Below are 408,351 nucleotides of genomic sequence, written 5' to 3'. Positions count from 1 at the left end.
TCCAACACAACCTATATCTCCATCTAACTTAAATGGCATGTATTTGAACTTATGCATAAACCTCTGTCTAACCCTGTGTTTTTTAGTTCCCCTTGGATTGTGTCCTGATGCATGTTGGGTAAATAGCCAGCTCATGCATGTGTCCCAAATCCTGACTCGCCTTCCATATTCTCCCTTTGTCTCATCCTGAATATCAAAACAGTGGCAGGTTGGACAATAAAAGGTACATGCACCACAATTTAAACAGGTCTCATACAACCTATCCCAATATGGATGTTCATATACCTCTAATATCTCTCTAGACAAAATATTATCCATTGAGAGTTTAGTTTTTATTTTGTTTTCTGCATTTTCTTTTAGCTCATCTATCTTTTTTACATCCTCATCTGATGCATCATTAAATCCATCCAAGATATCTTTTCCCTTATCAGTAATGGGCTTTAGCAGATACTTATCCCCAAGGTCTATCATAAGCACATCCAGGCCTTGTTCTCCAAAGGGAGAAGAACCTACCTGGGTACAAAAACAGGTTGAAGCAGGATTATTACAGGCAAGTCCAATTAATGTGGTCTTGTCCCTTTTATCCTTCCAGTACACATCCAATGAATCTTCATCTTTCATAAATACCTTATCCAGGATAGAAAATGCCCTTGCATCACAGGGTCGGATATTCAAAATCACTCTATTTTTTTCCAGAGGGGGCACTTCTTTTAAAATAAGCCCATCCTCTGCCCTTGGGTTGTTCTTGAATTCAAACATACATTCTGTTTGAGGGAAAAATAAACCCTTGGGAGACAGGGATGTATTTTTAAAATCAAATAATACATTAGATACATCTTGAACTTCTGACCAAACTACTTCTATACCCTTTTTTACAGGGGCAAAAACATCCCCTAATTTGGATACCTTATCAAAGAGCTCTTTTATGTCTTGTTTTGCCAAATATTTATATCCCATAGCTAATTTCCTTTTTATGGGGTTATAAATTCTTCTGGGTCATCGGGCCTATACACACTAAGAGGTGGAGTTGCGCCTATCTCCAATCCTGGTACATAGTTATACATCTGCCTTATGTCTTTTTCTATCTTAGAGGTGAGCACTCTCATCTTTATGCCCATTGGACAGGCAGACTCACAGGCTCCACAATCTACGCATCTTCCAGCACAGTGAAATGCCCGCAAGATATGGAATGTATAAACATCTGCCTCATCATGGGTCTTACCACACCACTGGGGTCTGGACTCATCTACAAAACACTCAGCACAATAACATAGGGGGCATGCATTCCTGCATGCATAACATCTAATACATTCCTTAAATGTATCTTTAAACTTCTCCCACCTCTCATCAATAGAGAGTTTTTCCCAGGGAGCAGCAACTTGATCTATATCACCACCACCTGTGTCTTCGCCTTTTTCTCCTATAAACTCATCATATAAAACCGCATTTCTATGAATACAGGTAAGACAATTTTGTCTTAATACCTCTTTTTTATTTATGGCCTCTTCAAATCCATCACCTCTAACAATGATCTTATCCCCTTGTTCCTCAGCTTCCACAATTTCTCTGCCACCTATTTTTTCATAAACCTTCCATCTATCCACCATTCCAGGAGACCATATACCTAAGATATACACATTTTCTCTTTTTACCTGATTCTCATTTATAAGCCCCACAATAGATCTGCTAACACATCCTTGCGCAACTACTGCTACTTTATCCTGTCTTTTAATTAGAAACTTTGCCAGATTTTTGGTACAAAAGCTAGACCAGATTAAATTATCACAATCTTCCTCTGTATAAGCAAAATATGGGGCGTCAACCAAAGGAATTGTGCCTTTTCTGTAACCAAGGACACAATCTACCTTCTTGTCCTTTAAAAGACGTTTTGCCGTGTCTCTTAATTGTTTTGTATATTCAGCTAACATATATCCTCCTACAACCTTGCCCTCAAGTTTATAAGTTTAAGGCAACGGGACTTAAATTCTTTATTAGTTTATTTTTCTTCATTGCAGGACCGACTTTCTTAACAGTTTCCACTATTTGCTTGGCCTTTTCCTGAAATTTCCCTGCCTCTGCTGATGATATCCAGGTAAAATGTAATCTCTCAGGTTCAATCCCAATATACTCAAGTAAGTTCTTTAATACAGCGAACCGCCGTCTGGCGTACAGATTGCCACTAATATAGTGGCAGTCGCCTGGATGGCAGCCAGATACCCATACACCATCTACACCCTGTCTAAAGGCCTGTAGAATAAATTTTGGGCCCATACTTCCAGAGCAGGGCACCCTTATGATCCTGATATTTGCAGGATATTCCATCCTGCTAACACCAGCTAAATCAGCTGCCCCATAACTACACCAGTTACATAAAAATGCAACTATCTTTGGTTCAAAGTTTGTCATCTTGGCTTCTCCTGGTAATTAAGTTTTTTATTTTAACAGGACCTTAAAAGAAACATATTACCTCTTTTTAAGGCCCTGATATTTAGTTCAAGCTTAAACAGCAATGGCCTCTATCATTGCATAAACATGCTGATTTTCCATACCCTTTAAGGAAATCGCTCCAGACCTGCACGATGCCATACACAGGCCACAACCCTTACACAAAGCTGGATTTATCTCTGCCTTGCCCTGATTTGGTCCTTCCTCTTCCACTATCCTGGGTGCTGAATAGGGACAAATCGTTACGCAAACACCACAACCAACGCACTTTCTTGGATCAACCACAGAGACTTCACCACTGGAGAATATCTTTTTCTTGGCAAGTAAGGTAATTGCCCTTGCTGAAGCAGCTAGTCCCTGGGCAATAGACTCGTCTATTGATTTTGGATAGTGTGCAAGACCACACAAGTATACTCCATCTGTGGCAAATTCTGCAGGACCAAGTTTTGCGTGCTTTTCAACAAAAAATCCATCTTCATTTAATGGGAGTTTATAAAATTGGGCAAGTTTTTCATCCTTATAGGGAACTATAGCTGTAGCAAGGGTTAAAAGATCGGTCTCTATTTCAAGGGGCAAGCCTGTAATATGATCTTTTACTTTTACAATTAGGTTATCTCCATCTTTAGTCACAACAGGCTTTTCATCCACATTGTACCTTATAAAGATAACCCCTTTTCTTCTTGCCTCTTCATATAAATACTCCCTCTCACCATAGGTCCTTATATCCCTGTATAAGATAAATACCTTTGCATCTGGATTTCTCTTCTTAATCTCAAGTGCACTCTCAATTGAGTGGGAACAACATACCCTGGAACAATAGGGCCTATCCTTTTCCCTTGAGCCAACACATTGGATAAATACTGCTGTATTTACATCTTTTAATTTAGGCTCATCATCCATAAACATCTTATCAAGCTCAAGGTGGGTCTTTATCCTATCATCTTGTCCATACAAATACTCATTTGGCTGATATTCTGCTCCACCTGTTGCAATTATTGTAACACCATGCTCTATGATCTCTTCTCCAGAGGTATTTTTTATTGTTGTCTTAAAATTACCAACAAAGCCATCAACATCTATTATCTCACTATTTAAATGGATATAGAGATTGTCTAATGAGTTTGCCTCATTAATTAGGCTATTTAAGCCTTCTTTTACAGACTCTTCTGTCCAAGTCTTATATAGTTTTAGGGCATTTCCACCAAGCTTGTCTGTTCTTTCCACAATATGGGTCTCGTATCCCTGTTTAGCGAGATTTATTGCAGCACTGAGTCCTGCAACACCACCGCCTATAACCAGGGCCCTTTGATCTATATTTAGCTCAATTTCCTCAAGAGGCTCTTTGTAAATTACCTTATTTACTGCCATTCTCACCAATTCTTTGGCCTTTTGTGTGGCAATTTCTGGATTATATCTATGTACCCAGGAGTCTTCATTTCTAATATTTGCCATCTCAAATACGTATTTATTAAGGCTAGCTTTTATCAATGTCTCCTGAAATAGAGCTTGATGGGTTTTAGGAGAACATGAAGCTACCACTACTCTTGTGAGTTGTTTTTGTTTTATAATTTCAGTTATTCTATCCTGGGTATCCTGGGAACAGGTATACATGTTGTCTTCTACGTGAACAACATAAGGCAAAGTGGCTGCATAATCCCTCACAGCATCAACATCTATAACTCCTGCGATGTTTGTTCCACACCTGCATACAAACACGCCTATACGTGGAGGTTCCCCAATTATGTTCCTCTCTGGTAATTTTTCTATTTCTTTAGTTTGGGTAAAACGCACATCACTTAAAAGTGCTGATGCTGCTGCAGCTGCTGCAGAACCATCTATTACTGTTAAGGGAATATCCTTTGGTCCTTGAAAGGCACCACAAACAAATATTCCCTCTTTGGATGTGGAAACAGGCTTAAAACTGGAGGTTTGACAGAACTTACCCTTGGTTAATTCCACTCCTAAAACCGAGGCAAGTTCAATAGAATCTTTAGCAGTTTCAAGACCAACAGATAGCACTATCATATCATATTGTTCTTCTTTCATCTCTCCAGATTCATCAAAATATCTCACAATAAGGTCATCACTTCCAGGAACCGGGTCTATGGTGTGGATTCTGGATCTGATAAACTTTACTCCATGTTTTTCTTTGGCCTGTTCATAGTATCTTTCAAAGTCTTTTCCATAGGTGCGCATATCCATGTAAAAGATTGCGCATTCAAGGTCTGAACCTGCATGTTCTTTGGCAATTACTGCCTCTTTTATCGCGTACATACAACATACTGAAGAACAATATCCATGCTCACATCTATTTATATCTCTGGATCCCACACACTGAAGCCATGCAATCTTTTTGGGCTCTTTGTGGTCTGATGGTCTAACTAGATGGCCACCTGTTGGACCAGATGCAGAAAGGATCCTTTCAAACTGCATTGCTGTAACCACATTTGGAAGCAATCCATATCCATAGTTATCCAATCCCTTGGGATTATAAGGATTGAAACCAGGGGCCAGAACTACTGCTCCTACCTCTAAAATCTCCTCTTCTTTTTGCTGTGCATGGGTCTCTAAGGTTACAGCACCTGCTCCACAGGCCTTTACACACTGAAAACATTCACAACAATAACTACAATTAATACATCTTTCTGCTTCTTTGCGTCCCTCTTCTTCTGTTAATCCAAGTTCCACTTCCTTAAAATTGCCCTTTCTCTCTTCAACTGGAAGCTCCCTTTCTTTGGCCCTTTCCTTAGGAGATTCTGTCTCTGGAATTGGTCTATATTCAAAATTCTCATCTATCTTTTTGGGTTCTCTGCCTGCTTCCAAATCTTCTCCATTTAAATACCTCTCTATTGAAATAGCTACTTCTTTTCCTGCTGCCACCGCACCAATTACTATCCAGGGACCACTTTGACAATCACCACCAGCAAATACGCCTTCCCTGTTAGTTGCATAGGAAATAGAATTGGTCTCTATTGTAGACCATCTGGTAAAATCTATCCCAGTTACATCTTCTAAACATGATATATCTGGCCTCTGACCAATTGCAGCTGCTATCTGATCTACCTCTAAATCAAATTCACTATCTGGTATTGGAATTGGACGCCTTCTTCCAGATGAATCAGGCTCACCTAATTCCATCTTAATGCATCTCAATCCAACAACCTTTCCATTTTCATGTAAAACTTCCTGAGGTGCAGCTAGAAATAGAAAATTAACTCCTTCTTCCTTTGCTGCCTTTACTTCTTCTGGCAAGGCAGGCATCTCTTTTTCTGTCCTTCTATATACAATTGTGACTTCCTCAGCACCAAGTCTGATTGCTGCCCTGGCAACGTCTATTGCCACATTTCCACCACCAATAACAGCAACCTTTTTCCCTGTCTTGGCGCTTCCTTTTAAATTTACCTCCCTTAGATAATCTACTCCCTGAACAACTCCATCCGCCTTTTCTCCAGGGATGCCAAGCTCAATCCCTTTATGGGCACCTATTGCTAAAAATACTGCTTTATATCCCTGATTAAAGAGATCATCTAATTGAAACCTAAAATTTGCATCATAAGATAATGTTTAGCTTGACAATATAGTGAATTAATGGTATAAAGTGTCTCAAATAGGAAGTATTAGGAGGCACTGATTCTATGCGTAGATTCCATGTTAAGTTCACTGAAAAAAATCTTACGGGCAACGCCGGACTGGTATTGCTGGGCCTATTTGCTGACAAACTGAAGCTTCCCAAGATGCTTGAGCAACACATTACTATTAAGCGGGGAGCTACCGCACAGTATAAGGTTTCCGACATTATCATGATTTTGATGATGGCAGTGTTAGCCGGGGCTAAGCATATGAGCCATGTATTTATCCTAAGATCTGATTTAGCATTGAGGTCGCTTTTTAAATGGGAAAGGTTTCCTGACTATACTACCATAAATCGGGTTTTTAAGTTGTTTAATCCCCGACATTGCAATGAGCTCTCCGATGTAGAAACAAAAGTGCGCAAAAAGGTTTGGGGTAAAAAATGGTTTAGCCGCATCACTTTAGATTTGGACTCTACAGTGCGTGGAGTGTATGGGAAACAGGAAGGTGCCGAGAAGGGTTACAACCCCAAGAAGCCAGGACAAAGGGGATATCATCCGCTCCTTTGCTTTATTGCTGAGACGCGGGAATGTCTTCACAACTGGTTTAGAGCCGGAGATGCTTATTCAGCCAATGGTTGTGTAGAGTTTATGCAAGAGTGCTTTGCCAAGCTTCCAAGGAGAGTCTGGAAAATTATTGTACGTGCAGATTCCGCCTTTTTTAATGGAGAACTTTTAGACTACTTAGAAGAGGCTCATGCTTTGTACTTAATCAAGGTTAAGATGCGAGGACTCACTCAGCTTTTAGAAGCTCAGAAGTGGCACAAGGTTAAAAATAGACCTGGCTATGAGAAGACCGAATTCACATACAAATGTGAAAGGTGGAAGCACCCCCGCCGGTTTGTGGCCGTACGTCAAGTAATAGAGAGCAAATTTAGTTGCTTTTTTTTCAGCGTTACAAAGACTGAGTATGATTATTTTTGTTATGTAACAAATATGAACCTGAGTCCCTGGGACGTCCACAGGTATTATTGCCAACGGGGGGCCAGTGAAAACTGGATTGAGTGGTGTAAGGGACAGATGGCCTCTGGAAGCATTTTGACACAGGATTTTTGGGCCAACTCCGCCATATTCCAGACCTGTATTCTGGCTTACAATCTACTGGTTTGGATGATGTGGCTCAACGATGAAGATGGTTTTAGAGAAGAGCCCAACACAATCCGCATGTTTCTAATCCATGTTCCAGCTCGGCTGATGCATGCGGGACGACAATGGTTCCTTCGATTATCGAGGGATTATTTTTTCAAAGAACGTTGGATAAAGATAGAAAATTCCATCCGGTCATTACAATTTGCTTAATCTTTTTTTGAGAGTATCCTCCAAAATAGGATTTTGCGTAAGTCCATGTGCAGTGGTGTGCCTTTACACACCCGTAAAGAGTGCCACTGACCGCAGCTTCTACCTGAAAAAGCCTTCCAAGTCACAATGAGGGAGACATATCCTTTAACATAACAGCTCCATATCTAGGTATCTCTGTCCAGAACAATCAGTTGCTTACGATTGAACTGTAATTGCAGATTTTAGGTGAAAATCCTTTCCCAATCTCATATTGGTCTTTATTTCAACGCCGAGATTGGTGATAACTTCAATCTCCCTATCCAGCACATCCCTGGGCAACCTGTGTTCAGGAATTCCAACACGGAGCATTCCACCAGGCTTTGGCAATGCCTCAAATATTGTGGATTTAATACCTCTTCTTGCAAGGTGATAGGCACAACTAAGACCTGCTGGACCAGAACCAATAATTGCAACCCTCTCCTCTCTCTCAGGAGCACATTCGATCTCAACCTTCCTTGGGTCATACATATCAGCTGCCAGTCTCTTTAGGGCACGAATCGCAACTGGTGCATCTATTTCCTGTCTCCTACATGCCTTTTCACATCCAGCAGGGCACACCCTTCCCAAGACACCAGGTAGGGGAAGCTGCTCCATTATGATCTCCAGGGCCTCTTTATATTTGCCCTGTTTTACCATCTGCACATAACCCTGCACATTTATCCCGGCAGGACAGGTAAGCCTACAAGGTGGTTTTTGCTCTAATTTTTGTATAGCAAAGGCATTGGGAACTGTCTGGGGGTATTTTTTGAAAACAGCCTTTCTATTGGACAATCCTGTATTAAACTCATCAGGGATTTCAACTGGGCATATTGATGCGCAATCTCCGCAGGAAGTACATTTGTTAAGATCAATATATCTAGGTTCTTTTTCTATTTTTACCTTAAAATTACCTGCAGAACCTGAGATCTCTTTAATCCTTGATTTGGTTATGATATTAATATTTGGATGGCGACCGCACTCCACTAGGATTGGAGAGAGGATGCACATGGAACAGTCATTTGTGGGAAATGTCTTGTCCAATGTAGACATGACTCCACCTATACCAGGATCTTTTTCCAGCAAATAAACAAAAAATCCTGAATTTGCCAAATCTAAAGAAGCCTGAATCCCTCCAATCCCTCCGCCTACTATTAAAATTGAGCCTTTTTTTTGTTTGTTCATAAAAAATCCTCCTGGATAATTAGAGACCAAAATTTTTTAAGTCCTCTTTTAAATATTCACGCTCATTTTCTCCAAGTACTCCCATGGAGAGACATATGAGGGTCCACAGATGCACAACTCCAAAATTTCCATTATAATATTCTGCGAGGTCTAAAATTTGAGAATGACAATTATGACAAGGAGTTATACAATAGTTAGCGCCTGTTGCTATAATTTGATTAAATTTTATTTTTCCAAATTCTCGCCTTGCATCAGTATATGGTGCCTGTAATGCTCCTCCACCTCCGCCACAACAATAGTTATTGGACTTGTTTGGTTACATATCCACAAAGTTTTCTTCTCCAACCACTTTCTTTATTACAAATCTCAAATCATCGGCTACTTTATCTCCAAAGCTCTTTCTAACCAATTGGCATGGATCCTGGACTGTAAATTTTATTTTTAACTCTTTGTTCCATTCAGAACTAACTGGAAGCTTTCCCTCTTTTATCCATTCTGCATATAATGAGACTAAAGGTTTTATTTCAAAAGAATGAGGGATGTTGAACCTCTTGACTCCTTCATACATGGCATATATTTCATGTCCACATTCATCATTTACCCATACCTTGCATCCCAGTTGTTCCACAGTCTTTACCTTGTTTCTCACTATTTGTTCCCACTTTTCTTCATCAGCTAAGAACATGCAGTAGTTTTCACCTGCCCAATATTCACTGGAATAGGTCCAGTCAGCTCCAACGATATGAAATATCTTCCATAAAGGGACCATCTCGTCTGGTTCTATCACAGGGTTTCTTGAATTCACTGCAAGAAATATTTCTGCTCCCTTTTTATCAATTGGTGCTTGTAAATCCTTAAATTTAGGTTGAGTTTCTCTCACTTCTTCAAGCACATCTTGCACTACAAATTTAAAATCTTCAGGGGATGTTCCCATGGAGCTGGCGCTTTTATTTTTAAATGCCAGATCACAGGACTCTCTGATACCTTTAGGACGTTTGTCTCTCGGCCAATTCGTCCTTACATAGAATACCAGGGCGGGTATATCGATCTCCATGGGACAGACCCTCACACACCTCATACACTGGGTGCAAACCCAAACCCACGGATGATTTAAGATCTCTTCCTCAAGCCCTAATGCCGCCATTCTCAAAAATTTTCTTGGATCCATGTTGTATATCCCAGTTGCAGGACATCCAGAGGAACAGGCCCCACAGGTAAGACATAGGTTTAGATTTGCCCCTTCTGGGAGCACTTCCATTACTTTTTCCAAAAAATTCATCTTTTCATTGGTAATTAATAATTCTTCACTCATTGTAAAACTCCTTACATATCTTTTTAAAAAAATTATACCCAGAACAACACTTAAAATATAATTAACTATAACTTTATTGTTACTTAATTTGTTTATACGAGAGTTGATAAATAAAAAAAGTGGAGCCACACCTACCAGGTAGGTATAAACCTAGATGGTTCAGGTAAAGCCGACGTGATGTTTAAAGGAGGTTTTGTTTAGGAAAAAATTTATATTCATTTCAAAGGTATTAAATTATGCCCAGGTGTTTGTGTCAAATAGAAAAAAATAATAGATTTGAATAATTTCTATTTACGAATTAAATAATAACTATAATAGAAGAAGTTCTTTTCTTTGACTCTCGTGCTATTTGCATATATAAACGAGCTTCTGATGTTGATATTGCAATAAAAGGAGAAAACATAACAAAAGAACAGGTTCTAAATTAAGGAATACGTTTGACGCATCCAACTTGCCATTTTTTGTAGATGTTGTCTGGTATGAGAAGAAAATAAGGAATTGAAGAAGCATATAAATATCTCTTTCATTCCCCCAAGTGAATCACCTATACCCTGACTTCTATGCCAGGGTATAGGTGAGATAGCAAATTACATCCCCCACAAACAAAGTTACATCCTCTATTACCTTGACACAATTTTCATACACTAAATGTTCTATTCTAACTCATAAGACCAGACATAGGGGATATCATTGGTTCTCAAGAAATCTTCAATAGCTGGGGGGAAATCATGAGCTACAATAACAAAAAAAGGATTCTTACCCTCTATTTCTGCCACCTTTTGAGCATACTTCTTAAAACGACTTATCTCTCTCTTAGAAGGCCTAACTTTACATTCTCCTATTATCACAACATCCTCACCATCTCTCTTCCCATAACCATATATGTTTATTTGAATATTTTTATTTCCTATTGGGAAATATCTTCTTAAAAGACGTCCTTTTACTTCTATTCCATATCTCTGAGATAAAATTTCTGGTAAGGCCTTGTATGTGCGGTTTTCTAAAGAATAGCCCACAGAATTTGAAATTCCTTCAAGACGTTCTTCAAAAACATCCATACGTTTCACTAATCTGCTAATCTCCTCTTCAGTCTTCTTTTGGGCCTCAGCAAGTTCATTTACCCTCTGCTCAGTCTTCTTTTGAGCTTCAGCAAGCTCATTTAGCCTTTGTTCAGTTTTCTTTTGAGCCTCAATTAATTCCTGCACAGCTACTTCTAATTTATCCACTCTCTGTTCAGTCTTCTTTTGAGCTTCAGCAAGTTCATTTACCCTCTGCTCAGTCTTCTTTTGAGCTTCAATTAATTCCTGCACAGCTACTTCTAATTTATCCACTCTCTGTTCAGTCTTCTTTTGAGCTTCAGCAAGTTCATTTAGCCTTTGTTCAGTTTTCTTTTGAGCTTCCACTAATTCTTTTATTGTTTGCTCAGTTTTCTTCTGAGCCTCTGCAAGCTCATCTACCTTTTTAGCAAGCCCTGCAACTATTTCCTTTAGTTCATTAAATTCTGTCTTTGTCACACTCTCTTCCCACTGCTTCCTCTGACGCTCTATTTCTTCTAAAATCGCTAGAAGTACCTCTTTTATGGGGGGATCAACTCTATCTAACATTCTTATTATAGTTGTGCTATAAGGCATAATAACTCCTCAAATATCTTTGGAAATACAAACTCCATCTTTCAGAAAATATTTTCTATTATTTTCTTTCAAAAATCAATTCCTAAATTAAAAAATTTAAAAAAAATATTGAAAAAAACTCATGGTGTTAGTAAAACCTTACTTCAAACACTACATAAAATGTATCCAAATTTTTTTGAATATAGCGTAATAATAGGCATAGTTTTTGACAAATAACTTTATTGCAACTGCTAAAAGGACTATACCGAACATCTGTTTTATCCACTTTGCCTTCATCTTCTCTTTCATGACCTTGGCACCGATTTGAGATCCAATTATTACTGCAATAGTTGTGGAGAGCATAAATGGAATGTTAAAATGGCCTTCTGCTATGTGTCCTGCAAATCCTGAAAAGGACGAAAACACCACTACAAAGCTGCTGGTAGCTGCGGCCTCTTTTGTCTTATATCCCATAAGAAGCATCATTGGGACAAAAAGAAATCCACCACCAACACCTAATAGCCCAGCAATAAACCCAACAAAAAAACCTCCAACAATCATTAAGACCATCTTCATTGTATATGACATGGATTTTTCTCTATCAGGCTGAGTAGAGGATATAAGCATCCTAATGCCTGCAAAACTCATAGCAATAACAAAAAACAAAATAAGGAGCTTTGTAGGGACAAATCTGGTAAAATATGCCCCTACTGGAGCTCCTATAAAAGACGAAATTATAAGGGGTATTGCCCCCTTAATATCAACCATCTTTGATCTAATGTAAAATATAGCAGCAGATAAAGCGGTTACTCCATTTAACAAAAGACCAGTAGGTATGGCCACGCTCTTAAAATCATATCCCAGCCAATGAAATACCGGGATATAGAGCATGGCTCCACCTAATCCCAACATGGAAAAGATAAAGGATAATACTAAAACACAAATACTTGCAATTAAGATCATCATAATAACCTACACCTCATAGCCTGAGCAAGGAATACACATGTGTTTTTCACCAACCACCCTTAAATATGGTCTGGCGACAAGTTCACCGCAGCTATCACAGGGAACAAGCCCCATTACTTCACCAAAATCTTCATATGGATGGTCCTTGACTTCCTCTATCTTCAATACCTCATCTTCAGGTGCATCCCATATAATCTTTACCATCTCCATGGCCTCTTCTTTTGGTATCTTTGTAGGTGGAATACCCTGAGCCCTTTTTCTCATAAAGGTGGACTCAGCAATTAATTTGTGTCTTGTGGGCTTGTAAGAGACCCTGACACTCTTTTCATTTTGCTTATCTATTAAGGTTAAAGCCAGTTTACCCCATCCTGCTTTTTCAATATTTCCCTTCCCTAGAGTACATCCAGTGGCATATTGGACTCCGTCTGCAAAACATTGAGCCCCATGATTATCTCCGATTTCTACAATACAGTGTAGTTCCCCAGAGGTTCCTGTCCTCTGAACACCTAGGGCCTTAAGCGCAGCAAGCCCTGCCCTCACACCCACAGCAGATGCCCAACAAATATGCCCATGAAATTCAAATGCCTTTTCCAGAATCTCTTTTTCCTTCATCTAAATCCTCCTTTTTAATAAATCTTTGTTGAAAACTTTTTAGTTATCATGAAAAATATCCAATCAGCCTGAGAATTAGAGGCCATTTTTTTGACAAACTCATCTGGCCAAAAATGTCCATACCCTATCTGTATTTCTGTTTTTTTTAATGGTTTAAATTTGGCGACAAAATCAAATTCCTTACCCACAAAATCCCCTGAATTTCCCCTTTTATCTCTGTATATTTTTGCATTATGATACCATGCATCCTTTTTTTCTGCTAAATAAAACCTGTGGAATTCCAATTTTATGTATGATTTTTTTCCAGGATATAGCTCTAAATTTATTTCCTGATCTTTTATATTTTGCCATTTAAAAAGATTCATCCTTCCATATGCCTTGTCTTTTGAACCATAACCCCCATCAAAGGTCTCATGTTTTCCATCCCTTGGATTACTATCACCTGATGCATAGGAATATTCAATACTAAACTGGGGTTTTAGAATAAAGGAATTTAATTTGTAGCCTATCCATGCATGGTAACCATATGCATCTACATCATCTTTGGAATAATCTCCTTGTTGTGTTACGTATAAAAAATCAATTTTAAATCCCTTTAAATATCCTGTGTAGGCCCGAACACCATAATAATAAGTATCAAGATCCCCATAGATTCCTTTTTCACTTTTATACCTATTGTGATTATCCTTTTTGGTCATTGTAAATGGCTCTATAAAAAATAATTTTTTAAACATATCAAAATGGCTATATAGACCAACACATTCATATCCATGACGATGATTTAAGCTAAAATCGTCTGGATCATGGATCTCTGAGCGTGCATAAAAGAGACTTAAATAGCCAAATTTAAATTTTACATCAGATTTTATTGCATCCCATATCCAGCTCCCTGTATTTCCCCACTCTCCTGGACCAAAAACCCTATTATCCCCAAAATGAATCCTCTGTCTCCCCGCCTTTATAGTGACTGGCAGAGAAAAGGGCTCTATTAATTCCACGTATGAATTCCAGAGTTCAAGAGGATCTTTGTATGGGTTATGTTCTCTGTTAAAATTATATTTATAAAATGTCTTGTCTGGAACATCTAAATCCCAGACCCTGGAATCCTGAATCCATAGAGATACATGGAGCTTAGATGAAAAGTAATAATCTATACCTGTTCTGATCCTTGCCATTAAAAAACCATCATCTTCTTCACCTACAACAGGATCTTTTCCATAGGATTTAATATTAAAATTGTTTTGATACTCATATCTAAGTCTTACATTAAAACCTAAATTTAACCTGTGTTTCTTCTCTCCAATTAAATTACCAAAAGAAAATTCACTAATTGAGAAAAAAATTATCAATAAGAGAAAAAAAAATTTATACAAAGTCATTGTGCTGGTCCATTACAGACTTGTGCCTGTTTATATATTGTCTAAGGACTTTTGTAGAACATTCAAAAAACTCAATAACACATGGAATCTCCAATTTGTATATCATATCTTTTTTTACCTTTGTTGATGTCACAATGCCAACCTGTTTTAATACTGATAGATGCTTGGATATAGTAGATTTGTCCATGTCAAATTTACTACTAATCTCAGAAAAACTCATCTCTTTGTCCTTAAGCATATCCACAATCATAAGTCTCACAGGATGTGCTAAGGACTTTAAAATCTTTGCTCTAAGCTCTGCCTCTTCAAAGGTAATCATTGACAACAATCTCCCTCTTTAGCTACAATTGGTTCGTTGGTTTAATTACCAACAAACCAACTATTAGTCAATTACAATTTTTTGATTATCAGGTTCAACAATTCTAATTTTAAGGAGGCAAAACAATGTTAATACAAAAGTGGGAAAAAGAATTAACAAAGTCTAAATGTAACCCAAAACAGGAGGGAGTACATTGTATAATTCATGTAGATGGCGACTTAACAGAAGTGATACCTTATTTGAATGCAGAGTTAGGGGGTGATTTCTGTTCCCAGGATCCCCCATATGTGACATTTAAGATTTATGGAAAGTTACTAACAGTCCATCCACATAAAATAGCCATAAATGCACTAAAAGATGAAGAAGAAGCAAATAAAGTGGCAAATTGGATAATTGGCGAGATAAACAGGATATGGGAAAATAAAGATAAAATTACTCCCACCTATGAAATACCCAAAAAACCTCAACCCATTGAAATCTTAAAAAAACTTCCAAAAACCAATTGCCAGAAATGTGGTTGTCCAACCTGCCTTGTTTTTGCAACCCATATATGTGAAGGAATAAAAACCTTAGATGATTGTCCAGAAATTGAGGAAAATAAGAAAAAGGACCTTCAAAACTACCTGAAAAACTTTAAATTTAAAGTTGTTGACACCCTGTAAATTTACAACTAGCCTCTTATTTGAACTCTGTAAAAAATCCTTATCTGTATGTGAGTTGGTATGTTAAAAAAAATTATAGATAAAGTTTTAGAGGGCAAGAGGCTTACCTTTGATGAGGCTTATAAATTGTACTTAAAGGGCTCTTTTTTTGAGCTTGGTGATCTTGCAAATTTGATTCGCAAAAAAAAGCACCCTGAAAATATTGTTACATATGTTGTTGATAGGAATATAAATTATTCAAACATATGTGTGTGCGGGTGTAAATTTTGTGCTTTTTTTAAATCTCCTGGAGAGGATGGTGGATACGTTTTGAGCTTTGATGAATTGGACACAAAGATCCAGGAGACCCTTGAGCTTGGAGGGACACAAATACTTTTGCAGGGCGGCCACCATCCAGATCTCAAATTGGACTTTTATGAAAACATGCTAACTCATATAAAAGAAAAATTTCCCACCATCCATATACATGGTTTTTCCCCGCCTGAAATAGTCCATTTCTCTAAATTAAATAACCTGTCCATAAAAGAAGTAATTAAAAGGCTAATTGCAGCAGGCCTTGATTCTATCCCAGGAGGTGGGGCTGAGATATTGGTTGATAGAGTAAGACATAAGGTCTCTCCAAATAAATGCAGTGCAACTGAGTGGCTGGATGTAATGGAGACAGCCCACAAGCTTGGCTTAAAAACAACTGCCACAATGATGTTTGGCCATGTGGAAACAATGGAAGACAGGATACTCCATCTTATAAGATTAAGGGATCTGCAGGATAAAACCAGAGGATTTACTGCCTTTATTCCCTGGGGATTTCAACCAGACAACACGCGCATTAATGCCAGAAAGGTCACCTCTGTGGAATATTTGCGACTTCTCGCCATATCCAGAATAGTTCTGGACAATTTTGATAATATACAGGTATCCTGGGTAACAATGGGACCAGAAATTGCCCAGCTTGCCCTGTTTTTTGGTGGAAATGACTTTGGCTCAACAATGATTGAAGAAAATGTGGTTGCAGCAACAGGGGTGAGATTCAGGCTCTCAATAGAAGAGATAGAAAAATACATATCTGAAGCGGGTTTTGAGCCAAGACAAAGAAGGATGGACTATACACTGGTAACCTAATTAGTTTGAAACAAACAAATTGCTCTATGATAAAAGAATCAGATACAAAAATAAGATTAGGGAAAATAGGCTATTTAAATGTCCTGCCAATATATTACCCTTTAGAAAAACAGGTCATAAAAAATTCCTTTGAAATAATAGAAGGTATTCCAGCCCAATTAAACCTGCTGGCATCAAGAGGCAAATTGGATATAAGCGGCACATCTTCAATAGAGTACGCCAGAAATTTTGAAAAGTACTTACTTATTCCCAACATCTGCATAGGCTCGAATGGACCAGTTATGAGCGTGCTTTTTTTAAGTAAAATTCCAATAAAAGATCTAACGGGAAAGAAGATTGTATTAACTGCCCACTCACACACATCAGTTACCCTACTCACGATATATTTAAAATCTCAAAATATTGAGCCAGAATATATTGTGGGTGATGTAACAAAGTCTATTTACAATAAAGATATTTATGCGGCCCTTGCTATTGGAGATGAGGCACTTTATCTGCGAGGAAATACCAATTTTCCCTATGTGATGGACCTGGGCGAGGAATGGAGAAAATTAACTGGCCTGCCCTTTGTTTTTGGAGTGTGGGTGGCAAACAAAAATTCTTTTGACCAACTGCAAGACAAAATTAAATATTCATGTAAATTACTTCTAAAGGCCAAGGAGTGGGGAAATCAACATCTTGAGATGTTTGCTAAAATCATTGAACAAAAAAACATCCTTTCTTACAATGATGCGTTAAAATATTTTAAAGGGCTCATATATGATATGAAGGATAATTATATTAAAGGACTAAAGCTTTTTTATAAATTTTCATACGAATATTCTTTAATAAATAGGATTCCAGAGATTAATTTTATTGAACTCTAGTCTCTAAGAGGCTAGTTCTTCCAACTCCTTGCCTTAAGTGCCTTACACACTATATCTTTGAAAAAAATTTCTCAACTCTTTAATTTTCCTTTCTTTGAAAAACATAGTGAACATTGCAAATATATTCATTTCTACTCAATTTCAATTGTCCTCCCTGCTCCTCCCTCAATATATTTTTCAGGATATAGAGATTTTATTTCTGATTTATATTGAGTACAATGGGTTGGACAAATCAAACTCAAGTTTTTTAAAGATTCTGGCTTGCTTGCGTGCAAGCCTCCTATGATAGAATAAACTTTACCAAATTGAGAAGCTGTCTTAAGAATGAGCTCCATTCTTGGATGCGAGCATCCAGCTATAATTATAATACCTTTTTTTGTCTCAATGCATAGGGATTGTTCTATTCCATCAAGTTCACCTGTAGAGTAAATTCCTTCATAGAGTTTTGTAGTTTTTTTTACTTCAATAACTTCTCTTGCATTCTTTGCTTCAGGGAAATAAGAAGGAATCCAGAGTTTTACTTTATTATTCAGTTGAAGAAATGATGATAAACCACCTGTATGATCCCAGTGAGGATGAGAAATAAAAACATCTTCAATTTCTTTTATATTGACTTTAAGCTTTTCCATATTAGAAAGTAAGATATCTCCATTAGCTCCTGTATCAAAAAGAATATTCCTTTCTTTAACCTGAATAAGGGCAGAAAATCCCCAATCAGCCTGTAAATCAGACCTAGAACTTGTATTATCATAAATAATCGTAACCTTCATCTTCAAACCTCCTTATGCAATCCTTCATCGAAGGTTCCATCTGGAAGCATCCAATCTGGATGAAATTTGCCTTCCTCTTCCATTTGATACCGAACGCAACTTTCCCAATCTCCCTTGCAATACAATTCTATCCACCTTTTATCCAATTTTCCTTGTTCATAAAATCTTTTCATTGGACACACCACATACCATTTACAATCCTTAAGTAATACTTTTAATTTTCTGTATTTTTTTATTAGGTCTTGCTTAAAGTCAGGGTTATAAAGAATAGTTGCAGGATGAGGCAAAGGAAGTATCTTTTTATTTCCAGCTAAAAAAAGCTTCCCACAAATTGAAGAAAACTCTGCTTTTGAAGGTAATAAAATACCATATTTTTGAAAAATGTAAGAAGTGGCATAATAGCCTAAAGGCACCAATATCTTTGGATTTATTAATTTAATCTCTTCATCAAGATAAGAGGTACAGGCTTTAATTTCATCTTGTTTGGGTCCCCTGTATTTTGGAAGCTTACATTTAATTAGATTTGTCATATAAATTATCTGCCTGCTAATCTCTGCTGATTTTAATAATTCCTCTAATACCTTTCCTGAAGGACCAACAAACATTTTTCCAACTTTGTCCTCTTTTTTCCCTGGTGCCTGAGCAATTAACATGATTTTAGCATTCAAATTTCCCTCGCCAGAGAGAACATTCATCCTGGTTTCAGATAATCTGCATTTCTTACATGCCTTTATTCTTTTGTTCAATTCATCAATATTCATATTCCATACCCCATCAGATATTTTTCAATTTCGCCTAACCTTTAACAGACATAGGGAGTTCTGCTCTACCCAGTTTGGGCGGAAGTGCGGACCACTGTAGCTAAAGTAGTTAGATAGGCTCTATTAGACTAAGGAATTACAAACATTTTTATTTTTGCCTTAATTGAAAGATATAAACAAATTTCTGTTTTTCAGGTGGGAGTAGTCGATCCAAAACTTTTTCGACTTCATCCTTTGTCTCCCCACTCGCAATAGTTATACCTTCAAGTATGGCAAACCATCCTTTTTTCAAACCAATTTCTCTCAGTCGTTTACCATATGTTCTGGCATGAATTTTCCCCATTTCCTGATGATAAAGTATTAGAAGATCAGGACTCTTATTTATTAGAGTCTTTATTTCTTCTCTATACATATCACGATTATGTTGGCTCTTTAAATAAAATCTCAATTTTTCAACATCGTTTTGTTCCACCTTTTCTGCCAAAAAGGGAAGAGATGTAATGATCCCAAATCTTGACTTAGCTTCTTGATAAGCATAATTCATGCTGCAACGAATACCGCTGGCAAAAGTGATAGGATATGGCAGAAGGATACCATCATATATGATTTTATTATTGAATGGTAAAAGTATAGCTTCAACCATTATTGGCAAATCGGGTCCTATGATTTCCTCAAAGGTAGAAAGAATGGCTAAAACGCCATAAGCTTTTGGCGGATCATCTAGATCAAGGAAAATTGTATACTTTTTCAAATAGCGAAAAATAAGAAATTTTCCTCTTACAAAATTTTTCCAGCTACTGATTATCTTTAATTCATCAGAGAAGAAATTAAAAGGATTCTCTTCAATAAATGAGTCAATCACCTCAGGATGATTATACAACTTATCTCTGATTTTATTTATTTCTTCTAAAGGACACCTCTTAATATCCCTAGAAGAATTCACGCCTTTTACTATATCAAATTTTCTGTTCACATAAACCAACAGTGGACGATATAATTTGTAAAACAATTCAACATCTTTTTTAGATAATTTCATTTTTTTCTACCTGTTATCTCATTTTTTTCGCATCACCCGTTCTCTCTGCACTCTAGGATAAAGATGGTCAGACCAACGGGCCTGACCATCTTTTGAACCCATTTTTTATCCCTCTAACTCTTTGATAAGTCCATTTAATTCAGCTGTCATGCTAGCGAGTTCTTGCACTGCCTTAGATGCCTGGATCATTGCATCTGCGCTCTCTTCTGTTATTCTATTTACATCATCTATCCTCTGTTTGATCTCTTCAGATGTTGCTGATTGCTCTTCTGCTGCTGTTGCGATATTCTGGATTTGATTACTGGTATCATTAGATAACTCAACAATCCTCTCCAAGGCCTCTCCTGATTCTTCTGCTAGAGTGGTAGCTTTTTCAACTGCCTCTGATGCAGCATCCATGCTCTCTATACTTTGCTTTACACCATCCTGTATTGCATTAATAACTTTTCCCACTTGAGTGGCAGCTTCCATGGTCTTTTCTGCAAGTTTTCTCACCTCATCTGCAACCACGGCAAAACCTCTACCTGCCTCTCCAGCCCTTGCGGCTTCTATTGCTGCATTTAAGGCAAGGAGATTGGTCTGGTCTGTTATATCCAGAATCACATCCATAACCTGGCCAATGGAATCAGCATTTTTACCTAAAGTGTTTAAATTCTCTTTTAGGCCTTGAGCTACTTCATTCACTTTATTTATGGCAACTACGACATTTTTTACCACTTCAGCTCCATTTTCGGCCTCTTTTTTAGAATTATCAGCACTTTCAGCAGCATTGGATGCATTTTTTGCAACCTCTAAAACCGTGGCATTCATCTCTTCCATTGCAGTTGCTGTCTCATACATCCTGGACTTTTGTTCTTCAGCCCCTCTGGATACCTGCTCCACCTGGGCCGATAATTCTTCAGTTGCAGTTGATACACGCTCTGCTATTTCAGCCGAGTCTCTGGCAAGTTTTTGCATTTTATTTAACATGTTTTTTAAGTGCGTCTGATCAACTACTATTTCATAAGCACCAACCACATCTCCTCGTCTATTAACAATTGGAAGACCATAATATTCTATTTCTAAATCCATTGAGCCTGGATGCGCATCTGTCTGAGAAACCTCTTTTTGTAAACTCTTCATGGCCCTTGCACAGGCACATCTATCAGTTTTACAATCAGAGGTCTTAAAAAGGTCGTAACACTTTTTACCTTCACCATCAGATCCAACAAGGTTTTTACCTGCCTCATTTAAATACAGGACATTAAAGTCTTTATCTAGAGTCATAAGAACCTGCGGCAAATTTTCTATATAATTAACCAGCACATCCAAAAGTTTATTAACATTCTCTACCATATTTTTATACTCACCTGAAAACTCAGAAGAATCATATCTATAACGAAGCCTTCCATTAATAATTTCCTTTGCAATTGTATCAACTCCCACAATAAGATTTTTCACAGAATCAGCAATGGTCTTTAAACCAGAACATAGCTGTCCTATCTCATCTCTCTGGTCTATATCCAGTCTAGCGTCCAGATTTCCAACAGATATAGCCTGGCAAAATTGTGCAGCCTTGGTGAGGGATGAGCCAATAAAATTTCCAAATAGCACAGCAATTATACCGGCAATTATAATTATGACTATCAAATAAATCACTGCCTTGTGGATTAGAGCATTTACAGGTGCCTTTACTTCAGAAAGATTCATCTCAGTCACCAGTGCCCAGGTTTTGCCGAAGATATTTATTGGAGTATAAGCAGAAAGGACCCTTTGTCCCATATAATTTGTAATAACTTTCTCCCCTGATTTTCCAGATAGGGCTTCTTTTACTGCAAGGGTGTTAGCGCCATTTTTTTCAATAGTCCCTGCAAATGATGCCTCTACTGAATGTCCTTGTGGGTCAAGGTAGGAATCTGAGCGCATCCTAAAATCAGGCCCAACCAGATAAGTCTCTCCTGTCTTTCCCATACCTGCCCTTTGATTCATAATTCTCTCTATTCTCGATTTAGCCAATCTTGCAACCACAATAGTTTTCAATTGTCCCTGCAGAATAACAGGCATGGCAATAAAAGCAGCAGCCTTGTTATTTATTGGACCATAAGGCTCAAAATCAGCAAATCCAAACTTTCTGGTCTCAATTACCTGTTTAATCAATCTTCCAAGATTGGAAGATGACCACTTACCAGTTAAAAGATTTGTTTTGTAGTCACCCAGTTCTTTTGCTGATAAAAAGCAATAACCATCAGGCGCAATTAAATAAAAATCGTCGTATTTATATTTTTTCAAAAAGTTGGAGATATAACCTTTCTCATAAGTAACCAGAAATTCTTCCATACTTAACTCTAAGTTTCCTCGTTCCTTTGAAATGTAATATTGTTTTATATACTCACTTGTTCCATCAACCATCAATTCAAGTTCCCTAGAAAAGCGATAAAAAAGGCGCTCAATATTCTCTCTTTTTAACTCCCTAACAGATACAAGGTGGTTAAATCCAGAATTCATTAGTTCTTTTGAGGCAAACTGGACGTTTTGAGTAACAAGTATTAAAATCGGGATAATTGAAGTAACAAAGAAAAAGAATAATAATTTGTTACGCATCTTCATGTTTTTAAAAAAAGACATACACACCTCCTATAATCTTTGCTTAAACCATAAAAAATTTATCCCCCCTTTATCTAAAACACACCCATTGCCTTTAAAAATGCCCCCAACGCTCCAACAATTGATATGCCTATTGATATGGAAAACATCTTTATTGTGAAATTTCTTTGTTATACATCTCTTTTATCTAATTTATCTGCCAGCCTATCTATTGAAGTAATAATCTGGTTAAACTTTGTATCTACTTGTTCGAATCGTCTGTCTATTTGTTCAAACCTCTTATCTACCTGCTCAAAGCGCTTATCTACGAGCGTAAATCTGTATTCTAGATCTTTTTTAAATTCTTTTATATTCTCTCTCATTAATTCCTGATTTCTCCGAAGCTCATCTATTTGAACCTTTAGATAATCAAATTTCGCATCAAAATATTTGGTTGTGGAAAGGATTCCGGCTAATAATACTTGGATTTCTGTAGGAAATATCTCTTTTCTTTGCTTTTGTTCTTCTGACATATATCTTTTCTCCCCTTGAAATATACACTCTATTGACTTCTTATAAAAGAGTCAATATATCTATACTTCCTTGTTTTTTTAGTGAACAATGAACAGTGATCAGTGAACAGAAAATTGCTCCTAGCTATTTCTTCCTATCTCTTCAATTGTTACATATTACTTCAAGGCAATTTTTAGCTTATCTTCAAATTCTTCCAATGAATTTACTCGCATAGCTATCTTAAACAGGCCTTTTACTACTTCCCTGCTGTCAATTTCTTTTATCTTTTTGGCAATAGAGCGAGGTATAATACCAAAACGCTCTTCTAAAGCTTCTAATAACATCTCCTGGGCATCTAATAGTAATCCTTGCTGAATTCCTTGCTGAATTCCTTGCTGTAATCCTTTCTCAATTCCTTGTTGAATCCATCTTTCTGCTATTGTTGGCATAGCTAACTCCTTTAATAAGGGGTTTATTTGTTCTTCTGGATAGTCCTTCGCCATTACTATATAATCTATTATAAAATATACTGCTTCTTTATCAATCTTTATTAAACGAAATAACAAAAGACGAAATTTATCCAGTTCATCAAATATGTTCTTTAATGCATATAGCGCTGAATACAGCCTCGCATTCCTATCTAACCTCTCTAAAAATTCTTGATCCTTATAAGTAGATAGGTCAATTAAGATGTATTTAAACTGCAATAGATATTCTTTTATCTCTGAAGAAACATTAAAATAATCCACAAAATCCTCCGGCAAATTCCACTTCTCTTTCCCATGGTAAAGTATTATTGGAATTATTGGTCTAAGATCTCTTTTGTTACGCATGTCTTCTTCAGGTGTATGGGTGTCAGTGATCAGTGTGAGTGACCAGTATAAAAAACAGATCACAGACAACAGATCATCCACACAAATCATTCACACAGATCACTCACACAGATCACAGATAACCTAATTGATGTCATGGTGGCCTCTCTTAAGTTTTTCTTACACACTTTCTAATAAATAGAAACTGTAATACTATTTGTGTAAAGCTAACACTCAGAGTTTGAGGTAGTAGATAGAGTAATCTTCACTTTGATTGAAGGTAAATTTTGAAATAATTTCTAATAACTTTCGTCCATTTTATACTTATTTCCTCATATAAGAGGCTAGAAGATTTTTTAGTTGGGAGTCTTTGGTTGAAAAGACTCCCTTATATTATAAGGCCATTGTATGAGTTTTATAAAAAACCATCAAGGTCTTAAAGAGGACAGAAATTCAGTTGTACCAAACAAAAGCTAAAACACAAAGATAAAGAAGTCTTTAATTTTTCAGCCAATGATTATTTTGTTTGTTTGTCAAAAATTTAAGTCCCCTCTTCCCATGAATTTAGGTATTCAATTTGTTCTTGGGTGAGCTCATCAATTTCAATTCCCATGGCCTTTAGTTGAAGATGGGCAATCTCATCGTCTAACTCTTTTGGAAGTTGAATCACTTTGTTTGGGAGTTTTCCTCTGTTCTTTACCCCATATTCACAGGCAAGGGCCTGACCACAAAAGGATGTGGACATTACCTCACTTGGATGGCCTTCTGCTGCTGCCAGGTTAACAAGCCTACCTTCACCAAGTATGAATATTTTTTTACCATCCAATATATATTCATCCATAAAAGGCCTTATTCTTCTCACTTTTGAGCTAGCTTCTTTTAAAGAAGCGATGTCTATTTCCACATCAAAGTGTCCAGAATTACAGAGCACAGCACCATTTTTCATTACTTTCATATGTTCTAATCTAATCACATGCTTATTACCAGTCACAGTACAAAAGATATCCCCTATTTTCGCTGCTTCCATAATGGGCATTACCCTGTATCCATCATAAACAGCCTGAAGTGCCCTGAAATTGTCAACCTCACACACCACTACATTTGCACCAAGTCCCCTGGCCCTCATTGCTACTCCTTTTCCACAACTCCCATATCCACATACTACAAAGGTCTTCCCAGCGATCAAGATATTGGTTGCCCTTAAAATCCCATCAATTGTGGATTGTCCTGTTCCATAATAATTATCAACAAGGTGTTTGGTCATGTTGTCGTTTACAGCTATCATAGGATATTTTAAGGCATTATCCTTTTCCATTGCCTGTAGCCTTATAATCCCTGTAGTAGTTTCTTCACATCCACAGATAATGGTGGGAATTAACTCCTGATAATTTTTATGGATTTCTGAAACCAGATCACACCCATCGTCTATAGTGATCTGCGGCCTGGTCTCTATCACGTACTTTATGTATCTATAGTAGTCCTCTCTTGTCTCACCCTTATAAGCCCAAACCTTTACCCCTTCTTCTGCAAGGGCAGCAGCCACATCATCCTGAGTTGATAAAGGATTACATCCAGTTATAGCCACATCAGCCCCACCAGCTCTAAGTGTCCTCACCAGGACACCTGTTTCTTTTGTAACGTGTAAGGCCATCCCGATCCTGATTCCAGCAAGGGGTTTTTCTTCCTCAAACCTCTTTCTGATCTCCATTAAAGCCCCCATGTGAAGCTCAGCGAGCTCTAAATTTTTCTTCCCCTGCTCTGCAAGGGAAATATCCTTAACTTCATAAAGTTCTCCTCTGTCCATAAACCTCCTCCTTTAAATGTTAAGTATAAAAGATAACACTATTTTATTTTTCTTATAAATTCAAATAAATTTTTATAACCTCAAAAAAATCCACAAAAATAAAACTCATTCGTAACATAAATGTAACAAACTTTCCCCATACATACAAAAAACACCAAAAACAAGGAGGAGGTCTATGAAAAAGATTTGTATGTTAATTTTATTCTTTTTTATGGCAAGTGTTGGTTTTGGTGGTTCCATTCAAATTAAAGGGTCCACTACTGTTTTACCAATAGCTCAAAAAATTGCAGAAGCCTTTATGAAGGAATACCCTGATATACACATATCCATCTCTGGTGGAGGATCGGGAAACGGTATAAAGGCCCTTATTGATGGGACTACTGATATTGCTGATTCTTCAAGATTTATAAAACAAAATGAGGTAAAAATGGCGGTATCAAAGGGTAGGTATCCTGTGCCATTTGCAATTGCCTATGACTGCATTATCCCAATAGTCCATCCAAATAATCCAGTTTCAAACCTTACCTTACAACAACTAAGAGATATCTATACAGGAAAAATAAAAAATTGGAAACAAGTAGGTGGTTTTAATAAAAAAATTGTAGTGGTATCAAGGGATACATCTTCAGGCACATATGAAGTGTGGGAAAAAAAGGTCCTCAGAAAAGCAAGGGTATATCCTGGGGCACTTTTACAGGCATCAAATGGAGCTGTTGTTGAGACAGTGGCCAAAAACAAATATGCCATTGGATATATTGGGGTTGGTTATTTAACAAAAGAAGTAAAGCAGGTTAAGATCAATGGAATATTAGGAACTCCTGAAACAGCCCTAGATGGCAGTTATCCTGTATCCAGAGCCCTTTTTATGTTTACCAATGGGTGGCCTAAAAAAAATGTGGCAAAATTTATAAATTATGTCTTAAATCCATATAAAGGGCAAAAATTAGTAAAAGAGGTTGGATATATTCCATTATATTAAAGAATATTGGGCCAGAGGCTACATTCTCTGGCCCATTGGTTTGAAATAAATTAAATCCATATAGTATGCACAATGAAAAAAAATATCCTGACAAAAGAAAAGATTATAAGCACATTTCTTCTTTTAATTGCTTTTACTTCTATCACATTTGTAGCCCTTATATTCTTTTTCCTGTTTCATGAAGGATTACCTATTTTTAAACATGTAAGTTTTGGAGAATTTTTATTTGGAAAATATTGGTATCCTACATCTGATCCTCCAGATTTTGGGATATTTCCACTCTTTATAGGCTCTATTTTGATTACCCTGCTTTCCTCTGTAATTGCTATTCCCATTGGGGTGATGACAGCAATATATCTGGCTGAAATGGCATCTCCCTTTGTCAGAAAAATATTAAAGCCTTTAATAGAACTTCTCGCTGCCCTCCCTTCAGTAGTAATTGGATTTTTTGGAATGGTTGTAGTAGCTCCTTTTCTCCAAAAATATTTTGATCTTGCAACAGGACTAAATCTTTTTAATGCGTCTTTGATGCTGGCATTTATGTCAATTCCAACAATATGCAGTATTTCTGAGGATGCAATTTATAGTGTGCCCACAGAACTAAAAGAAGGTTCATTTGCACTTGGAGCAACCCATCTACAAACCCTACTTAGAGTAATACTTCCATCCTCACTATCTGGTATTTCAGTTGCTATTACCCTAGGAATGTCCAGGGCCATTGGAGAGACAATGGTGGTATTGATGGTGGCAGGCGGTGCTGCAATGATACCTGAATCTATCTTTGATCCAGTTAGGCCAATGCCTGCCTCAATTGCTGCAGAGATGGCCGAGGCACCTTATAAAAGTCTGCATTATCATGCCCTATTTGCCATTGGTATTGTCCTTTTTTTATTTACATGGGCCTTTAATATGATCGCTGAATATATATCTCATAAATACAAACAAAGGGGAACAGCAACACTTTAATGGAGCACCTAATATGGCCATAAAAGAAAATAAAGTTATAGAAAAGGCAGTGTTTAGTATCTTTAGATTATCTGCATATGTAAATATCATGGCCCTGGGTTTGTTTTTCTATTTTTTGGTTAAAAATGGCATCTCAGCTATTTCATGGGAATTTTTAACTTCTCCACCAAAAGATATGATGACAAAGGGTGGGATATTTCCATGTATTTTGGGAACCTTTATCCTGAGCTTGGGTTCAATGATAGTTGCCCTGCCATTTGGAATAGGCACAGCCATATATCTTAGTGAATACGCCAAAGAAGGCTTTGTGCTGCGGCTTATTAGAATTGGAATAAACAATCTAGCAGGGGTGCCTTCTATTGTCTTTGGACTATTTGGACTTGCCTTTTTTGCTACCTATCTAAAATTTAAGGTAAGTATTTTAACAGGGATCTGCACTTTAGGGATACTTGTGTTGCCTGTTATAATAGGCACTGCTGAAGAGGCACTGTCAAGTGTCCCAGATACATTCAGGGAAGCATCTTACGCACTTGGTGCCACAAAATGGCAAACTATTAAAAAGGTAATCCTCCCTGCTGCACTTCCTGGGATACTCACAGGACTAATTTTAAGCCTTAGCAGGGCCGCTGGAGAAACAGCAGCTATTATGTATACTGCAGCTGTATTTTTTGCCCCAAAACTCCCACATTCAATCTTTGACCCTGTTATGGCCTTGCCTTATCATATCTATGTGCTGGCTACTGCTGGAACCCAAATAGAAAAAACACGAAACTTGCAATATGGATCAGCCCTGGTACTAGTTATATTAATCCTTATAATGAATCTCATTGCAATTTATTTAAGAGGAAAAAAGCAGGAAAAATTTTAGGTGATCTATGTTATCAAATATTTCTCTTAAAACAAAAATTATTTTATCTATCTGGACAGTTCTACTTATAACTATTTTACTCCCCTGGATTTATTTTGTAAACATTATAAAAACTGAAATAAACAAAGAAGCTATATCAAACATAAAAAAAGAATTTGTCCTGGTTAAATATATATTACACAATTCAAATATAAATAAAGACAATATAGACGATGTTATAAAGGATATTGGAGAAAAACTTGGTGATAGAATAACTTATATATTAAAGGATGGAAAAGTTATAGCAGACAGTAAAGTCAAAAAAGATAGATTAAGTAAATTAGACAATCACGCAACAAGACCTGAAATAATTATGGCCAGAAGAACAGGACATGGAAGCAGTGTAAGATATAGTGGAACTATCCATAGAAAGTTGATATATTATGCAGAATCAGTAAAATTTAATAATCTTGATCCAGGTTATTTAAGAATAGCCAGATATTATTCATTAGTGGACAGTGTCTTGAATAATATTAGTATTCAAATTATCTACGTATTATCTTTCTCATTTTTAATTTCAGGAGCAATAATTTCCTATTTTATAATATTAATCATGAAAAGGATAAAACCAATAATAGATTTATCAGAAGCTCTAAGCAAGGGACAAAAGGTCAGGTTAATAACAAAATCTCCAGCAAAAGAATTTGATAAATTGGTAAATTCCATAAATAAAATGGCTATTCAGATTACAAATAATTTAAATTTAATCTCAAATCAAAAAAAAGAACTTCAGGCCATTCTAGATGGAATAGATGCACCTATTGTAGTAGTTGATCAATATGGAAAAATCATTAAATCCAATAAGACATTTAAGACATATTTTACTAGTGATACATCAGGAAAAGACTTACCTTCCCTAATTATTAACTCAAAACTCATTGAAGGTCTAGAGAATGCCATAAAAAATGGTGAGTATATTAGAGGTATTCCTGTAACTCTAGTAAAAAGGTATTACAGTGTAAATATAATCCCTATTTCATACAAAAAAGAAATAACAGCTATATTGGTATTTCATGATATCACTGAACAAAAAAAATTGGATAAGACGAGAAGGGACTTTTTTGCAAATGTCTCACATGAATTAAAAACACCCCTTACATCTATTCAGGGTTATACTGAAACAATACTGGATGATTTAGATTTAGATAAGGAGCAAATAAAAATTTTTCTCAGGAAAATATTAAAAAATTGTGAAGAGATGAGAGAGCTTATAAATGGAATAATGGAGATTTCAAAAATAGAAACAGGAGAGATAAAAACCAAAATTGAAGCAATTGATTTAAAACTTATTCTCATGGATGTATGGATAAGTCTAAAAGAAATAGCAAAAAAGAAGAATATTAAATTTAAAAATATAGATAAATCATTTAAAGTCAAATATGACAGGGAAAAATTATATACAATATTAAAAAACTTAATCCACAATAGCATTAAATTTTCCCATACAAATGGAGAAATTTCTGTAAAGATTAAGGAACAAAAGGATTTTTACCAGATAGGTATTGAGGACAGAGGTATTGGTATTCCTTTTGAAGAACAAGATAGAGTGTTTGAGAGGTTTTATCAGACAAAAGATGCCATTAAATCAAAAGCACCAGGATATGGTTTAGGGCTTTCAATCTGCAGAAATATTATCCATTATTTTGGTGGACAAATATGGATTGAGAGCCCTATAAAGGAAAGCGACAAAGGATGTATTGTATGGTTTACTATTCCAAAAGAGATTGAGGAGAAAAAATAGAGGCAGAGCAAAAAATGAAGCCCAATAACACAAAAATTAAGGTAAAAAATCTAAACTTTTTTTATGGAAAAAAGCAGGTCCTATTTGATATCTCAATGGATATTTATGAGAATCAGGTAACTGGTTTAATTGGCCCATCTGGTTGCGGAAAAAGCACTTTTTTAAGGTGCTTAAACAGGATGAATGACTTGATATTAGATACACGGGTACAAGGCGAAGTTTACCTTGATAATAAAAATATATATAATCCAGATGTGGACGTAGTGGAGCTTAGAAGAAAGATTGGAATGGTATTTCAAAAACCAAATCCCTTTCCAAAGTCCATCTTTGAAAATGTAGCTTACGGCCTCAGGGTTCAGGGAATAAAAGACAAAGAACTAATAGCACAAAGGGTGGAAGAAAGTCTACAGAGGGCAGCCCTGTGGGAGGATGTTAAAGATAGATTAAATGAATCAGCAATGGGTCTATCAGGTGGTCAGCAGCAGAGAATTTGCATTGCAAGGGCAATAGCTGTTCAGCCAGAAGTACTTCTTATGGATGAGCCAGCATCTGCCCTAGATCCAATTGCTACGAGAAAAATCGAAGAACTAATCTTTGAGCTAAAGAAAAACTTCACAATTGTAATTGTAACACATAACATGCAACAAGCTGCAAGAATTGCAGATTATACAGGATTTTTCTTAATGGGAAAATTAATTGAAATGGATAAAACAGAAGTTATATTTACAAAACCCAATAAAAAAGAAACAGAAGAATACATAACAGGAAGATTTGGTTGATGAAAGGATGAATGGGTGTCTGTGATCTGTGTAAATGATCAGTTTAACAAACAGATTACCCACACAGAACACAGATAACCTGTAAAAGGAGTATGTTTTTATGTATACACATCTTCATAAAGAATTAGAAAACCTAAAGACTTTATCCTTAAAAATGGCATCATATGTTAAGGAATCTTTAAAGGATTGTATATATGCCTTCAAAAATATGGATACAGACCTTGCTCAACAAATCGTTGATGGAGATGAAAAAATCAATCATCTTGAAGTAAAAATAGATGAGACCTGTTTAAAATTGCTTGCCCTAGAAGGGCCTGTTGCAAAAGACCTTAGATTTATAATAGGATGTATGAGGGCTTCTATTGATCTAGAAAGGATTGGAGATGAAACAGCCAATATTGCTCAAGCAACAATAATCTTGAGCCTTAAACCAAAATTACCCTTTTATTCTGAATTAACTCACATGGGAAATAAATCATTGGAAATGTTAGAATATGCATTAGAATCATTTTTTAAACCAGATCCAGATATGGCTATTGATGTTTGTAAAATGGATTCAATAGTAGATAAATTAAATAACAATATAATTAGAGAGATTATTGCATATATGATTAAAGAAATTCCTGCAATTGAAAGATCTGTATATTGCATTAACATAGCCAGAAGATTTGAAAGAATAGGAGATTTAGCTACTAATATTGCTGAAAGTGGTGTTTTTATTGCAAAAGGGATAAATATAAAACACTATTGTCAATTTGATAATCGTTAAAAAATTATGGGCAAAAAAAGTATATTAATTGTAGAAGATGAAGAAGATATTCAGGAGCTTTTAAAATTTAATATAGAACGTGCAGGTTTTAAAACATCTGTATGTGGAACAGGGGAAGATGCACTTTTCCTTTTAGAATCTTCCAGATTTGATCTAATTATATTAGATTTAATGTTGCCTGATATGGATGGCCTGGATATTTTAAAGAAAATTAAAACAAATCCTATCCACAATGATATTGCTGTAATAATTCTAACTGCAAAAGGTGAAGAGTTAGATAGAATCCTTGGTTTTGAACTAGGGGCTGAGGATTATGTGGTAAAACCCTTCAGCATAAGAGAACTCATCTTAAGAATTAAGGCCTTACTAAAAAGGACACGCTACCAATATTCTCCCAAACAGTGGCAATATAAAACCCTGATTGTAGATCAGGGAAAAATGGAAGTAACAATAGATGGAGAGGAAATAAAACTCACAACCACGGAATTTAAATTACTTCTAGAACTTATTAAGGCACAGGGCAAAGTGCTTAGCAGAGAGTATCTGTTAAATAGCGTGTGGGGATATGATTTTGATGGGTACGCCAGGACCGTTGATACTCACATAACACGACTTAGATCTAAACTTGGAGATTATGCGGAGATTATAAAAACAATAAGGGGAGTTGGGTACAAAATTAAAATTATAAGTTAAGAGGGATAAAAATATAAATAAATTCTTTATCCATAGTCCAAGACACTCTTTTTTCGTTTCTATCTTTATCTCTATCATAATCGACACTTAAAAAATATAATTTACAGAAAATACTTTAGAAAATGTTTAAAACACGTAAAAAAATGATGCAAAAGCAGTAAAGATGTGAACACAGAATCCATATTTTCAAGCTTTTTGTTTAGAAAGTAGATTTAGATGGTCTCCTCCATGTGCTCCATCAAAGCCTACACATTTTAGACAAACGCATAGAAGAAGATGGTGTAAAGAAAATATTTGAAATATCTGCTCAATTACATAAAAAAATTCAGGAAAAAAATATTACATTTCCGCCACATACAAAGTTAATGTGTAAAATTATTTCCAAATTGAGAAAAATAGCTAAAGAAGAAAGGATAGTTTTACGTAGAAGTTTTAAAAGTGCATTTTTAATAAGAAAAAGGACAAAAATAAAATTTATAGTCTTCATAAGTGGTTGTCATTTGTGATAGAGGATTAAAAGGTAAAAGCAAAATATGCTCAACAAAAATTATTATTCCAAAGAGTTTTAAAAAGAAAGCTACACCCAATCAAAAATCAAAGATGCGTAAGAGATTTAGACAAAGAGCGACAATAGAACCTTAAAGTAGGCCATTTAAAATCACATTTCCCTTAGCCAGGTACTTTCTGAAAGGGAGAATAGGAGATAGACTCAATTTAACGTAAAATTTGATAAAAAGCTTTTTTTAGCGTAAACTACATATTATTTAAGTCTTATCTTTGTCTTATCCCAGGATCTTAATTTCCACATCCATGTCTTCCACTTTTCAATGTCTAAAAAGATGTGATTATTAATAGCCCGCATATCATATAACCATATTTTTGGTATCATATCTATCCCAGCCTTTAATATACCATTTTTTGTCTTTTTTTCTTCTTTTTCCTGCAGTTGGGTTAGCATTATATGAAGTCTATTTAAAACATTTACTTCACTGGTCCCTGAATCCAGGTCAATGGCCAATAGATTTAGTTCTGGATATAATTCCTTTAAGCGATTTTCTATACCTTTTCCAGTTATGTGGTTGGAGATACAACCAAATGGCTGGAGGCAAATTATATTATTTACTCCTCTTTTTAGCATGGATATCATTTCAGCAGTAAGAAGCCACCCTTCTCCTGCTTGATTTGCCAAACTCACCACATCTTCAGTTAATGCAGCCAATTTTCTCAAAGGTGGTTCTTTTTGAGCAAATCTAAATTTTTTAAATATCCTTTCTACTTTGTGGAGATAAAATCTAGCATAGAGCTCCCAGATCCAGTGTTGGATAAGGTCCTTTAAGGATTTTTTAAATAAGGCCCTCTGGTCATAAGATTCATTAATAAATCTCTGAGCAAAGAAATTTTGTATTGACGGAAGTTCCACTTCAACTCCTTTTGAAATCAGCCAATCAATTATATTTTGATTTGAAAAAAAGTTATATTTTACAAAGATCTCTCCAACAATACCTACTTTAGGTACATTTACTCTGGAAAGAGGAAGTCTGTTAAACTCCAAAACAGCTCTGTCCAGCACATCTAAAAGATAATCAAAATCTCCCTTTTCTATGCCTTTGCCAATTTCTTTTAAATAGATGGTGTGTAGATATTTGGCAGACCCTTTAATCCTCTCCCTTGGAACTATGGCCAAATACATCCTGGCCAGACAATCTCCAAAGATTACACCCATACCCAATCTCTTAAAAAAATCTTCTCTATCAATTTCAAAGCCAGGCTGGGGATTTATCTCGTCATTTGAAATTGCCACCACTGGAACATCACTATATCCCATGGAATTAAGAGCCTTTTTAACCAAGGCCACATAATTGGACGCCCTGCACTGCCCACCCGTCTGGGTCAAAATCACCGCGGTATTAGATGGATCATATCTACCAGATTTAAATGCCCATACAATATCTCCAGCCACCAGAATTGCTGGATAACACATATCGTTATTTACAGATTTTAGTCCCCATTCTACAGATTTTTTAGTCTGGGGAGGCAAAACTTCTACATTATATCCAAAGGGTTTAAACGCATAGGGAACAAGGGGAGAATAAAATGGTGAAAAATAGGGTGCAATAAGGGTTCTTTTCTTATCTGTTTTTTGAAACACCCTTTGCTGCTTGCTTACTCTTTTAAACTTTGATCTCCTCTCTTTGTGTTGTATTGCGGTTGCTTCTAGCATTGAACGAAGTCTGATCTTAACAGCACCAAGATTTGCTATTTCATCCATTTTTATTAGGGTATATATTTTATTATTTCTATCAAATAATTCTTTTAATTCATCACTTACAATTGCATCTGGACCACACCCAAAAGAGGTTAGATGAACTGCATCTGCTAATTGTGATTTACATATGTTTTTGGAAACTGCATATAATAAATTAGAATATTCCCATTGGGTGAGCACATTAATATCCTTTAAAGACTCGTTCTCATCTATAGGATATTCCCGCTCACTCATTACATAAACACCTAAATTTGCCAAAAGGCCATCTATTCCGTGATTTATAAGGGGATCATTATGATATGGCCTTCCTAAAACTACAATAACCCTTTTGTTTTTCTCTTCTGCTTCTTTTAACAATTCTTTTCCAATCTTTCTTAAATCTTCCCTGTATTTTTTTTGTTCCATAAAAGCTAGATCAACTGCCTTTGCTACTTTTTTATAAGATATCTTGAACTGCTTAAAAAATATATAAAGCTGATCTTTCAATAATTCTCTATCTTTAAAACTAATAGCTGGACTATCAATGGGGATATCTAAATTCTCAATAACCAAACTACTTTTTGCAACATCTGGATATCCTGTAACCACTGGACAGTTATAGGTATTTAAAGAATCTGGAAATTCAGGGGATTCATATACCACATTTGGATAAAAAATTCTATCCACTCCTTTTTGAATAAGGTCTAATATATGGCCGTGAACCAATTTAGCAGGAAGACATACATTCTCAGACATTACATAATTAACTCCTTTCTCATAGAGGGAAAAAGTTGAAGGAGAGGAGAGTTCCACTTTAAATCCCAGATTGGTTAAAAGTGTACACCAAAAAGGAAATTCTTCATACATATTAAGGACTCGTGGGATACCATACGTCAAAATTAACTCTTCATCTGGTTCAAAATTCCTATTAAATAAAAGCTTTCTCTGTGTTTCTATAAGATTTTTACCCTTGTCACCAAATTCACCAACCTCATTATTAAATACCCTCTCACACCTATTTCCTGTATAAAAAACTTTATTGTTCTTAAACTTCATTTTTAACACTTCACATCTATTTTCACACCCATTGCAGTGAATAATCTTTGTTTCAAATTCAACTGGAGAAGTTAGTTCTGATATATCTATTTGAGAAAATCTGGAACTATCTCTCTTATATTCATCAAGGGCAAAAAGTGCTGCCCCATATGCGCCCATGAGCTCTACAATATCTGGTCTGATTACCTCTTTTTCAATTATATTTTCTAAGGCCTTAAGTACCAATGGATTTTTAAATGTGCCACCTTGAACTACTATTTTGTCTCCAAGAAATGATTTGTCTTTTAGCTTCAAAACCTTATAAAGGGCATTTTTTATAACTGAATAGGCAAGCCCTGCAGATATATCCGATATCTTTGCACCCTCTTTTAAGGCTTGTTTGACTCTGGAATTCATAAACACAGTGCATCTTATTCCCAGATCATATGGAGATGTACTTAGGATACCTATTTTTGCAAACTCTTCCACAGAATATCCTAAAGACTTTGCAAATGTTTCAATAAAGGAACCACAACCAGAAGAACAGGCTTCATTTAAGTGAATGTCAGTAATAACTCCTTTTTCTATCTTAATAGCCTTCATATCCTGGCCCCCTATATCCAGGATAAAGGAAACATCGGGCTCAAAATAAGAAGCAGCTCGAAAGTGCGCCATGGTCTCAACAAGCCCAAGGGGGATAGAAAAAGCTGCCTTGATTAAGGATTCTCCATAACCAGTTGCACATCCACACTCTATCTTTGTAGCTAGGTTTAGAGATTTAAGTTTATCTACAATTATTTTAAACCCTTCACAAACCGTTGAGATGGGATCACCTCCATTGGAGTTGTAATAATCTGCAACGATCTCTCCATTTTCATTTATTACCACAATCTTGCTGGTTGTAGAACCAGAATCTACACCAACAAAAAGTCTGGACTTAGAACCCCTTGATTGGTCTATTTTTGGCACTTTAAAACGGGCATGCCTTGTTTCCCATTTTTTAAATTCATCCATATCCTTAAATAATACGGGCAAAGAATGGGCATTTTTTAAAGAGATGGCATGTGAGGTGCTCTTTTTTAGCTTTTCTATTAACTCATTAAAACTTATAGGATTCCTAGATGAAGGGACTATTACACTTCCTTTTGCTGGAATAAGATATGGAGTTTCATCATAGGCAAAATCCCCTTCATCCAATCCCACTACACTTGCAAAGGACCTTCTTAAATTTGAACAAAAACTAAGTGGGCCACCACCAAGTAAGACCTTTTTTTGTATTGATTTACCCCTGGATAAACCACTTATCACCTGATAGGCAACAGAATAAAATATTGAACCTGCAATATCCTCAATTGGCACATTTCTACTAAGGAGTGCCTGCACATCTGTCTTGGCAAATACACCGCATCTTGAGGCAATGGGATATATATTCTTTGCCCTGCCTGCTAGCTCATTTAATTTTTCAATTGACACATTTAAAAGCGCAGCCATCTGGTCTATAAATGCACCTGTTCCCCCTGCACAAGCCCCATTCATCCTCATATCAGGTCTAAAATCTCTATCAAAAAACACTATTTTTGAGTCTTCTCCGCCAATATCAATAAAGGTCTTAACATCAGGATAGGTATTTTTAATAAAATAAGTGGCTGCTACTACTTCCTGGACAAAGGGAAAATTCAGCTCTTCACAAAGACCCATTGCAGCAGAACCTGTAAATGATATATAAATAGGCTCAGATGAAAGAAGCTCTTTAACCTTCTCTAATTCTGAAATTAGCACTTCCCTCACCTGTGCCCTATGTCGCAGGTATCTATGAAATATTAGATTTAAATCTTGATCAAAAACAACAATCTTGGCTGTAGTAGAACCAAGGTCTATACCTATATGTTTTGCCATAAAATATTTCCTCCAGAATAATTAGCCCGGCTAAGACTCACTTTTATTAATAAGCTCTTTAATTTCATCTTTAAAATAATATCTTCTTAGACAAGGGATATAGTCCCGAAAAGAACAAAAACTGTCAACCATAGCTACCACAAAAGATTCCCAATATAAAGGGGGCAGTGGAGTCAACGGCCACATATGTTTTTTTATAATATCCTCTTCCTTTTTAGACAAGGAGTAAATCTTTCTGGCATTTTCCAGGGAAATCTTTGGATGTCTAAAACCGTGTAGTCTCGGTCCTTCCCTTAGCCAATCATAATAGAATAAATCATGTAAAAGCGCTCCTTTAATTGTTGAGTTTACATCTAGCGACATCTTTTTGGCTATGACAAAACTTAAATATGCAACTTCAATTACGTGCATAAGTCTGGTCTTATCCCTGTGATGGAGCGAATCATTTAATTTTAAGATAGCTGGATTTTTTACATACTCGACTGCTAAATTCCAGAATTCTTGTTTAAGGGTTTCTTCTTCATCAGGATCAAAAAAACGAGCTTCAAATACCTTGTTAAAATCTATCCCCATGCAAAGAATTACTCCAATTCCAAAAATTAGTTTTGTTGAGAGAGGAATAACATCTAACAATTTTATATAGTTTGGATAGATAAAATAATCAAACAAAAGGGCACCTATTGTCCAATAGATAGAAAATTTAAGACAAATCAATCCCTTGTAATTAAATCTATTATCAGAATAATCCCAGAGTCTGGTATTAAATAGCTTCAAAGAAATTACTCCTGAGACAAATTCAAGGGTTGTAGTAATAATACCATATATTAATGCCTTTAAAAATATGTTTGTATTATCCATTAAATTTGCACAAAAGCATAAAATAAGCCCACCAAATCCATATAAAATTAAATATGGGCCGCTTAGAAGTCCAGGATTAACAAAGCGCTTATTTACAGATGACCTATAAACAACCTCTAAAATCCATCCTAAGACAGAAAAAAGGGAAAAGGAAAACAAAATATTTATCATAATTAGCTCCTGTTTTTATCTTTTAAATCGAACAATATGCAGAAAAGAGAGATTTAGCTCACACAATTAACAAACTAAAGTTCCGAAAACTGCATGTTGGTTTGTGTTATGAGTTTCTTAGTTATTGATAAGTCCCATAACTTTGCCTGAAAAAAAATTGAAAGTTCACAGGTAATTTCCTAAATAGGTGATTAACACACATTCCATAAGGAGGAAAATTACCTGTGAACAACAACTTTATCGCTCAATTTTCAAAAAATATCAAGTTTTCCTACACATCTTTTGATCATGTTATCCTTCGGGGTTACATTTTAGACCTCTTCTCTGAAGGAGGCGTTGTTTCTTTCCTTAAATCTATGGGCTTTGTTAAACGCTCTAATGGCGTTATGCGCATTTTCACTGACCCGCCTGCCAATCGCCGAGATACTCTTTCGTTAAAACTACAAACTTGCTATACCCTGCCTTCTCTAATTAAATACCACATATTGTCGAGGCACTGGCGTGCAGGAACCACCATTAACAACCCTAAATCGCTGGGGCTTAAAAAACCTGTTCTCTATCTATAGGCCTATTTATGGAAAGGTCTTGATGCCAATAACAAATTCCTCCATTGTTGTGCTGACGTTGATCTCTCCTCATTATGTGAGATTGAACCGAACATGTTTTCAAAACCTGTTCTTGACCACCTTAACCATAAGGTCCCTGCTCCTTACCTCAGAAAAGACAGACAACTTGCTCTTATCAAAGAATTGCTTAAAACCAAATACTCCTCTTTTGGATTTAAAACTCAAGAACTTGCAATGATTTAGGCTTCTCTAAAAAACGTAAACCTAAAATCTGCAATTACAGTTCAAGCGTAAGCAAGCGGTTGTTATGGAGAGAGATAACTAGATATTGAGCTGTTATGTTAAAAGATATGTCTCCCTCATTGTAACCTGGGAGGCATTTTCAGGTAGAAGCTGCGGTCAGTGGTACTCTTTAGGGGTGTGTAAAGGCACACCATTACACATGGACTTACGCAAAATCCTATTTTGGAGGATGCTCTCAAAAAAAGATTAAGCAAATTGTAAGGACCGGATGGAATCCTCTATCTTTATCCAACGTTCTTTGAAAAAATAATCCTTCGATAATCGAAGGAACCATTGTCGTCCCGCATGCATCAGCCGAGCTGGAACATGGATTAGAAACATGCGGATTGTGTTGGGCTCTTCTCTAAAACCATCTTCATCGTTGAGCCACATCATCCAAACCAGTAGATTGTAAGCCAGAATACAGGTCTGGAATATGGCGGAGTTGGCCCAAAAATCCTGTGTCAAAATGCTTCCAGAGGCCATCTGCCCCTTGCACCATTCAATCCAGTTTTCACTCGCACCCCGTTGGCAATAATACCTGTGGACGTCCCAGGGACTCAAGTTCATATTTGTTACGTAACAAAAATAATCATACTCGGTCCTTGTAATACTGAAAAAAAAGCAATTAAATTTGCTCTCTATTACTTGACGTATAGCCACAAAGCGGCGGGGGTGTTTCCACCTCTCACATTTGTATGTGAATTCGGTCTTCTCATAGCCAGGTTTATTTCTAACCTTGTGCCATTTCTGAGATTCTAAAAGCTGAGTGAGTCCTCGCATCTTAACCTTGATTAAGTACAAAGCATGAGCCTCTTCTAAGTAGTCTAAGAGTTCTCCATTAAAAAAGGCGGAATCTGCACGTACAATAATTTTCCGGACTCTCCTTGGAAGCTTGGCAAAGCACTCTTGCATAAACTCTACACAACCATTGGCAGAATAAGCATCTCCGGCTCTAAACCAGTTGTGAAGACATTCCCGCGTCTCAGCAATAAAGCAAAGTAACGGATGATATCCTCTTTGTCCTGGCTTCTTGGGGTTGTAACCCTTCTCGGCACCTTCCTGTTTCCCATACACTCCACGCACAGTAGAGTCCAAATCTAAAGTGATGCGGCCAAACCATTTTTTACCCCAAACCTTTTTGCGCACTTTTGTTTCTACATCGGAGAGTTCATTGCAATGTCGGAGATTAAACAACTTAAAAACCCGACTAATGGTAGTATCGTCAGGAAACCTTTCCCATTTAAAAAGCGACCTCAATGCTAAATCAGATCTAAGGATAAATACATGGCTCATATGCTTAGCCCCGGCTAACACTGCCATCATCAAAATCATGATAATGTCTGAAACCTTATACTGTGCGCTAGCTCCCCCCTTAATAGTAATGTGTTGCTCAAGCATCTTGGGAAGCTTCAGTTTGTCAGCAAACAGGCCCAGCAATACCAGTCCTGCGTTGCCTGTAAGATTTTTTTCAGTGAATTTAACATGAAATCTACGCATAGAATCAGTGCCTCCTAATACTTCGTATTAGAAACACTTTATACCATTAATTCACTATCTTATCAAGTAAAATATTGCTTTATGTTGCAAATTTTAGGTATCAAATTTTCTTAAATTTTTAATAGAAGGTAGTTTTTTGAATCTGAAAGAAGGAGATAAAACATCTAAAATGATCTAATTTGTCCCTCACCGAGAATCGCTGAAATTAGCTGGTTTTTCTTGACACAACGAAAAAGTCTTACTAAGTTTTTGAATATTCAATAAAAATTGACCAGAAAAACACTTACATGTAACCCACATACTTAATATGGACGTTGTTACCTATTTTATTGCCTTAATTATTTTTTTATTTCAAGTCGCAAGTGCCCTTCATGCACTTTTTTATAAAAAAGATCCAAGGGAGGCTTGGGTATGGATAATTGTATGTTTAATGCTGCCTCCTATTGGACCAATTCTATATTTTTTGTTTGGGATAAATAGGGTCAAGTTAAAGGCAAAAAAAATAAGGTGGTTTTGGCCTGATGTAATTAATAATGACTTGGTTCTAATCAATAACAAGGACAAATTCCTCAATTCTTCTTATAGATTTTTTGTAATGCCTTCTGATTTTCATCAAATTGCAAAGATTTCTGATTCAATATCAAAATTTCCCCTTGTCTCTGATAATAATATTGAGATTTTACACAATGGAGATGATGCATATCCTTCTATGTTATATCAAATAAAACATGCTAAAGAATCTGTTTTTTTGCAAACCTATATATTTGAAAGAAGAAAAATTGGAAAGCAATTTGTAGAAGCACTAAAACAAGCTAAAGATAGAGGAGTGGATGTAAGGGTAATTGTTGATGGTATTGGAGAGTGGTATTCTTATCCAACCATTGGCCCCTATCTAAGAAAAAACAACATACCTTTCACTAGGTTTCTTCCTCCAAGAATATATCCTTTCTCTCCTCTAATAAATCTGAGAAATCACAGAAAAATACTGGTTGTTGACGGAAAAGTGGGTTTTACAGGAGGAATTAATATTAGAGACAAACACATAATCTCTCAATATAAAAAAAGAAATAAGATTCAAGATATTCATTTTAAAATAACGGGACCTATAGTGGGACAGCTTGAACAAATATTTATAAATGATTGGTTTTTTTGTACAGGTGAGAAAATAAAAAAACAAAGATTACCACCTGAACCTAAAGGCGAGGCTATTTGTAGATGCATAACTGTTGGCCCAGATGATGACTTAAATTCCTTAACCATCCTCCTGGTCGGTGCAATTTCACTGGCAAAAGAATATATTTACCTCATGAGTCCTTATTTTCTCCCTAATAGGGAAATAATCGGGGCACTCCAATCAGCAGCTTTGAGGGGAGTTGATGTAAAAATAATACTTCCTGAAAAAAACAACATTCCCTACGTTCATTGGGCCACAAGGAATATGCTCTGGGAACTGCTAATGTATGGGGTAAAAGTCTATTTCCAACCTCCACCTTTTTGTCATTCAAAGATATTTGTCCTGGATGGTTTTTATTCATTAATAGGATCTGCAAATTTAGATAACAGGAGCCTTCGACTTAATTTTGAATTGGTTGTTGAGTCATTTTGCAAAAAACTCGCAACAAAACTCACCTCTCATATTATTCAGACATTGGAAAAATCTAGAGAGGTTAGTCTCCATGAGCTGGATTCCCGTGCTTTTTTTGAAAAATTAAGGGATTCTATTTGCTGGTTATTTACCCCTTACCTATAGCCTCAACTGGACAAATACTTAACCATCTTCTCCAGTCCCCTTAAACTAAGCTCAAACATTGGAAATATTTCTTTAATGTGCAATATAGTCTGGGTATATTTCCACTGGTATTCCATCTTTGGATTTAACCATACGCTATATTTAAATGTCTTTCTGATAAATTTTAAGATCTCAATGCTAGGGATGCCTGACCTCTCACCAAAATAAATAGAGCCATCAGGAACTAAAAGCTCATAAGGCGCCATTGAGGCATCTCCAACTATTATGAATCTGGTATCTGGGTCTAATTTTACTAAATCCGTTACCTTATAAGGTCTCTCTATCCTTGGTGGATCCTCCCAAAGATAGTCGTAAATTGTATTGTGGAAATAAAAAACCTTCAAATCCTTAAACTGATTTTTTGCATAATCAAATAATACTTGAACCATCTCCACATAAGGATCCATAGACCAGCCGCCATTATCTATAGCAAGAACCACCTTGAGTTTGTCTTTTAAGGATCTCTCAAATACTAATTCAATTTCCCCTGCATTTTTAACTGTTTCTCTGATTGTCTCAGGGATATTTAGCTGGTCCTTTGGACCAACTGGCTGAAGGTTTTTGAGTTGCCTCAATGCCTCTCCTATTTGAGATGTGGTAAGTGGTCCTTCTCTGTTATAGTCTTTATATCGCCTCTCTAAGGCAACCTTAATTGCTGATTTGTTTCTTGATACACCACCAACTCTCATCCCACCAGGGTGAAATCCAGAGTGGCCAACAGGAGATGTACCACCTGTCCCTATCCAGCGATTGCCTCCGTGGTGCTCTTCTGTCTGTTCCCTGAGCCTATCCAAAAAATATTGCTCCAATTCCTTTGGAGTCATTTTTTTGAGCTGGTCTTCAGGAATCCCCAGTGCATCTGCAAGTAATTTTGGCTCTTTTAACCACTCTCTAAGCAACATCTTAATGGTATCAGAAAGTTCCACACCTTCTGTTTTTACAAATTCCTTACCCTCAAAATAGTGGGCAAAAAGTCTGTCATAGAGATCAAAATACCTTTCTGACTTTATCAATATGCTTCTTGCTGCTGTATAAAAATCAAATAAAGAGTTTATAATCCCAAGATATAGTGCCTTTTGGAGCCTTAAAAAGGCAGTTGGACTAACTGGAATCCCATTTTCCCTAAGCAAATAAAAAAAATCCACAAACATATCCTATGCCCTTATCCTTGCTATACTGTTTTTTGCTATTTCAAGGTCCCTGCTTTTTTTAAATAGCACCCCAAGGTAAGGTACATCCTTTTTTAACTTAGAGGGCTTAAAGTCAGGGTCTGTCATAAGGGCACGTATCCAATTAATAAGTTCCCTTGTTGCTGGCTTTTTCTCAATAGAAGGAAGTTCCCTCATTTTATAGAAACAGCTAATACAATTTTCAAGGAGTTTGTCTGATATATCTGGAAAATGAACCCTTATTATCTTTCTCATCATATCCTTTGAAGGAAAGGCAATATGATGGAAATTACACCTTCCTAAAAAGGGTTCAGAAAGGTCTTTTTTGGCATTAGAAGTAATTATTATAACTGGCCTGTGTTTTGCTCTTATTTTTTTGTCTATTTCAATTATATCAAATTCCATCTGGTCTAAAATATCTAGCATGTCGTCTTGAAAGTCTGAATCTGCCTTGTCTATTTCATCTATCAATAAAACCACCCGCTTATCACTTACAAAGGCCTGGCCGATCTTTCCCATTCTAATGTATTCCTCAATATTACTCACATCCCTTTTTGAATCTCCAAATCTACTATCATTTAAACGGGTCAAGGTATCATATTGATATAAGGCATCTATCAACTTCATTGATGATTTTACATTTAATACAATAAGGGGCATATTTAAGGCTTCAGCAATTGCATGGGCAAGCATGGTCTTACCTGTTCCTGGCTCACCCTTTAAAAGAAGGGGCATCTCAAGTGCCATTGAAACCCTTACAATTTTTGCCAATTCTTCATCTAATACATATTTTGAACTTTTTTCTAATCTGGTTTGCAAATATTCTTCTGAATACATGACTTATCACTCCTCTATTTATTTTTTAATGACTATAGACGGATATTTCCCTTTTGCCAAGTGGAAAAATAGACTCACAGCCCCCACACCCATATTTCTTTGCCATTGTAATTTCCCTTCTCTCAAATATCTTTTTATCCCATAATTTGACCTTGGTTTTGTCAAATATCACAAGGTGTCCTTCATCTGCACCACATCTGTTCATATACTCAGAGGTTTGAGATAAACCTTTGGCTATTGAAACCTCTCAACCCAGCTCTCGCTGTATTCCCTGAAAAATTCCTGAAATGCTCGCATAAATTTAACCATATCAAGGCCTCCATCTGGATTTACATACCACAAAGCATCATGTGTGAGGCTTACTTACAATTATTTCAAATATTTTATGAAGTATTTTCAATAAATTATATATTTTTTAAGCATCAACTAAAATCATTTGCATTCTTTTTTATTATAAATGACATATAAACATAACTGCATAAATATTTAAAGCTTTTAACACTGAAACCCATGCATTAAAGGGGGAATCTGAAATTATTGTTCAATATATTCCATTATTTTTTTGCCTTTTATCTTTTGGCCTGCATGGTGAAAATTTCCAATTAAATCCTTGGATGCCTTAAGCTATGTAACGTTTTATCCAATCTCTAACAGTGCGTGGATGGCGCTTAATGAGCTTAGCTATCTGAGGTACAGATTTCCCCTAGGCATTCAAAAGCACAATAAGCAAGCGCTTTTTCTGAATCTTTTGATGATGCCTGACGACGAAAATTTTCCAGTTCCTTTCGTTAATTATCTGATAATTGCACCCTGATCATATCTTCCCCCAAAGGATTTTTGAGCAGTATATTTATCTGCCTATTCTGGTGTTTGGAACACTGCCATGGACATATGTATTCAAAATTATTTGGAATATGTAATAATGCCAAATCATATTGATGGTATTTTATGGTTTAGAAAATATATGGGTGGTTACAACCATGTAGGGGCAATTCATGAATTGCCCCTACATTTTACAAATTCGCCAATAATTGATAATTTTTTCAGAAGTGTATGTGTTTTACCAGTGAACCCATTTTCTAATCAATTTTAATCTTGATATATGAATAAGAAAAAATTTGATCCAAAAAAATTAGAAGTCTTAAATAATCCCAGAAGGCTTAAGGATATTCCCCCAGGATTAATTGTAAATTTATTGCATCTAAAAAATGTTCAGACCATTGTAGATGTGGGTGCAGGCACAGGTTTTTTTACAGTGAAGTTTGCTGAAATCCTGAATGTACAAAAGGCTTATGCCTGTGATATATCCCCTGTAATGATTAAGTGGATAAAGGATAATCTGGTCCCCAAATATCCATACATTATTCCTGTCCTAAGTGGAGAAAAATCTATTCCCTTAAAAGATAAAAGTGTTGATTTATGTTTTATGATAGCACTACACCACGAGCTTGAAGACCCAATAGCTATTTTAAAAGAATGCAAAAGAATTTTAAGGGAGGGAGGAAAGATCTTTGTAGTTGATTGGAAAAAGAAAGAAATGAAGGAAGGTCCACCAATTAATAATAGATACACTCCAGATATAGTAAAAAATCAGATGGAACTAATTGGTTTTAAAAATATTTTTATATTTGAAGAACTTCCAAAATTCTTTTTAGTTGGGGGTGAGAATTAAAAAAATCCTTGACTTTTTTCAGGGAAAAAAATAAATAATGAATCTTGTCACCGCGATGGGCCTATAGCTCAGTTGGGAGAGCCACCGGCTCATAACCGGAAGGTCCCAGGTTCAAGTCCTGGTAGGCCCATCAAAAGATAAAAAATTGAGGAAATGAACAGTTTATCATAATTTTTTCAGCAATTTAAGGCTTCCTTAAAAAATTAAGGAAGCCTTTTTATTTTTGACCTAAAATATCTCGTGTTATTATATTGTTTTGTAAATTTTTACTCACTTAGTTTAGGATAATGACGTGGATGTAGATAATTTAATAGCCAAAATAGAATCAGTTGCCAATCCAGCTTATGCATCAGAATGGGATATATCTGGCCTGCATGTTATAGGGGAGAGAAAGGAGATTAAAAAACTGGCCCTATCTTTAGACCCCACCTATGAGATTGTGTTAAAAGCAGACAAATGGGGGGCTGATTTTATTTTAACTCACCATCCCCTTGTCTTATCCCCAAGGCTACCCAATCGAGACGATGAATTTACCAAAGTTTTGCGACAATTGTTAAAGAGGGGTATATGGCTCTATTGTGCCCATACTTCTTTGGATGTAAATTTAAAAGGTCCGGCTGGTTGGCTTGGGAGATATTTAGAATTAAAAAACATAAAACCTATTGAGCCCATCAAAGGGAATATGGACGAAGATTTGTTGGGTTTTGGACTTATAGGGGATCTTGAACAAGAGATCCCCTTTTCACATTTTATGGAAATGATAAATAGTGTATTACAGAGAAAAAATATCATTGTTACGGGAAAAGAGCCAGATAGAGTGAAGAGGATAGGCTATTGTACAGGCTCAGGTATGTCCCTTGGAAAAAAAGGTTTTTTACTTGGGGCTGATGTATATATCTCAGGCGATATAAAATATCACCTTGCTCAAGAAATTGAGAAATTGGGATATACTATTGATGTGGGGCATTTTATTTTAGAGGAAATTATGATGAAGACCTGGGCTGAGGATTTAAAAAAGGATTTAATGGCCCATGATATAGAGATAAAATTTTTCCCAGGAAGGGAGCCAATTTTTATCAAGGAGGTATAAAAATTGAGTTATATAAAACAAATAGAAAGTTTAGTTAATTTGCAGGACATAGATAAGGAGATGGGGGATTTAGAAAAGACCCTGGAAACTGCCCCAAAAGAAGTTGAGACACTAAAAGAAAGATTGGATATTCAAGAAAATCAGAGAAAACAAGTTGAAGAAAAACTCAAGATCTTAAAGGAACAGGATGAAAAGTTGACTAAAGAATTAGAAGAGGACCAAGCTAAGCTAAAAAAAAGTAAAAATAGGCTTATGCTGGTGGAAAATAGCAAAGAATACCATGCCATAATGAGAGAAATAGATACATTAGAGAAAAATAGCAGGTTAAAAGAAGAGGAAAAATTGACTCTTGAGGAAGAGCTAGATACCCAGCAACGACTTCTGGATGCCCTAAATGAAGAGATTTCAAAAATATCAGAGGAACTTCAACAAAAGGAAGATGCTTTAGATAAGATTATCAACAGGTGTGAGTCTCGTATAAAAGAGTTGAAAGAAAAGAGGGCTGAATTTGCCAAACAAATACCACCACCTATTTTGAGTAGATATGAATTTATAAGGGCAAGATTGAGCAGTCCTGTGATAGTTCCAGTTGAAGATTCTATCTGCACTGGATGTCATATAAGTATTCCTCCCCAGACATATATTGAATTACAAAAAGGTCTCCAGATCCTAAGTTGTCCCAATTGTCAGAGGCTAATTTACTGGAAAAATCACTTTGAAGTTGAATAAAATATACGTCAATGGAAATATGGGTTGTTATAGTTGCAGCAGGACAGGGTAGAAGATTAAAAAAATTTATATCCCAAAAAAAACAGTATTTATCTTTTAATAATAGACCACTTTTCTGGCATAGCATAACTCCACTATCTTATATTCCCTCTATAAAAGGTGTAGTATTTGTCTTTCCAAAAGAGGATATCCCCTATCTCACAGAATCTATCAAAAAGTATGCATTAGAAGACCATTTTCTTTTGGAATATAAAATCACCCACGGTGGTGAGAGAAGACAGGATTCTGTGTATCAGGGGCTTATGTCCTTGCCCCATGATTGTACACATGTTCTTATCCACGATGGTGCCAGACCTTTTTTAACCAGTGACCTTGTAAATAGAATAGTTTTTGAATTAAAAAATGGTGTTGATGCAGTAATTCCAGGCATTTTACTAAATGACACCATAAAATTAGTATCAGAGAGTGGTGTTACCACTCTTCCTAGAGAAAACCTCAGGGCAATTCAGACTCCTCAGGGGTTTACAAAACAGCTCATTGTTGCTGCCCATGAATATGCTAAAAAAAACAATATTACAGGGACAGATGATGCTTCCCTAGTCGAGGCCTTGGGGTGCGATGTCAAAATAATTGATGGAGAGCCCCAAAATATAAAAATAACAAATCCTCAAGACTTACAGTTTATTATGAAAAGAGAACAGGTTAGAAATTGTGTTGGTTTTGGATATGATGTGCATAAGTATGGGATTGGTAAGCCACTTAAACTTGCAGGCGTAAAAATTCCAAAGGCACCAGAGATTATAGCCCATTCGGATGGTGATGTGGTTGTCCATTCCCTGGTGGATGCAATACTTGGATGTCTTGCAAAGGGGGATATTGGAGATCTATTTCCTGATACAGATAATAGATTTAAAGACTTGAACAGCATGATATTTTTATCAGAAGTTATGGAAATTGCAAAAAAAGAGGGTTTTACAATAGAACACGTTGATGTAACCATAATATGTCAGGTGCCTAAAATCAGTCCATATAAGAGGGAGATGAAAAAGAATCTGGCGCATCTTTTATCAATTACCATGGACCAGATAAATATCTCTGCAACAACAGAAGAAGGTCTGGGATTTACTGGAGAAAAAAAAGGTATTAAGGTAAAGACCATAGTATTTGGAAAAAAGAGAATTAGTAAGTAAAAATAGGAGTTTTTATGTATCTTTACAACAGTATGACAAGAAAAAAAGAGAAATTTGTCCCTAGAGAACCTGGTAAAGTATATATGTATGTTTGTGGAATAACAGCTTATGACTATTGTCACATAGGACATGCAAGGGCTGCAGTTGTATTTGATGTGTTAGTTCGTTTTTTTAGATATCTGGGATATGATGTAGTATTTGTTAGAAATTTTACAGATATTGATGACAAGATTATAAAAAGGGCAAATGAGACCAATTTAACATGTGAGGAAGTGGCGGAAAAATTTATTAAGGCCTTTTATGAAGATATGGATAAATTGGATATCTTAAGGCCAACATATGAACCCAGGGCAACAGAACATATAAAAGAGATGCAGGATCTAATCAAAATTTTGATAGATAAAAAACATGCATATGTTACAGAGGATGGAGATGTCTATTTCAGGGTGAGGTCCTTTGATAGTTATGGAAAATTATCTGGCAGAGATATTGAAGAACTAAGGGCTGGTGCCAGGATTGAGGTGTCAGAAAATAAAGAAGATCCCCTGGATTTTGCATTATGGAAGGGTTCAAAACCTGGGGAGCCTTGGTGGGATAGCCCTTGGGGAAAGGGTAGGCCTGGGTGGCATATAGAGTGTTCAGCAATGAGTGAAAAATATCTGGGCCTTCCATTGGACATTCATGGAGGTGGACAGGACCTTATTTTCCCTCACCATGAAAATGAGCGTGCCCAGACTGTTGCTGCCAGAGATGTTGAATTTGTAAATTACTGGGTACACAATGGATTTGTGCAGGTAAAGGGAGAAAAGATGTCTAAGTCCCTGGGTAATTTTGTTACTTTACGGGATATTTTTGATAAATTTTTACCTGAAGTGCTCCGCTTTTTTCTCTTAACAAAACACTATAAAACCCCTTTGGATTTTTCTTTTGAAAATTTAGAAGAAGCTGAAAAAGGGCTAAAAAAGATCTATGAAGCAAAACTTGCTATACTTGATATGCTTGAAAAAAATCCATCTAAAGATACAAAGATTCCCGAGGAAATAGTAAAACAAGTAGATGAATTTGAACAAAAATGGAAAGGCGCTCTTGAAGATGATTTAAACACTGCTGAAACACTTGGATATGTGTTTAATGTAATTAAAATTGCAAATAGGCTGACCCAGGAAAAGGGTTTTAAAAAGTCCAGAAATAGTGTTTATGTGTTGAAAAAGCTATATGAAAAATTACAAGATGTAGGACAGGTGCTTGGTGTTTTTTATAAAGATCCAAAAGAATTTCTACAAAAATTAAAAGAACATAAGGCAAAGAGAAAAAATATAGACATATCACTAGTAGAAGAGCTCATAAAACAGAGGATTGAGGCAAGAAAAAATAAGGATTTTAAAAAGGCAGATGAGATAAGGGAAAAATTAACCGAGCTAGGTGTGATAGTTAAGGATACGCCAACAGGAACAAATTGGGATGTGGAGTAAGAAGATGGGACTTTGTAAAAAGATTCAAGAGATTAAGCCATTTATGGTGATGGAAGTGTTAGAGGCTGCCCAAAAGATGGAAGCAGAGGGCATTGACATTATCCATCTAGAGGTGGGTGAGCCAGATTTTGATACTCCATATTGTATCAGGGAAGCTGCAAAAAAGGCCATTGATGAAGGTAAGACTAAATATACCCATAGCCTGGGAATAAGGGAACTTAGAGAGGAGATCTGCAAGGATTATAAGAAAAATTATAATGTAGACATTGATCCAGATCAAATAATTGTTACCTCAGGTACTTCTCCTGCCATGCTACTTAGTTTTGGAGCACTCTTAGATAATGGAGATGAAGTCATAGTATCTGACCCTTCTTATGCATGTTATGATACCTTTATAAAATTTTCAGAGGGGATTCCAAAACATTTGAAGGTTTATGAAGATAATGGATTTCAATTCAATATAAAAGATATAAAAAACAACATTACAAAAAATACCAAGGCGATATTAATAAATTCTCCTGCAAATCCAACGGGCACTCTTCTCTCCAGAGAAAATATGGAAGAGATTGCTGATTTAGGACTTTATGTAGTATCAGACGAGATCTATCACGGTCTTACATATGAGGGAAAGGAACACACAATATTAGAATTTACTGACAAATCATTTGTATTAAATGGATTTTCAAAAAGATACGCAATGACAGGGTGGAGACTTGGATATTTAATTGCTCCCAAAAATTTTGTAAGGTCTATCCAGTCTTTGGCTCAAAATTTATTTATATGTGCATCTTCTATTGCTCAATATGCAGCTTTAGCTGCGCTTAAGTATGCAGAACAAGATGTATCAAAGATGAGAAGGATTTATGATGAGAGAAGAAGATATATGATAAAAAGATTAAGGGATATTGGTTTTAAAATAATGATTGAGCCAACAGGTGCCTTTTATGTGTTTGCCAATGCAAAAAAGTTTACAGATAATTCCTATAAATTTGCCTTTGATATTCTAAAAAATAGCCATGTTGGTGTAACTCCTGGAATTGATTTTGGACAAAATGGTGAAGGTTTTATTAGATTTTCATATGCCAACTCCCTGGAAAATATAAAAAAGGCAATGGATAGAATTGATAAATATTTAAATGGTTGATTTTAATAAGTTAAATAATGAACCTCCACGCACAGACCCATTCTTCTGGATGTTCATCTGGAGGGCAACCAATACATTCTGTCTTTATATTTGAATCTATGGTTTCAGCAAATCTTCTGTATTCCACTAATCCTGCTGATTTACAGGGATAGTCAGGTAGTCCTTTTCTTTTTCTTGCATCCTGTACCCGGCATCTCTTCATGTAAAATTCTAAGGTATTTTCATCAGGCCATTTTACCTCCTGGACATTTAAAAATGCATACATCCTAAATTTAAGTGCCCTTTCCAATCCCTTTAATCCTGGATGTTTATCCAATTTTAAAAATTTTTTTATAGACCAAGCCTCAAAAGGGGAGAACCAGCACCAACAAGAGTCATTACATCTTTTAGCATCATTCATATCCCTTTTTTGTTCTACACTCAAAAACCATAATCCATCATTTGCAATCCACATCTTGGATACAGTTTCCATGATATTATATAGATTTCCATCATCCATATTTAGCAAAAATTCAGGTAGAGAATCTTTAAATCGAATATTTAATTCCTTTTCAATCCTCCTACTATGTACCTTTTTCCCCTGGATCAAAACATCCTTTAATATTTCAATGGCCTTTTCAAATCCAAATTGATGCTCCACTTCCTTGAACCAGAATACATGGTGGAAAATAAACCTATGGATCATGTTTAAGACAAAATGTACCTTTTCTTCTTTTGTAAGGTTTAATTCCTGAAAATTAATAAGCGACATAACTAAGTCCTCCCATGGTTTACAAGTTAGGCCAAATACCTTAAGTAAATCCTTTGATGTGGGGGTATAGTCCTTTTTTTATTTCATTGCAACAAAATATGGAGATAAAAAAATGGGGGATTTTATAAAAAAAGAGTTTATTGTTGATGAGCCTGATTTAAAAACCCTATATAAAATTGGTGGAGCAAGACGGGGATGGAAATTTGATCCAAAATCACATAATATTTTTTTGATTGGACCAAGGGGTAGTGGTAAAACAACTTTGGGCAAGCTTGTGGCAAAAGAGCTTAATATGAACTTTATTGATACAGATGAGGAAATAATAAAGCACAGTGGAGTTGATATAGAAAACTATGTAAAGATGCATGGATGGGAAAAATTCAGGGATTTAGAAAGTGAAATCTTAAAAAAAGTGTGTTCTCATAAATCTATTGTATGTGCAACTGGTGGAGGAATAGTTTTAAGAGAGGAAAACAGAAATTTGATAAGGGAAAAGGGCTTTGTATTTTATTTGATGGGAGATGTTTTGACACTGGAAAAGAGGATCATGGCCGATGAAAAGAACAAAAACCGTCCCCCTTTAACAGATTTGTCCTTACGAGATGAACTGTTAGTTACCTTAAGGGAAAGAGAACCACTATATTTATCTATAGCCCATTTCATATTGAGGGCAGATAAGAATCTTAACGAGTTAAAAGAAGATGTATTTAAATTTTTGGGTGTGGAGGCTTAATAATATGCACCATAATTATACTCGGCTATTTGGTTTTGTAGTGAGTGATGAATTAATATTTATACAAAACTATTGACACAACCCTAGTTCCAAGGCTAAAGTATCAGCTCAAGTTAAGGGTATGGAAAATTTTCCAGGAAACATTTTAGGTGGTTAAATTGTAAAGTATAGGTTTTGAAAGGTTTTATTAACTATTTTTAGGAGGAGGAAATAATGCGAGAAGTAGCAATTATTGGGGTCGGAATGACGAAATTTGGACGACACGAAGACACGCTACTGGAGATGTTTGCTGATGCTGCTGAAGAAGCAATAATGGATGCAGGCGTGTCTATCAAGGACATTGAGGAAATATTCTTTGGTAACTGTCTAGGAGGTTTTGCAGAAGGACAATCAAATATGTCTCCATTTGGTGCATCGGTTTTGGGGCTGAGAGATATCCCCACAACCAGATTCGAATGTGCTTGTGCTACTGCAACTGTCGCTATTCGACATGCTGCATTGGCTGTTGCGAGTGGTGCTCGTGATATGGTTTTGGCAGGTGGTACAGAAAAAACTCTTAATCTGGGAACTCCTCTTGCAACCCGTACTTTTGCAATGGGTAGTAATAGTAGGTATGAAAGTTTTGCAGGGATCACTTTTCCTGGGGCCTTTGCAATAATGGCCATGCTTTATTCAAAACAATATGGTATTCCATTAAAGAAACTAAAGGAACAAATGGCCTTGATTTCAGTAAAAAATCATAGAAATGGTGCCAAGAATCCAAAGGCTCATTTTAGAAAAGAGATCACAATAGAAGATGCTTTAAATGCTGTGATGATAGCGGACCCATTACAGCTTTATGATTGTTGTCCCTTTAGTGATGGGGCAGCTGCTGTAATTATTACAACCCTTGAAAAGGCAAAAAAACTCTGTCCTAAACCTGTAATAATTGCTGGAACTGGTCAGGCCTCTGCTGGAGCCATAATAGACCAAAAGGAAATACCACGTATTAGGGCAAGAGAAATGGCCGCTAAACAATCCTATCAGCAGGCTGGAATGACTCCTGATGATATTGATGTTTGTGAATTGCACGACTGTTTTACTATTGCTGAAATCATTGCAACTGAGGGGTTGGGTTTCTTTGAGCATGGCAAAGGAGCAGAGGCAGTTGAAAAAGGTGAGACAGATTTTGGGGGCAAAATTGTTATTAATCCATCTGGTGGACTAAAAGCCCGTGGACATCCCATAGGGGCCACAGGTGCAGCTCAGACATACGTTATAGTAAAACAACTTCGTGAAGAAGCAGGAGAGATGCAGGTAGATGGAGCCAAGGTTGGTATGATAGACACCCTTGGAGGGGATTTTTCAGTACTTTGCAATCTTATTTTAAAAAGGGGGTGGTAATATGAAACTTTCTTATAATGAATTTTGTGAGGAAATGAAAAAGGGCAGATTACTTGGTCTGAAATGTAAAAATTGTGGTACAACTATATTCCCCCCAAAAGCTTTTTGTCCTGGATGTGGCAAACCTGAATTAGAAAAAATAGAGATGACCAAGTCTGGAACATTAAAGTCTTTTACTGTTATTAGAGTGGCCCCTGAGGGTTTTAAACCACCTTATATCGTGGCAATTGTAGAACTTCCAGAAGGACCAATGGTTATGGGTAACCTTGAATACGATCCAGATAAAGCAGATTTTTCTCTACTTGGTAAAAAGGTCTCAATAGGCTATAAAATAGTTCCAGGGGATAAATACTCTGGAGGAGAGGGATTAGTTTTAACCTTTTCCTTGGATTCTTAAAGGATTTTAATTTTTTAAAAGGAGGTGTGATTTATGCAAATCAAAGATAATGTCGCAATAGTAACAGGTGGTGCTTCAGGTCTTGGAAAGGCTACTGTAGAGCTTCTAAAAAAACAAGGCGCTAAGGTTACTATACTTGACGTTGTAGAGGAAGCAGGAGAAAAGCTCGCCTCTGAATTGGGGGATGGAGTCATGTTTGTCAAGACAGACGTGACAGATGAAAATAGTGTACAAAATGCAGTGGATAAGACTATATCCGCCTTTGGTGCAATTCATTTCGTAATAAATTGTGCAGGAATAGGAACTGCAGCTAAATTAATTAGCAAAAAAGGTCCTATGCCTTTAGATCTATTTAATAAGACCATTCAGGTAAACCTGGTTGGAACATTCAATGTAACACGGTTGGCAGCTCAAAAAATGGTTGAGAATACTCCTAATGAAGATGGGGAAAGAGGAGTAATAATTAATACAGCTTCAGTTGCTGCCTTTGAAGGTCAGATTGGACAGGTTGCCTACAGTGCCTCCAAAGGTGGTATAGTAGGAATGAATCTACCTCTTGCTCGCGAACTTGCCCCTTACGGAATAAGGGTTCTGACCATTGCTCCAGGTATCTTTGAAACTCCAATGCTGGCCAGCTTGCCTGAGAAGGTAAGAGAGGCTCTTGGGAAGATGGTACCATTTCCTCAACGTCTGGGTAGACCAGCAGAATTTGCCGCACTAACCCAGCATATTATTGAAAATGCAATGTTAAACGGAGAGGTTATCAGGCTTGATGGCGCTATCAGGATGCAACCAAAATAAAAATTGAGAGTAAAAAACCATACCTGTTTGCTCTTTTATGTGGAGCAAAACAGGTATGGTTTGAGTGGAGGTAGAATATGGAATATAAGACCTTACTTTATGAGAAAAAGGACAGAATCGGTATAATCACTATAAATAGACCTAAAAGAATGAATGCATTAAATAGTACAGTATTGGAGGAATTTAATCAGGTTTTATCAGAGATTGAAGGGGATGATGATGTTAAAGTTGTGATTATTACAGGGAATGAGAAATGTTTTGCCGCAGGAGCTGATATTACAGAAATTAGTGAACTTGCCACACCTCTAGATGCCCATTTTTTTATAAAAAGCGCACAATCAACATTTAATAGGATTGAGGACCTTGAAAAGCCCTCAATAGCAGCTATTGCCGGTCCTGCATTGGGAGGAGGCTGTGAATTGTCTATGGCCTGTGACCTTCGTATAGCTGCTGAAAATGCAATGTTAGGTCTGCCAGAGATAAAACTAGGGGTATTACCAGGAGGAGGAGGTACCCAAAGACTTCCACGTCTTGTGGGTCTTACCAAGGCCAAAGAACTCTTATATACAGGTGATTTTATCGATGCCAAGGAAGCTTACCGTATAGGATTGGTTAATAAAGTAGTGCCTGTAGAGTCTTTAATGGATGAGGCCATAAAAATGGCCAAAAAAATGGTGGCTCAACCAGGTGTTGCCCTAAAGGTGATTAAAAATGTTGTTAACACAGGGATAAATGTAGATCTTAGAACTGGTCTTGCTGTTGAGGCAAGGGGTTTTGAGATACTATGTTCCACTGAAGATAGAATAGAGGGCGTTAAGGCTTTTCTGGAAAAGAGAAAACCTGTTTTTAAAGATAAATAATAATATTGCTTAGAATTTTTTAAGGTGGCTTAATAAAATGATTTTAGCAACCCAGGGAATGATTGATGAATGGTCTCAAAAGGGTCTTTGGGGGACAAAGACTTTAATTGATGCTTTCAAGGATAATGTCAAAAAATATCCTGATGAGATATGTGTTGTAGATCCTTACAATAAAGAAGAACTCGTTGGTTTCAAACCAGAGAGACTGACCTATAAAGAGTTTGACAGGGCTGTTTCTGCCACTGCAGAAGGGCTGCTTAAATTGGGAATTCAAAAGGATGATATTGTATTAGTACAAATTCCCAATTGTTGGGAACTGGCGATGCTGTATCTGGCAATAGCCAGCACGGGAGCTCTTATCTCACCTATGCCCATGCAGTGGAGGATGTCTGAAGTTGAATATATTGCAAATATAACAGGAGCCAAGGCATTTATCACAGTGGAAGAGTTTCACGGCTTTAAACATAGGGAGATGGGGGAGAAGCTACAAACAGAGATTTCGAGCCTAAAATATGTTATAACACTCCCAGAGATCAAAAAATTGTCTGAAAAGGATCCAGAGGGTATTTTAGAGAATATTCCCATAGATGCCAATGATATCTTTACCTTGTGTTGGACATCAGGTACAGAAGCTAGACCTAAAGGGTGTCCATTGAGTCATAACAACTGGCTCATAATGGCAAAGATGCAGATTGGTGCTACTGGAATGAATCATAAGGATATTTTTCTCACTGCTGGGCCTCTGGTAAACATGGCTTCTGTGGGAACTGTTTATATTCCCTGGTTGTTATTGGGTAACAGACTGGTATTACACCACCCCTTTGATCCTCTTCTATTAGTTAAACAGTTTAAAGAGGAACAAGTTACGTATACCTTGCTGGTGCCTGCAGTGGTAAACATGTTGTTGAAACATCCAAAAGTGGATGAGTTTGATTTAAGTAGTCTTAGAATGATTACTATTGGGAGCGCTCCCCCGTCCCTGTGGGCTGTTTGTGAGTTGAGAAGAAGGTGGGAAATAGAATTTGCGAATATCTGGGGTCAGAATGAAGGTACAGGCATTGTGTCTGGACCTTTTGATATTCCAGATGTGGAAAAACGGATTTCCAATTTTCCTCACTGGGGTAAACAAGGAGTTAAATGGCATTCGCCGCTAATTCAATTTTTCCAGACAAAAATAAAAGATCCTGAGACAGGGGAGGAATTAACAGAAGTAGGCAGTGTAGGGGAGTTGTGGTATCGTGGTCCGAATGTCATTCCTTGCTATTTTAAAAATCCGGAAGCAACTAAAAAATCCTTTGATGAACAAGGTTTTTTCAACACTGGTGACCTTTTTCAAATAAAAGATGGAAATTGTATAGAATTTTTTGATAGAACAAAAGATATCATTATCAGGGGAGGATTCAATATAAGTGCTCAAGAGATAGAAAATATCCTTCTTGGACATCCTTCTGTTGCAGATGTGGCGGCTGTTGCTATGCCAGATGAAAAGTTGGGAGAAAAGGTGTGTATATATGTAGTTCCTAAAGAAAAAGAAATTACTTTGGATGAGTTGACTTCTTACATGAGGAATAAAGGGGTCGCAGTATATAAACTCCCTGAACGTTTAGAGATTATTGAGGTAATTCCAAGAAATCCTGTTGGCAAGATCCTTAAAAATAAACTCAGGGAAGATATCAGGAAAAAAATAGAATCAGAAAAAAGATTTTAATAATATTTAGTAGCTGTAAAAAATTGCTGTAAAAAAATTTAGACAAACAAAAAAAAGAGTTGACACTGCGAGAGAAAAAATATATATATTTATTCCGATTGGGCGGATAGCTCAGTTGGGAGAGCATCGGCCTTACAAGCCGGGGGTCACAGGTTCGAGCCCTGTTCCGCCCACTGAAATGGAGCCGTAGTTCAGTTTGGTTAGAACGCCGGCCTGTCACGCCGGAGGTCGCGAGTTCGAGTCTCGTCGGCTCCGTTAATAAAATCAATAACTTAAACCTTCCAACCTCTTCTCCAAAAAAGGCTAGGTTGGAAAAAAGGTTGGAAAATTCTTAAAAGACCTCTATGCGGTAGAGGTCTTTTCTTTTTTAAACTCCAATATTTTACCTGTATTCCTCTTGTTAAATACTTCATCAAGACAAATTTGAACGCCTCTAAGCTCATGTAAATATCTAGCTGTTGTATTTGGATTTCTAAGCCAAGTTTGTCACTTTTTTTGTAAGATATTGTAATTATTGAATTCAATCATCTTTTTCTTCACTACAAATTTATCAATTAATTTTTAAAATGCTAGATATAGGCTTTAAAGGAAGTTCCAGTGCATTATATATCTCAAGTTGAAAAGATTCTAATTCTGTTATTTGTCTCAGATGGATTGTTTTACCTTCCTGGGTTATCATAGTGGTGGTTACTCTAATTATGGTACTTAACTCTCTTCTTATTGTTTCCCATAATTTTGAAATCCCTCTTTGTCTCAATCTCCTTTGAATAACACAAAGCAGATGATAAGCTTTTCTCTTTAAAAACGTGAAAAAAATTTACGTTTTTTAGAGGAGCCTAAATCATTGCAAGTTCTTGAGTAATGAGGGTTAAATTTTCTAAAAATAATCTTCTTTCCTTGGGTATAACATTTGCGCATAATATTAATTCAAAAAAATTATCTTTTTCTTTTAATAGACCATAATACTTGGCAATTTGACCAGTGGCTTCTCTTGTGAGAATGCCACGTTTTACCTCTACTATAATTTTTCTGCCAAATTTGTCCTCAAAAAGGATATCTATTCTTTTACCTTCAATAAAACATTGTTGGGATATTAATTTAAATCCTTCTCCCGGAAAAAACTCCTCAGGATAAGCTGCGATTAAATTTTCAATGTCTTTCTCTAACATAATCAAACTCTTTTTTGATTAGTTAGTATAATGTATAAATTTAGCAGCAGTGTTGTTAGGAACAATTCTATTTTTAGCATTTTTTAACTATTTTTATGGTTGCGTCAACAATTTTAGAGCCTGTTCGAAAAATATTTAGGATTTAAGAAGAAGTTCTATTGTCTAGTGCTTTATCAAGCCTCAAAGCTAAATTTGGGGTCTTCCATAGAGAAGAACTACCTAAAGGGAAAAAAGTCGAGTTAAGGTTCCTAGAATATAAACTTTCAGGCATGACAAAGCACCAGTCCATTCTTATCAACTTAAAAATATTCTCAGGAACTAAAACTAACTCCTTGATAAAATCCTTAATTTCAGGCAAACTAATCTTGCATTCTAATATAGACATAGGGCATCCTCCTTTATGGTTTTTCAGGTTATTTCCTTTCATCTTACCCTAAAGGATAATGCCCTTTTTTTTCTATAAAAAATTTACACAAATTTTTTATAGTACCTAAAATTTTTGTCAAACCGCTTTGGAGGACTTAATATGAACTCAAAGGGTATATCTAATTGAAAAGAGTTCCAGGAATTCGCAAGAAAAATCATGAGTAAATATTTTGAAGAAAAGCTTAGCAAAAAAACAAGAGATTTTCCTAAAAAGTTTGATATGCTTTCTGATAACGAAGAAATCGTGGAAGACGCTAAATTTCTTACATTGGTTCATGGAGAGAAGATGTCTCCTGCAAAGTTTATGGAAATAGCTGGCCATGTTTGGCTATTAGAAAAAGTAAATGCAAAGAGACGTTTTTTGGTATTTGGCAATCAAAAACGTGTTCCAGAGTTGTGGTTAGAAAAATATGGTAATTTGGTTTATAATGTTGAGTTTTATTTCATAGATAACGAAGGAAATATGGAGAGGTTGAGGTAGATATAGGATAGCAACGTCGGCTAACACAGCATATACGCTACGGGCTTTGCCCTTGCCTTTTGGGACATTGCCTTCGGCAACGTCCTATATGCTAAGAACATTAGTATGAAATGGCGCCTACATTATTATAGGAGGTAGATGATATGACTATCCATCTATCGGCGAGACTAGCTTGGCATGATAGTGGGTGGAACGGTTGTATATGTAATAATCCTAAATTAAATGTTTCCTGCATGGTTCATGAACATATTCGTAATAATAAGGATGTAGAATTTGAATCACAGAATGCAGGGAAAATACTAAATGAAATTCCTCCTGAGGATTTACCTCCCTGTTCAAGAGATCCAGGGGCTTTTTCTCCTATTGGTTTCACAATCAAACATTACGACCCAGTAGAATGGAGAGGTTTGCCTCCTGTAGTAGAGGATATTCCTCCTTACTCTTTTTGTACAAGCCCATATGGACGAATGTTCAAAGAAAATGGTGAGGGATGGGAAAACAATCCTCAAAGGCAATTAGATAACCTAAATGACTTTTGGAATAAGATAGAACCTGAAAAATCATTAGTATTTTTCTATGTAAATCACGGTAATCCACTAAAAGAGGAGAAAAGTGATCGAATACTTGTAGGCATCTCGCGCGTTTTAAAACTCGGACCGCAACTCTATTTTGGCACACGAGAAGGATGGGAAGATAGGTATCCATTATGGTCAAGATGTGTTACCATTAATTTTCCTGAAGAAGGTGTTCGTTTACCATATCAAGAATATCTTGAGGTAGGTCATGATCCATCAAATATTATCTGTGCAATTCCCACCTCAGCTCGGCCTTACTTTTCCTATGTAGCTGAACATGTAACTGATGATATAGCTGTAGGAATTCTTGAAAGAGTTATCCACTCAGTAAATACAATAATAGAAGAAAATAAAGTTCATGAACCGTACGATAAAACCTGGGAGTTTAGACTTAAATGGCTGAATAAAGTATTAAGTGAGGTCTGGAAAAATCGTGGACGTTTTCCTGGGATCGGAAGTGTGTTGGAATATTTGGGATTTGAAAACGGTGTAATATATCATCGTACTGTCTTGTCTCCTAAAGAAATTAATGGAGAAAATATTTTCGATTTTATATTTTCAATTCTTGAATGCAAAAGAAAGCTTCCTGAAGAGAAGAAAAAAGATTTTGAAAAAGCTTGTCTTAAATGGAAAGAACTTCCTGAAAAGAGACGAGAACTTTTAAAATTATTGATTCATTTTGAACTTTCAATAGAACAAGTCAAGAGAATATGTAATCCTACAAAGCGTAAAGAAGCATTCATAATAGCATCTGAAGATGATATGATGAAAAATCCATACATAATTTCTGAATTGGATGATGGCGATGAGAATTCCTCACCAATAGATTTCGAGACGATAGATAGGGGCATGTTACCATCAGAGGAGATTATTAAACCAAAAAGTTCTCTCGACACTATTACCAAAGACGATAAAAGAAGGGTCAGAGCTTTATTAGTGGAGATTTTGAAAGAAGCTTCAGATAATGGTGATACTTTTTTGACTATAGACGAAGCTGTAGAAAAAATTAGAAAAAGACTCCCCGAAAATCGAGCATGCGAACCAGATAAAGATATTATCCTATATAATCAGGAATTTTACAAAGAGAGATTAGCCTTTTTACCTAATGAAAATCCTCAAGTAATTGCTTTGAAATCCCTCTGTAACCATGAGGAAAAAATAAGAAAACAATTAGAGACAATGGTTAAAAAAGAATATCAAGAGAGACCTGATTATAATTTTTGGAAACAACTAATTGAAGAAGAACTCAAAGATATTAGAATTTCTGACAAAGAAATTGAGGAAAAAGCTCGTGATGAAAAGATAAAAACACTTGATAAACTTTTTCGCTTCCGTTTTTCTGTATTAACAGGGCGTGCAGGTACCGGGAAAACTACAGTATTAAAGGTCCTCCTTAGAGGAATCGAGAAAGAAGAAGGAAAACAACCAATCCTTTTGATTGCTCCTACAGGTAAAGCAAGAGTTCGGTTACAGGAAACCACAGGACATGAGGCTCAGACGATTCATCAGTTTCTTATGAAGTTAGGTTGGATTAGAGAAGAAACTTTCTCTCTAAAAGAAAAAGGAAAAGGACAAAAAGGAGCATCAACCATTATCATTGATGAAGCATCAATGATCCCAACTGATTTACTGGCTACACTTTTTAAAGCTATTAATCTTAATGACGTTAAAAGATTGGTACTAGTAGGTGATCCGAATCAATTACCTCCAATCGGTCCTGGGCGACCTTTTGTTGATATTATAAAATGGCTGGAGAGCTCTGAGGATAAAGAAAAGCATATCGCTCGCCTGACTCAAAGAGTCCGTCATGAAAATAAAGAAAGTCAAGCTTTAAAACTTGCAGATGCTTTTTTAGGAGATAAAGTGTCAAAAGCTGATGATGAAATTCTTTCTAAAGTAGCCCAAGGAGATATATCGGGGGATCTTGAAATTCATTTCTGGGACAACGAGGAAGAACTTTATAGATTATTGGATAAATGCATCAAAAAAAATCTAAATCTTTCTGAGAAAGATCCCGACTATGATGGATTTAATAAATCTATTGAAAAGCCTGATAAGTGGCAAATTTTATCTCCTACTCGCATGCAGATATTTGGCACTACTGAGATAAACCGTATTGTTCAGAAGAAATACAGGCAGGGTTTGATAGAAAAAGCTAAAAAGCAAAGACCAAGACCTTTCGGAGAACAACAGATGGTTTGGAAGGATAAAGTCATCCAAGTTGTTAATTCAAAACGAATAGGCTGGAAGGACGGCAAAATAGATGGCTATGTGGCAAATGGAGAGGTAGGTTTAATAGTTAGCACACAGAAAAGACATAGTTCCAGAAATGATTTCATTGATATAAAATTTTCAACCCAACCTGATTTAACCTATCGTTATTATAGGACAGAAGTTGATGAAAACCTTGAACTAGCCTATGCGATTACTGTTCATAAATCTCAAGGTAGCGATTTTGATATAGTCTTTTTTGTTCTGCCCCAAAAAGCGGAAACAATGTCAAGAGAGCTTATATATACGGCTTTAACAAGGTTTAAAAAGAAAGTTATACTTCTCATAGAGAAAGATATTGAACCTTTAATAACTTTAAGGAAATCACAATATTCAGAAATTTTGAGAAGGAATACTGCTTTATTTGAATTATCTGGCAGACCAAAAGGTATTAAATTGCCACATTCTGAACGTCTAATACATAGAACGAAAAGGGGAGAATTGGTAAGATCAAAATCAGAGGTTATTATTGCAAACATTTTAGCAGACTTGGGAATAAGTTACGAATATGAAGAGCCATTATTTTCAAAAGAAGATCAAAAAGACTTTAGAATACCAGATTTTACAATAAAGTATGAAGGAGAGAGTTTTTATTGGGAGCATCTCGGAATGTTAGAAGATCCAGAATACAAAAATAATTGGGAAAGGAAGATTGAATGGTATAAAAAGAATGGATACATAGATCGACTTATAGTTTCAAAAGACAAACCAGGTGGCGGCATAGACAGCAAAGAAATTGAAACGTTGGCGAAAGAAAAAATATTAGGAAAATCATAATAATTGAAGAAGATAGGGCGCAACTTTATATAACACAGCATAAAAGATTCGTGTATTATAGTACTCACATAAATTTTAGCAATGTTGGTAATTATGGTGGTATCGATGAATGGATATACCGGTGAATGTCAGTAAAGATCTCACTAAAATGTATTTTATTTTTCCTCATTAAGCAACTAAATGTTGTGTTAACGCATAGATCCAGATCAGCACTGAAAATCGGCTTCCAGTTCTGAACATTTTCAGAAGATAGTTATGCAAAAAATTAGACTGAGGTGGGGAAATTTAAGGGTCCTAATATGGGAATTTTTGATTCACTTTAACATGTTTCTAAAGGCATAAGAAATACACGCCCGTCCATCTCTAACCAAACAATATTTTGCCTTGTGCTAAAAACTATGACCCAATCTTGTTTCTTTCTTAATTCTAATAACAAACTACCAGAACTACCAGCTTGTATATTAAAAACTTCCACAATTACCACCAACATCCAAGAGAATAATTGAATTTTATATAAGAGTTTTAAAAATTTTATCGCTACCTCCTTAAGCGTCGGAAGGGTCAAAGGTTAAATTTACAATAGAATTTCTCAACAATTTCCCAAAGTTCTCTAGTTATATATTTTTTGACATGTTCTATAATATATTCTGGAACTCCTCCATAATAAGCCTCTGAAATTGCTCCTGTTATACAAGCTAATGTATCACTATCTCCCCCTAAAGACACAGCATTTCTCACTGCATCTTCGTATGAGTCTGAATCCAAAAAGCAAATAATAGCTGGTGGGACAGTCCCTTTACATGACACATCAAAGTGATAATTGGGCCTAATCTCTTCAACTGTAGATTCTAAATCATATCCAAAACTTTTTGAAATCTCTTGTCTTATCTCTTCTTTTCCTATCTTTTTTCTACATAGATAAATACAATAAGCCACTGCCTGGGCACCTTTTATTGCTTCAGGATGATTATGGGTTATTTCAGAACTCTTTTTCGCTTCAAACAAAACCTTATCTTTTGTACCAAAAGCAAAACCAATAGGACTTACTCGCATTGCCGAACCATTGCCCCAGCTATTGTAAGGAGTGGGATCGGGAGAATTTAACCACTTTAAAAACATAGCTCCATATCCTGCATTTATATATTTTCTTCCAAGTTCCCTGATAGTATAAATATACTCACGCCCCTCCAATATGGCTTTTGCTATAGCAACTGTTAACACAGTATCGTCTGTAAATCTACAGTGAGGACTAAATAAAGGAAATTGTTTTGTTTTAATAGGATTTCCTTCGTATATAGATCCAATTATATCTCCAGCAACTGCTCCCAACATTTGATCAACTCTCCTTTTAAATAGGCCTTCCTTGCTTATATGTTCGAGGCTTTACTCATGACATCTAAATTCCTTCTTACCCTTGTTTAAAGTTACTTCTTTTCCCATTTTCGTGTAAAGTAAAAAAAGACGTTAAAATCGTTTTTGTGAAATGAATATATAGAACATAGTCAGTCCATTTTGATAATTCTCTACTTTTCATTTAAAACAAAAAGAAAATGTCGTTTTGCAACGATCCTATCAATGACATATTTGGCCATTTAGCTAGTAAATCCTGACCTTTGGATAGTTAAGCAATAATTTTTTTACTATAACATTCATATTTTATCTTTTATTTTATTTGTAAAAGCAAAAAAAATTGAGAAAAACTGTTTATATCCTCAGGGTCTTGAGGGTGAGATTAGTTGTCAGTGTGAGTGAACAACGTATCACAGATACTGATAACAGATCACTTTAAATCAGTTTGTATTGTTTCTTAGCTGCCAGATACTACCACAAATGATAGAGCAAGGGTGTAATCTGTTTATAAAAAATAAGATTAGACTAGAAATTTAATATCCGGTAAGATTGACTCTGAAGTGGTAGAGATTAAAAATTAAGATAATAAATGTAACCGGAGAATAATTAAATGATCAGTGTACTTTGCTTTATTAATAATTCCCATGAGTTAATGCTCATTAAAAAAGCCCTTGAAAGAGAAGAAGATGAATTTTTTGTGATTGAGGCCTCGGATCTTGAAGCTTTTAAAAGTGCCCTTTCTACAAAAAACTTTGACGTGGTACTCTTTGATTTAAAGACTTTAGGTGTTGATAATCTTATAGCTATTCGGAATTTCAAGAACCAATATCCTTTTATACCTGTAATAGTGCTTATAGATCCAGGTTTAGAGAAAATAGCAATAAAAGCACATAAGCACGGAGCAGATAATTATCTAATCAAAGATAGCACCTATTTCCAGTGGTTGCCACATATGATTCGCTTTTGCATTGGTGCCTTTAAAACAAACCATGAGTTAAATGAAATTAAACAACTCCTTCTTAAATCTCAAGTAATCGGCAAAATAGGTAGTTGTATGTATGACCCTTTAAAAAATCGTATGATATGGTCAGAACCAACATACAAAATATTTGGTGTAGATCCAAATAATTTTAAACCTTCCTACGAGAAATTCATGGAATTGATTCACCCCAGTGATCGTGAAGTTATTGACACTCTTTGTTCTCACTCACTTGAACAAAGGCAAAGCAAATTTGAAACTGAATTTCGCATCCATAGACAAGATACAGGAGAAACACGGGTTGTTAAAATGGTATGTGAGAATCAAAAAGACAATACTGGCCGTATTATAAAATCCATGGGAATAATTCAAGATATTACGGAGATTAAAATTACTGAAGAAACACTTAAGGAAAATTTGGAGAAATTTCGGGCGATATTTGAATATAGTCCTGATGTGATAATTATCTCAACCTTAGATGGAGTTATAGTGGATGTTAATAAATCTTTTACCCATGTGTCTGGATACAAGCGCAAAGATGTCATTGGAAAATCCCTTGCTGAATTTAATTTTTGGGTAGAACCATCTGATCGCAAAATTTTTTATTCAAAATTGAAAGAAAAGGGAGAGCTACATAATTTAGAAATAAAATTCCGCCTCAAAGATGGCTCAATAATAGTGGGGTTAGTATCAGCTGTTATTATTTCCATTTATGAGCAGCCCAATATCCTATGCATTGTTCATGATATTACCGAGTTAAAGAAAATCCAAAATAAGTTAAAAGTTGCCAAAGAGCTAGCTGAAAAGGCACTGGCTATCAAGGATGATTTTCTCTCAAATATGAGCCATGAGATACGGACACCAATAAATGCTATAATAGGGTTCAACTATCTGCTTCAGAAAACAAAATTGACTCCTCACCAATTAAAATATGTGAAAAAAATTGAAATGGCCAGTGAACATTTACTTAATATTGTCAATGATATTCTGGATTTTTCCAAGATTGAAGCTGGAAAGCTCCATATAGACTCTGTGGGATTTAATCTGAATATTGTTTTAGATAATGTGTACGATATGATGGATCTTTATGCCAGGGAAAAGGGACTTAAGTTTTTTGTGGCCAAAGAAAAAGATGTGCCAATTTATCTCATTGGCGATCCAGTGCGCATTGAGCAAGTTTTACTAAATCTGGTAAATAATGCAATCAAATTTACTAAAAAGGGTGAAGTTGCACTAAAAGTTGAGAAAGTAAAACAGGAAGGGAAAAGAGTCACCTTGAGATTTTCAGTTAGAGATACCGGAATTGGGTTAACACATGAGGAGATGAAGAGACTTTTTCAGAAATTTGATCAGGTTGATACCTCTATTACACGTAAATATGGCGGTACAGGGCTGGGTTTAACAATCAGCAAGAAATTGGTGGAGATGATGAACGGCAAGATCTGGGTTGAGAGTGTAAAAGGTGTGGGGAGCACATTTTTCTTTACTGTGGAATTGGATATCTGGGAGAAAAAAGATAAACTAGCTCCTAAAATGCTTCAAGGTCTTAAAGTCTTGATTGTTTCCCATGAAGAGATCACTCGACAGGCCCTTGAGGATTATTGTGAACAGTTTGGTTTTGATGTAAAAACAGCGACAAATGGAAAAGATGCTCTTAAGATTTTCCATAATGATAAGGCGATAGATCTGGTCCTTGTTGATTGGAAAATGCCGGATATGGATGGTGGTAAGTTTTCTAGGCGTATCAAGACAGATGACACGACTTTAAACAAACCCAAGATTGTCTTGATTACTAGACACGGAACTGAAGAGGTCATCCACCAAGTAAAAAAATTCGGGTTAGATGGTTTCCTAATAAAGCCAATAGATGAGTCCTTGCTCTTTAGTTTGGTGATGGAGCTTTTTTCTCAAGACATAGACAAAACAAGTACCGAAACATACAGAAGGACAAACGAACTTAAACCATTACAAGGTGCTAAGGTGCTTTTGGTTGAAGATAATGAGAGCAACCAGGAACTCATTGTTGAGATCCTTAAAAATAAAGGAGTGAGTGTAGAAGTTGCAGAAAACGGTCAAGTTGCAGTGGATAAGATCTCTAGAAAAGGAGATGAGTTTGATTTGGTGCTCATGGATATTCAGATGCCAGTGGTGGACGGCTACACCGCCACAAAAAAGATTCGTGCCCATAAAAAATGGGACAACCTGCCTATTATTGCATTGACAGCAAACGTCCTCTCTGGAGTGAAGGAAGAGGTTCAGAGAGCTGGTATGAATGATTACATCACAAAGCCAATAAATGTGGATGAACTTTATAACACGCTAGTAAAGTGGTTAAAAAGGAGGCAGGATACAGGAAAAATGGGAAAAGAGAAGATTTTACAACAACCTGCTGAAAAGAAAAATTCTGTTATTTCTGGTGTTGACTTTGAAAATGGTTTGATGCAGTTTGCTGGAAAAAAGAAACTATACCTTAAGGTCTTGAAGCAGTTTATTGAATCCTATGGGGATTTTGAAGAAAAGCTAATTCAAGCAGTAAGAGATAAAAACAAGGATACTGCGATACGACTTATACATAATTTGAAAAGTGTTTCTGGTAATATTGGTGCAACTAATCTATATTTGGAACTTATTAAATTTGAAGAGTTTTTTAAAGAAAACTTTTTAGATGAAAAAGCAATTAAAGAACGACTACATTCTGTCATAAGACTTCTAAACAGAGTTATTGCGGATATCAAAGAGTACGAAAACCAGCAAAAAAGGGCCATACCAACAATAAGTGTTTCAAATTTTAATATAGATGAGTTAAAATCTGTTGTAGATAAATTAAAGGTTAATCTCAAAGAGTATAACGCCAATTCTATAGAATATCTGGATAAATTAAAGGAAATTTTAAAGGGTTGTGGTTATGATATGGATCTGATAGAACTTGAAAAATACGTGAGTTCTTATGATTTTGACAGTGCAACTAAGGCATTGGAAAAATTTATGTATAAACTAAAAGGATTTTAACATATGAAAAAACAAACAACTCTTATAGTTGATGACTCACCAGTGAATATAGATATTTTAAAAGGGATTTTAGGCGATGAATATAATATCAAAGCTGCAACTAATGGTGAGGTAGCGCTAAAAATTGCTAGAAAATTAAGGCCCGATTTAATCCTTTTGGATATTATGATGCCAGGGATGGATGGCTATGAAGTGTGTTCCAGGTTAAAGGCCAATATAGAAACACAAAACATCCCTGTAATTTTTATAACGGCCAAAGATGAGCCCATGGATGAAACCCATGGTTTTGAAGTAGGAGCTGTGGACTATATTACCAAGCCCATTAGCCCGCCAGTTGTTTTGGCACGGGTCAAGACTCACCTTGCCCTTCATAATCAGAAATGGGAGCTGGAAAGGTTGGTGAAAGAGAGAACTAAGGAATTATTAGAAACTCAACTTGAAATCATTCGTAGACTTGGACGGGCAGCAGAATATAGGGACGATGAGACAGGTATGCATGTAATCCGCATGAGCAAATACGCCTATGAAATAGCCTTAGAAATTGGACTGGATGAACAAGATGCGGAATTGATCCTCAATGTTGCACCAATGCACGATGTGGGCAAGATCGGCATTCCTGACGCAATCCTCTTAAAACCTGGAAAATTGACTCCAGAAGAATGGGAAATTATGAAGAAACATACTGTTTACGGAGCCAGGATTATTGGAGAGCATCCCTCAAAAATATTGAAAGCAGCCAGAACAGTTGCTTTAACCCATCACGAAAAATGGGATGGAACAGGTTATCCCTATGGATTGTCTGGCGAGGATATCCCATTAATTGGGAGAATTTGCGCTGTTGCTGATGTATTTGACGCACTGACCAGTAAGCGTCCTTATAAAGAGGCCTGGGATATTGAAAGGGCGGTGAATTTAATTTTAGCAGAAAAGGGAAAACACTTTGATCCTATATTAGTTGATGCCTTTGAAAAGGTATTACCATCAATCATTAAAATCAAAGAACAATATCCGGATTCAGGATAAACCTCCCCATGTATTAAGGAGACTATAAAATCCAGTTTATCTATTACTCAAAGAGGGAAATAAAATTGAATTTATCCACGTCCACAAGCCCCATATCTGTTAATTTTAGATGAGGTATAACAGGAAGTGCCAGAAAAGATAGATACATAAAAGGATTTGTAATAGTGTCTCCAAGTTGTTTAGCTGAAAAATTTATTTGCTCCTCAAGTTGCATTACCTCTTCTGCTGGTCTATCACTAATAAGACCAGCTAAAGGAAGGGGCAAATGACCTAGCACCTCTTTGTCTTTCACCACAACCATTCCTCCTCCTGTTTTTGAGATAAGCTCTACTGCAAACAATATATCATCGTCATTTGACCCTGCGCATATTATATTATGGGAGTCATGGGCAATAGTAGATGCAATAGCTCCTTTATTTATGCCAAATCCCTTTACAAATCCTATTCCTATATTGCCTGAATTTTTATGCCTCTCTATTACAACTAATTTTAAAATATCATTATTTATATTGGGAATATAACAATTATCTTGTTTAATCATTACGTCCTCTATTGGCAATATTAAATGCTCTGTTATTATTTCATCTCTTTTTATTCCTATAACGTGCACCTTTTTGCCTTTCACATCTTTTATTTTTATTAAATCTACATCAATTTTTGCGTTAATACTATTTTTCATTGGGATATTTATTTTTTTCCATTTTAACTTAGAAGCGGACGTTCCATTGATATATACATCTTCAACATCTAGCTCAAAAAGATCATTTATTATTACAAAATTTGCTTTATATCCAGGAGATATTATGCCTATATCTTTTAAATTATAATAATGTACAGGATTTATAGTGGCCATTTGAATTGCCCATATGGGATCTGCTCCATTTTTTATAGCCTCTTTAATATTATAATCCATATGTCCTTTTTGTATTAGTTCTTTAGGATGTCTATCATCTGTAACTAAACAAAAGTTTCTAACATTTTTTTGATTTACAACTGGTATTATAGCAGGAAGATTTTTCTGTGTAGATCCATTTCTTGCAAATATATACATTCCTCTTTTTAGCTTTTCTTCTACTTCTGGTTTTGTGGTACATTCATGGTCACTTCTAGGACCTGCAAGTATATATGCATTTAACTCTTTTCCACTAAGCATAGGACAATGTCCGTCAATGATTTTTCCTCTGGATATAGCCAGTTTTTCCCAGATATCTTTATCCTGGAACATAACTCCAGGGAAATTCATAACTTCGGCCAGTCCTAAGATTTTATCAGGATATTTTTTGTATAGATATTCTATGTGTTCACTTTTAATAGCTGCACCAGATGTCTCCATATTGGTTGCTGGAACACAAGAAGGGGCCATAAAATAGAACTCTACATGAAGATTTTCACTCATTTTTATAAATAATTCTATTCCCTCTATTCCCATAACATTTGCTATTTCATGTGGATCACAGATTACTGCCTGGGTTCCATGTTTTATTGCAACTTTGGCAAATTCTAATGGAGTGAGCATAGTAGATTCTATATGGATATGGGCATCAATAAATGCAGGAGATATATATTTGCCTTTTATATCTATTTCATTTTTACCAGTGTAATCTCCTATACCAACAAAATATCCATTATATATCCCAAGCTCTTGTTCAACTATATCACCATTGAATACATCTATTATTTTCCCATTTTTTATGACTAAATCACAGGGAATATTTCCCAGGGCAGCCTTTAATAACATTGATTTTTTCATAAATTATCCCTTTAATTAATGCAAAATATTTATTGATTTAAGGCAGTTTAAAGCTGCATATATCATGAGCCTGTAATATTTTCAAATAAATTTATTTTTATCCTTACAGGGGAGATTGCTATAACCTTTACAATAGAACCTGGTGTTTTTCTAGTAGTCCCCCTTAAAAACACTATATCTTTGTTTAAAACATCTCTGGCACATTCTGGGGCGTTTTCTGGTATTATCACAACATCTATTAATCCCTTTTCATCTTCTAATGTGACAAACATAACCCGGGTGCTAGTGCGTGTAGGTGGAGTGTGCACTAAAATCACCTTACCAGCTATTTGCACTATCTTGTTGTTTTTCATCTTTGAAAGTGTATTAGAATCAATAAATCCCGTGTTTTTTAACAAAGGACGTATCCTTTCAAGGGGATGAAATCTACAGGGAATTTTTAAGGCTATTTGTTCTCTAATACACCAGTTTTTTATAAAGTTATTATAATTCATATCTTAGATGTTGCTTGTTTAAAAATTTTAATTAATATGTATCAAATTGCCCCGGCTATCTTCAACATCTTTATTACCCTATGGGAAAGTTTGCATCTGGAAGCGAGATCAAATTCATTTTTAAATAACCCCTTTTCTTCTCTTTCTTTAATAATGGTTTTAGCTGTTTTTTCACCTAAAAATTTTACTGTTGTTAAAGGATATATGATTCCATTTTTATATGGAGAAAAATTAAGGGTACTGTAATTTACATGGGGAGGATAGAGAAAAATACCTTTTGTCTTTGCTTCATTTAAAATAACTGATGGTGGATATGAGCCAACAGATCCTGCATTTAAAAGCCCCAGATAAAATTCTAAAGGATAGTGTGTCTTTAAATAGCCACTTATATAAGTAATATGCGCAAAAGAGGCTGCATGTGCCTTGCAAAAACCATAAGCAGCAAAGCAGGATACCATCTCAAATACATTTTCTGCAACAGACTCATCATGGCCTGATTTAATTGCACCATTGATGAACTTTTCTTTTAATGATTCCATTTCTTCTTTACTCCTGTCCTTTGTCATGGCCCTTCTAAATGCATCTGCCTCGCTATAACTCATCCCTGCAAAAGAGTGGGCAATCTCTAATACCTGTTCCTGAAATACTATTACACCATTTGTGTCTTTTAATATGGGAATAAGTTCCTTGCATGGATAGAAAATAGGCTGTTTTCCATCTCTTCTATCCAGAAAATCAGACATCATATTGCCTTTTACAGGCCCGGGCCTAAAAAGGGAGATCTCTACTACAATATCAAAAAAATTTTTTGGTTTAAGTCTCCTTACAAGTTCCCTTTGACCTGGGGATTCCAGTTGAAAAACTCCTATTGTATCCCCTTTTTGAAGGGTTTTATAAGTAGCCTCGTCATCTAAAGGAATTTCCTCTATGGATATATCTTTTTTTAAAAAATAGAGAGACTTTGCTATAGCCGTGTGCATCCTCAGTCCAAGTATATCCAGTTTAAATAGCCCCCACTTTTCTACATCCTTTTTATCTACTTCAGCTACTGGATACCCTTTATTGGAAAGGTGAATTGAAATAATATTTTCTAGTGGTTCCTCTAAAATAATAACTCCACCTAGATGGGTGGAGCTAGCATAGGGTAAGGAAGTTGCCTTTTTTACCATCTCAAGGAGCTTGTGTTCTTTTAAAATAGGATGATTTTTTAATTCAGGATATTTTTTTAGGGCAGAATCTATATCTATCCTTCTCATGGCACTAGGAAGAGATGCACATAATCTTTTGATCTCACTATAGGGATAATCCAGGGCCCTTCCTATCATTCTAACAGCCCCGCGTACCCTAAAAGTCAAAACAGTGGAAAGAAGGCCACATCTGTCCCTGTATTTATCAAAAATAAACTCAAAAACTTCATCTCGCCTCTCAGAATCAAAATCCATATCCACATCTGGAAAATCCTGCCTTCCCTCATTTAAAAACCTCTCAAATAACAAATTGTTTTCAACAGGATCCACCCCTCCAAATAAAAGATAAACCACTAAAGAGCTTGCAGCAGACCCTCTAATTGAACACCTGATGTTCCTTTTTTTGGAAAACTCATAAATATCTCTTGCAAGCAAAAAAAAGTCTGATAATTTGTGTCTTTTTATCACTTCAAGTTCTTTTACAATCCTTTTTAAATATTCAATTGATACTGGAGACTTTTTTCTGGCAAGTATTTTAAAGCAAATGGAAGAGAGTCTTTGATAACTTTTATGGGAAGATGAAAAAATTTTAGGAGGACCTATTTTATTTAATGGTAATTCAAATTCTTTACACATCTTGGCTATTTTATAGCTATTATAAAGGGCATCTTTGTTATTTGCAAAAAGTTTTTCCATATATACATTTGATGTTAAAAAGAAGTTATCTCCAGGCAGAGGAGATATATCTTTTTTGTGGTGATACTTTTTCAATATATTACAAAAGATTTTGTGTAAATCACTATCTTGTTTTTTTAAATAGGCAACTTCATGGGTCACAACTGTATCTATATTAAATTTTCCTGAAATATCTAGCTGTATATCCATAACTTTTTTATCATCTGATAATTTATGATTTTGTATGGCAATATATAAATTTTGTCTAAATAATTCTTTTAGATTTTTTAAATTATATATTGCATAATCTATTTGTCCCTTTTGTATATAGATCCTTTCTAAAGAAAATCTGCCGCCAGTAATGCATATAAGTCCATTTGTTAAATTATATATATCTTTTAAAACAATTTGTTTTTTTGTATTTTTTTGAGTAATTATTTTGCATAAGTTTTTATATCCATCTATATTTTTCACTAAAAGAACAATCCTGCCTGCATCTTTTATATCTATTTGTGCTCCTATTATTGGATCTATGCCGTATTTTTTTGCGCACACATAAAATCTTGTAATACCAAGTAGAGTGTTGTTATCTGTTAGTGCTATGTATGGAAATTTTAGCTGGTATGCGTAATTTATGAGTTCTTCTGGCAAAAAAGTCCCCCACAAAAAAGAAAAGCTGCTGGTTATGTGAAGGTGTACAAACTCTGTCATGGGATGTATTTTCTAATAAGACCTACCATTGTTCCAATTACCCTTATCTTGGAGCGTGCAACATCTTCGGCTGTAAAAAACCTTTCCTCATAATTGGGATTTGCAGGAACGAGAGAAAATCCACCGTTCTTTTTGTATAGATACTTTAAAGTAACCTCAGGTTCTATTTCATCTAACAGTGCAGCCACTATTTTACCATCTGGGGCAAATGTTTCTGGCCGTATAATTGCGATGTCTCCCTCACATATTCCCGCCTCTATCATGGAGTCTCCAACCACCCTTAGGCCATATAATTTCTCACCGCCAAAATATTTAGGATCCAGAGGGACAATTTCTTCTATGTCTTCATAGGGAAGAGTAGGATCTCCAGCAGGGATATTGCCAATTATTGGGATGCCAAAAAAATGAGATTTGAGGAGCTTAATAGATCTTTTTGTTCCTTTTGGGATTTGTAAATACCCCTTTGCCTCAAGCCTTTTTAGTATATCATACACTGCCCCAGTTGACTTTACACCTATCCCTTCTCCAATTTCTCTAATAGTAGGTGCCATTCCATGTTCAGACATAAATTTTTCAATAAATTCTAATAGTTGTTTTTGTCTCTCTGTAATCATCCTTATTCCTCCCAAACTTAATTTCTATTAAATAGAACAAATTTTCTATACAAGGTCAAGAAAAAAATTGCTCTATTTGAAATTTATTGGAGTTCTATTTTAAGAACGTTCTTTGCAGTCTATCAAGAAGCTCATCGGGAAGATTGGGAGGTAAAATATAATTCCTTCATTCAATTTTTAAAAAAACTTCTTCTCTACAAGGTCTTACTTGTCCAATTACAGTTGCCATTTCCCCATGATCATTTAAGTATCTACGCACATCATTCAACCTCTCTTCTGGCACACTAAGGACCATTCCCCCTGATGTCTGTGCATCAAAAATAATATCTATTAATATTGGATCTACATCAGATGAAATTTCTACCATTTTTTCACAAAATTTTCTGTTGGCATAAGACCCTTCAGGAACCAGGCCCATCTGGACAAATTCTCTTACTCTCTCTAAAACAGGTATTTTATTGCTCCACACCTCTATTTGCACATAAGAGGCCTTGGCCATTTCAAGAAGATGTCCTCCAAGTCCAAAGCCAGTTATATCAGTTGCCCCTTTTATGTTAAATTTTCTGATAACTTCTCCTGCAACCTTGTTTAATCTGGATGCCCAAAAATAGACCAGCTCTTCTATCTCCTTATAACCTTCCCATTTTGCCTTTAGCGCAGTTGCCAATATCCCTGTTCCAAGTGGCTTTGTTAAGACCAAAAAATCTCCTATGTTGGCCCCTTTGTTAGTCGCAATGTGTTCTTTCTTTACAATACCAGTAACAGCCAAACCATATTTTATCTCTTTATCCTCAACACTGTGTCCCCCTGCCAAAATAGCTCCAGCTTCTAATACCTTAAAGTATCCTCCCTTCAGGATCTCAATTAAGATATTTAGGTCCATTTCCTTTGTTGGAAAACAGACTATATTCATGGCACTATAGGGCTCACCACCCATGGCATATACATCAGACATTGCATTAGCTGCAGCTATTTGCCCGAAATAATAAGGATTATTAACTATAGGGGTAAAAAAATCTACTGTCTGGATCAGCTCCATCCCTTCTGGATTCTTTAATACAATACCATCCTCATTGTCTTGCAATGAGACAATAACCCTTGGATCCTCTTTAATATCTAGTTTTGAAATTACCTGTTCCAGTGACCCTGGACTTATTTTCGCTGCTCAGCCAGAAGCTGATACACGCGCTAAAAGATCAATCATGCTGAAACCTCCCATTTGCAATCATTTTATCTTCAATTTCCTTGGAAGTCTTATAAACAAAATCAATAAAAATTTTTACCGCAGGGTATATTGTCCTGCCTTTGTGATAAACCAGGTAAAAACTCCGCTTAAACTCAAAAAAAGGATACTCCTTTACAGCTAATGGAGTCATACTCAATAATGGAGATGCAGCAAACATAGAGGTCACTGAAATACCAACATCACTTGCCACCAGACCAAGAAGACCCTGGGTATTTGTAACCATGGCCTTAATGTTCAATTCATTAATATCGATCCCAGCATTTTTTAAACCAGCTTCCACAGCTCTCCTGGTTCCAGACCCCTTTTCCCTGATCACCCATGGAACATTTATCACATCTCTGGGACTATTAATTTTGTCTAAATATTTAGAATTGCCAACAAACCCCATTCTATCATCAATAATTTTTTGAAAAAAAAGATCTTCAATCTCATAAACCGCTCCAACAACTCCAATATCTAGGGACCCTTCCAAAATCCTATTAACCACTTTTTCAGTGTCATCTATTTCTAGCTGAATATCTACTTTAGGATAGCTATTACAATATTTAGATATTACTTTGGGTAAAATATAACAACCAGGAATTGTACTACCACCTATCTTTATACTACCAACCACTTGATTTTTCAGTAATTTTACTTCTAGCTCGGCTTTGTAAAGTAACTCAAGAATCTTTTTGGCGTATTTATATATTGTATGTCCAGCAACTGTAGGAATAACACTCTTCCCAATCCTATCAAAGAGTTTTTGATCAAGCTCTTCCTCTAAAGAAGAAACATGACTGGAAACAGTGGGTTGAGAAACAAACAGGTCCTTGGCTGCCTTTGAAAAACTCTTTAATTCAAAAACCTTACAAAAACTCTTTAACCTTACTATATCCATTCCAAATACATTTTATTAATTTTTCTAATACAAACAAACATAAAAAAAACAGGGTTGCCCCTGTTTTTTATCCTTTTACTCATTTGATCTATCTATATCTTCTTCCTGCTTTTGTTCTTGTTGTATTTCTCCTTTTTCTTCCTCTTCTTGATTTTCTAATTCTTGTTTTTGATCCTCTTGATTTTCTTCCTCTTTGGCCTTTAATTCATCCTCAACAAATTCCACAATTGCCATGTCAGCACAATCACCACGCCGTGGAATGGCAAGTTTAACTACCCTAGTAAAACCACCTGGTCTGTCTTTATATCTTGGAGCTATCTGATCAAAAAGTTTTTTTACTAATGTACGATCCTCTAATATCCTGTATGCTTTGCGCCTTGAATGAACTGTATTTTCCAGTCCAAAACGAATTAACTTATCTGTTAACCTCCTGACTTCTTTTGCTTTAGGCAAAGTGGTTTTAATTCTTTCGTGTTCTATTAAAGACCTTGCCATATTTTTAAACATGGCTTTTCTATGTTCCCATGTCCTATTTAATTTCCTACCCTTCTTTCTATGCCTCATGATCTTCTTTCCTCTTTTTTTCCCATTTTTCTAATTGTTCCTGAAAATTATCAATCTTCATACCCAAATCCAAACCCATATCATGAAGTACTTTTAATATATCATCCAGGGATTTTTTCCCAAAATTCTTAGCTCTCAGTAATTCTGCCTCGGTTTTTTGTACTAATTCTCCAACATAATGGATATTGGCTTTTTTTAAACAATTGCTCGCTCTAACAGGTAATTCTAATTCCTCTATTGTCTTAAAGAGATTTGGATTTATCTCCTCTTCCTTTCTCTCCTCTTCTTCCTCTGTACCTATATTCTCATCAAAGTTAATAAAAATATCCAGTTGTTCTTTTAATATCTTCGCAGAATAAGCTAAAGAGTCCTCGGGACTAACAGATCCATCCGTCCAGACCTCTATAATCAATTTATCATAATTTGTCATCTGACCAACACGTGCCTGCTCAACAGAATAGGCAACCTTTCTTATTGGTGAAAAATTGGCGTCCAAGATTATTGTTCCTATTTCATTTGGAACTTCCTGCATCTCTGCTGGCACATAGCCCTTACCCATCCGAACTTCTAGTTCCATTTTAAATTCTCTATCCTCTGTTAGAGTGGCTATATGCTGATCAGGATTAAGTACCTTTACATGGTTATTTTCTTGTATATTTGAGGCCCTAATTTCTCCCTTCTTATTTGCATATAATATTAGTTTTTGAGGCTCATCAGTATCCATAAAAAATCTAATCTTTTTTAAATTCAAAATAATCTCAGTCACGTCTTCCATCACGCCGGGAAGAGAAGTAAACTCATGATAAACCCCTTCAATCCTGGCTGCTACTATTGCTGCTCCCTGCAAGGATGAAAGTAACACCCTCCGAAGTGAATTTCCCAGCGTGGTTCCATAACCCCTTTCCAGAGGTTCTACTGTAAATTTCCCGTAGAACTCATTCGAGTCAGGATCCTTTTCAATCTTCCTTGGCTTTACTAACTCACCCCAATTTCTCGCATTTATGATCCTGCCTTGCTCTTTGATTATCATATATCTAACCCAATTATTTTAATTATTTAGAATACAACTCAACAATAAGGTTTTCGTTAATTGGAAATGTTATATCTTCTCTTTCTGGCAAAGCTTTGACTCTTCCTTTATAATTTGAAGCATCTAATTCCAACCACTGTGGTACTCCTCTTCTAGCAACAACTTCCTGTGCCTCCTGAATTACTGGCATTTTCCTACTTTTTTCCTTTACCTCAATTACATCATCCACCTTAACTTGATAAGAAGGAATATCCACCTTTCTTCCATTAACCAAGAAATGACCATGCTTAACTAATTGTCTTGCCTGATTTCTTGAGTGGGCAAATCCCAAACGATAAACTACATTGTCCAAACGCATCTCCAAAATTCTCAGCAAATTGGTTCCAGTCACGCCCTTCTTTGCTTCAGCTATTTCAAAATATTTACGAAACTGTCTTTCTAAAATACCATAAAGCCTTTTTACCTTCTGTTTTTCTCTAAGCTGTATTTCATAGTTACTGGATTTCTTTCTACGCCTACCGTGCTGACCAGGAGCATATGGTCTACGCTCGTATGCGCATTTATCTGTATAACACCTGTCACCCCTTAAAAATAATTTAGTTCCTTCTCTTCTGCATAACCTACACTTTGGTCCTGTATATCTTGCCAAGGCTCATTCCTCCTAAATTTTTTCCCTTAAACTCTTCTTCGTTTTGGTGGCCTACAACCATTATGCGGTATAGGGGTTACATCCCTGATAAAAGTTATCTTAAATCCCTCGTTGTGAATAGCCCTCATTGCTGATTCCCTTCCAGCACCAGGACCTTTAACAAATATACCAACACTCCTCATTCCATGGTCCATGGCCTGTTTTGCTGCCTTTTGAGCCGCAACTTGAGCCGCATAAGGGGTGCCTTTTTTAGACCCTTTGAAACCACATGACCCAGCACTTGCCCAGCTCACCACATTCCCTTTTGGATCTGTAAAAGTAACTATTGTGTTATTAAATGTGGTCTTAATATGGGCATATCCAGTTGGTATATTCTTTTTTTCTTTTCTTTTACCACCGCGTTTCGCTTTTGCCATATCTTTTCACTCCAAATTTTATTTCTTTCTTTTGCCTATAATAGCTCTCCTCGGACCTTTTCTAGTTCTAGCATTTGTATGTGTCCTCTGTCCCCTAACAGGGAGATGCCTTTTATGCCTAATTCCTCGATAACAATTGATTTCCATCAGTCTTTTTATATTAGCTGTTATTTCCCTGCGAAGATCTCCTTCTACTTTGTAATTTTGCTCTATCTCTTTCCTGATGGCGTTTACTTCCTCTGGTGTGAGATCATCAGACTTTTTTGTCCAATCTACTCCCACAGCTTCTAAAATCTTTAATGCGCTGGAGCGCCCTATCCCGTATATATAAGTCAATGCTATGTCAAGTCTTTTATTCTTTGGTAAATCTACGCTTGCAATCCTTACCACTTTAATCCTCCAGTTTATCCTTGTCTTTGCTTATGTTTGGGATTTTCACAAATTACACGAACAACACCCTTTCTTCTAATAATCTTACACTTACTGCACATTTTTTTAACAGAAGGTCTAACTTTCATAACGATTCTCCTTAAATCTTATATTCTACCTTTGATCCTGGCCTTCCTTAATAATCCCTCATATTGTTGTGATATCAAATATGATTGAATCTGCGTCATAGTATCTATGGCAACACCAACTACTATCAAAAGTGCTGTGCCTCCAAAATAAAAAGGCACATGCATCTTATATATCAAGATCATAGGAAGCACACACACAGCTGATACATAAAGGGAACCCCAAAAAGTAAGCCTTGTTAATACCTTATCAATGTATTCTTTTGTATGCTTTCCAGGCCTAATTCCAGGGATAAAGGCACCCTGTTTTTTTAAATTTTCCGCAATATCCTTTGGATCAAAAATTATTGCAGTATAAAAAAAGCAGAAAAATATTATTAGCCCTACATAAAGGATAGTATATAACAAACTGCCTGGCCTAAAATACACAGATAACTGGTGCAAAAATTCAACTTGTGAAAAATTTGCTATTGTTGCAGGAAACATCAAAATAGATGAAGCAAATATAGGGGGAATCACACCAGCTGTATTTATTCTCAAAGGTAAATGGGAACTCTGACCTCCATACATGCGCCTTCCAACCATACGTTTTGCATAATTAATAGGTATTCTTCTTTGAGCCGTCTCAACAAAACATATAAATGCCAAAACCCCCATCATAACCGCCAAGAGTATTAATAGAAAAAACAAACTGAGCTCACCTGTCTGAAGCAACTTTATTGTCTTTGTTATTGCACCTGGTACTCTTGCAACAATTCCTGCAAATATAATGAGAGACACACCATTTCCTATCCCTCTAGCAGTAATTTGTTCCCCTAACCACATCAAAAAAACTGTACCTGTGGTAAGAGTAATAACAGTTACCAAAATAAAGGTAATTCCTGGATGCGGAACCACCGGCACACCTGCTGGACTGGTCATCTTTTGAAGCCCATATGCTATCCCAGTTCCCTGAATAAGGGTTATAAGCACTGTTCCATATCTTGTATATTGAGTTATCTTTCTCCGACCAGCCTCACCCTCTTCTTTTTTTAACCTCTCCAGCTCAGGACTCACTACTACCAAAAGTTCCATTATAATTGCTGAGGATATATAGGGCATAATACCTAGAGCAAAAACAGAGAATTTACTAAGCCCACCACCAGCAAACATATCAAAAAGCCCGAATAATGTATTTTGAGCTGACGCGAAAAAATCAGCTATTGCACCTGTGTTTATTCCTGGAACGGGTATATGAATTCCTAATCTATATACTATGAGCAACCCTAAGGTAATTAATATCCTGCGGGTAAGCTCTTTTGAAAAAGTGACATTTTCCAATTGCGGTATCACCTACCTATCCCTCCAGTATCTTGGCTTCCCCACCACCATTTTTAATTTTTTCCAGAGCACTCTTACTAAATTTGTGTGCCCAGATTTTGAATCCCTTGGTTATCTCACCCCTGCCTAATATCTTGATGGGTCTGTTTTTTTTACAAAATTTATATAAATCATCAAGGGTTATTTCATCCTTGTCCATAAACTTCTTTTCAATAAAATCTAAGTTTATAACATTATACTCTACTCTAAAGGGATAATTTTTAAATCCCCTCTTGGGAAGTCTCCTCACAAGGGGCATCTGTCCACCTTCAAACATTGGTGCAGGTCCTTTACCAGCCCTTGCCTTCTGACCCTTATTACCCTTGCCAGCAGTACATCCCTGACCACTGGCAGGGCCACGTCCAATCCTCTTTTTTTTCTTTAATTCACCAGAAAATGGCCTGAGCTCATGTAATTTCATTTCTCCACCACCTCTACTAAATGTTTGACCTTATTTATCATTCCAATTATTGCTGGATTATTAGGCAATTCCTTGACTTGATTTATTCTTCTAAGACCCAAGGCCTCAAGGGTCTTACGTTGTTTTGGTTTACACCCAATTTTACTCCTAATTAACTTCACCTTCATATGAGTTTACCCCCTAACCACCAATTGATAAACTTTTTCCCCTAATTTCAGAAACCTCTTCAGGATAACGCAACATATTTATACCCATAATTGTTGCTTTAATAACATTTATTGGATTTCTAGAGCCAATGGCCTTACTTAAAACATCTGTAACACCTGCTGCTTCCATAATCGCTCTCACAGGACCACCAGCAATAATCCCAGTTCCTTTAACAGCAGGTTTTAATAAAACCCTGGCAGCTCCAAATTCACCAATAACTTGATAAGGAATTGTTCCATCAATAATTGGCACTTCTATCATATTTTTCTTAGCCCGTTCAGTGGCCTTTACAATTGCATCCGGAACCTGATTGGCCTTCCCATAACCATAACCAACATTACCCTTTCCATCTCCCACTACTACCAGGGCTGTAAATTTAAAGTTTTTTCCACCCTTAACAACCTTTGATACTCTATTTAGATGAACAATTTTTTCAATTAATCCAATTTCATTTACTGTACTCATAAATCACCTCAACTTTAAAAATTTAGCCCACCCTCTCTGGCACCATCAGCCAGTGCTTTCACTCTTCCATGATATATGTATCCATTTCTATCAAATACTACCTTTTGAACACCCTTCTCCAGTGCAATTTTGGCTATCTCCATTCCTACTTTCCTAGCGGTTTCCTTATTCAACTTCACATCTTCGCCTAACTTTAGGCTAGAGTAAGCAGCTATTGTGTGACCTCTACTATCATCTATTACCTGGGCATAAATATGTTTATTCGACCTAAATACTACCAGCCTTGGCCTCTGTGATGTACCAAAAATCTTTTTTCTAATCCTTATTTTTCTCTTCTTTCTCAGATCATTTCTACTTAATTTCATGTTCCCCACCCTTACGCCTTAGCAGATTTTCCAGCTTTACGTAAAATCTGTTCATTGATATACTTGATACCTTTACCCTTATAGGGCTCAGGAGGTCTGATCCTCCGAATCTGGGCAGCTACTTCACCTACCAACTGCTTATCAATCCCTGAAATAAAAATTTTATTCCCTTCCACCTTTGCTGAAATCCCTTTAGGCAACAGATATTCCTTTGGATTAGAATAACCCACATTTAAAACCACTTTATTCCCTTTCACCTCAGCCCTATAACCTACTCCCACTATTTCTAGACCCTTTTCAAAGCCCTTACTAACGCCTTCAATAGCATTAGCCAGTAGAGTTCGTCTCAGGCCGTGCTGTTCTCTAGCTTTTCTAGAATCATTCTTTCTCTTAACAAAAATTGTATCTCCTTCCTGAACGTATTCAATCAAATCACTTTTGTCCAAAACAATTAGCCCCTTCGGGCCCTTTACCTCTATTTCATGTTCTTTAAATGTAACATTTACCTTGTCTGGGACCTTTATCGGTGTTTTTCCTATTCTAGACATAATTTCCCACCTTACCATATTTTACAAAGTAGCTCTCCGCCAACCCTTTGTCTTTTAGCTTCACTTCCTTCTAAGACACCTCTAGATGTGGATAAGATACATATACCCAGACCATTTTGAACCTCAGGTATCTCATCCACACCAACATAAACGCGCCGCCCTGGCTTGCTCACTTTTTCCAAATCAGATATAGCGGGCCTGCCTTTTACATATTTTAATTTTACTACAATATCGCGTCCATCTCTATTTATTTCCTCTATATATCCCTCATGCTTTAAGATTTCCAAGATGGCCATCTTCATCTTGGACCCAGGTATTCTTACCTGTTTGTGAAGAGCCATATGAGCATTTTTTATACGGCTTAACATATCTGCTATTGGATCAGTCATTCCCATAACAAGCTCCTTACCAACTTGATTTACGGACTCCAGGAAGTTCACCTGATAATGCCATTGTTCTAAAACATATCCTGCACACCCCAAATCTTCTCAAAAATGCCCTTGGTCTTCCACATAAAGGGCATCTATTGTATTTCCTAACTTTAAATTTTGGCTCCCTCTGAGCCTTTACCATTAGTGCCTTTCTAGCCAATTTTCCCTCCTTTACTTAACAAAGGGCATCCCCAAAAACTTAAGCAAGGCCTTGCCCTCTTTGTCGGTCTTGGCAGTTGTTACTATGGTTACATTCATACCTTTAACACGATCAACTATATCAATGGGTATATCCGGAAAAATCGTATGCTCTCTAATTCCCAGGGTATAATTTCCACGACCATCAAAGCCCCTATCAGAAAGCCCTCTAAAATCCCTAATTCTGGGAATTGCAAAATTTATTAATTTGTCAAAAAATGCCCACATCCTCTCCCTTCTCAGGGTAACACGACACCCAACAGGCATACCTTGTCTCACCTTAAAAGCTGCAATTGACTTCTTCGCCCTGGTAGGCACTGCTTTTTGACCAGCTATTAAAGTCAATTCTTTAATTCCATCCTGAATTATTTTATTGTCATGGGCCCCTTCTCCAAGTCCCATATTCAAGGAAATTAACTTCAACTTTGGAACTTCCATTATATTCTTATATCCAAATTCATCCTTTAATTTAGGCACAACATTTTCTTTGTATATCTTTTCTAAACGGTTCATGGCTCTTTCCTTTGTTAATCAAGAATCTCTTTGCATTTCTTACAATATCTAAGCTTCTTTCCATCTTCAGTAAATTTATATCCAACTCTTGTAGGCTTTGCACATGCATCACAAAAAAGCATTACATTAGATATATGTACAGGAGCTTCTTTCTCTATAATCCCTCCACTTTGTCCTGTATATGGATTTCCCTTTATATGTCTTCTCACAACGTTTACCTGATCTACAATCACCCTATCTGTTTTTTTTAAAATCTTTTTAACTGTACCTACTTTTCCGCGATCTTTTCCACAAATTACCATTACTTTATCATTTACTTTAATTTTGTACTTCCTATTCATACTGACCCACCTCTATAATACTTCTGGGGCTAATGAGACAATCCTCATAAATCTTTTGTCTCTAAGTTCCCTGGCCACAGGGCCGAAAATACGGGTTCCTATAGGTTCCATATTTTTATTTAATAATACAGCAGAATTGGTATCAAATTTAATATAAGAACCATTAGGCCTACCAATTTCCTTTTTTGTCCTCACCACAACTGCCCGATAAATTTCGCCTTTTTTTACCTTTGAATGGGGTATAGCCTCTTGGACTGAGACTACAATCAAATCGCCTATTGTAGCATATCTCTTTTTACTCCCTCCAAGCACTTTTATACACCTAACAATCTTAGCCCCGGAGTTATCTGCTACATCCAATTTACTCTCAACCTGAATCATGGCCTTCTCCTCCTATACCGCTTTTTCCAATATCTTGAGTAGCCTCCAGCGCTTACGCCTGCTAATGGGCCTACTTTCTATTATTTGCACCTTATCACCCATCCCACATTCATTTTTAGGGTCATGGGCCATGAATTTTTTTCTTTTTCTGATAAATTTTTTATATAAAGGATGTTTAATCATTGTCTCACATCTAACCACAATGGTCTTATCTGGTTTGTTACTAACTACAACCCCAGTAAGCACTCTTTTATTTCTTTTAACTGTCTTCTTTGCTCCTTCCATCCTTTGACTCCAATTGCTTTTCCCGCATGATGGTTAAAATTCTTGCTATAGTCCTCTTAACTTGCGGTATCCTTGCAGTATTCTTTAATTGACCTATTGAATGCTGAAACCTCAACTTAAACAATTCTTCTCTATACTCAGCCAATTTATTATGTAGCTCGGATAGTTCCATCTCTCTTAATTTAGCGGCGTCCATCGTTACAACCCCTTTTCCTCAATTTTTGTCCTTATAGGCAACTTATAAGATGCACGTACAAGTGCTTCTTTTGCCCTGTCAATGTCAACACCAGCAATTTCAAATAAAATACGTCCCGGCTTAACTAACGCCACCCATCCTGAAGGAGAACCTTTACCCTTCCCCATCCTTGTCTCGGCTGGTTTCTCAGTAACTGGCTTGTCTGGAAAAATCCGTATATAAACCTTTCCACCACGCTTTAGGCTTCTCATTATGGCCACACGAGCTGCCTCTATCTGCTGTGCTGTCAATCTACCATGTTCACATGCCTTGAGCCCTATATCACCGAAGTTAACTCTACAGCCCCTATAGGCCTTGCCTCTAGTAAATCCCCTGTGCTGTTTTCTATATTTAACCTTCTTTGGACTAAGCATCTGTTTTTACCTCATCTAAAATTTCGCCTTTAAATATCCAGACCTTTACACCTATTATTCCATATGTGGTTAATGCAGTTGCAAAACCATAGTCTATGTCTGCCCTTAAGGTGTGCAAGGGCACTCTACCCTCCCTGAACCATTCAGTCCTGGCAATCTCAGCTCCACCCAATCTACCAGAGCATGCTATTTTTATACCTTTAGCTCCAAATTTTAACGCCAGGCTGATTGCCCTCTTCATGGCACGCCTAAAAGCCACCCTTCTTTCAAGCTGAAGTGAGACATTCTCAGCTACCAGTTGGGCATCTATCTCAGGCCTCCTCACTTCAACAACCTCAAGGATGAATTCACCATTGAATTTTCTCTTGAGCTCATTTCTCAGTTTCTCTATTTCAACACCCTTTCTGCCAATTACTATCCCTGGTCTGGCCGTGTGAATTATTACCCTGACCTTTTCAGCAGCCCTTTCTATTTCAATCTTGGAAATTCCTGCGTGGTATAGTCTTTGTTTAATAAATTTTCTTAATTGTTTGTCTTCATAGACAAACCTTGCATAATCCTTTTTACTATACCATCTAGACAACCAATTTTTGGTGTATCCTAACCTAAACCCGTATGGATGAACTTTTTGACCCAATGCCCTCTCCTCCTACTCTTCATCAAGAATAACTGTTATATGACTCGTCCTCTTTAATATCCTGGTGGCCCTGCCCATTGCCCTTGGCCTGATTCTCTTCCACATAGGACCTTCATTTACCAAAATATCCTTTACATACAACCTGTCCACATCCATTAAATAATTATTTTCCGCATTTGACAGCGCTGAATACATTACCTTATAAATGATTTTTGCAGCCTTTTTAGGTGTAAACTGCAAGATATCTAACGCCTTATCTACTGGCATATTCTTCACATTCCTAGCCACCAGCCTGGCCTTTCTCGGTGATATTCGGACGAACTTTAATGTAGCTCTTGCCTCCATAACAAACCTCTTTTGTTACTTTTTACCCTTGACCTTACTCTTTTTGTCGCCAGCATGACCATGAAATGTCCTGGTCGGAGCAAACTCACCCAATTTATGACCCACCATATTTTCTGTCACAAACACTGGAATGAATTTCTTTCCATTATGTACCGCAAATGTTAGACCAACCATTTCTGGAATTATTGTAGACCTTCTAGACCACGTCTTTATTACCGACCTATCCTTAGTCTCATTCGCCTTTTTTACCTTCTTCAAGAGATGATCATCTACAAAAGGCCCTTTTTTTAATGATCTTGGCATAAAGTACCCCTCTGACTATTTTCTTCTTTTTACTATGAACTTGTCTGAGTATTTATTCTTTTTACGAGTCTTATAACCCTTTGTTGGCACGCCCCACGGACTTACCGGATGTCTGCCCCCCGAGGTCTTACCTTCACCACCACCGTGAGGATGGTCGATTGGGTTCATTGCTACACCACGCACCTTGGGCCGCCTATTGAGATATCTGTTTCTACCTGCTTTACCAATTTTTATGTTTTCGTGATCTATATTGCCAACCTGACCTATGGTAGCAAAACATTTAACCAAAACCTTCCTGATTTCCCCAGAAGGCAGCCTCAACATAGCATATTTGTCCTCTTTATCAATTATCTGAGCATATGTTCCAGCCGCCCTACAAAGTTGTCCGCCCCTACCTGGATGCAACTCTATATTATGTACTATGGTTCCATTTGGAATGCTATACAGAGGCATAGCATTACCCACTTTAATATCAGCCTTCTCACTCGCTATAACCATGTCACCAACAGAAAGGTCCTTTGGTGCTATAATATATCTCTTTTCACCATCCACATAATGGAGCAAAGCGATTCTAGCACTTCTATTTGGATCATATTCAATAGCTGCTACCTTAGCTGGCACATCTAACTTATTCCTTTTAAAATCAATAATTCTATAACGACGCTTATGGCCTCCACCCCTTCTTCTACTCGTGATACGGCCATAACAATTACGTCCACTACTTTGACGCAAACCAATTACTAAACTCTTTTCAGGCGTCGTTTTTGTAATTTCTGCAAAATCCGAGACTGTCTGTCCTCTTCTGCCTGGCGATGTTGGCTTAAGTACCCTAATACCCATAATTATACACCTTCAAAAAAGTCTATTTTTTCACCTGGCGCAAGTTGAACGTACGCCTTTTTAAATCCACTTACCTTTCCCACTACCCTTCCAAAACGTCTCTTAAGCCTTGGCCTTTTGTTTATTACTCTTACCTTCTCTACCTTTACTTTAAAGGCCTTTTCTACTGCCCTTTGTATATCAATCTTATTGGCCTTTTTATCAACTATAAAGGCAATTTGATTACTTTGATCCTTTAGAAAAGTTGTCTTTTCCGTTATCAAAGGCTTTATTAAAATTTTTGTATAATCCATGGCTATGCCAACCTTTGCTTAATATTTTCTACTACCTCTGGTGTGAGAACTAATGAATCGTACTTTAAAATATCGTACACATTTATATCCTTATCCAACATTAACTTGGTATCAGCCAAATTTCTTCCTGAAAGAAAGATGTTCTTATCCTGTTTAGGCAAAACAATCAAGGCTTTTTTTACATCTAAATTCTTTTTTATCTTGACCAACTCTTTTGTCTTAGGCTGACTCACCTCCAACTTGTCCACCACTACCAATTCATTATTTCTTACCTTGGAGGTTAAAGCCATCTTAATGGCAAGCCTTTTTACTTTCTTATTCACTTTAAAAGAGTAATCCCTTGGTTTAGGTCCATGGGATACTGCACCTCCAACCCAAAGGGGAGACCTAATTGAGCCTGCTCTAGCACGTCCTGTGCCTTTTTGTCTCCAGGGCTTTTTTCCCCCGCCCCTAATTGTTGACCTGGTCTTCACAGAGGCCGTGCCTACACGTTTTGCAGCTAAATGTGCCTTCACCACAAAATTCAAAATACCAGGCTTTATTTCCACATTGAATATGCTGTCAGGTAGTTCCATCTCTCCCACAACATTTTTTTCCTGATCATATATATTTACCACTGTCATTTTATCCACCTCAATCCTGCTTACGAATGTAAATGATTGAATTCTTTGCTCCAGGCACTTGACCCTTCACTAATATTAATCCATCTTCATGCCTTACATCCATGATTTCTATATTTTTATAAGTATGCTGCCTGTTCCCCATATGTCCAGGCATTCTTTTTCCCTTAAATACTCGCGATGGATCTGCACATTGTCCTATTGATCCTGGAGCCCTATGTACCTTGTGATGACCATGAGAGTCTGGAGATCCTCCAAAATTCCATCTCTTCATAACCCCTGCAAAACCGCGTCCTTTAGATACCCCAGTAATTTTGACCTTTTCACCAACTCTGAAAAGATCTACAGTGAGTTCTTGTCCTAGCTCATAGTCATCTAACTTATCTACTCTAAACTCTTTTAAAAATCTGTAAAAACCCTTTCCTGCTTTTTGTTGATGGCCCTTCAATGGTTTGTTTACTTTTTTCTCTTTAATAGGCTCAAACCCCAATTGTAGGGCCTCATAACCATCTTTCTCTTTTGTCTTTATCTGGATAATTGGACAAGGACCCACCTTGAGGACAGTTACTGGTACTCGCCTTCCATCACGAGCAAAAATTGTTGTCATACCTAGCTTTTTTCCTATTAATCCTAAACCCTTCATAAATAACCCCTCAAAAAAATTTGCCCCATTAGAGTTTGATCTCTACATCAACACCCGCGGGTAAGCTGAGCTTGCCCAAGGCATCCACAGTCTGCTGGGTAGGTTCTAAAATATCTAGCAACCTCTTATGTATCCTGATCTCAAATTGTTCCCTAGATTTTTTATTAACATGAACTGATCTGTTCACAGTTATCTTATGAATCCGTGTTGGTAAGGGTATAGGACCTGCCACAGCAGCTCCTGTATTTCTAGCAGACTCTACTATCTCTCGGACCGCCTTGTCCAAAATTCTATAATCATAAGCCTTTAGTTTGATTCTTATTCTGTCACTTTGCATATTCACCATGTTCCTTACTCCTATTCAATTATCTCCGAAACTACACCTGCTCCAACAGTTCTTCCACCTTCTCTTATCGCAAACCTCAGTCCCTTCTCCATGGCTATCGGCGCTATCAACTCCACCTCAAATTGGGCATTGTCGCCAGGCATCACCATCTCTACTCCCTCTTCTAACTTTATCACTCCTGTCACATCTGTTGTCCTAAAATAAAACTGCGGTCTATATCCTGTGAAAAATGGTGTGTGACGACCTCCCTCTTCCTTCTTTAACACATATACCTCTGCCTTAAATTTCGTGTGCGGCGTTATACTCCCTGGCTGAGCCACTACCTGACCTCGCTCTACCTCATCCCTCTTTATTCCCCTTAACAATATCCCTACATTGTCTCCTGCCTGTCCCTGATCCAAGGTCTTCCTAAACATCTCTACACCCGTTACCACTGTCTTCTTTGTCTCACCTAATCCTACTATCTCTACCTCATCTCCTACCTTCACAACTCCACGCTCTATCCTACCTGTTACTACCGTCCCCCTTCCTGATATACTAAACACATCCTCTATTGGCATCAAAAATGGCTTGTCTATCTCCCTCACTGGCTCAGGTATATAGGAATCTACCGCATCCATTAACTCAAATATACACTTCGCATCTTCACTATCTGGATCATCACTCTCTAATGCCTTCAATGCACTACCATGTATTACTGGCACATCATCCCCTGGAAAATCATACTGACTAAGAAGTTCCCTCACCTCTAACTCTACCAACTCCAACAATTCCTCATCATCTACTAAATCTACCTTGTTCAAAAATACCACTATACTCGGAACCCCTACCTGCCTCGCTAGCAATATATGCTCCCTTGTCTGGGGCATTGGTCCATCTGTGGCTGCTACTACCAATATCGCACCATCCATCTGAGCCGCACCTGTTATCATGTTCTTTATATAGTCAGCATGACCCGGACAATCCACATGCGCATAATGCCTATTCGGTGTCTCATACTCAACATGCGCTGTGGCTATGGTTATTCCCCTCTCCTTCTCCTCCGGTGCCTTGTCTATCTCATCAAATGGTACATACTCAGCTGTCCCATACTTCAAACTCAACTGCTTTGTTATCGCCGCTGTCAACGTGGTCTTACCATGATCTATGTGACCTATGGTCCCTATGTTTACATGTGGCTTCCGCCTCTCAAACTTCTCCTTCCCCATAACTACCCCCTGGTTCTTATAATTTCTTCTGCTACTGTTGTTGGTACTTTTTCATAGTGATCAAATTGCATTGTAAAATTTGCCCTACCTTGAGTCAGGGTCCTTATTACTGTTGAATATCCAAACATTTCCTTTAAAGGAACATAAGCCCTCACTATCTGGATACCTAACCTGGATTCCATTCCTAATATCTTACCCCGCCTACTATTTAAATCACCCATAACCTCACCTACGTATTCCTCTGGACAGAGGACTTCTACTAACATAATAGGTTCTAAAAGTACAGGCGAAGCCTTTAAACAAGCATCCTTTATAGCCATTGAGCCAGCCACATAAAAGGCCTGTTCAGAGGAATCCACCTCATGATATGAACCAAACACCAGATTTACCTTAAGATCAATCACTGGATAACCGGCAAGAACACCACTTAGCAATGCATCTTTGATGCCTTTATCTATAGCAGGTATATATTCTTTGGGTATTACTCCACCTACAATAGAATTTTGAAATACATACCCTTCACCTGGTGCAGGCTCTACTTCAATCACTACATGTCCATATTGTCCCCTACCACCAGTCTGTTTTATAAACTTTGCTTCACTTTTTGCTGACCTGGTTATTGTCTCCCTATAGGCCACCTTTGGCTGTCCCACATTAGCATCAACTTTAAACTCTCTAATCAAGCGGTCAACTATAATCTCTATATGAAGCTCACCCATTCCTGAAATAATAGTCTGTCCTGTTTCTTCATCTGTTTTGACTTTAAAAGAAGGGTCTTCCTTGGTGAGCTTTGCAAGTGCAGCAGACAAATTATCTCTATCAGACTTTGTCTTGGGCTCTATGGCAACGTCTATAACTGGTTCAGGAAAATCTATATTTTCAAGGATTACTGGCTCCTTTGGATCACATAGGGTGTCACCTGTAGCAACACTCTTAAGACCCACTGCAGCCACAATATCACCAGCCCAGGCCTCTTTTATCTCCTCCCTCTTATTGGCGTGCATTTTTAGGAGCCTTCCAATTCGCTCCTTTTTCATATTTGTCGTATTTACAAGACTCATCCCTGTTGCTATGTGGCCAGAATATACTCTAAGAAAGGTTAGATGCCCTACATATGGGTCGGTCATTAATTTAAATGCAAAAGCCTTCACTGGTGCATCATCTCTACACTCACAAACAACCTTTTCCCCGGTATCAGCTCTAATTCCTTCAATAGGTGGCAAATCAACTGGCGAAGGTAAAAAGTCTATTATTCCATCTAATAGGGGTTGTATACCCTTATTTTTAAAGGCAGCTCCACAAAATACAGGGCATATTTTAAGATTAATTGTACTCTTCCGAATTGCTTGAGTTAATCTTTCAATTGGTATCTCCTCTCCAGATAAATATAGCTCCAATAATTCATCATCTTCTTCTGCAACTGCTTCTACCAGATAACTCCGCCAATACTCTGTATCTTTAAGTAGCTCTTCTGGTATATTATCTGAATAGGTCTTTTTTCCAAGGGTTTGTTCATCAAAATACATGGCCTGACCATGAATTAAATCTATGACCCCTTTAAAATTTTCTTCTTTGCCTATGGGTATTTGAATGGGTACTGGTTTTGCCTTTAGACGCTCCTTAATCATATCAATTACCCGGAAATAATCAGCCCCCACCCTATCCATTTTATTTACAAAGGCAAGTCTTGGCACCTTATATTTATCTGCCTGTCTCCACACTGTTTCAGACTGAGGCTCAACACCGCCCACAGCACAAAAAACTGCAACAACCCCATCTAACACCCTAAGAGACCTTTCCACTTCTACTGTAAAATCAACGTGTCCCGGTGTATCAATTATATTTATTCTATATCCCTTCCAAAAACAGGTTGTTGCAGCAGATGTTATAGTAATACCTCTTTCCTGTTCCTGGGCCATAAAGTCCATAATGGCTTCACCATCATGGACTTCACCAATTTTATGGGACACACCAGTATAAAATAGAATACGTTCTGTTGTAGTAGTTTTTCCCGCATCTATATGTGCCATAAAACCGATATTTCGCTGCTTATCAATTGGAACTATTCTTCCCACATCTCACCTCTTACCACCTATAATGCGCAAAGGCCTTGTTGGCTTCTGCCATTCTGTGGGTATCTTCCTTTTTCTTGATTGCAATACCCTTATTATGATAGGCGTCAGTAAGTTCAGCACTAAGCCTTTTGACCATGCCTTTTTCACCACGACTCCTTGCAGATTGGATTAACCACCTGATTGCCAGAATAAGTTGTCTATGGGGAGTTACCTCCACTGGGACTTGATATGTAGCCCCTCCAACCCTTCTTGGCTTTACCTCAACCTCTGGCTTGACATTGTTTATGGCCTTTTCAAAAGCTGCCAGAGGTTCATCCGAAGTATTTTTTGCCAATTCATCCATGGCTTTATAGACAATTTTTTCAGCAACACTCTTTTTTCCATCTCTCATAACACCGTTGATAAACTTGGCCACTAATTTACTCTTATACCTTGGGTCTGGCAAAATTTCTCTTTTTGGTACAGGTCCTTTACGAGGCATATCTTAAATCTCCTTAAAAACTATTTTGGTCTCTTTACACCATATTTAGATCTACTCTTTCTACGATCCTGAACTCCTGCAGCATCAAGGGCTCCACGAATAATTGTATAACGTACACCAGGAAGGTCTTTAACACGCCCGCCCCTCACCAGCACAACAGAATGTTCCTGCAAATTATGCCCTTCACCTGGAATATAGCAGGTAACCTCTATGCCATTTGTCAACCTTACCCTGGCTACCTTTCTGAGAGCTGAGTTAGGCTTTTTGGGAGTAGTAGTATAAACCCTTACACAAACCCCTCTTTTCTGTGGACATCCTTGCAGCGCAGCCCTCTTTTTTGAAGACTTTACCTTCTCACGCCCCTTCCTCACTAGTTGATTTATAGTGGGCATATATGGCCTCCTTCTGTAAGATAACTAAAGATAACTCCCTAAACAAGCGTTCAAAAGATGGTTTACTTAACCTATTTTCTATATAGTGTCAATCACTGAATATCCATTGTGGGTAATTATTTTTCTAATATTCTTCCTCTTCACTCCATAACTCCTTTTTCAGTTCATCTAAAAATAGCTCCGGATTCTCTGGTTGTTCAGGAACCTCAATTTCAAGATTAAGGTAAGACCTAAATCCTGTACCTGCTGGGATCAATCTTCCAACAATGACATTTTCTTTCAGTCCTCTTAAGTAATCCACCTTCCCTTGAAGGGCAGCTTCTGTCAAAACCTTTGTAGTTTCTTGAAATGAAGCTGCTGAAATAAACGATTCAGTGGAAAGAGAAGCCTGAGTAATTCCCAAAACAAGTGGTTCAGCCACTGCAGGTCTTAGACCTTTTTCTACTGCCTTCATGTTTTCTTCTAAAAATTTATGCTTTTCCACATGCTCACCAATAAGAAAATTGGTATCTCCAGGATCCACAATATTTACCTTCCTGAGCATCTGACGAACAATTATCTCTATATGTTTATCGTTAATATTTACTCCCTGATATCTATATACCTCCTGGATCTCATCAACAAGATATTTTGCCAGGAATTTTTCACCTTTTATTTTTAATAAATCATGGAGTTCTGGGGAACCTTCAGTTAAAAAGTCCCCAGCTTTCACATAATCACCCTCTTGTACTAAGATATGTCTTCCCTTTGGCACCAGATATTCCTTGGGATCTCCTGTCTCTGGAGTTACAATAATTCTACGCTTGCCCTTAATATCAGGACCAAAGCTAACTACTCCGTCTATCTCAGATATAATGGCCATTTCCTTTGGCTTTCTTACTTCAAATAGTTCTGCTACCCTTGGAAGACCACCAACAATATCTTTTATTTTTGCAGTTTCTCTTGGTTTTCTGGCTATAATATCACCAGCATGCACCCTCTGACCTTCTTCAACCATCAAAATCGCACCCACTGGCAAATAATACACTGCCTCGAGTGAAGAGTTGGGTCTGTTTTTTACTTCTCCATTTTCATCTGTAATGGAAATACTTGGTCTGTAATTAGTGGATCTGTATTCAACTATGGTTTTAGTAGCCTTATTTGTTATTTCATCCACCTTTTCCTCATATGTCATTCCCTCTACAATATCACTATAGTGAACAATACCATCCACATCTACAATAAATGGTTCTTGAAATGGATCCCACTCTGCAATAAGTTGCCCTTTTTTCACCATATCATCCCTTTTAACGTGTAATCTTGCACCAATTGGCAAAGTATATCTTTCTCGTTCTCTGCCTTGTTCGTCAACAATTCCAATTTGACCATTTCTACCAATAACTAATAAATTACCTTCTCTGTTTTCTACTGTCCTCACTCCATTAAAGGTGATCCTTCCAGAATAGCGGGCAACTATTGAAGATTGTTCAATCTCTTTAGATGCAGTACCACCAATATGAAAGGTACGCATTGTTAGCTGTGTTCCAGGCTCACCAATGGATTGGGCTGCAATTATACCAACAGCCTCTCCTACATTAACAAGATGTCCCCTGGCCAAATCTCTTCCATAACAATAAGCGCATACACCTCTTTTACTCTGACAGGTTAAAACAGACCTGATTATTACCGAATTTATTCCTATCTCATCAATAAGCCTGGCCTTTTCTTCATCAATCATGGTGTTGGCAGGCACCAATACCTCACCAGTCTCTGGATGTAAAATATCCATTAGGGCTATTCTACCCAACACCCTACTAAAAAGCTCTTCTTGAACTTCTCCTGGTTTGATTTCCCTTGTAATCTCAATTCCGTCAACAGTTCCGCAATCTAATTCAGAGACAATTACATCCTGAACTACATCTACCAATCTTCTGGTAAGATATCCAGAGTTTGCTGTTTTAAGGGCTGTATCTGCAAGACCTTTTCTTGCACCATGGGTAGATGTAAAGTATTCCAACACAGACAATCCTTCTCTAAAAGACGAGATAATTGGAGTTTCAATAATCTCTCCAGAAGGTTTAGCCATAAGGCCTCTCATTCCAGCGAGCTGCCTCATCTGATCAGGATTACCTCTAGATCCTGAATGGCTCATCATATAAATCGGGTTCAGGCTGTCATTTTCTACCTCTTCGCCTGTCTTGGGATCGACCAAGATATCTTTGGAAATTTCTTCCATCATCATCTTGGCAACCTCATTGGTGGCCTTGGTCCAAACATCAACTACTTTATTATATCTCTCTGTTCTGGTAATTATACCTTCTCTATGCTGATTTAAAATTTCCTCAGCCTCCCGCCTGGCAGCTTCAATGATCTCTTTTTTCTTTGATGGTAATTTTAAATCTTTAACAGAAATTGTTACTCCCGCCCTTGTTGCATATTCAAATCCAAGATCCTTCAATTTATCACATAAAATCACTGTGGCTTTGGTCCCTGCACGATGATATGCCTCTGCAACTAATCGCGCGATACTCTTTTTATTCATAACACAATTTACCAATTCAAAAGGGACTTCTTTAGGTAGAAGTTGCCCTATCAGAACCCTACCTGCACAGGTCTCAACCAATTTTCCATCCATTCTTACTTTTATTTTTGCATGTATGGAAATAACTCCCGCATCATAAGCAGCAATCACTTCCTCTGGATCTGAAAAAATCTTTCCTTCACCTGGTTCAAATGACCTTATAAGCGACATAAAATAAAGCCCTAAAACTATATCCTGCGATGGGAGTATTATAGGATTTCCATTTGCTGGAGATAAAATATTATTGGTTGACATAAGAAGCACTCTACACTCTATTCTGGCCTCAATGGATAGGGGAACATGCACAGCCATTTGATCACCATCAAAATCTGCATTGTAAGGAGTACATACTAATGGATGCAGCTGAATTGCCTTGCCTTCCACAAGTAAAGGCTCAAATGCCTGAATTCCCAGCCTGTGAAGAGTAGGAGCTCTATTTAGAAGTATAGGATATTCTTTAACAATCTCTTCCAGTGCATCCCATACAACCACATCTTCTCGCTCAACCATCCTCTTTGCACTCTTTATAGTGGAGGCATATCCTTTTTCTTCTAACTTATGGTAAATAAAGGGTTTAAACAGCTCCAGGGCCATTTTTTTTGGAAGACCACATTGATGCAGCTTTAGTTTCGGGCCAACAACAATCACAGATCTGCCTGAATAATCAACCCTTTTTCCAAGGAGATTCTGTCTAAATCTTCCCTGTTTCCCCTTTATCATATCACTTAATGATTTTAAGGGACGTCCATTTGTTCCAGTAATTGCCTTGCCACGCCGGCCGTTGTCTAAAAGGGCATCCACAGCCTCCTGAAGCATCCTTTTTTCATTTCTAATAATAATATCAGGTGCTCCTAATTCTAACAACCGTTTTAATCTATTGTTTCTATTAATTACACGTCTGTAGAGGTCATTTAAATCACTGGTTGCAAACCTTCCTCCATCTAAAGGTACCAGGGGTCTTAAATCTGGTGGAATAACTGGCAGTACTTCTAATATCATCCATTCTGGTTTATTACCAGACTCCAAAAAGGCCTCAACTATTTTTAGCCTTTTGGTTATTTTTTTCTTCTTATTTATTGATTTGGTATTAAAGGTCTCTTGTTTTAATTCATCTCTGAGTTTTTCCAGATCTATCTCCTCTAAAAGTACTTTGATCGCCTCAGCACCCATTCCAACTGAAACAGCATCTTCTCCGTATTTCTCCAATATTTGAACATATTGATCCTCTGTTAAAAGCTGTTTCTTTTTTAAAGAGGTCTGTTTTGGATCTATAACCACATAAGATTCAAAATAGAGGACCTTTTCTACCTCTGCCATGGTCATATCCAAAAGAACACCTATCTTAGAAGGCACAGATTTTAAATACCATATATGAGCCACGGGCGCAGCTAGCTCTATATGACCCATTCTCTCCCTTCTTACCTTGGAAGATATAACTTCAACTCCACACTTTTCACACACAATACCCCTGTGTTTCATCCTCTTGTATTTTCCACAATTACACTCATAGTCTTTCACAGGTCCAAAGATCTTGGCACAAAAAAGTCCATCTCTTTCAGGCTTAAAGGTCCTATAATTAATGGTTTCAGGTTTTTTAACCTCTCCATAAGACCATTCCCTTATCTTTTCTGGAGAGGCCATGGATATTTTTATGCCTATTAAATCTTGCGATGTTACTTGAACATCAGTACCACTTTGCATTGTATAAAGTTCATCTAAGGACATAATTTTTTCTTCTCCTTGAAAAAAGTTTTATTTCAAGGGACTATTTACTATATCTTTAATCAATTACATCTATCTTTTTCTTTAAACTTTGTTTTTTTCTCTTATCCACAATGAGTTCCACATCAAGTGCTAGAGCCATCAATTCTTTTACTAATACATTAAATGATTCTGGCATAGCTGAGGTCAGATAGTTTTGTCCTCGTACAATATTCTCATACATTTTCACCCTACCATGGACATCATCTGACTTAACAGTCAAAAACTCCTGTAATAAGTAAGCTGCTCCATAAGCTTCCAAGGCCCAAACCTCCATCTCGCCTAACCTCTGACCACCAAACTGGGCCTTTCCACCTAGAGGTTGTTGTGTCACCAAGGAGTATGGACCAGTAGAACGGGCATGTATCTTTTCATCAACCAGATGATGTAATTTCATCATATAAATATAACCTACTGTAACTGGACTATAAAAAGGTTCTCCTGTTCTACCATCATAGAGAACAACTTTACCATCATCTGGAAGCCCGGCCTTTTTAAGGAGTTTCCAGATCTCTTCTTCAGTAGCACCATCAAAAACAGGGGTTTTTGCCTGGATACCCTTTTTTAGCGACTTAACCTCCTCTAGAAATTCCTCATCGTCCATCTCGTCTATAATATCATTAATTTCCTTTGAATCAAATATAGCTTTAACTTCCTGTCTCAGTTTATCTATATCAACGGCCTTTTTCGCCATTTCAGCAAGTTGTTCTCCCAGTTCTTTTAATCCCCAACCAAGATGGGTCTCCATGATCTGTCCTATATTCATCCTTGAAGGAACACCTAAAGGGTTTAAGACTATATCAACAGGGGTTCCATCTTTAAAAAATGGCATATCCTCTTCTGGCAAGATACAGGACACAACACCTTTGTTTCCGTGTCTTCCAGCCATCTTATCGCCAACACTTATTTTCCGTTTAATGGCAATATATACCTTTACCATCTTAATTACGCCAGGCGGAAGATCATCTCCCTCAACTGCCTTGGCCCGCTTCTTCTCATATATATTTTGAACAAATTGGATCTTTTTGTTGTATTCCTTAATTATTTCGTCAACCTCTTCATTTACTTCTTTGTTTGAAAAGGCCCCTTTTAATTTTTTCAAAGGAATAGATTCAAACACTGATTTTTTTAACGGCTTGTTAGCTTCTGCCCAAACCTTTCCTTTTTCCTGCTTAACTATAGTCTTGGCAAGATTTTTACCTTTAATCACCTTCCATAGTTTTTCCCGAATAGCAGCTGTTATCCCTTTTATATGCAACTGTTCCTTTCTATCAATCTCCTTTAACTCCTCAGCTTCTATTTCTTTTTTCCTCTCATCCTTTTCTGTAGACCTCCTGTTAAAGACCTGCACATCTATGACAGTACCTTCTATTCCTGGAGGAACTTTGAGGGAGGTGTTCTTTACATCTCTGGCCTTGTCCCCAAAAATTGCTCTTAAGAGCCGTTCTTCAGGAGTTAGCTGAGTCTCTCCCTTTGGAGTGATCTTCCCAACAAGGATACTATCTGGCTTTACCTTGGCACCAATTCTAATTATACCACTTTCATCTAAATCTTTTAACATATCTTCGCTTACATTTGGAATGTCCCTGGTAATCTCTTCTGGTCCTAACTTTGTATCCCTCGCAACCACTTCAAATTCTTCTATATGGATAGAAGTAAAAACATCGTCCTTAACACACCTTTCAGACAATAAAATAGCATCCTCAAAATTATACCCACCCCAGGGCATAAAGGCCACTATTAGATTCTTTCCCAGGGCCAGCTCTCCATCCTTTATACAAGGACCATCAACAAGCATCTGCCTTTTAGATATCCTTTGACCAATTTCAACAATAGGAGTCTGATTATAACAGCTGTTTTGATTTGACTTTTGAAACTTCTCCAACTCATAAATTTTGACTCCACATGTTTCAGGTGCAATGGATTCATCGTCGTATCTTATAATAATCTTTTGAGAATCAACATATTCTACAACTCCATCCCCTTCTGCCAGAAGGCAATTACCAGAATCAGTGGCTACTATGGATTCCATTCCTGTGCCAACCAGAGGTGGTTCACTGATAAGAAGTGGTACTGCCTGTCGTTGCATGTTTGATCCCATAAGGGCCCTGTTTGCATCATCGTGTTCTAAAAAAGGAATAAGGGAAGAAGATACAGACACAATTTGTCTAGGTGAAATATCCATTAAGGTCACCCGTTTTTTATCTACAACCACAAATTCACCCTGTTCCCTAGCTGGGATCTTGTCAGGAATTATATTTCCATCCTCATCTATTTGGTCTGTAGCCTGTGCAATTATATGATTTTCTTCCTCCTGGGCATCCATATATGCAATTTCATCTGTTACCTTTCCATTTTCAACTTTGAGATAAGGGGTCTCAATAAAACCATATTTATTTACTTTCGCATATGTAGTTAGAGAAACAATAAGACCAATATTTGGACCTTCAGGAGTTTCAATGGGACAAATCCTTCCATAATGACTGGGATGAACGTCTCTGACCTCAAATCCAGCACGTTCTCTAGTAAGACCACCAGGACCAAGGGCAGAGAGCCTTCTTTTGTGTGTTACTTCAGACAAAGGATTTGTCTGATCCATAAATTGAGAAAGCTGGGAAGTACCAAAAAATTCCTTGACCACTGCTATGACTGGCTTTGGATTAATAAGGTCATGGGGCATTAGGGTGGCAACTTCTTGCTGGCTCATTCTCTCTTTTATGGCACGCTCCATTCTGACCAGTCCAATCCTAAACTGATTTTCCACCAGTTCACCAACTGATCTCACTCTTCTATTTCCAAGGTGATCTATATCATCTGCTGGTCCATGGGTGTCTTTGAGCCTGATTAACTTCTTTACTGTGAGCAATATGTCTTCATTAGTAAGCACCCTGAGATCCATTGGCAGATTGTGGCCCAACCGTTTATTTAACTTATATCTCCCAACTATTGAAAGGTCATAATAATCTGGATTCGAAAAGATATTTTCGAAAAATGTCTTTGCCACATCAGGGGTTGGTGGAGAACTCGGCCTAAGACGTCTATAAATCTCTACTTGAGCACTTTGTTGGTCAATAGTTCTATCAACTTCCAAGGTCTTTAAAATTGAATCTGATATGTCCAAACCTTTAGTATGAAACACCTTAAGAAGATATTCTCCTCTATTAGACAAAATATCTAAGAGTTCTGGAGTCATCCTGTCACCAACACTAGCTAGTACTTCTCCTGTATCCTCATCCACTATTTCTTCTGCAATATATTCATCTTGAAGAGTGTGGGGATCCACCTCTAACCACTCAACTCCTTTATTGACCAAAACAGCCCACATGGCCTTATTTAACTCACTCCCTTTGTGAAATAAGATATTTCCTTCATTATCATAGACATCACTAAATAACCTTTCCCTTCTAAAAAATTCTTTTTTAACCTCTCTATAAACTTTATCTCCTACAATTTTATAAATTTCAGTATCATAGAAATAGTTTAAAATTTCCTCTTTTGTCAGCCCCATTGCCTTAAAAAGAATAGTTGCTGGCATCTTTCTGCGTCTATCTATTCTAACATAGAGTATATCCTTGTGATCAAATTCAAAGTCCAACCATGATCCACGCATTGGGATTATTCTGGCATTATACAACACCTTTTTACTGGCATGGGTTTTTCCTGCATCGTGATCAAATAAAATACCTGGTGAACGCTGAAGCTGATTTACCACTACACGCTCTGTACCATTAATTATAAAAGTAGCCCTATCTGTCATAAGGGGAATAGTACCAAAATAAATATCTTGTTCCTTTATATCACGAATAGAACGAGTCTCTGTCTCTTCGTCAATATCATATACAATTAAACGCACTTTTAATCTTATAGGGGCTTCATAGGTAAGTCCTTTAATTAAACATTCCTTTACATCATATTTTGGTTCGCCAATCTCATAACTAACATATTCCAGGCGGGCAGTTTTGTAAAAATCTTCTATGGGAAATACTGATCTGAAAGCTGCTTCAAGACCTATATCCTCCCTTCTACTTGCAGGAGGCACATCCTTTTGTAAAAATTCCCTATAAGATTCCTTTTGAAGCTGTAAGAGATATGGAGTATCTAAAACTTCTTTTATCTTTCCAAACTTCTTTATAAGTTTTCCCATAATTTCACCTTAAATATATGGATTGGACTTAAATTTTAAAAATTTTTGATATAAATCATTAACTTTTAACTTTACAATAAACGGAGAGATACAAACCGCTTGGGGGGAAATAAAAAAGGCAGCAAGGACAAAAAATCCTGCCACCTTTTTTTCTTAATATTATTTAAGCTCAACAGTTGCACCAGCTTCTTCAAGCTGCTTCTTGGCTTCTTCTGCTTCTTCCTTGGATACTCCTTCTTTGATTACAGATGGTACTTCATCTACCTTGGCCTTAGCTTCTTTAAGACCCAATGAAGTTAGCGCCCTAATCGCCTTAATAACTGCGATTTTATTACCGCCAACCTCTTTTAAGACTACGTCAAATTCTGTCTTTTCTTCTTCCTGAGCACCCCCTGCTTCGCCTCCTGGAGCTGCAACGCCGGCTACTGCTGCTACTGGAGTTGCTGAAACTCCAAATTTTTCTTCTAATTCTTTAATAAACTCGGCTAACTCTAATACTGTCATGTTTGAAATAAATTCAATGACTTGTTCCTTTGTAATCTCTGACATCTGTTCCTCCTTAAAATATTTTGGGCTTTGGCTTCCTTTAACTTTGTTTTTGGTCTTTTATGCCTTGGAGGGCGTATAATAAACCTCTGAGCAAGTTGGCAAAAAGACACACAAAATTCGTTGGTACAGCATTTAATGTACACAACATCTGAGATAACATCTCTTGTTTAGAAGCAAGTTTTGACAATTGTTCAATCCTTGCCTCATCAAGCAACTCACCCTCAAAGGCTCCAAACTTGATCTTAAAATCCTTGTTCTTTTTCTTGTACTCGCCTAGCACCTTTGCAGCTACCACTGGATCATCATATCCAAAGGCAAAGGCACAATTCTCTTTCAGTTGATCCGCCAAGATCTCAAATTGACTTCCCTTTAAGGCACGTTGTGCAAGCGTATTTTTAACAACTTGAAATTCCACACCCTTTTCTCTCAACATCCCCCTTAATGCTTCCATTTCCTCAACTGTAAGTCCTTTAAAATCAGTAACAAGGATTATACTTGCCTTTTCAACCCTTTGCTTTATTTTTTGTATTAGTTCTGCCTTTTCTTTACGTGTCTTACTCACTTCCACCTCCCAATATAAAGAGCCAAAGCCGGTCTCGGCAGGCAATTAAGGCTTGAATGCCACCTGCTGTCTTTGACTCTTATATGCTTTTATGCATATTTTTTTATTTTTTAACGAGATTTTATTCAATGTAACTTGGTATCTTTGTTGTGTCTATTTTTATTCCTGGCCCCATTGTTGTGGATATAGCCATACCAAGAAAATATGCCCCTTTCACACTCTGTGGTTTTGCTTTATTGATACTATCAAGTAATGCCTGGATATTCTCCTTAAGCTTCTCAGCTCCAAAGGAGACCTTACCAACAGGGGCGTGTATTATGCCAGCCTTATCCACCTTATATTCAACCATACCTTTTTTTAATTCAGATATTGCCTTCCCTATATCAAAGGTTACAGTACCTGTCTTGGCGTTTGGCATAAGTCCTCTAGGACCTAATATCCTTCCCACCTTACCAACCTGAGACATCATATCAGGAGTTGCAACTGCCTTGTCAAATTCGAGCCAACCATCCTGAATTTTCTGAATTAGGTCCTCTGCACCTACCACATCAGCCCCAGCTTCCTGGGCTTCTTGTTGTTTTTCCCCTTTACAAAAGGCAATAACCCTTATCTGTTTACCCAGGCCATGGGGCAATGCAATTCCTCCTCTGACCATTTGGTCAGAATATTTGGGATTAACACCTAGTCGCACAGCAACATCCACTGTCTCATCAAAGGAGGCAAAGGCTATATCCAGTGCTAACTTAATAGCCTCATCTAATTCATACCTTCTATTCTCTACCTTTTTCTTTGCTTCTAAATATTTTTTTCCTCTTTTTTTTGCCATGATTATACCCCATTATTTAACAACTTCAATACCCATTGAACGGGCAGTTCCAATTATGGTCCTAACTGCAGCATCAAGGTCGGTACAATTCAAATCAGGCATCTTTATCTTTGCAATTTCTTCCACTTGCTGCATTGTAACCTTACCCACAATATCCTTTTTCGGCTCACTAGAACCCTTATCTACTTTTGCTGCCTTTTTAAGCAACACAGATGCAGGAGGAGTCTTTGTGATAAATGTAAAGGACCTATCCTGGTAAACGGTTATTACAACTGGTATAATCATGCCCTTTTGATCAGAGGTCTTTGCATTAAAGGCCTTACAAAACTCCATAATATTTACACCATGCTGACCTAAAGCAGGTCCTACAGGTGGTGACGGATTAGCTGATCCAGCAGGAATCTGCAACTTAATCTTTGCTATTTCTTTCTTTGCCATAATCTCCTTCCTTCACTTCTGGATTAATCCTCGCACCATAGATTCACATAATCTAAGGTGCTAATTACTGTGTCTTTGATACCTGGACAAAGTCCAGTTCTACTGGAGTACTCCTTCCAAAAATTGAAACGCTTACTTTTAGTGTCCCCTTATCCTGGTTTACTTCTTCAACGTATCCATCAAAATTTGCAAATGGCCCATCTATGACCAACACCCTATCTCCTGGCTGAAAATCATACTTTGGCCTCGGTTGTTCCTGTCTTTGTTCAATGAGTTTTAGCAAGGCTTCTGCCTCAGAATCTTTAAGAGGTACAGGTCTAGTCCTATGACCAATAAAACCAGTGACCTTTGGTATTTGCCTCACCATATGCCACGACTCATCGGTCAACACCATTTTAACAAGGACGTATCCTGGATAAAATTTTCTCGTTGTGGTCTTTTTTTGACCCCTTACCATCTCAACCACCTTTTCAGTTGGAACTACCACATCTTCAATATAGTCCTTGGCTTTGCCCCTCTTAATCATCTCCCGTATAGTCTTCTCTACTTTATATTCACACCCAGTTAAAGTTTGCACAATATACCATTTGGCTTGTTGCTTTTTTTCTTCCATAGTGCCCTTAACTTTGTTTTTTTAAGACAAAATGACTTGAACTATTTTTGATAGGATTATATCAACAATCCCTAAATAGACAGAAACAATTAAAACCAACACCAAGACCGATGTACAGATGGCTATTGTCTGCTTCTGGGAAGGATAAGCCACCTTTTTCATCTCTATCTTGGATTCTTCAAAGAATTCTATAAATCTTTGAATAGGATTCTTTTTACTTTGGGATGATTTCTTTTTATTTTTTTTCATAATCACACACAAAAAAAATTGGCAGGCCAGGAGGGATTCGAACCCCCAACCACCGGATTTGGAGTCCGACGCTCTGCCAATTAGAGCTACTGGCCTGCGCTAAAAGCTTTTTTATTTTGTTTCCTTATGGATTACATGCTTTCCACATCTTGGACAAAACTTCCTCAGCTCCAACTTAGCTGTATTTCTCTTATTTTTTGTAGTAGAATAATTTTTTGACTTACACTCAGTGCAACGTAGTTGTACTTTAATTCTCATTTTCTTACTCCAATATCTCCGAAACTACACCTGCTCCAACAGTTCTTCCACCTTCTCTTATCGCAAACCTCAGTCCCTTCTCCATGGCTATCGGCGCTATCAACTCCACCTCAAATTGGGCATTGTCGCCAGGCATCACCATCTCTACTCCCTCTTCTAACTTTATCACTCCTGTCACATCTGTTGTCCTAAAATAAAACTGCGGTCTATATCCTGTGAAAAATGGTGTGTGACGACCTCCCTCTTCCTTCTTTAACACATATACCTCTGCCTTAAATTTCGTGTGCGGCGTTATACTCCCTGGCTGAGCCACTACCTGACCTCGCTCTACCTCATCCCTCTTTATTCCCCTTAACAATATCCCTACATTGTCTCCTGCCTGTCCCTGATCCAAGGTCTTCCTAAACATCTCTACACCCGTTACCACTGTCTTCTTTGTCTCACCTAATCCTACTATCTCTACCTCATCTCCTACCTTCACAACTCCACGCTCTATCCTACCTGTTACTACCGTCCCCCTTCCTGATATACTAAACACATCCTCTATTGGCATCAAAAATGGCTTGTCTATCTCCCTCACTGGCTCAGGTATATAGGAATCTACCGCATCCATTAACTCAAATATACACTTCGCATCTTCACTATCTGGATCATCACTCTCTAATGCCTTCAATGCACTACCATGTATTACTGGCACATCATCCCCTGGAAAATCATACTGACTAAGAAGTTCCCTCACCTCTAACTCTACCAACTCCAACAATTCCTCATCATCTACTAAATCTACCTTGTTCAAAAATACCACTATACTCGGAACCCCTACCTGCCTCGCTAGCAATATATGCTCCCTTGTCTGGGGCATTGGTCCATCTGTGGCTGCTACTACCAATATCGCACCATCCATCTGAGCCGCACCTGTTATCATGTTCTTTATATAGTCAGCATGACCCGGACAATCCACATGCGCATAATGCCTATTCGGTGTCTCATACTCAACATGCGCTGTGGCTATGGTTATTCCCCTCTCCTTCTCCTCCGGTGCCTTGTCTATCTCATCAAATGGTACATACTCAGCTGTCCCATACTTCAAACTCAACTGCTTTGTTATCGCCGCTGTCAACGTGGTCTTACCATGATCTATGTGACCTATGGTCCCTATGTTTACATGTGGCTTCCGCCTCTCAAACTTCTCCTTCCCCATAAAAACCCCCTGCTTGGATAATGATCTAAATTTGTGCTTCCCCTATTTAACGCCTGCCTCAAAAATGTTTAAGCCCACGACCGGACTTGAACCGGTGACCTCTTCCTTACCAAGGAAGTGCTCCACCTCCTGAGCTACGTGGGCCTAACCTTAAAGACAAAAAAAGCGGGAAACGGGAATCGAACCCGCAACCCCCAGCTTGGAAGGCTGGTGCTCTAGCCAATTGAGCTATTCCCGCTTGTGTCTTTGATGGAGGGGGGTGGATTCGAACCACCGAAGGCGTCAGCCGGCAGATTTACAGTCTGCTCCCTTTGTCCACTCGGGAACCCCTCCTAAACAAAGCTGGCGGTGGGACTTGAACCCGCAACCTGCTGATTACAAGTCAGCTGCTCTACCAATTGAGCTACGCCAGCAACAGAAGATTTTTATAAACACTTCTTTTAAAAAATGCAAGTAAAAAATTAGAATTTTTTTTAGTTAATTATGGGTAGCGAATATACGCTCATATACATATCCTCTACCCATTTTGGAAGGAATTTGTGAAACAGTATCTAAAAATTCATGACGGTGCTCAAATAAATACCTAACAAAGCTTGCATTAAATGCATGTCCAGAACAATATACCTGAAAATATCCTTCTATTTCTCCGCCTAGAAGACTAAGATCCCCTATAAAATCAAGGAGTTTATGTCTTACAGGTTCATCTTCAAATCTTAAACCATCACTATTCAAAACACCCCTGTCATCAAATACAACAGCATTATCCAATGAACCACCTAAAGCTAATCCCTTTTCTTGCATCTCATACACTATATTTAAAAAACCAAATGTTCGGGCTGGAGCTATATGTTGTCTAAACTCTTTTGATGAGTGGGTATAAAAAAAGGCCTGCTTGCCAATTGGCGTACCAGAAAAATCTATAATATAATCAACCTTAAATCCTCTGGCAGGATAGGCCCTTATCCACCTTTTAAAATCACCCCAAATAATAGATTTCTTTAATAAATATTTTACCTTGGGTCTATTAGTAGAACATATTCCAGCAGATTCTAACAACTCTACAAATGGCTTTGCACTTCCATCTAGGACTGGCAGTTCATCACCCTTTACCTCTACAATCACATTATTAATACCTAATCCCCTAATTGCTGCCAGGGCATGTTCCACTGTACCTATCATCTCTCCATTTGAACCAATATTAGTAGCATAATCTGTTGAGACAACATTGTTTACATCAGCTTTTATATATACAAGTTTATTACCTACTTTTTTTAAAAAAACTACCCCCCAACCTTCTGGAGCGGGATGGAAGATCACACTTGCCTTCCTCCCTGTATGTAATCCCTGACCTTTACACTTAACCGCACTTTTTATCGTCTTTTCCATCATAATACCACCTCCGATGGTCATTATGCAAAAAATATTCCTCTGGTAATCTTTTAAAAATCTTAACTTTTAGAAACAGGTAAATGTGGGCTATCACCCACACATTGAGGAAAATTCCACACACTTCAAATTAATTTAGCTGAGACTACTCTCAAATTACCTGCTAAATCCTTATGAGAAAACACATCTTCCCAACACCTTCTATTTTTCAAAAATAACTTTATCTCTTTTATTTGAGAAGAATCCAATTCCATTAAAATCCGTCCTCCCCTTTTTAAAACATCCTCTGCCTGAATAAGAATCTTTTTTGGGATTTCAAGCCCCGTCTGTCCTCCAAATAAAGCCATGTAAGGTTCATAATCTTTTACTTCAACATCAGCTGCAGCTATCATTTGAGGAGACAAGTAGGGAGGATTAGTAACTATAAGATCCAGGCTGTTGAATTTAATGCATGAGATCAAATCAGAATTTACTAATATAAGTCTCTTTGAAACCCCATAGATTTCTATATTTTTCCGGGCAATTTTTAGAGAATCACCTGATAGATCCACTCCAATCCCCAGAAAATTTTCAAATTCCAAGACAAGGGTTATTGCTAGATTACCAGAACCTATTCCCACATCTAAAAATAAAATATTATCCTTGTTCCCGTAAAATTTTTTACACAAATCTATGATAGTCTCTGTGCATGGTCTTGGAATAAGTACAGTGGAATTTACAAAAAAATCCCTGCCATAAAATTCTTTTTTACCCAGGATATAGGCAAGGGGTTCACCCCCTCCCCTTCTCTTTATTAATCTGGAAATATTTTTTATTTCATCTATGGTAAGGTTCTTCCTACTGATTAAAACATCTAGGCGGGTCAAATTGAGACAATGGGCAAATATTAATTCTGCACATAGCTCAGGCGAGTCTACTTTTTTCTCTCTTAAATAGACTTTACACTTTTCTAAATACTCTTGAATAGATATCACTATTGCCTGAATTAAACCTACTTAAACTTACCTTTACGACCTATTTTTGAAGTTTACTTCAGTTTGTTGCTCATTTTTTAAGCAACTAATTCTTTAACTTTCTGTGCTTGATCGTATTGGATTAGGGGCTCAATAATCTCTTCCAAATCACCATTTAAAATTCCCTCCAGATTATAAGTAGTAAGATTTATGCGATGATCTGTCACTCTACCTTGAGGGAAATTATAGGTCCTTATTCGTTCAGACCTATCTCCTGTTCCCACCTGGGCCCTTCTTGTTTCATCTTGTTTTTGTTTTGCTTCTTCTTGTTTTAATTGTAGGAGTCTTGAACGAAGAACCTTCAGTGCCTTTGCTTTATTTTTATGCTGGGATTTTTCATCCTGACAGGTTACCACAATACCAGTAGGGATATGGGTAATTCTCACAGCTGAATCTGTAGTATTTACACTCTGTCCCCCTGGACCTGAGGCCCTGAACACGTCAATCCTCAAATCCTTTGGATCAATTTCAACATCTACTTCTTCTGCTTCAGGTAAAACAGCTACCGTGACAGCAGAGGTATGAATCCTGCCCTGAGATTCTGTAACAGGGACACGCTGGACACGATGTACCCCTGATTCAAACTTTAACTTACTATACACCTTGTCACCAGTGATATTGACAATTACCTCTTTAAATCCCCCTGCTCCAGTTCTATGGGCATCTACTAATTCTACCTTCCATTTATTTTTTTCTGCATAACGAGTATACATGCGAAGCAAATCTGCAGCAAAAAGGGCTGCCTCTTCACCTCCTGTTCCCGCCCGAAGCTCTAAGATAACAGATCTTTTATCTAGAGGATCCTCTGGAATAAGTAGAATCTTTAATTTGTGCTCAAGTTTTTGAATCTTTTTCTCAAGGGATTCAATCTCAGATCTTGCCAATTCTCTGATATCAGGGTCACTATCTTTTACTAATTCTTTATTTTCCTTTAATTCTTCTACTGCGGACTTATATTCTCTATAAGTGTGTACGATTTCTTCTAACTCAGCATGGGACTTAGCCATTTCTTTATATTTTTCTTTATCAGAAAAGGCATCTGGAGAACTTAATTTCTTCTCAAGCTCAATATAGCTTTGTTCAATTTCATCGAGTTTTGATATTATGTTCATGCTCTTACTCTATGAACAAAAACCTATTTTGTGAACTACTCCGCCCTTAGGGACGGAACTTCTAAGGGAGTTTGATAGACCTCTCCTCCCCTTATCCCTCTGGGCAGGTTCACACTACCCTCTCCTCCTCTCCCTGCAAAAAGCAGAGATTCGGAGATACCTTTACCAAGTTTGTAGATTCTTAGTCTGGCTATTCTCTTTAATCCTGTTACAAGAAAAAATGTTTGTATCTCTGCCCACAAAAATAAATGCTCTTACTTAAGGTTATACTTTTTCTTAAATCTATCTATCCTACCAGCAGTATCCACAAAACGCTGTTTACCTGTGTAAAAAGGATGACAGTTAGAGCAAATCTCAACATGGACCTCTTCACCCCTTGTAGATAGGGTCTCAATTTCAAAACCACAGGCACACTTGTAAACTGCCTTATACAACTTAGGATGAATTTTTTCCTTCATATTTAATACCCCCAATTTTTTTTTCAATTAATTCAAAAAAACCACCAGTTAGAATCAAGAAGAAGCTATATAACTCTTAATTGAAAATTTTACAAGTCCTTTTATTGGGTCTTTTTTTCTCTGTCTTTGGGCTGAATAAAACTGTTAATATTAAATTTTAATTTCATTCCAGGTTCTTATTTCAAGACTAAAAACTGTGTCTTTTAAAATCTTCTTTACCTTAAAGATGAGAAATGGTATAGCCCTTTTCGTCAAAATTAAGACAATTGTTTGTTTTTGGAGGATATAAAATGAAAAGATTAGTTTTTATATTTATAATATTTTTTATTGGTAATTATGGGTATACAGCTCAAATCAAAAAATTTTCTGTTCTCCCTTTTAAGGTTAATGGCCCAAGGGAATTCAGGTATCTTTCCCAAGGTATTCAGTCAATGTTAATTTCAAGGTTATCCACTCCATCTAAATTGGAGTTTGTAAAAATAGAACATCCAAGTAAAGATTACACAAAGTTAATACAAGAAAATGAGCTAGATCTTCTTATTTTTGGAGATGTCACAGTAGTGGGTACCAACATCAGTATAGACATAAATGTGCAAAATAAAAAGGGAAAGTCTTTTACTCATAACATATCTGCTTCACAAGATGAGTTACTCACTAAGTTTGATGAAGGTGTGATGTCTATTAAAAATAGAATTTTAGGAATAAAGACAAGGACAAAAAAAAATCAAAACAAACAAGAGAGTTTGGCTGAAACTTATAAGTTGAATCCCTCATTTGAATACATTGGCTCGGCCACAACTTACCAGAAAGAATATATCAGGACACAGTCATTACCATTTGAGATGGTTGGAGTGGATATTGGAGATGGAAATGGCGATGGCAAAAATGAGGTATTTATTTTGTCTCATCATAAGGTTTATGCATATATGCTTATAAAAGGAAAACTAAAAAAACTGGGCGAACGAGATTTTGGGAAAAATTTAAATAGCCTTAATTTAAATGTTTTTGATTCAAATAGAGATGGATATGCAGAAATATTTATCTCTGCTGTAGATAGAGGCGGATCGCCCAGTTCTTTAGTAATGACTTTTAAAAATAATAAATTTAAAATAAAACAGGAAAGATTAAAATTTTTCTTGAATGTTAAAAGGATTCCACCAGATTTTTCCAAAAGGCTCGTTGGCCAGAAATCTGGAATCGGAAGTATTTTTGCTAGAGGTGTACATGAAGTGGTTTCAATAGGAGGAAAATATCAACTAGGTGAAAAGATCAATCTTCCGCAACACTCCAATGTATTTAATTTTACTTACCTGCCAGAAAAAGAATCCTATAAAGTGATAATAGCCGATTCTTCTGATAGGTTAAAGGTCTTTTCAAATGATTTAAATTTATTATATAAAACAAGTAAACCTTATGCTAGTTCCTCCATTGCAATTATCACATCCAATGCCTTGCCAGGTCTAGGGGCAAACGTAACAGATCCCAAAAATATGTATTATGTCCCAACAAGACTTATATGCTATGATCTTGAAAGAAATGGACAATTTGAATTAATTGTTGCTCACAATATGTCTCTATCATCTATGTTCTTCTCCAGATACAGAGAATTTCCAGAGGGCCAAATACATGCCCTGACATGGGATGGTGTGGGGTTGAATATTTTGTGGAAAACAAAGACCATAAAAGGTTCTATAATGGACTATGGAATAAAGGATATAGATAATGATTCTGAAAAAGAACTTTACCTTGGAATAAATACCCACCCTGGTCCTGTTGGTTTTAGAAAAAAAAGAACTATAATTTTGATTTATGAACTTAATCTGAAAAAATAGATACCTGAAAAATCTGTAGAAAATTTAAAGGGATGTATCTGTGCTAGATACATCCGATCATTTTAATACCTTCATTTAAGAGATGCAATAGCCTCAATCTCAATTTTTGCACCTTTTGGCAGTTTTGATACTTGAATTGCGGCCCTTGCAGGAGGGTTGTTCTTAAAAAACCTAGAATAGACCTCGTTCATTTTCCCAAAATCATTTAGATCCGTCAAATACACAGTAGTCTTTACCACATTGTCATAAGTTAAACCAGCCTCATTTAAAATAGCCCCTATGTTTTTTAGTACTTGCTCTGCTTGTTCTTCAATGGTGCCTGCAATCATCTCATTTTTATCTGGATCAATAGCTATCTGACCAGATATAAACAAAAAATTTCCAGCAATTACACCCTGAGAATAGGGACCTATTGCCTGTGGCGCCTTATTTGTCTTTACTATTCTTTTCATCTAAAAAAACCTCCTTTTTTTTAATTCCTTTTCAAATAAATTGTACTCTCTATACAAATCATCAATTAATTTTCTTAAGATTTTCCATTTATTCGAGACCGCTGCATTTTCTATTTCTTGCATTAAAACTCTTAATCTTTCAGCACCTACTGTGGCAGCTGATCCTTTCATTGTATGCGCCAATTCTTTTATCCCTTGGGCTTTTCTTTTTATAACTTCTTGTTTTAGTTCCTCCATCCTGGCGGGAGTGACATGTAAGAACGTATTTAATGCCCTATGCACTAATTTTTCATTATATCCAAGCCGGCTCAAAACCCCATTTAGATCAAATATTGGCAGATTTTCAAATTTGTTTTGAAAATCTTCATCTAATTTTGCAAATTCCCTTCTTTCATCTTGATCTGGCAACTCTATCCCCTTTCCTATCAGCCACTTTTTAACCATCTTTTTTAAATCCTGAGCACTAACAGGCTTGGAAATATAGTCATCCATCCCTACTTCAAAGGACTTTATTCTATGTTCTTTCATGGCATGGGCTGTAAGGGCTATTATAGTAACTTTGGAATTTTTAACCCCTGAGGAAGGAGTTCTAATAATCTTTGTCACCTCATAACCATCCATGTCTGGAAGTTGTATATCCATAAAAACTAACTTATAATCCCTTTTCTTTAATAGAGTCAATGCTCCACCACCTGTAGAAGCAATGTCAACGGTAAATCCCATATTTTTCAACATTGTTTTTAAAACCTCTTGATTTACTGAATTATCCTCAACTACCAAGATAGGAATACCTCTTGGAACTGTTATATCAACATCATCTTTAGAGATATCAATATTGTAAGATTTCTCTTTTTTTTCAACTACAGCGGCAACGATTGTAGATATAAAATCTCTAAAAGATACAGGTTTAATCAAAAAATTAGAAATTGTCTTTTTATTATCGCCATTTAATAATTCTCTCAAATTATAATAAGGAATTGTAAATACAATTGGTGTATCACCTATATCTGAGTGAGATTCTAACAGGGAACAAAAAACCTCTCCATGCATATCCTTTAGATAATAATCAACTATCACAACTTGATAGGGATCTTTAATCAAAAATCCATTTTTTAATTCTGAAATAGCCAAAACACCATTTATCTCGCCCTGAGCACGGATGCCAATTCCCTTCAAAAAAGTAATTAAGTGTTTTAAAAAGGTAACATTATCATCTACAACCAGGACATGGAGACCTTTTATTTTTTCGGGGACATTAAGATATTCAATTCTCCCATGGGGTATTTTAAGGGGCAAAGTAAACCAAAATTCTGACCCCTTGCCCTGTTCACTAAAAAGCCCAATTTCTCCTCCCATTAATTCAACAAGATGCTTTGAAATTGACAAACCAAGTCCAGTGCCACCGTATCTTCTGGCAATACCATTATCCCCTTGGGTGAATTTTTCAAAAAGCTTCTTATGCTTTACCTTTGGAATTCCAATTCCTGTATCTTTTACTGCAATTCTTATAGTCAACACATTATCTATTTGGGATACAAAATTTGTTGTGACTACTATTTCTCCTTTGTGAGTAAATTTTATTGCATTACCAATCAAATTGTTCAAAACTTGTTTTATTCTAACAGAATCTCCAAAAACTTTGACAGGAACAATTGGATCTATATAATTAATTAATTCTAAACCCTTCTGCTGAGCTGGAATAGCCAATGTCCTTACTGCGTCATCTATAAGTTCATAAATATCAAACTCCACTTCCTCTAATTCCAGTTTTCCCGCTTCAATCTTTGACAGATCCAATATATCATTCAAAAGAGCAAGAAGGGAATTGGCGCTATTTAGAGCAACTGAACAAAAATGTTTTTGTTCATCACTCAGTTCAGTGTCCTTTAAAAGGGAAAGCATTCCGATTATCCCATTCATGGGGGTGCGAATTTCATGGGACATATTAGCCAGAAATTCAGTTTTGAATTTGGATGCCTCTTCTGCCCTTGCAAGTGCCTCTTGCAGATGCATATTTATTTCTTTTAATTCTTCTTCCATATATTTCCTGTCACTAATATCAACTAACACTCCTTCATAGAAAGAAACACTTAAATTCCCTCCTCCCAAAATTCTTATGCTCAATGCAGCCCAAAATTCAGATCCATCTTTTTTTCTGAGCTTGACCTCAAAATTATCAACAAAATTTCCTTGTTTAACTATTTCCAATATTTGCTTACTTTCATCTTTATTTACAAATAACTGCGTGGGAATATCTTTATAAAAATCTGCCACTTCTTCTGGATTTTCAAATCCCAAAATTGAGGCCATTTTAGGATTTACTTCTATAAAAGTGCCATCTAAACTGAGCTGAAATATGCCAACCAAAGCATTTTCAAAAATAGATCTATATCTTTCTTCACTCTTTTTAACTTTTTCTTCTAATAGCCTCCTTCTGGTAATCTCATTTTGTAATTCCACATTCTTCTGTTCTATTTGCTTTTGATATTTAATAGATTCTTCTAATTTCGCTTTTAATATCAAATTTTGAGAGTTTATTTTTTGAGATATAAAAAGTCCTGTAAACAATAGAATTGCCAATAAAGAAAGGGACAAAGGATATAACCATACTTTTAAACCAGCAGCTTTGGCATAAGGATGCATTATAAGAATAGAATAATTAGTATCTTTAATAGGTATATTAGTAGCAAATACAAAATATTTTTGCGACTGTTTCTTAGATATTAAAAAAAACTTATTATCATTATCTATTTTTGTAGGTAATTTTGCGAATATATCATCAGCATTACAAAATTCATTTTTGTTAAGATAAATTGTATATTCCTCATTTTTGAAAAAAATAAAACTATCTTTTAATGCAAGTAATTTATATATACTTTGTGGATTGACATGTATAAAAATTTGTCCAGCATATTTATTTTTAAAAAAATATGGCATAGAAAAAAATAATTCATATTTATTTTTAATTTTATAAAAAAAGAAATAAGGACCATGTCTCTCTTTTATTAGTAATTTTTTCCATTCAATATTAAAATCATGACTACTTTTCTGACTCGTATCAACCAGTACTTTACCTGAAGCCTCTACAAATATTATCCGCCTGTATATTTTTATTCCTTCTAATCTTTTATTGATCAAAAGATATCTAAATTCTCTTTGGATAGATAATAACGAAGCTCTGAGGCCATATTTCATGGACATACCAAGAGCTTTATTTTCAAAAAAACTACTAATACTTCTAGAAGCACATAATTCATTTAAATCGTTTTTTCTCTCTGTAAAAAAATAACTAAGAGCAATTACACGATTTTTTATATTTGATTTAATACGTTCATTCTCTGCTTTTTCCAAAGATACCTGGGCCCTGTAGTTAAAAAAAACCAATATTCCAATAAATCCTATTAAAAAAGATACAGCAATTGATAGTAAATTCTCTCTGAGCTTCAAAAAGAATTTTTTATTTTTCACTTTTTCTCCCATTTTCAAAAAAATCAGGATAATAATCTAATACAACGGGATAATATTTTTTTACTAATTTAATATAAATCCCATTTTCTTTTATTTTAGCTAGAAATTTTTCAAAAGTATCTTTTAATTCCACCGCATTCTTTTGAAATGCACATGCCATAACCTGTCTTTTTGAAAGAGGCCCTATTACCTTTATAAGGCCAGGAAATTTTTCTAGGGCTACTAACGCATCTGGCACATCTAATAAAGTGGCATCGGCTTTTCCATTTATCACAGCAGGAGCAAGCTCATTTAAATTTTTATTAAAGTCTATTACTTTTGCTCCATATTTTTTAAGACCATATAAAGATGCATCAAGGCAAGTAGCTGGCACATTTAAAACCGACACTCCTCTCAACTCATAAAGAACAGCTAAAATGTCTTTGAAAATGTCCCCTGTTGGTTTTATAGGGGTCAATTTTGAGTCTGATCTGGATATTAGCCATATTTGGGTTGGAAAAACTGGAGATGAATAAGAAACCAACTTCTTTCTCCAATCAAGCACAGTAAAACCTGTTGCAATAATATCTCCTTTTACAGGAGAGTCCCCTAAAATTTTCACCTGATTTCCCCTTACCTCAATTTTTTTTCCAATTAAGTCAGGGATTACATGTTTCCAATCTGTTTTTACAAATTCGTATCTTACATTTATATATTTTGCAAACAATTTTACTAAATCACTGAAAATCCATCCCCAGCCCCTGTTACAAAATTAGCATAGGGTACTCCTAAATGTCTTATCACTCCTCTTTTCTTTATCTCAGGCAAATCAAATGCATAGATTGATTGTGCAGCAAGAAAAATAGCAGAAAATAAGAACATTAATTTTGTAATTTTTCTAATATACATCTATCTCCCCCTTTGTTTTTCGTAACAAACTTGATTTTTACCATTCGTTTTTGCTCTATATAATTGCTCGTCAGCGCGATCTATTAATTTATATAAATTATCTCCCTCTTTATATTCTGCAACACCAAAACTTGCAGTAATCTTTTTTACTTCTAGAACTTTTATTTTTTCAATTGAAACTCTTAAATCCTCAGCTACAAAAATTGCATATCTCAAACCTGTTTCAGGTAATAAAATCACAAATTCTTCACCACCCCACCTGGCTGCAATATCAGTCTTTCTTATCCTTTTCATTATTGTATTTGCAATATGTATTAATACTTCATCTCCAACATTATGACCACATGTATCATTTATTTTTTTAAAGTTATCAATATCCAACATTATAATACTAAAAGCCTTAGAAAAACGTTTACTCCTCTCTCTTTCTTCTTCAAATTTTTTTACAAAAAACCTGCGGTTATAAAGTCCAGTTAAGGGATCTCTCATTGATAATTCTATCAATTTGTCTTGTAATTGTTTATACTTAGTGACATCAATAAGATAATATAAAAAAAGATTTTTATCCACAGGAATCCAAAAAACATCATAGATTTTACCATCTATATCAATTTCCATTTCTTTAGGTTGTTGACTTAAAAGAGCCTTATCTGCCAAACAAAAATCACATTTAATTCCAGATAAAATAATCTCTGTTCTCTCCATTGTTTTTCTTGCTTCTGAAGAAATATATTTAGAATTTAAAAGAGATTTCCAGCAATAATCTTCCTCCCTCGTACCCATCATTTCAGCAGCCTTATTCTGAGCAATAATCTTTCTCTCTTTAGTAACCAACCATGCTGGATGTGGTAAGCTCTCAAGCAAGATTTTACTTTTTCTTTGCTCTGCTACTTTTGCAAGCTCTCCCATTTTTTCTGAGGTAATATCTCTTAAAATCATTCTAACAGCACTATTTTTTCTCTGTTCAATAGGGTCAACTATCACCTGAATCCATTTTTTTTCATTATCAATGTTTATGGCGAAATCCTTTAAAAGGGATTTGCCATGTTTGCTGCTCTCTTGTATTAAAGTCAATAAGTTATATTTTTTTAATAGGAATTTTACACAATCCCCCTCAAAGGCCCCACAACCTATATAACTCAAGATTTCTTTGGCCTTTGAATTCATATATTCAATCTCCTCTTTTGCACTAAATCTAATAATTCCTATTGGTGCTGTTTCTGATAATTCAAAAATTAATCTATTTTTCTTTTTCAATTCTTGTTCAAGGATTTTTCTCTCGGTTATGTCTCTTAAAATGGCTAGGAGATAAGAACCTTGTGGCAAATCTACCCTAGATAGAGCTATCTCACAAAACAAGATGGCGTTATCATTAAGCCTTTTATGCATCCATTCAAAACGCTGAAGCTTTCCAGAAAAAGCGCTAGTGATTTTTTCTAACACCAGTTCTTTAGATGGCCTACCATTTGGTTGGAATTCAGGGGATATATCATAAGGTGTCTTACCTATTAACTCCTTTTTTGTGCCCACTCCAAAAAATTCTACAGTTCTAAAATTAGTATCTACAATTGTACCATCTTTATCTAATAAAAAAATTCCATCCGCTGCTGCTTCAATTAAGAGTTGAGACTCCTTCTTAAATGTTAATATCTCTCTTTCTAACTTCCTTTGCTTTGATACGTCAGAAAAAATACACAATACTATCCATTCACCGTGAAATTTTGTCGCTTTTAGAATAAGGTATATTTTTTTCTCTAAGCCATTTACCTTTAGTTTCAATTTCCGAGGTCCTTGAAATTTCCGACTTCTCCCAGTAACTGCAACCACTTGAAATTCCTCTTTGACCTTCAACAACAATTTCTCATCTTTAATAAAAAAAGAGTGAAGATCTTCCCCCAAATGTTCTTCCAAAGGACAACCCAAAATCTCTTCAGCAACTTTATTACAAAAGACCAGTTTGCCCTCACTATTTAAGACCACTATTCCCTTTGAAAAGGAATTTATTATAACTTCCAAAAGTGCCGCTTTATTCCAATCTTGGCAAAAACAATTTTTACGCTTAGAAATCATAACTAAGTGGTGTAATAAGTCTTTTTTTTTCTTCATGAGTTTCATTTCTCTCAAATTGAACTATAAGTTATCTTTAAATTATCTTTTTTATTTCTGTTAAGTGCATCAATTAATTTATCTGAATATAATTTATCTGAATACACTCCAAGCTGCCATGGACTTGCCTGACCTTTTTTGTCCCCATACGCGTAATGATGTGATTATGAGCCCCACCTCTCCATTTGCCTGTTCTTCCATGAGTCTAATAAGATTTAACATAACTTTTCTTTTTTCTGTTGCCACTCCCTCCGAGGTGGCTGGACCAACAAAAGTATTTTTAATTACGCATTTATTTAATATTTCCTGGGACATATACTTTCTTTTTTGATACTCTAAGCTAACAATATCCAAGCTTTTTACTTAACAACTATTTTGTCGGACTCTACACTCACTTTCTAGGGCTAGTCAACAGGCATGAACTTATGTATACTTACCAAAACCATTCCCTATTGTGTATTTCATTAATTTAACTTTAAGAGGTTAATATTCATATAGAATTGGTGCGTGATTTGGTATAGGGATAAATTTAAGCACAAATTTATTGACATAATTGATATACTATGTTTAAACAGGAAATCAGATTTAAATTTAAAATGGCAAATAAATGTCTTTAAATGAGAAAAGTTTTACCTCGTAGAGTTGAAGGAGTATGGACATATGGAAACATTATTGGAAAAGCGTCTTAAACAATTGAAAAAGGCCAGAGAGACAGTGCTTGAGGCAAGTAGGGGGAAATGGGCCGTAAAGCTCCATGAGCAGGGAAAGCTAACTGCCAGGGAAAGGCTGGAAATTCTTCTAGATCCTGGCAGTTTTCATGAATTAAACATGCTTGTGGGGCACTTAGATGGCCGCCCATCAGATGGTATTATTTCAGGAAGTGGTACCATTGAGGGGAGGAAAGTCTTTGTTTATTCTCAGGATCCTTCAGTAAAAGGCGGATCTATTGGTTTGGAGCATGGTTATAAGATGTACAGAACCATAGAAAGGGCATTGGAGATGAGGGTTCCCATTATTGGTTTACATGATTCCCCTGGTGCAAGGTTGCCTACTGTCCAGGATGTAGAAATGTTGAGGAAACAGAAACGTTCTTTTTTTTCACTAGTTTCAGATAAGCATGGTGGTTCTGTTTTTTATCCAAATACCCAGGCATCAGGGGTGATTCCTCAAATATCAGCGATATTGGGTAGTTGTGGGGGTATTTCAGTTTACTCTCCAGCACTTACAGATTTTATTTTCATGGTGGATAAGACCAGTCATATGTTTATTACCGGGCCTTTAATTGTGAAATCTGTGTTGGGAGAAGACATTACAAAGGAACAACTGGGTGGAGCAGCTATCCATGCTCAAAAATCTGGAGTTTGTGATTTCAGGTGTGCAAGTGAAAGGGAATGTTTACTTAAGATTAGAAAATTATTGAGTTTTCTTCCATTAAATTGTGATGAAAAACCACCTAGGGTTAAGACTGGAGACGATCCTGAGAGAGAGTGTAAAAAATTAGAAGAGTTGGTTCCCTCAGATCCCAACAAACCCTATGACATGCGGGAGGTAATAAAGGAAATAGTAGATGATCATGATTTTATGGAAGTGAAGGCCGAATTTGCAAAAGAGATAGTGGTTGGATTTGGGAGATTGGATGGTCAAACAGTAGGTTTTATAGGGAACCAACCCATGTATATGGCGGGTTGTTTGACAGTAGACAGTTCAGACAAACAGGCTAGATTTATAAGGTTTTGCGATTGTTTTAATATACCGATAATTTTGTTAGTAGATACGCCAGCCTATATGCCAGGATCAGCCCAGGAACATGCTGGAATCATTAGGCATGGAGCAAAGGTTTTATATGCATTGTGTGAGGCAGTGGTTCCGAGGGTATCTCTTGTTTTGAGAAAGGCATATGGTGGTGGTAATTTAGGTATGGGTGTATTGCCTGGTCTTGGCACAGATATAGTTTTATATTGGCCAATTGTAGAGACAGGGATATTGGGGGCTGAGCAGTCAGTTATATTATTTTATGGGGGGGAAAATGTCTCAAAAGAATTTTTAGCGGAAAAATTAGAAGAATATAGAGAGACTTATGCCAATCCTATATATGATATTTCATCTAATGTAAATGTAGAAGACGTAATAGAACCAGCAGAGACAAGGAAGTATCTAATTAGCTGTCTCAAGATGCTTGAGGGTAAGAAGGTTCAAAGGATATCGAAACGTCATGGGAATATTCCCCTTTAAATTTTTAAATGGAGAATAACAGGGCCTAGAGGATAGGGAGGTTATTTATGAATGAGAACAGGAAGATAAGGGTGTTAATAGCCAAACCCGGGCTTGATGGTCATGAGCGTGGTGCCCAAGTTGTAGCCTATGGATTAAGAGATGAAGGATTTGAAGTAATTTATACAGGTCTTAGACAGAGTCCTGAAGAAATAGCAAAGGCAGCGGTACAGGAAGATGTGGAGGTAGTGGGTTTGTCAATTTTATCAGGCGCTCACATTCCTTTGAGTAAAAAGGTGATAAAAAAACTTGAAGAGATGGGGGCCAAAGATGTAATAGTAATAGTGGGTGGAGTTATTCCTGAAGAAGATATACCCAAGCTCAAGGAAATAGGAGTTGCCGAGGTATTTGTTGCTGGGACCTCAATAAAAGAGATTGCCGAAAGGATACGTTCTCATTTTAAGGAGCAATAGGGATTTTTAATAAAAATTGAAATTATTATAAAATAAGGAGGAGTTAATTATTATGGAATGGAATGTTGGATACATAATGAGTAAGAGGGCAATGCTTACCCCAAATAAGACAGCTCTCATTTATGAGGATGTTCCCGTAACTTATAAAGAGCTGAATAAGAGGGTAAACCAAGTTGCACATTATTTACAACAAAAGGGTCTGAAAAAAGGAGATAGGATTTCAGTATTACTTTTGAATTGTCCAGAGTTTGTAGAAGTTTATTTTGCAGCAGCCAAACTTGGTTTAATATTTGTTCCGTTGAATTTTCGTCTTGTAGGACCTGAGCTTGAATACCAACTAAATAATTGTGGCTCTCGTCTTTTAGTGTTTCATGATGTTTTGGCCAAGAATTTTGAATCTATCCGTTCCAAGGTGCTAGTAGAAGAAGACAAATATTTATTTGTAAAAAGTGGTATTTCAGAAGGACCAGATTGTAGTGGATGGGCACAGGACTATAATGAAGCGATTAAAGATATGTCTACAGAAGAGCCTGAGCCAGAGGAGCCAATAGAATTTGGTGATCCACTAGCAATAATGTATACCTCAGGAGTTACAGGACTTCCAAAGGGGGCCGTGCTTTCCCACGAACAGACATATTTTAAGAACTTTCAAGTTATTCTTTATTCAGATATGAGAGCTGATGATGTAATTCTGGCACAACTTCCTCTATTTCATTCTGGCGGATTGTTCATCGCCCTGACACCTATGTTTTGTCGTGGTGGCACATTTATTATGCGCCAAACATTTAGGCCAGAAGAATTTGCTAAAGATATTGAACGATACAGAGCCACGATAGTTTTTGCTTTGACCACAATGTGGCGGTTTATATTGCAAAAAAATGCATTAGATAATATAGATGTAAGCAGTGTACGGGTTGTTTTTGGCGGAGGAGAAAGAACACCTTTAAGCCTATTAGATGAGTTGGCGAAAAGAGGCCTCTATATGCAACAGGGGTTTGGCCAAACAGAAAATTCTGCGATGATGCTATTACCTAAAGAAGATGTTGAGAGGAAGAAGGGTTCCATAGGTCTTCCAGGATTTTTTACAGATATCTGGATTCAAGACGAAAAGGGCAACAAATTACCTCCAGGTCAGATTGGAGAGATAGTGGCAAAAGGACCTACAGTTATGAGTGGCTATTGGAATATGCCTGAGAAAACAGCAGAAGCTCTAAGAAATGGGGTGTTACATACAGGAGATTTAGGATATCAGGATGAAGAAGGATATTTCTACATTGTAGATAGGGCCAAAGATATGTATCGCAGTGGTGGTGAAAATGTATATCCTGCTGAGATTGAAAAAGTTCTGTCAGGTCATCCCAAGATAGTAAACGTAGCCATAATTGGAGTGCCAGATGAGAAGTGGGGTGAGACAGGAATGGCGTTTATAGTTGTAAAAGAAGGGGAGACCTTAACAAAAGAAGAGATTTATGAATTCCTTGAGGGTAAGATAGCCAGGTATAAATATCCAAGACATATAAAATTCATTGATGAACTCCCAATGACAGCAAGTGGAAAGATTAAGAAAGTTGAACTAAAAAAGAAATATGGCTTCAGGTTGGATGAAAAATAAAAAGGGAGAAAAATAATGCAAAATAGGATTTGCGAAATTCTAGGTGTTGAATATCCAATTATACTGGGTCCAATGCGACTTATTACACTGGGAGAAATGGCGGCTTTAGTTTCAGAAAGTGGTGGATTTGGACAAATTGCTGCCTCTGGTCTTAGCGGCGAACGTTTACGAGAAGAGATAAAGAAGGCCCAGGAACTAACGAGTCGTCCTGTGGGGATTAATATCCCCATATACCGTCCCAATGCTGTTGAAGCCCTGGAAATTGCCATTGAAATGGGAATTAAAACCATCACTACCTCTGCAGGAAAACCTGAAAAGCTTATGCCTAGAATTCGGGAAGCAGGATTAAAGGTTTTACACAAAGTTTCCAGTTTAGACATGGCTTTAAAGGCAGAAGCTGCTGGAGTAGATGGAGTGATTGCAATGGGATTTGAAGCAGGTGGGCACATTGGTAGAGAAGGTTTGTCCACTTTATGTCTTATTCCTCAATTGGTAGATGTCCTAAAAATTCCAGTGGTAGCAGCTGGTGGTATTGGTGATGCACGAGGAATGGTTGCTGCTTTTGCCCTTGGAGCTGAAGGAGTTGAGATGGGAACACGTTTTATAGGGACCCATGAGTGTCCAGTGCCTGATTTTTTCAAAGAACTTGTGCTTAAGGCAAAAGATGATTCTACCATGCTGTTGGGCAAGGGAGCAATGCCAATGAGGGTTTTGAAGAATAAGGCAGCTATGATGATTAGTAGTTCTGATAAGCAAAAAGAGGATAAGAAACTTACAGAGGCCGGAGATAAGGCTTATGTCCAGTCTGGAGGAGATGCTGATAGTGCCTTGATGCCCTGTGGTCAGGTGGCAGGGCTTGTAAAGGAATTGAAGAGTGTAAAGGATATTATTTTTGAAATGATTGAAGATGCAAAATCAATTTTAAATAACTTGTCCAATTATTTTAAAAATGGAGAAAGAAGATGAATTGGGAATATGTACTTTTGGATAAAAAAGACAAGATTGCAACAATAACCCTTAATAGACCTGAAAGATATAATGCATTTGCTGGCAGGATGCGGGATGAAATTTTAGAGGCAGTGGAAGATGCAAGTGCAGATTCAGAGATAAGAGTGATAGTGATTACTGGAGCAGGTAAGGCATTTTGTGCTGGAGGGGATGTAAATGAATTTGTATCAGGTACCACACAAGCCCTTTCTCCAACCATTTCAAATGAAAGACCTACAATGTGTAAAGTGGTACTTGCTATTAATTCAGTTGAAAAACCAGTGATAGCTGCAGTTAATGGCGTAGCAGTGGGAGGTGGATGCAACCTGGCTCTTTCCTGTGATATTATAATAGCAAGTGAAAAAGCCAGGTTTGGTCAGGTCTTTGTTCGTCGGGGAGCACATCCTGATTGGGGTGGTATCTATTTTCTTCCCCGTCTGGTGGGATATGCAAAAGCAGCAGAGTTGATTTTTACAGGAGATATAATTGACGCCCATGAGGCTCTAAAAATAGGTATGGTTAATCGCGTGGTTCCCCATGAGGAACTCATGAAGGTTACATATGAGATTGCGGACAGAATAGCACGCAATGCCCCTATTCCAATTGCATTTGCAAAGAGGGGGTTGCAGAATTTTTACAAGATGGATCTTCCTCAGGCTTTAGATTATGAGACCTATGTAATAGAAAAGGTTCGTCAAAGTGAAGATTTTATGGAAGGTTTTAAGGCCTTTTTGGAAAAACGGGAACCAGTTTTTAAAGGACATTAGGAGTGAATTATGGCCAGCGAAGATGAAAAGCTCAAAGCTATAGAAGAGGCTAAAAAGGAGTGGGAGAAGCAAGTACTTGAGCCAAGAATGAAGAAATTTAAACTAGATAAGTGTCCGACTCGTTTTTATACCCCTTTAGATATCAAAAATTTTGATTTTTTAGAACAAGTGGGATTTCCAGGGCAATATCCCTTTGTAGCTGGCAATGATCCACTTCCTAGATGGCAGGCCATGGCAAAGGCAGCGGCAAGGGCAGGAGCTCGTTATGAATGGGGTGCTAGTGGCGCTGGAAAATATGGGGGCTTTGGCACTCCTGAAGATTATAGAGACTATTTGATTAGAATGCACAAAATGGGAAGGAAGGGTGGTCCTAATATGGCCTTTGATCTTCCTACCCAATGTGGTTATGATTCTGATAGTAATTGGGCAGAAGGAGAAGTTGGTAAGGTAGGAGTAGCTGTGGACACATTTCGTGACTTTGAGATAATATATGAAGCTTATACAGGGGACTTAGATATAGATAAGGTTCCCTCTAACTTCACAATCAATGCTCCTGCAGCAGTAATAATAGCTATGTATATAGCCTTAGCACAGAAGAGAAACATTCCTCTAGAAAAACTCAGGGGCACTCCTCAAAATGATATTTTGAAGGAGTTTGTGAGCAGGGGCACCTATATATTTCCACCTCGTCCATCTATGAGATTATTTCGTGATATTTTGGTATTTTGTACAAAATATGTACCCAATATGAATGTAACAAGTATTGGCGGGTATCATATGCGGGAAGCTGGTGCTACCAGGGAGCAGGACCTGGCCTTTAGTATGGCAATTGGAGCTGCATACCTCCAAACAGGAATAGATGCAGGCTTAGACATAGACTCTTATGCTCCAAACTTTACATTCAATGCCTTTGGTGGAAGTATGGAAATTTACAAAGAAATAGCATTTCAGCGGGCAGCAAGGCGGATGTGGGCGAGGATGCTAAAAGAGCGCTTTGGAGCCAAAAATCCCAGAAGTATGTTGATTAGACAAATCTTTACAGCACACATCGGATGTTCCAGCACAACATTACAAAGACCCCTTAACAACCTTACACGGTCAGTGGTTGGCGCCATGGCTTCGGGGATGAGTGGAGGTATTCCCGCTGTATTTCCTCCATATGATGAACCCCTAGGACTTGGACATAGTTTAGAGGCGCAGCAACTAGCCCATGATGCAACTCGTATTCTGATTTATGAGGCAAAAATAGGTGAGGTAAATGATCCCTGGGCTGGTTCATACTTCATGGAATCGCTGACCAATGAGATTGAAGAAGCGGCACAAAAAGAATTTGACAAAATTGAAGAAATGGGAGGAGCAGTAGCTGCTATTGAGAATGGCTACATGCGAAAAGCAATTGTCAAAAGTGCTTATGAAAAGCAGCGGAGGATAGAAAATCAAGAAGAGTTTGTGGTAGGAGTCAATTGTTTTACTGGCCCACACGAGATAGAAGTTACAACAAATCGCAGTGTTCCTGAAGTTTATCCAGCAGAATTAATGGCAACTGCAGAAGAGCGTAAAAAGGATGCTTTGGCTCGCTTAAAGAAAGAAAGAGATAATGAAGCAGTTTCCAGAACTCTTAAGGCACTGGAGAAGGCAGCGAAGAATGAAGACGAAAATCTCATGCCCTATATTATTGATTGTGTTAAAACATATGCAACGCTTCAGGAAATCTGTGATGTATTGAGGTCTGTTTTTGGTGTAGCAGAGGCAGCAACGGCTTGATATTTCAGAGGAGAAAAAAAATGGGTGTAGAATGGGAAAGTTTAATAGAAGGAGTAAAAAACAGAGATATCCGCGCCCTGGCGAAAATGATAACCAGGGTAGAGAATCGTGAGCCTGGATGGATGGAGGCTATGCGTCGCATTTATCCTTCAACAGGTAAAGCACATGTTATAGGAATCACAGGTTCGCCGGGCGCAGGTAAAAGTACATTAACAAATAAAATTACATCCGATCTGGTTAATCGGGGTCATAAAGTAGGAATTATAGCTGTAGATCCATCTAGTCCTTTCTCTGGGGGTGCGCTTTTAGGAGATCGTTTGAGGATGAAAGATGTGAGTCTTCTAGATGGTGTGTTTGTGCGTTCCATGGCTACAAGAGGAGCATTAGGAGGGTTGAATCAAGCTGCTAGAGATGTAGTAAAGATAATGGACGCTTTTGGAAAGGACTTCGTGATTATAGAAACCGTAGGAGTAGGACAGGATGAGGTAGAGATAGTAAAAACAGCTGATATAGTATTGGTGATTTGTGTTCCAGGCCAAGGTGATGCCATTCAAGCTATAAAAGCAGGTGTGATGGAAATTGCAGATATATATGTGGTTAATAAGGCGGATAGAGAAGGAGCTGATCAGGTGGTGTCAGACATCAGGGCAATGCTGGATCTAAGTACTGAGGAAAATGCACACAGGCCCCCAATCATGAAGACAATAGCAAGTACAGGAGAAGGAGTGCCTCAACTGGTAGCAACAGTATTGGATTTATTGAAAAAGGAATCACAAAAGAAAGAAAGGCAAAAATTACAGGTAAAGGAAGAAATACTGGTTATTTTAGAACAAGAGGTGGCAAAGTTTTTGCGTCAACAGTTTGATAAAAACGGTAAATTAGAAAAAAAGGTTCAAGAAGTAGTTCAAGGGAAAAGAGATCCCTATTCCATAGTCCAGGAAATGATTACCCCCTTGATGCGAGAGTTACAAGTATCTAATGCAAAATAGCGCTACAAATAAGAAAGATCTAAAAAACAGTAAATCTTTAAAGGAGGTTAAAAAATGGGAATAGCTGCATTTTTTGCGGGGATATTTCTCTTTAATGCAATACCGCATTTGGTTCAAGGAATATGCGGTAAGAGACATATGACACCATTTTCTCCAAAATCAGGACCTGCATTAAACGTTGTATGGGGATGGATAAATATATTAATTGGCCTGTGGCTCTTAAAGATGTCTAACGTAGGAATGTGGAAGTTTGGTGGATGGTTTGCATTTTGTATTGGGGGTTTTGCTATCTCTCTATCACTGGCGATATTTTGGTCTAATCCAGAAGCACGACTTCCCTGGCACAAAAAGTAAGTCCTTTAGTTAATGATGGCGGCTTATAGCCGCTAATTTTAAAGGAGGTTGAGACAATGGAGAAAGAAAAAATAGGTTTTACACGTGCAATTGCACGCTTTGTAGTTAATACAAAGGAAGATCAAATACCCAAAGAAGTTTATGAGCATGCTAAAATAGCTTTTATGGATTGGATTGCAGTAACAATCGGGGGTAAAGACGATCCGTTAGTTAAGATTCTTATTCGATATGCCGACATGATGGGTGGATATGAACAGGCCACAGTGCTTGGTCATGGCATAAAAAAAACAGTGAGTCAAGCCACTCTTATTAATGGAGCGGCTTCTCATGTACTTGATTACGATGATACGTTAAAGGCATTTTTAGGTCATCCCACTGTGACTTTGTTACCAAGTTTATTAGCACTTGCTGAATGGAAAGAAAAATCAGGTCAGGAATTGTTGACTGCCTATATAATAGGATTAAAAGCAGGTGCGACCATAGGTGCAAGCGCAGGATTGGATCACTATATGAGTGGATGGCATGCGACTTCCACCCTTGGTTACTTGGCCTCTGCAGCCGGATGTGCTCGTTTATTAGGATTAGATGAGCAGCAAACGGTTTATGCCCTTGGAATCGCTGCAACTCAATCCTCAGGGCTTAAAAGAAATTTTGGAACAATGTGCAAACCCTTTCATGCAGGAAGGTCTTCAGAAGGAGGACTTTTGGCAGCCCTTTTGGCTAGTGAAGGCTTCACCAGTGCTGAAGATATATTGGAAGGTCCTCTTGGTTTTTTTCAGGTATTAAAAGGTCAGGCAAATGAACAGATTCTAGAAACTTTAGGTAAAAGTTGGGAAATAGAAAATCTTGCTCAAAAATACCATGCCTCATGTCATGGCACCCATTCACCTATTGAGGCTGTATTGGGCATAATTGAAGAAACTTCTCTTACCCCTGACCAGATAAAATCAATAAAAATTTACACTTCTCAACTTGCAATTGATGCTGCTGGAAAGTTAGAGCCTAAAACAGGCCTTGAGGGTAAATTTTCTATCCCCTATTGTGTAGCCAATGCAGTTCTTAGAGGTAACACTGGTAGTGTCGCCTTTACTGATGAAAAAGTCAATGATCCTAAGGTCCAGGAATTTATGAAGAAAATATCAGTTGAGCTTAATGATAAATTCAATGCTTTGGAAGCTGAAGTTAAGATAGAAACCATTGACGGTAAAGTTTATTCTAAATTTTACGATATTTTAGAGATGATTCCAGGACTGGAAATAAAAAGAAAAAAGATCAAGGAAAAATTTCTCGATCTTTGTATTCCTCTATTAGGGAAGGAAAAGTCAGACCAACTAGTAGAAAAAATTCTTACTTTCGAAAAAGTACCCAATGTAAAAAATTTTGTGGCAGAGACATTTTAAAATTTTAAAAAATACTAATTTAGAGGGGATTCTTTTGGGTCCCCTTTTCTTTCTTGTAGTTCTTTCCACTAAATCACTTTTAAAAAGATTACCTTCCTTTTATCCTCTCTTCATAAGTTATTGTTGTAAAATTTTGTGTTTAAAAAGTCTCTCTAACCCAGTTGCCAGTGCAGTGATATGGTCCATAAAAAAGAGTTTCTCTGGAGGGAAGCAAGCTTTAAGAAAATCCCGTGTTTGCTGATTACACCCACAACCGATGGTAACAACATCTATATGTTTTTTTTGACAATATTTTATAGCCTCAGGTAAAGGCAGTCCACAATTGGAGGCACCATCAGTTATATGTATAATTAGACTTTTATTGTACTTTTTTTTCAACATTAAGGCAGCCGCTGCTATGGCCTGTCCAGAAGGAGTTCTTCCTCCAGGAACCACTGTGTATATTTCACCTCTTCTCCCAAGCAGTCGGGTAAGTATACATTGACCACCCTTTTCGTGATAAGCGTAAATCTCCAGATGATTGCGAGAATATCTTGACGCCTGAGCAAGGGAGACAAAGGTGCGTTCAGCAAAATCCCAGGGCCTAATAGATCCACTAAGTCCACCCATTGAAGCAGAAGCGTCAGCAACTATAATTATATTCCACAAATGTTCAGTATTTGGTTTATCCCTAAATTTGAATATTCTTCCGTCAATTGGAACTCTAAAAAGGCGACGTGCATCTATTTTCCCTTGAAAAAGCCCTCTTCTCATTCGTCTTTTTCTAGATCTCATCATAAAGACATCCTGTTTTAAAAAGATCTTTCTGAGTCGTTTCACCTGAATCTTGTCTGGAATGATTTGAGATTCAACAACACCATCTCTAATAATGGTTTGCATGGATACCGCATCAGGCGTTTCCACTACCCGTGCAACTTCTTTAGTTAAATCAGTATCTTCATCATCCATTAATGATTGAACCTTGTTAGCAAGGTCAGGATCCAGACCGTCAGAAGGAGTTTCTTTATTTTTGTGTAACTGCTTATCCTCCTCTGTATCACTTGGTTCAGACCTTTCTGCGCCTTCTTCTTTGAATTTGATAGAAGAAGATTCATCATTTAACTCAAACTTTTCCCACTCTGAAATGACACGTTGAATTTCCATACACATCTGTTCATATATGGTAACGCGTTCTTCTCTTCTTTTTCGTGGGTCTAATGTGGTTGTTAAATTAGTTATAAAATTTGTGTATTCTTGTAATATTTGTAGTGGCCTTTCATAATAGGAATGCAAAGGTGGTGGTAATTCACCTAAAATCGCTATCCTCTGCCATACACCAGCTAAACTACTAGGAGTGGGGGGTAGCGAAGGATCTCTAAAGGTTTTTTGTAATGTATTTTTCAGATATGCAACAAGATAATGAGGCCAACAAGGATGTGATAATACCCTTTTATAAACATAAATAACCTCACCAGCGTCAATCAGACTTTCAAGAAAGCGCAATTCAGTCTCAGGTGTCTTACAAAATTGTTTAATAACATTTTTCCTAACCCATTCTGTCCATTCCATAGAAGAAATGGCTTCTAAAACTACCTGTCCCACAAGACGATCAATTTTTTTAAAGGGAATGGGATATACTCCTTTTACTTGAGAGGGATCAAGATGTATTGAACTTTCGTCTGCCTCACTCATTCCTTTCCAGTATATAGGCCTTACATTTCTGCCAATATGACTCGCAACTTTACGTAAAGCCTTTAGAGTAAATGCCAACTCTGTTAATTCATTGGTGGAACGATTTTTTCTCCAGAATTTGGAATATCCTTCATCTATTATTGGAGGTTTCTTCACCATCACCAAGCTCCTACAATAATTTTTACGAGTTATAATTTTTTCTGATTTTATATCAAATTGAACATGCGTAATCCCTTCTCCATTTCCTGTGTGTAATATTGACGACACATTTCTATATATTCACCACAGGATTGACCGTCATACACTAACCAACGAAATATGCATACCGTCCATAAAGCAGCAGACGGGATTGTACACTGAATCTGTCTTGATGGAATTTGATGGGTCTTTTCTAGACGTTTATGATCCCTATGGTCGGTTATACCAGCTTCATAAAGTGCTTTACACCTCTCATCTGGATGTGAATTAAAGATAGGGGAATAATAGTTTATTCCTAAGTGGCGAAAAATTTCTGATGCTACCATCTTGACATCCTCAATTTGAGTTCCATCATCTAGTTGTTCCTCATTACTTCCGTCACAAAGATTGAAAATTTTTCTTTCTAAACAATATTTAATAGCCGCAATATGCATGGCAATTTTACATTGTAGACATTCATTAGCCATGAATAATTTATTTCTTTTTTTAACATAAGCCTCCCGTCCTTTTTTCACACCATGCCTATCCTCCCATAGCGGACCGATCTGTTGTTGTAGTACTTCTTTTTGAACTTGCCACTTTTCTTCGTGAGGAGTTATCTTTTGATATATATCTTCAAAATCAACAAATTCATGAATTATTTCTTTACTAGGTGCCGCTTTTCTCAAACGATATACAGCCTCCTCCACATTGGCCGGATTTCTAAATCCCTGTCTTACAAACGTAACCAAATAGATCTTATCAAATTCAGGTATCTGTGTCCATGCTGCATAAGTAGAATCAGTACCCCCAGAAAAAAGTATTCCTACCTTTTTATCTCTTGTAGTTTTGCCTTTAATCTCTTCTGGAGAATTTTTAAACCGATCTTTAGATATACCCATTTATTAGCTCCATTTCTAAAGGTTCAATTTTTCCAACTTGTTACGATTTTATAATTAATTTTAAATTTGGCTAATCTAAGCTGTATAAAATTTTGCAAATTTAATACCACTAATAGAAAAGCCCATACTTATAATAACTTGCTATATTGTTTTAGCAATTTTTTTATCAAATCGTGGAAATACACAAGCAACGAATTTAAAAAAATTTTTTTCTAATTGCAAAAAAATAGATTCATGTGTTTTGTCTATTGTTATGTGCTATTTAATAAATATTAAAATATAAGCGTTAACGCATGGTAAAAAATTCATTTATATAAAGTCTTAAATATATTCAGTATAATATTTATAAAATGTATGCTTAAAATGTATGCTTATAATCTCACTTCCTCCATTTTAATACGAAATTAGGACTATTAGGGTAAAGTTTAAAAATTTTGGACAAAATGTCTCGTAAAGTCAATATGACTCATTTTTAATAATTTTAATTATTTCAAAGAATAAGTTTTATACACATTAAAAAAAAAGACATGTTGTCTGATTTGAAAAAAAGGGAGAATAAAACATCTTAACATTGAACGTAAAAATCTTTTAAATTAAATATGTTATATCCATTTGCAATTTATGGCATAGAGAATGCAATTGTAAGGGCGACAAAAAAAAATTAACAAAGAGATGGTAAAAGGTAACAGTTTATAGATGAAGACAAATCAAAAAAATATAATAATAGGAGGTGATAAATATGGCCACATGTAAAGAATGTAAAAATTTCTTTCCCTTAGAGGATGATCCTTCAACAGGGGATTGCGTTATGAGGGTGGTTGATCCACGACAGGCCTATTATAAGGCTAAGCCCGTAGATGCCGACCAGGATGCTTCTAATTGCCCATCCTTTCAGAAAAAATAGGAAGTTGTAAGTCAGATCAGAGATTATGTTTGAGTAAGCTTTTAAAGTAAACCAAAAAATTAAAAAGAATTTATAGCTTAGGAGGCAAAGATGGAAAAAAGCTTGGCAAGCCAAGAATTGGATAAGAGCGTTGAGCAGCTTGAAAAAGAACAAAAATGGTGGTTTGTAGCTGAGAAAAAACGGTCAAAACGATTGGACTACCTGAGAAAAGCAGTTTGGAAAAAGGGAGCTATTGGTGGAAACTATAATCCAGGAATAAAGGTTGATCTTGAGAGACCAATACTCTTTACAGAGGCATGGAAAGAAAACGAGCATGATCCTATCATGTTGAGAAAGGCCAAGGCCCTTGCCCATGTTTTGGATAATATTACTATTTTTATCACTGACTATGCTCAATTAGTAGGATATGTTGGAAGTTTACCCCATACGCTGCAATGGTTCCCAGAAGGGGTTAGCATGGTAAATGAAGAGGTTTATAATGAGCCAGGCATTATACCTGAGCCAGAAGAAGAATCCTTGAAGATTATTGCAGAAATCAATGACTATTGGAATGGTCAGACCGCAGTGGATAAACTTGTAAGGATTCTAGATCCAGAAGATGCTGTAAAATTTGTAAGTGGAGCAATTGGTTGGGGAGTACCTACTTCAGCTTATGGATATGCGGGAAAAGACTATGAATATATTATGACAGGTAAGCGGGGTTTTGAAGATATTCTAGATGAAATTGATAGACGGATAGAAGAGGCCGAAGAAAAAACTTCAGGTAATCCTGGTCCTGAGCTTCTGCCACTATATGATCGCATTCAAAATTGGGAGGCCATGAGGATTATTTTGGAGGCAGCTATTCGCTATGCAAATCGTTATGCCAGACTTGCCAGAATTATTGCTGAGAACTTTGAGACTGACCCAAAAAGAAAAGAAGAACTTCTACGCATTGCTGAGACCTGTGAACGTGTGCCTGCTCATCCACCCAGAAATCTCCAAGAATCTTTTCAGTTTGACCACTTTATCCAGGTGTTAGCAAGATTTGAGGCATATGAAGGTGCGTGGCCAGCACGTCCTGATTACTATCACGGTCCTTATTATGACAAAGACGTAAATATTGATAAGAGATTAACAAAAGAAGAGGCCCTTGATCTTGTGGGTGAATTTCTTATCAGGGCCTATGAGGTAGGAATGTTTGCTCCTAGATGGGCAAGAGAAGGACTCCAGGGTATTACTGGTACCTGGGTCTGGACCTTGGGAGGAGTTAAACCGGATGGTACTGATGCATGTAATGATTTGACAATTGCCTTTTTACAAGCAGCCAGACTCGTGCGAGTCTCTAATCCCACCTTTGGTTTCCGTTGGCATCCCCATGTAAAAGATGAAGTAATGCGGGAATGTTTCGAGTGTATACGCCATGGATTGGGTTATCCATCAATGCGAAATGATCCCATTTTAGTTGCCAATGCCATGCACTGGCACAAACACCCATTGGAAGAGGCAAGGTTATGGGTACATCAGGCTTGCATGTCTCCATGCCCTACTACCAAACATGGTTTTCAACCTTTCCGTATGGCCTCTGCCACCGCAAACACAGCTAAAATAGTAGAGTATGCCCTTTTTAATGGTTACGATAATGTGGTGAAGATGCAGATGGGACCAAAGACAGGGGATGCAAGAAAATTCAAGGATTTTGAAGAACTCTTTCAGGCCTGGGTAAAACAGATGGAATGGTTGATGAATATTTTGGTACGCACGATCAACCTAGGCAGAGTCAAGGATCCTGAATTCTTCGGACGTCCTTTTCTCTCAGCTATCTCACAAAGGTCCGTTGAGAGTGGTCTTGACATAGTAAATCCTGAGGGAGAGAGAGGAAATGCATGGGTAACCTTTTTCACATGGGTAGAGAATATAGATAGCCTTGCAGCGGTAAAGAAACTTGTATTTGAAGAGAAGAAATATACCATGGATGAGCTTTTAACTGCGCTAGAAGCCAACTGGGAAGGATACGAAGAGATGCGTCTTGATTTTGTTAAAAACGCACCTAAATGGGGCAATGATGATGACTATGTTGATGAAATTATGGTGCGCTGTCTAAATGAAGTGGCCCGTCATTCCAAAGAGATGAAATGTCCATCAGGGAATCCCTGGCCAGCATTACCTGAGAACGTAAGTGGTAATATCCACTATGCAAACATAGTAGGAGCCCTTCCCAATGGTCGTAGACTTGGAGATGCACTCTATGACGGCGGAATATCTCCAGGACCTGGTTTGGATAAAAAAGGTCCAACTGCAGTGCTAAAATCATGTGGTAAGATAGACCACATAGGACATGGACGTGCCTTTTTGCTAAATCAACGTTTGTCACCTACTCAACTTGCAGGAGAAAAAGGATATCAATTGTGGAAGGCTTATATGAAAACCTGGGCAGAGCTAGGATTAGATCATGTTCAATTTAACATGATAGATGATGCAACTCTAAGAGCAGCACAGAGGGATCCTGAAAAATATCAGGAGGTTATAGTGAGAGTTGCTGGCTACAGCGCCCATTTTGTAGATATAAGCCGTAAGACTCAAGACAACATTATTCAAAGAACAATTCAGGAATTAGGCAAATAAAAATCTTTAACCCCGACCATTTAACTGGTCGGGGTTAAAAAGTACTAAAGTCAAACAAAAATATTGGTTACCTTACTAACCTCTGATATTTAATTCTTGTCAAATATAATCTCTTAAGAATCTCATCTATGAATTAGTAAATTCAATATCTATTGAATGTTCATAAGCTGGAATATGTATAGAAATTTTTTCTTCCCCAATATCCAGAGTTATTTGCTCCTCATAACCCCCACTTAATTCAGGATATTTTGACCTTAGCATGGAAAAATTCAAATTTTTTAAAGCTAATTCCAGACCAGCTATTTGAGATTCATTTATTTTTGTAGGATCTTTAAAATAATTAGATATAGCCCTGTTATATAATCCTTTTAAAGCCGTTTCTATACAGTGATTCTTTAAATCAATTTTGAATTTCATTTTTTATTAGTCCAGTTTTTTGAAGAGATAAAAAAATACTACACTACAGAATCTGTAGTGTAGTATTTTTCAGGTGTAATTAACAAGCAAACAATGATTTAGTTTATTTCATTTCTTTAACTTTTTCAGTTAATACTGGTAAGAATTCAATACAATCTTCAACTACACCAACATCGGCAACCTGGAAAATTGGAGCCTTTGGATTTGTATTAATTGCAACGATAAATGGATTTCCTTTGATACCAGCAACATGTTGAAAAGCTCCACTAATACCAACGGCAATATAAACCTTTGGTTTAACCGTCTTACCGGATGTTCCTACCTGTCTGGAATGGTCAAGCCACTTTGCATCAACAACTGGTCTTGAACAAGAGACTACGCCACCTAATGCCTCAGCCAACTCTTCTGCCAGTTCAATATTCTCCTGTTCACCAATACCACGTCCAACAGATACCAAAATATCTGCCTGTGTAATATCTACATCTCCTACTTCAGCTTCCTTTATTTCTATAAATTTTCTCTTGGCTTCAACATCTCCAGCATCGCCACTCTTATCAACAACTTGACCGCTTGCTCCTTTTGATTCATCAGGTTCAAAGGATCCAGGTCTAATTGTAATAACCAAGCCATTTGACATGTCAGCCTCAACGTGGGTGTATACCTGCCCACTAAATTCCTGCCTGATAGCTACTACTTTATCTCCTTCAACTTTGTCTATACCAATGACATCAGGTATATAAGAGGCCTCCATTTTCACAGAGAGTCCAGGAGCTAAATCTATCCCAAATGTATCATGGGGAATGAGACAAACAGATCCTTTAGGTAAGATATTGACAAGCATTGGCCTGATAATTTCAGCATTGGGATAAGTAAGATCTGCTTTGTCAACTTTCCAAACAGTATTATAAGTTTTGGCAGCCTCTTCACATGCCTTGTTCAAATTATCGCCTGTTCCAAATACTAATGCAACTACATTGGCAGATTCATCTATTTTCTTAGCTGCGTTTATTAATTCCAATGCAGAGTCGTCTAACACTCCATCGTGATGTTCTATATATACAAAAATTTCTTTACTCATTATTTGATTCCTCCTTTGGCTTTCAAGAGTTCAACCAACTTCTCTGCTATTTCCTCCATGTCACCTTCTAAGATCTCAGCACCTTCTCCCATTTCTGGAATAAAATAGTCTAACCTCTTCACCTTTGGTGCAACATCGTCTTCTGAAAGCCCAAGGTCCGATAGTTCCATCTCAGGTATATCAACACCAGCTACTTTTCTAATTCCCCTAATACCAACATATCTGGGTTCATTTATACCTGTTTGAATAGAAAGTACACAGGGCATTTTTATTTCATTAATTTCCTGATTTCCTCCTTCAATTTCCCTCCCAATCTTCAATGTATTGTCGTCAATTATCTCAATGTAGTTTACCAATGAAGCATAAGGAAGATCTAAGAGGGCTGCCAACATACCACCCACCTGAGCGGCTCCATCATCTGCCTGAGCACCTGTTAAAATCAAGTCATAATTACCTTTTTCAACCACTGCCTTCAAAGCCTTGGCAATACCTAAACCATCTGTTTCTTCCAATGTCTCATCATTCACGTGAATTCCTTTATCCGCACCCATTGCCATTTCACGTCTAAGCACCTCATCTGCTTCTTCATCACCAACAGTTACAACAGTAACAGAACCTCCCACTTTATCTTTGATCTGGATTGCTTCTTCTACAGCATAGTTGTCCCACTCATTTACTGAATAGACCAAATCGTCTCTCTCAATATCGGTGCCATCACTATTGATCTCAATTTCATTTTCCGCTGGATCAGGAACCCTTTTTACACAAACTAAAATTTCCATACTCACCTCCCACTAATTATTCTATTATTAATTGTTTAACTATTAATTCTGTTAAATCCATTACCTGAATTTTTCCCTCAAAGCCAGTAGTTTTTACTCCATCTTCCAAATGAGTTAAACAGAAAGGACAGCATACAACAATTACATTAGCACCAACTTCATCGGCCATTTTCACCCTTACCTGTCCCATACGCTGTTCCTCATTTGGGGCCTCATAAAAGAGCATAAGTCCACCACCACCACAACAAAAAGACCTATCTTTATGCCTCTTCATTTCAACTCTTTTTAGTCCTGGGATTGCATCCAAAACCTTTCTTGGAGCATCATATATAAGGTTATGTCTTCCTAAATAACAGGGATCGTGATAAGTAAAGACTAGGTTGGAATCTTCAATGGGTTTAAATTTAAGTTTGCCCTCATTTATTTTTCTCAAGAGATATTCTGAAATATGTTCAACCGGAGGAATCCCCTCATAATCCTTCTTTAAGGCATTATATGCGTGAGGATCGGCAGTTATTATTCTTTTACATCCAGATTGTAGTATTGCATCAATATTTTGATCCCTTAAAGAGAAAAAGAGCATTTCTTCTCCAAATCTCCTGACCTCATGTCCTGAATCTTTTTCGTTTTTTCCCAGAATGCCAAAGTCTTCACCACATGCATGTAATATCTTTACAACTGACCGTGCTATTTCATTTGCACGTTCATCATAGGACGTAGCACTATCCACAAAATAAAGTGTTTCTACTTGAACTTTTTTACCAACAATTTTCACTTCTACATCTTCTAAGGACTTGGTCCAATCTGCTCTCTTTTTTTCCATTTTGCCATATGGATTTCCCCGCTTTGCCAGTGCATTCAATGGCTTTTGAAGAGTCTGAGGAACTAAACCTTCGTCCACCATTCCACGTCTTAAATCAACTATTTTATTGATGTATTCATTTAATACTGGACATTCTTCTTCACAGGATCCACATGTTGTGCATGACCAAATTTCATCTTCCTCATATATAGTTCCAATCAAGGGTTCTTTTGGTTTTATCTCCCCTAATACTGGAAATCTCTCAAAAATGTGTTCTCTTGCCTTGATGGTTAAAAACCTAGGAATTAAAGGCCTTCCCACTGCATTTGCTGGACACATATCAGCACACCTTCCACAATCCACGCAAGTATAAAAATCTAAAATATTTTTCCACGTGAAGTCTTCAATATATTTAACACCTAAGTATGGTAAATTGTCCAGTTCCTCTTCAGACACACCGTATTTAACTGGCTTAACTGTTCCACGTTCCAGTTTTGCAAAGTAAACATTGAAAATGGAGGTTATAACATGAAAATGTTTGCCAAATGGCAAAAAACAAAGGAAGAAAAAGAAAACCATATCATGAATAAAATATGATGTAGTGTTGAGAAATTGTAATAAACCCTTGGGAGCACCACTCAGCACCTTGGAAAAGAACCATGCTATAGTTAAAGGTGGTAGAAATTCAGCATGTAGCCCTTGTTGTTTCTGTGCCGCAACAATAGAGGCGCTGTAAAGACTTTCAAATATCATAAGAGTACTGATAAGTCCTAACACAAATAGGGCCTCAAAGGTATGGTCTTTACCGTATTTAGGAGGAACTTTGTATCTTTCAGGCGTAAAAATACCTCTTCTTATGCCTGCTACAATACAGGCAATTAACACAAATGTAGCCGCGTAGTCTTTAAAAAAATTGTAAATAGACCCCAAAAATCCCTTTAGGCCTGGAAAGGTAAAATCAGGATTAAACCCTTCTATAACCAGAGAGGTAGAACGAATTGACAAAATAAGAAATCCAGCAAAGATCACTATGTGAATTACACCAGCCACTAAATATCTAGGCTGTTTATACTGGCCTAACCAAAATTTTAACACATTTTTTAATCTCTCTTTAGGCCTGTCAAATCTAGGATCAGGTTGAGCCTTTGCCAGGGGAATAAGCCTCCTGGCCATTATATAGCAAAAGGCTAAAATTCCCACCAGGGGAACCAATATAGCAAGAAGTGAGAGAGGTATTCCCAGTATCGTTACCTTTGCAACAGGAGTTAATACCATTTCCATAATTCACCTCATAAATTTTTTTTGGGGCGAAACCTCGCCCCATTTTCAATTAAATCCCAGCTCCCTATTATTTACCACCAAAAGAATCTTCATCAATAGAAGCCACAGTATCCTTCATATTCAGTATCATATTCATCTTACCCATTGTAATAGGAAGGATAGAATAAATAAAGTATTCAATATTCTTTATCTGACCATTATAAAAAGCAATATCTTTTTTCTTTGCTTTTTCCAATGCCTTTACTGCCACTACTGCTCTCCAAAGAAGCATCCACGCCATAACAACATCTCCTACCACTTCCATAAATGGATAAGCATGGGCAAATGCAGTCAATATTTCAGCACTCATGGCCTTACCACCAATAGTCTGTGCCACTTCTCCCAACTTGTTTAAGGCCTTTTCTAATTCTTCAGCAAAAGGTTTAAGCGCATCAATTGCCTTTGCCTCTGCTACAGTCTTCTGGATTTCCCCCATAACATCCATAAATGCCTTGCCCTTTTTTAGGCCCAATTTCCTGCCCAAAAGGTCCATGGCCTGGATACCATTAGTGCCCTCATAAATCATTGTAATCCTGCAATCCCGTACAAACTGTTCCATTGGATATTCTTTTGTGTACCCATATCCGCCGAATACCTGTACACCCCAATTAGTTACTTCATAAGATCTATCTGAACCATAACCTTTGCAAATTGGAATTAATACATCAATAATATTTTGATATTTTTCTTTTTCTTCTTCACTCTCAGTAACTCTCTTTAAATCTTCCAAAAGTCCAACATACCAGAGTAAGGAACGAAGTGCTTCCACATACACCTTCATGTACATAAGCATCCTTCTAACATCAGGATGCTGAATTATAGGTACTGCAGGAGCACTTTTATCGCGTAAATTCTTTAAATGACGTCCCTGAATCCTTTCCCTAGCATAATTTACAGCTTCTAAATAGGACGCAGATGCCATTGCAGCACCCTGGGAACCCACAAGCAGTCTAGCCTGATTCATCATGAGAAACATTTCTCTCATACCCTTATTTTCTTGACCTAGAAGCAGACCACGACATTTACCTTTACCACCCAATGCTAAAGAACAAGTAGCACTGCCGTGGAGTCCCATTTTTTCTTCAATACCTGTACACACTATATCATTAAACTCACCTAATGAGCCGTCTTCATTGACCCAATATTTTGGGACAATAAAAAGAGAGATTCCATCGGTTCCTGGAGGAGCCCCTTCGATTCTTGCTAGAACTGGATGAATAATGTTTTCTGTAAAATTCTGGTCACCACCTGTAATAAAGATCTTGTTTCCAGTAATAGAATATGTACCATCATCATTTTTTACAGCCGTGGTTGTCAGCGCACCTACGTCAGAACCTGCTTGGGGTTCAGTAAGAAGCATTGTCCCGGCCCATTCTCCTGTGTAAAGTTTCTTTAGAAATAATTTTTTTTGTTCATCAGTTCCAAAGGCCTCAATCAAGTGACCAGCGCCAACTGTAAGTCCCATGTAGATCTGAAAGGAAGGATTTGCCCCAATAAAATAATTGTCTGCTGCCATGGCGACTGAACGAGGCATACCCTGTCCCCCCCATTCTGGACTTTCAGCCATGCCTATCCATTCACCTTCTTTCAGTAATTCATACACCTTATGAAATTCTTCAGGAACATAGACCTTCCCATCTTCAAGTTTGACCCCTACGTCATCACCAATCTTGTTTGTTGGTAAAATTTCGTTAATTGCTAGATTCCTAGCTTCCTTTAAAATTAATTCAATGGTCTTTTTGTTAAAATCTGCATACTTCTCATACTTCTCACTCAACTCTTGCACCTTTAATTGTTCAAAAAGAACAAAATCAACATCCCTACGATCTGCTAATTGTTGTGCCATAGCTAACTCCTTTTTTTTAATTATTTTTCTTTGTCACTGCCAATGCCCTTTACAATTAAATCCATCAGGGGATCGGCCATTGAAGATAAAGTATATTTTTTCGAAGTGTAAACCCAAGTGGTTATCACTTCATCAATCGCCCCTACCATCATTTGTTTCACTAAAGGAATAGAAAGACCTTTTCTAATAGTCCCCTCCCTTTGTCCCAACTCTACAATCTCTTTTACCAATTCAAAGTATAAAGCAGACATTTCTTTGATTTTATCTTTTGACAAATTGGTTCGTTTTTTCGACTCTACCAAATAGACTATTGCCATTTCTCTATTATTTTCAAAAGATCCTAAATGACTATGAATCAATCTCCTGAGTTTATCTAAAGCACTCCTACCCTTTTTCACCTCCTCTTTAAATCCTGCAAAAATTTGTTTGGTTTTAATTGAAAAAAAACTTTTTAAGATATCATCTTTGTTTTTAAAATATAGATAAATCGTGCCATCTGCTACACCTGCTTCTTTGGCTATTTGAGAAATAGTAGCTTTATAATAACCGTGTTTTGAAAAGGTTTTTATAGCAGCTTCTAAAATCCTCTCAAATTTTTCATTTTTTTTACTTTCCCTATTCTGCATAAACTATTTTTTCTAATTTATTAAAATTTTTTAGAAAAAATCTGAATAATAATTCAGTCACTTTGGATTTAGCAAAATTTGAAATAAAATGTCAAGCCTAATTAAGAATTAAAAAATAACCATTAAAATCTATAAATCATAAACATTCATTTTATTTTACATAATATTTAGTTTCAAAAACTATATTTTAGCAAGCTATAAAACAAAATCACTTTTCTAAAATTAGGGTATCTGTTCCAGATTGAAGGACAAATATTGTGAACAATTTGTTATTTCGTAGAGTTTAACAGCCTACTTTAGTATTAACCCTAAATCCCCTATCACATATCGCTCCTTTATCAGATTTATATCATACTATCGCTTCTATTTAAGGCACTGCCCATAACCAGACATGGACTTCATTTTTACTTTTTTAATTCACTGCAACAGCTATTACTTAAGCTTTTTGGTTATTGCTATTTCCGCCTCTAAACCATATTTATATTTCTAATATTTTTTACCACTACCTATGCAATAGACTCTATTTTTTATTTTAACTAGCTTCAATTCAGACAGAGTAATTAGAATTGGTTGTTTTTTTTGCCAATTTTTTAGCTAAATCAAGTTGGGCTTCTCTGTGTGGTGCTTTTCCATCAATCTTTGCTTTAAGGATTTCCTTTAAAATATATCCATATTGAGGTCCTGGAATTATACCCATATTTTTTAAATCATGGCCAGTAATATCAATCTTTATATCTTTCAATTTACTCAAATATAAAGAAATTATCTTTTTTATCTGTTCTAATTTAGATGATGCCATTAAAAATAAAATACCCTCCACAGGTACTGGAGACAGAATAAAATATAAATCGCTAAGGGGACTTCTGTTTTTTTGGTATTTATAAAGTTGTTGTCCTACTCTCTTTATTTGTTCCCAAATTGATATTAAAAATTCTGTCTGAGTTTTGGATAAATTTAATCTATTACAGACAGAACTTACTTCAACAGTATTTGATTCATAAGTTAGTGCCAGGAAAAATACTATCCATCTCGTGGGTGTAGGAGAAGTATATAAAAGAGAGTACCAATTCAAAACCTTTTTCAATTCTTCTAATAATTTATTTTTTTTATTATTTAATTTTAATACTGGATGTATTTTATACAATATATCAAAGTGTTCCATTCTCTTTAAACATGGAATTGGATCTTCTTCTTCCAGGATCAGCTTCAACTCATGAAAAATTCTGCTACCAGACAATTTACTTAGCATATCCAATTTTAAGGCATTTTTTATAAGCCGTTCTGTCTGGACTCCCAGTGTAAAATTATATCTCTGTTCAAATCTTAGGGCACGAAGTATCCTCGTTGGATCTTCAATAAAACTAAGAGAATGTAAGACCCTAATCTTTTTTTCTTTGATGTCTTTTTGGCCTCCAAAAAAGTCAACTAATCTTCCAAAATTTTGTGGATTTAATTCAACGGCCAGGGCATTTATTGTAAAATCTCGCCTAAAAAGATCCAATTTTATTGAAGAAAGTTCTACTGTTGGCAGGGCTGCTGGGTGCTCGTAGTATTCTAACCTTGCTGTTGCAACGTCTATTTTCTGTCCATCTGGCAAGATCACCACTGCAGTTTGAAACTTTTTGTGTGCCCTAATCCTTCCCCCTAAGCTCCTGGCAAACTTTGCCGCAAATTTAATACCATTACCTTCAACTACTAAATCAATATCCAGATTAGGACGTGACAGAAATATATCCCTCACAAAACCCCCTACTGCGTATACATTATATCCCAATTTCTCACCAAGTTCCCCGGCCTTTTTTAAAATATTAAATATATGGTCGGGTAATCTATTTTTCATAAGGGACCTTACGTTCTTTTCCTGCTTCCTTTCAGGTGAAAGTGCTTCTGGTATCCTGGCAGGCTCTTCCACCATCCAATTTATAAGATCTGTCCTGGTAACCACCCCAATCACTTTGCCATTTTCTACTACAGGAACAAGTCTCTGACGATGATCTATTATAATTTCCATTATCTTATATAAATTATCTTTAGGTTCAACAGTAGAAATGTTTGTCCTCATATATTCTGATACAGGCAAATCACCCAGTCCGTGAGAATTTGCCTTTTCAGCAACCTGATGTTCTAAAATTCCAACACACCTGCCTCCTTCTTTATCCAGGACAGGAACAGCCTTTAAACCATAATGGGTCATGATATGGGCCGCCCTGGCAAGGGTCTCTTTTTCTGTAACACACCGTGGAGGAGATGACATCAATAAAGATACTTTTATTTCTGGATTGATATAAGAATAGAGCAAACCAAATAATTCATCTTCTACCTGAGATAGAGTTTTGTCCTTTATAGTAGCTGAAGCAGCATAAGGGTGTCCTCCTCCACCTAATGAAGCACAAATTTTTCCAACATCGACCTGAGGAATTTTACTCCTTGCTATGACAAAAATACGATCCTGCATCCTTGCTATGACAAAAATAACAGAAATATTTTCCATTTCTATCAATTTATGAACAACAAGTGCAAAGTCTTTTACATAGTAATCTGTTGAAATTGTAGTAATATATACATCAATACCATTAATATTGTGTTTGGATAGAGATTCTATGAGGCTATTTAACAGGGAAACCTGTTGAACATCTAGGTCCCGGTGCATAAAATCAGAAATCAAAATAACATCCATCCCCTTTTTTCTCAGCCAGGCTGCAGCCTCAAAATCCTCAGGTTTTGTTGATGAGAACAAAAATCCCCCTGTATCCTCATAAATTCCTATACCCATTATAGTTGCTTCTTCAGGGGTAATATTAATTCCCCTATCTTTTAGGATTAATACCAAAATAGATGTAGTTGCACCTATCTCTCTTACAACCTTTTTATCTGCATCAATATCTTCTTGTGTGTCAGGATGATGATCAAAAACGTGTACTTCAACATCTCTTTTTTCTAGAATTGGTTTTATGTGGCTTATGCGAGATATCTGTCTTGTATCGCATATAACAACCCTTTTAACCGCATCTATATCAATATCCTTTATAGTGTGAAAATTAAGCAAATATGTTGTGCTTTGAATAAAAAAATTTCTCATGGATTTTTCTTGAGTACTCGGAAAGATCAAAACAGCCTCTGGATAAAGTTTACGCGCAGCCACCATTGAAGAAATGCAGTCAAAATCAGCATTCCTATGGCAGGTAATGATGGTTTCTGCCTTGATTTTTTTTCTCTGGTTCATAATTTTTATGCCCTTGGATGATATTTTTTGTGCATTTCAAGAATTGTTGATGTCTGGATATGGGTATAAATCTCTGTTGTGGAGATATCAGAATGACCCAACAAAATTTGAACAGATCTAAGATCAGCCCCGCCCTCTAAAAGGTGTGTTGCAAAACAGTGACGCAAGGTATGGGGTGATATATTTTTTGTTATTCCTGCCTTTTTAGCATAATATTTTATTATCTTCCATATGGCCTGTCTGCTTATTGGCCTTCCAAATCTATTTAAAAAAACATTATCTGTTTTTGGTGAAAATTTTGGGCGTATATTTTCTATATATTCTTCTAACAGTTTTAGCCCTTGTATATGAACAGGAACTACCCTCTGTTTATCTCCCTTTCCTGTGATTCTTAAAAAACCTCCTTCAAAATCTATGTCAAATAGAATTAAATCACATAACTCTGAGACCCTGAGCCCAGATCCATACATGAGCTCCAACATTGTCCTGTCCCTAAAACCATACTTGGTGTTTAAATCAGGTGATTCTATCAGGCGAAATACTTCCTCTTTGGTCAACACATCAGGCAAGGTCCTGGAATATTTTGGGCCGTCAAATAGACGGGCAGGATTATTTTCCATAACATTCTCTGACACGAGAAAGTCAAAAAAACCCCTAATAGAGCTGAGGATTCTCGAAAGGGTCTTATTAGAGATCCCTTTTTGTTTCAGGCTTAAAAAAAATAAAAACAAGATATCTTCATTGACCTGAGTTAATTTTACCCCTTTTTCTTCCAGAAAATTCAAAAAATTCACAAGATCCGACTCATAAGCATAGATGGAATTTTCAGCTAAACCCTTGACCACTATAAGGTGTTCGATATACCTATCAAGGAGTGAATTTAAGAGAATTTTTTTTGATTTTTGCATAAATTTTAACTCACGGATAAATAAAATGGCCACGGCCTATATTTCCCTTGGATCTAACATGGGAGATCCTAGAGAAAATCTTAATAGTGCAATAAACTACTTAAAAAAAGACCCAAACTTAAGCATATTAAAGACATCATCTGTTTATTTTACTGAACCTCAAGGGTTAAAAGAACAGCCCTGGTTTGCAAACCAGGCAATTAAACTCAATGTAAATAGATTTACACCTATAACTCTTTTACAAAAATTACTCAAGATTGAGAACATGATGGGAAGAAAAAGAGATATTAGATGGGGACCAAGGATAATTGATTTAGACTTAATCCTATTTGATAACTTTATAATCCACACATCTGAACTTATCTTACCACATCCAAGGATGTTTCAAAGGGCATTTGTGTTAATTCCCCTCTTGGAAATTGAACCTCAATTAATTACCCCGGGCGGAAAAAAAATAAAACTCTATTTGGAACAGTTGAAGTACAAAATAAGGGGCAACAAAATCTGGCAATATGAGTAACCTTCACATTTAAGGAGTTTTTTATGTTCAAATTAGTAATAGTTTTTTTTGCTGGCTATTTGCTTTATAAGCTGATAACAGGAGAAAAAAAACATAAAGTGAAAGAAGATATCACAAAAAGAATTAAGGCTGGCGAGATGGTAAAAGACCCTGTTTGTAACACATATGTATCTATAAATTCAGATATACGAGTCAAAGACGGAGATAAAACATATTATTTTTGTTCTTATGAATGCAGGGATAAGTTTTTAAAAAAGATTAAAGAGAAGTCAGTCTCTTTTTAGGACGTATTGTAACAAATTTCAAGCTGATCCTTTGATAATTATATCTAAAAAGTTAGATGGAAAGAATTTGATAAAACATTTGCGACTAAGGCCAGAGAATTGCATTTGCAATGGCAATTTATGGTAATTCTGTAGTTCTGGTGTTGGAAAATGTAACAAGTGCCCTTGATTATGAAATCCATAGAGAGATCATGGATGAAATATAGGAGATCAGCAAAGGCAAAACCTGTTAATAGGGCTCATGGATAATCTACTTTAAAAATCCGTGACAAGGTTTACATGGTTGGAAATAAAACGAAAATAGAGGTAATAAATTAAAGTATGTGCGGAATAGCCGGTGGAATTGATGTAAATGTTGATTTTAAGTTTTTGCATAATAGCTTAAAACATCGTGGACCTGATGATTTAGGTATTTTTAAAAAAAACAATTTATTTCTACTTCATACCCGCCTTGCCATACAGGATATAAAAAAAGGAAAACAACCTTTTTCTTTTAAGCACTATACTATTATATTTAATGGAGAAATTTACAATCACAGAGAGTTAAGGACTGCATACTTAAAAGATTTTAATTTTCAAACAGATTCTGATACCGAAACTCTCCTTTATCTTTACATAAAATTTAAGGAAAATCTATTTAACAAAATAGATGGAATGTTTGCTTTTGCAATTTATGATGATAAAGAGAAAATTTTATTTTTAGCACGAGATAGAGCAGGAAAAAAGCCTTTATATATTTATCATAAAGATAATATCTTCTTTTTTGCAAGTGAGTTGAATTCTTTTCTATTTTTGACAAATTTGCAAATAGATGAACAAGCTATAGAGACTTACCTAAGATGCGGTTTATTCCCCTTTCAAACTACTTGTTATAAAAATGTTTTTAAACTTAAAAATGGGTATTATGCTATATATGACATCAAAAAAAGAGAGATAAAAAAACACGTATACTTTAATATCTTAAATTATTACAAAAATGAAAAAATCTCAGAAGAAAATGAAACGCTAGATAGCCTTGAAAACAGATTGAATATTAGCGTTAAAAATAGGTTATTGTCTTCTGATCTTGAAGTTGGAGCTTTTTTAAGTGGTGGAATAGATAGTTCCCTAATTGTTGCTATTGCTTCAAGACATGTTAATAAATTGAAGACATTTACAGTAAAATTCAAAGGTGCTTATGATGAATCTCATCTAGCAAGGTTGACTGCAAAAAAATATGCAACCGAACATCACGAAATTGAAATAACAATGAATTTAAAAAATGATATAGAAAAAATATTGTCCAATTATGGAATGCCATTTTTTGATTCAAGTGCAATTCCAAGTTTTTATGTAAGTAGAGAAGCAAAGAAATATTTAACAGTAATACTAAATGGTGATGGAGCAGATGAACTGTTTGCAGGATATAGACGATATGTTCCTATGGTAAATAATATAATAAACATAGCTAAAAATTTTTCTTTTCTAACAAAATTATTACCAAAATCAAATAATAAAAAATCATACTACAATTATCTTTACAGACTTTTAAGCATGAGTTCAAAAAAGGGCATTGATTTTTACCTGTCTGCAACGACGGATATTTTTGAAGATATATACACTTTTGGTAAAAACGATTTAATAGAAAATTTAAAGGAATACATACGAAATATATTAAACGACAAAGAGTTAACAAATCTTTCAAAAATGTTGTATCTTGACTTTGAGTTGATACTTTTTTCTGATTTGCTTGTAAAGATGGATATTGCAACAATGGCACACTCATTAGAAGGACGCAGTCCTTTTTTGAGCAAATATATACTGGAATTTGCCCCCAAAATTGACGACAATTTGAAAATAAAAAAGCTGACAACAAAGTATATTTTAAGGCAATTAGCAAAAAAATATTTAGCAAACGAATTAATTAATCAGCCAAAAAGGGGCTTTGAAGTCCCGCTAAAGGATTGGGTAAATAAAGAATTGAAAGAATTTATTTTTGATTATTTACAAAAAGGTTGTTATTCGGAAAATTTCATAAAAAGAAATTTTATCGATGATTTGTTAAATAAGAAGATAAGTATTTCAGAAGAAAAAAGGGCAAAGATGTTATGGGCGATGGTCTGTTTGGAAGTGTGGAAAAACAGAATACATAAATCTAATATTTATTGATGAAGCTAATACCCTTTGTTTAAAAGAGAAAATTAATTTTGAAGATATGCTACAATGTCTTTATGCCAAGTATAACAAATACAATATTCTTACCACAAATAATAAAAAGTTTTACAGTTGTGGAATTAAAATAATGACAAGTAAAGATTTTATTGAAAAATTAAAATAATGAAAATAGCCTTTCTTTCTCATTTAGATTTAAATTTATATCTTTTTAGATTACCGATAATGGTAGAATTAGTGAAGCGCAATTATCGTGTTTTTGCCGTATGTCCTAAAGGCGAATATTTTGAAAAATTTAAAGACTTTGGTGTGATAGCAGTTGACTATGAGATTGAAAGAAATAGTTTGAATCCTTTTAAAGAGTTAAAAACAATATGCAGTATAAAAAATTCAATAAATAAAATAAATGCCGATATTTTGCATACATTTATGCACAAACCCAATATTTATGGCAATCTAACAGGACATAAAAAAAGGATAAACACAGTCACTGGTCTAGGAAGTTTTTTTGTCCACAACAACGCAAAGTCCAAAGTTGTAAGAAAGATAATTGAATTTTTATATAAAATGACGACAAAAGACACAAAAGCGATTGTGTTTCAAAATGGAGATGATTATAAATATTTTATTGAGAAAAATATTGTTTCTAAAGATAAAGCTGTTGTAATCAGATCAAGTGGAATAGATACAGAAATGTTTAATCCTGCACCAAAGCCTATAAATCTTATAAAAAAATTTGATTTAAATCTCCAAAAACCAATTATCTTAATGATAGCAAGAGTAATAAAAGACAAAGGCGTGCTTGAATATATAGAAGCTGCCGAGATTTTAAAAGAAAAAGCTCAATTTGTCTATGTGGGCGATGTTGATAAGGGTAATAAGAATGCCTTTTTGCCTGATTGGAAGTCTGTTAAATGGCTTGGGTTTCAGAAAAACATAAAAGAAATAATAGCAATGAGTGATATTGTGACTTTACCAAGTTTTTATAGAGAAGGTGTGCCAAGAACATTGCTTGAAGCAGGGAGCATGGGAAAGCCATTAGTCACAACAGATGTTACTGGTTGTAGAGAAGTGGTGAAAAACAATTTCAATGGTTTTTTAGTGCCAGCCAGAAATCCAATAGAACTTGCAAAGGCAATAGAAAAACTAATAAATAATAAACAGTTAAGGGAACAATTTGGCAAGAACTCAAGAGAGTATATCAAAAAAAATTTTGACATAAAAATAGTCGTATCAAAATACCTAGAGTTGTATAATTTTGTGCTAACTAGTTAAATTTATAGAAAAATCTTTACAAATTAAACTTTTAAGTAACAAAAACCCTATGTCTCAGGAAAGATGTGGCGACGAAACGGTAATAGCGCTAATTACACGGGTTTTTCTATAACCCTTTTGCCTTAGGCCCTCAAAAATTCCACACAGATTTACTCCCCTACAATCTTCTTGACATTTTAAAATCAATGATATATTTGCGTTCAATTAACGAACAAAAGGAACTGAATATGGAAAAGGAAGAGTCTATTATTAAACTTTTAAATATTATTTATAAAAACCCGCAGGCGTCTCAAAGGGAAATAGCTAAATCAATTGGAATATCTCTTGGCAAAACCAACTATATTATTAAAGAACTTGTTAAAAAAGGTGTTATAAAAACAGAGAGATTTTTAAATTCAAAAAATAAATGGGCATACAAATACCTACTTACTCCAAAGGGCGTGAAAGAAAAAGCTAGGATAACCCGGGATTTTGTGAAAAGAAAGATGAAAGAGTATGAGGAGTTGTTGGACTGAGGGGATAAGGTTTGAAATTCAAGGTTTAAGGATTAACATTTAAGGAACGTAGAAGATAGAATTTTTTCACAATCCTTTATAAAAGGAGAAAAATTAATGAAACGTTTTGCTTTAATTGGAGCAGCAGGATATATAGCACCCCGTCACATGAAGGCCATTAAGGAAACAGGAAATGTTTTAGTGGCAGCATTTGATCCTAATGATAGTGTTGGAATAATTGATTCCTTTTTTCCTGAGGCCCATTTTTTTGTGGAATTTGAAAGATTTGATCGTCATGTAGACAAATTAAGACGTAAAGGTCAAAAAATAGATTATGTGTCTATATGTTCTCCAAATTATTTGCATGATGCTCATATCCGTTTTGCTTTAAGAAACCAAGCAGATGCTATTTGTGAGAAACCGATTGTTTTAAATCCTTGGAATTTAGACGCATTAGAGGAAATAGAAGAAGAAACAGGCAAGAAGGTCTATAATATTTTGCAGTTAAGAGTTCATCCTTCGCTAATCACATTAAAAAAACAAATTGATAAAGAATGGGAACAGAAAAAGGATAAATATAAAATTGACTTGACTTACATTACTTCAAGAGGAAAATGGTATTTTATTTCATGGAAAGGTGATATTCAAAAATCAGGTGGAGTTGCAACAAATATTGGAGTTCATTTTTTCGATATGCTAATTTGGATTTTTGGAACAGTAAAACATCAAGAAGTGCATTATTCAGAACCACTAAAGAAGATGGCAGGTTATATAGAGCTTGAAAAGGCAGAAGTGAGGTGGTTTTTATCTGTGGATGCCAGGGATTTGCCTGAAGAAGCCGTGAAAGAAAATAAAAGAACTTATAGATCAATTACTGTAGATGGAAAAGAAATAGAATTTTCAGGGGTATTTGCTGATCTTCATACTATTGTCTATAAGGATATTTTAAAAGGCGGAGGATTTGGAATTAAAGATGCAAGACCATCAATCGAATTGGTTTATAGAATTAGAAATATTAAACCAATTGGTTTTAATGAAAGAGTGCATCCTTTAGCAGAACAAAAATTAAAATAATTTTTATGAAAGATTTTTATATGGATAATTTTTTTGTACACCCTTCTTCTTATATAGATAAAAATGTTTCTATTGGAGATGGAACAAAAATCTGGCATTTTTGCCATATACTGCCAAATACTACCATAGGTGAAAATTGTTCTTTTGGACAGAATTGTGTTGTAGGTCCTAATGTAAAAATTGGAAATAGAGTAAAAGTTCAAAATAATGTATCTATTTATGAAGGAGTAGAAATTGAAGATGATGTTTTTCTAGGTCCTTCGTGTGTATTTACAAATGTAATAAATCCAAGAGCGTTTATAAATAGAAGAAGTGAATTTAAGAAAACTTTATTAAAAAAAGGATGTACCATAGGAGCAAACGCCACAATTATTTGTGGAATTACAATTGGACAGTATGCACTAATTGGAGCTGGTGCAGTTGTAAATAAAAATGTGCCAGCATTTGCTTTGATGGTAGGAATTCCTGCCAAGAGAATTGGCTGGGTTGATAAGGGTGGCAACAGAATGGAGTTTGATGAAGAAGGAATTGCAATTGATAGTTATGATGGCACAAAGTATACTATAGTTGATGGACAAGTGAGGGAGTTGGAATAGTGAAAGAGTGAAAGTGAAGGTGAACTTTGAGGATGAGAGTGAATGTGTCTTGCCTCAGACGGAATTGGAATTTTCCTCAAAGTATGTTAGCAAAGATTAAACTTTGAGGAGAAGAGTTATGAGTAAGAAAAGAAGACATTACACCCCACAAGAAAAAGTGATGATTTTGAAGAAAAATCTATTGGACAATATACTTCTATCAGATGTATATGAAATATAATATACATCAGAGGAACCTTTTATTATTTGTGTAGTATTTTAGATGGTTATAGTCTATATATCGTACATTGGGAGATAAGGGAGAAAATGAGAGAAGCAGATATGGAGATAATACTTCAAAGGGCAAAAGAGAAATTTCCAGACAATAGTCCTCGTATAATATCTGATAATGGTCCTCAATTTATTGCAAAAGATTTTAAGGAGTTTATCCGAGTAATGGGAATGAGTCATGTACGCACTTCTCCTTATTATCCTCAGAGCAATGGAAAAATAGAGAGATGGCATCAAAGTTTAAAGAAAGAGTGTATACGGCTCCACTGCCCTATCTCCCTCAGTGATGCCAGGAGAATAGTAGGTGATTTTGTAGAATACTACAATTCTAAACGTCTTCATAGTGCCATAGGATACATAACGCCAAAAGATAAGCTTGAAAATAAAATTATGCTTAGGGTACAATACAAAAAAATAATAGTCCCTTCGCCAGGGGCAAAGGAGTGGGCGTCCCGGGGACATCTATCTTTTATAGACCTTTTTGTAAATTAAAATTAGCTTATTTTTATTTGGGAAAATCCCTTTTCACGCTGAACCAAGACAACTCAAACACCTATTAATGCCCAACTTGGAACAAAAATCGTTTTCCTTATGAAAAGGATGATTTTGCAGAGAAAATAGTGACAATTTTGTCTTCTAGGAGTGGCCAGATATGATAAAAATTTTGGGAGTTGTGGGAGCACGGCCTAATTTCATGAAGATAGATCCTGTGTTTCGAGTCTTAGAACAAGAACCGCAGAAATTTTCAACTTTTTTAGTGCATACTGGCCAACATTATGATAACAAAATGTCTAAAATTTTCTTCCTAGATTTAGGGCTCCGTTCTCCTGATGTAAATTTGGGGGTTGGATCCGGCACCCATGCTGAGCAAACAGGAATGGTTATGATCCGTTTGGAACGCGTGCTTTTGGAACAAAGGCCAGACTTAATTTTAGTAGTTGGAGATGTCAATTCAACTCTTGCCGCGGCAATTACAGCAGCGAAACTTCATATTCCAGTGGCCCATATTGAAGCTGGACTTCGCTCTTTTGATCGTAAAATGCCTGAAGAAATAAATCGAATTGTGGTTGATGCTCTATCCACTTATCTTTTTACACCCTCACGTGACGCCAATGAAAACTTGAGGAGCGAAGGTATACCAGAAGAACATATTTATTTTGTTGGTAATGTAATGATCGATACTTTATTTCGTTGTCGCACGCTTGCTGAGCAGTCATCTATTTTTAACCAGCTTGGACTTAATAAAAAAGATAAATATGCCTTATCAACCTTGCATAGGCCCAGTAATGTGGATAATCCTGAAATCCTGGCAGAAATCTTGGAAGCACTATTAAGAATTCAGGAGGAGATACCCATAATTTTCCCAATTCATCCTCGCACCAAAAAACAGATTCAGAAATTTGGACTTCAACCTATACTTGAGAAGGCGCATAATATACGAATTATCTCTCCATTAGGCTATATAGACTTCCTTGCATTAGAATCTCATGCAACCTTTGTTCTTACCGATAGTGGAGGTATTCAGGAAGAAACAACAGTACTTGGCGTTCCTTGTCTTACAATGCGTGAAAATACTGAACGCCCAGCAACCATAACCCAAGGAACCAACCAGCTTGTAGGGCATGATAAAAATAAAATTATAGCAGCAGCATTTAAAATCTTAGACGGTCAAATGCCGCAAGGGCAAATCCCGGAACTCTGGGACGGACATGCTGCAGAACGCATAGTAGAGGTGTTAAAAAATGCTTGAACTAGTAAGATGTTCAATTGAGCGGTTAGACCAATGGCTTTCCCAGAATGGGTGGACTGGATATGATCCTTATGACTTAAGGGGACTTCCTTTTTTTACAAAAAACAATCCCTCTCTTTTAAGAAAAATACTAAGAAAAGGTATTTTGAAACTAGAATTATTTGCACCTCACCTTCTAAGAAAATTTTTTCGTGTTAAGAAAGAAATAAATTCAAAGGCAATGGGGTTATTTGGTGATGCTTATCTTAACCTTTATCTTGCTACTGGTAAGTCTTATTACTTATCTAAAGCTAACGAGGCAATTCAGTGGCTTGATAAAAATTATAGCAAGGGTTACTCTGGTAAATGCTGGGGGTATCCATTTGATTGGCAATCGCGTATTTTCATCCCGCGAGATACCCCATCCAGTGTAGTCAGTGCAACTATAGGAAATGCCTATTGGAATTTTTATAAACTTACTGGTGAAAAGAAATATTTCGCAACCTGTGAAAGTATATGTAACTTTTTCATAAATGATTTGAACATTGACCGACTGAGCAGAGATAAGATCTGTTTCAGCTATACTCCACTTGATAATTTTCACGTTCACAACGCCAATCTTTTTGTAGCAGAATTCCTTATTAGAGTTGGGAAAGAAATCGGTAATGAAAAGTTTATTGATCATGGCCTATATGCTGTAAATTTTACATTAAGTGAACAAAAACCAGAAGGCTCAATTTGTTATTGGGGGCGTGATCAGAGTAATGAGTGTCATATAGATCATTATCACAGTGGTTTTGAGATTCGAAGTTTATACTCCATCTGGAAACTTACAGGAGAAGAAAGAATTCGTAAGTCTGTGGAAAAATACTATCGTTTCTACCGAATTAATTTATTTGAGAATAAAACTATTCCAAAGCTAACCCCTCAAAGCACATACCCCATTAACATTCACGCTTGTGCAGAGGCTTTGATATGCAATGCTACTTTAGCTCTAGATTTACCAGAAGCAAAAGAATATTTGAAGAACACTACCTATTGGATTATTAAAAATATGCAAGATAAAACCGGATATTTTTTCTATATGATTTATAACCTTAAAGGGATTAAATGGAAGGTGAAAATTCCCTATATTAGATGGGGACAGGCATGGATGCTAAAGGGTCTAAGTGAAGTATGGAAATTAGAGAACAAGTAAACAGGACCGTAACTGAGTTCAGGGACTACTTTTTTTCTCGGACTGCTCGACAGACAGTTACTCTATATGCATCCCAAATTTTGCTTATGGCATTAGGAGTAGTAATTAATTCCCTGAATGCTCGAATATTAGGCCCAAAGGACTATGGTATCCTGGCTTTTTTTGGAACAGTAATAGGTTTTTCTGTTTTATTCTTTCGTTTTGGATTTTTTAGCTCCATTGGCTTGCTTTTGGCGCATGAAAAGAATAAAAATAATAAAGAGAGAGAGCTAATTGGAGCATCAATTTTAATAGGGCTTTTAGTAGGAATTAGCTATTCTTTATTTATTTTTATTTCCAGTTTTTTTATTGATAATATTTTTAGAACAAACATTAATCACATTTTAAGAATTTTTTCGCCCATATTGGTGATTTTACCTTTTCAGATGTTAATTCCTCAGATTGGAAGGGGAACAAATAAAATATACCATTTAGCTTGGTTTAATATTATACCCAAAAGTTTATATATTATTGGGGTGATATCATTGCTATTATTGAAACTTATCCGAATAAAAGTTTCTACTTTAATTTTAATAAATCTGATGAGCACATTTGTGGGTGTTATAATTATAAGTTGTAGTTTTAAGCCTTTATTCAGTAATCTGAAAGAAAATTTAAAAAAGATATGGCAGAAAAATAAAGAATATGGTTTTCATCTTTATTGGGGGCAGATTGCTGACCAGTCAACCTATAAATTAGATGGAATTTTTATCAGCTATTTTGTTAACACAACACAGCTTGGTTTTTACTCATTGGCAAATGCTCTTACCTCACCGCTGGCGATGCTATCCCAATCTCTTTCTACAAGCTTATTTAAGGATTTTGCTAGTAAAAACCAAATACCTAAGAGGATTATTCAACTAAATTTCCTGTGGCTATTTGTTGGTGCAGCTGGTCTGGTTCTGTTTGGGAGATTTATCGTGGTTCTTCTCTTTACCAATAAATTTCTTCATGTGGTGTCTTTGATTCTGCCGTTAGCACTGGCATCGTTTTTTCAGGGAATGTATCAGCCGTATAATATGTTTTTGGATGTGAAAGGGAAAGGAACATGGTTGAGAAATATGTCAGTGATAGCAGCGGTTATTAATGTCGTTGGTAATATTATTTTAATTCCTGCTTTTGGGACTTATGGAGCTGCAATAGCTAGTTTTGCTTCAAGGGCAACGAGTTATATAGTTCATTTAAGATATTATTATCAATTTATACAGCCGAACGAGGAAGAATGCCATGATAAAACGATTCGCAAAGAAACTTTATAAAAAAATGGTACCCTTTCCATATAACCTTGGGTTTAAGTTTGCTAAAGTTTATAATGAATTATTAAAAACCCAGTGGTGGTCTAAGGAAAAACTTGAGCAGTTGCAGCTTAAAAAATTGCGACTAATACTTGAACATGCTTATAAAAATGTTCCTTTTTATAGACAAATCTTTAAGGAGAGAGGTTTAAAGCCAGAAGATATAAGAAATCTTGAAGATATACGCGAATTACCTTTTATTATAACCAAAGATCAGATCCAAAATAATCTTAAGTTATTTCTTGCGCGAAATATGGATGAATATGCTCCATGGCCTTTTGAAACTGGAGGATCTACTGGAAAACCCCTAAGGTTTTATAACGATAGGATCTCAGATCTTATGGAATCTGCATTTGTTTGGAGGTACAGAGTCTGGGCTGGTTATACTCCTAACGACAGACAAGTCATAATGAGGTATAAAACAGATTTTCCGCCTTCCACCGATAAGGAAGCCCCTCGTTTTCAAGATGATAATATTTTATATCTTTCAGCATTTCATGTAAAGGAATCTAATCTCAATGACTATGTTTCTAAAATTCGAACTTTCAAGCCCAAAGCAATTTGGAGTTTTCCATCAACTCTTTATATCATAGCTAAATATATGTTAGAACAAAATATATCGCCTTTTGAGGGATTGAAATGTATAACAACTTCTTCTGAAACATTATTTCCACATTTTAGAAGTACCATTGAGAAAGCATTTGGAGCAAAAATTTATGATTGGTATGGAAGCAATGAGCGTGTTGTTAGTGCAGCTGAGTGCGAAGAAGGACGGATGCATATAAATTCTGAATATGGTCTGTTAGAAGTGGTGAATGCAAAAGGTGAACCTGTTAAGCCTGGTGAGATAGGAATTATTATAGGGACAGCTTTTCATAAACTTGCAATGCCTTTTATAAGATATCAATTAGGAGATATGGCTATATTGTCTGATGAAAAGTGCCTTTGCGGGCGGGGTTTACCTATAATTCAGTCTATTGAAGGAAGAATGGACGATTTGATAATTACTAAAGATGGACGTTTTGTAGGGCGCTTGGACGAAGCATTTCACGAGAGTTTTGGAATTAAGATGAGTCAAATTATACAAAAGCAGCCAGGTAGTATAATAGTTAAAATTGTTAGGGGGAAAAATTTTTCCCCAAAGGATATAGAAAAACTTTATACCCAATTACAAAAACGCCTTGGAAAAGATATGGAAATCAAATATGAGTTTGTTGAGGAGATTGCTAGGGTAGGGAGAGGAAAGTACAGATTTGTAATTTCAGAAATTGATATAGGTAAAATTTATAGATAGAAAATTTTGAATTTGGTATAAAGCAATAAAAAATATACTATGGTTGCAAAGGGTGAGAATAATGAAAAACAAAAAAATACTAATGTTACTTGAACATCCTTTTCCACCAGATATCAGGGTGGAGAAAGAAGCAAAAGCATTACTGAAAGCAGGATTTAATTTAAGTTTAGTGTGTGCTGATGATGGTAAAGAGGAAAATGATTGGAATGGAATGAAATTGTATAAGGTAAAATTGAAAAAAGACATTTTTTCTAAATTTAGAAGATTATCTTATATCATTCATCCCGAGTTTTATCGATATTTAGATGAGCTTTTTCAAAAAGAATATTTTGATGTATTACATGTACATGACTTGCGACTTGTTCCGACAGCTTTAAAGATAAAAGATAAATATGGATGTAAAGTAGTTGCAGATTTACATGAAAATTATCCAGCAGCTGTTAGAGAATGGAATAAAGCTAATAGTGGCATTAAAGGAATAATTTTAAGATTATTCAACAATTATAACAGGTGGTTTGCTATAGAGAAAGAAGCAGTTAAAAAAGTAGATAAGATTATAGCAGTGGTTGATGAAATGAAAGAAAGAATGGTAAGACAACATAATATTCCAGAAGATAAAATTTTGGTAGTTTCAAATCTCGAAGATGAAGATTTTGTAAAAAAAGCTAAAGTTGATGAAAATTTAATTCAAAAATATAAAGACAAATTTGTTGTGTTATACATAGGGGGATTTGGTGCTCATAGAGGAATAGATACAGCTATAAAAGGCATAAAATATATAGATAAAGACGATATCATTTTACTCCTTGTTGGAAAAGGAAGCAAAAAAATAGAAAAAGAGTTAGAAAAGCTGATAAGAGAAAATAAGTTAGAAAAGAAGATAGAAATAGTAGGTTGGCAACCTTTTGAAAAGGTATATACCTATCAAAAATTAGCTAATATTTGTATAGTTCCTCACCATGACAATGAACATACAGATAACACTATCCCCCATAAATTATATCAATATATGATGGTAGGAAGACCAGTGGTAGTATCATCTTGTTCTCCACTTGCAAGAGTAGTTAAAGAAGCAAATAGTGGATTGATCTTTAATGCAAGAGATCCTAAAGATTTTGCTAATAAAATTTTAGAGATTTATAAAAATAAGGATTTGCAAGAATATTTTTCCCAGAATGGTTTAAAATATACTTTCAATGATAGACATACGTGGCAGGAAGAAAGCAAAAAACTGATTGATATATATGAGAAAATTTTATAGTGCTACACAAACTTGATATAAAAAGATGTTTTGGAATGGAATAGAAAAAGGGGACAGGCGAATAATGCTTAACTTTCACTGTTCAACGTTCTATGTTAAAGGCTCCTAAAATATCATATAAGAGTTCTTTTTTCGAAATCATCCACTGACCACAGATAATGGGTCGCAGACACTTTAGTGAGGAGTTTTTCATGCCAAGAATAGCAAGGTTTTTAAAAGAAGATGAGCCAACAGTATATCATGTAATATCCAGGACAGCTTTGGATGGGTTGCCATTTAGAGATGAAGACAAAGAATATATGCTTGAGCTTATAAAAAAGTGGAGTAAGATCTTTTTTGTGGATGTTTTAGGATTTGCCATAATGGGTAATCATTTTCATCTTGTAGTTAGGACATATCCTGACTCTAAGGTGTCTGATGAAGAGGTCAGGGAGCGGTATAAAAAATTGTATGGAGCAAAGGAAATTAGTTCTAAATTTGAATTTGAGAGGGTTAGGAAGAAGTTATGCAGCTTGTCGTGGTATGTAAAAGAGATAAAACAGGGATTTAGCAGGTATTTTAATAAAAAGTATAATCGGCGAGGGACATTGTGGGGCGAGCGTTTTAAGAGTTTGATTGTTGAGGACTGTCTTACGCTTGTAAACTTACTTGCGTATGTTGATTTAAATGCAGTTCGAGCTGGGATTGTAAAAAGGCCAGAGGAATACAGGTGGTGTTCTTTGGGCTATCATATTCAGTCTAGTAATAAAGATAATTTATTAAGTGTTGATTTTGGAATGAAGGAATGGAAAGAGTTTGATGAGAAAGAAATAGTTAGAAAATACCGTGAATTTGTATAAGAGACGGGAGTAATAGATACTGGGAAGGGTGTTCGAATTGATGAAAATATATTGGAAAAAGGTAGAAAGAAAAATTTTCAGCTAAATTCAACTGAATTATTCAGATATAGGTGCCGTTATTTTACAGATGCAGGAGTGTTGGGAAGTAAGAATTTTGTCCAGAGAGCTTTTGAGGAGATGAAGGATTTGTTGGGTTCAAAAAAGAAGAGAAAGTTTGTGCCAGTGCTTAGGGGTTTTGGGGTATATTCGCTTAAGAGGTTGCAGGAAAGCAGTAAATATCGTGATTTTTGAAAAGAAATGGGAAAAACAGGATTTATTTTAATTGCTTTTCTTAAAATATTTAGTAAAATTTAAGTATGCATGAGATTAAGGTGAATAAAGTATTTTTAAATTGTATTTTATTATTGCTTTTCTTGATGTTTTCACTCCCTTGTTTTACTCAAAGTACAGGTTTTCCACAGGAAGATAGGGAAAGGCTTATACGTCTGGAGGCCACTCTTAAAGTATTTATGGAGCAGATAGATAAGAGATTTGAGCAGGTAGATGAAAGATTTGAGGTGATAATAAACTTTTTATGGATGCTTAATGACAAAGGTTGTATGGAAACTCTTTAGATTAGCCTTAAAGGAAAAGGCGGATGTTTATCACTTTCACGATCCAGAATTAATTCCTATTGGCTTAATTTTGAGCTTATTTGGTAAAAAGGTAATTTATGATGTGCATGAAGATGTGCCAAAGCAAATTCTTATTAAGGATTGGATAAAAAGTAATTCTGTTAGAAAATTTGTGTCTCTTTTCTTTAAGGGATTTGAGAATCTCACTTGTATTTTTTTCTCCCAAATAGTAGCTGCTACACCAGACATTGCAAAAAAATTCCCGGCCCAAAAAACTATAACAATAAGGAATTTCCCAATTTTGGAATTAATAGATAAAGCCCGTCCAATTAATAATTATATATGCTGGAGGGTTATCAAAGATTAGAGGGATTAAAGACATCATTCAAGCTATGGATTTTGTAAGAGAAAAAGCTGAATTATGGCTTTTGGTATGGGAAAGTGAAGAATATAAGGAGGAATGTGAAAGCCTAAAGGGATGGAGATATACAAAATATTTTGGTTATGCTCCTTATGGTAAGCATTATTCTTTTATAAAAGTGGCAAACATAGGAGTAATTAATTTTTTACCATTACCTAATCAACAAAAAGCTATGCCTAATAAACCTTTTGAATATAAGGCTTGCTCATTGCCCATGATTATGTCTAATTTTCCTTATTGGAAAGAAATCTTTGGAGAATGTGCCTTATTTGCAAATCCTGATGACCCAAAAGAGATTGCAGATAAGATTCTTTATCTTCTAAATAATCCTGATAAGGCTAAAAAATTGGGCAATAATGGAAGAAGGTTGGTTGAAGAAAAATATAGCTGGGAAGCAGAACAAAGAAGACTTTTAGATATTTATGAAAGGGTATTAACTAAATGAAAATTTTATCTATTGTTGGTGCGAGACCACAATTTATAAAAGCTGCTCTGGTTTCAAGAAAGTTGCGAGAAAAAGGCATTAATGAAATCCTTGTTCATACAGGACAGCATTATGATTTTAATATGTCAGATATATTTTTTCAGGAGCTCAACCTACCAAAAGCTGATTATTACCTTGGTGTAGGGTCTGGCACTCATGGTGAGCAGACGGGTAAAATGCTTATAGAGATAGAAAAGGTATTAGGTAGAGAAAAATCTGACATTGTTTTGGTATATGGAGATACAAATACAACCCTTGCTGGAGCTTTAGCCGGTGCCAAGCTTCACATCCCTGTTGCACATATAGAGGCAGGTTTACGAAGTTATAACAAGAATATGCCTGAGGAGATAAACAGGGTTTTGACAGATCATTGTTCAGATATTCTTTTTGCTCCTACTGACAAAGCAGTAGAAAACTTAAAGACAGAAGGTATAATAAAAGGTGTTTATAAAGTCGGGGATGTGATGTTTGATATGGCGCTGGAAGTTAAAAATAGGGTTAATGAGGAAAAAGTTCTTACAAAATATAGCCTCAAACCCAAAGAATTTATATTAATTACTATTCACAGGGCCGAAAATACAGATATCAAAGAAAATTTGGAGAATATCTGGAATGCTTTAAAGGATATTGCCAACTCAGGCATAAAAATGTTTTTCCCTGTTCATCCAAGGACAAAAAAGGCATTGGAAAACTATGGCTTACTAAATAAGATTTCTGAAAACTTGATTATTACAAAGCCGGTTTCTTACTTTGAGATGATTGTCCTTGAAAATAATGCAAAGGTGATAATTACAGATTCTGGAGGTGTGCAAAAGGAGGGATATTTTTTCCAAACTCCCTGTATTATCCTTAGGAATGAGACTGAATGGGTTGAACTTGTTAAAGCTGGATGGAATAAGATTGTGGGTAATAAAAAAAAAGATATTGTAAAAGAAGCTATAAAAGCTTATTATGGAGATATGAATGATAAAAAGTGGATTGACTTTTATGGGAGTGGAAATGCAAGTGACAGAATTGTAGAGATTTTAAAAAGTTATGAAATATAACGTTAATACAGATAAAAGGTACAAACTTTTGTAAGGATATTACAAAAAGAAGTGTACAGCTCCTATATTATAGTATCCTTCAGAACTTGATATAATAGGAACGATTTGATATAATGAATATTTATGAAAGGGGAACGTATTAAGGTTAAAAATGCAGAAGAGCTAAAGGAAAAATTAAAGGGTGAGAAGAAAGACAATATTTTGGTAAAACTTATTTTTCTAAATCTTATAAGAGAAGGGATAGATTTTGAAAAGGCGTGTAGCGGTTGTGGGATAGCCCAATCGACAGGATACTTATGGATAAGGGAATGGAACCAAGAGGGTTATAAAGGGATAAAAGGTAAAGGAAGAGGAAAAGGGGGAGGAAGGCCAAGTAGGCTATCAGAGGAAGATTTAAAAAAGCTTAAGGAATTACTTAAAAAGAGAGCTTATTGGACTACAAAAGAAGTAAGGGCATTGATAAAAGATACTTTTGATATAGAATACTCCCAAGACCATGTAGTAAGGATATTGAGAGATAAGCTTAAGATGCATTTTTCTAAACCATATCCGATGGATTATAGGAAACCAAAAGATGGAGAGAAGATATTAGAGAATCAACTTCAACTTACTTTTTCTCTGTTAAAGGAGAAAGGATTTAAAGAAGAGGAGATAGCAATAGGTTTTATAGATGAAACAAGTCCGCAGAACACCGCCAATACAGTAAGGGTATGGAGTTTTGAGAAGACAAGAATTATAAAAAATACAACAAAGTTCAAGACAAACACAATAGGTTTTTATGCTATAAAAGGAGAAAGTGTAAAATCATTTTTAGAAGATTCAAAAGGCTTATCAATAGCTAAGTTTTTAGAAAAGATAAGAGAAGTAAATAAGAAATATAAAGCGATAGTAGCAATAATAGATAATTTTTCATCCCATAAGAGTAAAGTAGTAAGAGAGAAGGCATCTGAGTTAGATATTTATCTAGTCTATCTTTCCCCTTATTCACCAGAGTTAAATCCTATTGAGTATATCTGGAAAAGTATAAAAAGAGTGCTTTCATTAGTTTTTGTAAAAGATATAAAAGAGATGAAGGAGGTTATATCAGAAGCATGGAATAGGTTATGTAAAAAACTAAGTTTTGCTAAAAGTTGGATAGAAAAATTTTTAAAGGGCACCCCATATTATATGAAATTGTACGGATAACTATAACTCATTTTTTATGGGTAAAAAAATTTCAATATCAAAAATAAATGTTAATATTGACTATTGATAGACAATTAAAATTACGTAAGGAGTAAAAAAATGGAAAAAGAAGAAAGAAAAAATAAAGAGCACATTCCTACAGAATTTCAAACACTAATAGCTGGGATCTTTCCAAACACAAGGTATTTTGATGCAAGATTTGATTTGCTTCAGGTTCAAATTGACGAGTTAAAGAAAAATCAAGAGGATTTAAAGATAGGCTTAAAGGACTTAAAAGACGACATGAACTATCGTTTTGAACAAGTGGATAAGAGATTTGAACAAGTGGATAAGCGTTTTGAGCATGTATATAAAGGTATTGATGAGTTTAAGCAGGAAGTAAATAAAAGATTTGAGCAGGTGGATAAAAGATTTGAGCAGGTGGATAAAAGATTTGAGCAAGTGGATAGACGCTTTGAGCAAATTATAGCATCAATAGACAGGCTTTCAGACAAAATTGAAAACAGGGACAAAGAGCAGAGAAATTTTACATTAAAAATGTTTTCAATATCCATAGGGATATCAATATTAGGCGTTTTAGGAGCTTTTTTAAAAGTAGTAGGTGTTTTTTGATTAGATAAAACGATTACAATATTGCCAGAGTCCCCTGTGTGAGGAAAAATGAGTCGTAGAAGGATAAGATGAACGCAGCAATTCTCGGTGAGTTGGTAAACTTAGGATTTACAAGGAAATAGGAAAAAAATTATAATTATTTTTCGTAAAATATATTCGAGAATAAAAAAGAAATTCTTCGCTTGACGCTTTTTTTCTAGAGAGGCTATTTCTAAATTATGAAAAAATTTTATTTACGTTGAACCAAGATACCCCCTATGTCTCAGGAAAAATGTCATTAGAAATCGCTAGAAAACTGTAATGGCTCCAATTACATGTGATTGAGTATCTAGAGGGTATATTATAGATGCGAATATTCAAATTAACAGGTTATAAATATCATTTATAGGGCATTTTTTTGATATTAAGTTTATATAGAGTTTAAAATTTAATAGGAATTTAAATATTGATTTATACAGTGTGGTCAAGTCTATTGAAAGGATTATAAAGGAATTATCAAAATGAGAATATCTCATATTTCAATTATTCCTGAATATAGTCCAGGAATTTTTAAAAAAATTGAAGAAAAAGCAAAAATTTCAAAAAAAGAAGAGATGGGTATTGATTTTTATCTTATAAATCCATCAGTTAGTTATACTGATGATAATTTATATGTGATACAAGTTTCATATGGAAAGATACCTTCAACTTTTCTTAGAAAAAGTGTTTTTAGAGCATTTAAAATACTTAACTTAAAAAAATGCATTCCTTTAGACCAATATGATGCCATTGTTTTGCGATATCCCTTGGTAGATGGTTTTGGGACTATTAAATTTTCAAAACAATATGGACATAAAATGTTTACAGAACATCATTCTGATGAAGTTTCTGAGCTACTTGCTGTAGGTAGACCGATTGATATTATTAGAGCATATCTTGAAAAAAAATTGGCTGCTAAATTTTTATCAAATATTAAAGGAATTATTGGAGTTACTGACGAAATAAGAAAATTACAGCTTATTAAAGCACATAAAAAATTATGTAGTACAGTTATTGCCAATGGAATAAATCCTAAAAATTATTCATACGCAGGATTTACTCCTTTTGATGGAAAAAATTTAAAATTAATTTTTTCTGCTTCCCAATTTTACCCGTGGCATGGATTAGAAAAGTTATTGAAGTTACTAAAAAACTATCAAGGTAAGGCCCAAATACATCTTAAACTTATTGGTAGATTGTCAAAAGAACAAAAAAAAATAATATATAACATAAAAAATCCAAATGTTAATATTGAACTTGTGGGTTTTATCAATGGAAAATACTTGGATTTACATATGAAAAATGTAAACTTAGCCATAAGTAGTCTGGCCCTTTCTGCTATTAATATGAAAGAAGCCTGTACTTTAAAATCAAGAGAATATATTGTAAGAGGTATACCATTTGTATATGCTTACAAAGATCCTGATTTAACAGGAGAAGAAACTTTTGCTAAGAGATTTCAAGAGGATAATATTACAATAGAAGCAATTATGGAATTTGCAAGATTTATTACAAAAAATAAAGTTCTTGTAGAAGAGGAATTAAAAAAATATGTAGATATAGTTAGCTTGAAAAACAAATTGATTATGATGAAAAACTTTGTAAAGAAATGTTTAGAAAACAATGTTTATTAAATATAATAAAGCAGGGGGGCCTATTTTGTACAGAAATATGGTGAAAAACAATGGGTAAAAGAATAGAATTTTTATCACATCTAGATGTAAATCTTTGTTCATTTAGAGCTCACCTTACATTTACGAAACATTCCCAGCAAAAAAAGCTGGGTGCCATATATTCTAAATCTTGTTAAGAGATTTGGTTCTTTTTATGTTAAAAATAGTGTAAAGAATGTAATTATTAAGATATATTATGGATTTTGGTTACTGTTCAAAAGTCTAAAAGGTGGGCTAATAAAATACAAATTTTAATTAAAAATAAACAATTAAAAAAATATGGGGAAAAAAGCTTTAGAAAAAACTCAAAAGAAATTTGATGTAAAAAAATTATAAAACAATATTTGGATTACGATGAAAGATTTTTTTGACAAAATCTTAGCTCTATTTTTAATTATTCTTTTGTCCCCAATTTTTATACTGGTCGCACTTTTAATATGGTTTAGTTTGGGTAGACCGATTTTATTTAGACAAAAGAGACCCGGCTATAAGGAAAAAATATTCACTTTATATAAATTCAGGACTATGATTGATGAAAGGGATGAAAAGGGTGATTTATTACCAGATGAAAAAAGACTTACAAAAATTGGAAAAATTATAAGAAGCCTGAGCCTAGATGAGCTGCCTCAACTCTTTAACGTGTTAAAAGGAGATATGAGTTTTGTTGGACCAAGACCTTTGCTTATAGAATATTTGCCTTTGTATAGCGAGCGACAAAAAAAGAGACATGAGGTGAAACCAGGAATTACAGGGCTGGCCCAGGTTATGGGACGAAATGCCCTTACCTGGCAAGAAAAATTTGAATATGATATCTATTATGTGGAAAATCAGTCATTCTGGCTTGATTTAAAAATAATCTTTTTAACTATATTAAAAGTACTTAAAAGAGAGGGGATCTCTCAAAAGGGTCATGTAACGACGGAGAAGTTTAATGGAAATAACTGAAATTTACATATATGGTGCAAGTGGCCATGGGAAGGTTGTATTGGATGTAGCACTTAGGTTAGGCCTTATTGTTAAAGGATTTGTTGATGATGATAAAATCAAGAAGAATCTTCTAGATTATCCAGTATTCTTATTTAATAATGTAAAAAATTATGCGAGAAATTTTGCATTAGGTATTGGTAATAATAAAATTCGTGAAGCAATCTTTGAAAAATTAAAGAAAAATAAATTAAATATTGTATCTCTTATTGATCCGAATAGTATTTTGTCAACCCATGTTGCTGTTGGAGAAGGGACAGTTATTTTCGCAAATGCAGTAATAAATAGTTCAACGACTCTAGGAAAAGGTTGTATTATTAATACCTCTGCGGTGGTTGAACACGATTGTCACATAGGTGACTTTGTCCACATTTCTCCTAATGCTTCTTTAGCAGGAGGAGTAAAGATTGGCAAATATACACAAATAGGAATTGGTGCCTGTGTCAAACAAAATATCATCATAGGAAAAAATGTTTTAGTTGGAGCTGGTGCTGTGATTGTAGAAAATATCCCAGACAACGTCATTGTTGTTGGAAATCCTGGGAGGATAATAAAAACCAATGAATAAAAAAATATTTTTATCCCCGCCCTACCAGACAGGAACTGAATTAAAATACATCAGGGAAGTATTGTCCAGCAATTACCTTGCTCCTGTTGGGGAGTTTATAAATAGATTCGAAATAGCTGTATGTGAGTTTACAAAGGCAAAGTATGCAGTTGCACTCTCATCTGGAACAGCAGCTATACACCTTGCTCTAAGAGCGATTGGAGTAAAAGAAAAGGATTATGTTCTTGCCTCCACCTTTACCTTTATTGGCTCAGTTGCTCCAATTTTATATCAAAATGCAATTCCAGTATTTATAGACAGTGATTACGATAGTTGGAATATTGATCCAAACTTATTAGAAATTGCAATCAACAACTTGAACAAAAAGGGAGTACATCCAAAGGCCCTTGTACTTACTCATCTTTACGGCTATCCAGCAAAGGTCGATGAAATAGCTGCAATTTGCAAAGAAAATGACATTATATTAATAGAAGATGCTGCTGAGTCTTTAGGAGCTACCTATAAAAATCAACAAACAGGCACCTTTGGAAAGGTAGGTATTTACTCCTTTAATGGGAACAAAATTGTCACTACCTCTGGTGGGGGCATGGTTGTAACTGATGATGAGTATCTTGCAAAAAAAATAAGATTTTATTCCACTCAGGCAAAAGAAAATGAGATCTGGTATGAACATAAAGAGTACGGATATAACTACAGGATGAGTAATCTTCTTGCAGCAGTTGGACTTTCTCAAATGGAAACCATTGAATATAGAATAAGAAGAAGGCGTGAGATTTTTGATACTTACAAAAAATTGCTCTCTGAAGTGGAGGAAATTGAGTTTATGGAAGAACTTCCCCATGCTTACGCAAATAAGTGGCTAACAACTTTGACATTTAAAAGAAGCAATCCCTTTGAAATTGTTAAAAAGCTAGCTTTGTTAAATATTGAGACGAGGCCCCTTTGGAAGCCAATGCATATGCAGCCTGTTTTTAAAGGAGCAATGGCTTATGTAAATGGAGTGAGTGAAGATTTATTTACACGGGGAATTTGTCTGCCAAGTGGAACGGATCTTGACTACAAGGATATTGTATTTATCGTCCAAAAGTTGAAGGAAAACTTGTCAAAATGAAAGATTTTTTTAAACCCACCAAAACCAAAAGACTCTTCTTTTTTTTAATAACAGATACTTTAATATTTGTCCTCTCTTTATATTTATCATTTTTTTTGAGATTTGATTTTGACTTATCACAAGTAGGAAATTACTGGCATACTATTTATTACTGGCTGCCTGTTTTTGTTTTATTAAAAATTGTATTATTCGCCAAAAATAGGTTGTATTCTATAAGCTGGAGATTTGTCTCTATAGAAGAATTTTTTAAAATCAATATATCATTAATTACATCTTTTTTATTAATTTCTTTTTTTAACTACCTTGTGTATATAAAATTAAAAAGATTTACAATACCAAGATCTGTTCCTTTTGTGGATTTCTTTATTTCACTTTTTTTAATATCTTTCTTTAGAATTTCAAAGAGATTATACAAAGAAAAAATATTAAAAAATAATGATTTATTAAAAAAAGGCAAAGCACTTATAATTGGAGCTGGTATAACAGGAGAAAGGATAGTAAGAGAACTATTACAGTCAAAACGGTCGGATTATTATCCAGTTGGTTTTTTAGATGATAATCCTTTAAAACAAGATACCTATATCCATAATATTAAGGTATTAGGTCCTATTGCTTTATTAGATAAGATATTAAAAGAGGAAAATATAGATGTTATTATAATTGCTATACCTACTTTACCACATAAAAAAATTAAAGAGATATACAATATTGCACAAAAAAATAATGTTAATGATATTAAAATTGTTCCAAGTATTAGTAATCTACCTCAAAATCTTATCACTTTTAAAGACTTAAGAGATATAAAACTGGAAGATTTATTAGCAAGAGAACCTGTTTCAATAGATACAAAACTAATATCTAACTTAGTAAACAATAAAACCATCCTTGTTACAGGCGGGGCAGGTTCAATTGGATCCGAAATTGTCAGACAGCTAATTAAATATAAGCCAAAAAGGATTTTAGTTTTTGAGATTGATGAAACAGAAATCCATAATTTGTCACTGGAATTGGAAATGTTAATGAAAAGACTTGGGTTAGAGGTTGAAATGGATTATATTGTGGGAGATATAAAAGATTATAAAAAGTTAAATTTTGTTTTTAAAGATAGTAATATAGATGTTGTTTTTCATGCTGCAGCCTATAAACATGTGCCCTTAATGGAGTTTTTCCCTGAAGAAGCTGTGAAAACCAATGTGTTTGGAACCTATAATTTGGCAAAACTTAGTTGTGATTTTGGTGTAAAGAAGTTTGTTAATATTTCAACAGACAAGGCAGTAAATCCCACAAGTATCATGGGGGCAACAAAGAGGCTTGGAGAAATGATATGTAATGGTTTTCAATCTCTTAGAAAAACAAAATTTATCTCTGTTAGATTTGGGAATGTCTTGGGCAGTAGAGGCAGCGTGATACCAATTTTTTTAGAACAAATTAAAAATCAGGGTAGAGTTACAGTAACCCATCCTGAGGTGAAAAGATATTTTATGACAATTCCAGAGGCAGTGTTACTCGTGTTTCAGGCTGCATCTATGGGAGAAGGAGGAGAAGTTTTTGTCCTTGATATGGGAGAGCCTGTAAAAATAGTAAGGCTGGCTGAGGAATTAATAAAACTAAATGGACTTACGCCTTATCAAGATGTAGAGATCGTTTTTACTGGTTTAAGACCTGGCGAAAAGCTCTTTGAAGAACTCTTAACTGCTGAAGAAGGCGTAATATCATCCAGACATTCTAAAATTTTTATTGCAAAAACTACATATGGAAAAAGTCTTCAAGAAATAGAAGAATATTTAAAAGCTTTTAAAAAGATTATAGATTCTGGTGAGTACCCACGTATAAAAAAGAAATTGCAAGAGATTATTGAACCTGTAACATAATTTGTATAATATCCTGATAATCAGATAAACATTCCCCTCTTTTTATAAACATAAATAAAATTTATTATAAATATTTACACATTTCTACTTACTATGATTTTGTTTTTTTCTAAAATTTCCCTCTTTCTCGCTCTTAATATTTCTCAATTCAATTATATCGAAATTTTGCGGGATACTATAATTTATTACATCTCTTCATTGCTCTTATACTTTGGTACGGGAATATATTCTACAGTTGGTGTCCTTTTTACAGGTTGAGGGTAAAGGCTCATAAGTTGCATAACTTCTACTGGAAATTCATTGGTAACATTGAGTCCCAATGCTTTGGCCTCTTCATAAGTTATGGGATAGTCATGGGTCCATGTGCCAGTAGCTAAAAGATTTGCAAGATTTTTAGCTTTGTCATCTTCATATTGATCCTTTAACAAATCGTAAACTGCAGATTCTAGTTGATTTATTGCTTTTTTTGCAACATCTGCCATAATCAATGTCTTATCTTCAATTCTGTTTATGTCCTTCAGTTCAAGTAGTTTTACTATGGAAGCTGCTGGAAGTTCACCAAGTTGAGGATCAACAGGACCTAATACTGCATTTTCACTCATGACAATTTCATCAGCAGCAAGAGAAATTAAGGTTCCACCACTCATGGCATAGTGGGGAACAAATACAGTAACCTTTCCAGGATGCTTTTTAAGTGCCCTGGCTATCTGGAGAGAGGCAAGTACTAATCCACCTGGGGTATGTAAAATAAGATCAATAGGCATGTCCTTATCAGTCATTTGAATGGCCCTTAAGATTTCCTCTGAATCATCAATGTTTATAAATTTATAAACCGGAAATCCTAAAAAACTCATCGTCTCCTGCCTGTGTACCAACAAAATCACTCTAGAATTTCTCTTTCTTTCTATTTTTGCTATAAGTCTTTGTCTTGCGGATTCTATGAGTCTTTGTTTTAAAATGGGCTGAAGTGCAGCAACCATGAAAAATAGCCAGAATAATTCATTAAAACTCATATTTTCCCCCTTTTTGTTTTTAATATAAAAATCTATAATAATATTCGTCTGGATAACACTCTCTGCAATAAACATTTTTAAAAAATTTGTGAATTACTACACCGAAAATAAAACCACCAATATGCGCCCACCATGCAATGCCACCTGCATTTTGACCCACAAATATCGAGAATGTACCAGATATAAGTTGTGATATAAACCAGAAACCAATGTAGATTATTGCTGGTATTTCTATAAAATATGGAATGAAGAAAATGGGAATTAATGTGATAATTCTAGATGTTGGAAACATAATCATATATGCACCCATTACACCTGAAATAGCACCTGAGGCACCTATTGCTGGAATAGTAGAGTTTGCATTAAAGATAAAATGTGTTAAACTAGCAAAGATACCACATAAAATATAAAAAATAAGATATTTGATATGTCCCATTCTATCTTCAACATTATCTCCAAAGATCCAAAGGGCCCACATATTACTAATTAGATGAAACCAGCTTCCATGTAAAAATATATTTGTTAAAAAAGGCCAGTAATTGTCTATATGAAGTCCAATAAAATATGCCCATGCAGGATGGGTATATCTTGCTGGGACAAGGCCAAAAATATAAAAAACATTATTTAAAATATCACGAGGAAGGGACACCTCAATAAAAAAAATAAATACATTAATTGCTATTAAAAAATAAGTCACAAATGGTGTTTGCCTTCTTGGAATTATATCTTTAATTGGGATCATATCCAAACTCCTTTTAATAACATCTTTTAATATTTAAATAATATATTCAGAATGTCAATAAAAAAAACATATAGAGCGTGTTAAAGGAAAAAAAATAAATCTCCAGTAAAAGGCACTTAAAATTTCCCAATAATGGAATATAGCCATGCATATAAATATCTCCTTAAATTACTTCTAATCTTCCACTAGCTCCTGTGATATCCTTCTGTTCTAAAGTGTCGGATTTGATTCTAATCTTTAACCCTACAGCCTTGGATTTGCAAGAAAATTCTTTTTATTTCATACTAAATTTAAGTCCTCTGTTTTTATCTGTCCAATCAAACTCACTAAATTTTCTGCTTTTAGATCTTCAAGTAAAAGGTATTTTCCACAAAGCCACTTTGCTAATTCTTTTGCAAGGTCTATTTTGAGAAAATTGTTTTTTAGCTCACAATCTATAACCACACTAAAAGCTTCTCCAACACCAAATATCTCTTCTTTTGAACTAGAAAAAAAGCTTACCTCTATCTGTGAAGATTCTATTTACCTCGCAGGTCTACAGTTGCTCGTATTTTGCGGACAGTCTTTTGGTCAATGCCAAGATCTCTTGCTATTGCTGAAATACTCTTGCCGTGCTCAAGCTTTGTTTTTACAGTGTAATACAAAGCTACCCCTTCATATTTATTTCACCTCCAGACAAAAAAATTTCCAGAGGTGAATATCATATCAGGTGGGGAATTTTAAGGGCATTTTTCTAGGGAATTTATTTTACCTTTGACGATAGTGGTAGATAATTTTTTAAAAAATCTTTAGCCTGCTCTTTATGAGAAAACACTTCCTTAACAAATGCATCATGTGGATTTTGAATATACTTTTTGTCCATAAATTTTTTTGATAAAAAGAGAAGTGTTGTATGCTTTTTCAAATTTATTTCAATTATAGTATCCTGCAGAATTCGATATAATTGAGACATTATGCCTTGGAATTCCAAAACAGATAAAAGTAAGATTAAGAGCGAGAAAGAGGGAAGTTATATAAAAAAATTATAGACAAAAAAAATTTTTTTAAGAAAAACAATATGATAGACATTATATAAAGTTATAGGGATAACTATAGTTACTAATTTTCCAAAACAATAGAAAAGACCGCAGATAGTATGCCACCACTTGCTGAAAAAAGGGCACTATACAATGGTATCGGCCCCAGCCAAAAGAAACGCACCTACAATATAGTGTAACCCCAAAGCCAGGATCATCTGAACACCAGATCAGAAAAAGATTGTCAAGGGCTGAAGCGAAAAAGAAGGAACACCTTAATAACAATATAATACACCAAGCAATATTAATATCAAAGCGGATATTCTCTGGAATATCATCCTGTATTCCGGTACCTCAGTCTTGAGCTTCCCAGAAAAAAAGCCTGCTGCAATAGAAATAATAACCAATGGAGAAATCGTAGTGCCTAAACTAAATAGTGCCATCATGATGCCGCATGAGACTGTTGAAGACATCTTCAAACTATAAAGGAGTATGGCTCCCATGGGAGGACATGGAACTATTGCAGAGGCAATTCCTCCCACAAACAGCTGGGTGGCAGGTTTAAAAGCAAAATATCTTAAAAAAGAGATAAACCAACTTTTTTTATTTCCAGACTTTTTGCATACACAAACAGGGCGTATAAGCATTAAAAAACCTATCAGGATCAACGTGATTCCAAAAATAACTGAACCAAAATAGAAATTATTTTCTCTCCCAATGAATGTTTGTTCCATATAACCAGCACAAAAACCAATTATTGAACACATAAAAATTTTCCCGGCTGAAAAAACAATATAAGATTTCAGACCTTCAATGGCATTTTTCCCTATACCCATAATATAAGTACTGATAACTGGAGCACAATAGACGTAACAATGAGTTATGCCAGCAGAAATTCCAAGGAACAGAGCTGTAAAACAAGCTGTAGTAAATTGTACGGTGATATTATTTAGAATCATCTGAATTTAAACTTTTTCCTATTAGAGCTGCCCCAATTGCGCCATTAAGCTGGGGATTTCCTTCAACATGGACATCCATCATTAACTCTTCTTCAATTGCAGCAACAAGAGCAGGGTTCAAGGCTCCTCCACCGGTTAAAAGTACTTCAGGTTCTACGCCTGTCTTTCTTGCCATAGAGGAAATTCGTCTTGCCAATGATCTATGGATTCCTGCAATAATATCAGAGGGTTTTTTCTTCCTAGCAAGGAGCGATATAACCTCGGATTCCGCAAATACCGCACATTGGCTATTTATTTGACAAGGGTTCTTTGCTTGAGACGACAATTCTCCAAGGTCCTTCACTTCTACCTGAAGAACACGCGCAATAACTTCGAGAAAACGGCCTGTGCCTGCTGCACATTTATCATTCATGGAAAAATTTATGACTTCTCCTTCTTGATCAATGAGAATTACCTTGCTGTCTTGGCCCCCTATATCGATTAAAGTTCTGATTTTTTTTCCTTCTAATAACTTTCGACTCCCACCTACTGCATGAGCCTTTATCTCAGTAACATTATGATCTGCAAAATCAATCATTCTTCGTCCATAACCAGTTGATGTTACGAAAATATTTGACTGTGAAATCCCCAATTCTCTGCATAAATTATCAAATAGTTCTCTGGCCGTATTAGAACAATCAATTCCAGTGGGCTGAATTTTATGTCCAATCACTATGCCGTTATTATCTATAACAACAACTTTGGTAAAAGTTGAGCCTGCATCAACACCTGCATATAATTTCATATAGCCATCCTCCTATTTTTTTAATTTTCTTCTTTCAAGCATCTCTATAAAAGCCTCTACACGAGTTCTGATTTGTTCAACATCTTCAAAACTGTAATCTGTTTCCAACCGCAATATGGGTATACCTTTTTCTTTCATTGTTTTTTCCACACGAAAAAACTCAAAATCATAAAGAATACAACCTTTGAGAACATGGTAAATAATACCATCTACTTTAAATTCCTTAACTAGTTGAAGCAACTTCACAAGCCTATCCTCATTTGGCGAAAAGGATGGGCAAATGCATGGCATAAGGTATCTAGCTGTAATCACGGCCATCATATGTCGCATTGTTTTTTCAGCAATTGATATAGGATTACAAAGATATCTACTGCCCATGCACGATTCTTCCACTACTATAACAGCACCCATTTCCTCAACCAGGGAAGGAATTTTCCAGTTGGGAAAAATAAAAGGACAGCCAGCAAGTAAGACACGAGGAGCGTTATGGCCAACAACAATTCTTCTTTCATGATAGAGTAACTCTAATTCATTGTTCAATTGAGCCAATGCTTTTGTCCATTCATAAGCAGTGTCATAACTATAAGCATTCAGGACAAGCATAGCCTCGCGTCCCAGGATAACTGGAAAGTCTAATTTTCTAATTTTAAATAGCCTTTGAGCTTCCAATTGAGCCATGGCAATTGTATGAATAGATTCTTGCAGATTTTTGGGTTGGATTCTTTTGTTGTTCAATTTCTCTAAGTCCTTTTTCATTGCTTCTATCTGTTGAAACCATCGTTTCCTCGCTCCTTCTCCTTCTTTGAGATGAGAAACATCTAGTATCCAGACTTCAGTAAATTTTGATAGTTCTTCTGCCATCTTCCTCTTAGAATCGCAGGTGGTGGGAACTATAACTGGAGTGCAAACTTGATAAAAAGATAAAAGATTACTGGCAGTGAATCCAATTGAAGCCTTCACAACCGGACAGGCATCCCGAGGTACAAAATCTTCGCCAATAGTGGCTGCCACATAGCTTCCACCACAAAGTCTAACAGGAATTGCTCCGGCTGCATAAATCAACTCCTCAGGAACCATAAGGCAATATGTTCCAATTATCTTTTTGTTTTCACCTCCACAAATAAAAGATAAAGATGAGGTAGAAGACATGGGTTGTTTTACGAACACATTTCTCATTAAATCGATAAAATAGCCCATACCTTTGGGTAAATTAGGTCTTTCTGCAATTTCTGAAAGAACAGTTTCCGCAGAATCGGTAAGATCGCGAACAAATCGCTCCCTTGGCAGGTTATATTTTTTAATTTTCTTTCTTATCATAAGTCTTTAGACCTATAAATTGTTTTGCCTAAGAAGGTGGCCCGTAAAGCATCCTCCTCAGGACAATGTTCCACACATTTAAGACAAAGAATGCATTCACCATAAGTTACATCCTCTCTCTCACATTCTTCATAAACCTGATGTATCTCAAGGGGACAGACATGATAGCATATTTCGCACTTGCTACATTTCAAACAATTTTTTTTAAGTTTAATAAAGCTGATTTTCCTGTAAAATGAAAGTAGCAGACCCATAGGACAGTAAGCACACCAAAAACGTCTCTTCATGAATGCCCCGATAATCACAAAAACAGAGATTATGAGCCCTAGAATGGTCAAAGTCATTGTGGTGGCATTGTTGTAATCTACTGCTATTTTGGAAAAATCACCAGTAATCAAAGGAAGAATATATTTTCCTGGACACAACTGGCAATAGGGGCAATCAAACTCCACTGCCACAGAAGGAGCCAAAACTGGAAACGCTGCCCATAGGGGCAGCAAAAGGGCAATAAATAGAAAGATCCACCTAATACAGTTTAACTTTTTTTTAAGTGGTGGAGGGAAAGTAAAATAACTAAGTTGAAGTTTCTTTCGAAGAAAATTTAAAAGATCCTGAAGGAATCCTATAGGACAGATCCATCCACACCATGTTCGACCAATAAGGATGACCAGTAGGGAAAAATACAACAGCATTTCTCCTAAATATTTAAGGGATTCCCATGAACAATAAGAAATAGCTGATTGAAAGGCCGGTAAAACACACTCGCCACTTCTTAGATGGGTTCCTACATATCCGCAGGAAAGAACAGGAAGAAATCGCCCAAAGTAAAGGCCTTTTAGCCCACCAAAGATAAGAACTAAAAAGGATGTAGTCTGAATTATCCACCTTAACCAAGAAATCTTCATCTTCTAAACCTTTTTAACCTTAAAGTTATCAAATTTTTCCATGATCTCCTTATTATGTTTTTCCTTCCAATAAATACCACTCACAACGATAGATACCACCAAGGTTGCTCCAACAATCGTCCAGAGCATAAAACCATTAGACTTACTGCACCATTCAGGAGAAGTATAAACATTCATTGTTAGGGTTGCACAATGGTATTCCTCTTTAAATACATCTTGATGGCATATAACATAAAGATAGACCCCTTGACCGTCATTTACCATCTCACCAAAAGGTGTAATTAGAAATTTTCCATTTGCATCTGTATAAGTAATTTTTTTCCATCCACTTCTAGATAAAATAACTACTTCGGCATTTGCCAGCGGCTTACCCCTATATAAAACTTTCATTTCATATTCATTGTAAGCCTTTTGATAACCACGTCTAAACCAAAAATTTGAGCATCCTATTTCCAAAGGAAATCGAACTGGATCATTAAAAAAGATGCTGCGTTTATTCCCTTGACTACCCCCTGTTTTGTAATGAGGAATAATGCATTTGGCGGAAAGATAAACTTTTTCACTCTTGCCGTCATGGTCGACGTCTATTTGGCCAATATCAAGACGAGCACCTACCAAGTAAAGCCCATTCAATTCCACGTCTTTTGGAATATTTATGCTCAGCTCATTTTTTACGTGATTAAAGGGAATTGGCGAGATACGGCCATTAGGATCCTTCACCCAAATGACTGCTTTATCCAAAGATTTTTTTATCTTCTCCTCCAATCCATTTTGATAATGCTGCTGTGGTTTATTTTCAGAGAAGTTCTGTCCATAGCAAAGAAATAACAACTTGGTCCTGCCTCTGTTAATTTGATCTTCGAGCCGTTTCCTGCGAATATCCCTCCAGTCAGAAGGAGCGTTCTCACTTTTTATAGTTGGAGCAACTTCCCACCAAAGCAAATAAGTTTCTGCCATAGGTGAAGCAAATGCATTTGCCATATTGAGAAAAACTTCAAATGGACACTTAAAAAACAATAAGAAAATATACCCTACTAGGATTAAACAAATTTTTATCTTCATCTATAACATCTCATAAATTATACAAGTTAGTGTGACTAAGAGGTCCTACTATCTCATTATTTCCAACATCTCTTATTTTTCCCTTTGTTTCAAATGAATGTCCCCGCCACCAATATAGATTTATTGGCATATGTGTTTTTGTCTTTAGGTGGCGGGGATTCGAATGCATACGCGTGTTTTACCTCTCTTGTTACTTCACTTCAAACATCAGGCTTTCGTAACCCCGAAATTCCTGGGACACTGCGGGAGTAAATTACATTAAAAAGTATATGTGTATCCAATGACTATACTCCATGGAAGACCATTTTGGTGGTAAAGAAAATAGTTCCCATTGGGATCTTTTGCCACGTTATAACGACTGGCGTACTTCTTATCGAATACATTCTCCACACGGAGGGTCAGTCTGTGCCGTTTTTCCCTGCCAAACATCACAAAAGCGGATGCATCAACGATAAAGACATCACCGTAGTTAACATCATTAAAGTGGGCCAAGCCCCGTTCATAAACATCCCCCGTGTATCTGGTCATCAAATCAGCGCCGAACCAACCTGAAGGGTACCGATATCGCACATTGGCACTGGCGTAGAATTTTGGAATTCTTTCCACTTGTTTACCACTATCTTTGTCTTCAGCGTCAGTCCAGGTTGCACTTGCACTAAATGACAATCCACGGAACGGACCAACACCCGCTGAAACCTCAAAACCATCAATTTTGGTCTTCCCCCCCACGTTCTTGTAGGTTCTATCACCATTAGCAAGTGTAATACGCTTGATCATATCCTCAATACCATGGTAGAAATAACCGACATCGCAGTGAAAATAGCGCCAGTTGCCTCCTATGCCGATTTCCGCGTTCAGACTATTCTCAGGCTTAAGATCCGGATTGCCATAACGCCCCCTGCTTGGGTCATTACCATAGAGCTGCAGCGAAGTAGGAACAGTAAAAGACTTTCCGACCACCCCTCGTAAATAGATTTGGTATGCTATTGGTTGTAAGATACTCACATCCCAAACAGTGCAATCCGTGCCCTCATTTGTCGTATTATACCGGACTCCGATGGCCAGCTTGGTGTCCGGAGAGAATGAAAGATGAGGACGGTAATTAGCGAAAAAACCGTAAACCTCTGTCCTCTCAGAACTATAGATTCGCACTACTTGGTCTATTCCCCAGTAATTCTGATAGTCAATTCCGGAAAGTATTTCCTGACCATTTCCCCAGCGGATACTGGTCATGAGATTTACACCATAATCTTCGTATTTCCATAGGGCAGCGTCATATCTATAGGAACCGTCCAGATTCATGAAGGTGCAATCCGCCTCCCATATATGAAAATGAGACTTGAGATAATAGGAGAAGTTATCATTTATATCGTGATCCCACTTCAGTATGCCTATTGTCTCCTCCCAATCATTGAACGTGTGCCCTACTCTGTAGTGTGGATAGGGATAATCAAAATATCCTTGCTGCTTTCTAAGCTGGGAGTTCAAAACGCCCTTACCGGCCACGTCAAATTCTTTGCGGTATTTCAATCCTATAGTAGAGCGATCAAATCCAATCGGCTTTCTTTTCTCGGTATTGCCAGCTTTTATATAAGCTTCTTTGTCGAGGACATGATAACCGTCATACCCCTCGTAACTTCCAAAGGCCATCAAACCATGCCCCTTAACGGTATCCGTTACATGACCGTAAACCTCACGGTAGTCATTGTTACCATATGACACACCGAATTGACCCGTTGCTTTCTTGGTAATTCCCTTGGTGATAATGTTAATAACTCCCGCCCTTGCTCCGGTCCCGTAAAAGAGACTTTCACCGCCTTTAAGAATCTCTATGCGCTCAATATTATGCACACTAATAGTATATGACCACCCCCCACCATAGAGGCGGTTGTTGATTCTGACACCATCCAGGAGCCATAAGATATTATGGCTTCCGTGAATGCTTGTCCTATTGTAACCTCCACGTCCGGACCTTGTCTCTGAATATAATCCTGGAACCATAGATCTCAGGGCCATATTAAGATCCACGAAACCCGCTTCTTCTATCTCTTTGCCGGTTATAATTACCACAGGATGACCAAACTCGCCAAGTTCTGCGGAAAGTCGTTCTTCAATTTTTCTCCCTTTAACAACCATATTGTTCAAACTTACTTTTTCCTCATTTACCTCTTTATTTAAACTATAGTCACTTGCCAAACTGGCATCAGATAAAACCATGAAGAAAACTACAGTAAAAAGCATTTTCACCATCCAAAAGAACTTTCTCATTTTGAACCTCCTTATTCTTACTTACTACCTATAAGCCAAATATTACGCCCTTGACTCTTTACATCCAGGAGGTCCAGTGATAGTTTAAAGATGTCAGTCTTGCTGGACCTTTTTTTCGGATGTGGTCATGGCTGACGGCAGGGTGGAAGGGACTATGGCAGGTCTTCCACCCTGGAGTATTTTCAATTAGTTGGTGAAATTAAAACAGGAGGAGGACGGGCAGAAAGAATTAGGGATACAATGAAAAACAAAAAAGATAGATCTCTTTTCACAAACTTTCCTCCTCAGTGAAATTTAAGAGGTGATATATTATTTTCTATATAAGTCCTTCTTTAACTTACAAGTGCTTTGACCTAAGCAAAAATCTAAAGTAGAGAACACCACAAAAAAAGAGTCCCTGAACCGCACACAGCAGTCCAGGGACTCCCGTTTTATCCCAAAGGACCTCAGCTTATAGCTTTGGGCATCCGCCAAAGCTAATGCCTATGTTACTCAGGCAGGTCTTCTGACTCTAAGGATCATCCTAATCACCACGCCTTCCCAGGAGCATCCCTGCTCCCAGTGGCTTGATGTGGCTTTCGTCCCCTTATCACAGCCGCGGGCCGGCTCCGGATTTTCACCGGATTCCCTATTAAGCCTTACGGCGCCTGAGTAACAGGCCTTTTATAATATGTCTACCTATGTGTCAACCCCTAGCCATAGCTTTTTTATCCATTTTAAATACCGTTACGTGGCTAATTCTCAGGCCATACTAATTAGTCATAAACTCATACCTTCTCCATACATCGAATAACTTCTTTTTTACTGGATAACAGGACTTTTAGACTCATGAACAAAACGATGAAAATAATCTTTAATTTATATAACTTTGTTTTCAATTAACTTTTTCATATTTAATACACCACTTGAACCCACTATGAGAACATCTACTGTCATGTCGATACATTAGACTTCTTGCCATATAGTTATTAACTCCTTCTTGTCTCTACTCAACCCTAGAGTCTTATATCATTACCAACAATAAGACCCAATACCTATTTTTAGTCACCAGCCTTTTCACTTCCCTGTTATTAATTTGCATATTCCATTTAATTTCCCTCTTTATTGAATATCAGATAATTTAAAAAAATACTTAAACTTATGGTTTGGAAATAATACAGGATAAAAAACTGCAGCAAGATCCTCTATAATACCATCTATCTTATCGGCAGATTCCCAATAGAGTGAGTGCAAATACCATACATTTCGTTTTTTGATAGACTTAAAATCACGAAGCATAGGATGTAGAGCCACTAACTTTTTTATTGAACTTATCCCGTATTGTGGCAGTGGGACTGCATATATGAAAATATCGGCCTCTTTACCCCACAAATAAAACCGTTCCCAGCTTATAGGAGCGTTATTTATTTTTTTTAATTCCTTAACCACATACTCTCCGCCTGCCATGGAAATCATTCTAGCCACATAGCTATCTCCGAGTGGAGCGTATATAGTCTTATCTTGTCTAACAATGCACCACAATACTTTTGGTTTTAATTTCTTGCTCTTGAAACGAGATGAAATTTCTTTGACTCGCTTTACCACTCCCGAAAAAAAATTTCCAGCTATTTCTTCTTTATCATAAAAGCTTGCAAAAAATTTTATCCACTCCGCCCTTCCTAAGGGATTATCTTCTAAGTATTCAGAAATCACTGCATAGGGAATATTTAGTTGATTAAGTTTTTTAGAAATCTTTTTACTCTGCCATTTGCTTACAAAAAAAATATCAGGACTTAAAACAACAAGCTTTTCATAATCGAGACTTCCAGGTCCCCCCACGATTTCAATATTTCTGCTGGTGAGACGAGATTTAAGATATTCACTACAAGGTTCTTCCTTTCTAGTTACAACTCCTACTATTGTATCCCCAACCTCGAGCGATCTAAGAAATGAAGGTATGGTACTCCACCGAGTAATGACTCGTCTAACAGGTATTTTTATAATTTCATCAATCAACACATTCTTAATTGTTACTTTATCTGTAGAATGGACAAGTAATAATTTTCTCCCAGCTCCATCTATAACTAACTTGCATCCATTTTGTAAGTATTTCACTTTAAAATGTGTAGCATATTGTACAGAAAACTTTCTTTTAATCTCGCAGATACATTTACCTTCATTTGAGAAGGAAACAAAGAAAAATAAATGACAAATAAATAAATAACGGAATATATTTTTTTTTTGGTGAAAACATATCTTTTATACCGTTGTTCAAATAATTTTACTAAGTCACTAAGACTTAAAACTTTTAGATTTTAGAATTTCTACATGATTTTTAATATTGGTATTTTTAGTTCCATTAGAGACATTGATAGAAATCAACTTCTCTATTACATTAAAATGTCAGTATGTATTTCACTAAAAATGATCGTCCAGGTAGTGGATAACCCTTAGCCCAAGTTTGTCAAAATAATAAGATTTTTATAAAAAATTTGGTTGATTTTGTGATGCAAAATGCTATAATCTGTTGGAATTATTGAATTAAATTTTTTAAAAACTGAATGTAGTGGTAGAAAAAATATTTCGCATCTTGACAAAGAAAAACCGATTTGATATAATCCTTACCTATGTTTATCCGCAAAGTTAGAAAAACCGATCCCAAATCTGGAAAAACTTATTTCTACCATCAATTAGTAGAATCTTACAGAACCCCTGATGGTCCCAGGCAGAGAACTATTTTAAACCTTGGAAAACTGGATCTGTCCAGGGAGGAGTTAAAATTTCTTGCTAATAGAATTGAGGAATTATTAAAAGGACAATTGTCGTTATTAAAAGTCCCTGAAAAAATTGAAAAACCTGCAAGACGTTTTGCAGGTTTAATAAGAAAAAAAGCTCTTCAAAAGAGTGAGGAGAAAACAAAACATGAGGCTCATTGGAAGATGGTTGATGTTGCTTCAGTAAAAAACGAAGATGTCAGATGTGTTGGAGCAGAAGTTGTAGGGGCCTGGGCATATGATAAACTTATGATTACAAAAATTTTAAAGGAAATAGGTTTTAATAGAAAGGATATAGATAGAGCAAAAGTTCTTATAGTTGGGAGTCTGATAAATTGTGGGAGTGAGAGGGAAATTCATAAATGGTTTCACCGGTTAAGTGGGCTTGATGAGGTAATGAATATTGATGCAAAAGTGGTATCGCTATCCAGTTTATATAGGACTCTGGACAAGCTGATAGCCAATAAAGAAGCTATAGAAGAGAAGGTGGTAAAAAGAGAAAGAGAACTTTTTGGTCTTGGAGAACAGCTTATTTTATATGATCTGACTAATACATATTTTGAGGGGAAGGTTACAAGCTCAGAATTGTCAAAGAGAGGTCTATCTAAGGAGAAACGAAATGATAGGCCATTAGTGACAGTAGGTATAATACTTGATGAAGATGGTTTTCCCAAGGCCAGCAGGATTTTTCCTGGTAATGTGTCGGAAGCCTCAACACTGGAGAAGATTTTAGATGATTTTTTTATAAATTCTCCAAGATCGCTTACAGGCAAGCTTACAGTAGTTATAGATGCAGGTATAGCCACAGAAGAGAATTTAAAACTAATCAGAGCCAAAGGACTTGATTATATATGTGTAGACAGACGACGAGTAAAAGAACTTCCCTCAGGTGAAGAAAGTATAGTTCATGAGAGTAATAGTGGCAAAGTATATGCGATACGAGTAGAAGAGCCTGAAGAGGTATTTTTATATTGTAAAAGTAGCGGTAGGGCCAAAAAGGAAGAGGCAATAAAAAATCGTATTCAACTGCGCCTGGAAAAAGATTTACAAAGGCTCAAGCAATCTCTTACAAGAAAAGTAGGAATCAAAAGTTATCCGAAGGTACTGGAGAGGATAGGAAGAATAAAAGAGAAATACAGCAGTGTGTCGCAATTTTATGAGATTAAAGTAAAGGAAGAGAATGGCAAAGCAGTGGATATTTGCTGGAGAGTAAGAGATAAAGACAAACTTCATGTAAGATTTTCAGGAGCGTACAAACTTAGAACTTCCAGGACAGAGCTAAGTAATAAGGAATTATGGGAGATTTACAATCTTCTTTCAAATGTAGAAGCATCATTCAGGAGCTTAAAGAGTGAACTAAAATTAAGACCAATCTATCATAGAATAGATAAACGAATAACAGGTCATATTTTTTTAACCATATTAGCTTATCATCTGCTTTGTGTTATTCAAAGGAGATTGAGACAAAGAGGGATTTCAAAATTATGGGAAACAATAAGAAGAGAGTTAAGTACCATAATTAGAGTAACCACCACTATGATAACCCAGGAAGGTAAAACAATCCATCTGAGACAAATAACAGAATTAGAATCTTTTCAACTGGAGATATATAATGCCCTGGAACTTCCTTTAAAGCCTTTATCTAGCATTTTAAAAATTAATTGATAAATTTGTAGTGAAGAAAAAGATGATTGAATTCAATAATTACAATATCTTACAAAAAAAAGTGACAAACTTGGGTTAGTTTCCCAATAATATTTGTCAAATATATTTTGTAGTTGCAAATTTAATTCACCATATTTAAATGGATGAAAATTAAGAGTTAAATCGAATACAGTAAATGACGGATTCTCAACTTCCGGTGCTCCCCTAACCGTCCAGTCTGTATCTTTTCTTTTTCCGACATAACGAGCTGTTAACCTACCATTAAAATATTTATCGCCATATTCAATACCCCCATTTAAATTTAGATGGGCAACATTCCGAATATCTTGATGTCCCGTTGAAAGGTTTTCTTTTGCTTTAAACAGTCGTGTAAAATTGAGAAAAAAACGAAGTGATTTCTTTATCTGAACAATTTTCCCCACATCAAAAGAAAAATTCCCTTCCAATCCTTCTATTTTAGCATCTTCAGCGTTTTCATAGGAATAAAGAGATTCAGCTACTTTAACTTTTTCTATTTTGTCAAATATTTTAGTATGAAAATAAGTTAAATCTCCATCCAGTCCTAATTTTTTGTTAATATAACTTATACCAGCATCCCATGTAACACTATTTTCTGGGTCTAAATCAGGATTACCCTTTGTAACAGACCCCCATGGACTTACCCAAATTCCAGCTACCTCTTCTGGTTTTGGAGTTACAAAAGCTGTTCCAATAGTAGAATGGAAACTAAATTCTGGGGTAACAAAAACTTTTAGCCCGCAACTTGGATTTAAAGTATCAAAAGTTTCAGATCCTGGAGTAAAACCAGTTTTATAAGGTGTTTTTTTGGTAGTTAATTCTATTCTATCGTATCTACTTCCTAAAGTCGCTATTATTCGATTTTTATAAAACTTAAATATTCCTTCAACAAATACACTTTTAATTTCTCTTTCATTATCTGGACGCCAAGGTCCTTTTCTGCTACCGTCAGAGTTCCATGCTTTTCCTTTTTCTGTAATTTTTTGATATTCACAGCCAAAGGTAAGTGTATGAAAATGCAAATGATATATATCTTGAAATTGAACTCCCCGCCAAGTATATAAATTCCAAAAACCTCTGTAAGGATTAATTCCTTTGAATTCATATCTATAATCATTTTCTTCTTGAGAATAATAAGATGTCACTTTTATTTCATTATTATGTCCAAGCGGTCCCTTAATTGTAAAATCACCACCATATTGATCGACATCTCTTTTCTTTTGTTGTAAATCACGATCTATATCATCTGGAAATTCAATGTCCCTTCCAGCGTACCAATTACCTTTTACATCTATCCTCCAATTTCCAAGATTTAAACCAATTCTGCCAATATTATTGTATTTTTTAAAGGAAGTGTTAGGCCTTTTCTCACCATTCCCCATAACCATATTTCCATTTTGGAAATGGACATCGGAATTTAGATCAAAATCAATTTTTTGGGTTAAATTTCCTCCTAATGATAAACCACTAGTCCAAGAATCAAAGCTACCAGCTCCTAATAAGATTGCGGGTTTAATTTTACCAGTTGATTTTTTGGTTATGATATTTACCACTCCCCCCATAGCATCTGATCCATAAAGTGCAGAGGTAGGTCCTTTTATTATTTCAATCTTTTTTATTATATCTTTATTTATTGGAGCTAAATGTGTAGCTCCAATGGGTCTACCATCAATTAATATTAAGCAATGTTTAATAGTTCCCCAATAATCGGATCTAACACCTCTTATACTTATAGTCCCTGAATACCCTCCTGGATACTGGATTACATCTATACTACTGTTCTTTTTAAGGATATCAGTCAAGTCATCACCAGCTGTTAAATCAATATCTTTTTTGAAAATTTCATTTACCACTTGAGGTAGTAAATTTTTGTTCTCCTCAGTCCTGGTAGCCGTAACCACCATTTCTTCCATTTTAACTCCTTCTTTTTTCTCTACGTTTTTAAATTCCTCTTTTGTTTTTTCTTTTTTACTCTTCTCTTCAGCAACATAATAGCTGTTTCCCAAACTAATTTTAGGTAAACCCAAAAAAGAAATAAGAATACATATTATCACAACTCTTTTAAAAACTTTCATTTAAACCTCCTCTTCATTTTGTTACAGCCAGGAGAGTCATTGTTAATATTTAAAATTAACCTAAGTGCGATCTCCCTGTCGGCTGCTTGGTTCTTAGCAGGGTGTAAGTCCCATACTCTGCCTTTTCACCATCTTTCTAAAAAGGAATAGACATCATTCAGGTAAATGACCTTTTTACTACAATCCTTGTATAGGTCATAAATTTCCTCCTTTTTTCTGAATGTATAGACCGGCTTTTCTTTTTTTATGGCGTAGTGAATAAGCTTTATATTTCCTCTATTAAATGTACCCACCGGAAATCCTGAATCAACTACAGTATTTGCATGATCAATAAAGGAAAAGGCTTTTTTTAATGTATTTTCATCTATTTTTTGAAATGCTCTCTCGGAGATTACTTCCAACTTCATGGAAGTTGCTACATGAAAGTCAATATCATTTTCGTGAATAATACCAGTTACAATGCCAATGCCATGTCTTAAAAGTGTCCTATAAAGGGGTATTCCTGTTCCTGCTCCTGCAATAATAAAGCTATCTTTACTGATATTGTTTTTTAAAATCTCAAATGTATATAATTTGCAGTTAAAATGAACATCTTTTAAATCATAAAGCTGAGAGATTCTATCTTGATTTATGACTTTTTCTGGTGGACCAAAATCTATAATCCTTCCATCCTTTACAAGTATAATGAAATCAGAGATCCTCAATGCCATATCTATATCATGAAGGGATACAAGAACTGTTATACTTTTCTTTTTTGAAACCCTGTGAAGTATGCTTAGTACTTCTATCTTATTTTTTGGGTCTAAATGGATTGTAGGTTCGTCTAAAATGATAATTTTAGGTTCTTGAGCTATAGCCCTTGCAATAATAAGCTTTTGTTTTTCTCCATCACTTAACTCACCAAAATATCTTCCAGAAAGTTCTTCTGCATTTACAAGTTGTAGCGTCTCTTTTATCTTCTTCTTATCTTCCTCGGTCAGTCTTCCAAGAATATCTGTGTAGGGGTATCTTCCAAGAGCAACAAATTCAAAAGCACTAAGAAGTTCAGGAGAAGGCATTTTTGTAAGGACTACTGAAAGATTTTTTGCAATCTCTTTTGAACTCAACCTCTCTAGCAAGATTCCATTTATATAAATTTTTCCATTTAAAGGCTCTATAATTTTTGCTATGGTCTTTAAAATTGTTGTTTTTCCAGAACCATTTGGTCCTAGGATACATACAAACTTTCCTTTAAATATCTCAAGATTAATACCGCAAACTACTTCTTTCTTCCTATATCCAACACAAAGATTTTCTGTCTTTAAAACACTTGTCATATCGTAGCCCTTTTTTTTAGCAGAAAAAATATGACTACAGGTGCTCCGAACAAAGCAGTAATAGCACTTATAGGAAGCTCTATAGGAGAGAGAAGCATTCTTGCTAAAAGATCACACAGCAGGGTGAGATTTGCACCAAGGATAGCAGAAGCAGGAATCAATATCCCATTGTCAGAGGTCTTAAAACTCAATCTTGCTATATGAGGAACAGCAATCCCAATAAATGCCACAGGTCCTGCACATGCAGTAACAAGTCCAGCAAGGATGCTCGAAATAATTACTATAAGATTTCTAAGAACCTTTATATTAACTCCCATTGTTTTTGCATATTCTTCCCCTAAGAGGAAGGCATTTAAAGGCTTTTTTATAATTCCTAAAAGAATGGTTAAAAAAAAAGCTGAGAAAAGAATTATGCGAAAATCCTCCCACACAACACCAGAAAAGCTTCCCATTTGCCACAATACAAATCCCTTAACCTTCTCCTTTGCTGCAAATGTGATAAATATACTTGTAAGAGCATAACAGAGATAACCCATCATGAGACCTATCACGAGTAAGGTCACAATATCTTTTACCTTGGTGTTTAACAATATAAGAACTGTAGTAACACAAAATGCTCCAAATGCTGCTGCTAAACTTATATAAAATGGATTAATTCCAATCACTCCTATGCTAATTCCAAGGAGCATTACAAGCCCCACCATAAGCGTTGCACCAGCTGATATTCCAAGAACATAAGGTCCTACAATGGGATTTCTAAAAAATACTTGAAGCAGTAGCCCCCCAACAGAAAGGTATGCCCCTGAAAGGGAAGCAAAAAGAATCCTTGGAAACCTTATCTTCCATAATATTGAACTTAAAGTTGAATCAGTGGAATGCTGAAAGAAGATTTTAAACCTAAAATCTGCAATTACAGTTCAATCGTAAGCAACTGATTGTTCTGGACAGAGATACCTAGATATGGAGCTGTTATGTTAAAGGATATGTCTCCCTCATTGTGACTTGGAAGGCTTTTTCAGGTAGAAGCTGCGGTCAGTGGCACTCTTTACGGGTGTGTAAAGGCACACCACTGCACATGGACTTACGCAAAATCCTATTTTGGAGGATACTCTCAAAAAAAGATTAAGCAAATTGTAATGACCGGATGGAATTTTCTATCTTTATCCAACGTTCTTTGAAAAAATAATCCCTCGATAATCGAAGGAACCATTGTCGTCCCGCATGCATCAGCCGAGCTGGAACATGGATTAGAAACATGCGGATTGTGTTGGGCTCTTCTCTAAAACCATCTTCATCGTTGAGCCACATCATCCAAACCAGTAGATTGTAAGCCAGAATACAGGTCTGGAATATGGCGGAGTTGGCCCAAAAATCCTGTGTCAAAATGCTTCCAGAGGCCATCTGTCCCTTACACCACTCAATCCAGTTTTCACTGGCCCCCCGTTGGCAATAATACCTGTGGACGTCCCAGGGACTCAGGTTCATATTTGTTACATAACAAAAATAATCATACTCAGTCTTTGTAACGCTGAAAAAAAAGCAACTAAATTTGCTCTCTATTACTTGACGTACGGCCACAAACCGGCGGGGGTGCTTCCACCTTTCACATTTGTATGTGAATTCGGTCTTCTCATAGCCAGGTCTATTTTTAACCTTGTGCCACTTCTGAGCTTCTAAAAGCTGAGTGAGTCCTCGCATCTTAACCTTGATTAAGTACAAAGCATGAGCCTCTTCTAAGTAGTCTAAAAGTTCTCCATTAAAAAAGGCGGAATCTGCACGTACAATAATTTTCCAGACTCTCCTTGGAAGCTTGGCAAAGCACTCTTGCATAAACTCTACACAACCATTGGCTGAATAAGCATCTCCGGCTCTAAACCAGTTGTGAAGACATTCCCGCGTCTCAGCAATAAAGCAAAGGAGCGGATGATATCCCCTTTGTCCTGGCTTCTTGGGGTTGTAACCCTTCTCGGCACCTTCCTGTTTCCCATACACTCCACGCACTGTAGAGTCCAAATCTAAAGTGATGCGGCTAAACCATTTTTTACCCCAAACCTTTTTGCGCACTTTTGTTTCTACATCGGAGAGCTCATTGCAATGTCGGGGATTAAACAACTTAAAAACCCGATTTATGGTAGTATAGTCAGGAAACCTTTCCCATTTAAAAAGCGACCTCAATGCTAAATCAGATCTTAGGATAAATACATGGCTCATATGCTTAGCCCCGGCTAACACTGCCATCATCAAAATCATGATAATGTCGTGTTAAAGTCAATCAAAAATCCCCATGTTAGGGCCCTTAAAATTCCCCACCCTATTTAGACTAATTTTTAGATTTATTTAACTCCTTCATTCTATAACTTTTACCTAATATTTTTATTATATGAGAATGATGGACAATTCTATCTACAATAGCAGATGCAAGGACAGCATCGCCAAATATATTAGCCCATTCTTCAAAAGGGCGGTTAGTGGTGATTATAATAGATCCATTTTCATAACGTCTTCTAATAACTTCAAAGAATTCATCTACAGAATTTTGAGGAATTTTCTTAAACCCTATTTCATCAATTATGAGTAGGTCCACTTTAAGCAGGTCTTTTAGGACAGCATAATAAGTACCATCGCCCCTAGCAGACATAAGCTTTGAAACAATATCATTAGCATGAACAAAATAGACTTTATAGCCCTGTTTTAGGGCTTCAATTCCCAATGCATTGGCAAGATGAGTTTTCCCCACACCAGGATTTCCCATAAAAATAATATTCTTTTTTTCCTGAATAAAACGGCAAGAAGCCAAATCAAGTATTTGTTTTTTATTTAATTCTGGCTGATATGTAAAATCATAGGTTTCAATAGTTTTGGAAGTATCTAGTTTGGATTTATTTAGTCTTTTATTATAAGAATTTGAACGCCTGTTGGCATATTCATCTTCAATTAATAACTCAAGAAAATCTATATAACTTAATTGATTTTCTATGGCATACTTATTTCTAGATTCTAAAGTCTTAACAATACCGGAGAGTTTAAGATTTTGTATTTTCTTTTTTAATTGATTCATTTGAAAGCCCCCCACTAATTTCTATCATAATCTCTAAGATTATTACCATACCCGCCACCTATAGCAGATGTATCTATTTCAGCAGGAGTTTCAAATAACCCTTGTTCACAAATCTTCTTCACTGATTTAAAAGAGTAACAACCAAATTTATCTGCTCTAATGCATGCAGAATTTATTATGGAATCACTGTAATATCTACGTAAAGAAAGAACACCCTGAATAAGCCTAAGATATTCATTAGGCTTGTGGCTCTTTAAATTCTTGAAAAAAGAAACAGCACCCATGCCTATCTGACTACACTGTTGTTCATAATATTCTGAACTTCTTCGTTGTTTCCTCTTAGGTATATGTTCTTCTCTTGTTATAAAATTGCCAGTGCCTTTATCAATTGGATGGACTGCTATTTCATTATGTTCTCTATCATAGATTTTTAAAATATCTCTACCTGCTTTAATGGTTACTTCCTCACCTACATATTTATAAGGGACTGAGTAATAGTTATATCTATAAGAAACATGACCATATCTGTTAACTCGTCTGTTTTCTATTACATATGTTTCATATCTCTTTGGCGGAAGACTTATCATACAAGGCTTTTCTTTATTCTTAAACTCTTCTGCAGGTATCTTTCTCGTAGTACCGTGAATCCTCTTATTACAAGTGTTTTCCATCCATTCTTTGAGTTTTTTCCTGGCAGTTTCTAAATCTTTTGTTTCAAGAGATTTTAGAAAGTTATTTTTTACATACTTAATTGCTGATTCAACCTTGCCTTTTTCCTCAGGTCTTCTTACTTTGCAAGTAATTGGACTGCTACCATAATAAGAAAGCATGTTAGCATATTCATGCTGGATCTCAGGTTCATAAAAATTGGCCTTTAAAACACCAGATTTAAGATTATCTATCTTTACTATCTGAGGTACTGCTCCAAAGTATTCAAAAGCATTTATATGACACCTGATAAATGTAGGAACATTCTGGCTTGTTACCAATTCATAATAATCATATCTACTAAAGCTTAGCCTCATACAGAATATCCAGGTCTTGACCTTTTTCCCACCATAGTTAAAATAACCAGCATAACCAAAATCTACTTGAGCTTCTTTACCAGGTGGGGAAACTATAGGGACATAAGTATCTCTAGGGCCCTTTAGTTTCCTCACATATTTTTTCACCCCGCTATAAGAAATATCTACACCTTTTTCTGTTAGTTTCTGATGAATTAATACTCCTGAAAACCCCTTCTCAAGATAGCCAATAATCTCTTCTTTATAAGTGTCTAATTTACTTTTTCTCTTCATAACAGGAGTCTTTATTTCCCCATTTTTCACCCTATCTCGTATTTTGCGGACAGTCTTTCGGTCAATGCCAAGATCTCTAGCTATAGCTGAAATACTCTTACCGTGCTCAAGCATTGTTTTTACAGTGTAATACATAGCTACCCCCTTCATCTTTATTTCACCTCCGAATAAAATATTTTCAGAGGTGATTATCATATCAGGTGGGGAATTTTAAGGGCCTTTTCCTGGGGAATTTATTTTACCTTTGACAAATGTCGGAAACCTTATACTGTGCGGTAGCTCCCCGCTTAATAGTAATGTGTTGCTCAAGCATCTTGGGAAGCTTCAGTTTGTCAGCAAATAGGCCCAGCAATACCAGTCCGGCGTTGCCCGTAAGATTTTTTTCAGTGAACTTAACATGGAATCTACGCATAGAATCAGTGCCTCCTAATACTTCCTATTTGAGACACTTTATACCATTAATTCACTATATTGTCAAGCTAAACATTATCTTATGATGCAAATTTTAGGTTAAAAATTTCTTTAAGAGGAATATCTACTGAACCTAAAACAAGATTTGTGATCAAAAGAAAGATAAACATAATTGATGAAAATATGAAGAGTGCAATATATCTTCTTCTCCTCATTTGATTTTTCCCAAAATAGTTGTGTAAAGAAATAAAAATTAAGAATATAATATAAAGCAAAGTTATATATTTTGAGGAAATCGTTACTTTCTACAATCTCGATTTCAAAAGAATACTTATCTCAACTGTCTTCTCCCTTAACCAAAAAAAGAGTCCCTGAACCGCACACAGCAGTCCAGGGACTCCCGTTTTATCCCAAAGGACCTCAGTTTATAGCTTTGGGCATCCGCCAAAGCTAATGCCTATGTTACTCAGGCAGGTCTTCTGACTCTAAGGATCTCTCTACTCGCCACGCCTTCCCAGGAGCACCCCTACTCCCAGTGGCTTGATGTGGCTTTCGTCCCCTTATCACAGCCGCGGGCCGGCTCCGGATTTTCACCGGATTCCCTATTAAGCCTTACGGCACCTGAGTGACAAACTATTTATAATATGTCTAACTATGTGTCAACCCCCTAAACACAACTGTCCATTTTGACATTATCCTTGTTCTCTTGTGTTATTTCAACATTAATTTTAACACACTAATCAAAATTCCAGTAAAAGTAGCAATCTGTCCTAGCCAGAATATAAACATCCACTTTATGGTGTCTGCACGCCACTTGTGTATCTCTGTCCTTAATCTTTCTTCAGTGGCCTTAAGTTCATCTTTAGTTACAAGCTCCTTTGTTAATTCATCTTTAAGCTCTGTTTTAATGACAACCTTCTGCTCTTTTGCCTTCTCTTCTTATTGAATAAAGGCCTTTTTCTATTGCTTCTATTACCTTCTTCGCAAGTTCAGGGTCAGGTAAAACCGTCTCTACACTCTTTGTTATCTCATAAAGATAAAGCTGTATCAACATCTATCAACCAAATATCTTTTCCCTGCTTCTTTAAATAATTCCCAAGCCAGACACTAACTGTATTCTTTCCAACACCGCATTTTCCTGCAACAGCTATTTTCATAAAAGCTCCTATTAATCTTTAGTAAAGAAATTGTAAAGAAATCTTTTAAAATATGCAACCTTATAAATTTATCTTTCGGGGACGGGAAGACCGGTCCCGGTGGGGATGAAAGAAAAGCAATTGCGTTAGCACCTTGAAACTAAACGATCCAAAATATAAAATACAACCATAAAGGTGAAAATAAAGAGAGCGATAGTTTTTGAACTAAACCACCTAACGGAAGAACAGCAGATAATACTTGGACATCTTATACCAATACCAATTAGACATTCTCTTTCTAAATTTTCTATTAAGGAAGTATCAATCAGTCAGCCATTTATTTGTTGATGATAAAATTACATAGAACCTAAAATTTGCATCATAAGATAATGTTTAGCTTGACAATATAGTGAATTAATGGTATAAAGTGTTTCAAATAGGAAGTATTAAGGAGGCACTGATTCTATGCGTAGATTCCATGTTAAGTTCACTGAAAAAAATCTTACGGGCAACGCCGGACTGGTATTGCTGGGCCTGTTTGCTGACAAACTGAAGCTTCCCAAGATGCTTGAGCAACACATTACTATTAAGCGGGGAGCTACCGCACAGTATAAGGTTTCCGACATTATCATGATTTTGATGATGGCAGTGTTAGCCGGGGCTAAGCATATGAGCCATGTATTTATCCTAAGATCTGATTTAGCATTGAGGTCGCTTTTTAAATGGGAAAGGTTTCCTGACTATACTACCATAAATCGGGTTTTTAAGTTGTTTAATCCCCGACATTGCAATGAGCTCTCCGATGTAGAAACAAAAGTGCGCAAAAAGGTTTGGGGTAAAAAATGGTTTAGCCGCATCACTTTAGATTTGGACTCTACAGTGCGTGGGGTGTATGGGAAACAGGAAGGTGCCGAGAAGGGTTACAACCCCAAGAAGCCAGGACAAAGGGGATATCATCCGCTACTTTGCTTTATTGCTGAGACGCGGGAATGTCTTCACAACTGGTTTAGAGCCGGAGATGCTTATTCAGCCAATGGTTGTGTAGAGTTTATGCAAGAGTGCTTTGCCAAGCTTCCAAGGAGAGTCTGGAAAATTATTGTACGTGCAGATTCCGCCTTTTTTAATGGAGAACTTTTAGACTACTTAGAAGAGGCTCATGCTTTGTACTTAATCAAGGTTAAGATGCGAGGACTCACTCAGCTTTTAGAAGCTCAGAAATGGCACAAGGTTAAAAATAGACCTGGCTATGAGAAGACCGAATTCACATACAAATGTGAAAGGTGGAAGCACCCCCGCCGGTTTGTGGCCGTACGTCAAGTAATAGAGAGCAAATTTAGTTGTTTTTTTTTCAGCGTTACAAAGACTAAGTATGATTATTTTTGTTATGTAACAAATATGAACCTGAGTCCCTGGGACGTCCACAGGTATTATTGCCAACGGGGGGCCAGTGAAAACTGGATTGAGTGGTGTAAGGGACAGATGGCCTCTGGAAGCATTTTGACACAGGATTTTTGGGCCAACTCCGCCATATTCCAGACCTGTATTCTGGCTTACAATCTACTGGTTTGGATGATGTGGCTCAACGATGAAGATGGTTTTAGAGAAGAGCCCAACACAATCCGCATGTTTCTAATCCATGTTCCAGCTCGGCTGATGCATGCGGGACGACAATGGTTCCTTCGATTATCGAGGGATTATTTTTTCAAAGAACGTTGGATAAAGATAGAAAATTCCATCCGGTCATTACAATTTGCTTAATCTTTTTTTGAGAGTATCCTCTAAAATAGGATTTTGCGTAAGTCCATGTGCAGTGGTGTGCCTTTACACACCCGTAAAGAGTGCCACTGACCGCAGCTTCTACCTGAAAAAGCCTTCCAAGTCACAATGAGGGAGACATATCCTTTAACATAACAGCTCCATATCTAGGTATCTCTGTCCAGAACAATCAGTTGCTTACGATTGAACTGTAATTGCAGATTTTAGGTTAAATTTTATTCTAAAATTTTTTCCATACTCACTTTAGATTAAGCTCAAGATTCATTCATCGGCTCTTAATTTTGATATTTTTTTGTAAAAAAAGGACGAAAAATAAAAAGAAACAAAAAAAAGGCAAGCTGATCCATCAGCTTTTTGAAGTTATAAGCTGCTGCTGCCAACAGTAAATTGATTGTATCTCCTATTGTCCCTTTTAGAAAGTTTCTGGCTAAACGAAAATCTGATTTTAGATGGCCTATTACTGGTTCTATCGCCGCCCTTCGTCTAAATCTCTTACGCATCTTGGATTTTTGATAGGGTGTTGCTTTCTTTTTAGGACTCTTTGGGATAATAATTTTTGTTGAGCCTATTTTGCTTTTACCTTTAAATCCCCTATCACAAATGGCCACCTCTGGTCTTTTTCCTACTATCTCCTCTGTTTGACACAATACTTTTGGCAATGTATGACCATCATATTGATTTCTTTCAAAATTTACTGCAGCAACTATTACTCCACTATTTTTTGTCATTGCTATAGCTGCCTTTGAACCGAATTCATATTTCTTATGTTCTTTACCTTTGCTTATGCAATAGACTCCTGCTTCATGAAGACTATAAATTTTATTTTTATCTTTTTTCTTTTGAGAATGCACTTTTTCAAATAGTTCTATTTGTTTTACATACTTGGGATAAACATCTTCTGGCAATTTACGTTTTATTTCTCTAATCAATATCCCAGCTATAGTCTTAATCCTTTTTCTGGCTTTTTTAACTTTTTTCTTATCCTTTGACCTCTTGTTAAATCTTATTTTTTTTAACAACTCAGGTAACTCTCTTCTAAAACTTCTACGTAAAACTATTCCTTCTTCTTTAGCTATTTTTCTACATTTGGAAATAATTTTACACATTAACTTTGTATCTGTTAGAAATGTAATATTTTTCTCTTGAACTGTAGTATCTACAACTATCTCTTTTTCTTTAATTTTTCCTTTATGTAATTGAGCAGATATTTCAAAAATTTTCTTTACACCATCTTCTCCTATACATTTGCGGAAATGTGTAAGCTCTGATGGAGCACATGGAGGATTCCATCTAAATCTGCTTTCGCCACAAAAAGCTTGAAAGTAAGGATTCTGTGTCCACATTTGCACTACTTTAGCATCACTCAAATTATGCATATCTTTTAATATTAAAAGTCCAACCATCAATCTAGTAGATTTGGCAGGACGTCCCCGCTTACTATATTTACTCGCAAATGCTTTATCAAATTCTTTCCATGGAATTTTTTTAGATAAAATTATCAAAGGATCATCAGGATTAATAAAATCTAATAAATCTCCACATATCAAATGTGGTATTCTACGCTTTGGCATACATGTCTGCATATAATTTCCCTTCCATTTTTTTATTCTTTTCTACCACCTTTTTACCTGTTTTAAACATTTTCTGGTCGTTTATGCTACATTATTCCAAACATTTTGTAAAGTATTTTTAGTAAGTTATATATATTTTAAGCATCGACTAATTAGTCGATGCTTAAAAAAAGCCTTTTATTAAATTTTATTCTAAAATTTTTTCCATACTCACTTTAGATTAAGCTCAAGATTCATTCATCGGCTCTTAATTTTGATATTTTTTTGTAAAAAAAGGACGAAAAATAAAAAGAAACAAAAAAAAGGCAAGCTGATCCATCAGCTTTTTGAAGTTATAAGCTGCTGCTGCCAACAGTAAATTGATTGTATCTCCTATTGTCCCTTTTAGAAAGTTTCTGGCTAAACGAAAATCTGATTTTAGATGGCCTATTACTGGTTCTATCGCCGCCCTTCGTCTAAATCTCTTACGCATCTTGGATTTTTGATAGGGTGTTGCTTTCTTTTTAGGACTCTTTGGGATAATAATTTTTGTTGAGCCTATTTTGCTTTTACCTTTAAATCCCCTATCACAAATGGCCACCTCTGGTCTTTTTCCTACTATCTCCTCTGTTTGACACAATACTTTTGGCAATGTATGACCATCATATTGATTTCTTTCAAAATTTACTGCAGCAACTATTACTCCACTATTTTTTGTCATTGCTATAGCTGCCTTTGAACCGAATTCATATTTCTTATGTTCTTTACCTTTGCTTATGCAATAGACTCCTGGTTCATGAAGACTATAAATTTTATTTTTATCTTTTTTCTTTTGAGAATGCACTTTTTCAAATAGTTCTATTTGTTTTACATACTTGGGATAAACATCTTCTGGCAATTTACGTTTTATTTCTCTAATCAATATCCCAGCTATAGTCTTAATCCTTTTTCTGGCTTTTTTAACTTTTTTCTTATCCTTTGACCTCTTGTTAAATCTTATTTTTTTTAACAACTCAGGTAACTCTCTTCTAAAACTTCTACGTAAAACTATTCCTTCTTCTTTAGCTATTTTTCTACATTTGGAAATAATTTTACACATTAACTTTGTATCTGTTGGAAATGTAATATTTTTCTCTTGAACTGTAGTATCTACAACTATCTCTTTTTCTTGAATTTTGTCTTTATGTAATTGAGCAGATATTTCAAATATTTTCTTTACACCATCTTCTCCTATGCGTTTTCGGAAATGTGTAAGCTCTGATGGAGCACATGGAGGAGACCATCTAAATCTACTTTCTCCACAAAAAGCTTGAAAATATGGATTCTGTGTCCACATCTGCACTACTTTTGCATCACTTAAATTATACAAGTGTTTTAACATTAAAAGTCCAACCATCAATCTAGTAGATTTGGCAGGACGACCCCGCTTACTATATTTACTCGCAAATGCTTTATCAAATTCTTTCCATGGAATTTTTTTAGATAAAATTATCAAAGGATCATCAGGATTAATAAAATCTAATAAATCTCCACATATCAAATGTGGTATTCTACGCTTTGGCATACATGTCTGCATATAATTTCCCTTCCATTTTTTTATTCTTTTCTACCACCTTTTTACCTGTTTTAAACATTTTCTGGTCGTTTATATTACATTATAACAAACATTTTGTAAAGTATTTTCAGTAAATTATATATTTTTTAAGCATCGACTAATTAATCGAATCAATGAGACCCTTATATAATTGCTTTTGTTGGCATTCAGGTAAAAGATAGCCTATAAGAATAAATAATAGAAAAAGACAACATTCCCCCAAGTTAAAATACTATCTGTATGTTATTACAAAATAAAAGGGGTGGGGTCTTACAAAAAATATCCAAATAATTTGTTGATATTATTGGTTATTTGCTGATTTTTAACCCTAAAAAGGGGAAAGTCCTGTTAAAGCTTTACGATTGGCTTTAATAGTGCCCTGAGAGATAATTTTGCCATCCATTTGTTTTACGCAAAAAGCAATAATTTTTTTGTGGACATCAAGCCCTACAAAGTGCATATTTTTCATGAGCGTCCTCCTTTTGTGATAACATGTTTTTTTTATGTGTTTTTATTATCACAACTCTATTTTATCAACAAAATAGGGAGGGCGCTCAATTCAGATACTTATACATTTAAACAGGAGAATAATGCTCTAAAGGATCTTTTATTTCAAGTTTATCTAAGATCTGTTTTTCAAATGGAATACCACTTTTTTAGAATATAAGATAAGTTTTTTTTTCTTTACTTTTTGTCTTAGTTTTGATGTTAAACTTTATTGCTATTTAGCATTTGGGTTTGCCCTAAGTCCCGCAGTAACTTGCAGGGAATAAATAGCTTCCTCAAGCCCTATTTTACCATCTCCATTTATATCAAAGCCTCCACGCACATATTCTAAACGCAACGGAAGTTTTATGGGTAGCTTAAATGGTAACTGATCTTCAGATAAAGGAATCAGAGGGACAATGTTGACAAAATCATCTATATCAGGCATTTCCGATTTTAAACTTACACATTTCTCAACCTCATGTCCATTTTCCCATGAATAAGTCTTTACAAATAATGAATCTGAAGGAAAGGTTTCCACATTACTTGGGCTTACCAAAAATAACTTATCAGACAAATTTATGATATGCGGAAATGCTACTCCACCTGCACCTTTATATACTGAGCCAGAACATGAGCTATTATTATATACATAAGGGCTGCTATCGTCAGGAATTCTACCTATGTCAGCAGCATTATTATTAGTTGTCCACCAAGGAAGTATAATTCTCAAAATAGCTTTTAAAGATGGCACAAATATCACTGGCTCATTGGGACATTCAAAACTTACAAGTATCCCCAGATACTGTCCATTTGCATCATACACTTTGAATTCAGCCTTGACCTGAGCTGAACCTAACAGTAAAAGAAATAATACCATCATACAAATAAATCCCTTCTTCTTAAACATCCCTTATCCTCCTTAAATCAAAAATTAAATCTTAGTTTAATACCAATCCCTTCCCCTTTTTCTTTATTTAACCTAATAAACGGCTCTATGTAAAGGTTATCTTTAAATCTATCAAGAAACTTCAACCGAAGCTTCCTGTTGTACTTATGAGTTACATTTATGGCACTATATATACTTCCTCCTATAAGGAACAAAGCCTTTTGTGCATATTTATCATTTCTATCGCATCAAGCCACCTTTGAAAATGCTATCTTTATCTTTTTTTTACACTACCTTTTAATCATCTGCCTACTCCTGTGCAAGCTTCCTCAGGATAAATATCGCATCATCAAGTCCTATCTTGCCATCTCCAGTAGGCTCTGCTTCAGGGTATATCTTCTGATTTACTGATAAGCCTGCTGTTACTTTAAGTGCAATAATAGCATCTTTGAGATCCACCTTACCATCTGCGTTCAGGTCTCCCTTAAGTAGATTTACCCTTATTGTCAGAGGATTAGATTTCTTTGATGCACCTTTGTCATCAAAAACTGTTACAGTAGCATTATATACTCCAGCCTTAGTATAGGTATGTGTTACAGTGCCAGTATTTGTTTCTTGATCAAAGGTGCTATCTCCATCAAAGTCCCACTTATAAGATACAATGCTTCCATCTGGGTCATGTGCCTGGCAGGTAAATGTTACTTCAAGTAGGTTATCCCCTTGCTTTGGATTTGCATCAAACGAGTCTATAACTGGTAATTGATTAATTAAGGCCTGTCCCTTTACATTTCCTGTATGCCTTGCATCATGGTGAAACATAGGCCAAGGAGATTTTGCAAGCCCTTTTGAATCAGACTTTATGGTATAGAGGTAATTATCCTTAGATCCAACATATATCGTCCCATCTTCTCCTATCGCTGGAGAGGAGGAAATATCGTCTCCTGTCTTAAACTTCCACTTAAGTGTTCCATCTGGGTTTATGGCATACAGATAGTTATCATTGGACCCAACATATATTGTGCCATCACTCCCTATCGCTGGGGAGGAAGAAATATCGTTTCCTGTTTTAAACTTCCACTTCAGTGTTCCATCTGGGTTTATGGCATACAGATAGTTATCATTGAACCCAACATATATTGTGCCATCACTCCCTATCGCTGGGGAAGAAGAATGCCACCCTTCTGTTTTAAACTTCCACTTCAGTGTTCCATCTGGGTTTATGGCATACAAATAGCAACTAGACCCAACATATATCGTCCCATCACCTCCTATCGCTGGAGGGGAGTCAATCCAGTCTCCTGTCTTAAACTTCCACTTCAGTGTTCCATCTGGGTTTATGGCATACAGGTAGCTATCCCTAAACCCAACATATATCGTCCCATCTTCTCCTATCGCAGGGGAAGAAGTAATCCAGTCTCCTGTCTCAAACTTCCACTTCAGTGTTCCATCTGGGTTTATGGCATACAGGTAGTTATCCCAAGACCCAACATATATCGTACCATCACTCCCTATCGCTGGGGAGGAAGAATGCCACCCTTCTGTTTTAAACTTCCACATCAGTATTCCATCTGGGTTTATGGCATAAAGGTAGCCGCCCCAAGATCCAACATATATTGTCCCATCTTCTCCTATCGCAGGGGAGGAGCCGCCTCCTGTCTCAAACTTCCACTTCAGTGTTCCATCTAGGTTTATGGCATAAAGGTAGTTATCCCAAGATCTGACATATATCGTCCCATCTCCCCCTATCGCTGGAGAGGAAAAAATCCAGTTTCCTGTTTTAAACCTCCACTTCACTGAGACAGTGATAATTATATAAGCAAATTTTGGTAATGCACCTTTATCATCAAAAACCATTACAGTAGCATTATATATTCCAGGCTTAGTATAGGTATGTGTTACAGTGCCAGTGGTTGTTTCTTGATCAAATATGCCATCTCCATCAAAGTCCCACTTGTAAGAAGTGATGTTTCCATCTGGGTCATGTGCCTGGCAGGTAAATGTTACCTCAAGTGGTTTATCCCCTTGCTTTGGATTTGCATCAAATGAGTCTATAACTGGTGCTTGATTAATTAAGGTCTGATCCTTTACCCTTCCTATATGCCTTACATTATGGAGAAACATAGGCCAGGGGGATTTTGCAAGCCCTTTTGAATCAGACTTTATGGCATAGAGGTAATTATCCTTAGATCCGACATATATCGTCCCATCTTCTCCTATCGCAGGGGAAGAAGTAATCCAGTCTCCTGTCTTAAACTCCCACTTCAGTGTTCCATCTGGGTTTATGGCATAAAGGTAATTATCATCAGACCCAACATATATCGTCCCATCTTCTCCTATCGCAGGGGAGGAGCCAATACCGCCTCCTGTCTCAAACTTCCACTTCAGTGTTCCATCTGGGTTTATGGCATACAGATAGTTATCATTGGACCCAACATATATTGTGCCATCACTCCCTATCGCTGGAGAGGAATCAATATCGTTTCCTGTTTTAAACTTCCACTTCAGTGTTCCATCTGGGTTTATGGCATACAGATAGTTATCATTGGACCCGACATATATCGTCCCATCTTCTCCTATCGCTGGAGAGGAGGAAATATCGTCTCCTGTCTTAAACTTCCACATCAGTATTCCATCTGAATTTATGGCATAAAGGTAGCCGCCCCAAAATCCAACATATATTGTCCCATCACTCCCTATCGCTGGAGAGGAATCAATATTGTCTCCTGTCTCAAACTTCCACTTCAGTGTTCCATCTGGGTTTATGGCATAAAAGTGGTTATCCTCAGAGAAGCTATCCCAAGATCCGACATATATCGTCCCATCTCCCCCTATCGCTGGAGAGGAGGAAATATTATTGTATGTCTGAAACTTCCACTTCAGTGTTCCATCTGGGTTTATGGCATAAAGGTAACCATCATCAGATCCAACATATATCGTCCCATCTTCTCCTATCGCAGGAGAGGAAGAAATATTATTGTATGTCTCAAACTTCCACTTCAATGTTCCATCTGGGTTTATGGCATAAAGGTAATTATCATCAGATCCAACATATATCGTCCCATCTCCCCCTATCGCAGGAGAGGAAAATATCGAGTTTCCTGTTTTAAACCTCCACTTCACTGAGACAGTGATAATTATATAAGCAGATTTTTGCACTGCACCTTTATCATCAAAAACCGTTACAGTAGTATTATATATTCCAGGCTTAGTATAGGTATGTGTTACAGTGCCAGTATTTGTTTCTTGATCAGGTGTGCCATCTCCATCAAAGTCCCACTTATAAGATGCAATGCTTCCATCTGGATCATGTGCCTGGCAGGTAAATGTTACCTCAAGTGGCTTATCCCCTTGCTTTGGATTTGCATCAAATGAGTCTATAACTGGGGCTTGATTAATTAAGGTCTGCTTTCCTATATGCCTTACATTATGGAGAAACATAGGCCAGGAAGATTTTGCAAGTCCTTTTGAATCAGACTTTATGGCATACAGGTAATTATCATAAGATCCGACATATATCGTCCCATCTTCTCCTATCGCTGGGGAAGAGTAAATCCAATCTCCTGTCCCAAACTTCCAGTTCAATGTTCCATCTGGGTTTATAGCATAGAGGTAGTTATCCAAAGATCCAACATATATCGTTCCATCACTTCCTATCGCAGGGGAGGAGTCAATATCGTCTCCTGTCTCAAACTTCCACTTTAGTGTTCCATCTGGGTTTATGGCATAAAGGTAGTTATCATCGGACCCAACATATATCGTACCATCTTCTCCTATCGCAGGGGAGGAGCCAATACCGCCTCCTGTCTCAAACTTCCACTTTAGTGTTCCATCTGGGTTTATGGCATAAAGGTAGTTATCATAAGATCCAACATATATTGTCCCATCACTCCCTATCGCTGGGGAAGAGTCAATACTGTATCCTGTCTCAAACTTCCACTTTAGTGTTCCATCTGGGTTTATGGCATAAAGGTAGTTATCATAAGATCCAACATATATCGTCCCATCACTCCCTATCGCTGGAGAGGACCAAATACTGTCTCCTGTCTCAAACCTCCACTTTAGTGTTCCATCTGGGTTTATGGCATAAAGGTAGTTATCCAAAGATCCAACATATATTGTCCCATCTTCTCCTATCGCCGGGGAGGAGTCAATATCGTCTCCTGTCTCAAACTTCCACTTCAATGTTCCATCTGGGTTTATGGCATAAAGGTAATTATCATCAGATCCAACATATATCGTCCCATCACTCCCTATCGCTGGAGAGGAATAAATACTGTCTCCTGTCTCAAACTTCCACTTCAGTGTTCCATCTGGGTTTATGGCATAAAGGTAGCTATCATCGGACCCAACATATATCGTCCCATCACTCCCTATCGCTGGAGAGGAGAAAATCCAGCCTTTTGTTTTAAACCTCCTCCACTGCAGTGAGACAGTAATAGTTATATAAGCAGATTTTTGCACTGCACCTTTATCATCAAAAACCGTTACAGTAGTATTATATACTCCAGCCGTATTATAGGTATGTGTTACAGTGTCAGTGGTTGTTTCTTGATCAGGTGTGCCATCTCCATCAAAGTCCCACTTGTAAGTAGTGATGTTTCCATCTGGGTCATGTGCCTGGCAGGTAAATGTTACCTCAAGTGGTTTATCCCCTTGCTTTGGATTTGCATCAAATGAGTTTATAACTGGTGCTTGATTAATTAAGGTCTGCTTTCCTATATGCCTTACATCATGGTGAAACATAGGCCAAGGAGATTTAGCAAGTCCTTTTGAATCAGACTTTATGGCATAGAGGTAGCTATCCAAAGATCCAACATATATCGTCCCATCACTCCCTATCGCTGGAGAGGACCAAATACTGTATCCTGTCTCAAACTTCCACTTCAGTGTTCCATCTGGGTTTATGGCATAAAGGTAGTTATCATAAGATCCAACATATATCGTCCCATCACTCCCTATCGCTGGAGAGGACCAAATACTGTATCCTGTCTCAAACTTCCACTTCAGTGTTCCATCTGGGTTTATGGCATAAAGGTAGTTATCATAAGATCCAACATATATCGTCCCATCACTCCCTATCGCTGGAGAAGAGGTAATCCTGTATCCTGTCTCAAACTTCCACTTCAGTGTTCCATCTGGGTTTATGGCATAGAGGTAGTTATCCAAAGATCCAACATATATCGTCCCATCACTCCCTATCGCTGGAGAGGACCAAATACTGTATCCTGTCTCAAACTTCCACTTCAGTGTTCCATCTGGGTTTATGGCATAAAGGTAATTATCATCAGATCCAACATATATCGTCCCATCACTCCCTATCGCTGGAGAGCAATCAATATCGTCTCCTGTCTCAAACTTCCACTTCAGTGTTCCATCTGGGTTTATGGCATAAAGGTAATTATCATCAGATCCAACATATATCGTCCCATCTCCCCCTATCGCTAGGGAGAAGTCAATATTGCATCCTGTCTCAAACTTCCACTTCAGTGTTCCATCTGGGTTTATGGCATAAAGGTAATTATCATCAGATCCAACATATATCGTCCCATCACTCCCTATCGCTGGAGAGGAATAAATACTGTATCCTGTCTCAAACTTCCACTTCAGTGTTCCATCTGGGTTTATGGCATAAAGGTAATTATCATCAGATCCAACATATATCGTCCCATCACTCCCTATCGCTGGAGAGGAATAAATCGCTGCTCCTATTTTAAACTTCCACTTCAATGTTTCAGGCTCTCCTGACGCAAAAGAAATACCAGTGCCAAACACAACCACAAAAAATGCATAAAAAATAACCCCTACCCTGTGCATCTTACTTAAGCTTAAATACCTGAGCATCTTTTAGCCTCCAAAACAGAGTTGTTTTTTATAATAAAAGCTCAATTTTTATAACCTATACAACTTCAAAATACAAGCCTTATCAGGCACACAAAACTCCCTCTTTTTTTATGTATTTTTTGGCTTGCTGGTATCTTTTTTTAAAATCCAACTTTTGGCAGACCAGAATCACCAAAAGTAGTCAATAATCACAACAGCCCAAATGTCTTCATAACCTCTGCAAGTTCAAAATACAAACACCCTATCATGGCAACAACCAAGCCTCCAAATACTATCATCATGCTGTGTGAACAAGGTCTGTCTGTGATGCATTTGTCTATTTCCTCAAATCTCTTCTTCATTTCTTCTCTCAGTGCCTTCTATCCTTCCTCAAATCTTGTAAGCCTCTCTACGATCTCCCTGTCTGTAAGGTTTGTGGTTTCCGGTAACAGAAGGCATTTAAAACACTGAACAAAAGGATAAACCCTACTGAAAATGCTATCTTTATCTTTTTAATCATTTGCCTACTCCTGTGCCAGCTTCCTCAGGATAAATATTGCATCATCAAGTCCTATCTTGCCATCTCCTGTAGGTTCTGCTTCAGGATATATCTTCTGATTTACTGATAAACCTGCTGTTATTTTAAGTGCAATGATAGCATCTTTGAGATCCACCTTGCCATCTGCGTTCAGATCTCCCTTAGGTAGATTTACCCTTATTGTCAGAGGATCAGATTTTTTTGATGCACCTTTATCATCAAAAACCCATACAGTAGGATTATATACTCCAGCCGTATTATAAGTATATGTTACAGTGCCAGTGGTTGTTTCTTGATCAGGTGTGCCATCTCCATCAAAGTCCCACTTGTAAGAAGTGATGCTTCCATCTGGATCATGTGGTTGGCAGGTGAAGGTCACTGTAAGAGGTGCAGTTCCTGACAGGGGATTTGCTGTAAAAGAGTCAATATCAGGGGCTTGGTTAAGTATTGGTACCTGACATTTTCCATTTACCCAATTACCACATATTCTTATACATTCTATCTCTGTATTACATAGCTTTGGTTCAAAGATACTACACTTGTGTTCTATTCTTCCAAGATATTCATTTTCATTATAATGCTTTTGTGCATTAGGATATTTATTTTTGTCCCAGAAGTGGTTCTTTGATATTTCTTTATCAGACAGATTAAAGTAGTTATAGCCAATGTAATCAGGAGCTTCTCCTATTGGGTCATCCCATGTTATATCAAGATGATACCAATTATCAAATAATCTTACTATGTTCCAGGCATGAGCTTCAGATCCTTTTTCATTAATTGCAGTTCCTGAAATGATCATATTTTCAATACCTGCCATGTATAACATCCTGTTGGTTAGTATTGAATACCCTTCACATACTGCCAAGCCATTTTCAAAAGCACCATAATCTGTATATGCTAAAGGATTATTTCCATTTAAGGCATTTAAATCGTAAGAGGTGTGAATTACTATCCAATCATGGATTGTTTTTTCTCTTGTTATCATATCCATATCAGGAGAAAGAATATCTGCTATCCTGGAGATCAAATCTTTTTCTAATTGGTTTTCTTTTGCATGATCATACGCATAAGTGATAGAATATGTAGTTTTTATAACCTTATTATCAATACTCCAATACCTATACTCCCAATGTATAAGACTCATCCATAACCATGGAATTTCTTTTTCAAGTTCTTCCCAAATTTTTTTACTCCATTGAGTAAATTGGCTTTTATCTACATAAGGATCCAAGCTGATTGATATTTGAGTGGTTTTATTTCTTAGTGCTCTTATGAGGATTATCTTATAGTCCTGATATGAAGAAGCTGTTTGCTCTAAAAGAAGTTTTCTTTGAGGTTTTACTTTTATTTGAGGAAAAATCTCGAAGACTTTTTTCCCAAAACGCTTTTCCCAAAATGGATTAATAATTGTTTTTTCTTTTTTTTCAACACAGAAAGCACTCTTATCTAATACTTGGGTTATATTTATAATAAGAAAAAATACTAAAAATATTAACTTTTTTTTAGTAAACAGCATCTTAATTTATATTCAGGAACATTCTAACAACAACCCAAATGTCTTCATAACCTCTACAAGCCTTTTATCTGTCTTGGAAAGCTCTCTTAAAGCCTTTATCAGACAACTATCTGTCTATATATGCCTTACAGTTACCTCTTTTGCCTTTTCTATAAGCGTCTTTCTATCCCATAATACCAACCCCATCATCGCTACCACCACTCCACCAAATATCACAATCATAGTGTTTGCTATGTGAACAAGGTCTGTAATGCGCTTGTCCATTTCATCAAATTTTCTGTTCATCTCTTCCCTTAAAACTTCTGGTCTTTTTGTAGTGCCTTCTGCCCTTCCTCCAGCTTGGTAAGCCTTTCTATGATCTCCCTGTCTGTAAGGCTTGTGTTCTTCTGATAGCAGAAGGCACTTAAAGGACTAAGTAAAAGGATAAGCACTACTGCAAATGCTATCTTTTTAATCATCTGCCTACTCTTGTGCAAGCTTCCTCAGGATAAATATTGCATCATCAGGTCCTATCCTACCATCTCCTGTAGGTTCTGCATCAAGATGTATGTCCTGAGTTACTGACAAACCTGCTGTTACTTTAAGGGCTATAATGGCATCTGTAAGGTCAAGTTTACCATCGGCATTTAAATCTCCCTTAATAACACTTGATTTTATAGTGATAATTATTGGATTAGATTTCTTTGATGCACCTTTGTTATCAAAAACCGTTACAGTAGCATTATATACTCCAGCTTTAGGATAGGTATGTATTACAGTGCCAGTGCTTGTTTCTTGATCAAACGTGCCATCTCCATCAAGGTCCCACTTGTAAGAAGTGATGCTTCCATCTGGGTCATGTGCCTGGCAGGTAAATGTTACCTCAAGTGGCTTATCCCCTTGTTTTGGATTTGCATTAAATGAGTCTATAACTGGTAATTGATTATTTAAGGCTTGCCCTTTTATCCTTCCAGTACGCATTATATCATGTCGATATATAGGCCAAGGGGATTTGGCAACACCTTTTGAGTCAGAATATATGGCATAAAGATAATGATCACCGGATCCAACATATATTGTCCCATCTTCCCCTATCGCGGGACAGGAAGTGGTGATCGGACCTTCTGTTTTAAACTTCCATTTTAGTGTTCCATCAGGATTTATGGCATATAAGTGATGGTCCTTAGATCCAACATATATTGTCCCATCTTCCCCTATCGCTGTTAGGGAGCTAAGACAGTCTTCTGCTTTAAACTTCCATTTTAGTGTTCCATCAGGATTTATGGCATAGAGGTAGTTATCATTAGACCCGACATATATCGTACCATCTTCTCCTATTGATGGTGGACCCCAAATATTAACTTTAAACTTCCACTTTAATGTTCCATCAGGGTTTATGGCATAGAGGTAGTTATCATCAGACCCGACATATATCGTACCATCTCCACCTATTGCTGGAGAAGTGTGAGATTTCCATCCTGTCTTAAACTTCCATTTTAGTGTTCCATTGGGGTTTATGGCATAGAAGTAGGTATCACGAGATCCAACATATATCGTCCCATCTTCTCCTGTTGATGGAATATGAGATTCAGCTCCTGTCTTAAACTTCCATTTTAGTGTTCCCTCAGGATTTATGGCATAAAGGTAGTTATCACCGGATCCAACATATATCGTCCCATCTTCCCCTATCGCTGGGGAGATAAGCCAGTCTCCTGCCTTAAATTTCCACTTTAATGTTCCATCAGGATTTATAGCATAAAGGTAGTTATCCTCAGATCCAACATATATCGTCCCATCTTCTCCTATCGCTGGGGAGGAGAAATGCACAACTCCTGTCTTAAACTTCCATTTTAGTGTTCCATCAGGATTTATAGCATAGAGGTAGTTATCCTTAGATCCAACATATATCGTCCCATCTCCACCTATCGTGGGAGAGGAGGTAATAGAGTCTTCTGTTTTAAACTTCCATTTTAATGTGCCAGCTTTTACTACAGTAATTTTTTGTGGTAAAGATATTGTCCACTGACCATCATCATCTACTACTTTTACTACAGGATAATATGTGCCAAGATCAGTATAAGTATATGTTACAGTGCCAGTGGTTGTTTCTTGATCAAATGTGCCATCTCCATCAAAGTCCCACTTGTAAGTAGTGATGCTTCCATCTGGGTCATGAGCATTGCAAGTAAAGTGAACTGTAAGTGGTGCACTACCTAAGGTAAAATCAGAGGTAAATAAATCAACAATCGGGAGCTGATTGAGACCAACTCCTGTAATCTCTATATCATCAATATACCATCCTGTTGAGATCTCTCCAAACGGAAAGGAATCAGCTGTATGAAAAAAGGCTATTTTTATCTTCTTTCCTGCATAGTTAGTTAGATCAACATCCATTAATGTCCAATAGTTACCACAGTTTCCACCAATTGCTGGACTTACAGTTTGCCAAGCTGACCATTTATGAGTTTTTTGGTCATAGGTAGATATCTGCACATATCCAGCATCACTAGCTGCATAAGAAAACCACTGCCAGAAGCGTAGGTGAATCTCTTCACGAGCATTGGTTATCTCTGGCAAATAAATGGAAGGAGTTATAAAATGACTATCTGTATCTGGATCATATTTTCCATTTAAATTTGTTCCTGCACATTGAGAACCACTGTGACAACTTTCTAGTCCAGCAGTGGGTGGGCCTATCTGCCAGATGCCATTATCTACACTCCAATTACCCCAACCTGATTCAAAATCACCTGTAAAGCTTGGTATCTTTTTTATAATTTTTATATCATCAATATACCATCCTGTTGAGATCTCTCCAAACGGAAAGGAATCAGCTGTATGAAAAAAGGCTATTTTTATCTTCTTTCCTGCATAGTTAGTTAGATCAACATCCATTAATGTCCAATAGTTACCACAGTTTCCACCAATTGCTGGACTTACAGTTTGCCAAGCTGACCATTTATGAGTTTTTTGGTCATAGGTAGATATCTGCACATATCCAGCATCACTAGCTGCATAAGAAAACCACTGCCAGAAGCGTAGGTGAATCTCTTCACGAGCATTGGTTATCTCTGGCAAATAAATGGAAGGAGTTATAAGACGACTGTCTGTATTTGGATCATATTTTCCATTTAAATTTGTTCCTGCACATTGAGAGCCACTATGACAACTTTCTGGTCCAGCAGTGGGTGTGCCTATTTGCCAGATGCCATTATCTACACTCCAATTACCCCAACCTGATTCAAAATTGTCTGAGTAAATTACTTCTGCGAAGGCAGAAAATACTAATGCACTAAATAAAAGGAATAGTATCATTAACACCTTATACATTTGAGCAAAAATTTTCTTTTTATTCATGATACTACCCTCCTGTTATATTCATAACAAACCAGCTATTTTTCTTAAAACATATATTGCATCACCTAAGTCAAGTTTTTTATCACCAGTTACATCAAAATTATGGAGATTTTTTTCAACTTCTTGACGAGAGATGACTTTTAGAATCAAAATGGCATCATAAATTGTTATTTTTCCGTCTCCATTTACATCTCCTGGCAATATCCAAGTATTCCAGTAAGGATTATAACCTAACTCAGCAAATATAAACCATGAGGTTGCTCCTGTATGGAGCCTTGCATCATATATCCAATCAAATCCAGTGCTTAATCCATCATGAGATGCTGCTACAAGCCCTTTACCATCAGTATTTAATGCATTTTTTTGTGCATGTTCTAATTCTCTGACATAGATTTCTGCTTTTTGCCTTTCTCCTATAAGTTGATAGGCAAGAGCCATGTGAGCTGTTCCTTCAAACCAGATTCCATCTTTATCATTGTTGAAATCAAATCCTTTAAAGCCATTATCTTCCAACAAACAATTATTTTCCGCCCATTCCAGAGCTTTCTTATATCTTTCACCAAGTGCCATTACTGCCCATGCTTGTATGTCAACAGGTATATTTGATTTATTTATGGTTACACCATCTTCTAATGTGCCTGTCCAAAAGTGATTGCCTTTTTTATCCCACATAGCTTCGACAAATGCTTTTGCATGTAATGCTCTTTGTTTCCATATTTCATTTCCTGTAATTTTATACAATCTCATAAAAGCCACATATATGTCGATATTATGTTCTGTAGATTTCCAAAATATTTTTGTCTGTTTTTCTGCCCACCCATTATAACCTCCTGTATATCCGCCAGAACCTCTATTATCTTTACAATTTTTCTCTATCCATTCTCCTAAGGTTATAGCCTTGTTAAGATATTTTTGTTCTTTTGTGTCTTCATAAAGAGAAATAAGAGCAATCATTGCCCAGGCAACATTACCAGTATATGTGCTTACACAGTATTCATCTTCATACCAGCTATTACTCTTATTATCCCACCAACCTGGCATCCTTACAGTGTTTGCTTTTCCATAGGGTTTCCAACCAGGAAATAACTTTAAATCAGCAGCTTGATAGGCATTTCGGATTCTCCCATCAGTAAAAAATCTATCGTGATCTATAGCATAGCTAATAGCATCTCCTATAAGTTTGGCTCGTCTTAGGTTATCTTTGTTTTTACTTGCAAGAAATGCTAATAAAGCCAAGGCATTATCATAGATAAATGCAGTATTTTTTAATATTGGTTTATCAGTAGGCAAAAGTTTATAGCTTAAAAGAAATCTCGGCTCATCTAATCTGCTTTTTTGATAGCGTATATCATCTAAGTAAAAAGTGATAGCTCTGTTGTTATTATTAGGAGCATTTGTTACCCAGCCAAATCCACCAATCACATAACTTAAATCTAAACTTGTTAAGTCAAGACTATATTGTTTCCATTCCTTAGTTAATGTAATGTAGCCAGTAGATTTCTTAGGTGAAGAATCTGGATAAGGAGCAATCGGTTCTCCTGTAAATGGGTTTCTTCCTATACCAAAAGCGAAAAATTCTACTCTTTCTCCCCCTTTTTTTCCCCTTGCCCAAAAGGTAAGTTTCTTGGCTCCAGTTAGATTAAAACCAGCATCCGGATATGTTCCCCAATTGAGCTTAGGTGCAACTTCTCTTCCTTCAAGAACTCCGTTCATAAAATACCACCCTCCCCAATCATCTTCTGTGCCAGTGAATTGATTTTCAATACATGTATCTCCTCTTAATGGGCTTTCTTTTGAGGCAACATTTATGGTAGCTTTAACCCCTAATCTTCCTAACATAACAAAGTGATTTCCTGCCGCTGAAAGATCAGTATAAACATCAAAGGTGGTATGATATTCATCCATAACTTCTTTTAAGAACTGAAGGGCTAACTCTGGATATGCATTTAGATTTTCAGAGGTAGGGCTTACTTTTATTGTTAGAGGCTCAGATTTTTGTAATGCACCTTTATCATCAAAAACTGTCACAGTAGCAGTATATGTTCCAGAAGCAGTATAAGTATATGTTACAATATTAATATCTGTTTCTTGATCAAATGTTCCATCTCCATCAAAGTCCCATTTGTAAGATACAATACTTCCATCTGGATCATATGCTTCGCAAGTAAATGTTACTTTTAAGGGCTTATTTCCTTGTTTTGGATCTGCATCAAAAGAATCTATAACTGGTGCTTGATTACTTAAGGTTTGCCCTTTTACTCTTCCAGTATGCATTATATCGTGTCGATACATAGGCCAGAAAGAGTGAGCAAGACCTTTTGAATCAGAGTATATGGCATATAAGTAGCCATCATCAGATCCAACATATATTGTTCCGTTTTCCCCTATTGCTGGGGAGGAAACTGTTGCATTTGTTTTAAACTTCCATTTCAATGATCCATCAGGATTTATGGCATATAAGTAGCCATCATCAGATCCAACATATATTGTTCCATTTTCCCCTATTGCTGGGGAAGAAACTGTTGCATTTGTTTTAAACTTCCATTTCAATGATCCATCAGGATTTATGGCATATAAGTAGCCATCATCAGATCCAACATATATTGTTCCATTTTCCCCTATTGCTGGGGAGGAAACTGTTGCATTTGTTTTAAACTTCCATTTCAATGATCCATCAGGATTTATGGCATATAAGTAGCTATTATCAGATCCAACATATATTGTTCCATTTTCCCCTATTGCTGGGGAGGAAACTGTTGCATTTGTTTTAAACTTCCATTTCAATGATCCATCAGGATTTATGGCATATAAGTAGCTATTATCAGATCCAACATATATTGTTCCGTTTTCCCCTATTGCTGGGGAAGAAACTGTTAGATTTGTTTTAAACTTCCATTTCAATGATCCATCAGGATTTATGGCATATAAGTAGCTATCGAAAGTTCCTGAAGACCCAATATATATTGTTCCGTCTTTCCCTATTGCTGGGGAGGAGAAGTGTCCCATTATTTCAGACTTCCATTTCAATGATCCATCAGGATTTATGGCATATAAGTAGGCACCTATATAATATGAGGGACTGACTATAATATATATTGTTTCATCTTCCCCTATTGCTAGGGAAGAGAAGTATCCCATTATTTCAAACTTCCACTTTAGTGTTCCATCAGGATTTATGGCATATAAGTAGTCATCAGATCCAATATATATTGTCCCATCATTTCCTATTGCCGGGAAGTCAGTGTTATCTTCTATTTTAAACCTCCACAGAGCAACACTAATAATTATAGGATTAGATTTCTTTAATGTACCTTTGTCATCAAAAACTGTTACAGTAGCTTTGTATACTCCTGCCTTAGTATATGTGTATGTTACAGTGCCAGTGCTTGTTATTTGATCAACATTTCCGTCTCCATCAAAGTCCCACTGATAAGAGACAATTGGCTCATTACTAAAGGCATAGCAGGTAAAGGTTACTTTTAAGGGCTTGCTTCCCGTCTCTATGTCTGAATAAAACTGTATTATTTCTATTGCATATATGACACCACTATTAAAAAACAGTAGCATAAAAAATGCTATTAGAAAAAGAACCCCTACCCTGTGCATCTTACTTAAGCTTAAATACTCACGCATCTTTTACCTCCAATATAGGATTTTTTTTCATAACAAACTTAATTCTTTATAACCTATATTGTATATTTTTTATAAAAATCCAGCTCTTGGCGGAAAAAATCACCCCACCATCGCTACCACCAAGCCACCAAATACCACTATCATAGTGTTTGCTGTGGGAACAAGGTCTGTATTGCGCTTGTCCTTTTCATCAAATCTTCTGTTCATTTTTTCCTTCAGTGCCTTCTGTCCTTCCTCAAGTCTTGTAAGCCTTTCTATAATTTCCCTGTCTGTAAGGCTTGTGCTCTTCTGGTAACAGAATGCACTTCAAGGACTGAATATAAAGAATAAGCATTACTGCAAATGCTATTAATCATCTGCCTACTTCTGTACAAGCTTCCTCAAAATAAATATTGCATCATCAAGTTCTATTCTCCTCTAGGTTCTGCATCAAGATATATGTCCTGAGTTACTGACAAACCTGCTGTTACTTTAAGGGATATAATGGCATCTGTAGTGATTGTTTCTTGATCAAATGAGCCTGCCATCTCCATCAAAGTCCCACTTGTAAGAAGTGATGTTTCCATCTGGGTCATGTGCTTGGCAAGTAAATGTTACCTCAAGTGGCTTATCCCCTTGCTTTGGATTTGCATTAAACGAGTCTATAACTAGTGCTTCATTAATTAATCCTGTAGCCTTACATCATGACGAAACATAGGCCAGAAAGATTTTGCAAGCCCTTTTGAATCAGAGTATATGGCATATAGGTAGTGATCAAAAGAACCAATATAAATTGTCCCATCTTTTCCTATTGCTGGGGAAGATACAATTTCATCTTTGGTTTCAAAACTCCACTTTAGTGTTCCATCTGAATTTATAGCATATAGATAATTATCTTCAGACCCAATATATATTGACCTATCTTCTTCTATCGCTGGGGAGGAAACAATCCCCCCTTGTGTCTTAAACTTCCACTTCAGTAAGCCAGTACTTCCTGAAGCGGAAGCAATACCAGTGCTACAAAACACAAGCACAAAAAATACATAAAAAAGAACTCTTACCCTCTTCATCTTATTTACTCTCCTGCAAACCTTTTGTTTGTCTCCTATAATTTGAATGCGTTTGGATATGTTTTTTGAATTTTAAGGGGAGGGGGGTTAATGAGCCCTCCCCTTAAGATATTATTTAGCCTTATTAATACGTAATCTTCCTCTGATAAACAATGACATCACAGCAACTACAGAGAGTAGCAGGAGGATCACCTTTTGAGTGGCTGTGGTGTGGAGCATAAGATAGCTAAATCCTACTAAAGGTAGGAGTGATACTCTTACTGCTGCCCGCAGAACTTCGTGTTGAGCAATGAACTGAGCTATAGGTGGAGAATACTTATAGTAAGTCTTTACAAAGGCTGTTCCTAAGCTATTAGGGAGTAAATACACATCTCTGAACTGTCTCAATATCTTGACATGTGGTTCAAGCAGTGAGCCGTATGCAGCAGTTGCTATGAAACAATTATCACCACCGCCTCCATCTCCAGAGACCTTGCTAGTGTCTTCAGTAGTTTCTTCACCACCAATACCAAAGGCAGAGAGATGTTCTACCCAGAAGGTGACATAGCCATTCGTGTAATCCACTGGCAGAATCAAGTGATCCACTGGAATAGGAGTCCCTTTTCCAGCCACTAAATCATCTACTGAATCTGCTTGATAAATTTTATATGTTCCTGCTTCAAGACTTCCGTTAGTAACTGTATCTGGATCAAAGTGAAGTGTGATTTCAATCCGCTGAAATTCATCTTTGCTAAGCTCTTGATCATTTTCATCTTTTACCTTCACTTCAACTATTTTTGAACCAACAATCTTTTTCGCTCCTACCTCATCTGGATCTATTTCAGCAATTTCTACAAATACGCGCTTATGAACCTTTCTTAACCCATCTGGTGGTATTACTACTCTGTTTTCACCTGAAGAAGCTGTTGCATCAGCACCCTTTATGTTTGGATCATCAATAGCCTGTACTTTTAGGTTTATTGACTTATGATAGGTCCAAATCCTTTTTGCAAAATAGCCTTCATCCACATCCCTGTCTTCACTTACATCAGCGTATATAGTCACTGTGAAGTTTCCATATTTGTTATGAGTAAAGGACCATGTATTTGCTCCATTAGCACCAAAAATATCTAAGGGAACATTATCACCATTATTGTCTGTTACTTTTATTTCACTAATTGTTCCATCAAACTGGTTTTGTTTACATCCTTGAGCATCACAACCTGCTTTTGCTGTAATTTTAACCAATACTTGATCTGGTTTACCATCTTGATCAATATCTTTTGCTTCTGGCTCCACATATATTATAGTAACAGGTTTCAGTGTAAGATCGACATTTGTTGCTGCAGGAGGATTGCCTTTTAATACAACATTATCTACTACACCTAAGCCTGCATTTTCGTCAAAAATGTATCCTTTCTTTTTAGCTTCTACTGTAAATGTTGCTTCTACATAATCAGCAGGGACAAGGAAGGTATAATTGCCATTTTTGTCTGTGTATACTGTAATTATGTTTCCAGAACTATCTTTTATGTATTCTCCATCTGCTTTGACCTGTATGGCAACTCCTTCAGGCTTGCCATTATCAGACAAGGTAATTTTACCAGAAATACTGCCACTTCCGTCAGCTAACTTTTCCAGAACCACTTCTTTTTCTTTAATTTCATCAGAAGTAACCTGTTTTATTTTGTAACCATCCTTAGATACTATAAATTTAAATGTAAAACCTAACTTTGGAAATCCAGTAAGTGTGAATTTACCATCTTTATCTGTCTTTATGCTTTTTTCTGGAAAATCAACTGATCTTACTTCTGCACCCTCTATTGGATTTCCATTTTCATCTACAACTGTACCACTATATTGAACCATTGGAACAATTCTGAAGATACCAGAGCATACAGTGCCCAATCCTGCATCAATCAAACGCTTTACATCTGGATTATTATACTGATCCTTATCCAGATTTACCTTTATTTTATAAGAAACAACAGAATTGAGGTTGTCTGCAAAGTTAAATTCGTTGTCATTATCTGTAGGAGATTGATCTTCAAATTGACCAACTCCTTTAAATGGCTTTCCTTTTAGATCAACTACTTTGTATATATATATATCTTCCCTAGGACCACCAAGAACTGTATAAATATCTTTTTTGGTAGTGCTGAGGTCATAAATTCCTCTATCTGCTTGAAACTTTTCTGATACAAACTTCATAGGAATCCGGATTTTAAGACTACCTGGCTTTAAGTTAGGATTATTCATATCAAGAATTTTTACAGTATATATACCTGCCTTACAACCCTTTTCAAAGAAACGTTTAGGCATAATTTCAATGCTATTAACTCCTGACCACTCGTCAATAACATTTCCGTTCCAGTCAGATATGGTCCAATTATAGACTCTATTAGGATCTACAGCACTCAACGTGTAAGTCTTATTAATAAGTGGATATGTTGATGGATCACCATCCTTATACTCCTTTGGCACCTGAGCTATACCTATTGGAGCATAAACAGTAATCTTAATAGATGCTTTTATGTTGTTAAACTTGGCATCTGTTGCAGTTATAGTTACCTCTTTTTTCCCTTGATTTACAGTTGGTGCTGTAAAATTTCCATCCTTATCTATGCTTCCTGCATCTACACTCCATTTTACTGTGCCTGATCCACCTTGGGACTTAAACTGCCACTTATGGTTAGTTTCAAGGGCATTATTGGCTGGCAGATTTGTTATTGTAACAGGATTAACTACTGTGATCTTGTATGTTCCTTTGACATTGTTATAGGTCTTATCGGCAGCGGTAATAGTAACTTCTACTGGTTGTTCCACATCCTTAGGTGTAAAGGATCCATTTTCATCAATTGTTCCAGCAGATGCTGGATCTACCATCCATACATAATCGCTGTTCTTTTTTCCTTTACCACCAACTGCATTAAATTGAAGCTTATCCTGATCACTTATACCTTTAACATTATCTTTTGCAGTAACTTTAATTGGTTCTACTACTTCAAAGCTACCGCTTACTGATGCTCCTGTTTTGGTGTCAGTTATAGTTACCTTAGTTGTTCCTTTTTTCTTTCCTATAAATACCGCTTTTTCTTTTTTATCACCTGTAATATTTTCTATTGCTCCTATAGCTTCATTTTCTACTTTCCAGTTTATACTTCCTACTGTTCCAACTGCTTCAAGATTTAATTTTCCACCAATCTCTACACCACCATTTGGAGGATTAAGACCAAACTTAACCACATGAATAGTAACTTTAACAGGGTTGAGGTCATTGTAGTTATTATCTTTTATAATAAGTGTTAAATCTCCTACTTTATCTTTAAGTGGAGTAAATATATAGGTGCTTTCATCTTTCTTTTGTAAATTTCCATAATCCTGTGTGCTAAGCTGACATGTGTAGCTACCACTTCCTCCTTGTATGCTAAATTGTTGCTTAAATCCTTCTACAGTAGAAGGAACATATACCTCTCCTGAGGGATTTACACTAATAGGTGGATGATAAACAATTGTCGCTTGCACAGTAGCAGTATTTCCTGCCTTATCAGTAGCAATTACAGTAATATTGTTGGCATCTTTCTCAAGGTCAGTTATTTCAAATTTCCAAGTAGTATTAGATGGATATGTTATTTTCCCAACCTTTGCAGCGGTGTCTACCTGGGCACTGATTGTGACACCTTTTTCCATTTTTCCTGCTACTGTTACACTGCTTTGATGAACAGGAGCTTGAAAATTTGAAGTAATCTTTACAGTTGGTGGGGTTATATCTACAACAAATGAACCCACATCTGACCAAGCTCCTTCATGTCCCTGGGCATCTACTGCTTTTACTCTCCAGTAGTATGTGCCTTGATTAAGTTTTGTGTCAGGTGTGTATTCACTTTTGGTCAGGTCATTTTTCTGGCTTACAATATTCTGGAAATTCTGATCAGTGGCAATCTGAATCTTATATTTTGCTGCATTAGCAACATCTGCCCAATCAAAGGTAGGTGTTTGATTGTTTGTTGGACTCTTTATTTCGGTTGTCTGAGGTGCTTCTGGAGCTTTATAAACAGTAACCTGAATCTGTGCAAAATCTCCCCAGTTTCCTCTTGAATCCTTGCCATGAACATAAATGGTATAAGGAGATTTATCTGCAGTCCACTTAGAGGTATCTACCTGAGCTTTTACATTTTCAGTGACTGAGTCAAACTTACCGTCAGCCGCGGTCATAGAAATACCTTTTCCATTTTGCCCTTTTTGGTTAATAAAATATTCAGCGGCAGAAATAGAATTGTTACCTGTATCTTTATCAGAAATTAAAGCAGTTAATTCAATATCTTTAGTGCCTTCTTTTATTTCCAGAGCATTAAGATTAGAAACAGTGGGACCAGCCTCATCTTTTAATTTGATAGTAGCAGAATATCCTTTAAAGTCATATCCTGAGGCTGTATCTGTCTTGACAACATTTACTTTTGTTTGAGTGAAATTATTGGTGGTTTTAAAATTAAGTTTCGCCAGAATCAGGGGTAGGTTTCCATTTGGCCACTTTCCAGTTATATCAGCCCATGCAATATTAACAAATTTGTCCGTGTTGGGGTCATTATCAATATTATTCGTATCATTCTGAGGTTCTTGTTTTGCAATCAGACTTGTAGAATAGACATCAGAAAAACCTGTAAATTCAATCTGATTAGAATTAAAGAAAACTTTGAATCCAATACCCGTTAAGGCGTTATTACCGTCAGTTACATCGTATTGAATATTAAGAGTTATATTCTTTCCTTTTCCTACTTCCTGGGATTGAGGAAGTAATTTTATTACCTGTTTCTTTTCCTCAGCTGATATAGCTTTTAAATTTCCAAGCATAAAAGATACAATCAACAATAATATAATCACATATAAACGTCTCATCACCCTGACCTCCCTCTCTTTGATTTAAGGTTTACTTACTTATTTTCAAAGATTTGATATACTTTTCTATATCAGTTGCTGTTTTTCTTTGGGCATCTGTAGCTACTGCTCCATTAATCAGTGTGTTTCCGGTAAATCCAAAAAGATACCTTAATATCAAAAGACCATCTTTTAATGGTTCACATACTCCATTATCATCTATGTCTAATATCTTTTGGTCTTTACCCAGCTTGATATAATTTTCTATATCAGTTGCTGTTTTTCTTTGGGCATCTGTAGCTACTGCTCCATTAATCAGTGTGTTTCCGGTAAATCCAAAAAGATACCTTAATATCAAAAGACCATCTTTTAATGGTTCACATACTCCATTATTATCTATGTCTAAAGTAAAAACAACAGATTTTATCACCTTTATTGTTCCGCTGGTAAGCACTTCATTTTGATCATTAACAGTAGTTGCCTTTAGCTTAAATGTACCTGGATTAAGTAATTCTACTACAACTGAGTTAATGTTTTGGCTTTCTCCTTTAAACTTAGCAACATCTTTTCCCTGCTCCTGTGGTTTTTCTTCAATTATCTCCCAGTTGTATTTTCCCTGTGTCCCAGATACACTGAATGTCTGGGTAGTCTGGCTTGCAAGATCGATTGTTTTTTTGTATGGATCAATTGCCTTGGGAGATAGCTCAACTGTGTCATAAACAGGCTGAGATATATTGCCAGCCTGGTCTTTAAACCATACATATATGGTCTTTCCCCCTGGGGTTGTATCATTTAGTGTATAAACTGCAGAATCAGAATAGTCCACATAATCTGAATCCTCTCTTGGTGGAGTGTTGGCTTCATTTATACACATCTTTACTGTGTCTTTTGATGCCCCAAGTTTTAAATTTAAAGTAGTGCTTTTAGTAGAATCTATATCATTTCCATCTTTATCAACTATTCTTACTGTTCCCTGAGGAGAAACATTATCTATATTAATAGGGCCAATAACTACATCATTACTATAGGCTGGTTTTCCAGTAGAGCTATCAAGATACCAAGTTTTTACATGAAGATACCGTAGATCATTATAATCATCATCTTTAATCTGATCATAAGGCAAGCTAACAAAGGTGGGATCTACATCTTTATTTACTATATCATCTTTATTATTTGCATTTAACTGTTCATCAGTTAATTGTTCACTTGAGTTATTCCATTTATAAACAAATCCATGTAATATATCATCTCCTGACATTTGTGGTTTTTTCCATTCAACCCTTAAGTCAGTATCTAATGGTGTGGGCTTTCCATCAGTTGGAACATTACATGTAACATTTGATTTATCAATCTCATACTTTGCATACGAATATGGAACAAGTGCAAGCAGGATTACTAATATAAATAGTATTGATTTGAACTTCATCTTCCTACCCTCCAATATTTTAATGATTAAGGTGCTGACCTGTAATAGCCAGCACCCTCATTTTTTATTTAAAATTCAAAATTTATGTTATTATTACCCGGACTTACCAAATCAGCCTTATCAATGCTGTCTTTTCCATTATACCACTTTGTATTGCCTTCTGGCCCAACCGCAAGCACCTTATATTTTGTATTAGAATCAAGTCCTTTGAATACATACTTATCTCCACTTTTCTTTATATTTCTGTAACCAACAAACTCGTCATTCTTGGTATAAAGAAGCACAAGGGCTTGTCCCTTACCATTCCATGTTACTTTACCCCTGATCTCTGTATCAGCACCACATTTAAGAGCTACATCTTCGCTCAAGTCGCTACTAATGTTCAAGTTCGTTTTTACATACACTGGATATTCAGGTGCAATGACGATAAGCTTGTAGTCATCAGATTGAGGCACATCCTTGAATTCATAATTTCCATTTTTGTCTGTAAAGACAGAGTCAAGAAAATGAGCTTTCTCTGAAGAAAGCACCACCTCTGCATTTTCAACAGGTTTGTTATCACATGTAGTAGTAACCTTTCCTGAAACACTATATTTTTTAACAGGCTTGGAAAGCACTATATCTAATGTATCATTTCCAGTTGTTGGTTTCTGGTCAGTTAGAACTGTCCTATTATATCCTTGTTTTTGAGCTATGATGAAGTAACTTTGGTTTTCATCCAGACCATATATGGCATATTTTCCACTTTTATTTGTTATATCATAAAGTGGGGTTCCGCCTGGACGGGTAACTATTATAACTACTCCTGGAATTGGCTTTCCTGTATCATTATCTGTTACTGTCCCTGTAAAATGTGCTCCTTTGGTAAGAATAATATCTTTTTTGATATCTTGGTTTATTACAATATTTTTTTCTTCGTATGTTTGATACTCTGGATGAGTTACTCTAACTGTATATATCCCATCAGGTAGGCCATTTATGCTGTATTTTCCTCCAGCTTCAGAAACATATATCTGCTTTCCTGCCAATTGTTTGGTATACTGATTGATAAGAAAAATCAAAGCACCGGCTATATCCTGCCCTTGTTCATTTTTGATTGTTCCTGAAAGGGTATTTCCTGTATCAATGACAAAGTTACAAGTCTTGTCCTTTCCTGCTGTAATGATTTTTTCTTGAATTCCATAGTTTCCAGTAAGGGGCTCCATCTTCACAGTATATACTTCACCACTGCATAGGCCTGTAAGCTTGTATGTTCCATCATCTTTAGTAATATCGATAGCCCTTCCACGCTCTCCTATTGCAGTAATAAGGACATTTGCTACAGGGTTTCCATCTTCTCTATCAAATGTAACCTTTCCAGTAAGAATTTCTTTACATTCAGTAATATCTATGTCTTTATCAGTAATCTCATCACCCTCTTTCACCTTAATTACAGTGGCATCTGATTCATTCTGGGTTGTTCCGCTGTCAGAATAGTAGAATATTTTACCATTTTGTTTAATTACAAAGAGTTCATAACTGCCAGGTGTGAGTTGGAAAGTATATTCACCATTGTTATTAGTCAAAACAGAAGATAGAGCAAAGGTGTTAACTTCAAATGCAAATACAGAAGCATCTGGCACTAGCTTTTTATTTACAAGCACTTTTCCAAATACTGTGCCTTTTGTTAAGTTGGCATAACTAAAGTTTATACCAGAGACATCTGAATCAGCTATATTTACTGAATCAGCCTCTGTTATATCTACCTTGCTATTGTAATACATTACTGGCATACCTTCAGCAATTGCACTTACTATATAATCTGATGCAGGGATAAGATCTTCTAATGTATATTCAGCTTTTCCATTGTCATCAGTGGTTACTTTAATTTTCTTGGAAAGCTTTACAGTATCTGAGGCTGCAATTATTGTTAGGTTTGTATTGGCTGGAAGGCCATCTATCTTTCCTTCTATCTTATGTAAGGTAAGCTGCCAATTGAGATTTTCTTTAAATTCTTCAGATACCTTGTTTCCATAAGCTGCTTTCAAGCTGTAATGTTTTCCATTTGGTGGAGGTGGAAGTGGACCCGCATTGAAGTTGCCGTTTTTATCTAAAGGATATTCTCCAATTAAATTATTGTCCAAGAATACCTTCACTCTAACCCCAGGGATAACTTTATTATTAACCTAAAATTTGCATCATAAGATAATGTTTAGCTTGACAATATAGTGAATTAATGGTATAAAGTGTTTCAAATAGGAAGTATGAAGGAGGCACTGATTCTATGCGTAGATTCCATGTTAAGTTCACTGAAAAAAATCTTACGGGCAACGCCGGACTGGTATTGCTGGGCCTGTTTGCTGACAAACTGAAGCTTCCCAAGATGCTTGAGCAACACATTACTATTAAGCGGGGAGCTACCGCACAGTATAAGGTTTCCGACATTATCATGATTTTGATGATGGCAGTGTTAGCCGGGGCTAAGCATATGAGCCATGTATTTATCCTAAAATCTGATTTAGCATTGAGGTCGCTTTTTAAATGGGAAAGGTTTCCTGACTATACTACCATAAATCGGGTTTTTAAGTTGTTTAATCCCCGACATTGCAATGAGCTCTCCGATGTAGAAACAAAAGTGCGCAAAAAGGTTTGGGGTAAAAAATGGTTTAGCCGCATCACTTTAGATTTGGACTCTACAGTGCGTGGGGTGTATGGGAAACAGGAAGGTGCCGAGAAGGGTTACAACCCCAAGAAGCCAGGACAAAGGGGATATCATCCGCTACTTTGCTTTATTGCTGAGACGCGGGAATGTCTTCACAACTGGTTTAGAGCCGGAGATGCTTATTCAGCCAATGGTTGTGTAGAGTTTATGCAAGAGTGCTTTGCCAAGCTTCCAAGGAGAGTCTGGAAAATTATTGTACGTGCAGATTCCGCCTTTTTTAATGGAGAACTTTTAGACTACTTAGAAGAGGCTCATGCTTTGTACTTAATCAAGGTTAAGATGCGAGGACTCACTCAGCTTTTAGAAGCTCAGAAATGGCACAAGGTTAAAAATAGACCTGGCTATGAGAAGACCGAATTCACATACAAATGTGAGAGGTGGAAACACCCCCGCCGGTTTGTGGCCGTACGTCAAGTAATAGAGAGCAAATTTAGTTGCTTTTTTTTCAGCGTTACAAAGACTGAGTATGATTATTTTTGTTATGTAACAAATATGAACCTGAGTCCCTGGGACGTCCACAGGTATTATTGCCAACGGGGGGCCAGTGAAAACTGGATTGAGTGGTGTAAGGGACAGATGGCCTCTGGAAGCATTTTGACACAGGATTTTTGGGCCAACTCCGCCATATTCCAGACCTGTATTCTGGCTTACAATCTACTGGTTTGGATGATGTGGCTCAACGATGAAGATGGTTTTAGAGAAGAGCCCAACACAATCCGCATGTTTCTAATCCATGTTCCAGCTCGGCTGATGCATGCGGGACGACAATGGTTCCTTCGATTATCGAGGGATTATTTTTTCAAAGAACGTTGGATAAAGATAGAAAATTCCATCCGGTCATTACAATTTGCTTAATCTTTTTTTGAGAGTATCCTCCAAAATAGGATTTTGCGTAAGTCCATGTGCAGTGGTGTGCCTTTACACACCCGTAAAGAGTGCCACTGACCGCAGCTTCTACCTGAAAAAGCCTTCCAAGTCACAATGAGGGAGACATATCCTTTAACATAACAGCTCCATATCTAGGTATCTCTGTCCAGAACAATCAGTTGCTTACGATTGAACTGTAATTGCAGATTTTAGGATTAATAATTACACTTCCAGTTATATAAACAGGCTTAGGTAACGCAGGTAATGTAATATTTTTGGTAACATCCTTTCCTTTTAGTTCTATTTCAACAGAGGAATCATTATATTGTGGATGGATAGAACGAGCTATAATCTTGTAGACTCCATCAGGAAGATTTTCAAATGAGTATTGCCCATTTTTGACAACTGTTTTAGATTTAAATACATATCGAGAACCTATATTTTGCTTTAATATCACAGGAGTTCCATCGTCTGCTAAGCCTCCTTCCTGATAAGTTACCTTTCCACTTATCTTATGGCTGCTCTTCACAGCAACAGTAATACTTCCATTCTTAAATTCTGCAGGAAAGACAGGCGTTGGATAAAATCCATTCTCATCTGGCTTGTCAGATGGAAATCCAACCAATACAGGGATAAATTCAGGATTGTCATATCCTGCTGCAGGATTCGTTATGATGGATCTTGAAAGACGAATTGGATATGTTCCTGGAAGATCACTGATTATCTTAAATTTCAACTTAAATAGATTATTGTTAGATATTGCTGATGCAGTTGCTGCTGCTATTATAACCTTGCCAGATATATCTTTGTTGACTTGATATAATATGTCATTTGTGGGATCACATTGCTCATTATTGCAGATATCTTTGTTTGCCTTTTCCAGCCCTACAAATTCAAAGACATTGGGATCATATGTCACAGTAAATGCCATTCCTCCAATATCAGCAGCATTATCAATAGTTACAGGCAATGAGACTATCTCACCTAATTTACCGCCACCTGTTCCAATACTTAATATCCTCTGATTTACAGCTGCATTTGCTGAAATCAGATAGCACGAAAAGAACAACAATAACAAAAAATTTAAAATATAGTGTTGCTTTTTCATACCTTACTCCTCCTTTTACTTGCGAGATTCATAGATACGTTTTAATGCCTCAATTTTGTTGAAATGAGCTTTCTTTAGCATGTAAAAATGTCTTGTTTTTTCTGCATATACCATTGAAAGAGACTTTTTCCGTTCAGGGTCTTTTGTTGAATCAATCTTGCATTTAAGCATAATTAAATCCTTAAACATTCTCATCTCACTTTCCTCAAAAGAGACTTGTAGATTCAAAATTGAGGCTGGTACACCTTTGCCATATAGTGCTTCTTTTCTCATTGTTTTTTTTATCATCATCCTTGCAGGCACAAGAATACCACCATTTTTTGGAATTGTGCCATAGGTAACAATCTGAATCGGATATTTCATTAACCTATTTTTTAACAGTACGGCCCTGTCTGTTCCAGCAAAAGTAGGAATTAAATTTCCTTTTTTGCCAGACCTTGGGAATACAGTTACAGTAGAGATTTTCCATGAGCCATCCTTCTTTGTATAGACTGTAGCATAGCTAAAATTTTTTAATACCATTTGGAGCACATCTTTTACAGATCTATTAGAAATATTAATATTAACAAGTTCAGCCTCAAGTTTCTTAGATACATAAAATTTAATACCTGTTACCTGAGACATAGAATAGAGCACTGATATAAGAGGCTGATTATAAGCCTTTATAGAAAGCCTTCCTTTGGAATAAACAACCACTGGCTTGGCTTCTGCTATAGCTGATATTAAAAGAATTAGTATAAGTATTTGAAAATATCTTCTAATATGTGCACTTCTCATTTTTTACTCCTTAATATCAGATTTATTACTTGTTACTTGATCTTACGGACTGTTGCTTGATTAAAATAACTAATAGCATAACTTTGCCTTGCTGTTTTGCTTGTCGCTTTTCTTATCTGAATAGCAGAATACACAGAAATCCCCCTTTTTATAATAACAGATGTTACGCACAACATAATTTTTTCAGTTCAGACATGTCAGCAAGATTAGCTATAATAAATACCTTAGCCCTGAGTGCAAAATGGTTCAAATGGTGCCTAATTTTTAAGCATTTAAGCTTAAATACCTCAATCATTGACATAACTAAATGGTCTATTAGCGTAGTTACTCTTTTAATAGGAGATTTTGCTCCTGCAGCATTGGATTTGAGAAATTTATGATACTCTTCCACTTTCCATCTTTTTTGATGGAGTGTAACTATATGTTCACACTGTAATAATACATCAGAGCATACGGTTGCGTCAAGAATTTTGTGAAAAATTTTATTAATATTTTTTTTACTTAATTATGTTGAATTAATAGTATAAAGTGTTTCTATAGTATCCTTCAGAACTTGATATAATAGGAACGATTTGATATAATGAATATTTATGAAAGGGGAACGTATTAAGGTTAAAAATTTAGAAGAGCTAAAAGAAAAATTAAAGAGTGAGAAGAAAGACAATATTTTAGTAAAACTTATTTTTCTAAATTTTATAGGAGAAGGGGTAAATTTTGAAAAGGCGTGTAGCAGTTGTGGGATAGCCCAATCGACAGGATACTTAGGGATAAGGGAATGGAACTAAGAGGGTTATAAAGGGATAAAAGGTAAAGGAAGAGGAAAAGGGGGAGGAAGGCCAAGTAGGCTGTCAGAGGAAGATTTAAAAAAGCTTAAGGAATTACTTAAAAAGAGAGCCTATTGGACTACAAAAGAAATAAGGGCATTGCTAAAAGACACTTTTGATATAGAATACTCCCAAGACCATGTAGTAAGGATACTGAGAGATAAGCTTAAGATGCATTTTTCTAAACCATATCCGATGGATTATAGGAAACCAAAAGATGGAGAGAAGATATTAGAGAATCAACTTCAACTTACTTTTTCTCTGTTAAAGGAGAAAGGATTTAAAGAAGAGGAGATAGCAATAGGTTTTATAGATGAAACAAGTCCGCAGAACACCGCCAATACAGTAAGGGTATGGAGTTTTGAGAAGACAAGATAAAAAATACAACAAAGTTCAAGACAAACACAATAGGTTTTTATGCTATAAAAGGAGAAAGTGTAAAATCATTTTTAGAAGATTCAAAAGGCTTATCAATAGCTAAGTTTTTAGAAAAGATAAGAGAAGTAAATAAGAAATATAAAGCGATAGTAGCAATAATAGATAATTTTTCATCCCATAAGAGTAAAGTAGTAAGAGAGAAGGCATCTGAGTTAGATATTTATCTAGTCTATCTTCCCCCTTATTCACCAGAGTTAAATCCTATTGAGTATATCTGGAAAAGTATAAAAAGAGTGCTTTCATTAGTTTTTGTAAAAGATATAAAAGAGATGAAGGAGGTTATATCAGAAGCATGGAATAGGTTATGTAAAAAACTAAGTTTTGCTAAAAGTTGGATAGAAAAATTTTTAAAGGGCACCCCATATTATATGAAGTTGTGCGGATAACTATAATTCTAATAACACTAGCTTCTCTGTTCCATCCTCAAAAAAGGCCCTTAAAACAAAATCTGATCTCCTGACCGATGCTGTCTCCTGGGGATGCACTTCTATTAACTCTGCATCCTTTACATTTAATCCACATAACTCACGCAACACCATATTCCTGCAATGGGTCAATATCACCTTTGACGCTATATCATATTGAAATTCACCTTATATACCCTTCTTAAATCCTGCTCTAAACTCAAATTAAATTTTTTGCAACCTCAGAAAGTATTAAATTAGCAAACTAAAGTTCCGAAAACTGCATGTTGATTTGTGTTATGAATTTCTTAGTTTATTGATAAGTCCCATAACTTTGCCTGAAAAAAAAATTGAATCTCACAGGTAATTTCCTAAATAGGTGATTAGCACACACTCCATAAGGAGGAAAATTACCTGTTAACAACAACTTCCTTGCTCAATTTTCAAAAATATCAAGTTTTCCTACACATCTTTTGATCGTGTTATCCTTCGCGGTTACATTTTAGACCTCTTCTAAGAAGGAGGCGTTGCTTCTTTCCTTAAATCTATGGGCTTTGTTAAACGATCTAATGGCATTATGCCCATTTTCACTGACCCGCCTGCCAATCGCCTTGACATTCTGTCTTTTAAAGAACTTATTGATATTACACTGGTTAGTCTAGTTAAATACCTCATATTATTGGTGGGGCACTGGGGGCAGGAACCACCATTAACAACCCTAAATCGCTGGGGCTTAAAAAACCTGTTCTCTATCTACAGGCCTATTTATGGAAAGGTCTTGATGCCAATAACAAATTCCTCAATTGTTGTGCTGACGTTGATCTCTCCTCATTATGTGAGATTGAACCAACATGTTTTCAAAACCTGTTCTTGACCACCTTAACCATAATGTCCCTGCTCCTGACCTAAGAAAAGACAGACAACTTGCTCTCCTCAAAGAATTGCGTAAAACCAAATACTCCTCTTTTGGATTTAAAACTTGTGAACTTAAGAATGCTCTATCCAACTACTTCCGAAATTCTTCTCAAATTCGCTATGAATTGAAAAAATTAATCTCTAGAAAGATCGTCAAAAAGGCAAAAGGTAAATCATTTTATGCGGTTACTAAATTTGGCTGGAAATGGCTTTGGGCTACAATTTGTGCTAACAATTTTTTTAAAAATCCCATAATTTCAACGTGTTTTAAAAAGGACTTAGAACATAGTGCATTACAACCATCTAATATTGAAAAGTCCTATCTCCTCATCCATCAAGGCTTAACCCTCATTACTCAAGAACTTGCAATGATTTAAGCTCCTCTAAAAAACGTAAATTTTTTTCACGTTTTTAAAGACAAAAGCATAAAGTTACTTTTTCTTCAGTGTAATCCAGGATCATCTCGTCACTAGTTTAGAAAAAGATTGTCAAGGCCCTCAGCGAAAAAAGTAAACTATATAAAATTTAACTTGATTAATTCTTTCTTACTTTCTTAAAAATTTGTTTTGACTTTTGGGGGCATTACCAAATCAAAGGGACAATTCGTCAATTGCCCCATAAAATCGGGATGGTGGGATTTGAACCCACGGCCCCTTGAACCCCATTCAAGTGCGCTCCCAGACTGCGCCACATCCCGATAAAAAGAAAAATATCTTTTTACCCCTTTTTTGTCAAGAACCTAAAATCATACTCAACGATTCTTTTTCAGGGATAAATTAAATCATAATAGAAAACCAAATCAATCTAACTTTACCTTCTTCCATGACTTTTTTCACATAACATATATGGGAATCATGTGTTTACAAAAGGTGGTAAAATAAGATAGTTAAAAAGCACCTAATGTTAAAAAGTCTAATTCATGAAGTGCTAAACGAAAATAAAGGCAAAAAAAAACTCATGTTGGGAATACAACAATAGAGATAAAAATAGATAAATAGCTATTTTGGATACTGGAAAATGAAATAGTTCAAAGACCAACAGCTTAAATTTTCCCCGTAGATATTCCTGGAGCAAAAAAATGGGAAAAGATTTAATGGAATATTTTAAAATAGTTCAATCCCTTATAGATGAGATTAAAAATATCATCCTGGATAAGGAAAAACAGATAAAACTTGCACTCACCTGCTTTTTGGCAAAAGGACATCTCTTAATAGAGGATGTCCCTGGCACAGGAAAAACTACCCTTGTCAAAGTAATGTCTAAATTGCTTGGTCTGGAATTTAAACGTATTCAGTGCACTAATGACCTGCTACCTGGAGATATCCTGGGATCGTACATTTTTGATGTTCAAAAAAGAAGATTCTTTTTTCATCAAGGGCCGATATTTTCTAATATTGTGTTAATTGATGAAATAAATAGAGCCACTCCAAAAACCCAAAGTGGGCTACTGGAAGCAATGGCCGAAAGACAGGTAACCATTGAAGGCAACACACATGTTCTACCTGAACCATTTTTTGTGGTCGCAACCCAGAATCCTAAAGAACAGGCAGGCACATACCCCTTGCCTGAGTCCCAGATTGACAGATTTATGCTAAAAATAAGCCTTGGTTTTCCCTCAAAAAATGCGGAAAAAACCCTCTTAAAATGGGGTAATATAGATGACAAATTAAATTCTCTAACCCCAATAGTCACCAGGGAGCAAATCTTAAGTATGCAAAATAAGCTAGGGGAAGTAGTAGTCTCAGATGCAATTATTGATTACATAGCAGAAATTGTTGAATATACCAGAAATTCAAATCAATTTAAATATGGTCTTTCAACACGGGCATCCTTTATGCTCCTTTGTGCAGTAAGAGCATGGGCATTTATACATGGACGGAATTTTGTGCTTCCAGAAGATGTCAAGGAAATGATTGTTTGGGTGGGCAATCACAGGTTAAAATCTTATGAAGCCCAGGATCCTTTTTATATAATAGACAAAATGCTTAAAACAATTCCAATACCTTGAGGTCTATTCTTGAAAAAATTCACACTCAAGCCAGAGATAGTTAAAAATATATTAGAAGGTCCTGACCCCCAGGATACTCCAATTATTTTGACCCACAAAAATATCTATATTTTCCCCTCAAAATTTGGTCTTATCTGGTTTGTCCTATTGAGTATAATGTTTTTAATTGGCTTAAATTACAGAAATAATCTGGTCCTTATTTTGTGTTTTGCTCTTATCTCTTTTTCTTTGGTCTCTATGATCTATACATTTTTTCAATTATATGATTTAAAAATCTCCCCTTCAGGTAATGGAAAAGATTGTTTTGCAGGGGAATTTTGCGAGTTTTTTCTCTATATTCAAGAAAATAAAGGAAAAGTAAGATACTTAGAAATAAAAACAAAAGACTATAAAAGAGAATTTATACTCCATTCCCATTCTAATAAGGTGGTAAAATACAAGGTTAAAACAAAATCAAGAGGGATCATTTATGCTCCAAAGTTCATTATTTTATCATATTATCCCTTTGGAATATTTAGATGCTGGACAGTGCAAAGATTTTCAAATCAGGCCTTTGTCTATCCAAAACCTGTCTTCTCGCCAGAGCTAAATAAAAAAAATAAAAAAGATACAATGGTTATGGATGGAGAATCCGGGCTCGGAGTAGAAGAGTTCATGTCCCTTGATGAATACCAACCAACAGACCCTAGTTCTAAGATATACTGGAAAGCATATGCAAAAAACAACAGATTAATCAAAAAGGTATTTTATGGCGGAGAAGGAACTCATATCATCTGGCTGGATTTAAACAACTATTTCCCCTATCATGATCTTGAAAAAGCCCTGGGAATTTTATGCTACCAGATATTGGAGGCAGCTAAAATAGGGGCCTGTTACGGTCTTAGATTAGACAATTTAACATTTGGACCAAAGGGTGGAGAGGAACATAAACAAAAATGTTTAAAGGCCTTAGCAACATATCCTGAAATAAAGACTAATGGAGAAAATAAGAAATAATAAAACCAGAGTAATTGCCCTGCTAATTCTTTTGTATAGCTATCTTCCTTTGTCTTTTCTCCTGGGTAAAAATATTAGTATTGCCTTTTTTTGTTTCCTATTTTTAGGGTATATTTCTTTAAAATACCCAAAATTGACGTCTGAGTTTTTAAAAAAAGTATTACTTTGTTTGATATTTATATTTCTATTTTTGATATACACCCCTGAATTTGTATCCCTTGATTTTTTCGTATCTTTTTTATCCCTTATGCTAGGATTAAAGTCCTGTGAATTGTATAGTAAAAGGGATTTATATATTCTGGTCTTTTTGACTTCTTTTTTGCCAGTTGCAACCTGTCTGTATGAACAGGAGTTATGGGTCTTTATTTATATTTTAATATATGTATTTCTACTTTTTTTAGTCCTTTTTACACTAACCAATAAATATATCTTAAATTGGAGGCCTTTTTTAAAAGAATGTACTTTAATGCTCATGTTTTCAATACCTATGATAGTTTTTTTATTTATCTTTTTTCCCAGGTTACCTCATGCTTTTTTGGGTTTTTCAAAAAAACACATTAACATATCTGGTTTATCTGAAGAGGTAGCTCCAGGTGCTATTTCTCGTCTGGTGTTGTCAAATAAAGTAGCATTTAGGGTTAAATTTGATAATATACCTGAAAAAATAGACAATTTATATTTTAGATGTGGAGTACAGGAAAAATTAAAACATGGTATTGCCAAAATAGTCAGGGTAAAAATAGATAAAATTCCCTTAAAGGGACTTTCAAATTCAGTAAATAATTATAAGATTTTTTTAGAGCCAGGTTCAAAATTTCTTCCTTTTTTAGAAATGACAAATACTCGCCCTGAAATTTCAGGTCTTCTAATGTATGAAGGTTATTTTTATTTGACTAAAAAACAATTAACTTCACTAGTAGGGTATAGATTAAACCATATTGCAGACTATGTATTACACACATCCACTCCTAAGGAGTTGGATAGATGTCTTGAAGTGGAATTGTCAGAAAATCCAAAGACACAAGACCTAGTAAAATCTATGTTAAAAAAAATTTCAAACATAGAAGGGCTTATCAAGCAAATAACAATGATTTTTTCAAAGGACTTTTTATATACATTAAATCCACCAACATGGCCTATTCATAACCCTATAGACTATTTTGTCTTTGAATCAAAAAAAGGATTTTGTGGACACTTTGCCGTTGCTTTAACCTACATGTTAAGATATGCACATATTCCAGCAAGAGTAGTTACAGGTTATAGAGGTGGGGAGTTAAACCCTCTGGGGGATTATTTGATTGTAAGGCAATCGCAAGCCCATGCCTGGGTTGAGGCATTTGTGAGTGAAAATAAGGGTTGGGTGAGGATAGATCCTGTTGATTTTATTTCTAAGGAAAACATAGATAAATCCATGGATGAGCTCCAAAGAGCCTATATTTCTAACACCAAACTACCTTTAATTTTTAGACATGTTATTTCAGCCTGGGATTATATCAATTATAAGTACAGAATATGGATAGTAGATTATTCTTATAAAAAACAAATATCTCTTTTTAATAGACTGGGATCTCATCTAAAGGAAAAGTTCTGGTATATTTTAGCATTTTTAATAGGATTAGCGGTTATAGCGGTACTTACATGTATTTTTTTTATTTTTTCCAGATCAAAAAAAGAATCTATTTATGATTATTTTTTGATTTTTCTTAAGAAATTAAACAAAAGAGGGATTAAAGTGGATCCTACATATGGACCTCTTGAAATAAAGGATATGTTGGAGGACAGGCATGATTTATGGGTAAGTAAGGCTTTGCTTGTAATTGAATTATATATAAAAATAAGATATATAAATGAACATAGGAAAGAAGACATAGGAACCTATAAGAAATTAATCAAGGATATTTAACTATGTTTTCTCAAAAAAAAATTGGTCTTGCCCTGGGAGAAGGCGGAGCTAGAGGGCTTGTCCATATAGGAATTTTACAGGTCTTTGAAGAAAATAATATAGATGTGGATATAATTGCAGGCACCAGTATAGGAGCTATAATTGGTGCTATGTATTGCGAGAAAAAAGACCCCTTTGAGGTGGAAACTAGATTCAGAGAATTTATAAAGAGCGACTTATATGAAGATGTGGGATTTTTGAATCTGGAAAAAAGGGGTGATAGACAGCCGAGTTTCTGGGATCAAATATATTCAAAAGTCAAGGGAACAATTGCACTTACCCTGGCCCAGACAAAATTGAGCATATTTGATATTAAAAAGTTTGAAAAAGTTATAGATTTCTTAATAAGAACTGAGACATTTGACCAATGTAAAATCCCTCTAGTTGTTGTTGGTACTGACCTTAGATATGGAAGAGATATTCCTTTATGTATTGGAGACCTTAAAAGATCTGTGATGGCAAGTGCGTCAGTTCCAGGCTTTTTTCCTCCTGTTGAAATAAATAATCGTCTGTTAAGTGATGGAGCTATTGCATGCCCTGTTCCTGTAAAATATGCCAAACTCAGAGATGACACAATCACCATTGCTGTAGCAGTCCCTCCTAAACTAAAACCGATCCAGGACGTTGAAAATGCTGTGGAACTTTTAATCAGAGCTGAAGAGATAAACATGTATTATTTAACATGTGAAATGATAAAAGATGCGGATATTTCCATAATTCCAGATATTGGTGACATTCAGTGGAATGAATTTCACCATATTGATAAACTTATAGAAATTGGCAGAAAAGCAGGAAAAGAACTTGTACATAAACTTCGAAAAAGAATGGGAATTTTTAAACGTTTTTTTTAATATGAGATAAACTCATTATTTAAAGATAGACCAAGGCTTTTTAATAACTCTTTCATCTTTTCCACATGGGACCCTGACCAATAGACCTTGTCACATACAGGACACAGTGAGAATTGATTGTAGTATTTCTTTGTTTTTGGTTCTAATCTATCCATGATTGCTCTTTTATCAACAGGAATTAATTTGTTATTGCAAACAAGACACCTTGTGAAGGCCCTGGTATTTATGTTTAATCCAAAAAAAGTAATTGTTTCTTTTAATTGGTCTATTGCAGAGTTTGCCTGTATCAATTTTCCCCACAATATTTTCTTGCGCTTAAGGAGTTGGATATCTTTTGAAAGAACAATTCTCTTTTCAAAAAAAGCTATTTCAGCGATTTCTTCATCAGAAATCTTCCAGTCAAAAAAGCAGTCAAATCCAAGCATTCTCAAAAACTTGGCCAATTTCCCTACATTTGCATCAACGAGAAAACGAAACTCTTTAATTGGTTCATTAAATAGATAATTATTCCTTTCTATCGGAATTTTATGGGGATAAATTTTAAAATGTGTTTGTTTTTTTGGAAGATGTGAAAAATTTACCTTTTGATTGTTCACTTCAATAAGTCCTATTTCAGTGTGAGGAATACCTAAAGACTCAATTATATCTTTTATGGAAGCCCTTCTATTCAATGGATAAATAATTTTTTTTGCATTATCATTACAATCTAATACATACCTTTTTTTACACCTTAAGATATGTTTTAACCATCCAATAAAAGTAATATAAATTGCATCTAAAGAGGAATTTTGCTGGATCATTTGAGGGAAAAATTAGAAATGGTTAATATTTTTTATTGTAGTGAAAAAAAAATGGGGACCTTTAAGCCCCCTCTCTAATTTATTTTTTCTTTCTAGAGCTCAGTTCTGGAAAATCCCAGTAAAAATACTCATTTTCGCCTCTCTCTATACCCTGCTCTTTTTTCTTGATTTCCTGTTCCCTAAGTTCAATCCTCCTGATCTTTCCACTAATAGTCTTGGGTAGCTCCTCAACAAACTGGATTATTCTCGGTATTTTAAATTTTGCAAGCACATCAATAGTGTGTTTAAAGAGTTCTAAAGCCAACTCCTTTGATGGCGTATAACCCTTATTTAATATCACAAATGCCTTTACCAATTGATATCTATGGGGATCTGGAGAGCCTACAACTGCAGCCTCTGCAACTGCTGGATGCTCAACCAGGGCACTTTCAACTTCAAATGGTCCTACACGGTAGTCAGATGATTTAATAACATCATCTGCCCTTCCAACAAACCACCAGTAATCGTCCTCATCAAAATATGCCCTATCGCCAGTATAATAATAATCACCAACAAAAACTTCTTTCATTTTATCTGGATTACCAATATATTCAGTAAACAGACCAATAGCCCTCCAATTTTTCAGTCTCACACATATATGACCTATATTATCAGGTTTTGTAATCTCATTGCCATCATCGTCCACAAGGACAATATCATACATATAAGAAGGTCTTCCAAAGGAGCCAAACCTCATCTTACCTTCCATCCAGGGAGCATTTCCAATCATAGCTGTTGACTCTGTTTGGCCGTAAAAATCTCTAATTTCATTATTTGTACTTTTTTTCCATTGAACAATTACTTCTGGATTTAATGGTTCACCAGCACTTACTGAATACCTCAGGGCAGAAAAATCAAATTTATCCAAGTCCAGATTAATAAACATCCTCCAAGCAGTTGGAGGCGCACAAAAGACATTGACCTTGTATTTTGAAATAGCCTCAAGATATTTGTCGCCGTCCAAAGCATTAAAGAAAAATCCTGTAGCAGTGGCCCCAACATTTAAGGGAGCAAAAAAACTGCTCCATGCCCACTTGGCCCATCCAGGAGCAGACAAATTATGATGAATATCTCCAGGTGCAACACCTATTATTACAGCAGTTGATAGATGTCCAAGAGGATATGAAGTAGCTGAATGTCCTACCCTCTTTGGTAATCCAGTAGTACCTGAAGTAAAAAAACAAAACAAAATATCATCTTTTTTTATCTTTGCACCTTCAGCTTGATCAGATTCCTTCTCAACTTCACTATAAGATATCCAACCATCTCTTTGACCAAGTACCAGCTTAACCTTTGGCTCCTTTCCAGTTGCCTTTAAGGTCTGGTCCATTATTGCAGCCAGGGACTCATCAGCAACAATTACATCAGGGGGGTAGGTCTCAAACCTGAATTCCAGTTCCCTGGCAGTCATGGTGGTTGCTGTTGGGACAATCACCAGCCCTCCCTTTAAACACGCAAAGGAGGCAAACCAGGTCTCTGGAACGATTGGAATCATCATATACATATTATCGCCCTGATTAACACCCTTATTTCTGAGAAAATTTAATATTTTATTCCCCTTTGCTGCAAAATCCTTATATGTAAACCTTTTGTCCTCTCCATTTTCAAGATTAACCCAGAGAAGTGCAACCTGATCCCCTCTCTCCTTTACATGCATTCCCTCAAATATTTCCTCAGCCCAATTAAAATATTCTGGCAAATTTGCCCTGTTCAATTCATCAAAAAATGCTTTGGCTGCTTTATCCCTTGCCTCTAAATCCTCCATTTGGTTAATTCCCATCACCCTTTTAAAATAATCCTCTATTGTCATAACTCCCCCTCTTTTCCTTTTTTAGCATTTAACAAACATAATCATTGCTTACAATCTCCATCTAAATTTTGCTTTAAAAAAGAATTCTTAATTTCTTCAACAAGCTCATAAGCACTTACCTGTTTTTTTGCTATTTTTTCCACCATTTGTTCCATCAAACCATTTTTTTCCAAGGTATTAATAATTGGAACTAGGATTTGAGATTCTATTGCATTTAAAAGTTGAACTTTGGCCTTCCTTAATTCTCTTTGTTCAATAATTTTTTTATCTTCCAGGAATTTTAAGTGTTCATCTATTTTTTGCCTTAACTCATCTACCTGTTTTGCAAATTTATCTGGATTAGCAGTGGACTCCAATTTTACGATTGGAGGTTTCCATCCCCCTGGAAATTCCTGCATCATATCTAGAGTACGGAGAAGATCCAAATAAAGTTTAGCTGCGTTGGGGTGATCGCCCTTATTAATCACAAAAATATCTGCTATTTCCATAATACCAGCCTTAATGGTCTGCACATCATCACCCATGCCAGGAGTTAAAACAACTACAATTGTATGAGCATTATTCATAATATCAACTTCCGATTGCCCTGTACCAACAGTTTCCACTATGATTATATCCTTTCCCATTACATCCAATACATGAATTGCGTCTTCTACTGCAGCTGAAAGCCCTCCTAAAGCACCTCTTGTGGCCAAGCTCCTGATAAAAACACCGTCATCACCAGCATGATCCTGCATCCTCACCCTATCACCCAGTAATGCACCCCCACTAAATGGAGATGTAGGGTCAACAGCTAATACACCAACACTTTTACCCTGTTTTCTGTATGAACCTATCAAAAAGTCAGTTATTGTAGATTTCCCGGCCCCTGGCGCCCCTGTTATGCCTATCACATGAGCCTTTCCAGTATAGGGATATATGTATTTAATGACCTCTTTGGCTTCTGGTATGCTATCTTCTAAATTTCTGATAAGGCGAGAAACAACCCTGACATCACCTTCCCTTATCCGTCTCAATATTTGTTCTAATTTTTGCTGATCCATGTAACCTACCTTAGAAAACTTAGATGCCTCTAAATTATTTTAAACTTGTAACCCCTACAATTGTTAAATACATCTTATTACAAAATCTCGTCCCTAATTTTTACATTTTCATCTATCCATTTTTTTATATCTTCCAGGGGTGTACCTGGAGTGAAAACAGCTTTAATTCCATGGTCATATAAATATTGAAAATCCTGCTTAGGTATAATACCACCACCTATAACAACAATATCATCTGCACCTTTTTCTTTAAGTAACTCAACAACCTTTGGAAAAAGTTCTTTATGTGCCCCAGAAAGACAGCTAAGACCAACCACATCCACATCTTCCTGTAAAGCAGCTTCCACTATTTGCTCTGGAGTCTGGTGACAGCCAGTGTAAATTACTTCATACCCAGAATCCCTAAAAAATCTCGCCAGGATCCTCGCCCCCCTGTCATGTCCATCCAACCCTGGCTTAGCTACCATTACACGCAATTTTCTCTTTGCCATTCTGCCTACTCTCCTTGAAATTTAAAGACTTTATGGGCAATCACTTTATAACCCACACGTCCCCTAATTTTATTTTTTTTAAAAAAATCCAGGATCTTTATAGACTCCATATACTTCTCTATAAACATCACATATTTCCTGTTCTGTGGCCAAGGCCTCAACGGCTTCTATACAATAGGGCATCACATTCTCATCCTTTTTACAGGCATTCTTAAGATTATCCAGGGCCTTTTTTACAGCCTTATTATCCCTTCTCCTCTTGACCTCTGCAAGCCGTTTTAACTGCTCTTTTTCAACCCTTTCATCTATTTCTAAAATAGGTATTTCCTGCAGCTCCTCAGTAACATATTTATTAACTCCCACAATCACTTTTTCACCATTTTCCACCTGTTGCTGAAATTTATATGCTGCATTTGCTATCTCCATTTGGGGATATCCCTGTTCAATAGCAGCCAGCATACCACCCATATTATCTATTTTTTCAATATATTCCCATGCTGCCTCTTCCATCTCTTTTGTCAATTTTTCTACAAAATAAGAACCTGCCAGTGGATCAATTGTATTGGCAACCCCTGTTTCTTCAGCAATTATTTGCTGGGTCCTTAGAGCTATTTGCACTGCATGTTCTGTTGGCAAACAATACACCTCATCCAGAGAATTCGTATGTAGGGATTGAGTTCCACCAAGTACTGCTGCTAGTGCCTCTACCGCTGTCCTCACTACATTGTTATAAGGCTGTTGAGCAGTTAAAGAACATCCAGCTGTTTGTGTATGAAATCTCATCCACCAGGACCTTGGATTTTTGGCCTTATACCTATACCTCATAACATGGGCCCATATCTTTCTCGCAGCCCTCATCTTGCAAATCTCTTCAAAGAAATCTATATGAGAATTAAAGAAAAATGAAAGTCGTGGCGCAAATTCATCTGGTTCTAATTTCTTGGTCTTCATAGCGTGCTCTACATATTCCATTCCATCCCTTAAAGTAAAAGCCAGCTCCTGGACAGCGGTGGATCCTGCTTCCCTTATGTGATAACCTGAAATGGATATTGTATTCCACTTAGGTACATACCTAGTCCCAAATTCAATAGTATCACTGATTAATTTCATTGATGGCTCAGGGGGAAGCATAAAGGTCTTTTGCGCGATAAACTCCTTTAACATGTCATTTTGTATTGTCCCACCAATTTTATCCAGAGGAACACCCTGCTTTTTGGCACAGGCAATATACATAGACCACATAACAGTGGCCGGTGGATTTATGGTCATAGAAGTGGTCACTTCCCCAAGGGGGATCCCCTCAACTAGTACAAGAAAGTCTTCTAAGGTATCTATTGCAACACCACATTTTCCAACTTCTCCAGCGGATCTTGGGCTGTCTGAATCATATCCCATAAGAGTGGGGAAATCAAAAGCAGTGCTAAGACCGGTTTGTCCTTCCTTTAAAAGTAAATGCCACCTTTCATTGGTATCTTTGGCAGTGCCAAGACCTGAAAACATCCTATAAGTCCAGATCCTACCCCTATATCCAGTATGATGAATTCCCCTTGTGTAGGGATATTGACCAGGAAAACCTAAATCTTTTTCAAAATCCAAATCCTTTATATCCTCAGGTGTATATAATCTTTTTATCTCATGGTCAGATACAGTAGAAAATCTTTCCTTTCTTTCAGGTCTTTTTGCAATTAATTTTTTTACTTCATCTTCCCATTTTTTTCTCAAAGAAGAACATTTATTTAAAAGTTCTTCTGCAAAATATTTTAACATAAAAACCTCTCCTAAAAAATCTTTTGTAACTACTTAAAAATATTTAATCATATTCATAAAAGCCCTTCCCTGTCTTTCTTCCCAATCTACCAGCAGCTACATAAGATTTAAGTAAGGGACATGGTCTGTATTTTGGATCACCATAACCTTCTAACAATACGTTTAATATGGCAAGGACTGTATCAAGACCAATTAAGTCTGCCAATGCCAAAGGTCCCATTGGATGATTCATGCCAAGCTTCATGATGGTGTCAATACCCTCTCTCGTGGCCACGCCTTCATAAAGTTCCCATATGGCCTCATTTATCATAACCAGAAGTATTCTATTTGAAACAAAACCTGGAACATCCTTACACTCAACAGGAACCTTTCCCATTTTTTCAGCAACTTGTTTTATAGTTTCTGTTACTTCACGTGCTGTTTCTAAACCATTTATTATCTCTACCAACTTCATAACTGGCACAGGATTCATAAAGTGCATCCCAATTACCTTTTCAGGCCTCTTTGTACATGATGCTATTTGAGTAATTGGGAGAGAAGATGTATTTGATGCTAAAATTGCATGCTCTGGGGCAAGGTTATCCAATTCTGAAAATACCTTGGCCTTAATATCCATATTCTCAATAACTGCTTCAATAATAAGATCGCATTCTTTCGCAGGGTCAAGTTTGTCTGATAAGGTAATTCTGGATAAAATCTTCTCTTTCTCATCCTCGCTGATCTTTCCCTTAGACACATTTTTACTTAAGATTTTCTTTATATTATTTAACCCCTTTTCAGCCAGCTCCATGGTTATGTCATTTAATACAACATCGTATCCTGCCTGAGCAGCAACCTGAGCTATACCATTGCCCATTTGACCTGCACCAACTACCATTATTTTTTTTACTTCCATCATTTACCTCCCTTTAAACTTTAAAAATAATTTTTCACCACAACTATTCTTGCCCATCCAAAAGACCAATTGTCTTTTTATAATTTTTTTTGTTATTGCAACTCATTGTGCTATTCTGTGTTATATTAAAGATTCTTTTTCTGTCAATACAATTTTAAAATAGATTGACAATAAATAATACATATTAAAATATTGACTTTATTAAACATTAAACTATTAAACTAAAAAAGTCAGCTTATATAGTAGCCCTTTTTATTTATTTCCCTAATTTAGCAAGGGCCTCTTTTACTTCTTCAACAGATGCTTCTTCTTCTATTGTAGAAATATCACCAATATCTTCATTGCTCCATACTTTTTTAAGTACCCTTCTCATAATCTTACCACTCCTAGTCTTTGGGAGCATCTCCACAAATTCAATTCCTTTAAATACCACTATTGGACCAAGTGAATTTCTTACATGGGTGATAAGCTCTTTTTCCAACTCTTCTGAAGGTTCATATCCAGATTTAAGCACAACCAGTCCAAGACAGACTTGTCCCCTTAGCTCATCGGGTACGCCTACAACTGCAGCTTCACCAACAGCCGGATGATTAACAAGGGCACTTTCAACTTCAATTGTTCCTATTCTGTGATCTGAAATCTTTATAACCTCATCTGCACGACCAGAGAACCAAACATATCCGTCTTTGTCTAATGTTGCAGCATCACCACAATAATAGGAACCTGTGGTAGCCAGGGTATTTTCCCAATATTCCTCTTTATATTGTTCAGGATTTTCCCACAAAGTAGCAGTTAAACCAGGCCATGGTTTTTTGATTATTATTGTACCCTTTTCACCTGGCAAAAGGCTCCTGCCTGTAAGTTCATCCACCACATCTGGAACAATACCAGGAACAGGAAGTGTTGCAGATCCTGGTTTTATTGGAAATAGTTGAAGTCCATAAGGATTCGCAAAAAGTGGACCTGATGATTCTGTCTGCCACATGTGGTCAATTACAGGTATTCTATCTTTAAATACCTTTTTCTGGAGCCATTCCCAGACAGGAGGATTTAACACCTCTCCAGCACTAAACACCCTCTCTAAAGAAGAGAGGTCGTGTTTTTCAGCCTGTTCAATTCCTAACATCAAAAGGGCCCTTGCACCTGTTGGTGATATCCACCAACCAGTAGCCTTGTATTTTTCAATAATAGCCCACCACATATCTTTTTCAGGATAATTAGGAGTTCCCTCATAGAGGATGGATGTACATCCCCCCAGCAGTGGTTCATAGACATTATAACTATGTCCAACAATCCACCCTATATCTGAGGTACAGAACCACACGTCTTCAGGTTTTCTACCATATATCCACTGCCCCATACAATAAATATAGATTTGATACCCGCCGTGTCTTTGTACAGTTGGTTTTGGTTTTTTAGTTGTACCTGATGTTGGGAGGATAAAAAGGGGTTCATTGGCCTCAAGTTCTACATATCCACCATCCTGTCCTTCTCCAGCATCTAAAAACTCTTCCCAGGTAAGGTCTCTACCTTTCTCCATATTAACACTATATTCCCCAACTTTATAGCCACCTTTTGAGAATACAGCCACTGTTTTGATCTTATATTCAGCTATATCAAGACCTTTATCAAATATCTCTTTTAGAGGAACCTTCTTTCCTGCCCTAGATCCAATATCCTGAACAAGGGCTATTTTTGGTTTAGTTAAATCAATCCTGTCTGCAATTGCCTTTGAAGAAAAACCTGCAAAAACAGCTACATGTATAGCGCCAATCCTGGCACAGGCAAGCATAGCAGCTGCAGCATCTGCTGACATAGGCATATACAACATTACCCTGTCGCCCTTTTCTACGCCTACACCTCTCATAGCTGCTGCATATTTTTCTACCAATTGAAGAAGCTCCTTGTATGTGAGGACCCTATCTTCTCCACGCTCTCCACTAACTTCAATAAAGGCAGGCTTATCCCCATATCCTTTCAAAATCTTAAAATCTAAACAATTGTAACATATGTTCGTGGTTCCACCAACAAACCATCTGAATGTAGGATATTCCCAAACAAAAGTCTTTTCCCATGGTTTAAACCAGTGAATATTGTTCATAGACCACACAGCTGCCTCATTCCAGAACCCTTCAGGATCGTTCTTTGCGTATTCCCACATTTCCTTATAATCTCTCAAAAAAAGCTTGCTCATTTTCCCCCTCCTTAAAAATAAAAAAATCAAAAAAACTTACTACCTTAATTTGCTGGATTAAAATTCATGACCATGAAAGAATATACTACAGATAAAAATTAAGTCAAAGATAAATTTCTAATTTCACTTTTATTTCACTTTTTATAAGCGCAAGCGCATAAATTCTCATAATAAATCTTGACAAAAAAGCTTTTGGGTTTGTGTGGTTACCTTCCAAAAACTAATCAACTACCTAAAAAAAATATTATAGGTAGTTATACAATTATGTTTAGTTCAGGAAAAGATTAATGATATTAAGAGGAAGTATTCCTTATAATTATATATATTCTTTAAATAATTAAAGTATGTTGGGATTTGCTATTTTGACTGGCAAATTTACTTGCACTTAAAATTAACAACAAAAAAATTCAAGCAGGTCACTAAATTATTATCATTTTCTATGTCTTATCTCAGCAATTCTCGGTAGGTTTATGAATTACATCCATAAAATCAACCTAAAAGGGCCTCTGCGAACTTAACAGGGTCAAATGGTCTGAGATCTTCCATTTTTTCACCTAAGCCAACAAAGGTAATTGGAATATCAAATTCCACTGAAATGCCTAGAATAACTCCTCCTTTTGCAGTACCATCCAATTTAGTCAATATTATCTCATCAACTCCTACTCCCTCATTAAACATTTTTACTTGGGAAATGGCATTTTGACCTGTAGTGGCATCTAAGACTAAAATGGTCCTGTGTGGTGAGCCTGGATGCTGCTTATTTAACACCCTTTTAATCTTTTTTAGCTCTTCCATTAAATTCACTTTTGTGTGTAATCTACCTGCAGTATCCACAAATATCAAATCATATCCTTCTTTTCTCGCCTTATTTAGCGCCTCATATGCAACTGCAGCAGGGTCTGAACCAGATTCCTTTGCATAAAACCCTGTTCCAACCCTCTTTGACCAGATCTCAAGCTGTTCAATTGCAGCTGCTCTAAAGGTATCTGCAGCTGCAAGCAAGACCTTTTGTCCCTGCATCTGTGCCCTATGGGCCAATTTTGCAATAGTAGTGGTTTTTCCCACACCATTTACTCCAAGCATTAACACAACTTCAGGGGCAATTGGTTTTATCCTTTTTTTGGGCTTAGGAAGGATTTCAGCAAGTTGATTTTTAAATAATGTCTTAAATTCTTCGGGAGATTTTACATTATTTTCCCTCACCTTGACTCTTAATCTATCAACTAGTTTTATTGTAGTATTAAACCCAACATCTGCCATAATCAAAATTTCTTCTAACTCTTCCCAGAATTCATCGCCAAATTCAGAAGATTTTTGAAGAAGTATGTCTATCTTTCTTGTGAATTGCTCCTTTGTCTTGGCAAGGCCTTCAGATAGTTTTAAAAACAACCTGCTCTGCTCATCTTCCTCATCTTCTAAATCCAGAGCAAGAGCCAGACGATATTGGAGCTCAGACCTAAATTCAAAGATCGAGGAATACTCCATCTCATGTAACCAATTTTTAAACCTGTTTATAAAATCCTCAGCTTCATTAACGGGCACTTCTAAATTTTCAAATAAAAACATAAGCCTCTGCCACAAAAGATCATCTGCTTTTTCAACGTCTTTTAAAAGTATATTCAACCACACACTGAGTCGTGGTTCAGCCTGTTGTAAGGCTAATTTAAGTTCTTTCTCCCAATCTTTATCTTTATCCTTCTCTTGTTTTTTGACCTCCTTAAAGGTTGTTTCTTCTTTTTTTTCAACTAAGTCATCTTCAACTTCCTCAGTGTCAACAGGAACCTTTTTTTCTTCAGATATTTCTTTTATTTCTTCTTTGCCCTTTCCTTTCCAAATTTTTTTGATTTTAGAAAAAAAGCCCATATTATTATGTCTCCTTAAAAATTTTTATTTAGATCAATATCTTTCCCAGAAAATTTTTCCTCTATATTTTTTGTATTTTCTGAGTAAAATGTAAACTGCTCCTGCTCCCCCATGTTTTGGGATAGCAGAACAAAAGGCAAGTACTACCCTTTTTAAGGGGTCTCGTGTGATCCAACACTGCAAATTTTCTTTTAAAATGCTCTTTCCCAATGGGGAATTTTTGCCCCTGCCAGGAATAACTAATAAACATCTCTTTCCTTCTAAATAATTTTTTTTGACAAATGAAATAAGATTAAAATAGGCATCCTCACTGTTTAATCCATGGAGATCTAGATGAGACTCAGGACTAAAGGATCCTGCCTTTAATTTTCTAAAAATTCTGGGATCTAACCCTTTTACATTCCCCTGAATATATTCATCTGTAAATTCAAGTTCAAATTCAATATCTCCATTAAGAAATTTTTCCAGATATTTGTCTTTTGGTGAATTTTTTTTTCGTGGCTTAATACCAGATACCTGATGTTTTACAGCTACCACTTCCCTGCCACGCCCTCCACTCAGAGGACAAACCCCTTCCATTGCCCTGTAAAAAAGCTCCTCATCACTGTGTTTTTCTGTATCTACAGATTCAGATAAAACATTCCTTGGATTTGACCTTATTTTTTTTTCATTGTATTCTTTATTAATCTTATTAATCTTTAAGTGTTTGGAAATCTCTTTTAGATCTTTTACAATCATGTTCCTGGCTCCTATCTTGATTATCTTAAAAAACACAAAAATAATAACCTAAAAAACTTACCTTGTAAATTCTGAAAAATTTGATTAATATCACAAAAATTTTAATTAAGAAGAGAGAAATGGTCGTTATGAAAAAGGTGTTATTTATTTCCAACGACATGGAGTTATCTCGTACTGTGAGACAGTCTTTAGATAACATGGAAATTACAATAATTGTAGCCCAAAGCCATCTCCAGGGAATTACCATATTGGATAAGACCCATGTGGATGTAATCATCGCACCTATTTATGAAACCAATATGGGAGGGTTGGAATTTGTAAAATTTTTACGTAGTAAGGAAAACGATTATGTGGTTTCAAAAAAATATATTATCCTGTATGGAGACGAAGATGCAAGGGATGAAGTATTTAGTTCTAATTTAGCAGTTGATGACTTTTTGTTATATCCATTTTATGAACCAGAATTAATCTGGAGGACGAAACGAGGATTTTATCATATAACTCAAATTCAGAATCTTTTTCAAAAGTTATCAATTAACAATAATACAAACACCCTTACTCCTGAAGGTTTTTATGGAGTGTTAGAGAATGAAATAAACAGGATTTCCAGACACACCAAAAATTTCTCCCTATTACTTATCACTATAAATAACTTAGAGGATATCTTACTTAATTTTGGAAAAGACTGGCAGAGATGGATAGAAAAAAAATTTCTTCTGTACTTGAAAAATAATTTAAGAAACTATGATCGGATCAGCAAATTAGATAATAATTTAAGACGAATCAGCAAATTAGATAATAATATATATGTGGTTTTTATCCCAGATGCAAACTATGACTCACTTAAGGGTCTTGATAAAAGATTGAAAAGAGAATACAAATCATTCTTCTCAGAGCTAAAAAAAATGGGCATTACTCAAGATTTAAAAATAGTTCATAGAGGAATTTCAATAGAAATTGTTGGAGATATGATCAAGAAAGACGATATATTTGCATATGTAAAAGAGTGGTTAGCAAAAAAGAGGAATGAAGAACCTTTAAAAGATGAATTAATAAGGTGCACTTTTAGTAAATTTGGACCAGAAATTGGATATGCCTAAAAGGCAGAACTTTATATTATGAGAATTATCAGTGGAGAGTATAGGGGAAGGAAATTAAAGACTCCAAAAAAAGGCATTGAAGGATACAGACCTGCCACATATAAGGTCCGTCAGGCCATATTTTCTATGTTGGTTGCCAGAGGAATGGAATTTGAGGGTTCTAAGGTCTTGGATCTCTTTGCAGGAACAGGATCCCTTGGATTTGAATGTCTAAGCAGAGGCTCAAAGATTGTATATTTTGTTGAAAACAATCAAGATGCAATAAAGTATCTAAAAATAAATTTAGAGAATTTTAGAATTGAAAAAGATCGTTTTCGTGTAATTGCACAGGATGTACATAAATTTTTAAAAAGATATGCAACAGAAAAGTTTCACCTCTGCTTTATAGATCCCCCATACAAAAAAGGCATTGCCATACCTGTTATTAAAAAATTAATAAAAAATAACTGGATCGTAGAAAATGGCTTTATTGTATCTGAAGTAGAAAGAGATTTAGATATAAAGAAAGAAATTTTAGGGGCAAATTTAATTATAAATAGAGAATATGGACAAACGAGGATAGTGATATGGACAAAAACAACAAATCCATAGCTATTTATCCAGGCACCTTTGATCCCTTGACAAATGGTCATATTAGTATTGTTAGAAGGGCCTTAGACATCTTTGATACAGTGGTCTTAGCAATTGCTATAGACACTCCTAAGACCCCACTTTTTTCCTTAGAAGAGAGACTTGAAATGGCCAAGACAGTATTTGAGAACAAACCACGTGTAATCGTAGAATCATTTAGTGGCCTCTTAGTAGACTATGTAGAAAAAAAAGGAGCAAAAGTGATTTTAAGGGGACTTAGGGCAATTTCTGATTTTGAATACGAATTTCAAATGGCACTTATGAATAGACGATTAAAAAGGGATGTGCACACACTATTTATGATGACTGATTATAAATGGTTATACACCAGTTCATCAATTATAAAAGAAACAGTAAATGCAGGTGGTGATGTCCAGGGACTCGTGCCTGAACCTGTGTGGCTCAAATTAAAAGAAAAATTCAATCTATAAACAAAAAGCACATATTGTGACCTTTTTTGGCTTAATATAATTAATTATATGGATTTATGCAAAAATCATATGAAAATTTTGTGCATTGTTGGAGCCACTGGAACTGGAAAAAATGAATTTGGACTTGCTTTGGCAAAAAAATTTGGGGGTGAAATAGTAAACTTTGATTCAAGACAAATCTACAAGGGATTTCCCATTATAACTGCCCAGCCAGATGAACAAGAAAAAAAGCTCTGTAGACATCATCTCTATGGTTTTCTAGAACCAGTTAAAAAGCTTAGTGCTGGAGAATTTGCAGACTATGCAGATAAAAAAATAAAAGAGATATCTGATAGAGGGAATATCCCTATATTAATTGGGGGCACAGGACTATATTTAAAAGCCCTGTTATTTGGCCTTGCTCCTATCCCCCACATACCCCAAAACATCAGGGAACAAGTTATTAGGGAATATTTAAGAGATGGTGCTCTTGCCTCATATGAAAAATTAAAAAAAATAGATCCAGAATATTCTAAAAAAATTCATCCAATGGATAAACAGAGAATAACCAGGGCATTAGAAGTTTACAGATTTACAAAAAAAAATTTAACATGGTATCACAAAAACTATCCCAAAGATGAACCCAGGTATAACTATTTAAAGATAGGTATTTTTTATCCAAAGGAAGAGTTGATAGCCAGATTAGAATCTAGAATCAATAAAATGCTTGAAAAAGGAGGAGTTGAGGAAGTAGCAAAGGCATGGGAAAAAAATCCAGATGTCAATGCTCCTGTGTGGACATCAATTGGTTGTAGAGAACTTTTAGACTATATCCAAGGAAAGTGTTCCCTTGAAGAGGCAAAATATAAATGGTTAAAAAACACCAAAAAATATGCTAAACGTCAAATGACCTGGTTTAAAAAAGAAAATGATATCAACTGGTATGAATATAAAGAACTGGATAAAGCCATTTATGAAATAGAGAGCTTTTTAAATGAATAAGATATTTATCTTTTTTACCTTTTTGCTAGTTTTCGTAGAATTATCAATCGGTCTATGTGGTGGTAAGAGTGACTGGATAGAAACATGGGGAGATAATTCTCTATGGATCAACTGGACTAACTATACATTATATACAGAACTAAATGGAACATCCAGTGAACTAGATCCCGATTATATTAATTCAAAAAGACAAAAAATCTATTTAATGAATAAACTCTATAATGCTACTCTAAATCTTGAACTTAAAAAAGGAATGCAATTAAGAAAAATATTAAATAAAAATGGAAATAAGTTATTGTGGGAATTGATAAACGCTTCTTCAAATAGTTATATGATAAAAACTTCACCAAATTCCTACAGGTTGATTATGGGCCTAAAACTTTTAGGACCATTAATAAAGCAAGCATTACCAATATCATTGATATTAAAAGAACCTGATGTATTTTTTATAAAAAAACAAGATTATATCAAAGGATATACAGGAGTTGTAATAGAAGTATCTACAAATCAATTTAAACCTTCTTTATTCATTTATATTTATTCAAAAAATGGTGAGCTTCTCTTTAGTCCAAAAGTAATGGACTACGATATCTTAATAAACAAAGGCATGGCCCTTTATTTAATTGAATTAAATAATCAAGTAAATCACAGAGTAGGCTCACATCCACTTTTCCTCCATGCTGATTCTATTTACAATGAGGATGAACATTCACTGGTATTGGATGAAAATAGTGATTTCTATCTAAAACTTGATGCTGTGATTCAATTACTAAAAAAAGGAAGACTAGTAATTTTAAAAAAGCGATATTCTCAATTTATTCAGGATGAAGTCAATGAATTTAGTATTGAAAATTAAAATTTTTACAGTTGTGTTTATATTATTTACATGTTCAATTTTAGTTGGGCAATCTATAAGAATAGAAGAACAAAATTGTACATCTTCACAATTTAATTTAAATGCAACCATGCGAAACAAAATATTGACTAAAGCATTAGTAATCGCAGCCACAAAAATACTACCATATGAACTTGATCAGCAGAAAATTGATATTTTGAAGCAATTATTTGAGAATTCATCCATGAAATATATCTTAAGTTATAAAGAACATGAGGAAAAAAATCAAAATTCAACATCATTAATATTAAATGTTAATGTTGATATTATATCTTTAAAAAACAAACTGAAAAATCTTGGATTGTATTTTAATCCCAAAAAAGTACTTGTTCATCTGGAAACTGAGGATTTACAACAACCTGATCTTGAATTTTTAGATAGTTTATTACAACTTTCAGGGGTCTCTGTTCACAATAATTCCTCTGAAATAAAGTTGTATATAAAAAAAATAAAAGACACATTATATACAGGTACTTTATCGTATAAGGATCATTATTGGGCAGCAACAAAGAACAGTTTAGGAGACTTATTGGAGGCTTTGTGGAGCAATTACTTTAATCTGCCAGAGATAAAAAATAAATTTTTTTCAAAAATAGTTTTGTCAGCAGGTCCATGGGTGACGCTTACAGGATTTAAAATCTTTAAAAAGAGATTAAAGGCAAAAAAAGAGCTTCTTGAAAGGGTTCAATTGATCTCAATAACCTTTCTCCCTCAGGGCATTTTTGGAAAATGGGAGATAGTTACAATAAAACCGAAGCTTGTTACAACATTTTTGAATAATTATCTAGGGGAAAGGGGGATGGAATTTAACATGCAGGTTCTCCCACCCCAATAAACGGTTTAATTACAATTATTAGTCACTAGCTCCATTATCTTCCTTGGATTGATTGGATATTTTCTTTTTTGTAGTGCTTATATCGATTTCATCTGGCTCAGTAGCTGCCTTTTTAAAATTTTTTATGGCCTTACCAAGGCCAGCGCCAATTTCTGGTAATTTATTGGCTCCAAAGATCACCAATGCGATTAATAAAAGAACTAAAAGTTCAGTCATGCCAATACCAAACATAAAGGAACCTCCTCTTAAATTTTGCATTTGCTTTTAATGAAAAATGAAGATAATACTATTTTCTTCATGTGGCAAGTTAAGTTTTTAAAGCAAAACAATTAAGAGTAGAAACAATGAAAAAAATATTTTTTCCAACACTCCATATTGAACTCATGGATCCAAAAATTTTAAAACATGTTACTTTAATTGATCCAGGAATACCTCATATAAAATCTCCAGAATCCTCCTTTTATTATAAACCAAAAGAATTTCCCTTAAATACCAAGGAGGCAAACCAATACCTCAGGGATTTTTTGACCTATGGAGATTTTTTTGAGAATCCCAAAGAAATCAAACACCACTTTATAATGCAACTATTTAATATAGATACAGAAAAGCCAAGCGCATTAAAAGGTCTAATAAAAAAAGACAAAAAAAATGCTCAAGAGACAGATTATTATTTAGTAGCCCAATTAACCCTCCTCCTTCTATGGACTATGGAAGAAAAAATGTTAGAACTTCAGAAAATTGATTCTGAGATTGAAGAAAATTTGCAAAAATTAAAAGAAACAATTGGAGATAGTTTAGTCATAGATAATGTTAAAGCCAAATCAAAAAGATCTCATCTTCTCTCGCAGATAAGTACTTTACTACCCTACGAAAAATTACTACCTTGGTTTTTTTTAATAATGGATAAAGAGGAGATTTTAATTACTAATGTGCAAGATCTATATGAGATGTGGGTCGATTTTGGTATAAAATTCTCATTAGTTGAGGATAATAAAGATATATATCAAGCAAATGATTATGGTTATTGTTTTATATTCAAAAAAAAGCCCCATGAAAAATTTACTTGGTTAAATAAAAAGTATAAAGTTGAATTTATAAAAGGATAGTTAGATTATGAAATTAGATTACAAGACCTTTTTTTTAAATAAAAAAGGAGTTATTTTTGATTGTGACGGAGTCATAATAAATTCAAAAGACGCCAATATAAAGTTTTATAACCTTATTTTAAAAGAACTTGGTCTTCCAGAAATGGACAAAAATCAAGAAGACTATGTCCATTCCCATACAGTATATGAATCAATAAAATACATTGTTCCCGAACAATTATTGCCAGAAGCACTGGAAATAGGGAAAAAAATTTCATACATAGCTGTTATAGATCTAATTAAATTAGAAGAAGGACTTATAGATTTTTTGATAATATTAAAAAAAATGAAAAAAAAATGTGCTATTAATACAAATAGAACAAATACTATGCCCATTATATTGGAAAATTTTCATTTGAAACCTTTTTTTGATCCAGTAGTTACAGCAGATACAGTAAAAAATCCAAAGCCCCATCCAGAAAGTATATTTTATATTTTAAAAAAGTGGAATTTAGATCCCCGTGAAGTAGTCTTTATCGGGGATTCCAGAGTAGATGAAAAGACAGCTAGAAGTGTACCTATTGAATTTATATCATATAAAAACGATAAATTAGATTCTATTGCAAATATTTATAATTACAAAGAAGTGGTTGAGTCTTTAAAATAAAACTATTTTAGGAGGTCAATATGTTCATTATTGCCAATCTTCTTAAAGCCCTTGCCTTTGTTGTAAATAGTGTGCTATCAATTTATTTTTGGATAGTGATTATTTCTGCCCTTCTTAGTTGGGTGAGACCTGATCCTTATAATCCAATAGTTAGGTTTATCTATTCTATTACAGAACCTGTTTTTTACAGGGTGAGAAAATGGATACCTTTTGTGTATATAAGTGGATTTGATTTATCTCCAATTGTTGTGTTGCTGGCAATTGAGTTTTTAAAAATCTTTCTTGTTCAAACACTATATCAATTGGCCATGTATCTGGCATAAATTTTTAACAATTTACTAAGGGAATTGCCAGATGGATTTTTTAAATAAAATTGATAAAGTCACTTATACACTGGCAATATGGGTTCAACCCGGAGCAAAGAAGAACTCTATTGAAGGGATCTATCAAAATTGTCTCAAAGTTAAAATCTCTGCCCCACCTGTTGATAATAAGGCAAATAAGCAACTTATTGAATTTTTTGCGAAAATTTTCAAGACAAAAAAAAGCCATATACAAATAGTTGGTGGACAAAAAAACAGGAAAAAGTTATTAAGGATTAGACTAGAAAAAGAAATAGACCCCACTGCAGTATTAAAAGAAATTTTGAATAAAAATAGGAGGCACTGAAAGATGGAACAGTATGAGTTGGAACTTATTGCCAAATATGGTGAAAAGGACGAAGAACTCAAAAAACTATGGCAGCAACATCTAGAATATGAAAAACAGGTAGAAAAACTTGAAAGTAAGCCATATCTTACCCCTCAAGACGATTTAGAATTAAAAAAAATAAAAAAACTTAAGCTAGCTGGTAAGACAAAGATCCAGGCAATACTTGAAAAATACAAGAAAATGGAAGAGGAGGGACAAAAATAATGAAAATGAAAGGGGCGCAAATACTCCTTGAATGTTTAAAACAAGAAGGTGTTGAGGTTATATTTGGATTTCCAGGTGGTGCAGTAATTGATATTTACCATGAACTGCCAAACTATCCTATTAAACATTTTTTAGTTAGGCATGAACAGGCTGCTGTGCACGCTGCAGATGGATATGCCAGGGCAACAGGTAAGGTGGGAGTGGTCTTGGTTACATCAGGGCCAGGCGCAACTAATACAGTAACTGGAATAGCCACGGCTTACATGGATTCTATCCCCATTGTTGTGTTTACTGGACAGGTTCCTAGATTGTTGATTGGTAATGATGCCTTCCAGGAAGTTGATATTGTTGGAATCACAAGGCCCTGTACCAAACACAATTATCTTGTAAAAGACCCAGAAAAATTGCCCCAAATAATAAAAGAAGCATTTTATATAGCAAGGTCAGGAAGACCAGGACCTGTTTTAGTTGACTTGCCAAAGGACATAATGGCTTTAGAAATTGAAGTTAACTATCCAAAAAGTGTCTCCTTAAGGAGCTATAATCCCCATTATGAGCCAAATCTAAAGCAAGTAAAAAAGGCAGTGGATTTGATCTTAAAAGCCAGAAGACCCCTTATTTTCGCTGGTGGTGGGGTTATTGCATCCTCAGCAAACAAAGAACTTACATGGCTTGCAAGAACATTGCAAATTCCAGTGACATCAAGTTTAATGGGACTTGGTGCCTTCCCAGGAAATGATCCTCTCTGGCTTGGAATGCTGGGTATGCATGGTACTTATGTGGCCAATATGGCTGTCAATCATGCAGATGTAATTATTGCAGCTGGGGTCAGGTTTGATGATAGAGTTACTGGAAGATTGGACACTTTTGCACCATCTGCAAAGATAATACATATAGATATTGACCCTACATCCATTAGGAAAAATGTAAGAGTGGATATACCAATAGTAGCTGATTGCAAAGAAGCATTACGCGCATTAAAACAAGAAATCTCAAAGCGCATTAAAGAGAAAGAGTTTTCAGATCAATACCAGTCATGGAGGGATAAATTAAATGCATGGAATGAGTCACATCCCCTTACTTATAATAAATCTGAGGAAGTGATAAAACCCCAATTTGTGATTGAAACTCTATATGAACTGACTGGTGGAGACGCAATTATCACAACAGAGGTTGGACAAAATCAGATGTGGGCAGCACAACACTTTAAATATTTAAGGCCAAGGACATTACTCACTTCAGGTGGTTTAGGCACAATGGGTTATGGTTTTCCTGCTGCAATTGGAGCCCAGGTTGCCTATCCAGATAAAACTGTTATTGATATTGCAGGAGATGGATCAATACAAATGAATATCCAGGAACTTGCAACTGCAGTGTGGTACAATCTCCCAGTAAAGATAATTATACTAAATAATTCCTATCTTGGAATGGTTAGACAGTGGCAGGAACTATTTTACAATAGAAATTACAGTGCTACCCATCTAGAATACAATCCTGATTTTGTAAAATTGGCACAGGCATATGGTGCTGAAGGTTTCAGGGCAACCAAACCCTCAGAAGTAAAGGACGTATTGAAAGAGGCCTTAAAATCTAAAAAGACATGTGTTGTGGACATGGTAATAGAAAAAGAAGAAAATGTATATCCAATGGTACCTGCTGGAGCATCTTTATCTGAAATGTTACTTGTTTAACCTGAATCTCTAATTATTCCAAACTTACTTCATTTATGTAATGCAATTATTTACAAATATTCATGAAGGAGTTTTACTATGAAACACACCCTTTCAGTGTTAGTAGAAGACGAGCCAGGAGTACTTTCACGGGTTGCAGGACTCTTTAGTGGAAGAGGTTTTAATATTATTTCATTGAATGTAGCCCCTACCTTAGAGAAAAATACCTCTCTTATGACAATAGTTACAGAAGGAGATGAACAAATAATAGAACAAATTATAAAACAACTTAGAAAATTAATTACTGTAATTAAAGTCGTTGACATGAATACAGTGAAGACTGTAGAACGAGAAATGATACTTATTAAAGTAAATGCCCAGGATTCAGCCAGAGCAGAAATTTTGAGGATTGTGGATATTTTTAGATGTAAAGTAGTTGATGTGAGCCCATCGGAAATAACCATTGAGGCTACCGGAAATAGTGAAAAACTCTCTGCACTTATAAACTTATTACAGAAATTTGGTATCAAAGAAGTAGCTAGAACAGGGATAGTTGCAATGAAGAGAAGTATGCAACTACCATAATTTTTTAATTTTTGCAGGAGGTAGTGAAAGATGCAGGTTTATTATGACAAGGATGGAGATTTAAAAATTCTCTCTAACAAGCAAATCGCTATAATTGGTTATGGTTCCCAGGGACATGCCCATGCCCTTAATCTAAGGGATTCTGGACTAAATGTAATTGTTGCCCAGAGACCAGGTGGTCCAAATTTTGACCTTGCAAAAAAGCATGGCTTTGAGCCTCTGAGTGTTAAAGAAGCTGCTGAAAAAGCTGATATCATTCAGATCCTCATTCCTGATCAACACCAACCAAAAGTTTATCTTGAAGACATAAAGCCTTACCTCAAAAAGGGAAAGGTCCTAGGATTCAGCCATGGATTTAATATTCATTTTAATCAAATTGAACCACCAGAAGATGTAGATGTGATAATGGTTGCTCCAAAAGGCCCAGGACATCTGGTTAGAAGAGAATATGAAAAAGGATTTGGCGTACCTTCTCTTGCTGCTGTTTATCAAGATGCTTCAGGTAGTGCGTGGGATATTGCCCTTGCTTATGCCAAAGGAATTGGTGCCACCAGAGCAGGAGTAATTAAGACTACATTTAAAGAAGAAACAGAAACCGACCTATTTGGTGAACAGGCTGTTCTTTGTGGTGGAGTTAGCCAGCTTATCAGGTCAGGATTTGAAACCCTTGTTGAGGCTGGTTATCAACCTGAGGTTGCTTACTTTGAATGCCTTCATGAGATGAAACTCATTGTAGACCTTTTATATGAAGGTGGATTTAAACTCATGCACTATTCTATCAGTGATACAGCAGAATATGGAGATTATGTGAGCGGTCCAAGGGTGGTAGATGAAAAGGTAAAAGAAAACATGAGACAGATTTTAGAAGAAATTCAGGACGGTAGTTTTGCGAAAAAATGGATATTAGAAAATCAGGCTGGACAGGTATCATTTAAGGCTCTGAGAAAAAAATACCATTCACATTTAATAGAAGAGGTAGGAGACAGATTAAGGGAGATGATGCCCTGGTTAAAAGAGAAAAAATAGTAAAAAATTAAAGAGGGCCAAAAGTAACCACAACCAGCGGTCCTCTTTAATTAACTAAAAAATACCCAAGTTGATAAACTTGGGTTAATCTTTTATAATGTCAATAACCATTCCTTAAGTGAAAAACATTTTTTTCAATACCTAATGTTAAGATTATGCAAGATAATTCAATATTTACATCAAGTTCTATTCAAAAACAAGTACCATCTGATGCATCTTTTGAGGAAATAAAATCTTTTATAAAGAAAGGCGAATATCAAAGGGCCATTGAAAAAATAAACAGTCTCTTTAATGATAGTATTTTAGACTTTAATTATATTAAATTGATGATTTTTTGTCTTGAAAAGACAGGAAATTTTGATAAATTAGTCAATTTTTTGACAAACATACTTGTTGAAAAAGATAGGTTTGAAAAAAAACAAATAGCCTTTATTTATTTTAAACTTGGCACCACATTATATAAATTAAACAAAATTACTCAAGCAAGGGAATATTTTTGGAAGCTAAAAAAACTATATCCTTCCTTCCCTGGGGTAGAAGAAAAATTGGAAGAAATCGAAAGAAGAAGAATACGTTCAAAAAACAGATATGAATTACTCATAGAACAAGGTTATATAACAGAAGAACAATTAAAAGAAGCAAAAGAGATAGCTTTAAAAGAAAACAAAGAAATAGATGAAATATTGATAGAAAGATTCAATGTTCCAAAAAAAAAATTAGGAGAATCATTGAGTAGTTTTTATGACGTACCTTTTGTTGAATTTGATCCCAAGGTTTTACCTCCCTACTCAATTTTTGAAAAAAGGAAACTGGAACCTCATTTTCTAAAACAGTATGAGTGGGTCCCTTATAAAGAAGTGGGGAACACAATACAGGTTTTAATGACCAATCCATTTGACCTTGGAAGACTGGATGAGATCAAATTTATTCTGGGCACAAATCAAATAGAACCTCTAGTATCCATAAAAAGTGACATAGAAAAATTTATAGACCATTTTTTTAAAGCACTGACTGCAGAAAACGAACTCTTAGAATTTGACGAAGAAGTTGAAGAAGATTTGCAAAAGGATTTTGATGAACTTGAAGAAGAAATAACCGAACAAGACAGTGAAATTGTTAGGCTGGTAAATGCTATTTTAGTTGAAGCCTGGAGGAAAAACGCATCAGATATCCACATTGAGCCCAATACTATTTCAAAATATTGTCTAATAAGGATGAGGATTGATGGTACTTGTCATGAATTTAAAAAATTAAGACTTCATTATGCGAGACCTATTGTATCAAGGATAAAGATAATGGCGCGACTGGACATTGCTGAGAGACGTCTCCCTCAGGATGGTAAATTAAAAATCAAATTGCCCAACATGAATAAAATAGTGGAGTATCGTGTGGCAACATTACCTACTATTGATAACCAGGAGGATGTGGTTTTAAGGGTCCTTGCTTCTGGAAAGCCAATCCCTATTGATAAACTTGGACTTCTCCCCCATAATCTGGAAATATTCAAAGAAAATATAACTCAACCCTATGGAATGATCCTTGTGGTTGGTCCAACAGGATCAGGTAAGACCACAACACTACATTCGGCCCTTGGGTATATAAACAAACCAGACAAAAAGATCTGGACTGCAGAAGATCCAGTTGAAATCACTCAAGAGGGACTTAGACAGGTACAGATAAATCCCAAAATAGGCCTTACTTTTGCGTCGGCCCTAAGGGCTTTTTTAAGGGCAGACCCTGATGTTATTATGATTGGAGAAATGAGGGATAAAGAGACTGCTCATATTGGAATTGAAGCTTCCTTAACAGGACATCTCGTATTTTCCACCCTTCACACAAATTCAGCTCCTGAAACAATTACTAGATTACTGGATATGGAACTGGATCCTTTTAATTTTTCAGACTCTTTGCTATGCATATTAGCTCAAAGGTTAATAAAAACCCTATGTAATGAATGTAAGGAACCATATGAGCCATCAGATAAAGAAATTGAGGAGTTACGAAAAGACTTTGGTGAAAACGCATGGGACAGATGGGTAAAGGATGATAAAATAGTCTTATATAAGGCCAAAGGATGTCCAAATTGTATGGGAGGATATAAAGGAAGAATGGGGATACATGAACTTCTAAAAAATTCTGATGCAATTAGAACCTTGATAAAACAAAGAGCTCCTACTGAAGAGATAAAAAAAGTTGCCATATCTGAAGGAATGTTAACCTTAAAACAAGATGGCTTACTAAAAGTTTTACAGGGTTATACAGATATCCATCAAGTGAGGGCAGTTGCTGGAAAAGATTAATTTTTTAAAATAAATATTGGTTAACCAATATGTATATTTATAAGGAAAAACTAAGAGATTTATACCTGGGGGAACTTACTCCGTCCAGATTAATGGAGCAGCTCAAATTTTGTCCACTAATCTTTAATTTCTTAAAATCAAAGGAGATTGCCCTGGGAAAAATTAGGCCTATTATTACTTATACTATTTGCCTCTCTATTTGGATATTTAGACAAACAACCCCTAAAAAAAGAGAAATACCCGAGGGATTTTTTGAGTCATTGTGGAAAAAATTCACACAAAATAAAAATGTTGCAAAATCCCCTGGAAATGTTATAGAAGAGTTAGAGCCTGATTTGTGGAACTTCTTTTTAGGCATATTGGAAAAAGAGGTCCAAAGGGAAAAAAATGTAACAAAAACAGAAATAGGAACAGGTGCTTTAGTATTTGCTATAGTAATAATGGGACTCCTTTACTCCTTTGGAAATGAGAATACAATAAAAAAATTAACCAATTTGATTAAGGGAAAATGAAAAACACAAATTTACTAAAAGTACCGTTAAAAAGAGATATTTCAGGTATTACCTGCCAGTTGGTAAGTAAAAAAGTCTCAACATCAACCACTTTAAATATCTGTTTCTTGAGTTACAGAAGCAATCCATTTTGTGGGGGACAGGGGGTTTATGTAAAATACTTAACCAAGGCCTTACGAGAATTAGGTCACCGTGTGGATGTAATTAGCGGAGAACCATATCCCAAGCTGTTTCAGGGGGTTAGGCTTATCCCCCTTCCTGGTATGAATTTGTATGGTTATGAAAAGATCTGGAGTGCAATAAAAGAGAGAAAAATAAAAAATTTAATCGATCTGTATGAAGTTTTTTCTTATTATAGTGGAGGATTTCCTGAACCCCTTGCATTTAGCTTGAGGGCTGCCAATCTTTTATTAAAAAAAATGAAAACCAAATACCATATTATCCATGATAACCAATGTCTCAGTTATGGACTCCTGCCAATAAAAAAGAAATTCCCTTTAGTTGCCACAATACATCACCCTATAACCAGGGATCTAAGATTTGCCCTGGGCCATGAAAAAAATTTTTTTATGAAGATACTCATAAAAAGATGGCATAGTTTTTTATCCATGCAAATGAGAATGGCAAGGAGAATTTCCCACATCGTTACAGTATCAGAAAGCGCAAAAAAGGATATTCACCGGGATTTTAAAATAGATCTGGAAAAAATTTACGTTGTGTATAATGGGGTAGATTTTGAAAGATTTAGACCTCTGCCACATATTAAAAAAGAGCCTTTTCTGATCATCACCACTGCCAGTGCGGATGTTCCATTAAAAGGGCTTAATTATTTAATTGAGGCTATTTCCATTGTAAAAAAGGCAATTCCACAGACAAAATTAACTGTAATTGGCAAATTCAAAAAAGGTGGTTTAACAGAAAAAATTATAAGGGACCATTGCCTTGAAAATAGAATAAAGTTCATCTCAGGATTAGATGAAGTTCAATTGGTAGAAGAATATGCGAGAGCCTCCTTGGTAGTAGCTCCATCTCTGTATGAAGGTTTTGGATTCCCTGCAGCCGAGGCTATGGCCTGTGGAAAACCAATTATTTCCACAACTGGTGGAGCCCTAAAGGAAATCGTTGGGGATGCTGGAATCTTAGTTCCTCCAGCAGATTCAAAGGCCATTGCCAGGGCCATTATATATGCATTTAATAATCCACAAAAAATGGAAGTTCTGGGGAAAAAGGCCAGAAAAAGGATAATTGAAAACTTTAATTGGAATCAGGCTGCCAAAAAAACCGTAGAAGTGTATCAGGAGGCCCTATCAACTTATGTTAACAGTTGATTTTTCAAAGCTAAGTATAAAGGCAGGGTTCAAGATCCTTGACCTTGGATGTGGGGAAGGAAGACACCTTCATAACCTATATCTCAAAGACTCAGTGACTGCTATGGGTCTGGATCTTGATTTTGAATCCTTAAAAAAGACCAATGAAACGTGCAAAAAATATTTCCCCATGGGAAATAACAAAGATAAAAACTGGCTACTTATACAGGGCAGATGCGAAATATTACCTTTTAAACCGAACATATTCAACATAGTAATCTGTAGTGAGGTTTTAGAGCATATAGAGAACTATCACAGGGTGATAAAAGAGATCTGGGATGTCTTGACCCCTAATGGTTATCTAGTTGTCTCGGTTCCAAGATACTTACCTGAGAGAATTTGTTGGGCCTTGTGTGATGAGTACAAATATGAAAAGGGTGGGCATATTCGAATTTTTAAGGTTGCTCCCTTGGTAATAGAAATTGAAAGGCTTGGGTTTAAACTATTTAAAAAACATTATGCCCATGGTCTGCATTCTCCATATTGGTGGTTAAAATGCCTGAATTGGAAAAAAAGAGATACCTGGTTTCCAATTAAGCTGTACCATAAATTGCTGGTCCTAGATATAGTAAAAGAACCTAAATTTACCAGGTTTTTGGATAAATTGCTTACTCCTTTAATTGGTAAAAGTGTTGTTCTTTATTTTAAAAAGGTGGAGAAAAAGTGTTAAAAAATTCATTACCTTTTAAATTAACATCTAAAAGAGATTTAAATGAGACTGCAAAGTATATAGCTAGAAATCAATATCCTTCAGGAGCGATTCCCTGGTTTAGAAAAACCATATTAGACCCCTGGGATCACATAGAAGCAGCAATGGGTCTATCAGTTGCTGGCCTTGTGGAACAAGCAAAAAAGGCTTTTATCTGGATGGCAAAGATGCAGGAGCCAGATGGCGGACATTGGCCAGCATATGAGGATACTATTCCAGTAGATAAGAGCAGAAAAGAATCCCACCATGCCCCCTATCTGGCTACAGGATTGTATCACTATTTTTTAATTACTAGAGATAGAAAATTTTTATCCACAATGTGGGAACATGTAGAAGCAGCCATAGAATTTGCCTTGAATCTCCAGGGCCCTGATGGAGAAGTATACTGGGCAATATTACCTGAAAATAAAATCTATAAAGATTCTTTAATTACAGGTTGCTCATCAATATATAAGAGTATTGAATGTGCTATTTTAATAGCCAGAGAAATTGGCATAACAAAACCTAGATGGATAGAAGCCAGGGAAGAACTTAAAATAGCCCTGACACAAAAAAATCATCTATTTGACAGGACCTGGCCTTCAAAAAAGCGTTTTTCTATGGACTGGTTTTATCCTGTAATGTGTGGAGTGATTAGAGGTAGTCAAGCAAAAAAAAGAATAAATGAAAAATGGCCTATATTTGTGGAACAAGGCCTTGGATGTAGATGCGTAAGCGATGAACCCTGGATCACTGTTGCTGAATCGTGCGAACTTGTAATAGCCCTTTTAGGAGCAAGGATGAATTCTAGAGCAATAAAGCTATTTAATTGGTTACACAAAAATAGAGATAAAGATGGAGCCTATTGGACCGGTTATCAAAAAGAATTAAAAATATTTTGGCCCAAAGAAAAACCTACTTGGACTGCTGGCGTGCTCCTTCTAGCAGCAGATGCACTTCTAAAACTCACCCCTGCATCAAATCTATTTTTAGAGGATTGGCTTATCCTAAAGCCACTATTAAAAAGAAACTGGTTCTTTAAAAAGTGGAATAAGCAAAAAGGTATAAATATTTAAATTTTTATTCTTCTCAGAATCCCAAGTGTATTTACAAGTTTATATTTTTCAAAAAGCCCTGACGCAAGGGCCATTTCATATACACGCCTAGGTGCATCTCCTCCCTGTGAGGGGTCAAAAAACACGTCATGTATCCCTAAAAAACCCCCAGGAATTATATGGGGTGCCCAGGATATATAATCTCTTTTGGCAGACTCAAAACTGTGACTTCCGTCTATAAAGACAAAGGATAATGGAGTTGCCCATTTTCTTGCCACTATATGAGATTTAGCAACTATTGGAACAACATAATCTAACAATAAGGCCCTTTCTATATTCTTTTCAAATTCATTAAAGGTATTTATTCTACCCAACCTCTCATCATACAGATCTGGGTCAAAATATTCTTCACCAACTTGATGTTCCTCTGAGCCCCTATGGTGATCAATGGAAAAAAGTATGCCTCCACTTTCTCTAACACCAACACCTATGCAAATTGTAGATAAACCACAATAACTGCCAACTTCCAGACATGGCCCCATTTTTGCCGAGGTTAGTCCTATTTCATATAAGGTATCCATTTCATCTTCCGCTAAAAAACCTTTGACTTCTGATAAAAAAGGAATTTTTTCTTTTATTTTTGTCATAACTGCCCTCTTTCACAACAATTAAGAATTTTATAACATTTAAAATACTATAAGGGAGATAAAAATCAAAACAACGCTAAAGTTAATTTTTCTAAATAGCAATAAAGTTCCTTAAAAAGACCCCCATCTCTAGGAAATTGTCCTGTTAATTTTAAAAGCAAATTGTGAATCTTTGATGAGCCAAATTTATCTGGCGGTCGTTGAGGATTTTTTAGAAAAAATTGTCTCTGCAAAATTATATATTCTTCAAAAGACTGAATAAATTTATTGAATTGGGCCAAAAAGTCTTTTTTTGTTCCTCTCCAAAATTCTTTGGCGCTCTCTGTTGGTGGAAATTCCAATAATAAGGAACACATACACAAAAGGCTATTTAAACAAAGGCCTATAACTCCCCTTCTCCATCCAATGAGCCACTTCTTTCTCCAGCACACAAGAAAATTTTCCTGGGCCTTGTCTATAAGCTCTAAAAGAGAATTTTTAACATAGATTAGGTCTTTATCTCCCCATTTTATTTTAGGATCTTTTAAATCAAGTTCCTTAATTTCTCTATATTCAATTTGATCTTGAAGAAAATCAGATAAAATATAGACAAAGAACCTATTGGCAAATTCAGACGCAGGGGTCTCAAGGTGGGGATAACTTAAAAGAAATCTTCCCTTAAAATAATCCCCTATAAGAATACATGGTTCAGATACAAGTAATTCAAAATTTAGATTTATGCCATATACCTCTTCTACATAGGAGAGGTCCATTTTTTCTAAAATATTATAGGGAATATCTGCAATCCACAAATCCTCTGCAGGAGCCTTGTATCTTGCCAAGACTTTCACATTGTTAGAAGGAATCCAATCAAATTGGGATGGCCACCATACTGGCATCTGCCCTTTGTGCTCTATATAGGAATCATCTAAAAATTGATCTGGATCTAAATCAACCCATACATGTCCACTAAAGTTTGGCACCCGCAAAGACATATCCTTTCTACCAAAGGGACATAATCCAAGGTTCAACTCCCCATGGTTTAGAGCCAGACCTGCTCCTCCACAAATACCAATATAAATCCCGCCTGTTTTCACATATTCCCTTAAGATTTGAATCCCTCTATTTTTTAATGTCCTGGCCTTTTGTGATGCAAATCCCCCTGGAACTATTAATACTTTTATATCCTTTAATTTATCAAATTTGGTGTTATCAATGACCTCAAACTCAATTTCTAATTCCCTAAAAAAATGAAGAACCAACCCACCCCACATGTGTGAATCAGGAAAATAGAGACCAATCATGAACTTAATTTTCCTTCAGATTTTAGGGCATGGATTGCTGCATCTAAATCATAAAGTTTCAAAGGATTCATGCCCCCACCCTTATACATCTCTGATGCTAGTCTTGCTGCTTCATAGGTAATCCACCCATGTTCCTCATAAAGTTTCGGGTCATCATCATTGTGTAGTCTGAATTCAATAACTCCATCTACCTCCCTTACATACATCTTTACCCTTTTATTTAAGGGCACAGGATAATAAAAAACACCTCTACTATCCTTCACTTTTTCTCCCCTCATGATTTTTTGTGTTCCTCGGCCATGTCTTTATTATGGTATGTATTAGGGTAAGCAAGGGTATGGCAAAAAATACTCCCCAAAGCCCCCAAAGACCTCCAAATATAATTACCCCTAACATTATTGCCACTGGATGTAAGTTGACAAATCCTGACATAAGTAGGGGCACTAATATATTTCCATCTAAAAATTGAATAATTGAGTATCCTAAAATTGAGATAACCAATCCTTTAGAGAATCCCCATTGGAAATATGCCACCAATGCAACTGGAACTGTCATAACTATGGCCCCAACAAAAGGGATTAGAACCGAGAGTCCTATAAATAAGCTCAGCAATAATGCAAATTCTAAGTGAATAAAAATAAAAAACAAATAAGTTACAAGCCACACAATAACTATTTCCCATATCTTGCCTTGCAAAAATTTAGCAATCTTTGAATTTACTTCTGTCCACACCTTGGAGGTAAATTCTATATTTTCTGGTAATAGATCTCTTAAATAAGATAATATGGCATTTTTATCTTTTAGCAAAAAAAATGTAATTAAAGGAACTAATACAAGATAAATTAAAAAATTCACAATGCCCATAATGGATGAAATAGAATAAGACAAAGCATTTTTTCCCAAACTTCTTATTTGATCTACCATAAAACTGAGCAATGTATCTAATTGTATTTTGGATATTATATTTGGATATCTTTGTAACAGGTCTTTTATATGACTCTTCCAGGTAATTATCATTGCTGGTAAATCCTGTAAAAACTGTGAAAACTGTTTTATAGCAAGTGGGATTATCCACAAAAATAAAACAATCAATGAAGTCATAAACAAAATAAATACTAGAATTACCGCAAAAGTTCTTGGTATTTTTAACTTCTCAAGAGGTTTAATAATGCCCTCTAATATATATGCTAAAATTATACTGGTAAATACAGGCACTAAATATTTACCCAAAAAATATATTGATATGGAAATTACAAAAACTATTAGTAAAAATATTGAAACTTGAGGATCATTAAGATACTCTTTAATTCTTTCCTTTAACCACATAAAAACTCCATTTACTAGATTAAACCATATAATGGCCCACCACGTCTCCCTAACTCTTTAATCTTGTTTATAACATCTGGATCTTCTTCTAAAACTGGTGCGTGATATTTTTTTAACCTTGCATCTATAATAATTGGTCCATTGCAACCCCAATGCTTACATCTAATAAATGAATCTACGCCATATATATCTGTTGCAGGATCTGAACGGGTAAATGTGACCCACAAAAAATTATCCCAATTTTTGGTTGTAAAATCCACATCATCTACAACCACAATAAAACAGATTCCCCTAAGATCCTGTCCTTTTAAACACTCTGCTAACTCTATTATTGCTGGATCCTGTGTGTCCCTCTCCAGATTATGAGAAGGGCCTTTTATTACCAGAATAGACTTAAAAAATATTTTTGGATTATAAAATCCTTTTGCAAGGTGTAAATCATTCTTTAGATGAGACACAAGAGTCCTTTTTTTATTACCTGCAACTGAGATTATTACCTTTGATCCCTGATTTAAACTAATTCCCGAATAATCCAGGGTATCCATTGTTGTCCTGGTAATAAAGTGGAGATCTCTTGCTGGATCTAGCCTTTCCATTATATGTGTAAAAAAATATGGAATATCCTTTGTTGTGAGATGGGGATCATCTTCTTTTGCAGCAATAAAAACATATTTTGACAAAGATGTTTGTGTATTGCCCAAAATAGACATTGCTGCTGTTAATATTTCTTGGGGAATCCTTTTGTCTTGAAAGGGAACATAACTTTCCCTGGAAATTGCAAGTAGCAATGGATGTACCCCTGCTGCATCCACTGCATGTACTTCATAAGCTCCACTAAAAACCTTGTCAACAAAAGGAGCTACAATTTCATGTATCACTTCTCCGATTATTGAATCCTCTTGAGGTGGTCTTCCAACTGTTGTAAATGGCCAAATAGGATTTTTTTTATTGGAATAGACCTTTTGGACATGAAGGACTGGAAATTCATGTACCAGGCTGTAGTATCCAAGATGGTCACCAAAGGGCCCTTCTTTTTTTGTTTCTTTGCCATTTACATAACCTGATATACAAAAATCTGCATTAACTGGTATTGGCAAAGATCCCTTGGGCCTGATAAATCTTATCCTATGCCCGGCCATTATTGATGCAAAAAACACCTCTGGCATACCTTGGGGAAGGGGCATAATAGCACTAAATGTCATTGCAGGCGGACCCCCAACAAAGATATTTACTTTAAATTTCTCGCCCATTGAAATGGCCTTTTGGTGGTGATAGGCAATCCCTCTATGTATTTGATAGTGAAGACCAACTTCTTTATTTTCAATAAATTGATTGCCCTTTAACTGGATTCTATACATTCCAAGATTGGAATTTTTAAAACCACCCTTTGTAGGGTCTTCACTATATACCTGCGGAAGGGTTATGTATCCACCCCCATCCATGGGCCAGGATTTAAGATAAGGAAGATCACATATTTTGCATGTATTAAAAAACTCATGAATATCTTTTTTTATAACTTTAGGCCTTATACATAACCCCATTTTAAAGATATAAAACCATGCCTTTGGATCCTTTATAAGGGTTTTAGGGTCTTTGACAATTTTTAAAACCTTATCCCATGTTTTAAAAAAATCTCTGAAGATGTATTTTATTCTTTTTTTTGTGCCAAAGAGGTTCCCTACCATTGGAAATTTCGTTCCTTTTACTTTAGTAAACAAAATAGCAGGGCCGCCTTTTCTAAAGACCCTTCTATGGATTGCAGCAATTTCTAAGTTTGGATCAACTTCTATATCTATTACAACAAGATCTTTATTTTTGTATAAATCCTTAATACAGGAATTTAAATCTCTGTATCCCATGGCTAAATATCAATATACATATCTGTTTTTTTTATTTTATTTTTCATCCACCCCTTTAAATATTCTTTAAATATTTCCCGAGATGTAGGTACCAACATACAAATACCAAGGACATCTGTTATAAGTCCTGGGGTAAGTAGCAAAATACCTGCTACAAAAATCAAAAATGCATCAACTAATTCTTCTGTTGGCATAATACCCTGATACATATTTTCCCTGATCTTGTATAAAGTTCTGAGCCCTTCCCTTTTTGCCAGATATGCCCCAAACACTGCTGTTAATATAACCAGCATAATAGTGTTAAATGGTCCAATTACAGAACCTATTTTTATTAAAAAATAGAGTTCAATTATTGGAACCAGAAAAAAAATTAAAGCTAATTGAAACATAAAAAATCTCCTTTAAGTTTTAAAGTGCAACAATACCTTCTATTTTTACTACTTTTTTGTAAATATCAAAAATTACACAATTGAGGATTAATCCAGGAACAGATGGAATTAAAAATTGTTCCTCTGTACTTTCACCTCTAAAGGCCACTCTTACAAACAAACTTTTTTTGAATCTTCAAATTGCTTATTCCAGGGAAAACCTTCTATTTATTCTATCCTTATTCTCCTTCTGACGCAAATCTGACGCAAATCTGACGCGTCATGTCTCCTATTAGATATTTTTACTTTTGTTGCGTTAAATTGTATGTTATTTAGACCAATCATTCAATGATAAAGTTTCATTCATAAAATTGTCAAAAATAATACAATCAAATGTCAAGACTAATAAAAAATACCTCTATTATTGCTGGTGCCACACTCCTTAGCAGGATACTGGGTTTTTTAAGAGATGTGGTAATTGCCTATTTTCTTGGCACCAGTGCAATGGCAGATATCTTTTTTGTGGCCTTTAGGGTCCCAAATCTTTTAAGAAGGCTATTTGCTGAAGGCTCCCTCACAATGGCATTTGTCCCTATTTTTAAAAACCTCCAGATAAAAGAAGAGGAAGATTCTGCATTTTGTTTTGCCAGATCTACATTTTATTGGTTACTGTTTGTATTATCCATAATCACAATTTTTGCTATTATTTTTGCCCCATATATCACTTCGTTAATTGCCCCTGGTTTTAAAAACAGGCCTGATGTATTTAATTTCACCACAAAGCTAATCAGGATATGTTTTCCATACATTATCTTTATTTCTGCAGTTGCACTTTGTATGGGAATACTAAATTCACTTGGACATTTTGCATCTCCAGCCCTTGCACCCTGTATTTTAAACATAGTTTTAATTGCAAGTGGCTACATCGCATATGTTAAAAAAATAAATATTTCATTGGCCCTTTCATACGGAGTATTACTCGCTGGTATTCTGCAATTTTTAATGCAACAACCTGTATTAAAAAAATTCAATTTTTCATGGTTTGGAAAGATTGACCTAAAGCATAAGGGACTAAAATTACTTGTAAAACTCATGCTCCCATCTGTGTTTGGGGCCGCAGTATATCAGCTGAATATTGTATTAAATACCATCTTAGCTTCATATCTAGAATCAGGATCAGTCTCTTATCTCTATTATGCTGACAGATTGGTGCAATTTCCCTTGGGGATCTTTGGAGTGGCTGTTAGTGTAGCAGCCCTTCCAGATTTATCAAATCTTGCCGCACAAAAAGATATAACAAAATTCAAACAAACCCTAAACCAGAGCCTTTATTTGATACTCTTTATTTGTCTTCCAGCAACTGCTGGTTTAATAGGATTATCAACTCCGATTATTAAGTTGTTATTTTATCGGGGTGCATTTAACGAATACAGTGTGCATGCCACTTCTCTTTGTCTTATTGCATATGGCCTTGGACTACCAGCATTTAGTTTGGTTAGGACCTTGGTGTCATCATTTTATGCCCTAAAAGACACAAAAACTCCCGCAATTATAGCTTCAATTTGCCTTATTGTTAACCTTGTTAGTGGAGTTTTGCTTATGAAAGGCCTTAAATATTTTGGCCTTGCCTTAGCTGTATCAATTTCATCATGGGTAAATGTGTTACTTTTATCCTATTTGCTCTTTAAAAAGATTGGTCAATGGATTCAAATACAAAAAAAGCTTTTTATTTTTAATATCTTAAGTCTATTTATATATTTATCCTGCCTCAAGCTATCTTCCTTAAACACCCTTTCTATCTTGTCTATACCACTAATTGGGGGTTTGTATCTTTTTATCTGCTCACAAATGGGCATAGAAGAGGCTATGTTTATTTTGAGATTTTTAAAAAAGACAAAATGAACTGATGAGAAATCATTATGATTTGGATAAAATTGTGTAACTAATTAAAAATTTCAGGAATAAAAGACTTTCTAATTCCCAGCCTGTTAAACCATGACGGATGTTTTCTTATGAATTTCCATGAAATTTCTAAATCTTCTCTTGTATGAGGTTCTAAAGTAATTGTTGGAGCTAAGTCTAATAATTCTAATCCTGCAAATAGTTCTGACCATGGGATACTTCCTACTCCAAGTCCAAGATGTTTATCAGCAACTCCATCATTATCATGTAAGTGCAAATGTTTTAAATAAGGTGCCAGGGTCTGTATCCAAAGAGACATATTTTGATACCTTATTCCGCCACTATAGCTTGCCCAATGTCCCACATCAAAACAAAATTTTATATTTATATGGCTAAGCTCAGAAAAAAGGTCTGCTAGAGGTCGTGGATCATATTCCCTTACATTTTCAAGATATATAGGAGGGTGGTCTGGCCACTCATTGTGGACTAATTCCCATGTTTCAACTGCCCTTTTTAACCATGAAGAAAATAGTTCTAGGTAAAGTGGGATAAAATTGGCGTGGGCAACCATGAATTTGGGTTTGTATATTTTAGCTATCTCTAGTGCAGATACAAATCTCTTTCTAGTAGCATTTAAAATATAATCGTCTATACTTCCTGGCTGCAAGTCATGAAAAGGCAAGTGTATTGAACACACAAGACCTGCATTAAATATTTCATTGGCCGTGGCTTTATGCCATTTTTTATCTATTTTCTCTATTGCAATGGCATCTACTCCTAGTTCTGGATTGGCTCTATGGGCAATAAAATATTCAAGATATGTTCTATCCCTGTAGATATATCTTAATGGAAGATTTACAAAATAATTTACCATGAGGATCCTCGCTTTTTTAGATGCCGATTAAACTCACCTTTCCCTTTATCACTCCTAGATTAGAATCTATTGCTATAAAATTAATCTTTTCTCCTTTTTTTAAAAAAATTCCCTCTTTCCACTCAAAGGGAAACCCATTTTTAAGCAACACTATTCTTGTATTTAAGAAAGATGGGATTAAATACACCCTGTATGAACCTTTTGGTAACTCCATTCTACTGAAAGAGTCAAGGGCAATGATAGCCTCTCTCTCTTTATTATAGAAGCTTAAGTAAGTAGGAGGCAAGGAATTTACCAGGATTCTAAAAAACAAATTGGAATGTACACTGTCTTGAGCTACAACATCACAGGACCATGATTTTTTGTTTCTTGAAAAAGTTATATATTTTGAGATAAAAAAATCCCTGTTTAAAATTATTTCTGAATAAAGGTCTTGACCTCTATTTTTTCCTGCTCTTGTTAAATATCCCTTTAAATTTATAACCTCATTTTCTGAGCCATTTAACAGGCCCAATAATACCAACCTATCCCCATTAAAGGCAGAAATTGATTCACCACTTGGAACAAAGAGAACTCTATTATTTAATTGGCAGACAAAAATATCTTCCTGTTCGGAATGATAGGGGATTTGCCTTTTACTCTGTTTTAACTTCCATTTTTTGATTCTTTTGCCGTCTATAGTTAAAATTAAGGATTTAATTTCTCTGTAGGGAAGATAATTCAAGGTAAGAAAATTTAACCATGGGATTTTATTGGATATAAATCCAATTTCTTGATAAAATTTTTCTTTGGTATCTATTTTTATAGAAAAGTTGATATAAGGGGGCAATTCAATACTATTTTTGTTAGTGATCTCTTCATTATTTAAAAATATACTTATTCTTTTAATTTGCTGATTCATCAATTTAAAATAATTTCTTATGTCAGGGATTACTACATCTACCCCTAACTCGGATAAGAGATATTGAGTTGCTCTAAGCTGTACATCTGTCTTCCAGAGAATATTTTTGATATCTTTACTAACTTCAATTGCAAAGGATGGTTTTATCAACTGAGTTAATGTATAATAACTAAATGATTTTTTTTGTTCAGGATATTTGGTATTTGAAGATATTGTATTGGTATTGAATATTTTAAAAGAATAGTGTTTATTTTTAATATAGGAATTTAATTTTGACTTTGCTTTTTTTACAACAGCTTCTAAATTTATACGTTTTTTATATACACTTGTATCAATAATAAATGATTGACCAAATCTCTTTGGATTTCGCAAATTATTTATATATACCGGACTATAGAACCCTGAACCCTCATGCAAGTGAATTAAGCCATCACTAAAGGAGGCAATTAATTTTATTGCCCTAGCGAGGAAATCTTCATAAAATTTTTTATATTCTCTATCAAATCTTCTATTTAAATCTACATTTATACCCCGTATGTTATGTAATAAAGCTAGCACATTAGCCCTTGGGATAATTATTAAATTTCCCTTTTTTACTTTTGCATGACTCAGGATTTCTGCTGTTAATACCCCAGTAATTTCATCTCCCTGAATACCGCCTTGAACTAAAATAGTCGGCCCTTCTATGTCACCTTTTAAAAAATAACATCTTAAAGGAAAACTGGTATTTTTAAAAAACACTATTTGTTTTATACTAGATGCACAACACTTTTGTACATATGTAAATAATATTAAAAGCAAAAAAATAACTAATTTTTTTATAGCACTTTTTATAGCGGAAACCATCTCTCTTCAATTATCTTGTAAGAATTTTTAAATGGATATACTATTAAAATTTTATTGCCTATATCCTTATGATTGTTACTTACATATTTTTGTATAAATTTTATCAAAAAACCCTTTTTATGTAGTACTATATTAATATTTTTAAAAGAGATTTTGATGTTACCTGATTTTCTCCAAATACTTTTTTTATGTTTAATAATGGAATTTAATCCAATATATGAATTTTGTATTGCATTTTTATCATAATAATTTGCATAGACAATATCATTTTTATGTTCCCATGCAGATTTCCATTTTTTTAAAAAAGCTACTAACCTATCTGAATGATAGGTCAAATATTCAGCATCTAAATTAATTGGCATCTGAATCCATTCGGACGCAACTATTTTAAATTGACCGTTTATTTTCATCCAATAGAGTCTTTTAAGTCCTTTAGATGTGAATACTGGACTTCTATATAATTCAAAAAATGAAGTTACATAATAATATGGCCCTGGAATTATATTTAATTGAGATATAAAAATATCAATCCATTTGTATCGAGAAAAAGTAGTTTGTTTTTTGGCCATAAATGCTTTAAAAGAGAGACGGCTTGTCTTACTAAAAGAAAGAGGGTCATAATAAGTAAAAAAAAACTTATCTTTGTTTTTCCAATGGGTTATCCACTTAAATAATCTTTCTTTTAAGATATTAATCTCTTTTTGTATTTTTTTGTCCTTTGGTTTAATAAAAATATGTGATGCAATTAAAACAGGAGTATATTTTAGTTTTAGGTATTTCTCTATTTTTTTTAAATTTTCTGTTTTAACAGCTATACAGCCTCTAGTATCGTAGGGCACTAATTTTTTTCCCCTACCATGGAGCCATATACCTTTTCCATCTTTATCAAACAATCTATCTACTGGATTTGGATAATTTGTTGCATAAGCCAAATTTCCATATAAAGATACATCCAGGGGCCTTTTTACTTTTCTTGTTATAAAATAAATACCTTCAGGAGTTTTTTCGTCACCTTGAAGGAATTTATCTCCACTATTTGAACCAGTGGAACAGCACATTTGGCTTATAATATTTAGGGAGCCGTTATATCCCAGCAAAAAAAGGCGCTGTTTGCTTTTATCAACTGCAATAAGATAGGTTGGAAGATGTTTTTGGGGTATTAAGATGATTGATTGAGCTGGACTAAATTGCACATACAAAAAAATAAATATGATAATACCAATAATTTTCAATCTCTTTCTATTCATTTGGAACAACGAAATTTAAACTCTAAAAGAAGCTAGCTTGAATAAATCTTCCCTTGTAAAAATAGAAATCAATTTTATACCATTTTCCTCAATATTTTTTTTTCCACCTTCTTGTCTGTCTAAAATGCAAAAAATGTGGTTAACCTCAAGATTTACTTCTTTAATTCGTTCACAAGCAAGTAAAGCACTTCCTCCTGTGGTAATCACATCTTCTAACACAACAACCCTTTGACCAGCTTTAAAATTTTTAAGTCCTTCTACATAATTTTGCATTCCATGTGCTTTTGGCTTTTTTCTCACAATTAATCCAGGTAAAGGTCTTCCTTCTAAATAAGATACAACAGTTACTGCTGTTACCAGAGGATCTCCCCCTAAGCTCATGCCTGCTACGCCTTGAACATCCTCAGGCAACATTTTAAAAAACAGTTTTCCAATTATATAACTCCCTTCTGGATGGAGGGATGTTGGCTTACAATCAAAATAATAATTGCTCTTTTTCCCAGAAGTCAGAGTTACTTGCTTTTCAATATAAGATTTTTCTATAAGTAATTTTGCAAGTCTTTTTTTTAACTCTTCCATCTCTCTTTTCTCAGACAATATTTTACTATAAAGCTAACTAAATTATTTTATTTTTTAATCTTCAAAGACCCTTTTAAATATTTCATCTTCATATCTTAAATAATAATTTACATCAAAGAGGGCGTCTATTTCGTCCTTGCTTAAATATTTTGTAATGTCTGGATCATTTTTTACTAAGTCATATAAGAGCACCTTTTCATTCCATGCTTTAAGGGCCTGCCTTTGAACCATTTCATAGGCCTCTTGTCTTTTTAATCCTTTTTCTATTAAGGCAATAAGGATGCGCTGGGAAAAGAACAGACCAAAAGATAAGTAGAGATTTTTCTCCATGTTTTCTTTATTTATCTTTAGATTTTTTAAAACATTAATCAGACGATTCAACATGTAATCTATTAATATTGTAGAATCAGGCATTATGACCCGTTCAACAGAGGAGTGGGAGATATCCCTTTCATGCCACAGGGCCATGTTTTCTAAGGCTGCAAGGGAATTTGTCCTGACCAACCTGGCAAGGCCACATAGGTTTTCTGCAGATATAGGATTTTTTTTATGGGGCATAGCAGAAGAGCCCTTTTGTCCCTTAGAAAAACCTTCCTCTACTTCAAGGACTTCAGTCCTTTGTAAATGTCTTAACTCTAAAGCGAGCCTTTCAATGGTCCCACCAATTTGGGCCAGGACACTAAAATAAAAAGCATATCTATCCCTTTGGATTATTTGAGTTGATATTGGATCTACTTCAAGTCCCAATATTTCACATGCTATTTTTTCCACTTCAGGGAGCAGGTGGGCATAGGTCCCAACTGCCCCTGAAATTTTTCCCACACTGATTTCTTTTAGTGCCTGTTTCCATCTATCCCTTTGTCTTTTAAATTCAGCATAAAAAGTAGCTAATTTTAATCCAAAACTGGTAGGTTCTGCATGAACTCCGTGGGTTCGTCCAATCATCACCAGTGATTTGTATTTATAAGCCATCTCTTTTAACTGGGAGAGTATAGCTTCTATATCCTTTAAAATAATCTCTCCAGCCTGCCTAAGCAGCAGACTATTTGCTGTATCGACTATATCTGAAGATGTGCATCCAAGATGAATGTACCGAGATGCTGAACCCACCTTTTCTTCAACTGCTGTTAAAAAGGCAATTACATCGTGTTTTGTAATTTCTTCTATTTCCAGGATTCTTTGCAGGTCAAAATCGGCCTTTGCTCTAATTTCTTCAATATCTTTTGTGGGAATGTAACCAAGTTTGTGCCAGGCTTCACAAACAGCCAGTTCTACTTCAAGCCACTTTCTAAATTTATTTTCTAGTGACCAAATATTTCCAAATTCTTTTCTGGTATATCTTTCAATCATAAGTAATGCCTTTTATTTATTACTTTGTGTAGCTTGGGTTGAAGTAGTTGAAGTACTACTACTCTGCTCAGTTCCTGTTTTTGGTTTTGTTCCATTTCCATCCTTACCATTTCCCTTACTAGATGTCTTGGGCCTTGCATAGTCTGTTACATACCAGCCTGAGCCCTTTAAAATAAAGGATGTATTAGAAATGAGCCTCTTGGCCTTTGCGCCACATACAGTACAAACAACATCTCTTTCTTTAAAATCCTTTTGCCATTGTTCAAACCTGTGTCCACAAGATGTGCACTCATATTCATAAATGGGCATGATCTCTCACCTCCTTGTGAAAAATTTTTTTAAAAACTATACATATTTTAGGATTTATATAAATGTCGTGCCTTGATCCATGTCTTTTTAAGTAACAACCGGCTTTCACTAATTCTTTAATAAATTCTTTTCGTTTCACACTTGTATTTCCAGCTCTTTTTTAAATACTTTTTCTGAGGGTAAAAAATCTTCTTCAGACATCATAAGCTGATATACCTCTTTTATGTTTTCTTCTAACTCTTCAAGAGTTTCTCCTTGGCTGAATACACCAGGTACTTCTTTTAATTTCCCTACATACCAACCTTCGTCAATCCAATATTCAAGTGTAAATCGTTTTCTCATAATTTTATTCTTTCCTTCAAATAAATTCCATAAATTTCAATCCTATTGGGCGTTCAAAGTCGAATACTATATCCACATCACTATTTGGCCCTGCTGAATCCCTTACTACAGAACCAAAAATACCTATTTGGCGAATTCCATATTGCTTTGCTAAAAAGCCATATTGCTCTTTAATTTTTTTTTACTATTTTAGCTCTATTTTCCATGACGCTTTTATTTACTTGTATAGGCTGCCCTTATTTTACTATTTTGTCACGAATTTTTAGCAGCCTTTGCCTCTTTGATTCTCAGCTTTAGTCTCTTTCTCCTTCTCCTCCTCCTGCGATCAAGTTCTTTTCTCCTTTCAATTTTTTTGTGTCTGGCCATAATGATTTATCCTCCTTGGTATAATTTGGGTGGAAATCAAGTCAATATCAGCTAAGTTATTAATTGTCTAGGGTTAGATATTAACCAATTCATATTTTCTTTGACCTACCCCTAATTTTTCAGCATATTCTAGCAGATATTCTCCCATGGTGTGGGGATGGACAGCCTTAAATTTGTCTAGGTGTTTAGTGGGATCCTCTTTGTATTGACCCACGTTTGTTGCTATTGCTTGATTTACCATGTCAAGGCTTGCTTTATCAACAGCTACAGGGTCATAGGAAGCTACAACACCTATATCAGGACAAATTGGTGCATCGCTAAACCCTGCACAGTCACATAAAGGAGAGACATTCATAATAAAGTTTATATGGATAATTGGTTTTTTAAAATTAGAAATAAATGCTGCAAAGTATTCTGTGAGTCTTTCTAAAAAGACCTTTACATCTACTTTCCAGTCTATATATATTGCATTATTTCTACATGCTAAAAGACAGTTGGCACAACCAACACATTTTTCATTGTCAATTACTATCTTATTTTCATCATCTAAAGAAAGGGCTTTGGCCTGGCAAGACTCTATGCACCTGCCGCATCCAACGCAATTTTCTCTTTTAACTTTTAGTCCAAGACCTCTATGTTGCTGCATTTTTCCTTTTCTTGAAGCACACCCCATACCTATATTTTTAATTGCACCACCAAAACCAGTTAATTCATGCCCTTTAAAATGGCTTAAATTTACCATTGCATCTGTTTCAAAAAAATCTTTTCCAAAATAATATTTTTCAAAGTGTTTCCCTTGATAATTTAAAACAATCTCATTAGTACTCTTTAACCCATCTGCTATGATAACTGGAGCTCCAACAATAGCAGGATCAAACCCGTGTTTAGTTGCCCTTAAAACATGCGAAACCGCCTCTCCTCTATCTCCAACATAAAGAGTGTTTGTGTCAGTTAAAAAACATTTTGCCCCGCTTTTTTTCAGGATTTTCACAATAGGTTGTACCCAGATAGGAGATATAAAACTTGTTGTCCCCTTTTCTCCAAAATGCATTTTAATTGCAACCAGATCCTTGGATTCTATTTTTTCTAAAAATCCAGCGGTGCTTAATAATTTTTTTATTTTTTTCTCATAAGGTGCCTTAAATGATGTCCTTAAGTTCCAGAAAAATACTTGACTAGCCATAATATCTCCCCCTGTTTTTTAATTTTTTTATCAAAAAAACCAGATAATTTTTTTACAAAAGATATCCTCTTTATATTTACATTAAACCTTTTTAATTCATTAATTATTTGATTTTGTTTTCTTAAAAAAAGGTCCTTTTCTCTGGTTAATACATGGAGGTTGTATTCTCCATTTATTATCCTTATTCTAAAATTCTGAAGTTCCAACCCTAAAATATAACTCTCGGCCCTATTTAAACAATTTAAAATCTTTGGATCAATCTTTGTATTATAAGGAAATCTTGTTAAAAGGCATGGTCTTACCGGGAATCTATCGACAGGCAGGCCTAACTCAGATCCTAAGCTATAAATTTCTTTCTTTGACATGCCAACTAAGTTGTAAGGACTTATAACTTTTAATTCTTTTAATGCCTCTATACCAGGTCTGTATTCTTTGTAATCATCCACATGTGAGCCTTCAATTATGGTTCTGCTTTGAGTTCTTTCCTTTATCTGGCTAAATAAATATTTTTTACAAAAATAACATCTCTTTTTATGGTTCTCTTTAACTTCTTTTAATTCTAATAAATTAATTTCAAACTCAGAATAATCAATGTTGATATTTTTAAAAATTTCTCTTGCCCACTTCTGTTCATAATGAGTCATGTGGTTTCCTCTAAAAAAAATTCCTGTAAAGTCAAGATTATGTACAGTTATAAATTTTGCCAGCACCGCGCTGTCCAGTCCGCCTGAGATTGCTATAATTCCAGGCTGCAAGGTTTGAAGAATTTTTTTTAATTTATTAATTTTGGAGTGGATGTCCATAATTTTGAATTTAAATCAACCTATAGATATAGTCTAGACAAAATTTTCAAGTTTAAATATAGCTCTAGCATTAATCTTTTATATCCTCTTTTTTTCCATCTAAAAGAGTAATCCCATGAAGTCTTTCTTTTATTGAAAAATTCACATTGCTTAAAAAAAAATTTGTTGGTATAATTTAAATATAACGAATTTTTTATAGGAGATTAGGGTATAAAATAAAAATTAAGAGAATACTAGCAGGGAACAGGATTAAAAAAAAATTTGTATTGTTAAACAAGGCAATAGCCAGATAAATTTAAAGGAGGAGGCCGAAAATGAGACAGGTAACAGTTGTAGAACACCTGCTACTCCATCAAAAGCAGGTCCCCATGGCCACTGGTCGTTTTACGCGACTTTTAAACGAACTTATCTTGTCTGCAAAAATAATCTCAAGAGAAGTAAACAAGGCTGGGTTGGTGGATATTTTAGGGTATACTGGAGACAAAAATGTCCATGGAGAGGAGGTAACCAGATTAGATGAATATGCCCATAGAGTGATAGTTCACAGGATGCAAAGGGCTGGGGTCTTATGTGCAATGGCTTCAGAGGAGCACGCTGACATAATCCAGATACCACATGGCCTGCCTGTTGGAGATTATTTTCTTGTTTTTGATCCCCTAGATGGATCTTCAAATATTGAGGCAAATGTTAATATTGGAACTATCTTTTCCATATATAGGGCCAAAAAAGAAAGGGTTGGACCAGAGGTGGAACTAAGCGATGTGCTCCAAAAAGGAATAGAGCAGGTAGCTGCAGGCTATTTCATATATGGACCTTCTACAATGATGGTTTATACTACAAAAGATGGAGGAGTTCATGGTTTTACCCTGGACCCCACAGTGGGCGAGTTTTTACTTTCCCATCCAGATATCAGAATTCCTGAACAGGGCAAAATATATTCAGTGAACGAGGCATACTGGAACTACTGGGATGGCACTACCCAAAAAGTAGTATCTACTTTTAAAGATCCAAATAGTGATTTAGGTAGATTGTACAGTTTGAGATACATAGGGTCTTTAGTTGCTGATTTTCACAGAACTCTTTTATATGGCGGAATATTTATGTATCCTGCAGACTACAGGGATCCAAAAAAGCCCAGAGGAAAGCTCAGATTACTATATGAGGCCTCACCACTTGCCATGGTGGTAGAGCATGCAGGTGGAATGGCCACTGATGGATATAACCGTATTTTAGACATAGAACCCCAGGAATTGCATCAAAGAACCCCACTTTTTATAGGCTCCAAAAAAGAGGTGGAGAAAGTTAGAGAAATATATAAAGAAACCAAAGGTGAGTAATCAACTCCCATGACTATATATCTTGGAATTGAAACATCCTGCGATGAAACTGGAGTAGCAATTTTAGAAGACGAAAAAATTATTTGTGAGAAACTTTTGTCCCAGGAAGACATTCACGCAATTTATGGTGGTGTTGTCCCGGAAATCGCCTCAAGAAATCACCTGGAAGCTATCCCTATTTTGTTTAAAGAAACCCTTAAGGAAGCTTCGTTATCTCCTGAACAAATTGATGTTGTTTGTGTAGCAAGGGGGCCTGGGCTAATGGGTAGTCTCCTCGTTGGTCTTGGATTTGCCAAAGGATTATGTCTTTCTCTAAATACCCCCCTAATTGGAGTAAATCATCTTCATGCCCATCTTCTTGCATGTCTTATTGAAAATAGAATTGAATTTCCAGCACTCGGCCTCCTTATCTCAGGGGGCCATACTCAGATATATAAAATCCTCGATCCAATAAATTTTGAATTATTAGGCAAGACTCTAGATGATGCAGTAGGTGAAGCATTTGACAAGACTGCTAAATTGCTTAATCTTCCCTATCCTGGAGGTAAATATATAGACACTTTAGCTAATCTTACTACTCCTGATCCAAAAATATTCCCCCTTCCTTATATAGACAATGATAATTTAGATTTTAGTTTTAGCGGACTCAAAACCGCTGTTCTCAATTTTTTAAATAATCACCCAGAGATTAGATTAAAAAAAATGCCAACCCAATTAGACATAGACCAGATAAGTAAGTCCAGCCCCTTTATATGTAAAATATGCTCATCCTTTAATCATTGTGTAGCAAAGACCCTGGAGATAAAACTTGACAGGGCTTTAAAAAAAATTAAGGAAATAAAGTCAATTTTGGTGGCTGGAGGAGTTGCTGCCAATTCTATAATTAGAAAATATTTACTACAGCTTGGTGTAAAGCATTCGCTTCCTGTATATTTCCCAGAAAAAAGATTTTGTACTGATAATGGAGTTATGATAGCCTATGCTGGCAAGATCTTATTTGAAAATGGATATGTTCACCCCCTTGATATAGATGCTATCCCCAGGGGAAGAACCATCCCTTTTGACTATTCAAAAAAACAGGAGTTGACAATTAACACCTGTTATTAATATCTTGTTTTCAATCCAAAGATTTAAAATGTTTTATTTAAGAGGAGGAAAATTATGGCAAATGCAGTCACTGACAACAATTTTGAGACAGAAGTTTTAACCCGACTTTGACAGTTAGAGTAGGAAATTAGTGGAATTTGGGGGTATTTTTTTATAAAAGTTTAATCAGATCAGTTACATATATTTTTTATCAAAAAATTTTGTAGTCCTAACTTTACAATATTAATACTTTTTTATTGACTAAAAATAAAGAATTTATTAACATATCTATGCAGTCTAACTAAAGGGGGGAGTATGTTCCTTAAAGTTTCTAAGGTCAAAGGCTATGAATATGTTCGCATTGTTTATTCTTATAGAACTGAAGATAATAAAGTTAGACATAAAACCGTGGCTAATCTCGGTAGGGCCGACAAGCTCCATCTTATGTTTCCTGCTTTTGAAAAATTGTTCGAACTCTATGCCCAAAATGTTTTTACTTCTATTGATAAAATTAACACTCAAGAGGCTTGTATTAAAAATTATTCTTATATTATTATTAAAGAAATCTGGAATAAATATAAATTGGGTAATTTTTTTTCGAGTCTATTAAAAAAAAGAAGAGTTGCTTTTGATTTTGTAAAAACGGTTTTTACTTTGGTGATAAACAGATTGTTAGTAAGCGAGTTATCTAAGTTAGGGTATTTTAATAATAAAGATATGTTTTTATATCTTAATGAAGAATTATCTCTTCAGGATTTATACAAAACTTTAGATATGTTAGAAGAATGCAAAGAGGAATTAGAAGAATATTTATTTCACAGGAGTTTAAAATTAATAGATAGGGAATTAAAAGTATGTTTTTTTGATGTAACTACATTATATTTTGAGAGTAAAAAAGAAGATGAATTAAGGAAATATGGTTTAAGTAAAGATCATAAAAATAATGAAGTTCAGATAGTTCTCTCATTATTGATAGATTCTGATGGATTTCCTATAAGTTTTGATATATATGAAGGAAATAAAGCAGAAAGTAAGACGTTGTTGGACAGTCTTGATAGGCTAAAAAAGAAGTATAAATTAGAAAAAATAATCGTAGTTGCCGATAGGGGTATAAGTAATTCTTTGAATTTAAAGGAGATTAAAAAAAGGGGATATGAATATATAGTAGGATATAAGTTCAAAAATACTAAAATCCAAGATAAAATATTAGATAAAGAAGGATATGAAGTTATAACATATAATGAGAAAGAAGGAGTCTATGCATATAAGGAATTTGAGGTCCTAGAAAAAAGAAAGGTAAAGACTTCAAAAAGTTATCAAGAGATTGAATTAAATCATAAAATAGTAGCTACATATTCAGATAAAAGGACATTAAAAGACAAAAAAGAAAGAGATAAATTAATTAATAAAGTTATAAAAAAGCTTCAAAAAAATAAAATAAAAGGTAAAGAAAAATATATAGAAAAATATTGTGATGGTGGCAAAGTTAGATATAGATTAAATTTAAAGAAAATAGAAGAAGATAAAAAATATGACGGATATTATACTTTGGCGTGTTCAGATGTTAATATGCCAGCACTAAAAGTGATAAAAATCCATAAGCAAATATATAACGTTGAAAGTGCTTTTAGAGAATTAAAGACTGATTTGAATATAAGGCCTATTTATCATTACACTCCTAAAAGGATAAAAGGTCATATTATAGTCTCGTTTTTAGCCTATTTTTTATTAAAACATATAGAACATAGATTAAAATACAATAAAAAAACTCAGGACATGGTAATTACTTCAGCTGGTATAATAAATGCTTTAAAAGAGATAAATGCAATAGAAACAGACATAAATGGTAAGAAATATTATCTCAAAACCAAACATAATAAATTGGCAAGTAAGATGTTTGAAATTTTTAAAATAAAAAATATGAAACACATAATGTCTGAAGAGGAAATGAAAAAATATCTCTTTCCATCACTCTAAAGGTTTGTAGGTAAAATTCCCTCATTTTTAAAATTATAACATGCTAATATAATTGATTTTTAAACTTTTTAACTATCAAAGTCGGGAGATAAAACTTGACAGGGCTTTAAAAAAAATTAAGGAAATAAAGTCAATTTTGGTGGCTGGAGGAGTTGCTGCCAATTCTATAATTAGAAAATATTTACTACAGCTTGGTGTAAAGCATTCGCTTCCTGTATATTTCCCAGAAAAAAGATTTTGTACTGATAATGGAGTTATGATAGCCTATGCTGGCAAGATCTTATTTGAAAATGGATATGTTCACCCCCTTGATATAGATGCTATCCCCAGGGGAAGAACCATCCCTTTTGACTATTCAAAAAAACAGGAGTTGACAATTAACACCTGTTATTAATATCTTGTTTTCAATCCAAAGATTTAAAATGTTTTATTTAAGAGGAGGAAAATTATGGCAAATGCAGTCACTGACAACAATTTTGAGACAGAAGTTTTAAAGAGTGAACTCCCAGTTTTAGTGGATTTTTGGGCACCATGGTGTGGACCTTGTAGAGCTATAGCACCTGTTATAGAAGAGTTGGCAAAGGAGTATGACGGGAAGGTAAAAATAGTTAAAATGAATGTAGATGAAAATCCTTCAACTCCAAGTAGATACGGTATCAGGGCAATCCCCACTCTCATCTTATTTAAAAATGGCGAAGTAGTTTCCCAGGTTACCGGCGCCGTGGCTAAAAGTAACCTCAAAAAAATGATAGATGAAAAGGCTTTTTAAATGAAAGAATATGAAGCATTTGTTATTGGTGGAGGACCTGCTGGAATCACCGCGTGTATGTATTTGTTAAGGGCTGGTGTAAAAATTGGATGGGCAGAAAAATTCGCCCCAGGAGGACAGGTACTAAATACTGAACTCATTGAAAATTACCCTGGGTTCCCAGAAGGAATAAAAGGATATGAACTTATGGCAAAAATGGAAAAACACCTGTCCTCTTTTGAATTCGATAAATTTACAGATGAGGTGCTGGAAATAGAACATGCATATAAAAATAATAAAGTGAAACTCTCAAGTGAGGAGGTTAAAGCCAAGAGTGTAATAATCTGTACTGGAGCGAGTCACAAAAAATTGGGAATACCAGGAGAAGAGGAACTTTTGGGGAAAGGGGTATCCTATTGCGCCCTTTGCGATGGCATGTTTTTTAAGGACCAGGTGGTAGCTTGTATTGGTGGAGGTAATACAGCTTTAGAAGAATCTCTTTATCTGTCAAAATTGGCAAAGAAAGTATATCTCATCCACAGAAGGGATCAATTTAGAGGATATAAGGTCTATCAAGAAAGAGTTCTAAGCAATCCTAAAATTGAGGTTATCTACAACTCAGTGGTTGAAGAAATAAAGGGAAAAGAGAAGGTAGAAGAAATCCTTATATTGAACAAAGAAACTCAATCTAAAGCAGAATTAAAAGTGGATGGAGTATTTGTGTTTATTGGTTTAGCACCAAATAGCTATTTTATTCCAAGAACTATGAAAGTTGACGAAAGAGGTTTTATAATAACTAACAATGAAATGGAGACAAATCTTTCTGGAATTTTTGCAGCTGGAGATGTAAGGTCAAAAACCTGTAGACAAGTGGTTACTGCAGTTGGTGATGGTGCACAAGCTGCTCACTCCGCATACCTTTTTCTCCAAAAAAGAGATTAATCAGATGATGAATTACTTGAGAATAAGATTCTTAATATCGGTTATCTTCATTTTTTTGTTGTTTTCTGGTTGTGGAATTATAGATTATTATTTCCTTAAGCCAAAACCTCAAACTCCCTTAGAACTCCTTGAGGCAGGAGAAGAAGCACTAAGTGAAAAAAATTATGATAGGGCTATTGAGTACTTCGAGAAAATGAAGGATAAATACCCCTTTAGCCCTTATACAGTTAGGGCAGAACTTCTTCTTGGAGATAGCTATTTTTATGCTAAAAAATACGAAGAAGCTGAAACAGCTTATAAAGAATTTGAGTCCTTACATCCTGGACATAAAAACATAGACTATGTAATCTTCCAAATAGGGATGTCTAATTTCTACCAAAAACCAAGTATTGACCTTCCTCAGCTCTGTATCCACGAAGCAATTTCTTATTTTACCAGATTGATAGAGGCATATCCAAAATCACAATATGTGCAAAAAGCAAAGGAAATGGTAAAAAAGTGTAGATATATTCTTGCAAAACATGAGATATATGTTGCTAATTTTTATTTTAGAACAAAAAGATACAAAGGGGCGTGGAAAAGATATCTTTATATTCAACAAAATTTTCCAGAATTTAAGGATATTTTAGAATATTCAAAATATATGGCTAAGATAGCACATATTAAGTATGAATTAAAGTTGTCAGAGGAAAAAAGAGAAAAAAAATATGGCGGTTTTTGGACAAAAATAAAAAGATGGTTATAGAAAATTTTCTTGAACAAAAGATCATTTATCCTTTAGATGAAAAAGAATTTGATAGAGCCTATGACCATATAGATACTTATGTAAAATCAATTATAAAAAAGTCAATTCATTTGAACTATTTATTCTTGGAAAATGAATTTTTTAAATCTAGGTTTAATAAAAAGAGAGAAATCACCTTAGAAGGTCTCAAGATAATAGAAGTGCAACAGAAAAAGAGGGGGATAGTTGCATTTTTGTCTAAAGATTTTAATTCTCCATCCCAACTTATCGCCCTTATCTTAATTCCCAGAATATTGGGTATTGATACTTTTGTTATAGGAAACTATCCAAAGTGGCCTATAAATTTATTGGTTACTCTAGAGTTTTTAGGGATTTCTCATGTATACAATCTAGATGAAAAAAAACTCTCTCACATCAATGTAGACTTTGACCCTTATTGGTCCTTTTTTAGTTTAGGAACACCCTTACCTACTTTAAAAGAGCCAGTTAAATATTTAAATTTGCCTAAATACGGCCTTGTAGTAAAAAAAAGTGATTCATCCTCTATAAATGTAAAACATATCCAGATAGCCCATCCATCCCTAAACATTTCAGAGATAGCTTATGATGATTTTAAAAAATCATACCCCACAAGCAAACTCAGAGATATTGATGTCATATATACAGAGTGCGGCCTAAATTTACCCCCTTTCCCTTCACCATTCCTTATACTTGGAAGGGGCTTAGAAACCTTTTGGTTCTTCCCCCACTTAGATATAAATGATTTTCTTGTTGAGCAATATTCTATTTTTAAAATAGAATAAGTTTGTATTTATTACTCTTTCTCAATGTATTTTTTAACAGTAGTGATTAGGTCAATTTTTTCTTGTGGGGATTTATAATCCCCCACAAATTCGTCTATTTTCACTGAATGTTTATCACAAAAGGATATAATGGATGGCTTTACCATACATCCGATCAAGATATATCCATTTTGTTTTCCCCACACAAAGTGGGGGCCATCACCCCCGGAATCTCCAATTAAAATAACTTTTTTAATATTGTATTTTTCAATAATCAATTGAGTGTTCTTTTGTTTGTCCTTTGTATCATATAGCTCCAAAAAATAAGAAGATATTAAAGAGTCATTAAATCTTATAAAGGGACTTCCGCTGATTATCTTAATATGAGGCAATAGCCCCAAGGACATGGCCCTCTGAAAATAGCCAATAAAACCAGTGGTATTGATCATAAAAAGTACATTATTCTCTTTACACCAATCTATAAACTCCAATACTCCAGGATAAACAGAAAACTTTTCCCTCAAATATCTATCCATATCCCCTAAGGTGATTGGACTGGGCAAGCAACTCTTTATTATTTTTAGACCCTCTTTATAAGATATTTGATTTGATGTGTATTTTTTGAAAATATCATGAATCTTCTCTGAAAGTTCAGGATATTTAAAGAGGATCGGATCAAAAGGCCGAGAGGGAGAGAGACATTCGTTCCAATCAGATGAAATAAGGGCTTTATATTTTTGTTTTTTCATTTACATCAACTGTAATGATGCTTTTTCTTCTTTACTCAATGTTTTGGACAGATCCAATAAAATAAGTAATCTATCCTCAAGTTTTCCAACCCCTTTAATATATTCAGATTCTACGCCAGCCACGATTGGGGGTGGTGGTTCTACAGTATCTACTGGAATACGTAATACTTCTGAAACTTCATCTACAATAAGCCCAACTGTTAGGTCATCGACTTTTACAACTATAATTCTGGTGGCCTTGTCGTGAGATTTTTCCTCTAAACCAAACCTTTTTCTCAAGTCTACTATAGGAATTACCCTTCCACGAAGGTTAATTACTCCTTCTACAAACTCTGGAGCATTTGGGACAGAGGTTATATTTTGCATTCTTATTATTTCCTGAACCTGCATAATGTCTACACCAAATTCCTCATCCCCCAGCTTAAAGGAAACTAATTGAAGCATCTCTTCACGTTTTTGTTTATTATCCTGCATATGTTTCACCCCTTTTTTTAAAATTACAACAATATATTGATTTTATTTTAGTCGAAAAATTCATCATTACAAGAAAAGCTAATTTTTATTTTTCTGTGTTTGCCTGAAATACCAGAGCATCTGTCTGCAAATACCCATTAACATATTAAACTCATTTTTCTTTAAATTAATTCTATGGATAAACCGCTTTAAAGGCAACATAAAATAATCAGAATTATGGGGCAATAAAAAGTTTATTTCAAAAAGAACTTTTTTGAGATTTTCAAATAATAATTGTAAGTCCTTGTGGGTTGCATATTTTGTTAAATCTTTTTCTAAGTTGCTTTTGCTCCAATTGTGATAAGATATTTTATTAAAACATTCATACAAAATTATCAATACTGCCTGTGCCACATTAAGGGACCATGCTCCTGGATTTGTAGGGATTGTAATTAGTTGACCACACAATTCAATTTCCTCATTTAAAAGTCCAGTGTCCTCTGGCCCAAAAACAATAGCTACTTTTCTTCCCTCAGCTACATCTTTAGCAATCTCTGAAGCGGCCTGTTTGGGAAGTAAGATCCTTTTCCTCCATCCCCCTGTCCTGGCCGTTGTACCATAGACCTTATTAAAATTTTCAAGTGCAATCGAGAGGTTAGAAACAATAGATGCCCTTTCTAAGACATATTTTCCCTTGGGAGTTGCCAGAGGAAGGGCCTTATTTAGATCAAATTCCTTGGGATCAACCAATACCAACTCCTCTACTCCCATGTTCACACAGGCCCTGGCAACTGATCCAATGTTTTCAGAATATTTGGTCCTGCAAAGTACTACTGCTATGTTTTGCATGAGATCTCCTTAAAGTTCTAATCCCAATCTTTTTTTCAATACTGACAAAATAGAAGAACTAACATCTTCCACTGTACCAGTACCATCTATCACCACAATTCTTTTATTATCTCTTTGCTGAAGAGCTAGATAGCCCTCTCTTACCCGTTCATGAAATTTGAGATTTTCTTGTTCAAACCTTGATTCATCCAAATCTTTATAAAGATGGTTTCTGAGTCTAGCCCTTTTAATACCCATTTTAACAGGCACATCTAAAACTATTGTGACATCAGGCCAGAGTCCATAACAGGCAAAATTACAGAGTCTATATACAAAATCTATGTCAAATCCCCTTCCATATCCTTGATAAGCAATAGTTGAATCATTAAATCTATCAACAATAACAATTTTATTATCTTGAATAGCAGGCATAATCTTTTCTCTTACATGCTGTGCCCTTGCTGCAAGATACAAAAATAATTCAGCCCTTTGATCTAAATCTTTGTTCTTTGAATCAAGCAATATCTTCCTCAGGTTATTACCCAGTACACAACCTCCAGGTTCTCTGGAATATACAACTTTAAATCCTGCACTTTTCAAATTTTTGGCCAATAATTTACTCTGTGTGCTTTTACCTGATCCTTCTATTCCTTCAAAGGCAATGAACATTCTTCTATAGCCCTCCGTTTTTTCTCTTTTACAGCCTTAATAAATTCATTTGTATGTACTGGTTTAAATATCTTTCTTTCTAAAGAACGTTGATACTTTGACCAATTATTTTGTTCATTTTCCATTTCATCAATAAGAGAACCTACTATATTTAATTTTGCATCTATATTATCGGCAAAATGCAATATTAATGCTTCTCTGGTCTTAGGCCTCTTTGGGGATCCAAATTCATATTCACCATGGTGAGAGAGTATAATGTGTTTTAAATGCATAATTAAATCTTTACTTAAACCTTTTATCTTATTTAAAAAAGGTTCTATTAACAAAACAGACATAACAACATGGCCAATTAATTGACCTTTATCTGTGTAATCTAAAGAAATTTTACCTTCGAATTCTTCAATTTTTCCTATATCATGAAGTACTGCTCCAACAAGTAAAATTTCCTTGTCGATTTCAGGATAAAGTTCTGCTATATTCAAACACAATTTACAAACATTTAATGTATGTTCCAAAAGTCCTCCTCTATATGCATGATGGATACTTTTGGCAGCTGGTGCGTTTATGAATCTCTGTCTAATATCTTTATCTCTTAAAATCATGCCTATGAGTTTGTTCCATGGCCTATATTTCAAGTTTTTAAAACACAATTCTTCTAGTTCATTCATGAGTTTGTCAGGTGGAATTTTTGTTGTGGGAATAAAATTTTCAATATCTATTTCATTTTCAACAACCACCTTGAGTCCTTGCACTATTATCTGTAGATTATCTCTAAAGGAATCCACATATCCTGTTACACGAACAAAAGATTCTTCTGCAATTGTATCGTATTGGCTACTTTGAGGATACCACATCTTTGCTGATATCCTGCCTGTCTTATCCTGAAATTCAAGGTCCCAATAAGGGCCATTTTTAGATGAACCCTGTCTTGCTTTTGTTACAATAAAAACATCATCAACTCTGTCCCCTATTTTTAGTTCACTGATAAATTTCTTTTTTACTTCCATAACCCTTGCCAAATAAAAAGTTGTTCATTATGCTCCCAACAGTTGTAAATACCTTTTACCATAACATCTCTTAATAACCTCTAACCAAAATATAAAATAACGTAAAGATGGAAATTTTACTTACAAATGACGACGGTATTTGGGCTCTTGGACTCAGGACTCTTTATAAAAGTTTACTTGAGGCAGGCCACAGTGTCCAGGTAATAGCTCCTCTTACAGGACAATCAGCCGTGGGACATGCGGTGACCCTCTCTAATCCAATCAGGATTAAACACGTAAAAAACAGTAATTTTGAAGGCATAGGAGTATCTGGTACACCAGTTGATTGTGTAAAAATTGCCCTTAGAAAAATCCTAAAAAATCCACCGGATTTACTTATTTCAGGGATAAATAATGGTGCAAATGTTGGAGTAGATATTTTGTATTCTGGTACAGTGGCTGCTGCTACAGAGGCGGCCTTAGCTGGAGTCAGTGCACTTGCTGTGTCAATAGACAATTTTGATCCCAGAGATCTCACAGATCAAGCCAAGTTTGTGTGTAGATTAATAGAAAAAATTGATTGGGAAAAATTTAAAAATAGGGTTTTAAATCTAAATTTTCCTGACCTGCCATTAAAAAAGGTAAAGGGAATAAAGGTATGTCCCCAGACACAAACAATTTATAAGGACTGGTATGAAGAAAGAGTTGACCCCCGTGGAAAACCCTATTTCTGGTTATGCGGATATATTCCTGAAGAAAATCTATCTCCACAGTCAGACAGGGCTTATTTAACTAAAGGATACATCACACTTACTCCTCTACACTTTGATTTTACAGATAAAAAACTTTTAGAAAAACTCAGAAGCGAAGTTGACGATAGATTTATTAATTAAATGGATTGTGAAGGGTATGATGTGGTTTGACATGGGCTAAATTAAAATTTTCCATACAGGGTAAGTATTTGCTAAATTAAAAATTAAACTACAAAATTTGAAAGGTGGAAATATATGGCACAAAGGGAACAATGGGCTAGTAGAGTAGGTTTTATAGTGGCATCTATTGGTTCTGCGATTGGTCTTGGTAATATCTGGCGATTCCCCTATATGGCTTATAATAATGGAGGAGGAGCATTTTTAATACCATATTTCTTTGCAATGTTAACTGCAGGAATCCCTATTATTATTCTGGAATTTGCCTTAGGACATAAATACAAAGGTTCAGCTCCTAAGTCCTTTGCCATGGCAAAGGAGAGATGGGAATGGGTTGGATGGTGGCAGGTTTTTATTTCTTTTATCATTTCCATCTACTATGTAGTGATTATTGCATGGGCACTAAATTATGTCTTTTTTTCCTTTAAATTAGGGTGGGGAGAGGATACAAAGGGATTCTTTTTTAACAAATTTCTCCATCTCTCATCCACTCCAATGCAATGGGGTAACATTGTGTGGCCTATTTTTATATGTACTCTTGTGCTCTGGTTGATTACCTGGTTGATATTATTTAGTGGAATAAAAAAAGGCATAGAAGTTGCGAATAAAATCTTTATGCCCCTACTCTTTATATTGCTCATTATCATGCTTTTTCGTGCAGTCACATTAGAAGGAGCAACTAAAGGCTTACAATGGCTCTTTCGTCCTGATTTTAGCGCTATATTAAACTACAGAGTGTGGACAGCAGCATATGGGCAAATCTTTTTTTCTTTGAGTATTTGTTTCGGAATTATGATAACTTACGCAAGTTATTTGCCTGAAAGGTCTGATATAAATAACAATGGAATGATAACTACATTTATAAACTGCGGATTTAGCATTTTAGCTGGAATAATGATTTTTTCTGTCCTTGGATACATGGCCACAAAACAGGGTGTGAGTGTAAAGGACGTTGCCGGGGCCGGAGTGGGTCTGGCATTTGTCACAATACCTAAAGCTATAAGCTTGTTGCCAGGGGCAGAATTCTTTGGAGTTTTATTTTTTCTGGCATTGGTTTTTGCAGGTCTCTCATCAATGGTCTCAATTACAGAAACATGTATATCAGGACTTATGGACAAATTTAAATGGGAGCGCAGACCAACCACATCCCTATTTTGTGTAGTTGGTTTTCTCTTAAGTCTTGTTTTCACAACCCAAGGAGGATTACTTTTAGTTGATATAGTGGATCATTTTATAAATAATTTTGGAATTGTTTTTGCCGGTTTGGTTGAAGTCCTTGTTTTATCCTGGTTTTTTAAGTTGGATTCTTTGCGGGAGCATGCAAATTCTCTATCTGATTTTTCTATAGGCAGGTGGTGGAATTTTTGTCTCAAGATTTTGACCCCCATGGTATTAAGTTATATGGCAATTGGAAATTTAATCGGAGATATCAAAAAACCTTATGAAGAGTATCCAATCAGTAGTATAATAATTTTTGGCTGGGCCATAGTTGTTGGAATTGTAATCTTGAGTTTTGTGATGCAAATGGGCAGTAGTTTTAATAATAAAAAATAAGGAATCATAAAATGAGTATTGGAGCAATTTTAATGATGATCTTTGGACTTGCAGTAACCTGGGGCGGTGCTGCTATTTGTATTAGTATTGCATTAAAGAAAAGAAATGGTTAAAAAATAGACCTTATGTCCCTTATGGTGCATCGGATTTGTTAAAACTTTATCCTTTTGTTAACTTAACGATTAATGTTAAGTTTAATAAAAATTTCTTTTCATATGTATTTATCTCAAAACAAGGCTTAACTTAATTGGTATATTTTTTGTGTTGTACAATTTTAAGAAAAAAACTTAAACAGGAGGATGGATATGGAAAACACAAACATAGCAATTATAGGAGCATCTGCTGCAGGTTTGGCAGCTGCACTAACTTTAAAAATGAAGTCCCCAGAAACAAAGGTGGTACTATTTAGAAAGGTCTCCAGGACACCAGTTCCTTGTGGAATACCCTATATTTATGGGACATTGAAAGAGGTAGCTAAGGACCTAATTCCTGATGACCCTTTTACATCAATGGGACCTGATATTAGGATTGCCGAAGTAACTGCAATAGATACTAAAAATCATGAGCTCACTTTTAATGGAAAGGAAAAGTTAAAATATGATAAACTCTTATTAACAACAGGTTCAATCCCTATTATCCCGCCAATTGAAGGGAGTGATTTAGAAAATGTATTTGCAATCAAAAAAGAACCTGAACACCTGGAACTGATTAACCAAAGAGTCAAAGACGCGAAAGATATAGTAGTAATAGGTGGTGGATTTATTGGTGTAGAAATGGCTGAGCAAATAGCAAAATTAAAAGGAGATAATGCCAACATTACTATAGTTGAGATGTTACCCCATTGTTTATTGGTGGCACTTGAAGAAGAATTTTGTATAAGGGCTGAAGAGGAATTAAAAAAATTAAATATCAACATTAAGACCAATTCACAGGTTACAAAAATAGAAGGAAATGGAAAGGTTGAGAAGGTCATTTTAGCAAGTGGAGAATCCATTGCAGCAGATGTTGTGATCATGGGTGTTGGGGCTGCTCCAAACATCTCTCTTGCTGAAAAAGCAGGTATTCCCTGTGATAAAAGAGGGGGTATTGAAGTAGATGAGTATATGAAAACAAAAGTTGAAGATATATATGCTGCAGGCGACTGTGCTTCAAAGTTTTCCTTTGTAACTAAAAAGCCATGTGGGATCAGATTGGCCTCTGTTGCAGCTTATGAAGGAGTTATTGCAGCTAATAACATGCTTGGCGAAAACATAAAAAATAGGGGGGCATTAGGTGCCTTTGCTACAAAAATTGGAGATGTTTCTATAGCTGCTGCAGGATTAACTCAACGCACATGTGAGACAGAGAATATTGAATATGTCAAAGGGGAATTTGTCGCACCTGATAAACATCCGGCTACACTCCCGAATACATTTATGGATATGAAGGCAATATTGCTTTTTAATAAAAAAGACAAAAAGATTATTGGAGGGCATGTGCTTGGAGGAGATACAGCTGCTGAGATGGTAAATATTATTTCAACAGCAATTCAGGCAGGTCTTACAGTGGAGGATATTTATTTTATGCAAGTTGCAACCCATCCCCTCCTAACAGGATCGCCTATTGCCTATCATGTGCTCAGGGCTGCAGGAGATGCTTTTTTTAAGTTTAAAAATTTATAATCTTTAATTTTATAAGCTGCATAGGGCAATAAAATGTCCTGTGCAGCTTAGATTATTAATATCTCTTTATTTAAACAATCCTGCCAACAATTCATTTCTTTGAATCGTGATTCTTGACAACTAATTATTTTATTTTATTTTCATATTAAAATATTATTGTGGTTTTCATACTTATACCAAAAATATAAAATAGGGAGGTTTTTCATGTTAAAAGGAGAAGTTTTTGAGTTTCAGGCTGAAACAAAAAAACTTTTAGATATAATAATAAACTCTATCTATACAAATAAAGATATATTTTTACGTGAACTTATCTCTAATGCATCTGACGCACTGGATAAGGTGCGGTTTAGACTTACACAAGGAGATGATGTGTATCAAAAAGACCTCCCCCTTGAGATAAAGATAACACTTGACGAAAAAGAGAATATGCTCGTTGTCAAGGATACAGGTATTGGAATGACTAAGGATGAAATTATTTCAAATTTAGGCACTATAGCCAAATCCGGCACTGAAGAATTTCTAAAACAGGCTTCCTCAGAGAAAAATCAAATCGAAGACATAATTGGTAAATTTGGAGTAGGATTTTACTCTGTTTTTATGGTTGCCAAAGAAGTTGAGGTCAAATCAAGATCATTTGATCCAAAGGCAAAACCAGTGATATGGAAATCTGATGGTATGGGCGGTTTTGAAGTTGAAGAATTGAATGAAGACGTATCAAGGGGAACAGAGGTTAAAGTTCTTTTAAAAGAAAATTGTAGTTATTTTACTGATAAAGAAAAAATAAAATCAATAATTAAAACCCATTCAAATTTTATAAATTTTCCAATCTATGTGGACGAAGAAAAGGTAAATACTATTCCAGCCTTGTGGAAAGAACCAAAATTTAAAATAAAAAAAGAACAATACCATGAATTTTACAAATTTCTCACCCATGACCCAGAGGAACCTCTGGAATATTTTCACATATCCGTGGATGCACCAGTACAATTTAGTTCAATCTTATTTATTCCCAAAAAATCAACCATGATGTTTGATACCTATGCAGAAAATTATGGACTGGATTTATACGTCAACAGGGTCCTTATCCAGAAAAAAAATAAAAAATTAATACCAAACTACCTTGGATTCTTACAAGGAGTAGTAGATAGTTCAGATTTGCCATTGAATCTTTCTAGAGAAACAATTCAAGAAAGCAGGGTGATCCAAAAGATAAAATCAACAATCACCAAACAGGTTTTAAAGAAGTTAGAAGAGATAGCAGAAAAAGACAAAGAAAAATACAATGCTTTTTGGAGAGAACATGGAAAAATATTTAAACTGGGATATACAGATTATTTCAATAGAGAACAATTTGCAAAATTAATTAGATTTAACTCATCTAGGGCAAAGGACGAAAATGAAGTAATTTCTTTAGATGAATATATAGAAAACATGAAAGAAGGTCAGGATGAAATTTATTATTTTTCTGGAAGTGACAGGAAATCCATTGAAAACAGTCCATATCTTGAACCGTTCAAAGAGGCTGGAATTGAGGTTTTATATCTTTACGAGCCAGTAGATGAATTCATTTTTCCAGCCCTTTATGACTATAAGGGAAAAAGATTTCAGGCCATTGAACATGCTGATATAAGCAAAATCAGAAAGGATAAAAAGGAAACCAGTGAACAAGATTTGACATCAATCCAGGACCTTATAAATAGGATTAAAGATGTGTTAAAAGATAAAGTATTGGACGTAAGGGTTACCAACAGGCTTATCCATACTCCAGCATGTCTAGTAAGTCCAGAGGGAATCGTGAGTTCCCAGATGCAAAAGATTGTTCAAATTTTAAGTCAAGATACCTCTATACCAAAACAGATATTAGAAATAAATCCAGAGAATGAGTTAATAAAAAAACTCTCCAAGATGTTAAAACAACAAAAGGATAATTTAATAGATGATATAATACGTCATTTATATGACATTGCTCTTTTACAAAATGGGTACATCCCAGATGTAAATGAACTTGCCAGACGCTCATATAAGATTTTAGAGAATACAGTAAATAGTCGATGCTTAAAAAATATATAATTTACTGAAAATACTTTACAAAATGTTTGTTATAATGTAATATAAACGACCAGAAAATGTTTAAAACAGGTAAAAAGGTGGTAGAAAAGAATAAAAAAATGGAAGGGAAATTATATGCAGACATGTATGCCAAAGCGTAGAATACCACATTTGATATGTGGAGATTTATTAGATTTTATTAATCCTGATGATCCTTTGATAATTTTATCTAAAAAAATTCCATGGAAAGAATTTGATAAAGCATTTGCGAGTAAATATAGTAAGCGGGGTCGTCCTGCCAAATCTACTAGATTGATGGTTGGACTTTTAATGTTAAAACACTTGTATAATTTAAGTGATGCAAAAGTAGTGCAGATGTGGACACAGAATCCATATTTTCAAGCTTTTTGTGGAGAAAGTAGATTTAGATGGTCTCCTCCATGTGCTCCATCAGAGCTTACACATTTCCGAAAACGCATAGGAGAAGATGGTGTAAAGAAAATATTTGAAATATCTGCTCAATTACATAAAGACAAAATTCAAGAAAAAGAGATAGTTGTAGATACTACAGTTCAAGAGAAAAATATTACATTTCCAACAGATACAAAGTTAATGTGTAAAATTATTTCCAAATGTAGAAAAATAGCTAAAGAAGAAGGAATAGTTTTACGTAGAAGTTTTAGAAGAGAGTTACCTGAGTTGTTAAAAAAAATAAGATTTAACAAGAGGTCAAAGGATAAGAAAAAAGTTAAAAAAGCCAGAAAAAGGATTAAGACTATAGCTGGGATATTGATTAGAGAAATAAAACGTAAATTGCCAGAAGATGTTTATCCCAAGTATGTAAAACAAATAGAACTATTTGAAAAAGTGCATTCTCAAAAGAAAAAAGATAAAAATAAAATTTATAGTCTTCATGAACCAGGAGTCTATTGCATAAGCAAAGGTAAAGAACATAAGAAATATGAATTCGGTTCAAAGGCAGCTATAGCAATGACAAAAAATAGTGGAGTAATAGTTGCTGCAGTAAATTTTGAAAGAAATCAATATGATGGTCATACATTGCCAAAAGTATTGTGTCAAACAGAGGAGATAGTAGGAAAAAGACCAGAGGTGGCCATTTGTGATAGGGGATTTAAAGGTAAAAGCAAAATAGGCTCAACAAAAATTATTATCCCAAAGAGTCCTAAAAAGAAAGCAACACCCTATCAAAAATCCAAGATGCGTAAGAGATTTAGACGAAGGGCGGCGATAGAACCAGTAATAGGCCATCTAAAATCAGATTTTCGTTTAGCCAGAAACTTTCTAAAAGGGACAATAGGAGATACAATCAATTTACTGTTGGCAGCAGCAGCTTATAACTTCAAAAAGCTGATGGATCAGCTTGCCTTTTTTTTGTTTCTTTTTATTTTTCGTCCTTTTTTTACAAAAAAATATCAAAATTAAGAGCCGATGAATGAATCTTGAGCTTAATCTAAAGTGAGTATGGAAAAAATTTTAGAATAAAATTTAATAAAAGGCTTTTTTTAAGCATCGACTAAATAGTGTTTAAAAAAATGACAAAAACACAAAAAAGAAGAGACAAAAAGGTAAAGGGTCAGTATTTTCTGACCCTTTTTCATATATTTTTTTATGATTAATCAGGAATAGATGAGTCAACGGAATTTACAACTAATTCAAAATCAATATTCTTGAGGAGGACATCTTTTCTAAAGATTTCTTCAATTTTTTTCTCGATCTGTTGTTTTTTATGAGGGAGATCTTTTATCACAATGTGAGCTTTGTCATCTTCATAATAAGCTGTTATATGAGGATATAAATCAACGAGAGTAGCAACTATTTTCGCCTCTATGTACTTATTTTCAAAAATTTTTTGAGACAATTCTGTTGATTGGAAGCACGGTCTTTTAACTGTTTGTTCTAATAATTCCACTATATCTTCTACTTTTAATGTGTCAATGTGAAAAATTACGTCATATAATTTAGGATCATTTGTATCTATTCCATAAAGTGCTTTAGCCCATTTTTTGCGTGCCTCATCGTATTTTTTAATTAATTTTTTTGCCTTATCCGCTGAAATATTTTCCCTCTCCATCTCAATTTTGACCCGTTCTTCTAGGTTAGCTATTATTCTTACTTTTACCACATGAGGAATTCCCTGTAAGAAAAAATGCCCAGCCACCCCATGATACACAACATTATCCTTTTTTACATGATTCAAGAGGGCATATCTAATATAAGCAATATATCTTTCTTTTCCATAGGTAAATCTCTCCAAAATAGAGGGAGGATCATGAAGTGCTTTTATTAATTTTATTTCTGGTATATTAAATTCTTTTGAGGCCTCAATAATAACATCCCTAGAAATACATTCATACCCTAACCTCTTGGCCAATTTTTCTGCAATCTCTTTACCTTTTGAATAACTTCCTCTTGATATGGTAACAATTGGCATAAATTTTCACCTCCTCTTTAATTAAATAAATCTCCACTCACAAAGACAAAATAAAAAATTTAAGGTATTGTTTACAGTATTAATCTTCTACAACTACTACCTTTTTTAGAACAAGTGTCCACTTCTTTCACTTTTGGGTTAAACCGAAAAAAATATCTTCTCCTAATTTTATATAGGTATAAAAAAATTAACCTTTGTTTGTCAAGACCTCTTTTTTAATTTTTTGAAATTTCTTAAAAAAATTTGTTACCTATTACCAGCCAAAATAGAAAAGAATTAAAAATATTTCACCAATGCAACTCCAATAAAAATCATGACTACGCCAACTACTCTAATCAAGCTCACAGGGTGTTTGGGGTAGCCTAATATTCCAAAATGGTCGTAAATAATAGATGCAAGCATCTGACCAGCTATAAATAGGGCAAACATAGTTGTTGCCCCAAGTCTTGGCACAGCAAAGATGGTCACAGTTACTAAAAAGGCTCCTAAAAGCCCGCCAAGATATGCCCACCACGGTATATTGCTAAAGGCGATTTCTTCCGTTGGATAGAGTCTAAAGGCAAATATAAAAATAAAAAGACCAATTGATCCTACAAAAAAAGATATAAGTGCAGCTGTTAAGTTGCTTTTCAAGTAACTGCTAAGTATTGCATTCACGCCTGCTTGTGTAGTTGCAAATATTCCTGAAATTAAGACAAGTAACATTACAAAGAGCTTCATATTGCCTCCATGGTTATTATTTAATTAAATTTTTGTTTTCTCAGACTTGCTTGATACATAAATGTCTTAAGGGCAATTTCCCTATTTGGCTGAATAGTGCCATCAAAAGGGGTATCAATATAGGGTATAAGTTTTTTCTTTAAAATGGGTTTTAAGATAGCTGAAGTAATTGTAGATGGCATGCAACTAAATGGATAAACATTTACAATGCCATGGAAATTTTCTTCTATATATGACAATGCCCCTGATATGCTAAGACATGCCTCTGTGCCAACTTCAAAAGAATAAATGGATTTATTATCCAATTTTTTTTCTAAAAGTGATATTTCGTGATCCACCTGTATATCTAAATGTTTTAACACTGCCTTATATACCTGTTTTTGTCTCATTTTTTGGTAAGATTCTTTTAGTCCTGCGCTAAATAGCTGTTTGTAGTTAAATAAAACAGATTTTATTTTTCTTTCTCTAATGTCTTTTTTTATTTTTCTTTTCAATTTTCTTATTTCCTCGTAAGTGACAAAGTTAATCCATTCTCCTAATGTAGCATTTGTTACTTCACCGCCATAAGATTCAATCTTTTTTATGATATTTTGATTTGATTCTGGATGGGATCTCAAATATATCTCACCTACTATACCTATTTGAGGTTTTCTTGGAATTCTTTTATCAATTAATTGGGACGCCTGTTTGGCAATTAAAGAAATTAGATCAAAGAGTTCTGAAAAGGGCAAGGATTTTCCCTTTTGTTCTATTAATTTTATAAGCTCCCAAAGTCCTTTTTGAATCAACTTATCTGTTGAGCCTTTTACCTTTTCATATGGCCTTACCCTAAAACATATCCTGTCCAGGGCATCAGCTATAATTGTTGCCACATAAGCCAATTTTCTAAATCTTGATGCCTCTTCAGGAGGCAGTATCTGTTTAGTATCATAGGAATTTTCTGTTGACAGATAAGAGATATAAATACCTTTATATTCAGATATTGAATCTAAAATAATCCTGTGTAGTTTGTTGTACATTCCAAAACGACATGGACCATCAGACTCAGGCATGAAATAAACATACTCTTTTGGATTAAATTTATTTCTGAGCCTATTTTTCTCTTTATTAAGGAAATAGATTACATCTCCCAATGTCACCTGACATGGGAAACATTCCTTTGATGATGTATATTTTTTTCCATGGGAAAGCCCTACATATGTATCCATCACAATGGCATCTACTGAAAATGCAGAAAGGCAGGCAGCGAGCAGAGGTGCGCCAAAAGGGTGCATTTTGGGAATAAGGAGCTTTTTCCCTCTGATGTCAAATTGTTTAATTTCCTGTAATACGTTCTCTTTCATTTTTAACACCCTTTATATATTTAATCGTCAAAGCTAAACTCCCACCAACCAGACACCTAAAGGGCGCAGCAACTTGGCGGTCAACTTGAGTGGTTTGTTCTCTGTTTTTTGTCAGTAATTTCAATAGCTATACCACTTCAACACGTAAGGTTTTCCCTAAAGCCCTAACAATTTTTTCAAGTGTAGAAAGCTTGATATCTTCAGCATGATTTTCAATCCTTGAAATTGCAGACTTCTTAGTATTAAGTCTTCTAGTAAGTTCCTCTTGAGTTAAACCAGCCTCTTCTCGAGCCAATTTTAGCATTGCTCCAATCTTGAATTGGTGATAACCTAACTCATAATTTTTTGCAAATTCAGAATCTCTAACTTTTCGCTTTTCAATCTTTTCTAAAAATATGATGACTTCCTCTTACTCTTTCTTCAAATCCTAATCTTTTCAGCAAATTACACAAGTCAATAAATTTTATTTTATTATCAGCTTGAGCAGTTAATATTGTAAATATCAGCTTTTGATATTTTCCCATTATTTTTCTCTTTTTAAGTCTAACAGGGCATTTGTCAAAATTCCTTCGTTGACATCCTCCCCTTCCTGAAGGAAGGGGAGCCATTGTTATATACAAGGAGCGATACTTCCTTACAGGTTCCCGCTGGTTCCTGCTTCATCGTATGCACCCTGGCATACTACGCAGGCATAACTTTCCGCATGCCCTGCGGTAGATAGCCTCTTAAAAGAATATTTATTGCGGCTACATGGTCAGCATTATTTTTATAGCCACAACTTTGACATACAAACAAAGATTGGCTCTTTCTGTTATTTTTATCTACATCACCACATAATGGACATTCTAGACTTGTGTATTTGGGATCTATTAACATCAACTCTCCACCTGAAAATTCCAATTTGCATTCCAAAAGCCTTTTTAATATTCCCCATGATTGTCTTAAAATACTTCTATTCAATCCTGCTTTTTGTCTAACCTTATGCCATCAATTATCTATTGTCCCTCTGGATGACTTTGTCATGTTTTTTATCCTCAAATCCTCTATCACCACTATTCCGTGGTTCTTGGCAATAGTGGTGGTGAGTTTAAGGTTCTATATACTCACCAGAGGAAAAGATACAAATATTTTTAATTCCAGGGTCTATGCCTACTGGAGTATCTGTTCTTTTAGTATGAAATATCTCTTTTTCTACAACTACGCTTACAAACCAAAATTTAAATTCTCTTTTAACTGTTACCTGTTTTATTTTTCCTTTTATTTCTCTTGATTTGTAAAAACATATCCACCCTCTTTTAGGCAGATATATTCTATTTCGTTCTATTTTTACACCTTGAGGATACCTAAATGTATCATTTAGATATTTCTTTTTAAATTTTGGGAAATTAATTCCATTGTTAGGAATAAAAGCACTTTTTATTGCTTTTTCTTAATCTTTAAGTGTTTGTTGAAGAATTTGAGAATGAGCTTTGCTTAGAAAACCGTATTCTTCACTCTTTTTCCATTGTTTAAGGAGGTGAGCTAGATCATTATACCATAAGATAAGTCTATCGTGGGCAAGTCTATATTTTATTAACACTAATGCTTTATTCCATAAGAACCTAAAACATCCTGCAAACTTAACTAGCTTTTGTTCTATATTTGAATTAGTCTTTAATCTGACTTTATAGGCTTGACATATAATCATGTTTAAATTATATATTTAGCATATGTAAAAATCAAGTGAAATTAGAACAGGGCAGCAATTCTCGATGAGGGACAAATTAGATCATTTTAGATGTTTTATCTCCTTCTTTCAGATTCAAAAAACTACCCTCTATTAAAAATTTAAGAAAATTTGATATAAAATACCATTTCTCTTTGGTAAAATATCCTCTTATAATCTCTTTTTGGACGCACTACTCCCTCAAACTTATTTCCATAAATTCAAAAAATATTCTCTCAAAACACTTTTTACTATGGAGGAGAGTAAAAAAACTTCAGATATTCCTCCCAACTCTCAAATAACAAAATCCGAAATGTCACTCGCAAATGATTCCAGTATTCTTTCCGAGAACTAAATTTCGCTCGACATTTCTGATATAATAGGTCCGTTAATTCTAATATCTGATGTACAAAAAATGCTAATAAATTTAAAAGAAAAAAAATTATTGATAAATTCTTCTTACCATGACCAAAATTATGTTCTAAGTGATAACCTTGATTCTTTAATGTATTAAACGTCTCATTCTCTATCTTCCATCTCGATCGGCCACCTCTTACTAAATGTTCTATATTATTTCTACTAAGCGGTATATCTGTTATCCAACTATTCTGATAATTAACTTTCTCTTCTCCTATAATCTTATATTCAAAATAATTTACCCAAATTGTATCATCATATCCATTTAATGGTACTTCATTTATCCATTCATATACATGTTTACGGCCTTTCTTATCCTTGTATTCCATTCTCGATACATTCCCCATTCTCTTTTGTTCTGATACCCACTCCATCATCAACTTATGATCCTTAGGCTTGGCTACTAGAATATAACTCATATTTTTATCTTTTAGTTCTTGAATAAATGGCTGTTTTGAATAAAGACTATCTCCCACTATTATAATCCCTAATTTCGGATGAGCTCGTCTAATCTTATTTAATATCCTTTTCCCTGCATTTATTTCACAATCCTGCTTCTCTGTTCCATCTGTATTCCTTACTTGTTCAGGTGCTAAAACAATTACCTGTCTATGGTCTGGATGCACTAAAGCTGCTTGTAAAATCTGATGGTAATAACGAACTTTACCTCTCTTAGATCTCTTTACAAGACACCCAGGACAGCATATCTTTTCTGAACTAAAATACTCTGACCCATCTAATGTAATCAAATACTTCCCTCCCCAAAATCGATAATTCTCCAAATGTTTACCTCGTTGCAATGCCTTAAAATAATCTAAAAATACTTCCTCTAACTTATCAATATCACTATTATCTAAAACTTCCCTAATCTGGCTATCCTTAGGAATTGATTTTACTTTAAAAACTGTTTCTAAATTACTCCTATTTTGCTTCTCTTTCATCCTGCGTTGAAAAGATAATAAAGAAGGATCCTGAAAAAACATCATGGCAAAACCACTCATAAAACAATCATGGAGACTATGTTTCACCTTACTTTGATCACGCTTATCTTCTATCTCTAACACCCGACTAGACAATTTTTCCCTTAATGCTGTAAAACTTAAATGTTTTTTTATATGCATAAAATAATTCCTCTCTCTTAATTTTTTTTCTACTATAACTTCTTTGTATAATAATTACAAGGAATTATTTAAACATTAATACAATTTTTCCCCAAACCTTCAATATCCTCCTTTTCCCCATACTTTGCGAAAAATAAATATCATTTTTCTTGTATTACCCCTTAAATACTAACTCCACAAACTCACCGAGAATTGCTGAGAACAGGGCAGCAATTCTCGGTGAGGGACAAATTAGATCATTTTAGATGTTTTATCTCCTTCTTTCAGATTCAAAAAACTACCCTTTATTAAAAATTTAAGAAAATTTGATATAAAATACCACTTCTCTTCGGTAAAATATCCTCTTATAATCTCTTTTTGGACGCACTACTCCCTCAAACTTATTTCCATAAATTCAAAAAATATTCTCTCAAAACACTTTTTACTATGGAGGAGAGTAAAAAAACTTCAGATATTCCTCCCAACTCTCAAATAACAAAATCCGAAATGTCACTCGCAAATGATTCCAGTATTCTTTCCGAGAACTAAATTTCCCTCGACATTTCTGATATAATAGGTCCGTTAATTCTAATATCTGATGTACAAAAAATGCTAATAAATTTAAAAGAAAAAAAATTATTGACAAATTCTTCTTACCATGACCAAAATTATGTTCTAAGTGGTATCCTTGATTCTTTAATGTATTAAATGTCTCATTCTCGAATAAATAGCTGTTTTGAATAAAGACTATCCCCCACTATTATAATCCCTAATTTCGGATGATCTCGTCTAATCTCATTTCATATCCTTTTCCCTGCATTTATCTCACAATCCTGCTTCTCTGTTCCATCTGTATTTCTAACTTGCTCAGGTGCTAAAACTATTATAGTATTCCGCAGAATTCGATATAATTAAGACATTATGCCGTTGAATTCAAAAACAGATAAAAAGATAAAAATAAGATTAAGAGCGAGAATGAGGGAAGTTTTATAAAAAAATAGATAAAAGATTTTTTTTTCAAGAAAAACAATATCATAGACATTATATAAAGTTATAAGGATAACTACAATAAAATTTTTACACAAAATTCTTGACATAACCGAAAGGTTCTGTTGGAGTGAGGCAACAGTTATTGGAGCCCACAAAGGAAGATCTTATTTATCCTGAGCGGGGTAAGTGCGGTTGTTGTGAGTTTAAAGATATTCAGCATTATTACACCCATCAGCATATTGAATTACCTAAGATTCAACGGGAAGTATCCTATTTTCATCTTTATAAAGGGATGTGCAAGTCATGTGGTAGGGAGCAAAAAGGTTATGTTCCTTCGGAATACCGGACAGGCTATGGTTCCCATCATTCGGCGTTTATAGTTGAACTTGGTGGGATAGCCGGAAATAGTAGTCGGATGGTCCAGGGTTTTTGCCATTCAGTGCTTGGACCGTGTATCAGTCTTGGAACAATCCAGAAAGTAATAGACCGTGGTTCAGAAGCTATTTTACCTCATTATGAAGCGATTCGGGACAAGGCTAGGTCATCAAAAATGAATCATGTAGATGAAACCACGTGGTATAAATGTGGGGATTTATACTGGTTATGGGTGATGGTAAATAGTACGATTGCTTTTTTATGGTTCATAAGAGACGTTCAAAAGAAGCATTTAAAGAGTTAATTGGGCAATGGGAAGGGATTCTTGTTAGTGATGGTTATGGTGTTTATAAGAAGTGGGTTAATTCCAGGCAGACATGTTTGAGTCATCTTATAAGGAGGGCGAGGGGTTTAGCAGAAAGCTATGATCCTGAATTATCGAGATGTGGTAAATGGGCATTAAAGGAACTAGGTACTTTAGTGCATATGGCAAAAGCTCCGCCGAGCAAAGGAGAATGGAGAGCTTTTTATGCGAAGTTGTGCCGTTTAATAGTTCTTTATCGAGATAGTAAGAGTGATGCTGGGAAGCTTGTGCGAAGGTTAGAGGGAGAAATGGACTCTCTTTTTACCTTCCTTAGTGAAGATGGAGTAGAGCCTACTAACAATCTGGCTGAACGAACGATTCGTTTTGGAGTTTTGTGGAGGAAAAGGAGCCAGGGCACTCAGAGCGATAAAGGATGCCGTTGGGTAGAGCGAATTTTGTCTCTGCGGCAAAGCTGTAAGCTACAATGTAAGTATACTTTTAATGTTCTTGTAGATGCGTTTACTGCTTATTTTAAGGGGCAAAGACCTGACCTTGAATGGATAACAAACCTAGTGACTAGATTCCCTGTGATCGCTTACAAAATAATGACATGAATATTTGTTTTTTAGATAAAAGATTTCTAGTGGAAGTGCAAATTAAAATATGTTTAATACTAGGGCAAAGACATACGGTTATATAGTTTTTTTTATAGATTTATTAGGTGTAATAATATCTTTATTTGTTTGTTATAGTATTTTATATAATGAGACTTTTTTTAATACAGTTAACGTTTATTCTCCTTTAAGTACATCTTCATATCCCATTATTGTTTTAATTTGTTATTTTGTTGTTTCTAGAATTTTTTACAATAAAAAAATTAATATATATAAGATAAATTTTTCTAATATTGTGTTAAATACCTTTGTTATTACTTTTATTGATGTAACATTTTTATACTTTATAGGCTGGATTTGGAATATAAAGATTTTTAGCAATAAATTTGTGTTATTATATGGTATTTTTTATTGGTTTTTGGAAACAATTTGTAAATGGGCTATATTTAAATTATATATACTTTTTCTTACAAGTAAGAAAAATATTCGTAATATATTAATAGTTGGAACCAATAGAAGGGCTAGAGAGTATGCTAATTCAGTTTATAGAAATAGAATATTAGGTTTTAATTTAATAGGTTTTATTGACGATGTTGATTATAGTAATGGAAAGTGCAATCTTCTAGGAATGTTATCAGATTATAAGTCTATTATTAGAGACAATGTAATCGATGCTGTATTTATTTCCTTACCTATTAGATCCTTTTATGATGAAGTCAATTCTATTATAAAAATATCTGAAGAACAAGGGATTAAGGTTTATTATTCTGCAGATTTGTTTGAAATAAGTAAATCTATTAAAGAACCCTGTAAAATTGGACATCTATATTCAGTAATTGTATCTTCTGCCCCACTAGAAGATGCAACAATGTTATGGAAGAGATTTATGGATATTTTATTTTCCCTGGGTTTATTAATTTTGCTTTCCCCTGTATTTATTCTAACGTCTATTGTTATAAAGATTACCTCTAAGGGTCCAGTATTTTTTGTTCAAAAGAGGATAGGCTTACATAAACGTATATTTAATATGTATAAATTTAGAACAATGGTGCAAGGTGCTGAAAAGATGCAAGAACATCTATCAGAATTAAATGAGATGGATGGTCCTGTATTTAAGATTAAAGATGATCCTAGGGTTACAAAAGTAGGACATTTTTTGAGAAAATATAGTATTGATGAACTACCACAGCTTTTTAATGTAGTAAAAGGTGATATGAGCTTAGTGGGTCCTCGGCCTCTTTCTTTAAGAGACTATAGGAGATTATCAGAAAATGAAGATTGGGTAAGACGGAGATTTAGTGTCCGTCCTGGATGTGTTTGTTATTGGCAAATTGGAGGAAGAAATGACGTAAGTTTTAAAGAATGGATGAATTTAGATATGAAATATATTGATGAATTTAGTCTTTTTACAGATTTAATGATTTTATTAAAGGCAATACCAATTGTATTAAAAGGTACAGGGAGATAATTTTAAAATCTTTTTTAAGAGGTTATGATATGAAATTGAGGAATATTTTAATTGTAGTCATGATAATTGTGTTGTTTTTCATTGGACTGATGGGCTATCGCTCTGGAATTTTTGGCAAAACAAGACTAGAGAAGTTTATTGAAAGCCATTTGACATTACAAACGCAACATAAATAGACTTTTTAATAAAATTATAAAAAATTAAGGAGAGATATGATATGAATGATAAACAAGTATACATAAGATTTTTAATAATAGCTCTGCTATGTATATTTTTGGGATGTGGAGCTAAAAGGAAGCCTCAGACAGAAATACCTAAAAATTTTTTTCGTCCTCAAACTCGTACAGTAATTGAACCAGGAGATACTTTAGTTATTCGTTTTTTTTATCATCCTGAGATTAACAATGTGCAAACAGTGAGACCAGATGGAAAAATATCATTGCCTTTTTTTCAAGGTCTTTATGTTCAAGGAATGACCCTAGAGGATCTCCAAAAAAAATTAGTTGCTCTGTATTCAAAATATTTTGTAAATCCTGTAATAACAATATCATTCCAAACAAAAGCTACTAGAACTGTATTTGTTGCAGGTGAAGTCACCAACGGAGGAGAAAAATCTATTCCTACTAATATGACGGTGGCTCAAATACTTGCTTTAAGTGGAGTTAGAATTAGAAGTGCAGCTTTAGATTCGGTAATTTTATTAAGACGTAATAAAAATGGATATAAGGTATATAAAATAGATGCCGATTTTAAATCAGGTAAGGAAAGAGATATTTTTTTAGCAGAGGGGGATATTTTGTTTGTGCCTCGTAAGACAATTGTTAAGCTAAATGATTTTATAGAACAATATATTAAGAATATGATTCCTTCAACTATGTCCTTGGGATTAGGTTTTACCTATGAATTACATGCTGATAACTAAAAAAGGTGGTTTTATTATGAATACAACACTTAGAGATTTATTGAATTTCTTTTTTAGATATATAAGATATAATATTATATTTACCATTGCAGTCATTTTACTTGCAGGAGTTTATTTGTCATGTGCAAAAAAAATATATATTAGTAAGGCTAAAGTGCTTATTCGGTTGGGTTCAGAACAAATGGGAAATATGCAATTTGTTTCTGACAAAAATAATATTTATGTAACTCGTCGAGAACAAGAATTAAAAAATGAGATTCAAATAATCAAAAGCGATATAGTATTTAAAAGAAGTGCTGAAAAAATAATTGGAAAAGATTTTGACATACATAAATTTGATAATTTTTTAGATAAATTTTTTAATAAACTACATTTAATAACCTCAAAAATTAAATCTTTATTTGGCTTAGAAGAACAGAAAATTGAGGGAAAAGAACATGCAGAATTAATATTACAAGTTGCAAATTATTTGAAATCCCATTTGTCTGTTAAGGCATTATTTGAATCTGATACTTTAGAATTATCTTTTAGATTTCCAAATCCCAAAGTAGCTCAAAAGGTCTTGGAAATTATAATTAATGAATATATAAAACACCACATAGAGGTATATAATACCTCAAAAGAAGTAGACTTTTTAAAAGACGAACTTAAGAGTTCAAAGACAAGATATGAAAAACTATTGGCTGATTTCTCAAATTTTATGGGGAAATATGATATTTATAGTGGCAAGGACCAGTTAATATTACTTATTGAGAAATATAATCAGGTAAAACAAAGTTTGATAGAAGCAAAGGCTAAATATGAATATTTGACCAATAAACTCCATATCTTTAAGAAAATTAAATCTTCTCTTAAACCTTATCAGGAATATAGGACTGTAGAAGTAAGAAATCGTCAGTATGATGTTTTGAGAAGTAAACTTGAGGATGCATTATTAGAAAAAAAGAATTTACTAAATTTGTATACTAAAGATAGTCGAGTAATAGCTAGGGTTGATCAAGAAATAAAACTTTTAAAGCAACTTCTTTCAACAGAGCCAAAGCGTATAGTTGACACTAAGGATAAAAGAAAGACTCAAGTATATGAGACAGTGGAGCAAGAGATTGTTCAGCTAGAAGCAGAAGTAAAGGGAAAAAAAGCTGAAATGATGTCTTTAAAAAAGGAGCTACTTTCTCTTAAGAAAGAATTAAATTTTTATGTTAAGAATCTTAAATATTTTAATATGTTAAAAGAAGAAGTAAAATTTGCTAAAAAGGCTTATGAAAAGATTTTTAATGGGTTTTTGGAAAACAAGATTAAGAATCTAATAGAGAATAGAGGCATTACCAACTTATCTTTAGTTGAACCCCCTTCTTTTAATATTAAGCAATCTAGTCCTAAAATAAAATTGGTATTAATAATGGCAATATTGTTAATTTTTTCAGGAAATGGAGCCATATTAATTCTTTTCTCTGTTTTTGATCATAGAATTACCAGTCCAAATGAACTAGCAAAGTCCACAGAGCTTCCTGTGTTAGGCTCAATATCTTTTCAAAAGATTATGAAAGGAGTATCTAAAGAAAAGTTTTTATTACAACTATATAAGAATAATATAAGAGAATTTCAAAAGTTTTTTATTTCTCTTACAACTTCTAAAATCGATGAAAAAAACTTATTATTTACAAAATCAAGATCAGGAGAGGGAGGGACAACTATTTGTATGTTAATGGCCCTTTTTTTCAGGGAATATCAACGTAAAAGTGTAGTTGTTGTTGATTTTTCTGGCAATGAATTAATAAGAGATCATTGTAAAAGAAAACAAACAGAAAACAATTTATTTGTGAAGGGTTCTTTTCAAGGGGTTGATCTATATTACTATGCTTCAAGAAAAAAAGAAGGAGTTTTTGATATAGAAGATAAATTTTCAATATTATCACAATTAAGGGAAGAATATGAGTATGTATTTGTAAATATGCCAGCTTTAAGAGATTCTCATGAATTTATATTTTTACGTAATCATATTGATAAGGTGATTTTTGTAGTAGAGGCCGAGTCTATAAAGATACATATTGTTAAACATAACTTAAATATACTTAAAGAATATGGAATAACAAACATTGTAACTATTCTTAATAAAAGAAAGTTTTATATTCCAGAAACAGTATATAGGTTTATATGATGAATTTTTATTTGTTTTTACATAAATTTTTTCTCAAAATCTCATCATGTTATACTTTTTTAATTAAAAGAGCTTTTCAAAAGTTTGGCAGAGAATCTATTATTTATTTTCCAGCTAGAATTGAAAACCCTCATAGAATTTGTATAGGAGAAAATGTTATAATAGGTAGGAATTGTTGGTTGAATCCAGTAGAAGAATGGCAGGGAAAAAAATATAATAGTAAACTTATAATAGGAAATAGTTCTGTTATTATGGATGGGACTCAAATATCAGTGGTAAATTATATAAAAATAGGAGATAGGGTCTTGATTGGTAGAGGATGTGCTATAGTAGATCATTTACATGATTATAGAATTATAGATTGTCCTTTAAATATTGCACCCTTGACTGAGGGTAAACCGATAGTAATTGAAGACGATGTTTTTATAGGTGTTAATACTGTTATCGCTCCAGGCGTTAGAATTGGTGCTCATTCATTTATTGGGGCAAATTCAGTAGTTAATGTTAATATTCCTCCTTATTCTATGGTAGCTGGTAATCCAGCAAAAATTGTTCGCTCTTATAACCATAATAAAGGACTTTGGGAAAAAGTAAATAAAAACAATTCTATTTAATCTTTTATAGGTTTTGACGGGGAACTCTCCTTATTAAAGTAATGAAAATGTATAATACTCGACAAGCTAGAATAAAATGGGTAGATTATGCTAAAGGGATTACGATCATTTTGGTTATCTATCACCATGTAATTAGAGGATTGGTAGATTCTAAATTGCCTGTTAATATATTTTTTTTTAATTTTAGTAATTTTTTGATTTCTTCTATAGAAATGCCCCTTTTTTTTATGGTATCAGGATTTTTTGTAAAATTTTCTATAAAGAGATATGGATCTAAAATTATTATAAATAAGTTGAGAACCCTCATGTATCCATATTTAATATGGTCTTGGATTTTGATTAGCCTGAGGATTTTGATGTCAAAATATATTAATCATAAAGGTGTAGTGCACGATTATTTATCTATATTCTATCTTCCTTATGATATATATTGGTTTTTATATGTATTGTTTTTATGCTTTTTACTTTATTTTTTATTAAATAAATTTATTTCAGAACGTGGTCAATTATTTTTCTCTATTTTGTTTTATTGTATACAATTATATCACAATTTTTATTTTTTATCTGATTTAGTAATGAAATATTTTGTGTTTTTTGTGTTAGGAGCCGTCTCATTTGAACATATTCAAAGTGTTTTATTAAAAATTATTTCTATTAAAATGTTTTTTTATGTAATAATATTATTTATAATAATTATATTTTTTACTTATTTCTATGTATATCAACAAAAAATATATATATTCTTTGATGAGAAATTAAATATATATAATTTTATAATTGGAATCATTGGCATAATATTAATTTCTTTAATTTCTAACTTATTATATAATTATAATAAATTAAAAATTTTATCATATATAGGAGAAAATACCCTATATATTTATGTTTCACATACTATTTTTACTGCATCTACAAGGATTTTTTTAATAAAAATATTAAATATAGATATAATAAGTATTCACATAATTTTAGGAATATTTATGGGACTATTATTTTCTATTTTATTATATAAATTAAGTTCTTATTTAAGGATTAGTTATTTGTATAAAATATAAATATTTTTTTAAAAGGAGTAATTATGATAAAAGATTTTATAAAACAAAGGATACTTGTCCATTTGTCAGAAGAAAAGGTCCAATTAATTCGTAAAATCTTTTATCAGTTTGTTAATTTATTTGATATTCATTATAAGATCAAAGGAGAGGGAAATAAGATAAGCTATAAAAGGGCATTTTTAAGACATGTAACTTTTGAAATCAGAGGGGATAATAATCTGATAATAATAAAAAAGAATGCTATTTTAAATAATATGTGGATAAGAATGATAGGATCTAATCATCGACTTATTATAGGAGAAGACTCTTATCTTGTAGGGAGTAGGTTATGTTTTGAAGATAATAACTGTCTTATTTCCTTAGGAAAGGGCATTGTTTATTGTAAAGAATCTCATATGGCAGCTAGTGAGGAAGGTACATCCATAAAAATAGGGGATGGAACACATATAGGAGCAATGAATGATATAAGAACTACAGATTCCCACTCTGTAATAGATGTAAATACTAAAAAGCGTCTCAACCCTCCTGGAGATGTTATTATAGGAAAAAATGTGTTTATTGGTGAAAGATCTACTATATTAAAAGGAGTAAAGATAGGAGATGGTAGTGTGATAGGTATAGGTTCTATAGTTACTAAAGATATTCCAGATTATTGTGTTGCAGTAGGAATTCCTGCTAGAATTATTAGAAAAAATGCTACTTGGATATGGGAGAAGATTAAAGATTATGAAACATAACTATACAGTTATATTTATCCAAAGTTGGATTTAACATGAAAGTTGTAAATAAGAAAATTTTTAGTAATACAGGCTTCATGAGTGGTTCTTCTCTTTTGGGAAGAATAATTGCTTATGTATATTTTTTGATTTTAGTTCGTTCTTTTTCTAAATTGCAAGTTGGTTTATATGCGGTATTGATAACATCTTATCTTTTAATGGAATTAATTGGAAATTTAGGTCTTGATAAAATAATTATTAGAGATCTGGCTAAATCTGATGAGACTATTCAAAAAACAATTATATTTTATTCCACATTAGAGATTAAGTTATTTACCTCAATATTTATATGGATATTATTTTTTATGTTTTTTAAGTTTTTATATCCTTACCATTTTGAGAACTATTCTTCAGAAATTATTCTTTTTTTTGCTTCAATTTTTCCCCTTTGTATGGCTAAAACCATAGAGAGTTATTTTATTGCACAAGAGAAAATGTATATTCCTGCAGGAAGTCAATTCTTAGAGCGTCTATCTTTACTGTTTGTTTCAGTTTTAGTCTATGTGAAATTTATTGGTTTTGCAGGTTTTTTAATAGGTTTTTTTCTGTCAGTGGGTATACGAACATTGTTGTTGATTATAATTTTTGTTAAAGAAAAAAAATTTTTAAAGCCTACAATATCTTTTGATAAAATTAAGGTCCTAGCAAAGGAATCCATGAGAATGTTACCAATTGAAGCCCTTGCCTTAATATATTTTCGAGTTGATATTTTTATGCTATCCAAAATGGTAGGATTGAGTCTAACAGGTATTTATCAGGTATGTTATAAGATTTTTGATTTTTTTGTTTCTCTGTTTGGAGGTTTTTTGATAGCAATCTTTCCTTCTCTTTCCAGGGAAAAAAGGGAATTTGATTTATTGAAAAAGGCATATATAGGTTTTTTTATAATGTGTATTATCTCCTTATTTACAATATATTTTAGGCGTGAAATCCTTATATTTTTTAAAAAAGACTTTGTTTTTGGAAGCACTACCTTAGTAGTTTTAATGTTGACCTTACCTTTTGTTTATCTAAATTCTTTACTTGCCCATTATGCCATAGCAATTAATAAGATTTTGCTCTTATTTCTTATGGCAATAGTCTTAGTAATAAGCAATATTGGTTTAAACATATTATTTATACCTAAGTTTTCTATTTTAGGTGCAGCTATATCTACCTTTATATGTGAAGTAATATGTACTCTCTTGATGTTTTTATTACTTTTTGATTTTTATAAAAAATTTAGGAATAATTAAAACTCTATTAAGATTCAATTTGAATTTTGAGGAAAAGAAAATGCGTAATATATATTTTATTGAGAATTTAGATTTAATAGTAATAATTCCTATTATTATTTTGTTAATTTTATTAATAAAAATAGGTGATATAGCTTTTATCTTTGCAGTAATTTCTAGTCTTAGTTTGATATTTCTATTCCTTATTTTTCGTTTTAATCTATTCTTTTTATATACCTCATTAGGTCTTCTAGGACTTTGTCCTTTCTTTTTTAGTATAGATGTAGGTTCTCTTCCTGCTGTTTATTTAGATGAGGTTATCTTTATCTTTTATGCAATTTATTTTATTATTTCATATTTTATTCTTAAAAATAGTGAACTTTATTTAGGAGGAAAATGGATAAGTATTTCTATTATTTTTTTACTATTTATTCATAGCATATCTTTTTTTACCGGAGTCCTTAAGATTGTAGCGCTTCGTAATTTTGTTGAGACATATGTTTGGGGAACTATTTTATTTTATATATTTTTAAATGAAACAGACAATGATAATATAAATAGTATTATATGTGTGTTAGCTACAGTAACTATTATTCTCTGCATATTTACCATACTCGAAAAAATAACAGAGCAAAATCCTGTATTAGCTCTTTTAAATAAAATATCTTATTTTCAACACATGAAAGGTCTTACTGGGTATAAATATTTTAGTCCTCAAGACGTGAAATTGGCCGGAGGAGTTTATCGTCCCTATACTATTTTTTTTCATCCATCAGAAGCAGGTACCTTTATGGCTATGGGAATATCCTTTGTGGTCTATAGATTTAGATATTCTTCAAAGATTCTTAAGACATTAGTTTTTGGGATTGTATCATTGGCAATTCTTTTAAATTTTACTCGTGGTGTATGGGTAGGAGTTGCAGTAGCTCTGTTTATTTTTTACAGACCAGCTAGGAAACTTGCTTTATTTTTAGTGCTACCATCTTGTTTGTTGCTTATAACTTTATGGTCTATTAGACAACATGATCCATTTATTAAGAGATTGTTAGATCCAACTAATCTATATGCTCGTTTTTTTTATTGGGATGTTGCATGGAATATTCTTAAAAATAATTTTTGGGTGGGAATAGGACATATGAAGTACCAGGAAATCTATTTAAATTATATTAATACATTGGGACCTAATGTTACTATAAATGTAAAACAAGTTTTTGTAGCGGATAATGTGTATTTAACCACTTTAGTAGAGCATGGAATATTAGGATTAGTTTCTTTATTAAATTTGATTGTAGTTGTATTTTATCAATTAAAAAAATCCTATAATACTTTTATTAAAATAGATCAGAAAAAATCTTATATTCTACTAGCTTGTATGTTTTCTTTAACAGTATATTTAGCTGCTGGATTATTTGCTGATGTACATCAATTTATAAAGGTTACTAAATTATTTTTTATTGTTATGGGGATAGGATTTTCTACTATATATAAAAATAAAATTTTATAATTTAAAATAATATTGTGTACATAAATTATGAATAAATTAAAAATAGTATTTTTTGTCATATCTGCAGGAGGAGTTAAGAAACATATTATTGATCTAGTATCTAGACTAGATAAAGAGAAATTTGAAATAATAGGTGTATTTCCTGATAAATTGCTTTTAAAAAGTGTTATAAAAGATGAGAAAAATAAATATTCCAGTTGTTTTAGAGAATTAGGTCATAAGTATTATATATTGGAAATACCTCCAGGAATAAATTTTTTAACAGATATAAAGGCAATTATCAGACTTATTAGTATTTTATTGAAAGAAAGACCTCAAATACTACATTGTCATAGCTCTATTGCCGGAGCCATTGGACGTATTGCAGGTAGATTATGTGGAATACCTAAAATTATTTATACTCCTCATTGTATGTATTATCAATGGGTTGGTGGAGTAAAAAAGTATATTTATTATATATTAGAAAGGATGTTGTTTTACTTAAGTGATAAAATTATAGCAGTATCCCATTCAGAATTCCAGGAATTATGTTCAGTTTTTCCAACAGCTAAAAGGTTAATACAAATAAATAATGGAGTAGATATTGAAATGTTGGTCCAGCATAAATCCTCAGTTGATGTTGAGAAACTAAAAAATTCCCTGGGGGTAGAAAAGGGATCAAAGATTATATTATCAGTGGCAAGGCTTTCTCCTCAAAAGGATATTATGACATTACTTAAAGCTGTTTATGTAGGAAAAGAGAAATTTAACAATACAGTTGTGCTTATAGCTGGGGAAGGAGACCAATATGAGGAATTAAAGAATTATGTTGATACCAGAGGACTAAACAAAAGAATCATTTTTTTAGGATGGAGAGATGATATTTATGACTTAATGGCCATTTGTGATATTGTAGTCCTCTCATCTAAAAAAGAGGGAATGCCATATTCAGTGATCGAGGCAGGAGCAATGGCAAAACCTGTGGTTGGAAGTGATACCACTGGAATTAAAGATGGAATTATACATAGAAAGACAGGTTTTCTCTTTCCCGTAGGAGATGCAAAAGCATTGTCTAACTATTTACAACTTTTGGTAAATAACCCCAATTTATGTATTGAAATGGGACATAGGGCACAAGCATTTATTAGATCTAATTTTAATGTACATAATATGGTAAAGGCAACAGAACAATTATATCTAGGTAAGGGTTAAAATATGTTAGTTTCTATTATTTATGTAAATTGGAATTGTTGTAAAGATATATTGAATTCTATGGAATCTGTGTATAATGAATGCCATGGATTTGATTATGAAATAATAGTGGTTGATAATGATTCTGAAGAGAATATAGATCCCCTTAGACAAAGCAATATAATATTAATTGAGAATTCTAAAAATATTGGCTTTGGGGGAGGGTGTAATATTGGAGCCAAAGTAGCCAAAGGAGATTATCTTGTTTTTTTAAATCCAGATACAATATTGCAGGGAAATACCATAGGATGTTTGATTAATTTCTTACGTGCCAATCCCTATGTGGGTGCTGTTGGACCAACGGTAGTTGATAGAGATGGAAACATTGATTTTAGTGCTGGACGAGCTTTTCCTTCCATTTTTAATGAATTTTTGGAACATTCTACCTTGACCTTTAAATTTCCCAAAAATTCTATTATTGGAAGACCATATTATTCCACATGGGATCACTGTTCTACTCGGCCTGTGGACACCTTAATAGGTGCATGTATGGCACTTCCTTTTTCTGTTTTTCATGAGATAGGTGGTTTTGATGAAAATTTTTTTCTGTATTATGAGGAAGTAGATCTTTGTCATAGGATATGGGAAAGTGGGTATCCTGTATATTATGTTCATTCTTGTAAAGTAAAACATTTGGGAAAGACCAGCACTATAAAATATTTTAAGACCATGGATGCAATAATCCTACAGCATTTAAAAAGTGTATATTATTATTTTAAAAAGCATCATGGAAATATATATGCGCACATTTGGAGAAAAATGATAGCTACTATATATTTATTGAGGTTTTTAAAAAATAGACAACCTGAATTTCTTGAATTTTTTAAATGGGGGATTGGAATTGTTTAGTATTATAATTCCCACCTATAATAGAGCGAATATTTTAATTCATACTTTGAATAAAGTATTTGATATGGATGTAATAGAAGAATGTGAGGTAATTGTGGTTAATGATGGTTCTACAGATAATACAAAAGATGTGTTGTGTAAATATGAAAAGGAACATAAGGGAAATTTAAAGATATTAACACAATCCAATCAAGGACCTGGAATTGCTAGAAACTATGGCCTTAAAGAGGCAAAGCATGATTTAGTATTATTTCTTGATGATGATGTATTTCCTCCTGCTAACTTGTTAAAGGAACACAGTATCTTTTTGCAAAGAGGGTTTGATTTATCCCAAGGTATTCTTGTTTGGCATCCAGAGATTGCATTAAGTCCTGTATTAAAATATATGGATAGTAAAGGAATGCAATTTAAGTTCCCCAATGAACAACAAAATGATTTACATCCTCTATATGTATATACTGCAAATTTGGCAGTTAAAAGATCAAAGATTTTGGATTGTGGAGGATTTGATGATGATTTTGCAATGGCTCGATATGCTTTTGAAGATACAGCTTTTGCATACAATTGCAAAAAAAATGGGCTAAAAATAGGGTTAAATATTAAGGCATGGGCATACCATTATCATCCTATTTCAGAAAAGGAATTAATAAAAAGAGAATATAAGGTAGGTTTTTCTTATGGGGTTCTACAAGAAAAATATCCAACCCTTGCCAAAGAGATGGGACTTAATAAAAAAATGATTTTTCCAAAATTGCAATTAAAAATCATTAAATGGTTATGGGATATAGGTATTTTGAAGTTATTTTTTGATTTTGAAATTTCTATGAGAATTAAATGTAGAATTGCTTTTTTAGAAGGTCTTTTATCTTATAAAGAGAGTAAAAGGATTAAAGATGGCAAAGATAATGTTTAGAAAATGGATAACTATAATATGGTTGATTGTAGTGGCAATGATTATTCCAAAGAATAGTTATTCATTTGATGCTTATGTTTTTTTGAAAAATCGTATTGTTCCCATTTATGTACAAAATATAAAGTTTTACTATGCAACACAAACTAGTGGTCGGGAATCAGCAATATGTATGGGCAGAGGTACTTATATGGAATTTAATTTTAATAAAATCAGACAAATAAAATTTTTAAAATATATAGGTGCTAGGCGAAATTTATATCCTGTGTATAGGGTAAAAATATCTTTTAATGAATCATGTAGTGATATGGAACTTACTCTAATCCCTTTAAAAATGATTTATGGATTTTCTCAAGGTACAACTTGGAGATATAGATTGTTGTTTAATGAGGGTTATAAAACTAATATAGATAATATAAAATCAATAAAATTTATTCATACACTTGGAGTTGAGAAATAAGAATGGTTTCTATTATAATTGTTGCTTATCACAATGAAAATACAATAGAGGCTTGTTTAAGGTCTATTTGTAAACACGCCTCAAAACCGTGGGAAATAATAATAGTTGACAATTCGTTGGATAACTTAACTTCAAAAAAGGTAAAAAATTTTTTAAAAAATAATCCAGGAATAGCATTAAAATTAGTTGTTCCTAAAAGAAATGTAGGATTTGCAAAAGGGTGTAATATTGGGGCAAGGCATGCCAAAGGAAATTTTTTAATGTTTTTAAATCCTGATACTGAGTTGATAAATGATGTTCCAGGAATTTTATCTAACTTTCTTTTAAACAATCTAAGGGCATGTGTGGCTGGCCCTATGATATTAGATGAACATGGTAAAATTACAAAGACATGTAGAAATTTACCAAATTGGTACAGAATTTTTCTTGATGCCTGTGGTTTAGATCGTATTTTAGGGCAATATAAATTATTACATTTTGATCATAAAATTCCTAGAAATGTGGAACAGGTTGTAGGAGCTTGTTTTTTTGTAAGCCATAAAGATTTTATAAAATTTGGAGGTTTTGACGAGAGTTTTTTTATGTATTTTGAAGAAGTGGATTTTTGTAAAAGGGTATTAGATGCAAATCGTGAGGTGTGGTTTAGGCCAGAAGCTAAGGTAAAGCACATTGGAGGAGTTTCTGCTGAGAGTCCTTCTAATATAGATGTTATGATAAAGACATTAAGAAATAGTAGAAATATATATTTTAAGAAACATTTTGGGATATTTGACCAGATATTAGTTGATCTAATTAATAGGTTGGAGGGTTTGGGCAAGGGGTGTATATTTGCATTTCTTTATATTTTTACAAAAAGAATTATATTTAAAAAAAAGGCACAAGGTTTTTTTAGGGCGGTTTTTTAATGAAAGTCCTAGCTTTAACAATAAAACCTAATTTATCTCCAGATACTAGATATAGGATATATCAGTATATAGATTTTTTTAAAAAACAAGAAATATATGTGGATCATTTGAGCCTATTAAATGAAAGATTTTTTTTATGGCATCAGGAACAAGGTAATACTCTATTAAAGATTTTGTTTTATATGTTTTTTCTTTTTAAAAGAATTATTCAAGTCTTGATTTTAGTTCCCAAGTACGATGTAATATGGATTCTAAGAGAATTGTCTCCAATAGGACCACCATGGCTAGAAAAATTGGTTTTTGGGTTACATTCCAAGGTAATTTTGGATATTGACGATGCAATTTTTTTAAAAGATAAGGCTTCTTCAAGTTTTATTCATAGATATTTAAGGGATTTTACAAAATTTGAAGATATAGCAAAAAGATTTTCTACAGTAGTATGTGGTAACCGTTTTTTAGCTGATTACTTTAATAAATTAGGTGCAAAGGTAGAGGTTATTCCTACAGTGGTAAGTTATGAAAAATATAGTAAAATTAAAAGGAATCCTTCTTCTCATGTTAGGATAGGGTGGATAGGAACGCCTACAAATAGGGTTCATTTTCAAGTGGTTAAAGATGTGTTTCACAAATTGATAAAGGAAGTTAATTTTGAATTAATAATAATTGGCTTAAACAAACCATTAGATTGGAATTTAGAGAATATAACTTACCTTCCTTGGGAATTATCTAAGGAATTAGACTATTTTTCCCTTTTTGATATAGGGATTATGCCTTTATTGGACTTTGAATTTGCAAAGGGAAAATGTGCCTTTAAAATTATCCAATATATGGCTGCTGGCATTCCCGTTATTGCTTCTCCTATTGGAGCAAATGTTGAAGTTATTCAAGATGGTTTAAACGGTTTTTTGGCAAAAGATGATAGAGAGTGGATTCTTAAAATGAAAAGGTTGATATGTGATCAAGAGTTAAGGGAAAAAATGGGCAGTCATGGGAGAAAAACAGTAAAGAATTTTTATTCATTAGAAAAACAAGGGAGACGTTATGTACACATTTTTAGAAAGATCAATTAAAACTACAAAAAAGTTCTATTATGTGGTCATGTTCTTTATACTTTTTTTTTTGTTTTTTTGGATTTTACCTGTATATGGGTTTGTATTAGGAGTGAATGCAGATAATTGGAATCATCAGACTTCTAGCCATGCATTTGAAAGTGCATTAAAAAAGATGAAGATTAAGTTTATTGTTTGGCACATATCTCCTGAGGAAATACTTTCTGGTAAAGGTCTTCTGGAAATTATAAGTTTCTGTCGAAGAAATCATTTTTCCTATCTTTTTAATACAGAATTAGTAAATTATGTCCCCAATTTTCCTTACTTTGAACACAAGGATGGGACTTATCGGTGGGATATAAGCTCAAAGGTTATGAGTATTCTTGCCAGAGATCCTCTTTTTTTAGGGGTTGTATATGATGAACCAATGTTAATGCAATCTCTAAATGGAGCAAAGTTAAATAATAGAACTGTATTACCTTATTTTGTGGATGTTGCTAAGAAATCTGCAATGGTTGCTCATGATCTAGTAGTAGATAAGATAAGAGAACTAGTTGAATATTATAAAAGTTATGGAAAGAGATTGGTTTTTGAAATGGTATTCCCTGCTTATGCCCATCCTGCAGCGCGTGGTGGCGCAATTTTAGCACCTAAATTACTTAAAGAAAATTATAATGATTTAATGTATTATGTATATTCAGGAGCAGCTAGACAATATGGTCAAGCTGAATTGTGGGCATGTGTTGATTTGTGGTTTTTGGACAAATTCCCTTTTGGAGGAAAATATTTAAAAGGGTGTCATTCTCCAGAAGAATTATTAGATACATTAAAATATGCTTATACAAAAGGATTTGATTATGTATATATAGAGCACATGAAGGGTTTAGTGGATAAAAAGTTTAATCTTTCTCCATATGGAAAAAAAGTAGTAGAATTTCAAAATTTAAAAAGTAAACTTCTTCAAGGAAATTGGCGGACAATAGATGCTAATGTTATTATAAAACGTTTTCCTGATGGATATTGGGGACAAAAATATTCTACCTTTATTCCAGACCATCCTTATGGCTCATGGCAAAAAAGGCCAGAAAAAATGGTAGAAGCGTCTTTAAAATGGTTAAAATTACTTCACTCCCTTTCTAATGGTAATATTCCAGAAGATGCAAACAATTGGAATGCCATTACTAATTCTTATTTTAAGAATAATTCATATAAGACTATTGCAGGATTAAAGCCTTTTATTCTTTTGGATCATACTGGAATAATACCAAAAAAAACAGACCGTATAAAAATAATTGATCTAACAGATTTTTAATATTTTAAAGACATTGCCTAAAATATTATTAAACTGGACTTTTTCTTTTTTTAAGAAAATCTTGTTATAGTATCCCGCAGAATTCGATATAATTGAGACATTATTCAAAAACAGATAAAAGTAAGATTAAGAGCGAGAAAAAGGGAAGTTTTATAAAAAAATAGATAAAAGATTTTTTTTAACAGGACTTTCCCTTTTTTAAAGAAAATTTTGTTAATTAATCAATAAATATAATTAGTTATAGACAATTTTTTTGTAAGACCCTACTAATTTTAAACCTAAAATCTGCAATTACAGTTCAATCGTAAGCAACTGATTGTTCTGGACAGAGATACCTAGATATGGAGCTGTTATGTTAAAGGATATGTCTCCCTCATTGTGACTTGGAAGGCTTTTTCAGGTAGAAGCTGCGGTCAGTGGCACTCTTTACGGGTGTGTAAAGGCACACCACTGCACATGGACTTACGCAAAATCCTATTTTGGAGGATACTCTCAAAAAAAGATTAAGCAAATTGTAATGACCGGATGGAATTTTCTATCTTTATCCAACGTTCTTTGAAAAAATAATCCCTCGATAATCGAAGGAACCATTGTCGTCCCGCATGCATCAGCCGAGCTGGAACATGGATTAGAAACATGCGGATTGTGTTGGGCTCTTCTCTAAAACCATCTTCATCGTTGAGCCACATCATCCAAACCAGTAGATTGTAAGCCAGAATACAGGTCTGGAATATGGCGGAGTTGGCCCAAAAATCCTGTGTCAAAATGCTTCCAGAGGCCATCTGTCCCTTACACCACTCAATCCAGTTTTCACTGGCCCCCCGTTGGCAATAATACCTGTGGACGTCCCAGGGACTCAGGTTCATATTTGTTACATAACAAAAATAATCATACTCAGTCTTTGTAACGCTGAAAAAAAAGCAACTAAATTTGCTCTCTATTACTTGACGTACGGCCACAAACCGGCGGGGGTGTTTCCACCTCTCACATTTGTATGTGAATTCGGTCTTCTCATAGCCAGGTCTATTTTTAACCTTGTGCCATTTCTGAGCTTCTAAAAGCTGAGTGAGTCCTCGCATCTTAACCTTGATTAAGTACAAAGCATGAGCCTCTTCTAAGTAGTCTAAAAGTTCTCCATTAAAAAAGGCGGAATCTGCACGTACAATAATTTTCCAGACTCTCCTTGGAAGCTTGGCAAAGCACTCTTGCATAAACTCTACACAACCATTGGCTGAATAAGCAGCTCCGGCTCTAAACCAGTTGTGAAGACATTCCCGCGTCTCAGCAATAAAGCAAAGGAGCGGATGATATCCCCTTTGTCCTGGCTTCTTGGGGTTGTAACCCTTCTCGGCACCTTCCTGTTTCCCATACACCCCACGCACTGTAGAGTCCAAATCTAAAGTGATGCGGCTAAACCATTTTTTACCCCAAACCTTTTTGCGCACTTTTGTTTCTACATCGGAGAGCTCATTGCAATGTCGGGGATTAAACAACTTAAAAACCCGATTTATGGTAGTATAGTCAGGAAACCTTTCCCATTTAAAAAGCGACCTCAATGCTAAATCAGATCTTAGGATAAATACATGGCTCATATGCTTAGCCCCGGCTAACACTGCCATCATCAAAATCATGATAATGTCGGAAACCTTATACTGTGCGGTAGCTCCCCGCTTAATAGTAATGTGTTGCTCAAGCATCTTGGGAAGCTTCAGTTTGTCAGCAAACAGGCCCAGCAATACCAGTCCGGCGTTGCCCGTAAGATTTTTTTCAGTGAACTTAACATGGAATCTACGCATAGAATCAGTGCCTCCTTCATACTTCCTATTTGAAACACTTTATACCATTAATTCACTATATTGTCAAGCTAAACATTATCTTATGATGCAAATTTTAGGGACTGGATAAAATGCCACATCTCATCAAATTCTATTTCTTTTATCTCATTAGATATAGCTGGTTCAGGAAGTGATTCGGCTTCCTCTTTTATCCATCGGTAAGTCAATGAACGAGAAACTCCAAATAATTTAGCTAAAAAGACAAATGATGCTTTACCAAGAGAATAAAGAATAACTGCAAGAGCTTTTTTTACTTTCAGAGATTCTTTTCTCCTTGCATCTCCTATCACAAAAGTTCGTGAACAGTTCTTGCAAAAATACCGCTGTTTTTTACGAACAAAACCATTTTTGACCACTCGCGTTGAATTACAATGCTTGCATACAACCATTTTCTCCCTCCCATCATTTTGGTTGGGATAACTTATTATATTTCTATCTAAATGTAAACACTCTCTAATCCCAATAGAGCGTGTTTATAAAAAAAGGCCAGGCATCTTTGCCTGGCCTTATAGTGGCGTCAGGTAATCATTTAACCTAAATTAGAAGTCATAGGTGAAACCAAATGTTACGAGATAAGCATTGTCCTCTAAGTAATCATCTCCCCAGGTATCATCGTCCATATCCAGAGATGCATATCCGAGCTCTAATACTGCTGCCAAGTTTTCGTAGATTTTGTATTTGTTAGTGAGCATTACTTGAATAAAAGAATCTTCATCTGTTAACACGTAATGACCATCTATCTCAGCAGCATAGGCTGCACCATATTTTTCAATCAAGTCACTGTCAATAGTACCCTCTCCATATTCAATGGCAAAGGTGGACTTAAGATTTTCAACCAAAGAGATATCTTTAAAGGCAAAACCAACTAACCATACACCCATTGGAGATGTTTGTGCCAATCCAAAGTTATTGTCATTGAAATCAAAAACACTATTATCTCCAATAGCAAAGCCTCCTGGTGTTCCCCATCCGTCACTTGCAAGTACAGGGATACATTCACTTCCATCAAAAGGATCATCGTCATCTCCAGACATGTAATATCCATACACCGAAGGTGTCATAAAATCCATCTTGTAATCAATGGCTAGATCCACATACCAACCCTCTCTCTCACCAATTTCATCTTCGTTGCTGGAACCATTTCTATATTCTATATCGCTATCCAGTTTCCCGTATATAATGTTACCTTTGACAACTAGAGGCTCAAACATTGAAATTTCATAATACATTCCAGCATACCAGAGATCTGAATCATCTTTTTTCAAAGTTCCCGTAAGTGCTCCGTTATAATAGGCCTCAAGTCCGCCTGAATGAAGAAATACTTTTCCACCTGCTGGATAAGCACTATCTCCTATGGTTGCATATAGGAGATAAGGAGTCATTTTTGCACCCTCAATTCTTACAGGTAGTGTTAAGAAAAAGGCATCTATATTTTCATCTGACTCAGAACCTATCAGTCCATTATGATCTTCATTTACCCATGGTCTTGCCCATCCAATGGTTATGCCAAACATATCATTTATTTGAGCACTTACAATTGCACCAGTAATGTCACCATTGAATACTGGGCTTATACCCCCTTCAAATGTTCCAGGTAAAGACATACCTTGGGCACCAATTTTAAATAAGATATTTGTGTTGGGCCATTTAAAAGCAAGCATTGCCCGCTTTAGTTCCGTATTGGTAGTAGTATCCATTCCTGCTGCACCACCAGCATCCTTAAAAACTGGCCTTGATTTCTTACCCCATGTGGTATCGTATTCCAGAGCCAGAGTTGCCTTTAAATTCTCATTGGCAATAAAATCAAAATAAGGTCTGAGTCTTTGGGCTGCTGTAAACTCATTTTCGTCTGTATCGTCATCAAAATTATAGTTTGTAACATGAGATACATAGGCCCTAAAATAACCATAGGTTTTAACCTCTGTGGCAGAGGCGCTCAAGGCATAAGAGAGAACAAACACCCCTGCTACCAATGCCAAAAATAATTTCTTCATACCAACTTACCTCCTTTTGTTATGGGTTTACAATAAATCATATTCCCCTATACTTAGTAATTGTGGTCATATTTATCTTTAAATCTATGAATCAAATTTTTTACTCAAAGAAACATTGACATTTCCAGGTACAGCTGCTTGAGCCTTTGTTCAGGAAAATGATTGCTTCCAAAAAGGAACATCTCAACGCTATCATTTTCTTGGAAAGAGGTAATATCATGGAAGGTGTTACAATATATTGGCAAAAAAGTGACAAATTTTACAAATTTTTACGTGGAGTCAATTTCTTTTCAATTTCCTTTTAGGTGTTAATGAACTATTCTTATTGACTATTTATTTTTTGATATTACTTTATATTATGAATCCATTGAAAAAATAATTAAAATAGTGTGTAATAAGCGGAAAAAACCGCTTATTTTTTTGTGCTTACTTATCGAGTTATATTTAAGAGGAGGGTGAATTAGAAATGGCTGTTAAATATAAGGATTACTATAAAATTTTAGGTGTTTCAAGGAACGCAACCCAGGAAGAGATAAATAAGGCCTTTAAAAAATTGGCCAAAAAATATCATCCAGACTTTAATCCAAACAACAAAGAAGCTGAAGAAAAATTCAAAGAAATAAACGAAGCCTATGAGGTTTTAAAGGATCCTGAAAAACGCAAAAGATACGACATGCTTGGTGCCAATTGGGAACATGGCCAGAATTTTGAACCCCCCCCAGGGTTTGAAAATGTACGGTTTCATTTTAGTACAAGCGGTGGTGAAGGCTTTGAAGGATTTAGTGATTTCTTTGATCTCATTTTTGGGGATCTATTTGGCGAGTCAAGGGGTGGTAAATTTAGAAGCGGTTCCAAAAAATTCAGATTTGCAGGAGATCCCTTCTCTGGATCTGGCCAATTTTATGGAAATGACTTTTTTGAGCAAGCTAACACCAGAGGTGCAGATTCAGAGGCAGAAATCGAACTTACACTAGAAGATGCATATAAAGGCGGAAAAAAGACAATCACCCTATCTGATGGAGCTTCATCAAAGGTGCTTACTGTAAATATTCCCCCTGGAGTTAGTGAAGGATCAAAGATTCGTCTGGCTGGTCAGGGACAAATAGGACCTGGGGGAGCTAAAGGAGATTTATATCTTAAAGTAAAATTACTTCCCCATCATTTGTTTAAGGTTGAAGGAAATAACGTAATTTTAGACCTTCCTTTAACTCCATGGGAGGCAGCTTTGGGATGTTCTGTGTCCATCCCTACTTTAGATGGTAGAGTTGAATTAAAGGTGCCTCCAGGAACAAGCAGCGGTCAAAAGTTGAGGATAAAAGGGAAAGGCCTTGGTAGGGGCGCAAAAAAAGGAGATTTTTTTGCGAGAATCCAGATTAAAGTCCCAAAAAATTTAAGTCCCAGAGAAAGGGAGCTTTTTGAAGAACTCAAAAAAATATCAAATTTTAATCCAAGAAATTTTTAAAAAATAATTAAAAAGGAGGAAACAATTATGGATCTAAATAAATTTACACAAAAATCAAGAGAGGCATTATCTGAAGCACAAAACATAGCTATCAAGCATAATAATCAGCAGGTAGATGTTGAACATTTGGCATATGCACTGGTTTCTCAGGAAGATGGCTTGATACCCAGGGTTTTGGAAAGGGGAAATATTGATCCAAATGCTTATAGGGATTCTATTGAAAGAGAAATCCAAAATCTACCCAAGGTCATGGGACCTGGTGCCCAGCCAGGACAGATCTATGTAACCCATAGATTAAATGATGTCCTTGTTCGTGCCCAGGATTTAGCAAAAAAGATGCAGGACGAATACGTCAGTGTTGAACATATATTCATGTGTATTTTAGATGAAAATCCTTCTACTCCAATTGGTAGAGTAAATCAGATATTTAAATTGGATAAAGATAAATTTTTATCCCTCTTAATTGAAGTGAGAGGACATCAAAAGGTAACATCTGATAATCCCGAGGCAACCTATGAGGCCTTGCAAAAATATGGACGGGATTTAGTGGAAGAGGCAAGGCGTGGAAAGCTGGATCCTGTTATTGGCAGAGACAGTGAAATTAGACGGGTGATTAGGATCTTGAGCAGGAGGACAAAAAATAATCCTGTATTAATTGGTGAGGCAGGTGTTGGTAAAACAGCAATAGTAGAAGGCCTTGCCCAGAGAATAGTTAAACAAGATGTCCCTGAAGGATTAAAAGATAAGACCATATATGCCTTAGATATGGGAGCATTAATTGCTGGTGCCAAATTCAGAGGTGAATTTGAAGAGAGGCTCAAGGCTGTATTAAAGGAAATTCAGGAATCTGAGGGCAGGATTATTCTATTTATTGATGAGCTCCATACAATAGTTGGTGCTGGTAGGGCAGAAGGTGCAATGGATGCTGGAAATATTCTAAAACCCATGTTGGCAAGGGGTGAGCTCCATTGTATAGGTGCAACTACCTTAGATGAATACAGAAAATACATTGAAAAAGACCCGGCCTTAGAGAGGAGATTCCAACCTGTCATTGTTGATGAACCTTCAGTTGAGGATACCATCTCGATTTTGAGAGGACTTAAAGAGAGGTTTGAAGTACACCACGGAGTTAGGATAAGCGACAGTGCCCTTGTTACCGCTGCAACTCTCTCACATAGGTATATCTCTGATAGACATCTGCCAGATAAGGCCATTGATTTAATTGATGAGGCAGCAGCAAAAATTAGGACAGAAATTGATTCCATGCCAACAGAGTTGGATGAGATAAATAGAAAGATTATGCAGCTGGAGATAGAGAGAGAAGCTCTAAAAAAGGAAAAAGACGATGCATCTAAAGAAAGGCTAACAAAATTAGAAGAGGAACTTGCAGAACTCACAAAACTTAGAGATGAAATGCTTGCCCAATGGGAAGAGGAAAAGAAAGAAATCAAAGAGCTTCAACAGCTAAAAGAAGAGCTTGAGCGTGTGAGGTTGGAAATAGAAGAGGCAGAAAGAAACTATGATCTAAACAAGGTGGCTGAGCTAAAATATGGAAAATATACTGAAATAGAAGCAAAAATAAAGGCAAAAGAAGAAGAGCTTGAGAAAAAAGGTAAAAGGAGATTATTGAAAGAAGAGGTTGGACCTGAAGATGTAGCTGAGATTATTTCCAAGTGGACAGGTATTCCAGTGACAAAACTAATGGAGGGAGAAAAGGAAAAACTCTTGAGACTTCCTGAGGAGTTGCATAGACGTGTTGTTGGACAGGATGAGGCTGTTCAGGCTGTATCCAATGCAGTTTTAAGGGCAAGGGCTGGCCTAAAGGATCCAAACAGACCTATTGGGTCATTTATGTTCCTAGGACCTACAGGTGTTGGAAAAACTGAATTATGTAAGACCCTGGCTGAAGCCCTGTTCGATACAGAAGACAATATGGTAAGATTAGATATGTCAGAATATATGGAAAAACATACTGTATCTCGTTTAATTGGAGCTCCTCCAGGATATGTGGGTTATGAAGAGGCAGGACAGCTCACTGAAGCAGTGAGGAGAAAACCTTATTGTGTAATCCTTTTAGACGAAATAGAAAAGGCACATCCTGATGTATTTAATATATTATTGCAAATATTAGATGATGGTCGACTCACTGATAGTCACGGGAGGACTGTTGATTTTAAAAATACCATAATAATCATGACATCAAACTTAGGATCTAATTATCTACTTGAAGGTATAACTGAAACTGGTGAACTAAAACCAGGTGTAAAAGAACAGGTATTTGCCCAATTAAAGTCCCACTTCAGACCTGAATTCTTGAACAGGGTTGATGAGATTGTCTTGTTTAAACCTCTTATGTTAGAAGAGATCAAAAAGGTTGTGGATCTACTTGTTGAGAGGATCAGAAACAGACTACAAGAAAGGAAGATTGGCCTTGAATTAACAGAGAGAGCCAGGGAATTTATAGCAAGAGAGGCCTATGATCCAGTTTATGGCGCAAGACCCTTAAGAAGATACTTACAGACTAAGGTGGAAACAGAGATTGCCAAGATGATAATTGCAGGAAAGGTAATGGAAGGTCAAAAGGTGATTATAGATGTTGAAAATGGTTCACTTGTTTTTAAAGTAAATTAATGAAATAGTATCAGCCTAGGTTTGTCAAATGACAAGCCTAGGCTGATTTTTTTTCTCCTTACCCATCTCATTCAGAAACTACATTCCTGAGAAATCCAATTTTAATATGAAAACAGCCACACCCTCACCCAAATCTGCCTTAAAAAGGAGATAATATCTAGTTGAAAGTGAAATTAAAAACATGTATGCAAACATCAATGTTTAACGCTATTATCTTTTTTTTTATATAACTTTATACAGGTTTAAAAATTTTATAGAAAGATTTTAAAAAAACCAGGAAGTTAAATCTGTTGTCTATGTGAACAAAAATTATTTAGGGGGATTTTTATGAAAGTAGTTTATGGGGTTTGGGGAGATAGGGTGATAGATAATCGCCACCTACCCCATGATCAGATTCCAGATGAACCAGGTTTTGATGGTTTAGATTTATCAAATAAAGGCAAAAAGACCCTTGGGTTTGTTGCCTGGAATGGATTTTTGGTATTTGATAACTCAGTAAATTTGATTGATCTTTTGAGAAAATATGTGGAGATTATCCAAAGGGATGTATCATGTGGAAAGTGCACTCCCTGTAGGTTAGGTACCAAGGTGGCAATGGATGTTTTAATGCGTATAGTTGAAGGTGTTGGTCGGGAAAATGATTTAAAAATATTGGAAAAAATGGTGGAGCTTACCTATGATGCTTCTATGTGTGAGTTGGGACACACGTCCCTAATTCCACTTGGAAAGGCATTGACTCATTTTAGGGATATATTTTTGAGTTCTTTGAAGACAAAAAATGAGATAGACACTTTAGATTATAGATGGAAAGTAACTGCCCCTTGTATAGAGGCATGTCCAATTCAGATAGATATACCTCAATATATTGAATACATAAAAAGGGGATATTACTCACTTTCTCTTTTGACCATTCAGGAAAAGAATCCATTATCTTCTATATGTGGTAGGATTTGTGTAGCATTTTGTGAGCATGCATGCAGGAGAAGACAAATTGACTCTCCCATTGCTATAAAACACCTAAAGAGATTTGTATCTGATTGGGTATATGATTTGGAAAAAGAAGACCCTTATAAAGGGCTATCTAAGGAGCCTCCAAAGGGGAAAAAGGTTGCCATAGTTGGTGCTGGTCCTGCAGGTCTGACAAGTGCTCACTTTTTGCTTAAAAAAGGATATGATGTCCACATTTTTGAAGCAACGGACCGAATTGGTGGGATGATGATGTGGGGAATCCCTGAATATAGACTTCCTAAAGAAGTTGTAAACAGGGATGTAAGATTAATTAAAGACCTTGGTGCAGAGATATATTATAACAAGGCCCTTGGTAAAGATTTTACACTCAAAGAATTAAAAGAAAAATATGACGCAGTATTTGTAAGTATTGGTGCCAAAAAGACCAGAAGGCTGGGCATACCTGGAGAGGAGTTAAATCCAGAAGGATATTATGAGGCCCTTGAGTTCTTAAGAAAATATAATAATAACGAACCAGTTAAGCTGGGGAAAAAAGCAATTGTTGTTGGAGCTGGTAATGTTGCCATGGATTGTTGTAGGTCATTAAAAAGACTTGGTGTAGAAGATGTATTAGTGGTCTATAGAAGGACTGAAAAAGAGATGCCTGCACATAAGGAAGAATATGAAGCGGCCTTAAGAGAAGGAGTTAAATTTCAATTTCTCCAAAATCCCACAAGGATTATTGTTGAAGATGGAAAGATAGTTGGAGTTGAGCTTGTAAAGATGAAATTAGGTGAGCCAGATGCATCAGGAAGGAGGAGGCCAGAGGTGATTGAGGGTTCGGAATTTGTAATTGAGACAGATATACTTATTCCTGCCATTGGACAACAGATTGATCTAAGTTGGCTGGACAGTGAGAAAGACCTTAAAATAAAAAAGACAAAGCGAAATACTGTAGCTGTTGATAAAGATACCCTCATGACTGATGAAGAGGGAATTTTTGCTGGAGGAGACTGTGTCTTGGGTCCTGCAACATTGATTGAAGCTGCAGCGCAAGGAAAGAGGGCCGCAACTTACATTGACCAATACTTAAGATATGGTAAATTTGAGATAGAAGATTCTCAAATGATATCTGATATGTTAAAAGATACTGGCCTTTTTACAGAATCTCAATTTGTGGATTATTTTGAATCAGAAATAAACAAAAAGATGTTAATAGAAGAGACCCCCCTTATTATTAAGAAAAAGGCGGATCCAGAAAATATAATTATAACACCCATGGATGCAATAACAGATGCTGATAGGTGCCTTAGATGTTATAAAGTAATTTTAGTCGGGTTTGATAAAGGAGGTAATACCAATGATTAGTCTTACAATAGACGGTGTTAAAATAAAAACAAATCCTGGTAAAACAATTTTAGAAGTTTGTCAGGAAAATGATATATATATTCCAACTCTATGTTATTTAAAGAGACTTGGACCTATAGGCACTTGCAGGATGTGTCTTGTTGAAATTGAAGGTCTAACTATTCCTGTTGCCAGTTGCACCACTAAGGCAAAAGATGGAATGGTAATACATACAAATACAGATAGATTAGAGAGACTGAGGAGGGAAAACCTGAAGATATTAATTGCCCATCATCCTATATCAATTTTTTCCTCAATAGATGAGGACAATGAATTGCTTTCCCTTGTCCATAGATATGGGATTACTCCAGCAGAAATATATGAATATGGAACTGAACCAATAGAATATCATAAATCAAAGCATCCATCTCCAGTTCTTAAATACAATCCTAATAGATGTATATTATGTGGAAGATGTATTGAAGCATGTACAGAGGTGTGTAGGGTAGGCGCACTTATGTATGATGGAAAGGGGGCATCAGCAGTTGTTAATGCACAACAAAAAACAATATTTTATTCTCCTGAGTGTATTTCTTGTGGAGAATGTCTATCAGTATGTCCTGTCAATGCCATAGAATTTGAAAAGGCAAGACATGATGTTCCAAAATGGGCAACAAAGGATGTTGAAACAATATGTCCTTATTGTGGTGTTGGTTGTACTGTTATTTACAGGGCAACTGACCAGGAGATTATTGGGGTTGAGAAAAAATATGAAAAAGGGGTCAATAAAGGTAGCCTGTGTGTAAAAGGAAGGTTTGGTTATGATTTTGTAACAAATAAAAACAGATTAAAGACCCCTCTTTTGCGGCAGTCAAATGGATTTGTTCCAATATCATGGGATGAGGCATATGATATAATCAGAGTAAAATTAATGGAGATAAAAGCAAAATATGGTCCAGATGCAATCATGGGACTTTCTTCTGCAAAATCTAGAAATGAGGACAATTATCTTTTTCAGAAATTTATGAGGGCTGCAATTGGTACAAACAACGTAGACCACTGCGCCCGTCTCTGACATTCCTCAACAGTGGCCGGGCTGGCCGCAACATTTGGTGCAGGTGCCATGACTAATTCCATAGATGACATGACAAAGGCAGATGTAATCTTCGTAATAGGCTCAAATACAACAGAAGCCCATCCAGTAATTGGTACTATGATAAAAAGAAGCGTTGATGTCAGGGGCGCTAAGTTAATTGTATGTGATCCAAGAAGAATAGAACTTACAAAATTTGCTTCCCTGTGGCTTAGACATAACCCTGGAACAGATGTTGCTTTGCTAAATGGTATAGCCCATATCCTTTATGAAAAAGGGATGTGGAATAGAGAGTTTGTGGAAAATCGAACTGAAAATTTTGACAAATATTTAGAGGTAATTCGTGAATATACGCCAGATAAGGTAAGTTCAATATGTGAAATTAGTGTGGAACAACTAAACAGGGCAGCTGAGTTAATTGGATCTGTTACCAATGTGTCCTTTGTATATGCAATGGGTATAACCCAGCATAAAAATGGAACCGATGTGGTGAAATCAGTTGCAAATCTGGCTCTTTTGACTGGAAATGTAGGTAAAGAGAGAAGTGGAGTAAATCCTTTGAGAGGTCAGAATAATGTGCAGGGCGCATGTGATATGGGAGCACTTCCAGATGTTTTGCCAGGATATATGAGCGTTAGGGACCATAATGTTAGACGGTTATTTGAGGTGGTATGGGGAGTCCAAAGTCTTCCTGATAAACCTGGAACCAGGGCATCTCTCATTAGCCATGAGATAGATAAAGGCAATATCAAGGCCCTTTATATAATGGGAGAAAATCCAGTATTGAGCGATGCTAATTTGACTGGTTTAAAAAATTCCTTTGAAAAGCTGGAATTTATGGTGGTTCAAGACATCTTTTTAAGTGATACTGCAAAATATGCAGACCTAATCCTTCCAGCCACGTCATCATTTGAGAGTTATGGCACATATACAAATACTGAGAGGCGTGTTCAATTGGTAAGACCTGTTTTAGAACCAGTTGGAAATTCAAGACCAGACTGGATGATTTTAAGGGATCTTATGAGACATTTTCAAATCAGTGCTGATTATTCCTCACCTGAGGATATATTTAATGAGATTCGAAAGGTAGTGCCCCAGTATAGGGGAATTACATATGAGAGGCTGAAAAAAGGTGGTATTCAGTGGCCATGTCCATCTGAAAACCATCCTGGGACTAAATTTTTATACAAAGATAAGTTTAGCACACAGAGTGGAAAGGCAAAATTTGATCCTGCAATTCAGCCTTCATATGAGGAAGATTTTAAAGATTATGAATATACCCTTACAACTGGAAGGGTTATATACCACTACCATACTGGTACCATGACCAGAAGGAGCTATGCCCTTGATAAATTGGCTCCTCAAGGATATGTATGCATAAATCCCGACGATGCCAGGGAAATTGGAATTGAGAAAGAGGGTAAAATAAGATTAAAATCAGAGGTAGGTGAGTTAGTAGCACCTGTTAAGATAACTGATATAGTTCCAAGAAAAGTGATATTTTCCACCTTCCACTTCTCTGAACTTCCAATAAATACTTTAACATCAGAAAGACTGGATCCTGTGTGCAACATACCAGAATTTAAAGTGATCCCTGTGAATATTGAGCCTGTTGATTAGTGATTCGTGATTGGTGGATTGTGATTTGTAGGGGCAATTCATGAATTGCCCCTACTAGTGATTATTAACCTGGGTTTAGGATTAATCCCAATAGAGCGTGTTTATAAAAAAAGGCCAGGCATCTTTGCCTGGCCTTATAGTGGCGCCAGGTAATAATTTAACCTAAATTAGAAGTCATAGGTAAAACCGAATGTTACGAGATAAGCATCATCGTCTAAGTAATCTTTACCCTTCCGATTTTCCCATGTGTCGTCATCCATATCTAAAGATGCATATCCGAGCTCTAAAACTGCTGCAAGGTTTTCATAGATTTTATATTTGTTAGTGAGCATTACCTGGATAAAAGAATCTTCATCAGTTAACACATAATTACCATCTATCTGAGCAACATAGTCTGAACCATATTTTTTAATCAAGTCACTGTCAACAGTACCTTTTCCATATTCAATGGCAAAGGTGGATTTTAGATTCTCAATCAAAGAAATGTCTTTTAAAGCAAAACCAATTAGCCAAAGTCCGGTAGGAGATTCTTGTACCAATCCATAGTTATTGTCATTGAAATCAAAAAAAGTGGTATCTCCAATAGCAAAGCCTCCTGGTGTGCCCCATCCATCACTTGCAAGGATAGGGATACATTCACTTCCATCCCAAGGATCATCATCATCTCCAGACATATAGTATCCGTACAAAGAAGGTGTCATGAAATCCATCTTGTAATCAATGGCCAGATCCACATACCAACCCTCTCTCTCACCAATTTCATCTTCATTCCTGGCACCATTTCTATATTCAATATCGCTATCCAGTTTCCCATATATAATGTTACCTTTAACAACTATAGGCTCAAACATTGAAATTTCATAATACATTCCAGCATACCAGAGATCTGAATCATCTTCTTTCAAAGTTCCTGTATTATAATAGGCCTGAAGTCCACCTGAATGAAGAAATACCTGACCTTCTGCTGGGTAAGCCCTGTCACCTATAGTTGCATATAAGAAATAAGGTGTGACTTGTGTACCTTCAATTCTCACTGGCACAGTCAAGAAGAAGGCATCTATATTTTCATCTGACTCAGAGCCTATAAGTGCATTATCATCTTCATTTACCCATGGTCTTGCCCATCCAAAGGTTATGCCAAACATATCATTTATTTGAGCACTTACAATTGCGCCAGTAATGTCACCATTAAATACCGGACTAACCCCTCCTTCACGGTTAAGCTCTCCTCCAAATGTTCCAGGTAGAGACATTCCCTGGGCACCAATTTTAAAGAGGATATTTGTATTTGGCCATTTAAAAGTAAGCATAGCCCTCTTTAACTCTGTATTAGTAGTAGTATCCATTCCAGCTGCACCACCAGCATCCCCTAAAGCATTCCTTGATTTCTTACCCCATGTGGTGTCGTATTCCAGAGCCAAAGTTGCCTTTAAATTCTCATTGGCAATAAAATCAAAATAAGGTCTGAGTCTTTGAGCTGCAGTAAATTCATTTTCGTCTGTATCGTCATCAAAATTATAGTTTGTAACATGAGATACATAGGCCCTGAAATAACCATAGGTTTTAAGCTCTGTTGCAGAGGCGCTCAAGGCATAAGAGAGGACGAACACCCCTGCTAGCAATGCCAAAAATAATTTCTTCATACCAACCTACCTCCTTTTGCATTTTTTAACCAAACCTGACGCCACTAACTGAAAACAATATATAAACGAGTTTAGGAGAAAATCAAGCAAAATTTTGCAGAAAGTTAAAAAATTTTTACGGTAAAAATTTTTTAACTTAACGTTGTTTGAACACTCATGTTTAAGTTGCTTTTTTTTTAAAAAAAATCTATATTTCAATCTATTAAAATTCTTTTTTAGTAAACCCTTATGCACAAGATAAAATACATCCTGCAAAATCTAATTTTTATTCCCTGTGTGGTTGTTTCAACTATTATTGGTGGACTATTAGTTATAATCATCACTGTTTTTTCAAAAAAATCTCCCTTAATAAAAAAAATTGAATATATGTGGTCAAAGGTGGTTATCTGGTCTGCGGGAATTGACATTGTGTGTGAATCCACTCAATTAGATAAAAATAAATGTTATATCTTTATTTCAAATCACCTTTCTCTTCTTGACATCCCAATAATTATGAAAACCTTGAAAGATTTCTCACCAAGATTTATTGCAAAGGATTCTCTTTTTAAAATCCCTGTATTTGGATGGGGAATGAAGGCAGTAGGTCATATCCCTATACACAGAAAAAATAAAAGAAAGGCTTTAAGGGATTTAAATAAGGCGGTTGAGACCTTAAAAAAAGGAGAATCTGTTGTTATCTTTCCAGAAGGTACAAGAAATATAAAGGAGAATAGATTACTCGATTTCCAGGTTGGTCCTTTTATTTTGGCAATAAAACTTGGCCTTGAGATGGTGCCAATAACAATTTATGGAACAAACAAATGTCTGCCAAGAGGCAATATTTTTGTCAGACCATCAAAGGTGTATATAAGGGTACATAAACCCTTAGATTGGCCCAAAAAATATTCTATAAAACAGCGGGAAGAACTAAAAAACAACACGCAAATTTATATGCAAGAAAAGTATCTGGAGTTGATTAAATGGGTAAAAGAAAAAAAGTCACTATATATCCAATAGGAGGCCTTGGAGAGATTGGTTTAAATTGCCTATATCTGGAAACACAAGAAACAGGGGTCTTAATTGATTGTGGCCTTATGTTCCCTGATACATTTCACTATGGGGTGGACGTGGTCATTCCAAGACTGGATTTTATTATTTCCAAAAAAGACAACTTAAAGGCAATAGTGGTAACACATGGTCATGAGGATCATATTGGAGCACTTCCCTGGCTCCTTCGAGACATAAAAGTGCCCATCTATGGTTCTAAATTTACTCTTGCTCTTATAGAAAACAAGGTGAAAGACTATAATTTATCAGATCCTAACAAGCTTATTTTAAAAGAAATAGTACCCAGAGAAAAAGTAGAGATAGGTGATTTTATTTTTCATTTTTTTTCCGTTTGTCACTCTATTATTCAGGGTTATTGTCTGGGGATAGAGACTCCTGTTGGAAAGATAGTTCACAGTGGAGATTTTAAAATAGATCAAAAACCCTTAGGTAATCATAAAACAGACTTAGAGGGCATATCTGAATTTTCTAAAGACGGAGTTATGCTCCTTTTATCAGACTCAACCAATGTGGAATTAGATGGTTTTGCCCTAACAGAAAGGGAGGTTATGGCCTCTTTGGAGAAAATTTTTAAGATTGCTAAGGGCAGGATATTAATAACCCTATTTTCAAGCCATATACAGAGAATCCAGGAAATTTTTGAGTTAACTAAAAGTTTAAACCGCAAAATGGCTATTTGCGGAAGGAGCCTTGAGTCAAATGTGGATATAGCAAGAAGGTTAGGGCTCCTTAAATTAGATGAAGATTATTTGATTCCTTTAGAAAATTTAGATAAATTAAAAGATGAAGAAATAGTACTTTTAGTAACAGGCTCCCAGGGAGAACCCATGTCAGCATTGACCCGCCTTGCTGAGGGCTCCCATAGACAATTAAAAATTCATGAGGGAGATACTGTTATAATGTCATCTAGATTTATTCCTGGAAACACCAAGGCAATTACGTCAGTAATAAATAAGCTGTACAAGCTTGGTGCCGAGGTGTTATATGAAAAAGTACAGGATGTACATGCATCAGGGCATGCCCACAAAGAAGAATTAAAGATCATGTTAAACACTGTGAAACCAAAATTCTTTATCCCTATTCACGGTGAATATAGGCATCTTGTAAAACATAAGAACCTGGCAATTGAATGTGGCGTTGCACCTGAGAGGGCACTTATTTTAGAAGATGGAAACCCAATAACTTTTTATCCAGAGGGGATAAAATTAGAAGATCCCTTTCCAGCAAATGCTATACTTGTAGATGGAAAAGGTGTAGGAGATGTAGGCACTACAATTTTAAAAGAAAGACAGCTACTCGCTGATGAAGGAATGGTTTTACTAATATTGGTGATAGATGAAAATAATGGAGAGATTTTAATAGGTCCAAAACTCCAATCTAAAGGATTTATATTTGAACAGGAGTATTCATACATTCTAGAAGATGCGGAAAAAATAGTACTGGACATTTACAATAAATCAGGGAAAATCTCCAAGTCCAATTTAAAGAAAAAAATTAAAAATTCTCTAAGAAGATACTTTAGACGGACATTAGAGAGGGACCCTGTTGTAATCCCAGTTATTATTACGGTTTGATTTTGATGCTATGGACCGAAGTGAGAATTGTTCGCTCTTTACTCACAAATTGCAAATTAAGAAACTATATAAAAAAGGGGCTACAATGAAATTAATAAGAGTTTTTTACAGGGGCAAAACTTTTTATGGAGCACTAACAGATCAAAAGGTCTATCCATTAGACAAAGAAGCAAAACAGTTTGGGACCATTCCACTGAAGGATATTCAGCTTTTACCTTTGGTAGTGCCATCAAAAATCATATGTGTGGGCCTCAATTATAAAGCCCATGCAAGGGAACTTAATATGGAGATTCCAGAGGAGCCTGTTCTTTTTCTGAAGCCACCATCTTCAATAATTGGTACTGGCGAAGAAATAGTCTATCCTAAAATGTCAAAAAGTGTTCATTATGAAGGCGAACTTGCTGTAATAATAGGAAAACAGTGTAAAAATGTCTCTCCAAAGGATGCTCCAGATTATATTTTTGGTTTTACTTGCGCCAATGATGTTACAGCCAGGGATTTACAACAAAAGGATGGCCAGTGGACCAGAGCCAAGGGCTTTGACACCTTTTGTCCAGTTGGCCCCTGGATTGAAACCGAATTTAGACATATGGACGATTTAACTATAAAGACAATTGTTAATGGAGAATTAAAACAAGAAGGTCAAACATCTGATATGATAGTTACCCCTTTTGAACTTGTAAGCTTTATATCGTCGATCATGACACTTTTGCCTGGAGACGTTATATTAACTGGTACTCCTCCAGGTGTAGGAGAATTAAAACCAGGTGATGAAGTTCACATAGAAATTGAAGGACTTGGAACACTTATAAACAAGGTAGTAGAAGAGAAATAAAAAGCCAATTTTTTGTCTTGCAAAGTCTTTTTTTTTCGTCTAAAAGTCACCTTTTACGTGCAAAAAACACACACCCATGGCATAAACCTTTGGGTCCTACAACAGTAGGTACGGTTTTGCATGGGTGGAGGAAAAACCCAAAGGAGGTATTATGGCAAGAATCACAATGAAAGAGATGTTAGAGGCAGGGGTACACTTTGGTCACCAGACAAGACGTTGGAATCCCAAGATGAGGCCCTTTATCTTTGGCTCAAGAAAGGGCATACATATTATTGATCTACAAAAGACCATTCCGCTTTTTGAACGGGCCTATGAGTTTATTTCAGACGCTGTTGCAAATGGAGGTAAGGTGCTGTTTGTAGGTACCAAAAGACAGGCCCAGGACATAGTCAAAGAAGAAGCTGAGCGATGTGGGATGTTTTACGTAGTCCATCGATGGCTTGGGGGAACACTCACAAATTTTAAGACAATTAAGCAGCGTATTGACAAGATGAAGGAACTTGAACAGATGTTTGAAGATGGTTCAATAAATAAGTTCCCAAAAAAAGAAATAATCAGGATGGAGAGAATCCTAAGAAAATTGCAAAATGCACTTGGTGGCATCAGGGATATGGAGGATTATCCAGAGGCAGGATTTATTGTGGATCCAAAAAAAGAAGAAAATGCAGTTAGGGAATTTAATAAACTTGGCATTCCCATTGTGGCTATAACTGATACAAATTGTGACCCAGATGTGATTGACTATATTATCCCTGGAAATGACGATGCAATCAGAGCTATAAAATTATTTACATCCAAAATTGCAGATGCATGTATTGAAGGTGCTGCCAGAAGAAAGGAGATGGAGGCTGAAGCAGAAAAGGAAAAACAGGAAAAGGGTGAAGAGGAAATAGTAGAAGAAAAAACTGAGGAAAATATGGAAAAAATTCAAGAGGAGGACAATAAAAATGAAGATAACAGCTAAAATGGTCAAAGAATTAAGGGACAAAACAGGTGCCGGAATGATGGATTGCAAAAAGGCACTTTTAGAATCTGGGGGGGATGAAGAAAAGGCCCTTGCCTGGCTCAGGCAAAAAGGCCTTTCCAAGGCGCAAAAAAGGGCAGGAAAAACAGCCTCTGAAGGAATGATTGGATCATACATCCACATGAATGGAAAGATTGGGGTATTGGTTGAAATAAATTGTGAAACTGATTTTGTTGCAAAGAGCGACAAATTTCAGGAATTTGCAAAAAATATTGCTATGCAAATAGCAGCATCTTCTCCCCAGTATATTTCCCCAGAAGATATTCCCCAAGAGGTGCTGGAAAAGGAAAAAGAGATCTATGCCAATCAAGCCAAAGAAGAGGGAAAACCTGAGAATATTATTCCAAGGATAGTGGAAGGTAAATTAAAGAAGTTTTACAAAGAGGTTTGTCTTTTAGAACAGCCATATATCAGGGATGACTCCTTATCTATTCAGGATCTTTTAAACGAACTTGTCTCTGTTTTAGGAGAAAAGATTGTAATTCGCAGGTTTGTGCGATTTGAAGTAGGAGAAAAATTGGATTAAAAAAGGGCCTTTAGGGCCCTTTTTTTTTGCAAAATCAAGGGAGCCAATTGGACATGGGAAAAATATTGTACAAACGAATTTTATTAAAACTAAGTGGAGAAGCCCTGGCTGGAGAAAAAAAATATGGTATTGACTTAACTTCAATTGATAATATTTGTAATGATATTGCAGAGGTTGCAAATATGGGAGTAGAGATTGCCCTGGTTATTGGAGGAGGAAATATATTTAGAGGGGTCTCAACATCAGCCAAAGGGATGGACAGGGCCCAAGCAGATTACATGGGAATGCTGGCAACTGTTATAAATGGACTGGCACTCCAAGACAGATTGGAGAGTCTTGGTCTTCCTACTAGACTTATGACAGCTATAAGGATGCAAGAAATGGCTGAACCTTACATACGAAGACGGGCACTCAGACACCTTGAAAAAAAACGGATCGTAATCTGTGCTGCAGGAACAGGAAATCCATATTTTACCACAGATACAGCTGCAGCCTTAAGGGCTATGGAACTAAAGGCCCATGCCTTGCTTAAGGCCACAAGAGTAGATGGGGTGTATGACAAGGACCCAGAAAAAGATAAAAATGCAGAAAAATTTTCACAAATATCCTATATGGATGTCCTAAAAAAAGGCCTAAAAGTTATGGACTCAGCAGCTATATCTTTATGTATGGACAATGGACTACCCATTGTGGTATTCAATCTCCTTAGGCGACACAATATAAAAAGAGTTGTGCTTGGAGAAAGTGTTGGAACAGTGGTGAAAAGGGGTTCAACGTTCAAGGTTCAAGGTTCAACGTTTAAGACAGATGGAACATAGTGGGTGAATTGTAGAGGGGTTAATGGGTTAATGGGTGTATGGGTTAGAGGGTTGAACTCAATAAACCCACAAACATAGAACATTGAACATTGAACATTGAACGTAGAACTTAGATCAAGGTAGTTGAAGAAAGGGGGAAAAGTGGTAAAAAGGGGTTCAACGTTCAAGGTTCAAGGTTCAAGGTTCAACGTTTAAGACAGATGGAACATAGTGGGTGAATTGTAGAGGGGTTAATGGGTTAATGGGTGTATGGGTTAGAGGGTTGAACTCAATAAACCCACAAACATAGAACATTGAACATTGAACATTGAACGTAGAACTTAGATCAAGGTAGTTGAAGAAAGGGGGAAAAGTGGTAAAAAGGGGTTCAACGTTCAAGGTTCAAGGTTCAAGGTTCAACGTTTAAGACAGATGGAACATAGTGGGTGAATTGTAGAGGGGTTAATGGGTTAATGGGTGTATGGGTTAGAGAGTTGAACTCAATAAACCCACAAACATAGAACTTAGAACATAGAACTTAGAACATTGAACGTAGAACTTAGATCAAGGTAGTTGAAGAAAGGGGGAACAGTGGTAAAAGGAGGTGTGTGATGGATAAAGTATTTAAAGATTGTGAAAACAGGATGAAAAAGGCAGTAGAAAAACTAAAAAAAGACTTTAACAAATTAAGGACTGGTAGGGCGTCTGCCTCTTTAGTAGAAGATATTATCATTGACTACTACAATACCCCTACTCCATTAAAACAATTGGCATCTATTTCTATTCCAGACAGCAGGACAATAGCAATCCAGCCCTGGGACAAAAATGCCATGGGAGATGTTGAAAAGGGTATTATGAAATCTGATTTAGGGCTAACTCCAGTAAACGACGGAAAAATGATCAGGATAAATATTCCCCCTTTAACTGAGGAGAGGAGAAAAGAACTTGTGAAAGTGGCAAAAAAATATGGGGAAGAGGCAAAAATTGCCATTAGAAATATTAGAAGGGAAGGAAATGAAACTCTAAAAAAGATGAAAAACAACAAGGAAATTACAGAAGATGACTTATACAATGGTCAGGATGAAATCCAGAAAATTACTGATAAATACATAGAAAAAGTAGATAAAATTTTTAAGGAAAAAGAAAAAGAAATTATGGAAATATAGCAAGATGTTCGGCCTAAAATCTGAAATTTTAGAAATTATTTTGCAATGATGATAAAAACATATAAGTCATAATTATGGAATTTGAATTTGATCCTCAAAAAAACAAAAAAAAATAAAGAAAAACACGGAATTGATTTTGTAGAAGCTCAAAAATTATGGGAAGATCCATATAGAGTAGAAATACCCGCAAGATATGTAGATGAACCACGCTATTTGTTAATCGGTAGGATAAAAGACGAATATTGGTCTGCAATTTTTACTTACCGTTCTGATAAAATAAGGATAATTTCTGTAAGAAGGGCAAGAAAAAATGAAAAAGAAATATATAACAGCTGAAGAATTTGATAAAAGATTTGATAATGGAGAAGATATTTTAGAATATTTAGATATGACACAAGCACATAGACCTGCTCTTGAATTGAAACGAATAAATGTTGAACTTCCTTTATGGATGATAAAATGTTTAGATAGAGAAGCCAAACGTCTTGGTGTGACTAGAGAATCTATAATAAAAGTATGGATTGCTGAGCGTTTATATAATACCTCCGCTTAAGATTAAGGGTAAAGAATGGGCTAATAATTGGGGCACTTGCTGTTATATCAGTGTGCATTTGAGTTTGCTTTATGTCGACAAGTGACCGGGGTCATCGGACAGAAATAAAGAGAAGCTCTTTATACGTTTTCATTTATTTTTTAGCCATAAGTAGGGAAATAAAAAACTATAAAAAGACGTTACGCAGAGGAAAAAAGTGGATATGAATGACACAAAAAGCAAACCTCCACTTACCCACCTTGCCATTATAATGGATGGTAATGGAAGATGGGCAAAAAAACGTGGTTTACCCAGATATGAAGGTCATAGAGAAGGGACAAAGGTGGCCAAAAAAATAGTAGAAGAATGCAGGAAATTAAACATAAAATATTTAACACTATACACCTTTTCCAAAGAAAACTGGAAAAGACCAAAGGATGAAGTAAATTTCCTTTTTAAATTACTTGTGGATTTCTTAAACAGAGAATATAAATCCCTGAAAGAACAATCAATAAAATTAAATATATTGGGAGATTATACAAAACTTCCCTTTGCTGCACGAAAGGCCATTGAATTTACTTTAAAAAAAACTAAAGATTGTAATAAGATGGTATTAAATCTTGCGATAAACTATTCTGGAAGAGATGAAATAATATTTGCAATAAAGAAAATCCTAAAACAGGAAATAGACCCAGAAAGTTTGAATGAAGAAAGCTTTAAAGATTTCTTGTACACAAGGGAGCAACCTGACCCTGATTTGATTATTCGAACCAGTGGAGAAATACGTCTATCAAATTATCTACTTTATCAGGCTGCCTATTCTGAGCTATATTTCACCCCTGTACTTTGGCCAGATTTTACTGAACAAGATCTCCACAAGGCCCTGGATGATTTTGCTAAAAGACAGAGGAGATTTGGTGGCATTTAATTTAGCTTTGTATTTAGGTGGTTAAGGAACTAAAAGTATGAGCCCACATAAAAAAAGAATCTTAACCAGCATAATTATTCTTCCTATTGTTGGCTGGATTATCCTGTTTGGATCAAATTTTTTTTTGCAAGTATTGATATTTTTGGTAAGTTCCCTCGCACTTTTTGAATTTTTATCCTTATTCTGGAGAAATAATCATTTAAATTTTAAAATTTTGGCAGTTCTTTTCTGCTTTTTAGTTGTATTTCATGATTTTATTCATATTTCCCCTGAATTTTTGTTGATCTCTTGTTTTTGGATATTGAATCTCTTGTTTTTATTCATTTATGGAAAAAAAAATTCTCCTATACCATGGATACATATTCAGCTGATTTTTTTGGGTATTATTTATATTCCGTATGTACTTCAATTTTTTCAGAAGGTCCCAAGAAAGGATATAGTGTTTATCTTAGGTATAACAATTGTATCTGATACCTGTGCATATTATTCAGGTAAATTTTTTGGAGAAAAAAAACTCTGGCCTAGGATTAGTCCTAAAAAGACATGGATGGGTTCTCTTGGAAGTCTTTTTAGTTGTTGGTTGTTTTCTTTAATCTATGGAGAACTATTTTTTTCACTTTCCTGGTATTACCTCTTTTTTTTTGGAACGATTTTGAATCTTGGAGCACAATTTGGAGATTTATTTGAATCAGCTATAAAGCGTCATTTAAATATTAAAGATTCAGGATTTATTTTACCAGGCCATGGTGGCATTTTAGATCGCATAGACAGCCTTTTGTTTGTATGTCCTATTTATATTATTTTTACAAGATATTTTATAAACATAAATTAACAAGAATTAGAAAGGGGTTATGGGTATATGGGTTAATGAGTTAATGGGTGAATGGGTGAATGAGTTAATGGGTGTAGGGGTTGAGGGTTAAGAGTTGAACTCAATAAACCCACAAACATAGAACATTGAACATTGAACATAGAACTTAAGAACAAGGTAGTTGAAGAAAGTGGGAATAGTGGTAAAAAGGGGTTCAACGTTCAAGGTTCAATGTTTAAGACAGATAGAACATAGTGGGTCAATTGTATATGGGTTAATGGGTGTATGGATTTATGAGTTAATGAGTTAAGTGTTAAGAGTTGAACTCAATAAACCCACAAACATAGAACATTGAACATTGAACATAGAACTTAAGAACAAGGTAGTTGAAGAAAGTGGGAATAGTGGTAAAAAGGGGTTCAACGTTCAAGGTTCAATGTTTAAGACAGATAGAACATAGTGGGTCAATTGTATATGGGTTAATGGGTGTATGGATTTATGAGTTAATGAGTTAAGTGTTAAGAGTTGAACTCAATAAACCCAATAAACCCCCAAACCCAAACAATAAACCCAAAATTGGTGAAAAAATGGAATATATATCGTCTTTAGATAAAGTATATAGTTTACCAGAAAAGAGAAATATTTCCATATTGGGTTGCACTGGCTCTATTGGCATTAGCACCTTAGAAGTAATTGAAAAAAAAAGGGATATTTTTTCTGTTAGTGCCCTTGGTGCAGGAGAAAATATTTATAAGCTGGCAGAGCAGGCAATAAAGTTCAGACCCAAATATCTCTGTGTAAAGTATGAAGATCTTATAAAACCTTTAAAAGAATTCTTACCTCAAGACTATAGACCCCAGATACTTACTGGAATAGATGGATATAACACATTAGCAACACTAGAAGAAGCTCACATAATAATCCTTGCCATAAGCGGTGCAGCAGGGCTCAGACCAATAGTTAAAGCCGTTGAAAAGGGAAAGGTGGTTGCCCTGGCAAACAAAGAATCTTTGGTGCTGGCAGGGCCTATTATAAAAAAATTGTGTAAAAAAACTGGTGCTGCCATCCTGCCCATAGATTCTGAACATAACGCAATTTTCCAGGTCATTGCAGGCAGGGATATAGGAGAAGTTAATAAAATAATTTTAACAGCATCAGGTGGGCCTTTTTTTGGTAAAGATAAAGAATTTTTAAAGAATGTTACAAAAGAAATGGCCTTAAAACATCCAAATTGGTCAATGGGTCCCAAAATAACCATTGACTCTGCAACCCTTATGAACAAAGGACTTGAGGTAATAGAGGCATATTATTTGTTTGGAGTACATTTAGACAAAATCGAGGTGGCCATTCACAGGGAAAGTATAATTCATTCAATGGTAGAATTTTGTGACGGATCAATTATTGCCCAGATGGGTCTACCTGATATGAAACTCCCTATAGCATACTGTCTTAGTTATCCTAAACGAATTAATTTTAATTGGGAGAAATTGGACATATTTGATATTGGCACACTTAGTTTTTTTAAACCTGATACCAAATTGTTTCCTATGCTAAAATTAGCACAAATGGCCTTAGAAGCTGGACAAAGTTATGTAATTGCCTTAAACGCTGCAAATGAAGTCGCAGTCGAGGCTTTTTTGTCAGGAAAACTTAAGTTTCTGGATATAGTGGAATTAAATAAAATGGTTTTAGACAGACATACATCAAGCACTGTCTCAACATTAGAAGATATTTTAGAGATTGATGCATACACAAGAGAGTTAGCAGTAAAATTAATAAAGGAGTTAGAGACAAAATGACCACTGTGTGGGCAATTATATTTGTTCTTGGAGTGTTAATTTTTTTCCATGAATTGGGACATTTTTTAGTGGCAAAAGCTTTAGGGATAGGAGTTAAAACCTTTTCTATTGGGTTTGGTCAAAAAATTTTGGGATTTAGAGTAAATAGAACTGATGTGCAAATTTCAGCATTTCCCCTTGGAGGATATGTTAAGCTCTTTGGAGAAGAACAAGACGACTTTGATCCAAGATTTTCAGATGCAGAAGACTTCTCAAAGAGGCCACCATTACACAGGATATTGGTTGTAGCAGCCGGACCTATTTTTAATCTCTTGCTTGCGTGGATTCTATATTTTTTGGTATTTTTAAATGTTGGTCAACAAGTGCTTACCAATGAAATTGGCGGTGTAGTAGAAGGCTCCCCTGCCCATGCTGTTGGGCTCAAAAAAGGAGATAAAATTATTGAAATAAACGGCAGACCTGTAACTTATTGGGATGATATAGTAGATATTGTATCAAATGAAAAAAAATTTCCTTTGAAATTTAAAATAAAAAGAGCACACAAAACCCTGTTGGTAAAAATCACACCCAGGGTAGAAAAGACCAAAAACATTTTTGGAGAAGAAATAAAGGTTAACAGAGTTGGAATAATAGCATCCAATAAGTGGTTACATATCAATTTGAGTGCCAAAGAGGCTGTAGTTCTTTCCTTTAAACAGACATGGGTTGTTATAAAACTTACTATTGAAGGGATAGTTAAGCTAATTGAGCGAGTAGTTCCCATTGAAAATATCGGCGGACCAATTATGATTGCCCAGCTCGTTTCTTCTCAAGCCAAGGCTGGATTTTTCGACCTCCTCGCCTTAACTGCACTAATCAGCATAAACCTAGGACTTTTAAATCTCCTTCCTATTCCAGTGCTTGATGGAGGCCACTTATTATTCTATTCTCTTGAAATTATTACAAAAAAACCTTTAAGCCCTCAACTTAAAGAATTTGCTATGAAAATAGGGCTTGGGATCCTTATTGGATTGATGATGCTCGCTGTATATAATGACTTAAATAGACTAATAGGGCCAAATATAAAATAATGGAAAAAACACTCACCCTATGCGTAAATTCTGCAGAAGACATAATTCAAGTAGCATTGACAAAAAATGGTGAATTTTACGCTGGTTTAGAAACTAACTCACAAAAAAAGGGCATTGTGCTGATCCCTAAAATGATAAAACAGAGTCTGGAATTAGCTGAGGTATCTTTAGAATCTATCGAAAAAATAGCGTGCGTTGTGGGTCCAGGGTCATTTACTGGCCTAAGGATCTCTTTATCCATTCTTACTCCAATATCCATTACCAAAAATATTCCAATTGGTGCAATAAATTACATAGATCTCCTTGCCTTTAATGCCTTTTGTTTTTTAAAAGGGACTATTTTTGTAGTTCAATATGCCAAAATAGACCTTTTTTATGTTCAGGGATTTTCAGGCCCAGATCCCATTACCCCATTAACAGAGTTAAATATTTTAAATGCATCTCAGGTAAAAGAATTAATAACCTCTTATAAAAAGACTCAAATTTTTGGTAGTGGAGTAAGGAGATATTCAGATTTTTTTAAAGATATGGATATAACGATCTTAGATCCTATTTATGATAGGCCCTCTATAAATTCATTAGCAAAATATGCTGAGAAAATAGAATATTCAACTAACATCCCCAAACCTTTATATTTAAGACCCTCTGATGCAGAAGAAAACCTTCATAAGATTATTAAAAATAGAGGATTAATATAAAACTTAAAAAAATACTTTTGCACTACAGGAAGATACTTCTTCTGCATATAAGCCAGGAGTCAGAAAAAAGACAAAGCAAAAAACTAGACTAACAATCGATTTGATTCTCATTTCTTTTATCTCCCTTTTTTATTTGTCTTAGAGAACAATGACTATAGGAGACTTTGAACTCATCATTGAACCCTTAAGATGTTTGTGCCTAAAAAACTATAGTTACCTTCCTGATTTGACGTCACAGGTAAATAGTTTTTACTCCCAAAAAATAACAAATATACTCCTTTTTTCAAAAAAACTTTATAGTTAGTCTAATATTTGATTTCATTGTTAACTTACTTTTTTTAAAAATCAATCCCTCAAAAGAGGGATTGTGAAAAATTAATCCTCTTATTAAGGTAAAAAAATAAGAAACCATTAATAAATAATAAATGATTTACATCACAATGTCCCTTGTGTTTAAACTGATCCACCTTTGAATCCTATAAAACCTTGGCAGCCTGGAGTTCATCTATTGTAAAATCCCATACAGTATTATGTGGAGGGAACTTTTCCTTTAAGAAAAATTCAGGTAATTGATCTTGATTCTTGGTAAAACCAGCATCATAGTTAAAAGAATATTCATCCTTCAGCACACTAATCCCTAACTTAATTAAGTCCTCAACATTTATTTGTTTGCCAGTCTTTGCACTGATAAGTTTTGCTATGGTATCCATTGCATCTTCAGTGTCAAGCACAGCAAAGGCAACAAATAAACAAAGACCTGTAGAATCAATTGCTGCAGTGGCGATTTGTAAGTTTTTAGAGACCTCTACATTCCCCTCTTTTTTCAAAGGATCTATGTCTCCTCCAACCTTTAATATATTCTGACATACTGCATAACCAGCAGTGTGGTCAGCTCCCATAGGGCTAGTCGCGTATGTCACTCCTACACCCTTGACAGCTCTTGGATCATATGCAGGAAGGGACTGACCTTTTACAACTGGCACCCTTTCAACTCCAAAGGCCTTGCCAGTAAAAGAAGCTCCATTGGCAATTATCTTGCCCAGATAATCTTCTTTAAGATAGACCCTTTTTAATAGCTGAATTGCAGCCTTTCCATCTCCCCAAGGGATGAGTCCTCCCTCCATGGCCACTGCAATGGTATTTCCCATTTCAATTGTGTCCAGCCCCAGATCATCACACATACGATCTAACACTGCAAGGTCATCCAAATCTGATATTGTAGTGTTAGGACCAAGTGCCCAAATTGTTTCATATTCAAAACCTGAGGTAATATACTCTCCCTTTTCATCAACATAGGCCTGGGAGCACTGGATAATACATCCTGGATGACATCCTTCTTTTACAACCCCACCTCTCTTTTCTATAATTTCAACCATTTTTTCACCACTAACTTCCTCTGCCTTATCAAATCGTCCATATCTAAAATTTTTGGTTGGAAGTGCACCAGCTTCATTAATGATTTTTATCAAAATTGCTGTACCAAGGGATGGCAATCCCTCTGATGTAACAGGATGTGCCTGTAAGATTTCTGTCCACCTCTTAGAAGCAGCCTTAAATGTTTCTTTATCTGCAATCTCTACTCCTGCTCCGCCTGTATCATCTACAACTATTGCCTTAATCCCTTTGGAACCCATAACAGCGCCAAGACCTCCCCTGCCTGCAGCTCTAGCAGGTCTGCCCTTTGGATCAGTAAATTGGATAGAAGCGCCAAGGCGCAAATCCTCTCCTGCAGGACCAATTACCATAATTGCCACCTTGTCTCCATATCTCTCAAATAGCCTCTCCGCACTCCTATAGGTACCTTTTCCTTCAAGCTCAGGAACTTCTTCAATTGCTACTCCATCCTTATTTATAAATACAACCTTGGGTTTAGATTTATTTTCAGGCTTATCTTCTAAAATAACCGCTTTTATTCCCAGTTTTGCCAATTTCTGGGACAAAGTCCCTCCAGCATTTGACTCTTTTATGCCTCCTGTTAAGGGGGATTTTGCACCAACAGAAATCCTCCCAGAATTAACTACTGGAGTCCCTGTAAGTATCCCAGGAGCTATTACCAGCTTGTTTTCCCTCCCTAAGGGATGTGTCCTGGGTGGAACTTCCTGTCTAATAATCCTAGATGTAAAGGCCCTTCCCCCAAGATATGCTAAATCATCAGACACCCCTTCAAACTTATATTCCAGGGTCCTTGTATTTATTCTGAGAATTTTTTCCATATCTCCACCTCCTATTTTTAGTTTACCCTTGCACCATCTTATCCACTTATCAAAAATGAAGTCAATCAATTTTCTAAAAACTTACCAAATACACTGCTGACTACATGATAGTAGGCCTCTATCCTTGTCAAAACCCCTGCAACCCCAGTATGCTCATCAAATTCCAGGATTAGATAGGGCTTATTTTCTAAAATAAATTTATAAAAGTGTTCTATAAATGAATCAGGCCCACAACTAAAATTTGTTATATGAACACCAAAAAGATTTGGATGAGATTTTATATACTTGGCAAGTCTCAATATTTTTGAGCCAAAGCCCCAATACATCCTTGGAAAATCTGATAAATCGATCTTAGATAAATCAATAAAATCAATTGGTAATGCCAAAATCCCCCTTTTTGCCAGCCTTGAGCCAATATGTAAATTCAATCTCCCATCATATAAATTGTAGGGCCTGCCACTTACAATCCAGATTGGTCTCTCTTTATTCCTTTCCAAAACATTCTTACCTATCTCAATTAACTTCTCTTTATATCTGTTATATTCTAAAAATCCTATATCTATTGCCCTTTTTATCTCTTTTTCAGATACCTTTAGTTTATCGCCAATATCTTCATATAAGTCATGAGCAATACTATCTGGCCCATCTTTTAAATACACATGTGTTCTTAATATCTTTTTTTCATCAATATCCAATCCACTTTTTACAATATATCCAGATGCTTCCACCATTGGACAAAACATGGATTTTTCTTCATTACTATACGACGGCATATCTATTACATTTGGAAGAAACAAAAAATCACATCTATCTTTTAAAAATTTCACATGTCCATGAAATACTTTTATTGGAAAACACATATCAGTTACAACAGACTCCACTCCAATCTTTGAAATATTTGTATTGGTCTTTGGGGTAAGGAACACATCAAACCCAAGCTCTTTAAAAAATATTCCCCATAAAATAGACCATTCAAGAAAATGGAGGGCAAAGGGAATTCCAATAAGTGCTGAGCCCTTTTTGCCTGATTCCTTTCCTGGCTCAATATCCCATTTCTTTAAAATATCTAAAAATATTTCCTCCCTTTTTTGAAAATAATCCTCGCATGGCTCTCCCATATAATTTGTGACCTCGTATCTTCCACAATCACCGCCCCATATACTCTTTCTTCCTTGAAAATTATATACCTTTAATTTGCATTCATTAGTGCAGTTTGGATCTGCCTTGCATATTGTCTCTTTGTAAGTTACCTTTGTATTAGCCAGCTCTTTTATCCTCCTTTTTTTTGGTTTTTCTTGAGAGCCTTCTAATCTTTGTTTCACAAGCAATGCTGCACCATAGGCACCCATAACCTCCCTGTTTGGTGGAACCAGGATCTCTTTTTCAAGGACCCTTTCAAAGGCAGCAACTATAGCCTTATTTAAAGAAGGGCCACCCAAAAACATAATCTTGTTTCCAATAAATCTTTTGCCAACAACCCTATTTAAATAATTGTGGACAATGGCATAACAAAGGCCAGCAATTAAATCCTCTATTTTTGCCCCTTGCTGCAAATATCCCATTAAATCAGATTCCATAAAAACAGTGCATCTCTCAGTCAGACTAATTGGATTTTCTGAACTCAGGGCTATTTCCTGAAACTCGCCAACAATATTTATGCCCAATTTATTTGCAAGTTCATGCAAAAAACTTCCTGTGCCTGCTGCACAAATCTTATTCATATCAAAATCAATGGGATAGGTGTCCTTTATCCTGATATATTTTGAATCCTGGCCACCTATCTCAAATATGGTATCTACTTTATTGTCTACTGACACAGCCCCCTTGCTATGGGCAGTTATCTCATCAATAATAAGGTCTGCATCTAAAAAATCTCCCACTACATTTCTACCAGACCCAGTTGTTGCAATCCCTAAGATCTCAACGTCTTCTCCAAGTTTTTTCAAAAGGTCTAAAAGCAGATATTGGGTTACCTCTATTGGTTTACCCCTGGTTGTCACATAACATTTTGAAATTATATTTCCATCTTTATCAATAAATGCATACTTTGTGCTGGTAGAGCCTATATCTATCCCAAGATAACCGGCAAAACTACCCTGCTTTTTTGGTGGAGTTATTTCTTTGCTTTCATTAAATTTTGAGACTTCAAGCACAAGGGGTTTTGCCCTTGGAAAATCACCAGCTAAAAATTTAGTTGCCTTTTTTAGCTTATTTATCTCTTTTAATGAAAAATTCCCATTCCTCATAGATAAAATTGCAGCCCCAATAGCACCAATAGATCTAAAATATTTTGGTATAAAAAGGTCTGGGAAATACTTTTTCAGGGCAAGATACTGAAGCCTATTTGCTGCCATTCCACCAATAAAAATTACTGGAGATTCAACTTCCACATTGCCAACTATTGTGCTGATAAAATTTTGTGCATTTCCATAATGGAGCCCGGCTATAATGTTTTCAAGGGGCTCACCTTTATTTTGCAGGTGGATCATATCAGACTTTGTAAAAACCGTGCACCTGCAAGCAACAGGTGCTGGAGATGAACTTTTAAGTCCTAGCTCAATAAATTCTTTTAATGTAGTGTCTAGCTTGTCCTGGGTAAGTTTAAAATCTTCTCCATACATGGAGATAGCAAGCCTTTCTGCCTGCTGATCAATAAAAGAACCTGTACCAGAGGCACAGGGTCCATTTATTGAAAAATTATTTAAAAAAAATTTACCTTCACTATAGGAGAGATTAAATAGCATTGCATCCTGTCCACCAATATTTATAATTGATCTTACTCCAGGAACAACATTGGTTGCACCCTCCACAATACATATGGTTTCTACCTCATAGGGTGCATCTAACATATCTGCAATCAATTTACCATTTGAGCCAGTAAATAAACATCCTTTAATCTCATCTAATGGATATTTTTCTAAAATATCAGTTAATACCCTGTATGTATTCTCATAAATGATGCCAAAATGTCTTGTATAAGGAGCTTCGTATATAACTTCTTTATTTTCATTTATTAATACAGCATTTATGCTAATTGAACCTACGTCAACTCCAAGATAATACACTATCTCTCACCCCTTTTTGTTTTATTGTAATAATTTATAAGTCCATTTGTAGATGAATCATAAACTTCACACATCACGTCCTTGTTTAGCTTATCAATTATGTCCTTTGCAAGTCTTTTCCCCAGCTCAACCCCCCATTGGTCAAAGGAATTAATATTCCATATACACCCCTGCACAAATACCCTGTGTTCATAGAGGGCGATGAGTGCTCCAAGGGTAAAGGGATTGAGCTCATCTATTAAAATGGAATTAGATGGTCTATTTCCTGGAAATATCTTGTGTGGTAAAATATTATTAATCTTTTGGGCATCCTTAGAATTTTTCTTTAGCTCATCGAGCACCTCTTTTTCGTCCTTGCCCTGCATAAGGGCCCTGGTCTGGGCAAAGAAATTTGCCATAAATATATCGTGCTGATCTTCTGTATTGTATGGATTTTTAACAAAACCAATAAAATCGCAGGGAATTATTTGAGTTCCCTGATGTAAAAGCTGATAAAATGAATGTTGGCCATCTGTGCCTACCCGTCCCCACACAACTGGAGAGGTATGAAAATCTACCTCCCTTCCATCTGTGGTAATCCTTTTTCCATTTGACTCCATAATTAGTTGCTGGAGATGGTTTGGGAACTCTTCTAAGCACTGAGAATATGGCAGGATTGCAATGGACTTTGCCCCAAAGAAGTTTACATACCATACATCTAAAAGTCCCATAATAACAGGAATATTTTCTTTAAAATCAGCATTTTTAAAGTGATTATCCACCATATTAGCGCCTTTTAAGAGCTCTTTAAAATTATCAAATCCTATTGAAAGGGCAATTGAGGTGCCAATAGCAGACCAAAGGGAATACCTTCCCCCTACAAAATCCCAGAATTCAAACATATTTTTTGGATCTATGCCAAAATCAATCACTCCCTCTCTATTTGTTGAAATTGCTACAAAATGTCTTTCAACACACCTATCATCTCCAAATTTTTCTACTATCCACGTCCTCGCCCTTTTTGCATTTTCCATGGTCTCCTGTGTTGTGAAGGATTTGGAAGATATTATAAAAAGAGTAGTCTCTGGTGATAAATGTTTTAATGTCTTATTTAAATGGGCAGGATCTACATTTGATACAAAATGCACCTTAAGGTCATCAGATGCCAGAAAATCCAGGGCGTGAACAACCATTTTAGGGCCAAGGTCTGATCCACCAATTCCGAGATTAACTACATCTGTTATCTTCTTGCCTGTAAATCCCTTCCATGTGCCAGATCTCACGTCCCCAACAAATCTCTCTATCCTCTTTAAAACTGAATGAATCTCTTTAGACCAGTCAGTTCCATCAATAACTATTTGTTCATTTTCTGGACACCGTAAGGCCCAGTGCATAACCCGCCTTTTCTCAGTAGTATTTATGATCTCTCCAGAAAACATCCCGTTAATTTTTTCCTTTAAACAGGCCTCATCTGCCAATTCTAAAAGAAGCTCTATAGTTTTTTGAGTAATTCTGTTTTTTGAATAATCAAATAAAATAGGGCCTAATTTTATACTGAATTTTTTAAACCTCTCTTTGTCCTGTAAAAACATATCCCTCATTGGGATATCCTTTATTTCTGTATAATGTTTACATAGATTTTTATATGTTAAGGTTTTGGAAAAAAAATAATCCATAATATTACTCCTTGGGTTTAGGTGTTGTTAAAATTTTTATTAAGTTAAATTGAACCCTTAGGTCAAATAGATAGATTGAAACCATAAAACTTTTCCTTTACTTGCTTTAAGCTAATATTTTTTGTGCCTCTTTTCCATAATTTTTAAGGAATAATTTTATCATTTTTTTAAATCCCTCTTTTGAAAGATTGATTTTTATAGTATCTTTCACAAGATAGTGTCTTTATTGTATAATTCCCAACATTTGTTAGCTCCAACCTGAAATCTGATTGCTGAAGATCTGCACCCTAAAAGTGGATTGCCAATGACCCTTTACCTAGGAATTTATTGCACTTTTAACAGTTAGTATAAAACAAAAAATCAAGTTGTTGTACCTATCTCTTATCTGAGTTTAATTCATTTTTTTTATAGACATTACGATTTAAAATGTGCTATTTAAAAATTTTATTGTTGAGTTATCTCTAAAATAGATAGCTCGCTGAGTTTAGATGTATTAACATTTAAACAGACAATAAAGTTTGCGAGGGGAATAGGTGTCTTACAAAAATGGATGTGAAAAAAGGAGGTGAGATCTATGAAACACATAAGCCGGAGGGAATTTCTGACAAGTATAGGGGTGGCTGGCACGAGTATGTTTCTTCCAAAAGATTCACAGGCCTGGAAATCCAGGGCACCAGAGAATCCTTTTGCTTGTTTAGTTGATGTAACACGATGTATTGGATGTAGAAAATGTGAATTAGCATGTAATGAAGCAAATAATCTGCCTGAACCAGAAAAGGATTTTGAAGATAAAACTGTATTTGAGGAAAAGAGAAGACCAAGTGACAAGGCCTTTACTGTTGTAAATAGATTTTTTTCCAACAAAAAACAAGATAAAGAAGGAAATCTACTGCCTACCTATGTCAAAATACAATGTATGCATTGCCAGGATCCTGCTTGTGCTTCTGCATGTATTACAGGTGCACTAAGTAAACAACCAAATGGTGCTGTCTATTATGATGTAAAAAAATGTATTGGATGCAGATATTGTATGGTTGCATGTCCTTTTGAAATTCCTGCTTATGAATACTTTAATCCTATTACTCCCAGGGTTAGAAAATGCACTTTTTGTTTTGAAAGAATTTCTAAAAAAGGAGGAAAGCCTGCTTGTGCTTCTGTTTGTCCTACTGAGGCCATTACCTTTGGCAGAAGAAAAGACCTATTGCAAATAGCTAAAAATAGAATAAAACAAGATCCTGGAAGGTATATAGACCATATCTATGGAGAAAAAGAAGTTGGTGGCACTTGTTGGTTGTACATTTCAGGCCAGCCAATGGAAGAACTTGGTTTTCCTTCTGTACCAAAAAGGCCTATTCCTAAACTTACTGAAACAATTCAATCCACTTTGTTTACTTATTTATGGTCACCTATTGTATTATTTGGTGTATTAAGTGGAATAATGGCAATAAATAAACATAAGGAGGAGGGAAATGAAAAATAGACCTCGTCCACTTCTGGATACTCCTTTTTGGACTCCTGGAATGTTGGTGGCAACTGGATTTATGATAGCAGGAATTATAGTCTTAGCTTTCAGATATACCAAAGGACTTGGTTATACAACTAATTTAAGTTATAGTTATCCTTGGGGTATCTGGATAGCAATTGATGTAGCGTCGGGGGTTGCCCTTGCAGCAGGAGGATTTACTACTGCTTTTTTGGCTCACATACTGGGGAAAAAATTTTACAAACCTATTACCCGTCCAGCCTTACTAACAGCTGCCTTGGGATATACCTTTGTAGCTTTGGGTGTATTTGTAGATATTGGACGCTCCTGGGCAATATGGAAACCTATTATTTTTCAAAACCATACATCTGTTTTATTTGAAGTAGGTATGTGTGTAATGACATATTTAACTGTATTGTGGATAGAATTCTTACCTGTAATTGCAGAAAGATATGGTGAAAAAATTTCAATTTTAAAGTCTTTGAATAAAGGATTAGGTAAATTTATGTGGATATTTATTGTACTAGGGGTTGTTTTATCTTGTATGCACCAGTCTAGTTTAGGTACATTATTGTTAATAGCTCCAACAAAATTATCTTCTTTATGGTATACTCCTATACTTCCACTTTTATTTTTAACCTCAGCATTTGCTGTGGGATACCCAATGGTAATTGTAGAGACAACTATAGCCACCTCATCTTTAAAATTATCTTCAGAAATGGATATTTTGAGTAAGTTGTCTAGAATAGTTATTATTCTGCTTGGCATTTATATTGCTCTTAAATTGGGAGATTTAATATATAGAGGAAAATTTTGGAATATCTTTGATGGTACAGGCCAAAGTAATTCATTATTAATTGAAATAGTTTTTGGCGCTATAGTCCCATGGATTATGTTACTTTTTGATAAAGTTAGAAATTCAAGACGGTTACTTTTTATTGCGAGTTTACTTATTGTTTTAGGAGTCCTTTTAAATAGAATAAATGTGTTTATAGTCGGTTTTAATCCTCATTTTGCTAAATGTACTTATTATCCTTCCATAGGAGAAATATTGGTAACTTGTTCATTTGTTTCTGCTATATTTTTCTTATATCGTGTGTTTGTGACATTTTGTCCTGTAATTTCTGCTCCAAAAGAAGGAGGTAGAAAATGAAAAAAATTATATTCTTACTAACTATGTTATGTCTTGTTGTGAGTAATTCTTACAGCTCTCCTGATGCAACTACAAAAATAAGAAAAGATTATCACCCAAGACCATCAACATGGGTACCTAAAGATCACATAAAAGCTTTAAAATTAGCTCAAAAAAAATATGAATTTGTAAAAGATGTATTTAAAGAGGATATAATATTAAGGCAAATGAGGTTTAGACATTTGGGTATAGGAATAAAGGACATAAAATCCACTTATATGGTACTGCAAAGTCCTTTTGTAAATACATATGAAGATATATATGGCCCAGTAAGGTTTATGCATGGAGCTCATGCAAAGACTTTAAATGAAAATTGTGTTATATGTCATCATTATAGTCCAAAGGATTCACCAAATAAAATACTTCCATGTAGGGCATGTCATCAAGATGCCTTTAATCCAGAACATGCGGGGAGAATAGGATTAAAAGCTGCATATCATCAAAGGTGTATAGGATGTCACAAGCAAAGGCAAAAAGGTCCTATTAGGTGTACAGGTTGTCATTTAAAAAATGTGCCAGATCATAAGAAACTTGTGAAGCTACCCAAAGATCCTACACCTACTCAGGTTACACAGGAGTGTTTACGCTGTCATATAAATGCAGGTCGGGAGATGTTAACATCTGCACATTGGTTGTGGAGAGGACCTTCTCCTTATACAGTAAATCATCTTAAGTGTATAAAACATGGGAAAGGAACAGATGTCTTAAATAATGACTGAATATCTCCAATTAGCAACGAGGCTCGTTGCACAAGTTGTCATGCAGGATATGGATGGAAAGATTCTTCTTTTGATTTTTCAGATATGACAAAAATGGATTGCTTAATATGTCATGACCAGACTGGAAGTTATAAAAAAGCTCCTCCTAAGGCTGGAATGCCAGACAAACGTGTTGATTTAACTTATGTAGCTCAAAATGTGGGACATCCTAAAAGAAAAAATTGTGGTTATTGCCATTTTAGTGGTGGAGGTGGAGATGCAGTAAAACATGCAGATTTAAATTCTGCTCTATATTGGCCAAGTAGGACATGTGACATACATATGGGTGGCTATGGATTTGAATGTATTGACTGCCATAAAACTAAAAATCATAAGATTCCTGGAAGAAGCATGTCTTCTCCTGTGGTAGAAGGGGTTATTACCTGTGAGGATTGTCATTCTAATACTCCCCATTATCGTAATAGTCTATTAGACCATCATTTAAACAAACATTGTAAAACCATAGATTGCAACACCTGTCATTCTCCTATTTATGCCAAGTGTATACCAACCAAGGTATGGTGGGATTGGTCTACTGCTGGAGACAAAAAAAGAGGGATAGAAAAAGGCAAGTATGGCAGACCAACATATCATTTTAAAAAAGGAAATTTTCGCTGGAAGGAATCAGCAAAACCAGTTTATAAATGGTTTAATGGTTATGTTAAAAGGATGTTTATAGGAGATAAAATAAATCCAGAGGCCAGAGGATTTGATCCTAATGAATCTCTTACCTATGAGGAAAAACAGAAGTTAGTTTTTACTAATATTGTAGAACCAATAGGGTCAATAAAAGATCCTATGTCTAAAATAACTCCTTTTAAGGTCATGAAAGGAATTCAAGGAGCAGATGCCAAATATAGATATTTACTTATTCCCCATTTATTCCCATATAATAAAAAAGACAAAAGTGCATATTGGAAAAATTTTGACTGGCAAAAGAGTTTTAAAGAAGGGATGAAAAAGGCAGGATTAAAATATAGTGGAAAATATATGTGGGTAGGAACTAGGATGTATTGGAGGATTGAACATGAAGTAATGCCTAAAGAGTATGCTTTGTCGTGCGTACAATGTCATGAAAGCCTTAAGGGAGAGAGGACCTGTAATAGGTGTCATCAAGATAATAGAAATATAGAATTTAAAAAATTAGCGTTTAAAGGGGTAGATTTTAAATACTTGCATATGAAAGGAAGAGATGTACAAAAGTTAATAGGACAAACTGATTATATTAATTTTAAGGCCCTTGGATATAAAGGAGATCCTATTATATATGGAGGAAGATTTACCCAGCTTCCTTTGGGATATAAAAAGTAATATGCTTTATTAAAAAACAGGGAGCCTTAATAAAGACTCCCTGTTTTATTTACATCCTAATCAATAAAAAAACAATAACTCTCCAATAAACTAAGTTATAAAATGGGGTAGCCATGTGACCAATTTGGGAAAGGCAAGTAACAAAAATATTATTATTATAAAAATAGGTAAAAATATAATAACTCCTTTAATAACTTTGGCTAAATTTAATTCTTTATCCATGGCAGATACAATAAAGACATTTATTCCAACAGGAGGTGTAACAGCTCCCATAGTGGTAATAAGAGTAATCCATACACCAAACCATATTGGATCGTAACCTAGAGATTTTGCCACTGGAAAAAATATAGGAATGGTTATAAGAAGAAGTGCCAATGCATCCATTATAGCACCACCAATTAAATATATCAAAAAAACCAGTCCCATAATAATCCAACTTGGTAGGTTTAAGGATGTTACATAAGATGCAGTATCATAGGGAATTCTTGTAATAGTTAAAAACCTTCCAAATATCACAGCACCAAGTATGATTACATAAATCATACACGAAATTTTTAAAGTATCATAAATAGCATTAAATAATTCTTTAAATCCAAGATTTTTTCTAAAAAGGCTAATCATTAATGCCAAAAAAGTTCCCGCTGCTCCAGCCTCGCTAGGGGTAAATATTCCAAATGATAATCCTCCTATCACAAGTGCAAAAAGTAAAAACACTTCCCAGAAACCAAATAATGCCTTGATCTTGTCTTTTAAAGAGGTAGGACTCCCGCCTGGAACAAGGGATGGAATCACCTGGCAGATTATTAGGATACCAAGAAGAAATCCAAATGTGAGCAAAAGTCCAGGGATAACTGAGCCTAAAAATAGGTCCCTTATTGATTGTCCTGTCTGCAGACCAATTATTATGAGCACAACACTAGGGGGAATAAGCACACCCAGGGTGGCGCCAGTTGCCACAACTCCTGCACTAAATGCCGGGTCATAGCCATATTTTTTCATCTCAGGCAAGGCCACAGTGGCCATGGTAGCAGCTGTTGCTGTATTTGATCCACATATTGCAGAAAATCCAGCACAGGCAATGATCGTTGCCATGGCCAACCCGCCTTTGATTTCTCCAAGGATGACATTAGCCCATCTGTACATCCTTTTATTTACTCCTGAATAAAAACATATCTGCCCCATAAGTATAAAAAGCGGGATAACAGTCAGCCCATAAGAAGAAAGCACTTTCCACGTCTCTTCTCCTATCATGCCCAGGGCTGCATTAAAATTAATACATATCCAAAAACCTAAAAATCCAACTATACCCATGGCAAAGCCAACTGGTATTCTCAAAAAGAACATAGTGACTAACAAAACTATAATTCCTGCAATCCCAATTGATGTAAAATCCATGTATTCCTTCCAATAGAATGATTTTTAGCTAATGAGACAAATACATTAAAACAAGTTATGCCTATTTTTTTAAAAAATTAAATAACATAAAAATTATTAAAGATAACACACCAAATGCGCAAATAAATATAATTGGATAATAAGGAATATGGAGAGTTTCAGATAACTCTCCATACTCCTTTATTGAAAATCCCAGTTGAAATAGTTTATAACAAATAAGGAATAAAAAACTGATAGATAAAATTAATGTTACAAAATCTAGAAATGGTTTTATTTGGTTAGGTAGTTTTTCATATAAAAGTCCAATGGTTATATGTCCTCCTTTTTGTTCAGTTTCAAGGAGAGATAGACTACAAACAATAGCACCTAAAAATCCCAGGATCTCAAAGGTGCCTTTTATGGGATGTCCAAAAAATCTAAGTATAATATTTGACGTTGCAAGCAACATCATTAGTATCAACATACATCCTGCAAGGATATTTAAATATCTATTTATTTTATCTATGATTTTAAAAGACATGACAACTACGCCTTTACAATGCCTTAATGTTCATATTTACTCTTAAATTTATAAACGTCTTTGAGTATTTCATCTGCAGGTAGATTTGCTTTATTAGCCATTTTCTTCCATTTAAGTATAACTTTTTTTAATAATTTATTAGATTTTTGCATATCTTGTTTTGAAAAATAAAATAGCTTTGCATTATATTTTTCTTTTGCGTATTGAATTGCCTCTTTTACGTGGTTGTCCATATACTCACCAGTCCATGCAGCATGTTCTTTTGAGATTTCATCGATAACTTTTTTTACATCAGGAGGAAGCTTTTCCCATTTCTTTTTGTTCATTACCACAGCAAATGGATATACCTGAAAATTGGTTATAGTCTCATAGGGACAATAAGAAGCAAAATTTAGATCTTTTAAAACCTCTAATGATGAAAGAAGTCCTTTAACAATTCCTTTTTGAAGGGCTTCAGGTGTCTCAGACATGGGCATGGATACAGGAGTTGCTCCGAGAAGTTCTAAAATTTCAGATGCAGTACCAGATGCCCTGAGCTCAAGGCCTTTTAGGTCTGATAACCTTTTTATAGGAACTTTTGACATAATATTAGAGGGGGCAGATGTAAAAAGTGTTATTACTTTTACTTTTGAAAATTCTTTTGGTTTGTATTTATTATAAATTTCCCACAAAACCAAGGATGCTGTTTTAGAGTCTTTAAAACCTAAAGGAAGACCTATAACTGTTGTTAAAGGGAAAACCCCAGGTTGATATGACATGCAAAGGCATCCAATATCTGCTTGCCCTTGAATTACGCCCCTGAACATGTTTTTTGCCCCAAGTAATGTGCCTCCTGGAAATGTGAGGATCTGAACCTTATTGTGTGTCCTTTTTTCTATCTCTTTTTTCCACCTTTCCATTTGCACGCAGGGAAATGTGGAAGCTGGTGGAAAATTGGCATAGGTGAGACGGATAGTCTTTGCCTTAAGGTGTATAGGTAAACTCATCCCAAAAATTAAAAGAGTAAACCAGAAAACCCATGTAAAAAATACCTTCCTTCCCATAATAAACCTCCTCATTTTTTGAATTTAAATAAAAAAGCCGCAGAAAAAAGTATAATCTGCGGCTATTGACCGCCTTATTATATTTGTATCCCATACCTTTTTAGTGTTTTTTTATGAAAAATACTATTTCTCACTTAAGGCTATTTAGAAAGGTATACAAATAAATTCAGCTCTGGGCTATTCTCTTTAAATATTCACCATATCCACTTTTTTCTAACATCTTAGCAATTTCCAAAAGTTGCTCTTTTGATATCCATTTTTTTCTATAAGCAATCTCTTCTATACAGCCAATTTTAAGTCCTGTCCTATCTTCAATAATCTTAACAAAATTACTTGCTTCCAACAAGCTAGTTACTGTTCCTGTATCAAGCCATGCATATCCACGCCCCATTAATTCTACTGTTAATTTACCTTTTTTAAGATATGCCTGATTCACAGAAGTGATTTCCAGCTCTCCTCGCCAGGAAGGAGTTACATGTTTTGCAATATCCACCACATCATTATCATAAAAATAAAGCCCTACAACAGCATAATTTGATTTTGGGTATTTTGGTTTTTCTTCTATACCTATAACCTTTCCCTTTTTATCAAATTCCACTACGCCATATCTTTGGGGGTCCTTTACATAATAACCAAAAATAACGCCTCCCCCTTGGGTTTCTACTTTCTCAACACTTCTTTTTAAAAGGGTCGTTAAATTGTGTCCAAAAAATATATTATCGCCTAAAACAAGACACACATTATCATTACCAATAAATTCTTCACCTATAATAAATGCCTGTGCAAGACCTTCTGGCTTTGGCTGAACCTTGTAAGAGATATTTAGACCATACTGAGATCCATTGCCAAAAAGTTGCTCAAACCTGGGAGTATCTTTTGGCGTTGAAATAATAAGTATATCCCTAATATCAGCCAACATTAATGTGGATAATGGATAATAAATCATTGGCTTATCATAAATTGGTAAAAGCTGTTTACAAATAGGGATGGTTATAGGATATAACCTGGTTCCACTTCCTCCTGCCAGGATAATGCCTTTCATTATGTCTCCTTAATAAAATTTTTGAAAATTAATCTAGTTCCTTTTGAGGTAATTTAGTTCTAACCACTTTTTATATTGCCCAGATCTCACATTCTCTATCCACTTTTGATTTTTCAGATACCAATCAACGGTTTTTTCAAGGCCTGTCTCAAAATCCACACTCTGGCTCCAACCAAGTTCCCTTTTTATTTTATCACAATTTATAGCATATCTTCTGTCGTGTCCAGGGCGGTCTTTTACAAAGGTTATAAGTCTTTTGTAAAAATCCTTTGGCTTATTGTTTTTTTTTGCTACAACCTCACAAAGTTTATTTACAAGGTCTATATTACGCCACTCGTTCTCACCACCAATATTATACTTTTCACCTGGCCTTCCTCTATTTAAGACTAACCAAACTCCCCTGCAATGATCTTCCACATATAGCCAATCTCTTATATTTTTTCCATCACCATAAACAGGAAGGGGCTTTTCTTCCAACATATTCAAAATCATGAGGGGGATAAGTTTTTCTGGAAATTGATAGGGTCCATAATTGTTTGAACAATTGGTTATTACAACATTCATTCCATATGTGTGAAAATATGCCATTACTAAATGATCTGAGGACGCCTTTGAGGCCGAATATGGACTCCTTGGATCATAAGGAGTATGTTCGTAAAAATATCCTTTATCCTCTAAAGAACCATATACTTCATCTGTACTAATATGATGAAATCTTGTAATATCGTATTTGTCTTGCCAGAATTTTCTTGCAATTTCCAATAGATTAAAAGTACCTATAATGTTGGTAGTTATAAAATCCTTTGGACCATAAATAGACCTATCCACATGTGATTCTGCTGCAAAATGAATAATTGCATCTGGTTTATATTTGTCAAAAATTTTTTCTAATTTATTAAAATCACATATATCCACTTTTTCAAAAAAATACTTATCTCCACTATATTTTTCATAAATATCTGAAAGATTTTCTAGATTTCCTGCATATGTCAATTTATCTATATTTACAATATTGCCTTTAAATTCTGTTTTTTCAAAGACATATCTAATAAAATTCGACCCTATAAACCCAGCACCACCAGTAACAAATAATGTATTATATCCTTTTACCATTTTATTTCCTAAATAAATTTAGGATTATATCTTTGTACTACAAATCAATGAATAAATTTAAATACCACAATCAATATTGTTATTATTGTAAATCCAATACTCATAAATTTAAACATCATGTCAAAACGTTTATTTATATCTTCAAACCGGCTATTCATATCTTCAAAGCGTTTATTTACATCCTCAAATCTTCTATTTACATCTTCAAAACGTTTGTTAATATCTTCAAAGCGTCTATTTACATCATCAAAGCGTTTGTTAATATCTTCAAATCTTCTATTTATCTCTTCAAATCTTTTATTTACGTCTTCAAATCCTTGTTTAACTAATTCTATCAAGACTTTTAAATCTGATTTTGTCTCTTCTTGTTTAAGTTCTATTTCTTCTATCTCCTCAATCTTTTCACTTAACAAAATGCTTATTCTCTTTATTGCCTCTTTGTCTGAGCCAAATATCGCTGCACTTAACTCACTCTCTATTAATTCCGCTAATGGCATCCTTTCCATCTCTTACTCCACACAAATTAAACTTCTATATCCTTTAAACAAAGCAATTCTTAGTCTTTTGCAGAAAATCTATCCCTCTTTTTGCCATATCCTCTATCAATGAATAAATTTAAATACCACAATCAATATTGTTATTATTGTAAATCCAATACTCATAAATTTAAACATCATGTCAAAACGTTTATTTATATCTTCAAACCGGCTATTCATATCTTCGAAGCGTTTATTTACATCTTCAAATCTTCTATTTATATCTTCAAACCGTCTATTTACCTCTTCAAATCCTTGTTTAACTAACTCTATCAAGACTTTTAGATCTGATTTTGTCTCTTCTTGTTCAATTTCTACATCTTCTATCTTCTCAATCTTTTCACTTAACAAAATGCTTATTCTCTTTATTGCCTCTTTATCTGAGCCAAATATCGCTGCACTTAACTCACTCTCTATTAATTCCGCTAATGGCATCCTTTCCATCTCTCACTCCACAAAATTAAACTTCTATATCCTTTAAACAAAGCAATTCTTAGTCTTTTGCAGAAAATCTATCCCTCTTTTTGCCATATCCTCTATCAATGAATAAATTTAAATACCACAATCAATATTGTTATTATTGTAAATCCAATACTCATAAATTTAAACATCATGTCAAAACGTCTATTCATATCTTCGAAGCGTTTATTTACATCATCAAATCCTTGTTTAACTAACTCTATCAAGACTTTTAGATCTGATTTTGTCTCTTCTTGTTCAAGTTCTACTTCTTCTATCTTCTCAATCTTTTCACTTAACAAAATGCTTATTCTCTTTATTGCCTCTTTGTCTGAGCCAAATATCGCTGCACTTAACTCACTCTCTATTAACTCCGCTAATGGCATCCTTTCCATCTCTTACTCCACACAAATTAAACTTCTATATCCCTTAAATAAGGCAATTTTTCATCTTTAGCCGAAAGTATGGGATACTTTATGTCATATTCTTTAAAAGGCCAATTTATTCCAATGTCTGGGTCATTCCATTTAATACCCGCATCATGAGCTGGGTTATACTCAGCACCTGAAACTTTGTAAATTATTTCAGCCGAATCTGACAAGGTCAAAAATCCATGGGCAAATCCCTTTGGTATCCATAACATCTTTTTATTCTCACAACTCAAAATTGTCGCATACCACTTGCCAAAGGTAGGACTATTTTCTCTAATATCCACTGCTACATCAAAAATAATTCCTTTTATACATCTTACCAACTTACCTTGCTCATAAGGTGATGTTTGAAAATGCAATCCCCTTAACACACCTTTTATGGATCTTGAATGGTTATCTTGAACAAAATCTTCATCTATTCCAGCCTTTACAAAATCTGAGCTTTTGTATGTCTCCATAAAAAAACCTCTCTCATCTCCAAAAACCTTTGGAATAACAAGTATTAGTCCATCTATTTCACACTTTTTAAAATTAAAGGGCATTGTATTCCTCCCACCATCTATCAATTCCAGACTGCCAAGATGGTATCTTGGTTCCAACAAGGGATTCAATTTTTTTGCTATCCAACTTACTAAAATTTGGCCTTCTGGCCTTTAAATTAAAGTCCGAAGTTTTTGCCCTATAAAGGCACCCATCCCAACCAATCTTATTTAATAAATACTTGGCCTGATCATACTTGCTTGCAATTCCATCATTTGAAAAATGAAATAGACCAAAATTATCTTTTTTAAGTAATTTTAAAGAAAAATCAGCAAGGTCATAGGAATAAGTAGGTGAAGAGATTTGATCATCTACTATTTTTAATTCTTTATATTTTTTTGCCCATCCTAATACTTGAGTATTAAAATTTTTACCATTTACTCCAAAAAGCCACGAAGTTCTGATAACTATTGATTTCTCATATTCCTTTAAAACAAGAATTTCTCCCTTTAACTTACTTTTTCCATAAACTGAAATAGGATTTGGTTTATCTTCTTCTGTATATGGCACTCCTTTATTTCCATCAAATACAAAATCTGTAGAGTATGTAACAAAAATAGCTTTTACCTCTTTTGCAACCTTTGCCAAATAAAAAGGTGCAGAGGCATTTAATTTATAACAATTTTCTACATCTTCTTCTGCTTTATCAACATCATTATATGCAGCACAATTTATTATCAAATCAAAATCACCTCTCTTTACAAAATCAAAAACCGCTTTCTCATTGGTAATATCCAGTTCTTTATAATCTGTAGCAATAAAATTGCATCCCAAATTGTTTAATATACGTCTAATATCAAAACCCAATTGTCCATTTGCACCAGTAATAAGTATTTTTGCATGTTTAATAAACATAAAGACTCCCGAGCGTTTCTCTACATTTTCAAAACAGCCTTATACATATCACATGTGATGGATAAGACCTTTTGTGCAAGCTCAATATTCAAGGAACCAGCTCCACAGCTAGGAGTTATAAATGTATTTATAATTATTTGAGACTTATCCAAACCAGTTTGCTCTTTCATAGTGTTTAATTGCGTCATAAATTTATTATATAAATTATCAAAAGTTTCTTTTTCAATGTATTTTGCATCTGTTGGCACTATTCCCCATGCAATGAATTTCCCCTGGCTTAAAAAATTTTTTAATTTATCTTTAAATAGAACTAATTTATCAAAATAGGAATATGCATCAAAGCTAAGGATATCTGCTCCAGAGTCAAATACCAAGGACCAATCTGTATTGGCGCATACATGTATACCAACAAGCACATTTTTGGAGTGTAAATAATTTATTATTTCAGAAAAGGCTGATAATACATCTTCTCTACTTATGCTTATAAATTCTGATGAACCAAATCCAGCAAGTGCAGGTTCATCTAAAAATATTATAACAGGCTTATTAAATCGAGATAAAACACTAGCTTGATATGCAGATAGCATTGTTAGATGTTTAATTGCCATATCCCTTAGTTGATGCTCATAAAATATTGCCCTTCCCTCTGCATCTTTTACCGCAGTTGCAAAGGTAATTGGTCCTGTTATTTGCCCTTTTATAGCACAAATATTATCTAAGCCATCCATTTGACTTAATCTTTCAACCAAATGGTAAAAACCAGCTGCTCTATCCCTGTTTAATTTAAACCTGCTATTTTCAACATCAATCTTTCCTTCAATAACCCCCATATACTCTTCATAAAATGAGACCATCTCTTCATGAAAAAGGGGACTAGCTGTATCTATAAATTCTTTTGCTGACTTAAAGGTATATCCTGGGAGGGATTCCATAAACTGAGAGATCATCCCTTCAAAAGGTCTTTTAGGCAGCTGAACCCATAAAGGAATATAAGGAGAATATTTAAAGACCCAATCAAGGGCCTGTGTATGATCTTCTAAAGGGAGGCTTCCAATAAGCATTGGGAGCCCCTTTGGCTTTATGGCTTGCATTACATCACCTCTTTTAACTTACGTTGATAGCCTTGACAACAATTTAGCTCACTGCCACTATAAAGCAGTAACAAAATCGAGGTCAGATCGAGCACTTTACAGACAAAATGAATATTTTTTTATACCTTACAGGCTGTTTTCAAATCATCAATTGCATCTGTTTTTTCCCATGTAAAATCTGGATGTTCCCTTCCAAAATGTCCATAGCAGGAGGTTTCTTTATATATGGGTCTTTTTAGCCTTAAACGTTCTATTATAAAATAAGGTCTTAAATCAAAGACTTCTAAAATTGCCTTGGTTAAGGTTTCATCACTGACCTTTCCTGTGCCGTTAGTATTTACTAAAACAGAGACAGGCTCGGCAACGCCAATAACATAGGCTATCTGGACCTCACACATATCAGCTAGATCAGCGGCCACAACATTTTTTGCAATATATCTTGCCATGTATGCAGCAGACCTATCCACCTTTGAAGGATCCTTACCAGAAAAGGCACCTCCACCGTGAGAAGCCATTCCACCATATGTGTCCTGAATGATCTTTCTGCCGGTCATTCCACAGTCACCCATTGGACCGCCAATTACAAACCTTCCAGTAGTATTAATAAATATTCTTAATTTATCGTCTACCAACTCTTCAGGCAAAATTGGCTTAATGACCTCCTCTATAATGGCCTCTCTCAAGTCTTCATATTTTACGTTCTCCTCATGCTGGGCTGCAATAACAACGTTGTCTATTCTAATTGGCTTTCCATTTTCGTATTCTAAAGCAACCTGGGTCTTTCCATCTGGCCTGAGAAAATCTAATATTCCTTTTTTCCTCACATAGGTAAGTCTTCTGCTCAGTTTATGGGCAAGGTATATTGGGGTTGGCATAAGGACATCAGTCTCTTTACAGGCAAAACCAAACATCATACCCTGATCCCCAGCACCCTGCTCTTCTGGTTTTTCCCTATTTACCCCCATTGCAATATCAGGTGATTGTTTATCAATAGAGGATATAACTGCACATGTCCTCCAATCAAACCCCATCTCTGAGCTGTGATATCCAATTTCCTTTATAGTTTGTCTAACAACTTCTGGATAATCCACAACCCCTTTGCTACTTATCTCTCCTGCAACAAAGCATAAACCAGTTGTAACCAGGGTTTCACATGCAACCCTGGCATCTGGGTCCTGCTTTAAAAATTCATCCAATATTGCATCAGAAATCCTGTCAGCCACTTTGTCTGGATGTCCCTCAGTAACAGATTCTGAGGCAAACATGTATCTTCCTGTCTTTCCAATCATAACAAAACTCCTCTTATTTTTTATACTCGTTCAACAATTAAAGGCAGAATTTCCCCAGCCTTGCCCTGAATAGAATAATCCATATAGTTCGTATATGGTGTTTTTTCTAAATTTATTTCCACAACAATGGCACCTGCTTCCTTTGCTACCATGGAAAAAGATGCGGCAGGTTGCACAACTGAGGATGTACCAACTACCATCATAAAATCACAAGACTTTAAAAATTCTATACTTTTATCAAGCAAAATAGGATCTAAAGACTCCCCAAAAAATACAACTCCTGGCCTGAGTAAACCACCACATTTCTCACATTTTGGAAGCACCCCTAAATTTGGCCTTTTATCCAAAAATTCCTGTTTGCATTCTGTACATCTTACTTTCCAAATGTTCCCGTGAATTTCTATTATTTTTTTACTTCCAGCAAGCCTGTGGAGTCCATCTACATTTTGAGTAATAAGCAAAAAATCATCCTTTTTTTCTTCGAGCTCAGCAATTGCCTTATGGGCAGGATTAAAATTCACCTTTGAAATGAGTTCTCTGCGCCAGTTATAAAATTCCCATACTTCCTTTGGATTTTTTAAAAATCCTTCAATACTTGCTAGTTTCATAGGATCTTTATTTCTCCAAAGTCCGCCCTGGCCCCTAAATGTTGGGACACCACTTTCAGCAGACACACCAGCCCCTGTGAGTACTGCCACCTTTTTTGCATCTTTTAATTTTTTTGCTATTTCATCTAATTGTCTGTTCATATCTTTCAACATCTTTTATATTAGTTTATTTTAAAAAAACTGTTTCAATTTAATAAGTCTAAAATCCAAGGGATCAATATTAGTAAAAATTGACCTTATAATAATTAAAGGATTTAAATAAAAGGCCCTCCAATCAAACAAGAAATAGATAGAATCATTCTTATTTTCCCATTTTTCCACAATCAAATCAAGTGGAATCTCCTTATTTTTTTTGTTAAATATAACTCCTTTTATTGAATCTTCATTAAATCCCGACAAATAACACTCTTTATTATTTATAAAAATCAACTCAAATAGCTCTTTTGTAGAACAGGGCACCTTTACTCGCCCTTCAATATGTTCATAAGAAGTAAATCTTATACCAGGGATAGAATTTCTATTTAACTCATCAACTATATCTTCATCAAGCTTTTTTAATACCTGGATTCCAAAAGGTTCGCACAAACTTATAACTCCAACAGGCAAAGCTCGACCAAAGGAGATTTTTGGTCTGGGGTTATAACCTTGAGAATAAGCTAAAGGGATATTTGCTCGTCTCATAATCCTCTCAATGACCTTTTGGAGTTCAAGTTGAGACAAATAGGCTGCGAAATCTTTTTTTTCAAACCAAAACAAATAACTGTACCTCTCCTTATCTTTTTCTACTTTTTTATTTAAACTTATTGCCAAATTATCTGTGGACTTTTGTTTTGAATTTAAAACAGGATAGATTTTTTTGAAATCACATGCGCCACATCCAGCGCACTCACCCCACCTACAATCCGAAGTTACCTCTGCCTCTTTGGCCTTAATAAACTCTTTTTTTAAAAACTTTTTACTAACCCCAGTATCTATAAAATCCCAGGGCAATTCTTCATCTATAACTCTAGGTCCAAGATATTTAGAGACATCTATACCATGCTTTTTTAAAACTCGAGCCCACAAATTATAATCAAAATGTTCCATCCAGCTAGTAAACACATCTCCAGATAAGTATGCCTCTAAAATAACATTTGCCAGGAGATAATCACCCCTTGAAAAGATCCCTTCCACAACAGACATCTCCAATGTAGGCCAGCTTAAATTAAGCCATTTATTCTTTTTAAACATTTTATTTAAAAAACGGATCTTTTCTTTTATCTCATCCAAACTATTTTGTCTTTCCCATTGAAAAGGCGTATGTGGCTTGGGTACAAAAGGAGAAATCGATGCAGAGACCTTAACTCGCCTTGTGAGTTTTGGCGCAGTTTCTAGGACCTTTAAACACAATTCAAAAATCCCCTCTAAATCTTTCTTAGTCTCAGTAGGAAGACCAATCATGAAATATAGTTTTATTTGTTGCCACCCATTTTCAAAGGCCCACCTTGCGTGATTTATAATATCTTGTTCTGATATACCCTTGTTTATTACATTACGAAGCCTTTGTGTTCCCGCCTCAGGTGCCAGGGTAAGCCCCCTGCTCTTTAATTTTCCAAGATATTTTATAAAATTTTCAGGCACACTACCAGCCCTAAGAGATGGAAGAGACAAAGAAATATTTTCAGAAATACACTTAGAAAATGTCACTGAAATTAATTCATCTAATTTAGAAAAATCTCCCACACTTAAAGAAAGTAAGCCAACCTCTCCATGGCCTGTGGCCTTTAGACCTTCATTTAAAATAGAACCAATTTCACTAACAGCTCTCTCTCTCACTGGCCTATTAATCATTCCAGCATAGCAAAACCTGCATCCCCTTGTACACCCTTTGGATATTTCCACCACATATCTATCATGAATAGGTTTTCCAAAGGGAACTATCTGTTTTTTTGGAACATAAAGATCTTTTAAATAAGTAATTATTCGCCTTTTAACGGGTGTGTTTCCTAAAATAGGGACATAGACCCCCTCAAGGATGGCCAATTCATTGAGAATTTCTTCTCTTGATAAAGATTTTGCTTTACACTTAAGATAGAGATCTGAAATTTCTAAAACAACCTCTTCCCCATCGCCAATTACAAAGGCATCAAAAAAAGGCTCAAGGGGAGTTGGATTAAATACCCCTTCTCCTCCAGCAATTACAATAGGACAAAGATCTGTTCTATCCTTTGCAAAAATAGGTATTTTCCCAAGATTTAGCATATACAAAATAGTAGTATAACATAGCTCATGGGTAATACTAAAACCAATTATATCCATAGAAGTTAAAGGCATGTCCCCTTCAAGGGTACAGAGAACCTCATTTTTTATTCTTAATATTTTTGCTACCTCTTTTGATGGGGCATAGACCCTTTGAGCCCAGATATCTTCTCTGAAATTTAAAATCCAATACAAAATTTGATGGCCAAAGTATGAGACAGCAACAGGATATTTATCAGGAAAAGCTAAACACCACTTAAGAGGAATGTCTCTTGATTTATGGATACTATTTATTTCCTGGCCAATGTAATGGGAAGGATTTTCAAATAATGGGAGAAGCCCTTTCATAACAAAAAAGAAGAGCCAATACCGCTCTTTAAGGGCATTGGCTCTTTAATTCTCATCCTTTCAACAAATCTGAAATATTTGTAACCTTCCCACCTTTTTGACCACTCCCTATAATATTTTCTAGGTTTTTTAGGTCTGATGTGGAAGATATAGTAAGATTACTTGATGCCTCTAAATACTTTGTTTCAAGGTCTGCTGGCATATTTTTATACCAATATACAATATGCTCCTTGCAAACTTCTCCCTCAATCTCATGATCAAAGGGATACCCAAAGGGCATTAAAGCAAGAGAGATACCATTTTGTGTGGGTATTGTTTGAATAATAACAGGGTCTTTTAACTTACCTTCTTGTTCAACCCACTTTCCAATTACCAAGTCACCAGTGACAATCTTTACTAGCTTTATTTCATGAGCCATAAAATTCTCCTCCTGATAAAATATTTTTAAACAAGATTAAATCTCATTTAGACATGGAAATAAAACCTGTCAAGGAATGATTTTAAATCTGGCCTAGTTATCAGGCCCCCAAACATAAAAGCTATATCTGGCTTTTGTCCTCAAAACTTTCTATTTTTTTCTGAATTTTTTTCAAATCTTCTTCTAGTGCGGTTATCTTTTGCTGGTAAATTACTTTTTCTTTTTCAAGGGCTTTTATTTTTTAAAAAAAATTAATCTTTTCCTTAAAAATTTTCTTTCACATATCTAAACATTGGCTTGATTTTTTTGGTAAAAGTATCAAGTACCTACAAAGAGACTAAAAATAAAATTATTTCTAACTCCATTTTTTTGCCTTTTTTTGGGTTGCCTTTTCCAGGTTAAAAAGGATACAACCACAAAACGCAAGTTAATAATATACTACTAGCAAGTCTTAATTTGCTGCCTTAATACTAAATTTTTAATCCTTTTACAAACAAAAAATTGATATTCTTTTAAGGAGGATAGAGTTGAAGAAAATTTTTTATCTGTATTTTTTGATGATTCTTTTAACAGGATGTTCATTGTGGTCTAAGGTTTCTTATATGTGGCAGGGAAAATTTTTAAAGGTGGATACAAGTATCTCAAAGAAGAGATGGAAGCTTTCTCATGACGAGAAAAAACTTGCTGATACTTTTTATAAATTTGATGCCGAACTTGACTTTCTAGCAAATTCTCTACAAAAGCTCTCAGACTCAAATTTTGAGCTCATATCAAACAAAACACTTATAAACAGACCCTGGGTCTTAGGAGTGTATTTATTAGAAGGAACTCAGTCTCAAATAAAACTAAAAAAGCAAGTAGGACAAAAACTCTGTGTAAAACCAGATAGATTAATTAAAGAGAGTCTTGATACATCTGAAAATTTAATGAATTATATGATTATCGATAACAAACTTGTATTATTCAACTACCAAAAAAAAGGAAAAGGAGCATATGATCTTACAACCATTGTTTTAGATATAAAAAAATTGGCTCTTTATAAGTGCAATTTACTCCAAAGATTTGCTATTGTGGCTAATAATTTTATACTTATCAACAATGGAATTGATAAATCAGATATTTTAGAAATAAAATGGAATTCCTTGATAAAAAATAAAAATAAAGGAATGATTCTAACAAGTAGAGGCCAGTTTTATTGGATGGTAAGATTTTTAGGTGTGAGACCTATTTTTTATTTAATTGAGAGTTAAAAATCCATTATTTAAGAATACCAGGAAATAAAATTGCTTTTATTATAATTAATTCATTTATTCCATTAATTTTTTTAAAAATTAAGGAGAATAGTGCACTATGATAAAAATTTACCATTATACAGACCTGGCAAGTTTTAAAGAAATCCTTAAAAAAAGAAAAACAACCAACATAGAGTTAGAAGAGGAAGTCAGGCAAATATTATTAAAAGTAAGAGAAAATGGAGATAAATATCTTGAAGAAATGACCCAAAAATTTGACTGTGCTAATTTTTCTATAAAGAATGTTAAAGTTCCAAAACAAGAAATAGAAGACTCCCTAAAAAAAATCCCTGAGGGAGATATTGATATATTAAAAGAGGCAATAGCCAATGTCAAAAAATTCCATGACTATCAAAAACAAAAATCATGGTTAGAACCTCAGGGGGATTCTTTAATTTTGGGGCAACTAATTACCCCTATTGAAAAAGTGGGGTTATATGTTCCAGGAGGTAAGGGCGGTAGTACCCCTCTTATCTCAACACTGATTATGAATGCTGTTCCAGCAAAGATTGCAGGGGTAGAAAGGATCTTGGTTGTTACTCCTCCATCAGAATCTGGAGACATTAATCCATACATCCTTGCAACCGCCAATCTATTAAATCTCTATGAGATTTATAAAATTGGAAGTGCATGGGCAATAGGGGCACTTGCCTATGGAACAGAGAGCATCCCTAAGGTGGATATGATAGTTGGACCAGGAAATATCTATGTGACAATTGCAAAAAAGCTGTTAATTGGAAACACTGGCATTGACATGATTGCAGGGCCATCTGAAATTATAGTTATAGCTGATGAATTTGCCAGACCAGATTTTATTGTGGCAGACCTCTTATCTCAAGCTGAACATGATGAAATGGCCTGTTCTATACTTATCACAACATCAAATAAATTAGCTAATGAGGTAAAAAAACAAATAAATATCCAGTTAAATCAGTTAAAAAGAAAAAAAATTGCGCAAAAATCCTTAAAAACCTGGGGAGGCTTTATAATGGTTCCTGATTTAGAAAAAGCCATAGAAGTAGCTAATGATTTGGCGCCTGAACACCTGGAAGTTCACGTACAGAATCCCTGGGAAATTATTCCTAAAATCAAAAATGCAGGTTGTGTATTTTTAGGGGAGTATGCTCCAGAGCCAGTAGGTGATTACTTTGCTGGTCCAAATCATGTTTTACCTACCACTGCCACTGCAAAATTTTCCTCTGGACTTTCCGTAGAAACCTTTTATAAAAAGACCAATCTTATATGGGCATCAAAAAACTATATAAGAAAAAACAGCGCCAAAATTGCCAGGTTAGCCAGGTTAGAAGGCTTAGATGCACACGCTAAAAGTGCTGAGATCAGAAATAAATAATTCTGGAGGAAACTTAAATGAAGATAATAACAAAGACAGAAATTAGTGAATATCCTCTAATCAGCAGGGGTAAGGTTAGGGATATATATGAAGTTGACAGAGATAAGCTCTTGATTGTCACAACCGACAGGATGTCTGCCTTTGACGTGGTGTTACCTGATCCAATTCCTTTTAAAGGAATAATTTTAAATTTGCTCACTATTTTTTGGATGGAAAAATTTAAACACCTAGTGCCAAATCACCTGATTGAAATAGATGTCAAAAATTTTCCTGCTAGTTTAAAAAAATACAAAGATGAACTAGAAAAAAGATCAGTAATTGTAAAAAAGACAAGGCCCTTGGAAATAGAGTGTATTGTCAGGGGATATATCACAGGATCTGGATGGAAAGACTATTTAAAAACAGGTTCAGTTTGTGGACATAAGCTGCCTGCAGGACTAGTTGAATCAGAAAAACTCCCAACACCTATCTTCACCCCTTCAACAAAGGCAGAAGTTGGTGAACACGATGTCAACATAACAGTAACAGAAGCTGCTGAAAAGATAGGAGAAGAGATTTTTCAACAGGTTCAAGACATTTCAATTGAAATATATAAAAGAGCAAGCGAATATGCCTTTTCTAAAGGTATTATAATTGCTGATACAAAATTTGAATTTGGATTTATTAACGGTGAGTTAGTTTTAATTGATGAGGTCCTAACCCCTGACTCATCCAGATTTTGGCCAAAGGATGAATATGAAAAAGGACGTCCGCAAAAAAGCTTTGACAAACAATATTTAAGGGATTGGTTGAGCCAAAATTGGGACAAAAAATCCCCTCCCCCTAACCTACCAGAGGAAATCATAGAAAATACAAAAAATAAATACTTAGAAGCCTATTTTAGACTCATTGGCGAGAAATTATTTTAAAATTGGAGGGAAAATGGACACTTTGTATTCTTTGATATTATTAGTAATTATGTGGGTGGTCCTTGGGTTTGTTTTTAACAAACTGGGAATTGGTGGATGAGGCGCAAAAAATAGCTGTAGTTTGCAGCAAAAGAAAAAAGCAAAATAGACAAAAATGCAACCTCCTCCACGCATTGGATTCTTTCTGGCAACTTCAGGACACAGTGGATTTGATAGGGCCATGAAAAATTTAATCCCCTCTGTAGCTAAAAGGGGATATCAAGTTGAATTAATTAAGATCAAAAATCATGGTCCTAATCTAGAACACCTTCCAGAAAGGATCAATGTAATTAACTTGCCAGTTAGGCATGTATATTCTGCCTTTCCATTTTTGCTAAAATATATAACCTAAAATCTGCAATTACAGTTCAATCGTAAGCAACTGATTGTTCTGGACAGAGATACCTAGATATGGAGCTGTTATGTTAAAGGATATGTCTCCCTCATTGTGACTTGGAAGGCTTTTTCAGGTAGAAGCTGCGGTCAGTGGCACTCTTTACGGGTGTGTAAAGGCACACCACTGCACATGGACTTACGCAAAATCCTATTTTGGAGGATACTCTCAAAAAAAGATTAAGCAAATTGTAATGACCGGATGGAATTTTCTATCTTTATCCAACGTTCTTTGAAAAAATAATCCCTCGATAATCGAAGGAACCATTGTCGTCCCGCATGCATCAGCCGAGCTGGAACATGGATTAGAAACATGCGGATTGTGTTGGGCTCTTCTCTAAAACCATCTTCATCGTTGAGCCACATCATCCAAACCAGTAGATTGTAAGCCAGAATACAGGTCTGGAATATGGCGGAGTTGGCCCAAAAATCCTGTGTCAAAATGCTTCCAGAGGCCATCTGTCCCTTACACCACTCAATCCAGTTTTCACTGGCCCCCCGTTGGCAATAATACCTGTGGACGTCCCAGGGACTCAGGTTCATATTTGTTACATAACAAAAATAATCATACTCAGTCTTTGTAACGCTGAAAAAAAAGCAACTAAATTTGCTCTCTATTACTTGACGTACGGCCACAAACCGGCGGGGGTGCTTCCACCTTTCACATTTGTATGTGAATTCGGTCTTCTCATAGCCAGGTCTATTTTTAACCTTGTGCCACTTCTGAGCTTCTAAAAGCTGAGTGAGTCCTCGCATCTTAACCTTGATTAAGTACAAAGCATGAGCCTCTTCTAAGTAGTCTAAAAGTTCTCCATTAAAAAAGGCGGAATCTGCACGTACAATAATTTTCCAGACTCTCCTTGGAAGCTTGGCAAAGCACTCTTGCATAAACTCTACACAACCATTGGCTGAATAAGCATCTCCGGCTCTAAACCAGTTGTGAAGACATTCCCGCGTCTCAGCAATAAAGCAAAGGAGCGGATGATATCCCCTTTGTCCTGGCTTCTTGGGGTTGTAACCCTTCTCGGCACCTTCCTGTTTCCCATACACTCCACGCACTGTAGAGTCCAAATCTAAAGTGATGCGGCTAAACCATTTTTTACCCCAAACCTTTTTGCGCACTTTTGTTTCTACATCGGAGAGCTCATTGCAATGTCGGGGATTAAACAACTTAAAAACCCGATTTATGGTAGTATAGTCAGGAAACCTTTCCCATTTAAAAAGCGACCTCAATGCTAAATCAGATCTTAGGATAAATACATGGCTCATATGCTTAGCCCCGGCTAACACTGCCATCATCAAAATCATGATAATGTCGGAAACCTTATACTGTGCGGTAGCTCCCCGCTTAATAGTAATGTGTTGCTCAAGCATCTTGGGAAGCTTCAGTTTGTCAGCAAATAGGCCCAGCAATACCAGTCCGGCGTTGCCCGTAAGATTTTTTTCAGTGAACTTAACATGGAATCTACGCATAGAATCAGTGCCTCCTAATACTTCCTATTTGAGACACTTTATACCATTAATTCACTATATTGTCAAGCTAAACATTATCTTATGATGCAAATTTTAGGTATAAAAAGAGTAAAGCCAAATGTCTTGTTAACAGATAAGGATAGAGTTAATAGGTGTGCTATCTTAGCAAAAATACTAACTAGTAGTAGAACAAAATTTGTTGTAAGTATAGGAACCACAGTTTCCATAAATTTGGCTAATAGGGGAATATTAGACAGAACGATTCAAAGAGTTTCTATAGGAAGATTGTACAAATATGCGGATAGAGTAATTGTAACAAGTGAAGGTGTTGCCGATGATATGGCACGCTATACAGGACTATCAAAGGACTTAATAGAGGTTGTACCGTGTCCTGTAGTAGATGATTCACTTTTGAAATCAAAGCAACAGAGACCTCCACATCCATGGTTTAAGCCTGGAGATCCACCAGTTATTTTAGGAGTTGGCGAGTTATGCATGAGAAAGGATTTTGCAACTCTGATTAGGGCTTTTAAAATAGTAACTCAAGATGTAGATACGAGACTGATTATACTTGGACAAGGCAAACAAAAAAATTTTCACAAGGATCTCGCGAAAAAATTAGGTATAGCTAACAAAATAGATTTCCCTGGATTTGTTGATAATCCATATCCATACATGGCACATGGACAGGTTTTTGTATTTAGTTCCTTTGGGGAAGGACTTGGTTTTGTTATTATCGAAGCACTGGCTGTGGGAACTCCAGTTGTTGCTACAAATTGTCCAAGTGGTCCTGCTGAAATATTGCAAAATGGTAAGTATGGAATTTTGGTTCCCATTAAACAGCCAGAAAAACGGAATCACTTTTTCAAAAAGGGATGAGAAGAAATTTTTTTTAAAAAGGTTTATTTCTCACCCCAAATTAAAAAAGATTTTCCCCAGAGCTGATTTAATAGTAGCAGTTTCAAAGGGAGTTGCAAATGATATAATCAAGATAACAAAAGTGCCAGAACAAAAGGTAAAGGTCCTCCCAAATCCCACAATCGTTCCAGAAATGTTTAAAATGGCAAAACAAAGTATAAACCACCCATGGTTTGTTGAAAAAAAGTATCCAATAATTCTGGGGGCTGGAGGTCTTAGAAAGTCAAAAGACTTTCCTACCTTAATCAGGGCATTTAAAATCTTAAGATCCAAGATTCCAGTCAAATTAGTTATATTAGGTGAGGGGCGACAAAGAAAAAAAATAGAATCCCTTGTGTATAAATTAGGTATAACAAATGATGTATGGCTCCCTGGATTTAGAGAGAATCCATATTCATTTATGAAACAGGCCGATTTATTTGTCTTATCTTCATTATGGGAAGGATCTCCAAATGTATTAATTGAAGCAATGGCACTTGGTACACCAGTATTTTCAACAGACTGTCCAAGCGGACCAGGGGAAATCTTAGAAAATGGAAAATATGGAAAATTAGTACCACCAGCTAAGCCTTGTAAACTGGCAAAAGCTATACTGGAAGCATTAAAAAATACTAAGGCATCTAATTTTTTGAAAAAAGCAGTAAAAAAAATATTCCATTGAAAATAGCATTCATGCCAATCTTAACCCAAGTTTGTCAAAATAATAAGATTTTTATAAAAAATTTGGTTGATTTTGTGATGCAAAATGCTATAATCTGTTGGAATTATTGAATTAAATTTTTTAAAAACTGAATGTAGTGGTAGAAAAAATATTTCGCATCTTGACAAAGAAAAACCGATTTGATATAATCCTTACCTATGTTTATCCGCAAAGTTAGAAAAACCGATCCCAAATCTGGAAAAACTTATTTCTACCATCAATTAGTAGAATCTTACAGAACCCCTGATGGTCCCAGGCAGAGAACTATTTTAAACCTTGGAAAACTGGATCTGTCCAGGGAGGAGTTAAAATTTCTTGCTAATAGAATTGAGGAATTATTAAAAGGACAATTGTCGTTATTAAAAGTCCCTGAAAAAATTGAAAAACCTGCAAGACGTTTTGCAGGTTTAATAAGAAAAAAAGCTCTTCAAAAGAGTGAGGAGAAAACAAAACATGAGGCTCATTGGAAGATGGTTGATGTTGCTTCAGTAAAAAACGAAGATGTCAGATGTGTTGGAGCAGAAGTTGTAGGGGCCTGGGCATATGATAAACTTATGATTACAAAAATTTTAAAGGAAATAGGTTTTAATAGAAAGGATATAGATAGAGCAAAAGTTCTTATAGTTGGGAGTCTGATAAATTGTGGGAGTGAGAGGGAAATTCATAAATGGTTTCACCGGTTAAGTGGGCTTGATGAGGTAATGAATATTGATGCAAAAGTGGTATCGCTATCCAGTTTATATAGGACTCTGGACAAGCTGATAGCCAATAAAGAAGCTATAGAAGAGAAGGTGGTAAAAAGAGAAAGAGAACTTTTTGGTCTTGGAGAACAGCTTATTTTATATGATCTGACTAATACATATTTTGAGGGGAAGGTTACAAGCTCAGAATTGTCAAAGAGAGGTCTATCTAAGGAGAAACGAAATGATAGGCCATTAGTGACAGTAGGTATAATACTTGATGAAGATGGTTTTCCCAAGGCCAGCAGGATTTTTCCTGGTAATGTGTCGGAAGCCTCAACACTGGAGAAGATTTTAGATGATTTTTTTATAAATTCTCCAAGATCGCTTACAGGCAAGCTTACAGTAGTTATAGATGCAGGTATAGCCACAGAAGAGAATTTAAAACTAATCAGAGCCAAAGGACTTGATTATATATGTGTAGACAGACGACGAGTAAAAGAACTTCCCTCAGGTGAAGAAAGTATAGTTCATGAGAGTAATAGTGGCAAAGTATATGCGATACGAGTAGAAGAGCCTGAAGAGGTATTTTTATATTGTAAAAGTAGCGGTAGGGCCAAAAAGGAAGAGGCAATAAAAAATCGTATTCAACTGCGCCTGGAAAAAGATTTACAAAGGCTCAAGCAATCTCTTACAAGAAAAGTAGGAATCAAAAGTTATCCGAAGGTACTGGAGAGGATAGGAAGAATAAAAGAGAAATACAGCAGTGTGTCGCAATTTTATGAGATTAAAGTAAAGGAAGAGAATGGCAAAGCAGTGGATATTTGCTGGAGAGTAAGAGATAAAGACAAACTTCATGTAAGATTTTCAGGAGCGTACAAACTTAGAACTTCCAGGACAGAGCTAAGTAATAAGGAATTATGGGAGATTTACAATCTTCTTTCAAATGTAGAAGCATCATTCAGGAGCTTAAAGAGTGAACTAAAATTAAGACCAATCTATCATAGAATAGATAAACGAATAACAGGTCATATTTTTTTAACCATATTAGCTTATCATCTGCTTTGTGTTATTCAAAGGAGATTGAGACAAAGAGGGATTTCAAAATTATGGGAAACAATAAGAAGAGAGTTAAGTACCATAATTAGAGTAACCACCACTATGATAACCCAGGAAGGTAAAACAATCCATCTGAGACAAATAACAGAATTAGAATCTTTTCAACTGGAGATATATAATGCCCTGGAACTTCCTTTAAAGCCTTTATCTAGCATTTTAAAAATTAATTGATAAATTTGTAGTGAAGAAAAAGATGATTGAATTCAATAATTACAATATCTTACAAAAAAAAGTGACAAACTTGGGTTAAGGTCCTTGGTTTTTGTTAAAATATTTTTTAATTCTTTTCCTCAAATCTAACTTATGGATCTATAAAAATTTACACGGTTGGGATAAATATGATAAATATTTACTTGTTTTCATATTACCTTCCAGGGACAAGGTAAATTTTTTAAAAGCAGCTCAAAACTGCGAATAGCGTAAAAAATACTTGAAAAAAATAGAGTTTAGAATTAATATATAATTTTTTAATGTTATCTAAAAATGTTGGGGGATTAACTGAATAATTGCAAAAGGAGGAAGGATTATGTGGAATACAAGTTGAAAAGTAATAAATTTTAACAAGATTAAAGTCTTAAGGTGAGATTGCTAACTCATTAAAGAATTAAGAGGAGGGAGGTATTTTTTATGGGAAAAATCAAGGGTATATTTTTAGTAATTCTGGTAATATTAATGGCTTCACCAGTTATTTGTTTCGCTAAGATGGGAACAGGAAAGGTATCTGCTGCAAGTAAGGATATTGATATCCAAATATTCGGCAGCTTAAAGACATACCCCATGTATAGCAAAAACGTGAACTTTAACGACGAAAATAGTACCTATGACAAAACCTTAGATGAAAATGGATGGGCGGGAGATGATGACCTAAGTGTGAGAAGTGAATTCAGATTGGGTTTTAAAGGCACAGGAGAAAACTGGAGTTTTTTGGCCATCTTAGAATCTGATCTCACTTATGATAAAAGAAATACTGACAGGGGGGAAAGAACAGGTAATCGCTACGAGAATATAGAAAGAGAAAATGGGTTTTCTGGTAACAGCTTTGGAGTGGAAAAATTAGAGTTTACTTACGACTTTTCCTCTTATGGAGTACCAACAATATTGGAAACCGGATGGCAGAGCAAGGCCCTGGATATAAAAACAGGTGGTGTTTTATACGGAGATGATCATCCGTATATTGGTCTAAAAGGTAATATAAATGGAATTTCTTATGAGATTTTAGATATTTTTGTATATGATGATATAGGAAAAGTAGGAGTAACTGACGGTGATGCATTGGACTGGAACGTATATACTTTAAAACTAACAATTCCTATTATGGGATTTAAGGTTTCTCCTTTTTATGCCTATAGTGACAACGATTCAATGAACGCAACGATAAATTATTTTGGTGCAGAATTTTATGGAAAAATAGGTATTATTGTTCCTAGGGCAGAATTTGTATATGCTGTTGGAAACAAAGAACGGCTTGTACACAATGGAAGGACCTATAAGGATCTAGATATATCTGCCTATGCAGCTTTTGCGTCTTTGGAGTTTGACCTATCTGACGCTATTAAACCTTACATAGGTGGTTATTATATGTCTGGTGATGACGATGCTAATGACGATGATATAGATGCCTACAATCCCATTACCAACGTAAGCAGATATTCATCAACCTTTGGAATGGAGAATGCCTTTATTTATAAGTACATACCAATTTTAAAATCCCAGTTATATGCCAATGATTTTGCCATGTTAGGTGATAAAGATAAAGGTAAAGGGACTGGTTATGGAGGAATAGGCAACAGTGGTAGTGCCTTTAATCCTGGCATGTATTCATTGGGCATTGGTTGTAAAGGGAAAATAGGTAAATTTTCATATAAAACCCAGTTCCAGTATTTCTGGTTTGCCGAAGATGGCGCGCTGGAAGACATAGAAGGTAAAAATATTGATGATTCCGTAGGATGGGAATATGACCTTCAGCTTACATATCACTTTAATAAGCACTTCTCTCTTGGTAATGTATTCTCATACTTTGATCCAGAGGATGCAGTTGAAGACTTATATGGAGACGATTTTGACGAAGCTGCTATAATGAATACTGTTGAGATGATCTGGAAATTCTAATAAAAGGATAAAATGGTTTCGATCATTAAAAAAGGGACTGAAGGTCAGTCCCTTTTTTAATGTATTAAATTAAAAACAATAAAAGGATTAAATATGAGAAAAAAATTTTTTCTTTATCTCTTTTTTTATATCCTTTTTGTCCCTACAACAGGTTTTAGCTATTCTAAAAATATTGAACATGTAATACAATATTTGAATAAACATTATCCGTCAAAATATACACTCATCTCCAATATAACTGAAAAATATGGTAAAAGAGTGGTTTTCCCAAAAAACAATATCAAAGTGACTAGAGGTGAGGAATTATTAGTATTACATAGAGAAAAAAAATTACCCCTCTATTTACTCCCCCAATCAGCTGTGATTAAGGTTTCTTCCTTTTTTCAAAATAAAGTACTAGCACACATAATGTATGAACTTGGTCCTCAACCCCAAATTGGTGACCCTGTCACCATACCTGGCGCACCAGTTATTTATTTATACACCAATTTAAAAAATAAAAATAGCATAAAAATTTATCAAGAACTTTTAAAGAAACTTATTTCATCAAATTATCAAGTGGTTGAACTATATCAACACAATTTAATAAATCCACAACCAGAATATGGACTTGTGCTTCGTCTAGAATATGACAATCATCTAATTACAATAAAAATTTGTTCCATTTACAGTGGTAATACCTTGTTTACAGAATCTTTTAATTTCCAAAATCCATTAGCAACTTATGAACCACCAGGATACCCTATTTTGCTTTCAACTCAAACACAACTGGCCAAAAATTTACAACATAAACAGATTACCTCAATCACACCAGGCGTAAAAAAAGAATTGAGTTATAAATTGCCTTCAACATCTTTTAAAGAAACCACGAGTTTTATTCATCCCTCTACTCCATATAAGCGAAAACTATTTCGTATAAGTGGCCGTTATGTTAGACTGGTTTCATGCAAAATCTTAAATAAAGACGTGGAACTTGCCCTGTTAAATAAAAGGGGTATTTACGTTGTTAAATACACATCTGAAGGAATAATTCCTGAGTTTAAATATATTTTTAAAAAACAAGACCTCATACCTATCAACATCCATGCCATGGACATTAACAATGATGGTAGAGACGAGTTAATGGTGACTTTAGGAGAAGAGGTTCATGAATTAGACGCTTTTACCACTAAATTATGTTCTATGATACTTGAATTTAAAAACAATTCCCTTGTGCCGTTAATTAAGGATTTTCCTTATTATTTTAGAGTAATTGAAGATAGGTCAGGAAAAAGTGTCTTGCTTGCACAAAGAAAAGGTGAAACTGATCCCTATGAAGGAGATATTTATCATCTTACATGGAATGAAGACATACATAAATTCAATATAGAGCCTTATTTACCAGCAAAAGATGTTTATTGTATTTATCAATTTAATCTTATCCCTGGGGATAAAAATCACATAATAATATTAGAACCTACAAATTTTTTGACCGTTTATTACACTCCCACAGAAAAAGTTGAGGCCATATCTGATAGATCATACGGTACTTTTGATGTAGTTCCTTTTAGGATAAAATTAAAAGAACCTAGATATCTTGGAGGATTCACCAAAGAAACATCTAAGGTATATTATGCATACAGGAGATTTGTGTTTAAACATGAATATGCAAATCAAAACTTTTTAATAGACAAACAAAGAAAGACCTCTTTTGGAGTAAAAAAGATAAAACAAATAGTTTTAAATGAAAATGCAGAAGATAGTCTTGTAGGGGTGAAGTGGAACGGACAGGAGGTAGTAGAGACATGGCGTTCCCGCAAAATGGCAAAAGATATTCTGGACTTTACCTTTGTGCCGAACAATGAAATCTTACTTCTGGTAAAAGATAGGCTTGGTTGTGCCCTTGTAAAAGTCCCATAAATGATAAAAAGGCCAGGCCTTTCTGCTCAGTCTTATAAGGATAGAAAACATCTAAAATGAGCTAATTTTCCCTCACCCAGAATCGCTGACCACACTCTTTTGCCCTTGACAGATGATAAGTTTAGGGATTAAATATTTTCTCACATAGGCGCGTAGCTCAGGGGGAGAGCACTTGCTTGACGCGCAAGGGGTCAGGAGTTCAAATCTCCTCGCGCCTATTATTAAATAGGGAGGCTTTGGCCAGGCCTCCCTATTTAGATTTTTTAAGGAGGTAAAAATTGCAAATCTTTGTAGATAAAAATAGTGTGGAAGTTGAAAAAGGAGCAGTTATTCTTGATGTTTTAAGTAAACTCTATTCAAAGGGACAACTAAAAAATATTATTGCCTGTAAGGTAAATGGAATACCAGTGGATTTAAATGAGATAATTGATATACAAGACGCAAAAATAGAGCCTATTTTTATTGATTCAAAAGAGGGTCTGGAAATATTAAGGCATTCAACAGCCCATCTAATGGCACAGGCTGTAAAGAGATTGTTTCCAAATGCTAAAGTTGCAATAGGCCCTGCAATTGAAGATGGTTTTTACTATGACTTTGATGTTGAATCTCCTTTTACCCCCGAAGATTTAGAAAAAATTGAACAAGAGATGGAAAAACTTGCTCAACAGGACATAAAAATAGAAAAGAAAATCTTAGATAAAAATGAGGCAAAAAAGCTCTTTCTTGAAAAAAATGAAACTTATAAGCTGGAATTATTGGATGAGATAGAAGATAGCAAGGTATCTGTTTATTTTCAGGATGATTTTTTTGATCTGTGTAGAGGCCCACATGTCCCATCCACCTCCTATATAAAAGCCTTTAAGCTCCTTTCCATTGCTGGGGCCTATTGGAGAGGAGATGAGAAAAATAAAATGCTCCAGCGTATATATGGAACATCATGGCCCAGCAAAAAGGAATTAAAAAAATATTTAAATATGCTGGAAGAGGCCAAAAAGAGAGACCATAGAAAATTAGGGGTTCAATTAGATCTTTTTAGTTTTAACGATGAAGTTGGTCCAGGCATGCCCATATTTCATCCAAAAGGTGCGCTTGTTAGGACTATTTTAGAAGATTTTGAAATAAAAGAACATCTAAAAAGAGGATATCAGCTTGTTAGAGGACCACAACTGCTTAGAAAACAACTCTGGGAAAAATCGGGTCACTACGACAATTACAGGGAAAATATGTATTTTACAAAGATAGATGAACAGGAATATGGATTAAAACCCATGAACTGTCTGGCCCACATGCTCATCTATAAATCAAAAATACGGAGCTATAGAGACCTGCCAATCAGGTATTTTGAGCTGGGAAAAGTAAACAGGCATGAAAAATCAGGCGTACTACATGGACTGCTCAGGGTAAGGGAATTTACCCAGGACGATGCCCACATAATCTGTAGACCAGACCAACTCTTAGATGAAATAGTAAATATCTTACAATTTGTGCAGGACGTTATGGCACTTTTTGGCTTTGAATATGAAGTGGAGATATCCACAAGGCCAGAAAAATCAATTGGTTCTGATGAAGACTGGGATAGGGCTACCAAAGCACTAAAACAGGCCTTAGAACATATTGGCATGGAATATGGAGTATGTCCTGGAGAAGGTGCCTTTTATGGACCAAAAATTGACGTTAAATTAAAGGATGCATTAAATAGAAAATGGCAATGCGCAACAATTCAATGTGACTTCACACTCCCTGCTCGTTTTGATCTCACATATATTGGTGAAGATGGCAAAAAACACAGACCTGTTATGCTACACAGGGTGATTTTAGGTGCAATAGAGAGATTTTTGGGTGTACTTATAGAACATTATGCAGGTGCCTTTCCCACATGGCTCTCACCTGTTCAGGCAAGGATATTAAATATAACAGATGAACAACTTAACTATTGTGAAAAAGTTTATAATAGGTTAAAAGATGCTGGTATTCGGGTTGAGATGGATTCTAGAAATGAGAAGTTAAATCTGAAGATACGTGAGTCACAGCTTGAGAAGATCCCATATATTTTAGTTGTTGGAAACAAAGAAGTAGAGGATGAAACAGTAAATGTAAGGCTCAGGGGAAATAAAACCCTTGGTCCTAAAAAAATTGAAGATGTGGTAGAGTTAATTAATAAAGATTGTATGGAACCTTTTAAAAGGGGAGGAATGAGCTATAGCTTCGCCTGTTAAAGCAAGACGGAATGAACAAATTAGGGCACCTAAGGTGCGGGTAGTGGATGCCTCTGGAAAACAACTTGGTATATTAGACACAAAGGAGGCACTCAATTTAGCCTATGATCAGGGTCTGGATTTGGTGGAAGTTGCGCCACAGGCAGACCCGCCAGTTTGTAAAATAATGGATTATGGTAAATATGTCTACCAGCAACAAAAAAAGGCACAAGAGGCCAAAAAAAAGCAGGTTCAGGTTCAATTAAAAGAGGTGAAATTAAGGCCCAAAACAGATGAGCATGACCTCAACACCAAAATGAACCACATTAAACGCTTTTTAAATAAAGGTGATAGATGTAAGGTCTCTATATTTTTCAGGGGCAGGGAAGTATTACACAAGCATCAAGGGGAAGAGATGTTAATGAACATCATAAAAGAATTAGAAGACATTGCCAAGGTTGAACAGGGGCCAAAGTTTGAGGGTAAAAATATGTTTGTTATCTTTGCCCCAAAGGTTGCAAAGGGCACAAAAAAGTAATGTTAAAAGATATCTATTGGAGGTAATATGCCAAAATTAAAGACACATAGGGGAGCTGCCAAAAGATTCAAGGTAACAGGATCTGGAAAAATTAAGAGGAGAAAGGCATATCACAGTCATATTTTGACAAAAAAAAGTGCTAAAAGAAAAAGAAATTTAAGGAAACCAGCGCTTGTAGATTCCGCTAATTTAAAGGCAATAAAAAGAGTGCTGGGCATATAAAACTTAAGACACCAATTTTGGAGGTACAAATAAATGAGAGTTAAAGGTGGTTATGTCACAAGGAGACGTCACAAAAAGCTTTTAAAAATGGCCAAAGGCTTCAGAGGTGCTAGAAGCAAGGTTTACAGGGTTGCAAAAAATGCTGTTTTCAAGGCCCTTACAAATTCTTATGCACACAGAAAGAAAAGAAAAAGGGATTTTAGAAGGCTCTGGATTATGAGGATTAATGCTGCTGCTAGAGAACATGGGCTCTCATATAGCAAATTTATCCATGGATTAAAAGAAAATAATATTGAGTTAAATAGAAAGGTATTGGCACACATGGCCATTAATGACAAAAATGGGTTTGCAAAATTAGCAGAAATAGCAAAAACAAAGGTGTAGAAAATTGGCCAGAGACTTAAAAAATTTTTTGGATAAATTAGAATCTATAAAAAATAGTCTTTCTGAAGAAATTAATAAAATTACTACATCTTCTGAATTAGACCAGATCCGAATAAAGTTTTTGGGTAGAAAAGGGGAGCTCGCTAAGGTAATGAAGGAACTCCCCCACTTACCAAAAGAATATAAACCCGAGGCAGGAAGGGTTGCTAATAAAATAAAAAATATTATTACAAATCTTATAGAACAGAAGCAACGGGAATTAGAAGAACAAGGAGCAAAAAAAGGACAAATTGACATTACTCTTCCTGGCAGAGAACGATTTCTTGGTTCGCTCCATCCTATAACAATAACTATTCAAGAAATTTGTTCTGTATTTAAATCCCTGGGTTTTGAGATCGTCACAGGCCCTGAAATTGAAACTGATTTTTATAATTTTGAGGCCTTAAATATCCCAAAGGATCACCCTGCTAGAGATATGCAGGATACTTTGTATATTTCCGAAAATATAGTTTTGAGAACCCACACATCTCCTTTGCAGGTAAGGACAATGCTAAAGACTACTCCGCCAGTTGCAGCCATTGCACCAGGAAAGGTTTATAGGAGGGACTCAGATCTTACCCATTCTCCCATGTTTCATCAAATAGAAGGCTTTTTAGTTGATAAGGATGTAAACATGGGAGACCTGAGGGGTACACTTACCTATTTTGTTCAGCACATTTTTTCCAGTGACACAAAGGTTAGATTTAGACCGAGCTTCTTCCCATTTACTGAACCAAGTGCTGAGGTGGATATAAGCTGTGTAATTTGTAATGGTTCTGGTTTTGTTAATGGGTCACCTTGCAGGGTGTGTAAACAAACTGGTTGGGTGGAAATCCTTGGATGCGGTCTTATAGATCCTGAAGTGTTTAAAGCAGTGTCCTATGATCCAGAAAAATATTCTGGTTTTGCCTTTGGACTTGGAGTTGAAAGGGTGGCAATGCTAAAATATGGAATCAATGACCTCAGAATATTCTTTGAAAACGACATAAGATTTCTTAACCAGTTTATAGACTTTCCTGTGTAAAATATTCAAATTCAAATATGTACAAGTAAAATTTAATTATTGTCTTAAGTTATATAAATAATCATTAAATCCCTATTAAAAGGATTAAATATGTATTTAAGTGTCAAATGGTTAAAAGAATTCACCCCTTATGATGGAGATATAGATAAACTTGCCCATGTACTCACAATGATAGGGCTTGAGGTTGAAGAAATATTAAATCCCTTTGAAGAAATTGAAGAATTAGTTGTTGGATATGTAGCTGAATGTGAAAAACACCCAAATGCAAATAAATTAAAGGTCTGCAAGGTTGATATAGGAAAGGGAGAACTTTTACCAGTTGTGTGTGGTGCACCAAATGTGGCCAAGGGACAGTATGTTGCCTTTGCCCCTGTTGGTTCTACTCTTCCTGGTGGACTCAAAATAAAAAAGGCAAAATTAAGAGGCGAAATATCCCTTGGTATGATATGTTCAGAAAGAGAGTTAGGACTGTCTGATGATCACTCGGGAATAATGGTTTTGGACTCAATATATGAACCAGGAAAAAAATTAGTTGATGCACTGGATCTGGACACTCAAGTATTTGATATTGGAATTACTCCCAATAGAGGTGACTGTTTAAGTGTTCTTGGAGTTGCACGAGAAGTTTCTGCCTATTTTGGACTTCCCTTAAATTTACCCAAAATAGAAATAGAAAAGATAGAATTAGAAAGGGGTGACAACCTAAAAATAGAGATCTACGACCCTGAAGACTGCCCTATGTATGCAGCAAGAATAATTGAAGGGGTAAAAGTAAAACAGGCACCAGGCTGGATGAAATATAGACTGGTTGCAATGGGACTGAGGCCAATTAACAATATTGTAGATGTTACAAATTATGTTTTATTAGAATTTGGTCATCCTTTACATGCCTTTGATAAAGACCTGTTAAAGGGCAATAAAATTCGCGTGGCTAGACCAGATAAGAAACTTGATTTCAAGACATTGGATGGACAGATAAGGGAAATAACCCAAGATGACTTGCTTATCTGGGACGCAGAAAATCCGGTTGCTCTTGCTGGAATCATGGGAGGATATGATTCTGAAATTAACAACAATACCAAAAATGTACTGCTTGAATGTGCTGTTTTTAATCCCTCAAGGATCAGAAGGACAGCTAGAAAATTAGGAATATCCTCTGAAGCAGCATATAGATTTGAAAGAGGGGTCGATCAATTAGGTGCAGACAGAGCCATTAATCGCGCAGCATATTTAATAGCCAGATTTGGTGGTGGTTCTATTTTAAAAGGTATTATAAAGAATGAGCCCAAAAAGTTTCAACACAAAACCATATTGTTCAGACCAAAAAGGGCAATCTCATTTTTGTGTATTGATAGCAAACCTGAATATTGCACAAATATTTTAACTAGACTTGGTTGCCAGATAACTACAGTAGATGAAGACAATGTTAAAGTAATTCCTCCAAGTTTTAGACTTGACTTAGAGCGAGAAATTGACCTTGTTGAAGAGGTGGGAAGGATCTATGGACTCGAGAAGGTTCCTGCAACTTTGCCAAGGATATCAAAATCCTTTAAAAAACTAAAAGTATCCGAAGGTGCTGATTACAATTTTTTGTGCAAGATAAAAGAGTGGGCAAGGGGTATAGGACTACAGGAATGTATTACTTACAGCTTTGTTGATAAGGACGAGCTTATCAGTCTTGGAGAGAGAGAAGAGAACATGGTGCCTGTTGCAAATCCCTTATCCAAAGACCAAGATACAATGAGAACATACACAATAACAGGTCCACTTAAAGCAATTAGAATTAATTTAGACAAGCTAAATAAAGACTTACACTTTTTTGAAGTGGCAAAGGCCTTTTTACGTGATGAGGGATGTGAGACCGGGGTTATAGAAAAAAATAGATTGGCAATAGCTATTTATGGGAAAAGAGAGCCAAATCATTGGTCTAGTGACGTAAAATATGTTGATTTTTATGATATAAAAGGCATTATTGAACACCTCTTCGCTACACTGAATCTTAAATCTCAATTGCAATTTAAGAGGACGGAAAAATATCCATTTTTAGATATTCAGGCAGAGGTGTACTTAGATACTTTTCATGTTGGATTTATTGGGTCTTTAGAAAAAAAACTAAAAAAATCCTATCACGTTAAAAATGAGGTATATTTAGCAGAGATTTTTTTAGATGAAATTTATCAATTTGTAGAGAAAAACAAAATAAAATTTAAAAATTGGTCAAAATATCCACCAGTTTATAGAGATATGACAATCGTGTGTCCTGAAGACCTCTCATACGAAACTATTAAAAATACATTGGAACAGAGCAAGTCTAAGATACTGGAACAGATTAATTTAATAGACCTATATACACCCAAAGATAAGAAGGAAAAGAGGATAACCTTAAGAATGACCTACAGACATCCAGAAAAAACACTTACAGATAAGGAAGTTGACAAGGTACATGGAGAGCTCGGAAAATACATCCTAGAAAAATTACCAGTTAGATTTCCTTAAATTCTCAAGACTAAACAAATATGTTTGGGTGAGGTAGAATGGAAAAACTGGGCCGCAGATACTACAAAATAGGTGAAGTGGCCAAAGTTGTAGGTGTTGAACCTTACGTATTAAGATTCTGGGAGGGAGAATTCAATCAGATAAAGACCATAAGAACTAAAGGGGGACAGCGACTTTACCCAAAGGACTCCATAAAGACAATCATAAAAATTAAACAACTTTTATATGACAAGGGTTTAACCATAGAGGGTGCTAGAAAAAAGTTAATAGATGAGGAGAGGTGGAATCTGGCCATTCAAGAAATTAAAGAAGGATTACTAGAGATAAAAAAGATGTTAACCTATTAAATTTACTTTATATTACAGGGGGTGACTCTATTTTTTCCCCTATTCTTAGATTGATACATTGCCTCATCGGCTAATAACAAAAGGTCTTCTTTTTTTAAATTTGACCTGGGAATCAGGCTACAAACACCTAGGGATACAGTTATTACCCCATGGGAGGAAAAATTATGTTCAATCTTAAGTTCACAAACCTCCCTTCTAATCTTTTCAGCCAATTGGATAGCTTCGTCCAAGGACACATGGGGAAGTAATAGAACAAACTCTTCTCCACCAAATCTAGCCGCTATCTCATGAAATCTATTTGTATTATTTTCCAGGACCTTGGCTACTTTCTTTAATACATAATCGCCTGCTTGATGGCCATAATTATCATTATAAGTCTTAAAATCATCTACATCCAAAAAAATAATTCCTATTGGATATTTATATCTCAAAGCATTTCTCCATTCTTTATCAAAAGTATAATTGAAAAAGTCCCTATTATAAAGTTTTGTCAAAGGGTCTCTTTTTACTTTTTTCTCTAATAAAATGGTTAATTCTTGCAGCTGATGTCTCTCAATGGTGAGCTTTTCTTTTAAAAGAAATTTAATCCTATCTTCTTTTTCTATATAATAAGAGCCAAATAGACTCATTAAACATCCTGAAAGCAAGATCAGATTGCTACAAAAAATAATATCGCTATGTCCCTTAATTATAAATGGAGAGGAAATTGCGTACATAACACAAACACTGACTGACGATATTACGGCATATCGAAAGTCTAATCTAAAAACAATGTTTCCTGTAACAATAATCAACACTAGAAATGAATATTCATGAAAAATATATTGATGATTATTCAAAAAAAGTATAAAGATAATAGATGATGAAACCAAAATAATCAAAAAGGTCAGTATAAGGTCAAATTTTTTTCTTAAAAAAACTATTTTTTGAGAAGCCAATCCCACTATCATCAAAGGTGTTACAACTCCAATTCCTACAAAAAATGATTTCTGCCATATATGAGGAACCAATATATAATCTACAAATAAAAAAAGATTGTATATTAAGATTCCAATGATTCCTAGGACAAAAAATTCCTTTTCCCTTTGTTTTAATCTCTCTTTCTGATACAGTTTCTCAAGTTTGGGTGGGAATTTTAAGGAACCAAAATAAACAGCAGAATCTAATTTTTTTAATGTATTATTTACATGGTTGACTAAAGGGATGGATTCATCTTCCTTATTCATTAAAAAAAAAAGCTCCACATTTCTCTGCAATTTTTATACAGTCAGATTTGAAAATTCAAAAAAGGCAGGGGCAGAAATGGGTTTTTCTTCTGCCACCCAGCCTTTTTTAAATTTTAATTAAGGGGAGCATTAATATTCTTTTGGTAGCTTATCAAGCTGGGCCTTGGTAAACACAGGACCATCTTTGCACACATAATATGGACCTACATTACATCTACCGCATATACCAATTCCACACTTCATCCTGTTTTCTAAACTCATTATTATCTGCTCGCCCTTCCATCCAAGTTTATCCAGTACAGGTTGGGTAAATTTTATCATTACTGGTGGTCCACATATTATTGCCACTGAATTCTCTGGATTTGGAGCTACTTGTTCGGTTATGGTTGGAACAAAGCCAACTAGACCATCCCAGCCCTCTACTTCCCTGTCTATTGTAATGTGACAGTCCACATCATCTCTCTTTTGCCACTCACGCCACTGGTCATGGTATAAAAGAAGACCTGGAGTCCTTGCCCCATATATAAATGTTATTTTTCCATATTTAGAACGATTATCTGGATGGAGCAGCCATACCATGGTGGATCTTAGCGTTGTTACAGCATAACCACCTGCAATTATAACTATATTCTTGCCTTCAAGATCCTTTAATGGATATGGATGGCCAAGTGGCCCCCTCACTCCCATTATGTCCCCTTCCTGCATAGAATGGAGCTTTGTTGTCACCCTACCTATTCTAAACACAGTAAACAAAAGGTTATCGCCTTCTGTTGGGGAAGATGCTATTCCAATTGGAGACTCACCATAGCCAGGTATGGATAATTCTGCAAATTGACCTGGCATATAATCAAATTTTTTCGCATCTTCCTTATTTATAAATTCCAATTCAAAGGTGCGAAGACTCTTGTCTTCTGTGGCTATCTCTACTTTCTTTATCCTTACTGGATATGGTTTATATGGATTCTTCATAGCCATCTCACTTTTTGTTTTTTTATTTGTTTAAATTATTTACTACATCCCTCACATCTATATTTACAGGACATACTAAAATACACCTACCACATCCAACACAACCTATATCTCCATCTAACTTAAATGGCATATATTTGAATTTATGCATAAACCTCTGTCTAACCCTGTGTTTTTTAGTTCCCCTTGGGTTGTGTCCTGATGCATGTTGGGTAAATAGCCAGCTCATGCATGTGTCCCAAATCCTGACTCGCCTTCCATATTCTCCCTTTGTCTCATCCTGAATATCAAAACAATGGCAGGTTGGACAATAAAAAGTACATGCACCACAATTTAAACAGGTCTCATGCAACCTATCCCAATATGGATTTTCATATACCTCTAATATCTCTCTAGACAAAATATTATCCATTGAGAGTTTAGTTTTTATTTTGTTTTCTGCATTTTCTTTTAACTCATCTATCTTTTTTACATCCTCATCTGATGCATCATTAAATCCATCTAAGATATCTTTTCCCTTATCAGTAATGGGCTTTAGCAGAAACTTATCCCCAAGGTCTATCATAAGGACATCCAGGCCTTGTTCTCCAAAGGGAGAAGAACCTACCTGAGTACAAAAACAGGTTGAAGCAGGATTATTACAGGCAAGTCCAATTAATGTGGTCTTGTCCCTTTTATCCTTCCAGTACACATCCAATGAATCTTCATCTTTCATAAATACCTTATCCAAGATAGCAAATGCCCTTGCATCACAGGGTCGGATATTAAAAATCACTCTATTTTTTTCCAGAGGGGGCACTTCTTTTAAAATAAGCCCATCCTCTGCCCTTGGGTTGTTCTTGAATTCAAACATACATTCTGTTTGAGGGAAAAATAAACCCTTGGGAGACAGGGATGTATTTTTAAAATCAAATAATACATTAGATACATCTTGAACTTCTGACCAAACTACTTCTATACCCTTTTTTACAGGGGCAAAAACATCCCCTAATTTGGATACCTTATCAAAGAGCTCTTTTATGTCTTGTTTTGCCAAATATTTATATCCCATAGCTAATTTCCTTTTTATGGGGTTATAAATTCTTCTGGGTCATCGGGCCTATACACACTAAGAGGTGGAGTTGCGCCTATCTCCAATCCTGGTACATAGTTATACATCTGCCTTATGTCTTTTTCTATCTTAGAGGTGAGCACTCTCATCTTTATGCCCATTGGACAGGCAGACTCACAGGCTCCACAATCTACGCATCTTCCAGCACAGTGAAATGCCCGCAAGATATGGAATGTATAAACATCTGCCTCATCATGGGTCTTACCACACCACTGGGGTCTGGACTCATCTACAAAACACTCTGCACAATAACATAGGGGGCATGCATTCCTGCATGCATAACATCTGATACATTCCTTAAATGTATCTTTAAACTTCTCCCACCTCTCATCAATAGAGAGTTTTTCCCAGGGAGCAGCAACTTGATCTATATCACCACCACCTGTGTCTTCGCCTTTTTCTCCTATAAACTCATCATATAAAACCGCATTTCTATGAATACAGGTAAGACAATTTTGTCTTAATACCTCTTTTTTATTTATGGCCTCTTCAAATCCATCACCTCTGACAATGATCTTATCCCCTTGTTCCTCAGCTTCCACAATTTCCTTACCACCTATTTTTTCATAAACTTTCATTCTATCCACCATTCCAGGAGACCATATACCTAAGATATACACATTTTCTCTTTTTACCTGATTCTCATTTATAAGCCCCACAATAGATCTGCTAACACATCCTTGCGCAACTACTGCTACTTTATCCTGTCTTTTAATTAGAAACTTTGCCAGATTTTTGGTACAAAAGCTAGACCAGATCAAATTATCACAATCTTCCTCTGTATAAGCAAAATATGGGGCGTCCACCAAAGGAATTGTGCCTTTTCTGTAACCAAGGACACAATCTACCTTCTTGTCCTTTAAAAGACGTTTTGCCGTGTCTCTTAATTGTTTTGTATATTCAGCTAACATATATCCTCCTACAACCTTGCCCTCAAGTTTATAAATTTATGGCAATGGGACTTAAATTCTTTATTAGTTTATTTTTCTTCATTGCAGGACCAACTTTCTTAACAGTTTCCACTATTTGCTTGGCCTTTTCTTGAAATCTCCCTGCCTCTGCTGATGATATCCAGGTAAAATGTAATCTCTCAGGTTCAATCCCAATATACTCAAGCAGGTTCTTCAAGACAGCGAACCGCCGTCTGGCGAACAGATTGCCACTAATATAGTGGCAGTCGCCCGGGTGTCAGCCAGATACCCATACACCATCTACACCCTGTCTAAAGGCCTGTAGAATAAATTTTGGGCTCATACTTCCAGAGCAGGGCACCCTTATTATTCTGATATTTGCAGGATATTCCATCCTGCTAACACCAGCTAAATCAGCTGCCCCATAACTACACCAGTTACATAAAAATGCAACTATCTTTGGTTCAAAGTTTGTCATCTTGGCTTCTCCTGGTAATTAAGTTTTTTATTTTAACAGGACCTTAAAAAGAAACATATTACCTCTTTTTAAGGCCCTGATATTTAGTTCAAGCTTAAACAGCAATGGCCTCTATCATTGCATAAACATGCTGGTTTTCCATACCCTTTAAGGAAATCGCTCCAGACCTGCACGATGCCATACACAGGCCACAACCCTTACACAAAGCTGGATTTATCTCTGCCTTGCCCTGATTTGGTCCTTCCTCTTCCACTATCCTCGGTGCTGAATAGGGACAAATCGTTACGCAAACACCACAACCAACGCACTTTCTTGGATCAACCACAGAGACTTCACCACTGGAGAATATCTTTTTCTTGGCAAGTAAGGTAATTGCCCTTGCTGAAGCAGCTAGTCCCTGGGCAATAGACTCGTCTATTGATTTTGGATAGTGTGCAAGACCACACAAGTATACTCCATCTGTGGCAAATTCTGCAGGACCAAGTTTTGCGTGCTTTTCAACAAAAAATCCATCTTCATTTAATGGGAGTTTATAAAATTGGGCAAGTTTTTCATCCTTATAGGGAACTATAGCTGTTGCAAGTGTTAAAAGATCGGTCTCTATTTCAAGGGGCAAGCCTGTAATATGATCTTTTACTTTTACAATTAGGTTATCTCCATCTTTCGTCACTACAGGCTTTTCATCCACATTGTATCTTATAAAGATAACCCCTTTTCTTCTTGCCTCTTCATATAAATACTCCCTCTCACCATAGGTCCTTATATCCCTGTATAAGATAAATACCTTTGCATCTGGATTTCTCTTCTTAATCTCAAGTGCACTCTCAATTGAGTGGGAACAACATACCCTGGAACAATAGGGCCTATCCTTTTCCCTTGAGCCAACACATTGGATAAATACTGCTGTATTTACATCTTTTAATTTAGGCTCATCATCCATAAACATCTTATCAAGCTCAAGGTGGGTCTTTATCCTATCATCTTGTCCATACAAATACTCATCTGGCTGATATTCTGCCCCACCTGTTGCAATTACAGTAACACCGTGTTCTAAGGTCTTTTCTCCTGAACTATTTTTTATTGTTGTCTTAAAATTACCAACAAAACCATCAACATCTATTATCTCACTATTTAAATGAATATGGAGATTATCTAATGACTTTGCCTCATTAATTAACCAATCCAGTCCTTCTTTTACAGACTCTCCTGTCCAAGTCTTAAAGAGCTTTAGGGCATTTCCACCAAGCTTGTCTGTTCTTTCCACAATATGGGTCTCATATCCCTGTTTAGCGAGATTTATTGCAGCACTAAGCCCTGCAACACCACCGCCTATAACCAGGGCCCTTTGATCTATATTTAGCTCAATTTCCTCAAGAGGTTCTTTGTAAACTACCTTATTTACTGCCATTCTCACCAATTCTTTGGCCTTTTCTGTGGCAATTTCTGGATTATATCTATGTA

General features: G+C 35.3%; 369 protein-coding genes, 10 tRNA genes, 7 pseudogenes and 2 riboswitches. Of the genes and pseudogenes, 172 read left to right on the top strand and 214 right to left on the bottom strand.

The window, feature by feature from the left end; all coding sequences use genetic code 11:
• The 5 genes and pseudogenes from ACYQ1E_RS11415 to ACYQ1E_RS11400 all read right to left on the bottom strand — a co-directional run.
• Positions 1-957: 4Fe-4S dicluster domain-containing protein (locus tag ACYQ1E_RS11415; protein ID WP_459879344.1), on the bottom strand; the 957-nt coding region annotated here is incomplete at its 3' end.
• 14 nt (positions 958-971) lie between these two features.
• The gene (locus ACYQ1E_RS11410) at positions 972-1,928 is read right to left on the bottom strand and encodes a (Fe-S)-binding protein (protein ID WP_459879342.1); all 957 of its coding nucleotides are present in this window, start codon (positions 1,926-1,928) and stop codon (positions 972-974) included.
• Positions 1,929-1,956: 28 nt separating this feature from the next.
• Complete coding sequence (locus tag ACYQ1E_RS11405) at positions 1,957-2,406, bottom strand: hydrogenase iron-sulfur subunit (RefSeq protein ID WP_459879340.1); 450 nt, start codon at positions 2,404-2,406, stop codon at positions 1,957-1,959.
• Positions 2,407-2,499: 93 nt separating this feature from the next.
• The gene (locus tag ACYQ1E_RS16300; RefSeq protein ID WP_488193124.1) at positions 2,500-3,345 is read right to left on the bottom strand and encodes a CoB--CoM heterodisulfide reductase iron-sulfur subunit A family protein; all 846 of its coding nucleotides are present in this window, start codon (positions 3,343-3,345) and stop codon (positions 2,500-2,502) included.
• Between the two features lie 75 nt (positions 3,346-3,420).
• Positions 3,421-5,961: pseudogene (locus ACYQ1E_RS11400) on the bottom strand (FAD-dependent oxidoreductase); the annotation flags it as partial.
• A 119-nt stretch (positions 5,962-6,080) separates the two neighbouring features.
• Here ACYQ1E_RS11400 and ACYQ1E_RS11395 point away from each other — a divergent pair.
• On the top strand, positions 6,081-7,373 hold the full coding sequence (locus tag ACYQ1E_RS11395; RefSeq protein ID WP_459874805.1) for an IS1380 family transposase: 1,293 nt from the start codon (positions 6,081-6,083) through the stop codon (positions 7,371-7,373).
• Between the two features lie 195 nt (positions 7,374-7,568).
• Here ACYQ1E_RS11395 and ACYQ1E_RS11390 read toward each other — a convergent pair whose 3' ends face one another.
• From ACYQ1E_RS11390 to ACYQ1E_RS11360, 7 genes and pseudogenes are all read right to left on the bottom strand, one after another.
• Positions 7,569-8,573 carry an FAD-dependent oxidoreductase gene (locus ACYQ1E_RS11390; RefSeq protein ID WP_459879338.1) on the bottom strand — a complete coding sequence of 335 codons (1,005 nt, stop codon included), beginning with the start codon at positions 8,571-8,573 and terminating at the stop codon, positions 7,569-7,571.
• A gap of 19 nt (positions 8,574-8,592) precedes the next feature.
• A pseudogene (locus tag ACYQ1E_RS11385) lies at positions 8,593-9,885 on the bottom strand ((Fe-S)-binding protein).
• 653 nt (positions 9,886-10,538) lie between these two features.
• Entirely contained in the window at positions 10,539-11,516 is a 978-nt protein-coding gene (locus tag ACYQ1E_RS11380; RefSeq protein WP_459879336.1) for a hypothetical protein, read from the bottom strand.
• A gap of 150 nt (positions 11,517-11,666) precedes the next feature.
• Positions 11,667-12,461, bottom strand: a complete 795-nt coding sequence (locus ACYQ1E_RS11375; protein WP_459879334.1) for a sulfite exporter TauE/SafE family protein — start codon at positions 12,459-12,461, stop codon at positions 11,667-11,669.
• Between the two features lie 6 nt (positions 12,462-12,467).
• The gene (locus tag ACYQ1E_RS11370; protein WP_459879332.1) at positions 12,468-13,073 is read right to left on the bottom strand and encodes an FmdE family protein; all 606 of its coding nucleotides are present in this window, start codon (positions 13,071-13,073) and stop codon (positions 12,468-12,470) included.
• Positions 13,074-13,087: 14 nt separating this feature from the next.
• A complete protein-coding gene (locus ACYQ1E_RS11365; protein ID WP_459879330.1) occupies positions 13,088-14,452 on the bottom strand; it encodes an alginate export family protein in 1,365 nt (454 codons plus the stop codon).
• Entirely contained in the window at positions 14,439-14,771 is a 333-nt protein-coding gene (locus ACYQ1E_RS11360; RefSeq protein WP_459879328.1) for an ArsR/SmtB family transcription factor, read from the bottom strand. The genes ACYQ1E_RS11365 and ACYQ1E_RS11360 overlap by 14 nt, the downstream gene beginning before the upstream one ends.
• Positions 14,772-14,896: 125 nt before the next feature.
• Between ACYQ1E_RS11360 and ACYQ1E_RS11355 the strand changes: the two genes are divergently transcribed.
• The 3 genes from ACYQ1E_RS11355 to ACYQ1E_RS11345 are packed head-to-tail and all read left to right on the top strand — an operon-like array spanning position 14,897 to position 17,418.
• A complete protein-coding gene (locus ACYQ1E_RS11355) occupies positions 14,897-15,433 on the top strand; it encodes a (Fe-S)-binding protein (RefSeq protein ID WP_459879326.1) in 537 nt (178 codons plus the stop codon).
• A 60-nt stretch (positions 15,434-15,493) separates the two neighbouring features.
• Positions 15,494-16,552, top strand: coding sequence for a cyclic dehypoxanthinyl futalosine synthase (gene mqnC, locus ACYQ1E_RS11350; RefSeq protein WP_459879324.1), 1,059 nt, complete (start codon positions 15,494-15,496; stop codon positions 16,550-16,552).
• A gap of 26 nt (positions 16,553-16,578) precedes the next feature.
• On the top strand, positions 16,579-17,418 hold the full coding sequence (locus ACYQ1E_RS11345) for a menaquinone biosynthetic enzyme MqnA/MqnD family protein (RefSeq protein WP_459879322.1): 840 nt from the start codon (positions 16,579-16,581) through the stop codon (positions 17,416-17,418).
• A 131-nt stretch (positions 17,419-17,549) separates the two neighbouring features.
• Here ACYQ1E_RS11345 and ACYQ1E_RS11340 read toward each other — a convergent pair whose 3' ends face one another.
• The 7 genes from ACYQ1E_RS11340 to ahcY form a co-directional block, all read right to left on the bottom strand.
• Positions 17,550-18,188 (bottom strand): MBL fold metallo-hydrolase, encoded by a 639-nt coding sequence (locus ACYQ1E_RS11340; RefSeq protein ID WP_459879320.1) that lies wholly within the window; start codon positions 18,186-18,188, stop codon positions 17,550-17,552.
• Positions 18,189-18,190: 2 nt separating this feature from the next.
• A complete protein-coding gene (locus tag ACYQ1E_RS11335) occupies positions 18,191-18,949 on the bottom strand; it encodes a uracil-DNA glycosylase (RefSeq protein ID WP_459879318.1) in 759 nt (252 codons plus the stop codon).
• 148 nt (positions 18,950-19,097) lie between these two features.
• On the bottom strand, positions 19,098-19,985 hold the full coding sequence (locus tag ACYQ1E_RS11330; protein WP_459879316.1) for a hypothetical protein: 888 nt from the start codon (positions 19,983-19,985) through the stop codon (positions 19,098-19,100).
• Positions 19,986-20,090: 105 nt separating this feature from the next.
• The gene (locus ACYQ1E_RS11325) at positions 20,091-22,589 is read right to left on the bottom strand and encodes a methyl-accepting chemotaxis protein (RefSeq protein ID WP_459879314.1); all 2,499 of its coding nucleotides are present in this window, start codon (positions 22,587-22,589) and stop codon (positions 20,091-20,093) included.
• Between the two features lie 149 nt (positions 22,590-22,738).
• Positions 22,739-23,080: a hypothetical protein gene (locus ACYQ1E_RS11320; protein WP_459879312.1), complete on the bottom strand. Its 342-nt coding sequence runs from the start codon at positions 23,078-23,080 to the stop codon at positions 22,739-22,741.
• Positions 23,081-23,236: 156 nt separating this feature from the next.
• Complete coding sequence (locus ACYQ1E_RS11315; protein ID WP_459879310.1) at positions 23,237-23,893, bottom strand: Rpn family recombination-promoting nuclease/putative transposase; 657 nt, start codon at positions 23,891-23,893, stop codon at positions 23,237-23,239.
• A 520-nt stretch (positions 23,894-24,413) separates the two neighbouring features.
• A complete protein-coding gene (gene ahcY, locus ACYQ1E_RS11310; protein ID WP_459879308.1) occupies positions 24,414-25,676 on the bottom strand; it encodes an adenosylhomocysteinase in 1,263 nt (420 codons plus the stop codon).
• A 175-nt stretch (positions 25,677-25,851) separates the two neighbouring features.
• Here ahcY and ACYQ1E_RS11305 point away from each other — a divergent pair, with 175 nt between their 5' ends.
• From ACYQ1E_RS11305 to ACYQ1E_RS11270, 8 genes are all read left to right on the top strand, one after another.
• The gene (locus ACYQ1E_RS11305; RefSeq protein ID WP_459879306.1) at positions 25,852-26,655 is read left to right on the top strand and encodes a phosphate ABC transporter substrate-binding protein; all 804 of its coding nucleotides are present in this window, start codon (positions 25,852-25,854) and stop codon (positions 26,653-26,655) included.
• A gap of 72 nt (positions 26,656-26,727) precedes the next feature.
• A complete protein-coding gene (gene pstC / locus ACYQ1E_RS11300) occupies positions 26,728-27,621 on the top strand; it encodes a phosphate ABC transporter permease subunit PstC (RefSeq protein ID WP_459879304.1) in 894 nt (297 codons plus the stop codon).
• Between the two features lie 13 nt (positions 27,622-27,634).
• Positions 27,635-28,489: a phosphate ABC transporter permease PstA gene (gene pstA, locus ACYQ1E_RS11295; protein WP_459879302.1), complete on the top strand. Its 855-nt coding sequence runs from the start codon at positions 27,635-27,637 to the stop codon at positions 28,487-28,489.
• Positions 28,490-28,496: 7 nt separating this feature from the next.
• On the top strand, positions 28,497-30,269 hold the full coding sequence (locus tag ACYQ1E_RS11290; protein WP_459879300.1) for a sensor histidine kinase: 1,773 nt from the start codon (positions 28,497-28,499) through the stop codon (positions 30,267-30,269).
• A gap of 14 nt (positions 30,270-30,283) precedes the next feature.
• The gene (pstB, locus tag ACYQ1E_RS11285) at positions 30,284-31,048 is read left to right on the top strand and encodes a phosphate ABC transporter ATP-binding protein PstB (RefSeq protein ID WP_459879298.1); all 765 of its coding nucleotides are present in this window, start codon (positions 30,284-30,286) and stop codon (positions 31,046-31,048) included.
• Positions 31,049-31,148: 100 nt separating this feature from the next.
• Positions 31,149-31,817, top strand: a complete 669-nt coding sequence (phoU, locus tag ACYQ1E_RS11280) for a phosphate signaling complex protein PhoU (protein ID WP_459879296.1) — start codon at positions 31,149-31,151, stop codon at positions 31,815-31,817.
• Positions 31,818-31,823: 6 nt separating this feature from the next.
• Positions 31,824-32,510 (top strand): response regulator transcription factor, encoded by a 687-nt coding sequence (locus tag ACYQ1E_RS11275; RefSeq protein ID WP_459879294.1) that lies wholly within the window; start codon positions 31,824-31,826, stop codon positions 32,508-32,510.
• A gap of 230 nt (positions 32,511-32,740) precedes the next feature.
• A complete protein-coding gene (locus tag ACYQ1E_RS11270; protein ID WP_459879292.1) occupies positions 32,741-33,016 on the top strand; it encodes a hypothetical protein in 276 nt (91 codons plus the stop codon).
• A gap of 254 nt (positions 33,017-33,270) precedes the next feature.
• Here the strand turns inward: ACYQ1E_RS11270 and ACYQ1E_RS11265 are convergent, their stop codons facing one another.
• Entirely contained in the window at positions 33,271-37,686 is a 4,416-nt protein-coding gene (locus ACYQ1E_RS11265; protein WP_459879290.1) for an acyl-CoA dehydratase activase-related protein, read from the bottom strand.
• A 30-nt stretch (positions 37,687-37,716) separates the two neighbouring features.
• Positions 37,717-38,715 (bottom strand): putative ABC transporter permease, encoded by a 999-nt coding sequence (locus tag ACYQ1E_RS11260; RefSeq protein ID WP_459879288.1) that lies wholly within the window; start codon positions 38,713-38,715, stop codon positions 37,717-37,719.
• Positions 38,716-38,939: 224 nt separating this feature from the next.
• On the opposite strand from ACYQ1E_RS11260, the gene ACYQ1E_RS11255 reads away from it, so the two are divergent.
• Positions 38,940-39,281 (top strand): hypothetical protein, encoded by a 342-nt coding sequence (locus ACYQ1E_RS11255; protein WP_459879286.1) that lies wholly within the window; start codon positions 38,940-38,942, stop codon positions 39,279-39,281.
• A 489-nt stretch (positions 39,282-39,770) separates the two neighbouring features.
• On the opposite strand, the gene ACYQ1E_RS11250 is transcribed toward ACYQ1E_RS11255, so the two are convergent.
• Positions 39,771-41,063, bottom strand: a complete 1,293-nt coding sequence (locus ACYQ1E_RS11250) for an IS1380 family transposase (RefSeq protein WP_459879284.1) — start codon at positions 41,061-41,063, stop codon at positions 39,771-39,773.
• Positions 41,064-41,370: 307 nt separating this feature from the next.
• Between ACYQ1E_RS11250 and cls the strand changes: the two genes are divergently transcribed.
• Positions 41,371-42,813, top strand: coding sequence for a cardiolipin synthase (cls, locus tag ACYQ1E_RS11245; RefSeq protein WP_459879282.1), 1,443 nt, complete (start codon positions 41,371-41,373; stop codon positions 42,811-42,813).
• Positions 42,814-42,815: 2 nt separating this feature from the next.
• Here cls and ACYQ1E_RS11240 read toward each other — a convergent pair whose 3' ends face one another.
• The 4 genes and pseudogenes from ACYQ1E_RS11240 to ACYQ1E_RS11225 all read right to left on the bottom strand — a co-directional run.
• Positions 42,816-44,003: a vWA domain-containing protein gene (locus ACYQ1E_RS11240; protein ID WP_459879280.1), complete on the bottom strand. Its 1,188-nt coding sequence runs from the start codon at positions 44,001-44,003 to the stop codon at positions 42,816-42,818.
• A gap of 3 nt (positions 44,004-44,006) precedes the next feature.
• The gene (locus ACYQ1E_RS11235; protein ID WP_459879278.1) at positions 44,007-44,858 is read right to left on the bottom strand and encodes an AAA family ATPase; all 852 of its coding nucleotides are present in this window, start codon (positions 44,856-44,858) and stop codon (positions 44,007-44,009) included.
• 25 nt (positions 44,859-44,883) lie between these two features.
• Positions 44,884-45,063: a hypothetical protein gene (locus ACYQ1E_RS11230; protein WP_459879276.1), complete on the bottom strand. Its 180-nt coding sequence runs from the start codon at positions 45,061-45,063 to the stop codon at positions 44,884-44,886.
• Between the two features lie 414 nt (positions 45,064-45,477).
• A pseudogene (locus ACYQ1E_RS11225) lies at positions 45,478-45,552 on the bottom strand (helix-turn-helix domain-containing protein); the annotation flags it as partial.
• A 189-nt stretch (positions 45,553-45,741) separates the two neighbouring features.
• Here ACYQ1E_RS11225 and ACYQ1E_RS11220 point away from each other — a divergent pair.
• The 8 genes from ACYQ1E_RS11220 (at position 45,742) to ACYQ1E_RS11185 (ending at position 52,155) form a co-directional block, all read left to right on the top strand.
• Positions 45,742-45,951 (top strand): hypothetical protein, encoded by a 210-nt coding sequence (locus ACYQ1E_RS11220; protein WP_459879274.1) that lies wholly within the window; start codon positions 45,742-45,744, stop codon positions 45,949-45,951.
• Positions 45,952-45,960: 9 nt separating this feature from the next.
• On the top strand, positions 45,961-46,530 hold the full coding sequence (locus tag ACYQ1E_RS11215) for a class I SAM-dependent methyltransferase (RefSeq protein WP_459879272.1): 570 nt from the start codon (positions 45,961-45,963) through the stop codon (positions 46,528-46,530).
• 57 nt (positions 46,531-46,587) lie between these two features.
• Positions 46,588-46,660, top strand: a tRNA-Ile gene (locus tag ACYQ1E_RS11210).
• A 162-nt stretch (positions 46,661-46,822) separates the two neighbouring features.
• Positions 46,823-47,620 (top strand): Nif3-like dinuclear metal center hexameric protein, encoded by a 798-nt coding sequence (locus ACYQ1E_RS11205; RefSeq protein WP_459879270.1) that lies wholly within the window; start codon positions 46,823-46,825, stop codon positions 47,618-47,620.
• Positions 47,621-47,623: 3 nt separating this feature from the next.
• Positions 47,624-48,349 (top strand): zinc ribbon domain-containing protein, encoded by a 726-nt coding sequence (locus tag ACYQ1E_RS11200; protein ID WP_459879268.1) that lies wholly within the window; start codon positions 47,624-47,626, stop codon positions 48,347-48,349.
• Between the two features lie 11 nt (positions 48,350-48,360).
• Positions 48,361-49,539 carry a 2-C-methyl-D-erythritol 4-phosphate cytidylyltransferase gene (gene ispD, locus ACYQ1E_RS11195; protein ID WP_459879266.1) on the top strand — a complete coding sequence of 393 codons (1,179 nt, stop codon included), beginning with the start codon at positions 48,361-48,363 and terminating at the stop codon, positions 49,537-49,539.
• Positions 49,540-49,553: 14 nt separating this feature from the next.
• Entirely contained in the window at positions 49,554-51,011 is a 1,458-nt protein-coding gene (gene cysS, locus ACYQ1E_RS11190; protein WP_459879264.1) for a cysteine--tRNA ligase, read from the top strand.
• A gap of 4 nt (positions 51,012-51,015) precedes the next feature.
• Positions 51,016-52,155 (top strand): pyridoxal phosphate-dependent aminotransferase, encoded by a 1,140-nt coding sequence (locus tag ACYQ1E_RS11185; RefSeq protein WP_459879262.1) that lies wholly within the window; start codon positions 51,016-51,018, stop codon positions 52,153-52,155.
• Positions 52,156-52,165: 10 nt separating this feature from the next.
• Here the strand turns inward: ACYQ1E_RS11185 and ACYQ1E_RS11180 are convergent, their stop codons facing one another.
• Complete coding sequence (locus ACYQ1E_RS11180; RefSeq protein WP_459879260.1) at positions 52,166-52,906, bottom strand: DUF6125 family protein; 741 nt, start codon at positions 52,904-52,906, stop codon at positions 52,166-52,168.
• A 112-nt stretch (positions 52,907-53,018) separates the two neighbouring features.
• On the opposite strand from ACYQ1E_RS11180, the gene aroL reads away from it, so the two are divergent.
• The 8 genes from aroL (at position 53,019) to ACYQ1E_RS11140 (ending at position 59,043) form a co-directional block, all read left to right on the top strand.
• The gene (aroL, locus tag ACYQ1E_RS11175) at positions 53,019-53,639 is read left to right on the top strand and encodes a shikimate kinase AroL (protein ID WP_459879258.1); all 621 of its coding nucleotides are present in this window, start codon (positions 53,019-53,021) and stop codon (positions 53,637-53,639) included.
• Positions 53,640-53,852: 213 nt separating this feature from the next.
• Positions 53,853-55,022: a thiolase domain-containing protein gene (locus ACYQ1E_RS11170; protein WP_459879256.1), complete on the top strand. Its 1,170-nt coding sequence runs from the start codon at positions 53,853-53,855 to the stop codon at positions 55,020-55,022.
• A 1-nt stretch (position 55,023) separates the two neighbouring features.
• Entirely contained in the window at positions 55,024-55,419 is a 396-nt protein-coding gene (locus tag ACYQ1E_RS11165; protein WP_459879254.1) for a Zn-ribbon domain-containing OB-fold protein, read from the top strand.
• Positions 55,420-55,452: 33 nt separating this feature from the next.
• The gene (locus ACYQ1E_RS11160) at positions 55,453-56,220 is read left to right on the top strand and encodes a 3-hydroxyacyl-CoA dehydrogenase (RefSeq protein ID WP_459879252.1); all 768 of its coding nucleotides are present in this window, start codon (positions 55,453-55,455) and stop codon (positions 56,218-56,220) included.
• A 77-nt stretch (positions 56,221-56,297) separates the two neighbouring features.
• Complete coding sequence (locus ACYQ1E_RS11155) at positions 56,298-57,080, top strand: enoyl-CoA hydratase/isomerase family protein (RefSeq protein WP_459879250.1); 783 nt, start codon at positions 56,298-56,300, stop codon at positions 57,078-57,080.
• A gap of 37 nt (positions 57,081-57,117) precedes the next feature.
• On the top strand, positions 57,118-58,788 hold the full coding sequence (locus ACYQ1E_RS11150; protein WP_459879248.1) for a class I adenylate-forming enzyme family protein: 1,671 nt from the start codon (positions 57,118-57,120) through the stop codon (positions 58,786-58,788).
• A 100-nt stretch (positions 58,789-58,888) separates the two neighbouring features.
• Positions 58,889-58,961: transfer RNA gene (locus ACYQ1E_RS11145), tRNA-Val, on the top strand.
• 7 nt (positions 58,962-58,968) lie between these two features.
• Positions 58,969-59,043, top strand: a tRNA-Asp gene (locus ACYQ1E_RS11140).
• Between the two features lie 295 nt (positions 59,044-59,338).
• On the opposite strand, the gene ACYQ1E_RS11135 is transcribed toward ACYQ1E_RS11140, so the two are convergent.
• The 3 genes from ACYQ1E_RS11135 to ACYQ1E_RS11125 form a co-directional block, all read right to left on the bottom strand.
• Positions 59,339-59,545, bottom strand: coding sequence for a hypothetical protein (locus ACYQ1E_RS11135; RefSeq protein WP_459879246.1), 207 nt, complete (start codon positions 59,543-59,545; stop codon positions 59,339-59,341).
• Positions 59,546-59,624: 79 nt separating this feature from the next.
• Positions 59,625-59,957 carry an endonuclease NucS domain-containing protein gene (locus tag ACYQ1E_RS11130; protein WP_459879244.1) on the bottom strand — a complete coding sequence of 111 codons (333 nt, stop codon included), beginning with the start codon at positions 59,955-59,957 and terminating at the stop codon, positions 59,625-59,627.
• A gap of 142 nt (positions 59,958-60,099) precedes the next feature.
• Positions 60,100-60,342, bottom strand: a complete 243-nt coding sequence (locus ACYQ1E_RS11125) for a hypothetical protein (protein WP_459879242.1) — start codon at positions 60,340-60,342, stop codon at positions 60,100-60,102.
• 198 nt (positions 60,343-60,540) lie between these two features.
• On the opposite strand from ACYQ1E_RS11125, the gene ACYQ1E_RS11120 reads away from it, so the two are divergent.
• Together ACYQ1E_RS11120 and ACYQ1E_RS11115 are read left to right on the top strand one after the other, a co-directional pair.
• Positions 60,541-60,864, top strand: coding sequence for a hypothetical protein (locus ACYQ1E_RS11120; protein WP_459879240.1), 324 nt, complete (start codon positions 60,541-60,543; stop codon positions 60,862-60,864).
• Positions 60,865-61,007: 143 nt separating this feature from the next.
• Complete coding sequence (locus tag ACYQ1E_RS11115) at positions 61,008-64,487, top strand: AAA family ATPase (protein ID WP_459879238.1); 3,480 nt, start codon at positions 61,008-61,010, stop codon at positions 64,485-64,487.
• A gap of 561 nt (positions 64,488-65,048) precedes the next feature.
• On the opposite strand, the gene ACYQ1E_RS11110 is transcribed toward ACYQ1E_RS11115, so the two are convergent.
• The gene (locus ACYQ1E_RS11110; RefSeq protein ID WP_488193123.1) at positions 65,049-65,858 is read right to left on the bottom strand and encodes an ADP-ribosylglycohydrolase family protein; all 810 of its coding nucleotides are present in this window, start codon (positions 65,856-65,858) and stop codon (positions 65,049-65,051) included.
• Positions 65,859-66,447: 589 nt separating this feature from the next.
• Between ACYQ1E_RS11110 and ACYQ1E_RS11105 the strand changes: the two genes are divergently transcribed.
• Positions 66,448-69,825 carry a response regulator gene (locus ACYQ1E_RS11105; RefSeq protein WP_459879234.1) on the top strand — a complete coding sequence of 1,126 codons (3,378 nt, stop codon included), beginning with the start codon at positions 66,448-66,450 and terminating at the stop codon, positions 69,823-69,825.
• A gap of 3 nt (positions 69,826-69,828) precedes the next feature.
• On the top strand, positions 69,829-70,848 hold the full coding sequence (locus tag ACYQ1E_RS11100; RefSeq protein WP_459879232.1) for an HD domain-containing phosphohydrolase: 1,020 nt from the start codon (positions 69,829-69,831) through the stop codon (positions 70,846-70,848).
• Between the two features lie 43 nt (positions 70,849-70,891).
• On the opposite strand, the gene ade is transcribed toward ACYQ1E_RS11100, so the two are convergent.
• The 58 genes from ade to rpmE all read right to left on the bottom strand — a co-directional run bounded on the left by ade (position 70,892) and on the right by rpmE (position 113,015).
• Entirely contained in the window at positions 70,892-72,598 is a 1,707-nt protein-coding gene (gene ade, locus ACYQ1E_RS11095) for an adenine deaminase (RefSeq protein WP_459879230.1), read from the bottom strand.
• A gap of 62 nt (positions 72,599-72,660) precedes the next feature.
• The gene (locus tag ACYQ1E_RS11090) at positions 72,661-73,092 is read right to left on the bottom strand and encodes an OB-fold nucleic acid binding domain-containing protein (RefSeq protein WP_459879228.1); all 432 of its coding nucleotides are present in this window, start codon (positions 73,090-73,092) and stop codon (positions 72,661-72,663) included.
• Between the two features lie 41 nt (positions 73,093-73,133).
• Positions 73,134-75,665, bottom strand: coding sequence for a DNA polymerase III subunit alpha (gene dnaE / locus ACYQ1E_RS11085; RefSeq protein WP_459879226.1), 2,532 nt, complete (start codon positions 75,663-75,665; stop codon positions 73,134-73,136).
• Positions 75,662-76,279 (bottom strand): transcriptional repressor LexA, encoded by a 618-nt coding sequence (gene lexA, locus ACYQ1E_RS11080; protein WP_459879224.1) that lies wholly within the window; start codon positions 76,277-76,279, stop codon positions 75,662-75,664. The genes dnaE and lexA overlap by 4 nt, the downstream gene beginning before the upstream one ends.
• Before the next feature lie 166 nt (positions 76,280-76,445).
• A complete protein-coding gene (selD, locus tag ACYQ1E_RS11075; RefSeq protein WP_459879222.1) occupies positions 76,446-77,483 on the bottom strand; it encodes a selenide, water dikinase SelD in 1,038 nt (345 codons plus the stop codon).
• A complete protein-coding gene (locus ACYQ1E_RS11070) occupies positions 77,476-78,405 on the bottom strand; it encodes a selenium metabolism-associated LysR family transcriptional regulator (RefSeq protein WP_459879220.1) in 930 nt (309 codons plus the stop codon). The genes selD and ACYQ1E_RS11070 overlap by 8 nt, the downstream gene beginning before the upstream one ends.
• A 75-nt stretch (positions 78,406-78,480) precedes the next feature.
• Positions 78,481-78,969: a 50S ribosomal protein L17 gene (gene rplQ / locus ACYQ1E_RS11065; RefSeq protein ID WP_459879218.1), complete on the bottom strand. Its 489-nt coding sequence runs from the start codon at positions 78,967-78,969 to the stop codon at positions 78,481-78,483.
• A complete protein-coding gene (locus ACYQ1E_RS11060) occupies positions 78,959-79,999 on the bottom strand; it encodes a DNA-directed RNA polymerase subunit alpha (RefSeq protein ID WP_459879216.1) in 1,041 nt (346 codons plus the stop codon). Before ACYQ1E_RS11060 ends, rplQ begins: the two co-directional genes overlap by 11 nt.
• A gap of 22 nt (positions 80,000-80,021) precedes the next feature.
• Positions 80,022-80,648, bottom strand: coding sequence for a 30S ribosomal protein S4 (gene rpsD, locus ACYQ1E_RS11055; protein ID WP_459879214.1), 627 nt, complete (start codon positions 80,646-80,648; stop codon positions 80,022-80,024).
• A gap of 26 nt (positions 80,649-80,674) precedes the next feature.
• Positions 80,675-81,064 carry a 30S ribosomal protein S11 gene (gene rpsK / locus ACYQ1E_RS11050; protein WP_459879212.1) on the bottom strand — a complete coding sequence of 130 codons (390 nt, stop codon included), beginning with the start codon at positions 81,062-81,064 and terminating at the stop codon, positions 80,675-80,677.
• A gap of 18 nt (positions 81,065-81,082) precedes the next feature.
• Complete coding sequence (gene rpsM / locus ACYQ1E_RS11045) at positions 81,083-81,454, bottom strand: 30S ribosomal protein S13 (RefSeq protein WP_459879210.1); 372 nt, start codon at positions 81,452-81,454, stop codon at positions 81,083-81,085.
• A gap of 14 nt (positions 81,455-81,468) precedes the next feature.
• The gene (gene rpmJ, locus ACYQ1E_RS11040; RefSeq protein ID WP_459879208.1) at positions 81,469-81,582 is read right to left on the bottom strand and encodes a 50S ribosomal protein L36; all 114 of its coding nucleotides are present in this window, start codon (positions 81,580-81,582) and stop codon (positions 81,469-81,471) included.
• An 18-nt stretch (positions 81,583-81,600) separates the two neighbouring features.
• On the bottom strand, positions 81,601-82,911 hold the full coding sequence (secY, locus tag ACYQ1E_RS11035; protein ID WP_459879206.1) for a preprotein translocase subunit SecY: 1,311 nt from the start codon (positions 82,909-82,911) through the stop codon (positions 81,601-81,603).
• A 4-nt stretch (positions 82,912-82,915) separates the two neighbouring features.
• Positions 82,916-83,359 carry a 50S ribosomal protein L15 gene (rplO, locus tag ACYQ1E_RS11030; RefSeq protein WP_459879204.1) on the bottom strand — a complete coding sequence of 148 codons (444 nt, stop codon included), beginning with the start codon at positions 83,357-83,359 and terminating at the stop codon, positions 82,916-82,918.
• Entirely contained in the window at positions 83,356-83,526 is a 171-nt protein-coding gene (gene rpmD, locus ACYQ1E_RS11025; RefSeq protein WP_459879202.1) for a 50S ribosomal protein L30, read from the bottom strand. The genes rplO and rpmD overlap by 4 nt, the downstream gene beginning before the upstream one ends.
• Positions 83,527-83,539: 13 nt before the next feature.
• Complete coding sequence (rpsE, locus tag ACYQ1E_RS11020; RefSeq protein WP_459879200.1) at positions 83,540-84,031, bottom strand: 30S ribosomal protein S5; 492 nt, start codon at positions 84,029-84,031, stop codon at positions 83,540-83,542.
• 14 nt (positions 84,032-84,045) lie between these two features.
• Positions 84,046-84,396 carry a 50S ribosomal protein L18 gene (gene rplR, locus ACYQ1E_RS11015; protein WP_459879198.1) on the bottom strand — a complete coding sequence of 117 codons (351 nt, stop codon included), beginning with the start codon at positions 84,394-84,396 and terminating at the stop codon, positions 84,046-84,048.
• Positions 84,397-84,407: 11 nt separating this feature from the next.
• Positions 84,408-84,944, bottom strand: a complete 537-nt coding sequence (gene rplF / locus ACYQ1E_RS11010) for a 50S ribosomal protein L6 (RefSeq protein ID WP_459879197.1) — start codon at positions 84,942-84,944, stop codon at positions 84,408-84,410.
• A gap of 11 nt (positions 84,945-84,955) precedes the next feature.
• The gene (gene rpsH / locus ACYQ1E_RS11005) at positions 84,956-85,339 is read right to left on the bottom strand and encodes a 30S ribosomal protein S8 (RefSeq protein ID WP_459879195.1); all 384 of its coding nucleotides are present in this window, start codon (positions 85,337-85,339) and stop codon (positions 84,956-84,958) included.
• A 10-nt stretch (positions 85,340-85,349) separates the two neighbouring features.
• Positions 85,350-85,535 carry a type Z 30S ribosomal protein S14 gene (locus ACYQ1E_RS11000; protein WP_459879193.1) on the bottom strand — a complete coding sequence of 62 codons (186 nt, stop codon included), beginning with the start codon at positions 85,533-85,535 and terminating at the stop codon, positions 85,350-85,352.
• Positions 85,536-85,546: 11 nt separating this feature from the next.
• A complete protein-coding gene (gene rplE / locus ACYQ1E_RS10995) occupies positions 85,547-86,086 on the bottom strand; it encodes a 50S ribosomal protein L5 (RefSeq protein ID WP_459879191.1) in 540 nt (179 codons plus the stop codon).
• 14 nt (positions 86,087-86,100) lie between these two features.
• Positions 86,101-86,427: a 50S ribosomal protein L24 gene (rplX, locus tag ACYQ1E_RS10990; RefSeq protein ID WP_459879189.1), complete on the bottom strand. Its 327-nt coding sequence runs from the start codon at positions 86,425-86,427 to the stop codon at positions 86,101-86,103.
• Positions 86,428-86,439: 12 nt separating this feature from the next.
• Positions 86,440-86,808 carry a 50S ribosomal protein L14 gene (gene rplN, locus ACYQ1E_RS10985; protein ID WP_459879187.1) on the bottom strand — a complete coding sequence of 123 codons (369 nt, stop codon included), beginning with the start codon at positions 86,806-86,808 and terminating at the stop codon, positions 86,440-86,442.
• A 12-nt stretch (positions 86,809-86,820) separates the two neighbouring features.
• On the bottom strand, positions 86,821-87,093 hold the full coding sequence (gene rpsQ, locus ACYQ1E_RS10980; RefSeq protein ID WP_459879185.1) for a 30S ribosomal protein S17: 273 nt from the start codon (positions 87,091-87,093) through the stop codon (positions 86,821-86,823).
• Complete coding sequence (rpmC, locus tag ACYQ1E_RS10975) at positions 87,068-87,289, bottom strand: 50S ribosomal protein L29 (RefSeq protein WP_459879183.1); 222 nt, start codon at positions 87,287-87,289, stop codon at positions 87,068-87,070. Before rpmC ends, rpsQ begins: the two co-directional genes overlap by 26 nt.
• 2 nt (positions 87,290-87,291) lie before the next feature.
• On the bottom strand, positions 87,292-87,702 hold the full coding sequence (gene rplP / locus ACYQ1E_RS10970) for a 50S ribosomal protein L16 (protein WP_459879181.1): 411 nt from the start codon (positions 87,700-87,702) through the stop codon (positions 87,292-87,294).
• Positions 87,695-88,339, bottom strand: coding sequence for a 30S ribosomal protein S3 (rpsC, locus tag ACYQ1E_RS10965; protein ID WP_459879179.1), 645 nt, complete (start codon positions 88,337-88,339; stop codon positions 87,695-87,697). The genes rplP and rpsC overlap by 8 nt, the downstream gene beginning before the upstream one ends.
• A 12-nt stretch (positions 88,340-88,351) precedes the next feature.
• A complete protein-coding gene (rplV, locus tag ACYQ1E_RS10960) occupies positions 88,352-88,684 on the bottom strand; it encodes a 50S ribosomal protein L22 (RefSeq protein WP_459879177.1) in 333 nt (110 codons plus the stop codon).
• 15 nt (positions 88,685-88,699) lie between these two features.
• Entirely contained in the window at positions 88,700-88,987 is a 288-nt protein-coding gene (gene rpsS, locus ACYQ1E_RS10955; protein ID WP_459879175.1) for a 30S ribosomal protein S19, read from the bottom strand.
• A gap of 15 nt (positions 88,988-89,002) precedes the next feature.
• Positions 89,003-89,827: a 50S ribosomal protein L2 gene (rplB, locus tag ACYQ1E_RS10950; RefSeq protein WP_459879173.1), complete on the bottom strand. Its 825-nt coding sequence runs from the start codon at positions 89,825-89,827 to the stop codon at positions 89,003-89,005.
• Between the two features lie 2 nt (positions 89,828-89,829).
• Positions 89,830-90,120, bottom strand: coding sequence for a 50S ribosomal protein L23 (gene rplW, locus ACYQ1E_RS10945; protein WP_459879171.1), 291 nt, complete (start codon positions 90,118-90,120; stop codon positions 89,830-89,832).
• 2 nt (positions 90,121-90,122) lie between these two features.
• Entirely contained in the window at positions 90,123-90,743 is a 621-nt protein-coding gene (gene rplD / locus ACYQ1E_RS10940; RefSeq protein WP_459879169.1) for a 50S ribosomal protein L4, read from the bottom strand.
• 10 nt (positions 90,744-90,753) lie between these two features.
• Positions 90,754-91,383 carry a 50S ribosomal protein L3 gene (gene rplC, locus ACYQ1E_RS10935; protein WP_459879167.1) on the bottom strand — a complete coding sequence of 210 codons (630 nt, stop codon included), beginning with the start codon at positions 91,381-91,383 and terminating at the stop codon, positions 90,754-90,756.
• Between the two features lie 28 nt (positions 91,384-91,411).
• Entirely contained in the window at positions 91,412-91,729 is a 318-nt protein-coding gene (gene rpsJ / locus ACYQ1E_RS10930; RefSeq protein WP_459879165.1) for a 30S ribosomal protein S10, read from the bottom strand.
• A gap of 11 nt (positions 91,730-91,740) precedes the next feature.
• Positions 91,741-92,937: an elongation factor Tu gene (gene tuf, locus ACYQ1E_RS10925; protein ID WP_459879163.1), complete on the bottom strand. Its 1,197-nt coding sequence runs from the start codon at positions 92,935-92,937 to the stop codon at positions 91,741-91,743.
• Positions 92,938-92,939: 2 nt separating this feature from the next.
• Complete coding sequence (fusA, locus tag ACYQ1E_RS10920; RefSeq protein WP_459879161.1) at positions 92,940-95,012, bottom strand: elongation factor G; 2,073 nt, start codon at positions 95,010-95,012, stop codon at positions 92,940-92,942.
• A 10-nt stretch (positions 95,013-95,022) separates the two neighbouring features.
• Positions 95,023-95,493, bottom strand: a complete 471-nt coding sequence (gene rpsG / locus ACYQ1E_RS10915) for a 30S ribosomal protein S7 (RefSeq protein ID WP_459879159.1) — start codon at positions 95,491-95,493, stop codon at positions 95,023-95,025.
• Positions 95,494-95,513: 20 nt separating this feature from the next.
• Positions 95,514-95,885, bottom strand: a complete 372-nt coding sequence (gene rpsL / locus ACYQ1E_RS10910; protein ID WP_459879157.1) for a 30S ribosomal protein S12 — start codon at positions 95,883-95,885, stop codon at positions 95,514-95,516.
• Between the two features lie 124 nt (positions 95,886-96,009).
• Positions 96,010-100,170, bottom strand: coding sequence for a DNA-directed RNA polymerase subunit beta' (rpoC, locus tag ACYQ1E_RS10905; RefSeq protein WP_459879155.1), 4,161 nt, complete (start codon positions 100,168-100,170; stop codon positions 96,010-96,012).
• A 55-nt stretch (positions 100,171-100,225) separates the two neighbouring features.
• Positions 100,226-104,350: a DNA-directed RNA polymerase subunit beta gene (rpoB, locus tag ACYQ1E_RS10900; RefSeq protein WP_459879153.1), complete on the bottom strand. Its 4,125-nt coding sequence runs from the start codon at positions 104,348-104,350 to the stop codon at positions 100,226-100,228.
• A gap of 159 nt (positions 104,351-104,509) precedes the next feature.
• Positions 104,510-104,899 (bottom strand): 50S ribosomal protein L7/L12, encoded by a 390-nt coding sequence (gene rplL / locus ACYQ1E_RS10895; RefSeq protein ID WP_459879151.1) that lies wholly within the window; start codon positions 104,897-104,899, stop codon positions 104,510-104,512.
• Positions 104,900-104,936: 37 nt separating this feature from the next.
• Positions 104,937-105,461 carry a 50S ribosomal protein L10 gene (gene rplJ / locus ACYQ1E_RS10890; protein WP_459879149.1) on the bottom strand — a complete coding sequence of 175 codons (525 nt, stop codon included), beginning with the start codon at positions 105,459-105,461 and terminating at the stop codon, positions 104,937-104,939.
• A gap of 121 nt (positions 105,462-105,582) precedes the next feature.
• The gene (gene rplA, locus ACYQ1E_RS10885; protein WP_459879147.1) at positions 105,583-106,287 is read right to left on the bottom strand and encodes a 50S ribosomal protein L1; all 705 of its coding nucleotides are present in this window, start codon (positions 106,285-106,287) and stop codon (positions 105,583-105,585) included.
• 12 nt (positions 106,288-106,299) lie between these two features.
• On the bottom strand, positions 106,300-106,725 hold the full coding sequence (gene rplK / locus ACYQ1E_RS10880) for a 50S ribosomal protein L11 (RefSeq protein WP_459879145.1): 426 nt from the start codon (positions 106,723-106,725) through the stop codon (positions 106,300-106,302).
• 64 nt (positions 106,726-106,789) lie between these two features.
• Positions 106,790-107,338, bottom strand: a complete 549-nt coding sequence (nusG, locus tag ACYQ1E_RS10875; RefSeq protein ID WP_459879143.1) for a transcription termination/antitermination protein NusG — start codon at positions 107,336-107,338, stop codon at positions 106,790-106,792.
• A 21-nt stretch (positions 107,339-107,359) separates the two neighbouring features.
• Positions 107,360-107,587, bottom strand: a complete 228-nt coding sequence (gene secE / locus ACYQ1E_RS10870; protein WP_459879141.1) for a preprotein translocase subunit SecE — start codon at positions 107,585-107,587, stop codon at positions 107,360-107,362.
• Positions 107,588-107,606: 19 nt separating this feature from the next.
• A tRNA-Trp gene (locus ACYQ1E_RS10865) sits at positions 107,607-107,683 on the bottom strand.
• A gap of 15 nt (positions 107,684-107,698) precedes the next feature.
• Positions 107,699-107,845, bottom strand: a complete 147-nt coding sequence (gene rpmG, locus ACYQ1E_RS10860) for a 50S ribosomal protein L33 (protein WP_459879139.1) — start codon at positions 107,843-107,845, stop codon at positions 107,699-107,701.
• A 4-nt stretch (positions 107,846-107,849) separates the two neighbouring features.
• Complete coding sequence (gene tuf, locus ACYQ1E_RS10855) at positions 107,850-109,046, bottom strand: elongation factor Tu (RefSeq protein ID WP_459879137.1); 1,197 nt, start codon at positions 109,044-109,046, stop codon at positions 107,850-107,852.
• Between the two features lie 71 nt (positions 109,047-109,117).
• Positions 109,118-109,190, bottom strand: a tRNA-Thr gene (locus tag ACYQ1E_RS10850).
• A 20-nt stretch (positions 109,191-109,210) separates the two neighbouring features.
• Positions 109,211-109,284: transfer RNA gene (locus ACYQ1E_RS10845), tRNA-Gly, on the bottom strand.
• A 12-nt stretch (positions 109,285-109,296) separates the two neighbouring features.
• Positions 109,297-109,379, bottom strand: a tRNA-Tyr gene (locus ACYQ1E_RS10840).
• Between the two features lie 7 nt (positions 109,380-109,386).
• Positions 109,387-109,459, bottom strand: a tRNA-Thr gene (locus ACYQ1E_RS10835).
• 64 nt (positions 109,460-109,523) lie between these two features.
• On the bottom strand, positions 109,524-110,435 hold the full coding sequence (gene lpxC / locus ACYQ1E_RS10830; RefSeq protein WP_459879135.1) for a UDP-3-O-acyl-N-acetylglucosamine deacetylase: 912 nt from the start codon (positions 110,433-110,435) through the stop codon (positions 109,524-109,526).
• 122 nt (positions 110,436-110,557) lie between these two features.
• Positions 110,558-111,406, bottom strand: coding sequence for a peptide chain release factor N(5)-glutamine methyltransferase (gene prmC, locus ACYQ1E_RS10825; RefSeq protein ID WP_459879133.1), 849 nt, complete (start codon positions 111,404-111,406; stop codon positions 110,558-110,560).
• Between the two features lie 77 nt (positions 111,407-111,483).
• Positions 111,484-112,551, bottom strand: a complete 1,068-nt coding sequence (gene prfA, locus ACYQ1E_RS10820) for a peptide chain release factor 1 (RefSeq protein ID WP_459879360.1) — start codon at positions 112,549-112,551, stop codon at positions 111,484-111,486.
• A gap of 41 nt (positions 112,552-112,592) precedes the next feature.
• On the bottom strand, positions 112,593-112,799 hold the full coding sequence (locus ACYQ1E_RS10815; protein ID WP_459879131.1) for a hypothetical protein: 207 nt from the start codon (positions 112,797-112,799) through the stop codon (positions 112,593-112,595).
• 12 nt (positions 112,800-112,811) lie between these two features.
• Positions 112,812-113,015, bottom strand: coding sequence for a 50S ribosomal protein L31 (rpmE, locus tag ACYQ1E_RS10810; RefSeq protein ID WP_459879129.1), 204 nt, complete (start codon positions 113,013-113,015; stop codon positions 112,812-112,814).
• A gap of 290 nt (positions 113,016-113,305) precedes the next feature.
• On the opposite strand from rpmE, the gene ACYQ1E_RS10805 reads away from it, so the two are divergent.
• On the top strand, positions 113,306-114,847 hold the full coding sequence (locus ACYQ1E_RS10805; RefSeq protein WP_459879127.1) for an FG-GAP-like repeat-containing protein: 1,542 nt from the start codon (positions 113,306-113,308) through the stop codon (positions 114,845-114,847).
• Between the two features lie 71 nt (positions 114,848-114,918).
• Here ACYQ1E_RS10805 and ACYQ1E_RS10800 read toward each other — a convergent pair whose 3' ends face one another.
• From ACYQ1E_RS10800 to ACYQ1E_RS10775, 6 genes are all read right to left on the bottom strand, one after another.
• A complete protein-coding gene (locus ACYQ1E_RS10800; protein WP_459879125.1) occupies positions 114,919-115,299 on the bottom strand; it encodes a RidA family protein in 381 nt (126 codons plus the stop codon).
• Positions 115,300-118,767: a PAS domain-containing hybrid sensor histidine kinase/response regulator gene (locus ACYQ1E_RS10795; RefSeq protein WP_459879123.1), complete on the bottom strand. Its 3,468-nt coding sequence runs from the start codon at positions 118,765-118,767 to the stop codon at positions 115,300-115,302.
• Positions 118,757-119,368, bottom strand: a complete 612-nt coding sequence (locus tag ACYQ1E_RS10790) for a transporter substrate-binding domain-containing protein (RefSeq protein WP_459879121.1) — start codon at positions 119,366-119,368, stop codon at positions 118,757-118,759. Before ACYQ1E_RS10790 ends, ACYQ1E_RS10795 begins: the two co-directional genes overlap by 11 nt.
• 110 nt (positions 119,369-119,478) lie before the next feature.
• Positions 119,479-119,655, bottom strand: coding sequence for a hypothetical protein (locus tag ACYQ1E_RS10785; protein WP_459879119.1), 177 nt, complete (start codon positions 119,653-119,655; stop codon positions 119,479-119,481).
• A complete protein-coding gene (locus ACYQ1E_RS10780) occupies positions 119,656-121,761 on the bottom strand; it encodes a diguanylate cyclase (protein WP_459879117.1) in 2,106 nt (701 codons plus the stop codon).
• A 93-nt stretch (positions 121,762-121,854) separates the two neighbouring features.
• Positions 121,855-122,076 (bottom strand): hypothetical protein, encoded by a 222-nt coding sequence (locus ACYQ1E_RS10775; protein ID WP_459879115.1) that lies wholly within the window; start codon positions 122,074-122,076, stop codon positions 121,855-121,857.
• Between the two features lie 345 nt (positions 122,077-122,421).
• Between ACYQ1E_RS10775 and ACYQ1E_RS10770 the strand changes: the two genes are divergently transcribed.
• The 9 genes from ACYQ1E_RS10770 to ACYQ1E_RS10730 are packed head-to-tail and all read left to right on the top strand — an operon-like array spanning position 122,422 to position 132,318.
• Positions 122,422-123,993 carry an acyl-CoA carboxylase subunit beta gene (locus tag ACYQ1E_RS10770; RefSeq protein WP_459879113.1) on the top strand — a complete coding sequence of 524 codons (1,572 nt, stop codon included), beginning with the start codon at positions 122,422-122,424 and terminating at the stop codon, positions 123,991-123,993.
• Between the two features lie 47 nt (positions 123,994-124,040).
• Positions 124,041-124,445: a cobalamin B12-binding domain-containing protein gene (locus ACYQ1E_RS10765; protein WP_459879111.1), complete on the top strand. Its 405-nt coding sequence runs from the start codon at positions 124,041-124,043 to the stop codon at positions 124,443-124,445.
• A 52-nt stretch (positions 124,446-124,497) separates the two neighbouring features.
• Positions 124,498-126,057, top strand: coding sequence for an acyl-CoA synthetase (locus tag ACYQ1E_RS10760; protein ID WP_459879109.1), 1,560 nt, complete (start codon positions 124,498-124,500; stop codon positions 126,055-126,057).
• A 15-nt stretch (positions 126,058-126,072) separates the two neighbouring features.
• Positions 126,073-127,023 carry an NAD(P)H-dependent flavin oxidoreductase gene (locus tag ACYQ1E_RS10755; protein ID WP_459879107.1) on the top strand — a complete coding sequence of 317 codons (951 nt, stop codon included), beginning with the start codon at positions 126,073-126,075 and terminating at the stop codon, positions 127,021-127,023.
• Positions 127,020-127,811, top strand: a complete 792-nt coding sequence (locus ACYQ1E_RS10750; protein ID WP_459879105.1) for an enoyl-CoA hydratase/isomerase family protein — start codon at positions 127,020-127,022, stop codon at positions 127,809-127,811. The genes ACYQ1E_RS10755 and ACYQ1E_RS10750 overlap by 4 nt, the downstream gene beginning before the upstream one ends.
• 9 nt (positions 127,812-127,820) lie before the next feature.
• Positions 127,821-129,575 (top strand): methylmalonyl-CoA mutase family protein, encoded by a 1,755-nt coding sequence (locus tag ACYQ1E_RS10745; protein ID WP_459879103.1) that lies wholly within the window; start codon positions 127,821-127,823, stop codon positions 129,573-129,575.
• 20 nt (positions 129,576-129,595) lie between these two features.
• Positions 129,596-130,564, top strand: coding sequence for a methylmalonyl Co-A mutase-associated GTPase MeaB (gene meaB, locus ACYQ1E_RS10740; RefSeq protein ID WP_459879101.1), 969 nt, complete (start codon positions 129,596-129,598; stop codon positions 130,562-130,564).
• Between the two features lie 54 nt (positions 130,565-130,618).
• Positions 130,619-130,918 (top strand): hypothetical protein, encoded by a 300-nt coding sequence (locus ACYQ1E_RS10735; RefSeq protein WP_459879099.1) that lies wholly within the window; start codon positions 130,619-130,621, stop codon positions 130,916-130,918.
• A 56-nt stretch (positions 130,919-130,974) separates the two neighbouring features.
• On the top strand, positions 130,975-132,318 hold the full coding sequence (locus tag ACYQ1E_RS10730; protein WP_459879097.1) for an MmgE/PrpD family protein: 1,344 nt from the start codon (positions 130,975-130,977) through the stop codon (positions 132,316-132,318).
• Between the two features lie 117 nt (positions 132,319-132,435).
• Here ACYQ1E_RS10730 and ACYQ1E_RS10725 read toward each other — a convergent pair whose 3' ends face one another.
• The gene (locus ACYQ1E_RS10725; RefSeq protein ID WP_459879095.1) at positions 132,436-134,148 is read right to left on the bottom strand and encodes a vWA domain-containing protein; all 1,713 of its coding nucleotides are present in this window, start codon (positions 134,146-134,148) and stop codon (positions 132,436-132,438) included.
• A gap of 47 nt (positions 134,149-134,195) precedes the next feature.
• Entirely contained in the window at positions 134,196-135,068 is an 873-nt protein-coding gene (locus tag ACYQ1E_RS10720; protein ID WP_459879093.1) for a 7-cyano-7-deazaguanine synthase, read from the bottom strand.
• A gap of 739 nt (positions 135,069-135,807) precedes the next feature.
• Here ACYQ1E_RS10720 and ACYQ1E_RS10715 point away from each other — a divergent pair.
• A complete protein-coding gene (locus ACYQ1E_RS10715; RefSeq protein WP_459879091.1) occupies positions 135,808-135,972 on the top strand; it encodes a benzylsuccinate synthase gamma subunit family protein in 165 nt (54 codons plus the stop codon).
• Positions 135,973-136,062: 90 nt separating this feature from the next.
• Positions 136,063-138,576, top strand: coding sequence for a pyruvate formate lyase family protein (locus tag ACYQ1E_RS10710; RefSeq protein ID WP_459879089.1), 2,514 nt, complete (start codon positions 136,063-136,065; stop codon positions 138,574-138,576).
• Between the two features lie 126 nt (positions 138,577-138,702).
• Here the strand turns inward: ACYQ1E_RS10710 and ACYQ1E_RS10705 are convergent, their stop codons facing one another.
• From ACYQ1E_RS10705 to xerD, 8 genes are all read right to left on the bottom strand, one after another.
• Entirely contained in the window at positions 138,703-138,993 is a 291-nt protein-coding gene (locus ACYQ1E_RS10705; RefSeq protein ID WP_459879087.1) for a hypothetical protein, read from the bottom strand.
• A 103-nt stretch (positions 138,994-139,096) separates the two neighbouring features.
• Positions 139,097-140,071 carry an electron transfer flavoprotein subunit alpha/FixB family protein gene (locus ACYQ1E_RS10700; RefSeq protein WP_459879085.1) on the bottom strand — a complete coding sequence of 325 codons (975 nt, stop codon included), beginning with the start codon at positions 140,069-140,071 and terminating at the stop codon, positions 139,097-139,099.
• Positions 140,071-140,853: an electron transfer flavoprotein subunit beta/FixA family protein gene (locus ACYQ1E_RS10695; RefSeq protein WP_459879083.1), complete on the bottom strand. Its 783-nt coding sequence runs from the start codon at positions 140,851-140,853 to the stop codon at positions 140,071-140,073. Before ACYQ1E_RS10695 ends, ACYQ1E_RS10700 begins: the two co-directional genes overlap by 1 nt.
• A 16-nt stretch (positions 140,854-140,869) precedes the next feature.
• A complete protein-coding gene (locus ACYQ1E_RS10690) occupies positions 140,870-142,936 on the bottom strand; it encodes a 4Fe-4S dicluster domain-containing protein (protein WP_459879081.1) in 2,067 nt (688 codons plus the stop codon).
• Between the two features lie 67 nt (positions 142,937-143,003).
• Positions 143,004-144,821 (bottom strand): acyl-CoA dehydrogenase, encoded by a 1,818-nt coding sequence (locus ACYQ1E_RS10685; RefSeq protein ID WP_459879079.1) that lies wholly within the window; start codon positions 144,819-144,821, stop codon positions 143,004-143,006.
• A gap of 20 nt (positions 144,822-144,841) precedes the next feature.
• A complete protein-coding gene (locus tag ACYQ1E_RS10680; RefSeq protein ID WP_459879077.1) occupies positions 144,842-145,447 on the bottom strand; it encodes a TetR/AcrR family transcriptional regulator in 606 nt (201 codons plus the stop codon).
• Positions 145,448-145,994: 547 nt separating this feature from the next.
• Positions 145,995-148,670 carry a CBS domain-containing protein gene (locus ACYQ1E_RS10675; RefSeq protein WP_459879075.1) on the bottom strand — a complete coding sequence of 892 codons (2,676 nt, stop codon included), beginning with the start codon at positions 148,668-148,670 and terminating at the stop codon, positions 145,995-145,997.
• Positions 148,671-148,675: 5 nt separating this feature from the next.
• Positions 148,676-149,578 carry a site-specific tyrosine recombinase XerD gene (gene xerD / locus ACYQ1E_RS10670; protein WP_459879073.1) on the bottom strand — a complete coding sequence of 301 codons (903 nt, stop codon included), beginning with the start codon at positions 149,576-149,578 and terminating at the stop codon, positions 148,676-148,678.
• Between the two features lie 25 nt (positions 149,579-149,603).
• Between xerD and folK the strand changes: the two genes are divergently transcribed.
• From folK to ACYQ1E_RS10545, 25 genes and pseudogenes are all read left to right on the top strand, one after another.
• Entirely contained in the window at positions 149,604-150,098 is a 495-nt protein-coding gene (gene folK / locus ACYQ1E_RS10665) for a 2-amino-4-hydroxy-6-hydroxymethyldihydropteridine diphosphokinase (protein ID WP_459879071.1), read from the top strand.
• Between the two features lie 23 nt (positions 150,099-150,121).
• Positions 150,122-150,382 carry a transcriptional regulator gene (locus tag ACYQ1E_RS10660; protein ID WP_459879069.1) on the top strand — a complete coding sequence of 87 codons (261 nt, stop codon included), beginning with the start codon at positions 150,122-150,124 and terminating at the stop codon, positions 150,380-150,382.
• Between the two features lie 321 nt (positions 150,383-150,703).
• Positions 150,704-152,530, top strand: coding sequence for an asparagine synthase (glutamine-hydrolyzing) (gene asnB, locus ACYQ1E_RS10655; protein ID WP_459879067.1), 1,827 nt, complete (start codon positions 150,704-150,706; stop codon positions 152,528-152,530).
• A gap of 168 nt (positions 152,531-152,698) precedes the next feature.
• Positions 152,699-153,808: a glycosyltransferase family 4 protein gene (locus ACYQ1E_RS10650; RefSeq protein ID WP_459879065.1), complete on the top strand. Its 1,110-nt coding sequence runs from the start codon at positions 152,699-152,701 to the stop codon at positions 153,806-153,808.
• A gap of 227 nt (positions 153,809-154,035) precedes the next feature.
• Positions 154,036-154,323: a MarR family EPS-associated transcriptional regulator gene (locus ACYQ1E_RS10645; RefSeq protein ID WP_459879063.1), complete on the top strand. Its 288-nt coding sequence runs from the start codon at positions 154,036-154,038 to the stop codon at positions 154,321-154,323.
• Positions 154,324-154,419: 96 nt separating this feature from the next.
• Positions 154,420-155,376 (top strand): Gfo/Idh/MocA family protein, encoded by a 957-nt coding sequence (locus tag ACYQ1E_RS10640; protein WP_459879061.1) that lies wholly within the window; start codon positions 154,420-154,422, stop codon positions 155,374-155,376.
• 20 nt (positions 155,377-155,396) lie between these two features.
• Positions 155,397-155,972: an acyltransferase gene (locus ACYQ1E_RS10635; RefSeq protein ID WP_459879059.1), complete on the top strand. Its 576-nt coding sequence runs from the start codon at positions 155,397-155,399 to the stop codon at positions 155,970-155,972.
• A gap of 216 nt (positions 155,973-156,188) precedes the next feature.
• A complete protein-coding gene (locus tag ACYQ1E_RS10630) occupies positions 156,189-156,734 on the top strand; it encodes a transposase (RefSeq protein WP_459879358.1) in 546 nt (181 codons plus the stop codon).
• Between the two features lie 160 nt (positions 156,735-156,894).
• Positions 156,895-157,992: a non-hydrolyzing UDP-N-acetylglucosamine 2-epimerase gene (wecB, locus tag ACYQ1E_RS10625; protein WP_459879057.1), complete on the top strand. Its 1,098-nt coding sequence runs from the start codon at positions 156,895-156,897 to the stop codon at positions 157,990-157,992.
• On the top strand, positions 157,985-159,169 hold the full coding sequence (locus ACYQ1E_RS10620) for a hypothetical protein (RefSeq protein WP_459879055.1): 1,185 nt from the start codon (positions 157,985-157,987) through the stop codon (positions 159,167-159,169). The genes wecB (ACYQ1E_RS10625) and ACYQ1E_RS10620 overlap by 8 nt, the downstream gene beginning before the upstream one ends.
• On the top strand, positions 159,148-160,467 hold the full coding sequence (locus ACYQ1E_RS10615) for a lipopolysaccharide biosynthesis protein (protein ID WP_459879053.1): 1,320 nt from the start codon (positions 159,148-159,150) through the stop codon (positions 160,465-160,467). Before ACYQ1E_RS10620 ends, ACYQ1E_RS10615 begins: the two co-directional genes overlap by 22 nt.
• Positions 160,436-161,797 carry a phenylacetate--CoA ligase family protein gene (locus tag ACYQ1E_RS10610; protein WP_459879051.1) on the top strand — a complete coding sequence of 454 codons (1,362 nt, stop codon included), beginning with the start codon at positions 160,436-160,438 and terminating at the stop codon, positions 161,795-161,797. The genes ACYQ1E_RS10615 and ACYQ1E_RS10610 overlap by 32 nt, the downstream gene beginning before the upstream one ends.
• 61 nt (positions 161,798-161,858) lie before the next feature.
• Positions 161,859-163,058: a glycosyltransferase family 4 protein gene (locus ACYQ1E_RS10605; RefSeq protein ID WP_459879049.1), complete on the top strand. Its 1,200-nt coding sequence runs from the start codon at positions 161,859-161,861 to the stop codon at positions 163,056-163,058.
• A 191-nt stretch (positions 163,059-163,249) separates the two neighbouring features.
• Positions 163,250-164,188, top strand: a pseudogene (locus ACYQ1E_RS10600) (transposase).
• Positions 164,189-164,268: 80 nt separating this feature from the next.
• Positions 164,269-164,511: a hypothetical protein gene (locus ACYQ1E_RS10595; protein ID WP_459879047.1), complete on the top strand. Its 243-nt coding sequence runs from the start codon at positions 164,269-164,271 to the stop codon at positions 164,509-164,511.
• Entirely contained in the window at positions 164,483-164,878 is a 396-nt protein-coding gene (locus ACYQ1E_RS10590; protein WP_459879045.1) for a glycosyltransferase family protein, read from the top strand. Before ACYQ1E_RS10595 ends, ACYQ1E_RS10590 begins: the two co-directional genes overlap by 29 nt.
• A complete protein-coding gene (locus ACYQ1E_RS10585; protein WP_459879356.1) occupies positions 164,826-165,377 on the top strand; it encodes a glycosyltransferase in 552 nt (183 codons plus the stop codon). The genes ACYQ1E_RS10590 and ACYQ1E_RS10585 overlap by 53 nt, the downstream gene beginning before the upstream one ends.
• Positions 165,374-166,462: a non-hydrolyzing UDP-N-acetylglucosamine 2-epimerase gene (wecB, locus tag ACYQ1E_RS10580; protein ID WP_459879043.1), complete on the top strand. Its 1,089-nt coding sequence runs from the start codon at positions 165,374-165,376 to the stop codon at positions 166,460-166,462. The genes ACYQ1E_RS10585 and wecB (ACYQ1E_RS10580) overlap by 4 nt, the downstream gene beginning before the upstream one ends.
• Before the next feature lie 123 nt (positions 166,463-166,585).
• Complete coding sequence (locus ACYQ1E_RS10575; protein ID WP_459879041.1) at positions 166,586-167,647, top strand: IS630 family transposase; 1,062 nt, start codon at positions 166,586-166,588, stop codon at positions 167,645-167,647.
• A gap of 99 nt (positions 167,648-167,746) precedes the next feature.
• On the top strand, positions 167,747-168,259 hold the full coding sequence (locus ACYQ1E_RS10570) for a hypothetical protein (RefSeq protein WP_459879039.1): 513 nt from the start codon (positions 167,747-167,749) through the stop codon (positions 168,257-168,259).
• Between the two features lie 500 nt (positions 168,260-168,759).
• On the top strand, positions 168,760-169,911 hold the full coding sequence (locus tag ACYQ1E_RS10565; protein ID WP_459879037.1) for a glycosyltransferase family 4 protein: 1,152 nt from the start codon (positions 168,760-168,762) through the stop codon (positions 169,909-169,911).
• 393 nt (positions 169,912-170,304) lie between these two features.
• Complete coding sequence (locus ACYQ1E_RS10560; protein ID WP_459879035.1) at positions 170,305-170,895, top strand: sugar transferase; 591 nt, start codon at positions 170,305-170,307, stop codon at positions 170,893-170,895.
• The gene (locus ACYQ1E_RS10555; RefSeq protein ID WP_459879033.1) at positions 170,882-171,502 is read left to right on the top strand and encodes an acetyltransferase; all 621 of its coding nucleotides are present in this window, start codon (positions 170,882-170,884) and stop codon (positions 171,500-171,502) included. Before ACYQ1E_RS10560 ends, ACYQ1E_RS10555 begins: the two co-directional genes overlap by 14 nt.
• Positions 171,495-172,613 carry an aminotransferase class I/II-fold pyridoxal phosphate-dependent enzyme gene (locus ACYQ1E_RS10550; protein WP_459879031.1) on the top strand — a complete coding sequence of 373 codons (1,119 nt, stop codon included), beginning with the start codon at positions 171,495-171,497 and terminating at the stop codon, positions 172,611-172,613. Before ACYQ1E_RS10555 ends, ACYQ1E_RS10550 begins: the two co-directional genes overlap by 8 nt.
• Positions 172,610-174,484, top strand: coding sequence for a polysaccharide biosynthesis protein (locus tag ACYQ1E_RS10545; RefSeq protein WP_459879029.1), 1,875 nt, complete (start codon positions 172,610-172,612; stop codon positions 174,482-174,484). The genes ACYQ1E_RS10550 and ACYQ1E_RS10545 overlap by 4 nt, the downstream gene beginning before the upstream one ends.
• 185 nt (positions 174,485-174,669) lie before the next feature.
• On the opposite strand, the gene ACYQ1E_RS10540 is transcribed toward ACYQ1E_RS10545, so the two are convergent.
• From ACYQ1E_RS10540 to ACYQ1E_RS10485, 12 genes are all read right to left on the bottom strand, one after another.
• On the bottom strand, positions 174,670-175,497 hold the full coding sequence (locus ACYQ1E_RS10540; protein ID WP_459879027.1) for an SDH family Clp fold serine proteinase: 828 nt from the start codon (positions 175,495-175,497) through the stop codon (positions 174,670-174,672).
• Between the two features lie 19 nt (positions 175,498-175,516).
• Positions 175,517-176,239 carry a rhomboid family intramembrane serine protease gene (locus ACYQ1E_RS10535; protein WP_459879025.1) on the bottom strand — a complete coding sequence of 241 codons (723 nt, stop codon included), beginning with the start codon at positions 176,237-176,239 and terminating at the stop codon, positions 175,517-175,519.
• Positions 176,240-176,518: 279 nt separating this feature from the next.
• Entirely contained in the window at positions 176,519-176,683 is a 165-nt protein-coding gene (locus tag ACYQ1E_RS10530; protein ID WP_459879023.1) for a vWA domain-containing protein, read from the bottom strand.
• 74 nt (positions 176,684-176,757) lie between these two features.
• Positions 176,758-176,883 (bottom strand): hypothetical protein, encoded by a 126-nt coding sequence (locus tag ACYQ1E_RS10525; RefSeq protein WP_459879021.1) that lies wholly within the window; start codon positions 176,881-176,883, stop codon positions 176,758-176,760.
• 98 nt (positions 176,884-176,981) lie between these two features.
• The gene (locus tag ACYQ1E_RS10520) at positions 176,982-177,191 is read right to left on the bottom strand and encodes an Rpn family recombination-promoting nuclease/putative transposase (RefSeq protein ID WP_459879019.1); all 210 of its coding nucleotides are present in this window, start codon (positions 177,189-177,191) and stop codon (positions 176,982-176,984) included.
• Positions 177,192-177,530: 339 nt separating this feature from the next.
• Complete coding sequence (locus tag ACYQ1E_RS10515; protein WP_459879017.1) at positions 177,531-178,214, bottom strand: urease accessory protein UreH domain-containing protein; 684 nt, start codon at positions 178,212-178,214, stop codon at positions 177,531-177,533.
• A complete protein-coding gene (locus ACYQ1E_RS10510; protein WP_459879015.1) occupies positions 178,201-178,998 on the bottom strand; it encodes an acyl-CoA dehydratase activase in 798 nt (265 codons plus the stop codon). Before ACYQ1E_RS10510 ends, ACYQ1E_RS10515 begins: the two co-directional genes overlap by 14 nt.
• Before the next feature lie 12 nt (positions 178,999-179,010).
• The gene (locus ACYQ1E_RS10505) at positions 179,011-180,315 is read right to left on the bottom strand and encodes a double-cubane-cluster-containing anaerobic reductase (protein WP_459879013.1); all 1,305 of its coding nucleotides are present in this window, start codon (positions 180,313-180,315) and stop codon (positions 179,011-179,013) included.
• Positions 180,312-181,220: a 4Fe-4S binding protein gene (locus ACYQ1E_RS10500; RefSeq protein WP_459879011.1), complete on the bottom strand. Its 909-nt coding sequence runs from the start codon at positions 181,218-181,220 to the stop codon at positions 180,312-180,314. The genes ACYQ1E_RS10505 and ACYQ1E_RS10500 overlap by 4 nt, the downstream gene beginning before the upstream one ends.
• Positions 181,221-181,223: 3 nt before the next feature.
• Entirely contained in the window at positions 181,224-182,282 is a 1,059-nt protein-coding gene (locus tag ACYQ1E_RS10495; RefSeq protein ID WP_459879009.1) for a hypothetical protein, read from the bottom strand.
• Between the two features lie 258 nt (positions 182,283-182,540).
• A complete protein-coding gene (locus ACYQ1E_RS10490; protein ID WP_459879007.1) occupies positions 182,541-184,550 on the bottom strand; it encodes a TonB-dependent receptor plug domain-containing protein in 2,010 nt (669 codons plus the stop codon).
• Between the two features lie 478 nt (positions 184,551-185,028).
• A riboswitch (cobalamin riboswitch) is annotated at positions 185,029-185,216 on the bottom strand.
• A gap of 435 nt (positions 185,217-185,651) precedes the next feature.
• The gene (locus ACYQ1E_RS10485) at positions 185,652-186,644 is read right to left on the bottom strand and encodes an ABC transporter substrate-binding protein (protein WP_459879005.1); all 993 of its coding nucleotides are present in this window, start codon (positions 186,642-186,644) and stop codon (positions 185,652-185,654) included.
• Positions 186,645-187,156: 512 nt separating this feature from the next.
• On the opposite strand from ACYQ1E_RS10485, the gene ACYQ1E_RS10480 reads away from it, so the two are divergent.
• Positions 187,157-188,968 carry an IS1634 family transposase gene (locus tag ACYQ1E_RS10480; protein ID WP_459874731.1) on the top strand — a complete coding sequence of 604 codons (1,812 nt, stop codon included), beginning with the start codon at positions 187,157-187,159 and terminating at the stop codon, positions 188,966-188,968.
• Positions 188,969-189,000: 32 nt separating this feature from the next.
• On the opposite strand, the gene ACYQ1E_RS10475 is transcribed toward ACYQ1E_RS10480, so the two are convergent.
• From ACYQ1E_RS10475 to ACYQ1E_RS10435, 9 genes and pseudogenes are all read right to left on the bottom strand, one after another.
• The gene (locus tag ACYQ1E_RS10475) at positions 189,001-191,061 is read right to left on the bottom strand and encodes a TonB-dependent receptor plug domain-containing protein (RefSeq protein ID WP_459879003.1); all 2,061 of its coding nucleotides are present in this window, start codon (positions 191,059-191,061) and stop codon (positions 189,001-189,003) included.
• 125 nt (positions 191,062-191,186) lie between these two features.
• Positions 191,187-192,377, bottom strand: a complete 1,191-nt coding sequence (locus ACYQ1E_RS10470) for an ABC transporter ATP-binding protein (protein WP_459879001.1) — start codon at positions 192,375-192,377, stop codon at positions 191,187-191,189.
• The gene (locus tag ACYQ1E_RS10465) at positions 192,374-193,267 is read right to left on the bottom strand and encodes a FecCD family ABC transporter permease (RefSeq protein ID WP_459879354.1); all 894 of its coding nucleotides are present in this window, start codon (positions 193,265-193,267) and stop codon (positions 192,374-192,376) included. Before ACYQ1E_RS10465 ends, ACYQ1E_RS10470 begins: the two co-directional genes overlap by 4 nt.
• A 232-nt stretch (positions 193,268-193,499) precedes the next feature.
• Positions 193,500-194,636 (bottom strand): annotated as a pseudogene (locus tag ACYQ1E_RS10460) (IS1380 family transposase); the annotation flags it as partial.
• Between the two features lie 61 nt (positions 194,637-194,697).
• Positions 194,698-195,435, bottom strand: coding sequence for an IS21-like element helper ATPase IstB (gene istB, locus ACYQ1E_RS10455; RefSeq protein WP_459876387.1), 738 nt, complete (start codon positions 195,433-195,435; stop codon positions 194,698-194,700).
• Between the two features lie 14 nt (positions 195,436-195,449).
• Complete coding sequence (gene istA, locus ACYQ1E_RS10450; protein WP_459874997.1) at positions 195,450-196,883, bottom strand: IS21 family transposase; 1,434 nt, start codon at positions 196,881-196,883, stop codon at positions 195,450-195,452.
• Positions 196,884-196,983: 100 nt separating this feature from the next.
• A pseudogene (locus tag ACYQ1E_RS10445) lies at positions 196,984-197,145 on the bottom strand (IS1380 family transposase); the annotation flags it as partial.
• A gap of 451 nt (positions 197,146-197,596) precedes the next feature.
• A riboswitch (cobalamin riboswitch) is annotated at positions 197,597-197,784 on the bottom strand.
• Between the two features lie 264 nt (positions 197,785-198,048).
• Positions 198,049-198,198: a hypothetical protein gene (locus ACYQ1E_RS10440; protein ID WP_459878999.1), complete on the bottom strand. Its 150-nt coding sequence runs from the start codon at positions 198,196-198,198 to the stop codon at positions 198,049-198,051.
• Positions 198,173-198,301: a nucleotide-binding protein gene (locus ACYQ1E_RS10435; protein ID WP_459878997.1), complete on the bottom strand. Its 129-nt coding sequence runs from the start codon at positions 198,299-198,301 to the stop codon at positions 198,173-198,175. The genes ACYQ1E_RS10440 and ACYQ1E_RS10435 overlap by 26 nt, the downstream gene beginning before the upstream one ends.
• A gap of 444 nt (positions 198,302-198,745) precedes the next feature.
• Between ACYQ1E_RS10435 and ACYQ1E_RS10430 the strand changes: the two genes are divergently transcribed.
• Positions 198,746-200,038: an IS1380 family transposase gene (locus tag ACYQ1E_RS10430; protein WP_459878995.1), complete on the top strand. Its 1,293-nt coding sequence runs from the start codon at positions 198,746-198,748 to the stop codon at positions 200,036-200,038.
• A gap of 293 nt (positions 200,039-200,331) precedes the next feature.
• Here the strand turns inward: ACYQ1E_RS10430 and ACYQ1E_RS10425 are convergent, their stop codons facing one another.
• The 16 genes from ACYQ1E_RS10425 to ACYQ1E_RS10350 all read right to left on the bottom strand — a co-directional run bounded on the left by ACYQ1E_RS10425 (position 200,332) and on the right by ACYQ1E_RS10350 (position 228,870).
• Positions 200,332-201,627 carry an IS5 family transposase gene (locus ACYQ1E_RS10425; RefSeq protein WP_459878993.1) on the bottom strand — a complete coding sequence of 432 codons (1,296 nt, stop codon included), beginning with the start codon at positions 201,625-201,627 and terminating at the stop codon, positions 200,332-200,334.
• Positions 201,628-201,874: 247 nt separating this feature from the next.
• The gene (locus ACYQ1E_RS10420; RefSeq protein ID WP_459876375.1) at positions 201,875-203,170 is read right to left on the bottom strand and encodes an IS5 family transposase; all 1,296 of its coding nucleotides are present in this window, start codon (positions 203,168-203,170) and stop codon (positions 201,875-201,877) included.
• A 358-nt stretch (positions 203,171-203,528) separates the two neighbouring features.
• A complete protein-coding gene (locus ACYQ1E_RS10415; RefSeq protein ID WP_459878991.1) occupies positions 203,529-203,669 on the bottom strand; it encodes a hypothetical protein in 141 nt (46 codons plus the stop codon).
• A gap of 252 nt (positions 203,670-203,921) precedes the next feature.
• Complete coding sequence (locus ACYQ1E_RS10410; protein WP_459878989.1) at positions 203,922-204,596, bottom strand: hypothetical protein; 675 nt, start codon at positions 204,594-204,596, stop codon at positions 203,922-203,924.
• A 288-nt stretch (positions 204,597-204,884) separates the two neighbouring features.
• Positions 204,885-210,416 (bottom strand): beta-alanine-activating enzyme beta-propeller domain-containing protein, encoded by a 5,532-nt coding sequence (locus ACYQ1E_RS10405; protein ID WP_459878987.1) that lies wholly within the window; start codon positions 210,414-210,416, stop codon positions 204,885-204,887.
• A gap of 188 nt (positions 210,417-210,604) precedes the next feature.
• Positions 210,605-210,757 carry a hypothetical protein gene (locus tag ACYQ1E_RS10400; protein ID WP_459878985.1) on the bottom strand — a complete coding sequence of 51 codons (153 nt, stop codon included), beginning with the start codon at positions 210,755-210,757 and terminating at the stop codon, positions 210,605-210,607.
• Between the two features lie 162 nt (positions 210,758-210,919).
• Positions 210,920-212,449, bottom strand: coding sequence for a PKD domain-containing protein (locus ACYQ1E_RS10395; protein ID WP_459878983.1), 1,530 nt, complete (start codon positions 212,447-212,449; stop codon positions 210,920-210,922).
• Positions 212,450-212,563: 114 nt separating this feature from the next.
• Entirely contained in the window at positions 212,564-212,734 is a 171-nt protein-coding gene (locus ACYQ1E_RS10390; protein WP_459878981.1) for a hypothetical protein, read from the bottom strand.
• A gap of 8 nt (positions 212,735-212,742) precedes the next feature.
• On the bottom strand, positions 212,743-212,907 hold the full coding sequence (locus ACYQ1E_RS10385; protein WP_459878979.1) for a hypothetical protein: 165 nt from the start codon (positions 212,905-212,907) through the stop codon (positions 212,743-212,745).
• A gap of 4 nt (positions 212,908-212,911) precedes the next feature.
• Positions 212,912-215,785: an outer membrane protein assembly factor BamB family protein gene (locus ACYQ1E_RS10380; RefSeq protein ID WP_459878977.1), complete on the bottom strand. Its 2,874-nt coding sequence runs from the start codon at positions 215,783-215,785 to the stop codon at positions 212,912-212,914.
• Between the two features lie 21 nt (positions 215,786-215,806).
• Positions 215,807-219,418 carry an outer membrane protein assembly factor BamB family protein gene (locus ACYQ1E_RS10375; RefSeq protein ID WP_459878975.1) on the bottom strand — a complete coding sequence of 1,204 codons (3,612 nt, stop codon included), beginning with the start codon at positions 219,416-219,418 and terminating at the stop codon, positions 215,807-215,809.
• A gap of 407 nt (positions 219,419-219,825) precedes the next feature.
• Entirely contained in the window at positions 219,826-219,984 is a 159-nt protein-coding gene (locus tag ACYQ1E_RS10370; protein ID WP_459878973.1) for a hypothetical protein, read from the bottom strand.
• A 96-nt stretch (positions 219,985-220,080) separates the two neighbouring features.
• On the bottom strand, positions 220,081-220,467 hold the full coding sequence (locus ACYQ1E_RS10365) for an outer membrane protein assembly factor BamB family protein (RefSeq protein WP_459878971.1): 387 nt from the start codon (positions 220,465-220,467) through the stop codon (positions 220,081-220,083).
• Positions 220,468-220,578: 111 nt separating this feature from the next.
• Positions 220,579-225,342 (bottom strand): CFI-box-CTERM domain-containing protein, encoded by a 4,764-nt coding sequence (locus ACYQ1E_RS10360; RefSeq protein ID WP_459878969.1) that lies wholly within the window; start codon positions 225,340-225,342, stop codon positions 220,579-220,581.
• A gap of 31 nt (positions 225,343-225,373) precedes the next feature.
• Positions 225,374-226,747 (bottom strand): hypothetical protein, encoded by a 1,374-nt coding sequence (locus tag ACYQ1E_RS10355; RefSeq protein WP_459878967.1) that lies wholly within the window; start codon positions 226,745-226,747, stop codon positions 225,374-225,376.
• Positions 226,748-226,815: 68 nt separating this feature from the next.
• On the bottom strand, positions 226,816-228,870 hold the full coding sequence (locus ACYQ1E_RS10350) for a carboxypeptidase regulatory-like domain-containing protein (protein ID WP_459878965.1): 2,055 nt from the start codon (positions 228,868-228,870) through the stop codon (positions 226,816-226,818).
• Positions 228,871-229,010: 140 nt separating this feature from the next.
• Here ACYQ1E_RS10350 and ACYQ1E_RS10345 point away from each other — a divergent pair, with 140 nt between their 5' ends.
• Positions 229,011-230,303 (top strand): IS1380 family transposase, encoded by a 1,293-nt coding sequence (locus ACYQ1E_RS10345; RefSeq protein WP_459878963.1) that lies wholly within the window; start codon positions 229,011-229,013, stop codon positions 230,301-230,303.
• 187 nt (positions 230,304-230,490) lie between these two features.
• Here the strand turns inward: ACYQ1E_RS10345 and ACYQ1E_RS10340 are convergent, their stop codons facing one another.
• Positions 230,491-231,423 (bottom strand): cohesin domain-containing protein, encoded by a 933-nt coding sequence (locus tag ACYQ1E_RS10340; RefSeq protein ID WP_459878961.1) that lies wholly within the window; start codon positions 231,421-231,423, stop codon positions 230,491-230,493.
• A gap of 15 nt (positions 231,424-231,438) precedes the next feature.
• Complete coding sequence (locus tag ACYQ1E_RS10335) at positions 231,439-232,200, bottom strand: hypothetical protein (protein ID WP_459878959.1); 762 nt, start codon at positions 232,198-232,200, stop codon at positions 231,439-231,441.
• A gap of 590 nt (positions 232,201-232,790) precedes the next feature.
• Between ACYQ1E_RS10335 and ACYQ1E_RS10330 the strand changes: the two genes are divergently transcribed.
• Genes ACYQ1E_RS10330 through ACYQ1E_RS10320 form a run of 3 tightly spaced genes read left to right on the top strand, consistent with a single transcriptional unit; the run spans position 232,791 to position 233,848 of the window.
• On the top strand, positions 232,791-232,985 hold the full coding sequence (locus ACYQ1E_RS10330; protein WP_459878957.1) for a hypothetical protein: 195 nt from the start codon (positions 232,791-232,793) through the stop codon (positions 232,983-232,985).
• A gap of 15 nt (positions 232,986-233,000) precedes the next feature.
• Positions 233,001-233,402 carry a helix-turn-helix domain-containing protein gene (locus ACYQ1E_RS10325; RefSeq protein WP_459879352.1) on the top strand — a complete coding sequence of 134 codons (402 nt, stop codon included), beginning with the start codon at positions 233,001-233,003 and terminating at the stop codon, positions 233,400-233,402.
• Positions 233,399-233,848 (top strand): transposase, encoded by a 450-nt coding sequence (locus tag ACYQ1E_RS10320; RefSeq protein WP_459879350.1) that lies wholly within the window; start codon positions 233,399-233,401, stop codon positions 233,846-233,848. Before ACYQ1E_RS10325 ends, ACYQ1E_RS10320 begins: the two co-directional genes overlap by 4 nt.
• Here ACYQ1E_RS10320 and ACYQ1E_RS10315 read toward each other — a convergent pair whose 3' ends face one another.
• Positions 233,849-233,995, bottom strand: a complete 147-nt coding sequence (locus ACYQ1E_RS10315; RefSeq protein WP_459878955.1) for a hypothetical protein — start codon at positions 233,993-233,995, stop codon at positions 233,849-233,851.
• A gap of 722 nt (positions 233,996-234,717) precedes the next feature.
• Here ACYQ1E_RS10315 and ACYQ1E_RS10310 point away from each other — a divergent pair.
• Positions 234,718-235,158, top strand: coding sequence for a hypothetical protein (locus ACYQ1E_RS10310; protein ID WP_459878953.1), 441 nt, complete (start codon positions 234,718-234,720; stop codon positions 235,156-235,158).
• A 246-nt stretch (positions 235,159-235,404) separates the two neighbouring features.
• Here the strand turns inward: ACYQ1E_RS10310 and ACYQ1E_RS10305 are convergent.
• Positions 235,405-235,478 (bottom strand) — tRNA-Pro (locus ACYQ1E_RS10305).
• 381 nt (positions 235,479-235,859) lie between these two features.
• Between ACYQ1E_RS10305 and ACYQ1E_RS10300 the strand changes: the two genes are divergently transcribed.
• From ACYQ1E_RS10300 to ACYQ1E_RS10285, 4 genes are read left to right on the top strand one after another with little or no spacing between them, the layout of a single operon-like run.
• Positions 235,860-236,789, top strand: coding sequence for an AAA family ATPase (locus ACYQ1E_RS10300; protein ID WP_459878951.1), 930 nt, complete (start codon positions 235,860-235,862; stop codon positions 236,787-236,789).
• Positions 236,790-236,798: 9 nt separating this feature from the next.
• Positions 236,799-237,785, top strand: coding sequence for a DUF58 domain-containing protein (locus tag ACYQ1E_RS10295; RefSeq protein ID WP_459878949.1), 987 nt, complete (start codon positions 236,799-236,801; stop codon positions 237,783-237,785).
• Positions 237,766-239,688: a transglutaminase TgpA family protein gene (locus ACYQ1E_RS10290; protein ID WP_459878947.1), complete on the top strand. Its 1,923-nt coding sequence runs from the start codon at positions 237,766-237,768 to the stop codon at positions 239,686-239,688. The genes ACYQ1E_RS10295 and ACYQ1E_RS10290 overlap by 20 nt, the downstream gene beginning before the upstream one ends.
• Before the next feature lie 2 nt (positions 239,689-239,690).
• Positions 239,691-240,578, top strand: coding sequence for a patatin-like phospholipase family protein (locus tag ACYQ1E_RS10285; protein ID WP_459878945.1), 888 nt, complete (start codon positions 239,691-239,693; stop codon positions 240,576-240,578).
• Here ACYQ1E_RS10285 and ACYQ1E_RS10280 read toward each other — a convergent pair.
• From ACYQ1E_RS10280 to ACYQ1E_RS10240, 9 genes are all read right to left on the bottom strand, one after another.
• Complete coding sequence (locus tag ACYQ1E_RS10280) at positions 240,575-241,378, bottom strand: Mut7-C RNAse domain-containing protein (RefSeq protein WP_459878943.1); 804 nt, start codon at positions 241,376-241,378, stop codon at positions 240,575-240,577. The two genes, ACYQ1E_RS10285 and ACYQ1E_RS10280, sit on opposite strands and share 4 nt — an antisense overlap.
• 79 nt (positions 241,379-241,457) lie before the next feature.
• A complete protein-coding gene (locus ACYQ1E_RS10275) occupies positions 241,458-243,227 on the bottom strand; it encodes an AMP-binding protein (RefSeq protein ID WP_459878941.1) in 1,770 nt (589 codons plus the stop codon).
• A gap of 41 nt (positions 243,228-243,268) precedes the next feature.
• Positions 243,269-244,270: a methylmalonyl Co-A mutase-associated GTPase MeaB gene (gene meaB, locus ACYQ1E_RS10270; protein ID WP_459878939.1), complete on the bottom strand. Its 1,002-nt coding sequence runs from the start codon at positions 244,268-244,270 to the stop codon at positions 243,269-243,271.
• Positions 244,271-244,347: 77 nt separating this feature from the next.
• Complete coding sequence (locus ACYQ1E_RS10265) at positions 244,348-244,761, bottom strand: cobalamin B12-binding domain-containing protein (RefSeq protein WP_459878937.1); 414 nt, start codon at positions 244,759-244,761, stop codon at positions 244,348-244,350.
• A gap of 78 nt (positions 244,762-244,839) precedes the next feature.
• Positions 244,840-246,528, bottom strand: coding sequence for an acyl-CoA mutase large subunit family protein (locus ACYQ1E_RS10260; protein ID WP_459878935.1), 1,689 nt, complete (start codon positions 246,526-246,528; stop codon positions 244,840-244,842).
• Between the two features lie 43 nt (positions 246,529-246,571).
• Entirely contained in the window at positions 246,572-247,423 is an 852-nt protein-coding gene (locus tag ACYQ1E_RS10255) for a 3-hydroxyacyl-CoA dehydrogenase family protein (RefSeq protein ID WP_459878933.1), read from the bottom strand.
• A gap of 256 nt (positions 247,424-247,679) precedes the next feature.
• Positions 247,680-249,617 carry an acetate--CoA ligase gene (locus ACYQ1E_RS10250; RefSeq protein ID WP_459878931.1) on the bottom strand — a complete coding sequence of 646 codons (1,938 nt, stop codon included), beginning with the start codon at positions 249,615-249,617 and terminating at the stop codon, positions 247,680-247,682.
• Between the two features lie 489 nt (positions 249,618-250,106).
• Positions 250,107-251,480: a signal recognition particle-docking protein FtsY gene (gene ftsY / locus ACYQ1E_RS10245; RefSeq protein ID WP_459878929.1), complete on the bottom strand. Its 1,374-nt coding sequence runs from the start codon at positions 251,478-251,480 to the stop codon at positions 250,107-250,109.
• 33 nt (positions 251,481-251,513) lie between these two features.
• Positions 251,514-252,218: a Smr/MutS family protein gene (locus ACYQ1E_RS10240; protein WP_459878927.1), complete on the bottom strand. Its 705-nt coding sequence runs from the start codon at positions 252,216-252,218 to the stop codon at positions 251,514-251,516.
• Positions 252,219-252,346: 128 nt separating this feature from the next.
• Here ACYQ1E_RS10240 and ACYQ1E_RS10235 point away from each other — a divergent pair, with 128 nt between their 5' ends.
• From ACYQ1E_RS10235 to ACYQ1E_RS10210, 6 genes are all read left to right on the top strand, one after another.
• Positions 252,347-253,318: a response regulator gene (locus ACYQ1E_RS10235; RefSeq protein ID WP_459878925.1), complete on the top strand. Its 972-nt coding sequence runs from the start codon at positions 252,347-252,349 to the stop codon at positions 253,316-253,318.
• 18 nt (positions 253,319-253,336) lie between these two features.
• Complete coding sequence (gene rsmD, locus ACYQ1E_RS10230) at positions 253,337-253,909, top strand: 16S rRNA (guanine(966)-N(2))-methyltransferase RsmD (protein WP_459878923.1); 573 nt, start codon at positions 253,337-253,339, stop codon at positions 253,907-253,909.
• Positions 253,885-254,379 carry a pantetheine-phosphate adenylyltransferase gene (gene coaD, locus ACYQ1E_RS10225; protein ID WP_459878921.1) on the top strand — a complete coding sequence of 165 codons (495 nt, stop codon included), beginning with the start codon at positions 253,885-253,887 and terminating at the stop codon, positions 254,377-254,379. Before rsmD ends, coaD begins: the two co-directional genes overlap by 25 nt.
• A 69-nt stretch (positions 254,380-254,448) precedes the next feature.
• The gene (miaA, locus tag ACYQ1E_RS10220) at positions 254,449-255,360 is read left to right on the top strand and encodes a tRNA (adenosine(37)-N6)-dimethylallyltransferase MiaA (RefSeq protein WP_459878919.1); all 912 of its coding nucleotides are present in this window, start codon (positions 254,449-254,451) and stop codon (positions 255,358-255,360) included.
• Entirely contained in the window at positions 255,353-256,216 is an 864-nt protein-coding gene (locus ACYQ1E_RS10215) for a hypothetical protein (RefSeq protein WP_459878917.1), read from the top strand. Before miaA ends, ACYQ1E_RS10215 begins: the two co-directional genes overlap by 8 nt.
• Positions 256,194-257,090: a hypothetical protein gene (locus ACYQ1E_RS10210; RefSeq protein ID WP_459878915.1), complete on the top strand. Its 897-nt coding sequence runs from the start codon at positions 256,194-256,196 to the stop codon at positions 257,088-257,090. The genes ACYQ1E_RS10215 and ACYQ1E_RS10210 overlap by 23 nt, the downstream gene beginning before the upstream one ends.
• Before the next feature lie 18 nt (positions 257,091-257,108).
• On the opposite strand, the gene ACYQ1E_RS10205 is transcribed toward ACYQ1E_RS10210, so the two are convergent.
• Complete coding sequence (locus ACYQ1E_RS10205) at positions 257,109-257,321, bottom strand: twin-arginine translocase TatA/TatE family subunit (RefSeq protein WP_459878913.1); 213 nt, start codon at positions 257,319-257,321, stop codon at positions 257,109-257,111.
• A 113-nt stretch (positions 257,322-257,434) separates the two neighbouring features.
• On the opposite strand from ACYQ1E_RS10205, the gene ACYQ1E_RS10200 reads away from it, so the two are divergent.
• The 13 genes from ACYQ1E_RS10200 (at position 257,435) to ACYQ1E_RS10140 (ending at position 268,981) form a co-directional block, all read left to right on the top strand.
• Positions 257,435-258,196, top strand: coding sequence for a hypothetical protein (locus tag ACYQ1E_RS10200; RefSeq protein WP_459878911.1), 762 nt, complete (start codon positions 257,435-257,437; stop codon positions 258,194-258,196).
• A gap of 7 nt (positions 258,197-258,203) precedes the next feature.
• Entirely contained in the window at positions 258,204-258,842 is a 639-nt protein-coding gene (locus tag ACYQ1E_RS10195) for an HAD family hydrolase (RefSeq protein WP_459878909.1), read from the top strand.
• A 20-nt stretch (positions 258,843-258,862) separates the two neighbouring features.
• Positions 258,863-259,165 (top strand): YggT family protein, encoded by a 303-nt coding sequence (locus ACYQ1E_RS10190; RefSeq protein ID WP_459878907.1) that lies wholly within the window; start codon positions 258,863-258,865, stop codon positions 259,163-259,165.
• A gap of 31 nt (positions 259,166-259,196) precedes the next feature.
• Positions 259,197-259,511, top strand: a complete 315-nt coding sequence (locus tag ACYQ1E_RS10185) for a DUF167 domain-containing protein (protein ID WP_459878905.1) — start codon at positions 259,197-259,199, stop codon at positions 259,509-259,511.
• Between the two features lie 3 nt (positions 259,512-259,514).
• Positions 259,515-259,757, top strand: a complete 243-nt coding sequence (locus ACYQ1E_RS10180) for a DUF465 domain-containing protein (RefSeq protein WP_459878903.1) — start codon at positions 259,515-259,517, stop codon at positions 259,755-259,757.
• On the top strand, positions 259,757-261,448 hold the full coding sequence (ilvB, locus tag ACYQ1E_RS10175; protein ID WP_459878902.1) for a biosynthetic-type acetolactate synthase large subunit: 1,692 nt from the start codon (positions 259,757-259,759) through the stop codon (positions 261,446-261,448). The genes ACYQ1E_RS10180 and ilvB overlap by 1 nt, the downstream gene beginning before the upstream one ends.
• Before the next feature lie 78 nt (positions 261,449-261,526).
• Positions 261,527-262,012, top strand: a complete 486-nt coding sequence (gene ilvN, locus ACYQ1E_RS10170) for an acetolactate synthase small subunit (protein ID WP_459878900.1) — start codon at positions 261,527-261,529, stop codon at positions 262,010-262,012.
• Positions 262,013-262,042: 30 nt separating this feature from the next.
• Positions 262,043-263,038, top strand: coding sequence for a ketol-acid reductoisomerase (gene ilvC / locus ACYQ1E_RS10165; RefSeq protein WP_459878898.1), 996 nt, complete (start codon positions 262,043-262,045; stop codon positions 263,036-263,038).
• A 155-nt stretch (positions 263,039-263,193) separates the two neighbouring features.
• Positions 263,194-265,338 carry an ATPase, T2SS/T4P/T4SS family gene (locus tag ACYQ1E_RS10160; protein ID WP_459878896.1) on the top strand — a complete coding sequence of 715 codons (2,145 nt, stop codon included), beginning with the start codon at positions 263,194-263,196 and terminating at the stop codon, positions 265,336-265,338.
• 29 nt (positions 265,339-265,367) lie between these two features.
• On the top strand, positions 265,368-265,850 hold the full coding sequence (locus ACYQ1E_RS10155; protein ID WP_459878894.1) for a hypothetical protein: 483 nt from the start codon (positions 265,368-265,370) through the stop codon (positions 265,848-265,850).
• Positions 265,847-267,178 (top strand): glycosyltransferase family 4 protein, encoded by a 1,332-nt coding sequence (locus ACYQ1E_RS10150; RefSeq protein WP_459878892.1) that lies wholly within the window; start codon positions 265,847-265,849, stop codon positions 267,176-267,178. The genes ACYQ1E_RS10155 and ACYQ1E_RS10150 overlap by 4 nt, the downstream gene beginning before the upstream one ends.
• A complete protein-coding gene (locus tag ACYQ1E_RS10145) occupies positions 267,165-267,887 on the top strand; it encodes a class I SAM-dependent methyltransferase (RefSeq protein WP_459878890.1) in 723 nt (240 codons plus the stop codon). Before ACYQ1E_RS10150 ends, ACYQ1E_RS10145 begins: the two co-directional genes overlap by 14 nt.
• A complete protein-coding gene (locus ACYQ1E_RS10140) occupies positions 267,881-268,981 on the top strand; it encodes a glucosidase family protein (protein ID WP_459878888.1) in 1,101 nt (366 codons plus the stop codon). The genes ACYQ1E_RS10145 and ACYQ1E_RS10140 overlap by 7 nt, the downstream gene beginning before the upstream one ends.
• Here the strand turns inward: ACYQ1E_RS10140 and ACYQ1E_RS10135 are convergent.
• From ACYQ1E_RS10135 to ACYQ1E_RS10110, 6 genes are all read right to left on the bottom strand, one after another.
• Positions 268,978-269,607, bottom strand: coding sequence for a class I SAM-dependent methyltransferase (locus tag ACYQ1E_RS10135; RefSeq protein WP_459878886.1), 630 nt, complete (start codon positions 269,605-269,607; stop codon positions 268,978-268,980). The two genes, ACYQ1E_RS10140 and ACYQ1E_RS10135, sit on opposite strands and share 4 nt — an antisense overlap.
• 65 nt (positions 269,608-269,672) lie before the next feature.
• On the bottom strand, positions 269,673-270,890 hold the full coding sequence (locus ACYQ1E_RS10130) for a BPL-N domain-containing protein (RefSeq protein WP_459878884.1): 1,218 nt from the start codon (positions 270,888-270,890) through the stop codon (positions 269,673-269,675).
• Positions 270,887-271,153, bottom strand: a complete 267-nt coding sequence (locus tag ACYQ1E_RS10125; RefSeq protein ID WP_459878882.1) for a hypothetical protein — start codon at positions 271,151-271,153, stop codon at positions 270,887-270,889. The genes ACYQ1E_RS10130 and ACYQ1E_RS10125 overlap by 4 nt, the downstream gene beginning before the upstream one ends.
• Positions 271,143-272,216, bottom strand: coding sequence for an AI-2E family transporter (locus ACYQ1E_RS10120; protein ID WP_459878880.1), 1,074 nt, complete (start codon positions 272,214-272,216; stop codon positions 271,143-271,145). The genes ACYQ1E_RS10125 and ACYQ1E_RS10120 overlap by 11 nt, the downstream gene beginning before the upstream one ends.
• Positions 272,217-272,230: 14 nt before the next feature.
• Positions 272,231-274,075, bottom strand: coding sequence for a UbiD family decarboxylase (locus tag ACYQ1E_RS10115; protein WP_459878878.1), 1,845 nt, complete (start codon positions 274,073-274,075; stop codon positions 272,231-272,233).
• A 2-nt stretch (positions 274,076-274,077) separates the two neighbouring features.
• The gene (locus tag ACYQ1E_RS10110) at positions 274,078-274,464 is read right to left on the bottom strand and encodes an FxsA family protein (protein ID WP_459878876.1); all 387 of its coding nucleotides are present in this window, start codon (positions 274,462-274,464) and stop codon (positions 274,078-274,080) included.
• 372 nt (positions 274,465-274,836) lie between these two features.
• Between ACYQ1E_RS10110 and murJ the strand changes: the two genes are divergently transcribed.
• The gene (murJ, locus tag ACYQ1E_RS10105; RefSeq protein WP_459878874.1) at positions 274,837-276,345 is read left to right on the top strand and encodes a murein biosynthesis integral membrane protein MurJ; all 1,509 of its coding nucleotides are present in this window, start codon (positions 274,837-274,839) and stop codon (positions 276,343-276,345) included.
• A gap of 40 nt (positions 276,346-276,385) precedes the next feature.
• Here murJ and ACYQ1E_RS10100 read toward each other — a convergent pair whose 3' ends face one another.
• From ACYQ1E_RS10100 to larE, 10 genes are all read right to left on the bottom strand, one after another.
• A complete protein-coding gene (locus tag ACYQ1E_RS10100) occupies positions 276,386-277,219 on the bottom strand; it encodes a sugar phosphate isomerase/epimerase family protein (RefSeq protein WP_459878872.1) in 834 nt (277 codons plus the stop codon).
• A 16-nt stretch (positions 277,220-277,235) separates the two neighbouring features.
• Positions 277,236-278,966 carry a M99 family carboxypeptidase catalytic domain-containing protein gene (locus ACYQ1E_RS10095; RefSeq protein ID WP_459878870.1) on the bottom strand — a complete coding sequence of 577 codons (1,731 nt, stop codon included), beginning with the start codon at positions 278,964-278,966 and terminating at the stop codon, positions 277,236-277,238.
• Positions 278,951-280,213, bottom strand: coding sequence for a L,D-transpeptidase family protein (locus ACYQ1E_RS10090; protein WP_459878868.1), 1,263 nt, complete (start codon positions 280,211-280,213; stop codon positions 278,951-278,953). Before ACYQ1E_RS10090 ends, ACYQ1E_RS10095 begins: the two co-directional genes overlap by 16 nt.
• A gap of 15 nt (positions 280,214-280,228) precedes the next feature.
• On the bottom strand, positions 280,229-280,792 hold the full coding sequence (pyrE, locus tag ACYQ1E_RS10085) for an orotate phosphoribosyltransferase (protein ID WP_459878866.1): 564 nt from the start codon (positions 280,790-280,792) through the stop codon (positions 280,229-280,231).
• A gap of 54 nt (positions 280,793-280,846) precedes the next feature.
• Positions 280,847-282,142 carry an adenylosuccinate lyase gene (gene purB, locus ACYQ1E_RS10080; RefSeq protein WP_459878864.1) on the bottom strand — a complete coding sequence of 432 codons (1,296 nt, stop codon included), beginning with the start codon at positions 282,140-282,142 and terminating at the stop codon, positions 280,847-280,849.
• 12 nt (positions 282,143-282,154) lie between these two features.
• Positions 282,155-282,451, bottom strand: a complete 297-nt coding sequence (locus ACYQ1E_RS10075; RefSeq protein WP_459878861.1) for an FmdB family zinc ribbon protein — start codon at positions 282,449-282,451, stop codon at positions 282,155-282,157.
• A gap of 135 nt (positions 282,452-282,586) precedes the next feature.
• Positions 282,587-282,793 carry a type II toxin-antitoxin system HicB family antitoxin gene (locus ACYQ1E_RS10070; RefSeq protein WP_459878858.1) on the bottom strand — a complete coding sequence of 69 codons (207 nt, stop codon included), beginning with the start codon at positions 282,791-282,793 and terminating at the stop codon, positions 282,587-282,589.
• 16 nt (positions 282,794-282,809) lie between these two features.
• The gene (locus ACYQ1E_RS10065; protein ID WP_459879348.1) at positions 282,810-282,968 is read right to left on the bottom strand and encodes a nucleotidyltransferase family protein; all 159 of its coding nucleotides are present in this window, start codon (positions 282,966-282,968) and stop codon (positions 282,810-282,812) included.
• Between the two features lie 264 nt (positions 282,969-283,232).
• Positions 283,233-284,342 carry a DUF362 domain-containing protein gene (locus tag ACYQ1E_RS10060; protein WP_459878855.1) on the bottom strand — a complete coding sequence of 370 codons (1,110 nt, stop codon included), beginning with the start codon at positions 284,340-284,342 and terminating at the stop codon, positions 283,233-283,235.
• Positions 284,312-285,145, bottom strand: a complete 834-nt coding sequence (gene larE / locus ACYQ1E_RS10055; RefSeq protein ID WP_459878850.1) for an ATP-dependent sacrificial sulfur transferase LarE — start codon at positions 285,143-285,145, stop codon at positions 284,312-284,314. The genes ACYQ1E_RS10060 and larE overlap by 31 nt, the downstream gene beginning before the upstream one ends.
• Positions 285,146-285,459: 314 nt before the next feature.
• Here larE and fbp point away from each other — a divergent pair, with 314 nt between their 5' ends.
• The 8 genes from fbp (at position 285,460) to ACYQ1E_RS10015 (ending at position 292,783) form a co-directional block, all read left to right on the top strand.
• Positions 285,460-286,482: a class 1 fructose-bisphosphatase gene (gene fbp / locus ACYQ1E_RS10050; RefSeq protein ID WP_459878843.1), complete on the top strand. Its 1,023-nt coding sequence runs from the start codon at positions 285,460-285,462 to the stop codon at positions 286,480-286,482.
• Between the two features lie 9 nt (positions 286,483-286,491).
• Positions 286,492-287,589 carry a tRNA (adenosine(37)-N6)-threonylcarbamoyltransferase complex transferase subunit TsaD gene (gene tsaD, locus ACYQ1E_RS10045; RefSeq protein ID WP_459878839.1) on the top strand — a complete coding sequence of 366 codons (1,098 nt, stop codon included), beginning with the start codon at positions 286,492-286,494 and terminating at the stop codon, positions 287,587-287,589.
• A 294-nt stretch (positions 287,590-287,883) separates the two neighbouring features.
• The gene (locus ACYQ1E_RS10040) at positions 287,884-289,545 is read left to right on the top strand and encodes an IS1634 family transposase (protein ID WP_459874985.1); all 1,662 of its coding nucleotides are present in this window, start codon (positions 287,884-287,886) and stop codon (positions 289,543-289,545) included.
• A 52-nt stretch (positions 289,546-289,597) separates the two neighbouring features.
• A complete protein-coding gene (locus ACYQ1E_RS10035; protein WP_459878836.1) occupies positions 289,598-289,939 on the top strand; it encodes a tRNA (adenosine(37)-N6)-threonylcarbamoyltransferase complex transferase subunit TsaD in 342 nt (113 codons plus the stop codon).
• Positions 289,940-289,993: 54 nt separating this feature from the next.
• Positions 289,994-290,314 carry a thioredoxin gene (gene trxA, locus ACYQ1E_RS10030; protein ID WP_459878833.1) on the top strand — a complete coding sequence of 107 codons (321 nt, stop codon included), beginning with the start codon at positions 289,994-289,996 and terminating at the stop codon, positions 290,312-290,314.
• Entirely contained in the window at positions 290,315-291,235 is a 921-nt protein-coding gene (trxB, locus tag ACYQ1E_RS10025; protein WP_459878830.1) for a thioredoxin-disulfide reductase, read from the top strand.
• 4 nt (positions 291,236-291,239) lie between these two features.
• Positions 291,240-291,980, top strand: a complete 741-nt coding sequence (locus ACYQ1E_RS10020; RefSeq protein WP_459878827.1) for an outer membrane protein assembly factor BamD — start codon at positions 291,240-291,242, stop codon at positions 291,978-291,980.
• Complete coding sequence (locus ACYQ1E_RS10015; RefSeq protein ID WP_459878824.1) at positions 291,953-292,783, top strand: hypothetical protein; 831 nt, start codon at positions 291,953-291,955, stop codon at positions 292,781-292,783. The genes ACYQ1E_RS10020 and ACYQ1E_RS10015 overlap by 28 nt, the downstream gene beginning before the upstream one ends.
• 11 nt (positions 292,784-292,794) lie before the next feature.
• Here the strand turns inward: ACYQ1E_RS10015 and ACYQ1E_RS10010 are convergent, their stop codons facing one another.
• The 5 genes from ACYQ1E_RS10010 to ACYQ1E_RS09990 form a co-directional block, all read right to left on the bottom strand.
• A complete protein-coding gene (locus tag ACYQ1E_RS10010) occupies positions 292,795-293,511 on the bottom strand; it encodes an HAD family hydrolase (RefSeq protein WP_459878821.1) in 717 nt (238 codons plus the stop codon).
• The gene (locus ACYQ1E_RS10005; RefSeq protein WP_459878818.1) at positions 293,512-293,985 is read right to left on the bottom strand and encodes a chemotaxis protein CheW; all 474 of its coding nucleotides are present in this window, start codon (positions 293,983-293,985) and stop codon (positions 293,512-293,514) included. It lies immediately after the preceding gene.
• Positions 293,986-294,063: 78 nt separating this feature from the next.
• The gene (locus ACYQ1E_RS10000) at positions 294,064-294,813 is read right to left on the bottom strand and encodes an RNA methyltransferase (RefSeq protein ID WP_459878815.1); all 750 of its coding nucleotides are present in this window, start codon (positions 294,811-294,813) and stop codon (positions 294,064-294,066) included.
• A gap of 9 nt (positions 294,814-294,822) precedes the next feature.
• Complete coding sequence (tmk, locus tag ACYQ1E_RS09995) at positions 294,823-295,461, bottom strand: dTMP kinase (RefSeq protein WP_459878812.1); 639 nt, start codon at positions 295,459-295,461, stop codon at positions 294,823-294,825.
• Positions 295,437-296,468: a CRISPR-associated endonuclease Cas3'' gene (locus tag ACYQ1E_RS09990; protein WP_459878809.1), complete on the bottom strand. Its 1,032-nt coding sequence runs from the start codon at positions 296,466-296,468 to the stop codon at positions 295,437-295,439. The genes tmk and ACYQ1E_RS09990 overlap by 25 nt, the downstream gene beginning before the upstream one ends.
• 107 nt (positions 296,469-296,575) lie before the next feature.
• Here ACYQ1E_RS09990 and surE point away from each other — a divergent pair, with 107 nt between their 5' ends.
• The 6 genes from surE to ACYQ1E_RS09960 all read left to right on the top strand — a co-directional run bounded on the left by surE (position 296,576) and on the right by ACYQ1E_RS09960 (position 304,083).
• A complete protein-coding gene (gene surE, locus ACYQ1E_RS09985) occupies positions 296,576-297,340 on the top strand; it encodes a 5'/3'-nucleotidase SurE (protein WP_459878806.1) in 765 nt (254 codons plus the stop codon).
• Positions 297,341-297,454: 114 nt separating this feature from the next.
• Entirely contained in the window at positions 297,455-298,930 is a 1,476-nt protein-coding gene (locus ACYQ1E_RS09980; RefSeq protein ID WP_459878804.1) for a sodium-dependent transporter, read from the top strand.
• Positions 298,931-298,941: 11 nt separating this feature from the next.
• Complete coding sequence (locus tag ACYQ1E_RS09975) at positions 298,942-299,043, top strand: MetS family NSS transporter small subunit (RefSeq protein ID WP_459878801.1); 102 nt, start codon at positions 298,942-298,944, stop codon at positions 299,041-299,043.
• Between the two features lie 192 nt (positions 299,044-299,235).
• Positions 299,236-300,591 (top strand): FAD-dependent oxidoreductase, encoded by a 1,356-nt coding sequence (locus tag ACYQ1E_RS09970; protein ID WP_459878798.1) that lies wholly within the window; start codon positions 299,236-299,238, stop codon positions 300,589-300,591.
• A 204-nt stretch (positions 300,592-300,795) separates the two neighbouring features.
• On the top strand, positions 300,796-302,661 hold the full coding sequence (gene htpG / locus ACYQ1E_RS09965; protein ID WP_459878795.1) for a molecular chaperone HtpG: 1,866 nt from the start codon (positions 300,796-300,798) through the stop codon (positions 302,659-302,661).
• A 126-nt stretch (positions 302,662-302,787) separates the two neighbouring features.
• Complete coding sequence (locus tag ACYQ1E_RS09960; protein ID WP_459876375.1) at positions 302,788-304,083, top strand: IS5 family transposase; 1,296 nt, start codon at positions 302,788-302,790, stop codon at positions 304,081-304,083.
• A gap of 190 nt (positions 304,084-304,273) precedes the next feature.
• Here the strand turns inward: ACYQ1E_RS09960 and ACYQ1E_RS09955 are convergent, their stop codons facing one another.
• The 8 genes from ACYQ1E_RS09955 to ACYQ1E_RS09920 form a co-directional block, all read right to left on the bottom strand.
• On the bottom strand, positions 304,274-305,092 hold the full coding sequence (locus ACYQ1E_RS09955) for a cytidylate kinase-like family protein (RefSeq protein WP_459878792.1): 819 nt from the start codon (positions 305,090-305,092) through the stop codon (positions 304,274-304,276).
• A 276-nt stretch (positions 305,093-305,368) separates the two neighbouring features.
• Positions 305,369-305,812, bottom strand: coding sequence for a DMT family transporter (locus tag ACYQ1E_RS09950; RefSeq protein ID WP_459878789.1), 444 nt, complete (start codon positions 305,810-305,812; stop codon positions 305,369-305,371).
• A gap of 20 nt (positions 305,813-305,832) precedes the next feature.
• Entirely contained in the window at positions 305,833-307,155 is a 1,323-nt protein-coding gene (locus ACYQ1E_RS09945) for a CoA activase (protein WP_459878786.1), read from the bottom strand.
• Between the two features lie 127 nt (positions 307,156-307,282).
• Positions 307,283-307,459 carry a helix-turn-helix domain-containing protein gene (locus tag ACYQ1E_RS09940; protein ID WP_459878783.1) on the bottom strand — a complete coding sequence of 59 codons (177 nt, stop codon included), beginning with the start codon at positions 307,457-307,459 and terminating at the stop codon, positions 307,283-307,285.
• 73 nt (positions 307,460-307,532) lie between these two features.
• Complete coding sequence (locus ACYQ1E_RS09935; protein ID WP_459878780.1) at positions 307,533-307,775, bottom strand: type II toxin-antitoxin system HicA family toxin; 243 nt, start codon at positions 307,773-307,775, stop codon at positions 307,533-307,535.
• A gap of 61 nt (positions 307,776-307,836) precedes the next feature.
• Complete coding sequence (locus ACYQ1E_RS09930) at positions 307,837-308,115, bottom strand: zinc ribbon domain-containing protein (protein ID WP_459878777.1); 279 nt, start codon at positions 308,113-308,115, stop codon at positions 307,837-307,839.
• A 469-nt stretch (positions 308,116-308,584) separates the two neighbouring features.
• Positions 308,585-308,842, bottom strand: a complete 258-nt coding sequence (locus ACYQ1E_RS09925) for a helix-turn-helix domain-containing protein (protein WP_459878774.1) — start codon at positions 308,840-308,842, stop codon at positions 308,585-308,587.
• A gap of 269 nt (positions 308,843-309,111) precedes the next feature.
• Positions 309,112-310,398, bottom strand: a complete 1,287-nt coding sequence (locus tag ACYQ1E_RS09920) for a transposase (RefSeq protein ID WP_459878771.1) — start codon at positions 310,396-310,398, stop codon at positions 309,112-309,114.
• 1,111 nt (positions 310,399-311,509) lie between these two features.
• On the opposite strand from ACYQ1E_RS09920, the gene ACYQ1E_RS09915 reads away from it, so the two are divergent.
• The 17 genes from ACYQ1E_RS09915 to ACYQ1E_RS09835 all read left to right on the top strand — a co-directional run bounded on the left by ACYQ1E_RS09915 (position 311,510) and on the right by ACYQ1E_RS09835 (position 329,086).
• The gene (locus ACYQ1E_RS09915) at positions 311,510-312,046 is read left to right on the top strand and encodes an IS66 family transposase (protein ID WP_459878768.1); all 537 of its coding nucleotides are present in this window, start codon (positions 311,510-311,512) and stop codon (positions 312,044-312,046) included.
• Positions 312,004-312,660: an IS66 family transposase gene (locus tag ACYQ1E_RS09910; protein ID WP_459878766.1), complete on the top strand. Its 657-nt coding sequence runs from the start codon at positions 312,004-312,006 to the stop codon at positions 312,658-312,660. The genes ACYQ1E_RS09915 and ACYQ1E_RS09910 overlap by 43 nt, the downstream gene beginning before the upstream one ends.
• Before the next feature lie 49 nt (positions 312,661-312,709).
• A complete protein-coding gene (locus ACYQ1E_RS09905) occupies positions 312,710-314,128 on the top strand; it encodes a sugar transferase (RefSeq protein ID WP_459878763.1) in 1,419 nt (472 codons plus the stop codon).
• A 217-nt stretch (positions 314,129-314,345) separates the two neighbouring features.
• Complete coding sequence (locus tag ACYQ1E_RS09900) at positions 314,346-315,050, top strand: polysaccharide biosynthesis/export family protein (protein ID WP_459878760.1); 705 nt, start codon at positions 314,346-314,348, stop codon at positions 315,048-315,050.
• A gap of 16 nt (positions 315,051-315,066) precedes the next feature.
• Entirely contained in the window at positions 315,067-317,208 is a 2,142-nt protein-coding gene (locus tag ACYQ1E_RS09895; RefSeq protein ID WP_459878757.1) for an exopolysaccharide transport family protein, read from the top strand.
• Between the two features lie 179 nt (positions 317,209-317,387).
• Complete coding sequence (locus tag ACYQ1E_RS09890) at positions 317,388-317,822, top strand: acyltransferase (protein WP_459878754.1); 435 nt, start codon at positions 317,388-317,390, stop codon at positions 317,820-317,822.
• 47 nt (positions 317,823-317,869) lie between these two features.
• Positions 317,870-318,877 carry an acyltransferase family protein gene (locus tag ACYQ1E_RS09885; RefSeq protein WP_459878751.1) on the top strand — a complete coding sequence of 336 codons (1,008 nt, stop codon included), beginning with the start codon at positions 317,870-317,872 and terminating at the stop codon, positions 318,875-318,877.
• Positions 318,878-318,900: 23 nt separating this feature from the next.
• Entirely contained in the window at positions 318,901-319,614 is a 714-nt protein-coding gene (locus tag ACYQ1E_RS09880; RefSeq protein WP_459878748.1) for an acyltransferase, read from the top strand.
• Between the two features lie 35 nt (positions 319,615-319,649).
• Positions 319,650-320,888 (top strand): oligosaccharide flippase family protein, encoded by a 1,239-nt coding sequence (locus ACYQ1E_RS09875; RefSeq protein ID WP_459878745.1) that lies wholly within the window; start codon positions 319,650-319,652, stop codon positions 320,886-320,888.
• A 40-nt stretch (positions 320,889-320,928) separates the two neighbouring features.
• Positions 320,929-322,371, top strand: a complete 1,443-nt coding sequence (locus ACYQ1E_RS09870) for an O-antigen ligase family protein (RefSeq protein WP_459878742.1) — start codon at positions 320,929-320,931, stop codon at positions 322,369-322,371.
• 27 nt (positions 322,372-322,398) lie between these two features.
• Positions 322,399-323,562, top strand: coding sequence for a glycosyltransferase family 4 protein (locus ACYQ1E_RS09865; RefSeq protein ID WP_459878739.1), 1,164 nt, complete (start codon positions 322,399-322,401; stop codon positions 323,560-323,562).
• Between the two features lie 3 nt (positions 323,563-323,565).
• Complete coding sequence (locus ACYQ1E_RS09860; protein WP_459878737.1) at positions 323,566-324,450, top strand: glycosyltransferase family 2 protein; 885 nt, start codon at positions 323,566-323,568, stop codon at positions 324,448-324,450.
• Entirely contained in the window at positions 324,443-325,363 is a 921-nt protein-coding gene (locus tag ACYQ1E_RS09855) for a glycosyltransferase family 2 protein (protein WP_459878734.1), read from the top strand. Before ACYQ1E_RS09860 ends, ACYQ1E_RS09855 begins: the two co-directional genes overlap by 8 nt.
• A complete protein-coding gene (locus ACYQ1E_RS09850; protein ID WP_459878732.1) occupies positions 325,344-325,820 on the top strand; it encodes a hypothetical protein in 477 nt (158 codons plus the stop codon). Before ACYQ1E_RS09855 ends, ACYQ1E_RS09850 begins: the two co-directional genes overlap by 20 nt.
• A 2-nt stretch (positions 325,821-325,822) precedes the next feature.
• On the top strand, positions 325,823-326,725 hold the full coding sequence (locus ACYQ1E_RS09845) for a glycosyltransferase family 2 protein (RefSeq protein WP_459878730.1): 903 nt from the start codon (positions 325,823-325,825) through the stop codon (positions 326,723-326,725).
• Complete coding sequence (locus ACYQ1E_RS09840) at positions 326,725-327,795, top strand: glycosyltransferase family 4 protein (protein ID WP_459878728.1); 1,071 nt, start codon at positions 326,725-326,727, stop codon at positions 327,793-327,795. The genes ACYQ1E_RS09845 and ACYQ1E_RS09840 overlap by 1 nt, the downstream gene beginning before the upstream one ends.
• Complete coding sequence (locus ACYQ1E_RS09835; protein ID WP_459878725.1) at positions 327,767-329,086, top strand: hypothetical protein; 1,320 nt, start codon at positions 327,767-327,769, stop codon at positions 329,084-329,086. The genes ACYQ1E_RS09840 and ACYQ1E_RS09835 overlap by 29 nt, the downstream gene beginning before the upstream one ends.
• A 503-nt stretch (positions 329,087-329,589) precedes the next feature.
• Here ACYQ1E_RS09835 and ACYQ1E_RS09830 read toward each other — a convergent pair.
• The 3 genes from ACYQ1E_RS09830 to ACYQ1E_RS09820 form a co-directional block, all read right to left on the bottom strand.
• Positions 329,590-330,882, bottom strand: a complete 1,293-nt coding sequence (locus tag ACYQ1E_RS09830) for an IS1380 family transposase (RefSeq protein WP_459878722.1) — start codon at positions 330,880-330,882, stop codon at positions 329,590-329,592.
• Between the two features lie 80 nt (positions 330,883-330,962).
• Positions 330,963-331,310 carry an IS1/IS1595 family N-terminal zinc-binding domain-containing protein gene (locus ACYQ1E_RS09825; protein ID WP_459878719.1) on the bottom strand — a complete coding sequence of 116 codons (348 nt, stop codon included), beginning with the start codon at positions 331,308-331,310 and terminating at the stop codon, positions 330,963-330,965.
• Positions 331,311-331,460: 150 nt separating this feature from the next.
• A complete protein-coding gene (locus ACYQ1E_RS09820) occupies positions 331,461-332,915 on the bottom strand; it encodes an outer membrane homotrimeric porin (RefSeq protein WP_459878716.1) in 1,455 nt (484 codons plus the stop codon).
• Positions 332,916-333,381: 466 nt separating this feature from the next.
• On the opposite strand from ACYQ1E_RS09820, the gene ACYQ1E_RS09815 reads away from it, so the two are divergent.
• The 4 genes from ACYQ1E_RS09815 (at position 333,382) to fdhF (ending at position 342,016) form a co-directional block, all read left to right on the top strand.
• Positions 333,382-334,377 (top strand): DnaJ C-terminal domain-containing protein, encoded by a 996-nt coding sequence (locus ACYQ1E_RS09815; RefSeq protein WP_459878713.1) that lies wholly within the window; start codon positions 333,382-333,384, stop codon positions 334,375-334,377.
• A gap of 27 nt (positions 334,378-334,404) precedes the next feature.
• Positions 334,405-337,008: an ATP-dependent chaperone ClpB gene (gene clpB / locus ACYQ1E_RS09810; protein ID WP_459878710.1), complete on the top strand. Its 2,604-nt coding sequence runs from the start codon at positions 334,405-334,407 to the stop codon at positions 337,006-337,008.
• Positions 337,009-337,335: 327 nt separating this feature from the next.
• Complete coding sequence (locus ACYQ1E_RS09805; RefSeq protein ID WP_459878707.1) at positions 337,336-339,324, top strand: FAD-dependent oxidoreductase; 1,989 nt, start codon at positions 337,336-337,338, stop codon at positions 339,322-339,324.
• Positions 339,317-342,016 carry a formate dehydrogenase subunit alpha gene (gene fdhF / locus ACYQ1E_RS09800; RefSeq protein WP_459878704.1) on the top strand — a complete coding sequence of 900 codons (2,700 nt, stop codon included), beginning with the start codon at positions 339,317-339,319 and terminating at the stop codon, positions 342,014-342,016. Before ACYQ1E_RS09805 ends, fdhF begins: the two co-directional genes overlap by 8 nt.
• Before the next feature lie 167 nt (positions 342,017-342,183).
• On the opposite strand, the gene ACYQ1E_RS09795 is transcribed toward fdhF, so the two are convergent.
• Positions 342,184-343,659, bottom strand: coding sequence for an outer membrane homotrimeric porin (locus tag ACYQ1E_RS09795; RefSeq protein WP_459878701.1), 1,476 nt, complete (start codon positions 343,657-343,659; stop codon positions 342,184-342,186).
• A 228-nt stretch (positions 343,660-343,887) separates the two neighbouring features.
• Between ACYQ1E_RS09795 and ACYQ1E_RS09790 the strand changes: the two genes are divergently transcribed.
• The 14 genes from ACYQ1E_RS09790 (at position 343,888) to tsaB (ending at position 356,466) form a co-directional block, all read left to right on the top strand.
• Complete coding sequence (locus tag ACYQ1E_RS09790) at positions 343,888-344,655, top strand: lysophospholipid acyltransferase family protein (protein WP_459878698.1); 768 nt, start codon at positions 343,888-343,890, stop codon at positions 344,653-344,655.
• Positions 344,619-346,280 (top strand): ribonuclease J, encoded by a 1,662-nt coding sequence (locus ACYQ1E_RS09785; RefSeq protein WP_459878695.1) that lies wholly within the window; start codon positions 344,619-344,621, stop codon positions 346,278-346,280. The genes ACYQ1E_RS09790 and ACYQ1E_RS09785 overlap by 37 nt, the downstream gene beginning before the upstream one ends.
• Before the next feature lie 85 nt (positions 346,281-346,365).
• Positions 346,366-347,115 (top strand): fumarylacetoacetate hydrolase family protein, encoded by a 750-nt coding sequence (locus tag ACYQ1E_RS09780; protein ID WP_459878692.1) that lies wholly within the window; start codon positions 346,366-346,368, stop codon positions 347,113-347,115.
• Between the two features lie 151 nt (positions 347,116-347,266).
• Entirely contained in the window at positions 347,267-348,079 is an 813-nt protein-coding gene (gene rpsB, locus ACYQ1E_RS09775; RefSeq protein WP_459878689.1) for a 30S ribosomal protein S2, read from the top strand.
• Complete coding sequence (tsf, locus tag ACYQ1E_RS09770) at positions 348,063-348,665, top strand: translation elongation factor Ts (protein WP_459878686.1); 603 nt, start codon at positions 348,063-348,065, stop codon at positions 348,663-348,665. The genes rpsB and tsf overlap by 17 nt, the downstream gene beginning before the upstream one ends.
• A 53-nt stretch (positions 348,666-348,718) precedes the next feature.
• Positions 348,719-349,483 (top strand): UMP kinase, encoded by a 765-nt coding sequence (pyrH, locus tag ACYQ1E_RS09765; protein ID WP_459878683.1) that lies wholly within the window; start codon positions 348,719-348,721, stop codon positions 349,481-349,483.
• Between the two features lie 590 nt (positions 349,484-350,073).
• On the top strand, positions 350,074-350,628 hold the full coding sequence (gene frr / locus ACYQ1E_RS09760; protein WP_459878680.1) for a ribosome recycling factor: 555 nt from the start codon (positions 350,074-350,076) through the stop codon (positions 350,626-350,628).
• Between the two features lie 87 nt (positions 350,629-350,715).
• Entirely contained in the window at positions 350,716-350,964 is a 249-nt protein-coding gene (locus tag ACYQ1E_RS09755; RefSeq protein ID WP_459878677.1) for a BrnT family toxin, read from the top strand.
• On the top strand, positions 350,939-351,181 hold the full coding sequence (gene brnA / locus ACYQ1E_RS09750; RefSeq protein ID WP_459878674.1) for a type II toxin-antitoxin system BrnA family antitoxin: 243 nt from the start codon (positions 350,939-350,941) through the stop codon (positions 351,179-351,181). The genes ACYQ1E_RS09755 and brnA overlap by 26 nt, the downstream gene beginning before the upstream one ends.
• 202 nt (positions 351,182-351,383) lie before the next feature.
• On the top strand, positions 351,384-352,088 hold the full coding sequence (gene uppS, locus ACYQ1E_RS09745; RefSeq protein WP_459878671.1) for an undecaprenyl pyrophosphate synthase: 705 nt from the start codon (positions 351,384-351,386) through the stop codon (positions 352,086-352,088).
• A gap of 37 nt (positions 352,089-352,125) precedes the next feature.
• On the top strand, positions 352,126-352,920 hold the full coding sequence (locus ACYQ1E_RS09740) for a phosphatidate cytidylyltransferase (RefSeq protein ID WP_459878668.1): 795 nt from the start codon (positions 352,126-352,128) through the stop codon (positions 352,918-352,920).
• Between the two features lie 566 nt (positions 352,921-353,486).
• Complete coding sequence (gene dxr / locus ACYQ1E_RS09735) at positions 353,487-354,698, top strand: 1-deoxy-D-xylulose-5-phosphate reductoisomerase (RefSeq protein ID WP_459878665.1); 1,212 nt, start codon at positions 353,487-353,489, stop codon at positions 354,696-354,698.
• Complete coding sequence (rseP, locus tag ACYQ1E_RS09730; protein ID WP_459878662.1) at positions 354,695-355,768, top strand: RIP metalloprotease RseP; 1,074 nt, start codon at positions 354,695-354,697, stop codon at positions 355,766-355,768. The genes dxr and rseP overlap by 4 nt, the downstream gene beginning before the upstream one ends.
• Complete coding sequence (gene tsaB, locus ACYQ1E_RS09725; RefSeq protein ID WP_459878659.1) at positions 355,768-356,466, top strand: tRNA (adenosine(37)-N6)-threonylcarbamoyltransferase complex dimerization subunit type 1 TsaB; 699 nt, start codon at positions 355,768-355,770, stop codon at positions 356,464-356,466. The genes rseP and tsaB overlap by 1 nt, the downstream gene beginning before the upstream one ends.
• 476 nt (positions 356,467-356,942) lie before the next feature.
• On the opposite strand, the gene ACYQ1E_RS09720 is transcribed toward tsaB, so the two are convergent.
• The 3 genes from ACYQ1E_RS09720 to pgi form a co-directional block, all read right to left on the bottom strand.
• Entirely contained in the window at positions 356,943-358,679 is a 1,737-nt protein-coding gene (locus tag ACYQ1E_RS09720) for an aldehyde ferredoxin oxidoreductase family protein (RefSeq protein ID WP_459878656.1), read from the bottom strand.
• 65 nt (positions 358,680-358,744) lie between these two features.
• Positions 358,745-361,744, bottom strand: a complete 3,000-nt coding sequence (locus tag ACYQ1E_RS09715) for an acyl-CoA dehydratase activase (RefSeq protein WP_459878653.1) — start codon at positions 361,742-361,744, stop codon at positions 358,745-358,747.
• Positions 361,744-363,399 carry a glucose-6-phosphate isomerase gene (gene pgi, locus ACYQ1E_RS09710; RefSeq protein WP_459878650.1) on the bottom strand — a complete coding sequence of 552 codons (1,656 nt, stop codon included), beginning with the start codon at positions 363,397-363,399 and terminating at the stop codon, positions 361,744-361,746. The genes ACYQ1E_RS09715 and pgi overlap by 1 nt, the downstream gene beginning before the upstream one ends.
• Positions 363,400-363,973: 574 nt before the next feature.
• On the opposite strand from pgi, the gene ACYQ1E_RS09705 reads away from it, so the two are divergent.
• The 4 genes from ACYQ1E_RS09705 to ACYQ1E_RS09695 are packed head-to-tail and all read left to right on the top strand — an operon-like array spanning position 363,974 to position 368,143.
• Complete coding sequence (locus ACYQ1E_RS09705) at positions 363,974-364,879, top strand: 4Fe-4S dicluster domain-containing protein (RefSeq protein WP_459878647.1); 906 nt, start codon at positions 363,974-363,976, stop codon at positions 364,877-364,879.
• A complete protein-coding gene (nrfD, locus tag ACYQ1E_RS09700) occupies positions 364,869-366,035 on the top strand; it encodes an NrfD/PsrC family molybdoenzyme membrane anchor subunit (protein ID WP_459878644.1) in 1,167 nt (388 codons plus the stop codon). Before ACYQ1E_RS09705 ends, nrfD begins: the two co-directional genes overlap by 11 nt.
• Positions 366,032-366,793, top strand: a complete 762-nt coding sequence (locus tag ACYQ1E_RS16295) for a cytochrome c3 family protein (RefSeq protein WP_488193121.1) — start codon at positions 366,032-366,034, stop codon at positions 366,791-366,793. The genes nrfD and ACYQ1E_RS16295 overlap by 4 nt, the downstream gene beginning before the upstream one ends.
• Positions 366,794-368,143 carry a tetrathionate reductase family octaheme c-type cytochrome gene (locus ACYQ1E_RS09695; RefSeq protein ID WP_488193122.1) on the top strand — a complete coding sequence of 450 codons (1,350 nt, stop codon included), beginning with the start codon at positions 366,794-366,796 and terminating at the stop codon, positions 368,141-368,143.
• Positions 368,144-368,233: 90 nt separating this feature from the next.
• Here the strand turns inward: ACYQ1E_RS09695 and ACYQ1E_RS09690 are convergent, their stop codons facing one another.
• The 15 genes from ACYQ1E_RS09690 to ACYQ1E_RS09620 all read right to left on the bottom strand — a co-directional run bounded on the left by ACYQ1E_RS09690 (position 368,234) and on the right by ACYQ1E_RS09620 (position 382,069).
• Positions 368,234-369,538 (bottom strand): TRAP transporter large permease, encoded by a 1,305-nt coding sequence (locus ACYQ1E_RS09690; RefSeq protein ID WP_459878641.1) that lies wholly within the window; start codon positions 369,536-369,538, stop codon positions 368,234-368,236.
• A gap of 61 nt (positions 369,539-369,599) precedes the next feature.
• Positions 369,600-370,058 (bottom strand): TRAP transporter small permease, encoded by a 459-nt coding sequence (locus ACYQ1E_RS09685; RefSeq protein ID WP_459878638.1) that lies wholly within the window; start codon positions 370,056-370,058, stop codon positions 369,600-369,602.
• A gap of 23 nt (positions 370,059-370,081) precedes the next feature.
• A complete protein-coding gene (locus ACYQ1E_RS09680) occupies positions 370,082-371,101 on the bottom strand; it encodes a TRAP transporter substrate-binding protein (RefSeq protein WP_459878636.1) in 1,020 nt (339 codons plus the stop codon).
• A 166-nt stretch (positions 371,102-371,267) separates the two neighbouring features.
• Positions 371,268-372,143: a glucose-1-phosphate thymidylyltransferase RfbA gene (rfbA, locus tag ACYQ1E_RS09675; protein WP_459878633.1), complete on the bottom strand. Its 876-nt coding sequence runs from the start codon at positions 372,141-372,143 to the stop codon at positions 371,268-371,270.
• Positions 372,144-372,176: 33 nt separating this feature from the next.
• Positions 372,177-373,256, bottom strand: a complete 1,080-nt coding sequence (rfbB, locus tag ACYQ1E_RS09670; protein WP_459878631.1) for a dTDP-glucose 4,6-dehydratase — start codon at positions 373,254-373,256, stop codon at positions 372,177-372,179.
• Positions 373,257-373,300: 44 nt separating this feature from the next.
• Positions 373,301-373,762, bottom strand: coding sequence for a hypothetical protein (locus ACYQ1E_RS09665; RefSeq protein ID WP_459878628.1), 462 nt, complete (start codon positions 373,760-373,762; stop codon positions 373,301-373,303).
• Between the two features lie 96 nt (positions 373,763-373,858).
• Positions 373,859-374,236 carry a GSKIP domain-containing protein gene (locus ACYQ1E_RS09660; protein WP_459878625.1) on the bottom strand — a complete coding sequence of 126 codons (378 nt, stop codon included), beginning with the start codon at positions 374,234-374,236 and terminating at the stop codon, positions 373,859-373,861.
• A gap of 95 nt (positions 374,237-374,331) precedes the next feature.
• Positions 374,332-374,646 (bottom strand): hypothetical protein, encoded by a 315-nt coding sequence (locus ACYQ1E_RS09655; protein ID WP_459878623.1) that lies wholly within the window; start codon positions 374,644-374,646, stop codon positions 374,332-374,334.
• 17 nt (positions 374,647-374,663) lie between these two features.
• On the bottom strand, positions 374,664-375,224 hold the full coding sequence (gene rfbC / locus ACYQ1E_RS09650) for a dTDP-4-dehydrorhamnose 3,5-epimerase (protein WP_459878621.1): 561 nt from the start codon (positions 375,222-375,224) through the stop codon (positions 374,664-374,666).
• Positions 375,214-376,077: a dTDP-4-dehydrorhamnose reductase gene (gene rfbD, locus ACYQ1E_RS09645; RefSeq protein WP_459878618.1), complete on the bottom strand. Its 864-nt coding sequence runs from the start codon at positions 376,075-376,077 to the stop codon at positions 375,214-375,216. Before rfbD ends, rfbC begins: the two co-directional genes overlap by 11 nt.
• 20 nt (positions 376,078-376,097) lie before the next feature.
• Positions 376,098-377,168, bottom strand: a complete 1,071-nt coding sequence (locus ACYQ1E_RS09640; protein WP_459878616.1) for a uroporphyrinogen decarboxylase/cobalamine-independent methonine synthase family protein — start codon at positions 377,166-377,168, stop codon at positions 376,098-376,100.
• Positions 377,169-377,287: 119 nt separating this feature from the next.
• Positions 377,288-378,457, bottom strand: coding sequence for a methionine adenosyltransferase (gene metK / locus ACYQ1E_RS09635; RefSeq protein ID WP_459878613.1), 1,170 nt, complete (start codon positions 378,455-378,457; stop codon positions 377,288-377,290).
• A gap of 20 nt (positions 378,458-378,477) precedes the next feature.
• Entirely contained in the window at positions 378,478-379,206 is a 729-nt protein-coding gene (locus ACYQ1E_RS09630) for an SIR2 family NAD-dependent protein deacylase (RefSeq protein ID WP_459878611.1), read from the bottom strand.
• Between the two features lie 30 nt (positions 379,207-379,236).
• A complete protein-coding gene (locus ACYQ1E_RS09625; RefSeq protein WP_459878609.1) occupies positions 379,237-381,651 on the bottom strand; it encodes a TIGR03936 family radical SAM-associated protein in 2,415 nt (804 codons plus the stop codon).
• Between the two features lie 52 nt (positions 381,652-381,703).
• Positions 381,704-382,069, bottom strand: coding sequence for a hypothetical protein (locus ACYQ1E_RS09620; RefSeq protein WP_459878606.1), 366 nt, complete (start codon positions 382,067-382,069; stop codon positions 381,704-381,706).
• Positions 382,070-382,596: 527 nt separating this feature from the next.
• Between ACYQ1E_RS09620 and ACYQ1E_RS09615 the strand changes: the two genes are divergently transcribed.
• The 4 genes from ACYQ1E_RS09615 (at position 382,597) to ACYQ1E_RS09600 (ending at position 386,011) form a co-directional block, all read left to right on the top strand.
• A complete protein-coding gene (locus ACYQ1E_RS09615) occupies positions 382,597-383,319 on the top strand; it encodes a lipoprotein (protein ID WP_459878603.1) in 723 nt (240 codons plus the stop codon).
• Positions 383,320-383,419: 100 nt separating this feature from the next.
• Positions 383,420-384,712 (top strand): histidinol dehydrogenase, encoded by a 1,293-nt coding sequence (gene hisD, locus ACYQ1E_RS09610; protein ID WP_459878600.1) that lies wholly within the window; start codon positions 383,420-383,422, stop codon positions 384,710-384,712.
• Between the two features lie 17 nt (positions 384,713-384,729).
• Positions 384,730-385,620 (top strand): phosphoribosylaminoimidazolesuccinocarboxamide synthase, encoded by an 891-nt coding sequence (locus ACYQ1E_RS09605; protein WP_459878598.1) that lies wholly within the window; start codon positions 384,730-384,732, stop codon positions 385,618-385,620.
• Between the two features lie 154 nt (positions 385,621-385,774).
• Entirely contained in the window at positions 385,775-386,011 is a 237-nt protein-coding gene (locus ACYQ1E_RS09600) for a glycosyltransferase family protein (RefSeq protein ID WP_459878594.1), read from the top strand.
• Between the two features lie 221 nt (positions 386,012-386,232).
• Here ACYQ1E_RS09600 and ACYQ1E_RS09595 read toward each other — a convergent pair whose 3' ends face one another.
• On the bottom strand, positions 386,233-387,525 hold the full coding sequence (locus ACYQ1E_RS09595; RefSeq protein WP_459874805.1) for an IS1380 family transposase: 1,293 nt from the start codon (positions 387,523-387,525) through the stop codon (positions 386,233-386,235).
• A gap of 81 nt (positions 387,526-387,606) precedes the next feature.
• Here ACYQ1E_RS09595 and ACYQ1E_RS09590 point away from each other — a divergent pair.
• The 13 genes and pseudogenes from ACYQ1E_RS09590 to ACYQ1E_RS09530 form a co-directional block, all read left to right on the top strand.
• A pseudogene (locus ACYQ1E_RS09590) lies at positions 387,607-388,323 on the top strand (glycosyltransferase); the annotation flags it as partial.
• The gene (locus ACYQ1E_RS09585; protein ID WP_488193120.1) at positions 388,208-389,104 is read left to right on the top strand and encodes a glycosyltransferase; all 897 of its coding nucleotides are present in this window, start codon (positions 388,208-388,210) and stop codon (positions 389,102-389,104) included. The pseudogene ACYQ1E_RS09590 and the gene ACYQ1E_RS09585, both read left to right, overlap by 116 nt.
• A 197-nt stretch (positions 389,105-389,301) precedes the next feature.
• A complete protein-coding gene (locus tag ACYQ1E_RS09580) occupies positions 389,302-391,113 on the top strand; it encodes an IS1634 family transposase (protein ID WP_459874731.1) in 1,812 nt (603 codons plus the stop codon).
• A gap of 456 nt (positions 391,114-391,569) precedes the next feature.
• Positions 391,570-393,051: a hypothetical protein gene (locus tag ACYQ1E_RS09575; RefSeq protein ID WP_459878584.1), complete on the top strand. Its 1,482-nt coding sequence runs from the start codon at positions 391,570-391,572 to the stop codon at positions 393,049-393,051.
• A gap of 93 nt (positions 393,052-393,144) precedes the next feature.
• Complete coding sequence (locus ACYQ1E_RS09570) at positions 393,145-394,950, top strand: hypothetical protein (protein WP_459878581.1); 1,806 nt, start codon at positions 393,145-393,147, stop codon at positions 394,948-394,950.
• Between the two features lie 146 nt (positions 394,951-395,096).
• Positions 395,097-395,168: transfer RNA gene (locus tag ACYQ1E_RS09565), tRNA-Val, on the top strand.
• Between the two features lie 60 nt (positions 395,169-395,228).
• The gene (gene thrS, locus ACYQ1E_RS09560; RefSeq protein WP_459878578.1) at positions 395,229-397,166 is read left to right on the top strand and encodes a threonine--tRNA ligase; all 1,938 of its coding nucleotides are present in this window, start codon (positions 395,229-395,231) and stop codon (positions 397,164-397,166) included.
• Positions 397,150-397,683: a translation initiation factor IF-3 gene (infC, locus tag ACYQ1E_RS09555; protein ID WP_459879346.1), complete on the top strand. Its 534-nt coding sequence runs from the start codon at positions 397,150-397,152 to the stop codon at positions 397,681-397,683. The genes thrS and infC overlap by 17 nt, the downstream gene beginning before the upstream one ends.
• 27 nt (positions 397,684-397,710) lie before the next feature.
• Positions 397,711-397,905, top strand: coding sequence for a 50S ribosomal protein L35 (gene rpmI, locus ACYQ1E_RS09550; RefSeq protein ID WP_459878575.1), 195 nt, complete (start codon positions 397,711-397,713; stop codon positions 397,903-397,905).
• A 33-nt stretch (positions 397,906-397,938) separates the two neighbouring features.
• Positions 397,939-398,289 carry a 50S ribosomal protein L20 gene (gene rplT / locus ACYQ1E_RS09545; protein WP_459878572.1) on the top strand — a complete coding sequence of 117 codons (351 nt, stop codon included), beginning with the start codon at positions 397,939-397,941 and terminating at the stop codon, positions 398,287-398,289.
• Positions 398,290-398,293: 4 nt separating this feature from the next.
• Positions 398,294-399,352 carry a phenylalanine--tRNA ligase subunit alpha gene (pheS, locus tag ACYQ1E_RS09540; protein ID WP_459878569.1) on the top strand — a complete coding sequence of 353 codons (1,059 nt, stop codon included), beginning with the start codon at positions 398,294-398,296 and terminating at the stop codon, positions 399,350-399,352.
• Between the two features lie 90 nt (positions 399,353-399,442).
• The gene (pheT, locus tag ACYQ1E_RS09535) at positions 399,443-401,848 is read left to right on the top strand and encodes a phenylalanine--tRNA ligase subunit beta (protein ID WP_459878566.1); all 2,406 of its coding nucleotides are present in this window, start codon (positions 399,443-399,445) and stop codon (positions 401,846-401,848) included.
• A 38-nt stretch (positions 401,849-401,886) separates the two neighbouring features.
• Complete coding sequence (locus ACYQ1E_RS09530) at positions 401,887-402,195, top strand: MerR family transcriptional regulator (RefSeq protein WP_459878563.1); 309 nt, start codon at positions 401,887-401,889, stop codon at positions 402,193-402,195.
• 2 nt (positions 402,196-402,197) lie between these two features.
• Here the strand turns inward: ACYQ1E_RS09530 and ACYQ1E_RS09525 are convergent, their stop codons facing one another.
• The 6 genes from ACYQ1E_RS09525 to ACYQ1E_RS09500 form a co-directional block, all read right to left on the bottom strand.
• Positions 402,198-403,421, bottom strand: coding sequence for a sensor domain-containing diguanylate cyclase (locus ACYQ1E_RS09525; RefSeq protein ID WP_459878559.1), 1,224 nt, complete (start codon positions 403,419-403,421; stop codon positions 402,198-402,200).
• A 129-nt stretch (positions 403,422-403,550) separates the two neighbouring features.
• Positions 403,551-404,390: an FAD/NAD(P)-binding protein gene (locus ACYQ1E_RS09520; protein WP_459878556.1), complete on the bottom strand. Its 840-nt coding sequence runs from the start codon at positions 404,388-404,390 to the stop codon at positions 403,551-403,553.
• Between the two features lie 22 nt (positions 404,391-404,412).
• Positions 404,413-405,441, bottom strand: a complete 1,029-nt coding sequence (locus ACYQ1E_RS09515) for a 4Fe-4S dicluster domain-containing protein (RefSeq protein WP_459878553.1) — start codon at positions 405,439-405,441, stop codon at positions 404,413-404,415.
• A 14-nt stretch (positions 405,442-405,455) separates the two neighbouring features.
• On the bottom strand, positions 405,456-406,412 hold the full coding sequence (locus ACYQ1E_RS09510) for a (Fe-S)-binding protein (RefSeq protein WP_459874606.1): 957 nt from the start codon (positions 406,410-406,412) through the stop codon (positions 405,456-405,458).
• Positions 406,413-406,440: 28 nt separating this feature from the next.
• Positions 406,441-406,890, bottom strand: a complete 450-nt coding sequence (locus tag ACYQ1E_RS09505; RefSeq protein ID WP_459874609.1) for a hydrogenase iron-sulfur subunit — start codon at positions 406,888-406,890, stop codon at positions 406,441-406,443.
• A gap of 94 nt (positions 406,891-406,984) precedes the next feature.
• A partial coding sequence (locus ACYQ1E_RS09500; protein WP_459878550.1) for a CoB--CoM heterodisulfide reductase iron-sulfur subunit A family protein occupies positions 406,985-408,351 on the bottom strand: 1,367 nt, incomplete at its 5' end.

The sequence above is a fragment of the Desulfothermus naphthae genome (assembly GCF_054657475.1).
This window is presented reverse-complemented; position numbering and strand designations above follow the sequence as displayed.

Excerpts from the sequence above, each read along its gene's own strand:
- ACYQ1E_RS10545 (WP_459879029.1), top strand. The coding sequence starts at position 172,610 with ATGAAAGATTTTTTTAAACCCACCAAAACCAAAAGACTCTTCTTTTTT.
- ACYQ1E_RS10440 (WP_459878999.1), bottom strand. The coding sequence starts at position 198,198 with ATGTTGATACAGCTTTATCTTTATGAGATAACAAAGAGTGTAGAGACG.
- rplW (WP_459879171.1), bottom strand. The coding sequence starts at position 90,120 with ATGGATTATACAAAAATTTTAATAAAGCCTTTGATAACGGAAAAGACA.
- ACYQ1E_RS10330 (WP_459878957.1), top strand. The coding sequence starts at position 232,791 with ATGAAAGGGGAACGTATTAAGGTTAAAAATTTAGAAGAGCTAAAAGAA.
- surE (WP_459878806.1), top strand. The coding sequence starts at position 296,576 with ATGGAAATTTTACTTACAAATGACGACGGTATTTGGGCTCTTGGACTC.
- ACYQ1E_RS09570 (WP_459878581.1), top strand. The coding sequence starts at position 393,145 with ATGAGAAAAAAATTTTTTCTTTATCTCTTTTTTTATATCCTTTTTGTC.
- ACYQ1E_RS10480 (WP_459874731.1), top strand. The coding sequence starts at position 187,157 with ATGTTTATCCGCAAAGTTAGAAAAACCGATCCCAAATCTGGAAAAACT.
- tsaB (WP_459878659.1), top strand. The coding sequence starts at position 355,768 with ATGGAAAAAACACTCACCCTATGCGTAAATTCTGCAGAAGACATAATT.
- ACYQ1E_RS10550 (WP_459879031.1), top strand. The coding sequence starts at position 171,495 with ATGAATAAAAAAATATTTTTATCCCCGCCCTACCAGACAGGAACTGAA.
- ACYQ1E_RS10425 (WP_459878993.1), bottom strand. The coding sequence starts at position 201,627 with ATGCCAAAGCGTAGAATACCACATTTGATATGTGGAGATTTATTAGAT.
- ACYQ1E_RS09885 (WP_459878751.1), top strand. The coding sequence starts at position 317,870 with ATGTATAATACTCGACAAGCTAGAATAAAATGGGTAGATTATGCTAAA.
- rplB (WP_459879173.1), bottom strand. The coding sequence starts at position 89,827 with ATGGGTATTAGGGTACTTAAGCCAACATCGCCAGGCAGAAGAGGACAG.
- ACYQ1E_RS09910 (WP_459878766.1), top strand. The coding sequence starts at position 312,004 with ATGGTTCATAAGAGACGTTCAAAAGAAGCATTTAAAGAGTTAATTGGG.
- lexA (WP_459879224.1), bottom strand. The coding sequence starts at position 76,279 with ATGATTACAGAGAGACAAAAACAACTATTAGAATTTATTGAAAAATTT.
- ACYQ1E_RS10020 (WP_459878827.1), top strand. The coding sequence starts at position 291,240 with ATGATGAATTACTTGAGAATAAGATTCTTAATATCGGTTATCTTCATT.
- larE (WP_459878850.1), bottom strand. The coding sequence starts at position 285,145 with ATGGACATCCACTCCAAAATTAATAAATTAAAAAAAATTCTTCAAACC.
- ACYQ1E_RS09705 (WP_459878647.1), top strand. The coding sequence starts at position 363,974 with ATGAAACACATAAGCCGGAGGGAATTTCTGACAAGTATAGGGGTGGCT.
- ispD (WP_459879266.1), top strand. The coding sequence starts at position 48,361 with ATGGAAATATGGGTTGTTATAGTTGCAGCAGGACAGGGTAGAAGATTA.
- ACYQ1E_RS09620 (WP_459878606.1), bottom strand. The coding sequence starts at position 382,069 with ATGGCTCATGAAATAAAGCTAGTAAAGATTGTCACTGGTGACTTGGTA.
- ACYQ1E_RS10605 (WP_459879049.1), top strand. The coding sequence starts at position 161,859 with ATGAAAAACAAAAAAATACTAATGTTACTTGAACATCCTTTTCCACCA.
- ACYQ1E_RS10395 (WP_459878983.1), bottom strand. The coding sequence starts at position 212,449 with ATGCTGTTTACTAAAAAAAAGTTAATATTTTTAGTATTTTTTCTTATT.
- ACYQ1E_RS09740 (WP_459878668.1), top strand. The coding sequence starts at position 352,126 with ATGAGCCCACATAAAAAAAGAATCTTAACCAGCATAATTATTCTTCCT.
- ACYQ1E_RS09720 (WP_459878656.1), bottom strand. The coding sequence starts at position 358,679 with ATGGAAAAAATTCTCAGAATAAATACAAGGACCCTGGAATATAAGTTT.
- rplX (WP_459879189.1), bottom strand. The coding sequence starts at position 86,427 with ATGAATAGGAAGTACAAAATTAAAGTAAATGATAAAGTAATGGTAATT.
- ACYQ1E_RS10255 (WP_459878933.1), bottom strand. The coding sequence starts at position 247,423 with ATGGAAGTAAAAAAAATAATGGTAGTTGGTGCAGGTCAAATGGGCAAT.
- ACYQ1E_RS11260 (WP_459879288.1), bottom strand. The coding sequence starts at position 38,715 with ATGATAAATATTTTGTTTTCCTTTTCCCTTTTTTCTGTCTTAGGATGG.
- ACYQ1E_RS10435 (WP_459878997.1), bottom strand. The coding sequence starts at position 198,301 with ATGAAAATAGCTGTTGCAGGAAAATGCGGTGTTGGAAAGAATACAGTT.
- murJ (WP_459878874.1), top strand. The coding sequence starts at position 274,837 with ATGTCAAGACTAATAAAAAATACCTCTATTATTGCTGGTGCCACACTC.
- istA (WP_459874997.1), bottom strand. The coding sequence starts at position 196,883 with ATGAAGGGGGTAGCTATGTATTACACTGTAAAAACAATGCTTGAGCAC.
- ACYQ1E_RS10040 (WP_459874985.1), top strand. The coding sequence starts at position 287,884 with ATGTTCCTTAAAGTTTCTAAGGTCAAAGGCTATGAATATGTTCGCATT.
- ACYQ1E_RS10000 (WP_459878815.1), bottom strand. The coding sequence starts at position 294,813 with ATGCAAAACATAGCAGTAGTACTTTGCAGGACCAAATATTCTGAAAAC.
- ACYQ1E_RS10565 (WP_459879037.1), top strand. The coding sequence starts at position 168,760 with ATGAGAATATCTCATATTTCAATTATTCCTGAATATAGTCCAGGAATT.
- ACYQ1E_RS09785 (WP_459878695.1), top strand. The coding sequence starts at position 344,619 with ATGGGTAAAAGAAAAAAAGTCACTATATATCCAATAGGAGGCCTTGGA.
- ACYQ1E_RS10615 (WP_459879053.1), top strand. The coding sequence starts at position 159,148 with ATGGAAATTAGAGAACAAGTAAACAGGACCGTAACTGAGTTCAGGGAC.
- rpsB (WP_459878689.1), top strand. The coding sequence starts at position 347,267 with ATGGCAAGAATCACAATGAAAGAGATGTTAGAGGCAGGGGTACACTTT.
- ACYQ1E_RS09805 (WP_459878707.1), top strand. The coding sequence starts at position 337,336 with ATGAAAGTAGTTTATGGGGTTTGGGGAGATAGGGTGATAGATAATCGC.
- rfbC (WP_459878621.1), bottom strand. The coding sequence starts at position 375,224 with ATGCCCTTTAATTTTAAAAAGTGTGAAATAGATGGACTAATACTTGTT.
- rpmJ (WP_459879208.1), bottom strand. The coding sequence starts at position 81,582 with ATGAAAGTTAGACCTTCTGTTAAAAAAATGTGCAGTAAGTGTAAGATT.
- ACYQ1E_RS10180 (WP_459878903.1), top strand. The coding sequence starts at position 259,515 with ATGGAACAGTATGAGTTGGAACTTATTGCCAAATATGGTGAAAAGGAC.
- rpmC (WP_459879183.1), bottom strand. The coding sequence starts at position 87,289 with ATGGACGCCGCTAAATTAAGAGAGATGGAACTATCCGAGCTACATAAT.
- ACYQ1E_RS09580 (WP_459874731.1), top strand. The coding sequence starts at position 389,302 with ATGTTTATCCGCAAAGTTAGAAAAACCGATCCCAAATCTGGAAAAACT.
- rfbD (WP_459878618.1), bottom strand. The coding sequence starts at position 376,077 with ATGTTTATTAAACATGCAAAAATACTTATTACTGGTGCAAATGGACAA.
- ACYQ1E_RS10645 (WP_459879063.1), top strand. The coding sequence starts at position 154,036 with ATGGAAAAGGAAGAGTCTATTATTAAACTTTTAAATATTATTTATAAA.
- rpmD (WP_459879202.1), bottom strand. The coding sequence starts at position 83,526 with ATGAAGGTGAAGTTAATTAGGAGTAAAATTGGGTGTAAACCAAAACAA.
- ACYQ1E_RS10145 (WP_459878890.1), top strand. The coding sequence starts at position 267,165 with ATGTTAACAGTTGATTTTTCAAAGCTAAGTATAAAGGCAGGGTTCAAG.
- ACYQ1E_RS09515 (WP_459878553.1), bottom strand. The coding sequence starts at position 405,441 with ATGGGATATAAATATTTGGCAAAACAAGACATAAAAGAGCTCTTTGAT.
- ACYQ1E_RS10075 (WP_459878861.1), bottom strand. The coding sequence starts at position 282,451 with ATGCCCATTTATGAATATGAGTGCACATCTTGTGGACACAGGTTTGAA.
- ACYQ1E_RS09780 (WP_459878692.1), top strand. The coding sequence starts at position 346,366 with ATGAAATTAATAAGAGTTTTTTACAGGGGCAAAACTTTTTATGGAGCA.
- rpmI (WP_459878575.1), top strand. The coding sequence starts at position 397,711 with ATGCCAAAATTAAAGACACATAGGGGAGCTGCCAAAAGATTCAAGGTA.
- ACYQ1E_RS10710 (WP_459879089.1), top strand. The coding sequence starts at position 136,063 with ATGGAAAAAAGCTTGGCAAGCCAAGAATTGGATAAGAGCGTTGAGCAG.
- pstC (WP_459879304.1), top strand. The coding sequence starts at position 26,728 with ATGAAAAAAAATATCCTGACAAAAGAAAAGATTATAAGCACATTTCTT.
- rpsE (WP_459879200.1), bottom strand. The coding sequence starts at position 84,031 with ATGAGTACAGTAAATGAAATTGGATTAATTGAAAAAATTGTTCATCTA.
- ACYQ1E_RS09945 (WP_459878786.1), bottom strand. The coding sequence starts at position 307,155 with ATGAAAGAGAACGTATTACAGGAAATTAAACAATTTGACATCAGAGGG.
- ACYQ1E_RS09865 (WP_459878739.1), top strand. The coding sequence starts at position 322,399 with ATGAATAAATTAAAAATAGTATTTTTTGTCATATCTGCAGGAGGAGTT.
- ACYQ1E_RS10195 (WP_459878909.1), top strand. The coding sequence starts at position 258,204 with ATGAAATTAGATTACAAGACCTTTTTTTTAAATAAAAAAGGAGTTATT.
- rplV (WP_459879177.1), bottom strand. The coding sequence starts at position 88,684 with ATGGAGGCAAGAGCTACATTAAAGTTCGTCCGAATATCACCGAGAAAG.
- ftsY (WP_459878929.1), bottom strand. The coding sequence starts at position 251,480 with ATGGGCTTTTTTTCTAAAATCAAAAAAATTTGGAAAGGAAAGGGCAAA.
- rpsJ (WP_459879165.1), bottom strand. The coding sequence starts at position 91,729 with ATGGTGAATATGCAAAGTGACAGAATAAGAATCAAACTAAAGGCTTAT.
- ACYQ1E_RS09905 (WP_459878763.1), top strand. The coding sequence starts at position 312,710 with ATGTTTAATACTAGGGCAAAGACATACGGTTATATAGTTTTTTTTATA.
- ACYQ1E_RS11290 (WP_459879300.1), top strand. The coding sequence starts at position 28,497 with ATGTTATCAAATATTTCTCTTAAAACAAAAATTATTTTATCTATCTGG.
- ACYQ1E_RS10090 (WP_459878868.1), bottom strand. The coding sequence starts at position 280,213 with ATGAATAGAAAGAGATTGAAAATTATTGGTATTATCATATTTATTTTT.
- ACYQ1E_RS10190 (WP_459878907.1), top strand. The coding sequence starts at position 258,863 with ATGTTCATTATTGCCAATCTTCTTAAAGCCCTTGCCTTTGTTGTAAAT.
- ACYQ1E_RS10200 (WP_459878911.1), top strand. The coding sequence starts at position 257,435 with ATGAAAAAAATATTTTTTCCAACACTCCATATTGAACTCATGGATCCA.
- ACYQ1E_RS11250 (WP_459879284.1), bottom strand. The coding sequence starts at position 41,063 with ATGCGTAGATTTCATGTTAAATTCACTGAAAAAAATCTTACAGGCAAC.
- ACYQ1E_RS09835 (WP_459878725.1), top strand. The coding sequence starts at position 327,767 with ATGTACACATTTTTAGAAAGATCAATTAAAACTACAAAAAAGTTCTAT.
- ACYQ1E_RS11070 (WP_459879220.1), bottom strand. The coding sequence starts at position 78,405 with ATGGATATAGTAAGGTTAAAGAGTTTTTGTAAGGTTTTTGAATTAAAG.
- tsaD (WP_459878839.1), top strand. The coding sequence starts at position 286,492 with ATGACTATATATCTTGGAATTGAAACATCCTGCGATGAAACTGGAGTA.
- ACYQ1E_RS11265 (WP_459879290.1), bottom strand. The coding sequence starts at position 37,686 with ATGGCAAAACATATAGGTATAGACCTTGGTTCTACTACAGCCAAGATT.
- ACYQ1E_RS10575 (WP_459879041.1), top strand. The coding sequence starts at position 166,586 with ATGAAAGGGGAACGTATTAAGGTTAAAAATGCAGAAGAGCTAAAGGAA.
- ACYQ1E_RS09840 (WP_459878728.1), top strand. The coding sequence starts at position 326,725 with ATGAAAGTCCTAGCTTTAACAATAAAACCTAATTTATCTCCAGATACT.
- miaA (WP_459878919.1), top strand. The coding sequence starts at position 254,449 with ATGAAAATTTTGTGCATTGTTGGAGCCACTGGAACTGGAAAAAATGAA.
- ACYQ1E_RS10210 (WP_459878915.1), top strand. The coding sequence starts at position 256,194 with ATGAATTTAGTATTGAAAATTAAAATTTTTACAGTTGTGTTTATATTA.
- ACYQ1E_RS10730 (WP_459879097.1), top strand. The coding sequence starts at position 130,975 with ATGGAGAAAGAAAAAATAGGTTTTACACGTGCAATTGCACGCTTTGTA.
- ACYQ1E_RS10765 (WP_459879111.1), top strand. The coding sequence starts at position 124,041 with ATGAATGAGAACAGGAAGATAAGGGTGTTAATAGCCAAACCCGGGCTT.
- rpsL (WP_459879157.1), bottom strand. The coding sequence starts at position 95,885 with ATGCCCACTATAAATCAACTAGTGAGGAAGGGGCGTGAGAAGGTAAAG.
- rseP (WP_459878662.1), top strand. The coding sequence starts at position 354,695 with ATGACCACTGTGTGGGCAATTATATTTGTTCTTGGAGTGTTAATTTTT.
- ACYQ1E_RS10110 (WP_459878876.1), bottom strand. The coding sequence starts at position 274,464 with ATGTTTCAATTAGCTTTAATTTTTTTTCTGGTTCCAATAATTGAACTC.
- ACYQ1E_RS10475 (WP_459879003.1), bottom strand. The coding sequence starts at position 191,061 with ATGAAAGTTTTTAAAAGAGTTGTGATAATATGTATTCTTATTTCTTTT.
- ACYQ1E_RS09920 (WP_459878771.1), bottom strand. The coding sequence starts at position 310,398 with ATGCATATAAAAAAACATTTAAGTTTTACAGCATTAAGGGAAAAATTG.
- ACYQ1E_RS11220 (WP_459879274.1), top strand. The coding sequence starts at position 45,742 with ATGGACATATGTATTCAAAATTATTTGGAATATGTAATAATGCCAAAT.
- ACYQ1E_RS09625 (WP_459878609.1), bottom strand. The coding sequence starts at position 381,651 with ATGAAAGGGCTTCTCCCATTATTTGAAAATCCTTCCCATTACATTGGC.
- rfbA (WP_459878633.1), bottom strand. The coding sequence starts at position 372,143 with ATGAAAGGCATTATCCTGGCAGGAGGAAGTGGAACCAGGTTATATCCT.
- lpxC (WP_459879135.1), bottom strand. The coding sequence starts at position 110,435 with ATGATGGAAAAGACGATAAAAAGTGCGGTTAAGTGTAAAGGTCAGGGA.
- istB (WP_459876387.1), bottom strand. The coding sequence starts at position 195,435 with ATGAATCAATTAAAAAAGAAAATACAAAATCTTAAACTCTCCGGTATT.
- ACYQ1E_RS10660 (WP_459879069.1), top strand. The coding sequence starts at position 150,122 with ATGTTCAAATTAGTAATAGTTTTTTTTGCTGGCTATTTGCTTTATAAG.
- ACYQ1E_RS09875 (WP_459878745.1), top strand. The coding sequence starts at position 319,650 with ATGAAAGTTGTAAATAAGAAAATTTTTAGTAATACAGGCTTCATGAGT.
- rpmE (WP_459879129.1), bottom strand. The coding sequence starts at position 113,015 with ATGAAGGAAAAAATTCATCCTAAGTTGTATAAGGCAGTTTACAAGTGT.
- frr (WP_459878680.1), top strand. The coding sequence starts at position 350,074 with ATGGATAAAGTATTTAAAGATTGTGAAAACAGGATGAAAAAGGCAGTA.
- ACYQ1E_RS09845 (WP_459878730.1), top strand. The coding sequence starts at position 325,823 with ATGGTTTCTATTATAATTGTTGCTTATCACAATGAAAATACAATAGAG.
- ACYQ1E_RS11155 (WP_459879250.1), top strand. The coding sequence starts at position 56,298 with ATGGAATATAAGACCTTACTTTATGAGAAAAAGGACAGAATCGGTATA.
- ACYQ1E_RS10635 (WP_459879059.1), top strand. The coding sequence starts at position 155,397 with ATGGATAATTTTTTTGTACACCCTTCTTCTTATATAGATAAAAATGTT.
- ACYQ1E_RS09820 (WP_459878716.1), bottom strand. The coding sequence starts at position 332,915 with ATGAAGAAATTATTTTTGGCATTGGTAGCAGGGGTGTTTGTTCTCTCT.
- ACYQ1E_RS10495 (WP_459879009.1), bottom strand. The coding sequence starts at position 182,282 with ATGAAGATAAAAATTTGTTTAATCCTAGTAGGGTATATTTTCTTATTG.
- ACYQ1E_RS10695 (WP_459879083.1), bottom strand. The coding sequence starts at position 140,853 with ATGGAAATTTTAGTTTGTGTAAAAAGGGTTCCTGATCCAGCGGAAAAT.
- rplP (WP_459879181.1), bottom strand. The coding sequence starts at position 87,702 with ATGCTTAGTCCAAAGAAGGTTAAATATAGAAAACAGCACAGGGGATTT.
- ACYQ1E_RS10590 (WP_459879045.1), top strand. The coding sequence starts at position 164,483 with ATGACAAAGGTTGTATGGAAACTCTTTAGATTAGCCTTAAAGGAAAAG.
- rfbB (WP_459878631.1), bottom strand. The coding sequence starts at position 373,256 with ATGGTAAAAGGATATAATACATTATTTGTTACTGGTGGTGCTGGGTTT.
- ACYQ1E_RS09655 (WP_459878623.1), bottom strand. The coding sequence starts at position 374,646 with ATGGAAAGGATGCCATTAGCGGAGTTAATAGAGAGTGAGTTAAGTGCA.
- ACYQ1E_RS10115 (WP_459878878.1), bottom strand. The coding sequence starts at position 274,075 with ATGGGATACAGAGATTTAAATTCCTGTATTAAGGATTTATACAAAAAT.
- ACYQ1E_RS10505 (WP_459879013.1), bottom strand. The coding sequence starts at position 180,315 with ATGATAAGAAAGAAAATTAAAAAATATAACCTGCCAAGGGAGCGATTT.
- ACYQ1E_RS11115 (WP_459879238.1), top strand. The coding sequence starts at position 61,008 with ATGACTATCCATCTATCGGCGAGACTAGCTTGGCATGATAGTGGGTGG.
- dxr (WP_459878665.1), top strand. The coding sequence starts at position 353,487 with ATGGAATATATATCGTCTTTAGATAAAGTATATAGTTTACCAGAAAAG.
- ACYQ1E_RS10520 (WP_459879019.1), bottom strand. The coding sequence starts at position 177,191 with ATGTCTCAATTATATCGAATTCTGCAGGATACTATAATTGAAATAAAT.
- ACYQ1E_RS11365 (WP_459879330.1), bottom strand. The coding sequence starts at position 14,452 with ATGACTTTGTATAAATTTTTTTTTCTCTTATTGATAATTTTTTTCTCA.
- ACYQ1E_RS11180 (WP_459879260.1), bottom strand. The coding sequence starts at position 52,906 with ATGTCGCTTATTAATTTTCAGGAATTAAACCTTACAAAAGAAGAAAAG.
- coaD (WP_459878921.1), top strand. The coding sequence starts at position 253,885 with ATGGACAAAAACAACAAATCCATAGCTATTTATCCAGGCACCTTTGAT.
- rpsG (WP_459879159.1), bottom strand. The coding sequence starts at position 95,493 with ATGCCTCGTAAAGGACCTGTACCAAAAAGAGAAATTTTGCCAGACCCA.
- ACYQ1E_RS11170 (WP_459879256.1), top strand. The coding sequence starts at position 53,853 with ATGCGAGAAGTAGCAATTATTGGGGTCGGAATGACGAAATTTGGACGA.
- rpsK (WP_459879212.1), bottom strand. The coding sequence starts at position 81,064 with ATGGCAAAAGCGAAACGCGGTGGTAAAAGAAAAGAAAAAAAGAATATA.
- ACYQ1E_RS10755 (WP_459879107.1), top strand. The coding sequence starts at position 126,073 with ATGCAAAATAGGATTTGCGAAATTCTAGGTGTTGAATATCCAATTATA.
- ACYQ1E_RS11340 (WP_459879320.1), bottom strand. The coding sequence starts at position 18,188 with ATGAAGGTTACGATTATTTATGATAATACAAGTTCTAGGTCTGATTTA.
- ACYQ1E_RS09815 (WP_459878713.1), top strand. The coding sequence starts at position 333,382 with ATGGCTGTTAAATATAAGGATTACTATAAAATTTTAGGTGTTTCAAGG.
- ACYQ1E_RS09525 (WP_459878559.1), bottom strand. The coding sequence starts at position 403,421 with ATGAATAAGGAAGATGAATCCATCCCTTTAGTCAACCATGTAAATAAT.
- rpsQ (WP_459879185.1), bottom strand. The coding sequence starts at position 87,093 with ATGGAAGGAGCAAAGAAGACAGTTAAAAGAAATAAAAGAGTGCTTACT.
- rpoB (WP_459879153.1), bottom strand. The coding sequence starts at position 104,350 with ATGGGAAAACTTATAAAGAAGTTTGGAAAGATAAAAGAAGTTTTAGAT.
- ACYQ1E_RS10620 (WP_459879055.1), top strand. The coding sequence starts at position 157,985 with ATGCTTGAACTAGTAAGATGTTCAATTGAGCGGTTAGACCAATGGCTT.
- ACYQ1E_RS10275 (WP_459878941.1), bottom strand. The coding sequence starts at position 243,227 with ATGACAATAGAGGATTATTTTAAAAGGGTGATGGGAATTAACCAAATG.
- ACYQ1E_RS11325 (WP_459879314.1), bottom strand. The coding sequence starts at position 22,589 with ATGTCTTTTTTTAAAAACATGAAGATGCGTAACAAATTATTATTCTTT.
- ACYQ1E_RS10400 (WP_459878985.1), bottom strand. The coding sequence starts at position 210,757 with ATGAAGAAGAGATTTGAGGAAATAGACAAATGCATCACAGACAGACCT.
- ACYQ1E_RS10570 (WP_459879039.1), top strand. The coding sequence starts at position 167,747 with ATGGAAAAAGAAGAAAGAAAAAATAAAGAGCACATTCCTACAGAATTT.
- ACYQ1E_RS11130 (WP_459879244.1), bottom strand. The coding sequence starts at position 59,957 with ATGTTAGAGAAAGACATTGAAAATTTAATCGCAGCTTATCCTGAGGAG.
- ACYQ1E_RS10010 (WP_459878821.1), bottom strand. The coding sequence starts at position 293,511 with ATGAAAAAACAAAAATATAAAGCCCTTATTTCATCTGATTGGAACGAA.
- ACYQ1E_RS09530 (WP_459878563.1), top strand. The coding sequence starts at position 401,887 with ATGGAAAAACTGGGCCGCAGATACTACAAAATAGGTGAAGTGGCCAAA.
- ACYQ1E_RS09850 (WP_459878732.1), top strand. The coding sequence starts at position 325,344 with ATGGCAAAGATAATGTTTAGAAAATGGATAACTATAATATGGTTGATT.
- ACYQ1E_RS10235 (WP_459878925.1), top strand. The coding sequence starts at position 252,347 with ATGAAAAAGGTGTTATTTATTTCCAACGACATGGAGTTATCTCGTACT.
- ACYQ1E_RS10610 (WP_459879051.1), top strand. The coding sequence starts at position 160,436 with ATGATAAAACGATTCGCAAAGAAACTTTATAAAAAAATGGTACCCTTT.
- rplE (WP_459879191.1), bottom strand. The coding sequence starts at position 86,086 with ATGAACCGTTTAGAAAAGATATACAAAGAAAATGTTGTGCCTAAATTA.
- ACYQ1E_RS11390 (WP_459879338.1), bottom strand. The coding sequence starts at position 8,573 with ATGAACAAACAAAAAAAAGGCTCAATTTTAATAGTAGGCGGAGGGATT.
- ACYQ1E_RS10250 (WP_459878931.1), bottom strand. The coding sequence starts at position 249,617 with ATGAGCAAGCTTTTTTTGAGAGATTATAAGGAAATGTGGGAATACGCA.
- brnA (WP_459878674.1), top strand. The coding sequence starts at position 350,939 with ATGAAAAAGAAATATATAACAGCTGAAGAATTTGATAAAAGATTTGAT.
- metK (WP_459878613.1), bottom strand. The coding sequence starts at position 378,457 with ATGATTGGAAAGACAGGAAGATACATGTTTGCCTCAGAATCTGTTACT.
- ACYQ1E_RS10800 (WP_459879125.1), bottom strand. The coding sequence starts at position 115,299 with ATGAAAAGAATAGTAAAGACAAATAAGGCGCCACAGGCAATAGGTCCC.
- ACYQ1E_RS10240 (WP_459878927.1), bottom strand. The coding sequence starts at position 252,218 with ATGATTGTAAAAGATCTAAAAGAGATTTCCAAACACTTAAAGATTAAT.
- rplD (WP_459879169.1), bottom strand. The coding sequence starts at position 90,743 with ATGACAGTGGTAAATATATATGATCAGGAAAAAAATGTTGTGGGAGAG.
- rplN (WP_459879187.1), bottom strand. The coding sequence starts at position 86,808 with ATGATTCAGGTTGAGAGTAAATTGGATGTAGCAGATAACTCCGGGGCT.
- tmk (WP_459878812.1), bottom strand. The coding sequence starts at position 295,461 with ATGTTCATTGCCTTTGAAGGAATAGAAGGATCAGGTAAAAGCACACAG.
- ACYQ1E_RS11215 (WP_459879272.1), top strand. The coding sequence starts at position 45,961 with ATGAATAAGAAAAAATTTGATCCAAAAAAATTAGAAGTCTTAAATAAT.
- ACYQ1E_RS10300 (WP_459878951.1), top strand. The coding sequence starts at position 235,860 with ATGGGAAAAGATTTAATGGAATATTTTAAAATAGTTCAATCCCTTATA.
- ACYQ1E_RS11120 (WP_459879240.1), top strand. The coding sequence starts at position 60,541 with ATGAGTAAATATTTTGAAGAAAAGCTTAGCAAAAAAACAAGAGATTTT.
- trxA (WP_459878833.1), top strand. The coding sequence starts at position 289,994 with ATGGCAAATGCAGTCACTGACAACAATTTTGAGACAGAAGTTTTAAAG.
- clpB (WP_459878710.1), top strand. The coding sequence starts at position 334,405 with ATGGATCTAAATAAATTTACACAAAAATCAAGAGAGGCATTATCTGAA.
- rplT (WP_459878572.1), top strand. The coding sequence starts at position 397,939 with ATGAGAGTTAAAGGTGGTTATGTCACAAGGAGACGTCACAAAAAGCTT.
- folK (WP_459879071.1), top strand. The coding sequence starts at position 149,604 with ATGGCCACGGCCTATATTTCCCTTGGATCTAACATGGGAGATCCTAGA.
- nrfD (WP_459878644.1), top strand. The coding sequence starts at position 364,869 with ATGAAAAATAGACCTCGTCCACTTCTGGATACTCCTTTTTGGACTCCT.
- ACYQ1E_RS10760 (WP_459879109.1), top strand. The coding sequence starts at position 124,498 with ATGGAATGGAATGTTGGATACATAATGAGTAAGAGGGCAATGCTTACC.
- ACYQ1E_RS10310 (WP_459878953.1), top strand. The coding sequence starts at position 234,718 with ATGTTTTCAAAACCTGTTCTTGACCACCTTAACCATAATGTCCCTGCT.
- cls (WP_459879282.1), top strand. The coding sequence starts at position 41,371 with ATGGACGTTGTTACCTATTTTATTGCCTTAATTATTTTTTTATTTCAA.
- rpmG (WP_459879139.1), bottom strand. The coding sequence starts at position 107,845 with ATGAGAATTAAAGTACAACTACGTTGCACTGAGTGTAAGTCAAAAAAT.
- ACYQ1E_RS10215 (WP_459878917.1), top strand. The coding sequence starts at position 255,353 with ATGAATAAGATATTTATCTTTTTTACCTTTTTGCTAGTTTTCGTAGAA.
- rplR (WP_459879198.1), bottom strand. The coding sequence starts at position 84,396 with ATGAAATTAAGTAGAAATGATCTGAGAAAGAAGAGAAAAATAAGGATT.
- ACYQ1E_RS11305 (WP_459879306.1), top strand. The coding sequence starts at position 25,852 with ATGAAAAAGATTTGTATGTTAATTTTATTCTTTTTTATGGCAAGTGTT.
- ACYQ1E_RS11060 (WP_459879216.1), bottom strand. The coding sequence starts at position 79,999 with ATGATAATCAAAGAGCAAGGCAGGATCATAAATGCGAGAAATTGGGGT.
- ACYQ1E_RS10720 (WP_459879093.1), bottom strand. The coding sequence starts at position 135,068 with ATGGGTATATCTAAAGATCGGTTTAAAAATTCTCCAGAAGAGATTAAA.
- ACYQ1E_RS10500 (WP_459879011.1), bottom strand. The coding sequence starts at position 181,220 with ATGAAGATTTCTTGGTTAAGGTGGATAATTCAGACTACATCCTTTTTA.
- ACYQ1E_RS09690 (WP_459878641.1), bottom strand. The coding sequence starts at position 369,538 with ATGGATTTTACATCAATTGGGATTGCAGGAATTATAGTTTTGTTAGTC.
- ACYQ1E_RS09575 (WP_459878584.1), top strand. The coding sequence starts at position 391,570 with ATGGGAAAAATCAAGGGTATATTTTTAGTAATTCTGGTAATATTAATG.
- ilvC (WP_459878898.1), top strand. The coding sequence starts at position 262,043 with ATGCAGGTTTATTATGACAAGGATGGAGATTTAAAAATTCTCTCTAAC.
- ACYQ1E_RS11395 (WP_459874805.1), top strand. The coding sequence starts at position 6,081 with ATGCGTAGATTCCATGTTAAGTTCACTGAAAAAAATCTTACGGGCAAC.
- ACYQ1E_RS09960 (WP_459876375.1), top strand. The coding sequence starts at position 302,788 with ATGCCAAAGCGTAGAATACCACATTTGATATGTGGAGATTTATTAGAT.
- ACYQ1E_RS11240 (WP_459879280.1), bottom strand. The coding sequence starts at position 44,003 with ATGTTTGTGGATTTTTTTTATTTGCTTAGGGAAAATGGGATTCCAGTT.
- ACYQ1E_RS11315 (WP_459879310.1), bottom strand. The coding sequence starts at position 23,893 with ATGCGTAACAAAAGAGATCTTAGACCAATAATTCCAATAATACTTTAC.
- ACYQ1E_RS10715 (WP_459879091.1), top strand. The coding sequence starts at position 135,808 with ATGGCCACATGTAAAGAATGTAAAAATTTCTTTCCCTTAGAGGATGAT.
- ACYQ1E_RS09870 (WP_459878742.1), top strand. The coding sequence starts at position 320,929 with ATGCGTAATATATATTTTATTGAGAATTTAGATTTAATAGTAATAATT.
- ACYQ1E_RS10515 (WP_459879017.1), bottom strand. The coding sequence starts at position 178,214 with ATGATTCTAAATAATATCACCGTACAATTTACTACAGCTTGTTTTACA.
- ACYQ1E_RS10745 (WP_459879103.1), top strand. The coding sequence starts at position 127,821 with ATGGCCAGCGAAGATGAAAAGCTCAAAGCTATAGAAGAGGCTAAAAAG.
- pyrH (WP_459878683.1), top strand. The coding sequence starts at position 348,719 with ATGGGAAAAATATTGTACAAACGAATTTTATTAAAACTAAGTGGAGAA.
- ACYQ1E_RS11330 (WP_459879316.1), bottom strand. The coding sequence starts at position 19,985 with ATGAAATTATCTAAAAAAGATGTTGAATTGTTTTACAAATTATATCGT.
- ACYQ1E_RS10705 (WP_459879087.1), bottom strand. The coding sequence starts at position 138,993 with ATGAAATTCAAAATTGATTTAAAGAATCACTGTATAGAAACGGCTTTA.
- uppS (WP_459878671.1), top strand. The coding sequence starts at position 351,384 with ATGAATGACACAAAAAGCAAACCTCCACTTACCCACCTTGCCATTATA.
- ACYQ1E_RS09940 (WP_459878783.1), bottom strand. The coding sequence starts at position 307,459 with ATGCTAAAATTGGCTCGAGAAGAGGCTGGTTTAACTCAAGAGGAACTT.
- ACYQ1E_RS11100 (WP_459879232.1), top strand. The coding sequence starts at position 69,829 with ATGAAAAAACAAACAACTCTTATAGTTGATGACTCACCAGTGAATATA.
- ACYQ1E_RS10355 (WP_459878967.1), bottom strand. The coding sequence starts at position 226,747 with ATGAAGTTCAAATCAATACTATTTATATTAGTAATCCTGCTTGCACTT.
- meaB (WP_459878939.1), bottom strand. The coding sequence starts at position 244,270 with ATGGATCAGCAAAAATTAGAACAAATATTGAGACGGATAAGGGAAGGT.
- mqnC (WP_459879324.1), top strand. The coding sequence starts at position 15,494 with ATGTTAAAAAAAATTATAGATAAAGTTTTAGAGGGCAAGAGGCTTACC.
- cysS (WP_459879264.1), top strand. The coding sequence starts at position 49,554 with ATGTATCTTTACAACAGTATGACAAGAAAAAAAGAGAAATTTGTCCCT.
- rplA (WP_459879147.1), bottom strand. The coding sequence starts at position 106,287 with ATGGCAAAAAAAAGAGGAAAAAAATATTTAGAAGCAAAGAAAAAGGTA.
- ACYQ1E_RS10535 (WP_459879025.1), bottom strand. The coding sequence starts at position 176,239 with ATGATCCCAATTAAAGATATAATTCCAAGAAGGCAAACACCATTTGTG.
- ACYQ1E_RS09975 (WP_459878801.1), top strand. The coding sequence starts at position 298,942 with ATGAGTATTGGAGCAATTTTAATGATGATCTTTGGACTTGCAGTAACC.
- rplL (WP_459879151.1), bottom strand. The coding sequence starts at position 104,899 with ATGTCAGAGATTACAAAGGAACAAGTCATTGAATTTATTTCAAACATG.
- ACYQ1E_RS10005 (WP_459878818.1), bottom strand. The coding sequence starts at position 293,985 with ATGCAGGATAATAAACAAAAACGTGAAGAGATGCTTCAATTAGTTTCC.
- ACYQ1E_RS09795 (WP_459878701.1), bottom strand. The coding sequence starts at position 343,659 with ATGAAGAAATTATTTTTGGCATTGCTAGCAGGGGTGTTCGTCCTCTCT.
- ACYQ1E_RS10560 (WP_459879035.1), top strand. The coding sequence starts at position 170,305 with ATGAAAGATTTTTTTGACAAAATCTTAGCTCTATTTTTAATTATTCTT.
- ACYQ1E_RS09825 (WP_459878719.1), bottom strand. The coding sequence starts at position 331,310 with ATGGTTGTATGCAAGCATTGTAATTCAACGCGAGTGGTCAAAAATGGT.
- ACYQ1E_RS10265 (WP_459878937.1), bottom strand. The coding sequence starts at position 244,761 with ATGGCAAAGAGAAAATTGCGTGTAATGGTAGCTAAGCCAGGGTTGGAT.
- ACYQ1E_RS10360 (WP_459878969.1), bottom strand. The coding sequence starts at position 225,342 with ATGAGACGTTTATATGTGATTATATTATTGTTGATTGTATCTTTTATG.
- ACYQ1E_RS11370 (WP_459879332.1), bottom strand. The coding sequence starts at position 13,073 with ATGAAGGAAAAAGAGATTCTGGAAAAGGCATTTGAATTTCATGGGCAT.
- rpsH (WP_459879195.1), bottom strand. The coding sequence starts at position 85,339 with ATGGGAATGACTGATCCAATAGCAGATATGTTAAGCCGTATAAAAAAT.
- ACYQ1E_RS10260 (WP_459878935.1), bottom strand. The coding sequence starts at position 246,528 with ATGTTAAAATATTTTGCAGAAGAACTTTTAAATAAATGTTCTTCTTTG.
- rplC (WP_459879167.1), bottom strand. The coding sequence starts at position 91,383 with ATGAAGGGTTTAGGATTAATAGGAAAAAAGCTAGGTATGACAACAATT.
- ACYQ1E_RS10280 (WP_459878943.1), bottom strand. The coding sequence starts at position 241,378 with ATGATCCAGCAAAATTCCTCTTTAGATGCAATTTATATTACTTTTATT.
- ACYQ1E_RS10735 (WP_459879099.1), top strand. The coding sequence starts at position 130,619 with ATGGGAATAGCTGCATTTTTTGCGGGGATATTTCTCTTTAATGCAATA.
- ACYQ1E_RS10385 (WP_459878979.1), bottom strand. The coding sequence starts at position 212,907 with ATGATTAAAAAGATAGCATTTGCAGTAGTGCTTATCCTTTTACTTAGT.
- ACYQ1E_RS10410 (WP_459878989.1), bottom strand. The coding sequence starts at position 204,596 with ATGTTTAAGAAGAAGGGATTTATTTGTATGATGGTATTATTTCTTTTA.
- ACYQ1E_RS09950 (WP_459878789.1), bottom strand. The coding sequence starts at position 305,812 with ATGAAGCTCTTTGTAATGTTACTTGTCTTAATTTCAGGAATATTTGCA.
- ACYQ1E_RS10405 (WP_459878987.1), bottom strand. The coding sequence starts at position 210,416 with ATGCTCAGGTATTTAAGCTTAAGTAAGATGCACAGGGTAGGGGTTATT.
- ACYQ1E_RS11090 (WP_459879228.1), bottom strand. The coding sequence starts at position 73,092 with ATGAATTATAATAACTTTATAAAAAACTGGTGTATTAGAGAACAAATA.
- ACYQ1E_RS10805 (WP_459879127.1), top strand. The coding sequence starts at position 113,306 with ATGAAAAGATTAGTTTTTATATTTATAATATTTTTTATTGGTAATTAT.
- ACYQ1E_RS11335 (WP_459879318.1), bottom strand. The coding sequence starts at position 18,949 with ATGAATATTGATGAATTGAACAAAAGAATAAAGGCATGTAAGAAATGC.
- ACYQ1E_RS10340 (WP_459878961.1), bottom strand. The coding sequence starts at position 231,423 with ATGAAAAAGCAACACTATATTTTAAATTTTTTGTTATTGTTGTTCTTT.
- ACYQ1E_RS09585 (WP_488193120.1), top strand. The coding sequence starts at position 388,208 with ATGGACAGGTTTTTGTATTTAGTTCCTTTGGGGAAGGACTTGGTTTTG.
- aroL (WP_459879258.1), top strand. The coding sequence starts at position 53,019 with ATGGGGGATTTTATAAAAAAAGAGTTTATTGTTGATGAGCCTGATTTA.
- pgi (WP_459878650.1), bottom strand. The coding sequence starts at position 363,399 with ATGGATTATTTTTTTTCCAAAACCTTAACATATAAAAATCTATGTAAA.
- ACYQ1E_RS10135 (WP_459878886.1), bottom strand. The coding sequence starts at position 269,607 with ATGACAAAAATAAAAGAAAAAATTCCTTTTTTATCAGAAGTCAAAGGT.
- ilvN (WP_459878900.1), top strand. The coding sequence starts at position 261,527 with ATGAAACACACCCTTTCAGTGTTAGTAGAAGACGAGCCAGGAGTACTT.
- asnB (WP_459879067.1), top strand. The coding sequence starts at position 150,704 with ATGTGCGGAATAGCCGGTGGAATTGATGTAAATGTTGATTTTAAGTTT.
- tsf (WP_459878686.1), top strand. The coding sequence starts at position 348,063 with ATGAAGATAACAGCTAAAATGGTCAAAGAATTAAGGGACAAAACAGGT.
- ACYQ1E_RS09600 (WP_459878594.1), top strand. The coding sequence starts at position 385,775 with ATGCAACCTCCTCCACGCATTGGATTCTTTCTGGCAACTTCAGGACAC.
- ACYQ1E_RS10155 (WP_459878894.1), top strand. The coding sequence starts at position 265,368 with ATGTATATTTATAAGGAAAAACTAAGAGATTTATACCTGGGGGAACTT.
- rplQ (WP_459879218.1), bottom strand. The coding sequence starts at position 78,969 with ATGAGGCATAGAAAGAAGGGTAGGAAATTAAATAGGACATGGGAACAT.
- ade (WP_459879230.1), bottom strand. The coding sequence starts at position 72,598 with ATGAAAAAATCAATGTTATTAAAGGCTGCCCTGGGAAATATTCCCTGT.
- ilvB (WP_459878902.1), top strand. The coding sequence starts at position 259,757 with ATGAAAATGAAAGGGGCGCAAATACTCCTTGAATGTTTAAAACAAGAA.
- rpoC (WP_459879155.1), bottom strand. The coding sequence starts at position 100,170 with ATGTCCTTAGATGAACTTTATACAATGCAAAGTGGTACTGATGTTCAA.
- ACYQ1E_RS10685 (WP_459879079.1), bottom strand. The coding sequence starts at position 144,821 with ATGGCACAACAATTAGCAGATCGTAGGGATGTTGATTTTGTTCTTTTT.
- ACYQ1E_RS09900 (WP_459878760.1), top strand. The coding sequence starts at position 314,346 with ATGAATGATAAACAAGTATACATAAGATTTTTAATAATAGCTCTGCTA.
- ACYQ1E_RS10205 (WP_459878913.1), bottom strand. The coding sequence starts at position 257,321 with ATGTTTGGTATTGGCATGACTGAACTTTTAGTTCTTTTATTAATCGCA.
- xerD (WP_459879073.1), bottom strand. The coding sequence starts at position 149,578 with ATGCAAAAATCAAAAAAAATTCTCTTAAATTCACTCCTTGATAGGTAT.
- rsmD (WP_459878923.1), top strand. The coding sequence starts at position 253,337 with ATGAGAATTATCAGTGGAGAGTATAGGGGAAGGAAATTAAAGACTCCA.
- ACYQ1E_RS09630 (WP_459878611.1), bottom strand. The coding sequence starts at position 379,206 with ATGAACAGACAATTAGATGAAATAGCAAAAAAATTAAAAGATGCAAAA.
- ACYQ1E_RS10335 (WP_459878959.1), bottom strand. The coding sequence starts at position 232,200 with ATGAGAAGTGCACATATTAGAAGATATTTTCAAATACTTATACTAATT.
- ACYQ1E_RS09790 (WP_459878698.1), top strand. The coding sequence starts at position 343,888 with ATGCACAAGATAAAATACATCCTGCAAAATCTAATTTTTATTCCCTGT.
- ACYQ1E_RS10650 (WP_459879065.1), top strand. The coding sequence starts at position 152,699 with ATGAAAATAGCCTTTCTTTCTCATTTAGATTTAAATTTATATCTTTTT.
- ACYQ1E_RS10390 (WP_459878981.1), bottom strand. The coding sequence starts at position 212,734 with ATGAACAGAAAATTTGATGAAATGGACAAGCGCATTACAGACCTTGTT.
- trxB (WP_459878830.1), top strand. The coding sequence starts at position 290,315 with ATGAAAGAATATGAAGCATTTGTTATTGGTGGAGGACCTGCTGGAATC.
- ACYQ1E_RS11345 (WP_459879322.1), top strand. The coding sequence starts at position 16,579 with ATGATAAAAGAATCAGATACAAAAATAAGATTAGGGAAAATAGGCTAT.
- ACYQ1E_RS10780 (WP_459879117.1), bottom strand. The coding sequence starts at position 121,761 with ATGAAGAAAAAAAAAGACTTATTACACCACTTAGTTATGATTTCTAAG.
- ACYQ1E_RS10370 (WP_459878973.1), bottom strand. The coding sequence starts at position 219,984 with ATGGAAACATCACTTCTTACAAGTGGGACTTTGATGGAGATGGCAGGC.
- ACYQ1E_RS11125 (WP_459879242.1), bottom strand. The coding sequence starts at position 60,342 with ATGTCTATATTAGAATGCAAGATTAGTTTGCCTGAAATTAAGGATTTT.
- ACYQ1E_RS10785 (WP_459879119.1), bottom strand. The coding sequence starts at position 119,655 with ATGTATATTAGAAAAATTACAAAATTAATGTTCTTATTTTCTGCTATT.
- ACYQ1E_RS09595 (WP_459874805.1), bottom strand. The coding sequence starts at position 387,525 with ATGCGTAGATTCCATGTTAAGTTCACTGAAAAAAATCTTACGGGCAAC.
- ACYQ1E_RS09860 (WP_459878737.1), top strand. The coding sequence starts at position 323,566 with ATGTTAGTTTCTATTATTTATGTAAATTGGAATTGTTGTAAAGATATA.
- ACYQ1E_RS10510 (WP_459879015.1), bottom strand. The coding sequence starts at position 178,998 with ATGAAATTATATGCAGGTGTTGATGCAGGCTCAACTTTTACCAAAGTT.
- tuf (WP_459879137.1), bottom strand. The coding sequence starts at position 109,046 with ATGGGGAAGGAGAAGTTTGAGAGGCGGAAGCCACATGTAAACATAGGG.
- nusG (WP_459879143.1), bottom strand. The coding sequence starts at position 107,338 with ATGGAAGAAAAAAAGCAACAAGCCAAATGGTATATTGTGCAAACTTTA.
- ACYQ1E_RS10095 (WP_459878870.1), bottom strand. The coding sequence starts at position 278,966 with ATGGTTTCCGCTATAAAAAGTGCTATAAAAAAATTAGTTATTTTTTTG.
- ACYQ1E_RS10555 (WP_459879033.1), top strand. The coding sequence starts at position 170,882 with ATGGAAATAACTGAAATTTACATATATGGTGCAAGTGGCCATGGGAAG.
- ACYQ1E_RS09980 (WP_459878804.1), top strand. The coding sequence starts at position 297,455 with ATGGCACAAAGGGAACAATGGGCTAGTAGAGTAGGTTTTATAGTGGCA.
- ACYQ1E_RS10690 (WP_459879081.1), bottom strand. The coding sequence starts at position 142,936 with ATGGAAATGGTATTAACTCCTGTTGCAAAGGTAACGATACTGGGAATA.
- htpG (WP_459878795.1), top strand. The coding sequence starts at position 300,796 with ATGTTAAAAGGAGAAGTTTTTGAGTTTCAGGCTGAAACAAAAAAACTT.
- ACYQ1E_RS09880 (WP_459878748.1), top strand. The coding sequence starts at position 318,901 with ATGATAAAAGATTTTATAAAACAAAGGATACTTGTCCATTTGTCAGAA.
- ACYQ1E_RS10675 (WP_459879075.1), bottom strand. The coding sequence starts at position 148,670 with ATGAACCAGAGAAAAAAAATCAAGGCAGAAACCATCATTACCTGCCAT.
- pstB (WP_459879298.1), top strand. The coding sequence starts at position 30,284 with ATGAAGCCCAATAACACAAAAATTAAGGTAAAAAATCTAAACTTTTTT.
- hisD (WP_459878600.1), top strand. The coding sequence starts at position 383,420 with ATGATAAAAATTTACCATTATACAGACCTGGCAAGTTTTAAAGAAATC.
- pstA (WP_459879302.1), top strand. The coding sequence starts at position 27,635 with ATGGCCATAAAAGAAAATAAAGTTATAGAAAAGGCAGTGTTTAGTATC.
- secE (WP_459879141.1), bottom strand. The coding sequence starts at position 107,587 with ATGAAAAAAAATAAAAAGAAATCATCCCAAAGTAAAAAGAATCCTATT.
- ACYQ1E_RS10290 (WP_459878947.1), top strand. The coding sequence starts at position 237,766 with ATGGAGAAAATAAGAAATAATAAAACCAGAGTAATTGCCCTGCTAATT.
- ACYQ1E_RS11150 (WP_459879248.1), top strand. The coding sequence starts at position 57,118 with ATGATTTTAGCAACCCAGGGAATGATTGATGAATGGTCTCAAAAGGGT.
- rplO (WP_459879204.1), bottom strand. The coding sequence starts at position 83,359 with ATGAAATTACATGAGCTCAGGCCATTTTCTGGTGAATTAAAGAAAAAA.
- ACYQ1E_RS16300 (WP_488193124.1), bottom strand. The coding sequence starts at position 3,345 with ATGGATGATGAGCCTAAATTAAAAGATGTAAATACAGCAGTATTTATC.
- ACYQ1E_RS11185 (WP_459879262.1), top strand. The coding sequence starts at position 51,016 with ATGGGACTTTGTAAAAAGATTCAAGAGATTAAGCCATTTATGGTGATG.
- ACYQ1E_RS09510 (WP_459874606.1), bottom strand. The coding sequence starts at position 406,412 with ATGTTAGCTGAATATACAAAACAATTAAGAGACACGGCAAAACGTCTT.
- ACYQ1E_RS10770 (WP_459879113.1), top strand. The coding sequence starts at position 122,422 with ATGGAAACATTATTGGAAAAGCGTCTTAAACAATTGAAAAAGGCCAGA.
- ACYQ1E_RS11360 (WP_459879328.1), bottom strand. The coding sequence starts at position 14,771 with ATGATTACCTTTGAAGAGGCAGAGCTTAGAGCAAAGATTTTAAAGTCC.
- pheT (WP_459878566.1), top strand. The coding sequence starts at position 399,443 with ATGTATTTAAGTGTCAAATGGTTAAAAGAATTCACCCCTTATGATGGA.
- wecB (WP_459879057.1), top strand. The coding sequence starts at position 156,895 with ATGATAAAAATTTTGGGAGTTGTGGGAGCACGGCCTAATTTCATGAAG.
- ACYQ1E_RS10375 (WP_459878975.1), bottom strand. The coding sequence starts at position 219,418 with ATGCGTGAGTATTTAAGCTTAAGTAAGATGCACAGGGTAGGGGTTCTT.
- ACYQ1E_RS11355 (WP_459879326.1), top strand. The coding sequence starts at position 14,897 with ATGTTAATACAAAAGTGGGAAAAAGAATTAACAAAGTCTAAATGTAAC.
- ACYQ1E_RS10680 (WP_459879077.1), bottom strand. The coding sequence starts at position 145,447 with ATGCAGAATAGGGAAAGTAAAAAAAATGAAAAATTTGAGAGGATTTTA.
- rplK (WP_459879145.1), bottom strand. The coding sequence starts at position 106,725 with ATGGCAAAGAAAGAAATAGCAAAGATTAAGTTGCAGATTCCTGCTGGA.
- ACYQ1E_RS09520 (WP_459878556.1), bottom strand. The coding sequence starts at position 404,390 with ATGAAGAATCCATATAAACCATATCCAGTAAGGATAAAGAAAGTAGAG.
- meaB (WP_459879101.1), top strand. The coding sequence starts at position 129,596 with ATGGGTGTAGAATGGGAAAGTTTAATAGAAGGAGTAAAAAACAGAGAT.
- purB (WP_459878864.1), bottom strand. The coding sequence starts at position 282,142 with ATGATTGAAAGATATACCAGAAAAGAATTTGGAAATATTTGGTCACTA.
- ACYQ1E_RS10130 (WP_459878884.1), bottom strand. The coding sequence starts at position 270,890 with ATGATTGGTCTCTATTTTCCTGATTCACACATGTGGGGTGGGTTGGTT.
- ACYQ1E_RS11375 (WP_459879334.1), bottom strand. The coding sequence starts at position 12,461 with ATGATGATCTTAATTGCAAGTATTTGTGTTTTAGTATTATCCTTTATC.
- ACYQ1E_RS10150 (WP_459878892.1), top strand. The coding sequence starts at position 265,847 with ATGAAAAACACAAATTTACTAAAAGTACCGTTAAAAAGAGATATTTCA.
- ACYQ1E_RS11160 (WP_459879252.1), top strand. The coding sequence starts at position 55,453 with ATGCAAATCAAAGATAATGTCGCAATAGTAACAGGTGGTGCTTCAGGT.
- ACYQ1E_RS09895 (WP_459878757.1), top strand. The coding sequence starts at position 315,067 with ATGAATACAACACTTAGAGATTTATTGAATTTCTTTTTTAGATATATA.
- ACYQ1E_RS11235 (WP_459879278.1), bottom strand. The coding sequence starts at position 44,858 with ATGTATTCAGAAGAATATTTGCAAACCAGATTAGAAAAAAGTTCAAAA.
- pyrE (WP_459878866.1), bottom strand. The coding sequence starts at position 280,792 with ATGGAAGAGTTAAAAAAAAGACTTGCAAAATTACTTATAGAAAAATCT.
- ahcY (WP_459879308.1), bottom strand. The coding sequence starts at position 25,676 with ATGGACAGAGGAGAACTTTATGAAGTTAAGGATATTTCCCTTGCAGAG.
- ACYQ1E_RS10470 (WP_459879001.1), bottom strand. The coding sequence starts at position 192,377 with ATGACAAGTGTTTTAAAGACAGAAAATCTTTGTGTTGGATATAGGAAG.
- ACYQ1E_RS10775 (WP_459879115.1), bottom strand. The coding sequence starts at position 122,076 with ATGTCCCAGGAAATATTAAATAAATGCGTAATTAAAAATACTTTTGTT.
- ACYQ1E_RS10750 (WP_459879105.1), top strand. The coding sequence starts at position 127,020 with ATGAATTGGGAATATGTACTTTTGGATAAAAAAGACAAGATTGCAACA.
- ACYQ1E_RS10160 (WP_459878896.1), top strand. The coding sequence starts at position 263,194 with ATGCAAGATAATTCAATATTTACATCAAGTTCTATTCAAAAACAAGTA.
- ACYQ1E_RS09955 (WP_459878792.1), bottom strand. The coding sequence starts at position 305,092 with ATGCCAATTGTTACCATATCAAGAGGAAGTTATTCAAAAGGTAAAGAG.
- ACYQ1E_RS11410 (WP_459879342.1), bottom strand. The coding sequence starts at position 1,928 with ATGTTAGCTGAATATACAAAACAATTAAGAGACACGGCAAAACGTCTT.
- ACYQ1E_RS09990 (WP_459878809.1), bottom strand. The coding sequence starts at position 296,468 with ATGGAAGTAAAAAAGAAATTTATCAGTGAACTAAAAATAGGGGACAGA.
- ACYQ1E_RS10185 (WP_459878905.1), top strand. The coding sequence starts at position 259,197 with ATGGATTTTTTAAATAAAATTGATAAAGTCACTTATACACTGGCAATA.
- ACYQ1E_RS10430 (WP_459878995.1), top strand. The coding sequence starts at position 198,746 with ATGCGTAGATTCCATGTTAAGTTCACTGAAAAAAATCTTACGGGCAAC.
- ACYQ1E_RS09640 (WP_459878616.1), bottom strand. The coding sequence starts at position 377,168 with ATGCAAGCCATAAAGCCAAAGGGGCTCCCAATGCTTATTGGAAGCCTC.
- ACYQ1E_RS09665 (WP_459878628.1), bottom strand. The coding sequence starts at position 373,762 with ATGGAAAGGATGCCATTAGCGGAATTAATAGAGAGTGAGTTAAGTGCA.
- ACYQ1E_RS11105 (WP_459879234.1), top strand. The coding sequence starts at position 66,448 with ATGATCAGTGTACTTTGCTTTATTAATAATTCCCATGAGTTAATGCTC.
- ACYQ1E_RS09925 (WP_459878774.1), bottom strand. The coding sequence starts at position 308,842 with ATGATTATATGTCAAGCCTATAAAGTCAGATTAAAGACTAATTCAAAT.
- ACYQ1E_RS09970 (WP_459878798.1), top strand. The coding sequence starts at position 299,236 with ATGGAAAACACAAACATAGCAATTATAGGAGCATCTGCTGCAGGTTTG.
- ACYQ1E_RS09660 (WP_459878625.1), bottom strand. The coding sequence starts at position 374,236 with ATGGAAAGGATGCCATTAGCGGAATTAATAGAGAGTGAGTTAAGTGCA.
- ACYQ1E_RS11275 (WP_459879294.1), top strand. The coding sequence starts at position 31,824 with ATGGGCAAAAAAAGTATATTAATTGTAGAAGATGAAGAAGATATTCAG.
- rplF (WP_459879197.1), bottom strand. The coding sequence starts at position 84,944 with ATGTCTAGAATAGGAAAAACACCGATAAAGGTCCCAGACAAGGTAAAT.
- ACYQ1E_RS10490 (WP_459879007.1), bottom strand. The coding sequence starts at position 184,550 with ATGAGAAAGTTCTTTTGGATGGTGAAAATGCTTTTTACTGTAGTTTTC.
- ACYQ1E_RS10700 (WP_459879085.1), bottom strand. The coding sequence starts at position 140,071 with ATGAGTAAAGAAATTTTTGTATATATAGAACATCACGATGGAGTGTTA.
- ACYQ1E_RS10540 (WP_459879027.1), bottom strand. The coding sequence starts at position 175,497 with ATGAGTTTTAATGAATTATTCTGGCTATTTTTCATGGTTGCTGCACTT.
- ACYQ1E_RS11165 (WP_459879254.1), top strand. The coding sequence starts at position 55,024 with ATGAAACTTTCTTATAATGAATTTTGTGAGGAAATGAAAAAGGGCAGA.
- ACYQ1E_RS10640 (WP_459879061.1), top strand. The coding sequence starts at position 154,420 with ATGAAACGTTTTGCTTTAATTGGAGCAGCAGGATATATAGCACCCCGT.
- ACYQ1E_RS09830 (WP_459878722.1), bottom strand. The coding sequence starts at position 330,882 with ATGCGTAGATTCCATGTTAAGTTCACTGAAAAAAATCTTACGGGCAAC.
- wecB (WP_459879043.1), top strand. The coding sequence starts at position 165,374 with ATGAAAATTTTATCTATTGTTGGTGCGAGACCACAATTTATAAAAGCT.
- dnaE (WP_459879226.1), bottom strand. The coding sequence starts at position 75,665 with ATGACAGAGTTTGTACACCTTCACATAACCAGCAGCTTTTCTTTTTTG.
- phoU (WP_459879296.1), top strand. The coding sequence starts at position 31,149 with ATGTATACACATCTTCATAAAGAATTAGAAAACCTAAAGACTTTATCC.
- ACYQ1E_RS10060 (WP_459878855.1), bottom strand. The coding sequence starts at position 284,342 with ATGGCTAGTCAAGTATTTTTCTGGAACTTAAGGACATCATTTAAGGCA.
- ACYQ1E_RS10070 (WP_459878858.1), bottom strand. The coding sequence starts at position 282,793 with ATGAGAAAACGATTTACACTTGAATATTGGATTGACGAAGGTTGGTAT.
- ACYQ1E_RS10415 (WP_459878991.1), bottom strand. The coding sequence starts at position 203,669 with ATGAAAAATATGCACTTTGTAGGGCTTGATGTCCACAAAAAAATTATT.
- rpsS (WP_459879175.1), bottom strand. The coding sequence starts at position 88,987 with ATGCCAAGATCATTAAAAAAAGGGCCTTTTGTAGATGATCATCTCTTG.
- fbp (WP_459878843.1), top strand. The coding sequence starts at position 285,460 with ATGAGACAGGTAACAGTTGTAGAACACCTGCTACTCCATCAAAAGCAG.
- ACYQ1E_RS10120 (WP_459878880.1), bottom strand. The coding sequence starts at position 272,216 with ATGTGGTTAAAGGAAAGAATTAAAGAGTATCTTAATGATCCTCAAGTT.
- ACYQ1E_RS11320 (WP_459879312.1), bottom strand. The coding sequence starts at position 23,080 with ATGTCAGAAGAACAAAAGCAAAGAAAAGAGATATTTCCTACAGAAATC.
- ACYQ1E_RS10100 (WP_459878872.1), bottom strand. The coding sequence starts at position 277,219 with ATGGTAAATTATTTTGTAAATCTTCCATTAAGATATATCTACAGGGAT.
- ACYQ1E_RS09685 (WP_459878638.1), bottom strand. The coding sequence starts at position 370,058 with ATGTCTTTTAAAATCATAGATAAAATAAATAGATATTTAAATATCCTT.
- ACYQ1E_RS10380 (WP_459878977.1), bottom strand. The coding sequence starts at position 215,785 with ATGAATAAAAAGAAAATTTTTGCTCAAATGTATAAGGTGTTAATGATA.
- ACYQ1E_RS16295 (WP_488193121.1), top strand. The coding sequence starts at position 366,032 with ATGAAAAAAATTATATTCTTACTAACTATGTTATGTCTTGTTGTGAGT.
- ACYQ1E_RS11380 (WP_459879336.1), bottom strand. The coding sequence starts at position 11,516 with ATGCCTTATAGCACAACTATAATAAGAATGTTAGATAGAGTTGATCCC.
- ACYQ1E_RS10420 (WP_459876375.1), bottom strand. The coding sequence starts at position 203,170 with ATGCCAAAGCGTAGAATACCACATTTGATATGTGGAGATTTATTAGAT.
- ACYQ1E_RS10345 (WP_459878963.1), top strand. The coding sequence starts at position 229,011 with ATGCGTAGATTCCATGTTAAGTTCACTGAAAAAAATCTTACGGGCAAC.
- ACYQ1E_RS11230 (WP_459879276.1), bottom strand. The coding sequence starts at position 45,063 with ATGAACAGATGTGGTGCAGATGAAGGACACCTTGTGATATTTGACAAA.
- ACYQ1E_RS10285 (WP_459878945.1), top strand. The coding sequence starts at position 239,691 with ATGTTTTCTCAAAAAAAAATTGGTCTTGCCCTGGGAGAAGGCGGAGCT.
- tuf (WP_459879163.1), bottom strand. The coding sequence starts at position 92,937 with ATGGGGAAGGAGAAGTTTGAGAGGCGGAAGCCACATGTAAACATAGGG.
- ACYQ1E_RS10365 (WP_459878971.1), bottom strand. The coding sequence starts at position 220,467 with ATGAAGAGGGTAAGAGTTCTTTTTTATGTATTTTTTGTGCTTGTGTTT.
- ACYQ1E_RS10725 (WP_459879095.1), bottom strand. The coding sequence starts at position 134,148 with ATGGTGAAGAAACCTCCAATAATAGATGAAGGATATTCCAAATTCTGG.
- ACYQ1E_RS09680 (WP_459878636.1), bottom strand. The coding sequence starts at position 371,101 with ATGGGAAGGAAGGTATTTTTTACATGGGTTTTCTGGTTTACTCTTTTA.
- ACYQ1E_RS11405 (WP_459879340.1), bottom strand. The coding sequence starts at position 2,406 with ATGACAAACTTTGAACCAAAGATAGTTGCATTTTTATGTAACTGGTGT.
- ACYQ1E_RS09605 (WP_459878598.1), top strand. The coding sequence starts at position 384,730 with ATGAAGATAATAACAAAGACAGAAATTAGTGAATATCCTCTAATCAGC.